Origin of the sequence: Pacificoceanicola niger (assembly GCF_048553275.1) — a bacterium.
GTDB lineage: Bacteria > Pseudomonadota > Alphaproteobacteria > Rhodobacterales > Rhodobacteraceae > Pacificoceanicola.
The window spans coordinates 87,524-459,937 of record NZ_JBLZMW010000002.1; the positions used below are offsets into that span (position 1 = coordinate 87,524).

The 372,414-nt window shown below is 63.2% G+C and carries 352 protein-coding genes and 5 tRNA genes (1 of these 357 running past the window's edge); 204 read left to right on the forward strand and 153 right to left on the reverse strand.

Annotation, left to right across the window (positions count from 1 at the left end; all coding sequences use genetic code 11):
• The 5 genes from ACN2XU_RS03025 to ACN2XU_RS03045 form a co-directional block, all read left to right on the forward strand.
• Nucleotides 1-475 carry the 3' portion of a glycoside hydrolase family 108 protein gene (locus tag ACN2XU_RS03025; RefSeq protein WP_419408923.1) on the forward strand. 290 nt of this gene lie to the left of the window's left edge, so 475 of the gene's 765 nt are visible here — the last part of the coding sequence; its start codon lies off the left edge, out of view; its stop codon occupies nt 473-475.
• Entirely contained in the window at nt 468-686 is a 219-nt protein-coding gene (locus ACN2XU_RS03030; RefSeq protein WP_419408924.1) for a hypothetical protein, read from the forward strand. Before ACN2XU_RS03025 ends, ACN2XU_RS03030 begins: the two co-directional genes overlap by 8 nt.
• Nucleotides 683-1,081: a hypothetical protein gene (locus tag ACN2XU_RS03035; RefSeq protein ID WP_419408925.1), complete on the forward strand. Its 399-nt coding sequence runs from the start codon at nt 683-685 to the stop codon at nt 1,079-1,081. The genes ACN2XU_RS03030 and ACN2XU_RS03035 overlap by 4 nt, the downstream gene beginning before the upstream one ends.
• Before the next feature lie 167 nt (nt 1,082-1,248).
• On the forward strand, nt 1,249-1,602 hold the full coding sequence (locus ACN2XU_RS03040) for a thermonuclease family protein (protein ID WP_419409265.1): 354 nt from the start codon (nt 1,249-1,251) through the stop codon (nt 1,600-1,602).
• A 451-nt stretch (nt 1,603-2,053) separates the two neighbouring features.
• A complete protein-coding gene (locus ACN2XU_RS03045) occupies nt 2,054-2,698 on the forward strand; it encodes a hypothetical protein (protein ID WP_419408926.1) in 645 nt (214 codons plus the stop codon).
• A gap of 112 nt (nt 2,699-2,810) precedes the next feature.
• Here ACN2XU_RS03045 and ACN2XU_RS03050 read toward each other — a convergent pair whose 3' ends face one another.
• Nucleotides 2,811-3,074, reverse strand: coding sequence for a hypothetical protein (locus ACN2XU_RS03050; protein WP_419408927.1), 264 nt, complete (start codon nt 3,072-3,074; stop codon nt 2,811-2,813).
• A 384-nt stretch (nt 3,075-3,458) separates the two neighbouring features.
• On the opposite strand from ACN2XU_RS03050, the gene ACN2XU_RS03055 reads away from it, so the two are divergent.
• Complete coding sequence (locus ACN2XU_RS03055; protein WP_419408928.1) at nt 3,459-3,896, forward strand: P-loop NTPase family protein; 438 nt, start codon at nt 3,459-3,461, stop codon at nt 3,894-3,896.
• A gap of 284 nt (nt 3,897-4,180) precedes the next feature.
• Here ACN2XU_RS03055 and ACN2XU_RS03060 read toward each other — a convergent pair whose 3' ends face one another.
• The 5 genes from ACN2XU_RS03060 to ACN2XU_RS03080 form a co-directional block, all read right to left on the reverse strand.
• Entirely contained in the window at nt 4,181-5,923 is a 1,743-nt protein-coding gene (locus ACN2XU_RS03060) for an ATP-binding protein (protein WP_419408929.1), read from the reverse strand.
• Nucleotides 5,924-5,932: 9 nt separating this feature from the next.
• Complete coding sequence (locus ACN2XU_RS03065; protein ID WP_419408930.1) at nt 5,933-6,853, reverse strand: SIR2 family protein; 921 nt, start codon at nt 6,851-6,853, stop codon at nt 5,933-5,935.
• 820 nt (nt 6,854-7,673) lie between these two features.
• Nucleotides 7,674-8,300, reverse strand: coding sequence for a CDP-alcohol phosphatidyltransferase family protein (locus tag ACN2XU_RS03070; RefSeq protein WP_419408931.1), 627 nt, complete (start codon nt 8,298-8,300; stop codon nt 7,674-7,676).
• Between the two features lie 9 nt (nt 8,301-8,309).
• Nucleotides 8,310-9,257 (reverse strand): phosphatidate cytidylyltransferase, encoded by a 948-nt coding sequence (locus ACN2XU_RS03075; protein ID WP_419408932.1) that lies wholly within the window; start codon nt 9,255-9,257, stop codon nt 8,310-8,312.
• Nucleotides 9,254-9,901 carry a lysophospholipid acyltransferase family protein gene (locus ACN2XU_RS03080; protein WP_419408933.1) on the reverse strand — a complete coding sequence of 216 codons (648 nt, stop codon included), beginning with the start codon at nt 9,899-9,901 and terminating at the stop codon, nt 9,254-9,256. Before ACN2XU_RS03080 ends, ACN2XU_RS03075 begins: the two co-directional genes overlap by 4 nt.
• Nucleotides 9,902-10,303: 402 nt before the next feature.
• On the opposite strand from ACN2XU_RS03080, the gene tkt reads away from it, so the two are divergent.
• Nucleotides 10,304-12,301 (forward strand): transketolase, encoded by a 1,998-nt coding sequence (gene tkt / locus ACN2XU_RS03085; RefSeq protein ID WP_419408934.1) that lies wholly within the window; start codon nt 10,304-10,306, stop codon nt 12,299-12,301.
• Nucleotides 12,302-12,362: 61 nt separating this feature from the next.
• Here the strand turns inward: tkt and ACN2XU_RS03090 are convergent, their stop codons facing one another.
• A complete protein-coding gene (locus ACN2XU_RS03090; RefSeq protein ID WP_419408935.1) occupies nt 12,363-12,830 on the reverse strand; it encodes a MarR family winged helix-turn-helix transcriptional regulator in 468 nt (155 codons plus the stop codon).
• A gap of 233 nt (nt 12,831-13,063) precedes the next feature.
• Here ACN2XU_RS03090 and ACN2XU_RS03095 point away from each other — a divergent pair, with 233 nt between their 5' ends.
• The 12 genes from ACN2XU_RS03095 to ACN2XU_RS03150 all read left to right on the forward strand — a co-directional run bounded on the left by ACN2XU_RS03095 (nt 13,064) and on the right by ACN2XU_RS03150 (nt 26,147).
• Nucleotides 13,064-13,582, forward strand: coding sequence for a DinB family protein (locus ACN2XU_RS03095; protein WP_419408936.1), 519 nt, complete (start codon nt 13,064-13,066; stop codon nt 13,580-13,582).
• Between the two features lie 88 nt (nt 13,583-13,670).
• Nucleotides 13,671-14,663, forward strand: a complete 993-nt coding sequence (locus ACN2XU_RS03100) for an MDR family oxidoreductase (RefSeq protein WP_419408937.1) — start codon at nt 13,671-13,673, stop codon at nt 14,661-14,663.
• The gene (locus tag ACN2XU_RS03105; RefSeq protein ID WP_419408938.1) at nt 14,656-15,048 is read left to right on the forward strand and encodes a hypothetical protein; all 393 of its coding nucleotides are present in this window, start codon (nt 14,656-14,658) and stop codon (nt 15,046-15,048) included. Before ACN2XU_RS03100 ends, ACN2XU_RS03105 begins: the two co-directional genes overlap by 8 nt.
• Before the next feature lie 235 nt (nt 15,049-15,283).
• On the forward strand, nt 15,284-15,697 hold the full coding sequence (locus ACN2XU_RS03110) for a universal stress protein (RefSeq protein WP_419408939.1): 414 nt from the start codon (nt 15,284-15,286) through the stop codon (nt 15,695-15,697).
• Nucleotides 15,698-15,749: 52 nt separating this feature from the next.
• Nucleotides 15,750-17,396 (forward strand): BCCT family transporter, encoded by a 1,647-nt coding sequence (locus ACN2XU_RS03115; protein ID WP_419408940.1) that lies wholly within the window; start codon nt 15,750-15,752, stop codon nt 17,394-17,396.
• Between the two features lie 186 nt (nt 17,397-17,582).
• The gene (locus ACN2XU_RS03120; RefSeq protein ID WP_419408941.1) at nt 17,583-19,004 is read left to right on the forward strand and encodes a cryptochrome/photolyase family protein; all 1,422 of its coding nucleotides are present in this window, start codon (nt 17,583-17,585) and stop codon (nt 19,002-19,004) included.
• A gap of 78 nt (nt 19,005-19,082) precedes the next feature.
• Complete coding sequence (locus ACN2XU_RS03125; protein WP_419408942.1) at nt 19,083-20,321, forward strand: class I SAM-dependent methyltransferase; 1,239 nt, start codon at nt 19,083-19,085, stop codon at nt 20,319-20,321.
• Nucleotides 20,322-20,326: 5 nt separating this feature from the next.
• The gene (locus ACN2XU_RS03130) at nt 20,327-20,767 is read left to right on the forward strand and encodes a TrgA family protein (RefSeq protein ID WP_419408943.1); all 441 of its coding nucleotides are present in this window, start codon (nt 20,327-20,329) and stop codon (nt 20,765-20,767) included.
• A 12-nt stretch (nt 20,768-20,779) separates the two neighbouring features.
• Nucleotides 20,780-21,895: a gamma-glutamylcyclotransferase gene (locus tag ACN2XU_RS03135; protein ID WP_419409266.1), complete on the forward strand. Its 1,116-nt coding sequence runs from the start codon at nt 20,780-20,782 to the stop codon at nt 21,893-21,895.
• Nucleotides 21,896-21,961: 66 nt separating this feature from the next.
• Complete coding sequence (locus tag ACN2XU_RS03140; protein ID WP_419408944.1) at nt 21,962-22,996, forward strand: cysteine synthase A; 1,035 nt, start codon at nt 21,962-21,964, stop codon at nt 22,994-22,996.
• 14 nt (nt 22,997-23,010) lie between these two features.
• The gene (locus ACN2XU_RS03145) at nt 23,011-25,428 is read left to right on the forward strand and encodes a DUF3772 domain-containing protein (protein ID WP_419408945.1); all 2,418 of its coding nucleotides are present in this window, start codon (nt 23,011-23,013) and stop codon (nt 25,426-25,428) included.
• Nucleotides 25,425-26,147: an alanyl-tRNA editing protein gene (locus tag ACN2XU_RS03150; protein ID WP_419408946.1), complete on the forward strand. Its 723-nt coding sequence runs from the start codon at nt 25,425-25,427 to the stop codon at nt 26,145-26,147. The genes ACN2XU_RS03145 and ACN2XU_RS03150 overlap by 4 nt, the downstream gene beginning before the upstream one ends.
• Before the next feature lie 168 nt (nt 26,148-26,315).
• On the opposite strand, the gene ACN2XU_RS03155 is transcribed toward ACN2XU_RS03150, so the two are convergent.
• Together ACN2XU_RS03155 and ACN2XU_RS03160 are read right to left on the reverse strand one after the other, a co-directional pair.
• Nucleotides 26,316-26,729 (reverse strand): Fur family transcriptional regulator, encoded by a 414-nt coding sequence (locus ACN2XU_RS03155; RefSeq protein WP_419408947.1) that lies wholly within the window; start codon nt 26,727-26,729, stop codon nt 26,316-26,318.
• Nucleotides 26,730-26,774: 45 nt separating this feature from the next.
• Nucleotides 26,775-27,650 (reverse strand): DUF533 domain-containing protein, encoded by an 876-nt coding sequence (locus tag ACN2XU_RS03160; protein WP_419408948.1) that lies wholly within the window; start codon nt 27,648-27,650, stop codon nt 26,775-26,777.
• Nucleotides 27,651-27,726: 76 nt separating this feature from the next.
• On the opposite strand from ACN2XU_RS03160, the gene ACN2XU_RS03165 reads away from it, so the two are divergent.
• Nucleotides 27,727-28,656 carry a DMT family transporter gene (locus tag ACN2XU_RS03165; RefSeq protein ID WP_419408949.1) on the forward strand — a complete coding sequence of 310 codons (930 nt, stop codon included), beginning with the start codon at nt 27,727-27,729 and terminating at the stop codon, nt 28,654-28,656.
• A 257-nt stretch (nt 28,657-28,913) separates the two neighbouring features.
• Here the strand turns inward: ACN2XU_RS03165 and ACN2XU_RS03170 are convergent, their stop codons facing one another.
• The 4 genes from ACN2XU_RS03170 to ACN2XU_RS03185 all read right to left on the reverse strand — a co-directional run bounded on the left by ACN2XU_RS03170 (nt 28,914) and on the right by ACN2XU_RS03185 (nt 32,351).
• Nucleotides 28,914-30,332, reverse strand: a complete 1,419-nt coding sequence (locus ACN2XU_RS03170) for a protein adenylyltransferase SelO (RefSeq protein WP_419408950.1) — start codon at nt 30,330-30,332, stop codon at nt 28,914-28,916.
• Nucleotides 30,333-30,335: 3 nt separating this feature from the next.
• A complete protein-coding gene (locus tag ACN2XU_RS03175; protein WP_419408951.1) occupies nt 30,336-30,812 on the reverse strand; it encodes a GNAT family N-acetyltransferase in 477 nt (158 codons plus the stop codon).
• Entirely contained in the window at nt 30,809-31,255 is a 447-nt protein-coding gene (locus tag ACN2XU_RS03180) for a GNAT family N-acetyltransferase (RefSeq protein WP_419408952.1), read from the reverse strand. Before ACN2XU_RS03180 ends, ACN2XU_RS03175 begins: the two co-directional genes overlap by 4 nt.
• A gap of 151 nt (nt 31,256-31,406) precedes the next feature.
• Nucleotides 31,407-32,351, reverse strand: a complete 945-nt coding sequence (locus tag ACN2XU_RS03185; protein WP_419408953.1) for a nucleoside hydrolase — start codon at nt 32,349-32,351, stop codon at nt 31,407-31,409.
• A 188-nt stretch (nt 32,352-32,539) separates the two neighbouring features.
• On the opposite strand from ACN2XU_RS03185, the gene ACN2XU_RS03190 reads away from it, so the two are divergent.
• Nucleotides 32,540-32,722 (forward strand): hypothetical protein, encoded by a 183-nt coding sequence (locus ACN2XU_RS03190; RefSeq protein WP_419408954.1) that lies wholly within the window; start codon nt 32,540-32,542, stop codon nt 32,720-32,722.
• Nucleotides 32,723-32,753: 31 nt separating this feature from the next.
• On the opposite strand, the gene ACN2XU_RS03195 is transcribed toward ACN2XU_RS03190, so the two are convergent.
• Nucleotides 32,754-33,701, reverse strand: a complete 948-nt coding sequence (locus ACN2XU_RS03195) for a radical SAM protein (RefSeq protein WP_419408955.1) — start codon at nt 33,699-33,701, stop codon at nt 32,754-32,756.
• 238 nt (nt 33,702-33,939) lie between these two features.
• Between ACN2XU_RS03195 and zwf the strand changes: the two genes are divergently transcribed.
• From zwf to ACN2XU_RS03215, 4 genes are all read left to right on the forward strand, one after another.
• Nucleotides 33,940-35,394 (forward strand): glucose-6-phosphate dehydrogenase, encoded by a 1,455-nt coding sequence (zwf, locus tag ACN2XU_RS03200; protein ID WP_419408956.1) that lies wholly within the window; start codon nt 33,940-33,942, stop codon nt 35,392-35,394.
• A 154-nt stretch (nt 35,395-35,548) separates the two neighbouring features.
• A complete protein-coding gene (gene pgl, locus ACN2XU_RS03205; RefSeq protein ID WP_419408957.1) occupies nt 35,549-36,226 on the forward strand; it encodes a 6-phosphogluconolactonase in 678 nt (225 codons plus the stop codon).
• 4 nt (nt 36,227-36,230) lie between these two features.
• Nucleotides 36,231-37,808, forward strand: a complete 1,578-nt coding sequence (pgi, locus tag ACN2XU_RS03210) for a glucose-6-phosphate isomerase (RefSeq protein WP_419408958.1) — start codon at nt 36,231-36,233, stop codon at nt 37,806-37,808.
• A 96-nt stretch (nt 37,809-37,904) separates the two neighbouring features.
• Nucleotides 37,905-38,561 (forward strand): PRC-barrel domain-containing protein, encoded by a 657-nt coding sequence (locus tag ACN2XU_RS03215; RefSeq protein ID WP_419408959.1) that lies wholly within the window; start codon nt 37,905-37,907, stop codon nt 38,559-38,561.
• An 85-nt stretch (nt 38,562-38,646) separates the two neighbouring features.
• On the opposite strand, the gene ACN2XU_RS03220 is transcribed toward ACN2XU_RS03215, so the two are convergent.
• Nucleotides 38,647-39,078 carry a cupin domain-containing protein gene (locus ACN2XU_RS03220; protein ID WP_419408960.1) on the reverse strand — a complete coding sequence of 144 codons (432 nt, stop codon included), beginning with the start codon at nt 39,076-39,078 and terminating at the stop codon, nt 38,647-38,649.
• 96 nt (nt 39,079-39,174) lie between these two features.
• On the opposite strand from ACN2XU_RS03220, the gene ACN2XU_RS03225 reads away from it, so the two are divergent.
• The 7 genes from ACN2XU_RS03225 (at nt 39,175) to ACN2XU_RS03255 (ending at nt 45,536) form a co-directional block, all read left to right on the forward strand.
• Nucleotides 39,175-39,789: a holin-associated N-acetylmuramidase gene (locus ACN2XU_RS03225; RefSeq protein WP_419408961.1), complete on the forward strand. Its 615-nt coding sequence runs from the start codon at nt 39,175-39,177 to the stop codon at nt 39,787-39,789.
• Nucleotides 39,780-40,337: a holin family protein gene (locus ACN2XU_RS03230; protein ID WP_419408962.1), complete on the forward strand. Its 558-nt coding sequence runs from the start codon at nt 39,780-39,782 to the stop codon at nt 40,335-40,337. The genes ACN2XU_RS03225 and ACN2XU_RS03230 overlap by 10 nt, the downstream gene beginning before the upstream one ends.
• Nucleotides 40,338-40,579: 242 nt before the next feature.
• Nucleotides 40,580-41,338, forward strand: a complete 759-nt coding sequence (locus tag ACN2XU_RS03235) for a VPLPA-CTERM sorting domain-containing protein (protein WP_419408963.1) — start codon at nt 40,580-40,582, stop codon at nt 41,336-41,338.
• Nucleotides 41,339-41,527: 189 nt separating this feature from the next.
• Nucleotides 41,528-42,028, forward strand: coding sequence for a P-loop nucleotide/nucleoside kinase family protein (locus ACN2XU_RS03240; RefSeq protein ID WP_419408964.1), 501 nt, complete (start codon nt 41,528-41,530; stop codon nt 42,026-42,028).
• 79 nt (nt 42,029-42,107) lie between these two features.
• Nucleotides 42,108-44,075 (forward strand): heme lyase CcmF/NrfE family subunit, encoded by a 1,968-nt coding sequence (locus ACN2XU_RS03245; RefSeq protein WP_419408965.1) that lies wholly within the window; start codon nt 42,108-42,110, stop codon nt 44,073-44,075.
• Nucleotides 44,072-44,560 carry a cytochrome c-type biogenesis protein gene (locus tag ACN2XU_RS03250; RefSeq protein ID WP_419408966.1) on the forward strand — a complete coding sequence of 163 codons (489 nt, stop codon included), beginning with the start codon at nt 44,072-44,074 and terminating at the stop codon, nt 44,558-44,560. Before ACN2XU_RS03245 ends, ACN2XU_RS03250 begins: the two co-directional genes overlap by 4 nt.
• Before the next feature lie 199 nt (nt 44,561-44,759).
• Entirely contained in the window at nt 44,760-45,536 is a 777-nt protein-coding gene (locus ACN2XU_RS03255; protein WP_419408967.1) for an enoyl-CoA hydratase-related protein, read from the forward strand.
• Between the two features lie 206 nt (nt 45,537-45,742).
• Here ACN2XU_RS03255 and gltA read toward each other — a convergent pair whose 3' ends face one another.
• Nucleotides 45,743-47,038 carry a citrate synthase gene (gene gltA / locus ACN2XU_RS03260; RefSeq protein WP_419408968.1) on the reverse strand — a complete coding sequence of 432 codons (1,296 nt, stop codon included), beginning with the start codon at nt 47,036-47,038 and terminating at the stop codon, nt 45,743-45,745.
• Between the two features lie 81 nt (nt 47,039-47,119).
• Nucleotides 47,120-48,523, reverse strand: coding sequence for a glutamate--tRNA ligase (gene gltX / locus ACN2XU_RS03265; RefSeq protein ID WP_419408969.1), 1,404 nt, complete (start codon nt 48,521-48,523; stop codon nt 47,120-47,122).
• A gap of 77 nt (nt 48,524-48,600) precedes the next feature.
• Here gltX and ACN2XU_RS03270 point away from each other — a divergent pair, with 77 nt between their 5' ends.
• The gene (locus ACN2XU_RS03270) at nt 48,601-50,670 is read left to right on the forward strand and encodes a ComEC/Rec2 family competence protein (protein WP_419408970.1); all 2,070 of its coding nucleotides are present in this window, start codon (nt 48,601-48,603) and stop codon (nt 50,668-50,670) included.
• Here the strand turns inward: ACN2XU_RS03270 and lexA are convergent.
• The 7 genes from lexA to ACN2XU_RS03305 all read right to left on the reverse strand — a co-directional run bounded on the left by lexA (nt 50,664) and on the right by ACN2XU_RS03305 (nt 56,208).
• A complete protein-coding gene (gene lexA / locus ACN2XU_RS03275; protein WP_419408971.1) occupies nt 50,664-51,356 on the reverse strand; it encodes a transcriptional repressor LexA in 693 nt (230 codons plus the stop codon). The two genes, ACN2XU_RS03270 and lexA, sit on opposite strands and share 7 nt — an antisense overlap.
• A gap of 171 nt (nt 51,357-51,527) precedes the next feature.
• The gene (locus tag ACN2XU_RS03280) at nt 51,528-52,694 is read right to left on the reverse strand and encodes a molybdopterin molybdotransferase MoeA (RefSeq protein WP_419408972.1); all 1,167 of its coding nucleotides are present in this window, start codon (nt 52,692-52,694) and stop codon (nt 51,528-51,530) included.
• Entirely contained in the window at nt 52,691-53,167 is a 477-nt protein-coding gene (gene moaC, locus ACN2XU_RS03285; RefSeq protein ID WP_419408973.1) for a cyclic pyranopterin monophosphate synthase MoaC, read from the reverse strand. The genes ACN2XU_RS03280 and moaC overlap by 4 nt, the downstream gene beginning before the upstream one ends.
• The gene (trpC, locus tag ACN2XU_RS03290) at nt 53,164-53,967 is read right to left on the reverse strand and encodes an indole-3-glycerol phosphate synthase TrpC (protein ID WP_419408974.1); all 804 of its coding nucleotides are present in this window, start codon (nt 53,965-53,967) and stop codon (nt 53,164-53,166) included. Before trpC ends, moaC begins: the two co-directional genes overlap by 4 nt.
• A complete protein-coding gene (locus tag ACN2XU_RS03295) occupies nt 53,964-54,611 on the reverse strand; it encodes a uracil-DNA glycosylase (protein ID WP_419409267.1) in 648 nt (215 codons plus the stop codon). Before ACN2XU_RS03295 ends, trpC begins: the two co-directional genes overlap by 4 nt.
• Nucleotides 54,611-55,630 (reverse strand): anthranilate phosphoribosyltransferase, encoded by a 1,020-nt coding sequence (gene trpD / locus ACN2XU_RS03300; RefSeq protein WP_419408975.1) that lies wholly within the window; start codon nt 55,628-55,630, stop codon nt 54,611-54,613. The genes ACN2XU_RS03295 and trpD overlap by 1 nt, the downstream gene beginning before the upstream one ends.
• Nucleotides 55,627-56,208, reverse strand: a complete 582-nt coding sequence (locus ACN2XU_RS03305) for an anthranilate synthase component II (protein WP_419408976.1) — start codon at nt 56,206-56,208, stop codon at nt 55,627-55,629. Before ACN2XU_RS03305 ends, trpD begins: the two co-directional genes overlap by 4 nt.
• A 169-nt stretch (nt 56,209-56,377) precedes the next feature.
• Here ACN2XU_RS03305 and ACN2XU_RS03310 point away from each other — a divergent pair, with 169 nt between their 5' ends.
• Complete coding sequence (locus ACN2XU_RS03310) at nt 56,378-57,946, forward strand: divergent polysaccharide deacetylase family protein (RefSeq protein WP_419408977.1); 1,569 nt, start codon at nt 56,378-56,380, stop codon at nt 57,944-57,946.
• A gap of 115 nt (nt 57,947-58,061) precedes the next feature.
• Here ACN2XU_RS03310 and ACN2XU_RS03315 read toward each other — a convergent pair whose 3' ends face one another.
• The 3 genes from ACN2XU_RS03315 to ACN2XU_RS03325 form a co-directional block, all read right to left on the reverse strand.
• Nucleotides 58,062-58,718 (reverse strand): DUF1638 domain-containing protein, encoded by a 657-nt coding sequence (locus ACN2XU_RS03315; RefSeq protein ID WP_419408978.1) that lies wholly within the window; start codon nt 58,716-58,718, stop codon nt 58,062-58,064.
• On the reverse strand, nt 58,690-58,863 hold the full coding sequence (locus ACN2XU_RS03320; RefSeq protein ID WP_419408979.1) for a hypothetical protein: 174 nt from the start codon (nt 58,861-58,863) through the stop codon (nt 58,690-58,692). Before ACN2XU_RS03320 ends, ACN2XU_RS03315 begins: the two co-directional genes overlap by 29 nt.
• A gap of 146 nt (nt 58,864-59,009) precedes the next feature.
• On the reverse strand, nt 59,010-59,714 hold the full coding sequence (locus tag ACN2XU_RS03325; protein ID WP_419408980.1) for a corrinoid protein: 705 nt from the start codon (nt 59,712-59,714) through the stop codon (nt 59,010-59,012).
• A 157-nt stretch (nt 59,715-59,871) separates the two neighbouring features.
• Here ACN2XU_RS03325 and ACN2XU_RS03330 point away from each other — a divergent pair, with 157 nt between their 5' ends.
• On the forward strand, nt 59,872-60,975 hold the full coding sequence (locus ACN2XU_RS03330; protein WP_419408981.1) for a PA0069 family radical SAM protein: 1,104 nt from the start codon (nt 59,872-59,874) through the stop codon (nt 60,973-60,975).
• Nucleotides 60,976-61,123: 148 nt separating this feature from the next.
• Here ACN2XU_RS03330 and bmt read toward each other — a convergent pair whose 3' ends face one another.
• From bmt to ACN2XU_RS03370, 8 genes are all read right to left on the reverse strand, one after another.
• Nucleotides 61,124-62,137, reverse strand: a complete 1,014-nt coding sequence (gene bmt, locus ACN2XU_RS03335; protein ID WP_419408982.1) for a betaine--homocysteine S-methyltransferase — start codon at nt 62,135-62,137, stop codon at nt 61,124-61,126.
• 183 nt (nt 62,138-62,320) lie between these two features.
• Entirely contained in the window at nt 62,321-62,602 is a 282-nt protein-coding gene (locus tag ACN2XU_RS03340; protein ID WP_419408983.1) for a putative quinol monooxygenase, read from the reverse strand.
• 19 nt (nt 62,603-62,621) lie between these two features.
• On the reverse strand, nt 62,622-63,578 hold the full coding sequence (locus ACN2XU_RS03345; RefSeq protein WP_419408984.1) for a hypothetical protein: 957 nt from the start codon (nt 63,576-63,578) through the stop codon (nt 62,622-62,624).
• Nucleotides 63,579-63,757: 179 nt separating this feature from the next.
• Nucleotides 63,758-65,314, reverse strand: a complete 1,557-nt coding sequence (gene guaA / locus ACN2XU_RS03350) for a glutamine-hydrolyzing GMP synthase (RefSeq protein ID WP_419408985.1) — start codon at nt 65,312-65,314, stop codon at nt 63,758-63,760.
• Nucleotides 65,315-65,413: 99 nt separating this feature from the next.
• Nucleotides 65,414-66,097, reverse strand: coding sequence for an outer membrane protein (locus tag ACN2XU_RS03355; protein WP_419408986.1), 684 nt, complete (start codon nt 66,095-66,097; stop codon nt 65,414-65,416).
• A 154-nt stretch (nt 66,098-66,251) separates the two neighbouring features.
• On the reverse strand, nt 66,252-66,389 hold the full coding sequence (locus ACN2XU_RS03360) for a hypothetical protein (RefSeq protein WP_419408987.1): 138 nt from the start codon (nt 66,387-66,389) through the stop codon (nt 66,252-66,254).
• 3 nt (nt 66,390-66,392) lie between these two features.
• Entirely contained in the window at nt 66,393-67,037 is a 645-nt protein-coding gene (locus tag ACN2XU_RS03365; RefSeq protein WP_419408988.1) for a delta-class carbonic anhydrase, read from the reverse strand.
• A 5-nt stretch (nt 67,038-67,042) separates the two neighbouring features.
• On the reverse strand, nt 67,043-67,846 hold the full coding sequence (locus ACN2XU_RS03370; protein WP_419408989.1) for a delta-class carbonic anhydrase: 804 nt from the start codon (nt 67,844-67,846) through the stop codon (nt 67,043-67,045).
• A 275-nt stretch (nt 67,847-68,121) separates the two neighbouring features.
• Here ACN2XU_RS03370 and ACN2XU_RS03375 point away from each other — a divergent pair, with 275 nt between their 5' ends.
• A complete protein-coding gene (locus ACN2XU_RS03375; RefSeq protein ID WP_419408990.1) occupies nt 68,122-69,666 on the forward strand; it encodes a trimethylamine methyltransferase family protein in 1,545 nt (514 codons plus the stop codon).
• A 46-nt stretch (nt 69,667-69,712) separates the two neighbouring features.
• On the opposite strand, the gene ACN2XU_RS03380 is transcribed toward ACN2XU_RS03375, so the two are convergent.
• Entirely contained in the window at nt 69,713-70,000 is a 288-nt protein-coding gene (locus ACN2XU_RS03380) for a DUF6477 family protein (RefSeq protein ID WP_419408991.1), read from the reverse strand.
• A gap of 256 nt (nt 70,001-70,256) precedes the next feature.
• On the opposite strand from ACN2XU_RS03380, the gene ACN2XU_RS03385 reads away from it, so the two are divergent.
• The 4 genes from ACN2XU_RS03385 (at nt 70,257) to ACN2XU_RS03400 (ending at nt 74,367) form a co-directional block, all read left to right on the forward strand.
• Nucleotides 70,257-71,351, forward strand: a complete 1,095-nt coding sequence (locus tag ACN2XU_RS03385) for a DUF6456 domain-containing protein (protein ID WP_419408992.1) — start codon at nt 70,257-70,259, stop codon at nt 71,349-71,351.
• Nucleotides 71,352-71,422: 71 nt separating this feature from the next.
• Nucleotides 71,423-72,343 carry a LysR substrate-binding domain-containing protein gene (locus ACN2XU_RS03390; protein WP_419408993.1) on the forward strand — a complete coding sequence of 307 codons (921 nt, stop codon included), beginning with the start codon at nt 71,423-71,425 and terminating at the stop codon, nt 72,341-72,343.
• 273 nt (nt 72,344-72,616) lie between these two features.
• Nucleotides 72,617-73,567, forward strand: a complete 951-nt coding sequence (gene lipA, locus ACN2XU_RS03395) for a lipoyl synthase (RefSeq protein ID WP_419408994.1) — start codon at nt 72,617-72,619, stop codon at nt 73,565-73,567.
• A 179-nt stretch (nt 73,568-73,746) separates the two neighbouring features.
• Complete coding sequence (locus ACN2XU_RS03400) at nt 73,747-74,367, forward strand: VPLPA-CTERM sorting domain-containing protein (protein WP_419408995.1); 621 nt, start codon at nt 73,747-73,749, stop codon at nt 74,365-74,367.
• Between the two features lie 59 nt (nt 74,368-74,426).
• Here ACN2XU_RS03400 and ACN2XU_RS03405 read toward each other — a convergent pair whose 3' ends face one another.
• The 5 genes from ACN2XU_RS03405 to hpt form a co-directional block, all read right to left on the reverse strand.
• Nucleotides 74,427-75,665 carry a hypothetical protein gene (locus tag ACN2XU_RS03405; RefSeq protein ID WP_419408996.1) on the reverse strand — a complete coding sequence of 413 codons (1,239 nt, stop codon included), beginning with the start codon at nt 75,663-75,665 and terminating at the stop codon, nt 74,427-74,429.
• A 98-nt stretch (nt 75,666-75,763) separates the two neighbouring features.
• Nucleotides 75,764-76,990, reverse strand: a complete 1,227-nt coding sequence (locus tag ACN2XU_RS03410; RefSeq protein WP_419408997.1) for a hypothetical protein — start codon at nt 76,988-76,990, stop codon at nt 75,764-75,766.
• A 665-nt stretch (nt 76,991-77,655) separates the two neighbouring features.
• Nucleotides 77,656-78,540: a c-type cytochrome gene (locus tag ACN2XU_RS03415; RefSeq protein WP_419408998.1), complete on the reverse strand. Its 885-nt coding sequence runs from the start codon at nt 78,538-78,540 to the stop codon at nt 77,656-77,658.
• Between the two features lie 6 nt (nt 78,541-78,546).
• Nucleotides 78,547-79,002, reverse strand: coding sequence for a c-type cytochrome (locus ACN2XU_RS03420; RefSeq protein ID WP_419408999.1), 456 nt, complete (start codon nt 79,000-79,002; stop codon nt 78,547-78,549).
• Nucleotides 79,003-79,258: 256 nt separating this feature from the next.
• Nucleotides 79,259-79,798 carry a hypoxanthine phosphoribosyltransferase gene (gene hpt, locus ACN2XU_RS03425; RefSeq protein ID WP_419409000.1) on the reverse strand — a complete coding sequence of 180 codons (540 nt, stop codon included), beginning with the start codon at nt 79,796-79,798 and terminating at the stop codon, nt 79,259-79,261.
• A gap of 70 nt (nt 79,799-79,868) precedes the next feature.
• Here hpt and ACN2XU_RS03430 point away from each other — a divergent pair, with 70 nt between their 5' ends.
• Nucleotides 79,869-80,315, forward strand: coding sequence for a type II toxin-antitoxin system RatA family toxin (locus tag ACN2XU_RS03430; RefSeq protein WP_419409001.1), 447 nt, complete (start codon nt 79,869-79,871; stop codon nt 80,313-80,315).
• A 104-nt stretch (nt 80,316-80,419) separates the two neighbouring features.
• Nucleotides 80,420-80,800, forward strand: a complete 381-nt coding sequence (locus tag ACN2XU_RS03435; protein WP_419409002.1) for a hypothetical protein — start codon at nt 80,420-80,422, stop codon at nt 80,798-80,800.
• Nucleotides 80,801-80,862: 62 nt separating this feature from the next.
• Here ACN2XU_RS03435 and ACN2XU_RS03440 read toward each other — a convergent pair whose 3' ends face one another.
• From ACN2XU_RS03440 to ACN2XU_RS03460, 5 genes are all read right to left on the reverse strand, one after another.
• Nucleotides 80,863-81,273 carry a VPLPA-CTERM sorting domain-containing protein gene (locus ACN2XU_RS03440; RefSeq protein ID WP_419409003.1) on the reverse strand — a complete coding sequence of 137 codons (411 nt, stop codon included), beginning with the start codon at nt 81,271-81,273 and terminating at the stop codon, nt 80,863-80,865.
• Nucleotides 81,274-81,565: 292 nt separating this feature from the next.
• Complete coding sequence (locus tag ACN2XU_RS03445) at nt 81,566-82,744, reverse strand: ammonium transporter (RefSeq protein WP_419409004.1); 1,179 nt, start codon at nt 82,742-82,744, stop codon at nt 81,566-81,568.
• Nucleotides 82,745-83,100: 356 nt separating this feature from the next.
• Nucleotides 83,101-83,571, reverse strand: coding sequence for a CinA family protein (locus tag ACN2XU_RS03450; protein WP_419409005.1), 471 nt, complete (start codon nt 83,569-83,571; stop codon nt 83,101-83,103).
• Nucleotides 83,568-84,068, reverse strand: coding sequence for a phosphatidylglycerophosphatase A family protein (locus ACN2XU_RS03455; RefSeq protein WP_419409006.1), 501 nt, complete (start codon nt 84,066-84,068; stop codon nt 83,568-83,570). Before ACN2XU_RS03455 ends, ACN2XU_RS03450 begins: the two co-directional genes overlap by 4 nt.
• Complete coding sequence (locus ACN2XU_RS03460) at nt 84,065-85,204, reverse strand: bifunctional 2-C-methyl-D-erythritol 4-phosphate cytidylyltransferase/2-C-methyl-D-erythritol 2,4-cyclodiphosphate synthase (RefSeq protein WP_419409007.1); 1,140 nt, start codon at nt 85,202-85,204, stop codon at nt 84,065-84,067. Before ACN2XU_RS03460 ends, ACN2XU_RS03455 begins: the two co-directional genes overlap by 4 nt.
• Nucleotides 85,205-85,382: 178 nt before the next feature.
• Here ACN2XU_RS03460 and dusB point away from each other — a divergent pair, with 178 nt between their 5' ends.
• The 10 genes from dusB (at nt 85,383) to hflX (ending at nt 98,061) form a co-directional block, all read left to right on the forward strand.
• Nucleotides 85,383-86,375 carry a tRNA dihydrouridine synthase DusB gene (dusB, locus tag ACN2XU_RS03465; protein ID WP_419409008.1) on the forward strand — a complete coding sequence of 331 codons (993 nt, stop codon included), beginning with the start codon at nt 85,383-85,385 and terminating at the stop codon, nt 86,373-86,375.
• A complete protein-coding gene (locus ACN2XU_RS03470; RefSeq protein WP_419409009.1) occupies nt 86,375-87,460 on the forward strand; it encodes a two-component system sensor histidine kinase NtrB in 1,086 nt (361 codons plus the stop codon). The genes dusB and ACN2XU_RS03470 overlap by 1 nt, the downstream gene beginning before the upstream one ends.
• Nucleotides 87,460-88,830 (forward strand): response regulator, encoded by a 1,371-nt coding sequence (locus ACN2XU_RS03475; RefSeq protein WP_419409010.1) that lies wholly within the window; start codon nt 87,460-87,462, stop codon nt 88,828-88,830. The genes ACN2XU_RS03470 and ACN2XU_RS03475 overlap by 1 nt, the downstream gene beginning before the upstream one ends.
• 84 nt (nt 88,831-88,914) lie before the next feature.
• Nucleotides 88,915-91,236 (forward strand): sensor histidine kinase NtrY-like, encoded by a 2,322-nt coding sequence (locus tag ACN2XU_RS03480; protein ID WP_419409268.1) that lies wholly within the window; start codon nt 88,915-88,917, stop codon nt 91,234-91,236.
• Nucleotides 91,237-91,261: 25 nt separating this feature from the next.
• Complete coding sequence (gene ntrX / locus ACN2XU_RS03485) at nt 91,262-92,680, forward strand: nitrogen assimilation response regulator NtrX (RefSeq protein ID WP_419409011.1); 1,419 nt, start codon at nt 91,262-91,264, stop codon at nt 92,678-92,680.
• A gap of 2 nt (nt 92,681-92,682) precedes the next feature.
• Entirely contained in the window at nt 92,683-93,273 is a 591-nt protein-coding gene (locus tag ACN2XU_RS03490; protein ID WP_419409012.1) for a hypothetical protein, read from the forward strand.
• 211 nt (nt 93,274-93,484) lie between these two features.
• Nucleotides 93,485-94,861 carry a Trk system potassium transporter TrkA gene (gene trkA, locus ACN2XU_RS03495; RefSeq protein WP_419409013.1) on the forward strand — a complete coding sequence of 459 codons (1,377 nt, stop codon included), beginning with the start codon at nt 93,485-93,487 and terminating at the stop codon, nt 94,859-94,861.
• Nucleotides 94,862-94,864: 3 nt separating this feature from the next.
• The gene (locus tag ACN2XU_RS03500; RefSeq protein WP_419409014.1) at nt 94,865-96,379 is read left to right on the forward strand and encodes a TrkH family potassium uptake protein; all 1,515 of its coding nucleotides are present in this window, start codon (nt 94,865-94,867) and stop codon (nt 96,377-96,379) included.
• 165 nt (nt 96,380-96,544) lie between these two features.
• On the forward strand, nt 96,545-96,784 hold the full coding sequence (gene hfq / locus ACN2XU_RS03505) for an RNA chaperone Hfq (protein WP_097802888.1): 240 nt from the start codon (nt 96,545-96,547) through the stop codon (nt 96,782-96,784).
• Nucleotides 96,785-96,789: 5 nt separating this feature from the next.
• Nucleotides 96,790-98,061: a GTPase HflX gene (hflX, locus tag ACN2XU_RS03510; protein WP_500797234.1), complete on the forward strand. Its 1,272-nt coding sequence runs from the start codon at nt 96,790-96,792 to the stop codon at nt 98,059-98,061.
• 81 nt (nt 98,062-98,142) lie between these two features.
• On the opposite strand, the gene ACN2XU_RS03515 is transcribed toward hflX, so the two are convergent.
• Nucleotides 98,143-99,054, reverse strand: coding sequence for a phosphotransferase family protein (locus ACN2XU_RS03515; RefSeq protein ID WP_419409015.1), 912 nt, complete (start codon nt 99,052-99,054; stop codon nt 98,143-98,145).
• A complete protein-coding gene (locus tag ACN2XU_RS03520; protein ID WP_419409016.1) occupies nt 99,051-101,513 on the reverse strand; it encodes a penicillin acylase family protein in 2,463 nt (820 codons plus the stop codon). The genes ACN2XU_RS03515 and ACN2XU_RS03520 overlap by 4 nt, the downstream gene beginning before the upstream one ends.
• Before the next feature lie 133 nt (nt 101,514-101,646).
• Between ACN2XU_RS03520 and ACN2XU_RS03525 the strand changes: the two genes are divergently transcribed.
• The 4 genes from ACN2XU_RS03525 to ACN2XU_RS03540 all read left to right on the forward strand — a co-directional run bounded on the left by ACN2XU_RS03525 (nt 101,647) and on the right by ACN2XU_RS03540 (nt 107,809).
• Entirely contained in the window at nt 101,647-102,519 is an 873-nt protein-coding gene (locus ACN2XU_RS03525; protein WP_419409017.1) for an NAD(P)-dependent oxidoreductase, read from the forward strand.
• Between the two features lie 880 nt (nt 102,520-103,399).
• A complete protein-coding gene (locus tag ACN2XU_RS03530; protein WP_419409018.1) occupies nt 103,400-103,897 on the forward strand; it encodes a Gfo/Idh/MocA family protein in 498 nt (165 codons plus the stop codon).
• Complete coding sequence (locus ACN2XU_RS03535; protein WP_419409019.1) at nt 103,894-104,295, forward strand: VOC family protein; 402 nt, start codon at nt 103,894-103,896, stop codon at nt 104,293-104,295. Before ACN2XU_RS03530 ends, ACN2XU_RS03535 begins: the two co-directional genes overlap by 4 nt.
• A gap of 421 nt (nt 104,296-104,716) precedes the next feature.
• A complete protein-coding gene (locus tag ACN2XU_RS03540; protein WP_419409020.1) occupies nt 104,717-107,809 on the forward strand; it encodes an Rne/Rng family ribonuclease in 3,093 nt (1,030 codons plus the stop codon).
• Between the two features lie 117 nt (nt 107,810-107,926).
• Here ACN2XU_RS03540 and ACN2XU_RS03545 read toward each other — a convergent pair whose 3' ends face one another.
• Nucleotides 107,927-108,322, reverse strand: coding sequence for a RidA family protein (locus ACN2XU_RS03545; RefSeq protein WP_419409021.1), 396 nt, complete (start codon nt 108,320-108,322; stop codon nt 107,927-107,929).
• 88 nt (nt 108,323-108,410) lie between these two features.
• Here ACN2XU_RS03545 and ACN2XU_RS03550 point away from each other — a divergent pair, with 88 nt between their 5' ends.
• Nucleotides 108,411-109,130 carry a helix-turn-helix transcriptional regulator gene (locus ACN2XU_RS03550; RefSeq protein WP_419409022.1) on the forward strand — a complete coding sequence of 240 codons (720 nt, stop codon included), beginning with the start codon at nt 108,411-108,413 and terminating at the stop codon, nt 109,128-109,130.
• A gap of 353 nt (nt 109,131-109,483) precedes the next feature.
• Nucleotides 109,484-110,473 (forward strand): glycerophosphodiester phosphodiesterase family protein, encoded by a 990-nt coding sequence (locus ACN2XU_RS03555; protein WP_419409023.1) that lies wholly within the window; start codon nt 109,484-109,486, stop codon nt 110,471-110,473.
• 18 nt (nt 110,474-110,491) lie between these two features.
• Here ACN2XU_RS03555 and ACN2XU_RS03560 read toward each other — a convergent pair whose 3' ends face one another.
• From ACN2XU_RS03560 to ACN2XU_RS03570, 3 genes are all read right to left on the reverse strand, one after another.
• Nucleotides 110,492-111,838: a cytochrome P450 gene (locus ACN2XU_RS03560; RefSeq protein WP_419409024.1), complete on the reverse strand. Its 1,347-nt coding sequence runs from the start codon at nt 111,836-111,838 to the stop codon at nt 110,492-110,494.
• On the reverse strand, nt 111,835-113,082 hold the full coding sequence (locus ACN2XU_RS03565) for a hypothetical protein (protein ID WP_419409025.1): 1,248 nt from the start codon (nt 113,080-113,082) through the stop codon (nt 111,835-111,837). Before ACN2XU_RS03565 ends, ACN2XU_RS03560 begins: the two co-directional genes overlap by 4 nt.
• Before the next feature lie 139 nt (nt 113,083-113,221).
• The gene (locus ACN2XU_RS03570; protein ID WP_419409026.1) at nt 113,222-113,971 is read right to left on the reverse strand and encodes a cytochrome c biogenesis CcdA family protein; all 750 of its coding nucleotides are present in this window, start codon (nt 113,969-113,971) and stop codon (nt 113,222-113,224) included.
• Between the two features lie 115 nt (nt 113,972-114,086).
• Between ACN2XU_RS03570 and ACN2XU_RS03575 the strand changes: the two genes are divergently transcribed.
• Nucleotides 114,087-114,308 carry a sulfurtransferase TusA family protein gene (locus ACN2XU_RS03575; protein ID WP_419409027.1) on the forward strand — a complete coding sequence of 74 codons (222 nt, stop codon included), beginning with the start codon at nt 114,087-114,089 and terminating at the stop codon, nt 114,306-114,308.
• 240 nt (nt 114,309-114,548) lie between these two features.
• Here ACN2XU_RS03575 and hemC read toward each other — a convergent pair whose 3' ends face one another.
• On the reverse strand, nt 114,549-115,505 hold the full coding sequence (hemC, locus tag ACN2XU_RS03580; protein WP_419409028.1) for a hydroxymethylbilane synthase: 957 nt from the start codon (nt 115,503-115,505) through the stop codon (nt 114,549-114,551).
• Between the two features lie 83 nt (nt 115,506-115,588).
• Between hemC and hemE the strand changes: the two genes are divergently transcribed.
• The 5 genes from hemE to ACN2XU_RS03605 all read left to right on the forward strand — a co-directional run bounded on the left by hemE (nt 115,589) and on the right by ACN2XU_RS03605 (nt 119,967).
• Nucleotides 115,589-116,620: a uroporphyrinogen decarboxylase gene (hemE, locus tag ACN2XU_RS03585; protein ID WP_419409029.1), complete on the forward strand. Its 1,032-nt coding sequence runs from the start codon at nt 115,589-115,591 to the stop codon at nt 116,618-116,620.
• Nucleotides 116,621-116,885: 265 nt separating this feature from the next.
• Entirely contained in the window at nt 116,886-117,788 is a 903-nt protein-coding gene (locus ACN2XU_RS03590) for a fructose bisphosphate aldolase (protein ID WP_419409030.1), read from the forward strand.
• Nucleotides 117,789-118,126: 338 nt separating this feature from the next.
• Entirely contained in the window at nt 118,127-118,633 is a 507-nt protein-coding gene (locus ACN2XU_RS03595; RefSeq protein ID WP_419409031.1) for a hypothetical protein, read from the forward strand.
• A gap of 61 nt (nt 118,634-118,694) precedes the next feature.
• Nucleotides 118,695-119,513 carry a tRNA (guanosine(37)-N1)-methyltransferase TrmD gene (gene trmD / locus ACN2XU_RS03600; protein WP_419409032.1) on the forward strand — a complete coding sequence of 273 codons (819 nt, stop codon included), beginning with the start codon at nt 118,695-118,697 and terminating at the stop codon, nt 119,511-119,513.
• Nucleotides 119,506-119,967, forward strand: a complete 462-nt coding sequence (locus tag ACN2XU_RS03605; RefSeq protein ID WP_419409033.1) for a GNAT family N-acetyltransferase — start codon at nt 119,506-119,508, stop codon at nt 119,965-119,967. The genes trmD and ACN2XU_RS03605 overlap by 8 nt, the downstream gene beginning before the upstream one ends.
• 16 nt (nt 119,968-119,983) lie before the next feature.
• Here ACN2XU_RS03605 and ACN2XU_RS03610 read toward each other — a convergent pair whose 3' ends face one another.
• Complete coding sequence (locus ACN2XU_RS03610; RefSeq protein ID WP_419409034.1) at nt 119,984-120,898, reverse strand: YihY/virulence factor BrkB family protein; 915 nt, start codon at nt 120,896-120,898, stop codon at nt 119,984-119,986.
• 585 nt (nt 120,899-121,483) lie between these two features.
• Between ACN2XU_RS03610 and rplS the strand changes: the two genes are divergently transcribed.
• Entirely contained in the window at nt 121,484-121,864 is a 381-nt protein-coding gene (gene rplS / locus ACN2XU_RS03615; RefSeq protein WP_419409035.1) for a 50S ribosomal protein L19, read from the forward strand.
• A gap of 11 nt (nt 121,865-121,875) precedes the next feature.
• The gene (gene rpmE, locus ACN2XU_RS03620; protein ID WP_419409036.1) at nt 121,876-122,097 is read left to right on the forward strand and encodes a 50S ribosomal protein L31; all 222 of its coding nucleotides are present in this window, start codon (nt 121,876-121,878) and stop codon (nt 122,095-122,097) included.
• An 82-nt stretch (nt 122,098-122,179) separates the two neighbouring features.
• On the opposite strand, the gene ACN2XU_RS03625 is transcribed toward rpmE, so the two are convergent.
• Entirely contained in the window at nt 122,180-123,490 is a 1,311-nt protein-coding gene (locus tag ACN2XU_RS03625; RefSeq protein ID WP_419409037.1) for a sensor histidine kinase, read from the reverse strand.
• A gap of 201 nt (nt 123,491-123,691) precedes the next feature.
• Here ACN2XU_RS03625 and ACN2XU_RS03630 point away from each other — a divergent pair, with 201 nt between their 5' ends.
• Nucleotides 123,692-125,041 carry an aminotransferase class III-fold pyridoxal phosphate-dependent enzyme gene (locus ACN2XU_RS03630; RefSeq protein WP_419409038.1) on the forward strand — a complete coding sequence of 450 codons (1,350 nt, stop codon included), beginning with the start codon at nt 123,692-123,694 and terminating at the stop codon, nt 125,039-125,041.
• Between the two features lie 54 nt (nt 125,042-125,095).
• Here the strand turns inward: ACN2XU_RS03630 and ACN2XU_RS03635 are convergent, their stop codons facing one another.
• Entirely contained in the window at nt 125,096-125,875 is a 780-nt protein-coding gene (locus ACN2XU_RS03635; protein WP_419409039.1) for a metallophosphoesterase, read from the reverse strand.
• A gap of 582 nt (nt 125,876-126,457) precedes the next feature.
• Here ACN2XU_RS03635 and ACN2XU_RS03640 point away from each other — a divergent pair.
• Nucleotides 126,458-126,931, forward strand: coding sequence for a response regulator (locus ACN2XU_RS03640; protein WP_419409040.1), 474 nt, complete (start codon nt 126,458-126,460; stop codon nt 126,929-126,931).
• 98 nt (nt 126,932-127,029) lie between these two features.
• On the opposite strand, the gene serA is transcribed toward ACN2XU_RS03640, so the two are convergent.
• The 3 genes from serA to ACN2XU_RS03655 form a co-directional block, all read right to left on the reverse strand.
• The gene (gene serA, locus ACN2XU_RS03645; protein WP_419409041.1) at nt 127,030-128,631 is read right to left on the reverse strand and encodes a phosphoglycerate dehydrogenase; all 1,602 of its coding nucleotides are present in this window, start codon (nt 128,629-128,631) and stop codon (nt 127,030-127,032) included.
• Nucleotides 128,632-128,714: 83 nt separating this feature from the next.
• Nucleotides 128,715-129,197, reverse strand: a complete 483-nt coding sequence (locus ACN2XU_RS03650) for a hypothetical protein (RefSeq protein ID WP_419409042.1) — start codon at nt 129,195-129,197, stop codon at nt 128,715-128,717.
• A gap of 3 nt (nt 129,198-129,200) precedes the next feature.
• Complete coding sequence (locus ACN2XU_RS03655; RefSeq protein ID WP_419409043.1) at nt 129,201-130,355, reverse strand: phosphoserine transaminase; 1,155 nt, start codon at nt 130,353-130,355, stop codon at nt 129,201-129,203.
• 214 nt (nt 130,356-130,569) lie between these two features.
• Here ACN2XU_RS03655 and ACN2XU_RS03660 point away from each other — a divergent pair, with 214 nt between their 5' ends.
• Together ACN2XU_RS03660 and ACN2XU_RS03665 are read left to right on the forward strand one after the other, a co-directional pair.
• Complete coding sequence (locus tag ACN2XU_RS03660) at nt 130,570-130,911, forward strand: DUF2794 domain-containing protein (RefSeq protein ID WP_419409044.1); 342 nt, start codon at nt 130,570-130,572, stop codon at nt 130,909-130,911.
• 42 nt (nt 130,912-130,953) lie between these two features.
• On the forward strand, nt 130,954-132,147 hold the full coding sequence (locus ACN2XU_RS03665) for a DegT/DnrJ/EryC1/StrS family aminotransferase (RefSeq protein WP_419409045.1): 1,194 nt from the start codon (nt 130,954-130,956) through the stop codon (nt 132,145-132,147).
• Between the two features lie 87 nt (nt 132,148-132,234).
• On the opposite strand, the gene ACN2XU_RS03670 is transcribed toward ACN2XU_RS03665, so the two are convergent.
• Nucleotides 132,235-132,705, reverse strand: a complete 471-nt coding sequence (locus tag ACN2XU_RS03670) for a pyridoxamine 5'-phosphate oxidase family protein (RefSeq protein ID WP_419409046.1) — start codon at nt 132,703-132,705, stop codon at nt 132,235-132,237.
• A 134-nt stretch (nt 132,706-132,839) separates the two neighbouring features.
• Here ACN2XU_RS03670 and ACN2XU_RS03675 point away from each other — a divergent pair, with 134 nt between their 5' ends.
• The 45 genes from ACN2XU_RS03675 to ACN2XU_RS03895 all read left to right on the forward strand — a co-directional run bounded on the left by ACN2XU_RS03675 (nt 132,840) and on the right by ACN2XU_RS03895 (nt 171,422).
• On the forward strand, nt 132,840-134,003 hold the full coding sequence (locus tag ACN2XU_RS03675; RefSeq protein ID WP_419409047.1) for an isovaleryl-CoA dehydrogenase: 1,164 nt from the start codon (nt 132,840-132,842) through the stop codon (nt 134,001-134,003).
• 3 nt (nt 134,004-134,006) lie between these two features.
• On the forward strand, nt 134,007-134,324 hold the full coding sequence (locus tag ACN2XU_RS03680) for a hypothetical protein (RefSeq protein WP_419409048.1): 318 nt from the start codon (nt 134,007-134,009) through the stop codon (nt 134,322-134,324).
• A complete protein-coding gene (locus ACN2XU_RS03685) occupies nt 134,321-134,809 on the forward strand; it encodes a lysozyme inhibitor LprI family protein (protein ID WP_419409049.1) in 489 nt (162 codons plus the stop codon). Before ACN2XU_RS03680 ends, ACN2XU_RS03685 begins: the two co-directional genes overlap by 4 nt.
• Nucleotides 134,809-136,359, forward strand: coding sequence for an AMP-binding protein (locus ACN2XU_RS03690; RefSeq protein ID WP_419409050.1), 1,551 nt, complete (start codon nt 134,809-134,811; stop codon nt 136,357-136,359). The genes ACN2XU_RS03685 and ACN2XU_RS03690 overlap by 1 nt, the downstream gene beginning before the upstream one ends.
• Nucleotides 136,356-136,952, forward strand: coding sequence for a hypothetical protein (locus ACN2XU_RS03695; RefSeq protein ID WP_419409051.1), 597 nt, complete (start codon nt 136,356-136,358; stop codon nt 136,950-136,952). The genes ACN2XU_RS03690 and ACN2XU_RS03695 overlap by 4 nt, the downstream gene beginning before the upstream one ends.
• Nucleotides 136,953-136,993: 41 nt before the next feature.
• The gene (locus ACN2XU_RS03700) at nt 136,994-138,595 is read left to right on the forward strand and encodes a carboxyl transferase domain-containing protein (RefSeq protein ID WP_419409052.1); all 1,602 of its coding nucleotides are present in this window, start codon (nt 136,994-136,996) and stop codon (nt 138,593-138,595) included.
• 4 nt (nt 138,596-138,599) lie between these two features.
• Nucleotides 138,600-139,022 carry an ASCH domain-containing protein gene (locus ACN2XU_RS03705; RefSeq protein WP_419409053.1) on the forward strand — a complete coding sequence of 141 codons (423 nt, stop codon included), beginning with the start codon at nt 138,600-138,602 and terminating at the stop codon, nt 139,020-139,022.
• A 116-nt stretch (nt 139,023-139,138) separates the two neighbouring features.
• Nucleotides 139,139-139,648 carry an O-acetyl-ADP-ribose deacetylase gene (locus ACN2XU_RS03710; RefSeq protein WP_419409054.1) on the forward strand — a complete coding sequence of 170 codons (510 nt, stop codon included), beginning with the start codon at nt 139,139-139,141 and terminating at the stop codon, nt 139,646-139,648.
• On the forward strand, nt 139,630-141,564 hold the full coding sequence (locus tag ACN2XU_RS03715) for an acetyl/propionyl/methylcrotonyl-CoA carboxylase subunit alpha (protein WP_419409055.1): 1,935 nt from the start codon (nt 139,630-139,632) through the stop codon (nt 141,562-141,564). The genes ACN2XU_RS03710 and ACN2XU_RS03715 overlap by 19 nt, the downstream gene beginning before the upstream one ends.
• Nucleotides 141,565-141,628: 64 nt before the next feature.
• Entirely contained in the window at nt 141,629-142,294 is a 666-nt protein-coding gene (locus ACN2XU_RS03720; RefSeq protein WP_419409056.1) for a glutathione S-transferase family protein, read from the forward strand.
• A gap of 41 nt (nt 142,295-142,335) precedes the next feature.
• On the forward strand, nt 142,336-143,187 hold the full coding sequence (locus tag ACN2XU_RS03725; RefSeq protein ID WP_419409057.1) for a hydroxymethylglutaryl-CoA lyase: 852 nt from the start codon (nt 142,336-142,338) through the stop codon (nt 143,185-143,187).
• Nucleotides 143,184-143,705, forward strand: a complete 522-nt coding sequence (locus tag ACN2XU_RS03730; RefSeq protein ID WP_419409058.1) for a P-loop nucleotide/nucleoside kinase family protein — start codon at nt 143,184-143,186, stop codon at nt 143,703-143,705. Before ACN2XU_RS03725 ends, ACN2XU_RS03730 begins: the two co-directional genes overlap by 4 nt.
• Nucleotides 143,693-144,475, forward strand: coding sequence for a crotonase/enoyl-CoA hydratase family protein (locus ACN2XU_RS03735; RefSeq protein ID WP_419409059.1), 783 nt, complete (start codon nt 143,693-143,695; stop codon nt 144,473-144,475). The genes ACN2XU_RS03730 and ACN2XU_RS03735 overlap by 13 nt, the downstream gene beginning before the upstream one ends.
• Nucleotides 144,476-144,770: 295 nt before the next feature.
• Nucleotides 144,771-145,154 (forward strand): hypothetical protein, encoded by a 384-nt coding sequence (locus ACN2XU_RS03740; RefSeq protein ID WP_419409060.1) that lies wholly within the window; start codon nt 144,771-144,773, stop codon nt 145,152-145,154.
• Between the two features lie 269 nt (nt 145,155-145,423).
• Complete coding sequence (locus ACN2XU_RS03745; RefSeq protein ID WP_419409061.1) at nt 145,424-145,789, forward strand: NADH-quinone oxidoreductase subunit A; 366 nt, start codon at nt 145,424-145,426, stop codon at nt 145,787-145,789.
• Nucleotides 145,780-146,313 carry a NuoB/complex I 20 kDa subunit family protein gene (locus ACN2XU_RS03750; protein ID WP_419409062.1) on the forward strand — a complete coding sequence of 178 codons (534 nt, stop codon included), beginning with the start codon at nt 145,780-145,782 and terminating at the stop codon, nt 146,311-146,313. Before ACN2XU_RS03745 ends, ACN2XU_RS03750 begins: the two co-directional genes overlap by 10 nt.
• Complete coding sequence (locus tag ACN2XU_RS03755) at nt 146,310-146,906, forward strand: NADH-quinone oxidoreductase subunit C (RefSeq protein ID WP_419409063.1); 597 nt, start codon at nt 146,310-146,312, stop codon at nt 146,904-146,906. Before ACN2XU_RS03750 ends, ACN2XU_RS03755 begins: the two co-directional genes overlap by 4 nt.
• Before the next feature lie 242 nt (nt 146,907-147,148).
• On the forward strand, nt 147,149-148,198 hold the full coding sequence (locus tag ACN2XU_RS03760) for a sulfotransferase (protein WP_419409270.1): 1,050 nt from the start codon (nt 147,149-147,151) through the stop codon (nt 148,196-148,198).
• A 75-nt stretch (nt 148,199-148,273) separates the two neighbouring features.
• Nucleotides 148,274-149,494, forward strand: coding sequence for an NADH-quinone oxidoreductase subunit D (locus ACN2XU_RS03765; protein WP_419409064.1), 1,221 nt, complete (start codon nt 148,274-148,276; stop codon nt 149,492-149,494).
• A 62-nt stretch (nt 149,495-149,556) separates the two neighbouring features.
• A complete protein-coding gene (locus tag ACN2XU_RS03770) occupies nt 149,557-149,865 on the forward strand; it encodes a hypothetical protein (protein WP_419409065.1) in 309 nt (102 codons plus the stop codon).
• Nucleotides 149,866-149,922: 57 nt separating this feature from the next.
• Nucleotides 149,923-151,152, forward strand: coding sequence for an NADH-quinone oxidoreductase subunit E (locus tag ACN2XU_RS03775; protein WP_419409066.1), 1,230 nt, complete (start codon nt 149,923-149,925; stop codon nt 151,150-151,152).
• A 33-nt stretch (nt 151,153-151,185) separates the two neighbouring features.
• Entirely contained in the window at nt 151,186-152,079 is an 894-nt protein-coding gene (locus ACN2XU_RS03780) for a helix-hairpin-helix domain-containing protein (protein WP_419409067.1), read from the forward strand.
• A 213-nt stretch (nt 152,080-152,292) separates the two neighbouring features.
• Nucleotides 152,293-152,937 carry a hypothetical protein gene (locus tag ACN2XU_RS03785; protein WP_419409068.1) on the forward strand — a complete coding sequence of 215 codons (645 nt, stop codon included), beginning with the start codon at nt 152,293-152,295 and terminating at the stop codon, nt 152,935-152,937.
• A 12-nt stretch (nt 152,938-152,949) separates the two neighbouring features.
• A complete protein-coding gene (locus ACN2XU_RS03790; protein ID WP_419409069.1) occupies nt 152,950-153,174 on the forward strand; it encodes a DUF5337 domain-containing protein in 225 nt (74 codons plus the stop codon).
• Between the two features lies 1 nt (nt 153,175).
• Nucleotides 153,176-154,474: an NADH-quinone oxidoreductase subunit NuoF gene (nuoF, locus tag ACN2XU_RS03795; protein WP_419409070.1), complete on the forward strand. Its 1,299-nt coding sequence runs from the start codon at nt 153,176-153,178 to the stop codon at nt 154,472-154,474.
• Nucleotides 154,475-154,669: 195 nt separating this feature from the next.
• On the forward strand, nt 154,670-154,882 hold the full coding sequence (locus ACN2XU_RS03800; RefSeq protein ID WP_419409071.1) for a hypothetical protein: 213 nt from the start codon (nt 154,670-154,672) through the stop codon (nt 154,880-154,882).
• A gap of 111 nt (nt 154,883-154,993) precedes the next feature.
• Nucleotides 154,994-155,344: a Slp family lipoprotein gene (locus ACN2XU_RS03805; protein WP_419409072.1), complete on the forward strand. Its 351-nt coding sequence runs from the start codon at nt 154,994-154,996 to the stop codon at nt 155,342-155,344.
• Nucleotides 155,345-155,471: 127 nt separating this feature from the next.
• A complete protein-coding gene (locus tag ACN2XU_RS03810) occupies nt 155,472-155,879 on the forward strand; it encodes a DUF5333 domain-containing protein (protein ID WP_419409073.1) in 408 nt (135 codons plus the stop codon).
• Nucleotides 155,880-156,164: 285 nt separating this feature from the next.
• On the forward strand, nt 156,165-158,183 hold the full coding sequence (gene nuoG, locus ACN2XU_RS03815; RefSeq protein ID WP_419409074.1) for an NADH-quinone oxidoreductase subunit NuoG: 2,019 nt from the start codon (nt 156,165-156,167) through the stop codon (nt 158,181-158,183).
• Between the two features lie 2 nt (nt 158,184-158,185).
• Nucleotides 158,186-158,578, forward strand: a complete 393-nt coding sequence (locus ACN2XU_RS03820) for a YNQ4 family lipoprotein (protein WP_419409075.1) — start codon at nt 158,186-158,188, stop codon at nt 158,576-158,578.
• A gap of 7 nt (nt 158,579-158,585) precedes the next feature.
• Complete coding sequence (gene nuoH, locus ACN2XU_RS03825; protein ID WP_419409076.1) at nt 158,586-159,623, forward strand: NADH-quinone oxidoreductase subunit NuoH; 1,038 nt, start codon at nt 158,586-158,588, stop codon at nt 159,621-159,623.
• 4 nt (nt 159,624-159,627) lie between these two features.
• Complete coding sequence (nuoI, locus tag ACN2XU_RS03830; protein WP_419409077.1) at nt 159,628-160,122, forward strand: NADH-quinone oxidoreductase subunit NuoI; 495 nt, start codon at nt 159,628-159,630, stop codon at nt 160,120-160,122.
• Entirely contained in the window at nt 160,119-160,520 is a 402-nt protein-coding gene (locus ACN2XU_RS03835; protein ID WP_419409078.1) for a carboxymuconolactone decarboxylase family protein, read from the forward strand. Before nuoI ends, ACN2XU_RS03835 begins: the two co-directional genes overlap by 4 nt.
• Nucleotides 160,517-160,924, forward strand: coding sequence for a carboxymuconolactone decarboxylase family protein (locus tag ACN2XU_RS03840; RefSeq protein ID WP_419409079.1), 408 nt, complete (start codon nt 160,517-160,519; stop codon nt 160,922-160,924). Before ACN2XU_RS03835 ends, ACN2XU_RS03840 begins: the two co-directional genes overlap by 4 nt.
• Complete coding sequence (locus ACN2XU_RS03845; protein ID WP_419409080.1) at nt 160,921-161,523, forward strand: NADH-quinone oxidoreductase subunit J; 603 nt, start codon at nt 160,921-160,923, stop codon at nt 161,521-161,523. Before ACN2XU_RS03840 ends, ACN2XU_RS03845 begins: the two co-directional genes overlap by 4 nt.
• A gap of 3 nt (nt 161,524-161,526) precedes the next feature.
• Entirely contained in the window at nt 161,527-162,132 is a 606-nt protein-coding gene (locus ACN2XU_RS03850) for a hypothetical protein (RefSeq protein WP_419409081.1), read from the forward strand.
• Nucleotides 162,129-162,269 carry a hypothetical protein gene (locus tag ACN2XU_RS03855; RefSeq protein ID WP_419409082.1) on the forward strand — a complete coding sequence of 47 codons (141 nt, stop codon included), beginning with the start codon at nt 162,129-162,131 and terminating at the stop codon, nt 162,267-162,269. The genes ACN2XU_RS03850 and ACN2XU_RS03855 overlap by 4 nt, the downstream gene beginning before the upstream one ends.
• Nucleotides 162,270-162,374: 105 nt before the next feature.
• The gene (gene nuoK, locus ACN2XU_RS03860) at nt 162,375-162,680 is read left to right on the forward strand and encodes an NADH-quinone oxidoreductase subunit NuoK (protein WP_419409083.1); all 306 of its coding nucleotides are present in this window, start codon (nt 162,375-162,377) and stop codon (nt 162,678-162,680) included.
• 3 nt (nt 162,681-162,683) lie between these two features.
• Nucleotides 162,684-162,836, forward strand: coding sequence for a hypothetical protein (locus tag ACN2XU_RS03865; protein WP_419409084.1), 153 nt, complete (start codon nt 162,684-162,686; stop codon nt 162,834-162,836).
• Between the two features lie 13 nt (nt 162,837-162,849).
• Nucleotides 162,850-165,075 carry an NADH-quinone oxidoreductase subunit L gene (nuoL, locus tag ACN2XU_RS03870; protein ID WP_419409085.1) on the forward strand — a complete coding sequence of 742 codons (2,226 nt, stop codon included), beginning with the start codon at nt 162,850-162,852 and terminating at the stop codon, nt 165,073-165,075.
• Nucleotides 165,075-166,631, forward strand: a complete 1,557-nt coding sequence (locus tag ACN2XU_RS03875) for an NADH-quinone oxidoreductase subunit M (RefSeq protein ID WP_419409086.1) — start codon at nt 165,075-165,077, stop codon at nt 166,629-166,631. The genes nuoL and ACN2XU_RS03875 overlap by 1 nt, the downstream gene beginning before the upstream one ends.
• 12 nt (nt 166,632-166,643) lie before the next feature.
• Complete coding sequence (gene nuoN / locus ACN2XU_RS03880; RefSeq protein WP_419409087.1) at nt 166,644-168,086, forward strand: NADH-quinone oxidoreductase subunit NuoN; 1,443 nt, start codon at nt 166,644-166,646, stop codon at nt 168,084-168,086.
• Between the two features lie 133 nt (nt 168,087-168,219).
• Nucleotides 168,220-168,951, forward strand: a complete 732-nt coding sequence (locus ACN2XU_RS03885) for a biotin--[acetyl-CoA-carboxylase] ligase (RefSeq protein ID WP_419409088.1) — start codon at nt 168,220-168,222, stop codon at nt 168,949-168,951.
• A 12-nt stretch (nt 168,952-168,963) separates the two neighbouring features.
• On the forward strand, nt 168,964-169,758 hold the full coding sequence (locus ACN2XU_RS03890; protein ID WP_419409089.1) for a type III pantothenate kinase: 795 nt from the start codon (nt 168,964-168,966) through the stop codon (nt 169,756-169,758).
• Entirely contained in the window at nt 169,755-171,422 is a 1,668-nt protein-coding gene (locus tag ACN2XU_RS03895; protein ID WP_419409090.1) for a ribonuclease J, read from the forward strand. The genes ACN2XU_RS03890 and ACN2XU_RS03895 overlap by 4 nt, the downstream gene beginning before the upstream one ends.
• A gap of 77 nt (nt 171,423-171,499) precedes the next feature.
• Here the strand turns inward: ACN2XU_RS03895 and ACN2XU_RS03900 are convergent, their stop codons facing one another.
• From ACN2XU_RS03900 to ACN2XU_RS03915, 4 genes are all read right to left on the reverse strand, one after another.
• Nucleotides 171,500-171,865: a PilZ domain-containing protein gene (locus ACN2XU_RS03900; protein WP_419409091.1), complete on the reverse strand. Its 366-nt coding sequence runs from the start codon at nt 171,863-171,865 to the stop codon at nt 171,500-171,502.
• Between the two features lie 155 nt (nt 171,866-172,020).
• The gene (locus tag ACN2XU_RS03905) at nt 172,021-173,478 is read right to left on the reverse strand and encodes a DEAD/DEAH box helicase (protein ID WP_500797235.1); all 1,458 of its coding nucleotides are present in this window, start codon (nt 173,476-173,478) and stop codon (nt 172,021-172,023) included.
• A 220-nt stretch (nt 173,479-173,698) separates the two neighbouring features.
• Complete coding sequence (locus ACN2XU_RS03910) at nt 173,699-174,658, reverse strand: glycosyltransferase family 2 protein (protein ID WP_419409093.1); 960 nt, start codon at nt 174,656-174,658, stop codon at nt 173,699-173,701.
• Nucleotides 174,655-176,364, reverse strand: coding sequence for a glycosyltransferase family 2 protein (locus tag ACN2XU_RS03915; protein ID WP_419409094.1), 1,710 nt, complete (start codon nt 176,362-176,364; stop codon nt 174,655-174,657). The genes ACN2XU_RS03910 and ACN2XU_RS03915 overlap by 4 nt, the downstream gene beginning before the upstream one ends.
• Before the next feature lie 233 nt (nt 176,365-176,597).
• Here ACN2XU_RS03915 and tgt point away from each other — a divergent pair, with 233 nt between their 5' ends.
• A complete protein-coding gene (gene tgt / locus ACN2XU_RS03920) occupies nt 176,598-177,725 on the forward strand; it encodes a tRNA guanosine(34) transglycosylase Tgt (RefSeq protein ID WP_419409095.1) in 1,128 nt (375 codons plus the stop codon).
• A gap of 57 nt (nt 177,726-177,782) precedes the next feature.
• On the opposite strand, the gene ACN2XU_RS03925 is transcribed toward tgt, so the two are convergent.
• Nucleotides 177,783-178,439 (reverse strand): VPLPA-CTERM sorting domain-containing protein, encoded by a 657-nt coding sequence (locus ACN2XU_RS03925; RefSeq protein ID WP_419409096.1) that lies wholly within the window; start codon nt 178,437-178,439, stop codon nt 177,783-177,785.
• A gap of 389 nt (nt 178,440-178,828) precedes the next feature.
• Between ACN2XU_RS03925 and lon the strand changes: the two genes are divergently transcribed.
• A complete protein-coding gene (lon, locus tag ACN2XU_RS03930) occupies nt 178,829-181,237 on the forward strand; it encodes an endopeptidase La (RefSeq protein ID WP_419409097.1) in 2,409 nt (802 codons plus the stop codon).
• Between the two features lie 168 nt (nt 181,238-181,405).
• Here the strand turns inward: lon and ACN2XU_RS03935 are convergent, their stop codons facing one another.
• Nucleotides 181,406-181,879 (reverse strand): tail fiber domain-containing protein, encoded by a 474-nt coding sequence (locus ACN2XU_RS03935; RefSeq protein ID WP_419409098.1) that lies wholly within the window; start codon nt 181,877-181,879, stop codon nt 181,406-181,408.
• 299 nt (nt 181,880-182,178) lie between these two features.
• Here ACN2XU_RS03935 and ACN2XU_RS03940 point away from each other — a divergent pair, with 299 nt between their 5' ends.
• From ACN2XU_RS03940 to ACN2XU_RS03950, 3 genes are all read left to right on the forward strand, one after another.
• Nucleotides 182,179-182,592, forward strand: a complete 414-nt coding sequence (locus tag ACN2XU_RS03940) for an HU family DNA-binding protein (RefSeq protein WP_419409099.1) — start codon at nt 182,179-182,181, stop codon at nt 182,590-182,592.
• A 12-nt stretch (nt 182,593-182,604) separates the two neighbouring features.
• Nucleotides 182,605-182,679, forward strand: a tRNA-Val gene (locus ACN2XU_RS03945).
• A gap of 206 nt (nt 182,680-182,885) precedes the next feature.
• Nucleotides 182,886-182,961, forward strand: a tRNA-Val gene (locus tag ACN2XU_RS03950).
• A 410-nt stretch (nt 182,962-183,371) separates the two neighbouring features.
• On the opposite strand, the gene ACN2XU_RS03955 is transcribed toward ACN2XU_RS03950, so the two are convergent.
• From ACN2XU_RS03955 to hisN, 9 genes are all read right to left on the reverse strand, one after another.
• Nucleotides 183,372-186,092 carry a glycosyltransferase gene (locus tag ACN2XU_RS03955; RefSeq protein WP_419409100.1) on the reverse strand — a complete coding sequence of 907 codons (2,721 nt, stop codon included), beginning with the start codon at nt 186,090-186,092 and terminating at the stop codon, nt 183,372-183,374.
• A 30-nt stretch (nt 186,093-186,122) separates the two neighbouring features.
• The gene (locus ACN2XU_RS03960) at nt 186,123-187,148 is read right to left on the reverse strand and encodes a hypothetical protein (protein ID WP_419409101.1); all 1,026 of its coding nucleotides are present in this window, start codon (nt 187,146-187,148) and stop codon (nt 186,123-186,125) included.
• 29 nt (nt 187,149-187,177) lie between these two features.
• Nucleotides 187,178-187,798 (reverse strand): class I SAM-dependent methyltransferase, encoded by a 621-nt coding sequence (locus tag ACN2XU_RS03965; protein ID WP_419409102.1) that lies wholly within the window; start codon nt 187,796-187,798, stop codon nt 187,178-187,180.
• Nucleotides 187,755-189,032 (reverse strand): NAD(P)/FAD-dependent oxidoreductase, encoded by a 1,278-nt coding sequence (locus ACN2XU_RS03970; protein WP_419409103.1) that lies wholly within the window; start codon nt 189,030-189,032, stop codon nt 187,755-187,757. The genes ACN2XU_RS03965 and ACN2XU_RS03970 overlap by 44 nt, the downstream gene beginning before the upstream one ends.
• On the reverse strand, nt 189,029-189,280 hold the full coding sequence (locus tag ACN2XU_RS03975) for an acyl carrier protein (RefSeq protein ID WP_419409104.1): 252 nt from the start codon (nt 189,278-189,280) through the stop codon (nt 189,029-189,031). Before ACN2XU_RS03975 ends, ACN2XU_RS03970 begins: the two co-directional genes overlap by 4 nt.
• A 3-nt stretch (nt 189,281-189,283) precedes the next feature.
• Nucleotides 189,284-190,795 (reverse strand): AMP-binding protein, encoded by a 1,512-nt coding sequence (locus tag ACN2XU_RS03980; RefSeq protein WP_419409105.1) that lies wholly within the window; start codon nt 190,793-190,795, stop codon nt 189,284-189,286.
• A complete protein-coding gene (locus tag ACN2XU_RS03985; RefSeq protein WP_419409106.1) occupies nt 190,792-191,913 on the reverse strand; it encodes an acyl-CoA dehydrogenase family protein in 1,122 nt (373 codons plus the stop codon). Before ACN2XU_RS03985 ends, ACN2XU_RS03980 begins: the two co-directional genes overlap by 4 nt.
• A gap of 2 nt (nt 191,914-191,915) precedes the next feature.
• On the reverse strand, nt 191,916-192,875 hold the full coding sequence (locus ACN2XU_RS03990; RefSeq protein WP_419409107.1) for an LpxL/LpxP family acyltransferase: 960 nt from the start codon (nt 192,873-192,875) through the stop codon (nt 191,916-191,918).
• A gap of 590 nt (nt 192,876-193,465) precedes the next feature.
• Nucleotides 193,466-194,254, reverse strand: coding sequence for a histidinol-phosphatase (gene hisN / locus ACN2XU_RS03995; protein ID WP_419409108.1), 789 nt, complete (start codon nt 194,252-194,254; stop codon nt 193,466-193,468).
• 208 nt (nt 194,255-194,462) lie between these two features.
• Between hisN and ACN2XU_RS04000 the strand changes: the two genes are divergently transcribed.
• From ACN2XU_RS04000 to ACN2XU_RS04015, 4 genes are all read left to right on the forward strand, one after another.
• The gene (locus ACN2XU_RS04000; protein WP_419409109.1) at nt 194,463-195,470 is read left to right on the forward strand and encodes an ABC transporter substrate-binding protein; all 1,008 of its coding nucleotides are present in this window, start codon (nt 194,463-194,465) and stop codon (nt 195,468-195,470) included.
• 71 nt (nt 195,471-195,541) lie between these two features.
• Nucleotides 195,542-196,600, forward strand: coding sequence for an ABC transporter ATP-binding protein (locus ACN2XU_RS04005; RefSeq protein ID WP_419409110.1), 1,059 nt, complete (start codon nt 195,542-195,544; stop codon nt 196,598-196,600).
• On the forward strand, nt 196,597-198,276 hold the full coding sequence (locus ACN2XU_RS04010) for an ABC transporter permease subunit (protein WP_419409111.1): 1,680 nt from the start codon (nt 196,597-196,599) through the stop codon (nt 198,274-198,276). The genes ACN2XU_RS04005 and ACN2XU_RS04010 overlap by 4 nt, the downstream gene beginning before the upstream one ends.
• Nucleotides 198,273-199,028, forward strand: coding sequence for a DeoR/GlpR family DNA-binding transcription regulator (locus ACN2XU_RS04015; RefSeq protein ID WP_419409112.1), 756 nt, complete (start codon nt 198,273-198,275; stop codon nt 199,026-199,028). Before ACN2XU_RS04010 ends, ACN2XU_RS04015 begins: the two co-directional genes overlap by 4 nt.
• On the opposite strand, the gene ACN2XU_RS04020 is transcribed toward ACN2XU_RS04015, so the two are convergent.
• Nucleotides 199,025-199,903, reverse strand: a complete 879-nt coding sequence (locus ACN2XU_RS04020) for a LysR family transcriptional regulator (protein ID WP_419409113.1) — start codon at nt 199,901-199,903, stop codon at nt 199,025-199,027. The genes ACN2XU_RS04015 and ACN2XU_RS04020 overlap by 4 nt on opposite strands.
• Before the next feature lie 100 nt (nt 199,904-200,003).
• Between ACN2XU_RS04020 and ACN2XU_RS04025 the strand changes: the two genes are divergently transcribed.
• Nucleotides 200,004-201,563 carry a proton-conducting transporter transmembrane domain-containing protein gene (locus tag ACN2XU_RS04025; protein ID WP_419409114.1) on the forward strand — a complete coding sequence of 520 codons (1,560 nt, stop codon included), beginning with the start codon at nt 200,004-200,006 and terminating at the stop codon, nt 201,561-201,563.
• A complete protein-coding gene (locus ACN2XU_RS04030; protein ID WP_419409115.1) occupies nt 201,560-203,917 on the forward strand; it encodes a YbcC family protein in 2,358 nt (785 codons plus the stop codon). Before ACN2XU_RS04025 ends, ACN2XU_RS04030 begins: the two co-directional genes overlap by 4 nt.
• A gap of 75 nt (nt 203,918-203,992) precedes the next feature.
• Here ACN2XU_RS04030 and ACN2XU_RS04035 read toward each other — a convergent pair whose 3' ends face one another.
• Nucleotides 203,993-205,165 carry a class I SAM-dependent methyltransferase gene (locus ACN2XU_RS04035; RefSeq protein WP_419409116.1) on the reverse strand — a complete coding sequence of 391 codons (1,173 nt, stop codon included), beginning with the start codon at nt 205,163-205,165 and terminating at the stop codon, nt 203,993-203,995.
• Between the two features lie 213 nt (nt 205,166-205,378).
• Between ACN2XU_RS04035 and ACN2XU_RS04040 the strand changes: the two genes are divergently transcribed.
• The 5 genes from ACN2XU_RS04040 (at nt 205,379) to ACN2XU_RS04060 (ending at nt 210,943) form a co-directional block, all read left to right on the forward strand.
• A complete protein-coding gene (locus ACN2XU_RS04040; RefSeq protein ID WP_419409117.1) occupies nt 205,379-206,704 on the forward strand; it encodes an ABC1 kinase family protein in 1,326 nt (441 codons plus the stop codon).
• A 312-nt stretch (nt 206,705-207,016) separates the two neighbouring features.
• On the forward strand, nt 207,017-208,081 hold the full coding sequence (locus tag ACN2XU_RS04045) for an extracellular solute-binding protein (protein WP_419409118.1): 1,065 nt from the start codon (nt 207,017-207,019) through the stop codon (nt 208,079-208,081).
• Nucleotides 208,082-208,141: 60 nt separating this feature from the next.
• Entirely contained in the window at nt 208,142-209,233 is a 1,092-nt protein-coding gene (locus ACN2XU_RS04050) for an ABC transporter ATP-binding protein (protein WP_419409119.1), read from the forward strand.
• Nucleotides 209,233-210,090 carry an ABC transporter permease gene (locus tag ACN2XU_RS04055; protein WP_419409120.1) on the forward strand — a complete coding sequence of 286 codons (858 nt, stop codon included), beginning with the start codon at nt 209,233-209,235 and terminating at the stop codon, nt 210,088-210,090. Before ACN2XU_RS04050 ends, ACN2XU_RS04055 begins: the two co-directional genes overlap by 1 nt.
• A gap of 4 nt (nt 210,091-210,094) precedes the next feature.
• Nucleotides 210,095-210,943 (forward strand): ABC transporter permease, encoded by an 849-nt coding sequence (locus tag ACN2XU_RS04060; protein ID WP_419409121.1) that lies wholly within the window; start codon nt 210,095-210,097, stop codon nt 210,941-210,943.
• Between the two features lie 144 nt (nt 210,944-211,087).
• On the opposite strand, the gene ACN2XU_RS04065 is transcribed toward ACN2XU_RS04060, so the two are convergent.
• Together ACN2XU_RS04065 and ACN2XU_RS04070 are read right to left on the reverse strand one after the other, a co-directional pair.
• The gene (locus ACN2XU_RS04065) at nt 211,088-211,894 is read right to left on the reverse strand and encodes a transglutaminase-like domain-containing protein (RefSeq protein ID WP_419409122.1); all 807 of its coding nucleotides are present in this window, start codon (nt 211,892-211,894) and stop codon (nt 211,088-211,090) included.
• A 581-nt stretch (nt 211,895-212,475) separates the two neighbouring features.
• Entirely contained in the window at nt 212,476-214,146 is a 1,671-nt protein-coding gene (locus ACN2XU_RS04070) for a sulfatase-like hydrolase/transferase (RefSeq protein WP_419409123.1), read from the reverse strand.
• 252 nt (nt 214,147-214,398) lie between these two features.
• Here ACN2XU_RS04070 and ACN2XU_RS04075 point away from each other — a divergent pair, with 252 nt between their 5' ends.
• Both ACN2XU_RS04075 and ACN2XU_RS04080 read left to right on the forward strand, forming a co-directional pair.
• Nucleotides 214,399-214,797, forward strand: a complete 399-nt coding sequence (locus tag ACN2XU_RS04075; protein WP_419409124.1) for a (R)-mandelonitrile lyase — start codon at nt 214,399-214,401, stop codon at nt 214,795-214,797.
• Between the two features lie 175 nt (nt 214,798-214,972).
• Nucleotides 214,973-215,617, forward strand: coding sequence for a L,D-transpeptidase (locus ACN2XU_RS04080; RefSeq protein WP_419409125.1), 645 nt, complete (start codon nt 214,973-214,975; stop codon nt 215,615-215,617).
• 18 nt (nt 215,618-215,635) lie between these two features.
• On the opposite strand, the gene ACN2XU_RS04085 is transcribed toward ACN2XU_RS04080, so the two are convergent.
• Nucleotides 215,636-215,911 (reverse strand): hypothetical protein, encoded by a 276-nt coding sequence (locus tag ACN2XU_RS04085; protein WP_419409126.1) that lies wholly within the window; start codon nt 215,909-215,911, stop codon nt 215,636-215,638.
• A 236-nt stretch (nt 215,912-216,147) separates the two neighbouring features.
• Here ACN2XU_RS04085 and ACN2XU_RS04090 point away from each other — a divergent pair, with 236 nt between their 5' ends.
• The 6 genes from ACN2XU_RS04090 to ACN2XU_RS04115 all read left to right on the forward strand — a co-directional run bounded on the left by ACN2XU_RS04090 (nt 216,148) and on the right by ACN2XU_RS04115 (nt 225,184).
• Nucleotides 216,148-218,439, forward strand: coding sequence for an Orn/Lys/Arg family decarboxylase (locus ACN2XU_RS04090; protein ID WP_419409127.1), 2,292 nt, complete (start codon nt 216,148-216,150; stop codon nt 218,437-218,439).
• A gap of 297 nt (nt 218,440-218,736) precedes the next feature.
• Nucleotides 218,737-219,756, forward strand: coding sequence for an ABC transporter substrate-binding protein (locus ACN2XU_RS04095; RefSeq protein ID WP_419409128.1), 1,020 nt, complete (start codon nt 218,737-218,739; stop codon nt 219,754-219,756).
• Nucleotides 219,757-219,807: 51 nt separating this feature from the next.
• The gene (locus ACN2XU_RS04100; protein ID WP_419409129.1) at nt 219,808-220,608 is read left to right on the forward strand and encodes an ABC transporter ATP-binding protein; all 801 of its coding nucleotides are present in this window, start codon (nt 219,808-219,810) and stop codon (nt 220,606-220,608) included.
• Complete coding sequence (locus ACN2XU_RS04105; protein WP_419409130.1) at nt 220,608-221,372, forward strand: ABC transporter permease; 765 nt, start codon at nt 220,608-220,610, stop codon at nt 221,370-221,372. The genes ACN2XU_RS04100 and ACN2XU_RS04105 overlap by 1 nt, the downstream gene beginning before the upstream one ends.
• A gap of 138 nt (nt 221,373-221,510) precedes the next feature.
• The gene (locus ACN2XU_RS04110; protein ID WP_419409131.1) at nt 221,511-223,244 is read left to right on the forward strand and encodes a sigma-54-dependent Fis family transcriptional regulator; all 1,734 of its coding nucleotides are present in this window, start codon (nt 221,511-221,513) and stop codon (nt 223,242-223,244) included.
• Between the two features lie 140 nt (nt 223,245-223,384).
• The gene (locus ACN2XU_RS04115) at nt 223,385-225,184 is read left to right on the forward strand and encodes an NAD(P)/FAD-dependent oxidoreductase (protein ID WP_419409132.1); all 1,800 of its coding nucleotides are present in this window, start codon (nt 223,385-223,387) and stop codon (nt 225,182-225,184) included.
• Nucleotides 225,185-225,271: 87 nt separating this feature from the next.
• Here the strand turns inward: ACN2XU_RS04115 and ACN2XU_RS04120 are convergent, their stop codons facing one another.
• Both ACN2XU_RS04120 and ACN2XU_RS04125 read right to left on the reverse strand, forming a co-directional pair.
• Nucleotides 225,272-226,723: a UdgX family uracil-DNA binding protein gene (locus ACN2XU_RS04120; protein WP_419409133.1), complete on the reverse strand. Its 1,452-nt coding sequence runs from the start codon at nt 226,721-226,723 to the stop codon at nt 225,272-225,274.
• Nucleotides 226,723-227,952 carry a putative DNA modification/repair radical SAM protein gene (locus ACN2XU_RS04125; protein WP_419409134.1) on the reverse strand — a complete coding sequence of 410 codons (1,230 nt, stop codon included), beginning with the start codon at nt 227,950-227,952 and terminating at the stop codon, nt 226,723-226,725. Before ACN2XU_RS04125 ends, ACN2XU_RS04120 begins: the two co-directional genes overlap by 1 nt.
• A 141-nt stretch (nt 227,953-228,093) precedes the next feature.
• Here ACN2XU_RS04125 and ACN2XU_RS04130 point away from each other — a divergent pair, with 141 nt between their 5' ends.
• Both ACN2XU_RS04130 and ACN2XU_RS04135 read left to right on the forward strand, forming a co-directional pair.
• Complete coding sequence (locus ACN2XU_RS04130) at nt 228,094-229,716, forward strand: FAD/NAD(P)-binding protein (RefSeq protein WP_419409135.1); 1,623 nt, start codon at nt 228,094-228,096, stop codon at nt 229,714-229,716.
• 123 nt (nt 229,717-229,839) lie between these two features.
• Nucleotides 229,840-230,352, forward strand: a complete 513-nt coding sequence (locus ACN2XU_RS04135) for a putative pterin-binding protein (RefSeq protein WP_419409136.1) — start codon at nt 229,840-229,842, stop codon at nt 230,350-230,352.
• A gap of 7 nt (nt 230,353-230,359) precedes the next feature.
• Here ACN2XU_RS04135 and ACN2XU_RS04140 read toward each other — a convergent pair whose 3' ends face one another.
• The 7 genes from ACN2XU_RS04140 to ACN2XU_RS04170 all read right to left on the reverse strand — a co-directional run bounded on the left by ACN2XU_RS04140 (nt 230,360) and on the right by ACN2XU_RS04170 (nt 237,740).
• Complete coding sequence (locus ACN2XU_RS04140) at nt 230,360-230,704, reverse strand: hypothetical protein (RefSeq protein WP_419409137.1); 345 nt, start codon at nt 230,702-230,704, stop codon at nt 230,360-230,362.
• Nucleotides 230,705-230,846: 142 nt separating this feature from the next.
• Nucleotides 230,847-232,913: a methyl-accepting chemotaxis protein gene (locus ACN2XU_RS04145; RefSeq protein WP_419409138.1), complete on the reverse strand. Its 2,067-nt coding sequence runs from the start codon at nt 232,911-232,913 to the stop codon at nt 230,847-230,849.
• A gap of 246 nt (nt 232,914-233,159) precedes the next feature.
• Complete coding sequence (locus tag ACN2XU_RS04150) at nt 233,160-234,344, reverse strand: vWA domain-containing protein (RefSeq protein ID WP_419409139.1); 1,185 nt, start codon at nt 234,342-234,344, stop codon at nt 233,160-233,162.
• Nucleotides 234,345-234,477: 133 nt separating this feature from the next.
• Nucleotides 234,478-234,645, reverse strand: coding sequence for an apolipoprotein acyltransferase (locus ACN2XU_RS04155; protein ID WP_419409140.1), 168 nt, complete (start codon nt 234,643-234,645; stop codon nt 234,478-234,480).
• Nucleotides 234,642-236,024: a DUF2927 domain-containing protein gene (locus ACN2XU_RS04160; protein WP_419409141.1), complete on the reverse strand. Its 1,383-nt coding sequence runs from the start codon at nt 236,022-236,024 to the stop codon at nt 234,642-234,644. Before ACN2XU_RS04160 ends, ACN2XU_RS04155 begins: the two co-directional genes overlap by 4 nt.
• Nucleotides 236,024-236,479 (reverse strand): GNAT family N-acetyltransferase, encoded by a 456-nt coding sequence (locus ACN2XU_RS04165; RefSeq protein ID WP_419409142.1) that lies wholly within the window; start codon nt 236,477-236,479, stop codon nt 236,024-236,026. The genes ACN2XU_RS04160 and ACN2XU_RS04165 overlap by 1 nt, the downstream gene beginning before the upstream one ends.
• 358 nt (nt 236,480-236,837) lie before the next feature.
• A complete protein-coding gene (locus ACN2XU_RS04170; RefSeq protein WP_419409143.1) occupies nt 236,838-237,740 on the reverse strand; it encodes an AEC family transporter in 903 nt (300 codons plus the stop codon).
• A gap of 186 nt (nt 237,741-237,926) precedes the next feature.
• On the opposite strand from ACN2XU_RS04170, the gene ACN2XU_RS04175 reads away from it, so the two are divergent.
• Entirely contained in the window at nt 237,927-238,541 is a 615-nt protein-coding gene (locus ACN2XU_RS04175; protein WP_419409144.1) for a hypothetical protein, read from the forward strand.
• A gap of 10 nt (nt 238,542-238,551) precedes the next feature.
• On the opposite strand, the gene ACN2XU_RS04180 is transcribed toward ACN2XU_RS04175, so the two are convergent.
• Complete coding sequence (locus ACN2XU_RS04180; protein ID WP_419409145.1) at nt 238,552-239,394, reverse strand: AAA family ATPase; 843 nt, start codon at nt 239,392-239,394, stop codon at nt 238,552-238,554.
• 165 nt (nt 239,395-239,559) lie between these two features.
• Between ACN2XU_RS04180 and dksA the strand changes: the two genes are divergently transcribed.
• Both dksA and ACN2XU_RS04190 read left to right on the forward strand, forming a co-directional pair.
• Nucleotides 239,560-239,982, forward strand: coding sequence for an RNA polymerase-binding protein DksA (dksA, locus tag ACN2XU_RS04185; protein WP_419409146.1), 423 nt, complete (start codon nt 239,560-239,562; stop codon nt 239,980-239,982).
• Between the two features lie 72 nt (nt 239,983-240,054).
• A complete protein-coding gene (locus ACN2XU_RS04190) occupies nt 240,055-241,242 on the forward strand; it encodes an FAD-dependent monooxygenase (protein WP_419409147.1) in 1,188 nt (395 codons plus the stop codon).
• A gap of 67 nt (nt 241,243-241,309) precedes the next feature.
• On the opposite strand, the gene rimK is transcribed toward ACN2XU_RS04190, so the two are convergent.
• Entirely contained in the window at nt 241,310-242,722 is a 1,413-nt protein-coding gene (gene rimK / locus ACN2XU_RS04195) for a 30S ribosomal protein S6--L-glutamate ligase (protein ID WP_419409148.1), read from the reverse strand.
• A gap of 129 nt (nt 242,723-242,851) precedes the next feature.
• Complete coding sequence (locus tag ACN2XU_RS04200) at nt 242,852-243,610, reverse strand: polysaccharide deacetylase family protein (protein ID WP_419409149.1); 759 nt, start codon at nt 243,608-243,610, stop codon at nt 242,852-242,854.
• 248 nt (nt 243,611-243,858) lie between these two features.
• Here ACN2XU_RS04200 and ACN2XU_RS04205 point away from each other — a divergent pair.
• Together ACN2XU_RS04205 and ACN2XU_RS04210 are read left to right on the forward strand one after the other, a co-directional pair.
• Nucleotides 243,859-243,935, forward strand: a tRNA-Asp gene (locus ACN2XU_RS04205).
• 33 nt (nt 243,936-243,968) lie between these two features.
• Nucleotides 243,969-244,045 (forward strand) — tRNA-Asp (locus tag ACN2XU_RS04210).
• A gap of 276 nt (nt 244,046-244,321) precedes the next feature.
• On the opposite strand, the gene mepK is transcribed toward ACN2XU_RS04210, so the two are convergent.
• Complete coding sequence (mepK, locus tag ACN2XU_RS04215; RefSeq protein ID WP_419409150.1) at nt 244,322-244,891, reverse strand: peptidoglycan L,D-endopeptidase MepK; 570 nt, start codon at nt 244,889-244,891, stop codon at nt 244,322-244,324.
• A 326-nt stretch (nt 244,892-245,217) separates the two neighbouring features.
• On the opposite strand from mepK, the gene ACN2XU_RS04220 reads away from it, so the two are divergent.
• The 4 genes from ACN2XU_RS04220 to ACN2XU_RS04235 are packed head-to-tail and all read left to right on the forward strand — an operon-like array spanning nt 245,218 to nt 249,491.
• Complete coding sequence (locus ACN2XU_RS04220; RefSeq protein ID WP_419409151.1) at nt 245,218-246,849, forward strand: L,D-transpeptidase family protein; 1,632 nt, start codon at nt 245,218-245,220, stop codon at nt 246,847-246,849.
• Between the two features lie 36 nt (nt 246,850-246,885).
• Nucleotides 246,886-247,980, forward strand: a complete 1,095-nt coding sequence (gene lpxD, locus ACN2XU_RS04225; RefSeq protein WP_419409152.1) for a UDP-3-O-(3-hydroxymyristoyl)glucosamine N-acyltransferase — start codon at nt 246,886-246,888, stop codon at nt 247,978-247,980.
• A gap of 45 nt (nt 247,981-248,025) precedes the next feature.
• Complete coding sequence (locus ACN2XU_RS04230; RefSeq protein ID WP_419409271.1) at nt 248,026-248,286, forward strand: acyl carrier protein; 261 nt, start codon at nt 248,026-248,028, stop codon at nt 248,284-248,286.
• Nucleotides 248,283-249,491 carry a beta-ketoacyl-[acyl-carrier-protein] synthase family protein gene (locus ACN2XU_RS04235; RefSeq protein ID WP_419409153.1) on the forward strand — a complete coding sequence of 403 codons (1,209 nt, stop codon included), beginning with the start codon at nt 248,283-248,285 and terminating at the stop codon, nt 249,489-249,491. Before ACN2XU_RS04230 ends, ACN2XU_RS04235 begins: the two co-directional genes overlap by 4 nt.
• Before the next feature lie 302 nt (nt 249,492-249,793).
• Here the strand turns inward: ACN2XU_RS04235 and mnmA are convergent, their stop codons facing one another.
• Entirely contained in the window at nt 249,794-250,936 is a 1,143-nt protein-coding gene (mnmA, locus tag ACN2XU_RS04240) for a tRNA 2-thiouridine(34) synthase MnmA (RefSeq protein WP_419409154.1), read from the reverse strand.
• Nucleotides 250,937-251,061: 125 nt separating this feature from the next.
• On the opposite strand from mnmA, the gene sciP reads away from it, so the two are divergent.
• The 5 genes from sciP to ACN2XU_RS04265 all read left to right on the forward strand — a co-directional run bounded on the left by sciP (nt 251,062) and on the right by ACN2XU_RS04265 (nt 256,772).
• Nucleotides 251,062-251,349 (forward strand): CtrA inhibitor SciP, encoded by a 288-nt coding sequence (sciP, locus tag ACN2XU_RS04245; protein WP_419409155.1) that lies wholly within the window; start codon nt 251,062-251,064, stop codon nt 251,347-251,349.
• Between the two features lie 96 nt (nt 251,350-251,445).
• Nucleotides 251,446-252,162 (forward strand): response regulator transcription factor CtrA, encoded by a 717-nt coding sequence (ctrA, locus tag ACN2XU_RS04250; RefSeq protein ID WP_419409156.1) that lies wholly within the window; start codon nt 251,446-251,448, stop codon nt 252,160-252,162.
• A gap of 65 nt (nt 252,163-252,227) precedes the next feature.
• Nucleotides 252,228-254,342, forward strand: coding sequence for an NAD-dependent DNA ligase LigA (gene ligA, locus ACN2XU_RS04255; RefSeq protein WP_419409157.1), 2,115 nt, complete (start codon nt 252,228-252,230; stop codon nt 254,340-254,342).
• Complete coding sequence (gene recG, locus ACN2XU_RS04260) at nt 254,339-256,429, forward strand: ATP-dependent DNA helicase RecG (protein ID WP_419409158.1); 2,091 nt, start codon at nt 254,339-254,341, stop codon at nt 256,427-256,429. Before ligA ends, recG begins: the two co-directional genes overlap by 4 nt.
• A 220-nt stretch (nt 256,430-256,649) precedes the next feature.
• Nucleotides 256,650-256,772, forward strand: coding sequence for a hypothetical protein (locus ACN2XU_RS04265; RefSeq protein ID WP_419409159.1), 123 nt, complete (start codon nt 256,650-256,652; stop codon nt 256,770-256,772).
• Between the two features lie 163 nt (nt 256,773-256,935).
• On the opposite strand, the gene ACN2XU_RS04270 is transcribed toward ACN2XU_RS04265, so the two are convergent.
• Nucleotides 256,936-258,339 carry a methyl-accepting chemotaxis protein gene (locus tag ACN2XU_RS04270; protein WP_419409160.1) on the reverse strand — a complete coding sequence of 468 codons (1,404 nt, stop codon included), beginning with the start codon at nt 258,337-258,339 and terminating at the stop codon, nt 256,936-256,938.
• A 56-nt stretch (nt 258,340-258,395) separates the two neighbouring features.
• On the reverse strand, nt 258,396-258,845 hold the full coding sequence (locus ACN2XU_RS04275; protein ID WP_419409161.1) for an iron-sulfur cluster assembly scaffold protein: 450 nt from the start codon (nt 258,843-258,845) through the stop codon (nt 258,396-258,398).
• Nucleotides 258,846-258,915: 70 nt separating this feature from the next.
• On the opposite strand from ACN2XU_RS04275, the gene hisI reads away from it, so the two are divergent.
• The gene (gene hisI / locus ACN2XU_RS04280; protein ID WP_419409162.1) at nt 258,916-259,272 is read left to right on the forward strand and encodes a phosphoribosyl-AMP cyclohydrolase; all 357 of its coding nucleotides are present in this window, start codon (nt 258,916-258,918) and stop codon (nt 259,270-259,272) included.
• Here hisI and gluQRS read toward each other — a convergent pair.
• The 3 genes from gluQRS to ACN2XU_RS04295 form a co-directional block, all read right to left on the reverse strand.
• Complete coding sequence (gluQRS, locus tag ACN2XU_RS04285) at nt 259,269-260,138, reverse strand: tRNA glutamyl-Q(34) synthetase GluQRS (RefSeq protein ID WP_419409163.1); 870 nt, start codon at nt 260,136-260,138, stop codon at nt 259,269-259,271. The two genes, hisI and gluQRS, sit on opposite strands and share 4 nt — an antisense overlap.
• A complete protein-coding gene (gene trmFO / locus ACN2XU_RS04290; RefSeq protein WP_419409272.1) occupies nt 260,135-261,481 on the reverse strand; it encodes a methylenetetrahydrofolate--tRNA-(uracil(54)-C(5))-methyltransferase (FADH(2)-oxidizing) TrmFO in 1,347 nt (448 codons plus the stop codon). The genes gluQRS and trmFO overlap by 4 nt, the downstream gene beginning before the upstream one ends.
• A gap of 74 nt (nt 261,482-261,555) precedes the next feature.
• Nucleotides 261,556-262,338 (reverse strand): enoyl-CoA hydratase, encoded by a 783-nt coding sequence (locus ACN2XU_RS04295; protein WP_419409164.1) that lies wholly within the window; start codon nt 262,336-262,338, stop codon nt 261,556-261,558.
• Nucleotides 262,339-262,392: 54 nt separating this feature from the next.
• Between ACN2XU_RS04295 and ACN2XU_RS04300 the strand changes: the two genes are divergently transcribed.
• Entirely contained in the window at nt 262,393-262,818 is a 426-nt protein-coding gene (locus ACN2XU_RS04300) for a PaaI family thioesterase (protein ID WP_419409165.1), read from the forward strand.
• On the opposite strand, the gene speD is transcribed toward ACN2XU_RS04300, so the two are convergent.
• Nucleotides 262,791-263,213: an adenosylmethionine decarboxylase gene (speD, locus tag ACN2XU_RS04305; protein WP_419409166.1), complete on the reverse strand. Its 423-nt coding sequence runs from the start codon at nt 263,211-263,213 to the stop codon at nt 262,791-262,793. The genes ACN2XU_RS04300 and speD overlap by 28 nt on opposite strands.
• Before the next feature lie 103 nt (nt 263,214-263,316).
• On the reverse strand, nt 263,317-263,544 hold the full coding sequence (locus ACN2XU_RS04310; RefSeq protein WP_419409167.1) for a DUF1127 domain-containing protein: 228 nt from the start codon (nt 263,542-263,544) through the stop codon (nt 263,317-263,319).
• A 95-nt stretch (nt 263,545-263,639) separates the two neighbouring features.
• On the opposite strand from ACN2XU_RS04310, the gene ACN2XU_RS04315 reads away from it, so the two are divergent.
• The 6 genes from ACN2XU_RS04315 (at nt 263,640) to ACN2XU_RS04340 (ending at nt 269,004) form a co-directional block, all read left to right on the forward strand.
• A complete protein-coding gene (locus ACN2XU_RS04315; RefSeq protein WP_419409168.1) occupies nt 263,640-265,034 on the forward strand; it encodes an aminotransferase-like domain-containing protein in 1,395 nt (464 codons plus the stop codon).
• 36 nt (nt 265,035-265,070) lie between these two features.
• Entirely contained in the window at nt 265,071-265,607 is a 537-nt protein-coding gene (locus ACN2XU_RS04320; RefSeq protein ID WP_419409169.1) for a GNAT family N-acetyltransferase, read from the forward strand.
• 136 nt (nt 265,608-265,743) lie between these two features.
• Nucleotides 265,744-266,652 (forward strand): collagen-binding domain-containing protein, encoded by a 909-nt coding sequence (locus tag ACN2XU_RS04325; RefSeq protein WP_419409170.1) that lies wholly within the window; start codon nt 265,744-265,746, stop codon nt 266,650-266,652.
• A gap of 241 nt (nt 266,653-266,893) precedes the next feature.
• Nucleotides 266,894-267,352, forward strand: a complete 459-nt coding sequence (gene rplM / locus ACN2XU_RS04330) for a 50S ribosomal protein L13 (protein WP_419409171.1) — start codon at nt 266,894-266,896, stop codon at nt 267,350-267,352.
• Between the two features lie 2 nt (nt 267,353-267,354).
• Nucleotides 267,355-267,846, forward strand: coding sequence for a 30S ribosomal protein S9 (rpsI, locus tag ACN2XU_RS04335; protein ID WP_419409172.1), 492 nt, complete (start codon nt 267,355-267,357; stop codon nt 267,844-267,846).
• A gap of 114 nt (nt 267,847-267,960) precedes the next feature.
• Nucleotides 267,961-269,004, forward strand: a complete 1,044-nt coding sequence (locus ACN2XU_RS04340) for a glycosyltransferase family 2 protein (RefSeq protein ID WP_419409173.1) — start codon at nt 267,961-267,963, stop codon at nt 269,002-269,004.
• Here the strand turns inward: ACN2XU_RS04340 and ACN2XU_RS04345 are convergent.
• The 11 genes from ACN2XU_RS04345 to ACN2XU_RS04395 form a co-directional block, all read right to left on the reverse strand.
• On the reverse strand, nt 268,991-269,830 hold the full coding sequence (locus ACN2XU_RS04345) for a hypothetical protein (protein ID WP_419409174.1): 840 nt from the start codon (nt 269,828-269,830) through the stop codon (nt 268,991-268,993). The two genes, ACN2XU_RS04340 and ACN2XU_RS04345, sit on opposite strands and share 14 nt — an antisense overlap.
• A 2-nt stretch (nt 269,831-269,832) precedes the next feature.
• Nucleotides 269,833-270,450, reverse strand: coding sequence for a TetR/AcrR family transcriptional regulator (locus ACN2XU_RS04350; RefSeq protein ID WP_419409175.1), 618 nt, complete (start codon nt 270,448-270,450; stop codon nt 269,833-269,835).
• Nucleotides 270,451-270,452: 2 nt separating this feature from the next.
• Nucleotides 270,453-271,325 carry a polyphosphate kinase 2 gene (gene ppk2, locus ACN2XU_RS04355; protein WP_419409176.1) on the reverse strand — a complete coding sequence of 291 codons (873 nt, stop codon included), beginning with the start codon at nt 271,323-271,325 and terminating at the stop codon, nt 270,453-270,455.
• 66 nt (nt 271,326-271,391) lie between these two features.
• Nucleotides 271,392-272,684, reverse strand: a complete 1,293-nt coding sequence (locus ACN2XU_RS04360) for a hypothetical protein (RefSeq protein ID WP_419409177.1) — start codon at nt 272,682-272,684, stop codon at nt 271,392-271,394.
• Nucleotides 272,685-272,742: 58 nt separating this feature from the next.
• Entirely contained in the window at nt 272,743-273,687 is a 945-nt protein-coding gene (locus tag ACN2XU_RS04365; RefSeq protein ID WP_419409178.1) for an alpha/beta fold hydrolase, read from the reverse strand.
• Between the two features lie 3 nt (nt 273,688-273,690).
• A complete protein-coding gene (locus ACN2XU_RS04370; RefSeq protein ID WP_419409179.1) occupies nt 273,691-274,614 on the reverse strand; it encodes a homoserine O-succinyltransferase in 924 nt (307 codons plus the stop codon).
• A 93-nt stretch (nt 274,615-274,707) separates the two neighbouring features.
• Entirely contained in the window at nt 274,708-275,157 is a 450-nt protein-coding gene (locus tag ACN2XU_RS04375; protein ID WP_419409180.1) for a peptide deformylase, read from the reverse strand.
• 143 nt (nt 275,158-275,300) lie between these two features.
• Nucleotides 275,301-276,161, reverse strand: coding sequence for an ATPase (locus ACN2XU_RS04380; RefSeq protein WP_419409181.1), 861 nt, complete (start codon nt 276,159-276,161; stop codon nt 275,301-275,303).
• Between the two features lie 311 nt (nt 276,162-276,472).
• Complete coding sequence (locus ACN2XU_RS04385; protein WP_419409182.1) at nt 276,473-277,711, reverse strand: outer membrane protein transport protein; 1,239 nt, start codon at nt 277,709-277,711, stop codon at nt 276,473-276,475.
• 139 nt (nt 277,712-277,850) lie between these two features.
• Nucleotides 277,851-278,726 carry a DMT family transporter gene (locus ACN2XU_RS04390; RefSeq protein WP_419409183.1) on the reverse strand — a complete coding sequence of 292 codons (876 nt, stop codon included), beginning with the start codon at nt 278,724-278,726 and terminating at the stop codon, nt 277,851-277,853.
• Nucleotides 278,727-278,863: 137 nt separating this feature from the next.
• Nucleotides 278,864-280,726 carry a phosphatidylglycerol lysyltransferase domain-containing protein gene (locus ACN2XU_RS04395; protein ID WP_419409184.1) on the reverse strand — a complete coding sequence of 621 codons (1,863 nt, stop codon included), beginning with the start codon at nt 280,724-280,726 and terminating at the stop codon, nt 278,864-278,866.
• Nucleotides 280,727-280,952: 226 nt separating this feature from the next.
• Between ACN2XU_RS04395 and ACN2XU_RS04400 the strand changes: the two genes are divergently transcribed.
• A complete protein-coding gene (locus tag ACN2XU_RS04400; RefSeq protein WP_419409185.1) occupies nt 280,953-281,747 on the forward strand; it encodes a DUF2189 domain-containing protein in 795 nt (264 codons plus the stop codon).
• Between the two features lie 170 nt (nt 281,748-281,917).
• On the opposite strand, the gene ilvN is transcribed toward ACN2XU_RS04400, so the two are convergent.
• The 3 genes from ilvN to ACN2XU_RS04415 all read right to left on the reverse strand — a co-directional run bounded on the left by ilvN (nt 281,918) and on the right by ACN2XU_RS04415 (nt 286,148).
• Nucleotides 281,918-282,478, reverse strand: a complete 561-nt coding sequence (gene ilvN, locus ACN2XU_RS04405; protein WP_419409186.1) for an acetolactate synthase small subunit — start codon at nt 282,476-282,478, stop codon at nt 281,918-281,920.
• 52 nt (nt 282,479-282,530) lie between these two features.
• Nucleotides 282,531-284,321 (reverse strand): tetratricopeptide repeat-containing sulfotransferase family protein, encoded by a 1,791-nt coding sequence (locus tag ACN2XU_RS04410; protein ID WP_419409187.1) that lies wholly within the window; start codon nt 284,319-284,321, stop codon nt 282,531-282,533.
• Nucleotides 284,322-284,393: 72 nt separating this feature from the next.
• Entirely contained in the window at nt 284,394-286,148 is a 1,755-nt protein-coding gene (locus tag ACN2XU_RS04415) for an acetolactate synthase 3 large subunit (RefSeq protein ID WP_419409188.1), read from the reverse strand.
• Between the two features lie 398 nt (nt 286,149-286,546).
• On the opposite strand from ACN2XU_RS04415, the gene amrA reads away from it, so the two are divergent.
• Together amrA and ACN2XU_RS04425 are read left to right on the forward strand one after the other, a co-directional pair.
• Nucleotides 286,547-287,932, forward strand: a complete 1,386-nt coding sequence (gene amrA, locus ACN2XU_RS04420) for an AmmeMemoRadiSam system protein A (RefSeq protein WP_419409189.1) — start codon at nt 286,547-286,549, stop codon at nt 287,930-287,932.
• A gap of 120 nt (nt 287,933-288,052) precedes the next feature.
• The gene (locus ACN2XU_RS04425) at nt 288,053-288,262 is read left to right on the forward strand and encodes a hypothetical protein (protein WP_419409190.1); all 210 of its coding nucleotides are present in this window, start codon (nt 288,053-288,055) and stop codon (nt 288,260-288,262) included.
• 25 nt (nt 288,263-288,287) lie between these two features.
• Here the strand turns inward: ACN2XU_RS04425 and ACN2XU_RS04430 are convergent, their stop codons facing one another.
• From ACN2XU_RS04430 to ACN2XU_RS04440, 3 genes are all read right to left on the reverse strand, one after another.
• Entirely contained in the window at nt 288,288-288,929 is a 642-nt protein-coding gene (locus tag ACN2XU_RS04430; RefSeq protein WP_419409191.1) for a response regulator transcription factor, read from the reverse strand.
• Complete coding sequence (locus tag ACN2XU_RS04435; RefSeq protein ID WP_419409192.1) at nt 288,926-290,347, reverse strand: cache domain-containing protein; 1,422 nt, start codon at nt 290,345-290,347, stop codon at nt 288,926-288,928. Before ACN2XU_RS04435 ends, ACN2XU_RS04430 begins: the two co-directional genes overlap by 4 nt.
• Nucleotides 290,348-290,638: 291 nt before the next feature.
• Entirely contained in the window at nt 290,639-291,496 is an 858-nt protein-coding gene (locus ACN2XU_RS04440; RefSeq protein WP_419409193.1) for a hypothetical protein, read from the reverse strand.
• Between the two features lie 226 nt (nt 291,497-291,722).
• Here ACN2XU_RS04440 and ACN2XU_RS04445 point away from each other — a divergent pair, with 226 nt between their 5' ends.
• The 3 genes from ACN2XU_RS04445 (at nt 291,723) to ACN2XU_RS04455 (ending at nt 296,241) form a co-directional block, all read left to right on the forward strand.
• A complete protein-coding gene (locus ACN2XU_RS04445; protein WP_419409194.1) occupies nt 291,723-292,811 on the forward strand; it encodes a TRAP transporter substrate-binding protein in 1,089 nt (362 codons plus the stop codon).
• Between the two features lie 130 nt (nt 292,812-292,941).
• A complete protein-coding gene (locus tag ACN2XU_RS04450; RefSeq protein ID WP_419409195.1) occupies nt 292,942-293,871 on the forward strand; it encodes a TRAP transporter small permease subunit in 930 nt (309 codons plus the stop codon).
• A gap of 15 nt (nt 293,872-293,886) precedes the next feature.
• Nucleotides 293,887-296,241: a TRAP transporter large permease gene (locus ACN2XU_RS04455; RefSeq protein WP_419409196.1), complete on the forward strand. Its 2,355-nt coding sequence runs from the start codon at nt 293,887-293,889 to the stop codon at nt 296,239-296,241.
• A 133-nt stretch (nt 296,242-296,374) separates the two neighbouring features.
• Here the strand turns inward: ACN2XU_RS04455 and ACN2XU_RS04460 are convergent, their stop codons facing one another.
• Both ACN2XU_RS04460 and ACN2XU_RS04465 read right to left on the reverse strand, forming a co-directional pair.
• Entirely contained in the window at nt 296,375-298,132 is a 1,758-nt protein-coding gene (locus tag ACN2XU_RS04460; RefSeq protein WP_419409197.1) for a SulP family inorganic anion transporter, read from the reverse strand.
• 183 nt (nt 298,133-298,315) lie between these two features.
• Entirely contained in the window at nt 298,316-299,989 is a 1,674-nt protein-coding gene (locus ACN2XU_RS04465; RefSeq protein WP_419409198.1) for a bifunctional protein tyrosine phosphatase family protein/NAD(P)/FAD-dependent oxidoreductase, read from the reverse strand.
• Nucleotides 299,990-300,285: 296 nt separating this feature from the next.
• Between ACN2XU_RS04465 and ACN2XU_RS04470 the strand changes: the two genes are divergently transcribed.
• Together ACN2XU_RS04470 and ACN2XU_RS04475 are read left to right on the forward strand one after the other, a co-directional pair.
• Nucleotides 300,286-300,720, forward strand: coding sequence for a universal stress protein (locus tag ACN2XU_RS04470; RefSeq protein ID WP_419409199.1), 435 nt, complete (start codon nt 300,286-300,288; stop codon nt 300,718-300,720).
• A gap of 32 nt (nt 300,721-300,752) precedes the next feature.
• A complete protein-coding gene (locus tag ACN2XU_RS04475; protein ID WP_419409200.1) occupies nt 300,753-302,300 on the forward strand; it encodes an alanine/glycine:cation symporter family protein in 1,548 nt (515 codons plus the stop codon).
• 423 nt (nt 302,301-302,723) lie between these two features.
• Here ACN2XU_RS04475 and ACN2XU_RS04480 read toward each other — a convergent pair whose 3' ends face one another.
• The 4 genes from ACN2XU_RS04480 to ACN2XU_RS04495 form a co-directional block, all read right to left on the reverse strand.
• Nucleotides 302,724-303,536, reverse strand: a complete 813-nt coding sequence (locus ACN2XU_RS04480; protein WP_419409201.1) for an arginyltransferase — start codon at nt 303,534-303,536, stop codon at nt 302,724-302,726.
• A gap of 137 nt (nt 303,537-303,673) precedes the next feature.
• Nucleotides 303,674-304,120, reverse strand: a complete 447-nt coding sequence (locus ACN2XU_RS04485; RefSeq protein WP_419409202.1) for an RDD family protein — start codon at nt 304,118-304,120, stop codon at nt 303,674-303,676.
• A 63-nt stretch (nt 304,121-304,183) separates the two neighbouring features.
• Nucleotides 304,184-304,618 carry a DUF2852 domain-containing protein gene (locus tag ACN2XU_RS04490; protein WP_419409203.1) on the reverse strand — a complete coding sequence of 145 codons (435 nt, stop codon included), beginning with the start codon at nt 304,616-304,618 and terminating at the stop codon, nt 304,184-304,186.
• Nucleotides 304,619-305,015: 397 nt separating this feature from the next.
• On the reverse strand, nt 305,016-305,483 hold the full coding sequence (locus ACN2XU_RS04495) for a YbaK/EbsC family protein (protein WP_419409204.1): 468 nt from the start codon (nt 305,481-305,483) through the stop codon (nt 305,016-305,018).
• 99 nt (nt 305,484-305,582) lie between these two features.
• Here ACN2XU_RS04495 and ACN2XU_RS04500 point away from each other — a divergent pair, with 99 nt between their 5' ends.
• Together ACN2XU_RS04500 and ACN2XU_RS04505 are read left to right on the forward strand one after the other, a co-directional pair.
• On the forward strand, nt 305,583-308,360 hold the full coding sequence (locus ACN2XU_RS04500; RefSeq protein WP_419409205.1) for a bifunctional [glutamine synthetase] adenylyltransferase/[glutamine synthetase]-adenylyl-L-tyrosine phosphorylase: 2,778 nt from the start codon (nt 305,583-305,585) through the stop codon (nt 308,358-308,360).
• A complete protein-coding gene (locus ACN2XU_RS04505; protein WP_419409206.1) occupies nt 308,357-308,626 on the forward strand; it encodes a hypothetical protein in 270 nt (89 codons plus the stop codon). The genes ACN2XU_RS04500 and ACN2XU_RS04505 overlap by 4 nt, the downstream gene beginning before the upstream one ends.
• Before the next feature lie 55 nt (nt 308,627-308,681).
• Here the strand turns inward: ACN2XU_RS04505 and ACN2XU_RS04510 are convergent, their stop codons facing one another.
• The 3 genes from ACN2XU_RS04510 to ACN2XU_RS04520 all read right to left on the reverse strand — a co-directional run bounded on the left by ACN2XU_RS04510 (nt 308,682) and on the right by ACN2XU_RS04520 (nt 314,057).
• Nucleotides 308,682-310,928, reverse strand: coding sequence for a glycosyltransferase (locus ACN2XU_RS04510; protein ID WP_419409207.1), 2,247 nt, complete (start codon nt 310,926-310,928; stop codon nt 308,682-308,684).
• A gap of 25 nt (nt 310,929-310,953) precedes the next feature.
• A complete protein-coding gene (locus tag ACN2XU_RS04515) occupies nt 310,954-312,801 on the reverse strand; it encodes a tetratricopeptide repeat-containing sulfotransferase family protein (RefSeq protein WP_419409208.1) in 1,848 nt (615 codons plus the stop codon).
• A 215-nt stretch (nt 312,802-313,016) separates the two neighbouring features.
• Complete coding sequence (locus ACN2XU_RS04520; protein ID WP_419409209.1) at nt 313,017-314,057, reverse strand: Hint domain-containing protein; 1,041 nt, start codon at nt 314,055-314,057, stop codon at nt 313,017-313,019.
• A gap of 485 nt (nt 314,058-314,542) precedes the next feature.
• Here ACN2XU_RS04520 and ACN2XU_RS04525 point away from each other — a divergent pair, with 485 nt between their 5' ends.
• The gene (locus tag ACN2XU_RS04525) at nt 314,543-314,875 is read left to right on the forward strand and encodes a DUF6916 family protein (RefSeq protein WP_419409210.1); all 333 of its coding nucleotides are present in this window, start codon (nt 314,543-314,545) and stop codon (nt 314,873-314,875) included.
• A gap of 14 nt (nt 314,876-314,889) precedes the next feature.
• Here the strand turns inward: ACN2XU_RS04525 and ACN2XU_RS04530 are convergent, their stop codons facing one another.
• The 6 genes from ACN2XU_RS04530 to xylF form a co-directional block, all read right to left on the reverse strand.
• On the reverse strand, nt 314,890-315,396 hold the full coding sequence (locus ACN2XU_RS04530) for a GNAT family N-acetyltransferase (protein WP_419409211.1): 507 nt from the start codon (nt 315,394-315,396) through the stop codon (nt 314,890-314,892).
• A 193-nt stretch (nt 315,397-315,589) separates the two neighbouring features.
• A complete protein-coding gene (locus ACN2XU_RS04535; RefSeq protein ID WP_419409212.1) occupies nt 315,590-316,120 on the reverse strand; it encodes a phage tail protein in 531 nt (176 codons plus the stop codon).
• A gap of 731 nt (nt 316,121-316,851) precedes the next feature.
• Complete coding sequence (xylA, locus tag ACN2XU_RS04540) at nt 316,852-318,153, reverse strand: xylose isomerase (RefSeq protein WP_419409213.1); 1,302 nt, start codon at nt 318,151-318,153, stop codon at nt 316,852-316,854.
• A 55-nt stretch (nt 318,154-318,208) separates the two neighbouring features.
• The gene (locus ACN2XU_RS04545) at nt 318,209-318,970 is read right to left on the reverse strand and encodes an ATP-binding cassette domain-containing protein (protein WP_419409214.1); all 762 of its coding nucleotides are present in this window, start codon (nt 318,968-318,970) and stop codon (nt 318,209-318,211) included.
• The gene (locus ACN2XU_RS04550) at nt 318,970-320,262 is read right to left on the reverse strand and encodes a sugar ABC transporter permease (protein WP_419409215.1); all 1,293 of its coding nucleotides are present in this window, start codon (nt 320,260-320,262) and stop codon (nt 318,970-318,972) included. The genes ACN2XU_RS04545 and ACN2XU_RS04550 overlap by 1 nt, the downstream gene beginning before the upstream one ends.
• A gap of 92 nt (nt 320,263-320,354) precedes the next feature.
• Nucleotides 320,355-321,344, reverse strand: coding sequence for a D-xylose ABC transporter substrate-binding protein (xylF, locus tag ACN2XU_RS04555; protein WP_419409273.1), 990 nt, complete (start codon nt 321,342-321,344; stop codon nt 320,355-320,357).
• A gap of 268 nt (nt 321,345-321,612) precedes the next feature.
• On the opposite strand from xylF, the gene ACN2XU_RS04560 reads away from it, so the two are divergent.
• The 6 genes from ACN2XU_RS04560 to ACN2XU_RS04585 all read left to right on the forward strand — a co-directional run bounded on the left by ACN2XU_RS04560 (nt 321,613) and on the right by ACN2XU_RS04585 (nt 330,033).
• Nucleotides 321,613-322,866, forward strand: coding sequence for an ROK family transcriptional regulator (locus tag ACN2XU_RS04560; RefSeq protein ID WP_419409216.1), 1,254 nt, complete (start codon nt 321,613-321,615; stop codon nt 322,864-322,866).
• Nucleotides 322,863-324,353 (forward strand): CRTAC1 family protein, encoded by a 1,491-nt coding sequence (locus tag ACN2XU_RS04565; RefSeq protein ID WP_419409217.1) that lies wholly within the window; start codon nt 322,863-322,865, stop codon nt 324,351-324,353. The genes ACN2XU_RS04560 and ACN2XU_RS04565 overlap by 4 nt, the downstream gene beginning before the upstream one ends.
• Before the next feature lie 344 nt (nt 324,354-324,697).
• On the forward strand, nt 324,698-326,026 hold the full coding sequence (locus ACN2XU_RS04570; RefSeq protein WP_419409218.1) for a cytochrome-c peroxidase: 1,329 nt from the start codon (nt 324,698-324,700) through the stop codon (nt 326,024-326,026).
• A gap of 88 nt (nt 326,027-326,114) precedes the next feature.
• On the forward strand, nt 326,115-326,387 hold the full coding sequence (locus ACN2XU_RS04575; RefSeq protein ID WP_419409219.1) for a hypothetical protein: 273 nt from the start codon (nt 326,115-326,117) through the stop codon (nt 326,385-326,387).
• Between the two features lie 267 nt (nt 326,388-326,654).
• Nucleotides 326,655-326,921 carry a hypothetical protein gene (locus ACN2XU_RS04580; protein WP_419409220.1) on the forward strand — a complete coding sequence of 89 codons (267 nt, stop codon included), beginning with the start codon at nt 326,655-326,657 and terminating at the stop codon, nt 326,919-326,921.
• Nucleotides 326,922-326,976: 55 nt separating this feature from the next.
• Nucleotides 326,977-330,033: a S8 family serine peptidase gene (locus ACN2XU_RS04585; RefSeq protein WP_419409221.1), complete on the forward strand. Its 3,057-nt coding sequence runs from the start codon at nt 326,977-326,979 to the stop codon at nt 330,031-330,033.
• 499 nt (nt 330,034-330,532) lie between these two features.
• On the opposite strand, the gene ACN2XU_RS04590 is transcribed toward ACN2XU_RS04585, so the two are convergent.
• The 5 genes from ACN2XU_RS04590 to ACN2XU_RS04610 form a co-directional block, all read right to left on the reverse strand.
• Nucleotides 330,533-330,697: a hypothetical protein gene (locus ACN2XU_RS04590; RefSeq protein ID WP_419409222.1), complete on the reverse strand. Its 165-nt coding sequence runs from the start codon at nt 330,695-330,697 to the stop codon at nt 330,533-330,535.
• Between the two features lie 368 nt (nt 330,698-331,065).
• Nucleotides 331,066-331,452, reverse strand: a complete 387-nt coding sequence (locus ACN2XU_RS04595) for a HesB/IscA family protein (RefSeq protein ID WP_419409223.1) — start codon at nt 331,450-331,452, stop codon at nt 331,066-331,068.
• Nucleotides 331,453-331,540: 88 nt separating this feature from the next.
• Nucleotides 331,541-332,287 (reverse strand): DUF3307 domain-containing protein, encoded by a 747-nt coding sequence (locus ACN2XU_RS04600; protein ID WP_419409224.1) that lies wholly within the window; start codon nt 332,285-332,287, stop codon nt 331,541-331,543.
• Nucleotides 332,288-332,311: 24 nt separating this feature from the next.
• Nucleotides 332,312-332,935 (reverse strand): MarR family transcriptional regulator, encoded by a 624-nt coding sequence (locus tag ACN2XU_RS04605; protein ID WP_419409225.1) that lies wholly within the window; start codon nt 332,933-332,935, stop codon nt 332,312-332,314.
• Between the two features lie 78 nt (nt 332,936-333,013).
• Nucleotides 333,014-333,376, reverse strand: a complete 363-nt coding sequence (locus tag ACN2XU_RS04610) for an SUF system Fe-S cluster assembly protein (RefSeq protein WP_419409226.1) — start codon at nt 333,374-333,376, stop codon at nt 333,014-333,016.
• A gap of 218 nt (nt 333,377-333,594) precedes the next feature.
• On the opposite strand from ACN2XU_RS04610, the gene ACN2XU_RS04615 reads away from it, so the two are divergent.
• The 7 genes from ACN2XU_RS04615 to ACN2XU_RS04645 all read left to right on the forward strand — a co-directional run bounded on the left by ACN2XU_RS04615 (nt 333,595) and on the right by ACN2XU_RS04645 (nt 341,567).
• Nucleotides 333,595-335,808, forward strand: a complete 2,214-nt coding sequence (locus tag ACN2XU_RS04615; protein ID WP_419409227.1) for a right-handed parallel beta-helix repeat-containing protein — start codon at nt 333,595-333,597, stop codon at nt 335,806-335,808.
• A gap of 106 nt (nt 335,809-335,914) precedes the next feature.
• Nucleotides 335,915-336,145 (forward strand): phosphoribosylformylglycinamidine synthase subunit PurS, encoded by a 231-nt coding sequence (gene purS, locus ACN2XU_RS04620; protein ID WP_419409228.1) that lies wholly within the window; start codon nt 335,915-335,917, stop codon nt 336,143-336,145.
• Entirely contained in the window at nt 336,145-337,185 is a 1,041-nt protein-coding gene (locus ACN2XU_RS04625) for a zinc-dependent alcohol dehydrogenase family protein (protein ID WP_419409229.1), read from the forward strand. The genes purS and ACN2XU_RS04625 overlap by 1 nt, the downstream gene beginning before the upstream one ends.
• 4 nt (nt 337,186-337,189) lie before the next feature.
• The gene (locus ACN2XU_RS04630; protein ID WP_419409230.1) at nt 337,190-337,684 is read left to right on the forward strand and encodes a DUF3592 domain-containing protein; all 495 of its coding nucleotides are present in this window, start codon (nt 337,190-337,192) and stop codon (nt 337,682-337,684) included.
• Nucleotides 337,685-337,752: 68 nt separating this feature from the next.
• On the forward strand, nt 337,753-338,418 hold the full coding sequence (purQ, locus tag ACN2XU_RS04635) for a phosphoribosylformylglycinamidine synthase subunit PurQ (protein ID WP_419409231.1): 666 nt from the start codon (nt 337,753-337,755) through the stop codon (nt 338,416-338,418).
• Nucleotides 338,419-338,455: 37 nt separating this feature from the next.
• Nucleotides 338,456-340,219, forward strand: coding sequence for a sensor histidine kinase (locus ACN2XU_RS04640; protein WP_419409232.1), 1,764 nt, complete (start codon nt 338,456-338,458; stop codon nt 340,217-340,219).
• Nucleotides 340,220-340,232: 13 nt separating this feature from the next.
• The gene (locus ACN2XU_RS04645; protein ID WP_419409233.1) at nt 340,233-341,567 is read left to right on the forward strand and encodes a sigma-54-dependent transcriptional regulator; all 1,335 of its coding nucleotides are present in this window, start codon (nt 340,233-340,235) and stop codon (nt 341,565-341,567) included.
• 215 nt (nt 341,568-341,782) lie between these two features.
• Here the strand turns inward: ACN2XU_RS04645 and gap are convergent, their stop codons facing one another.
• Nucleotides 341,783-342,787, reverse strand: coding sequence for a type I glyceraldehyde-3-phosphate dehydrogenase (gap, locus tag ACN2XU_RS04650; protein WP_419409234.1), 1,005 nt, complete (start codon nt 342,785-342,787; stop codon nt 341,783-341,785).
• Nucleotides 342,788-342,973: 186 nt separating this feature from the next.
• Here gap and ACN2XU_RS04655 point away from each other — a divergent pair, with 186 nt between their 5' ends.
• The 3 genes from ACN2XU_RS04655 to ACN2XU_RS04665 all read left to right on the forward strand — a co-directional run bounded on the left by ACN2XU_RS04655 (nt 342,974) and on the right by ACN2XU_RS04665 (nt 344,821).
• Nucleotides 342,974-343,369 carry a DoxX family protein gene (locus ACN2XU_RS04655; protein WP_419409235.1) on the forward strand — a complete coding sequence of 132 codons (396 nt, stop codon included), beginning with the start codon at nt 342,974-342,976 and terminating at the stop codon, nt 343,367-343,369.
• Between the two features lie 16 nt (nt 343,370-343,385).
• Nucleotides 343,386-344,357 (forward strand): DUF808 domain-containing protein, encoded by a 972-nt coding sequence (locus ACN2XU_RS04660; protein ID WP_419409236.1) that lies wholly within the window; start codon nt 343,386-343,388, stop codon nt 344,355-344,357.
• Nucleotides 344,358-344,566: 209 nt separating this feature from the next.
• Nucleotides 344,567-344,821 (forward strand): hypothetical protein, encoded by a 255-nt coding sequence (locus ACN2XU_RS04665; RefSeq protein WP_419409237.1) that lies wholly within the window; start codon nt 344,567-344,569, stop codon nt 344,819-344,821.
• A 66-nt stretch (nt 344,822-344,887) separates the two neighbouring features.
• Here the strand turns inward: ACN2XU_RS04665 and ACN2XU_RS04670 are convergent, their stop codons facing one another.
• The 4 genes from ACN2XU_RS04670 to ACN2XU_RS04685 are packed head-to-tail and all read right to left on the reverse strand — an operon-like array spanning nt 344,888 to nt 347,898.
• Entirely contained in the window at nt 344,888-345,967 is a 1,080-nt protein-coding gene (locus tag ACN2XU_RS04670; protein WP_419409238.1) for a methyltetrahydrofolate cobalamin methyltransferase, read from the reverse strand.
• Nucleotides 345,964-346,623: an HAD family hydrolase gene (locus ACN2XU_RS04675; protein ID WP_419409239.1), complete on the reverse strand. Its 660-nt coding sequence runs from the start codon at nt 346,621-346,623 to the stop codon at nt 345,964-345,966. The genes ACN2XU_RS04670 and ACN2XU_RS04675 overlap by 4 nt, the downstream gene beginning before the upstream one ends.
• A gap of 13 nt (nt 346,624-346,636) precedes the next feature.
• Nucleotides 346,637-347,569 (reverse strand): methylenetetrahydrofolate reductase, encoded by a 933-nt coding sequence (locus ACN2XU_RS04680; protein WP_419409240.1) that lies wholly within the window; start codon nt 347,567-347,569, stop codon nt 346,637-346,639.
• A gap of 32 nt (nt 347,570-347,601) precedes the next feature.
• Nucleotides 347,602-347,898: a virulence factor gene (locus ACN2XU_RS04685; protein WP_419409241.1), complete on the reverse strand. Its 297-nt coding sequence runs from the start codon at nt 347,896-347,898 to the stop codon at nt 347,602-347,604.
• A gap of 202 nt (nt 347,899-348,100) precedes the next feature.
• Here ACN2XU_RS04685 and ACN2XU_RS04690 point away from each other — a divergent pair, with 202 nt between their 5' ends.
• The 7 genes from ACN2XU_RS04690 (at nt 348,101) to ACN2XU_RS04720 (ending at nt 354,701) form a co-directional block, all read left to right on the forward strand.
• Nucleotides 348,101-348,799, forward strand: coding sequence for a sulfotransferase family 2 domain-containing protein (locus ACN2XU_RS04690; RefSeq protein ID WP_419409242.1), 699 nt, complete (start codon nt 348,101-348,103; stop codon nt 348,797-348,799).
• Between the two features lie 32 nt (nt 348,800-348,831).
• A complete protein-coding gene (locus ACN2XU_RS04695) occupies nt 348,832-349,944 on the forward strand; it encodes a Ppx/GppA phosphatase family protein (RefSeq protein WP_419409243.1) in 1,113 nt (370 codons plus the stop codon).
• A gap of 108 nt (nt 349,945-350,052) precedes the next feature.
• Nucleotides 350,053-350,787 carry an RlmE family RNA methyltransferase gene (locus ACN2XU_RS04700; protein WP_419409244.1) on the forward strand — a complete coding sequence of 245 codons (735 nt, stop codon included), beginning with the start codon at nt 350,053-350,055 and terminating at the stop codon, nt 350,785-350,787.
• Nucleotides 350,788-350,958: 171 nt separating this feature from the next.
• Nucleotides 350,959-351,585, forward strand: coding sequence for an SGNH/GDSL hydrolase family protein (locus ACN2XU_RS04705; protein WP_419409245.1), 627 nt, complete (start codon nt 350,959-350,961; stop codon nt 351,583-351,585).
• The gene (locus ACN2XU_RS04710; RefSeq protein WP_419409246.1) at nt 351,582-352,034 is read left to right on the forward strand and encodes a lipocalin/fatty acid-binding family protein; all 453 of its coding nucleotides are present in this window, start codon (nt 351,582-351,584) and stop codon (nt 352,032-352,034) included. The genes ACN2XU_RS04705 and ACN2XU_RS04710 overlap by 4 nt, the downstream gene beginning before the upstream one ends.
• Complete coding sequence (locus ACN2XU_RS04715; protein ID WP_419409247.1) at nt 352,031-353,440, forward strand: carnitine 3-dehydrogenase; 1,410 nt, start codon at nt 352,031-352,033, stop codon at nt 353,438-353,440. Before ACN2XU_RS04710 ends, ACN2XU_RS04715 begins: the two co-directional genes overlap by 4 nt.
• A complete protein-coding gene (locus tag ACN2XU_RS04720; RefSeq protein ID WP_419409248.1) occupies nt 353,427-354,701 on the forward strand; it encodes a glycerate kinase type-2 family protein in 1,275 nt (424 codons plus the stop codon). The genes ACN2XU_RS04715 and ACN2XU_RS04720 overlap by 14 nt, the downstream gene beginning before the upstream one ends.
• Here ACN2XU_RS04720 and ACN2XU_RS04725 read toward each other — a convergent pair.
• A complete protein-coding gene (locus tag ACN2XU_RS04725) occupies nt 354,692-355,453 on the reverse strand; it encodes a hypothetical protein (protein ID WP_419409249.1) in 762 nt (253 codons plus the stop codon). The two genes, ACN2XU_RS04720 and ACN2XU_RS04725, sit on opposite strands and share 10 nt — an antisense overlap.
• Before the next feature lie 63 nt (nt 355,454-355,516).
• Between ACN2XU_RS04725 and ACN2XU_RS04730 the strand changes: the two genes are divergently transcribed.
• Complete coding sequence (locus ACN2XU_RS04730; RefSeq protein ID WP_419409250.1) at nt 355,517-356,392, forward strand: glycosyltransferase family protein; 876 nt, start codon at nt 355,517-355,519, stop codon at nt 356,390-356,392.
• 8 nt (nt 356,393-356,400) lie between these two features.
• Here ACN2XU_RS04730 and ACN2XU_RS04735 read toward each other — a convergent pair whose 3' ends face one another.
• The 5 genes from ACN2XU_RS04735 to ACN2XU_RS04755 form a co-directional block, all read right to left on the reverse strand.
• Complete coding sequence (locus tag ACN2XU_RS04735) at nt 356,401-356,841, reverse strand: hypothetical protein (protein ID WP_419409251.1); 441 nt, start codon at nt 356,839-356,841, stop codon at nt 356,401-356,403.
• A 357-nt stretch (nt 356,842-357,198) separates the two neighbouring features.
• A complete protein-coding gene (gene trpE / locus ACN2XU_RS04740; protein WP_419409252.1) occupies nt 357,199-358,713 on the reverse strand; it encodes an anthranilate synthase component I in 1,515 nt (504 codons plus the stop codon).
• A gap of 15 nt (nt 358,714-358,728) precedes the next feature.
• Entirely contained in the window at nt 358,729-360,576 is a 1,848-nt protein-coding gene (locus tag ACN2XU_RS04745; protein ID WP_419409253.1) for a peptidyl-prolyl cis-trans isomerase, read from the reverse strand.
• 35 nt (nt 360,577-360,611) lie between these two features.
• Complete coding sequence (locus tag ACN2XU_RS04750; protein ID WP_419409254.1) at nt 360,612-361,808, reverse strand: aminotransferase; 1,197 nt, start codon at nt 361,806-361,808, stop codon at nt 360,612-360,614.
• Between the two features lie 108 nt (nt 361,809-361,916).
• Nucleotides 361,917-362,318, reverse strand: a complete 402-nt coding sequence (locus ACN2XU_RS04755) for a winged helix-turn-helix transcriptional regulator (protein WP_419409255.1) — start codon at nt 362,316-362,318, stop codon at nt 361,917-361,919.
• 110 nt (nt 362,319-362,428) lie between these two features.
• Between ACN2XU_RS04755 and ACN2XU_RS04760 the strand changes: the two genes are divergently transcribed.
• A complete protein-coding gene (locus ACN2XU_RS04760) occupies nt 362,429-363,295 on the forward strand; it encodes an SDR family oxidoreductase (RefSeq protein WP_419409256.1) in 867 nt (288 codons plus the stop codon).
• Between the two features lie 154 nt (nt 363,296-363,449).
• Here ACN2XU_RS04760 and gpt read toward each other — a convergent pair whose 3' ends face one another.
• The 3 genes from gpt to fabI all read right to left on the reverse strand — a co-directional run bounded on the left by gpt (nt 363,450) and on the right by fabI (nt 365,553).
• Nucleotides 363,450-363,968 (reverse strand): xanthine phosphoribosyltransferase, encoded by a 519-nt coding sequence (gpt, locus tag ACN2XU_RS04765; RefSeq protein WP_419409257.1) that lies wholly within the window; start codon nt 363,966-363,968, stop codon nt 363,450-363,452.
• 71 nt (nt 363,969-364,039) lie between these two features.
• Nucleotides 364,040-364,642: a LysE family translocator gene (locus ACN2XU_RS04770; protein WP_419409258.1), complete on the reverse strand. Its 603-nt coding sequence runs from the start codon at nt 364,640-364,642 to the stop codon at nt 364,040-364,042.
• Between the two features lie 104 nt (nt 364,643-364,746).
• Nucleotides 364,747-365,553, reverse strand: coding sequence for an enoyl-ACP reductase FabI (gene fabI, locus ACN2XU_RS04775; RefSeq protein ID WP_419409259.1), 807 nt, complete (start codon nt 365,551-365,553; stop codon nt 364,747-364,749).
• A gap of 112 nt (nt 365,554-365,665) precedes the next feature.
• On the opposite strand from fabI, the gene pdxH reads away from it, so the two are divergent.
• The 5 genes from pdxH (at nt 365,666) to ACN2XU_RS04800 (ending at nt 371,799) form a co-directional block, all read left to right on the forward strand.
• Entirely contained in the window at nt 365,666-366,271 is a 606-nt protein-coding gene (gene pdxH / locus ACN2XU_RS04780; protein ID WP_419409260.1) for a pyridoxamine 5'-phosphate oxidase, read from the forward strand.
• A 145-nt stretch (nt 366,272-366,416) separates the two neighbouring features.
• Nucleotides 366,417-366,950: a cold-shock protein gene (locus tag ACN2XU_RS04785; RefSeq protein ID WP_419409261.1), complete on the forward strand. Its 534-nt coding sequence runs from the start codon at nt 366,417-366,419 to the stop codon at nt 366,948-366,950.
• Nucleotides 366,926-367,405 carry a DUF192 domain-containing protein gene (locus ACN2XU_RS04790; RefSeq protein WP_419409262.1) on the forward strand — a complete coding sequence of 160 codons (480 nt, stop codon included), beginning with the start codon at nt 366,926-366,928 and terminating at the stop codon, nt 367,403-367,405. The genes ACN2XU_RS04785 and ACN2XU_RS04790 overlap by 25 nt, the downstream gene beginning before the upstream one ends.
• 46 nt (nt 367,406-367,451) lie before the next feature.
• Nucleotides 367,452-367,528, forward strand: a tRNA-Pro gene (locus ACN2XU_RS04795).
• Between the two features lie 617 nt (nt 367,529-368,145).
• The gene (locus ACN2XU_RS04800) at nt 368,146-371,799 is read left to right on the forward strand and encodes a vitamin B12-dependent ribonucleotide reductase (RefSeq protein WP_419409263.1); all 3,654 of its coding nucleotides are present in this window, start codon (nt 368,146-368,148) and stop codon (nt 371,797-371,799) included.
• A 230-nt stretch (nt 371,800-372,029) separates the two neighbouring features.
• On the opposite strand, the gene ACN2XU_RS04805 is transcribed toward ACN2XU_RS04800, so the two are convergent.
• Nucleotides 372,030-372,414, reverse strand: a 385-nt coding sequence (locus ACN2XU_RS04805) for a hypothetical protein (protein ID WP_419409264.1), incomplete at its 5' end; no start/stop codon positions are given.

The window sequence follows — 372,414 nt, forward strand, 5'->3', positions numbered from 1 at the left end:
GGGCATCCGCTGGCTGCAGATTGGCCTCGGGGTCAAGGCCGATGGTGCTATGGGTTCGCAGACGCTCGGTGCGGCGCAGTCGGCGAAGGCAGGCGTCACCGTCATCCAGCGTGCCTGCGCGGCACGAATGGGGTTCCTGCGCAAGCTCGGCACCTGGTCAACCTTCGGGCGGGGCTGGGCGCGGCGGGTGGCGGATACCGAGGCCACGGCGGTGGCGATGCACACCAGGTCCGCCAGCGCGGTCGCGGTCGAGGCGTCCCGCGCGAAGCAGGTCAAGGCGGCGCAGACCACCGGCGCGGGTGGCACTGTGGCCTCCGGCGCAGGCTCGGGCCTTTTCGATCTGCCGGACTGGGCGATGAGCGGTGTTGTCGTGGTCGCCGTGGCGGTCGCGCTGGTGCTCGCCCTGAACGCGGCGCAGAACGCCCGGCGCGAAGCGGCCTATCGCGCCAAGGTAAGGGAGATGTCCAATGGGTAAGGTCTGGTGGCGGTCAAAGACCGTCTGGTTCAACGTGCTGATGGCCGTGGTCGCCTTCGCTGACGAGTTGACACCGCTGATCGACCAGCTCGTGGCCTCCGGCTACGAAGCTGAGTGGATCGCGCCGGTCCGCTCCGGGATCGCGCTGATCACCATCGTCGGCAACATGATCCTGCGGGCGCTGACCAATGAGCCGGTGAGGCTGCGATGAGCGGCCTCGTGGCGTTCCTGATCAAGCTCGGCTTCGGCGGGATCGTTGACAAGGCCATCGGGCACATCGAGCGCCGGGCGGAACTGCTGAATGATCGGGAACGGCTGCAGGCGCAGACCACGGTGGCACTGGCGCGGGAAGCGGTCAGCGAAGCGCGGATCATGGCTGAGTACAACCGCGCCAAGCTGGCCTTCCCGTGGTTCTGGGTCTTCGCCGGTCTGTTCATCGGCCCGCTGGCGCTGTGGTGGGCGGCGGTGATCCTGGACAGCGTGTTCGGGTTTGCGTGGTCCGTCGCCGATCTGCCCACGCCGCAGATGCAGGAATGGGCCGGGGACATGATCCGGTGGCTGTTCTATGTCGGGTCCGGGGTTGGGGCGTTGAAGATGATCCGGTAGTATTGCACGCCGATGTTAAGTGACTTTTAGTTGAAAGTTGGGTTTGTTTGGCCGGAGCTATTGATGTTTCAAAATCGGACCGGCTTGCCCGTCGAAAGGTAGGTTCCATGATGCTAAGAATCGCGGTTTTGGCGATTTGTCTCGCGACAGGGGGATCCGCACAGGAGATGCCGGACTGCGGGCTTTACACCTATCGAGCCGACATCGTTCGTGTAATCGACGGAGATACGGTTGTCGCGGACATAGACCTTGGATTTGATGTTTGGAAGCGGAATGAGCACCTGCGTCTGTACGAAATCCAAGCGCCAGAGCGCGGTTCCGAAGGCGCTCACGCAGCGACTGAGGCCCTGCGGGCGCGGGTCGAAGGTCGATCGCTCTTTATATGCACTCACAAAATGCGCAGAAAAGACAGGGAAGCGACAGGGAGTTTCGGTCGATACCTAGTAACAATCTACCAGGCGGAAGAGAATGTAAACGAATGGCTGGTCACACAAGGGTTTGCAGTTAGGTACGAGCGGTGACCGCAAAAAAAATTGAGGATTCAGTGGCTTATTGGTATTGGTATAGGCAGACAACACCGAGGCCTCCGGGATCTTGGGTGATATGCGGCCCCTATTCAAGCAAGGTTTCGGCTATGCGGGATCGTGAACGTGACAAGCAAGACGGTGACGTAGGGGTGCCATTCTCAGCTGACACTAGAGCTGAGGCGGAAACCAAAGTAGTATTCCGATAAAGGAGGGCGGAGAGCAGTCATTCGCTGCGAATTGCATGAACGTCCGAGATGCGCAGGAAGTGTACTTTGCAAAGTCTGGAACCGTAGTCTTCCTTCTCGACGTGATCGGCCCTAACCTGACATTCGGCTGGAGCATAAACACTGTGAAGCAAAACCCGTAAGCGGACATTGCCTACCATCTCGACAATCCAGTAGAAACGTTTCAGTCTTTTTCAAAATTCAACTGTTTAGAGATGCCAATGCCCGAGTTGGGACTGTTTCAAAATATCTGGTTAAACCTAGCCTTGGTAATACTTTTGTCTGGCTTCTTTGTCTGGGCTGTACATCGGTTGAGCATCGTGAACTGGAGGCTCTTGGATTTATGCGCTTTGGTTCTCGGCGCAGTGGGCTTTCTTATACCTGCTTTCGAAGTTCAGAGAATGGGCTTTGAGATAGAGGCTAACGCTCAAAAAGGTTGGACTGGCGGTGAACTCTCGGGCTTGCAGATTGTGACCAACACGATGTTGGCAAACTGTCGATCCGCAATCCGATCGGAATATTCGCCACCCGACTTTGATCTTCTCGTCGAGGAAAGTGAGAAAGTATGCAAATGGACCGAGCAACTTGACGAGTTTGTCGACGATCTTGACCGAGAAAGTTACCAAGAAGTTCCGGAAGAGTTTTTCGCTTCGTTCCCGAGTGTGCGGGAAGTTCCCGTGGGATATCATAAAGACAAGTTTTTTGAGTTCTTGAATGACTGGAATCGGCATGTACGAGAGCGCAAGTCGGTCGAGGCTAAGTCACAGAGAAGCCCACCTATAGCACTAATCTTACTCTCGCCATACCTTCTGGCATTGGCATTTTCTCTGGCTGTAGCAGGCGTTCTATTGAAACCAAGACAGTGACGGCCCTCTGCGGTCATCCACAAGATTGTCCATAGCTGCATCGCAGCTTCCCTGAACCGGTCCTTCGCCGAACCTGCATCACCGCAGTAGTGGCCAGTGGTGTTTTCCCGATCTAAGTTTCGTGCCAGTCTCTGATGGAGCGGCAGAGATCGCTCATAGCCATCCCGGTCCGCATTCCACTACTCAGAAACGGAATGCTTTCAGTGAACATCGGCTCACTTTCGCCGTCCGCAACAAAGTGAATCACACCAGTTTCGTTGTCTTCGTCCTTGATAAATGTCCAGACGCCGAGATACTCGCCATCACGCGTCACAACATCACCGCGCTCGACGTCGCTTTCAAAACCAACGAGATTGATTGAGTATGTGAGTTCCATGACCGCAAGATACTATGCTACAACGAACATGCAACGCCTAAGCGACCTGGCCTAGGCAACTACACGTTCACTTGCGGCCCATTCCTGCCGTTCGTCGTGTCATCCACCTACAACGCTGCTTCACTGAACCGGACATTGATGCTGGCGCAGCGCATCGAAACTCTGAATCGCCTTCAAACGGACCGCTCTGCCCCGAGCTAATAGGTCAGCACCTTTCTCTTGTCATTCAGCGAAACTGACGTATCTGTCTTTGACAGGCGCTGCTCGCGCCTCCCCCCTCCGTTGGGAAAGCACACTTCATGCAGAGCACTCTGATCATCGAACCATCCGTTCGAGCACACATGAGGAGGGGTTGTGTAATTCGCTCGACCAGGAGGGTTTCGAATGAACCGACCAACCACGCCTATCTATGTTCTAAAGCGCCGTGCCAAGGAGCTATCCCGCGAACGCGGCATCCCGCTCCATGAGGCGCAAAAGCAGATCGCCAAACAGGAGGGCTTCGCGAGTTGGAGCTTGCTTGTCTCTCGCCCGACGGCGTCGTCAGTCGATACCAAGATCACGTCGCTTCCTGTCTCGCCTGCTGATCGAGCGGAAGCTATCGAGATCGCCAATTTCACCTTCGAGAAAGTCTTCGACCGGATCGAGCCGGACAATCCCACCGCGACGCGGGCTTTGTGGGATGCGGAAGACTATGTTGATAACAGATGGCTGGACGAGGGTATGCTGCCCATCGACCGAGATTATGCCCTGTCTTTGATCGAGGCGTTCCTTGTGCATCACGTAGTCGACCTTGCGGTGCAAGCCGACAAGAAGAGCGCATAAATCACGAAACCGATTCCGTACCCGGCAATTCCTCTGCTGGGTACGGTGCGCTTTCCAATCGGCCCATTCCCGACATTCGCCAACCAATAATTAATGCGGCGGCAGCAGCACGCACTGCCATCATTCGCCGCGAGTGCGAAACCCGATGGCTTTTGGAGATCTGCAGTGCAAGACAAAACTGTCATGTGCTCGAGCAGAACCTACTGTCGCTTTGCGGTCCGGCAAACCATTTGTGATTTGCAAAAGTAGCATTTCTACTGGTTTTTTCTTTCTTGCCAGTATTCTCAGTTCATGCTTTGGCGTCGCCATGAGCGGATCGCGTTGGACGTGTCGGATTTAGGCTCGACCTCATTCCAACGATCCCAGAAGGCAACAGTTTGGCTGTCAGGCTTCATCTTGGGTTCGGCTATGCGCACGCGTGTCGGCAGAAGACTCGCGTCGCCGACGACCAGCGCTTCTCCGATGTCCAAGACAGGCAATAGGTCACCAAAACTTCCAAGACTGTCAGGAAGGAGGCGTTTTATCACGCTCTGATCGTCGCCGTTGGTCAAACGCATGGCAACAACATTGTTGCACTGGCTCAGAACAGTTCGATTTACTTCGGATGGTCGCTGGCTGATAACCACAAGCCCTATGCCATATTTCCTGCCTTCTTTTGCGATCCGCTCAAAAATCTCAACAGCGACCGCGTCAGAACTGTCGGCATTCAGCCGTTCTGGTATGTACAGATGAGCCTCATCACACATGATTGCGATAGGATGCCGCTGGTCAGATTTCGTCCAGAGGCTCGTAGAGAAAACAATTTGAGCCAAGAGGCTCACCATCAAGGGCAGTACGTCAGATGGCACTTCTGAAAAGTCTATAATCTTGATGCCGCCTTCATTGCCATCCTGAGCCCCGCGACCGGTTGAAATGGCATGAACCATTCGTTCCAGCCACTCCATGTCCATGCATTCATTGGGAGGCTGAAACAGGAATGCCAGACGACGATCATGCCTTTTTGCTTCTAGGCGACCGATCAACCTGCTCAGCTTGCCATGATAGGGACCCTGCTTTTCGCCCCTCGCGCCTGGCACCATTTCTTCATCCAGGTCTTTGAGGTTCTGCAGCACTGAATTGATGTCGAAAGGCACCGGGCTGTCGATTGTGAAATTCTCCAATATTTCTTCATGCTTGACCGGATCTAGGGTGCCCTTTTTCGCGTCGACGATAGTGCGCGTCATGATCATCGATTGGTTTGGTGCGTTCTGGTCACTGCGGTCCACGAACATGGACACCAGCGCCTCATAGCCCAACAACCAGTATGGCAGATGCAATACCCCGTCATCCAAGCCGCGCTTGTGCTCGATGTCTGAAGGCCCCGCAATCCTCAGGTGCTTGAACGCCTCGCCTTTCAGCGGTCGATACTCACCATGGATATCGAACAAGACCACATTCGCCTGTGGCAATTCCGCGATCTGATCCAGCAATCGAGCCGTAGTCCAGGACTTGCCCGATCCAGTGCTCCCGACGATCACGGCATGTCGTTGAAAGAGCTTGTTGCCATTCAGATAAGCTACAGCTTCGTCATCCAACGTGAAGTTTCCCAAAGACAGCTTTGGGCCGTCCGTTTTCACGTTGGAAATGACCTGCATGAAATTGGTGAGGCGTTCACCCTCCAGAGAGAAGCAATTGGCGTCGATTTCCGGCACGGTTTCTAAGGTTCGGCGAAAAACGTTCTGTTCGAGTCCAACCTTGTCGAGCAAGGTGCCGATAAGTGTGATCTTGACGAGGTTGTTCTCGTTCGGGATCAACTCCAGGTCGGTCAATTCCGCCTCTTCCAAATCGCGGTTGTCGGGTTTCCTGGTGATCCGCACCACCACACCAATCAAGTGTTGCCCGGGCTTGCTGCTCTGGAGAACCACCAAACGGTTTACCTGCAGCCGCTTGAGCCTGTCGAGGTCGTCGACGCGGATCGTTGCTGCAGCGGTATCTACTGATATCACGCTGCCGAGGGCTTCATTGTCTGCGAAATCGAAAATGGACATGTGCATTACCTAAAGGACCAAATTGTTGAAACCTGGAAGCGACCATAAATCAGCAGTGTCCACCTCGACACCATCTGGGGCCTCGGGGCGGTAGACCTTGCTCCCGGTTCCAGACATCTCGACACCCATGTAGTTTGTACCGGCTTTGGTCTTGAGAAAGTCTTTGGCCTCGTCGGTCAGGGTTCTGGCCAGCACAACGATGGGCACGTTTCTTTCCCGACATCGCTCGATGATTTTTGGATGGATATGCAGATCGCGGAAGCCAAATCCGATACAAAGAAACGCAGAGGCGGTCTTCAGCGCGTCATCTGCGCCATTAATTATTGTTCGGAATGGGTCTTGGGACGTTGTCTCGTATTTGTTGAATCCAGGAGTAACGATAAGAGGGGTGTACTCGGCGGGTGGCAATTCAAAGACCGGCAATCCCACTGTTCGCTCATCTGCGGTGCGGAACCAGTCCAGCGAGCCATGGACCTTCCAGATCTTGACGACCCGCGAAGCCTTGGAGCCATGCCGGAATTTGACTCCGCCGGTGCTCTCCCACTTCTGGATATAGCCTGGAGCAAACCCGGTTTGAAAAAGCACTCCTTTGGAATTGCAGGCAAACTCTGCGACGCGATCATAGTTGGTGGTGACGACATGGATTTCGCGCAAGTTGCTGTTGAACATCCTGGACAGCAAACGCCCAAGAGCGAACTCCCCGCCATTTGACGCTGCAAGGCCTAATAGCGCTGTATCCTTCTCGTTGACACATTGCCAAGTCAGGCTGACAATCTTCGCGAGCAGGGTATCCGGCAAAGCCTTGCCCTCCAACGCAGCTTCAAGATGATCACCGTTTGCTAAGGCTGTCCGGACCAACAACCAAGCGTCCTCTTCGGCTTGGCCCACTGTTTCCAGCTTGTCACACAGGTAGCCGCTCAGTGCTCCCATACTTGGCAATCCATGTGGCATAGAGGCGCCACTTCCAAGGACAATTGTCGGGGATCCTTGGAAACAGGTTAGCGCAAACTTGGCGATGTCTTCTGTCTTCATTTAGTTTGGGACGCTCCGCTTGGGTTGGTATCAATGATCTGAATGAAAAGGCCCGTCGTCAGAGGCTAAACAGACCCCATTTGAAATCAACCTTAATATGGAATCGCCAACAGGAAAAAATCCTGGCGTTGCAGCCAAAAAGAACGACCATAAGCAATTAGTATCACCGAACTAAACGGCCGCTTCTTGTCGCGGCATTGGTTTTCACGCTGATGCAGCGAAGGTCAGCTTCCCGCCCACACTTCGGAATGCCTCGGGTGCTGCGGCTGCACAGGTCATGTCCGCTTCGGGCTGGGACCGGCCATCCACCGCGCCTGGCATGAAGGTCGGCTGTGGGCCGCTCATGGGATGCACGCAACAAACGTTAGGAACCCCGCACAGCCGACCTTCGCGGTCTGGGCTGATAGATTGCCGAGTGATGAACAACGTCGAAGCTGATTGCGGCCAAGACCCACTGCCGGGGGCCGGCGACACTGTGGCTGGCGCTATGGCCCTGCTGCTGGTAATTCGAGAGCCTGACTGAGCCTCATTCCGTTTCCATAATCTCTGTAACTCATTGATACTTGAAAAGTGTAGAGGGTGCCTGTTTTCTAGCAACTACTTGGCACAATAGGTTTTGGCGCTTTCTATCGGGTGCACCACTTCTCCTGAATAGCCAGTCTTTGAGAGGTCTATGGAGCCGTATGGGTGGCTTCGGCGGCGGTGATTTCCGTGAGGCCTAGCCGTTGCGGCGCAGCCATGAAATCAGTCGTCCGCAGCGGCGGAGCGCTGTCAGCCCTGCGCCGATGGCGATGATCCAGAGTGCCCATTCGAGGACCGCGATCCCTAATCCGAGCCAGGGCCCAACGAGGGCCAGCAGCGCCGCCCCCGTTGCGGCCGCCATCCGGTGCGGTTTGGCCATGGGACCGGAAAAATCGGGCGGGGCACCGGCACTGGTGCCGAGCTCGCGGATGTAGGCCGTCAGGATTGCCATGGCGGCAGCCGCCCAGCCGAGCGCGGCATTGCCCGCGCCCAATCCCATGCCAACAAGGATCAGTACATCCGCCAGCCGGTCCGGTGCTTCGTTCCAGAAGGCGCCCGTCGGGCTCTTCTTGCCGCCCTCTATGGCCACCATCCCGTCGAGCAGGTTGCAGGCAAGGCGCAGTTGCACCCCCAGCGCCGCGACGATCAGCCAAAACCCGTTTGTCCCGCCCGAAAGCCAGAAGGCATCGGCGGCGAGCAGTGCAAAGCCGACAGAGGCGGCACTGATCTGGTTGGGCGTGATGCGCGTGGCGGCAAGCCAGCGCGCCGTGCGGGCGGCGAGAGCGGTGTCGCGGCTTTTGAGCGGGCGGCGTGTGTTCGTCATGGCAAGACCTCAGACCGAGGACCAGAAATAGCGGGTCAGGTGAAAGAAGATTGGCGCGGAAAAGACCACCGAGTCGAGCCTGTCGACAAAGCCGCCGTGTCCCGCGATCAGATGGCCCCAGTCCTTGATGCCCTTGTCGCGCTTGATCGCCGACATGACCAGCCCTCCGAAGAACCCCATGAGCGTGATCGCCAGCGCCATCAAGAAAGCCTGAAACGGCGTGAATGGGGTCAGCCACCAAAGTCCCGCGCCCGCCAAGGATGCGGTGAGGATGCCGCCGACGAAACCTTCCCATGTCTTCGACGGCGAGAGCTTGGGCGCGATCCTGCGGCGACCGAAAAGCTTGCCCCAGACGTATTGCATCACGTCTGAGAACTGCACGGTGAAGACGAGGAAGGCGATCAGCAGGATGGATTTTCCTTCGTAGCCGGGGATTTGCAGCGTCAGAAGCGCCGGGACATGGGACGCGGCGAAGACGCAGATCATCAGCGCCCATTGGGTTTCCGCAATGCGCATCAGAAAGCGGTCGGTCTCGCCGCGCAGGACCGCGACGATGGGCAATCCAAGAAAGGCATAGACCGGGATGAAGATCGAATACATCCCGTACCAATCCAGTCCGATGAAGATGTATTGCACCGGCAGGATGACGAAGAAGCTGGCGGCGAGCGCATAGTGATCGGCGCGGCGCTTCTCGGTCAGGGTCAGAAATTCGCGCAGGGCCGCAAAGCTCAGCAGCGCAAAGAGGACCAGCACGCCCGTGCGCCCGGCCAGCATGGCAAGGCCGAGCAACGCCACCATCGCCCACCATGCCTTGATCCGGGCGTTGAGGTTCTCGATGGTGGCGTTCTGGCCGTCCTTGTTCAGCCGGAGGCTCAGGACGAGACCGATGACAGAGGCGAGGACGAGGATCGCAAGGACCCCGGCCATCAGGTGCAGGAATTCGGTCGGGGCGCTCATGTGTCCTGTCCTTCCGGGGCGAGGGCGAGAAGGGCGGTTTCCGCGCGCTTCAGGAACGTGGCTTTGTCTTCACCCGGGGCCACGTGCATCGGCGCTCCGAAGGTGACGGTGCACAGCAGCGGGATCGGTATGATTTCGCCCTTGGGCATGACATTGTTGAGATTGTCGATCCAGACCGGAACGAGGTCGACCTCGGGGCATTGGCTTGCGAGGTGAAACAGCCCGGATTTGAACGGGAGCAGGCGCTCGCGTCCCATGTTCCGCGTGCCTTCGGGGAAGAGGATCAGCGAGGCGCCGGTTTCTATGGCCTGCGCCATCTGGCTGACCGGATCGGTGCTGCGCCGCGCGGCGTCGCGCTCGATCAGCACCGCGCGGAACACGTCGCGCCCGATAAAGCGGCGCATAGGGGAGGTAAGCCAGTAATCGGCGGCGGCCACAGGGCGGGTGCGGGCGCGCAGGGCAGGCGGCAGGGAGGCCCAGAGCAGGACAAAATCGCCGTTGCTGGTGTGATTGGCAAAATAGACGCGCTGGCTCGGCACGGGTTCGATCCCCATCCAGATGGCCCGCGCGGCAGTGACCAGATGCGCGAAAAAGGCGATGGCGGTGCCGGTCAGACGCGCCGCGCCCGTTCTGAGCCAGTCCATGAATCTCCCTTTCCGCAAGACCTGAAGGTCGCAAGCTAATGCAGCGCGGTGCAACGTGAAAGTCAGGATAACCGGATTTTTCGGATCGGTCCGGTCCCCGTTTAAAGAGCCGCGCAGGGTGCGCAGTTCGTCACCGCTTATGGTGCCATTCTTCCACGCCTCGGCAGCCTAGAGCAACGGTCGGATCTGTTTGATCAAACCAACGTCCAGATGTTGAAAACCGTGGCACGGGGGCCGGGTCACGCCGGGCAATGTCGTCTCGATCTGGTTCTCTTCCGAAATGCGGTCGGGGCTGCAACCTGTAGGCAGGCTTACCGAACCCTTTAGCGTTTCTTCTTTGTGGCGCGGGCGGCTATTGTCTATTCAAGGTCAGCTTTTCCCAGCCGTTCAAGGATGCCACGCATGACCGTTCAGACCGCCCCCGACCAGACGACCGACCTGCGGGAAATGGCCAATGCCATGCGCTTTTTGTCGATGGATGCCATCGTGCGGGCCGAGGACGGCCACCCGGGCACGCCACTGGGCGGCGCGGACATCGCCACGGGGCTGTTCACGCAGGCGCTGAAGTTCGATCCCAAAGTGCCGGACTGGCCCGACCGCGACCGCTTTGTGCATTCGGCCGGGCATGGCTCCATGCTGCTCTATTCGGCGCTGCACCTCGCCGGGTATGAAAAGATCGATATGGAGCAGATCAAGAGCTTTCGTGTGCTCGGCTCTCATACGGCGGGGCACCCGGAGTTTGACATCCAGGCCGGAATCGAGACCACGACCGGCCCGCTGGGGCAGGGGATCGCCAATGCCGTCGGAATGGCGGTGGCGGAACGCATCCTGAACCATCGCTTTGGCGACGGCATCGTCGATCACTACACCTATGCCTACACCGGCGATGGCTGTTTGATGGAGGGGATTTCGGCGGAGGTGATTGCGCTGGCCGGGCACCTGAAGCTGGGCAAGTTGATCTACCTTTGGGACGACAACCGGATGACCGATGACGGCCCCACCGATCAGGCGGTGTCCGAAGATCAGCGGGTGCGCTTCGAGAACAACGGCTGGCATGTGCAGGAGGTCGATGGCCATGACGCCATGGCGGTGGCCGGGGCGATTGCAGCGGCCAAGACGGACCCGCGCCCGTCGATGATCGCCTGCCGAACGTTGATTGGTTTTGGCATTCCTCGCATTCAGGACGATCGCGCCGCGCATGGCGGCAAGATTTCAACCGAGGACACGGACGCTGCTCGGGCGGCTCTGAACTGGCCCTATGCGCCTTTCGAAATCCCGCAGGCGATTTATGACGCCTGGGGGCAGGCGGGCCAGCGCGGCGCCGAGGCGCGAGAGGCGTGGCAGGCGCGTGTGGACGCCATGGCGCCGCAGGACCGCGCGGAATGGGATCGCGTGATGTCCGGGGCCCTGCCGGAGGGCTGGCAACAGACCATCCGCGACGCCAAGACGGCGTTTGTCGAAGAGGGCGGCGCGACGGCGGGGATCCGTGCCTCCGGCGCGATGCTGGCCGCGCTCGCGGAGACGATCCCGGAACTGATCTCCGGCGCGCCGGACCTCGAAGCCGCGACGCAGCACAAACGCCAGCTGTCGCCGTTCACTGCCGCCGACCGGGGCGGGCGCTATATCCACTACGGGGTGCGCGAATTCGCCATGGGCGCGATGATGAACGGCATGACGGCGCACGGTGGCCTCGTATCCATGGGCACGACGTTCCTCGTCTTTTCTGATTACCTGCGCCACACGTTGCGCATGGCGGCGCTGATGGAAATCCCCGGCATTTTCGTCTTCAGCCATGACAGCATCGGCATTGGCAAGAACGGCCCGACGCATCAGCCTGTCGAATATCTCGCCTCGCTTCGGGCCTATCCGAACATGTGGACGATCCGCCCGGCGGACGCCGTGGAAATGGCGGAGGCCTGGGAGCTTGGGTTGCTGCACCGGGATGGGCCGACGGCGATCATCGCGTCGCGTCAGGGGCTTGCCTTGCTGCGCGGGGCAGGCGCCGAAAACCGGACGGCGCGGGGCGCTTACGTTTTGGCCGAGGCGACGGGAAGCGCGGCGCGGGTGACGCTGATCGGCACCGGCTCAGAGGTCGCGGTGGCGATGGCGGCGCGGGACCTGCTGCAGGCAGACGGCGTGCCGACGGCGGTGGTCTCCATGCCGTGCTGGGAGCTGTTCGAGGCGCAGGGCGAGGCCTACAAGGCTTCCGTGCTGCCCGAGGGCACGGTCAAGGTGGCGGTGGAGGCGGCGGTGCGGCTGGGCTGGGACCGTTACATCGGGCCGAAAGGCGCGTTTATCGGGATGGACAGTTTTGGTGCGTCGGGAGATTACCCGGACCTCTACAAGCATTTTGGCATCACGCCAGAGGCTGTGGCCGAAGCGGCCAAGGCGCGGCTTTGACGACGTCCCGGCGCGCAGGTCCCGCTGCGCGCCGGTGGGCTACAGAACTGGTCTTCTGCCGTCACGATTTTGGTTGCAACAGCGCGGTCAACCCCTGTTCCAGGGCCTTGAAGGCCGGGCCGAGGCGCGCTTCGATCTCGCGCTGATACTCCTCAGCCAGCGGCAGAAGCTCCGCCATCAGGCTGCGACCCTGCGCGGTCAGCGACAGCCGCAGCAGCCGCCGGTCGGTCTCATGCGCCCGTTTGGAAATCAACCCCGCCGTCTCCAGCCTTGAGGCCGCGCGGCTGACCTTGCTCTTCTCCATCGCCACCCGCGCCTCGATGTCCCGCACCGAGACGTCATCGGCCTGCGTCAGATGCACCAGCACCCGCCATTCCGGGATCGAGATGCCAAAACGGGCGCGGTACTGCCGGGCCAGCTCTTCCGATGTCTGCTGTGCGGCAACCGCGAGGCGGTAGGGCGTAAAATGCGCCAGATCGAAGGATTGCAGCGCGTCGTCGGGCAGGGTGGGCTTGGGCGGTGAACTCATTCGGTGGCATCCAGTGCATGTGCAGGGCCCACAATGCCGCCTGAGCCGCGCCGCCGCAAGCATCGCCCTGCCGCGCAGCGGGTAAGTTTCTTGAGTGCACATCAGTCAGCCCCGTTGCACCCGCCGGAATGTTTTGCCACCGTGCAAGGCGATCAAGGGCGGGCGGTGCCTTATGGCGCGATGAAAGAAAAGGTGGGCAAAATGGCGGAGCTTTGGCAGCCGGGGGTGCGGGTATGATGATCACGCCGGAGTATTGCGTGACGATGGCACGCTACAATGGATGGCAGAACCGCCAGCTCAAGGCGCTGTTCGATCAGATGAGCCCGGATGAGCTGACGCAGGACCGAAAGAGCTTTTTCGGCTCGATCCTGAACACGGCAAATCATCTGCTCTGGGGGGACCGGATCTGGATTGCGCGGCTGACCGGCGGCACGGCGCCGGCGGGAAGCATAGCGGACAGCACCGGGCTGACGCAGGATGCGACGGCTTGGGGCGTGGAGCGGTTTCGCACCGATGGCGCGCTCTTGCGCTGGGCCGAGCGGGTGCTTGCGGTGGAGCTGACCGGGCCGCTGTCTTGGTATTCCGGCGTGCAGGGGCGCGCGGTGGAAAAACCGCTGGCGCTCTGTGTGAGCCATATGTTCAATCACCAGACCCATCACCGCGGGCAAATCCATGCGATGCTGACAGCGGCGGGCTATGAGGCGCCGGTGAGCGATTTGATTTTCATGCCCGACGACGGACCCTGGATATAGGGGACGGTGGACGGCGCTCGTTTGTTCCAAACGTCGCCCCGCCCGCCGTCCCATCACGTTACGACTCAGACCAACAAGGAGAGGCGACATGTTCAAGGCATTGATCGTTGAGAAGACCGAAGACGGCAAGACCGAGGCCAGCGTGCAGCAGATCGGTGAAGACCGCCTGCCCGAGGGGGAGGTGACCGTCGCGGTGGAGTACTCCACTGTGAACTACAAGGACGGCCTGTGCATCGGTCCGGGGGGCGGGCTTGTCCGCAATTACCCGCATGTGCCGGGGATTGATTTCGCCGGGACGGTCGAGGCCTCGACGGACGATCGGTACAAACCTGGTGACAAGGTGGTGCTCACCGGCTGGCGCGTCGGCGAGGCGCATTGGGGCGGCTATTCCCAGAAGGCGCGGGTCAAGGCCGATTGGCTGGTGCCGCTGCCCGAGGGGCTGGACGCGCGGGCCGCGATGGCCGTGGGCACCGCCGGGTTTACTGCGATGCTGGCGGTGATGGCGCTGCAGGATCATGGTATGAAACCGGGCGATGGTCCGGTTCTGGTAACGGGCGCGGCGGGAGGTGTCGGCTCTGTCGCGGTTGCGATCCTAGCCAACCTTGGTTTCGAGGTCGCGGCGGTGACCGGGCGCGCCGATCAGGCGGACTATCTCAAGGGCCTCGGCGCCACGGAGATCGTCGCCCGCGACGAGCTGACCGAGGTCACGCGCAAACCGCTGGAGGGCGAGCGCTGGGCGGGCTGCGTTGATGCGGTAGCGGGGGCCATGCTGGGGCGTGTGCTCAAACAAATGAAGTATGGCTCCTCCGTCGCGGCCATCGGGCTGGCCGGGGGCGCGGCCATCGAGGGCGCTCTGATCACGCCCTTCATCCTGCGCGGGGTCAACCTTCTTGGCATCGACAGCGTGATGCAGCCCTATGACAATCGTGTCCGGGCGTGGCAGCGCATCGCGTCCGATCTGCCGATGGACAAGCTGGAGGCCATGGTGCAGCCCGCCACGCTGGCCGATCTGCCGCAGCTGGGCAGCGACATCCTCAAGGGGAAGGTGCGCGGGCGCGTCGTCGTGGACGTCAATGCCTGATCCGACGCCCGACGAGTTGGAGCGCATCGCGGCGGACCGCGCCGCGATGTTCCGTCCAGACTGGTTTTCGCGCCTCTTCGGCGCGAAACTTGCCCTTGGCGAGACCTTTTGGGGCGGGCATGTGGGTATTCAGTTGGTACTGATGCCGCTTTGGCTGGTGCTGATCGTGATCCTGCCACAGATCGCTCCGGGACTGGCGGCGGGCGGTATCCTTGTCTTTTTCTCGTTCTCCGTCCTGGTCTCGGCATTGGTCAGCCGTGCGGTTCTGTCTATCGCGTTGCGCGGCGAGGGTGGGGCATGGCGCTGGGGCGCGGCGGGGTTGAGCGCGTTGATCACGTTCACCTCCCTGGTCCTGCTCCTGCGCTGGATCGGCCAGAGCGTCTGAGCCATCCTTTGTTCTTGATCGCCTTGGTCTTTCCTCTAGGTCCGTGTAATGTCGCTTTTGAAGCCTGAGGTGCCGCGGCACTGGGCTTCAGCGATTAACGAAGCGCTACGCTTTGTTGAATGGGTCGGCGAGGATAGCCGGTTCATTCCCGAAATCCGGACACAGGGGAGCGCCTGCCGCTGCCCAATGACAAGACTTAGGTTTTGTCCGGTGACCAATCGAAAGGGGGACCAACGTGTTCAAACGCATCATGGTGCCGGTGGATCTGGCACATGCCGACCGGCTCGAAAAAGCCCTTGGCGTCGCCGCCGACATGGCGGGACACTACGGGGCGACTGTGGTCTATGTGGGCGTTTCGGCGGCAACGCCAAGCAGTATCGCGCATACGCCGGAAGAATTCCGCAGCAAGCTGGAGACGTTCGCCAAAGAGCAAGGCGCCACAAACGGCGTCGCGACCGAGGCCCACGCGATGACCAGCCACGACCCGTCCGTTGATCTTGATCCCACTCTGATCAAGGCGATCGGCGAGACCAAGGCCGACCTGGTCGTGATGGCCAGCCATATTCCAAACGTGACGGACTACATCTGGCCATCGAACGGAGGGACTCTGGCCGGGCATGCGAAGGTTTCGGTGATGATCGTGCGCTGAGCGCCGCCGAAACCCATCCAAAAAATGCGAACAGGATAGAGGGGGGCCGCACATGGCCGATACAACAGACAATCAGGGGATACCCGAACCGGAGGGTAACTCTGATATTATCGACACCGATTACAACATCGGTCAGGACAATATCGAAACCAAGGTCGGGCCGTTCCAGCTCGACATCCACAACCCGGTGTTCCTGATCTCCGGACTCGCCATCATCGCCTTCGTGTTCTACACGCTCGCGCTGCCGGAACAGGCGGGTTCCGTGTTCAGCTGGCTGTTCAGCGCGGTGACGAAGGGCTTCGACTGGTTCTTCATCGGGTCGGCGAACATCTTTGTCATCTTCTGCCTTTTGCTGATCGTGCTGCCGGTGGGTAGCGTTCGGCTTGGCGGGGCGGATGCGACGCCGGATTACACCTACATCGGCTGGTTCGCGATGCTGTTTGCCGCGGGCATGGGAATTGGTCTCATGTTCTATGGCGTGTCGGAGCCGATGAGCCACTTCTCCAGCTCACTCGGTGGCGTTGCCATGGGCGAGGACGGTGTGCGCACCGACTGGGCGCCGCTTGGCGGCGCGGCCGGGGACGAGCACGAAGCCACGCGTCTGGCCTTTGCTGCGACGATCTTTCACTGGGGTCTGCACCCTTGGGCGATCTATGCGGTGGTGGCGTTGGCGCTGGCGTTGTTCAGCTATAACAAGGGCCTGCCGCTGACCATCCGCAGCGCTTTTTATCCGATCCTCGGGGATCGTGTCTGGGGTTGGCCGGGGCATATCATCGACGTGCTGGCGGTCTTTGCCACGCTCTTCGGTCTTGCCACCTCGCTCGGCTTTGGCGCGACACAGGCGAATGCCGGTCTCAACGAGCTCTTTGGCATTCCGGTTGGCGAAACCACGGAAGTCGTCCTGATCACGGCCATCACTGCGGTTGCGCTGATTTCGGTGATCCGGGGTCTCGATGGCGGCGTGAAGGTGCTCTCGGAGATCAACATGGGGTTGGCGGCGCTGCTGTTGCTCTTTGTGCTCTTTGTCGGACCGACGCTGGCCATTCTGACGGGTTTTGTCGACTATCTCGGCGCCTACCTGCAGTACCTGCCGGCGTTGTCGAACCCGATCGGGCGCGAAGACGTCAACTTCTCGCAGGGCTGGACCTCCTTCTACTGGGCGTGGTGGATCAGCTGGTCACCCTTCGTCGGCATGTTCATCGCCCGCGTCAGCCGGGGCCGCACCGTGCGGGAATTCGTGATCTGCGTGTTGCTGATCCCGTCGCTCGTTTGTGTGCTGTGGATGTCGGTTTTTGGCGGCGTCGCGATCCAGCAGGTGATCCAGGACGGCTACGCGGCCGCGCAGGATGCGCCGCTTGAACTCAAGCTGTTCAAGATGCTGGACTTCATGCCGCTGGCGGCGATCACCTCCTTTATCGGGATCATCCTCGTGATCGTCTTCTTCGTCACCTCCTCCGACTCCGGCAGCCTTGTGATCGACACGATCACCGCAGGCGGCAAGGTCGATGCGCCGGTGCCGCAGCGGGTGTTCTGGTGCATCTTCGAAGGGGCCGTGGCCATCGTGTTGCTTCTCTCGGCGGGCGGCCTGCAATCGCTTCAATCCATGGTGATTTCCACGGGTCTGCCGTTCACCGTGGTGCTGCTTGTGATGTGCTGGGCGATCTGGAAGGGTCTGCAGTCGGAGCGCAAGGCGCTCTGAGCCGTCCCAAATCATGACACGAAAGGCCCCGGCGCATGTCCGGGGCCTTTTGCTTTTGGGGCGTTGCGGCACGCGGTGCATGTCCCTGTGTCAACAAACTTTGATCCGGGCGGAAATGCTCTACGTATCCTTTGAAACCAACAGGCTGCGAGCGGCGTTGGGAAAAAACGACTCTCGGAGGCAGGCTTGTCGGACACCACCCCCATTCTCGTCTGGATCAGGCGTGACCTGCGGCTCAGCGATCATGCGGCTCTGCATGCGGCGGCGCAGACCGGGCGTGCCGTGATCCCGGTGTTCATCCGTGACAGCCTCGTTGACGATCTTGGCGCCGCGCCGAAATGGCGGCTGGGCCTTGGGCTGGAGTGCTATGCGCGGGCGCTGGAAGAAAAGGGATCGCGGCTGGTCCTGCGGGCCGGTCCCGCGCGCGAGGTGCTGGAGCGGCTGATCGAAGAGACCGGAGCGGGGGCGGTTTATTGGATGCGGGCCTATGACCCCGGCAGTGTCGAGCGCGACACACGGGTGAAATCGGCGCTGAAGGCGCGCGGTCTCGATGTGCAGAGTTTTGCCGGGCATCTGCTCTTCGAACCCTGGACGGTCGAGACCAAGCAGGGCGGTTTCTACAAGGTCTATACGCCGTTCTGGCGCGAAGCGAGCACCCATGACGTTTCCGAGCCGCTGCCTGCGCCAGGTGCGCTCACCGCTCCCGAACACTGGCCGGAGAGCGACGCGCTGGACGATTGGGCGCTGGGGGATGCGATGCGGCGCGGGGCGGCGGTGGTCCGTCCCTATGTCCAGCTTGGAGAGCAGGCGGCGCACAGCAGGCTTGGCGCGTTCATGGCGTCGAAGGTGGCTGACTATGACAAACAGCGGGATCTTCCGGCGGAGGATGGCACCTCCTGCCTGAGCGAAAACCTGTCACTGGGAGAGATCAGCCCGGCGACTTGCTGGGCCGCGGGCAAGCGCGCGATGGCGGCCGGCAAGGCCGGCGCGGAGACCTTCCTCAAGGAACTGGTCTGGCGCGAGTTCGCCTACCACCTGATGTGGCACACGCCGCGCCTGCTGGAGGACAACTGGCGCGAGGAATGGCAGGCGTTCCCGTGGAACGAGGACGAACGCCGCGCCGAAGTGAAAGCGTGGAAGCAGGGGCGCACCGGCATTCCCTTTGTCGATGCGGGCATGCGCGAGCTTTATGTGACCGGACGGATGCACAACCGGGTTCGGATGATCGTTGGATCGTATCTGACCAAACATCTGATGTGTCACTGGAAGATCGGGATGCGGTGGTTCGAGGACTGCCTGATCGACTGGGATCCGGCGTCGAATGCGATGGGCTGGCAGTGGGTGGCGGGCTGCGGTCCGGATGCGACTCCCTATTTCCGTGTGTTCAACCCGAATACCCAGGCCAGGAAATTCGATCCCGAGGAAACCTATCTGGGGCGCTGGATTGCCGAGGGCCATGCCCGGCCGAGCGACACCGCGCTCAGTTTCTTCGATGCGATCCCGCAAACTTGGCCGCTGTCTTCGGACGATTCCTATCCAAAGCCGATTGTCAGCCTTGAAGCGGGGCGCGATGCTGCGCTTGAGGCCTACAAGAACCGGGACTTCTGAAGACCGGACCAAACCAGACCGCCCCGCACCCCGGAGCGAAAAAAACCTGTTACACTGCCTGTTGGGGAGGGCGAGACCATGAAGCATATAGACGAAAGCCAATTCCTTGAGGTCCTGACGAGTACGGAGGGGCAGGGTGATCTGCCGCGCTACTTCGCACAGGTGTTCAAGGCCGCGTCGGAGATGAACAAGGGGCGGCTCGATTTCGTGATGCCCGATGGCCGTGTCTTTCGGGCCACCGGCAAGACGCCGGGGCCAGAGGCCGAACTGCATATCCACAATCCGGACATTTTTGGCCGGCTGATCCGCGAGGGCGATCTTGGTTTTTGCGAGGCCTATGTGGACGAGTGGTGGTCCTCGCCGGACCTGATGGCGTTTCTCGATCTGGTTCATGCAGACAATGACGAGCTGTATGACGGCTTTCCGGGCATGGGGCTTGTCCGCGCCTATGAAAAGCTGCGCTTCTGGCTGCAGCGCAACTCGAAGCGCGGCTCGAAGAAGAACATCGCGCATCACTATGATCTTGGGAACGACTTCTACGGTCTCTGGCTCGACGACACGATGACTTACAGCTCGGCGCTCTTCGAGACCGGCGAGGAAACCATGGAAGAGGCGCAGATCGCCAAATATGCGGCGCTGATCGACCGTATGAATGTGCAGCCGGGCGATCATGTGCTGGAGATCGGCTGTGGCTGGGGCGGGTTTGCGGAATATGCCGCGCAGGAACGCGGGCTGCGCGTAACCTGCCTGACCATCAGCCGCGAGCAGTTCGACTATGCCAGCGCGCGCATCGAGAAGGCGGGTCTGAGCGATCGCGTCACCTTCAAGCTGCAGGACTACCGCGACGAAACCGGCCTGTATGATGGCATCGCCAGCATCGAGATGTTCGAGGCGGTGGGCGAGAAATACTGGCCGGTCTACTTCAACACGCTCAAACGCTGCCTGAAACCGGGGCGGTCAGCGGCGTTGCAGATCATCACCGTCCAACACAAGCGCTGGGACGTCTATCGCCGGGGCGTTGACTTCATTCAGAAGTACATCTTCCCGGGCGGCATGTTGCCGAGTCCCGTTGTCCTGCGCGAAGAAATCCGCAAGGCGGGCCTGAAAGACGAAGGCAGCCGGGAGTTTGGCGAGAGCTATTCGATCACGCTGCGCCGCTGGCACAGGGACTTCAACGCCCGCTGGCCGGAAATAGCGCGACATGGATTCGACACACGCTTTCAAAGAATGTGGAATTTCTATCTAGCGGCTTGCGCGGCGACCTTCCACTTCGGTAACTGTGATGTAACGCAGATAACAGTAACCAGGCCGAGCTGACAAACATGCCCACCGCTGCCAAACTCGTTGCCGCCCTGTGCCTTGCGGCGCTTGGGTTTGGCGTCTCGGAGCTGATCAAGACCCTGATGCCTGCCTCCACCGCCTTCGGGTCCTTCAGTTTCATCAACGCCGGCCTGGGGTTGGTGGTTGGCTGGATCGTCGTCGGCAACCGGGCCGGTCGCGGGCAGGCGGCGGCGGTGGGCAATGGCATAACCGGGGTTGTCTCCCTGGTATTCTGGGGCCTGTTCATCCAGGCCGTGAACGAAATGGTCAAAAAGGCCATGCAGCACCATTACGACGGGCCGGTCGAAGCCTTCGTGGCGGTCTTCCAGATCATGGTTGATTTTGGTGCGATGCTGCTTGATCCCAAGGTCTTGCTGGCGCTGCTGTGCGGGGCGTTGGTCACGGGCTATTTTTCGGAAGTCGCCGCCGGACGTTGGAGATAATCCCTGGCTGATCTGTTTTTCTATGGCACGCTGCGGCATGTGCCACTTCTGGCGCTTGTGCTGGGGCGGGATGTGCCCGAGTTGCAGGCCGCTGTCCTGCCGGGCTATGCGGTGCACAGCGCCAGGGACCAGCCGTTTCCCCTGATTGTCCCGACACCGGGCGAGACGGCCCGGGGCGTTTTGTTGCAGGGGCTGTCGGCCGAGGATGTGGCGCGGCTGGACTTCTACGAAGGCGGCTTTGCTTTTGACCTGATCGAGGTGACCGTCAGAACCGATACGGGCGAGGCCCCGGCGCAGGTCTATCTGCCACGCACCGGCGTGTGGCAGACTGGCCCGCTGTGGTCGCTGGAGAACTGGACCGCGCAGTGGGGCGAGATGACGGTGCTTGCGGCCTCCGAGGTCATGGAACGCTATGGCACGCAGGACGCCGCCACGATCCAGACCTTGCTGCCGTTCTTTCGCGCGCGCGCCTGGGCCCGGCAGATAGCGCGGGTGGCTGCGCCGCAGACTCTGCGCAACCGGATGACGCTCGATGATGTCGATATCCTGCGCGAGCGTCCGGGATACGACGGGTTTTTCCGGATCAAGGCCTTCGATCTGCGCCACAAGCGGTTCGACGGTGCGCCGAGCGGCGTCATCCAGAGGGAGAGCTTTGTCGCCTTCGACGCAGCGCTGGTGCTGCCCTACGATCCGGTGAGCGATACGGTCATGTTGATCGAACAGCTGCGCTATGGCCCGATCCAGCGCGGAGATCCCGCGCCCTGGGTGCTGGAGCCGATCGCGGGGCTGGTCGATGCGGGTGAGCCGCCCCTGGAGACGGCGCGGCGCGAGGCGGTCGAGGAAGCGGGTCTGCGGATCGAGCAGATGCTGCCGATGATGAAAGGCTATGCCAGCCCCGGCTACTCGACGGAGTTCTTTCATATGTTCCTTGGTCTGACCGATCTGTCGGAGCGGGCGGCGCAGGGGCAGGGCGGCCTCGACCATGAAAATGAAGACATTCGCAATCATGTGATCGGCTTTGATCAGGCCATGGCGCTGACCGAAACCGGCGAGATCAACGCGGTTCCGCTTGCCATGATGCTGTTTTGGCTGGCGGCAAAACGCGAGGGGCTGCGCAAGGCAGGTTGAGCGGTCTTGAGTTCCACCGGCACCGGCCCTACACCATGGGGACGTTTGTGCAGGAAAGGACTCCCGATGCGGATCGCAAAGGATTTGGCTCAGGCCGTTGGCAACACCCCCCTGATCCGTCTGAACAAGGCGTCGGACGAGACCGGCTGCGAGATCCTCGGCAAGGCTGAGTTCATGAACCCCGGCCAATCCGTGAAGGACCGCGCGGCGCTTTACATCATCAAGGATGCAATCGAGAAGGGTCAGCTCAAGCCCGGCGGCACCATTGTCGAGGGCACGGCGGGCAACACCGGCATTGGCCTGGCGCTTGTCGGCGCGTCCATGGGGTTCAAGACGGTCATCGTCATTCCAGAAACGCAAAGCCAGGAAAAGAAGGACATGCTGCGGCTGGCCGGAGCCGAATTGGTGCAGGTCCCCGCAGCGCCCTATCGCAATCCCAACAACTATGTGCGCTATTCCGGCCGCCTGGCCGAACAGCTGGCGCGCACCACGAACGAGGGCGTGATCTGGGCGAACCAGTTCGACAATGTCGCCAACCGTCAGGCGCATATCGAGACCACCGGCCCGGAAATCTGGGAGCAGACGAACGGCAAGGTCGACGGTTTCATCTGCGCAGTGGGATCGGGCGGGACGCTGGCCGGTGTCGGCATGGCACTGCAGCCTAAGGGCGTGAAGGTCGGCCTCGCCGATCCGGACGGCGCGACGCTCTACAACTACTACACAACCGGCGAGCACAAGGCCGAGGGCGGCAGCATCACGGAAGGCATCGGGCAGGGGCGGATCACCGCCAACCTCGAAGGGTTCACTCCGGACATGTGCTATAACATCCCCGACAGCGAGGCCCTGCCGGTGGTGTTTGACCTGCTGTCCGCAGAGGGCTTGTGTCTTGGCGGCTCCTCCGGGATCAACGTGGCGGGCGCGATCCGCATGGCCAGGGAAATGGGGCCGGGGCATACCATCGTGACGATCCTGTGCGATTATGGCACGCGCTATCAGTCGAAGCTCTTCAACCCTGAGTTCCTGAAGGAAAAGGGGCTGCCGACGCCGCCCTGGATGACGCGGTCACCGGCCAGCATACCGGGTGTATTCGAGGATCAGTGAAGACCATGCTCTCCATGACAAACAGACTGACAGGGCTCTTTGCAGCCCTGTTTCTGACTCTGGCCACCGTGGTGCTGGCGCAGGAAGACAGCGGCATCGACTACACCTCCTGGGAGGCGCTCGCCACGCGGGCGGAGAGCACGGTGGAGGACGGCCGCGCATCGAATGCGGCACTCGAAGCGCTGCGCAGGGATCTGGCAGGTTGGCGGGATGCGTTTCTGACAGAACAGAGCACCAACGCGCCGCGCGTCGCCAGTGTGCAGGCGCAGATTGAGGCGCTTGGTCCCGTGCCACCGGAAGGCGAGAGCGAAGACCCGGAATTGGCCGCCCGCCGCGCCGAACTCAACGAACAGCTCACCCGGCTCAGCGCGCCGGGTCGCCGCGCCGAGGAGGCGTTTGTTCGCGCCGATGGCGTGATCTCCGAGATCGACACGATCATTCGCGAACGCCAGACCGACGCGCTGCTGAGCCTCGGGCCATCGCCTCTGAACCCGGCCAACTGGACCGAGGCCATGGGCTACCTGAAGCGGGCGGTTCAGGACGCGTGGTCCGAGATGCGCCGAAACGCCAGCTCGCCGGCATTGCGCGTCGAGGCGCAGCAGAACCTGCCGCTGATCCTTGTGCTGATTGCCGCGGCCGGGATGCTGTTGTTGCGCGGCAAAGGCTGGGCCCATTCGGCGGTGGAACGCATGCGCGGTGCCACGCGGCGGGGCACAGGTGTCTGGCGGTTTGTCCTGTCCCTTGGGCAAGTCGTGCTGCCGTTTATCGGTATTTACGCGCTGACGCAGGCGCTTTTCGCCACGGGCATGGTGGGGCAACGCTGGACGGTGATCCTTGAGCAAGTGCCTCTCTGGGCCCTGATCATGCTGACGATCCGCTGGCTGGCGGATCAGAGCTTCAACGACGACGACGCCATTGCCACCATCCCGCTTGACAAGTCGGTGCGTTACCGCGCGCGCACCTATGCCAACCTGCTGTCGGTGACGTTCGTCGCGCGTTCCATCGTGCAGGCGATGATCGAATTCGACAACATTCCCGAAGCCAGCGCCGCGGTGCTGGATTTCCCGCTGCTTGCGCTGTCCGGGTTCTTCCTGTTCCGCCTTGGCCGCGTGCGCAATCAGGCGGCCCTGGCCGGCGGGTCCGAGGCGAATGCTGATGAAGGTCCGTTCCGGATGCGCTTTGCTAGGCTTCTGGGCCGGGCCGCGATGGTGGTGGGGGTTGTCGGTCCGGTGCTGGCCGCGATCGGCTATTACCGTGTTGGCGAAATGCTGATCTATCCGTTCATCGCAACGCTTGGGGTCATTGGCCTTGTGCTGGTGCTGCAGCGGGTGATCGACGATCTTTATGAACTGATCACCGGTCAGGACGGAGAACAGTCAGACAGCCTGATCCCGGTGCTGGCCGGGTTCATGCTCGTGCTGATTTCCATGCCATTTCTTGCGCTGATCTGGGGCGCGCGGGTTGCCGATCTGACTGAAATCTGGGCGCGCTTCCGCGAGGGGTTCCAGATGGGCGATACGCGGATTTCCCCCAGCGATTTTCTCATGGTGGCCGTGGTCTTTGTGGCGCTGCTGATGATGACGCGCCTGTTGCAGGGGGGGCTGCGCAGCACGGTTCTGCCGAAAACAAAACTCGATCAGGGCGCCCGCAATGCTGTGGTTTCCGGCGTCGGCTATGTCGGTATCATCCTCGCCACGATTATCGCCGTGACCGCTGGCGGGCTGGATCTCAGTTCGCTTGCCATCGTGGCTGGCGCGTTGTCGGTCGGTATCGGTTTTGGCCTGCAGAACATCGTTTCGAACTTCGTCTCCGGGATTATCCTCCTGATCGAGCGGCCCATCTCCGAGGGCGACTGGATCGAGGTCAGCGGGCGTCACGGCATCGTCAAGGACATCTCCGTGCGCTCAACCCGGATCGAGACCTTCGACCGGTTTGACGTGATTGTGCCGAACACCGATCTTGTCGCGGGGCAGGTCACCAACTACACGCGCGGCAATGTCATCGGCCGGATCATCGTGCCGGTCGGCGTCGCGTATGGCAACGACACCCGCAAGGTTGAGCGCATCCTGCTCGATATCGTGCGGCGCCACGACATGGTGCTGATGAACCCTGAGCCTTATGTGATGTTCAAGGGGTTCGGGGCCGACAGCCTCGATTTCGAGATCCGGGCCATTCTGCGCGACATCAACGAGGGCCTTGGCGTCAAGACCGAGATGAACCACCAGATCGTCGAGCGTTTCGCTGAGGAGGGCATCGAGATCCCCTTCGCACAGCGCGACATCTGGATTCGCAACCCGGAGGCGCTGGTGTCCCGGAAACAGGACGCCGCAGAGAACGACGACTATGTGCCCGTCGAAAAGGAGAAACGGCGCGCGGCCTCCGGGCCCGCCTTTGATCCCGGCAATGGCGGAGAAGGAGAGGGTGACCGATGAGTGAGCTGCTGTACCGAACAGACCCTTATCTGCGCGACGCGCCGGGACGGGTGACGGGCCATACCGAAGAGGGCGGCGTCATCGTCGAGCCTGCGCTGTTCTATCCCAAGGGCGGCGGTCAGCCGGGCGACAGCGGCTGGCTTGAATGGGACGGCAAACGCTTGCCCATCGCCACGGCGGTCAAGGCGGATGACGGCGTGCGTTCGATCCTCGTACCGGCAGAGCCGGTCGCGCTGCCGCCAAAGGGCGCGCATGTGGTGCAGGTGCTCGATTGGGAGCGGCGGCACCGGCACATGCGGGTTCATACGGCGTTGCATCTGCTGAGCGTAGTGGTGCCGCTGCCTGTCACTGGCGGACAGATCGGGGCAGGCAGCGGTCGGCTCGATTTCATGATGCCGGAGCCGCCGAGCGACAAGGATGCGCTGGAGCGGGCTTTGAATGACATGGTGGACAAGGATCTGCCGATTGGCGAGGAGTGGATCACCGAGGCTGACCTCGCTGCAAATCCGGAACTGGTGAAGACGCTATCTGTCAAACCGCCTCGCGGCTCCGGCGCCGTGCGGCTGGTCCGCATCGGAGAGGGGCGCGATCAGGTCGATCTGCAACCCTGCGGTGGCACCCATGTTGCCAGAACCGGAGAGATCGGCGCGGTGCAGATCCGCAAGGTCGAGAACAAAGGCAAGCAGAACCGCCGGATCAGTATCATTCTGGACAATTGACTGGCGGGTGCCCGTCTGTTCGGTCGGCCATCGTGCGATCGAAGCCAGTGCGGACGTGTTTTCGCAGTCGCGGATCTGTGTCGTATGTCCCGGTCAGGATGAGGAAGCCGGTCGGCTCCTCATCGCGAAAAGCGGGCCACGTCTTGCAACGTCACCAAAGCAAGACACTCATCGCTTCTTGAGCGGCGTTCCATAGAGTTCCATTCGGTGGCCGGTGAGGCGATAGCCGAGTTTTCGCGCGATTTTCTCCTGCAAAGCCTCGATCTCCGGATCGACGAATTCGATGACCTTGCCGGTTGTCATGTCGATCAGGTGGTCGTGGTGATCGCGTTTGGCATCCTCATAGCGGGCGCGGCCGTCGCCGAAGTCCACCTTGTCGAGAATCCCGGATTCCTCGAAGAGTTTCACAGTGCGGTAGACCGTGGCAATGGAGATGCGCGGATCGACGCGGGCGGCGCGCGCGTGCAGCTCCTCGGCGTCCGGATGATCGCGGGAGGTTTCGAGAACCTCCGCGATCGTCCGGCGCTGACCGGTCATCCGCAGCCCCTTGGCGCGGCATCTTTGCAGGATGGTGTCACTCATAGGCGGGCCTTTGTCGCGGGTTCGACCCTTTTGGCAAAAGCCGCGTCAGGCGTAAAGCGGTTGCAGGCCCATTTGCATGTGCAGCGTGTTCACGGTCGGCTCGTCCAGCTCCATCGCCTTGGCGAGGGCGTCGAGGTACTGGGCCTCTGCTGCCGTGTCGACGCGGATGGTCATCAGCGACGCGCTGTAGACCTGCGTGCGCAGGGGCGGTGGCGTGTCGGCACCGAGGGCCTTTGCATCGACGGGCGCAGCAAGTTGCTCCTGTACGAAGGCCATGTCCGCGTCGTCGGCATCATCGCCCAGGGTTTCCAGGATCTTGGCTTTCTCCGCCGCGTCAATGCCGCCATCGGCCTTGGCCGCCTGGATCATGGCGCGCAGCATGAGGGCGGCCATTTTCTCGCCTTCGGGGTTGCTGTCCTTGGTGTTGAAGGCGTCGAGCATCGCGCCGGCGCCCTTGCCCTGTGCGGCGGCAGCGGCGCCGCCGGCGGCGGCAAGCATGCCCGCCAGGCCGGTGCCGCCGCTGCCGAGTTTGGACAGCAGGCCGGAGCTGTCGGCGCTGGCGGCAGACTGGCCGCCGCCGATGGCACCCATCATTGCGGATAGGTCCATGTTACCAGTCTGGAACTGCTTCATCATGTCGGCCATGGGGTTGCCCCCGGTCGTGTCGCCCATGCCCTGCATCATCGCGCCGAGACCGCCCTGCTTGAAGGTGTCCATCATGGAATTCAGAGGGTTATCAGGCATGTCGGGCATTTTTCCGGAAAGCGCCTGACCCATCTGCGCCTGTGTCGCGCTTGCGGGATGCGCGCCCTTGATCTGTGCGCCGCCTCCGAGCAGGCCGGTTCCGCCCGACAAGCGATCGACGCCCCGCGCCGCGGCGTACCCGATTGCGATCTTGGCCAATGTTCCCATAAGACCCATGACGTTCTCCTTCCCGCTGTGCTGGATTTCTCCCTATCCGCGCAGAGTGGCAGATTTTTCAAGCAGAGTCACAGGGTTGATTGACGACGGCGTCATTCCGGTGTCCATGGCTGGTATGGAACGCAAGGATGGAATGGATCTGGCCGGGGCGGCGGGGATGGTGGCGTTTGCCTCCATTCTGGCGTTGAACCAGGTGGTGATCAAGGTAACGAACGGGGGATTCGGGCCGGTGTTCGGAGCGGGGCTGCGCTCGGTGCTGGCGCTGGGTGTCTTGTTCATCTGGGTGGCCGTGACGCGGCGGCCGATCCGTGGCTTGAGGGAAAGCCTGTGGCCGGGGCTGCTGCTCGGGGTGCTCTTCAGTGTCGAATTTATCTTTTTGTTTCTGGCGCTTGACTATACGACGGTCTCCCGCTCCGCGATCCTGTTCTACTCCATGCCGGTCTGGCTTGCGCTGACGGCGCATTTCGTTTTGCCGGGCGAAGTGCTCTCGGCGCGGCGTATGGTGGGGTTGGTTTTGGCGATGGCGGGGGTTGTGTGGGCGTTGGCGGACCCGGCGAGCCTGCGGGCGGGGAGCCTGTTTGGCGATTCTCTGGCGCTTGGCGGGGCGCTGTGCTGGGCCGGGATCGCGCTCACTGTGCGCCTGACAAAAGTCTCGCAACTCACTGCAGAGACACAACTTTTTTGGCAATTGGCGGTCTCGGCGGTGGTGCTTTGTGCGGTGGCGCCGGGGTTTGGGCCGTTGATGCGGGAGGCGAGCTGGCTGCATTGGGCCGGGATGGGATATCAGGCGGTGCTGGTGGCCAGCCTCGGATTCCTGTTCTGGCTGCGGCTGATGGCGGTCTATCCGGCGTCCGATATTGCGGCATTTTCCTTTTTATCCCCGGTGCTTGCGGTCGGTTTCGGTTGGGCGCTGCTGGACGAGCCGGTGGGTCCGGGCTTCATCGGGGCGCTGGGGCTTGTCGCGGTGGGGATCGTGCTCATCAACCTGCGGCGCAAGCGCCGTTAACGCCCCGTCCGGCGCGGTTAACGGGGCGTCCGGTCCCCCGTTGCGCAGGAGGAGGTATCGAAAGTCGGTACAAAATTCGCCGAGTTCGGTACAAATTGGGGCAGACCAAACCGGCTCGTCCGGAGGCCGTTTCCGGCGTTTGGTACGATTCTCCCCGAGTTTGGTACAAAACCCGACGTGGGCATGAGGCTTTGCCCCCTGCCAGCGTCCGATTGCGCATTCCCTTGCGGCAAGGAGCGTTAACCCCTCGCGTGACGTTACGTCCCGCAGAAGGTCGCGGTGACTTCCTGATCGCGGGTCGGGGCGGTGCGTAGATCCGCGAACTCGGGGGCACTCTCGTAGGGATTGGCCAGCGCCGCGCCCAAGCGGTGGAAGAGGTCGTCGTCGCCCTGAACGGATGCGGCGATCATCTCTTCGATGCGGTGATTGCGCGGGATGATCGCCGGGTTGCTGCGCGCCATGAGCGCCTGCGGCTCCGGCTCATCCGTGATGCGCTCCTGCCAGCGGGCGTGCCACGCATCGAAGGCGTCGCGGTCGGCGATCTGGTCGCGGGCGGTGCCGTCCACAAGCGCGCGGAAGGTGTTGGTAAAGTCCGAGGCACCGTTTTGCATGAGCATGAGCAGATCCCCGATGAGCTGTGCGTCCTCGGGGGCGGGCTCTGAAATGCCGAGCTTGGCGGCAAAGCGCCGGGTCCATTCGGCGCGCAGGGTGTCGGCGGCGGCGTGGATGATCTCGGTAAACGCGGTGACGGCCTTGTCCTGGTCGTCGGTGAGCGGAACGAGGGCGGTGGCGAGCTGCGCCATGTTCCACAGGATGATGTCCGCCTGCGCTGCATAGGCATAGCGCCCGAAGCGGTCGATCGAGGAGAAGCGTTTGTCCGGGTGGTAGGCGTCGAGGAAGGCGCAGGGGCCATAGTCGATGGTCTCGCCCGAGAGGGTGCAGTTGTCTGTGTTCATCACGCCGTGGATGAAGCCCAGCGACATCCAGTGCGCAACGAGGCGGGTCTGCCGGTCGCAGACCTCGGCCAGCATGTCGGCGGGGGTGTGCGCCTCCGGGTAATGGCGGCCCTGTGTGTAGTCGAAGAGGGTTTGCAGCGTGTCGTAATCGCGGCGGGCGGCGAAGACCTGAAAGGTGCCGACGCGGATGTGGCTGGAGGCGACACGGGTGAGCACCGCGCCGGGCAGGGGCCGGTCGCGGATGACCTCTTCGCCGGTGCGGGTGGCGGCGAGGGCGCGGGTGGTTGGCACGCCAAGCGCGTGCATGGCCTCGGAGACGACGTATTCGCGCAGCACCGGGCCGAGCCACGCGCGGCCATCCCCCCGGCGGGCGAAGGGCGTGGGGCCGGAGCCTTTGAGCTGAATGTCGCGGCGAATGCCGTTGGTGTCGACGACCTCGCCCAGCAGCACGGCGCGGCCATCGCCAAGCTGGGGATTGAAGTTGCCGAACTGATGCCCGGCATAGAGCTGGGCGATGGGGGTTGCGCCTTCGGGCAGTGCCGTGCCGGCGAAGAGCGCGGCCAGGCGCGGATCGTCGGTGCCGGTGATGCCAAGCTCCGCCGCGAGCGGCGCGTTGAAGGCGATGAGCGAGGGCGCCTTGACAGGGGTCGGGCGCTGCGGGGCGAAAAAGCCCTGAGGCAGGCGCGCATAGCTGTTGTCGAAGGGGATGTGCAGGGTCATGGGCTACAGATAGTCCGGATCGAGCGGTTTTTCCATGGTGATGGAGGTGGGTCGGGTGAAACCGGGGTGTGCCTTCTGCGCGGTTTTGACAAAGCCGAGGGCGGCGAAGGCGGCGTGGTTGCCGGTGAGTTCGATGCGGGTTTCGAGCTGGAGCTTCGGCAGGGTCAGGCGGCGGGCGAGGGTTTCGGCCGCCGCGATGAAGGCGCGGCCAAGGCCGCTGCGCTGCGCGTCGGGGGCGATGGCGAGTTTGCCGATGTAGAGCGCGTCCGGGCGCGGCGCGAAAAAGGCGCATCCGGTCAGCGGCGTACCGCATAGGTAGAGGTGCTCGCTCCGGGCTTTCGCGGCGAGGGATTGCGGTGTCAGGCGGTGCGCGGAGGAGGGCGGGTCGATGATCCCGTCCATCTCGGCAAAGCTGCGGCGGATCAAGGTCAGCAGCGCGTCCCAGTCGGAGAAATCGGCGGGCGCGGGGGCGGGCGTCACAGGATGCGGCTCATGTACATCTGGTCCTCGCGCGGGGCAAAGCGGGCGCGGCGGTAGAAGCCGATGAGCCGTTCGTCCGAGCGCGCGGCTTCGAGGTGCAGGGCCTTGACCCCGGCTTCCTTCATGGCCTTGGCAATGCCGTTCAGCGCCTCGAACCCCATGCCGCGCTTGCGCACGGCGGGGCGGATGTACAGCTCGTCGACGATGGCGTCGAGACCGCCGAACTCAAGGCTCCAGCCGAAGGTGATGCAGATGTAGCCGACCGGCGCGCGGCGCGGTCCGATGAGCCAGATCGCGCCATGCGGCGAGCCGTCGAGGATCGGGGCGACGGCCTGCGTGATGTGATCGGCATCGCTGGCGAAGCCTTTCTCGGCGTGGAAGGCGGCGACGAGCGGCAGAAGCTTGTCCGCGTCCTCTTCGGCGGCGAGATGGAGCGATTTCATGGGACCTGTCCGCAAATGATGTGTTGCGGGCGGACCCTATGCCCGTGGCCGGGGCGAGGCAAGCGGCGGAGGGGGATTTGCGCGGTGTCGGGGCGGGATCGGCGGAGGGGCGCCGTTCGCGCCCCGCCGCCCGTCCCGCCGCCCGGATTGATCAGCGCAGCCGTGCCAGGCGGTCGGTCAGCAGGGCGAAAAAGTGGTCCGCATCGAGATCCCCGATAAAGAGCGCGTTGGGTTTGCGGTCGGTGACGCCCCACCAGTCGGCAACGGTCATGCCACGGCAGAGCGCGCTGTCGCATTCGATCTCGACGTTGATGTGACGGCCGGAGAACAGGTGCGGCGCGATCAGGTAGGCGGTGACGCAGGGGTCGTGCAGGGGCGCGCCTTCGGAGCCGTATTTGGCCAGGTCGAACCGTTCGAAGAAGTCGGTCATCGCCGCGACGGCGGTGCCGACCGGGGTGCCAAGCGCGCGGAAGGCGTCATTGCGCGGAGTGGTGACGAGGGCCTTGTGGGTGGCGTCGAGCGGCAGCACGACAATCGGCACGCCGGAACCGAAGACGATCCTGGCCGCCTCGGGGTCGACGTAGATGTTGAATTCGGCGGTCGGGGTGATGTTGCCGACCTCGAAATAGGCGCCGCCCATGAGCACGATCTGTTCGATTTTCCCGGCGATCTCTGGCGCGCGCTGCAGCGCGGCGGCGATGTTGGTCAGCGGCCCGAGGGGGCAGAGGGTGACGGTGCCCGACGGTTCGGCGCGCAGGGTTTCGATGAGGTAATCGACCGCGTGCTGGTCCTGCAGCGGCATGGTCGGCTCGGGCAGGACGGGGCCGTCGAGGCCTGTCTTGCCGTGCACGTGTTCGGCGGTGACGAGATCGCGCCCGAGGGGGCGGTCGCAGCCGGCGAAGATCTTCATGTCGGGACGGTTCGCCAGCTCGCAGACGATGCGCGCGTTGCGCGTGGTCAGATCGAGCGGCACGTTGCCGGCGACACAGGTGATGCCGAGCACCTCCAGCTCTTCGGGGGAGGCGAGGGCGAGAAGGATGGCGACCGCGTCGTCCTGTCCTGGGTCGGTGTCGATGATGATCTTGCGCGCGGTCATGACGCTCTCCTGCTGATTTTTGCCTTGGGATGGCACGGCCACGGGGGCCGCGCAAGGGAGCGCCGATCACGCAGGGGGACCGGTGTGCTCTGCTGAGGGCCGGAAATCCCAAAGCCTACCGTCATATCTGTTTAAGGTTGAGCACTTTTCCCATTGAATGCCGCCTAAATGAGCGCTCTAAGAACTGAATGCAAGTTCGCCTGTTTCGCTGCAAAGCCTGCAATCACCGTTATCGCCTCGGGGTAAGTACCTGCGGGTATTGTTTCCGTGGCACTGCGCTTTGGAACCGCTGGTGGTTCTGGCTTGGGGTGATTGCGGCGGCGGTGGCCGCGGCGGTCTGGTTTTCCGCCTGGGACATCGGGGCGCGCTGAGGCAGGCGGGGCCTGCCTTGACCGGCGGGTGTCAGGCGGAACAGGACGCGCCGCCCAGGACGCAGAATTTCGCACAATGCGGATGGTTGAGCGCAACGTCGCGTTCGGCCTCTTCCAGCGTCTCGCCCAGCTCGAATTCCGGCTCGTAGGGCAGCAGCGTGCAGGCCAGCACGGCGGGGCGGGCCGCCCCCTTGCGTTTGACCACCATGCGCGAGGAGGCGCACATGACGCTGTCCGGGGATTTGTTCAGAATGCCCCAGCAGGCAGAGGTGATTTCCGGCACCTCGACGGCGGCGTCCATTTCCGGAAACAGCACCGTCATGCCGGGATTGCCCGCGTCGATGTCAAAGCCTTCGCGTTCGTAGAGCGCGGCATAGCCCGCGCGCGACTCCGCCTCTGTTTCGTGCCACATGGTGCGCCCGGCAACCGCCATGCGGACCCCGGCGTCGCGCAGCCATCGCATGCCTTCGAGGGTTTTGTCGAAAGCGCCGGTGCCGCGCTCCGTGTCGTGATGGTCAGCGGACCAGTGATCGACGGAGATGCGCAGGGTCAGCTTGTCGCCGTAGTCCCGGACCAGTGCGCGCAGCCCGTCCAGCACGCGGCGGCGCATCATCGGGCGCATGGCGTTGGTGAGGATGAGCACCGCGTACCCGCGCGAAAGGGCGGCGCGGGCCATGGCGATCATCTCGGGGTTCATGAAAGGCTCGCCGCCGGTAAAGGCGATCTCGGTCACGCCCCAGTTGCGCGCGGTGAGTTGATCGAGATAGTCCACGACCTCGGCCTCGGTGATATAGACCAGCCGGTCATTCTCGGGCGAGCTTTCGATGTAGCAATTGGCGCAGGTGATGTTGCACAGCGTGCCGGTGTTGAACCACAGCGTCTGTGGATTGGTCAGGGCGACATGGGCGCGCGCGCTGCCATCGGCGGTGACATGCGGATCGAGAAATTTGCCTGCGTTGGCGCTGACGCTGTCTTTCATGACACAAAACTCCTGCCTTTTCTTTCACCTAGACCGAAACCCGGGCCTGCGGCCAGCCCGCAGATTTTGGCTGACGCCATTGTGAAGCAGCACATCCCTGTTAGACTCGGGCGAAAAGCTGGGCTACAAGTCGGGCAAGTTAGCGCTAACGTGGCCTTTGGCCGCGCGGGGCCGACGTTGATTGACACGCCAATGGCGCGCCGTCCGGGACGGAGCGCGGAGCAATAGGAAACGAGCCATGGTTTCACGCGTCATTCCAGTGGATCCCTTCGATCTGGTCATTTTCGGCGGCACCGGGGATCTTGCCCGGCGCAAGATCCTGCCGGGGCTGTTCCGGCGCTTCTGTTCGGGGCAAATGCCGGAGGGGGCGCGGATCATCGGGGCTGCGCGCTCTGACATGGACGACGCGGGCTTTCGCGAGATGGTGGCGGACGCGATTCGCGAGTTCGGCGGCGGGCGCGCCTGCGAGGATGGGACGCTGGAGGCGTTCCTTGAGCACATCCTTTACGAGACGGTGGATGCAAAGGGCGATGGCGGCTGGGAGGCGCTCAAGGGGCGGCTGCGGCCGGGATTTGTGCGGGCGTTCTATTTCTCCGTGGGGCCGTCGCTGTTTGGCGATCTGGCGGAGCGGCTGCGGCATTTCGGGTTGGCCGATGATGACAGCCGCGTGGTGGTCGAAAAGCCGTTTGGCCACGATCTGGCCTCGGCCAAGGCACTGAACAAGGCGTTGGCGGAGCATTTCGACGAAACCCAGATTTACCGGATCGACCATTATCTGGGCAAGGAAACGGTGCAGAACCTGATGGCGGTGCGCTTTGGCAACGTGCTGTTCGAGCCGCTGTGGAATGCGCAATACGTCGATCACATCCAGATCACCGTGGCCGAGACCGTCGGTGTGGGCGGCCGGGGCGAGTATTACGACAAGTCCGGCGCGATGCGGGACATGGTACAAAATCACCTGATGCAGCTTTTGTGCCTGATTGCCATGGAGCCGCCGGCGCGGTTCGAGCCGGATTCGGTGCGCGACGAAAAGCTCAAGGTGATCCGCGCCCTCGACCCGGTTCTGCCGCATCACATCGTGCGCGGACAGTATGACAAGGCGGGCGATCTGCCGGGATACCGCGAGGATGCGGGCGATCCGCGCTCGACCACCGAGAGCTTCATCGCGATGAAATGCCATGTGTCGAACTGGCGGTGGGCGGGCACGCCGATCTATTTGCGCACCGGCAAGAAGCTGCGTGCGCGGGCCAGCGAGATCGCGGTGGTGTTCAAGGATGCGCCGCATTCGATTTTCGGCGAGGAGGCGGGGCGGCACCGCAATATCCTGACCATCCGGCTGCAGCCGAACGAGGGCATGGAGCTTGGCGTGACGATCAAGGAGCCGGGTCCGGGGGGGATGCGGTTGCTCGACGTGCCGCTCGACATGAGCTTTGCCGATGCGCTGGGGCCGGACGCCGAAGAGGTGCCGGACGCCTACGAGCGGCTGATCATGGACGTGATCCGGGGCAACCAGACGCTGTTCATGCGCGGCGACGAGGTGGAGGCGGCCTGGGCCTGGACCGATCCGATCATCGAGGGGTGGAAGGCGCGCGGCGAGGTGCCCAAGCCCTATGACGTGGGCAGCTCCGGCCCGGATGACAGCCTGATGCTGCTGCACCGGGATGGCCGCAAGTGGCGGGATATCCGGACGTGATCCGTACGAACGCCATCAGGCATGACCGCGCGGGTTGGTGCACACGGGAGACCCGTGGGAGACGGACGCAAGTGGCGGGATATCCGGCCGTAAGGCAGGAACGCTCCGTTCAGCGGGGCGTTTTCCTTTCGCGAAACGAGCAGGACATGGACGCATGACTTACGAATTTGTGGAATACGACGACCGCGAGGTGCTGGCCATCGGGCTTGCCAATCGGTTGGCGGGGGATCTGGTGGCGGCGCTTGGCCATAACGAGCGGGTGAGCTTTGCGGTGCCGGGCGGCACGTCGCCGGGGCCGGTGTTTGACGATCTGTGCGCCGCGCGACTGGATTGGGATCGGGTCGATGTGCTGCTGACCGATGAGCGCTGGGTGCCGGAGGATCACGAACGGTCCAACACCCGGCTGCTTCGGGAGCGGTTGCTGGTCGAGCGGGCGGCGAATGCGCGCTATCTGCCGCTCTATGCGCCTTTTCCGGAGCCGGAGGGCGCGCTTGAGGCGCTGGCCGAACCCATCGCGGCGAACATGCCGCTGGCGGTTGTGCTGCTGGGGATGGGGGCGGATACGCATACGGCGTCGCTCTTTCCCGGGGCGGACCGGCTGGAAGAAGGCTTGAGCGCCAGGGCGCCGGTGCTGCTGCCGATGCGGGCGCCGGGCGCGCCGGAGCCGCGCATCACGCTGACCGCGCCGGTGCTGGACGGGGCGCTGGCCAAGCATGTGCTGATCTACGGGGCCGAAAAGCGGGCGGCTTTGGAGGCGGCAAGAGGCAAACCGGCGCTGGAGGCGCCGATCAACGCGGTGCTGTCCGGCGCCACGGTTCATTGGGCGGAGTGAAACCATGTTCGATAGCTTGAAAGACAAGGCGGCGGGGCTGGGCGATCGCCGGATCGCGGATCTGTTCGCAAACGAGGGGCGGGCGGAGGCGTTCAGTCTCAGCGCGCTCGGGATGCTCTTTGATTATTCCAAGACGCAGATCGACGAGGACATCCGCGCCACGCTGCTGGCGCTGGCCGAGACGGCGCAGGTGCCGGTGCGGCGCGATGCGATGTTCGCCGGACAGAAGATCAATGAAACCGAGGGGCGGGCGGTGCTGCATACCGCCCTGCGCAACCTCGATGCGCGGCCCGTGCTTGTGGATGGCGTGGACGTGATGCCCGGCGTTCTGGAGACGCTGGCGCGGATGGAGGCGCAGGCCGAGGCGGTGCGCGGCAGCGATGTGACCGATGTGGTCAATATCGGCATCGGAGGCTCGGATCTTGGGCCCGCGATGGCGGTTCTGGCGCTGGCGCCGTATCACGACGGGCCGCGCTGCCATTTCGTGAGCAACGTCGACGGGGCGGATATTGCCGATACGCTCAAGCATTGCGACCCGGAGCGCACGGTGTTCGTGGTGGCCTCCAAGACCTTTACCACCATCGAGACGATGACCAATGCCGCCACCGCCAAGGCCTGGCTGAAGGAGCGGGGCGTGAGCGACGCGGGCAAGTTCATTGCCCTGTCGTCGAACGTACGGAAGGCCGGTGAATTCGGCATTCCCGAAGAGCGGGTGTTCGGCTTCGAGGATTGGGTCGGCGGGCGGTATTCGATGTGGGGGCCGATTGGCCTGTCGCTGATGATCGCCATCGGGCCAGACAATTTCCGCGCCTTCCTGCGCGGCGGGCAGGCGATGGACCGGCATTTTGTCGAGGCGCCTTTGGCGCAGAACATGCCGGTGCTGCTGGCGCTGGTGGGGATCTGGCACAATCAGGGGCTGGGGCACGGGACGCGGGCTGTGCTGCCTTATGACAACCGCCTGTCGCGCTTTCCGGCCTATCTGCAGCAGATGGAGATGGAGAGCAACGGCAAGGGCGTTGCGATGGACGGCAGCGATCTGCCGTATAACTCGGGGCCTGTGGTCTGGGGCGAGCCGGGCACGAACGGCCAGCATGCGTTCTATCAGCTGATCCATCAGGGGACGCGGGTTGTGCCCTGCGAATTCATGGTGGCGGCCGAGGGCCATGAGCCCGCGCTGCGCCACCATCACGACCTGCTGATCGCCAATTGCCTTGCGCAGTCCGAAGCGCTGATGCGCGGGCGGTCTCTGGACGAGGCGCGCGCGAAGGTGGCGGGCGATTTCGAAGAGGATGAGCTGGAACGGCAGGCGCGGCACCGGGTGTTTCCGGGCAATCGGCCCTCGACCACGCTGATCTATCGCAAGCTTGATCCGCAGACGCTCGGGATGGTGATCGCGCTCTATGAGCACCGGGTTTTCGTGGAAGGTGTGATCCTCGACGTCAATTCCTATGATCAATGGGGGGTTGAGTTGGGCAAGGAGCTGGCCACGGCGCTTGGCCCAATGGTCACGGGCGAGATCGCGGTAAGCGGAAAAGACGCGTCGACGGCACAGCTCATTGGTTTCGTAAAGGAAAATCGCTGACCTTGCGGAAGCTTTGCAAAAAAATTGAAAACCTAAGGAACGAATATCGGCTGATTGCGGTTGTCTAATCAAACAACGAACGAAGGAGTTCTGATTATGAAACGCACCACGATGACTGCAATCGCTACCCTCATGGTTGTGCCGGGCTTCGCTCTGGCCGAAAGCCACGCCAACGCGGACGCCGACGCCAAGATGAAGACCGAGCAGTCCGAAATGGCCGAAGGCGCCGAGACCATGGCGCAGGAAGCCGAGACCGAGATGGCCGAAGGCGCAGAGGCGGTTGAGAACGCTGCCGAAGCGACAGGCGAAGCCGTTGCCGATGGTGCGGACGCTGCTGGCGAGATGGCCAACGACGCCGCAACCGAAATGGCCGAGACCGCTGACGAGATGACCGATGGCATGACGGATATGGCCCAGTTCATCCGCACCCGCGACATCACCGGCGGTGCCGTCTACACCATGCAGCAGAGCAGCGATGCCGTTTGGGATGGCGATCTGATGTATGACACGGTTGGTGAGAACTGGGACAAGGTCGGTGAGATCGAGGACGTTGTCCTGAGCGCGTCCGGCGAGTTCAAGGGCATCATTGCCGAGGTCGGTGGCTTTCTTGATATCGGTGACAAGCACATCATGCTGCCGATCGACAATGTGAAGCTCGTGCCCGTGGACGATGCCAGCTATGCCATCGTGACGCCGTACTCGCTCGACGAGCTGAAGGGTATGGAAGGCGTTGACGAAGCTTCCTGGAACTGAGCCAAAGTTCCCTCTCAAAGGCATGTAACGAGTTTTGCGCCCGGACTTCGGTCCGGGCGTTTTTTCGTGCGCCTGCGGTCTTGTGTCAGGGGATGTCGAAACCAGGCGGGGCGAGTTCGAAGCCTTCGAACTGAAAGGCCGGGGAGACGGTGCAGCCGACAAGTGTCCAGTCGCCGGTGCTGCGCGCCGCCTGCCAGTGCTGCTCTGGCACGATGAGTTGCGGGCGCTGCCCGGCGGCGAGGTCGGGGCCGAGGGTCAGATCCCGGCGCGGGCCGCTTGCGGTGGCGGCAAGGGACAGGATCAGCGGGCTGCCCGCGTAGAAGTGCCAGATCTCCGCCGCATCGACGCGGTGCCAATGGCTGCGCTCGCCTGCCTTCAGCAAGAAATAGATGCACGTTCCGGCAGGGCGCGGAACACCGGATTCGGCGATCCATGTCTGGCGGTAGTGACCGCCTTCGGGGTGTGGCTCCAGCTTCAGAAGATCTATGATTTCATCGGCTTGCATGGTATTTTTCATGAGGTCTCCGGAGCACCGCGCGCTGCTCTCAAAATTGGTTAACTCCTCTCGCCAATCCTGTGCCGACACAGAACCGCTTCGAGCAGGAGGCATGAAATGGCACAGAGCGTACGGCAGATGGCCGAGGAAATCGTTGCCCGCGAGGGCGGCTATGTCAATGATCCCGACGATCCGGGCGGGGCGACGAAATACGGCGTCACGATCCACACCATGCGCCGGCTTGGGCTGGATCTGGACGGCGATGGCGGGGTGACGGCGGAGGATGTGAAGCGGCTCAGCCGGGAGCAGGCGGTGGAGATCTTTCTGCAGCACTACTTCCTGCGCCCGCGCATCGCGGAGCTGCCCGCGCCGCTGCATGTGACGGTGTTTGACATGTATGTCAACGCGGGTGCCAATGCGGTGAAGATCCTGCAGCGGCTTCTGATCGACATGGATGAGCCGGTGAGCGTGGATGGCGTCATCGGGCCGCGCACGATTGCGGCGACGGCACGGGCCTGTGCCAAGGCCCCGTCGCATATCGTGGACGCCTATGGGATCGCCAGGCGGAATTATTACTTCGGGATCGCGGATCGCCGTCCGGCCTCGCGCAAATATGCGCGGACGCGGGCCGGGGGCAAGGGCGGCTGGATCAAGCGCGCGGAGGAGTTCATCTCGCGGCGTTATCACATGTCAGACGCGGAGTTTGCCGCGCGGGTGGCGTCATGGGGATGATCGAAGGGCTGTTCGGCCTGCTGTTCGGCGGCGGGCGCAACGTGGTGGCGCAGACGGCGGAGGTGTTCCGCGTGAACGCAGAGGCAGAGGCGGCGCGTGGCGCGGGTTTGCAGTCCGCGGCGCTGGAGCAATTCGGGCGCGAGTTTCGCGTGGTGCGGCGCGGCTGGTTCGACCGTTTGATGGATGCGCTCAACCGGTTGCCGCGGCCGATGATGGCGCTGGGGACCATGGGGATGTTCGTGGCGGCCATGGTCGATCCGGTGTGGTTCGCTGCGCGCATGGCGGGGATCGCGCTGGTGCCGGAGCCGCTGTGGTGGCTGCTCGGGGCGATTGTCAGCTTTTACTTCGGCGCGCGCCATCAGGCGAAGGGGCAGGAGTTCCAGCGCGAGGTGGCAGCGAGCATGGCGGCGGTGCCGCAGGTGGTGCAGACCGTGCGCGACGTCGAAGCGCTGCGGGCCGCGCCGCCGGTGCCCGCGCTGGACAGTCCGCAGATGGGGGAGCCCACGGGTGCCAATCCGGCGTTGGAGGATTGGCGGATCGGACGTTGAGCGGCGGTGTGCGGGGCATAGCCCCGCCCTACGCGCCGTTGCGCCGCCGCAGGGATCGGGGCGCAGCGGTCCGCGTTGCGATCAAGGCGCCTCGCCCGTGCAGGCCGGTCACGAAAGGGGGCCACGCGTCCGCTGCGCCGTTGACAGAATTTCGAAGTCATGGATAGATTTGGCGCGATTTTAACAAGACTATTGGTGAGACCGTGATCCGAACAACTTTGGCCGCCTTGGCGGTATTTTCCATGACAAGCGCGGCAGAGGCCGTGCCGGTGACCTATGAGATGGACCTGACCGTCTCTTATGGCTCTGCCTACGGGGGGTCGGCGATCCTTGCGCCGGTGACCTGGACCTTCGGGTTCACTTTTGACCCCGACACCATCACCCCGACAAGCGCGACGTCTCTCGGTTACAACAGCAGTACGCTTTATGGTCAGGGGTCCGGGGTGACGGGGTATCTGCGCAAGGGGTCCGAAACCGCGACAGTTGATTGGGTCGAAGCGCAGTTTTCCACGGCCTCGCTGGACCGTCACAGCTTTACCATCCGCTACGTCATCGACGGGCGCGTGCCGCATTATGATCCGGCGTGTTACCCGATCGGCGGGCTGAGATGTCCCGATACCGATCAGAATGACGGGCTGAGCTTTACCACCGCAAGCGGCGGCGCGAGTGGCATTGATGCCAACCGGGTTCAGTTTTCGTTTGGCGGCAACCGCAGCACGCCGCGCTACTTCACCGGCCCGGGCACATTGGCCAGCACGTCGTTGGATTGGCTGGACGATCCGGCGGTGCTCAACGGAGGAAACATGTCGGTTTATGGCTATGGGGTCGCGGGATCGAGCTATGGCGCCCTGTCGGCCACATCCGAACCCACCACAAGCAGCCTGCGGACGGTGTCGGCGGTGCCGTTGCCTGCGAGCGCGGCCTTGCTGGTCGGGGCGCTTGGCGGGCTGGGCGCGCTGCGCCGGAGCCGCAGGCGCACCGCGGAGAAACACGCCGTCTGACCCTCCCCGCGCAGGCAAAAGCCGCGCCGCCATGGACAGCCAGGCAGGTTGCGTGGCATAGGACCGGCCATGTCCGATGTCGATCTGCGCCCGGCGGCGCGTTCCTTTGAGCGAATTATCAACCCGGTCTGAGCATTCAGGCCGGGTCTGACCGATTCGACATAAGGAAATGATATTGGGACTGAAATCATGTCTGATGACACGAGGCTGCACATGCTGTGTGGCAAGATATGCGCGGGGAAATCCACGCTGGCACGGGCGCTTGCGCAGCGCAGCGGCACGGTGGTGATCGCGGAGGATGACTGGCTGAGCCGGTTGTACGGCGACCAGATGCGGACAATCGACGATTATGTGCGCTGTTCGGCGGCGCTGCAGGGCGTGATGGGGCCGCATGTGGCGGCGCTGCTTGGGGCGGGGGGCACTGTGGTGCTCGACTTTCCGGCAAACACGAAGGGCCAGCGGCGCTGGATGCGGCGTATCGTCGAGCAGACGGGCGTGGGCCATGCGCTGCATGTGCTGGACCTGCCCGATGAGGTGCTTCTGGCGCGGTTGCGGGAGCGGAACGCTTCGGGGACGCATCCCTTCGCGGTGAGCGATGCGGAGTTCAGGGCGATCTCGGCGCATTTTCAGCCACCGGACGCGGAGGAGGGCTTTGCGATTGTCCGTCACGGAGGCGGGGCGGACGGCTAGCCGTTGCTTGCGACAATGTGAACGCGGCGCCGCGCCAATTCCGATTGGCCAGACGCCGCACACAGCCTATAAGAGAGACATGATTACAGAGCTCGGACACTTCGCCCTGATCCTCGCCTTTCTTGTGGCCTGTGTTCAGATGATCGTACCCATGCTGGGCGCCTCGATGAACAGGCCCGGGTGGATGGCCGTCGCCGAACCGGCGGCGACCGCGCAGTTTGCGCTCGTGGGAATTGCCTTTGCGGCGCTGACCCATGCCTTTGTCACCTCGGATTTCTCGCTCCAGCTGGTGTACAATAACAGCCATTCGGCCAAGCCGATGCTCTACAAGGTCAGCGGTGTCTGGGGCAATCACGAGGGCAGCATGCTGCTCTGGTGCCTGATTCTGGCGCTGTTCGGGGCGACGGCGGCGTGGTTCGGCGGCAACCTGCCACCCAGCCTCAAGGCGCGGGTCCTGTCGGTGCAGGCCTCGATCGGGGTGGCGTTTCTGGCGTTCACGCTCTTTACCTCGAACCCCTTCCTGCGCATGGGCGTCGCGCCGATGGACGGCACCGACCTCAATCCGCTGCTGCAGGATCCGGGCCTCGCGTTCCATCCGCCGTTCCTCTATCTCGGCTATGTCGGGCTGAGCATCTGTTTCAGCTTTGCGGTGGCGGCGCTGCTCGAAGGGCGTGTGGATGCGGCCTGGGCGCGCTGGGTGCGGCCCTGGACCCTGGCGGCCTGGGTTTTCCTGACCATTGGCATCGCCCTGGGATCGTGGTGGGCCTATTACGAGCTTGGCTGGGGCGGGTTCTGGTTCTGGGACCCGGTAGAGAACGCCTCGTTCATGCCGTGGCTCTTTGCCGCCGCCCTGCTGCATTCGGCCATCGTGGTCGAAAAGCGGGAGGCGCTGAAAAGCTGGACCGTGTTGCTGGCCATTCTTGCCTTTGGCTTTTCGCTCATCGGCACGTTCATCGTGCGCTCCGGGGTGCTGACCTCGGTGCATGCCTTTGCCAATGATCCGGAGCGGGGGGTGTTCATCCTTGCGATCCTGATGTTCTTTACGGGTGGGGCGCTGACGCTGTTCGCGGCGCGGGCCAGCGTGATGGAGGCCAAGGGGGTCTTTGGCGTTGTCAGCCGCGAGAGCGCGCTTGTCGCGAACAACATCCTGCTGGCGGTCTCGGCCTTCGTGGTTTTTGTCGGCACGCTCTGGCCGCTGGTCGCGGAGATGGCGTTTGACCGCAAGCTGTCGGTCGGCGCGCCGTTCTTCGACATGGCCTTTCCGCCGTTCATGGTGATGCTTGGGCTGATCCTGCCGATTGGCGCGATGATCGGCTGGAAACGCGGCAAGGTCGGGCGGATTCTCAAGATGCTGGTGCCGGCCTTTGTGCTGGCGGTGGCCGTGGCGGGGCTTGTCTGGGCGATGCAGACCGACCGGTCGCTGCTTGGCCCGGTGGGCGTGTTCCTTGGGACATGGCTGGTGGCGGGGGCGGCGACGGACCTGTGGTCGCGCACCGGTCAGACGCGCGATCTGGGACGGTTGCTGCGGCTGCCGCGCTCCGAATGGGGCAAGGCGGTGGCGCATGCCGGTCTTGGCATCACGATGATCGGTGTTGCGGGGCTGACGGCCTGGGATCAGGAAGACATTCGCGTGGCTCAGCCCGGCGAGGCCTATGCCGTCGGGGCGTTCCAGATAGAATTGGTCGATGTGCAGCGGGTGCAGGGGCCGAACTGGTTCGCCACACGGGGTGACGTGATCGTCCGTCAGGACGGCGAGCAGATCGCGCGGCTCTACCCGGAGAAACGCGACTATCCGGTTGCCAAGATGCCGACCACCGAAGCGGCGATTGACTATCGCTTCATGCGGGACGTCTATGTTGTGATCGGGGATGCGCAGGACGGCGGCGGCTGGGTGATCCGGACCTATATCAAACCGCTGGCCAACTGGATCTGGGCTGGCTGTCTGATCATGTCGTTCGGTGGCCTGCTGAGCCTGTCGGACCGGCGCTATCGCGTCGCGGCGGGGGCCCGGAAAACTGCAAAGATCCAGGGGGTTCCGGCGGAATGACCCTTCTCGCGCGCGTGCGGGGTACAACCCCGCCCTACATACTGGCGGCGCTCTTGGCGGTGATCGCCACAGTGGCCATGGCGGTGCAGCCGGACGAGATGCTGGACGATCCGGCGCAGGAAGCACGGGCGCGGGAGATCTCCGCGGGCCTGCGCTGCCTTGTTTGCCAGAACGAGAGTATTGACGAGAGCCATGCCTCGCTTGCGCGGGATCTGCGTATCCTCGTGCGCGAGCGCATCACAGAAGGCGACACGAACGAGGAGGTCGTGGCCTTCATCGTCGATCGTTATGGCGAGTTTGTCCTGCTCAAACCAACGACCGGCGGTTGGAACTGGATGCTCTGGGCGTCCGGTCCCTTGCTCTTTGTCATGGCGCTGGCCGTGGCGGGCGTCTATCTGCGCCGACGTTCGCGCGCACCTGCGACCACCGAAGAAGGGCTGACTGCGGACGAGCAGGCCCGGCTGGACGAACTTCTGAAGGAGTGAGCCCGGCCGCCTGTGCGCGTTCGGCCGGCTCCGCCATGGGGGCGGCACCCGGACTGATGCGTAGGTCATGCGGCTGTGACTGTCCCGAACCCGTGCGCTCCGCCTTCGTTGGTGACACGCCCGTCCGTGACGCCGCGTTTCGCTTTGCCTTTCCTGTCTTGGCGGTATTTCATGGCGCCAAACTGGAGTGAGGCCCGCCATGATCTATGAAACCATCACCTACGATCTGACCGACGATATCGCCGTGATCGCGATGAACCGTCCGACCGTGATGAATGCGCTGAACACACAGATGCGGGCCGAGTTGACGGACGCGGTGACCCGCGCGGGCAAGGCGGCGCGGGTGGTGGTGCTGACGGCCAACGGTCCGGCCTTTTGCTCGGGGCAGGATCTGGGGGATGCCAGCAGCATCGACAGCCTCGATCTGGAGCGGGTGTTGCGCGATGAATATGTGCCGATGCTGAGGGCAATCACCGAATGCCCGGTCCCGGTGATCGCGGCGGTGAACGGCGCGGCGGCGGGGGCAGGGGCCAACCTTGCGCTGGTCTGTGATGTCGTCATCGCGACCGAGAGCGCCTTCTTCATGCAGGCTTTCAGCAAGATCGGCCTGATCCCCGACGCGGGTGGCACTTGGGCGCTGCCGCGCCAGATCGGACTGGCCAAGGCCATGGGCGCGGCGCTCTTTGCCGACAAGATCAGCGCCCGGCAGGCGGACCAATGGGGCATGATCTGGGAAGCGGTGCCGGATGAAGGCTTTGAGGCGCATTGGCGCGGCCGCGCGGCGCATCTGGCGAAGGGGCCGACCGTGGCCTATTCCCACCTCAAGACGGCGCTGCGCGGGGCGTTTGAGAACGACATGGAGGCACAGCTGGCGGTGGAAGCCAAACTGCAGGGCCAGTGTGGCAAGACGCGGGATTTCAAGGAAGGCGTGATGGCCTTTCTCGAAAAGCGTCCGGCGGCCTACGAGGGCAACTGATCCCGCGTCCTTGATCGCGAAGACCCTTGGGGCCAAGGCAGCATGGGGCACCGCTGCCGGTCGGGACCTCTGTCCCGGCATGAATCCCTGCGCAGGCGCGGGGAGGCGTGTTACGGATCAGGGGGGCGTCTGAGAGAACGTCAGGCACGAAAAAAGGGCCGCCCGGCTGGGGCGGCCCTTTCTGTTTGAGACGCACGGTCGCGCTGTCAGCGGTTTTCGATATCCACGTAGTCGCGCTCGGTTTCGCCAAGATAGAGCTGACGCGGGCGGCCGATCTTGTTCTGCGGATCGTTGAGCATTTCCTTCCACTGCGACACCCAACCGACGGTGCGCGAGAGCGCGAAGATCGGGGTGAACATCGAGGTCGGGAAGCCCATCGCTTCGAGGATGATGCCGGAGTAGAAATCGACGTTCGGGAACAGCTTTTTCTCGGCAAAGTAGGGATCGGCCAGCGCCGCCTGTTCCAGTTCCTTCGCGGTGGCGAGGATCGGGTTGTTCTCGACGCCGAGCAGGTCCAGCACCTCGTCCGCCGACTGCTTCATCACGGTCGCGCGCGGGTCGAAGTTCTTGTAGACGCGGTGGCCAAAGCCCATCAGGCGGAACGGATCGTTCTTGTCCTTGGCGCGGGCGATGAACTCGGGGATGCGGTCCGGAGAACCGATTTCCTTGAGCATTTCGAGGCAGGCCTGGTTGGCGCCGCCGTGCGCCGGACCCCAGAGACAGGCGATGCCGGCGGCGATGCAGGCAAACGGGTTCGCGCCGGAGGACGAGGCCAGACGCACGGTCGAGGTCGACGCGTTCTGCTCATGATCGGCATGGAGGGTGAAGATGCGGTCCATCGCGCGGGCGAGAATCGGGTCGACGTGGTACTCTTCCGCCGGAACCGCGAAGCACATGTGCAGGAAGTTCGCCGCATAGTCGAGATCGTTGCGCGGATACACGAAAGGCTGGCCGATCGAGTACTTGTAGGCCATCGCGGCGATCGTCGGCATTTTGGCGATCAGGCGGTGCGAGGCGATCTCGCGCTGACGCGGGTCGCTGATGTCGGTGCTGTCGTGGTAGAACGCGGACATGGCACCGACCACACCGACCATGGTTGCCATCGGATGCGCATCGCGGCGGAACCCACGGAAGAAGTTGTGCATCTGCTCGTGGATCATGGTGTGGCGGGTGATGGTGCTCTCGAAGTCTTCGAGTTCCTGGGCCTTGGGCAGGTAGCCGTAGAGCAGCAGGAAGCAGACTTCGAGGTAATGCGATTTCCCGGCCAACTGGTCGATCGGGTAGCCGCGGTGCAGCAGCTCGCCCTTGTCACCGTCGATGAAGGTGATGGTGCTGTCGCAGGAGGCCGTCGAGGTGAAGCCCGGATCGTAGGTGAAGACGCCCGCCTGGCCATAGAGTTTGCGGATGTCGATCACGTCGGGGCCTGTGGTCGGCGAGTGCACCGGCAGCTCAAAGCTTTTGCCGTCAATGGTGAGCGTTGCGGTCTTCGTCGTATCAGCCATGCTTGTCATCCCTTCGTTATGCGGTGGGGCGGGGCCGATGGGGCCCGCGCCAGTCTAAGTCACATGGCCGTCTGTGCGGGGTCAGCCCCCTGTGCCGGCCGTCTCGATGCGGGCGAGGGATTCATCCCTGCCCAGAACGAGCATCATGTCGAAGACACTCGGGGTCGCCGCCCTGCCCGCAAGAGCCGCGCGCAGCGGTCCGGCAAGCTTTCCGAACTTGGTTCCCTGGTCCTCGGCAAAGCGGTTCATCACCGCCTCTAGATCATCTCGCGTCCAGCTAGCATTTTGCAAGTGCGGCGTCAACGCAGCCAGTATACCACGGGATACCGCATCGAGGTTCCTTGCCGCCTTCTCCTCCGGAACGATGGGCGTATCGGCCAGGATAAAATGACCTTTATCAAGCAGTTCCGGGAATGTCTTCGCCCTTTCCTTGAGGCAATACATGCCACGCGACAGCCCGTGTCGTTGTGCGTCTGTCAGGGGATCGGCGCCGGTGACGTCAAGGAACGCCTCAAGTTCTTGCAGCAGTGCAGCATCCTTTGCTGCGGCGATGTGCTGGCCGCAGAGATTGTCCAGTTTCTTGAAGTCGAAGCGCGCTGGCGATTTGCCGATTCCTTCGAGATTGAACCACTCCTTTGCCTGATCATCGGTAAAGAATTCGTCATCGCCGTGGCTCCAGCCAAGCCGCGCGAGGTAATTTCGAACGCCCGCCGCAGGGTAGCCCATGGCCTGGTATTCCTCGACACCGAGCGCGCCGTGGCGCTTGGACAGTTTCTTTCCGTCGGGGCCGTGAATCAGCGGGATATGCGCCCAGACCGGCACGTCCCAGCCCATGGCGGTGTAGATGCCCATTTGCCGGGCGGCATTGTTCAGGTGATCGTCGCCCCGGATCACATGCGTGACGCCCATGTCATGATCGTCGACCACCACAGCCAGCATGTAGACCGGCGTGCCGTCGCTGCGCAGCAGAATCATGTCGTCAAGCTGATCGTTGCGGATCGTCACGCGGCCCTGCACCTGATCGTCGATGACCGTCTCGCCGTCCTGCGGGGTTTTGAGGCGGATGGCATAGGGGGCGTCCGGATGCGTGGCGGGATCGGCGTCGCGCCACGGCGATTGAAACAGGGTCGAGCGTTTCTCCGCGCGGGCGGCTTCGCGGAAGGCTTCGATCTCGTCCTGAGTCGAGAAGCACTTGTAGGCCGCCCCTTTGTCCAGCAGCTCAAGAGCCACCGCGCGGTGCCGCTCTGCGCCTGCGGCCTGGCTCACCGCTTCGCCGTCGTGATCGAGGCCGAGCCACGCCATGCCCTTGAGGATCGCCGCCGTGGCCTCCGGCGTGGAGCGGGCGATATCGGTGTCTTCGATGCGCAGCAGAAACTTGCCGCCACGGCCCCGAGCATAGAGCCAGTTGAACAGCGCGGTCCGTGCGCCGCCGATGTGCAGGTAGCCCGTGGGCGAGGGGGCGAAACGGGTCACGACTTCGGACATCTTGGTTAACCTTTTGATAACGGTGGCGAGGGTAGCTTGGGCTGTTCCTTAAACACCCGTATTGCGCGGGGCAAGCGATGGCAGGGCTCTTTTCATGGCTGCGCGAGGTGCTGCTGGCGCAGCGCGGCTATCTGTTTCCATGGGCGCCGGTCTGTCTCGGGATCGGCGTTGGCGGCTATTTCGGGCTGCGTCTTGAGCCGCCGGTCTGGCTGCTGTGGCTGTGTCTTGGCGCTGTGCTGCCGTGGCTGGCCTGGCTGCGCTGTGCCGGGGCGGTGTCCGGCCCTCTGGTCTCTGCCCTGGTGTTGATTGCGGCGGGGTTTGGCCTCGCCGGAGCCAAGGCGCATGGGGTCGCGGCGCCAGTGCTGGATTTTCGATATTACGGCGCCATCGAAGGCCGGATCGTGGGCATCGACCGCTCCGCCTCCGACGCGGTGCGCCTGACGCTCGACCGGGTGGTGCTGGAGCGCATGGACCCGGCAAAGACGCCGCGCCGGGTGCGCGTGTCGCTGCATGGGGAGCAAGGGTTCTACGAGCCGCAGCCCGGCGCGCTCATCATCCTGACCGGCCATCTTTCGGCGCCCGGCGGCGCGGTGGAGCCCGGTGGTTTCGATTTCAAGCGCCATGCCTGGTTCTTGCGTCTTGGCGGCATCGGGTACACCCGCAATCCGGTCCTGCTGCTCGAACCGCCGGGCGGTGGGCAATGGGTTTTCAAGGCGCGCATGGCCCTGTCGGCGCGGGTTCAGGCCGCGTTGCCGGGGGCAGCGGGGGCCTTTGCGGCGGCCGTGATGACGGGGGATCGCTCCGGCATGAGCCGCGAGGCGCTGCAGGCGCTGCGCGACACCAACCTTGCGCATCTTCTGGCGATCTCCGGCCTGCACATGGGGCTGCTGGCCGGCTTTGTCTTTGCGGTGCTGCGGGTTGGCCTGTTGCTGCATCCGGGCTTGCGCCATCACGGGCCGGTCAAGAAGCTCGCGGCGGGGGGGGCGTTGATCGCGGCCTTTGGATACTTGTTGCTGTCGGGCGGCAATGTCGCGACGGAGCGGGCGTTCGTCATGGCGGCGGTGGCGCTTTGCGCATTGATGCTGGAGCGGCGGGCGCTGAGCCTGCGGGCGGTGGCGATGGCGGCGTTGATCGTTCTGATCCTGCACCCCGAAGCGGTCTTCAGTCCAGGGTTCCAGATGTCTTTCGCCGCGACCACGGCGCTCGTCGCGGTGTTCGAATGGGTCAACCGCAGCCGCGCCGGGCGCGACTGGCCGCGCTGGACCGGGCCGGTGCTCGGGCTGGTGATTTCTTCTGCGGTGGCGGGCGCGGCAACAGCGCCGGTCGGCATGGCGCATTTCAACCAATCGGCCAGCTATGGCCTGATCGCGAACCTGATCTCGGTGCCGGTGATGGGCCTTTTGGTGGTGCCGATGGGGGTGTTGGCCGGGCTGTTGATGCCGCTGGGCCTCGACTGGATCGCGCTGGCCATCATGGGGCTCGGGCTTGACTGGATCCTTGGCGTGGCGGCGGAGGTTGCGGGCTGGCCCGGGGCGGTGAACCCGGTGGTCGCGCCGCCGGGGATCGTGCTTCCGATGATGGCGCTTGGCGGGCTGACACTCTGTCTGTGGCGTGGACGCGGGCGCGGCCTTGGCCTCGTGCCCATGGTGGCGGCTGTGCTGATCTGGAGCCAATCGGAGCGCCCGGCCGTGCTGATCGCGGACACCGGCAGCCTCGTCGGGCTGATGACTCCTGAGGGGCGGGCGCTTTCGCGCAAGAGCGGCTCGGGGTTTGTCGCGCAGAATTGGCTGGAGAACGATGGAGCGGCGGGCAGCCAGGCCGATGCCGCAGCGCTCTGGCCCGGACCGTCCGGCCGGGAAAGTCTTGCGCAACTGGGGCCCTACGAAGTGGTGCACCTGCAAGGCAAACGCGCCGTGGCCGCCTGGACAGGCTGCGCAGCGGGTCAGATCATCGTGGCCAGTGCCGATCTGGCGTTGAGTGGGCCATGCACACGTTTTGATCCGGCCTCGCTGAAACGGACCGGATCGGTGGCGATCTGGATGAAAGAGACGGGGCCGCGCGTGGTGACGGCGAGCGAGGTCTCCGGACGGCGTCTGTGGCACGGGGCGGCTCCCGCGCCGATCACCGTTGCCGAGGCCGCTCAGTAGGTGCGCAGAAGCCCGACAAGCTTGCCCTGAACGCTGACGCTGCCGGCCGGGAGCATGCGCGATTCATAGGCGCGGTTCGCGGCCTCAAGGGTGATCATGTCGCCCTTGCGGCGATAGCGTTTGAGCGTGGCCTCATAGCCTTCGACCTGCGCCACGACAATCTCGCCTTCGTTGGCGCTGCTGGTCTCGGCAATGATCACGACGTCGCCGTCGTTGATGCCCGCGTCGATCATGGAATCGCCTTTGACTTCAAGCGCATAGTGCCGACCGCGCCCGGAGAGCATCTGCGGCGGAACACCAATCATCGGGGGCGAGTCGTTGATCGCCTCGATCGGCACACCGGCGGCGATGCGGCCCATCAGGGGCAGCTCGCTTGCCTCTGTCTGGAAGCTGTGCGCCGCTGGCGGCGTTCGGTCGGGGCGGTCGCCGTCGATCAGGCGCGGCGTGAAGCCGGAGGGCCGTCCGCCGAGGCTTTCGGGGAGTTTGACCACCTCGATGGCCCGCGCGCGGTGCGCGAGGCGACGGATGAAGCCGCGCTCCTCAAGCGCGGTGATCAGGCGGTGAATGCCGGATTTGGAGCGCAGGTTGAGCGCGTCCTTCATTTCATCAAACGAGGGCGGCACCCCGTCCCGCGCCATGCGTGTGTTGATGAATTCCAATAGATCGAGTTGTTTTCTGGTCAGCATGCCCGGCCTCCCTGTGAGGTGTTCGTTAGCGTTTGTTCTACGCGTGTTCACGTTTTGTGTCAACTCATCGCTTGTGGATAAGTCGAAACGCGGACCGCGCCCGGTGAGTATCTCTTCACCTTGGTTAACGAAATCTTGCCACGGACGGTGTGATTTTGTGTCAGCCCGCGCTCAGAGCGGGATGTACGCGACGCAGTCTCCGGCGGCGCGCGGGCCGTCCTTCACGGGGCGCACGATCAGCGCGTTGGCCGCGCCCAGCACGCTGAGCAGGGAGGAATCCTGGCGGTCGAAGGCGGTCAGACCGTCGGGCCCGAGCTCAGCGCGCATGTAGTGCTCGCGCGGGCCGTTTTCGCCCAACGGCTTGGCGAGTGGGGCTGTTTTCCGTGGCTGTGGCGCGGCGCCAAGGCCGAGCATCGCGCGGATCACCGGGGCCACAAAGACATGGCCACAGACCATCGCAGAAACCGGATTGCCCGGCAGGCCGATCATCATGGCATCGTTCAGACGCCCGGACATCAACGGTTTGCCGGGGCGCATGGCGACCTTGTGGAAGCTCTGCTCCATGCCCAGTTCGGCGGCGACGGGGGCCACCAGATCGTGATCGCCGACCGAGGCACCGCCGATGGTGATCACCAGATCGGCGTCTTCGACAAGGCCAAGCACGGTCTTGAGCGAGGCGGCGTTGTCCCGCGCGATCGGCAGCAGGCGGGGATCGGCGCCAAGCTGCTGTAACAGCGCATACAGGCCGAATGTGTTCGAGGCGATGATCTGATCCGGCCCCGGCGTTTCCCCCGGCATCACCAGTTCGTCGCCCGTGGAGATCAGGGCAACGACGGGTTTGCGCGCGACGCACACACGGGCAATGTTCATGGACGCGAGCAGGGCAATGTCGCCGGAGGACAGGATGCGCGGCGCCGCGAGCGTTGTACCGGCGGTAAAATCGTTGCCGGCCGGGCGGATATTGTCCGAGGCATCGGGCCGGTCGCCGATGGTCACGGTGTCGCCGTTGCGGGTGACATCCTCCTGAATGACCACGCGGCTCGTTCCGGGCGGCACCGGAGCGCCGGTGAAGATGCGCACGGCTTGTCCCGTGGCCACGGCCCCGTCGAAGCGACGGCCTGCGGCGCTCTCACCGATCACCCGGAGGGTGTCACCTGGATTGGCCTCGGCCACCGCGTAGCCATCCATCGCGGAGGCCGGGAAGGGCGGTTGATCCCGGGTGCTGCGCGCATCCTGCGCAAGCACGCGGCCAGCAGCCTGCAGCAGGGGAATCTCTTCGGTTCCGCTGGGCCGGGCCAGCGTAAACAGGCGGTCGAGGGCTTCGCTGACGGTGATCATTCCGCCTCAAAGCGTCCGGATTTTCCGCCGTCCTTCAAGGTCACATGGATGCCGCCGATTTCCATCGCCTTATCGACGGCCTTGACCATGTCATAAACGGTGAGCGCGGCGGTAGAGACGGCCGTCAGCGCCTCCATTTCGACGCCGGTCTGGCCGGTGGTCTTGACCGTGGCGGTGATACGCAGGCCGGGCAGGTCCGGATCTTGCGTCAGATCGACGGTGACCTTGGTGATCGGCAGCGGATGGCATAGCGGGATCAGCTCGGGCGTCTTCTTGGCCCCCATGATCCCGGCGAGGCGTGCGACGCCGATCACGTCGCCCTTCCTGGCACGGCCTTCGGTGATCAGCGCGAAGGTCTCGGGCGCCATGCGAACCCAGCCCGCGGCGGTGGCGATGCGGGCGGTGATGGCCTTGTCGGAAACATCCACCATATGGGCATTGCCGGCGGCGTCGAAGTGAGTGAGATCGCTCATGCGGGCACCGGGTCCTTGAGCAGCGCCCGGGTTGCGGCGGTCACGTCATCCTTGCGCATCAGGCTCTCGCCGATGAGGAAGGCGCGCGCGCCGTACCCGGCCATGTCGGCGAGGTCCCCGGGGGTGTTCAGACCGCTTTCGGAGATCAGGAAACGGCCCTCCGGGATGCGTTTCGAGAGTTCACGTGTTGTCTCAAGAGAGGTCTCGAAGGTCTTGAGATTGCGGTTGTTTACGCCGATGAGAGGGGATTTCAGCGCCAGCGCGCGATCGAGTTCCTCGCCGTCGTGCACCTCGATCAGCGCGTCCATGCCCCACGCGAAGGCAGCGGCCTCCAGTTCGGCGGCCTGCGCATCGGAGACGCTCGCCATGATGATCAGAATGCAATCCGCGTTCAGCGCCCGGGCCTCGGCGACCTGGTAGGGGTAATACATGAAATCCTTGCGCAGCGCGGGCATCTGCGTCGCGGCGCGGGCCTGTACGAGAAAGTCCTTGGCGCCCTGAAAGCTGGGCGTGTCGGTCAGCACCGAGAGGCAGGTCGCGCCGCCGTCCTCATAGGCCTTGGCGAGCTTGGCCGGTTCGAAATCGGCGCGGATCAGGCCCTTGGAGGGGGAGGCTTTCTTCACTTCGGAGATCAGCGCGTAGCCGGTTTCCGCCGCCTTCAAAAGTGCCTGTGCGAAGGGGCGCACCGGGGCTGCGGCCCTGGCGTCGGCTTCGACGGCAGCATAGGGTCTCGCGGCCTTGTCGGCGGCGACCTCTTCGAGCTTGTAGGCCTTGATCTTGTCGAGAATGGTCTGCGTCATGTCGGTGTCGTCCAGTTGATGGGCGTGTCCCCTCTGGCTTTAAGCCAGTCGTTGACCTGGGAAAAGGGGCGCGAGCCGAAAAAGCCGCGCCGGGCCGAAAGCGGCGAGGGGTGGGCGCTGCGCAGGATCAGGTGATCGGAGCGGGTGATGTGCTTGTCAAAGCCCTGCGCGGGCTTGCCCCACAGGATGAAGGCGCGGGGCCGATCCGAGAGGCGCGCGAGCACGTCCGTGGTGAGGTGCGTCCAGCCAAGCTTGGCGTGGGCATTGGCCTCGCCCGCCGGGACGGTGAGGCAGGTGTTCAGAAGCAAAACGCCCTGGGATGCCCAGAAGCGAAGATCGCCATTCGGCGGAATAGCGCCCTGATCGTCCTGCAACTCCTTGAAAATATTAGTAAGGGAGCGCGGCAGCGGCCGCACGTCCGGCTCCACCGAGAAGGCGAGGCCATGGGCGTGGCCTGGCGTCGGATAGGGGTCCTGTCCAAGAATGACGACGCGGGTGCGATCCGGCGGGCAGGCGTCGAGCGCGGCAAAGCGCTGCCGCTCCGGCGGCAGGATCTGGCGCGGGTCCGCTTTGATCGCGTCGCGCAGGGCGGGCCACCGCGCCGCGAAAAACGGCAGGTCGGCCCAGGCAGCAGGCGGGCTGATCACGCCGCCTGCGTGGCTTTGGCCAGCGCCTGCACCTTTGCCAGCGCGGCACCGCTGTCGATGCTTTGCGCCGCCATTTCAACGCCTTGCCGAAGATCAGAGGCCTTGCCCGCGATGGTCAGCGCGGCGGCGGAGTTGAGCAGGACGGCGTCGCGGTAGGCGCTTTTTCCGCCATCGAGCAGCGCCCGGAAGGCCTTGCCGTTGTCTTCCGGTGTGCCGCCGAGGATCGCCTCGAAGGGGTGCTGCGGCAGGCCCGCGTCCTCGGGATGCAGTTCGACCTCGCGAATGCTGTTGTCCTCTTCCAGCGCCGCAACCCAGGACACGCCTGCAATGGACAGCTCATCGGTGCCGTCACTGCCGTGCACCAGCCACGCGCGTTCGGAGCCAAGGCGGCGCAGAACCTCCGCCATGGGGCGGATCAGGTCACGGGTGAAGGCCCCGGTCAGCTGACGCTTGACGCCAGCGGGGTTGGTCAAGGGCCCGAGAATATTGAAGATTGTCCGGGTGGCAAGCTCCGTGCGCACCGGGCCGACATGGGCCATGGCCGGATGATGCATGGGCGCCATCATGAAGCAGATGCCAACCTCCGCCAGAGCCTTTTCGACGACAGCGGGGCCAACCATGACGTTGATGCCCATCTGCCCCAGCGCATCCGCCGCGCCGGATTTGGACGAGAGGTTGCGGTTGCCATGCTTGGCGACTGGCACGCCTGCGCCCGCGACGACAAAGGCGGTGGCGGTCGAGATATTGAGCGTGCCCTTGCCGTCGCCGCCGGTGCCGACGATGTCCATGGCGCCCGCCGGGGCGGCGACCTTGTGGCATTTGGCGCGCATGACGGCGGCGGCGGCGGCGTATTCGTCCACCGTCTCGCCCCGTGTCCGAAGCGCCATGAGCAGACCGCCGATCTGCGCCGGGGTCGCCTCGCCCTCGAACAGGATGGTGAAGGCGGTTTCGGCTTCGGATTGCGTCAGCGGGCGGTCGGCGGCGACCCCGATCAGCGATTTGATGTCTGCTCTCATGCCGGCACCCGGGTGGTTTCGAGGAATGTTCTGAGCATGGCGTGACCATGTTCGGAGCGAATGCTCTCGGGGTGGAATTGCACGCCTTCGATGGGCAGGCTTTCGTGGCGCAGCCCCATGATGGTGCCATCCTCCAACTCGGCGGTGACCTGCAGACAGGCGGGCAGGTCGCTGCGCCGGACCACAAGGCTGTGATAGCGCGTGGCCAGCAGCGGCGAGGGCAGCCCGGCAAAGACGCCGCTCCCGTGATGGTGCATTTTGCCCATCTTGCCATGCACGATTTCGTCGTGGCGCACGACGGTGCCGCCAAAGGCCTGACCAATGGTCTGATGCCCGAGGCAGACACCAAAGAGCGGCGTGCGGGTATCGGCGGCGGCCTGCGTGAGCGCAAGGCAGATGCCGGACTGGTCCGGGGTGCCGGGGCCGGGGGAGAGCACGATGCCCTCGGGCTTCATCGCCATGGCCTGCTGCACATCGAGAGCATCGTTGCGCCAGACCTTCACGTCAGCCCCAAGCTCGCCAAAGTAATGGACGAGATTATAGGTAAAACTGTCATAATTGTCGATCAACAGCAGCATGGCACTCTCTCGGGGGTGGCGGCGCGGGGCCGGGTCGCGGTATACATGCGCAGGCGGGCCCGGTGGCGTCAAGACCACCGGGGCAGATACGCCTGCGACAGGCAGGATGAACCAGGGCTGCGGAGTTTGGCTGCGCGGCGCGGCAAGCGAAAAGGGCAGAGGTCAGGACATGGCACGCGGATTTGTGTTGGGCGCGATCTGGGGAACGGTGGTCGCGGGATTGGGTGCGGGCGCGATGTCGCTCATGCTTGGCTCTCCGGAGCGCGGACCGTCGCCGGTTGCGGACATGGAGACAGAGGTGCTCACCGACCCGGAGGTGACCGAGGCGGCCGCGCCGGAGGCGGCGACCGACACCGCCCCTGCGCCCAGGACGGAAGCCGCGCCCGCTGCGGTCACGGAACCGGCGCAGGACAGCCCACCGCTCTCCGAAGAACAGGCGGAGTCTGCGCCAATGCCAGAGGTCGAAACCGAGCCATCGCGCACGGCGGAGCCGGAGATTGCCGGGAGCGAGGCCGCACCGGCCACGCGGCCCGCGCCAGAGAGCGATGTGGATGTGCCGGAGCAGGGCGCCGCCGGGCTGGATGCACCGGATGCACCGGAGACCATCGCGAGAGAGACGGAGTCTGCCGCGGCGCCCGCGATCGGGGACGCACCCGAGCCGCCCGAAGCCGTGGCCGCGCAGGACAGTGCCGCGCCGGTGACCGCCGAAGTGGATGCGCCGGTCGAGACCATGACAGCATCCCGGGCGCCGGCCATGCCCGCCCCGGACACCGAGCCGTCCGTGTCCGTCGAACCGGCAGAGCCGCCCATGCAGACAACCGCGGCAGAGACCGCACCGGATGGGGCAGACGAAGAGGCAAGCGAGACAGAGGCCGCGCCCGAGGCGGAAGAGCCGCAGGTTGCCGTCATCAACATTCCTGTCGTGCGCGAGGCAGAGAGCGAAGAGGATACCGCTGGGACCGGGTTGCTGAACCGCGATCCGGCGGTGCCACAGGGCCGTTTGCCGAGCATCGGAGACACAGCGGCGCAGGCCGGGACAAGCGCAGGACCGGGGGCGGACAGTCCGCTGGTGCGGTTTGCGGCAAAGGCCGAGGCCGCGCCCGATTTGCCGCGCATGGCAATCCTCCTGATCGACGAGGGCAGCGGGCCGCTTGGGCCGGAGGCGCTGGAATCTTTTCCGTTTCCAGTGAGCTTTGCGATCGGCCCGGGCCATCCGGATGCGGCCGCCACAGCGCAGGCCTATCGCGAGCGCGGCTTTGAGGTGATGGCCATTGCCGATGTGCCGCAGGGCGCGCAGGCGTCGGACGTCGAGGTGATCCTCTCCGGGACGATCGACGCGATTCCCGGCGCGATCGGTGTTCTGGAATCGCCCGAAAACGGGGTGCAGGGCAGCCGGGAAATCTCGGATCAGGTGAGTGCCTATCTGGCCGACACCGGGCATGGCATCGTGATGCAGCCCAAGGGATTGAACACAGCGCAGCAACTGGCGCTGAAAGAGGGGGTGCCCTCGGCCACGCTGTTCCGCGATTTCGACGACAAGGGTCAGGACGCCCAGGTGATCCGCCGTTTCCTCGATCAGGCGGCGTTCCGTGCCCGGCAGGAAGGCGCGGTGATCATGCTGGGCCGGTTGCGTGCCGATACGATCTCTGCCCTCGTGCTCTGGGGGCTGCAGGATCGGGCGTCGAGCGTGGCCTTGGTGCCGGTGTCGCTTGTTCTCAAGGAAACGGTGGCGGAATAGGGCGGAATCGCTGCCGGGGACGGCTTCTGCGGCGCGCATGGGTTCATGATCTTGAACAGGGGTGCGGGGCATAGCCCCGCCCTACAGGCCATCCCGCCGCGTCGGGCCGGGCGCGCTATCCGCGACTGGCCCAGTCCTGCAACCGCGTTTCCAGATCGCCATAGCCCGTCAGCCGCCGCTCGAAACGCAGCCCGAGGCGGTCCGCCTGGGTCTTCGCCTTGGCGGTGAGGGCTGCATCGTCGGTCTGGGCGAGGTAGACCAGCGTTTCATAATTTCCGAAGTACATGTCGCGCAGATCCGGATGCCGGTCGAGGCCGAGCGGTTTCCACACGAAGGCGTCGAACTGCCGGACAAGGAAGTCGGTCAGAAAGAAGCTGGTAACCTCGCCGCGCGCTTCGAAGCTGTCGATGCCGTCAAAGAAGGCATAGCAATGCGGCCCGGCGACCATTTCGATCCCCATTTCGGCGCAGGCGGCCTCCAGCAGACCGCCGGTGCCGCAATCGGCATAGACCACGTAGATCTGATCGTAGGTGCCACGATGTTTGTGCACCGCCTCGCGCACCGCGTCCGTGATCCGCTCCGGGTGATTGTGCAGTATGGCGGGCAGGCAGGCCAGGTCCAGATGATGCCAGCCATTGCGCGCCTTGAGGTCGAGAATCTCCCGTGCGAGCGCCCCGCAGGCGATCAGCAGCACACGGCCTTCGCCGGTCGGCGTCAATCCCTCCGCAGTAAGCGCGGCGGTGTCAGGCGTGGGTGTCATCGTGGGGAACATGCGCCATGGCCCAGCGGGCAATCAGCGCAACACACAGGAGCAAAGGCAGCACCGTCAGCATACCCCAAGCGGTCACCGCCCAAATTGTCAGCGCGGCGGCTGCAATAACGGCAAGGATAAGCAAGGCGAAAGATGTGACAGGCACGCGGAAACTCCTCTCTCCTGTCCCCAATATGGCGCATAACCGGTTAAAGAAAAAGGCCCCTTTGATCACAAAGAGGCCAGCTTGGCAGGATTCAGCGCGTTTCGGCCAATCCCGGACCGAAAATCGGTCCGGGGCGCGGAAACCGATCAGCCAGCGGCCATCTGGTTGTGCTTGCGCGCGATGTAGTCCTTGGCGGTCTCGACCGCGACGGCCGCATCGCGGCAATAGGCGTCGGCGCCGATGGCCTTGCCGAATTCCTCGTTCAGAGGCGCACCTCCGACGAGCACGATATAGTCGTCGCGAATGCCCTGTTCGATCATCGTGTCGATCACCACCTTCATATACGGCATGGTGGTGGTCAGCAGGGCGGACATGCCGAGGATGTCGGCCTCTTCGCGGGCGATGGCTTCGAGATAGCTCTCGACCGGGTTGTTGATCCCGAGGTCGACCACATCGAAGCCGGCGCCTTCCATCATCATGGAGACGAGATTCTTGCCGATGTCGTGAATGTCGCCCTTGACCGTGCCGATGACCATCTTGCCCATACGCGGAGCGCCGGTCTCAACCAGAAGTGGCTTGAGGATGGCCATGCCGGCCTTCATCGCGTTGGCCGCCAGAAGCACTTCGGGAACAAACAGAATGCCATCGCGGAAGTCATGCCCGACGATTGTCATGCCGCCCACGAGAGCCTTGGTCAGAATGTCGTAGGGGGTCCAGCCGCGTTCGAGCAGGATGTTGACGCCATCTTCGATCTCTTCCTTGAGACCGTCGTAGAGGTCGTCCCACATCTGTTCGACGAGCTCTTCGTCGTTCAGTTCGGAGAGGATGATTTCGTCTTCTTCGTCGGACATGGTCTTTTCCTTTTGTCGGCCCGCAGGTCGGCGAGGCTCGAAATTAAGTCCTAATGGTACGATTGCGAGAAACAGAGTTGGCGAATTCCGACATGGAGCGATTCATCTCCGACTTGGTGCCCTGGCACTGTGCCGAAAGATTGTTAATGTTCTCACAATGTTCTATTCTGATGCGATGACCCGACCGCTTCGCCCCGTTTCCGCCCAAGAGCGCCCCGGCCGCGCCGCCCTGAGCCGCGATGCCGGACGATTCGAACGCTTTGCCCGAGAGGACGTGTCGGATGGCTGGGATATTCCGGAGGAGCAGGCAATTCTGCGCACGCATGTCAGCGACGAGGTGCCGCGCAGTGTCATCACCTATCAACGCTCGCCGGACCTGCCCTTCGACCGATCGCTCAATCCCTACCGGGGGTGCGAGCATGGCTGCATCTATTGCTTTGCGCGACCGAGCCACGCCTATCTGGGCCTTTCGCCGGGGCTGGATTTCGAAACGCGGCTGATTGCGCGGCCGACGGCGCCACAGGTCCTGGCGCGCGAGCTTCGGGCAAAGCGCTACAGCGCCGCTCCGCTCGCCATCGGCACCAACACGGATCCCTATCAGCCGATCGAAGGCGAGCGGCGTATCATGCGCGCGTGCCTCGAAGTGCTGCGCGCATTTCGACATCCGGTGGCAATCGTGACCAAGGGCACGTTGATCGAGCGCGACATCGACCTGTTGGCCGAAATGGCCGAGCAGGGCCTTGTCCGCGTAGGGATTTCCGTGACCACACTGGATGCGGGCCTGTCGCGGCGCATGGAGCCGCGCTGTCCGGCGCCAAAGCGGCGCCTGGCGGTCATTCGCCGGCTGACAGAGGCCGGCATTCCGGTGCGGGTTATGGCCTCCCCGATGGTGCCGGCGCTGACCGATCCGGAGCTGGAAGCCATTCTGGAGGCGGGACGGGATGCGGGTGCAAGCTCGGCCAGCTGGATCATGCTGCGCCTGCCGCGCGAGGTGGCGACGCTTTGGCAGGACTGGCTGCAGGCGCATTACCCGGACCGCGCCGGGCGTATCATGGGACATCTGCGCGCGATGCACGGCGGGGAGGTCTACTCGGCCAAGTGGTTCAGCCGGATGCGCGGGGAGGGACCCTATGCCGATATCGTCGCGCAGCGGTTCGACCGCGCGGCGCGCGCGCTCGGTCTTGATCACAGGCAACCGGCGCTGCGCTGCGATCTGTTTCGGGTGCCGCCGCAGGTGGGGGATCAATTGAGCCTGTTCTGAACGCGCGCGCCCGAGACCCGCGCGCGCAGCCCGCGGCTGCAGACCTCGCTGAAGAGGGGAGGCAACGCCAGCTCTCAGGCCGCATGGGATTCGGTCGGCGCCGGGATGTCGGTGGGCGGAGTGAGACATTGGGATGCCCCTGAATGGTTTAGCCGCGGCGGCGGCGACTTTTGCGTTCGCGTGTGGGGCCGCCATCGTCAGTGCCGTCGCTTTCAGACGAAAAGCCGCCCATTGCTGCGGTGATCTGATCCAGCGTCGGGCGCGGTCCCTTGGGACGGGTTTCCAGAGCTTCGCGCATCGCCTTGAGGTGAACCGGCATGGTGCCGCAGCAGCCGCCGATGATCCGCGCCCCGGCATCCCGCGCGAGGCAGGCGTAATCGGCCATGAGATCCGGTGTGCCGTCATAATGAATGTGACCGTCCTCGTATTTCGGAATCCCGGCGTTGCCCTTGGCGATGATCGGGCGCTCCGTGCCTTGGGCCACGAAGCCGAGCACCGTGCGCAGCAGGTCCGAAGCCCCGACACCGCAATTCGCGCCAAACGCCACGGGCGAATTCGGCAGCGCTTCGACAATGTCGACCATGCTGGCGGAGGTCACGCCCATCATGGTGCGGCCCGCCGTGTCGAACGACATGGTCCCGCACCACGGTGCACCGATATTGCCAAAGGCTTCTGCGGCGGCGCGGAATTCTTCGGGGGCGGAGATGGTCTCGACCCAGAGCACATCGGCACCGCCATCCATCAGCCCCTTGGCCGTTTCTTCAAACATTTCGACGGCGGTTTCATGCGCCAGCGTGCCTGCGGCGCCCATGATTTCCCCGGTCGGGCCGACGGAGCCGGCGACGATGACCTGACGTCCGGAGGCGTCCGCACATTCGCGTCCAAGCTCTGCGGCCAGTTTGGATAACTCATAGGCGCGGTGCTGGGCGTCATGCAGTTTGAGCCGCGAGGCGTTGGCCCCGAAAGAGTTGGTCAGAAACAGGTCAGAGCCAGCGTTGATCGCGCCGTTGTAGAGGGCACGGATCTTGTCCGGCTCGTTCTCGTTCCAGAACTCCGGCGCGTCGCCGGACATCAAGCCCATGTTGAACAGGTTGGTTCCGGTTGCCCCATCCGCGAGCAGCCAATCGCGGGTTTCGAGCAGTTTGGTCAGAGCGTCGGACATGCGTCCCCCTTGAATCAATCTTCGCGGGGTCTGGCATGGTTCGGCGGCTGAAGCAAATTCATAATCTGCATGATGGTTATGAATTGCGTGGGCAGGCGCCGGGGTCGATGACGCGGTTGGGGGCCAGCCCCCACACCCCCGGGATATTTAAGCAAAGAAGAAGCACCGGGACGCTCGGGACGGTCAGTCCGCGTCCCCGGTGACTGCATAGTCACGCGGCTGGCCCTTGGTTATGGAGGCCCAATGCGATGAGGCGCCGCGAGACTGGCGGGCGGCGACGGCCAGCCGGTCGGAGAATTCCTCGCTGACGTGGAACAGGCCGGGCTGGTCTGGATCTTCGGTCACGTCGAAGCGCAGGCAGCCGGGTTCGTCGCGGGTCAGCGCAATGTGCAGGGGCAGGGATGCGCGCACCGCGTCGAGACGATCGGGCGGGCAGGTCAGGGTTCCGCTCAGGAAGACGGGCATGGGGGCAGGTTCTGAAGGATCAGGACAGGAAGCCGTGACGCTTGAGCGTTTCCAGCGTTCGGTAGTCGGTGTTTCGGTAGAAGCGCTTGAGGTTGGCCACCGCTGTGTCGCTCAGATGCGGGTCGAGGTTGGCCTTGTGCATCCGGGTATGTTTGAGCGGTACGTCCACGCCGATGTGCAGATCGGCGATCATCGTCTGAAAATCCGCATCAAAGCTCTCGACACGGCCCACGGCGACGATGTTGTCGCGATAGACCTCGACCCAGGCGCCGTTGTGCAGATGCCAGCCAATGCCCTTGTTCATATGCTCGTCCGGCATGCGCATCAGCAGATGGGCCAACACGCGGCGTTTGAGGTTCGGGCCATAGAGTGCTTCGGCGAGATCATTGGCGGTCTTGAATTGCGCCATAAGGAATTCGTACTCGGCCGGGTAGGCGTGACCGGTGCGGATCTTGGTTTCTATCCGCATGGGCGCCGGGCAATTGGCGAGCGTGGCGCTGCCCGGAGCCATGCCGGAGACGTCGAATTGTGTAATGCTCTTTGAATGGTTGAAGGCGGAGATGAAGCGCTTGATCGGATCACGCACCCAGACCACGTAGCGGCGGCTCGCGTCCAGCGGCGCCTTGCGCATGTGCAACTCGTGAACGTCGATGCCGGCCTCGACGAAGGACCTGCGGATGGAGGTGCCGCCGCATTTGCCGATATGGACAAGCGTGACGGGTTCCAGCCCGTGCTGCATCGGAAAGCTTTCATTCCAGTGGTGGAAGGTGCGTCTCGACTCCGGCAGATCGGAAAGGTGCACCGGCGGGCAGGCCGCTTTGCCGCCTTTGGGTTTCAGCGCCAGCATAAGTGCGCCCCGGAGCGAGCGGGCGGTGTTGTTGGCGATCCGACCCAGCATCCGGCCCCAGACGACGGGCGTTGCCTTCGGGGTGTTGCCCTCTGCCATCAGGTTGTCTTCGCTCCGGTCGTACGGCAAATCACACACTCCAAAATCGGTCGTCCTGCAATCGGGGCGCCGGTGCCAGACGCCTTGTCATCATCTTTCAGCCGCGGCAGGGCTGCGTCAAGCAAGAGGCGAACAATCGTTTGCTGCGCGCTTTCAGTGCCGCGGAAACGGGCAGGTCGGGGCGCGGACAGACCCGCGCCCTGTCAGGCTCATTCCCACTCGATCGTGCCCGGAGGCTTCGAGGTGATGTCATAGGTGCAGCGGTTGATGCCCTTGACCTCGTTGATGATCCGGGTCGCGGTCTCGCCGAGGAAGTCGTGGCTGAACGGATAGTAATCCGCCGTCATGCCATCCACCGAAGTCACCGCGCGCAGGGCACAGGCGTAATCATAGGTGCGGCCATCGCCCATGACGCCCACGGTACGCACGGGAAGAATGGCGACGAACGCTTGCCAGATTTCATCATAGAGGCCGTGTTTGCGGATCTGGTCGATATAGATCGCGTCGGCCTTGCGCAGGATGTCGAGCTTTTCGCGGGTGATCTCGCCGGGGCAGCGGATGGCGAGGCCGGGGCCGGGGAAGGGGTGGCGTCCGATGAAATGATCGGGCAGGCCCAGCTCGCGGCCCAGCGCGCGGACCTCGTCCTTGAACAGCTCGCGCAACGGCTCGACCAGCTTGAGGCCCATCTTCTCCGGCAGGCCGCCGACGTTGTGGTGCGATTTGATCGTTACGGACGGGCCGCCACTGAAGCTGACGCTCTCGATCACATCGGGGTAGAGCGTGCCCTGCGCGAGGAATTCCGCCCCGTCGATTTCGGAGGCATATTTCTGGAAGACGTCGATGAAGAGCTTGCCGATGATCTTGCGCTTCGTCTCCGGGTCGGAGACGCCATCCAGCTCGCCAAGGAACAGCTCCTGCTCCTGCGCGTGGATCACCGAGAGGTTCATGTGGTCGCGGAACATGCCGACAACTTCTTCGGCTTCGCCAAGGCGCAGCAGGCCGTGATCGACAAAAACACAAGTCAGCTGATCGCCGATGGCCTCGTGGATGAGCGCGGCGGCGACAGAGCTGTCGACGCCGCCGGAGAGGGCGCAGATCACCTTCTTGTCCCCCACCTGGGCACGGATCTTCTCGACTGCCTCTTCGCGGTAGGCGCCCATGGTCCAGTCGCCCTTGAAGCCGGCCAGCCTGACGAAATTCTCGTACAGTTTTGCGCCCTTGGGCGTGTGGTGCACCTCGGGGTGAAACTGCACCGCATAGAAATGCCGGCTGGCATCGGCGGTGATCGCGAAGGGCGCGCCGGGGGAGGTGCCGTAGACTTCGAAGCCCGGGGCCAATTCGGCGACGTGATCCCCGTGGCTCATCCAGACCTGTTCCTGCTCCGTGCCATCGAACCAGCCGCCCAGCAGATCGAGCGGCTGTTTCGGTGTGACAAAGGCGCGGCCGAATTCAGCGGTGCCGTGGCCGGATTCGACGCGGCCGCCGAGCTGTTCCATCATGACCTGCTGGCCGTAACAGATGCCAAGGATCGGAACGCCGTAGTCAAAGATGTCTTGCGGGGCGCGGGGGCTGCCCTCGCGGGTCACGCTGTCGGGGCCACCTGAGAAGATGATGGCCTTCGGGGCCATCTCGCGGACCGTCTCCATGGTGACGGTCTGGTACGGGCGGATTTCGCAAAAGACGTCCAGTTCGCGCAGGCGGCGCGCGATCAGCTGCGTTACCTGGCTTCCGAAGTCGATGATGAGGAGGCTGTCATGCTGGGTCATGGTCCCGCTTTAGGGCGGTGCGGGATTTTGCGCAAGGGCCGTTGCGGCCTTGGTGTGAGGCCGTCGGCGCAGGCGGTGACCCGCGCCGACAAAACAGGCTTAGAAGTGCATGGTCACGCCGAATTCGAACGAAGTGAAATCGGCATCGACATCGGCGTAGGGGATGTCGGTCATGTAATCGTTCTTGTCAAAGGCGTGGTGGACAACCGCGCCGCGCAGCGAAACCCGCTCGGACACCATGTGCTCAAGGCCGAGGCCAAAGACGTAGCCATTTGCACGCTTGGTCTCGCCGTTGTTGCCAACCACTCCGGAATCGTCGGTGTAGGCGTGGACGTCCGCTGCCGCGAAACCGGCGAGGCCGAAGACCATGGTCTGCGGACCGACGGCATAGCCAAGACGCCCGCGAAGCGAGGCGAAACGGTCGATTTTCGCGCCACATTCGAAGCTTGCGTTTACGCAATCGTCAGAGCCGCTGATGTCGGCACCGGAGAAGGCGAGTTCCGCGCCGTAGATCCATTTGCCATTCTGCACGTTGTAGCCGAGCAGAAGGCCATAGCCCGTCCCGCTCAGGTTGCCCGTGCCGTCGCCCGGAAAGTTCGTATCGTTGCCGAAGTCGCCGGAATTCATGGACAGGGACAGGCCAGCGTAGGGGCCGGTCCAGTCGTGCAGGGGTGCCACGACAACCGGTGTCGGGGCCGGGGCTTGTGTGCCATCGGCGCTCGCGGTCGTGGCTGTGACAAGGCAAGCAAGGGCAGGGCATAGAAATTTGGCGGCATGAAACATGGTGATTCCCTTTAAATAAGTTATTACTGAAATATAAATCTCCTCAGGGGTGAATGGAATATGAATCGTCACGGTATCCGTTGAGCGATGCAAAATGGCAGCGTCGGCGGTGTGGCGGCGATACGCAGGGCTTGGTTTGCGGCTGCGCGTGGCGCTATTGGATCGGGGCCAGCAATTCCGGGGCGGTGACAAGTTGGCGCACGCCGTGGCTGTGATCCTCTTCGAAGCGGTTGCCGCGCCGGGCCCAATCATGCAGCGAAGCGATGTTGAGCCGGGTGCAGCGCGGGCGCACGGATCACGTCACCTGCAGCGGTGAGCAGACTTCCTGCGTATAGCTCGGACCGGTGGTGGAACCGGCAAAGACGACGGGCGAGCCCGTGCCGCCCGGCAGTTTCTTGGGCTGATGCAGGCCGTTCACTTCCCCGCCATAGGCGTAGTCGGTGAAGTCCAGCGCGGCCGGATCACTGACGACAAGAAACACCTGCGCCTCCACCCGCAGTTGCGGGTTGGCGCAGATTGGCGAAAGGCAGGCGCCAAGGCCGGGGCCGGGACCCACGTCGCAGGAGGAGTAGACCCAATGCACCTCTATAGTGTCGCCGGGTTTGACGCCGTGGAACGCGTCATGGCCGCCGCTGTGATCTTCCAGATCGGTGGCGCGCAGATCGTCGGTTTCGTTGCAGCGATACCCGCCGTGCTCCCCGGACCCGGCGAATACCGAAAAGCCCGGTCCCTTGTGTTCCGCATTGGTATGGGTGTGGATGTTGCACAGGTTCAGATCGTAAGACGAGGGGGCCAGTGCGAAGTGCCGCGCGTTGGTGCCGACGGCATTGGATATGTCGCGTGGTGTTTGCGGACCGAATCCGCGGCAATGGCTCTGCGCATAGGCCGGTACGGCCGCGAGGCAGAGCAGGGCACACAAGGTCCGGAGCAGCGCGGCCATGATCCTCATTCGATCGGCGCGAGCAGAGCCGGGCTGGTCACCAGTTGCCGGACGCCGTGGCTGTGGGTCTCTTCAAAGGCATTGCCAGCCTCCGCCCAGGCATCGAGCGACGTGATATCCAGCCGGGCGCAGCGCGGACGCACCGACCATGTCACCTGCATTGGCGAGCATGTCTGTTCATCATAGCTTGGTCCCGTGGTGGAGCCGCGGAAAACCACCGGGTTGCCGGTGCCGGTCGGCAGGGCATGGGCCTGATACAGGCCGCCGCGACGCGTGCCACGATAGGTGAAGTCCCGGAAATCCAATGCGTTGGGATCATTGACCACCAGAAAGACCTGCGACTCGACCCGCAACTGCGGGTTTGCACAGCTCTCTGACAGGCAGGAGCCAAGCCCCGGACCGGGCTGCACCGGGCAGGATGAGTAGACCCAATGCACCTCGATTGTGTCGCCGGGTTCCACCCCGTGGAAGGTGCTGTGTTCGTCATGGCCGCTGCCATGCGGGCGGCGCAGCTCCTCTTCGCTGAGATCGTTGCTGCCGGCGCATTTGAAGCCGCCATGCTCTCCGGGACCGGCATAGACCGAAAAGCCCGGTCCCATATGTTCCGCATTGGTATGGGTGTGGATGTTGCACAGGTTCATTTCCTGCGGCGGCGGCGCGAGATTGAAGCGTGACGTGTTCGTGCCGTGGCGATTGGAAATGTCGCGCGGTGTCTGCGGTCCGAATTCGGCGCAGATGGCAAGAGCCGGACCCGCGGCGAGGACAATAACACCGGCAAGGGCCGTTCGAAAAATGGCAGTGAGGCCCATCGCCATCGCTCCGCTCAGTTGCTTTGACACGCAGCAATACGCAGCCTCGGCTAATGTCGTCTTAAAGAGAAAATTGGAAAAATTAGGATCAGAGATGTTTGCCGCGCCCAGCCTGCCATTCACATGGATCATGACGAAAAAGATTGCCCCGATGTCGTTTTCGCCTGTCATTCGCCGGAATTTGATAACGCAGGCCGCGCGTGGCGGGCTACACCCGGTGCCACGGCGGGCCTCATGCGGGGCCTGCTTCCGAAACCTATGGGGATGGACAAGACATGTCAGAGGCAGGCGCGCGTAGACGGGCACGGGGTGGCGGCGGAGCTGCGCGGCGGGCGGAACGCACGTCGGTCGTGGTGGAAACGGCGCGGTTCATCGAGCGGAATATTCCCAATTTCGAAGTGCTGACCGAAGAGGCGCTTCAGATCATCGAGCATAACGCCGAGACGGTGCTCGAAGAGATCGGCGTGAATTTCGTCAACAACCCCAAGGCGCTCAAACTCTGGGAAGCGGCGGGTGCCGATATTGATGGCGAGCGTGTGCGCATCCCGCGCGGCCTTGCCCGGACGCTGATCAAGACCGCGCCGAGCCAGTTCACCCAACATGCCCGCAACCCGGCGAAGAGCGTAGAGATCGGTGGGCGCAACCTTGTGCTTGCCCCGGTCTATGGCCCGCCCTTCGTGCGCGACAATGACGGTGGACGCCGCTATGCCACGATGGACGATTTCCGCAAGTTCGTGAAGCTGGGCCAGATGTCGAAATGGCTGCACCATTCCGGTGGTACGGTGTGCGAGCCGACGGATATTGCGGTGAACAAACGGCACCTCGACATGTTGCATGCTCACATGACGCTGTCGGACAAGCCGTTCATGGGGTCCGTCACCGAGCCCAGCCGGGCGCAGGATTCCGTCGAGATGTGCGAAATCCTGTTTGGCAAGGACTTCATCCAGGAAAACACGGTGATGACCTCGCTCATCAACATCAACTCGCCGTTGACCTTCGACGATGTGATGATGGGGTCTTTGGAGGTCTATGCCGCCAACAACCAGGCCTGCATCATCTCACCGTTCATCGTTGGCGGGGCCATGGCGCCGGTTTCGGTGGCCGGAACGCTGACGCAGGTCTTGGCCGAGGTTCTGGCGGGCATCGCCTACAGCCAGCTGATCCGCAAGGGCGCGCCGGTGATCATGGGCGCATTCGTCACTTCGATCGACATGAACTCGGGCGCCCCGACCTTTGGCACGCCGGAAGCCGCGCATATCACCTATGGCGCGGGCCAGTTGGCGCGGCGTCTTGGTCTGCCCTATCGCTCGGCCGGATCGTTCTGCGGATCGAAGCTGCCCGATGCGCAGGCCGCCTACGAAACGGCGAACAGCCTGAATGTGGGCCTGCAGTCCGGCGTCAACTTCATGCTGCACGCCTGCGGCTGGCTTGAGGGCGGCCTTGTGGCGAGCTTCGAAAAGTTCGTCATGGACGCCGATCAGCTGGGAGCCCTGCATCACTTTGCCAAGGGCGTTGCCGTGGACGACAACGCGCAGGCGATGGATGCCATCCGCGAGGTCGGCCCGGGCGGGCATTACCTCGGGTGCGCGCACACGCAGGCAAACTTCAAGAATGCCTTCTGGCGCTCCGAGCTGTTCGACTACAAGCCCTTCGAGACCTGGTCCGAAGAAGGCGCGCGGGATACAACGATCCTCGCGGCGGCGCGGGTGCAGAAGTTGCTCGACACCTACGTGCAGCCGCAAATGGACCCGTCCATCGCCGAAGCCCTCGCAGGCTATGTCGCGAACAAGAAGGCTTCGATGTCCGACAGCTTCACCTGAGTGCACAGGTCCATGACCCTGGCCCGGCCCCACTGGCGTGGCCGGGTCACCCCCTTTGCTCGCGCAGCAACCGTGCCTCGCCCATGAGCGCGCAGAGCACCTCGATGTGGCGTGTCACGCTGTAGGTCGCGTCGTCCTGGCGGCGGCGCTCGTCGATATCCATCTCCAATTCCATCAGCTTCATCACGGCCTGGCCGGGACGGGGCAGGGCGGTGATGCCCAGTATCCGGCCGAGTTGAACCTCGCGCCGATAGTCCTGAACACCGATGCGTGCGGTGCGAATCAGAAGGCGCGGGCGGCGCAGATCGTTCAACAGTCCCAGTATGTCTTTCATCGTCTCTTCTCCGGTGGATTCGGTCTCCCGGAGCTGAAATTGACACAACCATCGACGGTGTTGCGCATTGATGCTGGAACGCGAACGATGGGTTACCACACTGTTTAGATTTTGCGACGAATTGTTGTGTCACACCCTGATTTTAACTTTGGAGTAATACACACACGCCTAGGTTGCGATTGGTCCATGGGGATAATTTTGTGGATAACCGATCGCCCGGGGAAGGGGAATCATGATCGAGGCCAGGGAAAGAAACATGGCGGCCTTGTTGCCGGACTGGGTGCCTGATGCGGCGCGCGTCTACCTCGCGCATACCGAGGAAGGCCATTCGATCCGCGAACTTGCCCGGCGGGCGGGGTGTCATGCCTCGACCGTTCTGCGGCAGGTGCGCCGGATCGAGACCCGCCGGGATGATCCTCTTATCGATGCTGCGCTGCGGCAGCTTGGCCGTGTTCGAACGGCCTGTGAAGCGATCCAGTCTAAAGGGGACGATGACGTCATGACTGCATTTAACGATATGCCGGTTGCACCGGATGAGAAGACCCTGTCGCGGGAGGCGCGGCGCGTGCTCCGGCGTCTGTGTGAGGCTGGCGCCATCCTTGCCGTTGCTGCCGAGATGGACAAGGCCGTGGTCGTGCGCGACACCGGCGAGGGCGGCAGCACCCGCACAGCCGTTGTTGACAGCTGCATCGCACAGGCGATGGCGCTGAAGGAGTGGATTGCCTGTGACGAGCCAGGGCGCATCTCGCGCTATCATATCACCTCCGCCGGTCGCGTTGCGCTGAACAAGCTGATGGCCGAACAGGAAAATCGCGTGCGTGGTTTTGCTGAGGCGCAGGCCGGTTTTGACACCGGGCGCGCCGCCGATGCGGCGCTCGAAGAGATCGACCGTGATCCGCGGGTCCGCAAGGGGCGCTTCATGCTGGTGGAAAGCCCGCTGACCGCTTTGTCACGGCGCCGCAACAAGGAAGGAAAACCCTTCCTGTCGGAGGCGTTGATATCCGCCGGAGAGCGGTTGCGCGAGGATTTCGAGCTGTCTCAGATGGAGCCGCGCACGACGCAGAACTGGGACCAATTTCTCACCGCTGGTGTGCGCAGCGCGCCGGGCAGCAAAGAGGACAAGGGACCAAGCGCCGCGCGCGCCCGTCTGGAAGCCGCGCTGCGCGATCTCGGGCCGGGTCTGGGCGATGTGGCGCTGCGTTGCTGTTGCTATCTGGAAGGTCTGGAAACCGCCGAGAAAGAGCTTGGCTGGTCCGCCCGTTCCGGTAAGGTCGTCCTGCGCATCGCGCTGCAGCGTCTGCGCCGGCATTATGAAGAGCGTGGTGCCGAGGGTGGCGATCTTATGGGCTGATCGCCGCGCATCCCGGCGGGTTCACCATAAGGCAAATTTCCATGGCTGGCGGTTTGCAATAAGATCCGCCCATGACCATCACACTCAGACAACTCACTTACTTCAAGGCGCTGGCCGAGCAGGGCAATTTTCGCCGTGCCGCCGAACAGTGCTTTGTCAGCCAGCCCGCGCTTTCGGTGCAAATTCAGGAGCTCGAACGCAACCTCGGGGCGCCGCTGGTCGAACGCCAGTCGCGCCGCCTGTTGCTGACCCCGCTGGGGCGTGAGGTGCTGGAGACCGCGCGGCGTGTCCTTTCGGAGATTTCCGATCTTGAACACAGCGCGCAGAACCGGCTCGGGCTTGGCGGCGTGCTCCGGCTGGGTGTGATTCCGACCATCGCGCCCTACCTGCTTCCCGAGGCGTTGGCGGCGCTGCGGGCGTCTGATATCTCGCTCGATGTACAGATCACCGAAGGCAAGACCGACCGCCTTCTCGATCACCTGGCCGAAGGCGGGCTCGATGCCTGTATTCTTGCGCTGCCGACCGAACGCAGCGGTCTTGAGGAGCGACCTTTGTTCACCGACCGGTTCCTGCTCGCGGGGAGTGCCGCGCGGCTCGAAGCGCTGGGCGATGTCATCAGCCCCGACGGTCTGAGCGATACGCAAATCCTGCTTCTGGAGGACGGGCATTGTCTGACCGATCAGGCGCTGGCGGTTTGCGGCCGGGATCGCGGGCATCAGCGTATCCACATGGGCGCCTCGTCGCTGCCGACGCTGACGCGGCTTGTGGAAGCGGGATTCGGCCTGACCTTGATGCCGGAGCTTGCGGCCCCGTCCGAGCGCGCCCTCGCGCCCGGTTTGTGCCTGCGCCGCTTTGATGCGCCGGAGCCGTCGCGCTCGGTCGGCCTTGTGCGCCGCGCCACGCGGCAGCAGGCGGGCTGGTTCGAGGAGCTGGCCCAGACGCTCGAAACGGTTGGCCGGGATCTTGTCGCCGCAGCGCAGACGGTCGCCTGAACGGGGCAGGCTGCGGACCGCCAAAGATCTGTCGCGCGCCTCTGGCCTCTGGCCTCTGTCTGGCTGCGACCTTTGCGCCTGCCTGCGGGCTGCATCCCGGCCATGCGCGCGGCGCAAACCCGCGCCAAACGTCTGAAATCGCCGCAAAAGGCGCAGGGGGCACTCATCAAACGTTGGGATGCGTCACGCGGCCTTCAGCCGTGCGGTACTGGTAAAACCCCCTGCAATTCTTTAATACAGAAGGCAACGTCACATCTTCGCGGGGAAAATACCGTGCGCGACCTCAAGATCCCGTCCGAACGCCATCCCGAAAAGGCCCACCGGCCCGACAACGCCCAGCCGAAAAAGCCGGACTGGATCCGGGTGAAGGCACCGGGCGGTGAAGGCTACAACACCACACGCAAGATCATGCGCGAGCACAACCTCGTCACGGTCTGCGAAGAGGCGGGCTGTCCCAACGCCGGGGAGTGCTGGAACCAGGGTCACGCGACCATGATGATCATGGGCGAGATCTGTACGCGCGGCTGCACGTTTTGCAACGTCGCCACCGGCAGGCCCGACACGCTCGATGCCTTCGAGCCGGGGCGCGTGGCCGATGCGGTGCAGAAGCTTGGCCTCAACCACGTGGTCATCACGTCGGTTGATCGTGACGACCTGGAGGATGGCGGTGCAGAGCATTTCGCCCAGACCATCCGCGCCGTGCGTCACCGCTCGCCCGGCACTACCATCGAAATCCTGACACCGGACTTTCTCAAGTGCGACGACAGCGTTCTGGAAACCGTGGTCGCGGCAAAGCCGGATGTCTTCAATCACAACCTGGAGACCGTTCCGGGCCTCTATCCGACTGTCCGCCCCGGCGCTCGCTATTTTCATTCCCTGCGCCTGCTGCAGCGGGTCAAGGAGCTGGATCCGGCGATCTTTACCAAGTCCGGCATCATGGTCGGCCTTGGCGAGGATGCGCAATCGGTGCGGCAGGTGATGGACGACATGCGCGCCGCGGACGTGGATTTCCTGACCATCGGCCAGTATCTGCAGCCGACGCCGAAACACCACCGCGTCGACCGTTTCGTCACGCCGGAGGAATTCGCATCCTATGAGAAATCCGCCTACGGCAAGGGGTTCCTGATGGTCTCCTCGACGCCGCTGACGCGCTCGTCCTACCACGCCGGGGATGATTTTGCCCGGCTGCGCGATGCACGTGAGGCCAAACTCGGCCGCGCTTGACACGCAAGCCGAGCAGGGCAAACAGCCAGCCCGCCGGATGTTGACCAAACCGGCAGTGCCCGCTCATTGAACCGGCGCGTCACAACCGGTCGGACCATAAATCCGTTGACAAGATCGACGGATCGGACACAGCTATGGGGCATTGTTCTTCAGGATTCCGTCAACAGGATTGCTTCCACATGCTCCGTAGTTTTTGCCTTTATGCCCTTGCGCTTTTTCCCGCCGCCGCCAGTGCCGCAACCCTTGCCCCGACCGGCTACTCTTATCTCGTCGCCCCGAATTCTTCCGGTTCTGCCTATGAGGATGATACCTACAACGGCATCACCGGCGAGCTGACCGATGGCATAAGCGCGACGGCAGATTGGCATGTGACTGACGGGTCGGGAATAGTCGGACCGAACGTCGGGTGGAACAATGTGAATCCGACGATCCAATTCACCTTCGATCAGGTCTATGACTTCGGTACGATGATCGTAAACATGCAGGACGGAAAAGGGGCGCATGGGGTAGGCTTGGCCAGCAGCATCACGGTCAATGGGCTGACGTCGCCGACACTGATCGGCAATGGCACCAGCGCGATCACCGGCTGGGATGTCACAATGGACCTGAGCGGCCTCGCGCCGACAGACACTCTGACCGTGACGGTCACGCGCGGCTACCAGTGGACCTTCCTGTCGGAATTCACCTTCACCGGGGCGGCGCCCTCCGAGGTGCCGGTGCCTGCGGGCCTGCCGCTGCTGCTTCTCGGGGTTGGCAGTCTCGCCGCGCTGCGCCGCCGCAAGCCCAGAGGGCGACTTTGACTTGAGCGCGCGGGGGGCGGCAGGAAAGCGGCCCCCTTGTCTCGCAGGTGCCGCGTCGTTCAGTGTGCCGATCTGGCCGAGGCCGGCTTCGCTGGGTCCTGATCCTGCGCGATCAACGCTTCGAGCCGCGCGAGCCGCGCCAGAATGGCGGCATTCTCCTGCGCCTGCGCCTCGATCACCGCCTGCTGCTCCAGTGTATAGAGCGTCAGCTCCTCGATCTTCCTGAGCTGTGCCAATTGCATCTGCGTCAGATCGAGCCCGTCCCGGGTCACGTCCGCCGCCGAAGGCACCTCGGGCAGGTGGCCATTTTCTGAAATGAAGTCAGATACTTCCGAAAGGGGGCGCAGCGCGTAATCCGCATCGAAGACGTAATCCGGTACGTTGAGCGCGGTGGCCCCCACGACAAACCCGCCCGGTACCGTCAGCACGCCATCGGCGCTCAGGGTCATCTCCGGCCCGTCCGGCACCGCATCGGCGATGATGAAGCGGTGCGGGGTCCTGTCTTCATGGGTGAAATACCATGTGGTTCCGGCCCCCGTGTTCTCCAGCGAGAAATACGAGCCGCCATTGTTGCGCATGGTGAACAGGCCCCGGACGCCCGGAACGCCGCTGACGTTCTGCACGATGATCCCCTGCTGGCCGTCGGTGGCCGTGTCGGCGGAGTTGATCTGCAGCGGGGATTGCGGGTTGGTCGTGCCCATGCCGATCCTGCCGTCGAACCTCACCCACAATGCCCCTTCCGGTGCATTGTCCGCGATGCGGAACGGGTAATTCAGCGTTCCCCTGTCCTGCAGGCGGAACCCGCCATTGGCGAAGGTGATCATCCATTCCGAGCCGCCAAAGGTATCCTGCATCCGGATCTTGCTCGGGCTGGCCGTCACGATATGCAGATCGGCCTGCGGCAGTTCGGTGCCGATGCCCACCTTCCTGTCCGGGGCAAGCACCAGGGTCGAAGAGGACGCGGCGGCCTTGATCGTCATGACTTCGAGCCCGGTCGACGCGTCGATGAACATCAGCTGGTCTTCGCCGCCCGCGTTTGTGTCATTGGCCTGTATCGCCCAGTCGTTCGACGCAAAGCCGCCAAAGTTCGAGGTATCGTCAAAGAGGAGCCGCGTGTTGTTGGCCTTGATCTCGATCTGGTTGTAATTGCCGTTGAAGGATTCGCTGATAGCGCAATTCGCGCCCACGCACAGGTTGTTCAGGATGCTGGGATTGGTGGTCGAGAGCACTTCGGCGAAACCGGAGCAGGGGAGTGCGGCGAGGACGGCGATGCGGGTGCTTTGCAAAATCCGGGACATGGCGATTTCCTTTGAGCGGGCAATCGGAGCGCAGGGGCCGTCGCCGGCCTCCCAATGCGGCAACCATAGCACGAAAGGGATCGCAGGTCGCCGCCGGGTCAGTCCCGCGGCAACAGCCCTTCAAGCCGGGCCAGCCGTTCTGCCTGCGCGTCGATGAGCGCCTGCTGCTTGAGAATATAAAGCGTCAGCTCCTCGATCTTTCGCAGCTGCGCCAGCTGCATCCGGGTCAGATCAAGCCCGTGCTCGGTCACATCCGCCGCCGAGGGGACATCCGGCAGGTGTCCGTTCTCGGCGATGAAGCGGGAGACCTCGGACAGGGGCCGGAGCGCATACCCCTCGTCAAACACGTAATCGGGCACGGTGAGCATCGTACTGCCCGAAATAAAACGCCCCTGCACCGTCAGATCGCCCTCTGCCGTCAGGGTCATTTCCGGCCCGTCCGCCACATCGTCGGTGATGATGAAGCGGTTGGGGGTGGCGTTTTCATGGGTGAAGTACCAGGTCGTGCCGCTGTCGGTGTTTTCGAGCGTGAAATAGCTGCCGCCGTTGTTCTCCATCCGGAACATCTCGCGGACGGCGGCGGGGCTTTGGTTGGTATTCTCGACAAGAATGCGGGCGGTGCCATCGTCGCGCTGCACATGCAGCGGCGCGGCGGCCGCTGAGGGGCCAATCCCGATTTCGCCATCGCCAAAGACCGACAAGGCATAGGTCGGTGCCTCGGCGTTGACCCGGAATGGAAAGGTGCCCGCCAGCTCGTCATGCACGACAAACCCCCCTGGGGCGAGATAGAGATCAAAGATCCGCGGCGTGGGCGCCGAAGCATCCAGCTCAAGCCGGATCGTAGGGCTGTTGCTGCCAACCATATGCAAAGCCTTTTGCGGCAGGCTGGTGCCCAGCCCGACATTGGACGCTGATAGGACCAGCGCGCTCTCCCGTGCCCCGCCCTGAACGGTGAAAGGGATATTGCCGGTTTCCCCGTCCTTGATCGAAAACCGCTCCAGCCCGCCGCTGTCGGGTTCATTGACCACCAGCTTCCAGTCGCGGTCCGGAAAGGGCGGGCTGGAGCTGTCGACAAAGGTGAGCGACGGGGTCGCATCGTGCAGCTTCAGCGTCACATCGCTGCCAAAAGTCTCATCGCTGGCGCAGCCATTGCCAATGCAGGTGTCCCCGTCCAGCACGCTGACGTCCGTTACAAAGAGATCCGCCTCGGCGCTGTTGCTGTCGGAAATCGCCACCCCGCTGCTGAATGTGTCCTGCGCAGTGGCGGGTGGGGCGAGCGCGAGCGCGCAAAGGCCGCAGGTCGCAATCCGTGTCAAATCAATCATATCAAATCTCCCGCCACCCGCGCGGGGCCGGATGGCCAAAATTCCGTAGCATGTACGGCCCAACCCCGCCCGGCCGTGGGCGCAAGGCTAAAGCGTTTCGCGAAAAACCTGAATCATAAAAAGCGCCGTCAGGCGCTCGCTGTCTCGCGGCTTTTGTGACGCCGGGTGTTTCGGATCGTGAGGGAAAACGCTGGTGCGGCGCCTGTCAAACTGCATGCAGCGGGAACAGGTCGGCCATTTTCAAGAGCGTCTAAAGTCAGATCCTCGGCCCATAGCGCAGCGTGGGGTGCGTCTATTCCGCTCCGCACCGGAACCGGTTTCCTGCATCTGGCTCTTTGAGACGCTTGGCGAGCCCTTGTGCGGATCCGCCGTCGGCCTTGCGATGCCGGGACCGATCTGGCGACCGCTGTCCGGACCCGGGCCCCCCGGCCTTGACCGCCCTGGCGCGGGTCGGACCGCTCGTGGTTTCTGAGCCATCTTCAAACAAAAGCCGCAGGCTGTTGCCATGGGTTTCAACTATTTGAATATCCGAAAGAAAATATCACGGTCCTCGTATCCGGGTCCGGCACGGGGGTTTTTCGCGATGCGGCACTGCTGCATCGTGCCTGCGGACTGCATTTGAAGCCCGCAGGCACGCGCGCCCCGCTCAAACGCGAGGGCGCGGCTTATTGCGGTGTAGGCAAAGCCTTGACATAGGCGGCCACGGCTGCGCGGTCGGCTGCGGATAGCTTGGAGAAATTCTCCACGACCTCGGCCATATGTCCGCCGACGCTGTCGTATTCGGGGGTAAAGCCGCTTTCGAGGTAGTAGGCTACATCCTCCGCCGACCACGTCAGCGTGTCCGGTGTCAGCGCCGGGATGCTGCCCTGACCGGAGGGGTTCGGGGCGCCGGCCAGCCAACGGCTCTTGTCGAGACCGCCGAGTGTATTTCTTGGTGTATGGCATTCCCCGCAATGTGCCAGCGTTTCAACGAGGTACCGACCGCGCTCGCCGCCCGCGTCTTCCGAGGCCGCCATCACGTAATCGTCGCTGTAGAACAGCAGCTTCCAACCGCCAAGACTGCGCCGGATGTTGAATGGAAAGCCCACATCATGCGGTTTCGATGGCGTGGCATCCGGCGGCAGGGTCTGGAAATAGGCCCAGAGATCCGAAACATCCTGAAGCGCCATCTTGGAGTAGGCGGTGTAGGGGAACGCGGGGTAGTAATGCTGGCCATCGGGTGACGTGCCCTTGAGCACCGCATTGGCGAATTGCTCGAAGGACCAATCTCCAATGCCATGCTCCGGATCGGGCGAGATGTTCGGCGAATAGAACGTGCCGAAGGCTGTCTCGAACGCCTGGCCGCCGCTCAACACGCTCTTGTCCTCGGCTTTGGGGGCGTGGTGGCACGAGGCGCAGCCCGCGGCGGTAAAGATCACCTCGCCGTGCTGCGCGTCGGCCTCAAGCCCCTGCAGCCGTGCCGCGTCCACCGTCTGTGGCGCGGTCAGCACCCATGCGATCCCGGCGCCGGCAACCGCCGCCAGGACCAGCCCTGTCAGGACATGTTTCATGCCCGATTACTCGGGGGCGCGGTACGTGTCATGGCACGCCTTGCAGGCGCCGCCAAGCTGGCCAAGCGCCGGACCAACCGCGTCCTTGCCACCGGCCACGACATTTTGGGCCGAGGCGGCGGCTTCGCCAAGTGCGGCCCACTTCGATTCGAAGTCGCCGAAGTTTTCCCAGATCGCCGGTTCCGCGCGGGTGCCCTCGATGCTCATGGCGTCCGTGCCTTCGGGGAACAATGTCGCCTGGTGGACCATCGAAACGCCGACAATCGAATCTGCAGCCGCCTGCGCCGCGTCGGCATTGTACTCGATCGACCCTTTGGCCATGCCGCCCAGCACGCCGAGATTCAGCGCGAGAATGCGAAATTGCCCCTGACGGGCCTTGAGAACGGCTTCGCTGTCTTGTGCAAAAACGGCGGTGCCACCGAGAATGGAAAGCGCGGCGAGGCAAGCGATGGTTTTCTTCATGGAAATCTCCCTTTGGTTGTCTGTCTTACGGCAATCCGATGGAGGCAGAATGTCGCAGAATGCCGGATCGGTATACCCCAAGATTCACACAGACGTGTGATCATGCGCGGAAAAACCGCTAAAGTGCAGAGCGCTTGTCCGATGCGTGGCGCCGAGCGTGGCAACCAAAGGCCGTGCAGGATCCGCTGCCCCAAAGCGCCGCCCTTGCGTAGGGCGGGGCTGTGCCCCGCAGCCTCCCCGGGGCCATGGCGGCGCGTCACTGCGTGAACCGGACTTTCCCGATAAAGGGCAGGTTCCGATTTCTTTGTGCATAATCAATGCCGTATCCGACGACAAACTCGTCCGGGATCTCGAACCCGGTCCAATCCGCCTTGACCTCCACCTCGCGCCGCACCGGTTTGTCCAGCAGGGCAATGGAACGCAAGCGGTTCGGTTTGCGCGCCTTGAGCAGGCCCAGAACGTGTTTCATGGTAAATCCGGTATCTATGATGTCTTCAACCACCAGGACGTCGCGCCCTTCGATGCCGCCGCGTAGATCCTTGAGGATGCGCACTTCGCGGCTCGTTTCCATCTCGTTGCCGTAGGAAGAGGCCTCAAGGAAGTCCACCTCCACGTCCAGATCCAACTCGCGTACAAGGTCAGCGATGAACACGAAGGACCCGCGCAGCAATCCCACGACCACCAGCTTGTCGGTGTCGGAAAACTCGCGCTCGATCAGGCGGCTGAGCTCTTCGATCCGGGCCGCGATGCGTTTGGCCGAGATCATCGTATCCACGACATAAGGTCGCTGTGGCATGTCCATCCCCTTGAAAATCCGTGCGTTACATACGACATCTGGACGCAGACCCACAAGCCAAAGGGGCGCCATGCCGACCCACTCCGAGACCCGCCACCTGCCGTATACCGCACAGCAGATGTACGACCTTGTCGCCGATGTCGGCAACTATCCGAAGTTCCTGCCCTGGACGTCGGCGGCGCGCATCCGCTCGCGCGAGCAGGAGGGCGATCATGAAGTGATGCTGGCGGATCTGGTGATCAGCTTCAAGGTTTTCCGCGAGCGCTTCGGCAGCCGCGTGACCCTCTGGCCTGACGACAAAACGATCGACACCGAATATCTCGACGGTCCGTTCAAGCATATGATCTCGAAATGGGGATTCACCGATTGCGCCGAGGGCGGCGTCGATGTGTCCTTTTTCGTCGACTTCGAATTCAAGAACCGCCTGTTGCAGGGGGCGGCCGGCATGTTCTTCTACGAGGCCATGCAGCGCATCGTCCGCGCCTTCGAACGCCGCGCCGCGGAACTCTACGGCTGAAAGGCGGCGTTAACCACGCGCCGCGAAACCGGGCGGGTTGCCAGATTTGCGCCGCATTTGACTGAAAACATTAACCGTCAAGACACACTTCGACGGAGAACGTCATGAACGTCAGTCAGCCATCCGCAGTCACCAGCGTCCGCACCATGGAGTTGCAGGCGCGCCAGCCTGAGCCGGAAAAACCGATCCGCCCCGACGCGCCGGAACAGGACAACGCCACGCGCGCCGATTTTGGCGGCAAGGAACCCGTCACCGACAGCAGTGGCAGCTACGGCGACGCCGCTGCCGCCGCCTCTTCGGCGCTGTCGTTTGGCGGCGGACAGCCAACAATGGTCTGGGAAAAGGCCGACGCCGCCGATGACTCCAAGGACGCAACGCAGAAGATTCAGGAAACTGGCAAACAGATCGCGGCCAAGGAGGGCTTTGGCGCATCGGCGCAGGCCGGTCAGACCGCTGGCAATCCGACGGTTGATATCCTGGCCTGACGATCGGAACTGCCAGTGCAGGGGCGGCGCACCGCAAGACGCCGCCCGGCATTATGGCCATGTCAGCCTTTGCGCCGACGCCGCATCGCGTTGGCGAGACCAATCGCGCCCAAAAGCATCAGGCCGGATGCCGGCAACGGCACGTCCGACACGCTCGGAACTGCCGACAGAGCGTATCCGCTGGTCCAGGTTACATCGTCGTAGAAGCTGGATTGGGAGGAGGGAGAGTACCGCGCGAAACCCAGACTGCCGTCTCCGTTGTAGATCCCGACCGAGGTGTCCTCGATATAGTTTTCCGCGATACCGAAGCGCCCCCATTGCGGCACCGGGAATGTGCCGCCGACGTCGCGAAACCCGATTTCACCACCCACCCGCACATCCGCGATGGTGAAACGGGTGCCCGTGGCCGCATCCGCGAAGTAGAATGCGCTCAGCACGGTGTTGTAGACGTTACACCCAAATTCACAGAGCATTCCGCTGCCAAATATTCCATCGTCAATTTGCACCCATCCCAACGTTCCTGCGGACGTGCTTGTTGCTGTGAACTGGATGGTTGCAGCCTGCGCTGCCCCGATCGGCAAAGCCAGACAAGCGGCAAGAACGCATCGTTTTATAATCGTATTCAAAACAAGTTCTCCTGGAAAACGCGGTGCCCGCGCACAGCGGCGCTGAGCTTATCAAGTCTTGGATGGCGGGCAACTGAAATAAAGAACCCCCCGAAACACGGAGCTTCGGAGGGTCTTGGGTTGGTGTCTTCACCGCGGCTTAGCTCGCGTGATCGTAGGCTCGCTCGCCGTGGGCCGCGATATCCAGTCCGCTGTGCTCGGTTTCGGCATCCACGCGCAGCGGAGTGATCGCCTTCACAACGAAGATCAGCACCACCGTCACCACGCCGGTATAAACGCCGACGATTGCCAGTGATCCAAGCTGCGCCGCCCAGGATCCTGCGCCGAAGACCGCGATCATGATCGTGCCGAAGATGCCGCCGACGCCGTGCACCGCAAAGACATCGAGCGTGTCGTCGATCTTCAGGGTTTGTCGGACGAGGTTCACGGCCTCCTGACACAGCACGCCCGCGATTGCGCCGATCACCAAGGCTTCGATCGGGCCGACAAAGCCGGAGGCCGGGGTGATGGAGGCCAGGCCTGCGATGGTGCCGGTCACAATGCCGACAACGCTGGCACGGCCGAATTTGATCTTTTCCCAAAGCGCCCATGTCAGCGACGCCGTCGCGGCCGAGATATGCGTTACGGTCAGCGCCATGGCCGCGCCGCCGTCGGCCGCCAGCTGCGAGCCGCCGTTGAATCCGAACCAGCCGACCCAGAGCATGGCCGCGCCGATGAAGACATAGCCGGGATTGTGCGGCGGGTGTTTGGCATCCCGGCGCGGCCCGAGGAAAATGGCGATCAGCAGTGCCGCAAGGCCAGCGGTTTCATGCACGACGATACCGCCTGCGAAATCGCGCACGCCGGTCTCGCCAAATATCCCGCCATCGGACAGGAATCCGCCGCCCCAGATCCAATGGGTGACGGGGGCATAGCACAGCAGCATCCAAAGCGCCGAGAACAGCAGCACAAAGCCAAAGCCGATCCGCTCCACATAGGCGCCGACGATCAGCGCCGGGGTGATGATGGCGAAGGTCATCTGAAAGGCAAAGAACAGGACCTCGGGCAGGGTGCCCGACAGGGTGTCCGCGTCGATCCCCGTCAGAAAGGCCTTGCCCAGGCCGCCCCAGACCGCATTGCCGTCCCCAAAGGCGATGGAGTAGCCAAAGGCCAGCCAAAGCACACTCATCAGGCAGGCGATGGCATAGCAATGCATGAACACGCTGAGCACGTTTCGCGCCCGCACGAGTCCGCCATAAAACAGCGCCAGCCCCGGCAGCGTCATGAACAGCACCAAGGCCGTTGCAACGATGATCCAGGCGGTATCCGCTCCGTTCATATCTCTTCCTTCCCGTATCCCATTCTTGATTGCGGGCGTTTCTCGCGGATTCGAACGCGGAAAAAACCAACTTTCTGGATTGCGGCAGGTGAAGATGCGGGCAGTTTGTGAAACGCCTTTATTTTGTGCTCAAAATTCTGCCGATGCCCCTTTTGAGGGCGGTATTTGAATGGTTTTGTGGCGTTCAGGACGTAGAAAATCGCATTTCACGAATCTTTTTCGATGAAAAACTATGCGAACTGTGCGGTGCCCTTGATTGCCTGTGTTGGCTTTATGAGCGGGGTGCGTGTGCCTTGGGATGCCCTCTCGGTTGGTTGTCGTCGCTGACAACCTGTCAGAAAACCGGCCAGATCAAATCAACCCAGGCCGTCCAGAAGCAGCCTCAGGGCATGCTTTGTGGCCGCCTGCCGCACATTTGCGCGGCCCAATGCGCCGTGATCAATGGTTTCGGAGCGCAGCCCGTCCACGGTTGCGAGCGCATAGCAAACCCGTCCCTCGGGCTTGTGCTCCGAGCCGCCGGGCCCGGCGATGCCGCTGATCGCCACGGCCACATCCGCCCCGGATTTCGTCCGCGCGCCTTGCGCCATTTCGCGGGCGACCTCTTCGGAGACGGCGCCATGTGCCTCCAGCGCAGCGCGGGAAACGCCAAGCATCTCCTGCTTTGCATCGTTGGAATAGGTGACAAAGCCGCGCTCGAAGATGGCGGAGCTTCCGGCGATATCGGTTATAGCGGCGGCGACCTTGCCGCCGGTGCAACTCTCGGCGCAGGTCACGGTCTTGCCCGCCGCCAGAGCGACGTCCAAGAGTTCTTTCGCCAGGTCGCTCACATCAGCACCCCGTGCGCCAGCGCCGCGAACAGGATGCTGATGACCGCCGCGAACAGCCCGGCGAAGACGTCGTCCATCATCACGCCCAGTGGCGTGCCCATCCGGTCCGCGCGGCCCACCAGCCAGGGCTTCCAGATGTCGAACAGCCGGAAGAGCAGGAAGCCGGAGACCCAGCCGGGCCAGAGCCGGTGCACCTCGACGCCCATCATGCCCGCGCCATAGGCCACCGGAAACAGCGCGATCCACATGCCGACCACCTCGTCGATGACGATCCAGCCGGGATCGTGGTCCGGTCCGGTCTCGGTCGCTGTCTTGGTCGCGAGCCAGCCGACATAGAAGACAAGCGCCGTCAGCGGCAAAAGCAGCCAGAAGCCCCCGATTAGCAGGATTGCATAGGCTGGCGGCAGGGCGGCCAGCGTGCCCCATGTGCCGGGCGCGGGTTTGAGATAGCCAGCGCCGAAAAAGGACGCGATGAGGTGGGCGGTCTTCGGGGTCATGGCTTCACCAGGGTGGCTGTGGCAATCGCGGCGATGCCCTCTTCGCGCCCGGTAAAGCCCAGCCGTTCGGACGTCGTTGCCTTGATCGAAACGCGGTCCTTTTCGATGCCGAGGATGTCCGCCATGGCCTGCATCATCGCCTCTGCATGCGGGCCGACCTTCGGGCGCTCGCAAATCAGGGTGCAATCCACGTTGGAAAGGGTAAAGCCCATGGACGCAGCCAGATCCCGCGCGTGCCGCAGGAAAATATGGCTTTCCGCGCCCTTCCACTGCGGATCACTTGGCGGGAAGTGGCGTCCGATGTCGCCCTGTGCCAGCGCGCCATAGATGGCATCGGTGACCGCATGCATGCCGACATCGGCGTCGGAATGCCCCTTGAGCGCGCGGTCATGCGGCACCTTTATGCCGCAAAGAACGACGTGATCGCCGTCTTCGAAGGCATGTACGTCAAAGCCGTTGCCGAGGCGGATATCCATGGCGTCTCCTTTCAGGATCGCGGTGGCGCGGGCGAAATCGTCCGGCGTGGTGATCTTGAGGTTCCTCTCATCGCCCGGCACGATGGCGACGTCCAGCCCCGCGGCGCGGGCAATCTGTACATCATCGGCGGCCTGCGCGGCGTCGGGCAGCCTGCGGTGTGCATCGAGAATGGATTTGAAATCAAATCCTTGCGGAGTTTGTGCGCGGTAAAGGCCGGTGCGGTCTCGGGTCCCGGCCACCTTGCCTGCGACACCAACCCACAGGGCGTCGGTGACCGGCAGGGCGGGCGCCGCGCCGGGGTGCCGTGTCAGCGCGTCCTGCACCGCGGTGATGACCGCAGGGGGCGTGCAGCACCGCGCCACATCCTGGATCAGAACGCGATCCGGGGCCTGCTCCGCCAGCGCTTCCAGCCCGGCGCGCACCGATCCGACCCGCGTGTCTGCGCCCTCGACAAGCGTCACGGGCAGGCCATTGATCGCATTTTCAGCAATTTCGCGATCAGCGGGGTGAATCACCATCACCAAGGGTCCGACATGGGCAAAGGCCGCCGCCGTCCAGCGGGCCACGGGAGATCCCGCAAGGCTTTGCCATTGCTTGGGAATATCCCCACCGGCCCGCAGCCCGCGCCCCGCTGCGACAAGGATTACCGCTGTTGTCATCTGGCCCCCCGGTTTGCGGGTCCATGTCTAGTTCGCTCCGCACCACGGCGCAATCCAGCACGGCTGTTTGCCTATTTTTTGGGCAACCGCTATTTAACAGGGCGACGGCGCGGCGCGACTCATTGAACGGGAGTCTGTGGCGGGCTAATTCATGAACAAAAGCACAAGGAACAGGCGCTTGAGCTTCCGCCTCAATGACAATGACATAAACCCTCCGGTGCTGTTGGCGCCGCTGGCCGGAATCACAGATCTGCCGTTCCGCACCCTCGTGTCGCAGTTCGGCGCGGGCCTCGTGGTGTCGGAGATGATTGCAAGCGGCGAGTTCCTGTCCAAACGCCCTGGCACCCGTGAGAAGGCGGAGCTCGGCGCGCGGATCGAGAACACCTCGGTGCAGATTGCGGGCCGTGCCCCGGGGCCCATGGCCGAAGCCGCGAAGATGGTCGCGGACATGGGCGCGCGGGTCATCGACATCAACATGGGCTGCCCGGCGAAGAAGGTGACCGGCGGCTGGTCCGGCTCGGCGCTGATGAAGGCGCCGGATCACGCGCTGCGTTTGATCGAGGCGGTCGTCGATGCGGTTGATGTCCCGGTAACGCTCAAGACGCGGCTCGGCTGGGACGACGACAGCCTCAATGCTCCGGATCTGGCGCGCCGCGCCGAAGGGGCCGGTGTTCAGATGGTGGTCATCCATGGCCGCACGCGGTGTCAGTTCTACAAGGGTCGCGCCGATTGGGCGGCGATTTCCGAGGTGAAGTCTGCGGTGCAGATACCCGTGATTGCAAACGGCGACGTGGTGGACGGGCCTACGGCGCAAACCGCCCTGGCGCAATCCGGCGCGGATGGCGTGATGGTCGGGCGCGGGGCGCAGGGTGCGCCCTGGGCCTTGGCCGCGATCGCGTCGACGCTATACGGCACAGCGGCACCGGTGATCCCGACTGGCCGGGCGCTGGCCGATATGGTTTGCGGTCATTACGAGGCGATGCTGGATTTCTATGGCCCTGAGCTGGGCAACCGCGTCGCGCGCAAACATCTGGGTTGGTACATGGATCGGGTGGGCACCGAGAGTGCGCTGCGGCGGGCTGTGTTGTCCGAACGCGCCCCGGCGACGGTCCTTGCGCATCTGCCCGAAGCGATGAACCGGCCTTTCGTGCCCACTGGAGCGGCAGCGTGATGGAAGAAGAAACAGAAGCGATGATCTGGTCCTCCCTGCCGGTGCCCGCGATCCTGATCGATCCGGACGAGAACATCGGCGATATGAACCCGGCGGCGGAAGGGTTTTTCAACAATTCCGCCAAGTGGTTGCGTGGCCAACCGATCTGGGACCGGCTGGCGGTCGATGCACCGCTGGAGGCCAGCCTCGGGCGGGCCCGCGAGCACGGCACACCTCTGTTCGTGAATGATGTGGATGTCGGAACAGGCAGCCGCGCGCCGCTGGTCTGCAACTTGCAGATCGCGCCCTTGCAGGGGCGCGACGGCTGGATGCTCATGCTGATTTCGCCGCGCGAATTGGCCGGGCGGATGACACAGAGCCACTCCGTGAAGTCCGCCGCCAAATCGGCCATCGGCATGGCGGAAATGCTCGCCCACGAGATCAAGAACCCGCTGGCGGGCATCGCCGGTGCGGCGCAGCTGATTTCGATGAACCAACCCAAGGAAGACCTTGAGCTGACCGATCTGATCGTGGCGGAAACCCGGCGCATCGTGAAGCTTCTGGAGCAGGTCGAGCAATTCGGCAATCTCTCCGCGCCGGAGCGTCTGCCGGTCAATATCCATGATGTGCTGGACCGGGCGCGGCGCTCGGCGGCGCTGGGGTTTGGCGCGCATATGAAGATCATGGAGGATTACGACCCCTCGCTGCCCATGGCGCTCGGCGATCCCGATCAGCTGCTGCAGGTGGTCTTGAACCTCATCAAGAACGCCAGCGAGGCGGGCGACGTGAAGGAGGGTGGCACGATCCGCCTGCATACCTTTTACGATCACAGTTTCCGCACCCGCAAATCCGATGGGTCCAGGCTGTCCCTGCCGTTGCAGATCGAGATCATCGACGATGGCCCGGGCCTCCCGGATGACATCCGCGGCGATATCTTCGATCCCTTCGTATCGGGACGGGAGAACGGCACCGGTCTTGGCCTCGCCCTGGTGAGCAAGATCATCTCGGATCATGACGGCTGGATTTCCGTGGACAGCGTGCCCGGCAAGACGGTCTTTCGCATTTCATTGCCCCGCTATCGCGGGGAGCCCAAGGAGAAGACATAATGGATGGCACAGTCCTTGTCGCAGATGACGACCGCACGATCCGGACGGTCCTGACCCAGGCCCTGACCCGCGCCGGGTGCAAGGTTCATGCAACCTCCAGTCTGACCACGCTGATGCGCTGGGTGGGTGAGGGAAAGGGTGATGTGGTGATTTCCGATGTCATGATGCCCGACGGCAATGGCCTCGAAATGCTGCCCAAGATCAATGAGGACCGCCCGGACCTGCCGGTCATCGTGATCTCGGCGCAGAATACCATCATGACCGCCATTCAGGCCGCCGAAGCGGAAGCCTACGACTATCTGCCCAAACCGTTCGATTTGCCGGATCTGATGAAACGCACGGCCAAGGCCCTGGAAAACCGGGGTCGCGCGCCCCGGCGCGAGGAGACAGTGGTGGGTGCCGATGAGCCCGACGAGTTGCCGCTGGTGGGGCGCACCCCCGCGATGCAGGCGCTCTACCGTCTTGTGGCGCGCGTGATGAATACCGATCTTCCCGTGCTTGTCGCGGGCGAGAGCGGCACCGGCAAAAGCTTGATTGCGAAGGCCATTCACGACTTCTCCGACCGCCGCACGCTGCCCTTTGTGACCGTCACGGGCGCCGATCTGGCCGATCTCGAAGGCCCCGCCAAGGTGCTGGCGCGGGTCAAGGGCGGCACGCTGCTGATCGACGAGATCGCGGATATTTCCGACGAGGTGCAGGCGCGGATCGTGCGCATGATGGACGTGCCGGGCGAGCATGTGCCGCGCTTCATGGCCACCACGCAGTATGACCCCGGTTCGCTCATGGACGGCGGCAAGGTGCGGCAGGACCTGTTCTATCGCCTTGACGGCGCCACCATCACCGTCCCGTCGCTGCGCGAGCGCGTCGAGGACATCTCCCTGCTGGCTGATCATTTCTTTGCCCGCACCGAACGCGAAGGCGCGCCAAAACGCTGGCTGTCGAAGGATGCGGCCGAGCTGTTCCGGGTCTACAGCTGGCCGGGGAACGTGCGGCAGCTCGAAAACGCCGTGCGGCGGCTCAGCCTGACCAGTCTCGCCGAGGAAATCACCCGCGCAGAGGTTGAGTCCGTGCTTGGCAATCAGCCGGAAACCGGACCGGTGCTGCAGGGCGGTGATGCCGAAAAACTGGGCGCTTCGGTCGCGCGGCACCTGCGGCGGTATTTCGATCTGCACGGCTCCATGTTGCCGCCGCCGGGGCTGCATGGGCGCATCATCAAGGAGGTCGAAGGCCCCCTGATCGAGATCGCATTGGAGGCAACCGGCGGGAATCAGGCAAAATGTGCCGATCTGCTCGGCATCAACCGCAATACCTTGCGGAAAAAAATTACCGACCTTGATATTCGCGTGACACGACGCCGCAAGTTGATGTAAAAGGGCCACATAACTGTGGCACCCTCGCCATGACTTGAGGGGAGATCACAAAATATGGCGGTCGCTGCCTTTGGCAGCACATCAATGCGAGGGTTGGCTGTGGCCACACGAGCACGGTCCGGCGCAGGCGGCAGTGTCTGGGCACGTCTCAATCGTTTGAGGCGCGCGCGTCGGGTGCAGAACTGGATGGCGCTGGCGCTTGTCGCGCTGGGTCCGATCCTTGCGCTTGCAACCTTTGCAGTGCTTGGTCCTCTGGACACTGGCGCCGGCACGCAGCTCAGCCTGCGGCTGATCCTGCTGGCCGATCTGGTCTACGTCCTTCTGGTTGCAACGCTGGTGCTTGGCCGGGTGACGCGGATGATCGCGGCGCGGCGGGCGCAATCGGCGGGCTCGCGGCTGCACCTGCGGCTGACCGGGGCTTTTGCGCTCATGGCGCTGTTGCCGGCGATCACCGTGGCGGTCTTTGCGGTCATCACCATCAACATCGGCCTTGAGACCTGGTTTTCCAGCCGCGTGCAGAACGTTGTCGCCGCCTCCCGCGCCGCTGCGGAAGCCTATGAAAGCGAACAAAGCGCCGCGCTGAAGCAGGACGCATGGGCGCTTGGCGGCTTTGTCGATCAGAACCGCCGTCTGCTCTTGCTGAACCCCACGGTCACGCTGCGCCAGTTGCTTTCGGACGGGCAGGGGCAGATCCAGCGCGGGCTGAACGAGGCTTTCGTGATCGACAGCAACGGCGAAATACTGGCGCGGGGCGAGCGCTCGTATCTTTTCGATTATGAACAGCCGTCCGAGACGGATTTCGCCCGGGCTGACGCCGAGCGCGTCGCGCTGATCGCGGATTGGCGAAATGACGAATACCGCGCCCTTGTGCCGCTGCAGGCGTTTGTCGATCGCTATCTTTATGTCAGCCGTTCCGTTGACGGGCGCATCCTTGGGCTGCTGGACGAGGCGCAGCAGACCGCGCAGTTCTACCAGCAGCAGGAAAGCGAGCGCGGGCGGCGCCTGTTCGATTTTGCGCTGCTTTACCTGGGGTTTGCGCTGCTTCTGATCCTCGCCGCGACCTGGGCGGGCCTGTGGTTTGCCGAACGGCTGTCGCGGCCCGTCGGGCGGCTGGCCGGAGCGGCGCAGCAGGTTGGCGCGGGCGATCTGAATGTACAGGTCATCGAGGATGACGGCGACGACGAGATTTCCATGCTCGGACGCTATTTCAACCAGATGACGCGGCAACTGAAGGCGCAGCGCGAGACCCTTTTGGAAAACACGCGGCAGATCGAACGCCGCCAGCGGCTGTTCGATTCCGTGCTCTACTCGGTCACTTCCGGCGTTGTCGGTCTGGACGAAAACGGCAGTGTGACCTTCGTCAACCGCTCCGCGCAACGCCTGCTGGGCTGGAGCGAGACCCACCGCGCCGACCCGATTTCCGTGGCCGTGCCGGAGTTTGCCGCGCTGTTCGACCGGATGCGCGAAGAGGACCGCGAAAGCCTTCAGGAGGAAGTCAAGGTCAGCCGCGAGGGGCAGTTGGAGCACTTGCTGGTGCGTCTCGCGACGCGGCGGCGGGGCGATGGCAGCCTCGAAGGCTTCGTGGTGGCCTTTGACGATGTGACGGATCTGGTCAGCGCACAGCGTATGGCGGCCTGGGGGGATGTGGCGCGGCGCATTGCGCATGAGATCAAGAACCCGCTCACGCCGATCAAACTCTCGGCGGAGCGCATTCAACGCAGTTTTGTGAAGCGGCTGGGCGCGGAGGACGCCGAAAAGGTGACCGGTCTGACCGAACGGATCGTGCGCCAGACCGATGATCTGCGCCGCATTGTCGACGAGTTCTCCAAGTTCGCGCGTATGCCCGAGCCGGAGCGCAAACCCGAGGATCTCGGCGATCTGCTGCGCGGGATTGTGCTGCTGCAGGAAAGTGGTCAGCCGGACGTGGACTTCCACGTGGCCATTCCCGCAACGCCGATGCCGGTCGAGCTTGACGCGACGATGATCGGACAGGCGCTGACCAACCTGATCAAGAACGCGGGCGAAGCCATTGAAACCCTGCAGGAAACGGGTGCCCCGGACGGGCACAAGCCGCAGATCCGGGTGGAATTGCAACAGATCGAGGGCACCCGCGCCGAGATCCGCATCATGGATAACGGCATCGGCCTGCCCGAGGACCGGGCGCGCCTGTTCGAGCCATATGTGACGACACGCGACAAGGGCACGGGCCTCGGCCTGCCCATCGTCAAGAAGATCATCGAGGAGCACGGCGGTACGCTGACCCTCGAAGATGCACCCGCCTTTGAGGAGGGGGCACATGCCGGGGCCATGGCGGTGGTCCGGTTGGCGCTCGATCCGGCGGCGCAGGCCGACACGGACGAGAAACGAGAACAAGAAGAGCAGGCCAGGAAATTGCAGGAGGTTTGAAGCGGATCATGGGTAAGGGCACGATATGAGCGATATTCTGATTGTCGATGACGAGCGCGATATTCGCGAGCTGATCGGGGACATTCTCGAAGACGAGGGCTTTACCACCCGTCTTGCGGGGAACAGTACGGATGCGATGAATGAAATCAACGCCGAGCCCCCGGCGCTGCTGATCCTCGATATCTGGCTCAAGGACAGCAAGATGGACGGGATCGACATCCTCAAGACCGTCAAGCGTGACAACCCCGACATTCCGGTGGTCATTATTTCCGGCCATGGCAATATCGAGATCGCCGTCGCGGCGATCAAGCAGGGCGCCTATGATTTCATCGAAAAGCCGTTCAACATTGATCAGCTTCTGGTGGTGATCCGGCGCGCCATGGAGACCTCGCTCCTGCGCCGCGAGAACCTGCAGCTCAAGCGCGGCGACACGCGCAACACCGAGATGATCGGCGACAGCGCCGCGTTCCGCGCGCTTGTCGGGCAGCTGGACAAGGTCACGAAAAGCAACGGCCGGGTGATGCTCTCCGGCCCTGCGGGCAGCGGCAAGGAAGTGGCGGCACGTTACATTCATTCGCGCTCGAACCGGGCGAATGCGCCGTTTGTGACGGTGAATTGCGCCGGCGTGGAGCCGGAGATGATGGAGGCCATGCTGTTTGGACGCGAGACCCCGCAGCGCGGCATCGAGCCGGGCTTGCTGGAGCAGGCACATGGCGGGGTGATCTACTTCGACGAGGTTGCGGACATGCCGGTGGGCACGCAGTCCAAGATCCTGCGCGTGCTGGTCGATCAGCAGTTCACCCGCGTCGGCGGCAACGACAAGGTGCGCGTGGACCTGCGCGTGATCTCGTCCACGGGACGCGAGCTGACCCAGGAAATCGCCGCGGGGCGCTTCCGCGAGGAGCTGTATCACCGTCTGAACGTGGTGCCGATCGCGGTTCCGTCGCTGGCGGAACGGCGCGAGGACATACCGCTCTTGGCCGAATATTTCATCAATGACTGCAATCAGACACAGGGCCTTCCGGTGCGCGCGATCTCCGAAGATGCGGCGGCGCTGATGCAGACCATGGTCTGGCCCGGTAACGTGCGTCAGTTGAAGAACCTCGTGGAGCGGGTGCTGATCCTCGGCGATGGCACCGGACCGATTGGCGCGCGCGAGTTGCCGCAGGAAAGCACGCCGGGCGAGGCGGATGAGGACCGGGTGGTGCTCTCCGGGACGCTGGCGACGCTGCCACTGCGCGAGGCGCGGGAAGCCTTTGAGCGCGAATACCTGCTGACGCAGATCAACCGTTTTGGCGGCAATATCTCGCGAACCGCCTCTTTTGTCGGCATGGAGCGCTCAGCGCTGCATCGCAAGCTCAAGTCGCTGGGCGTGGTGACCAGCCAGAAGGCGGGCAGCCGCGTGGCCCGTGTCGATGAGGACGCGGTGGAGCGGGCTTCCTGAGCATGCGTCGGCGGGCGCTTCTGACGGGGCTTGCGGCCTTGCCGCTGGCGGCCTGCGGTGGCGCGCCGGGCGTTGTCTCGACCGGTGGCGGCGCTGCCGCGATCGCGGAGGCGGCGCAATTGGCCGAGCTGAGCGCCATGATCGCGGCTCTGGGACCGGACGTGGACCGCGAGGAGGCGGCCCGCGTTGCACGGATCGCCCTGACCGAACCGAGGCAATGGGCCATCGACTGGGGCATGACGGATCCGCCGCTGATTCATAACATGAAGGTCAACGCGGGCCTGCGTCCGCGCGGCCTTTGCCGCGAATGGGCGGATGACCTCGAAGCGCGTATGCGGCGAGAAGGGGTTCAGACGCTGGGCTGGCACCGGGCCATTGCCAATCACGACAGCCTTCTGATCGAACACTCGACCTTGATCGTATCGGCCAGGGGCGACGCGATGGCGCAGGGGATCGTTCTGGACCCTTGGCGGCTTGGCATGGGGCGCTTGTTCTATGCCCGTGTCACGGAGGATCCCAAGTACGACTGGACCCCGCGACAACAGGTCTTTGCCTTCAAGCGGGCAAGGGACGCGCGACGGTCGGGCCGGTAGGACGGGGCGATTTCGCATAAGGGACATGGCCAGACGCGTTTCTCATCCCGAACAGTGCAACGCGGTTTTCGGATCGGATGAGGAAGCCAGAATATTCCTCCCATCAGCGCGTACCGCAGGCCGGGACGGGCCTCGGGGCAAAGCTTTTGGGGGCGTTGACCGGCGGCGCGGGGCGTGTCATTCCGGAAGCTGGACTGGATAAGGATCGGCCATGAAGGTCATCATTTGTGGTGCCGGCCAGGTTGGCTGGCAGATCGCGCGGCATCTTTCGGGTGAGCGAAACGACGTGACAGTCGTCGACAGCAATCCCGACCTCGTGCGCCGGGCCACCGATACGCTGGACGTGCAGGGGATCGCCGGTTTTGCCAGCTATCCCGATGTGCTCGAAAAGGCGGGCGCGCGCGACGCAGACATGATCATCGCCGCGACCCATTCCGACGAGGTCAACATGGTGACCTGCCAGGTCGCGCATTCGGTGTTTTCGGTGCCGCGCAAGATCGCGCGGCTGCGCTCGCAAAGTTATCTCACCGCGATATATTCGGATCTGTACCGGCGGGATCATCTGCCCATCGACGTGGTCATCAGCCCCGAGCGCGAGGTCGCGGAGGCGGCGTTGCAGCGGCTGTCGGCACCGGCGGCCTTTGATACGGAGACCTTTCTTGACGGCCGCGCGCATCTGCTTGGCCTGTCGATCGACGAGGATTGTCCGATCGTCAACACGCCGCTGCGCCAACTCACGGACCTGTTTTCGACGCTGCGCTCGGTGGTCGTGGGCATTCGCCGGGAGGGTACGCTTTTTGCGCCGGAAGCGCGGGATCAGCTTTTCGTGGGCGACAGCTGTTATGTCATGGTGCATCAGGAGGACGTGCGCCGGGCCCTGGAGATCTTCGGCAAATCCCAGCGCAAGCAGGAGCGGATCGTCATCCTCGGTGGCGGCAACGTCGGCCTCGCGGTGGCGCAGCGGCTTGAGGAGGGGCGCGAGCGGATCCGGGCCAAGGTCATCGAACGCGACCGCAAGAATGCCGAGCGTGCGGCGGAGGCGCTGGAACGGACCATCGTGCTGCATGGCGATGGGCTTGACGCCGCCTTGCTGAGCGAGGCCGGGGTGGAGCGTGCGGATGCGGTGCTCTGTGTCACCGATGACGACAAGACCAACATGCTGGCGGCCGTGCGTGCCAAGGCGGCGGGCTGTCCGATGGCCATTGCTCTGGTCAACGATCCGACGTTGATCGAACTGATGGAGCCTCTGGGCATCGACGCCTATATCAACCCGCGCGCCACCACGGTAAGCTCGATCCTGCGTCATATCCGCCATGGCCGGGTCAGCCGGGTGTATTCCATCGGCGATGCGGAGGCGGAAGTGATCGAGGCAGAGGTGCTGTCGACCTCCTCCATGGCCGGGGCACGGCTGCGCGATATCGACTTTCCCGAAGGTGTGCTGGTCGGGGCGATCCGCAACGGTGACAAGGTGGTCAAACCCTCTGGCGGTCTGCTGATCGAGGCGGGCGATCACATCGTGCTCTTTGCGCTCGCCAAGGACGTGCCGGAGGTCGAGCGCCTTCTGCAGGTCTCCATCGACTTTTTCTGAGCCATGATGCTGCTGCGCCTGCCGCTGTTCCTGCTGCTGACGGGGATCGTGTCGCTCTCGATGCTGATCCCGGCTGGATATGCGCTGGCCATCGAGGAATTTCACGACGCTCGCGCGTTTTTCTACAGTGGCCTTGTGGGGATCGTGCTGACCGCGCTGGTGGCGTTGGCGCTTGCCAATCGCGAGCATAACACCAGCGGACTGCGTCAGCTTCTGGCGCTTCTGGCGGCCTTCATCTTTCTGCCGATTTTTCTTGCCGTGCCGTTCTTCGAGGCGGTGCGCACGACCACATTCCATTCGGCATATTTCGAGATGGTCTCGTCGCTCACGACCACCGGCGCCACGCTCTTCGAACCGGCGCGGCTGTCCGGACCCGAGCATCTCTGGCGCGGGCAGGTGGGGTGGATTGGCGGGTTGATCATCTGGGTCTCCGCCTCTGCGATCCTCGCGCCGATGACCCTCGGCGGGTTCGAGGTCACCGCCAGCGGCGAGCCGGGACAGATGATTGCCCAGGGCGCGGCGCGCGGTGTCCGACGCGATCCGATGCAGCGGCTGGAGCGCAGCGCCCGCGTGCTGATCCCGGTTTATACCGGGTTGACGCTGGCGCTGTGCATCATGTTGCTGGTCGCCGGAGAGAAGCCGCTTGTTGCGCTCATGCATGCGATGGCGGTCATGGCGACATCCGGTATCTCGCCGGTGGGCGGGGTCTCCGGGATGGCGAGCGGCATGGCGGGAGAGATGGTGCTGTTCTGCTTCATGTTCTTTGCGCTGTCCCGGCTGACGTTCTCCACCGACACCACGAGCCAGGCCAGCCGGCCGGGGCTTGGCTATGATCCGGAGTTCCGGCTTGGCCTGGTGATCATCACCATTGTACCGGTGCTGTTCTTCATGCGCCACTGGGTGGCGTCCTTCGAGGTCGGCGAGGAGCAGGATCTCGTTGCCGGGCTCCGCTCGCTTTGGGGCGGGTTGTTCACCGCGCTCTCTTTTCTCAGCACCACGGGGTTTCTGAGCAATGACTGGGCCACGGCGCAGGGCTGGTCGGGGCTGTCGACGCCGGGCATCGTTCTGATGGGGCTGGCCATGGTCGGTGGCGGCGTCGCCACCACCGCTGGCGGGGTCAAGCTGATGCGGGTCTATGCGCTCTATCTCAATGGCACGCGCGAGATCGAGCGGCTGATCCATCCGCATTCGGTGGGCCGTGTCGGGCTGGTCAGTCGCCGCATCCGACGCGAGGGGGCCTTTATCGCCTGGGTCTTCTTTATGATGTTCGCGCTGACCATCGCCTTGTTTTCCATGGCCTTCGGGCTGTTTGGCTATGATTTCGAGCAGGCCATGGTTCTGACCGTCGCGGCGCTGGCCAACACCGGGCCGCTGGTCGCTTTTGCCGGAGAGGCGCCCATCTCGCTGCAGTCGCTCGGCACCGGCGCACAGCTTTTGATGAGCGCCGGGATGATCCTCGGGCGGCTTGAGCTTCTGGCGATCGTGGTGATGCTTTCGCCGGATCTGTGGCGCAACTGAGAGCCGTTGCGCGCGGGGCGGGTGCCGGAAACATTGGTCAACCATTTGGACCTGTTTTCAAAAAGTCCAATTTTTGCGCTGGAAACTCCAGCCTGTCCAAGACATACTCCCCCGAAGATAGGGGCGCGCCTTGCGAGGTGCGATACAAGAACAAAGGCAATTTCAATGGCTTCGGACAGACAGAACCTGCAGGACGCATTTCTCAATCATGTGCGCAAGACCAAGGTTCCGGTAACGGTTTTCCTGATCAACGGGGTCAAACTGCAGGGTGTTATCACCTGGTTTGACAATTTCTGCGTGCTCTTGCGCCGGGATGGTCAGAGCCAGCTGGTGTACAAACACGCCATCAGCACGATCATGCCGTCGCAGCCGATCAACCTTTATGACGGTGAAGACGCTTCTTGAGCGGTATAGACCACGCCCCGCCCGTCACCCGTGCATGGGTGCTGCATCCTGATATCAAGTCCGACAAGGACCGGCGCAACGCGCAGATGGCCCTGGAAGAGGCAGTCTCACTTGCGCATGCCTTGCCGGACCTCGAAGTCGTTGGCGAAACCGTTGTTCCCCTGCAACGGCCGCAACCGGGGATGCTCTTCGGCTCGGGCAAAATCGAAGAACTCAAAGCGCGGTTCGAGGCCGATGAGGTCGCACTGGTGCTGGTCGATGGGCCGGTGACGCCGGTGCAGCAGCGCAATCTTGAAAAGGCCTGGGGCGTGAAGCTGCTGGACCGCACCGGGTTGATCCTCGAGATCTTCTCGGACCGTGCCGCGACGCGCGAAGGCGTGTTGCAGGTCGAGATGGCGCATCTGAGTTATCAGCGCACCCGGCTGGTCCGTGCCTGGACCCACCTCGAACGTCAGCGGGGCGGGCTCGGCTTTGTCGGTGGCCCCGGCGAGACGCAGATCGAAGCAGACCGCCGTGCCATCGACGAACAGCTTGTGCGCCTGCGTCGTCAGCTCGACAAAGTGGTGAAAACCCGCGAGCTGCACCGCAAGGCCCGTGCCAAGGTGCCGTTCCCGATCGTTGCCCTTGTGGGCTATACCAACGCTGGAAAATCCACGCTCTTCAACCGCTTGACTGGGGCGGAAGTGATGGCCAAGGACATGCTCTTTGCCACGCTCGACCCAACCATGCGGCAGGTGGAACTGCCCACCGGCGCGACCGTGATCCTGTCCGATACGGTGGGCTTCATCTCCGATCTGCCGACCGAACTCGTCGCCGCCTTCCGCGCGACGCTCGAAGAGGTGCTGGCCGCCGATGTGATCGTGCACGTGCGCGATATCTCGCATGACGAAAGCGAAGAGCAGGCCGGTGATGTGCGCACGATCCTCGGCTCGCTCGGCGTGCCGGACTCGGTCACGCAGATCGAGCTGTGGAACAAGATCGACCGCCTCGACCCGGAGGAGGCGGAAGCGGTCCGCACCCGTGCCGCCCGCGAGGACGCGATCTTTGCCGTGTCGGCCATCACGGGCGAAGGGCTGGACGTCTTCCTTGAGGCGGTCACGCAGGCGCTCGGCGAGGAAAAACATGTCGAAGACATGGTGCTGTCCTTTGCCGACGGGCGCAAACGCGCGTGGCTCTTCGAAAAAGGGCTGGTGGAGCAAGAGGTGCAGACGGAAGAGGGCTACGCCCTGACCGTAAACTGGACCGCCACTGACAAGGCCCGGTTCGACTCGCTCTGAGTGCGCGCGGCGCGGTTTCTTTGGTCTTCAAATACCTCGGGTGAGCCCCCTTGGGGGCGAGGGCAGAGCCCTCTTCGCGCCCTATACGACCGCGTCGTCCTGTGACAAAATCCAGCAGGCGGCTGCCATCCGCGCCGCTTGTCGCCGGGAGTGCGGCAGGGGGGTGCGGGCCCAGTAACCAAGGGCGAATGCCCGCTGCAGGAACAGCCGGACAAGCGGATCGCCGGGGGCCGGGCCATAGCCGCGCCCGAGCGCAGCGAGGGCGCGGCGCCGGTCGTGCCCGAAGGGCGCGAAACTGAGCGCGTCGAGCCCGAGGGTGAACAGATCGCGCAGGGCCTCGTCTTCGGCGGAATTCTCGAAATCTATGCCCCAGAGCGTGCCGGTGTTGGTCACCAGAAGGTTGCCCGCGCTCAGGTCTTTATGGGTGATCGCCCGGACCGACGGGCGGCGGCGGACCTCCTGAAACAGCCCGTGCAGGGCCTGAACGTGCTGCCGGAACGCGTCCAGATCGTGAATGGCGCGCGCGCCGGTCTCCCCCTGCGAGACCAGCTTGTCCAGCCAGTTCAGATGCCCGATGGGCCGAAACGGCGCATCGCGGCGGGAGGGGGCGTGGAGCGCGGCAATCCAGGCCCCTGCGCGCGCCATCAGGCGTTCGGCCTCCGCCGGCTGCGCCTGTGCCAGCAGCGTGCCAAGGTCTTGACCGCCGCAGTCCGCCATCACCATGACGCGCTGCGCGGCGTCGAACTGCAGGACCTGTGGTGCGCGAAACAGGCCATCGCAGAGCTGCTCCGAAACGGCGGCTTGCCGCGCCGCCTGTGCGATTGCCTTGTCTCGTTGCTCCTCGGGCCAGAGTTTGACGACAAGGGGGCGGGGGCCGCCGGTTGCGCGCAACACCGTTCTGCCGGCGCCCTGACCCAGCGGGCTCAGCGACCCGGTCCAGCCCGGCCAAAGTGTCCTCAGCGCGCTCCGGGCGGCGATTTCCGCCTGGTTCACGGCTTGGTCAGCCGGGTGATCCCGACGGAGGCCGCCCGGGCCAGATCCACGTCCAGCGACATGGGGATGTATTCCCCGCGCCGCCAGAGTTGTCCGAGGTCGTCGTAATGCCGCGACAGAAAGTGGCCGGACTGGCCCGTGGCGCTGATGAAGACAGAGCTGTCGGGATCGGCAAAGTCGTAGATGCCGCGATAGCCTGCCGCGTGGACGTTCTCGAACGGCGCATCCGGATCGCCAGAGGTGCGCCCGCGCATCAGCGTGTTGTCCCCGCCGGAGGTGCTTTGATGGATGTTCACGAAATAGCGCAGCACCGGCACATCGCCGAGCACCGTGTGATCGTGGACCGCTTGATGCGCGTCGCCCCAGCGCAGGCTTTCGAGTTGATTTCCGTAGGTCTCGTCGATCCACAGCAGCGCATCGTCGAGCGCAAGGCGGGCGATGTCGGAACAGGTTTCGGTCCGCGCGGAGCGGATGATGTCGCACCACGCGCTGGCGCCGTTCACATTGCGATAGACCCGTTCAAGGAAAAGCGGCTCGATGTGGTTGTAGACATCGGCCAGCGGACCGAGATCGTCACGGATCAGCCGCTCCTGCAGTGCGCGCACCCAGGCCGAATAGATCAGCGGTTCGGGCATATGTTCGTTCATCTCGCCGTTCCAGTCGGCGAGCAGCGCGAGGGCGCGCTGGCGCTGGCGTTCGGGCGTGCCGTCCGGGGCGGCCTCGCCGGTGAACCACAGATCGCGCCCGATCAGCGGCAGCAGGGTACGGGCGGTGATCGACACCGTATCAAGCTGGGCTTCGATGAAGCTGTCGCGGGTGTGCACCTGCCGGCCCTGCATCAGCGCCTTCCAGCGCTGCACCCGCTGGCTGTCGCCCCAGTCAAAGCTGACGTGGCGGGGGAAGGGGGCGTCGGTGATCTTGTTGTTGGTGTTGCCGACGATGCCGCCTTCGGGGGCGAGGAAGGCGGGATTGGCGGAATAGGGCAGCATGCCCTGCCAGCGATTCGCGGCAATCCAGCCGGGGCTGGGCATGCGGCCCTTGCTCTGGTGGTTCGGATCGCGCGACGGCTGGACGCCGATCATCTGCATCGCAACGGTGTCCGCGTCGATCAGCGTGAGGTTCTGCGAGGGCGCCACGTGCTTGCGGCTGGCCTCGATGGCCTCTTCGACCGAGCCCGATGTCATCAGGCCGATCCCGGCGCTCATCGACGTGTCCTCTCCGGACAGCGCGGTCCAGGCCAGCGAGACCACATGCCCCGGCGGCGTGATGGCGTCGAGATTGAACACCGCACGCGGCAGTACCGGGCCGTTCTGCGTCCAGCGCAGGGTGACCGTGGCGGGCGTATGGTCCTTGATCGTGATGATGCTCTTGCGGGTCTCGAAGCGGGCAAAGCCGTCAGGGGTGCGGTATTCTTCGGGGTTCTCGGGGTTCAGCTCTTCGATGTAGAGGTCCTGATCATCCAGATAGGAGGACGTCAGACCCCAGGCGAGCTGCTCGGAGCGGCCGACCATGACCAGCGGCATACCGGGAATGGTGCCGCCGATCACGCCGCCAGAGGTAAGCTGAAGCCGGGCAAGATACCAGATCGAGGGGGCAGTCAGGCCGAGGTGCGGGTCATTGGCCAGCAACGTGCCGCCCCCTGCCGAGCGCGAGGCATCGGCGGCCCAGGCGTTCGACGCACCGGCCAGGCCGCGCGGCGGCGACGCGGGCAGGAAGGCCTGCCGCGTCTGGTTCGGGGTAAAGCGGGGCAGCGGGCCGGGCACGAGGCTGGCATAGCCGGGCAGGGCGGCCACGCCAGTTCCGGGCATGTCGGGCAGGATATCGGAAAGACGGTCGGCGTCGGGGATCAGCAGCGAGGTGCGGGCGCGCAGAACCTCGTCCCGCAGATGGCCGCTGAGCTGGAAGGCCATGAGCTTGGCGAGCGCGATGCTGTCGGCGGGCTTCCACGGGGACAGGGGCGCACCGAACATGAAGAATTCCGGGGCTCCGCGGCCCTTGCCGCCCTGATTGATTTCTTCGAGCCGGGCATTGACCCCGGCGCTATAGGCCTCCAGCGCGTCGAGCGTGGCAGGGTCCTGATGCGCGACCGATTGCACCGCAAGCGGGTAGAGATCCAGCCGCCGCATGAGCGTGTCCGTCTCGATCGTCCGGGTGCCGAAGATCTCCGACAGCCGCCCCTGCGCCGTGCGGCGCAGCAGGGTCATCTGCCACAGGCGGTCCTGCGCATGGGCATAGCCAAGGCCAAAGAAGGCATCCCGGTCCGAGAGGGCCATGATGTGGGGCACGCCGGCGTTGTCGCGAATGATCTCGATGTCGCCGGTGATACCGGCCACCGGCATCGTCTTGTCATAATCCGGCAGGGAGCGCGAGGCGAGGTAATAGACCATGAGGCTGCCCAGCACGGCCATCACGATCGAGAAGGTGACCAGCCGCAGCAGCCAACGGAACACAAGCGCCATTTCCCTTGCCCTTTTCTTGCGCTAACACGAGGGGTGAAACGGGCTTAGCCTGCCCTTGGCCCGATGCCAAGGGGCGCGGGCGGCGGATCATTGCACAGGCCGCCCTGGTTCGAAACTAACAGGGAGAGACAGAATGGCAAAGGTTGCATTCCTCGGGTTGGGAGTGATGGGGTATCCGATGGCCGGGTATCTGGCGAAGGCGGGCCACGAGGTGACGGTCTATAACCGCACGGCGTCCAAGGCGGAGGCCTGGGTGGCCGAGCATGGCGGCGCGATGGGGGCGACCCCGCGAGAGGCGGCGCAGGGCGCCGATTTCGTCATGTCCTGCGTGGGCAATGACGACGATCTGCGGGGCGTCTGCCTCGGGGCGGATGGGGCCTTTGCGGGCATGGCGTCGGGCAGCATCTTTGTCGATCACACGACCGTCTCCGCCGAGGTGACGCGGGAGTTGCATGGCGCGGCGGCCGAGGCGGGCATTGCCTTTGTCGATGCGCCGATTTCCGGCGGTCAGGCGGGGGCCGAGAACGGCGCGCTCGTGGTCATGTGCGGCGGCGAGGAAGAGGCCTACAGCAAGGCGGAGCCGATGATCGACGCCTATGCCAAACTATGCAAAAGATTGGGAGAATCCGGCGCGGGGCAGCTTTGCAAGATGGTCAATCAGATCTGCATTGCCGGGCTTGTTCAGGGGCTTTCGGAGGGGCTGCATTTTGCCGAAAAGGCCGGCCTCGACGGTCGGGCCGTGGTCGATGTGATCGGCGGCGGCGCGGCGGGATCGTGGCAGATGGTCAACCGTTACGAGACGATGATCGACGATCAGTTCGAGCATGGCTTTGCCGTCGACTGGATGCGCAAGGATCTGGGTATCTGTCTGAAAACAGCCAATGAAAACGGCGCGTCGCTGCCGGTGACGGCGCTTGTGGACCAGTTCTACAAGGACGTGCAGAAGATGGGCGGCGGGCGTTGGGACACCTCCAGCCTGATCAAGCGTCTGCGGCAGTTCGACTGAGTTAACCCTGCGGTTTTCGCGGTGGATTTAAAGCAGCGCACGGTGGGGTTAACCCACCGTGCGCTTTTGGTTCGGGGCCAGATATTGGGGTGGGCCCTCACAGCGGCCACAAGGCTGTGACAGAGGTTAAGGATTGCCTGAGGGCGTTAACCGGCGTTTGGTACGATTCTCGGCGAGTTTGGTACAAATAAGGAATTTGTTAAGAGCGTTGTGGCGGGCGCGATGGCGCTTTTCCGTCCGCTGGCCGGAAAAGTGGTTAACGGCAGGATTTCGAGTATTTGGAAAGAGAAGAAGCGGGGGCGGGGTCCTCGATTTTCTGGCCTGCCGATTTTTGGAGGATGGGCAGGGGGCGACTGCGTTGAGCGGAGAGGCTTTGGGCCTTGCGCTATGCCGGGGCTGCGGGTTGGGTTTTTCGTGCGATGAAGTGAAGGGAAAGCCGGAATGAGTAGTCAGCGAGAGACGGCAGACGCGGTGTTGCGCGGATTGGGGCAGGGATGATCGGGCGGTCGGATGTCGCGGCGCCGTCAGCCCGGCCGTGTCGGATGCGGCTTGATTTCGTGAGTCACGGCATCCGGAACGGGCGCGGCATCTGGCGGAGCGCGATCATGGCCCTGCGCCGTGCTTTACCGCCGATCGGGAGGTGTCGACCGGGGCCGCGGATGGTGACTTTGTGATCGTGGCGACGCCATCGCGCTCATCCAGCGCCTTGCGGCGGCGGGCAGTCTGTCCTTGTGGAGAAACCGTTGGCGCGGAGGCTGGACGAGGTGGAGGCGGCGGTGCGGATTTGCGCGGCGGCGGGATCGCGCCGGGTGTTGTGTTTCAGAATCGGGCGCGGGCAGCCTTTGTGGTTGCGCGGCGCGTTCGGGGGGGGCTTGGAAATGTGGAGATCAATGCGCCGCTGTGGCGCGATCAGGCTTGTTATGATGCGTTCGGCCGGGGCGGCGATGCGCGCGATGGTGGCGGCGTGATGCGGAGGCAGGCGATTTACGGCCGCGACCTTGCGCTGAGCCTCGCCGGGCCGGTGACGCAGGTGCAGGCGATGACCGCGACCAGGCCGCTGCACCGGATGGACGTCGAAGACATGGCCGTGGCGGGACTGGGCGCGGTCGGGACCCGTGCGGTGAGCACGGCGCGCTGCGGATCGCCCGCAGGCGGACCCATGTGCATTGGCGCGACAGGCGGTGCGAGGCGCTGCCGGGCAGGGCCGAGGACTGTCCGGGAACACCGTGTGATTGCGGCTTTCGAGGCGGCGGTTGGCCAAGGGCGCACGCCGTTGGCGACCGGACCGGACGGACTGGCCTGGCAGCGGCCGATCGCGGGCCTCGAGCGCGGTTTGGCGCGGGGCCGGCCGGTTGCAATGTCGGAGGAGCGGAGATGAGACAGCGGTTGGCGCATGTGGCGCTGGTTGTGCGCGATTATGACGAGGCGATCGCCTTCTATGTCGGCACGCTTGGGTTCGATCTGGTTGAGGACACCTATCAGCCGGAACAGGACAAGCGGTGGGTGGTGGTGCGCCCCTCGGGCGGCGGGGCGTCGATCCTGCTGGCGCGGGCCTCGAATGCGCGCCAGGCCGAGTTCATCGGGGATCAGGCCGGGGGCCGGGTGTTCCTGTTTCTGCAAAGCGATGATGTCTGGCGCGATTATGAGGCTTACCGGGCGAAGGGCGTGCGGTTTGTGCGGGAGCCGAAGGACGAGACCTATGGCACGGTGGCCGTCTTTGAGGATCTTTACGGCACGCTCTGGGACCTGGTTGCGTTCCACGATCCACGCGTTTGAGGCGGGCTGTCGCTCAAATACCGTGCATTGCCGCACAGGGCAGAGCGATTGGCCATTGTCAATTGGGCGCTTGTGCCGTTATGTTGACGGTCAGGATGCCGCCCTTCTGGCTGGCTCTGACAAGTTTCGCTGACACGGATGCAGGACAAAACATCCCTGTCAGACCGATCTGGCCCCAACAGGCCGAAGTACCGTGCCCGGACCGCCACAAGCGACGGGCCTTGAATGGGCGCCCCCGACCCACGGGCCGGGCAGAGCGTCGGAGAAGAAACGCGATGAAGCGCGCGACGACATTGAGGCATGAGGCAAGGACGCAAAGCGCCCGCCATGCCCGCGCGTATCCCCTCGCATTGACAAGACACAGCACCCGCTCTCTGGCCCCACCCGGTTTGGAGGGCGTCTTGCTGCGCATACGGAAAACATGGCCAAGAAAATGCTCATCGATGCCACCCACGCGGAAGAGACCCGCGTCGTGGTGGTTGACGGAAACAAGGTTGAGGAATTCGACTTTGAGTCTGAAAACAAGCGCCAGCTCGCTGGCAACATCTATCTAGCAAAAGTCACGCGGGTCGAACCCTCGTTGCAGGCTGCCTTTGTCGATTACGGCGGCAACCGGCATGGCTTCCTTGCGTTCTCGGAAATCCATCCCGACTACTACCAGATCCCCGTCGCCGACCGGAAGGCGCTGATGGAGGAAGAGGCGGCCCTGGCGGCCGAGGAAGAGGAAGAGCGCGAGCGCCCCAAGAAGCGGCCGCGGTCCCGCACCCGTCGCAAGCCGACGCGCGCCGAGAGCACGAAGCCGGATGATGCGGTGGTGACGGCGGAGCCGTCCGGCGCCGAGGCGACGAAAGAGATCTCCGGCATGGAGACGATCGATCTTGGCGATGACGAGATCGAGTCCGGGGAACCGGGCGAGGGCCTGTCGCCGATGGAAACCGTGGGTGAGACCCCGGTGGAAGAGCCGTCGGATGTTCCGGGCGATGCGGTTGCGGAACCTGCGGGCGAGACGCTCGATGCGGGCGCCGAGGCCGTACTGCCTTCCGAGGTTGTTGCCGAGGCGGAAGCCGAGGGTGCCGAGGCGCAGGCTGCTGATGCGGCCAGTGTCGAAGAGGCATCGTCCGACGACGACGATCACGACGACGAGGACGATCAGGAAGACGGCGGGACCGATGCCGCCGGCAAGGATGAGTCCATCGAATCGGTTGCCGATGACGACACCGAGGAAGACATCCGCCCCCGCCGCAAGCCGCGTCCGCGCCGGTACAAGATCCAGGAAGTCATTCACGTCCGCCAGATCCTCCTGGTTCAGGTGGTCAAGGAAGAGCGCGGCAACAAGGGCGCGGCGCTGACCACCTATCTGTCGCTGGCGGGCCGTTACTGCGTTCTGATGCCGAACACCGCCCGGGGCGGCGGCATTTCGCGCAAGATCACCAATGCCGCCGACCGCTCCAAGCTCAAGGCGATCGCGACGGAGATCGACGTGCCGAAGGGCGCGGGTCTGATCATCCGCACCGCTGGCGCGAAGCGGACGAAGACCGAGATCAAGCGGGATTATGAATATCTGCAGCGGCTCTGGGAGCAGATTCGCGAGCTGACGCTCAAGAGCATTGCTCCGGCGAAGATCTATGAAGAGGGCGACCTGATCAAACGGTCGATCCGCGATCTGTACAACCGGGACATCGACGAGGTTCTGGTGGAGGGCGAGCGCGGGTATCGCATCGCCAAGGACTTCATGAAGATGATCATGCCGTCCCACGCCAAGAACGTGAAGCATTACAACGAGCAGATGCCGCTGTTCGCGCGCCATCAGGTGGAGAGCTACCTGTCGGGCATGTTCAACCCGGTGGTGCAGCTGAAATCCGGCGGTTACATCGTGATCGGCGTGACCGAGGCGCTGGTGGCGATCGACGTGAACTCTGGCCGGGCCACCAAGGAAGGCTCGATCGAGGATACCGCGACCAAGACCAACCTGGAGGCCGCCGAAGAGGTGGCGCGTCAGCTGCGGCTGCGTGACCTTGCCGGTCTGATCGTGATCGACTTCATCGACATGGACGAGCGCAAGAACAACGCCGCCGTCGAGAAGAAGATCAAGGACAAGCTGAAGACGGATCGCGCGCGCATCCAGGTGGGCCGGATCTCCGGCTTTGGCCTGATGGAGATGAGCCGTCAGCGTCTGCGGCCCGGTATGATCGAGGCGACCACGCAGCCGTGTTCGGCCTGTCATGGCACCGGTCTGATCCGCTCGGACGACAACATGGCGCTGCAGGTTCTGCGCCAGATCGAGGAAGAGGGCACGCGCCGCCGCTCCCGCGAGGTACTGGTCAAATGTCCGGTGGCGATTGCCAACTATTTGATGAACGCCAAGCGCGAGCATATCGCCCAGATCGAGGCCCGCTATGGCATGGCCGTGCGGATCGAAGGGGATACACATCTGATCGCGCCGGACTTCTCCATGGAGAAGTTCAAGACAGCGACCCGCACGGTGCCCGATGTGCCCGCGCATGTGGTGTCGGTCGATACCTCGCTGATGGATGCGATTGACGAAGCTGCCGCTGCGGAAGAGGCCGAGGAGGCCGACGCCGAAGAGGCCGAAGCCGAGGTTCGGGAAGCCGAGACCACCAACGCCCAGAACACTGTTCAGGGCGACGACGATGGGAAACCGAAGAAGCGCCGTCGGCGTCGGCGTCGTCGGTCCAAGTCCGGCGCGGAGGGCGAGAACGGCTCTGACGAGTCGTCGGATCAGGAGCAGGACTCCGAGACCGAGACCGAAACCGAGACCGAAGAGGCCGCGCAGGCCGAGGCCCAGCCGGAAGAGGGCGAGACGCCGAAGAAACGGCGGACCCGGTCGCGTCGTGGCTCCCGCTCCAAGAAGGTGGAGACCGAGGGCGAGGCGGAGACCGCAAGCCCCGCCGAGGCAGAGACTGCTCCGGCCGAGGCCGCGGAGGCTGCGACCCCCGCAGCCGAAGAGGCAGAGGCAGAGGCCGAGGCTGCGCCGAAGCCCAAGCGGACGCGCACACGCCGGAAGAAAGCCCCGGTCGCAGAGGCCGAGGCCGGTGAGGCCGCGCCGCAGCCCGAGGCAGCCCCGGAGGCCGCGCCGCAGCAGGCGCCGGTCGCAGAAGAGGCTGCCGCACCGGCGGTTGCAGAGGCCGCAGCCGAGCCGGAGGCCGCCGCAGAGACAGCACCAGATGCCGAGGAGGCACCGGCCAAGCCGCGCCGCACACGCCGCAAAGCGGCGGATGTGATCGCCGAGGTTGTCAGCTCTGTGGAACAGACGACTGAGGCAGAACCGGCGGCACAGGCAGAACCGGCGGCACAGGCAGAACCGGCGGCAGAGGTCGAGCCTGCAGCAGAGGCAGAGCCTGCTCCGGAACCCGTGGCCGAAGCCGCGCCGGAGGCGGTTGCCGAGGCTACGCCCGAGGAGGCCGCGCCCGAGCCGGAGGCGGCGCCGGTTGCCGAGACTGTCGAAGAAGAGAATGCGCCGAAAAAGCGGGGCTGGTGGTCTCTGGGCCGCTGATCCTTCACGGATTTTCCTGAAAAGGGGCGGGATTTCCCGCCCCTTTTTGCGTCTTCGAGGGCGCAATGGCCGGCCCGCCGCATGGGCGCGCGTCAAGACCTGCTTTGCCCGCCGGTGTCAGGCCGAAGCGGTTGCGTCGATCTCGAACAGAAGGCCCGGAATCGCGAGCCGGGTGACCCCCAGCAGCGTCATGGGCGGGGCGACCTGATGCGGGCCAAAGCGCTGTCCCATCAGGTCGAAATTCATCAACGCCGCGTCCACATCGGTGGCATAGACGCCCAGCCTGGTTACATTGCCCAAGGTCATCCCGGCCTCCTTCAGAACCGCCTCCAGGTTATCCAGAGCCAGGCTGATTTGGGCGCGCATATCGCCGGGGTGCTGCGGAGTGCCGGTGTCATCCACGGCGGTCTGGCCCGCGCAGACGAGCTGCCGCGTGGCGCCGTCGAGGATTTCCGCCTGATTGTATCCCAGTTTCAAAGACCAGTCCCAGGGGTTCACTGCGGTGCGTTTCATTGTTCGAGTCTCCTTGGTTCGTGTTGCCGGACCCGGTGTAGGAGAAAATGGTGCCAAATTTTGTCACTATTTATGATAGGCTCGTCTGATGAAGAGTCGTCTCAGACAGGATGCCATCGTGCGCAGCCTGCGCCGAACCGGAACCGCCACGATTGATGACCTTGCCGAGGCGGTGGGGGTGTCCCGTCGCACCGTCCTGCGCGATATCGGCGCGTTGCGTGACGCGGGATTCGTCATCCATTCCGATGTGGGCCGGGGCGGCGGCGTGCAGCTTGATCCGCAGTCGATGCAAACCACCGCGCGGCTTTCGGTGCCGGAGGTCTTTGCGCTGCTGATCAGTGTTGCGGCGATGCGGGCGGCGGGCAATCTGCCCTTCGCGGATCTGGCGGATGCCGGGCTTGCCAAGATCGAGAAGGCTCTGCCGGGTGACAAGGTTCGCGATTTGCGGGCCTTTCTCGATTGTTTGCATATCGGGCAGCTTTCGCCGCTTCAGGATTTGTCGGATCTTGGCCGGATGGACGCGGATCTGTTGCCCGCTTTCGAAACGGCGTTCCTCAACCGGCAGATGATCGGGTTCGTCTATCGTGATGCAAAGGGGCGCCGGACGAGGCGCAGCTTGGAGCCGCAGGCGATGCTGATCCTGCCGCCGCTTTGGTATCTGGTGGCCTGGGACCCGGCGCGGGGGGATTTCCGGCATTTCCGGATGGACCGGATTGACACGCCTGCGGCGATTGACGGGACAGTGTTTCGCCGCCGCCACGTGCCATTTGCTGACGATGTTTGCCCGTATCGTGACCTCGTGCGCTGAGATGTGTCGGGCCGTTCGCGGCGTCGGCCTGGTGGGGGTGCGCGAGCGCTTTCGGCGGTGGTCTGCCGAGCGCTGCGCCGGAACCTGCCGATGGGCCGGGCGCGGCTGATCCAGGACTTGCCCGCGCGCAAAAATACCGCATAGGTTGTTGGCATCCCAGAACGAAAAAGCCGCCACCACAAGGCGGCGTGGAGAGACGGAGACCGCCGGGCGTTTGGCGCGCGGGGGCCTGTGAGGCAGTGTCAGCGCAGGGATGCGTGCCGGGGTCTTCGTCCCGCGCGCCGCTTTGTGGTGGTCTGCCCGGCGGAAGAGACGAGCGGCAAAAGGGACCACCGATGGCAGACGGATGGCGGATGACACTCCTGAAACGGGCGTTGCAGCTGGGTTTGATCCTGGCGGGGGTGGGATGGCTCAACAACACGTCGTTGCTGTTTGATCCGGACACCGGGCCGGGCGTGCGGCTGCTGGCCGATCGCGGGGTGCAACAGAGTGTTGCGCGGGACGGGCCGGAGGCGGATGGCTGCATGGCGGCGCGGATCGGGCCGGTGACGCATGGGTTCATCGAGAACACGATTCCGTCGATGCGGGCAGCGTTTGAGGCCGGGGCGTCGGTGGTGGCGCTTGACGTGCACCTGACGCCGGATGGCCGGTTCGTGGTGTTCCGCGACCGGCGGTTGGAGTGCCGGACGGATGGCACGGGGGTGACGCGGGCGCAACCGCTGGCCTATCTGAAGGGGCTGGATGTCGGCTTTGGCTATACGGCGGACGGGGGGCATTTTCCGCTGCGCGGGACGGGTGTCGGGTTGATGCCGACGCTGCGTGAGGTTTTTGACGCCGAGCTAGGCGGGCGGTATCTGATCCACTTTCAGAGCACGCGGATCGAAGAGGGCGAGGCGCTGGCGCGGATGATCGAGCGGCCGGAGTGGCGGCGGCAGGTCTGGGGTGTTTACGGCGATGCGATCCCGACGCGGGCGGCGGAGGCCTCGGTACGGGGGCTGCGCGGGTTCGACACGGCGCGGATGGCGGATTGTCTCAAGCTCTATGCGCTGCTGGGCTGGACCGGGCATGTGCCGGAGGCCTGCCGTGATGGGATCGTGGCGGTGCCGATGGATGTGGCGCCCTATCTCTGGGGCTGGCCGCATCGGTTTACCTGGCGCATGGGCAAGGCCGGAAGTGCGGTTGTGCTGCTTGGTCCGCAGGACGGGAACGGCTTTGCCTCCGGTGTGGAGACGGGCGATTTCTGGGCCTCCGTGCCGGACGGGTTCGACGGTTATGTCTGGACCGATCGGGTGGAGGCGGTGGGCGCGGGGCTGCCGCGGGCCGAGTTGATCGGTCAGCGCTGAGGCGGTGCGCCCCGCCGTCTAGCGCCTCTCGATCCGGAGCCAGATGCCATCGCGGGAGCGCACGGTGAGGTGGGCTTCGGGTACGGGCTCGCGTCCGTCGATGGCGGTGACGCGCAAATCGCGCAGAAGCAGCGCGAGCAGCAGCACCCCTTCGACCATGGCAAAACCCGCGCCGGTGCAGACCCGCGCCCCGGCGGAGAAGGGAATATAGGCCTCGCGCCCGCAGGTCTTGCCGTTTTCGGAGTGCCAGCGGGCCGGATCGAAGCCGTCGGGATTGTCCCAGAGCCGTTCGTGCCGGTGCAGGTGCCAGGGCGAGAGTACGACCTGCGCTCCCTTGGGCAGGGTGCGGTTGCGGAAGTGTTCGGGGCAGGTGGTCTCGCGCACCATCATCGGCACCGGCGGGTACAGGCGCAGCGCCTCGCGGAAGACGTCGCGGCTGATCTTCAGCTTCGAGACATCGGAGAAATCGCCGGTCAGTGTCTGCGCCTCCTGCGCGATGCGGTCCTGCCAATCGGGGTGCGTGGCGAGCAGGTAGAGCGCCCAGGAGAGGGCAGAGGCAGAGGTCTCATGCCCGGCAAGGAAGAAGATCGCGACCTGATCGACCATTTCCTCGGCGGTAAAGGTCTCGCCGGTCTGGGGATCGCGGGTTGTCATGATCTTGGTGGCCAGATCGTCCGGTGCGGTGCCTTCGGCGATCCGGGTCTGGCGGTCCTCGGTGAGCCGCGTGATGAGCGCGCGGATGCGCCGCGCTGTGGCGCGGGTGCCCTTGCGGAAAAAGCGCGGGAACAGGCGCGGCAGCGGGACAAAGGCGGCGAGGTTCAGGATCGGCTGGCTGCGCTGGTAGGCGCGGAATTCGTGGAAGACTTGCTGCGCGGTGGCGTCCTCGATGGGGATCGAGAACAGCGTGCGGAAGATCACGTCGGCGGCGGCGTGGGAGGTGATTTCCTCGATCTCGACGGTCTCGCCGGCGCGGGCCATGAGGCGGGCGCGGGCGGCCTCGGCGGCGGCCCACATGGCCGGGTAGGTTTCGCGCAGGCGGCCGCCTTCGAAGGCGGGGTCGATGATGCGGCGCTGGCGTTGCCAGTCTGCCCCGTTGGTCAGGAAGACGGACTTGCCCAGCAGCGGCCGCAGCCCTTCGGAGATGCGGTTCGATTTGGGAAAATCCAGCGGGCGCTCCTTGAGCACGGTTTTGACGAGGTCGGGCTGATTGATCAGGAAGCTGCGGAAGAACGGCGTTTTGAACTCCGCCATCCAGGCGCGGTAGAGGCGCGCGGGCTGGGCGCTGAGGATATCGCGGCGGAACAGTTTGACATAGCGCCAGAGCGAGACGCGGTCCGGGCGGGGGAGCGGCTTTGGCGGGATCATGGCGTTTGCGACGTGAATTTGGAGACGGGGTGCTCGATGCGGCTCGCGGAGGGGGGGCGGTTTGCATAGCGCGTGGCCAGCGGGACCGGCCCGGCGGTGATCTGGAAATAGTCGTAATCGAGCGGCGCGTCGAAGGCGCAGAGGTATTGGAAATGCAGGCGGAAAAACCGCCAGCGGAGCTCTTTCCAGCGCGCCGGGCTGAGCGATTTGGTGAACTGCGCGGAGAAGACCAGCGGCCAGCGTTTGTCCGGCGGCGCGACGCCGGAGACGCCGACCGGATCGCACAGCGCAAAGGCGCAGCCGTCGCCGGGGGCGGTGACGTCGACCCATGTCAGCGCCTCGCGGGCGCTGAGATAGGCAAGGTCGGCGCGCAGGCGAAACGCATTGCGCAGGAAGGAGACCATGGGGACGACCTGTCCCAGGCTGAGAAAGGCGAGTTCTGGGCCGCCCTGCGGGACGCGGCCCTGCCGGATCAGGTCGGCGAGGATGGACACGGCGAGATGCGCGCCGGAGCTGTGGCCGACGATGAGCACCTCGTCGGTGTCGGTTTGCAGGGCTTCGGCGATGGTATCGGTGAATTGCGCGATTCGGGTTTCGAGTTCGGGCGGGTTGGCGCCCTTGTGCTGCGCCGAATAGGCGTAGTCGTGCATGAGGTAATAGGCGAAGACCTTGCCGTCCTGCTTTTTGAACCAGCGCAGCAGCAGGATGGCGAGGGCGACCCCGATAAGCGCGCCGAGCGCCGGCGTGACGCCGCCGAGGGGCGGCAGAAGGTTGGCGAGGGCAAGAACGCTCCAGGCGAGCAGCAGCGCCAGCAGCAGTTGCAGCAGCAGCATTCCGATGGGGTAGAGCGCCGCGATCACCGGCCCCTTGCGCAGCTTCATCAGGCGAAACAGCGCGCCGGAGCCGATGTATTCGCTCGCGGTGCGGATCAACTGGGCATAGGTGGCGGGAATGGAGGTGTCCATGCTGTCGCGCACGATGTCGGACCAGACGAGGACCTCGATGTCGGCCTGTGTCGACTGTCCGTTGATGGTGCTCTCGACGTGCCAGCCGTAGTTTCGCCCCCTGGGCGCGGGGCTGAGCGAGAGCGTATAGCCGGAGATCCGCGCCTGTTCGGCGCCTTCCTTGCGGTAGAGTTCGCGGTAGCGGCGGGGGTGAATCGGATCGTAGCCGGGGATGTAGAACACCCGGCGGTGGCGGACCTGCTGCTCCGCCTGATCGGTCTGTGCCTGCTCTGCGCTCATGCCTCGCGCCCTATCGGTTTGGATCAGGCTAGTCGGGTTTTCCGGCGAGAGTAAGGCTTAGGTTTGGCGGATCAGGTCCGGTTTTCGCGGGACGGTCCGTAGGGCGGGGCTGTGCCCCGCACCCCCTGGCAAGACGCCCTTACCCAAGCGATCCCAGCGCCGGGAACGTTTCCAGCAGCCAGAAGGACAGCGCCGAGAAGCCGCCGGTCAGCATGAGCAGGCCAATGGTCCAGAGCAGCAGGCCCATGGCGCGCTCGATCTGCTCCATATGGCGTTTCATCCATGTCAGCGCTCCGGTCAGGCGCGGCAGGAAGGCGGCGACAAGCAGGAAGGGGATGCCAAGCCCGGCGGCATAGACCCCGAGCAGAAGGGTGCCGCGAGACAAGGAGGCCTCGGAGGCGGCCAGCGACAGGATCGCACCCAGTTGCGGGCCGATGCAGGGCGTCCAGCCAAAGGCAAAGGCCAGCCCGAGAATATAGGCGCCAAAGGCGTTGCCGCCCCGGTCGCCCGCGTCCAGACGCGCCTCCCGGTCGAGAAAGCCGATGCGGTAGACCCCGACGAAATGCGCGCCGAAGATCATCACGATGACCCCGGCCACGGTGTTGAACCAGCCCTGGTATTGCAGCAGCGCGGTGCCCGCGGCGGAGGCGGCAAAGCCGAGCAACAAAAAGACCGTGGACAGGCCCAGCACGAAGAACAGCGCCGCGAGAAGCGCTTTGTTGCGGGCATTGCTGCTGTTCATCTCGGCCAGTGAGACACCGCTCATATAGGCCAGGTAGGGCGGCACAACGGGCAGCACGCAGGGCGAGAGAAAGGAAATCAGCCCGGCCAGCAGCGCCACGAAGGCGGCCGGCAGGAAAGACGCGTCGATGATCTCGATTCCGAACATGGCTTTGGCATAGGCGATTGCGCGCGCCGCGTCACGGCATCAATCGGTCACATCCTCGGGGGTGGCTGTAACAAGGGTCTTTCCCTTGGCGGCGGCGGGCGCTATCTGCGCGGCTATGGACCACGAACTCGATGCCATTGGCCTTCTGTGCCCGCTGCCCGTTCTGAAAGCCCGCAAGCGCCTGCAGGGGCTTGCTGCGGGTGATGTTCTGGTAGTGATGACGGACGATCCGGCGGCGGTGATCGACATGCCGCATTTCTGCGCCGAGGCGGGGCATGACTTGCTTGGCCAGTCCGAAGCGGGCGACGTGATCACCTGGCGCATCCGCAAAGCCTAGCAGGCTGCTAAAAAACTTCAGGAACCGCGATTTCGACGTCAAAGTGCGTCACTTTTCGGGCTCTTTCGTTGAGCTGATGAAAATGCGGCGCATCGGACCCTGACGCGCGAGGCGCGTCCATCTGACCCTTTTCAACGGCCTTCTACCGCATTGAGTCGGTGCGGCAAGAGGCCCCGGATCAGGTCCGGGGCTGCCGGGCGCTGATCTGCCGGGATTCGCGACAGAGCCCGATGGCGCCGCTCATTTCCAGTCGAAAAAGCCCGGGCCGGCTTCGGTCAGCAGGCGGTTGGCCAGTTCATGGCCGATTTGCGGGCCGTCCTTGGCCGCGCCGGTGATTTCGCCGGCATAGGACGCGCTGCCGTCGGGGCTGAGGATCTCGCCGCGCAGCCGCAGCATTGTCCCGTCCAGGTCTGCCAGCGCCGCGATGGGAGTCTCGCATGAGCCGTCCAGCGCCGCCAGGAAGGAGCGTTCCGCCGCCAGCCGCGTGCCTGTATCGGTGTCATGGATCGCGGCGAGCATGGCGGCGGCGCGGGCATCGTCCGCCCGGCGCTCTATGCCGATGGCGCCCTGCGCCACGGCGGGCAGCATGTCTTCGGGAGCAATGGCTGTCTTCGGCACGTCGACCATGTTCATCCGGTTCAGCCCGGCCATGGCAAGAAAGGTTGCCTCTGCCACCCCATCGGCCAGTTTTTTCAGCCGGGTCTGGACGTTGCCCCGGAACTCCACCACCTGCAGATCGGGCCGCCGCGTCAACAGCTGGGCCTTGCGTCGCAGCGATGAGGTGCCGACCACCGCACCCTGCCGCAGATCGTGCAGCCCGCCGCCCGAGAGGGTGATGAAGGCATCGCGCGTGTCCTCGCGCGGCAGGTAGCAATCGAGCACAAGCCCGGCGGGCTGCTCGGTCGGCATGTCCTTCATGGAGTGCACCGCGATGTCGATGCCGCCCGAAAGCATGGCCTCTTCGATCTCCTTGGTGAACAGCCCCTTGTTGCCGATCTCCTTCAGGGGGCGGTCAGCGGCGATCAGCGTGCGATCATCGCCCGTGGTCTTGATCACCACGATCTCGAAGGCCTCTTCGGGCAGATCGAAGGCGGCACTGAGCCGCGCGCGCGTTTCATGCGCCTGCGCCAGGGCAAGCGGAGAGCCACGGGTGCCGATCTTGAGCGGCGCGGAAGCGGAGGGGAGATCCTGTGTCATTCTCTTTTCTTATGCGGCGCTTTAGGCGGTGGCAATGGCGCGTGTTTTGACATATTGCCGCCAGAGTGAGTGTGGAGGCCCCGATGACCAAGACGATCCTGCGCGCCCTTGCGGGCGAAACCCTGCCAACGCCGCCGATCTGGATGATGCGCCAGGCGGGCCGTTACCTGCCGGAATACAAGGCGACGCGCGCCGAAGCCGGTGATTTCCTGTCGCTGTGCTACAATCCGGAGCTGGCAACGGAGGTCACGCTCCAGCCGATCCGGCGCTATGGTTTCGATGCGGCAATCCTGTTTGCCGACATCCTCCTGCTGCCGCAGGCGCTCGGCGCGGATCTGTGGTTTGTCACCGGCGAGGGGCCGCGTCTGTCGACGATTCAGACGCAGGCCGATTTCGACAAGCTCGGCCGTGGGGAAATGATCCACGATACGCTCTCGCCGATCTATCAGACAGTGGCCAACCTGCGCAAAGCGCTGCCGGACGAGACGACGCTGATCGGCTTTGCCGGGGCGCCCTGGACCGTGGCAACCTACATGATCGCCGGGCAGGGAACGAAGGATCAGGGCCCGGCCCATGCGCTCAAGGCCGAGAACCGCGCGCTCTTCGAGGCGATCATCGATCGCCTGACGGAGGCCACCATCGACTACCTCTCCGAGCAGGTCAAAGCCGGGGCCGAGGTGGTCAAACTGTTCGACAGTTGGGCCGGGTCGCTGAACGGCGAGGATTTCGACCGCTATGCAATGGAACCCGCAAGGATCATCACCGCAGAGCTGAAATCCCGCTTCCCGGGCCTGCCGGTCATCGCCTTCCCGCGCCAGGCTGGGGAGAAATACATCGGGTTCCACGCCGCCACCGGCGCCGATTGCGTCGCCATCGACGACAGCGTCACGCCGGAGTGGGCCGCAGAGCACGTACAGACCGGCGGTTGCGTCCAGGGCAATCTGGCAAGCCGCCACATGGTCACCGGCGGGCAGGCTCTCATCGACGAGACCAAACATGTCGTCAAAGCCCTCTCCAAAGGCCCGCACATCTTCAACCTGGGCCATGGCATCACGCCAGACGCCGACCCCGAAAACGTGCAGCTGATGATCGACACGGTGCGTGGCAAGACCTGACCGGGCAAGCAAAGCGCCGCCCGGACCCGTTTCACCGGTGCTGAAATAACCGGGGCGGGCCGAAGGCGCGGGGCAGAGCCCCATCCCGGGCGGCTCCGCAGGAGGCGCCCGCCGGTCGCCGGGCCGAAGGCACGGCGAAACGCCTCTGCCCAAGAGTTGAAAATTCTGCGCACCGTTAGCGATAAAGGCCGCGCCGCCCTCTATCCCCCTGCTGCCCCCTCGTCTATTCCATGGCAAAAGAATTTCTTTACCATGAGGACTACAGATGGCTCAGGACCCCGAAACCTTCGCAAAACAGATCGACCTGATGGCAACGGGCAAGGGCTTCATCGCCGCGCTTGACCAGTCCGGCGGCTCCACGCCCAAGGCGCTTTTGCAATATGGCGTCAAGGAAGACGAATACGAGGGCGAGGAGGCGATGTTCGCCGAGATTCATGCCATGCGCTCGCGCATCATCATGGCGCCGGATTTCACCTCCGACAAGGTGCTCGGCGCGATCCTGTTCGAGCGCACCATGCGCGGCGAGATCGACGGCAAGCCCGTGCCTTCGGTGCTGTGGGAAGATCGCGGGATCATCCCGTTCCTGAAGATCGACAAGGGCCTTGAGAACAAGGCCGACGGTGTGCAGTTGATGAAGCCGATCCCGGGCCTTGCCGAGCTTCTGGCCGATGCGCGCGGGTTTGGCGTGTTCGGCACCAAGGAGCGGTCTGTCATTCACGAGGCCAACGAGGCGGGCATCACCGCTGTGGTCGGGCAGCAATTCGCGCTGGGCCGCTCGGTCTGCGCCGCTGGTCTCGTGCCGATCATCGAGCCGGAGGTCGACATCCATTCCCCGTCCAAGGGCGAGGCCGAAGCGCTGCTGCGTGATGCAATTGCCGTGCAGCTTGGCCTCCTTGGCGAAGACGAGAAGGTCATGCTCAAGCTGACCATCCCGAACGAGGACGGCTTTTATGACGCGCTCGCCGATCACCCGAATGTGGTGCGTGTTGTCGCGCTTTCGGGCGGCTATTCCACCGACGAGGCCTGCGAGAAGCTGGCGCGTCAGCCGAAGATGATCGCCTCCTTCAGCCGCGCGCTGGCCGAGGGGTTGAGCAAGCCGATGTCCGATGCGGATTTCAACGCGGCGCTCGGCAGCAACATCGACAAGATCTACCAGGCGTCGGTCTGAGGCCGCGCCGCCCCGCGCGCATGCGGGGGGCAACAGTATCCATGGGACGGCGGGGCGCGGGCCTTGCCGTCCTTTTTCTGTCCGGGCCCCGAATCAAACAGGCGAGGGGTTCGGGGGCAATCTGGGCATGGTTAAAGCAATTCCCGTAGGGATTGTGGGCAAAATTCAGGCCGCAACTCCCGGATTTGGTTGCGGCGAAACAAACCGCATTTCCCAGTAAAACAAGAGCGTTCAGCAGGACAAACGCGCAATTCCGCCATGATGCGCACCAGTTTTTTGCCACAATGTTCGGTCAATTTTAGCCTTATTCGAGTAACGCGGATCGGGTGGTTTTTTGAATGGTACAGCGTGTTGTGCTGGCGGGTATTGCTTTGGGTCCGGCCCTGGCGGTTCTGCTTTTTCCGATCACCGCATTGGGTAACCCCGTGGCGTTGGCGCTGAGCGGTGCGGGTGGTGTGTGGTGTTTTTGTGCGTCGTTCAGATGGCGCGGCGGCCGGTCCGCCGCGTCGTCCTGCGATGTACCACTGCTGCGGCGCAGGGCGGCGGTCGATGATTTGCCGGAGCCTGCGGTTCTGCGCGCCATGCTTGCTCAGCGTTTTGCGGTTCCGGACGCGATGACCTCGCCGCGCGAGCAGCGGATTTCCCAGACGGTCTATCAGCTCGCGCAGCGCATGACCGAAGGTGATCTTGCGCTGCTCAGCGATGAGCAGTTGAGGTCTCTGGCGGCGGTTCAGCGGCTGTTGCGGGCGTCCCCGCAGGAGGCTGGCGCGCTGGCGCAGCGGTTCGAGCAGCCTGCGGCGGTGCTTGATCTGCGCGATGTGGTGGCCTGGGCGCTGCCCCGGTAATTGCCCCTGTACCTGTGCGCGCCGGGCGTTTAGACCCCGGCGGCAGAGAAGGATGGCGCCGATGAACACCCCCGAGGACCCGAAAACCCCGACCAACCGGTCGCATGGCCGCAAGACCATCAGCGTCTCGCTCAGGCCGCGCAGCCTGATGGAAGAGGAGGATCTGGCCCGCGCGTGGCGCGCGCAGGTGATCACGCTTTTCCCCGAGGCCTTTCCCGGCGTCTTGGGCCAGAGCCTGACCGGCAAGGCGCTCAAGGATGGCAAATGGCAGCTGCACACCGTGAACCTGCGCGACTTCGGGCAGGGCAAGCATCGCAATGTCGATGACACGCCCGCCGGCGGCGGCGCGGGCATGGTGTTGCGCCCGGATGTCATGGGCCACGCCATTGAACACGCCATGCGGCGGCTGCCGGGGCCATTGGTCTATCTCAGCCCGCGCGGGCGGCGGTTCGATCAGGCGATGGCGCGGGATTGGGCGGGCTTGCCGGGGGTCACGTTGATTTGCGGCCGGTTCGAGGGGCTCGATGAACGGGTGCTGGAGCATTACGGCATTGCCGAGGTCTCGCTTGGCGATTTTGTCATGACAGGCGGCGAGATCGCGGCGCAGGCGATGCTGGACGCGACGGTGCGGCTTTTGCCCGGCGTGCTGGGCAATGCCGACAGCGCGGTAGAGGAGAGTCACAGCAGCGGGCTTCTGGAGCATCCGCAATACACGCGCCCGGCGGAATGGAACGGGCACAAGGTTCCCGATGTGCTGATGTCCGGCAATCACGGGGCGATTGCCAGGTGGCGGCAGGACCAGAGCGAAGCGTTGACCCGTCGCCGCAGGCCCGATCTGTGGGCCGCGCATCAGGCGCAGCGAGAGCGCGGCGATGACTGAGGCGCTTGTGTTTCGGGACGCCGTGGAGGCGGATCTGCCAGTGGTTCTGCGCCTGCTGGCGGATGATGATCTGGGCCGGGCGCGCGAAGATCTCTCGGAGCCGTTGAACGCGGCTTATCGCGCGGCGTTTGAGGCCATCACGGTCGATCCCAACCAGCGGTTGGTGGTGGCGGAGCGCGGCGGCGGGGTGATTGGCACGCTGCAACTGAGCTTCTTGCCCGGCCTGTCGCATCAGGGGGCATGGCGTGCGCAGATCGAGGCGGTGCGTGTCGACAGCGCGCTGCGCGGGCAGGGGCTTGGGCGGCAGATGATCGACTGGGCCGTCGAGGTGGCCCGGACGCGGGGTTGCCGGATGGTTCAACTGACCTCCAACGCCAGCCGCAGCGACGCGCATCGCTTCTATGAGGGTCTCGGCTTTGCCAAGAGCCACGCGGGCTTCAAGCGCGTCCTGTAAGCTTTGTCAGCGGCGTTCAGCCTTTGACGGCGTCAGGTTTGAGGGCATTTGGTTCGGGGTGGTCGGTGGCGGTGCCTTCCTTGATCTCCACTTCCAGCTCTGCGTTCACCTCTGCCCCCAGCAAGATGACATAGGCGGAAATCCACAGCCAGAAGAGCAGGATCACCACCCCTGCGAGCGAGCCGAAAGTTTCCTGATAGGAGCCGAAATTTTCGGCATAGAAGGAGAACAAGACAGATCCGGCGACCCAGAGCACCGAGGCCAGCAGCGCACCGGGCAGGGTCCATGACCACAGCGGCGCGCGGCGATCCGGACCAAAGCGATAGAGCGCCGCCGCGCCCATGACCGTCATGCCGAAGAGCAGCACCCAGCGCAGAGCCGCAATGACCAACTCCAGATCGCCAAGGTTGAGGATGGACAGCAGTGCAGGCAGGATCAGCACCGCACCCAGACCCGCGACAAGACCGACGATCAGCAGGAGGGTCAGCCCAAGGGTCGTCAGTTTGAGTTTGAGAAAGCCACGCCGCTCGGGTTCCTTGTAAACGATGTTCAGCCCTTCGATCAGGGTGGCGACCCCTTTGGACGACGACCACAGGGCAAGGCCCATGCCAACAAGCGCGGTCAGCCCAAGCCCGCCGTTCGCCGACCCGGCAACCGAAGTGGCCTGATCGGTGATGATCTGTGCGGCGCGGGCCGGCATCATGTCGGCGATGCGGTCCAGTTGAGCCGCGACATCGGCAGGTGCGAGCACAAGCCCGGCAATGGCCATCACCGCAGCAATTGCCGGAAAAATTGCCAGAAGCCCGTAGAAGGCCACGCCCGCCGAAACCAGCCCCACGTGGTCCGTGGTCAGCGCATCTTTCACGCGAAACAGCACAGCTTTCCAGCCGCTTGCGCCGATTTGGGTTGGGCTGGTCATCGTGACCTTCATGATTTGGTCCTGTTACTGTTCCTCGCACGCCCGCGCGGCGCGCCCGTAGAGTCAACGGAACCAGGGGGCAATCGGTTCCCCGCGATCTCACCGCGCGATGCCGGATTCGTCGGCCGCCAGTCCATGACGGCGCTGCGAAGGGGGGAGACCGTGCACTGCGCCGGAGGGGCGGGCAGGTAGGTCACGCAGGGTTTGTGTTTTGGCGGCAGCACCGGTGAGACCATGAACGCCGCAAGATTGCGAAGAAAATCAAGGCGGTGGGACAGAACCAAGGCCCCGTCGCCCATCACGCCGCCGCGCGGCTTCGCCTTTCCTTCCGGGCGGAATCGTGCGACGGCGCGGCGCGGGGCGGGCAATTTTGCGAAAGGGCGCGGAACGCGGGCGCCCGGCGGCGCGAATCCCCTTGATTTGCTGGTCCAGAGGCCGTAAGGGAGGCCATCTTCTGGCTCCGGCATGTCCGGAGCCTTTGGATTTCGTGGGCAACCACACCAACAAACCAATAGCTGTCTTGCAATATTTCCCCGGAAATCAATCGCCTGACAGACATTTCCGCGGGAAAACCGCGTGTAGAAAAGGAGAGATCAGATGGACCTGATCGCACAGATCGAAGCGGAGCAGATCGCTGCGCTGGGGAAGACCATCCCCGACTTCAAGGCCGGCGACACCATCCGCGTCGGCTTCAAGGTGACCGAAGGCACGCGCACCCGTATTCAGAACTATGAAGGTGTTTGCATCAGCCGCAAGAATGGCGCTGGCATTGCCGGTTCGTTCACTGTTCGCAAGATTTCCTTTGGTGAGGGCGTCGAGCGCGTCTTCCCGCTGCACTCGACCAACATCGAGACGATCGAGGTTGTGCGCCGTGGCCGTGTTCGCCGCGCCAAGCTCTACTACCTGCGGGATCGTCGCGGCAAGTCCGCCCGTATCGCCGAAGACAGCCACTACAAAGCCCCCAAGGCCAAAGCGTAAGGAGAGACGAGATGAAAAAGGATCTGCATCCCGACTACCACCTCGTCACCGTCAAGATGACCGACGGGACCGAGTTCCAGACCCGCACCACCTGGGGCAAGGAAGGCGACAGCCTCCAGCTCGACATCGACCCGACCGTGCACCCGGCCTGGACCGGCAGCACCGGCCGTATGCTCGATCAGGGCGGTCGCGTCTCCAAGTTCAAGAAGAAATACGAAGGTCTCGGCTTCTGAGCCAGACACCCTTTGTGGTTTCACTGCAGCGCCGTCCCGACTGGGGCGGCGTTTTGCGTATGAGCGGGGCGGTTTCGCAGGCTCAGGCGGCGTCTTGCGCCGGGATACAGGGCAAGTAGAGGCTGATGGTGGTGCCGGTGGGACCGCTGGTGATGTCGAGGCCGCCGCCGCTGTTGCGGGCAAAGCCCTGCACCATGGAAAGCCCCAATCCGGTGCCCTTGCCCGCGGCCTTGGTTGTGAAGAACGGTTCGATCACTTGCGGCAGCATGGTGTCGGGAATGCCGCTGCCGGTGTCGCGAAAGTCGAGCCGCAGGTAGGCGCCGGGCGGCAGGTCGGTGCCGTCGATCATGGCGGAGGGAGCACCGGTTTCGACGGGGGCGACGCGGATGGTGAAGGTTCCACCGGTCGGCATGGCGTCCATGGCGTTAACCACGATATTGAGCATGGCGGTGAGAAGCTGGCTCTCGTCCGCGAGGGTGAACAGCGGCCGCTTTGGCAATTCCAGGCTCATACGAACGTTTTCCGTCACGAGGCTGCGGGCGAGCTTGGCCATTTCGTTCATGCAGCTGACGATCTCGATCGGGCTTTGGTTGGTCGGGGCCTTGCGGGCATAGATCAGCAATTGCCGCACCACGTCGGCGGCGCGTCCGGCGGCGGCACGGGCCTCATGCACTACGTGATCGCGCTCGGTCGGGTCGTCGATATGGTCGTAGAGTTCGAGATTGCCGCTGATGGCTGTCAGCACGTTGTTGAAGTCATGCGCGACGCCCCCCGCGAGTTGCCCGATCGCGGCAAGCTTTTGTTCCTGCATGGCTTTATCCGCTGCCGCTTCGCTATCGAGGCGCAGACGCCGACCGGCGGCAATGGCCTGAACGAGGTAGCCGGAGACCGCGAATGTGACGATCACCAAGGCGATGTTCGGCACGAGGTTGTGCTCCTGTTGCAGCTTCGAGATCAACACGTAGATGAAAACGAGAAAAATGGCCGCCATTTCGACAATCACGGTCATCAGCAGCGTATCGCCGCGCCGGATCAGGAACACCACGAGGGTGCAGATCAAGAGGATGCCGATATAGGACAGCTCCTTGTCCGGGTGGGCCGCCAGATAGCCCGGCACCCAGAGAAAAGAGAGCATGACGAACAAGAACAGGGCGTTGGCGATCTGTGACGCGCCTTTCATCGGGTGCAGCCGATTGCGCCACAGAAAGGTGAAGTAGATCGCCTGCATCAGGTAGAAAATCACGGGCCAGATCAGCCCGAGGACCGACCCGAGATAGATATAGAAAAGCCCCCCGCCCAGACCGATCCCGAGAATCCGGACAATGAATTCAGTCCGGTCCCCGTATTCGACCTGCAAGAGGCGATCGATCTCCTTGGAGTGGTCAAAGTTCAAGCAGTCATACCTGATAAGTTGAAAAGAGCACAGAAAATTCCTTGTCATAGGGTGTTGCGCACCATGCAGTCAGTCAAGCTGTTCCATGTGTCACGACCGATAAATGGCCCTTGCGGGGCAGAAATTCCGCCACGGACAGGCTCTCTGGACAAGATCGTCGCAGGCTGACAGGCTTGATCAATTCTGCATTCGGAGAGTCCCATGAAAGACGCCAACTTCCTCAAGGAAAACAACGCCCGCCAACTGTGGCATCCGATGGGCCATCCGCGCGAGATGCAAGAACAGCCGCCCAAGATCATCACCGGCGCCGAAGGGGTGAGGATCACCGATATCGAGGGACACAGCGTGGTCGATGCCGTTGGCGGGCTGTGGTGCGTGAACCTGGGCTACTCCAACCAGCCGGTGAAAGACGCCATCGCCGGACAATTGCAGGACCTGCCGTATTACTCCGCCTTCGCCGGGAGCACCAATCCGCCCGCCATCGAGGCGGCCTATGCGGTGCAGGCGTTCTTTGCCGAGGATGGCATGGAGCGGGTGTTCTTTACCTCCGGCGGCAGCGACAGCGTGGAGACCTGCCTGCGGCTGGCGCGGCAGTATCACCGCCTGCGCGGCGAGCCGACGCGGACCAAGTACCTCTCCTTGAAGAAGGGCTATCACGGCACGCATTTCGGCGGTGCCTCGGTCAATGGCAACAACCGCTTTCGCATCAACTATGAGCCACTGCTGCCGGGCTGTTTCCACCTGCCGGCCCCGTATCCCTATCGCAATCCGTTCAATGAAAGCGATCCCGCACGACTGGCGCAGCTGATTGCGCAGGCCTTCGAGGACGAAGTAGCGTTTCAGGGGGCGAACACCATTGCGGCGCTGATCATGGAGCCGATTCTGGGCGCGGGCGGGGTGATCGTGCCGCATGAGAGCTTCATGCCGCTGATGCGCGAGATCTGCGACCGGCATGGCATTTTGCTGATTTCGGATGAGGTGATTACCGGGTTTGGCCGCACCGGGGACTGGTCTGGCGCGCGGCACTGGGGCGTGAAGCCGGACATGATGAGCACCGCCAAGGGCATCACCTCGGGCTATTTCCCGGTGGGCGCGGCGCTGATGTCGGGACGCGTGGCGGAGGTGTTCGAAGGCTCCGGCGCGGACGGGGTGATCTCGCACGGCTATACCTATTCGGCGCATCCGGTCGGGGCGGCGGCGGTGTCGGCCTGCCTGTCCGAAACGCTGAGGCTTGATACCAAGAGCAATGCGGCGGCGCGGGGCAAGCAATTGTTCGAAGGCGTGCAGCGGCTGGCGGCGAAATATGACATCATCGGCGATGTGCGCGGCGGGCATGGTTTGATGACGGGGATCGAGGTGGTGAGCGATGCAGCGGCCAAGACACCGATGGACGCCGACACCATGAAGCGGGTGCATCAGACGGCCTATGAGGCCGGGGCGATGGTGCGGCTGGGCGCGCATAATATCCTGATGTCACCGCCGCTGACCATCACGGAGGCGGAGGTCGACGTCATCGTCAAGGCGCTGGACGCCGGGTTCGCGGCGGCCTGACCGGATGGGAAGGCGCGGTGCGGCCTTTGCGCAAGAGGCCGCGCCACAGACAGCCTAGAGCCGGGCCCGCCCCATGGCGTTCAGGTGGTAGACGGCGCCATCCTCGAAGACGGCGGTGCTGAGCCTGCGGCCATAGCCCGCGCCGGTGTCGAGGTTCAGGCGGTTCAGGCGCATGTCGGGGGCCTCGACCGAGGTGTGTCCATGGACAACGAAGGCGCCATGATCCCTTTGATCTTCAAGGAATTCGTCGCGAATCCAGAGCAGGTCCTGCTCTGACTGATAGGCCAGCGGCAGCCCGGGGCGCACTCCGGCGTGCACGAAAACATAGCCGTCCACCTCGTGATAAAGCTGCAAGCCGTCGAGAAAGGCCCGGTGCGCGGGCGGGATGGCGGCGTTCAGCGCATCGAGCAGCGGACTGGCGAGGGCCTCGGGCAGCGGGTCGAAGCCATAGCGGGTCAGCTGGTCCGGGGAGGCGCTCGCGCCGGACAGGGCGGCATCGAGGTCGATGTAGGAGCCGAGCGTGGCAAGCCCGCCGAGGTTCGGATGCAGCCAGCGTTTGCCCGACAGGATCATGTCGTCGTGGGTTTGCCCGGTGTCCAGAAACCGTTCGAACAACCGGTCGTGGTTGCCTTTGAGGAAGATCCAGTCGCGACCCTCCGCGAGGCCCTGCAAAAAGAGGTCGATCACGCCCTTCGAGTCCGGACCGCGGTCGACGTAATCGCCAAGAAAGACCACGGGCGCGGCGGTGCCGCCGTCCTTGTCGATCAGGGCAAGCTGCTCTTCGAGCATGGATTTCTGGCCGTGAATATCACCGATGGCATAGAGCCGCGTCATGGGGTGTCCTTGAAATTGTGGTCCGGGCGTCTGCCGGACTGATTTTCGCAATTGAGGCAGATTTCTCTGTTGGGTTCGAGTCGTCTTTTACAGAAAGAAAGGAGCAGTGACGGGATTGGCGCTGTTTCTCATGGGCCTTGCGGCGGTTTCGGTGTGGCCGGAGTGAGTTGGGGCAGGCGGGCGTCCGCCAGCCAGGGTCACAGACCGGCTCCGGTCCATGCTCTTCCCGGCGATCCTGAGCTTTTGTCGTTCTGTTTTTTCGTGCTGGAATATCATAGGGTTGGGCGGGAGAACACGGGTGTTTTGCCCGAGGAATAACGTGGGGCCGGCGGCGATCGGCGTTGCGGGGATCGTGCCTGGAGGCGCCATTGCGCTGCCGGATCAGGGCGCCCCTTGGGCGTGGCTGTCGATGGCGGGTTTGCGGCCGTGGTGACCCGGCTCCGAGGGGCGGCTTTAAAGAATTGGAAAGCTCGCGGTGCAACCTTTGGGCAGAGGCCACAATGCGCGGTTTTTCGGAGGGTGCGCATTGGGGCGACATCACTTTCGAGCCGTTTCAAGCCATCAGGAGCACCCGCACACGCCATGACCCTCCTTCCGCTCACTTGCCTGATCGTCGCGGACAGCGAAACCGAGCGGTTTCAGCTGCGCTGGCTGCTGATGACGCTTGAGCCGGACCTGCGGATCCTCATGGTCGCCTCCCTTGAAGAGGCGTGGCGGACGCTTCGGACCGGGCCGGTCGATTTCGTGTTGCTCGACAATTCCCCGCCGGATGGCAATAGCGCGGACTTTGTGCGGAGGCTGTCGCAGGATCGGCGGTTGTCGTCACTGCCGGTGCTGATCATCACGGGCTGGCCGTCGCCGTTCCTCTTTGCCAAGGCGAAGATGGTGAAGGTGAAACATGTGGTGGACATGGGGCCGCCGCGCAGTGATGCCGTCTTGGGCCTTTTTCGGGATTGCATCGTGGCGGCGCGCAAGCTGCGGGGCGGCTCGGCGGACGGGCTGCTTGTGCTGCCGGTGAGCGAACGCCACAGGGCGCGGCAACGTCGCGGGCATTAGCTTCGGGGCGGCGGCGGGCGGCGGCCACCGGGGGGGTCTTTAGACAAAAGGCCCGGCTCTGTGCCGGGCCTTTCGCGGTTTTGACAGGCCGACGTCACTCAGGCGACGTCGAATTCCAGCGGTTTGATCTGGCGGAACATATCCGTTTCGGCCAGCTTGGCGCGCACATCCGCAGGCACCGGTGCGTCGACATAGAGCAGGGCGATTGCCTCGCCACCGGCAGTGGAGCGGCCCAGTGTGAAGTTCGCGATGTTCACGCCATTGTTGCCCAGCGTCATGCCCAGCGTACCGATGATGCCCGGCACATCGTTGTTGGTGGTGTAGAGCATGTGGCGGCCGACCTCGGCGTCGATGTTGATGCCCTTGATCTGGATGAAGCGCGGCTTGCCATCGCTGAACACGGTGCCCGCGATGGAGCGCTCGCGGTTGTCAGTCACGACTGTCACTTTGACATAGCCTTCGAAGGCGCCTGACTGTTCCTGATTGGTGGTCGAGATCTTGATGCCCTTTTCCTTCGCGATCAGCGGTGCGGAGACCATGTTCACGTCGGGGTTGATGGACTTCATGATCCCGGCAATCAGCGAGCAGTTCAGCGCTTCGAGGTTCATCGTCGCCGCTTCACCATCGTAGAGGATGTTGATCGCCTTGATCGGCTCCTGATCGGACATCTGGCCGATAAAGGCGCCGAGGTGCTCGGTCAGCTTGATCCACGGGCCCATGACCTTGGCTTCCTCGGCTGTCACGGACGGCATGTTGAGCGCGTTGGTCACGGCGCCGGTCATGAGGTAGTCGGACATCTGCTCGGCGACCTGCAGCGCGACGTTTTCCTGCGCTTCGGTGGTCGAGGCGCCGAGGTGCGGGGTGCAGACCACGTTCGGCAGACCGAAGAGCACGTTTTCCTTGGCCGGTTCGACGGCAAAGACGTCGAGTGCCGCACCGGCGACATGGCCCGATTGCAGCATCTCGGCCAGGGCCTCTTCGTCGATCAGGCCGCCACGGGCACAGTTGATGATGCGCACGCCTTTCTTGGTCTTCTGCAGGTTCTCTTTCGACAGGATGTTGCGGGTCTGGTCGGTCAGCGGCACGTGCAGGGTGATGAAATCGGCACGCGACAGCAGCTCGTCCAGCTCAACCTTCTCCACCTTCATCTTGTCGGCCTTTTCCTGCGACAGGAAGGGATCGTAGGCGATGACCTTCATCTTGAGGCCGCGGGCGCGGTCACAGACGATACCGCCGATGTTGCCCGCGCCGATCACGCCGAGGGTCTTGCCGGTCAGCTCGACGCCCATGAACTTGGACTTTTCCCACTTGCCCGCGTGGGTGGAGGCGGAGGCCTCCGGGATCTGCCGGGCGACCGCGAACATCATGGCGATGGCGTGCTCGGCGGTGGTGATCATGTTGCCGAAGGGCGTGTTCATGACGATCACGCCGTGCTTGGAGGCGGCTTCCTTGTCGACATTGTCGGTGCCGATCCCGGCGCGGCCAACGACCTTGAGGTTCGTGGCATGCTCCAGAATGGAGGGCGTGACCTTGGTCGCGGAGCGAATGGCGAGGCCGTCGTACTTGCCGATGATCTCGGCCAGCTTGTCCTTGTCTTTGCCCACGTCGGGCAGGAAGTCGACGTCGATGCCGCGATCGCGGAAGATCTGCACGGCGGTTTCGGAAAGTTTGTCGGAAACGAGAACCTTGGGGGCTGTCATGGGTGTGATCCGTTTGTTGATGTCCGGCCTGCGCCGGGAGGTTTGGGAGGGGGCCGCCCCGTGGGGCGTGCCGGGAATGTCTGTCAGCGCAGCCAGCGATCCATCCTGGGAAAGGGCTGCGATGCGTCGCCGGGCTGGCGGCCATGCGGGCAGGCGGTGACGCCGAACCAGATCAGCATCGGCAGGCCGGGACCGGTGCCCTGGCGGTAGGCCTCGATCAGCGCCCTGTTGCCCTGCTGGTAGCCGTGTCCGTGAAAGACGATGTCCGGCGGCAGGTTCAGGTGACGGATCGCGGCGTAAGACCAGGCCATGGCGGCCATTTCCTCGGCCTTGGTGGGCTTCAGAACGGGCTGCATCCGGCGCTCTGCGTCGGCGACAGCGATATGACCGGCTTCGTGGAGAATGTCCCCGGGATAGGCCAGCCGCGCCGCGTCGATCAGCAGGGTGCCGCTCTGGATGTCGAGACCGGGAAGGAAGGTCGTGTCATCCAGAGGACAGGTCCGAACCGCGATCCCCGCACTGCGCACGAACTCGATGAGCTGCGCGGTGAGGGGATCAAGGCCCATGTCTCAGGCTGCCTCGGTCTGCTCGGCCAGCACCGCCTCGAAGGCCCATTTGAGCCAGAGGGTCAGCGCCTCGACGTCCGCGGCCTCGACCGTGGCACCGCACCACACCCGCAGGCCCGCGGGAGCGTCGCGATAGGCGCCGATGTCATAGGCGGCGTTATAGTCGTCGAGCTTTTTCGCCACGGCCTTGGCAAAGGCGGCGCCGTCCTTGATCCGCGCGTCGGTGAATTTCAGGCACACCGACGTGTTCGAGCAGGTCGCCGGGTCAACCGCGAGGTTGGCGAGCCAGTCGGTGCGCTCACAGAAGTCCCAGAGCACTTTTGCGTTGGTGTCGGCACGTTTGATCAGCCCCTCAAGGCCGCCCACGGAGCGGGCCCAGTCCAGCGCAACGAGGTAATCCTCGACCGCAAGCATGGAGGGGGTGTTGATCGTCTCGCCCCGGAAGATACCGTCGATCAGCTTGCCACCCTTGGTCAGGCGGAAGATCTTCGGCATCGGCCATGCGGGGGTGTAGGTTTCGAGGCGTTCGACCGCGCGGGGGCTGAGGATCAGCATCCCGTGGGCCGCCTCGCCGCCCATGACCTTCTGCCAGGAGAAGGTGGTCACGTCGAGCTTGTCCCAGGGTAGGTCCATGGCAAAGGCGGCGGAGGTTGCGTCACAGATGGTCAGCCCCGCGCGATCGCCCGGGATCGCGTCGCCGTTCGGCAGGCGCACGCCGGAAGTGGTGCCGTTCCAGGTGAAGACAACGTCGGTGTCAAAGTCGATGGTGGCGAAGTCAACGATCTCGCCGTAGTCGGCGGTCTTGATCTCTGCGTCGATTTTCAGCTGCTTGACCACGTCGGTGACCCAGCCCGCGCCGAAGCTTTCCCAGGCAACCATGGTTGCCTTGCGGGCGCCGAGCAGGGACCACATGGCCATCTCAACAGCGCCAGTGTCGGAGGCCGGAACGATGCCGATGTGGTAGTCTGCAGGAATTCCAAGGATCTCACGCGTCTCTTCGATCGCCGCCTTGAGCTTGTCCTTGCCGATCTTGGCACGGTGAGACCGACCGAGGGCGGCGCCCTGCAGTTTGCTCAGCTCGAATGTGGGGATCTTGGCGCAGGGGCCCGAGGAGAAACGCGGATTTGCCGGCCGCGTGGCCGGATGTGTCGTCGTCATATCTGCTAACCTTCCAGATAGATGCCCTTCGTTGGGGAAGGGTGTCCCGGGATCGGACCTATGCGAGTCGCCGTGAGGCGACAAGTCGGAAAATGCGCGCGATGTGCCGCATCCGCACAATTTTGATCCGGCGATGGAGCGGATCGGAAACCAAGGCCAAGGGCAATTGCGCAAGCCTCTTGATTTCATGCAGCGTTGGCGCAACTTTAGAGCCATGAACAGTCTCACGCCGTTTCCCGGATCGCAGGCTCAGGCACAGGTGGTGATGTTTCATCGCACCGAGCTGAATGTCATTCTTTCACTGTACGGCCGGATGGTCGCCGCCGGGGAGTGGCGCGATTACGGGATTTCCGCGTTGCGCGATGCGGCGGTGTTTTCCGTGTTTCGGCGCACGGCGGAAAACCCGCTCTACCGCATCGAGAAACGCCCCAAGCTGCGTCAGAAGCAGGGGGAGTATGCGGTCTATGGCATGGAGGGGCAGGTGCTCAAGCGCGGTCACGATCTGCGCACCGTGTTGCGGGTGCTGGAGCGCAAGCTGATCCGTTCGGTGGATTGATCGCGGATTGACCGGGCGCGCGGCTGGGGCCATCAAAGCGGTATGAACACTCGATTCACCGGTAATTTCACCCAGCAGGAAGCCATCCCCGAGGCGGGGATCGAAGCGGCGCTTGCCGTTCTGCGCCATGGCCGCCTGCATCGTTACAACACCGCCGCCGGAGAGATCTCCGAGGTTGCCTTGCTCGAACAGGAATTCGCCGCCTTCACCGGCGCGCGGTTTGCGCTTGCGGTGGCGTCGGGGGGCTATGCGCTTGGCTGTGCGTTGCGGGCGGTGGGGGTGAAGCCGGGGGACCGGGTGCTGACCAACGCCTTTACCCTGGCACCGGTGCCGGGGGCGATCGCCGCCGTGGGCGCGGTGCCGGTGTTCGTCGGCGTCACCGAAGGCTTGGTGATCGACCTTGAGGATCTGGCGGCCAGGGCGGATCAGGCCGATGTCTTGATGCTCAGTCACATGCGCGGGCACCTGTGCGACATGGACCGGCTGATGGCGATCTGCGACGGGGCCGGGATCACCGTGATCGAGGATTGTGCCCATACCATGGGGGCGGGGTGGAATGGCATTCCCTCGGGACGGCACGGCACGGTGGGCTGCTATTCGACCCAGACCTACAAGCACATGAACTCTGGCGAAGGCGGCTTGCTTGTCACCGATGACGAGGAGATCGCGGCGCGGGCGGTGATGCTGTCCGGCTCCTACATGCTCTATGAGCGCCACCTTGCCGCGCCCGGTCCGGAGGCGTTCGAGAGCATCAAGTACGACACGCCCAATGTGTCCGGCCGCATGGACAACCTGCGCGCCGCGATCCTGCGCCCGCAACTGGCCGCGTTGCCCGATCAGGTGGCGCGGTGGAACGTGCGTTATGGCGCGGTGGAGCAGGGGCTGCGCGGCACGCCGGGCCTGTCGGTGATCGAGCGTCCCGAGCCGGAGCGTTATGTCGGGTCCTCCATCCAGTTTCTTTTGCTCGACTGGGCACCGGAGGCGGTGCAGGCGGTCTTGCGGCGCTGTGCCGCGCGTGGGGTGGAGCTGAAGTGGTTCGGGGGCGCGGAGCCGACGGGCTTTACCTCGCGCTATGACAGCTGGCGTTATGCGCCGAGCGAGGCTTTGCCGGCGAGCGACCGCATCTTGCGCGGCATACTCGACATGCGCCTGCCGCTGACGTTTTCCGTGGAGGATTGCAGGCTGATCGCCAGCATCATTCGCGACGAGGTTGGCGCGGTCTATCAGGCACAGTGAGCGCCCCTCCCGGTGTGCTGCGACAATAAAGCCGCCACGTCCGAAGACGGGCGGCCTTTGATTGCAGGGGGTGGAAGCGGCGCTGGATCAGAAGACCAGTGTCCCGTGATCCCCGGCGTCCGGTTGATCATCGGTGACATTGGCCTTGGCAACCTCGAACAGGTATTTCGCGCCGCCATCGGTGGCCCATAGCTCGCCGGTGCTGGGTGTGAATTTGATCAGGCGGACATCACCGTCCTTGCGGCCATCGTCGAACCATGCGGCGCTCATCGGGCTCCAGAGTTCATCCAGCTTCTCGCTGTCGTGGCTCACCTCAAGCTGGCCTTCGATGCAAGCATAAAGGTGCGCTTTGGGGTCGGCCACGTGAAAGGCCGCGGTCTTTTTCGTCTCGGCGGCGCGGTCTGCGGCTGTGCCATCGGCGGTTATGAACCAGATTGCGTTGTCATCGCGGCGGGCCAGCGGCGCCATCGGCACCGGGCGCTCGCCAGCGGCAGACAGAAGCCCGGCGCGAACGTCGGAGATGCGGGTCCAGAAGGTGTCATTCAAGGTCTGTGCCATGGGGGAAGTCCTTTCGTATTGCGTTTGAAGGGGAAACGCGGCGGACCGCCTTCGCGTTCCACCCTTGACCCGCGATCGGATTTGCCTCTAGGATTTGAACAAGTGTTCAATAACCGAAGCGGGGAGGCTCGGGGATGTTTCAGGCCAGCATGACATTCGATCTTGGCGAAGACGTGAACGCGCTTCGCGAGATGGTGCACAAATGGGCGCAGGAGCGGGTTAAGCCCATTGCTGCAGAAGTGGATTCCTCAAACGCCTTCCCCAATGACCTCTGGCCGGAGATGGGGGAGCTTGGCCTGCTGGGCATCACCACGCCCGAAGAGTACGGCGGCGCGGGCATGAGCTATCTGGCGCATGTGGTTGCAGTCGAGGAAATCGCGCGGGCCAGCGCATCCGTCTCGCTGTCCTATGGGGCGCATTCGAACCTGTGCGTGAACCAGATCAAGCTCAATGGCAGTGAAGAGCAAAAGCGCAGGTATCTGCCCGGCCTGATCGACGGGACGCACATCGGCGCTTTGGCAATGAGCGAGCCGGGGGCGGGGTCGGACGTGGTGTCGATGAAGCTGCGCGCGGAGAAGCGCAACGACCGCTATGTCCTGAACGGCAACAAATACTGGATCACCAATGGCCCGGACGCCGATACGCTGGTGGTCTATGCCAAAACGGACCCGGACGCCGGATCAAAGGGGATCACTGCGTTCATCGTCGAAAAAAGCATGAAGGGCTTCAGCACCTCGCCGCATTTCGACAAGCTGGGGATGCGCGGCAGCAATACCGCCGAGCTGATTTTCGAGGACGTGGAAGTGCCGTTCGAGAATGTGCTGGGCGAGGAGGGCAAGGGCGTGCGCGTGCTGATGTCGGGGCTGGATTACGAGCGCGTCGTGCTGGCCGGAATCGGGACGGGGATCATGGCCGCCTGCCTCGATGAGATCATGCCCTACATGGTCGAGCGCAAGCAGTTCGGTCAGTCGATCGGGGATTTCCAGCTCATGCAGGGCAAGATCGCCGATATGTACACCAAGATGAACAGCGCCCGCGCCTATGTCTACGAGGTGGCAAAGGCCTGTGACCGGGGCGTCGTGACACGGCAGGACGCCGCCGCCTGTTGTCTTTATGCCAGCGAAGAGGCCATGGTTGTGGCGCATCAGGCGGTGCAGGCCATGGGCGGCGCGGGGTTCCTCTCCGACAGCCCGGTGAGCCGCATCTTCCGCGATGCCAAGCTGATGGAGATCGGGGCGGGCACGTCCGAGATCCGCCGGATGCTTGTCGGGCGCGAATTGATGGCTGCGATGAGGTAGAATGTGCCAAGGTGGCTGTGGTTTTTGCCGTTGGGATTGATCGTGCTGCTGGGGGCGTTGCAAGCGTTCCGGCTTGGGTGGATCGCCGCCAATATGACACAAACCGCTGCCATCGAAGCCTATGCCGCGCGCTTTGGCGTGAAGGAGGGCGCGGGGCTGACCGGATGGAACTGTGTCGGCACGCCGGGAGAGGACACTTGGCTTGTCGTGCGCTGCGGCGTGCCGGGGCGCGAGTGGAAGTACAGGGTCAACCGCTTTGGCGGGCTGACAGGAATCGTCCCGCCAGGCGGTGGGCTTGAACGGGAGAGACCGGAAGCATGAAGATTGCACTCACAGTGGCGGCGCTGGGCCTTGCCGTGCCAGGGATCGCGGCAGCGCAGGATCTGCGGTTTTCCATGGCCTCGACACAGGAGTGCTTTGCCTCCGAAGGCACGTATGACGAATGCGTCGGCGCCTCGGCGCTGAGATGCATGGAAGAGAACGACGGCGGTTATTCAACCTATGGCATGGGCGCCTGTTACGAATACGAGCGCGCGGCCTGGGATGCGGAGCTCAACCGCATCTACCAGTTGGCCATGGAGCGGGCCAGGGAGATGGACGCGGAGAACGGCAGCTATGCTCCGTCGCAGGCCGAAGCTCTGCGCGCGATGCAGCGTGCCTGGATTCCGTTCCGCGACCGCAAATGCGACTACGAGCGCAGCCTCTGGGCGGGCGGAACCGGCGGTGGACCGGCGACGGTCTCCTGTTTGATGTATGAAACGGCCCGGCAGGTACAGACGCTCAATTTGACGTTCCCGGAAGGCTGATGCTGCCGCGCGGGGCATCATACGAAGCGCTTCGGGAGGGGTTTCGCTGGGATTTGCCCGAGCCGCTGAACCTTGCCACGCAGGTTTGCGACGGCTGGTTCAACGCCGAACCGGAAAGACTGGCGATCATCGACTTGAGCGAGGGCGCGCGGCGGGACTGGAGCTATGGGGCGCTGTGGGATCTGTCCCGGCGTGTGCAGCTGTCGCTGCGGGCGCTGGGCGTGCGGCGCGGCGATCGGGTGGGTGTGCTGCTGTCGCAATCGCCGCTCTGCGCGGCGGCGCATATTGCGGCCTGGCGCATGGGCGCGATCTCCGTGCCGCTGTTCAAACTGTTTCGCCACGATGCTCTGACCTCCCGCGTGGGAGACAGCGGTGCACAGGTGGTGGTGACGGACGATGAGGGCGCGACGATGCTGGTCGGGCTGGATGTGGCGACGCTGACGCCAGGCGGGCTGAGCGATGACGTCGCGCCGGCCTGGATCGAAGTCACCGGCCCGGACGATCCTGCGGTGCTGATCTATACCAGCGGCACTACCGGCAGCCCCAAGGGCGCGCTGCACGGCCATCGCATCCTGACCGGCCATCTGCCGGGGGTGGAGATGAGCCATGACTTCCTCGGGCAGACGAGCGACGTGCTCTGGACCCCGGCGGACTGGGCGTGGATCGGCGGGCTGTTCGATGTCCTGATGCCGGGGCTCGCGCTGGGCGTGCCGGTGGTGGCGGCGCGGATGGCCCGGTTCGATGTCGAGAGCTGCCAACGGATCGTGCAGGCGGGCGAGGTGCGCAACGTCTTCTTCCCGCCGACCGCGCTGCGGATGCTCAAGGCCGAAGGGGCAAGGATCGACGGTCTGCGCAGTGTGGCTTCGGGCGGGGAGCCGCTGGGCGCGGAGATGCTGGCTTGGGGTCGGGAGGCTCTGGGCGTGGCGATCAATGAATTCTACGGCCAGACCGAATGCAACATGGTGGCCTCCTCCTGCGGTGCGCTGTTCGCCGCGAAACCCGGCTGCATCGGCAAGCCGGTGCCGGGCTTTGATCTGGCGGTGATCGACGACGATGGCAGGGAGACCGAAGGCGAGGGCGACATCGCGATCCGGCGCGGTGCGGCCTCGATGATGCTTGGGTACTGGAACAAGCCGGACGAGACGGCGATGAAGTTTCGCGGCGACTGGATGTTGACCGGGGACCGGGGCGTGATCGAGGACCGCTTTGTCCGGTTCGTCGGGCGCGAGGATGACGTGATCACCTCTTCAGGGTATCGCATTGGACCGGCCGAGATCGAAGACTGCCTGCTGACCCATCCCGGTGTGGCGACAGTTGGGGTCGTCGGCAAGCCGGACCCGCTGCGCACGGAGATCGTGAAAGCTTATGTGGTGCTGAAGGACGGCGCCGAGGTGCGCGCCGAGGATTTGCAGGCCTGGGTCAGGGAACGGCTTGCAAGCTACTCCTATCCAAGGGAAATCGCCTTTGTCGAGGCGCTGCCGATGACGGTGACGGGCAAGGTGATCCGCAAGGCGCTGAGGGCGCGCGCGGCGGCGGAGGGGACGGCGTGAGCCTGTCGCGGGGCATCGTGGCGGCGGTGGTTCTGGCCACGGGGCTGCATGCGGATGAGCCGGAGCCGCAACCGCTGCCCAGCTTCAAGGCCTGCATGAACGAGGAAATCGCCCGCTATGAGCGTGCGCTGCGCCGGGTGCGGGAGATGCCGGGCGTGCAGGATTTCGAGATCGGCGATACCGGTGGCACCGAATACTGTGGCTCGGTCGGCATCGTGCGCTGTGACCGGCGCGCGGACAGGCTGCCGTGCCAGCATGGCTTTGCCCGGGAACAAGACGCGATGAAGGCGCGGATCGTGGCGAGCCTGCCGAAGCCGGAGACCGTCGCGGGCAAGGCGGGGCAATGGTCCGATACGCTTTATCCGCTGGCGCTTGCGCTGGCGACCGGCACATCCGCCGGTCCCGATTGCGGCGGCGATACTGAGGTCATGGCGGCGTGGTGCGACGCGCGGGAGGCCAACCGGCGGCTGGGCAATGCCGTGTTCGCTTGGCAATTGGCGCGGTTTCTGGACGCCACGCCGAGCGGGATCGATGCGGGCTGGGCCTCGCGGCCGCCGCCGACACGGCCGCGCGCCCGTCCGGACAAAGATTAGGAACGAGACGGGGCAAAGCCCCGGTGGGATGAGGAAAAGACATGAAACTGCAATCGCAGATCATTGCCGGATCGGAGAGCTTCAAGGCCAACCGGGCGGCGCATCTGGAGGCGCTGCGCGAGATCGAAGCGGCGGCAGAGGCGGCGGCACAGGGCGGCGGCGAGAAATCCCGCGCGCGTCACGTGGCGCGCGGCAAGATGCTGCCGCGCGAGCGGGTGGCCAACCTGCTGGACCCCGGCGCGCCGTTTCTGGAGATCGGAGCCACGGCGGCGCACGGCCTGTACGAAGGCGCGGCCCCGGCGGCGGGCGTGATTGCAGGCGTCGGCGTGGTCGAAGGACGGCAGGTCATGGTGGTCTGCAACGACGCCACGGTGAAGGGCGGCACCTACTACCCGATGAGCGTGAAAAAGCACCTGCGGGCGCAGGAGATCGCGGAGGAAAACCATCTGCCCTGCGTCTATCTGGTCGACAGCGGTGGGGCGAACCTGCCCAATCAGGATGAGGTCTTCCCGGACCGCGACCACTTTGGCCGCATCTTCTACAATCAGGCACGGATGAGCGCAAAAGGCATCGCGCAGATTGCCGTGGTCATGGGCTCCTGTACCGCTGGCGGCGCCTATGTGCCGGCAATGTCGGATGTGTCGATCATCGTGAAGGAGCAGGGCACGATTTTCCTTGCCGGTCCGCCCCTTGTGAAGGCGGCAACCGGGGAGGTGGTGACGGCGGAGGACCTCGGCGGCGGCGATGTGCACACGCGCCTGTCCGGGGTGGCGGATTACCTGGCAGAAGACGACGCTCACGCTCTGGCTCTGGCGCGGCGCGCCGTGTCGTCGCTCGGGGGTGCGGGGCATAGCCCCGCCCTACAGGCTGTCGAGCCACCGGCCTACGATCCGGACGAGATCCTGGGGGCGGTCCCGGCAGACCTGCGCACGCCCTACGATATCCGCGAGGTGATCGCGCGCACGGTGGACGGCTCGCGCTTTGACGAGTTCAAGGCGCGCTTTGGCGAGACGCTGGTCTGCGGCTTTGCCCATGTGGAGGGCATGCTCTGCGGCATCATTGCCAACAACGGGGTGCTGTTCAGCGAGGCTGCGCAGAAAGGCGCGCATTTCGTCGAACTCTGCTCGCAGCGGCGCATCCCGCTGGTTTTTCTGCAGAATATCACCGGATTCATGGTTGGCCGGAAATACGAAAATGAAGGCATCGCCCGGCACGGGGCCAAGATGGTCACCGCCGTAGCCTCCACCAACGTGCCCAAGATCACGCTGCTTGTCGGCGGCTCTTTCGGGGCGGGAAACTATGGCATGGCGGGGCGGGCGTATCAGCCGCGCTTCCTGTGGACCTGGCCCAACAGCCGCATTTCCGTCATGGGCGGCGCGCAGGCGGCGGGGGTGCTTGCCACGGTCAAGCGCGACGCCATCGAACGGGGCGGCGGGAGCTGGTCCGAGGAGGAGGAAGCCGCCTTCAAGCAGCCGACCATCGACATGTTCGAGCGCCAGTCGCATCCGCTCTATGCCTCTGCGCGGCTCTGGGATGATGGCTGCATCGACCCGCGCAAATCCCGTGCCGTGCTGGCGCTGAGCCTGCGCGCTGCCCTGAATGCCCCCATAGAGGAGACACGCTTTGGCGTGTTCCGGATGTGATCAGATGACACAGAAAAAGACGCTGCAACAGTTGGTTGACGAGAACCCGGAGGCCGAGACCTTTCGCTTTGGGGACAGCAGGGCACTTTGTGACGAGATCCTCGCGCTGGTCCGGTCCGGAAAGAAAACCGCCACGATAGAGGCGCTGCGGGCTTTTGAAAAAGAGGGCGATGCCATGCCGCAGGTGGGCCGCCGCGATATCGCGCTGACATGGGATGGCCTGCCCGCTGTGATGATCGAGACGGTGTCCGCCTGTGTCATGCGTTTCGATGAGATGACCGAGGAAAAGGTCGCTCTGCAGGGGGAGTTTCGCGATCTGTCGCACTGGCGCAAGACCTACCGCGCGTATTTCTCCCGCAATGGTGGGGTCAGCGATGACATGAAAATTGTGTTCGAGCAATTCCGTGTGGTGGAGGATTACGCATGAATAGTGCGGGCGATGGCGGTCAGTTCTTTGAGAGAATGTTTGGGTGCCAGGAGGGCGGAAGATGGCTTTAAAAGAGATAGTGCTGCCATGTTTTGGTATGCTCTCGGAGGCCAAGAATGCCTTTTGAAATCGTCAGAGCAGACATAACGAGCCTTGCTGTGGATGCCGTTGTAAACGCTGCGAATCGCTCATTGCTTGGTGGTGGCGGCGTTGATGGAGCGATACATCGCGTCGCAGGACCGGAGCTTCTGGAAGAGTGCCGAACTCTGGGCGGTTGTGAGCCGGGAGAGGCGAAACTGACCGGCGGCTACAATCTGCCAGCCCGATTTGTGATCCACACGGTTGGGCCAATCTGGCGCGGTGGCGAGATGGGAGAGGCCGGTGTTCTGGAGCGTTGCTACCAGAACTGTTTGTCCGCAGCGAAGGATGCAGGCTGCATCCGCGTCGCGTTTCCGGCGATCTCCACTGGAGCCTATGGGTTTCCCCATGAACTCGCGGCGGAAATCGCTGTGGCTTCGGTCGCGAATAGTGATCTCGACGTTCAACTTGTGTCCTTGGACGCCCGAACCGAACGACATTTGAAAAATGCGCAACGCAAGAGGCCGGAATGTTTGACACAATCCTGATTGCAAATCGAGGCGAGATCGCCTGCCGAGTGATGGAGACCGCGCGCGGCATGGGGCTGCGCTGTGTTGCGGTCTACTCGGAGGCGGATGCGGCCGCCAAGCATGTGACCATGGCGGACGAAGCCGTCTGCATCGGCGGCGCGGCCCCGGCGGAGAGCTACCTGCGCGGGGACCGGATCATCGAGGCGGCGCGCCAGACAGGCGCGCAAGCGATCCATCCGGGCTATGGCTTTCTGTCGGAAAATCCGGACTTCGTTCAGGCGGTGGAGGCGGCCGGGCTGACTTTCATCGGCCCGTCGGCCTCCGCCATCCGCAAGATGGGCCTGAAGGACGCGGCCAAGGCGTTGATGGAAGAGGCCAGTGTGCCGGTTGTGCCGGGCTATCACGGGGCGGATCAGGATCCGGCGTCGCTCGCGCAGGAGGCGGAAAAGATCGGCTATCCGGTGCTGATCAAGGCGGTCGCCGGGGGCGGGGGCAAGGGGATGCGGCTTGTCGAGCGGGCGGAGGATTTTGCCGACGGGCTGGAGCGCGCCACCGCGGAGGCGCGCACGGCGTTTGGCAACGATGCGGTGTTGATCGAAAAATTTGTCAGCCAACCCAGACACATAGAGGTGCAGGTTTTTGGCGATGGCAACCGCGCTGTGCATCTTTTCGAGCGCGACTGCTCGCTGCAGCGGCGTCATCAGAAAGTCATCGAAGAGGCGCCTGCACCGGGCATGACAGAGGAGATGCGCGCCGCCATGGGCGCGGCCGCCGTGCGCGCCGCCGAGGCGATCGGCTACAAGGGCGCGGGCACCGTGGAGTTCATCGTCGATGGCTCCGACGGACTGCGGGCAGATGGGTTCTGGTTCATGGAAATGAACACGCGCCTGCAGGTGGAGCATCCGGTGACGGAAGCGATCACCGGCGTCGATCTGGTGGAATGGCAGATCCGCGTTGCGGCGGGCGAAAGCCTGCCTCTGGCGCAGGAGGCTCTCGCAATCAATGGCCACTCTTTCGAGGCGCGGCTCTATGCGGAGGACGTGCCCGCCGGGTTCCTTCCCGCCACCGGCCACCTGTCTCTACTCGAATTTCCCGAGGGCGTAAGGGCAGATAGCGGTGTTTCTTCAGGTGACGACATCAGCCCGCATTACGATCCGATGATCGCAAAGTTGGTAGTTCACGGACCGACGCGGGCGGTTGCGCTCAAGCGCCTGTCGCGGGCACTGCGCGAGACGCGGGTGGCCGGGACGGTGACCAATCTCGCCTTTCTCGGCGCGCTTGCAGAGCACAGCGGATTTGCCGCCGGAGAGGTGGACACTGGGCTGATCGCCCGGGACTTGGAGTACCTGACGCAAGAGCCGGAACTCACGCCGGACATCATCGCGAGCGCGGCGCTCTGTGCGGCGCGCTTGGACAGTGAGGGCGGGTATGAGCGCGGTTTTGCGCTATGGCAGCCCATGGTGCAGACCCTTGTGCTGCGCGGCGCACAGGAGCATATCTGCCGCCTCGCTTTCAGCGGTCAAAATGACGTGAAGATCAACGTAGAGGGGGCTGAAATACATGCACAATTCAGGGGCGAACGATGGTGGCTGAACGGGCGCCCGGCGCCTCGTGTCCACCGCGCCGGGGCGCATTTGACCGTGCTGCGCGACTATGGGGTAGCCTTCGATTATATCGATCCGCTCGACCGCGCGGCGGAGGCAGCGGGCGGCAGCGGTGTGACGCTGGCCCCGATGCCGGGCAAGGTTGTCGCGGTGTTGGTTGAGCCGGGACAGGCCGTGCAGGCCGGGGTTCGGCTGGCCGTGCTGGAGGCGATGAAGATGGAGCATACGCTGACCGCCGATCTGGATGGTATCGTGGCCGAAGTGCTGGTCTCCGAAGGCGATCAGGTCGAGGCGGGCGCGCCCCTGATCCGGCTGGAAGACGAGACATGACAGAACGGTATTGCCTGCAGGTTCACAAACCCTCGCACGACCGCTCGACAGGAGGACAAGACGCATGATCAGACTGCATCACGTACAATATGGCCGCTCGTTCCGGGTGCTGTGGCTGTTGGAGGAGATCGGTCCGGAGACCTTCGGCGGCATTGAAATCGTCGAACATCGTATCGGAACCAGGGAGATGCGCGACAGTGGGCTGGGTCGGGTCTCGCCTGCGGTGCGCATCCCGGCGATCGAATTCGACGGGCTGGAGATGGCCGAATCCGGGGCCATCGTCGAGTACCTGTCCGAGCGGTTCGCGCCAGAATTGGCACGAGCGCAGGATCATGCGGAGCGGGCGGCCTATCTGCAGTGGATCCACTATTCGGAGACGCAGGCGAGCCTGATCGAGACGCTCAACCTCGTGCATCTGTTTCTCCGCCCGCCAGCCCGGAAAGACCCGGTATTTCTGAAGCTTATGGCCGCGCGGCTCAAGGGGACCCTGGCCGGAATGGAGGCTCGGCTGGAGACGGAGTACCTGTTGCCCGGCGGGTTTTCGGCGGCGGATATCATGATGGGGTTCAACCTGTTTGCCGCGCCATATTACGTGCATCTGGAGCCGTTTCCGAAGCTTCAGGCCTATAAGGCGCGGATCGAGGCGCGCCCGGCCTATCAACGGTGTCTGGCGCGGGAGGGGGCGCAGAGGTTTTACGATCAGGACTTCTACCCGGTTCCGGAGGCGTGATTTGGGTCTGTTTGTTAACCAAGATTTCGGGGGTGTGACGCGTGGCTGAGACAGTCGAGATTTTCGAGGTGGGTCCCCGCGATGGGTTGCAGAACGAAACGCGGATGATCCCGACGGCGGAGAAGATCGCGCTTGTGGATTGCCTGAGCGGCGCGGGATTCCGGCGGATCGAATGCGCCAGTTTCGTCAGTCCGAAATGGGTGCCACAGATGGCGGACAGCGGCGATGTCCTGGCCGGGATCACGCGGGCTGAAGGCTTGCGATATGCCGCTTTAACACCAAATATCAAAGGCTTGGAGCGTGCTCTTGAGGCGCGGGCCGATGAGGTTGCGATCTTTGGCTCGGCCTCGGAAGGCTTTTCGAAGGCGAATATCAACGCCTCGGTCGCGGACAGTCTGCAGCGGTTCCGCCCCGTCGCTGAGGCGGCGCGGGCGGCTGGACTGCCGGTGCGGGGCTATGTCTCCTGTGTGGTCGAATGCCCCTATGATGGGGCCGTGAAGCCCGGTCAGGTCGCGTTTGTGGTCGAGGCACTGCGCGCGATGGGGTGCTATGAAATATCGCTTGGCGACACCATCGGGCGCGGCTCGCCGGAGGCCGTGGACGCGATGCTGGCTGCTTTGGAAAATGTCATTCCTGTCAGCATGTTGGCCGGGCATTTTCACGACACGTCGGGGCGGGCGCTGGACAATGTCGCGGTGGCGCTGGAGCGCGGTGTGCGGGTGTTCGACGCGGCTGTGGGGGGGCTCGGCGGATGCCCCTATGCGCCGGGAGCGGCGGGGAATGTTGCGACGGAATCCGTGCATGATTTTTTGATTTCAAAGGGTTATGAGACAGGCCTTGACCGGTCCGTGCTTGATGCGGCGGCCGGCATGGCGCGGGCGATGCGGGGGTGAGACCGTGGATCGTTACCTTTTCGGGGCTGCCGGGCGTGGGCAAGAGTACGGTGTCGCGGATGCTGGCAGAAGGGACCGGAGCGCTGTGGCTCAGGATTGATGATATCGAGGCCGCGATGCGAAATTCTCATATGCAGGTCAATGACTTGGCGGATGGGGGCTACGCGGCCGCGCAGGCGGTTGCTGGCGCAGCGCTGGAGCAGGGCTTCTGTGTCGTGGCCGATTGCGTCAATCCGATCGAATTGACACGGCGTGGGTGGCGGGAGCCAGCGCGGCGGACAGGGGCGGGGCATCTCGATGTTGAGGTGATCTGTTCGAATCCGGACCTGCACCGGCGCCGGGTGGAGATGCGGCGAGACGCGCCGAAAGGCGTTCAACTGCCTGATTGGAAAGACGTTTTGGCACGAGACTATGAACCATTCGAGGGCGCCCTACGGGTCGATACGGCAAGGTTGAGCGCAGCGGAGGCGGTGACGCGGATCAGGGCAGAGATGGAGGGCCGGGGATGGCTGAGTTGATCGAGATTGAGCGGGACGGGCGCGGCGTGGCCACGCTTTGGCTGGCGCGCGAAGAGAAGCACAATGCGCTTTCGGCGCAGATGATGGAAGAGTTGGAGACCTCTGCCAAGGCCTTGGCAAAAGAGGATAATATCCGGGTTGTCGTCCTGGCGGCGAAGGGGCGGACGTTCTGTGCCGGGGGCGATCTGGCGTGGATGCGCGCGCAGTTTGGCATGGATGCGCGGACCCGGCGGGCGGAGAGTGCCCGGATCGCGAACGCCTTGGGCGCGCTGTATGACTTGCCGCAGCCGTTGATCGGGCGGGTGCAGGGCAATGCCTTTGGCGGCGGCGTCGGGCTGGCCTCTGTTTGTGACGTGACCATCGGGGTGGCGACGGCAAAAATGGCTCTGACGGAGGTGAAACTGGGGCTTATCCCGGCCAATATCGGGCCGTATGTGGTGCAGCGCATGGGCGCGAGGAACGCCGCGCAAGTCTTTATGAACGCACGGGTTTTCGAGGCCGAGGAGGCGGTGCGGCTGGGGCTTTTGACGCGGGCCGTGGCGGCGGAGGAGCTGGACGCGGCGGTTGAGGCGGAGGTGGCGCCCTACCTGAGCTGCGCACCGGGGGCGGTGCGCGATGCCAAGCGGCTCTTGCGGCAGCTTTCGGGATCGGTGGCGCGCGAAACGGTCGAGATGGCCATCGACGCGCTTTCGGCCCGCTGGGAAACCGAGGAAGCCCTTGAAGGCATTGGCGCTTTTCTGGAAAAACGGCCTGCGCCCTGGGCTCGTTAAGCCGTTTTTCGGCAAGGCCTGTCGTTAACGGCGCGCGCGATGGGGTTAAGCCTGCGCACGGCTCTCTTGGGGGCCATATCTTGTGGTGGCCCGGCGCGGCCCGGATAGGCTGTGACAGAGGTTAACCTGTCCGGGGAGCATATTCACCGGCGTTTGGTACGATTCTCCGCGAGTTTTGTACCAATTGCCTTTGGGGACTGTTTCATTCCCGGCGTTTCGGCGGCGGAGCAGGATGACGTGGCGGCAGAATTGGTTAATCTGCGCAAGAGCCGACAGAGACGGGAGCAGAGGGTCGATGCTGACACAGATTGCGCATCTTTATGCAACGGGCTGTCTGGCCATCGTGTTCTTTCAGATCGCCTTGATCGCGGGCGCGCCGCTTGGGGCCTATACGCAGGGCGGGCAGACCGAAGGCGCGCTGGCGATGAAAGGCCGGGTGATCGCGGCGCTGTCGGTCCCGGTTGTGGTCCTGCAGGCACTGGCGATCGTGAGCGCGGCGGGGTTTCCGGGGCTGGACTGGCCGCGCTGGACCGGCTGGGCGGCGTTGCTGCTGTCGTGCGGAACGTCTGTGCTGAACTGGATCACGCCGAGCGCACGGGAGCGGGCGGTGTGGGGGCCGGTGACGCTGGTGATGGCGGCCCTGGCGGGCTATGTGATGGTGGTCTCGGGCTGGGGCTGAGGCGCGGGGCGCCGCGCCAGACCCGGCCTGCCGGGAGGGAGCGCGGCGCGCGGGCGTGACGTATCGGCGCGGCGGGAATCGGCCCGGCCTGTGTGCCGGGGGCTATCCTTCTGACGAAACTCGGAGAATTGCGCTGAAAAACCGGGCAGGGCGAGCAACCGGAGGGATTGGAATATGGGGCTGGCTTGTTGACCCGGCTCGCGCGGAGCGATAAGTCAGACCGCAAGCCGCGCAGAGCCATGCGCATGCCACATTGAAGGAGCCGCCTCGTGGAAGAGATGCTGCGGGAATACCTTCCCATCCTCGTTTTTCTGGCCATTGCCATCGGCCTTGGCGTCATTCTGATCCTTGCCGCCATGGTGCTTGGGGTGCGCAACCCCGATCCAGAAAAGGTTTCGGCCTATGAGTGCGGGTTCAACGCCTTTGACGATGCCCGGATGAAGTTCGACGTGCGCTTCTACCTCGTGTCGATCCTGTTTATCATCTTCGATCTGGAAATCGCCTTCCTCTTCCCCTGGGCGGTGGCGTTCAAGAACATCAGCATGGTGGGCTTCTGGTCGATGATGGTGTTCCTCGGGGTTCTGACCGCTGGCTTTGCCTATGAATGGAAAAAGGGAGCGCTCGAATGGGAGTGATGGCCGGAGTCAATACGGCGGGTCCCGACAAGGAAGTCGCCACGCAGACCCTGAACCGCGAGTTGCAGGACAAGGGGTTTTTGCTCACCTCGACCGAGGACATCATCAACTGGGCGCGCACCGGCTCCCTGCACTGGATGACCTTTGGTCTGGCCTGCTGCGCCGTGGAGATGATGCACACCGCCATGCCGCGCTATGACATGGAGCGGTTCGGCACGGCGCCGCGCGCCTCTCCGCGCCAGTCGGACCTGATGATCGTGGCGGGCACCCTGACCAACAAGATGGCCCCGGCGCTGCGCAAGGTCTACGACCAGATGCCGGAGCCGCGTTACGTGATTTCCATGGGCTCCTGCGCGAATGGCGGCGGTTATTACCACTACAGCTATTCGGTGGTGCGCGGCTGTGACCGGATCGTGCCGGTGGACGTTTATGTGCCCGGCTGCCCGCCGACGGCGGAGGCGCTGCTTTACGGCATCATGGCGCTTCAGAAGAAGATCCGCAGAACGGGGACGCTGGTACGATGAACAACCTTGGCGAACACATCAAACAGAAGCGTCCGGATTGCATCATCGACTATTCGGTCGAGCGTGATGAGCTGACGATGAACGTGGCCCCGGCGAATATCCGGGGTCTGGTGGAGTTCCTGAAGACGGATTCGACCTGCAAGTTCACCAGCCTCGTGGATATCACCGGGGTGGATCACCCCGAGCGTCCGAAGCGCTTCGACGTGGTGTATCACTTCCTGTCGATGTATCAGAACCAGCGCATCCGCCTGCGGGTGTCGATCCGCGAGGAGGAGATGGTCCCGTCGATCGTGTCGGTGCACCCTTCGGCGAACTGGTTCGAGCGGGAAGTCTTTGACATGTTCGGGGTGATCTTCACCGGACATCCGGACCTGCGGCGTATCCTGACGGATTATGGCTTTCGCGGTCATCCGCTGCGCAAGGATTTCCCGACCACGGGCTATACCGAGGTGCGCTATGACGAAGAGCAGAAGCGGGTGGTCTATGAGCCGGTGAAGCTGGTTCAGGAATACCGCCAGTTCGATTTCATGTCCCCGTGGGAAGGGGCGACCTACATCCTGCCCGGCGACGAGAAGACGGAAGCGAAGGGCTGATGGGTCCGGGGCAAGCGGAGCCGTTGCCGGTTTTCCGGAATTTGCCCCGGTACGGACTATCAAGAAGGGTGGCCGGGTTCTGTGCGGTTCCCTTGTTCGCAGAGGCAGCCATCCGGACGGTAGCCTTGTGCGGCCCGAAGAAAATGGGTCTTGACGGTGAGTGGGCATGACGCCCGTCTCCCGTGTATTCGAAAGCGCCGGACCGGGCGCGAAGAGTGAGAGAAGGACGGCGATTGGCTGAAATGTCCGCCACATCCGAGACGTTTGACGCGGAGTCCAGTCGGGCACCGATCGTCGATCTGTATCCGGATGTTGCGCCCGCGCGGTCCGGCCTCTCGGTGCCGCCGGGACAGCCCGGCGGATGGCAGCGCCCGCATGCGGCGGGGGCCGTCGATCCGCGCTTTGCCAGACCCGAATGCCTGTTTTTCGGGATTGGTGCACAGAAGGCGGCCACCAGCTGGGTGCATGACTATCTGTCGGGGCACCCGGAGGTCCTGGTGCCGGGCTTTGTGAAGGAGCTGCACTACTGGGATACGGCGCGCCCGCCGTTCATCCGGGTCACCCATGATCGTGTCGCGGGACGGCAGGCGCGGCGCGGACTGCAGCATGTGGCGCGGCGCTATCTGGCCCCGGCGCGGCATCGCCAGCAGGAGCGGAATTGGTCGCGGTGGCATCAGGTGCTGACCAGTGGCGGCCTGCCGCCGCATGAGGCCTATGCGGACATGCTTTTTGATGGCTGGAACGGGCAGCGCGCGGTCGGTGAACTGACCCCGGAATATGCGTTGCTGGACAGCGAGACGTTCCGGGAAATGGACCGGCTTTCGGCGAACACGCGGTTTTTCTTCGTGATGCGCGACCCACTGGAGCGGATGGTTTCGGCCATCTCCTACCTCTATCCGATCCGCAGCGGCAAGCCGATCGACACCGACAGCTTCAACCGCCTGCTTGAGATCACGCTTGAGGATGATTGCGAGCTGTGCCTTGAGCGCTCGCAATATGATCGGACGATCACGGCGCTCGAAGCGGCAGTTCCGTCGGACAAGATCGCCTATTTCTTTTATGAGACGCTGTTTGATCAGGCCGAGATTGACCGGTTGACGGGGTTCCTCGGGATTGAACGGCGCAGCGCTGACCTGGCGCGGTCGGTCAATTCGCACAGCAAAGCGGCGTTTACGCCGGACCCGGCGCTCATGGCGGAGGCGCGACGGCGGCTGGCGCCACAATACGACGCGATGGCGGCCAAATTTGGTGCCTTGCCGGAGCGCTGGCAACGCAATTATGAGGGTGCCTGACACATGACCGGCACAACACGCACACTGGCCGGGCTTTTGCACGGCATTCGGATGCAAGGATAGGGGTTTCAGACGATGGACGGCTCCAAAGGTTTCGATGACACCCTGACGGGTGAGCAGAAGATCCGCAATTTCAACATCAACTTCGGCCCGCAGCACCCTGCGGCGCACGGGGTGCTTCGGATGGTTCTGGAGCTGGATGGCGAGATCGTGGAGCGGGCGGACCCACATATTGGCCTGCTGCACCGGGGTACGGAAAAGCTCATGGAGAGCCGGACCTACCTGCAGAACCTGCCGTATTTCGACCGGCTCGATTACGTCGCGCCGATGAACCAGGAACATGCCTGGTGCCTGGCCATCGAGCGGCTCTGCGGGATCGAGATTCCGCGCCGCGCCAGCCTGATCCGGGTGCTGTTCTGCGAGATCGGCCGGGTGCTCAACCACCTGCTGAACGTCACGACGCAGGCCATGGACGTGGGCGCGCTGACGCCGCCGCTCTGGGGCTTTGAAGAGCGTGAAAAGCTCATGGTATTCTATGAGCGCGCCTGCGGGGCGCGTCTGCATGCGGCCTACTTCCGGCCCGGCGGCGTGCATCAGGATCTGCCCAACGGGCTGCTGGACGATATGGAAACCTGGGCGAACGAATTCCCCAGGGTGCTGGACGATATCGACGGCCTGTTGACCGAAAACCGTATCTTCAAGCAGCGCAACTGCGATATCGGCGTTATCTCCGAGGAAGAGATCAACGACTGGGGGTTCTCCGGTGTCATGGTGCGGGGCAGCGGTCTTGCATGGGATCTGCGCCGGGCGCAACCCTATGAATGTTATGATGAATTCGACTTCCAGATCCCGGTGGGCAAGAACGGGGACTGCTATGACCGCTATCTGTGCCGGATGGAGGAGATGCGCCAGTCGGTCAGCATCATTCATCAGGCCATTGCCAAACTGCGCGCGCCCGAAGGGCAGGGCGATGTGCTGGCGCGGGGCAAGCTGACGCCGCCGTCGCGGTCGGACATGAAGACCTCCATGGAGGCGCTCATCCACCATTTCAAACTCTACACCGAAGGCTTCAAGGTCCCGGCGGGCGAGATCTATGCCGCTGTCGAGGCGCCGAAGGGCGAGTTTGGCGTCTATCTCGTCTCTGACGGCACCAACAAGCCGTACCGCGCCAAGCTGCGCGCGCCCGGTTTCCTGCATCTGCAGGCGATGGATCACGTGTCCAAAGGCCACCAGCTGGCCGATGTGGCGGCGATCATCGGCACCATGGACGTGGTGTTCGGGGAGATCGACAGGTGAGATTGGCGGCGGCCCCGGGCTGCGCAGGACTGAGAATAACGCGACAGCTGCGAGGAATTGGAATGAAAAGAGCGATCTTGAGCCTGGCTGCGGTGCCATTGCTTGCCGGTTGTATGCTTCCCGAGGGGGTGACCGAAGAGGATCTGATGAAGTTCGACACGGCGGTGGCCTCCATTGGCTGCGAGCTGTCGACGGAGTCGCATTATCTCCCGGTCGAGCTTCAGACCGGGATGACCCGCGAGAAACTGATCGAGATTGCCCAATACAAGGTACAGCGCGAGCAGGCGGTGCCGCTGCCGAGTGGCGGCGTGCGGTCGGTGGTCGGTGCCTGTGCCCCAACGGCTGCCCCGGCGCCCGCGCCGGAAGCCTGAGACTGACATGATTGCGCCGCCCGGCTGGCGGCGCACAACTTTCGGAGACTGTGCCCGATGCTGCGCCGTTTGCACAAAGAACAACCTGACAGCTTTGCCTTCACCCCGGACAACCTGGCCTGGGCCGAAGCGCAAATGACGAAATACCCCGCCGGTCGTCAGGCCAGCGCGGTGATCCCGCTGCTGTGGCGGGCACAGGAGCAGGAGGGATGGCTCACCCGGCCCGCGATCGAAGGCGTGGCCGAAATGCTTGGCATGCCCTATATGCGGGTGCTCGAAGTGGCGTCCTTCTACTTCATGTTCCAGCTGCAACCGGTTGGGTCCGTGGCCAATATCCAGATCTGCGGGACCACGTCCTGCCTGATCTGCGGCGCCGAGGACCTGATTGCGGTCTGCAAGGAAAAGATCGCCGAAAAGCCGCACACGCTCAGCGCCGACGGCAAGTTTTCCTGGGAGGAGGTGGAGTGCCTTGGGGCCTGCACCAATGCGCCCATGGCGCAGATCGGCAAGGATTATTACGAAGATCTGACGGCGGAGTCCCTGGGCGCGCTGATTGATGCGCTGTCGCGGGGGGAAGTGCCGCAGGTGGGCCCGCAAAACGGGCGGTTTGCCTCCGAGCCGAAGAGCGGGATCACCTCGCTGACCGAATTTGTGAATGCCTCGATCAAGCTGAATGCCTCGGCGCAGTTGGCGACGGATATCGGCGACACGGTCAAGCGCATCGACGGCACCGAAGTGCCGCTGCGCGCGCCTTGGGGCAATGCGTCCGAGATGACCACCACCGGCGAGCGCGTGAAGGAACCGCGTCCGGCGTCGGGCCGTCCGGCGGATGCGACCGGCGTCGACGAGCGCGAAGCGCCTGCAACCTCCAAGGCTCTGCCCGAAAGCAAGGACGAGCCGGCAAAGGCCACGTCTGATGCCTCGTCTAAGACCAAAGCAGCAGATGCCGGCACGGCGGCTGCGGCTTCCGGGGGCGAGAACAGCGGCGAAGATGTGGGCAGCAAGCCAGCGACGCTGGATGCGCCGAAGGGCGGCAAGGCCGATGACCTCAAGCAAATCAAGGGGATAGGCCCGAAGTTGGAGCAGCTCTGCAACAGTCTTGGCTTCTATCACTTCGATCAGATCGCGGCGTGGAGCGCGGAGGAAGTGGCTTGGGTCGATGCCAATCTGGAGGGCTTCAAGGGCCGTGTGACGCGCGACGAGTGGGTTTCGCAGGCAAAAACGCTGGCGTCTGGCGCGGAAACCGAGTTTTCTAATCGGGTCAAGAAGGGGGATGTCTACGACTGAGGCATTCGCAACTCGGAATAGGGGAGTGATCCGATGAGTAACCAGACCGGAAGCTGTACGATGAAATGTTGGAGCGTTGCGGGGGCCGTGGGTCTTTTCAGCTTCTTGTTGAACATTTCGCTGGCGGATCGGGGGTTTGTCGCATCGCTCCTGATCGGGATTTTGGTGGCCGTGGGTCTGGGCCTTCTGTTTACCTGGATGTTCTGCAAGTCCGGCACGGCCTCTTTGGAAGATACGCCTACCGCGGCTGTTGCAGAGGCGGTCGGTGGGGCGGTGGCGGCGCCCGAGCCTGCGGCGCCGCGTGAAGCGCCTGCTGCGCCCGCTCCGGCGGATGAACCTGCTGCGGCGGATGAACCTGCTGCGGCGGATGAACCTGCAGCGGAGTCGGCAGTGGCAGATGAGCCTGCGGCCGAGACCGAGAAAGCCGAAACGGCGCAAGCGACGGCCCCTGATGAGAGCAATAGCGGCTCTGACGCCGCCGGGCCGACGATCAAACCGTCCAAGCCTTTGGCAGGTACGGAAGAATTGGCCACGCGCAAGGGCAGCTGGCGCTATGAGGGCGGCGATCCCGCCCCGTCGGGCGCGGCAGAGGACAAGGTCGACCGCGATGGCGATGGTGTCGTCGAGGGCGATGACGAGGGCAAAAAGCCCGACATGATGTCTGCGCCCCGCGATGGCGGTGCCGACAATCTCAAGGAAATCAAGGGGATCGGGCCGAAGCTTGAGACTCTGTGCAACGATCTGGGGATCTATCACTTCGATCAGATTGCCGCATGGTCTGCGGATGAGCTGGCGTGGATTGATGCCAATCTCGTCGGGTTCAAAGGCCGGGCGACGCGCGACGATTGGGTTGGCCAGGCAAAAATCCTCGCGGCGGGCGGCGAGACGGAGTTTTCGCAGCGCGTCGAAGACGGCAAGGTTTACTGACGGGCCGCGCCTGCGGATCACATCGGGGCGCGGAACGGGAAAAACGATGGGGAAGGGCACGCAAAGCGGCCCAGGCCCTGCGACGAGAGGGGGCCTTGCACCAGTCTGTGGGCTGTGCGAGGCCTTGAGTGTGGTGTCGCCTGGGAGGAGCGGCATCTTTGAAGAACGCGGGTGTTCCGTGTTTCACCAAAGGACGGGAACGGATACGTGACCATGAAGACCTCCAGATTTACCAACCCGATGACGCCGGACTTCGGCGCCTTGATCGAATTTTGGGCCAAGCAGGCCGAAATGGTGATCGAGATGAATTACGTCATGACGCAGGCGGCTTTGGACATGCCGCTGAGTGTGGCGCGTGTGATGCGCCGGGATGTTGCGGTGCCAGTGGCTGCAAAGGCTGCGGTTGCTCCGGCCAAGGCGCCTGCGGCCAAGGCCCCGGCGGCCAAGGCGCCCACACGCAAAACGGCGACACGCAAGGCTCCGGCGGCAAAAGCGGTCCCGGCAAAAGCGCCAGCGGCGGCCAAGACCCCGGCGGCGAAACCTGCATCTGCTCCGGCAGCGAAACCTGCCCCGACGCAGGCAGCGAAACCTGCAGCCGCTCCGGCGGCCAAAACGGCCCCGGCACAGGCAGCGAAACCTGCATCTGCTCCGGCGGCCAAAACTGCTCCGACGCAGGCGGCGAAGCCTGCATCTGCTGCGGCAGCGAAACCGGCCCAGACGCAGGCGGCGAAACCTGCCCCGGCTCCGGCGGCCAAGCCCGCAGAGGCTCAGGCGGCGGCCCCGAAAGCCCCTGCCGAGACTGCGAAAACAAGTTCAAACACCGGCAATGCCGTAGACAAAACAACCGCCAAAGGGTAACGGGCAGAGGCAATGACACAGGCAACATCGGACGAGCAGAAAACCGGGCGCAAGATTGCGCTGTTGATCGCCGGAACCGGTGTTGCCTGGATCGTCATCAATGCCATTGGCGCGGCGATGGGCTGGACGACGCGGACGCTTGCGTTGTTCGACCTGGCTGCGGTGGCCGCCTTCGGTTGGGCGATCTGGATGATTTACGGACTCTGGCGTTCGCGCCGCGAGAAACAGGACGAATAGCATGCTTCAGGACAAGGACCGCATCTTTACCAACCTCTATGGGATGCACGACCGCACCCTCGATGGCGCAAAGAAGCGTGGGCACTGGGACGGCACCGCCGGAATCATTCAAAAGGGTCGCGACTGGATCATCGACCAGATGAAAGCCTCCGGTCTTCGGGGCCGGGGCGGCGCGGGTTTCCCGACCGGTCTGAAATGGTCTTTCATGCCCAAGGAATCGGACGGTCGTCCGGCCTATCTTGTTGTGAATGCGGACGAATCGGAGCCGGGCACCTGCAAGGACCGCGAGATCATGCGCCACGATCCGCATACGCTGATCGAAGGTTGCCTGATTGCCAGTTTCGCGATGCAGGCGCATGCCTGTTACATCTATATTCGCGGCGAATACATCCGCGAGAAAGAAGCGCTGCAGGCGGCGATTGACGAGGCCTATGACGCGGGCCTGCTGGGCAAGAATGCCGCCGGGTCCGATTGGGACTTCGACCTGTATCTGCACCACGGGGCGGGCGCCTATATCTGCGGCGAGGAAACCGCGTTGCTGGAATCGCTTGAGGGCAAGAAGGGGATGCCGCGCATGAAGCCGCCGTTCCCGGCGGGCTCCGGGCTTTATGGCTGCCCGACGACGGTGAACAACGTGGAATCGATCGCGGTTGTGCCGACGATCCTGCGCCGTGGTCCGGAGTGGTTTTCCGGCTTTGGCCGTCAGAACAACGCGGGCACGAAACTGTTCGCGATCTCCGGCCATGTGAACAACCCCTGCGTGGTCGAGGAAGAGATGAGCATCTCTTTCGAAGAGCTGATCGAAAAGCATTGCGGCGGGATTCGAGGCGGCTGGGACAACCTCAAGGCGGTCATTCCCGGCGGCTCCTCCGTGCCCTGCGTGCGCGGCGAGAAGATGCGCGATGCGGTGATGGATTTCGATTACCTGCGCGGCGAGCTCGGCTCGGGGCTTGGTACGGCGGCGGTGATCGTGATGGATCAGTCGACGGATATCATCAAGGCGATCTGGCGGCTGTCGAAGTTCTACAAGCACGAGAGCTGTGGCCAGTGCACGCCGTGCCGCGAGGGCACCGGCTGGATGATGCGGGTGATGGATCGTCTGGTTCAGGGCAACGCCGATCCCGAAGAGATCGACATGCTGTGGGACGTGACCAAGCAGGTCGAGGGCCACACGATCTGTGCGCTTGGCGATGCGGCGGCCTGGCCGATCCAGGGCCTCATTCGCAACTTCCGCGACGAGATCGAGGATCGAATCAAGGCGCAGAAGACCGGCAAGATGAGCGCCGTCGCGGCGGAGTAAACTGCCGGACGTTCCCGGACCGTAAACGCGATGATATCAACGCGGCCCGCCCTTTTGCGGGCCGTTCTTGTTTTGCGGGGCTGGCGTCGCGCTCCTGTGGTCAGCCGCCACGGATGACACCGAAAGCCCCCAATGTCTTCATAAATTCAACGAATAAGTCCTGTCCTTTGCCTCGCGAGAGCGAGGACAGGTGAGATGTTCGACTATGAAGCAAACGAGTTGGTTCACCCGGACAGCTGCCCGAGATGCGGCACCTGCCCCTATCCCCAGGGGGCCGCTTGCCTGCGCTGCGGGTTGGTCTGTGCGCCGCGACAGACCCTGCGCAGCGGTGTGAACCCGAAAGGCTTGGTCAAGAGCGGATGCGTGGTCGCGGGGATCTTGCTGATGACCTGGCTCTTCTTTGGCTGAACGCGGGGCTGGACCGCTTGACCATTCGGGCCAGAGAGAAGACACTGCGCCCGGAGAAACGGGGGCGTTTTTGCTCCAGACACAGACAAAAAAGTGCGAGGGAGCAGGGCGATGATGCGGGTCATTCTGATGGGGGTTCTGGCGCTGTCGCTGGCCGGGTGCAGCAGCATCCGGGACCGGTTCGGTTTTGCCCAGAACCCTGAAGTGTTCGACGGCCAGCGCTTTCGCGGCACGGCCAAGGCGCCGCGCGGCGACCGGCAGTCCTTCGTGGCGACGGCCAAGCCGGTGTCCAAGTCTTTCGATGGCGCAATCGAGGCGGCGCGCTACGAGGGTATCCAGCATTGCATCCGCTATTTCGGCACGTCCGATATCGTCTGGGACAGTGGTCCCGACACGCCGCGCGAGGCGATGCAGATCGACAATGACACTCTGATCTTTCGCGGCACCTGCGAGGATAAATAATCCGGGCGGAGTGCGCCAGAGCCGGCGAAAATACGCTGCGAGTCAATGGTTTGGGGTGGCTGCTATTGCATAACAGCCACCCCGCATCACATCTGCAGGCATGAGTATCCTGCAAGGAGGCGACCCGATGCGCCTGATTCCCAAACGCGCCGTTGCGCTGGCCCTCGGGGCGGTAATGGCGGCCGGTCCGTTGGCGGCGAAACCGGCGTTGCGTGACGTGGCGGAGATCGACAATGCGTTGATGGCCATCGCGATTGCCGATGAGATCCGCAAGACCTGCGATGATATCAATGCCCGGATGATCAAGGCCTATACAACGATCAATGCGCTGAAATCCCGCGCCGGGGCGCTGGGGTATTCCGATGACGAAATCGAGGATTACGTGACCTCCAAGGACGAGAAGGCGCGAATGCGGGCGAAGGCGACGGCCTATCTTGCGTCGCAGGGGGTGAATGCCGGGGACGGCGCGTCGCTCTGCGCCTTTGGCGAAACGCAGATTGACAAGGGCACGGCAATCGGCGTGCTGTTGCGCTGAGATCGGTGCAAGACCGAGAAAACAGGTCAGGAAAAGGCCCGCCGCAGACTCACGCAGTCCGGCGGGCTTTTTGATGCGGCACTGCGGCGCATCTGGGGTGACGCATTCATCAAAATGCATTTAAAACCCCGTATCCGCGTCGATTTTTCACGGCTTTGGTGTGGATATACGCTGGTGTCTTGGCTTCAGCCGCGTTAGAACCCGCCCGACCGCGGCCCGCATTGCCTGCACTTGATATCGGCGATCCGGGGCCGTCCCTAGGCACTGTAACTGAAGGGCTCGGGCATGTCCGATTTGCGCAAGATCATCATTGATGGCAATGAGCTGGAGGTGGACGGGGCGATGACCCTGATCCAGGCCTGCGAGCAGGCGGGTATCGAGGTGCCGCGTTTTTGCTACCACGAACGCCTTTCGATTGCAGGCAACTGCCGCATGTGCCTGGTCGAGGTGGTCGGCGGACCGCCGAAGCCTGCGGCCTCCTGCGCCATGCAGGTGCGCGATCTGCGCCCCGGCCCGGAAGGCCAGCCGCCGGTTGTGAAGACCAATTCGCCCATGGTGAAGAAGGCGCGCGAGGGGGTGATGGAGTTTCTCCTGATCAACCACCCGCTGGATTGCCCGATCTGCGATCAGGGCGGCGAATGCGACCTGCAGGATCAGGCCATGGCCTATGGCGTCGATTTCTCGCGGTTCCGCGAACCCAAGCGGGCGGTGACCGATCTGGACCTTGGTCCGCTGGTCGAGACACACATGACGCGCTGCATCTCCTGCACCCGGTGCGTGCGGTTCACCACCGAAGTGGCCGGCATCACCCAGATGGGCCAGACCGGGCGCGGCGAGGATGCGGAGATCACCAGCTATCTCGGGCAGACGCTCGATTCGAACCTGCAGGGCAATATCATCGACCTGTGCCCGGTGGGCGCGCTGGTCTCCAAGCCCTATGCCTTTACCGCGCGCCCCTGGGAGCTGACCAAGACTGAATCCATCGACGTGATGGATGCGCTTGGCTCGTCGATCCGGGTGGATACGAAGGGACGCGAAGTCATGCGCTTCCTGCCGCGCAACCATGACGGCGTGAACGAAGAATGGATTTCCGACAAGACGCGCTTTGTCTGGGACGGGCTGCGTCGTCAGCGGCTCGACAAACCTTACGTGCGCGAGAACGGCAAGCTGCGCCCTGCAAGCTGGGGCGAGGCTCTGGCCAAGGCCGCAGAGGCGATCAAGGGGGCCAAGAACCTTGCCGGGATCGTCGGTGATCTGGCGCCGGTCGAGGCGGTCTACAGTCTCAAGGCGTTGATCGAGGGGCAGGGCGGCGTGGTCGAATCGCGCACCGACGGGGCAAAGCTGCCCGCCGGGAACCGGTCTGCCTATGTCGGCACTGCCGCGATCGAGGATATCGACGAGGCGGAGATGATCCTGCTGATCGGCACCAACCCGCGCGAAGAGGCGCCGGTTCTGAACGCGCGCATTCGCAAGGCCTGGGCGCGCGGCGCCAAGGTGGCGCGGATCGGCGCGCCGGTCGATCTGACCTATGACGTGATCGAGCTTGGCACCGGGCGCGGCGCGCTCGATTGGGTGGCCAAGCAGGACCATTCCGACAAGGACGGCGTCAAGGGTGTGATGATCATCGGTCAGGGCGCTTTGACGGAGGCCGATGGCGCCGCCGTTCTGGGCACTGCGATGCAGACCGCAGAGGCGGGCCATTCGAAATTCATGGTCCTTCACACCGCCGCCGCCCGTGTCGGTGCGCTGGATGTGGGCGCGGTCAACGAGCGCGGCATGGACGCGGTCAACGAAGCCGACGTGATCTATAACCTTGGCGCGGACGAGGTGGAGATCGGCGAGGGTGCGTTTGTGATCTATCAAGGCTCGCACGGCGATCGCGGCGCGCATCGTGCCGATGTGATCCTGCCGGGCGCGGCCTACACCGAGGAGCAGGGCCTGTTCGTCAACACCGAAGGCCGTCCGCAGCTGGCGCTGCGCGCCGGGTTTGCACCGGGCGAGGCCAAGGAAAACTGGGCGATCCTGCGGGCGCTGTCCGGGGAGATGGACGCGACGCTGCCATGGGACAGCCTTGCGCAGCTGCGTCAGGCCCTGGTCAAGGACGTGCCGCATCTGGCGCAGATCGACACGGTGCCCGAGAACGCGTGGCAGGCCGAACCGGCCGGCACGCTCGGCGACGCCGACTTCCGCTATGTCATCAAGGATTTCTGGCTGACCAATCCGATCGCACGGGCCTCGACTCTGATGGCGGAGCTGTCGAAGACCGCCAAGGACCGGGCGAATGCCCCGTTGGCGGCCGAGTGATCTTGCGCGGCACCCTTCTCATAAGCCTGATGGCGCTGGCGAGCGGGCTTTCTGCCTGCACGCCCGCGCCGCAGGCGGGGACTTTTGCCCCGGTCTACGAGGGAATCGAGACGCGCCTTCTCGAAGGCGATCTGGTGCAGTTTGACGTGACGATGCGCGGGGCGCGGGGGCAGGACGATGTCGCGGAGTATGCGGAGTGCGCCGCGGCGCAATATGCGCTGATCCGGGGCTATGGCTTTGCCCGGCACCTGCGCACGAATGTGAATGAAGAGGGCGGCCTGTGGCGGGGGGATGCGGTGTATACCATCTCTGCGGCGTTGCCCGAAGGGCTGAGGACCATCGACGCGGAAGTCGTCGCGCTGGCCTGTGCCGAAAACGGAATACCGATGGTGTGAGGATCTGATGGCCGACTTCTTTACCACGCCTCTGGGCACACTGGTGATCATCTTTGCGCAATGCCTTGCGGTGTTGGGCTTTGTGATGGTTTCCCTGCTGTTTCTCGTCTACGGGGACCGCAAGATCTGGGCGGCGGTGCAGATGCGCCGGGGGCCGAACGTGGTGGGTGTCTTCGGCATCCTTCAGTCCGTTGCCGATGCGCTGAAATACGTTGTCAAAGAGGTGGTTATCCCGGCGGGGGCGGATCGTCCCGTCTTCATGCTGGCACCGATGACCAGCTTTGTCCTGGCGGTGATCGTCTGGGCGGTGATCCCGTTCAACGATGGCTGGGTGATTTCCAACATCAACGTTGCCATTCTCTATGTCTTCGCGATGTCCTCGCTGGAGGTGTATGGCGTGATCATGGGCGGCTGGGCTTCGAACTCGAAATATCCCTTCCTTGGTTCGCTGCGCTCGGCGGCGCAGATGATTTCTTATGAGGTCAGCATCGGCCTGATCATCATCGGCGTGATCATCTCCACCGGCTCGATGAATTTCGGCGACATCGTTCGGGCGCAGGATGGCTCTTTCGGGTTTTTCTCGTGGTACTGGCTGCCGCACTTCCCGATGGTTTTCCTGTTCTTCATCAGCGCCCTGGCCGAAACCAACCGCCCGCCCTTCGACCTTCCCGAAGCGGAATCGGAACTGGTGGCGGGTTACCAGGTGGAATATTCGGCGACGCCCTTCCTGCTGTTCATGGCGGGCGAATACATCGCCATCTTCCTGATGTGCGCGCTGACCTCGCTGCTGTTCTTCGGCGGCTGGCTCTCGCCGATCCCCGGCCTGCCGGACGGCGTGCTGTGGATGGTCGCCAAGATGGCCTTCTTCTTCTTCATCTTCGCCATGGTGAAGGCGATCACCCCGCGCTACCGCTATGACCAGCTGATGCGCCTTGGTTGGAAGGTCTTCCTTCCGTTCAGCCTCGTGTGGGTGGTTTTCGTCGCCTTTGCTGCAAAATTCGACTGGTTCTTCGGGGCATACGCCCGTTGGACCACGGGAGGGTAACGACATGGCAAATACCGACTACGCCCGCAGGGCCAAGTATTTCCTGCTGTTCGATTTCATCGAAGGCTTCCGCCTTGGCCTGAAGTACTTCTTCGCGCCCAAGGCGACGCTGAACTATCCGCATGAAAAGGGGCCTTTGAGCCCGCGGTTCCGCGGCGAACACGCGCTGCGTCGCTATCCCAACGGCGAAGAGCGCTGCATTGCCTGCAAACTCTGCGAGGCGATCTGCCCGGCGCAGGCGATCACCATTGACGCCGAGCCGCGCGAGGATGGCAGCCGCCGCACCACGCGTTATGACATCGACATGACCAAGTGCATCTATTGCGGCTTCTGCCAGGAAGCCTGCCCGGTGGATGCCATCGTCGAAGGGCCGAACTTCGAGTTTGCGACGGAGACGCGCGAAGAGCTGTTCTATGACAAGGACAAGCTGCTGGCGAACGGTGACCGCTGGGAAGCCGAGATCGCCCGCAACCTCGAGTTGGATGCACCCTACCGATGAGCCTTGACGCGCCGCATACCGACACCTACGCCCGCGGGAAGACCCTCTCCGAACAGGTCAATCCCGGGATGGAGGACGCTCTGCGTGATCGTTACGACGCGCTGGTTCCGGGGCTGTCCCGGACCATCGTGGATGTGGCCTATGGCCAGTTCTATGCCCGTGGCGGTGTTGACGAGAAGACGCGCCTGCTGGCGACGGTGGCGGCGCTGACCGCGCTTGGTGGCCAGACCCGGCCGCAGCTCAAGGTCAACATTGCCAGTGCCCGCGCGGTTGGCGCGAGCCGGGAGGAGATCGCGGAGATCATCTTCCAGATGACGCTCTATGGCGGTTTCCCGGCCATGATCAACGCAATGAACGCCGCTATGGAGGTGTTCGACGCCGAGGAGGCCGAGGCATGAGCGATCCCAAGACGCCATTCGAGCTGATGATGGAGCAGGCGCAGGAGATGGCCAAGGCCTTCAATCCGGCACTGTCCTCTTTCGATCCCAAGGGCTTCGAGAAGATGTGGCCGACCATGCCGAAGGACGCCATGGAAATGTGGTTCGGCAAGGGGATGTCGAAGGAGGGTCTTGACGCAAAGACCCGCCTGCTGCTGACGCTCGCCGGGCTGACCATGCAGGGCGCGCAGGCGGAGACGCCGTTCCGCATGACCGTGCGCCACGCTCTGGAGGCCGGTGCCTCCAAAGAAGAGATCGCCGAGACCATCGCCCAGATGTCGATGTTCGCCGGTATTCCTGCCATGACCCGCGCCATGGATATGGCCAAGGCAGTCATGGAAGACAGAAAGGATGAAGAGACATGATCGCCTTTGCCTTCTACCTGTTCGCCGTTGGCGCTGTTGCGGGGGGCCTGTTCACAGTGATCAGCCGCAATCCGGTGCATTCGGTGCTCTGGCTGATCCTCGCCTTCCTGTCGGCGGCGGGCATGTTCGTGCTCATGGGGGCGGAATTCGTCGCCATGCTGCTGATCATTGTCTATGTCGGCGCGGTGGCGGTGCTCTTCCTCTTTGTTGTGATGATGCTGGACGTGGATTTCGCCGAGCTCAAGGCGGAGATGGCGCGCTACATGCCGCTGGCCCTGTTGATCGGCGTTGTGATCCTGATGCAGCTGGCCATGGCGTTCGGCGTCTGGGAAGCGTCCGAGATCGCGGCGGACCAGATGGCCAACCCGATTCCGGCGGATGTGCACAACACGGCGGCGCTCGGGCTGATCCTTTACGACAAGTATTTCCTGCTGTTCCAGCTGTCTGGACTGATCCTGCTGGTCGCGATGATCGGGGCAATCGTCCTGACGCTGCGCCACCGTGCGGGTGTGAAACGGCAGGACATCGTGAGCCAGATCATGCGCGATCCGAAACAGCAGATGGCGCTCAAGGACGTAAAACCGGGACAGGGGCTGTAACCGTTGACATCGGCCTTCACATATCTTGGCTGTATCGGGGCTGCCGCCGTTTTGACGGCGGGGCAGGCTTTGGCCTGTTCCATCAACCCGATCAGCGAGGATGAGCGCCTGCGCCAGGCCTATGACCAGCGCATGAAGAGCAAGCCGGTGGTGACCCGCAAGGATTGCTCGTTCGTGAATGGCGGTGTGCATGACACATTTTCGGGCGGTCCCGCGATCGACCTTGGCAGCGCGCGTTTTTACCAGGTGCTCGAAACCGTCGAGGGCAAGGTCACGTCGGCGTTGGTCGCCGATTGTGGCACACGCGAAGTGATCCGGTTGAACTCTGCGGTGATCGACAACGAGAACCGCGTCGAGGGTCCCTGCGGCGGCGAAGACGGGGATCGCTATACCCTGGTCGGTGCGGGCGGCACGCTGAGCCTGACCGAAGGCAAGGATGTGAAGGCGCTGTCGAACATCGCCAAGGGGATGAGCGAAGTTTATGTCGACGAGGCGGTTTGGCCGCTGCGTATGGCGGACCGCGATGTGCCGGTACTTCCGAAGGACCGGGTCGATTTTCTGTGCGGGTGTCGGATTTTCTATCCTGACTCGGCGGGGGCGCGGAAATGATGGGGTTGATCGCCTCGCTCAAGGGCAGCATTGCGCTGCTGGGCGTCGGCGGGATTGCGGCGCTTTGGGTGATCAAGGCGGTGCTGGGACTGGCGCTTGTGCGCTGGTGGAAGGCGCGGCGGGCTGCTCGGGTCTGAGGCGCAAAAGAGATGAGGTCCCGGATCAGGTCCGGGACTGCGGATCGCCAAGGCGGACCGCGTGAGTAAAAGACGACAATCGGGCGAGACCCGGAGGGACGTGAGATGATCGGATTGGAACATTACCTGACGGTGGCGGCTGTGCTGTTCGTCATCGGGATTTTCGGGCTTTTCCTGAACCGCAAGAACGTGATCATCCTGCTGATGAGCATCGAATTGATGCTCTTGGCGGTGAACATCAACCTTGTCGCCTTTTCTACCCACCTCGGGGATCTGACGGGGCAGGTGTTCACGCTGTTCGTGTTGACCGTCGCCGCCGCCGAGGCCGCTATTGGCCTTGCGATCCTCGTCTGCTTCTTCCGCAACCGCGGCACCATTGCCGTGGAAGACGTCAACGTGATGAAGGGATAGGGCATGTCGAATATCGGTTTACCGGGCCTGTTTCTGATCACAGGTGGCAGCTTTGACAGCATAATGGGCTATGTGGCGACGGCGCTGCTTTTCGTGCCCTTTCCAATGATCGACCCGCAGGGGGCGCAGACCATCGCCTCGCTGATTGACGGCTGAGAAGGAAATCAAGATGGAAACCATTATCCTCTTTGCCCCGCTGTTGGGCAGCCTGATCGCCGGTTTCGGCTGGCGCTTCATTTCGATCAAGGGTGCGCAGTATGTCACGACCGGTCTGCTGTTCCTCGCGGCTTTCCTGAGCTGGATCGTCTTCTTCACCCACGGACCGGAGACGCAGCACATCCAGATCATGCGCTGGATCGAAAGTGGATCGCTGTCGACGGACTGGTCGATCCGGCTCGACCGCCTGACCTCGATCATGCTGATCGTGGTGACCACGGTGTCCTCGCTCGTGCACCTGTACTCCTTTGGCTACATGGCGCATGACGACAACTTCAAGGACGGCGAGGAGAGCTATCGCGCGCGGTTCTTCGCTTACCTTTCGTTCTTCACCTTCGCCATGCTCATGCTGGTGACCTCGGACAACCTTGTTCAGATGTTCTTTGGCTGGGAAGGCGTGGGGGTCGCGTCCTACCTGCTGATCGGCTTCTACTACCGCAAGCCGAGTGCCAATGCCGCCGCGATCAAGGCCTTCGTGGTCAACCGGGTTGGTGATTTCGGCTTTGCGCTTGGCATCTTTGCGCTGTTTTTCCTGACGGATTCGATCCGGTTCGACGACATCTTTGCCGCTGCGCCGGAGATCGCGAACACGCAGCTGACCTTCCTTTGGGGCACATGGAATGCCGCTGAGGTCGTTGCTTTGCTGCTGTTCATCGGCGCCATGGGCAAATCGGCGCAGCTGATCCTGCACACCTGGCTGCCGGATGCGATGGAAGGCCCGACCCCGGTGTCGGCGCTGATCCACGCGGCGACCATGGTGACCGCGGGTGTCTTCCTCGTTTGCCGCATGTCGCCGCTGATGGAATTCGCGCCGCATGCCACGGGCTTCATCACCTTCCTCGGGGCGACCACGGCGTTCTTTGCCGCGACGGTTGGCCTCGTGCAGAACGACATCAAGCGGGTCATCGCCTATTCGACCTGTTCGCAGCTGGGTTACATGTTCGTGGCGGCCGGCGTCGGCGTCTATTCCGTTGCCATGTTCCACCTGTTCACCCATGCGTTCTTCAAAGCGATGCTGTTCCTGGGCGCGGGGTCCGTGATCCACGGTATGCACCACGAGCAGGACATGCGGAACTATGGCGGGCTGCGCAAGAAACTCCCCTATACCTTCTGGGCGATGATGATCGGCACGCTGGCCATCACCGGCGTCGGCATTCCGCTCACGCACATCGGATTTGCCGGCTTCCTGTCGAAGGACGCGGTGATCGAAAGCGCCTGGGCCGGGACGGCGGGGGGCTATGCCTTCTGGATGCTGGTCATCGCGGCGCTGTTCACATCGTTCTACAGCTGGCGCCTGATCTTCATGACCTTCTATGGCGAGCAGCGCGGCAACAAGCACACGCATGATCACGCCCATGAAAGCCCGACGGTGATGTTGATCCCGCTGGGTGTGCTGGCGCTTGGCGCGATCTTCTCCGGCATGATCTGGTACAACAGCTTCTTTGGCGATCATAACCGGGTGAATGCGTTCTTTGGCATTCCTGCACATCACGAAGAGAGTGCCGACGCCGGTCACGGGACGGAAGAGCCCCACAACGCGCCCGCGAGCGCCGACAGCGGTGAGGGCGCGGTCGAGGCGGCGGAGGCCGGCCACGCGGACAGCGCGGCAATGGCCCTTGCCGATGAGACCGAGCAAAGCGCGGCCGAGGGCGTCGATGCCTCCGGCGATCATGCAACGCTGACCGATGGCACACATGCGGCGATGCCGCCGGTGCATGGCATGGCTCCGCAGGGGGCGATCTACATGGCCGCCGACAACACGGTGATGGACGATGCGCACCATGCGCCGACCTGGGTCAAGATCAGCCCCTTCGTTGCGATGATCATCGGTCTGGCCACGGCGTTCTGGTTCTATATCGTGAACCCGTCGTTGCCGAAGCGGCTGGCCGAGAACCAGCGTCCGCTGTACCTGTTCCTGCTGAACAAGTGGTACTTTGACGAGATCTACGGCTTCCTCTTCGTGCGTCCTGCCAAGGCCATTGGCCGCTTCTTGTGGAAGCGCGGCGATACGGATGCGATCGACGGGTCGATCAACGGGATCGCGATGGGCATCGTGCCCTTCTTCACCCGGCTCGCGGGCCGCGCCCAGTCCGGCTACATCTTTACCTATGCCTTTGCGATGGTGATCGGGATCGCCGTTCTGATCACCTGGATGACGCTCAGCGGAGGAGCGCACTGATGGATAACCTTCTTTCCATTGTCACTTTCCTGCCCGCGCTGGCGGCGCTGATCCTCGCGGTCTTCCTGCGCGGCGATGATGCGGCGGCGGAACGGAACGCGAAATGGCTGGCGATGATCGCCACCTCTGCGACCTTCGTCATCTCCTTGTTCATCCTGTTCCAGTTCGATCCCTCCGACACCGGTTTCCAGATGGTCGAGGAGCGCTCCTGGCTGCTGGGAATGCAGTACAAGATGGGCGTCGACGGGATTTCGGTGCTGTTCGTGATGCTGACCACCTTCATGATGCCGCTGACGATCCTCGCCAGCTGGGAGGTGAAGACGCGGGTCAAGGAATACATGATCGCGTTCCTGCTGCTTGAGACGCTGATGCTTGGCGTGTTCATGGCGCTGGACCTCGTGCTGTTCTACCTGTTCTTCGAGGCCGGTCTGATCCCGATGTTCCTGATCATCGGCATCTGGGGCGGGGCGAACCGCATCTATGCGAGCTTCAAGTTCTTCCTCTATACCTTCCTCGGCTCGGTGCTGATGCTGGTGGCCATGGTCGGCATGTATTCCGACGCGGGCACCACGGACATCACCGTGCTGCTCAACCACAATTTTGCCTCCGAGAGCTTCAGCCTGTTGGGCATTCAGATCGTTGGCGGGATGCAGACCCTGCTGTTCCTGGCGTTCTTTGCCTCTTTCGCGGTGAAGATGCCGATGTGGCCGGTGCACACCTGGCTTCCCGATGCGCACGTGCAGGCGCCGACGGCAGGCTCGGTGGTGCTGGCGGCGATCCTGCTGAAAATGGGCGGCTACGGCTTCCTGCGCTTTTCACTGCCGATGTTTCCGGTGGGCTCCGAGGTGATGCAGAACCTCGTCTTTACCCTGTCGGTGATCGCGATCATCTACACCAGCCTCGTGGCGCTGGTTCAGGAAGACATGAAAAAGCTGATCGCCTATTCGTCGGTCGCGCACATGGGCTATGTCACCATGGGGATCTTCGCGGCCAATCAGCAGGGCGTCGATGGCGCGATCTTTCAGATGATCAGCCACGGCTTTATCTCCGGCGCGCTCTTCCTCTGTGTCGGGGTAATCTACGACCGGATGCACACGCGCGAGATCGACGCCTACGGCGGCCTCGTGAACCGGATGCCGGCCTATGCGCTGATCTTCATGCTCTTTACCATGGCCAACGTCGGCCTGCCGGGCACCTCCGGCTTTGTCGGGGAATTCCTGACGCTGATGGGCGTGTTCCAGGTGGATACATGGGTGGCGGCCGGGGCGACCACCGGCGTGATCCTGTCGGCGGCCTATGCGCTCTGGCTTTATCGCCGGGTGGTCATGGGCGATCTGATCAAGGAGAGCCTGCGCACGATCACCGACATGACCCCGCGCGAAAAGTGGATCTTTGCGCCGCTGGTCGTCATGACGATCTGGATGGGGGTCTATCCCGCGCCGATCCTCGACCGTATCGGGCCGAGCGTGGCGGCACTTGTTGAGCATTATGACACGGCCGTGGCGGCCGCCAATCCTGGCGGTGAGACCCACGTGGCCGAAGCAGCAGAACACTAAGGGGGCGGGGCCATGATCTCGGCTGATCTCAATACAATCCTGCCGGAAATCGTCCTGGCGGTGTATGCCATGGTCTCGCTCGTCGGGGCGGTCTACACCGGCAAGGACAAGCTGGCGCCGGTGCTGGTCTGGGCGACGTCGGGGGTCTTTGTACTCCTGGCGGTGTGGCTCGGAACTGCGGGCGGCAACGGCCATACGGCGTTCGACGGCATGTTCATCGACGACGGGTTTGCCCGCTTTGCCAAGGTGATGATCCTGCTTTCGGCGGCCGCCGTGCTGCTGATGAGCGAGGGCTACATGGAGCAGCGCGGATTGCTGCGCTTCGAGTACCCCATTCTGGTGGCGCTGGCCGCGGTGGGCATGATGATGATGGTGTCCGCCGGCAACCTGATGTCGCTCTATATGGGGCTGGAGCTGCAATCGCTCGCGCTTTACGTCGTGGCCTCGCTGCGCCGGGACTCGATCAAGTCCACGGAGGCGGGTCTCAAGTATTTCGTGCTGGGCGCGCTGTCCTCGGGGCTGCTGCTCTATGGCTGCTCGCTGGTCTACGGCTTCGCCGGGACCACCGATTTCGCCGGGATCATCGCGGCCACGGGCGAGGGCGATCTCTCCGTGGGTCTGCTGATCGGTCTCGTCATGCTGATCTCCGGTCTGGCGTTCAAGGTCTCTGCCGTGCCGTTCCACATGTGGACCCCGGACGTCTACCAGGGCTCGCCGACGCCGGTCACGGCCTTCTTTGCCACCGCGCCCAAGGTTGCCGCGATGGGACTCTTTGCCCGTGTGATGCACGACGCCTTTGGCGGCGCGACGCAGGATTGGGGGCAGGTCGTGGCGCTGCTGTCGGTGCTGTCAATGTTCTATGGCGCCGTGGCGGCGATCGGCCAGACCGACATCAAACGCCTGATGGCCTATTCGTCGATCGCGCATATGGGCTTTGCCTTGATGGGGCTTGCCTCGGGCACGGCGCTTGGCGTGCAGGCGATGCTGATCTACATGGCGATCTACGTGACGATGAACGTCGGGACCTTTGCCTTCATCCTGTCGATGGAGCGCGATGGCCAGCCGGTGACGGATATCGCGGCGCTTGGCATGTATTCCAGGAAAGAGCCCGGCAAGGCCCTGGCCATGTTGGTGCTCATGTTCAGCCTTGCGGGCGTGCCGCCGCTGGTCGGCTTCTTCGGCAAGCTGTACGTGCTGCGCGCGGCCTATGAGGCCGGAATGGCGTGGCTGGCGGTGGCCGGCGTGGTCGCATCCGTGATTGGCGCATTCTACTACCTGCGGATCGTCTACTACATGTATTTCGGCGAGGACCGCGAAGATGCTCTGGACGGGGGGAAATCGCCCGTGCTCTGGGGCTTCTTGATGGCCTCGGCGGTGATCATGGTGGTCGGGGTGGTGAACCTCTTCGGGATCGAAGGCATGGCACAGGCCGCGGCGGCGACGCTGGTGAACTGAGACCCCGCACGGGTTGTTACACGGTGACGCGCCTTCGGGCGCGTCGCTTCGTTTTTAGGGAACGCCTGCGGCGTGCCGGGGCGCTGCCCCGGACCCCGAGGTATTTCAGGACCAAAGAGACAAGGGGACGGGCATGGCTTGGCCGGAGGGGTATGGGCGCCGGGTTCTGGCGGAGGTGGACAGCACCAATGCCGAGGGCGCGCGGATTGCCGGGACGCTGGCGGGGCCGGAGTGGATCCTGGGATTGCGCCAAACGGCGGCACGGGGACGGCGGGGCCGGGCCTGGGTGAACCCGCCCGGAAATTTTGCGGCGTCTCTGGTGATGCGGCCGTCGGAGGCGCCGGAGGTGGTGGCCTTGCGATCCTTCGTGGCGTCGCTTGCGCTTTATGATGCGGTTTCGGCGGTTGTGGGGGATGCCACGGGTCTGGCGCTGAAATGGCCGAATGACGTGCTGCTGCATGGCGGCAAGCTGGCCGGGATCCTGCTTGAAAGCGTCGCCGGGCATCTGGTGATTGGCATCGGGGTGAACCTGATCGCGGCGCCGGGCGCGGAGCTGGTGGAGCCGGAGGCGGTGCAGCCGGTGTCGCTGCTGGCGGAGACTGGTCGCCGGGTGGCGCCGGAGGCGTTGTTTGAAGCGCTGGCTGCGTCCTATGCCCTTCGGGAGGCGGCGTTTGTGGCCTACGGGTTTGCGCCGATCCGCGAGGCGTGGTTGTCCCATGCGGCACGGATCGGGGAGGAGATTGTCGCCCGCACCGGCAGCTCCGAACACCGTGGCACGTTCGAGACGGTGGACGAGCGGGGCAATCTTGTCCTAAAGACCTCGGAAGCCCGTCGCGCGATTGCCGCGGCGGACGTGTTTTTCTGAAAGGGGCGGCTCATGCTGCTTTGCATCGACTGTGGCAACACCAATACCGTCTTTTCCATCTGGGACGGGACGGCATTCCTGTGCACGCTGCGGACGTCGACCCATCACAGCCGCACGGCGGATGCCTACTTCACGTGGTATTCGACGTTGGTCAATCACTATGGCATCAACGCGGAGATCACCGATGTGATCATCTCCTCGACGGTGCCGCGCGTGGTGTGGAACCTGCGGGTTTTTGCGGATCGGTTTTTCGGCTGCCGTCCGATGGTGGTTGGCAAACCGGAGTGCCTGTTGCCCCATGCGCCGCGTGTCGATGCGGGGACCGGTGTCGGGCCGGACCGGTTGGCCAATGCGGCCGCTGCCTTTGATCGCCATGGCGGCGATTGCGTGGTGGTGGATTTCGGCACGGCAACGAATTTCGATGTGGTCGCCGAGGATGGCGCCTATGTTGGCGGGGTTATCGCACCGGGGGTCAACCTGAGCCTTGAAGCGCTGCACCAGGGCGCGGCGGCGCTGCCGCATGTGGACATCACCCAGCCCGACAAGGTGATCGGCACCAACACGGTCGGCTGTATCCAGTCCGGCGTGTTCTGGGGGTACGTCGGCCTGATCCAGGGCATCACGACACGCATAAAAGCCGAATACGGCCGTCCGATGAAGGTCATCGGGACGGGGGGGCTCGCGCCGCTCTTCGCCAGCGGTGATTTGCTTTTCGACACAATCGAGGATGATCTGACCATGCATGGTCTCACGGTCATCCACGCCTATAACAAAGACATGACAGAGGCAGAGGCCCAAAACGCATGAGCGATGAACGACTGATCTATCTTCCCCTTGGGGGCGCCGGCGAGATCGGCATGAACTGTTATGTCTACGGATATGGCAAACCGGGGCAGGAGCGGCTGATCGTCGTGGACCTTGGGGTGACGTTTCCAGATATGGACGGCAGCCCCGGTGTCGATCTGATCCTGCCGGACATCACCTGGCTCAAGGAAAACCGCAACCGGATCGAGGCGATCTTCATCACGCATGCCCATGAGGACCATGTGGGCGCGGTGGGCCATACCTTCGAGGATCTCGGCGCGCCGATCTATGCGCGGGCGTTCACCGCCAATATCGCGCGGCACAAGCTGAACGAATACGGCGTCGAGGGAAAAGCGGTGCGCACCGCATCCGCCTGGCCGGAGACGGTGACGGAGGGGCCCTTTACCGTTGGCTTCCTGCCGATCTCGCATTCGATTCCTGAGAGCAGTGCGCTTGTCATCGACACGCCGGCAGGGCGGATCGTGCATTCGGGCGATTTCAAGCTCGACGTGACGCCGCTTGTTGGTGAGGCCTGGGATCCGGCGCTTTGGGCCGAGGTGTCAAAGGACGGTGTAAAGGCGCTGATCTGCGATTCAACCAACGTCTTCTCGCCCAATCCGGGCCGGTCGGAGGCTGAGGTTGGACCGAACGTCGAAAAACTGATCGCCGAGGCGCCGCATATGGTTGTGGCCACGACGTTCGCCTCCAACGTGGCGCGGGTCAAGACGCTGGCCGAGGCGGGGGATCGCGCCGGGCGCTCGATCTGCCTTATGGGGCGCGCGATGCGGCGGATGATCGAAGCGGCGGTGGAAACCGGCGTTCTGAGCAGCTTTCCCAAGGTGATCCAGCCCGAAGAGGCGAGCCAGATCCCGCGCGAGAACCTGCTTTTGCTTGTGACCGGATCGCAGGGGGAACGCCGTGCGGCGAGCGCGCAACTGGCGCGCGGCAAGTATCATGGCATGTCGCTGAAGGAGGGGGACGTGTTTCTGTTTTCGTCCAAGACGATCCCCGGAAACGAGCGCGGCGTGATCCGCATCATGAACCAGCTTTCCGAGCAAGGCGTTGATGTCATTGACGATTCAAACGGGCTTTACCACGTCTCCGGCCATGCGAACCGGCCTGACCTTGAGACGCTTCAGGATGTGGTTCAACCGCAGGTCGTGGTGCCGATGCACGGCGAACACCGCCATCTGCGCGAGCATGTGAAGCTGACGCAGAGCAAGGGGCGCGCCGGGATTTTGGCAGTTAACGGTATGATGATCGACCTCAGCGGCAATGAGCCGAAGGTGGTGGACTACATCGACACCGGACGCACCTATCTCGATGGCAGCGTCAAGATCGGTGCGCTGGACGGGATCGTGCGTGACCGGATTCGCATGGCGCTGAATGGCCATGTGGTGGTGACGGTGCTGATTGATGAGGATGACGAGCCGCTGGGCGAGCCGTGGTGTGAGCTGATGGGCCTGGCGGAAACCGGACGCTCGCGTGCGCCGCTCACGGATGTGCTCGAAGAGGACCTGACGCAATGGCTGGGCCGGGCAGGCAGCAAGACGCTGACCGATGATGACAAGCTCGAAGAGGGTATGCGCCGGATCGTGCGTCAGACCTGTCAGAACGAGATTGGTAAAAAGCCGGAAGTGACGGTCGTGGTCAGCCGCCTGATGTAAGCCCGAACCGCAATGCAGGCCGCATCGCGCCCGAGGCGTGGCGGCCTGTTGCGCGGGGCGCGTTCGGCAGGTGGCCCCTAGGGCCCATCCGACAGTTTTCTGTGCAGAAGCGCCGGGTTGAGCGCGGTGTTCGTGAACCTGACGCCGATGCGCGTCCCTTCGCACCATTGCAGCGCAACGGGCAAACGCCCAATTTCGGGGGTGTCGATCAGCAGCGGCTTGTCCTGCGTGCAGAGGTTTGACTGCGGGTCGTAGCACAGCTGTGCGCCGCTGCTTGAGATGTCGACGACGATGCAGGGCACTTGAACGCCATCCTGAACGGCATGGGCCGACAGGCAGCAGGCGAGACGTTCATCCTCGCGCATCTTGCGGTACTGGGTGTCGGGCTCTGCGCGCCCGCCTTCGAATGAGATATCCCCGAGGGCATTGGAAAAATCCGTCATGACAATCCTTTGGCACACAGAGGGTGTGGTCAGGATATCGCGGATTTTGTAAACGCTTCGCTAAGTGCGGAACGAATTTCCCAAGGCGCGCGGATGCGCACTGTGGGGAAGGGCCCGACCCGCGCGCATGCGCCGCGGGTCGGGATCGCCGTGTCTCAGCCGGCGCGGCGTTCGTCGAAGCTCAGGGCGATGAACTCGGGCATGTGATCGCCCATGCCGACAACGTTGGAGTCGCGGCGGTTGCCCCGGTCATTGTTCCGATCGTTGCGCGGCGCCTTATCATGGCGGGTCGGCTTGTCGGCTTCGGGCCGTTGGCCACGGCTGCGGGTCGTCCGGCTCTTGGCACTTTCGTCCTCGCCCTTGGGCGACTCGGCCTGTGTCTTCGGAGCCTCCTCCTTGACAGGCGCTGTCTCAGTGCGCGCGGGGCGCTCGGCCTTGTCTTCTGCCTTGGCCGGAGCGTTCGATTTGATCGAGGCGTCGACGCGCGGGATCTCTTTCTGCATCAAGGCTTCGACGGCGGCGAAGTTCTTTTCGTCGCGCGGCACAACGATCATCAGCGCCTTGCCTGCACGCCCGGCGCGCCCGGTCCGGCCAATGCGGTGGACGTAATCCTCTGCGTGGCCGGGGACATCGTAGTTGAACACATGGCTGACCGAGGGCACGTCGAGGCCGCGCGCGGCAACGTCGGAGGCGACGAGGATGCGCAGCTTGCCTTCGCGGAAGCCATCGAGAGTCCGCGTGCGCTGCGATTGGTCGAGATCGCCGTGGATCGGCGCCGCGTCATAGCCGTATTTCGACAGCGATTTGGAGACGATGTCCACGTCAACCTTGCGGTTGCAGAAGATGATGCCGTTTGTCAGCTTGTCGCCCTCTGCATCGATCAGATCGCGCAGGACCCGGCGTTTTTCGCTGCCTTCGCGGTCCTTGCGGGAGGCCTTGAAGAAGACAGCATGCTGTTCGATGGTCTCCGACGCGGTGGCCTGACGCGCGACCTCGATGCGGGCGGGAGACGACAGGAAAGTATTGGTGATACGCTCGATTTCCGACGCCATGGTGGCGGAGAAGAACAGGGTCTGACGGGTGAAGGGCGTCAGGCCGAAAATGCGTTCGATGTCAGGAATGAAGCCCATGTCGAGCATCCGGTCGGCCTCGTCGACGACCATGATCTTGACGTCCGAAAGGATCAGCTTGCCCCGTTCGAAATGGTCAAGCAGGCGACCGGGCGTGGCGATGAGCACGTCAACACCCTTGTCGATCAGCTGGTCCTGTTCCTTGAAGGAGACGCCGCCGATCAGCAGGGCCTTGGTCAGCTTCACGTTCTTGGCGTAGACGTCGAAGTTCTCCGCCACCTGCGCCGCGAGTTCGCGGGTCGGGCAGAGCACGAGGCTGCGGGGCATGCGCGCGCGGGCGCGGCCACGGGCCAGCATGGTGATCATCGGAAGGGTGAAGGAGGCGGTTTTGCCAGTGCCGGTCTGGGCGATGCCAAGCACGTCACGTCCCTCAAGGGCCGGGGGAATGGCGCCAGCCTGGATCGGCGTGGGCGTCTCATAGCCGGCTTCCTCGATGGCCCTTAGGACCTTGGGGTTCAGATTGAGGTCTGCGAATTTCGGTATCGTGTTGGTGTCAGTCATGCCTGTCCGATCAAGGCAGGCACTCTATCCATGGCCTGCGCGTCCGTATGTGAGTCAAGGCCCGTATGACCCCGCGATGCGCCGCGTTCATGACTCGTGTGCGCCTGCCTAGTCAAAACTGGGGCAAAGGTCAATTGCGGCCTGCTTTGCTTTGACAAGAAGCGCAGCGATTTATGCCCGTTCTGGCAACAGTCGGGCGATTTTACCTCGGATTGACGACGGGAAAGTGTTTGTGGCGCAGGCCGGGCAGGTTCATCACGCGCCGCCGCAGCAGGCCGTGCTCTTCAAGTCGGTCACACAGGGCGGGCGTTGCGGTGCAGACTTCGGCGTAGAAGGCGCGCAGCGCGTCCTCGCCGCCAGAGCGTTCGATCAGGTCAAAGAGATCGTGAAGGTTGAGCGCATCGCCACGCCGGACCTGCGGTTTCAGCTCGGCGCGATAGGAGCCCCGCTGCAGGCGGAAGCGATAGGCCGCGATGAAGTGGTCCCAGTCGGCGGCATGGAAGTGGCCAAGCTCACACCCGGTCAGCTCGACCTGACCGGGGTTTTGCACGCCGTCGAGGGTGACGTTGTGGATCTTGATATCGAGCCCTTTCAGGCCGCTGCGAAAGAAGAGCTTGCCCGCAACATGGCTCAGAAAGCCGCCGGAAAGATGCGCGCCGAAGGTTGGAAAGCACGCCTCCGACGCCTGCTGGCGGCGGCTCTGATCGAGGTGGAAGGCCTTGAAAGCGGTGCCCTGCGGCGCGGTGCCCGGTCCGGGGGCGAGCGCTTCGACGGGGCGCACGCGGGCGCAAAGCGTGTCGGCGCTTTGCCCGGCGAGTTGTTCGGCGACAGGGAAGCCGGGCAGGAGAAATTCGTCAACGTCGATATGGGCGATCCAGTCGACCTCCGGTTTGCGGTTGTTTGCATGGCGCGCGTTGCGGCATTGCCGGACCTGATGCTTGTCCGGGCGACCGCCGCGCTTTTCCCACCAGGCCGCATCGGTCTGCCAGACGCGGATTTTCGGATGGGCGGACAGGATGGCCTCCGTCTGCGGGGTGGGGTCGTCGAGATAGAGATAGAGCCGGTGCGCGCCGAGTTCGAGGTGCCATGCGGCGAAATCGAGGATGGCCGTAAGCGGCGCCTTGACGGTGGAGACGGTGCCCCATGTGGGCAAGGCGGTCATGGCCCGGCCCCGAACACGCGGGTGACGGCCCCGTCGAGGTCGAAGTCATGGGTCAGCAACATGCCGCGCGCGGCGAGTCTTTCGCGAAGTGCCGGGGTGTCGGCGCAGACCTCTTCGAAAAACGTATGCAGGCCAAGCTCGCCCTCTTCCTCGGCCAGAAAGCTCAGCAGTTCGGCCTGACCGAGTTCGGGGCGGTCGGAGCGCGGGCGGTAGGAGCCTTTGGTCTTGCGGAAGTCCAGATGCCTGCGGAAGTGATCCCAGCTGGGCGCGTGGAAATGCGCCAGAAACAGTCCCGGCGGTTTGATGCGGTTGGTGGTGTCCGCGCCGCCGAATTTCATCGTGTGAATGCCAAGGCGGGTGTCCGGGATGCCGGTGCGGGCAAACACCTTGCCGGAGGTGTGCGACAGGAACCCGCCGTAAAGGTGCATACCGAAGGTTGGATAGACCTCCTGCAACTCCGCTTTCTTCACGCCCGCCTGTTTGTGGGTGAGTTTGAAGTGAATTGGCGTGCCCGTCTCGACGGCGAGGGCCTCGGCGGGGGGAATGCGGGCAATGACATTGGCGGGGCCGACGGCGGCGAGGGTCTCGGCGATCGGGCGTTCGCTGATCAGGAATTCATCGACGTCGATATGGCCGAGCCAGTCGAGGCTTTCGCCGCTCTCGCGCAGGGTGCGGGTGGCATTGTAGGCCTGTCGGCGCTGATGCTCTTCCATGCGGCGGCGACCGGTGGCCTGCCAATAGGCCTCATCGCATTGGATGACGCGGATATTCGGATGCCGGGTGAGAAAGGCGGCGGCCTTCGCGTCCGGCTCGTCAAGATGCAGGTGGAGTGCATGGGCGCCCATCTCGATGTGATGCGCGGCGAACCGGGCGATCTGGAGCAGCGGTGCCTTTATCGTGCTGACGAGTCCCCAACGCAGGGTTTCGGGCGTGAGCTTGGCGGCGCGCGCAGGTGCGGGCGCGATGTTGGAGCCGGTCTTCTGTGCGGCCTCGCGCCGGGTCTTGCGCTGGCGCATGGTCATCAGGCGGCGCAGGACGGTGCGGTCATCCTCGATCAGCAGGGTCAGCAGGCGATGCGCGAGGGGGGCAACCGTCGCATCGCCCGCCGCCTCCTGCCAGAGCCGCGCGATCAGGTTGACGTCGAGCCCGCCGGAGGTGAGCGCGTAGCTGTCCATTTCCAGCGGCAGCTTGGCGCGGGCCTTGCCCTCCAGGGTGAAGGGCTGATCGGGTGTGTGGCCGGAATACAGGCGCTCGCTCTCGTAGAGCTTCATGGCGCCGAACAGCGTGCTGAGGGCGAGGCCGGTGCTGCGCTGTGTGGCCGTCGTGCCATGATCGCCGAAGGTGGTGATGGCCGAGACCAGCCAGCGCGCGTCGAGCTGCTCGATCAGATGCGCCGCATGGTCGGCCCAGAGCCGGACAAAGAGCGCAGGGGCCTGTTCGGGCCATGTGCGTTTGCGCAGGTGAGCGATGAGGATGCCGTTGAGATAGGCAAGCTCGGACAAACCGGTGAGTTCCTGGCGCAGGGCAAAGCGCTTGCGGTGGTAGGACGAGCGGAAGGGCGCGGCCTCGCGCGGGTCCTTCTCCGGGTCCGCGATGACCTGTTCGGCCAGCGGTGCAAGGTCGATGCCTGCCGGGGGAAGCCCCTCTCCGGGAGCGTAGCTGAAGGCGTCGCGGCGTGTTTCGTATTGCGCAAGAAGCGCGGGCATTCCGCCTGGATATGTGCTGCTCATGGCGGCAGTTTGGCGGGCTGCGCGGACTTCGGCAAGCGGCAGGCTGTTAAAATGTGCGTCTGCGACGCGCTGTGATCCGGTTCGGCTTGGCGGGCGGTGCATGGACCCGGTCACCGCGGCGCTTTTGGTTTAGGGAGCCGTTGGATATTTGGACAGAGAAGAAGCATGAGGGCTTTTCAAGCCAGGCTGGCTGGGGCAAAGGAGGCGGCATGGTACAGACATCCTTTACGATAAAGGCCCGGGACGGCCGGGCGCGGCTTGGCGTGATCGAGACGCCGCGTGGTGAGATACGGACGCCGGCGTTCATGCCGGTGGGCACCGCGGCAACGGTCAAGGGCATGATGCCGTCCAGCGTGCGGGAGACCGGCGCGGATATCCTGCTGGGCAATACCTATCACCTTATGTTGCGTCCCGGGGCGGAGCGGATTGCACGGCTTGGCGGGCTGCACCGGTTCATGAACTGGGAGCGGCCGATCCTGACGGATTCAGGCGGGTTTCAGGTGATGTCGCTGGCAGGGCTGCGCAAGCTGACGGAAGAGGGCGTGCGGTTTTCCTCGCATATCGATGGCTCCAAGCACATGCTCAGCCCGGAGCGGTCGATGGAGATCCAGAAACTGCTCGGCTCTGATATCGTCATGGCCTTTGACGAATGCCCGGCGCTGCCGGCGGATCGTGATCGGATCGTCGAGAGCATGCGGCTTTCGATGCGGTGGGCGCAGCGGTCGCGCGATGCGTTCGGGGATCGGCCGGGGCATATGCTCTTTGGCATCATGCAAGGGGGGCTGGAGCAGGACCTGCGTAAGGAGAGCGCGGAGGCTTTGAAGGCGATTGGTTTTGACGGCTATGCGGTGGGCGGCCTCGCCGTGGGTGAGGGACAGGCCGCGATGTTCGGCTGTCTCGATTATGCGCCCGGCTTTCTTCCCGAGGACAAGCCACGGTATCTGATGGGCGTGGGCAAGCCCGACGATATCGTCGGCGCGGTGAAGCGTGGCATCGACATGATGGATTGCGTTTTGCCGTCGCGTTCGGGGCGGACCGGGCAGGCGTTCACGCGGCATGGGGTGGTCAATATCAAGAATGCGCGCCATGCGGATGATCCCAGACCTCTGGATGAGGCCTGCTCTTGCCCGGCCTGTACCGGGTACAGCCGCGCCTATCTGCATCATGTGTTCCGCTCGCATGAGATGATTTCCGGCATGCTGCTGACCTGGCACAACCTGCATTATTTCCAGCAGATCATGGACGGGATGCGCGGTGCCATTGCCGAGGGGCGCTTTGACGCATGGGAAGAGGATTTTCATGCGGTCCGGGCGGGCGGTGATATCGCGCCACTTTAGGTGGCAGCAGGAGAGTGTCGCCCGACGCGTTTGTCAGGGAGACGACTGGTGCGCGCATCAGCCGCGCTTGCGGCGCAGCAGGCCGAGCGAGCCGAGACCGGCGGCCAGCAACGGCAGACCGGCGGGCAGGGGGACCTCGGAGATCTGACCGGTAAAGCTCAGATCATCGACCGCAAAATCATTGCCCGAGAATGCCGTGGAGAGGTTGACCAATTCCAGCGTTGCAGTGGTTGCGGTGCCGGAATTCCATGTCAGCGAGTCGTAGGACCAGACGTCCAAGGCCCCGCTGATAACGTAGGAGCCGACCATCGTGCCGTTGATCCGCAGCCCCGTTGACACCGCGCCGCCAAACCACAGGGCGCCCCAGGCGCCGAAGGTGTATTCCGTGTTTGCCACGGTGCTGACGGTTTGCTTCCAGAATGCCTTGGTGTTTTCGGTGGAGCCGTTCACGAACAACGCAAGGCCGGTGCCGGTGGTGTGATCGCCGCCGCGCGTCCCTTGATTGGAGTTGTTGGAGAAGGCGCTGTTGATGTGCGGCGCCACAATGGCTCTTTGTGCACAGCAACTGAGCAGGCCATAGGTGTATTCGGTGGTGAAGCCGGTGTAGCCGGACTCGAATGTGCCATTCTGGATGGCGTTGACGATGGCGGCGGAGGCAGGGGGCGCGGCCAGAAAAAGCACGCTGAGCGTGCCGAGCACGTGTGATTTGAACATGGATAAACTCGTCTTTAATAAAGGGACAGTTCCGGGAATTGGATAGAATTTATCCGCGGTATGAATATCTGGCAAGATCTATCCGCTGAGTGCCTCCCGATCGCCGGCCTCCGTTCCGGACAGCGCGTGCTGGAAGGCACGGTTTTCGAGGTCTGCCGTGACCGCGGGGCCAGATGGCGATGCGCCGTGTCGCGGGCGTCTTGTGACAAATCGGTCGGAAAACCCCTCTTGCGCCCATGATCCGCTGACGCCATTCTGTGCGCCAACCTGCCGGGGCGGGCCGGGTTGAAAATCTGCTAACCTGCCCCATCTACATAATCCGAGACCGGAGGGTTCCGACGCTGCCGCAACGCGGGGCAGGGAGCCCTTGCCAAGAACAGGATACGAGCATGAAACTTCCCCTCAATCCCTCTTACCCGGTGCTGCCGCTGCGTGATATCGTGGTGTTCCCGCACATGATCGTGCCGCTCTTTGTGGGGCGAGACAAATCCGTGCGCGCGCTGGAAGAGGTGATGAACGACGACAAGCAGATCCTGCTTGCGTCCCAGATCGACCCATCCGAGGACGACCCGGAAACCTCCGGCATTTACAAGGCCGGGGTTCTGGCCAATGTGCTGCAACTGCTCAAGCTGCCCGATGGCACCGTGAAGGTGCTTGTCGAGGGGCAGAGCCGGGTGCGCATCGCCGAGTATATCGACAATCCGAACTTCTTCGAAGCCTCCGCCGAGTACCTCACCGAGATGCCGGGCGATGAGGCCGCTGTCGAGGCGCTGACGAACACCGTCGCCGAAGAGTTCGAGCGCTATGCCAAGGTCAAGAAGAATATCCCCGAGGAGGCTCTGACGGCCGTCGGCGAGGCGCAGGAGCCTGCGAAGCTGGCCGATCTGGTCGCCGGGCATCTGGGTATCGAAGTGCCGCAGAAGCAGGAGCTTCTGGAGACGCTGAGCGTGAGCGAGCGACTTGAGAAGGTCTATGGCCTGATGCAGGGCGAGATGAGCGTTCTGCAGGTCGAGAAGAAGATCAAGACGCGCGTGAAATCGCAGATGGAGAAAACCCAGCGCGAGTATTATCTGAATGAGCAGATGAAGGCCATTCAGAAGGAGCTGGGGGACGGCGAGGAGGGCGAAGGCGAGATTGCCGAACTCGAAGAAAAGATCGCCGGAACGAAGCTGTCGAAGGAAGCCCGGGACAAGGCCGATGCGGAGCTGAAGAAGCTCAAGAACATGTCGCCGATGTCCGCAGAGGCGACCGTCGTGCGCAACTATCTCGACTGGATGCTGTCGATCCCGTGGGGCACCAAGTCGCGGGTCAAGAAAGATCTGAACAAGGCGCAGGATGTTCTGGACGCCGATCACTACAGCCTGGAGAAGGTCAAGGAGCGGATCGTCGAGTATCTCGCCGTTCAGGCGCGCTCGGCCAAGCTCAAGGGTCCGATCCTCTGCCTCGTCGGTCCTCCCGGTGTGGGCAAGACCTCGTTGGGCAAGTCGATGGCCAGGGCGACCGGACGCGAGTTCATCCGCATCTCGCTTGGCGGCGTGCGGGACGAGAGTGAAATTCGCGGTCACCGCCGGACTTATATTGGCTCCATGCCAGGCAAGATCATTCAGGCGCTGAAAAAGGCCAAGACGACCAACCCGTTGATCCTGCTCGATGAAATCGACAAGATGGGTCAGGACTTCCGCGGTGACCCGGCGTCGGCCATGCTTGAAGTGCTCGATCCGGAGCAGAACGGCACCTTTGTGGATCACTATCTGGAGGTCGAGTATGACCTCTCGAACGTGATGTTCGTGACCACCTCGAACAGCTACAACATGCCGGGGCCGCTTCTGGACCGGATGGAGATCATCCCGCTGTCGGGCTATACCGAGGATGAGAAGCTGGAGATCGCCAGGCGGCACCTTCTGGACAAGCAGATCAAGAATCACGGTCTGAAGAAGAAGGAGTTCATGGTCGATGATGCGGCTCTGGTGGACGTGATCCGCTACTACACCCGCGAGGCGGGCGTGCGGAACCTTGAGCGCGACATCGCCAAACTGGCGCGGAAGGCTGTGACCAAGATCGTCAAGAAGGAAACGGACACTGTGCATGTCACCTCCGAGAACCTCGATGACTTCCTTGGGGTGCGCAAGCATCGCTATGGTCTGGCCGAGGATGAGCATCAGGTGGGCGTCGTCACGGGGCTTGCCTATACCTCTGTGGGCGGCGATCTGCTGCACATCGAGGCGCTGCGCCTGCCGGGCAAGGGCCGGATGAAGACCACCGGCAAGCTGGGTGATGTGATGAAGGAGTCGATCGACGCCGCATCGAGCTATGTGCGCTCCATCGCGCCGCAGATCGGTGTGAAGCCGCCGAAGTTCGACAAGATGGATATCCACGTGCACGTGCCCGATGGCGCAACGCCAAAGGATGGCCCGTCTGCCGGCCTCGCCATGGTGACGTCGATCGTGTCGGTTCTGACCGGCATCCCGATCCGCAAGGATATCGCCATGACGGGTGAGGTGAGCCTGCGCGGCAATGCCATGCCGATTGGCGGCCTGAAGGAGAAGCTGCTCGCGGCGCTCCGTGGCGGCATCAAGACGGTGCTGATCCCGGAGGAGAACGTCAAGGATCTGGCGGAGCTGCCGGACAACGTGAAGAACGGGCTGGAAATCATCCCCGTCAAGCATGTCTCCGAAGTGCTCAAGCTGGCGCTGATCGACACGCCGACGCCCATTGAATGGGACGAGGAAGCCGAAGAGGCTGCTGCCGCAGCGGCGTCGAAGGCCAAGGACTCGGAAGCTGGTGTCACCGCGCACTGAGGCTGCCGATCAGGCATGAAACGGTAAAGAGCGCCGCGTGGATCACGCGGCGCTTTTTTCGTCGGGCTTTCGCGAATGCGAGCTTGGGAATATGTTTGACGTGAGCGCAGCACCGGCGCGCGCAAGCCATGCGGATTGCCAAGACTGAAGCCGTTGAAACGGCGGCGTTCAGTGGATCAGGCGCAGCGTGGCGTCGATCTTGTCATAATTGACCAACAGCGTGCCGGAACTGTGGCGCGTGACCGCATCAGGACGCAGTGTCAGCAGATCCTGCGCCAGCACGCCTTCAAAGACGTCAGGGTAGCCTTTGTAGCGATAGTGATAGAGCGGCAGGCCCGACGCCGTCTGTCCGACACGTGCGATGTCCGTTTTCAGGGTGGCATCACTGACGTAATGGCCTTCGTAGCCGGGAATGTAATAGTAATTGTGACCACCGCCACCGCTGGCCGCCGCCACCCCGAGGATCACGAGGAACATCAACGGTACGAACAGGTTGACCGCAGAGGAGGAGCCTGCCGATTGTGACGAGACGATCATGTCGGATCGCAGGGCGTTTTGTGACATCTTTGGCTGCGCCTGCTGAGCATACCCAGCCGTGGCGAGACCGGTGGCGAGAGCGGTCGTAAGAAAGAGCTTTTTCATCGTGTCCCCCGAAAAAGGTTGGAAATCTGAAATGTCTGGCGGGGCTCAAAATCCGTGCCCCGCTTTACCTAGGGTAATCCAAAATGCGGTCTTTGGCTAGTCTTTGGCGATTTTGCCGATGGTGGCCATGGGGGATCTGAGCGTTATGAGGCGTGGTCTGATAGGCAAGTGCTGGCGTTTTTCTGCTGTCAGAGCTAGGATTCAGGAGACTTGGGCCACGTGGCGCAGGTTTGGCGCTCCGCCAAAAAAAAACGCGCGCACCCTCACCGGACTGTGGGTCGCCGGAAATGAGCAGACAGATGAGCACTGAGACGAAACCTGTAAAGCCCGCCGCACGGCGCAAGCGCAGGGCTGCGCCCCCCGTGGCTGCGCCCGAACAAGCGGCCCATGCCGTGTCGCTGACGTTGGATGGCGAGGCCCATGTGGCGTTGCCGCCGAACGATCTGAGGAAAGCGGAACTGATCGACCTTGTGGTCGAGCGCAGTGGTGTGCGCAAACGCGATGCGAAACCGGCGGTCGAAGCGGCGCTTGCGATCCTGGGACAAGCACTCGCGGAGGGGCGTCCGCTGGCGCTGCAGCCGCTCGGCAAGGTCCGGCATCTGACCGTGAAGGAGCGGCCGAACGCGCGCGTGATCAACCTGCGCCTGCGTCAACCAAAACAAGGTGAAATTTCCAGCCAAGACCCTCTTGATCCTTCCGGCGAGGAGGGGTAATAGCCGCGTCACGGGTGATTAGCTCAGTGGTAGAGCGCTTCGTTCACATCGAAGATGTCAGGAGTTCAAATCTCTTATCACCCACCAGTTTCAAGGGCCTCGGTGCAAGCCGGGGCCCTTTTCGCATCGTCGGATGAATAAAGATGGAGCGGCCGGCAACGGGTCACAGGCGTCGGTCCTGACGGATCACGTGATGGGGGCGGCGGGCTTCGACGGATTTTTTGCGCTGCGGCGGTGAAATTGCGCAAGTCTTCTTGCGCCCGTCCGCGCGCTTGGCTAAAAGCCCCGTCACCGGGTGATTAGCTCAGTTGGTAGAGCGCTTCGTTTACACCGAAGATGTCGGGAGTTCGAGTCTCTCATCACCCACCATCCTTTCATTTGAAAACAAACACTTATGGTGTGACAGTCTTAGGGCGTGTCGCAAGTTCAGTGTCGGTTGCCGCCGCAGAGGAACATCTCGCCGGCGGTTTGGCATCAATGCTCTTCGCTCTTGGAAAACGGCTGGGTTTCGTTCGGGGGATTCTCCCGTGTCCGGCAACTCGCGCAAAGCCACGATCTGCTTCGTTGTCGCTTGCGGGGCGCGTCCGAAGCCGAAGATTTCGATAAACTCGATCCGTGCTTTCGCCTTCGCGGAGTGCTGCTCCCGCTCGCCTGAGTCTTGCGGTGGACAATCGCCCGCGTCGGTAACATTGATGCGTTTGCCCGCGGTGTTCGCAGGTGACACCAATCACGTGCTCCAGCGGCCCGGCTCTGTGAAGAGCGGCTGCTGTGCTCTGAGCTTAGTGAGCGAGATACTTGCTGAGCAAGTGTTCAAGAGTCCCGAGCCTTCCAGACGTGTCTGACCCATCGACAAGGCGCGTTTCGATTAATGCGAACCCGAGGGTTCGTCTATCGGGGTGGCTTTCGTCCAGGGAAAAATCAATCGGCGCGCCGGAGCGGAAGGTGACGAGGCAGGGGCTGTCGTCCGGTGGATGGTCGAAATTGAGCACCACCAACGAGCGCTTGTTCGGTGCAAGCGTGCCATGCCACTCGCTGTCTCCGATGGCGACTGTCAAGGGCAGGGTGCCGTGGGCCAGAGACGCGGTGACGACGGCGTAGAAGCTGTATGGGCCGGGGCCGGGCATACCGAATGCGAGTTCGGCAACCGGCTTGCGCGACCAGTTCCCCCAATCATCTGGGGAATTCCAGCCAAGCCCCGACCGAAAAAGCTGCCCGGTGGGGGTTGTCGAGGAGAGGTCGACAGGCTGGTCTGTCCCGTAGGTGCACGCGCGGTTCAGCGCCATGTAGGGTGCTGCCTGCTTTGCCGGGGAGGGCAGGGCGGTGCTGAAGTTCTGAAGGTCGTTCGCGAAATCTTCCCAGGTCCTGAACCGGACGTCTTCCCGGATCCGATCCCGCATTGCGTCGAGCGCAGGACGATCCGCCAGCAGGGCGGACAGGCGATCCGTGATGTCGCGTTCCGAGAGCGCGTCCACCTCAATCGCCAGTCCTTGCGTCGCGGCCTTGGCGGCCGATTGGTTCCCGACCACGCAAGGCGTCCCGGAGGCAAGCGATTCCGTGATTGGCAGGCCCCAGCCTTCCCGGCGGCTGATGGACAGGGTGAACAACGCGTTTCGATAAAGCGCAGCCAATTCCAGGTCGTTCACATCTTGCAGGACCATGACCGAGCCGGGGAACCGCTTCTCCTCGATCCTTTCGTAAATGCCGGCGGTCATCCAGCCGTTTTTGCCGACGAGCACCAGACAAGGGCAGTCCTTGCCCATCCGTGCGGCGAGCGATGTCCAGACATTCAGCGCCGTGCCATGGTTCTTGCGCGGCTCCAGCGTGCCAACCATCAGAACGTAGTCACGGCCTGCCAGCCCCAGCTTTTCCAGGGGGGCGGCTTTGTCCGTCGCCGGAAGAGATTGAAATGTCTCTATGAATGTCGGCAGAATGTTCAGATCGGATACCTCGACCGGCCCGTCATAGCGGGTGTGCTCAAGCAAGCCGTCGCGGGTTTCTTCGGAGTTGCAGACGATTCCATCGGCGGCGGTCAGAACGGCCTTGAGCCAATGCTTGAAATCGGCGGCATGACCGGCGGTGAAGTGTTCCGGCACTTGCAACGGCAGGATGTCATGCAGGAAAAAGACGCAGCGCACCCCCTTGAGGCGGAGCGGTACGAGGGATTCGAAAAGCGACGGTGTCGCCCACGTCGCGCCGAGCAGGAAAATCACGTCGCTTTCGGTAAAGGGCGTTTCAGCGAAGGTCTGCATCTGCCCGAGGATTTGCTCAACGGCGGCTCTCGGGTCCGGGGCGGATTGAATGCAGGCGTTGAATTGGTCGAGAGGCATGTCCAGCCATCCGCGATCGGCGTCGAGATAGGCCACGAAGGTCTCCGGATCCGATATGGCGGACAGCGCGTCGAGTTGGACCCTCTGGATGCCGGTCACGGTGCCATGCACCTTGAAGAAGTTGACCGTATCGGTGATGTCATAGAACCGCCGCGTGCCGGTTGCTGTGCGGGCGGCGACCTGCGATTTTGCCGGCTGTGCGATCATCGCGCCGTGCAGGGCTTTACCGAGAGCAGGATCTATTCCGGAAAAGACATGATCGTAAAATCCGGCGATTTCCGCCTGATAGGCGCGCACATCCGGATTGGCCTCCGTACGCAGATGATCGAGGGCGCCAGCGATGAAAGCATCGTCAGTCAGGATCGTTTCGGCGGCGTGTCGGATTTGCGCCTGCACCTTGGAGAGCGGAACCGTGCCCTCGGCATCGGCGGTCCTCGGAAACTGGTCAAAAAACGGATGGTCTGAGGTGAAGTCGACCGGATCCGCGTTGCGGTTTCTTGTGCGCGAGGCCTGCGTCATTTGGGCTTCATCGGCCATGACTTGGCGCAGTTGGGAGGCGCTCGAAACACCGAGATGCGCCGCGATCCTATCGAGCACACAGGGTTGCGTGTCGGGGTCGACAAGCCGCGCGTAAGAGACCAGCAGCACGTCCTCGGGTCTTTCGATCCTGCCCAGTTTCCAGGCCAGAACCGTGCTTTCGAGATAGGGGAAAATTCCGCGCATCCCCCTGTGCCAGGTGGTGTCTTTGGCGTTTGCCGCGCGTCGATACCAGGAGTTCGCAATGTCCCCAACGTCGCGCAGCAGGACGATCATGCGCAATTGGCGGCCTGCCTCGCGGAACTGCGGCAGGAACTCATCAATGTGCATATAGGCGCGCGGAGACTTCTCTCCGAAGACAAGGGCGGGATTGTTGGTTTTCTGATTGAGCAAGTCCATCGCAGGCGCCGCTGCCTTGCGGTCGAGATCAAGCGTGCGGAACCCTTCGCGGGTCAGGCTTGCCGGGCCGAACGTATGACCGTGGAACCGCTCGCTGCCACAGAGCAGGTCCGGATGCCCATTCAGGACCTTGGCAAAGAGTGTGGTCCCTGATCTGGGCACCCCGAAGACGAGAAATCCAAAGGCGTCTTGCGATGTCAGATGGCGGGTCAGCTTGGTGTCGTTCAGATCGTTCATTCAGTCCTCGGGCGGGGCACGGGCGGCGGATCAGAAACCGCTTCGAACCCGCATGATGTCATCGTGAGAGAGCGTCCGGGCGCGGGCCACCCAGTCGGCAACCTCGGCATCGGAAACCGTGATCTTTTCCGGCGTCTCCGGATAGGGTCTGATGTCTTCGAAAAACCGGGATTCAGCGGGCAGATAGCTGCCGCGCAGCGCTTCACGATCTTCGGCAAACACCTTGAGATGCTCCGCCACGGCGGCGGCGGACGGCAGACGGGGCGCGCCGGTCGGCAGGATCGCCTTGAGTGCCCGTCGCAAGATTTTTTTCTCACGCTCGGTTGCCGTGTCCACCTGCGCGGCGGTTTCATTGTGTCGGCGCAGCACTTCCTGACCAAGGGCGGAGATGCCGAGGTTCTGCCGCTGGTTCCATGGCGCCCGCGGTTCAAACCCGATAGCGGCCCGGTAGGGGTCCAGCACATCCTCGTAGTCCTCGAAGGCGAACACCGTCATGTTTTCGCGGCCGACATGGCGCTCCCAATGCCCGAGAAGCCGGGTGTACAGCATGCCGTGCGGACGTCCCTGTTCGTTCGTCAATTGATCCTTCATCGTCGTGCCGTGGCCGACGAGCCGCGTGTTATAGGAACTTACCGCCCAGCGGTCGTGCCGCCGCAGTGAGACGAGGATGGTGATATCCGGAGAAATCCGCCGGAACAGAGCCATGATCGTGTCCACGTCGTCCTGCGGTCGTGGGAGCAGCCCTTCGAAGGAAAACACGATCTTAGTGGGCGCATTTTGCGCGATCTCTTCCAGCAGCCGCGCCTCGAACGCCTGTTGGAACACATCATGGCTTAAAGGCTCAAGGCCCTGCACCTCAAGATAGCGACGGAGGTTCGCTTTCACCCCGAGATAGGCCCCAAGACCAAGATCGTTGATCAGCCCCATGGTTGATAGCGGCTTGAGAATGCCCTGTTCCAGCATCTCCTCGCGGTGATGGCGCAAAAACGACTGAAATGAGGTCGTCCCGCATTTCGAGGAGCCGAGGTGCACAATGATCTTGGGGAGCGTGGACAAGGATGGCTCGCTGTGTTGGTGGTAGAAGGTCAGGCTGCACGGAACACACAAAACAGCCCGGCTTTCTCGATGCCGTTCGCTGAAAAGCGCATCCTACGCGCTTGTTCGAGCGTGAAAAAGCCTTTGAGACCATTTTCAAGAAATCCGAGCAGATCGGGCACCTTGCCGTCTTCCTTATGTGCGAGCAAAAGGCGCCCGTGGTCCTTCATGTGCGCGCGCATGGTGCGCGCATAAAGCGGCACGCCAGGCGCGCGGATCGTGTGCAGGCAGCCGCGGTCGTGCACAATGTCGTAGGGTGCTCCGGGAATTGGACCATTCATCGCGTCCGCAACGGCAAACTGTGCGGATGCCCCGGTTTTTTCGGCGTGGGCCCTGGCCAAGGCAATCGCCGATGGTGCAAAGTCGATGCCGGTCATGTCCATGCCCTGATCGGCAAGCGCACAGGTCAGTTGCCCGTCGCCGCAGCCGACGTCGAGCCACCGTGCGCTTTTGGGGATCTTCAGTCGCGCCAGCGCCTCGATCACCATAGCGTGGGGCTTTTGGCCATGCCACCACGGGGCGAACTCGGCGTCGCTCCACTTCTTTTCCCAATCCGGCTGTTTCGACTCAATTGGCGGCAAGCGCTTGCTCCTGCTTGCGTTTTGCATCATGCGCTGCCAGATCGCGCATCAGGCGCACGGCCTCGACGTCGCCGATATCCTCATCATAGACACGCCCCGCCAGAAGGTCTGCGATCTCGCTCTTATTCGAGAAATGAGCGAGTTTGAGAAAGGCCAGAGGATAGCCCCAGAAGGTATTGATAATCAGCGATATCACGTCCTGCCCTCGATTTGACACGGCGCTGAACTCGGTCAGGGCGGCGGTCTCCTCGCCCGGGTTCGAGAGCGTGCGCAGGATCGCCTCTTCGGCCAGTTCCGCCTCCTTCAACCCAACCCAGACCCCAAAAGAGAAGATCGGGTCGAGGAAACGGTGTGCATCACCGATGGCAAGAAAGCCCGGTCCGGCGAAAACCGGGATCTCGTAGGAATAGTTGGCCCGTTTCCAGACCTGCGTGGCGCGCGTGGCACCCGAGGTCCGGCGGCTGAGTTCGGGGTGGAGCGCGCTGATTTGGTCGTCAAAGAAGGCATCGGGCGTTTGACCGCTGGCCTTGAAGGTCTCGGCGGGGACCACAATGCCAATGCTGGTGCGTTCATTGCTGATCGGGATGTGCCACGACCAATGCAAGCGTTTTCGATAATAGAGCAAGGTGTTGCCTTGCTCCGGCCCTTCATCGCGGCGCACCCCGTCAAGATGGGCGTAGAAGGCGATTTGTTTGTCAAAAGAGCCAAGCTCCCGCGCGCCCAGAACACCGGATTTCGACAGGAAGGTGCTGAAACCGGAGGCATCGACGACGAACCGACAAGGCAGGGACTCCGCCGCCCCATCCGGATGGCGCACAGTCAGCCCGGCCACGCGGTCTCCATCGCGCAGCACGCCCCGGGCCTCCGCCTGCAAAAGCGTCGCGCCCGCGGCCCGTGCCGTATCGAGCAGAAGCTGGTCGAACTCCGGGCGGCGGACCTGCCATGTCGGGGTCTCGAAGGGAACGCCGTGCTCATCGCGCGCTTCAACCGGCACGAAAAAGGTCGTGCGCGGGTCGGGGCCATAGACCGTAACCCCGTGCTTGACCGGGAAACCATGCGCCCGCATCTGCGGCTCAAGCCCCATGTCCCGCAGCAGCATCCCGGCGGAACCGGTCAGCGACTCGCCGACACGGTGGCGCGGAAAGGTCTGCTGTTCGACGATCAGAACCCGAAGCCCACGTTTCGCCAGACGCCATGCCAGCGTGCTGCCCGCCGGACCTGCGCCGACCACGATCACATCATGGGGAGTGGACAGCGCGGTCATGCGGCGGCCTTTGCCAGCATCTGTGCAACAGCGTTTGGCGTGGCGAAATTCTCCGGTGTCAGCATCTCCAGCGGAATGGTCACGCCTTGGGTCTCTTCAAGATGATAGACCAGATCCATCAATTGCAGCGAGTCGAGCAGCTGTTCTTCGAGAAGCGGTGTCTCTGGCGTCACGTCGACCGCGCCGAACCGGGGTGCGGCGGCGTCCTCGATCCACGATATGATGGCTGGCAGGGGGGAAGATGTCATGGGTCAGGCGCTTTCGCTTGGCAGGTCTGTTTTGTGATCCGCAAGACCGGCCCTGTCAATCTTGCCGGAGAAGGTTTGCGGCAACGTCTCGCAATAGCGGATGGTCGCGGGCATGGCGGCGGGCGCGAGGTTTTCAGACAGGAATTGCATCAACGGTGCAGTGTCGGCGCCGTGGTCAGGGCGGGGTATGGCGTGGAGTTCGATCCGAGCACGCAAGCTTCCGGCATCCTCAACCGTCGCAGCGGCAGCCGACAGCGTCCCCGACTGCATCGCGACGTTTTCGACCTCGTCGAGGTTTACGACCATGCCGCGGATCTTGATGTGCCGGTCGCGCCGGCCTGCGAAATAGAGGGTGCCGTCATCCGCCTGCCAGCCAAGGTCCCCGGTGCGATAGGCGTCGCGCTCCCCGGCCACAGTCGTGCGCAGAACATGTTCGGGCTGTCGCCAATAGCCGGAACTGACCGTGGGACCTGCGGCGCAGATTTCGCCGATCGCTCCGGCAGGCAGCGGCGCGCCTTCGGCATCGGCGATCCAGACCCGGGCAGGCGTGCAGGGCAAACCGATGGGCAGGGCGTCCGGAGGCGCTGCCAGCTCTTGTGGCGTCAGCATATGGCAGGTGATGACGTTGGTTTCTGTCGGTCCATACAGATTGGCGAAGCCCGCACGCGGCGCAAGAGCGGCAAGTCCGGCCAACGCGTCGGGAGGCATTGGCTCCCCGGCAAACAGCAGCCAGCGCAGATCGGGCAAAACGGCCCCGCGCAGGCGCATGAGCATCTGCAGAACCGTCGGCACGGTGTAGAGAATGCTGGTCTGCTCGCTCTGAGCGGCGCGAAGAATTTCGGCGGGGAAGGCGATCTGCTGCTCGCTCAGGACATGCACGGCAGCGCCGGCGGTCTGGCTGACCAGGAGGTCGTACAGCGACAGATCGAAGTGCAGAGGCGCGATGGACAGGAAACGGTCATCCGGCCTCGGCGCGAACACGTCGATGGCCCAGTCAACGAAGGCCCGCAGGTTTGCGTGGGTGATCTCGATGCCTTTCGGCGTTCCCGTGCTCCCGGAGGACATGAGGATGAGCGCCAGTGCCTCATCCGGTGGGTCCGTCACCTGCGGAACGGCAGGCCCGCTCTCCAGCAAGCCCGTCGCGGTCGCAACGGCGGGGCCTCCCAAGCCCTGCATTTGCGCCGCATGCCCCGGCGCGGTTACCATCAGGGAAGGGGTGATCCGCTCCAGAATGCGCGCAAATCGCGGCCCTGGCGTTCGGATATCGACCGGCACGGCCACTGCGCCCATGGAGAGGCAGGCAAACAGGATGCTCACCGAGACGACGGATTTTGGCAGGTGGATCACGACCCGCTGCCCCGGTGTGACGCCCTGATCGCTCAGCCATGCCCTGCGCGCCGCAACCTGGTGGCCGAGTTGCGCCCGCGTCAGGCGGCAGTTGGCATCGCTGATCGCCGGCCTGGTATCACAGCCGTCCCGCGTCGCAAGGCACCGGGTGATGACTGGCATCGTCATGGCGAGCCAAGCCGGGACGCAATCAGATTGCGCTGTATCTCGTCGGTCCCGGAGGCGGCGGCCATGGCGAGCGCATCCTGCACCCCATCCGCCAGACCCAGCGCATTGGCCCAGCCCGCTCCGGCCATAAGGCGTTGCAATTCCACACTTCCGTTGACCAGTGTCCGTGACAGGGTCAGCTTGCAGAGCGCGGATTGGCGCAACGCGTCCTTGCCTTGATCCAGCGACCATGCGGCGCGATAGAGAACAAGCCGCGCGGTCTCGACCTGCTGCCACAGATCGACAAGCCCATGGGCGATGGCCTGATGGCCAAGGAGCGATCCCCGGCCGTCCTTTCGTTCGCTCAGGGCTTTGCGAACCTGGGCAATATCCCGGTCGAGCGCCCCGAGCGCCCCGGCAAGGATGCAGGTGCGTTCCCATTGCATCATCGACAACACGACGCCTAATCCGGCACGCCGTTTGCCCAGGATTTGACCTTCCCCGATCCGGCAGCCGTCGAAATGCAGCGTGCCCATGTCCGACCCGCGCAGCCCATACCCATCCAGAGGCACAGCCCGGATCCCCTTTGCGTCTGTGGGGACCGCTACGACCGTCAGGTTCATCGGGGCAGGGACATCCGCTTCCCGAGCAAGAACAATCGCAACGCCGGCGCTGGTTGCGTTGGTCACGAAGGTCTTTGTTCCCGTCAACGTGAACCCGTCCGAGCCGTCGTCGGTCAGGACCGTGCCGTCGCAGCCGAGCGCTGAGCCTCCTGTCGGCTCCGTCAGCGCCAGGGCGCCGACACAAGCGCCATCGCCCATGCGCGTCAGCCATTCGTCTCGAACCTCCGGCTGCGCAAAGTTTTCGATAGCCTTGGCCGCACCGAAGAGATGCGCGCCAAGCGCAAACAGAGCGCCGCGCGCCGCGCCGCCACGGCCAAGCGCTTCGAACCCGGCGACTGTCTCCAGCGCGTTGTGCCCGCCGCCGCCAGTCACGCACAAGCCAGCCCAGCCAGCCTGTGCCACCCTCTGCCAAGCCTGCGATTTGCCGAAAGCGGTCCCCTCGGCGGCAAACAGCATCGCATCTCTCTTGCCACGCGCGATCAGGGCCTCTTGCGCCTGCGTGTAGCCGAAATCCATAATCAGAGTGTCTCCGTTTGGCTTTGCGGCGCATCTTCGAACCGGCTGTTTATACGAACAAATCGGTCTTCTACATTGCCGAAATCACTCAGCCAGACATCTTCAAGAACCCTCAGGTAATGGCTGATGATATGATCGATGCGCGCTTGTCTCGGGGCGTCTTTCGGCAGGTCGGGTATCGGCGCATGGCAGGTGATACGCAGCTTGCCATTGCGATCGAGACTGCTGAAGATCGGCAGCGCAACCGCAGCGGTTTGCGCAATCATATAAGCGTAGCCTTCCGGCACGGGGCGCATCTTGCCGAGGAAGGGGCGCGGTTTGCCGCTGCTGCCCTGAAGCCCGTCACCGGTCGTATGCAACACCCGCCCCGACCGAAGCGCGGCAATCCCGGTGGCCACGGTCCGCAGGTGAAAGCTGTCGGTCGTCTGACACTCGATTGCCGCATGCCCGGGAAGGTCCAGGAAAGCAAAGACGTTCTTGGCCCCAAGATGCGTTATGGGGATACCCAAACGAGACAGCAGATACGGCACGATCTGCCCGGGACCGACATGTCCATTCAGCAGGCAGACCGGGCGGCCCGAGGCACGCGCCGAATCGAGATGCTCCAACCCTTCGAGGCGAACCCGGTTCGGGATGTCGGCGGCGGGAATAGCGGCGTAATGGGTCATGATGGATGCTTGGAAAATCTTGGTTTTCAAGATCTTCTGGGTCAGGATCGTCTGGCGTCGGTCTCCCTCCGGCTCCGGCCTGCCCGGAAGGTGCAGCAAGACATCGCGCGACAGGCCGTACCGCTCTCCCTCTGCGCCGCCGTCCGCCGTGTGCTGCGCAATGGCCACGGCATCGGGGTAGGGCAGGCGCCAGAAAGCCTGAAGCCGCTCCAGCGGAACACCGGTGTTGCGTTCCAGAACAGCAGTATAGTCCCGGGAGAAGTTTATCGGGTCTGGCCGCTGGGACGGAACCATGGTCGCTACGTCTCGTTTCTTCCTCATCTTGCTCGGGTTTAGTCCATCTGAGTGCCCGTGAATACGGCAACTCAGCAAAGCGCGCGGGAAAAAGTCCTTTCCGCGCACGCGGCGCCGGATCCACCACAGCCCTGACGGTGCCGGGCGCAACACGGATGTCCGGTCTGTCTGCGTCGAACCCGGCTCAGGACTTTGGTAACGGCGTCGTCCCGTTCAAGCCTTTCGCGCAGAATGAGTGATCCGCCAGAGCGGTTGAGTTGCAATTTTTCGTGTCCATCCTGCGTGCTGTCGCGGCTTTCGAGCGAAATCCTTCGGGGACATGCTTCGGTGCGTGGTCAGCGCGGCGGCTGCCGACAGTATGCCGGTTCGATGTGATTCCGACGCGCCCATCTCACGGGCGTGCTTGTCAAGGTCAGCGACAGTCCGGACCGCGGCATCATTTGAACCACGTCCCTGCTGGCCCCCGAAAGCCTGTGCTCAGGCAGGCAATGGCCAGGACAGCACACTGTCAGACAGGTTTCTGCGCCGCGTCTGGCCGGAAGGGCGTGCCACCGAGCCAAAGCCAATGCGGCGTGCGAGCGCGACCAGGTTCAGGAAATCGCGGAGAGGGCCTTTGCATGCAAAGCCAGGTTGGCCGAGGCGAGAACTTTCCCTTCGGATTCCAGGGTCAGCGGCTGCCCGTGCCAATCGGTGATGACCCCGCCTGCGCCTTCGATGACCGGGATCAGGGCCATGAAGTCGTAGGGATGCAGATTCATCTCCATGACCAGGTCAACGTGACCGGATGCCAGCAGCCCGTAGGCATAGCAATCGCCCCCGAAACGGCGCATGGCGATCTGAGCTGACAGCCGCCCGAACAGCGCAAGGCCGGCCGGGTCGAACGTGTCGGCGCTGGTCGTGTAGAGGATCGCTTCGGACAGGGTGCTGCGGGCGCTGGTGTGGCAGGGCAGGCCATTCAGCGTCGAGGACGTGCCGCGCTGACCACACCAGCGCTCCCCGGTGGGGGGGATCGAAATGACGCCGAGGTCGGGCGCGCCGTCGTGCAGACAGGCAATCAGCGTGCCGAAGGTCGGCATCCCGGACAGAAAACTCTTGGTTCCGTCTATCGGATCAATGACCCAGACCCGGCTCGCATCCAGGCGGGCGTCCTCGTGCTCTTCTCCCAGGATGCCATGGGCCGGATACCTCTGCGTGATCTGCCTGCGCATCTCTGTCTCGATGGCCCGATCCGCCTGAGTCACGGGCGAGAGGTCGGCCTTGGCCTGCACGTCCAGCGGTTTGCGGAAATAGGACAAGGCCATGGCATCGGTCACATCGGCAAGACGGGTTGCGAATTGCAGCAGCGCCTCCGTTTCTGGGGAGGGTGTGGTCGTGTGCATGGTTTTTCCTCATCCGCGGATAATCGGCAGGCCGCAACGGCGCGCTTTCGAAAATTAACGTAGACAAATGCCACAAAAGTGCAAGACTACACAAATAAACCCAATCCCCACCATGGGGCGCGGCCATCAGAACGGGTCCGAGCAAGGCCCGCACCCGACCGGACAGCGTTCCGGCACACGACACCTGTGCACCAACAAGGAGACGACGATGAAATCCTGGACACATCTATCCGCCCTCTCGATTGCCACGCTGAGCCTTGCGGCTCCGGCGTTCGCCGATGAGCTGACGGTTTATACCGCGCTTGAGGAAGAAGAGATCGCGGCCTATGTCGACGCCGCCCAGAAGGCGATGCCCGACACCGAGATCAACGTGCTGCGCCTGTCCACCGGCAAGCTCGGGGCGCGTTTGCTGGCCGAGGCGGGCAATCCGCAGGCCGACGTGATCTGGGGCTGGGCGGTCAGCGCCATGATGGACCCGCAGATCCTCGATATGCTGGAGCCCTATGCGGCCAAGGGCGTCGACGTTCTGCCGGACACGTTCCGTGGCGGGGATGGCAAGTGGTTCGCCCCGATTGGCTATATGGGCGCCTTCTGCGTGAATACCGCGCGGCTGGAGGAAAAGGGTCTGCCGATGCCGACGAGCTGGGCGGATCTAGAGAATCCCGCCTTCGAAGGCGAAGTTCTGATGCCCGATCCGAACTCTTCCGGCACCGGATATCTGCATGTGAATGCCGTGCTGCAAAGCATGGGCGAAGAGGCTGGCTGGGCGCAGCTTGCTGCGATCGACCCGAATATGGCGCAGTATACGTCTTCTGGGTCAAAGCCCTGCAAATCCGCGCGCGTAGGCGAATACACCGTCGGCATTTCGCTGGCCTTCACCGCGATGCAATCCATCGACGAAGGCTATCCGCTTGCCATGGTCTTCCCCGAGGGCGGCGTCGGATACGAGCTTGAAGCGTCCGGCCTGATGGCCAGCTCGGACAACAAGGACGCGGCCAAGGCCTTCCTCGACTGGACCATGTCGGATGAGGCGATCGGCCTGTATCAGACCTACAAGGCGCTGATCACCGTGCCGGGCGTGGATGCGTCCAAGGCGGCAGAGGCCGCAGGCCTGCCGGCGGATATTTCGACCATTCTTGCGGAAATCGATTTTGTCGAAGCGGCGCAGAACCAGACGGCGGTCAAGGCCGCGTGGAAAGAGAAGTTCGGCCGCTGATAGCGGGCGAGGGGGCGGCGCCCGCGCCGTCCCCGTGACAGGCAGGTCGCCGCGCTGCGGCCTTGGAGACAGTGAAGGACACCCCGGACGCCATGTACCTGACAGTTCGAAACGCCACGAAAACATACGGCACGTTTACCGCGCTGGATGCTGTATCGGTCGAGATCGACCGTGGGGAATTTGTTTGTCTGCTGGGGCCGTCGGGCTGCGGAAAGACAACGCTGTTGCGGCTGATTGCCGGGCTGTCCAAACTGGATGGCGGCGAAATCACGCTTGAGGGGGCGCCGCTTTGCGATCTTCCGGCGCGCAAACGCGGTTTTGGCATCGTGTTCCAGTCCTATTCGCTGTTTCCGAACATGACCGTGGCGGAAAACATCGGCTACGGGCTGAAGATCCGGGGCGTGCCGCCCGGCGATGTGGCGGCCCGTGTCTCGGAGCTGCTTGACCTGATCAAGCTGCCACAGGTGGCGGATAAGTTTCCCGGTCAGCTTTCCGGCGGGCAACAGCAGCGCATCGCGTTGGCGCGTGCCATTGCGGTCGATCCGCGCGTGCTGCTGCTTGATGAGCCGCTTTCGGCGCTCGATGCCAAGGTGCGCGCCGAGCTGCGCAGCGAGATCCGGCAGGTGCAGCGCGCGCTTGGCATTCCGACCCTGATGGTGACCCACGATCAGGAGGAGGCGTTGGCGCTGGCGGACAAGATCATCTGCATGAATCACGGAACGGTCGTGCAGGCGGGCACGCCAGAGGACCTCTATAATCGACCGGCTACGCGGTTTGTCGCGGAGTTCATGGGGATCAGCAATCTGATCCCGGCGGAAGACATCGCCCGGCATTTCCCGGATTTGCTCAAGACACGGCCCACGGGGGGAGATGCGCGCCTCATGGCCTGTATCCGGCCTGAACAGATCGCCCTGTCGCCCGCCCCGAACGGCAGCGCAACCGTGCGCAGCATCAGCTTTCTGGGCAACCTGCGCCGCCTTGAGCTGGACAGCCCGATCGGACCGCTCTTGATCGAGACACACGGCAGCAATCCCTGCCGCGAAGGCGATCGTGTCGATCTTGTCATTGCGCCCGAGGCCTGCACATGGGTCATCGACGACAGCCCGAAGGCCAAGGTGGCATTGGCATGAGCGCGCCGGAAACGAGCGCCCCCGCGCGCCGCGCGCTGGATGCGGACCGGCTGCTGACGGCGCTGTGCGTGGGCTTGCCGCTGCTCGGGCTGATCGTGTTCTTTGCCTATCCGATGCTGATCGTTTTCCTGCGCTCGCTGACGGTGGAGGAGGGATTTGGCTTCGGGAATTATGCACAGGTGCTGGGCTCGTCCGGCTTCTGGCGGGCGACGCGGCATTCGCTGGTCATGGGGGGCGCCACGACGGCTCTGTCTGTGCTGCTTGGCTTTATCATCGCCCATGGCCTTTATCGCTGCGCCTTTCCCGGCAAATGGCTGATCCGGGGCATTATTGTCCTGCCGCTGCTCGCGCCCTCACTGGTGCAGGCGCTTGGGCTGATCTTTCTGCTGGGCCGCAACGGTGTCATCAGCCGCGCGCTCGGTGTCGAGATCGAGATCTATGGCTTCTGGGGCCTGCTGATCGCGAACACGCTTTATGCCCTGCCGCAGGCGGTGATGATCATCGGCGCCGCGCTGGTGCTGCTCGATGCCCGCACCTACGAGGCGGCGGAGGTCATGGGGGCCTCGCCAACACGCCAGTTCCGCGACCTGACGCTGCCTGCCGCGCGGTTCGGCATCCTGAACGCCGCCTTTGTCTGTTTTACCATCACCATCACCGATTTCGGCAATGCGGCGGTGATCGGCGGTGATTATTCTGTGCTGGCCACGGAGATTTATGCGCAGGTGGTCGGGCAGCGGAATTTCAACATGGGGGCCGTGGTCGGGATCATGCTGCTGCTGCCCACCGTGGCCTCCTATGCCATCGAACGGCAGGCGATGAAGCGCCAGAAGACCGGGCAGGCCACCGGGCAGGTCGCCTTTCGGCCCGTCTTTGCCCCGCTGCGCGATCTGGTCATGGCGGCGCTGTCCGTGCTGATCTGCGCCGCGATCGTCGCGGTGATCGGGATCGTGGTCTATGCCAGCTTTGTCACGCTCTGGCCCTACAACATGGCCCTGTCGCCCAAGCACTACGACATCACGCTGGCGGGGGGCTATTCCTCGCTCTGGATGACGATCCTGATCTCGCTCGGCGCGGCGGGGGGCGGCACCGTGGCGGTCTTTCTGTTTGGCCTCGGCCTGCGCCGTATGCCCAAGGGCATCGCACAGCCGTTGCAAATCCTCGCGGCCATGCCCGCCGCCGTGCCCGGCATGGTGCTTGGTCTTGCCTATATCCTGACGTTCAATTCGACGGCGACGCCGCTGTACCTGCTGTATGGCACCGCTGCGCTGATCGCGATCGTCAATTTCTACCACTACCACACGCAAGCGTTCCTGACCCTGATGACGGGCTTTCGCCAATTGCCACAGGCGCTTGAGGAAGCGGCAGGCAGCCTTGGCGCGGGCCTTGGGCGCACGGCGACGGACATTGTCGCGCCTTTCATCGCGCCGATGCTGGTCTCGGTCTTTTTCTTCCTGTTCATGCGCTCCATGGTGACGCTCTCGGCGGTGGTCTTCCTGACCACGCCCGATCTCAGCGTCGCCGCCGTGACCATCATGCGGTTGGATGATGCCGGCCTGACCTCGCAGGCGGCGGCGTTCTCGACCTGTGTGATGGGCGTTGTCTGTCTGGCGGTTTTGGGTATGAAGCTGACCCTTGCCCTCATGGGGCGGCGTCGCGGCACAAAAGGGGCAGCATGATGTGGGCAAAGGAACGGCATCAGCGGATCCTGTCGATGCTGACCGCCAATCAACAGGTCAGCGCCAATGACCTGGCCGAGATGCTCAGCGTCTCGCGCGAGACGATTCGTCGTGATTTGCTGGACCTTGAGCAAAGCGGCAAGGTCGCGCGGGTGCATGGCGGCGCGGTGCTGCCCGAGCCGCGCTCCGAAGATCCGTTCCGCCAGCGAATGGGCGCGCAGATCCGCGCCAAGTCCGAGATCGGCAAGAAGGCGGTCGGCCTGGTGCAGCCGGGGCAGACGATCCTGATTGATGCGGGCTCGACCACAGCGATCTTTGCGCGCGAGTTGGCCAAGGTGCCCGGCGTCTCGGTCATCACGAATTCCATCGACATTGCCATGACGTTGCAGGGGGCGGAACGCGAGGTTCTGCTGCTTGGCGGGCGGATGGCGGCAGACGTTCCGGCAACGGTGGGCGAACTGACGCTGGCGGAGATACGCCGCTTCCATGTGGATCTTTGTTTTTCCGCGCCGGTTGCGGTGCATCCGGCAAAGGGCGCGTATTTCTACGATCTTCAGGAAGCTGAGATCGCCATCGCCATGGCAGCGCAGGCACAGCAGCGGATCATCCTCGCCGATCACGGCAAGCTCGGCGAGACGAGCCGCGTGCAGTCGTGGCCCGCTGCACAGATCTCGACTTTGGTGACCAACCGCGCTGCGACGGACGATCAGATTGCCGCGCTGCGCAGGGCGGAGATCCCGGTGCTGGTCTAGCCTGCTTCAGTCCGTTCCGACGACAGGAGCACCTGAACCAGCGGATGCGGGAACGAGCGGTTCGCCGTGACGGCATAGAAGCTCTCGACGATGTCGAGCGGGAAGGGCGCGCGGATCAACAGACCCTGCGCGATTTCATCGGCCAGCACCACCGCAGGGGTGATCGCCAGCCCGGCGTCGTCGCGCGCCAGCAGCCGGACCATCGCCATGTCATCCACCGTCGCGGCAATTCTCGGGGCGATACCAAGCCGCGCCACGAGACTGTCAAACCCGGTGCGGATGGAGCTTTCGGTCGGCAGGATCACCGGCTCTGACGCGAGCAGCCCGGCAAGGGTGTCATGACGCAGGCGCCGTTTCGTGCCGTGGATCGCGACGGGCTGGTCGGCGATGTGATGCGCGACGAGGCCGGGGAAGGCGTCCCGCGCCGGTGGATCGGTCATCAAGACCATATCCAGTGCAAGGGTTTCCAGCGCCTTGAGAAGCCGTTGACTGTTGCCCGACGTCAGGACCAGCTCTGCCGCGGGCTCCTTGAGGATCGGCCGCAGAAACCGGAGCTGAAAGTTCCGGGACAAGGTCGACATGGCGCCGACGCGCAGGGGCGGGGTGGTGCCGCCGCTGCGTGTGAGCGTGGCAATCAGATCCTCGCCCACGCCAAAGATGCGCTCCGCATGATCGAGCGCGATATGCCCGGCTTCCGTCAGGGTCATGCTGCGCCCGGTGCGGTCGAACAACGGGCGGCCAAGCTGCTCTTCGAGCTGGCGGATCTGCGTCGACAGCGCCGATTGCGACAGGTTCAGCCGGGACGCCGCCCGGGTCAGGTTCCCTTCGTGGGCGACTTCGCGAAAATACCGAAGGTGATGATAGTTCAGGCGCATATCGTTCACTTTTACAGAATGATTTGATCCATACAATGAATTTTTCTTCACTATTGGTTGCCGCTACCTCACGGGGCACACACGCTACGCGAGGTTTCCAATGAGTTTTCTGCTCCTTCTGTCTCCGCTCTGTCTGGCCATTGTGGCCGCGGCGCTTTTCCTCTCTCCACCCGAGCGCGGCAATTGGCGCCTGCGCCTGCCCGAGATCGCCGCGCTTGTCTCTGTTACCCTTGCGGTGCTGGCGGCGGTCGATCTTGCGCTGTCCGGGCCGTCCACCAGCCCCCTGATCGGGATCGCCTCCATCGGGGTTTCCGTGCGGCTGGACATCGTCAGCGTCGCAATGACCCTGACCGTGGCGTTCGTCGGCTGGGTCGTGCTGCGGTACTCGCGCGTGGCGCTTGACGGCGAGGCGCGGCAACCGGCGTTCATGGGGTGGATGGCCGCGACGATCGCGGTGGTTCTGCTGTTGGTCGGGGCGGGCAATGTCGTGCAGCTTGTCGTGGGTTGGATCGCGGTCGGCATCACGCTGCATCAGCTGCTGCTGTTCTATCCGGACCGCCCCCGGGCGCGCCGCGCGGCCCGCAAGAAAGCCGTGAGCGGGATCATCGCCAGCGCCGCCTTGCTCGGCGCGGCCGGGGGGCTTGTGCTGACGTTCGGCAGTGCTGACATCGCGTCGATCAACGTGGCCGCGCGGGCCGGTGAGGGGGCGGGATCGCTTTGGCTGATCGCCCTTCTGATCGCCGTCGCGGCAGTCTTCAAATCCGCGCTCGTGCCGACCCACGGCTGGCTGACCGAGGTCATGGAAGCGCCGACCCCGGTGTCTGCCTTGCTGCACGCGGGCGTTGTGAACGCGGGCGGGTTCCTTCTGATCCGCTTTGCCGATGTGCTGATTGCCGCGCCCGGCGTGATGGCGACCCTCGCCCTTGTCGGTGGGTTCAGCGCGCTGATCGCGGCGGCCGTTGCCTTGACGCAACCGGCGGTCAAGACGGCGCTCGCGTGGTCCACCTGCGCGCAAATGGGCTTCATGGTGCTGCAATGCGGGCTGGCGCTGTTCCCGCTCGCGCTGCTGCACATCGTGGCGCATTCGCTCTACAAGGCACATGCCTTCCTGTCTGCGGGCGGGGCGGTGCGCGATGTGGCGTCGATCCGGCGGCCCGGGCCTGTTGCGGTGCCGACCTTGCCCGCCGTGGCCCGGGCCTTTGGCCTCGCCATTGTGCTCTATCTCTGCGTCGGTCTGCTCTTTGGCATCGCGGACAAGCCGCCGCAGTCGGTTGCCCTCGGGGCGATCCTGATTTTCGGCGTGGTCTACCTGATTGCGCAGGGCCTGGCGGACCTCGCGCCGCGTGCCCTGACCACGCGCACCATCGCGATGTCGGTTCTCGCGACCATCGCCTACTTCGCCCTGCAGCAAGGGGCGACGCTGGCCTCGGCAGGAACTCTGCCGCCGCCGCCCGCGCCGGACGGTCTGATCTGGGCGACGATCGTGCTTGCCCTGTGCAGCTTTGCGCTCGCGGCGGTGGCCCAGACGACCTTCCCGCTTTGGGCGCGCCATCCTGCGGCGGCGGGACTGCGCGTACACCTGATGAACGGACTTTATCTCAATGCGGTATCCGACCGGCTCAGCGGCCTGTGGACACCCAAAACCGGAGAGATCAAATGACCCTGAACATGTCCTGGCCGGGCAAGGCCCTCGAACTCTTCGCCGCTGCTGAAACCGCCACGGGGCAAGTGCCCCCGGCCTTCCCGCTGGATGCGGCGGTTGCGGTCAACCCATGGCTTGGTCAGATGGCCGAGACACGCAGCAGCGCCGCGGCGCGGATGGCGCGTGTGGGCGGCGGGCGGATGTTCGTTCCGCGCGAGACCGTCGCCGCGATGATCGCGGATGGAGAGGTCACGCAGGAGGATCTTGCCGCTGCCGCCAGCGCGCATGGCATCGACCCTGCCACTTTGCGGCGCGCAGCCGAAGAGCCGTCCGAGCCGCTGCAGCCCCTGCCGACCGTGGCCGAACTCGTCAGCGCGGCCTCCGGCGTCGATTGGCCTGCGTTTATCGAGGACCGGGTCAGCCTTTGGGCCGCCGGGCATTTTGACCGGGGGCAGGCGTTCTGGCCAGCGCCGCACATGACCGTTTGGCGGTCCTGGCGCGCCTTTGCCAGCCGCGATCTGACGCCGGATCTCGCCGGGATCGACGGGTTTGCGGCGCGGGTGAGCGAAATGCCGCCCGAGGCTCGCATGGCGTTTTTCGAGGCCTGCACGGCGCTTGGCCTGACCTCTGACGCGGCGCCGGTCTATCTGCACCGGCTCCTGGCGACGCTTGGAGGCTGGGCGCAATACGCACGCCACATTGACTGGTCCGCAGAGCGGGACGGGGAGCGGCAAAACACGCTGTTCGATCTGCTGACCGTCCGGCTGACCTTTGAGGTGGCCCTGCTCGAGCTGGGCGGCGCGGCGATTGCGCAAGACTGGCATGCCGCGCAGGCGGATTACGCCGCCGCGATCACGCCCGATGCGGGAACGCGGATCGACGCGGCATTGCAGGACGCTTGCGATCACAGCGCGGAGCGGGAATTGGCCGAGAGGCTTTCGCAAGACACAGACGCTGCTGCGGAGGGCGATGCGGAAATTCAGGCTGCCTTTTGCATCGACGTTCGGTCAGAGCCCTTTCGGCGGGCGCTCGAAACCGCAGATCCGGGCGTGCGGACCTTGGGCTTTGCTGGGTTCTTCGGACTGGCCGTGCGCCATCGCGGCCATGCCTCCGATCTGACGGAGATGCGCGCACCGATCCTGCTGTCTCCGGCTGTCGCTTCTGCAACGCGGACGGACGATATGGCCGACCGCATCCATCTGCGGGCGATCCGCGCCTGGGGCCGGTTCAAACGCGCGGCGGTTTCGGCCTTTGCTTTCGTGGAGGCGGTCGGGCCGCTCTATGTCGGCAAACTGCTGCGCGACAGCCTTGGCCGGGCAAGTGCGCCGTCGAACGACCCCTGTCCGGTGCTTGATCTGCCGCTTGCGGATCGGATCGACGCGGCGGAGGGCATCCTGCGGGCGATGTCGCTCACAACAGGGTTCGCCCGGCTTGTGCTGATCTGCGGTCATGGCGCCACGGTCACCAACGCGCCGCATGCCAGCGCGCTGCAATGCGGGGCCTGTGGCGGCCATGCCGGGGATGTGAATGCGCGGTTGCTCGCCGCTTTGCTGAATGAGGATGCGGTGCGGGAGGGGCTCGCGGCGCGCGGTGTCAGGATCCCGGAGCAAGCGCTGTTCGTTGCGGGGCTGCATGACACGGTGTCCGACGCGGTGCGGCTCTTTGCGGAGGATGTGCCGGACAGCCATGCCAAAGATCTCGACAGGCTGCGCGTCGCGCTGGCACGGGCCGGGGTCGTGGCGCGGACCGCGCGCGCCGGAACGCTCCCACGGGGGGCGGCAGAGAACCTCGCGGCGCGCGGACGGGATTGGTCCGAGCTGCGGCCCGAATGGGGGCTGGCCGGCTGTGCCGGCTTTATCGCGGCGCCGCGGCATCGCAGCGCCGGGCGCGATCTGGGTGGCCGCGTCTTCTTGCATGACTACGATTGGCAGCGGGACCCCGACGCCGCGATCCTGGAGCAGATTCTGAGCGCGCCGGTTGTCGTGGCCAGCTGGATCGCGCTGCAATATCACGGCTCGACCGTGGCGCCCGAGACTTTCGGCGCTGGCAACAAGCTGCTGCACAACGTGGTTGGCGGGATCGGCGTGCTGGAGGGGAACGGCGGCGCACTGCGGGCCGGGCTGCCGATGCAATCGGTGCATGACGGTGATCGCGCAAGGCATGTGCCCAGCCGGTTGGTGGTTGCGGTCGAGGCACCGGAAGAGAGGATCTCGATGGTGCTGGAGCGGCGTCCGGACGTGCGCGCGCTCTTTGACAATGACTGGCTGACGCTGACCGCCATGGATGACCGCGGCGCATTGACCCGGCGCTATACGCGGGGCGGCTGGACCGATCGCGCGGTCGCGGCGTTGCGGTGTGTTCAGGCGGCATGAGGCAGACACGTTGAGGAAGAACCGCTCCGGCCACGGGCCGGGGCGGTAAGCGGGGCGCGAGCTGTGCGGCGGTCCCTAGTGATAGGACAGGTCCGCCGTCTCGCTGCGCGTGGGGTGCCAGGCGGCGCGCGAGGAGGGGGGCATCCATGCGGCATCCCCGGCGGCGGCCTCGCCCATATGTATCGACAGGCTCAACTCTGACGTGTCGTGTTGTGCGGTCACGCGCAGAAAGTCACCGGCTTCGGCCAGCGCCGGTCGATCCAGCAGGAAGGCTGTTCTGCCCCAGTGACCGTCCGAATAGAGCCCGTTCGACAGCAGGATGTCGGGTGTCAGCTCCATTTCGAAACTGACGAACACCGCGTGCACGGTGCCCGCGCCGGAACAACTGAGGTCTTCCGTGGTGCGCGCGGGCTGCAGGCTGGGCCGGGTGAAATCGAATTGGAACAGGTCGGTCGCGGGACCGAGGGGGCGCAACCCGCAGGCGGAAAAATCGTTGGGTGTCAGCTGTGCGACACGGGCGAAGCGGTGAAACGCGCTGAGATCGAAGCCCTCCGCCTCATAGGGGCGCCACAGGTGCAGCAGCTTGTCGCTTTCGACGAGCTGCGCCATCAGTGTCCCGCGTTCGGGGATCGCGCGGGCATTGGGTTTGGCCAGTCTGGACATGGCATCCTTCAGCGTCGCCAGCGCCCCTTCACCAAGCAGAAGCGTATCGACGATCTCGGAAACCACCACATCCGCAGGCTCCGGCAGGTCGACGCCAACGACAAGGGTGTGCGACATCCTTGGAATGACCGTGATGCGATCGCTCAGGCCGTTTTCGGCGATGACGCGGGTCGCGGCCTGCGCAATCAGAGGTTGCTGCTCGCAGGTGTAGACGTGTTTCGCGCCAGCCCGCGCCGCAAGCATCGCCGTCAGCCCCGCACCACAGCCAATGTCGAGCACGATGTCGCCGGGCCGGACCTTCGCGGCGATGGCCTCGGCATAGGCTCGGTTGCGTGCGGCATCGGCAAGCATGGGAAAGTGCCAGCGTGGAACGAACATCTGGTGCAGCCTCTCGCGCAGGATCCGGGCTTCGTGATGATGGGGATCCAGCGCGAGCGCCTCTTCGAGGATTTCGGAGCTTCGAACGCCCCCATCGGTCAGCGGCTCCAGCGTCGCGTCCAGAACGCGCGCGTCGGCGTCCTGTGCGTCGCGGTGGGAAAAATCCTGAAAAGGCGAGGACGGCTGTAACGCGTGTTTTTCTGGCACTTTTTATTTTTCCTTTTTTGAAGAAAATGCTGCTGATCGCCATATTCACCATGCCCCTCTAAAATAGGGTAAAGGATCGTGCGAAATGCGCCCGGCGCCGCTGCAAACGCGCGATCGCCGGGTAATCCCGCAGGATGGCTGGCCTTTTCCACCGGCGCGCTATGTCTGCTTCATGAGGAAAATTGTTTCTTCTTTTCGCGCGAAAGAACCCCGATGAGCCAGCCCCCGGACACCCGCAAGCCGCTTGGCGTTCCGGCCAGCCGGTTGGGCCGGTTTGCCCGGCTTGGCTCGATGACGGCGGGGATCGCGGGGACCATGGCCCTGCAGGCCGTTGGCGAGATGGCGCGCGGTACGCGGCCGGAGATGCGCCGCCTGCTGATCACTCCGGGGAACATGCGGCGCGTGGCCGAGGAACTGGCGCGGATGCGCGGCGCGGCAATGAAGATCGGCCAGCTCATGTCGATGGACGCGGGCGAGGTTCTGCCGCCAGAGCTGGCCGAGATCATGGCGCGCCTGCGCGATCAGGCGCATTTCATGCCGCCACATCAGCTCAAACGGGTTCTCGATCGCAACTGGGGGGCGGATTGGCGGCGCTCCTTCCAGTCCTTCAATGTGCGCCCGATCGCAGCGGCCAGCATCGGACAGGTGCATCGCGCCTGTCTGAAGGATGGGCGCGACGTGGCGGTCAAAGTGCAGTATCCGGGCATTGCGCGCAGCATCGACAGCGATGTTTCGAACGTGGCGGGCCTGCTGAAGATGTCCGGCCTCATACCAAAGGGGTTTGATCTGACGCCTTACCTCGATGAGGCGCGCAGACAGCTGCATGAAGAGACCGATTATATCCGGGAAGGCGCGCATCTGCGCGAATTCGAGACGCTGCTGGAGGGCGACACGCGGTTTGCCTTGCCGCGCTATCATGAGGATTGGAGCACGGGGGATGTGCTGACCATGTCCTTCCTCGCGGGCGAGCCGATCGAGACGGCGGGGCCGATGGCGGGGGAGGGCGAGCGCAACAGGATCGCGGCCGCGCTGATCGAGCTGACGTTGCGCGAAGTGTTCCGGTTTGGAGTGACGCAAAGCGATCCGAATTTCGCCAACTACCGATATGATCCGCAAAGCGGCACGATCATCTTGCTGGATTTCGGCGCCAGCCGCCGGCTTGATCCGGGTCTGACGGAGGCTTATTGCGCTCTGATTCGGGCGGGGCTGTCGGGGGATGAGGCGGGTCTGGCGGAGGCAGCGCGGGCTCTGCATCTGACCACGGGCGGGCCGTTCGATGCACAGATCCTGCGGATGATTTGCACGGTCTTCGATGCGATCAGGTCCGAAACGCTCTTTGATTTTAACGATCGCCAGCTTCCGGACCGGATGCGCGCGCAGGGCATGGCGCTGGCCGATGCGGGCTATGTCCCGCCGACCTTGCCGATGGACGTGCTCTATCTGCAGCGCAAGATCGGCGGGATGTTCCTTCTGGGCGCGCGGCTGAAGGCCCGGCTGCCGATTCGCGAGATTTTGGAGCCGTTCGTCGCTGCGACATGATCTGCACGGCCTGCGTGTTCCGGTCGGGGCAGCGCGCGTCGGGGAACGGATCCGGTGCGCTGCGCGGCGTGGCGGTCGTGCCTCCACGCGCGTCCAGGCAGGGGCCCGCAGTGGTGGTTCCTGTATTGCTCCCGCAAGGTCATTTTCGTCCCTCCGGTTCGTCCATTGGATGTAAATGCTTGAAAAGCTGACGTATTCACGGAAGTGTCATGAACAAGCTCCATAAGGCGCCAGCCGATAATACGTTTGACCATTCGGTAAACGCTGCGCATCCTGTGGCAAAATACGATCCGACCAACAGAGGGGAAGACTATGACCAAGACATTGCTGACCACAACCTGCCTCGCCGTGCTGGGCCTCGCGCAGGCGGCCTCCGCCGATACGCTTCGGCTGCTGACCTGGGGCGGTTATGCGCCCGACGAGGTCATCGAGCTGTTCGAAGCCGAGACCGGCCACACCGTTGAGGTGACCAAGTCCAACAACGAGGAAATGATCGCCAAGCTGCGCGCCACCGGCGGCGGCGGCTTTGACCTTGCGCAGCCGAGCCAGGACCGCGTGATGGGCCCGCAGATGGAATTCGGCATCTACAAGCCGATCGACGTCTCCAAGCTGAACCAGGACCAGTTCATCCCGTCGATGCTGAAGGCCACCATGGCCAACACCACGGTGAACGGCGATGTCTATGGCGTGCCGCACGTCTGGGGCACCTCCGGTCTGGTGCTGAACACCGCCGAGGCGGGCGATACGGTCAAGGATTACACCGACCTGTGCGACCCGGCGGTTGCGGGCAAGGTGTCCTACCGTCTCAAGCGTCCGACGCTGATCGGTTTTGCCTTCGCCCTGGGCGAGGACCCGTTTGCGGCCTACGGCGACGAAGCGAAGTACAAGGAGATCATGGACAAGGTCGAGGCCAAGCTGACCGAATGCAAGGCCAACGTCAAAACCTATTGGGGCGGCGGCGACGAGCTGATGAACCTGCTGCGCTCCGGTGAGGTCACCGCCTCCATGGCGTGGGACACCGGCGGCTGGAAGCTGAACGACGACAACGCCGACATCACCTTTGTCGCCCCGGCCTCCGGTGCGCTTGGCTGGATCGACACCTTCGTTCTGCCCGCCAAGGGGCAGGCGGACGAGGCGGCCTATGACTGGATCAACTTTGTCATGCAGCCGGAAATCGCGGCCATGATCACCGCGGCGGCGGGCAATTTCACCGCCTCTGCCGGGGCCGACGAATTCGCCGAGGACGCGCTGAAGGCCAAGTATCAGGCCAGCTTCCCGCCCGAAGCCGTCGACAACATCAAGTGGTATCCGCCGGTGCCCGCCGGTCTCGAAGCCATCGAAGGCGACGTTCTGGACCGCGTTCAGGCCGCCAACTGATCTCAATGAAACGGGCGGCATCCGGGTTTCGGGTGCCGCCACACGAACGGACCCCTCCGCATGACCCCTGATCTTGAATGCACCGACCTGGTAAAACGGTTCGGCGAGACGACTGCCGTCGACACTGTTTCTTTTTCCGTGCCGCCGGGCAGTTTCTTTTCGATTCTCGGGCCTTCGGGCTGTGGCAAGACAACGATCATGCGGATGATCGCAGGCTTTCTCGACCCCACCTCCGGGGACATCCGGATCAAGGGCGGCTCGGTTCTCGACACGCCGCCCAACAAACGCCCGGTCAACATGGTGTTTCAGCATCTCGCGCTGTTCCCGATGATGACCATCGCGGAAAACATCGGCTACGGGCTGCGGCGGCAGAAAATGCCGAAGGATCAGATCGCGCTCAAGGTCGATGAGGCGCTGGACCGTATCGGCCTGCCCGGTATCGGCCATCGCAAGGTCGACGAGCTGTCCGGTGGACAAAAGCAGCGCGTGGCCATTGCCCGCTGCATGGTGCTGGAGCCGGATGTGCTCTTGCTCGACGAGCCGCTTGGCGCGCTCGATCTGAAGCTGCGCGAACATATGAAAGTCGAGCTGAAGACGCTGCAGGCGGCCTTTGACACCACCTTTGTCTATATCACCCACGACCAGTCCGAAGCGCTGGTGATGTCCGACCAGATCGCCGTGATGAACGCCGGTCGCTTCGAGCAGGTCGGCACCGGGCAGGACCTGTATTATCGCCCCGAGACCCCCTTTGTCGCCGGCTTCATCGGCGAGGCGAACCGCTGGAAAGGCCGGATCGAACGCGTCGAAGGCGAAGCGTTGCTGATGCGCACGGAGTCCGGCCTTGCCATGCGCGCCACAGCCTCCGGGGCGCTCGTTGCCGGAGAGGCGGCCGAGATTTTCGTGCGACCCGAGTCGATCCGGCTGGCGGGCAGCGCAGAGGCGCTCTCCGGCTTCGACAACTGCCTGCAGGGCACGGTGACCAGCATCCTGTTCAACGGCGCGGCCTCGCGTGTCCTGGTGGAGGACAATGTTGGCGAGACGCTCGAAGTCACGCTGCCGCAGTCCGGCGAATTCGCCAGTCTCAAGCGCGGCGACACCGTGCACATCGGCTGGGGTGCGGCGCAGGCGAGCTGTTTCAAGGGAGCCGCCTGATGCGCGCTGACGCCCGGATCGGATTTTTCCTTCTGCTGACGCCGCTTGTGCTCTGGCTGGGCCTGCTGATCATCATCCCGCATATCGACATGCTGCTGATCTCCCTGCGCGAGCGCATCAGCTTCGGCGTCTACGAGACGAGCCTGACCAACTACGAAAAGGCGCTGACCGAACCGCTCTACCTGCGCACGTTCTGGCGCACGGCGATCATGTCGATCCTCGCCACGGGGATTACCCTGCTGATCGCTTTTCCGGTGTCCTACTACATCGCCAAGATGGCGCGGGGGCGGTTGCAGCAGGTGCTCTTCATGCTGTGCCTGATCCCGTTCTATGTCTCTGAACTGGTGCGGACCTTCGGCTGGATGATCCTGCTGCGCGAGACCGGCCTGATCTCCAGCCTGCTGCAATGGGCCGGTCTCGCCGATCAGCCGGTCGAGATGCTCTACAACGACGCGGCGATGATGGTGGGGCTGGTCTATACCTCCATGTTGTTCATGGTCGTGCCCCTCGTCACCACGCTCGAAAGCCTGGACGACAGCGTGGTCGAGGCGGGCTATGATCTTGGCGGCAACGGCCTGTCGGTGCTGCGCGAGATCATTATTCCCCACGCAATGCCGGGGATTGTCTCGGGCAGTATCGTTGTCTTCATGCTCTCGCTCGGGAATTACCTGACGCCGACCATGCTGGGCGGCAAGGACAGCCTGTGGTTCACCGAGATGATCTACAACCAGTTCATCGTGCGCTCCAACTGGGAGCTGGGCGCGACCTTTGGCTTCATGCTGCTGGTGCTGTCCTCGGTGATCGTCTGGGGCATGTTGCGCCTGACGGGCCGCACGCTGCAAGAAACGATGGGATAAGGCCATGATCCCGACCATTCCCCAATCCCGCAGCTTTCGCATGATCTACGGCGGCTATGTGCTGCTGTTTTTCCTCTATCTGGCCTTGCCGCTGACCGTTGTCGCGGTGTTCGCCTTCAACGACAGCCAGTTCCCCTCGCTGCCGTGGGAGGGCTTTACCTGGAACTGGTTCTTCGGAGAGGACCGCCCGCAGATCGGCGTCTTCCACGAACGCGGCATCCTGCGCGCCGTGGGCACCTCCGCCTTTGTCGCGGTTTGCGTCGCGGTGCTGTCGGTGAGCGTGGGCACCACCAACGCCTTCCTGTTCAACCGTTATGATTTCCGCGGCAAGGGGGCGCTCTACGTACTGATGCTCTTGCCATTGGTCGTGCCGGGGATCGTGCTGGGCATTTCGATCCTCGTGTTTTCCTCGACTTTGGCGAATGGCATCTGGGATCTGGCGCAGATGGATGTTCAGGCGCTGCGCCCGGGTCTGCTGCTGGTGATCCTCGGGCAATTCTCCTTTATCACCACCATCGCGACGCTGGTCATCACCGCGCGGCTGCAAAAATTCGATCGAACTCTGGAAGACGCCGCGCTCAATCTTGGCGCAACGCGGATGGTGGCGGTGCGCACGATCACCATTCCCTTCCTCATGCCGGCCATGATCGGCGCGGTGGTGGTCGGCTTCCTGATGAGTTTCGAGAACTTCAACACGACGCTGATGCTCGTCGGCTCCGATGCACCTTTGACGATCGCCATGTTCGACCGTCTGAAGGAAGGCTCGACGCCGCTGCTCAACGCGGTCTCGCTGCTGTTGATGCTCGGCTCGTCGCTGCTGGCGCTTGTGGTGATCCTGTTTCAGCGCCGTTAGGGACGGGGAAGGGGCCTGCGCTGCCCCGTCCGGGTGGTTGGCTATTCCGACGGCTTCGGCGGCCTGACCGAGTGCCGCGTCCCGCGCCAATTGCCTGGGCGCGGGGCTCGGGGATCAAAGCCGACGCACTCCGCGCACCCGCCCTCAGAGGATCTCATCGGTCCAGACCTTGAAGTCGATCAACGTGTTTTCCCCGAACGTCTGGGTCAGGGGCACATCGGCAGCGTCGCGCCCGCGCGCGATCAGAATGCGCGCGATCATGGGGCGATTGTTGCGCGGATCGAACATCCGCCACTCCCCGTCGAGATAGACCTCCATCCACGCGGCAAAATCGCCCGGTTGATGCGGCTCCGGCTGACCAATGTCGCTGATATAGCCGGTGCAATAGCGCGCCGGAATGTTCATGCAGCGGCACAGCGCGATGGCAAGATGGGCAAAATCCCGGCACACGCCCTGCTGCTCGGCGAGGGTCTGCGAGGCGGTGCGCGTCGCATTGGCCTGCATGTAATCGAACCTGACATGCCCGTGCACGAAATCGCAGATTGCCTGTACCCGCTGCCATCCCGGCGCGACGCCCTCGAACAGGCGCCAGGCTTCCGCCGACAACAGGTCGGTGTCGCAGTAACGGCTGCCCTGCAGAAACACGAGCGTCTCGACCGGCAGATCCTGAACTGCATGCTGCCTTGCGTCGGGGTATACCGGATCGGGCAGACCGGTATCGCGGAAGATGCCATCGGTTTCGAGGCTGAACACGCCGGCGGGCGCCACCAGACGGGTGCACCAATTGCCAAACCCGTCGCGATAGCTTTCCACCGGAACGCTCGGCGTGGTCAACAGATGGTCGGTGCGTTCGAGATCGCCAAAGCGCGAATAATGCACATTCAGGATCGCGATCAGCGGCGTGGGCTGCGGGAAGCTATAGCTCAGACGGCAGCCGATATGGACGCGCATGCCGGGGCTTTGGGGGTGTGATATGGGATGAGGATCATCGTGCAACGATTTGTTTCCTATGAGTAAGGTGCATTTTCGGAGTATTGGCGCCCGAAGCGCGCGCGCCGGGAGGCAGGCCGGGGAAAATCGCACAGTACAGGCCATGGCCGCACAAAGCCAGAGACCGTAAGCAGACCGGCCTGTGCGGCAGCTTTGCCGGGATGGCAATCTCAACGCGCTCTGCAGGCCACTGACCGGATAAGGGCGCGCTGCAGGATTGGCTGGAACAGGGCCTTGTCGATCTGGACAGCCGCGTGTTCATTCGTCGTGGTCATGGATCAGTCACAGAAGGCCGCAAAGGTGTCTCGGTACGCGCGGCTGCGATACGGGCGCGCCTCTCTTACCGCCCTGCCACGGGCCGTCGAACGCCCGCCTGCTGCCCTTTCTCCGCAGGCCATCGGGGTGGATCTGAACAGAGCGGATCGCCCCTCCGACAGGATATAGGCCGCCAGCGCCGACTGTCATCGGCCCCGGGACACGGATGCGGGCGCAGTGGCGCCTGGCCGCGCAGTTCGAAATCCCGTTCTCTGGATGGCCCGGCGCTAGCCGCGTTTGTCCGGGACCATGCGGCCGACATAGGGAACGGTCAGTTCCGCAGGCAGCTCGCTCGGGTCAACGACCCCGATCAGCACGCCAAGATCCGCCGACGATCCCTTGCGCATGCGGTCTATTTTCTCATGCGGCAGCGTTGTTCGCTGCGACGGTCTGCGCGCCCATTGGGCGAGGCGCGCGTACATCCGCGCGATCACCGCCTCATGTGCCGCACTCTGCCCCAGATCGACCAGCTCCTGCGGATCGGCCTTCAAATCAAACAGCATCGGGCGAAAGCCGCCTTCGAAATGGATCATCTTCCAGGTCTTGTCCGCCACCATGAACATGCGGCCTTCCTCCGGTCCCAGCCCGAGTTTCGTGGCCAGTGGCGTCATGGAATAATCGTATTCGCAGACCACATAATCGCGCCGCGCGCCGTCCGCTTTGCCGTGCAGCAGGGGCATCAGCGATCTGCCCTCCAGAACATGGCGCACCGCATCGACATCGCCGCCCGCCGCCTCAAGGAAGGTCGGGGCAAGGTCGATGCATTCCACCAATGCGTCGCAGACCGAACCGCGTGTGGCGTCGGCCTCTTGTGACGGGTCGTAGATGATCAGCGGCACCCGGGTGCTGGCGTCATGGAAGAACGTCTTCTCTCCAAGCCAATGATCGCCAAGGAAATCCCCGTGATCCGAGGTCACCACGATCAGCGTGTCCTGCATCCGGCCCGTCCGCTCCAGCCAGTCGAACAAAACGCCCATCTGGTCGTCACATTGCTTGATCAGCCCCATGTAGGCGCGCAGCACCTTGTCACGCACCGCATCGCGGGAAAACGCCTTGCCGACGGGCGCGTTCATGAACCCCTTGAAGACCGGATGCGCCTGATCCGCCTCCTCGGCGCTGCGCACGGGCGGCAGGAAATGCTCGGGGCCGTACATGGCATGATAGGGCGCGGGCACGATGTAGGGCCAGTGCGGCTTTATGTAGGACAGGTGGCAACACCACGGCTGATCGCCCTGCGCTTCGATGAAGTCCATGCCCCGGCGCGTCAGGTAGGGTGTTTCGCTGTCTTCCTCGCGGATATTCGCGGGGGCATCGGCATTGTTCAGGAACCAGCCCGACAGCACGCTGCCATCCGCGCCGATCCCCGAATTGGCATAATCGTGCCAGGGATTGTCGCTCTCATAGCCCTTGTCGCGCAGGTATTCGTTGTACTTGAGCGCGCCGCCCGCGTCGTAAAGGCCCATCGGCCCCTCGGGGCGCATGCCGTCATCGCGCTCGAAGATGTCAAAGCCGCATTCCGAAACCCGTGCGCCGATCACGCTGTCCGGCTCGATCCCGAGGCGGCGCATGCCCTCCGCATCGGCGGCCATATGCGTCTTGCCCACCAGCCAGCAGCCCATGCCCGCGTCGCGCAGATAATCGCCCATCGTGCGCTCGCCCACCTTGAGCGGCACGTTGTTGTAGCAGGCGCCATGCGAGTGGACGTAGCGGCCGGTATAGGTCGACATCCGCGACGGACCGCAGAGCGGCGATTGGATATAGGCGCGGTCAAACCGCACTCCACGCGCCGCGAGCCGGTCGATGTTCGGCGTGTGCAGGTGGGGATGGCCATAACAGGACAGGTAATCCCAGCGCAGCTGATCGAACATGATGAAGAGTATATTTCTGGCTTTGGCCATGCGTTTTTGTCGAAGGGACGCATCGAGCGCGGCCTCTCCGATCCTCCCTGGATCTGTCCGGGGCAAGGCTAGCGCGCTTCCGGGGGGCGATAAAATACACATTCCGCCAAGCCCACGGAAATCTTCCTTGTCCGGCGGGCGCGCGCAGCAGTGTCCCGCTCCGGCGGCAACAGAAATCAATCGCGACGGCTGCGGGCTTTCGGCGGCGGCGGGGGTGTCGTACCCTTTGCGCAAGCATCAAAGGAGACGGACATGAAGATCACCCGAAGCGGCAGCACGCCCTCTACGAAGGGGCCCGCAGAGTGGTTCACCGGAACGGTGCGTATGGACCCGCTGTTCCGCGCCGAGGACCCGGGCCGCGCCGCGGGCAGCCACGTGACATTCGAGCCGGGTGCGCGCACCGCCTGGCACACCCATCCTGCCGGGCAGACTCTGATCGTCACCTTCGGACGGGGCAGGGTGCAACGCGAAGGCGGCCCGGTCGAAGAGATCAGCCAAGGTGACGTGGTCTGGTTCCCGGCGGGCGAGAAACACTGGCACGGCGCGACACCGGACACCGCCATGAGCCACATTGCCATTCAGGAGGTCATCGACGGAGAGGCCGTGACATGGATGGAGAAGGTCACGGACGGCGAGTACGGCGCGGCCTGAGGCGGGCCCGATTTGTCACGCGCCGGCGTAGCATCCGCACCGCAGTTGACGGCAAATATGGTGCGGATCGTCGAATCGGGTTTGAACCCCGGCCGGTTTCCCCCTTCATGGCGAGGAATCCGGTCCGCGTTTGCGCGGCCCGGAGTTATGGCCTGATATGTCCGGAGACACGCCCATGCTGACACGGCGCACGATGATTGCTGCTCTATCCACCCTTGCCATGCCCGCGCTTTTGCGGCCTGCCTTCGCCGCGCCCGCAGATTGGGATGCCTGGGACGCGCAGGTGACACCGGAGAATTTCGACCTCGGCAGCAGCAACCCATGGGGATTGCACAAGCGACTGCTTCCGGTCCGGGTCAAGGCCAATCCCGGCCTGAAACCGGGGGATATCCACGTCGATGCGGTGGCGCGCTATCTCTATCACATTCACGAAGACGGCTTTGCGATGCGCTACGGCGTGGCCATCGGGCGCGACGGTCTGTACGAGCCGGGCGTCTACACGATCAAACGCAAGTCGAAATGGCCGGGCTGGACCCCGACCCCGACGATGATCAAGCGTGAACCGGACAAATACGCCCGCTGGGAAGAGGGCATGCCGCCGGGACCGGGCAATGCGCTGGGGTCGCGGGCGCTCTATCTCTATGTGGGCGATCGCGACACCTACCTGCGCATTCACGGCACGCCCGCGCCGCGCTCCATCGGCACACGGGCCAGCTCGGGCTGCGTGCGCATGGTGATGCCGCATATCAATGCGCTCTACGACGAGGTGGACACCGGTGTGACCGCCTATCTTTATCCAACGGATGGCAGCGGGCTCTGACCCGCCGCCGTGCCTGCGTCAGCTTTGCGCGCGGGTGCAGATCGGGTTGCCGGCAGTCGTGCGCAGCGGCAGCTCGGTCGTCTCCACCGGTCCGCGATGGGTGTACCAGTAACAGCCGTCCTCGGCCTTGATCCGGGCTGTGCTCAGGTCCTGAAACGGCGCCGCAATCGACGAGACGGACTCCGGGACGGTCACGATCCCGGGGGATGCCGCGCCGCCGCCGGGCACCGGCTCGCAGGCCGCCACGGCCGACAGGATCAAGGGACAGAGAAGAAGCGCGAAAGGTCTGGTCATCTGGGCCAATCCGGTTTGTGATTTTTCGAACAGGACTATGTCCTCCCGAAGCCAGAGCCGCAAGCGCCGAGCGCGCCGGGGCCGCCCGTCAAACCCGGACTGCGGGCGTGGTATCCCTTCACCACCCGCACACCGGGCGCGTGTGCCCCCCATGAAACTCTGGAAACCACCGGTTCGGGGCGCTACAGAGTCCCCAACACCCGTCATGTCGGCGGGGTGTCCGACGGGAGACCCGCATGAAGTTCCGCTTTCCGATTGTCATCATCGACGAAGATTTCCGATCCGAGAATTCCTCGGGACTCGGGATCCGAGCGATGGCGGAAGCCATTGAAAACGAAGGGTTCAGTGTGCTCGGGGTCACGAGTTATGGCGATTTGAGCCAGTTTGCCCAGCAGCAGTCCCGCGCCAGCGCCTTCGTTCTGTCGATCGACGACGAGGAATTCAGCGCCGGTCCCGATCTCGATCCGGCGGTGGTCAACCTGCGCAATTTCATCGAGGAAGTGCGCTGGAAGAATGCCGATGTGCCGATCTATGTCTATGGCGAAACCAAGACGTCGCGGCACCTGCCCAATGACATCCTGCGCGAGCTGCACGGCTTTATCCACATGTTCGAGGACACGCCCGAATTCGTGGCGCGTCACATCATCCGCGAGGCCAAGAGCTATCTGGAGTTCATCCAGCCGCCGTTCTTCAAGGCGCTGCTGGATTACGCCGAGGATGGCTCGTACTCGTGGCATTGCCCGGGGCATTCCGGTGGCGTGGCCTTTCTCAAAAGCCCCATCGGCCAGATGTATCACCAGTTCTACGGCGAAAACATGCTGCGCGCGGATGTGTGCAACGCGGTGGAGGAACTGGGCCAGCTGCTGGACCACAACGGCGCCATCGGCGATTCCGAGAAGAACGCCGCGCGGATCTTCAATGCCGACCACTGCTTCTTTGTGACCAACGGCACCTCGACCTCGAACAAGATGGTCTGGCACCACACCGTTGCCCCCGGTGACGTGGTCGTGGTTGACCGCAACTGCCATAAATCCATTCTGCATTCGATCATCATGACCGGCGCGATTCCGGTCTTTCTCAAACCCACGCGCAACCACTGGGGCATCATCGGCCCGATCCAGCGCAGCGAGTTCGAGCCAGAGGCGATCAAGGCCAAAATCCGCGAAAACCCGCTTTTGAAGGACTATGACGCCGACACTGTGCAGCCGCGCATCATGACGGTGACCCAATCCACCTATGACGGCGTCCTCTACAACACCGAGGTGATCAAAGGCATGCTCGACGGCTGGGTCGAGAACCTGCATTTCGACGAGGCGTGGCTGCCGCATGCGGCCTTCCACTCGTTCTATGGCACCTACCACGCCATGGGCAGCAAGCGTCCCCGCACGCAGAAATCCGTGACCTATGCAACGCAATCGGTGCACAAGCTGCTCGCCGGGATCAGTCAGGCCAGCCATGTCCTTGTGCAGGACGCCGAAGAGACCAAACTCGACCGGCACCTCTTCAACGAGGCCTACCTGATGCACACGTCCACCAGCCCGCAGTATTCGATCATCGCCTCGTGCGATGTGGCGGCGGCGATGATGGAGCCGCCGGGCGGCACCGCGCTTGTCGAAGAGAGCATCGTCGAAAGTCTCGAATTCCGCCGCGCCATGAAGAAGGTCGGCAAGGAATACGCCAGCGATTGGTGGTTCAAGGTCTGGGGGCCGGAGGACTTTGACGAAACCGAGGATGGCATGGGCCGCGCCGAGGACTGGGAACTCAAGCGCACCGACAGCGAGGGGCTCGAAAGCGGCGGCAAGGACAGCTGGCACGGATTCGGCGACATGGCCCGCGGCTTCAACATGCTCGACCCGATCAAGGCGACGATCATCACGCCCGGCCTCGATATCGACGGCAACTTCGGTGACACCGGCATTCCCGCCTCCATCGTCTCCAAATACCTGACAGAGCACGGCGTGGTGGTTGAGAAGACCGGGCTTTACAGCTTTTTCATCATGTTCACCATCGGCATCACCAAGGGGCGCTGGAACACGCTTCTCGCGGCGCTTCAGCAGTTCAAGGATGACTTCGACAAGAACCAGCCGCTGTGGCGTGTCATGCCGGAATTCTGCGGCAAGCAAAGCCGGTACGAAAAGATGGGCCTGCGCGATCTGTGCCAGCATGTGCATGCGATGTATGCGAAATATGACGTGGCACGGCTCTCGACGGAGATCTACCTCAGCGATCATCACCCGGCGATGACGCCCACCGACGCCTACGCCCAGATCGCCCGCCGCAAGACTGAGCGCGTGCCGATCGACGCGCTCGAAGGGCGCATCACGACCTCGCTCGTCACGCCTTACCCGCCCGGCATTCCGCTGCTGATCCCCGGCGAGGTCTTCAACCGGAAGATCGTCGAATACCTCAAGTTCAACCGCGAATTCGCCAAGGAATGCCCCGGCTTCGAGACCGACATTCACGGTCTGGTGCAGGAAAAGGGCGAGGATGGCCTGATGCACTACTTCGCCGACTGCGTGGCAGCGTAACGGATGGGGCAGGGCCGTCGCGGCGGCCCTGCCTGCCCCTCCCGTTGCGCCAATCCTGCGCAGGCGTGCAACCAACGGATGCACCGCCTGAAGTCGCCTCATTGTCATGGTAGAGCGTGAAAAACAGGCAGATCCGCCCGCATTCGATGCAGGGTGTGATTAAAATTTGATCGAAATGGGCCGGTGTGATGCAAAATGCGTCACTTTGCGCCGGCCCGGCCGCAATTCAAGGCAAACCCGTTCCCTCCGGCCCTTGCGCCCCGAATAGTTCGGACGCATCCAACCCAGGAGGATTCCTTGTACACCCGTTTCGCATCCGCAGCCTTTGCTGCCTCCCTTGCCGCCCTGAGCTTCACCGGTGCGGCCTCTGCCGAAACCGACGTTCCCTTCGCCCTCGACTGGAAATTCGAAGGGCCTTCGGCGCCGTATTTCCTCGCGATCGACGCGGGGCTTTTCGCGGACGCCGGTCTGTCAGTGGAAATCTCCGAAGGCAAAGGCTCGCTCGACGCGATTCCGAAGGTCGCCACCGGCGCTTTCCCGGTGGGCTTTGCCGACATCAACAGCCTGATGCGCTTTCTCGATCAGAATCCCGACGCGCCGGTCAAGGCCGTCATGATGATCTACGACAAGCCTCCCTTTGCCATTGTTGGCCGCAAGTCGCTGGGCGTCGAGACGCCGAAGGACCTCGAAGGCAAGGTGCTCGGCGCGCCGCCGCCGGACGGCGCTTGGGCGCAGTTCCCGATCTTCGCCGCCGAGAACGATCTGGACGTCGATGCGATCACGGTCGAGCCGGTCGGCTTTCCGACCCGCGAGCCGATGCTGGCCGAAGGCAAGGTGGCCTCCGTGACCGGCTTCTCCTTCTCCTCCACGCTCAACCTCAAGCGCCTCGGCGTGCCGCAGGATGACATCAGCGTTATCCTGATGGCGGACAATGGCGTCGCGCTTTATGGCAACGCCATCATCGTCAACACCGACTATGCCGCCGAAAACCCGGAGATCGTCACCGGCTTCCTCGGGGCGATCGCGGCCGGTTGGAAAGGTGCGATCGCCGATCCGGGCGCGGCGGTCGATGCGTTGCTCAAACGCAATCCGGCGGCGGACAAGGAGCTCGAAACCGAGCGACTGCAAATGTCCATCGACGCCAACGTGCTCACCGATTACGTCAAGGCGAACGGCCTCGGCGGGATCGACGCCGACCGCATGGCCACGGCCATCGAGCAGACCAAATCGGTCTACACCTTCAGCGCCGAGCCGGAGATGTCGCTCTATTTCGATGACAGCTACCTGCCTGACGCCGCCGCGCGCATGCTGCAGTAAGGCCATGGATCTCCGGCGGCGCTTTTGTGCTGCCGGGGATCACGCAACCCCATGACAAATCTCATTGAAATCAAGGGCGTGACCCACGCCTACAAAACGCCGAGCGGCCCGCTTCCGGTGCTCGACGATCTCAACATCGCCGTGCCCGAAGGCGAGTTCGCCGCCGTTGTCGGCCCCTCGGGCTGTGGCAAATCCACGCTTACACGGCTTGTTGCCGGGCTGATGAAGCCCGATCAGGGCGAGGTCTGGCTGCACGGGGCGCTGGTCAAATCCCCGCGCAAGACCGTTGGCATGGCGTTTCAGAACCCGGTGATGCTGGAATGGCGAACCATCCTTGAAAACGTCATCCTGCCGCTGGAAATCGTCGCGCCCTCCATGCCGCGCGCCGACCGTGTGGCCCGCGCCATGGAATTGCTGACGCTGGTCGGGCTTGATGGGTTCGAGAACAAACGCCCCTCCGAGCTGTCGGGCGGGATGCGCCAGCGCGCCTCGCTCTGCCGCGCCATCGTGCACAAGCCCGACGTGCTGATCATGGACGAGCCCTTCGGCGCGCTCGACGCCTTCACCCGCGAGGACCTGTGGCAAACCATGCACGCGCTGCGCGCCAAGGAGCCCTTTACCGCCGTGCTGATCACGCATGACCTGCGTGAAAGCGTCTATCTTGGCGATCAGGTCATCGTGCTGTCGGGCCGTCCGGCCACTACGCAATACGTGCTGAATGTGCGCTATCCGGGGCAGGGCGGTCTGCGCCAGCTGGACGGGCTTTACACCCCGGAATGCTCCGAGATGCTGGCCACCCTGCGCGAGCAGATCAAGATCGCCCAGGGGCGACAGCCGGAGGCCGCGCACTGATGCAGACCGTCAAGAAAATCGCGATCCCGGTGATCGCCATCGTGCTGTTCCTTGCGTTCTGGGAATTCCTCGTCTGGGTCAACGGCTGGCCGAATTACGTCATGGCCTCGCCCTCGGATCTGCCCGAAGCCTACGCGAAATTCTGGAACCTCTTCCTGATCGGCAGCTGGCAAACGCTATGGCGCACCGTTGCAGGGCTGGCGCTGGCGGTGATCTTCGGCACGCTGCTCGGCATGATCATGGGCTTCAGCCGCGTCGCCCGCGATGCGCTTTATCCCTTGCTCGTCGGTTTCAATGCGGTGCCCAAGGCGACGCTGGTGCCGGTGCTGGCGCTGCTGTTCATCGGACAGCACAACTTCAACACGGTGCTGATGGCCTTCCTCATCAGCTTCTTCCCGATTGCCGTTTCCGTGGGCATTGGCCTGTCGACGCTGGAGCCGGAATACCGCGATATCCTGCGCTCTCTGGGCGCCAGCCAGGTCACGATCTTCCGCAAGATCGCTCTGCCCAAAACCCTGCCGGAGTTCTTTGGCGCGTTGAAGGTCTCCGCGACGCTGGCCTTCATCGGGACCAACCTTGTCGAGATCATCTCGCCGCATGGCAAGGGGCTGGGGGCGCTGTTCCTCTCGGGGCAGACGAACTCGAACTATCCGCTGATGTTCGCGGTGCTGATCGCGCTCGCGGTGCTGGGCATCGTGCTCTATTACGCGGTGGTCGCGCTTGAACGCATTTTCGCCGGCTGGGCCGAACGTCCGCAGCATTGATCTTCCGGCAGGGGGGGCGCATCGTGCGTCCCCCTGCGCATTTCATGCCAATTCCCGGCCGATGCCGTCTGCGCCAAAAGTCTGAGCGCGAGGGCGGCGGCTTTTGTGCTATGATCCCCTCAGGGGAGAGTGCAGAGGATGATCCACCATCGCCACGTAGATGAGATCGAACGCGTTCTGGATGGTCGGGCCACCGGACGCGACAGCGCGGTCTCCGCGTCATGGCGGCGCTGTGTCGAGGTCTACGGCATGGACCCGACACGCTCCGATCCGGCGCATATCGTCACCGAAACCGAGCTGCGAGAGCACCGCGATCAGGCCGAATGGATGATCGGCGCGGCGCGCTCCGGGCTGCAAAGCCTGTTCCGGCAGGTGGCTGGCCAGAATTACGTGCTGTTGCTCACCGATGCGCAGGGGGTTTGCGTCGATTTCTTTGGTGACACCCGGTTCACCGATCAACTTCGGCACACTGGCCTCTACCTTGGCGCCAATTGGTCCGAGGATCTTGCCGGGACCTGCGGCGTCGGCGCCTGCCTCGTGACCGGGGAGCCGGTGACGATCCATCAGGACGATCACTTCGGCAATGCCCATACCGCGCTCTCCTGCACCGCCGCGCCGATCTATGACAGCCTCGGGCAACTGGCCGCGGTGCTGGATATCTCGCTCCTGCGCTCGCCCGCTCCGAAAAGCAGCCAGAACCTCGCCATGAACCTTGTCATGGCCTCCGCACGCCGGGTGGAAATGGCCAACCTCATGGCCAGCAGCCGCCGCGATTGGGTGCTGCGCCTGTCTTCGTCGCCCGAGTTTCTCGACGTCGATCCCGAAGCTGCGGTGAGTCTTGATGGCGCGGGTCGCATCATCGGCTTTACCCGCGCCGCCGGTCGGATGCTGGGCGAGGGCAAGCCGCTGATCGGTCGCCGCATCGACGATCTTCTTGGCCTGTCCGTTGACGATCTGCCCGACCTGATGCGCGATCGGCCCACCGAAGAGCGCATTGTGCCGCTGCCCGACGGCGGCGCGGTTTTTGGCCATGCCATCGCGCCGCAAACCCCGCGCAGCGCTGCCCCCGCGCGGCGTGCCACGGGCGGGGCGCTATCGGGGCTGGCGGGAGCCGATCCGGTGATGACCCGGCTTTTGTTGCAGGGCGAGAAACTCGCTGGCACCGCCATTGCACTGCTCATCACCGGGGAGACCGGCACCGGCAAGACCAAGCTCGCGCGCGCGATCCACATGGCCTCCCGCCGCGAAGGATTCCTGAGCGTCGACTGCGCCGGGCTGAGCGTCGCGCAGTTGCACGAGCAGACCGCCTGCGCCCATCCCGCCACGCTGCTCCTGCGCCGGGTGGAGGATCTGCCGCCGCAGACCTGCGCCGCGCTGCCGGGCTTTCTCGACACCCGCCCGGACCTGCGGGTTCTGTCGACCAGCGGCCTCGATCCGGCGCGGCCGAACGGGCCGAACGGCCTGCCGGGTCCGCTGTATCACCGTCTTGCCGGAACAACGCTGAGGTTGCCGCCCCTGCGCCAGCGTCAGGACCTTGGCTGGCTGATGGAGCGGGTGCTGCGCCGCAAAAGCGGCGGCGAGCTGCGCCTCAGCCCCTCGGCCCGCGCCGAGCTGATGGGCCGCGACTGGCCCGGCAACCTGCGCGAACTGGCCAATGTGCTGGAGGTGGCCGCCGCTCTTGCAGAAGGCGATGTGATCGACCTGCCGGACCTGCCCGCCGCACCGCAAAGCGCTGCCCAACAGGAAGAGAGCCTCGAATCCGTTCTGGACGCCTGCGGCTGGAACATGGCCCGCGCGGCGCGGCGGCTTGGCGTCAATCGCTCCACCGTTCTGCGCCGGATTCGCAAGGAAGGGTTGCAGCCGCCCGCCTGATCCGTTGCGTCCCGTTGCGCGCGCAACATGCTGCACCGCCGCAAGCGCCGCCGCCGCCGAAACGGCCCGATTTTCATGGATCGACAGCGCGCGACGCCGCGATACTCCCGCCATCACATTGCCGACGAGGAGGAAACGCGATGCTTGATTCAACCGTGACATCACAGACGCAGGAGATGCTGGACAGCCTGAACGCTGCCCTGCAGGCAGGCGATGCCAAGGCCGCCAGCGCCCTGTTTGCAACCGACAGCTACTGGCGCGACCTGGTCGCGCTGACCTGGAATCTCAAGACGGTGGAGGGGCCGTCCGGGGTGAAGGACATGCTAAGCGCACAACTCAGCCACACCAAACCGCATAATTTCCGGATTCAGGATGGCGAGATCCCCGGTGAGGACGGCGGCGTGATCACGGCCTGGATCACCTTCGAAACCGACGCCGGGCGCGGCTGGGGCCTGATGCGGATCAGGGACGGTCGCATCTGGACGCTGCTCACCGCCTTGCAGGAACTCAAGGGCTTCGAGGAAAACCGCGGGACGCGCCGCCCCATGGGCGCCGAACATGGCGCGAAAAAGAACCGCACCACATGGCAGGAGAGCCGCGAGGCAGAGGCGGCCATTCTCGGCTACACCGAGCAGCCCTACACCGTCATCGTCGGTGGCGGGCAGGGCGGCATCGCGCTTGGCGCGCGTCTGCGCCAGCTTGGCGTGCCGACCATCATTCTCGACAAACATGACCGCCCCGGCGATCAGTGGCGCAGCCGCTACAAGTCGCTCTGCTTGCACGATCCGATCTGGTACGACCATCTGCCCTATATCAAATTCCCGGACAACTGGCCGGTCTTTACCCCCAAGGACAAGGTCGGCGACTGGCTGGAGATGTACACCAAGGTCATGGAGCTGAACTACTGGACCCGCTCCGAAGTGCAATCAGCGCAGTATGACGAAGCCAGCGGCACATGGACCGTCACCGTCAACCGCGACGGCGAAGAGGTCACGCTGAAGCCCACCCAACTGGTGCTGGCCACCGGCATGTCCGGCAAACCCAACATGCCGGACTTTCCCGGCATGGAGCGCTTCAAGGGCGAGATTCAACATTCCTCGCAGCACAAGGGCCCCGACGACTGGACCGGCAAAAAGGTGGTTGTGGTGGGCTCCAACAACTCCGCCCATGACATCTGCGCCGCGCTCTGGGAGGCGGACGCCGATGTCACAATGATCCAGCGCAGCTCGACCCATATCGTGCGCTCGGACACGCTGATGGATATCGGTCTTGGCGCGCTCTACTCCGAAGAGGCCGTGGCCAGTGGCATGACCACCGAGAAGGCCGACATGGTGTTTGCCTCGTTGCCCTACAAGATCATGCACGAATTCCAGATCCCGCTCTATGACCAGATGCGCGAGCGCGATGCGGAGTTCTATGCCGGGCTGGAGAAGGCCGGGTTCGAACTGGACTGGGGCGACGATGGCTCGGGTCTGTTCATGAAATACCTGCGGCGCGGGTCGGGCTATTACATCGACGTCGGCGCCAGCCAGCTGATCATCGACGGCGAGGTGAAGCTGGTCAAAGGGCAGGTGGACCACTTTGACGAGACCGGCGTGGTGCTGTCGGACGGCACGCATCTCGATGCGGATCTGGTGGTCATGGCCACGGGCTATGGCAGCATGAACGGCTGGGCGGCCGATCTGATCAGCCAGGACGTCGCGGACAAGGTCGGCAAGGTCTGGGGCCTCGGCTCCGACACCACCAAGGATCCTGGCCCATGGGAGGGCGAGCAGCGCAACATGTGGAAGCCGACCCAGCAGGACCACCTGTGGTTCCATGGCGGCAACCTGCACCAGTCGCGGCACTACTCGCTCTATCTCGCCTTGCAGCTCAAGGCGCGGATGGAGGGGATGGATACCCCCGTCTACGGGCTTCAGGCCGTGCATCACACCGCCTGACCCGTCGCTTGCGTGAATCGCGCGGCCTGCCGTTCCCGGGCTGGCCTGTGAAGGCGCGATCACAGGGGCAGGCCGTCCGGTCCGCCCTCAGGATGTCCCGGCAAGATCCTCCCGCCGGGGCATCTCTGCGATCTGATCCGCCGCACGCCGCAGGTCCTGCAACAGCGCCGCGCGCGCGGTCTGCGCCTCCGTGCCGCTCAGTCGCAGAATGTAACTCGGGTGATAGCTGACAAGGACGGAGCCGCCATCCCGCGCGGTTTCGATCCCGCCACGCCGCGCTGTCAACGCCCCGCGATCCCCGGTCAGCGCATAGGCCGCCGTTGCCCCGAGCGCCACGGTCAGCCGCGGCCGGATCAACCGCCGCTCCAGATCGAGCCACCACCGGCAGTGGTCGATCTCGTCGCGGTCGGGGTTTTGGTGCAGGCGGCGTTTGCCATTCGGTCGAAACTTGAAATGCTTGACCGCATTGGTCATCCAAACCGGCCCGATGCGCGCCTCCGCCATCACCTCCCGCAAAAGCTGCCCGGCCGGGCCGACAAAGGGTCGTCCCGCCAGATCCTCCTGATCACCGGGCTGCTCGCCGACGATCATCAGCGGCGCCTGCGCCGGACCCTCGCCCCAGACCGTCTGCGTGGCGGCCTCGCACAATCCGCAGCGTCGGCAGGTCCGCGCCGCCGCCTGCGCGTCCTCCAGCGTTGCGGGGGCCTCTGTCACCGGGGTCTGCGGCAGCCGGTCCAGAATTCGCGCGGCCCGCGCCGGGGCCTGCGTCGGCATGGCATCCCGCATCGCCTGAACCCGGCCCTCCGCCGCCTCCAGCATGCCGGGGATCAGCTCTGTCTCCGGCAGGTTTTTCCAGTATTTCAACGGCATCTCCGACCGCATCGCCTTCAGGTGCAAGCGCGCGGGGTTGAAGATATTGGCAAAATACGTCCCCCAAAGCGCCTCTGACGCATCCTGCGGCAAATCGGGGCGGGGGGCTGCCGGGTGAAAGCTCAGCCCGCCCGCCACAAAGGCCGCAACGCCCTGCGGCGTGGCGATGGTCCAATCCATATCGGCAAACCGCTTGGCAAAGAACGGCGTTGCCTGCTCCAGAATGTGGTGATCGGGTTCGAACCAGGCGCCGAACCGGCGCCGCTCGCCCGCCTGAGGCAATTCCCGAAACCGCACGAAAGCATGCATCTTGTGCATGTCCCGTCCCACGGCCTTCGACAGTTTGGCAAGCCGCCGCGCCAGGGGATCCGCCGGATTTGACAGCAACGAACGCTGTTTCTGATGCCGGTGCAGCGCCTCGTAGAGCAGGGCGGGCCCGCCTGGATCGCTGTGGCACAGCACGCTTTTGGCCAGCGCGGGAAAGTCCTTCGAACTGGTCACATGATGAATGCCGGTCTGACCGGGCACCGGCTTTCCGCCAAACAGATCGCCGTCGCCGCCCCGGTGCCATGTCACCTGCTCGGGCGGCACCCCATGGCTCAGCAACCGCCGCGCCGCATCGCGCCACACCTCGAAAAACCCAAGGTCCGGAAGATCGACCCGGTACATCAGAACAGGCTCAACTGCTCCGGCTGCGGCAGGAATTTCGCGCGCAGACCGTCGCTGTCCGTCAGGGCCCCGGGCGACCAATCGGGCGTGCTGACAAAGCTCTTGGCTTTGCCCATGATCGCCCCGATCCGCAGCAAGTCGCCATAGCGCAGCACACCGGACCGCCGCGCCTTCAGGATGCGCCCCACGGTCTTCGTGCCGAAGCCCGGCACCCGCAGCAGCATCTCCTTGCCAGCCCGGTTCACATCCACCGGAAACTGCCCGCGATGCGCCAGCGCCCAGGCCAGCTTCGGGTCGACGTCCAGATCAAGATTGCCGGACGGGGTCACCCCGGCGATCTCCTCCACCTCGAACCCATAAAACCGCAGCAGCCAATCGGCCTGATACAGCCGGTGTTCGCGCATCAGCGGCGGTTTGATCAACGGCAATGCAGCCGAGGAATCCGGGATCGGCGAGAAGGCCGAATAATACACCCGGCGCAGCCGGTATCCGGTATAAAGCCTTGACGCGGTTGTCAGAATATCCTGATCGTTGGCAGCATCGGCGCCCACGATCATTTGCGTCGACTGCCCGGCGGGCGCAAATCGCCCCGGCCGCTTGCCGCGAAAGGACCGCTCCTTGCTTTCCTCCTGTTTGAGACGCACCGAGGCCATGGCTGACCGGATCGTCTCCGGCTTCTTCTGTGGCGCCAGCGCGCGGGTGCTGTCATCGCGGGGCAACTCGATGTTCACCGACAGGCGATCCGCATAAAGCCCTGCGTCGTCGATCAGCTCCTGCGAGGCCTCCGGGATCGTCTTGAGATGAATATAGCCCTTGAACCCGTGCTCCTCCCGCAACATCCGCGCAATGCGCACCATGTCCGCCATGGTGCTGTCCGGACTGCGAATGATCCCGGAACTGAGGAACAGCCCTTCGATGTAATTCCGCCGGTAGAACTCCAGCGTCAGGCTCACCACCTCCTCGGGACTGAACCGCGCCCGCTCCACGCCGCTGCTGACCCGGTTGATGCAATAGGCGCAATCGTAGATGCAGAAATTCGTCATCAGGATCTTCAGCAGGCTGATACAGCGTCCATCTGGCGTGTAGGCATGGCAGATCCCGCTCCCCCCGGCACTGCCGATCCCTCCCTTGGTGGAATCGCGCCGCGTCGTGCCGGAGGAGGCACAGGAGGCATCATATTTTGCCGCATCGGCGAGAATGGCGAGTTTGTCTTGAAGGCTGCGTTGCATGAGAACGAAAATAGAACATCAGTCGCGGCAATCAATGCTTCTTTAAGGGTGCGCTGCATTTTTGCATGAAGGCCCCGGTGCCCCCCGTGTCTTTTGCCATACCGGCGCTATCTCTCTGTTTTCGAAGGAAGGGTGACGATCATGACAGGTGCAGGTACGGGACAAGCGGCGCTCGCGGTCATCGGGATGGGACCGCGCGGCCTCGGCGCGCTCGAGTCGTTGGCGGCCCGGCTGCTGGAGGAGGGGCGCAGGCTGGCGGTTCATGTCTACGAGCCGTTCCACGCCCCCGGCGCCGGTCCCAATTTCGATCCTGCCGAAAGCCCGCTCTGCCTGCTGAATATCCCGCATCGTGACATCGCGATTCGCCCACCGGCTTATTCGCCCACCGGCAGCTTTGCCGATTGGCTGGGCGGCACACCGGATCCGGATGCCTTTCCCCGCCGCGCCGATCTCGGCCGCTATCTCGAAGCCCGCTTTGCCGATCTGCGCAACTGCGGCGCGCTCGACATCACGGTGATCCGCGAGCGTGCGATCTCGCTCCGCAGGCTCGGCCGCGATTGGGTTCTGAAAACGGCGTCCGGCCATGCCGGGCGCTATGCCGAGGTGTTGCTCACCCTTGGGCAGCCAAAGACGCGCCCGGACCCGCAACTCGCCGACTGGCAGGCCCATGCCGCCGATGGCCGCGCGACCCTGGCGCAGGCCTATCCCGCCGCCGCTCTGCAAGAGCAGGCGCAACAGTGGCAGGGCCGTACCATCGCCATCCGTGGCCTTGCGCTGTCCTGTTTCGACGTGATGCGCGTTCTGACCCTGGGGCAGGGCGGGCGTATCGAGCAGGGGAGCTATCGCGCATCCGGGGCCGAACCCGCCCGCATTCTGCCGTTTTCCCTGGACGGCAAGCCACCATTCGCGAAGCCTGAAACCAAAGCAATCGATGACCGTTTCACGCCGCGTGCCATCGAAACCGATCGCTTCTCGCAAGCCCTCGACCGGGCCGTGACGCTCGATCCCCATGGCGCCTGCGCGGCCTTGACCGAGGCGCTTGCCCCCGTCGTCGCGCGCATCCTTGAGGAAACCGGCGCCGCCTTCGACAGAACGGCCATAACAGACTGGCTCCGCGCCGAATGGCAGGATCCGGGTGTTCAGGAAACCGGCACCGCACTGGATTTGCTGCGGCGGGGCCTCGCCCTGGCCACCGGTGCGGAGCCGCCGACCATCGGCTATGCCGTGGGGCAGGTCTGGCGCAAATGGCAGGACGCGCTGCGCGTCGGCTTCAATCCGGTGCATCACGCGCCGCAAACCGCGCAGACCATCCTGAATTTCGACGAGAGCCTGAAGCGCTACAGCTATGGACCGCCGGTCAGCGCCCTGCGCGAGATGTTGGCTTTGGTCGAGCACGGCCTTGTCGACCTTTCCTGTGCCGCCGATCCCGAGATCACGTTGCGGGACGAAGGCTGGCGGCTGAACGAAACCCCGGTCACGGTCATGATCGACTCGGTCTTGCCCGCGCCAAAATTGCGCATGCTGGATGCGCCGCTGCTCGACGGTCTCATGGATCAGGACAAGGTGTGTGCCCGCGGCGATGGGCTCGCCGCGAATACCGCCGCCGACGGCAGCGTTCTGGGTCCGGACGGCAGCCGGGCGCCGGGCCTGTGCCTGCTTGGGCGTCTTGCGCTTGGCAGTGTGATTGCGGCGGATTCGCTGCATGATTGTTTCGGGGCGTCGGGAGATCGCTGGGCAGGGGGCGTGCTGTGCCGGATCGCATGACGCCATGGAACCGGGCCCTTCCCATTCTTGCGCCTATTCTTCCGGATATGAATTTCAATCCGGCTGTAGCCGTGATTTTTTGAGCTGATGCTGTCAAACGTCAGATTGAAAAAGGAGTTTTTCATGACCATGCGTCCGATGTGTCTTGCCATCTCCCTGGCCGCAACGCTTGCGGGTCATTCCGCCTTTGCGGATACCTTGCCGGAGCCGACGGACCCCGTGATCCTCACGATCACCGGAGCAATCACGAACACGACGTCTGGCGGGGCGGCGCAATTCGACCTCGCGGCGCTCAAGGCCCTGGGCGAGAGCGAGATCGTCACGGAAACCATCTGGACATCTGGCGTCCGAACATTCACCGGCGTTCGGCTGCACAAGCTGCTCGATCATGTCGGTGCGGAGGGGGAGACGCTGAGCGCGTATGCCATCAATGATTACCGGGTGGAAATTCCTGTCTCAGACGCGACACAGGACGGTCCGATCCTCGCATATGCCATGGACGGGGCCGCCATGTCGCGGCGCGAGAAAGGCCCGCTGTGGGTGATCTATCCGTTTTCCGACTCCGCCGAATTCCGCACAGAGGTGATCTACGCCCGAAGTATCTGGCAATTGGACCGAATCGTCGTCGACGAGTGATCCCTCCTCAGCCGCCCATGTGAAGAAACGCGATAACGCAGCCATCCCGCAAGAAAAGCGCTTCGTCCAGTCGCTGTATTTGGCGCTCGTTTACCAGAATGACGAGCTGGCCGTTCTGGAACTTTTCCAACGCCCGCTGCAGACTCGCGGGCAAGTGATCCGGCCGGACCTTGTCGTCAACGCCACCGTCCGGCTCGGCCCGGTGCACCTGTAGCGCGATCAGTTCAGCCACTGTGGTGCGCGGCGAGTCAAGCACGATCCGACGCTCCGTCCCTCGCGGTCCCACGAGGCTCTCGTCGCGCAGAACAACGGAAATGGCAGAGGGTTGCTCTCGCGATGTCGGGTCCGGCATTGGCACACGTAGGAAAGTTTCTGTTTTCCAACCTGAAAATGTGACCCAACCGTGTCATTTCCACGATGGAAACATGACATTTCCGTGACAGAACACCAAGTATAGTGTCCAGGCTGGAAACAAACCCTCTATTTCGCTCGGGTTATGCCGCCTCCGTTGTTTCAAACAATTCGATTTCGGCTCCGTAGCGGAATTGCTCAACCAGAGATTTCAGTTTTTCGCCCTGTTCGAGCAAAGCCTCATTTACCGCGTTCGTCTGCTGGAACATCGCCGCGTTCTTCTGTGTCGTCTGATCCAGATCGGTGACAGCGATGTTGATCTCCGAAAGGCTCTGACGCTGTTCCATCGCAAGATCCGCAATTGTGCTGATCTGCTGGGTCACGCTTTCGACGGCAGCAACGATTTCATCCAAGGCCGACCCGGTGCGATTGACCAACAGAACGCCGTGCTTCACCTTCTCGCCCGATGTGTTGATCAGGTTGCCAATCTGGCCGGCGGCGTCGGCCGTCCGCCGGGCCAGCGCCTGAACCTCGGAGGCGACAACAGCGAAACCACTGCCCGCCTCTCCGGCCCGCGCCGCCTCGACCCCTGCATTGAGCGCAAGCAGGTTCGTCTGGAAGGCGATATCGTCGATCAGGTCGGTAATCCGCGCGATTTCTTCGGCGGAATCGTCGATCGCCGTCATCGCCTGCACCGTTTCGGAAACCACATCCGCGCCGGAGCGCGCTTTTTCGATTGCACTGATACCTGCGGCATTGGCGTTTTGTGCGCCATCAGTGGTATTGCGCAGATTGCCGGTCACCTGCTCCAACGCTGCAGCGGTTTGTTCCAGGGTCGCCGCCGAGGTTTCGGTGCGGTTCGAGAGATCAATGGCGGATTCAGACAGATCCTTGGCCCGGTCGGTGACCGTCCCGGCAACCCCCGCAATCGCCGAAATGAGTTCGTTCAGCCCGTTCGCGGCGGCGTTGAAGTCCGTAACAAGCTGGGCATAGCCCTCGCCAAAGTCCTCGGTGATGCGGGTTTCGAGCTGCCCGTTCGCAAGCCCTCGCAAGGCGCGCGCCAGATGCGTCACCACCCGTTCCTGCGCGGCCTGGCGCGCGTCTTGTTCCTGGCGAAGTCGCTGCGCATCCACCAGCCCGTCCCGGAACACCGCCAGCCCTTCCGTCATCTCGGCAATCTCGCCACTTTCTTGCGTGGGATCGAGATCCACCTCGGTATTGCCCTGTGCCAAATCACGCATCCGCGCGCTGACCCGGTTCAGCGCGGCTGTGAGACGGCGGCCGTAGATCCAGGCCAGAAGAGCGCTCAACAGCAGAGCAAGACCGGCGGCTCCCGCCCCCAGCAAGGTCATCTGCCGGGAAATGGCGGTTGCCGTGCCCAATCCGACCAATACGTTGGCCAGGGCCACGGGCGCGCCGGAATAATCGTGGATGACAAATCGGGTTTCGCCATGCAGCTCACCGTCGAGCGTCAGTCGCGCGTTGCTCGTGCCCTCTTTCACCGCCGATGCAACCTCTGCCGGTGTCATCAGAGGGGGCCTGTCGAAATTGCCGGCGATCCGCGTGATCTCCGACGCGTTGTCCCCAAAGGTATCAATGCTGGCGTCCGGCAGCACGTAAATCTCCAGATGCGCATCCGCATCCTCGACCAGACTTGTAAGCAGGGCCTCGTCGAATCGAAGTCCGATCTCGACCGTGCCGAGGTGTTCGCCATCATCTGTCACCGGTGCGATGCCGCGAATGCCGAGCCCGGCACGGCCATGCTCCAGCCCCGAAAGTGAGACGCTTCCTTCATTTGCGGCCACGACCATCGGGCGGACGCCAGACAGATCGTCGCCGTATTCATCGGGGTTGTGCACACGCAGGATCGAAACTGCGTCGGGGGTGTGGAACTGGAACTGCGCTACGCCTGTGGCCTTCTCCAGCGCCTTGAAATCCTTTACGAAAAGCCGGTGCAGGCCCTTCGTGTCGGCTTTCTCCACGGCTCTTTGCACACGCGGGATCGCCGCGATGGTCTGGGCCATCGACAAGGCCGTTGCGATGCGTGCCTCAAGTCCCGAATGAACCCGGGCGCGCACTTGTGCCAGCTGGCGGTCGCTTCCCTCGTCAATTAGCTTCTGTGTGCCGAAATAGAGTGGCGTGGAGACCATCGCCACAGAGACGAAGGCGCTCACCAGAATGGCTATGATAATGCGAAATTTGAGCGACATCGACACACTCCCCGACGGTTTCAGTATCGGTCTAGCGCGTCAGGTTTTTAGTAAAGATGAACAAGGGTTTTCCAGCTTCTTACGATTTTAGGTAAACTGGAAACGATTGTTAGCCAAACCACTCAGCGGTGGCACAATCCCCTGTGGAATCAAGCCAAGACAACACCTTGGGGAACAATTCCGTCCTGCACAGAACCACGTACCCTTCTGGTTTTCGTTCAAATTGAGACCGTCTTCATAGCCGCTTCACTGGCTCAGAAGCTTCATGCCGCGGTCGATTCCATCCAGCGTCATTGGCACCATACGGTCCTCGAAAATCTCGCGGATCATGCCGATACTCTGGGTGTAGTCCCACTGGCGCTCTGGTGTCGGGTTCAACCAGAGGTGGTCGCTCCACTGCTGCCGCGCCCGATCCAGCCAAACCTGGCCCGCCTCTGCATTCCAGTGCTCATTGGCGCCACCAGGGTAGGCGACCTCATAGGGGCTCATACTGGCGTCGCCGACGAAAATGCATTTGTAGTCAGGGCTATAGGTATTCAGAACTTCCCAAGTCGGCGTCTGCTGATCCCAGCGTCGCCGGTTGTCGCGCCAAACCCCCTCATAGAGGCAATTGTGGAAGTAATAGTATTCGAGGTGCTTGAACTCGGCCTTGGCAGCAGAGAACAGCTCCTCAACCATACGGATATGCGCGTCCATGGAGCCGCCGACATCAAGGAATAGCAGGACCTTCACCGCGTTGCGCCGTTCGGGCCGTGTCTTGACGTCAAGATAGCCATGCTCGGCGGTGGCGCGGATTGTCCCGTCGAGGTCCAGCTCATCCGCCGCACCGTCTCGCGCCCACCGGCGCAACCGCTTGAGTGCCACCTTGATGTTTCGCGTCCCAAGCTCCACGCTGTCATCGAGATTGCGGAACTCCCGCTTGTCCCAGACCTTCACGGCGCGCTGATGGCGGCTTTCGGTCTGACCGATGCGGACGCCTTCGGGATTGTAGCCATAGGCGCCGAACGGTGACGTGCCTGCGGTGCCGATCCACTTGCTGCCGCCCTGATGCCGTCCGTCCTGCTCCGAAAGCCGATCCTTGAGCGTTTCCATGAGCTTGTCAAAGCCGCCGAGCGCCTCGATCCGGGCCATTTCTTCCGGGCTCAGGTGTTTTTCGGCCTGCTTGCGCAGCCAGTCTTCCGGCAGGTTCACCGCCTGCAGAACCTGCTCTGCGGTGATCGCCTCCAGACCGCTGAAAGACGCGGAAAAGGCCCGGTCGAACCGATCCAGATGCCGCTCATCCTTGACCATGGCGCTGCGAGACAGGAAATAGAACGCCTCCACGTCATAGGTCGCCAGACCGGCCTTGAGCGCCTCCAGAAAGGTCAGGTATTCCCGCAGGCTGACCGGAACCCCGGCCGTGCGCAGATTTTCGAAGAAGGGCACGAACATGGCCAACACCTAGCCGCGCTGCGGGCGGAAACGCAAGCGCGGCGGCCCGGTTTCTTTGGCCCGCCCACCGATCAAACGGCCAAGGCGTCGCGTCCTGACCCCAAGGCATGTGCCGAACGCAGGCTCCCGCGCGTCAGCCGGCCAGCTTTTCCACCCCAATGGTCAGCATCAATCCCAGCAGCGCGCAAACAATGGCGTAGACCACCGCATATTGCGCAATGTCCGGCGTTGTGCCCTTGCGGCGGGCGGCGGTGACGCCGCCCAGCACGGCCCCGAGCAGGGCGAAAAGAATGACGATCATAGTGCGCCGCGGCTCCGTCTGAGGGGGCTGAGCGAGCCGATCTCACGCAGTTTGGCCCGCACCGCCCAGTCCGAACCGAACCCGTATCGTGCCCAGCCAAGACTGTCCAGACGCACCTGCCGGCCTTCGCTGACCCGGCCAGCCATCTCCAGCGCCTCGGCGCGCAGCATCATCAACGTCGCCAGCAGCGCCGCGTTCTCATGCTGCGCAGCGGTGCCCAGATGCGGCGAAATCAGATACAGCGCATCGTCCGGGCGGTTGGCGCTGATGGCATAGGCGGCCAGCTGGGAGGCGACATAGGCGCGGTGTAGGCGGGTATCCTCGGAATTGCCGAAGTAGCGCTGCGCCAGCACGAATTGGTCCTGCGCCGCTTCGGGGTCGATCGACTGCAGCAGCCGCCCCATGGCGTAATGCGAGAACGCCCGGCGATGATCGGTCCAGCCCATGGCACTGGCCACTTTGAGCGCTTCGGTCGCCGCCGCGCGCCGCTCGCCCGGACCTGCGCCCGGCCCAAGGGCGGTTTGCACCGCTTCGATCCAGACGCGCGGGGTCTTGGTCACGCGCTGCGGTGTGCCGCCCGCGCCGCCGGGATTGATCCGCGCGAGGATAGCGGGCAGGCGGTCCGCGACGTCGCGTCGGCTCATGCCGTTTTTCAGCGACGGATCGTAATAGGCCCGCAGGATCAGCATGTCGAACCCGGTCAGCACCGTATGCACATTGTCATCGTTGAACACCGAATCCGGCAGCCGGTAGAGATCGTTCAACGGTCCCAGCGCTTGTGCCAGCTCTTCGTGCAGACAATCGCGTGCCTCCTGAGGGCTGCTGTCATTGGGCACGAAGATCGCCAGCCGCTCCCGGCTGCGAAGCTTGGACCAACTCACCTTGCTGGTCCGTCGCGCCGCCGCATACTCCTTGAGCGAGCTGACGTTCGGCACCACGAAACAGGCAGCGGTCGGCAATTGGTCGCGGATCTCGGCGCGGCTCACCGCCTGGATCGTCACGTTCGACGGGCCGCCCTCGGCGCGGGCAATGTCGATTCCCGCTTCGGTGCGCAGCCGGTGCAGCAAACGGTTCAGATCGCTGTTCAGCGTCGCCGGCGGTTCACCGGTAACACGCACCCGGATCGGCCCTTCGAACCGCGTGAGCATCTGCAGACCGCGCCCGGACTCCAGCGTAAAGGCCAGATCGAGGAAATCGCGCGCGATGTCGGAATTGGATGCCTGGGGCCGCGTCGGATGCGGCACGGAAAAGCTCTTCATCGCGGGCAGGGTGCTCTCGACGGAAGAGGCGGCGCGCGTCGGCGTATCGTTCGGAGACACCGGCATGCAGGCGCCAAGCATCAGGTAGAGCGGGATAAGGTAACGACGGGCCCTGCGCATCACGGCCTCTGGTACTTGATGAAGGGGGTCAGCACACCGATGCGATCATAAAGCTGTCGCGCCGTGGTGTTGAACTCCTGTGTTGTCCAATAGACAGACGGCGCCTCCGCCGCGTCTGCCGCGGCATAGACCGCTTCGATCAACGCCCGGCCAACGCCTTTGCCGCGCGCCTCCGGGACAGCATAAAGGTCCTGCAGGTAACAGACATTCTCGATCTTCCAGCCGTGGCGATGGAACAGGTAATGCGCCAGCCCGACCAGCGTGCCGTCCACCTCGGCCACAAGACCGTGGAAATCCTGCGGATCGTCTCCCAGAAGACGGGCGAAGGTGGATTGATACACCTCTTCGGACACGCTGCTTTCGTAGAAGGTCAGATAGCCTGTCCACAGCGCGCGCCATTGCTCTTCGTCTTCGCTGCGCAAGGCGCGTACGACCACGTCATTCGGTTGGGACATTGAGAAGCCTGCCTGCTCGTTGTTTTTCTCGGATGCTCAAGACATCCGGTGTTTTTCTGTCCTCTGTTGGGACACTATAGGGCAAGATCTTGGTTTGTGCACAGGCCGCGAATCCCCGGTCGGACATTTTTTTAACCAATTAGTAATGTTTGCGTTAAGTCTTTGTAATTCATGAGCTTACCCTGTGCATCGGTGCAACAATCGGGCTGCGGAAGGGGTGGTGTTCGGCCCTGAAACCGGGCCGAATTGCGGCCCTGCGCCGTGCTATTGTCGCTTTTGGCCGAACAGTCAGCCCAGCTTTTTGCCAAAAGGGTAAACATGCGATGAATCGCCGAATTTTATCGAAATTCGCCCGGTCTCAGGCCAGTGCGGCGAGCGAGATCAGCGACAGGACGCTGGTCCAGATGACCACCGGAGCGATTGCATCGGTGCGCACCCCGTGCAGCATCGCCAGCGCAAAGGCCATTGCGCCGGAGGGGCCGGCGGCATTCAGGACAAACAATTGTCGCCAGTCGGCGGGCAGGGGGGCAAGCTGCAGCGCGGCCCAGATCAGCGCCGGGAATACCAGCAGTTTGATCGCACTGATGCCCACCACCGTGCCGTCCGGGACAATCCGCTGTCCCGACAGGATCACGCCAAGCGCAAAGAGCGTCAGCGGCGCCGCGCCAGCTCCGGCGAAATCCATCGCCGTCAGCAGCGGCTCCGGAACCGCGATCCCGGCCGCATTGACGATCAGCCCGAGCGCGATCGCGATCAGCACCGGGTTCGAGCCGACCCGCTTCAAGGACTGCGCCGCGTTGGCGGTGCGATTGGCCATCAGGTCGGTGGTCACGATGAAGAACGCAAAAGTGGCGGAGGCATCCCAAGCCACGATCGCGGTGATCGGAAGCGCCGCCGCCTCGCCATAGATCAGGAAGGAAATCGGGTAGATGTAGAGCAGCGAATTGACGAAAACCGTCGCCATCGCCAGCAGCCAGGCCTCCACCGGCTCACGCCGGAACACCCTGCGCGCCGCAAGCAGCGCCAGCCCGAACGTGCCCACCTGGCACAGCGCATAGAGCGCCAGCGCATCGAGCCGGAAAGCGGCGAAATCCACGCCCGCGATCAGTGGCAGGATCAGCGCCGGCTGCAGAACCAGAAACGCCACCCGGTTCACCGCCGCGGCCTCGTCCCGGCTGATCTTGCCCGCACGGCCAAGCACGAACCCCAGCGCGAGCATCGAGAACACGGGAAGGATATCGTGGGTGAGGATGTACAGCATGGATCAGGCAAAGAGCACAGCCGCCGCCGGGCCGCAAGCCTGACACCTCCGCGCCGGACGGGCCGCCGGTCCACGGTCGAAACTGGAGCGATTATGGAACAGGCCCGCACTGCGCCGCGTTACACACCCGAGACACTCGAACGACGTGACAAAATCGCTGAAACGTGACTCGCAAAAGGGGCCGCTATGCTGACCTGGCTACAAACCCATGCCGCTGCCTTGAACGTCGTTGTTGGCGGTGTGACGCTTGCTGTGTGGATCGCTTATCTTCACTTGTTTTTCGTCAGCTTCAGGCGTGCCCGGCGCGCGGTCATCCACATCGGCATGGCGGCGCAGCAGGGCGAAGAGGCGCGCTGCCTCGTGACGAACATGGGGGCCGACACCGTCTACATCCTCGCGATCAAGGTCGACCTGCTGTGCGGGGACGAGACCTTCTCAGCCCTCGTCACCGACCGTATCGAAGAGGACGTGGTCCTGGGCGGCAATTTTCGGGACAAGACCAATCAGGGCCCTCTCGCGGGCGGCGAGGTCGTCGATATCGGCAGTTTCCGCAACATCCTGTGCCGCATAAGCCAGCAAAAGGACGCCGTGCCGGATTTCGAGACCTGTGACGCCATGGAAGTCACCGTGGTCGTCGCCGCCCAGCAGGCCGATGTGCTGATGGGCGGCTCGAAACGGTATGACATCACACGCTTCGGTCACGGCATTCAGTTTCACCCCACGGATGTCCTCACCCGGCAGATCACCAGCCGAAGCCGCAGGCGCGCGCTGCATCGCATGATCACGCAGCGCGCAGGCTGACCATGCCGTCTCAGCGTCCCTGACGCCGCGCCATGAAGGCCAGCCGCTCAAACAGATGCACGTCCTGCTCGTTCTTCAGCAGCGCCCCGTGCAGCTTGGGCAGGGCGCTCGCCCCCTCGCGTTTGAGATCCTCGGCGTCCATGTCCTCGGCCAGCAGCAGCTTGAGCCAGTCCAGCACCTCGGAGGTCGACGGTTTCTTCTTCAAACCCGGCTGCTCGCGAAGTTCGTAAAATTGCGTCAGGGCCGTGCTCAGCAGCGCCGGCTTGATCCCGGGATGGTGCACCTCGACAATCTTGCGCAGCACATCCGCTTCGGGAAACTTGATGTAGTGAAAGAAGCAGCGCCGCAAGAACGCATCCGGCAGCTCTTTTTCGTTGTTCGACGTGATGATCACGATCGGCCGCACATCGGCCTTCACCGTCTCGCCGGTCTCGTAGACGTGGAACTCCATCCGGTCGAGTTCCTGCAGCAGATCGTTGGGAAACTCGATGTCCGCCTTGTCGATTTCGTCGATCAGCAGCACCACCTTCTTGCCCGCCTCGAAGGCCTGCCAGAGCTTGCCCTTGCGGATATAATTGCGCACGTCGTTGACCCGCTCATCGCCCAGCTGGCTGTCGCGCAACCGGCTGACCGCGTCGTATTCATACAGGCCCTGCTGCGCGCGCGTGGTGCTCTTGATGCTCCATTCGATCATCTCCAGACCCAAGGCTCCGGCCACCTGCCGCGCCAGTTCGGTCTTGCCGGTGCCCGGCTCCCCCTTCACCAGAAGCGGCCGTTCCAGCGTCACCGCGGCATTGACCGCCATGGTCAAATCTGTCGTGGCAACATAGCTTTCGGTTCCTTCAAAGCGCATGCAGAGCGTCCTCGCGATTGGTTACAGTCAAGCCCTGAAAACGCCATCTTAGGGAGGTATTGTGTAGTGACATCCCGTGGGGCTTGGGGTAAGTGCACCGCATAGGGGTGCCAGATATCTGAAGGAATTACCATGACGGATATTGGCGTTGACGAGGATGCCAAAATGAAAGCGGAAAGTTTTCTCCCGGAAGACTATCGTCCAGCGGAAGATGAACCATTCATGAACGACAGGCAGCTGGAGTACTTCCGGCGCAAGCTGTTGACATGGAAGCAGGACCTTCTCGCCGACAGCCGGGACACCATCGAAACACTGCAGGAAGGCACCCGGAACATTCCGGACGTGACCGACCGGGCCAGCGAGGAAACCGACCGCGCGCTTGAACTGCGGACACGGGATCGACAGCGCAAGCTCGTAAACAAGATTGACGCGGCCCTGCGCCGTATCGACGAGGGTGAATACGGCTACTGCGAAGTGACCGGCGAGCCCATCAGCCTCAAGCGCCTCGATGCCCGCCCGATCGCCACCATGAGCCTCGAAGCGCAGGAACGTCACGAACGTCGCGAGAAGGTCCATCGCGACGATTGACGGCGCCGACGGCATCGACTTTTTGAAACGCCGGGGCCGCCGCTCCGGCGTTTTCACATGGCAGCCATACCCATGACCCAACCCACCGACACCCATATCACCGGTTGCCCCATCACCGTTCTCGGCGGGGGTATCGGCGGGCTGACCGCCGCCCTTGCGCTGCGCCAGCGCGGCGCCTGCGTGCGGGTGCTCGAACAGGCCGAAGCGATCACCGAAGTCGGCGCCGGCATTCAGGTCAGCCCGAACGGCCTGCGTGTGCTCGACGCGCTCGGGCTCGGGGCGGCCTTCCGCGCGGCTTCGGTCCGGGGCAGGGCGGTCTCGCTGCGCGATTACCGCGCCGGACGCGAGGTCACGCGCCTCGATCTCACCCGCCTGCCGGAGGGGCAGGATTACCGCTTCGTTCATCGCGCCGATCTCATCGACCTGCTGGCCGGAGCCACCCGCGACGCGGGCGTCAAGATCCGTCTGCTGCAAAAGGGCGCCGCGGTCACCCCCGGCACCCCGGCCGCGCTGACCCTGGCCAATGGCGATCATATCACCGATCAGCTCATTGTCGGGGCCGACGGGTTGCATTCGGTCGTGCGTCCGGCGCTCAACGGACCGGCCGCGCCCGCCTTCACCGGGCAGGTGGCCTGGCGCGCGGTGGTGCCCAACGCCATGGACCACCCCGATGAGGTCCGCGTCCACATGGGGCCGGGACGCCACATGGTCAGCTATCCGCTCCGCGGCGGCAAATTCATCAATATCGTCGCCGCCGAAGAGCGCAGGACATGGACCGCCGAAGGCTGGAGCCACAGGGATGATCCCGATGCGCTGCGCAAGGCCTTCGCCGCGTTTGGAGGGCAGGTTCCGGAGATGCTCGGGGACGTAGCCGATCCGGGCGTCTGGGGTTTGTTTCGCCATCCGGTGGCCAAGGTCTGGCATGGTGCCGGGTTGGTGCTGCTTGGCGATGCCGCGCATCCAACGCTGCCGTTTCTGGCGCAGGGCGCAAATATGGCGATGGAAGATGCCTGGGTGCTGGCCGATTGCCTTGCGCGCACGGCCGGACAGGCGCAGGCCCTCGCCGCCTATCAGGCCCGCCGCCACGCGCGTGTGGTCCGGGCCGTTGACACCGCCAGCGGCAATGCGTGGAAATACCATCTGCGCAATCCGCTGATCCGGGGCGTGGCGCACCTTGGGCTGACTGCCATGGGACGCCTCGCGCCGGATCGCCTGCTGCATCAATTCGACTGGCTCTATGCCCACGACGTGACCGCCTGATGCGCGGACGCCGGAAACCCTCAGGGGTCCCGGCGCGACCCGGTTCAGACGTCCTGCCGCCTCCCGATCAGTCTTCTGAATTGATCCGCTTGCGCACGGGCGTCGGACGCACCTTGGCCTCGATGTGCTCGTAAAGCAGCGACGCGATATTCTTTTTCGTCGCGGTTTCAATGCCTTCGAGGCCGGGGCTTGAGTTCACCTCAAGCACCTTCGGCCCGCTCTCAGCGCGCAGCAGATCCACCCCGGCGAGGTTCAGCCGGAAGGCCTTGGCGGCGCGCAGGGCCGCGTCGCGCTCCTCTTTCGTGATGCGCACCACCTGTGCCGAGCCACCGCGGTGCAGGTTCGAGCGGAAGTCGCCTTCTGCCCCCGTGCGTTTCATCGCCGCCACGACCTTGCCGCCCACGACCAGGCAGCGGATATCCTCGCCCGCCGCTTCCTTGACGAAATCCTGTACGAGGAAATTGGCCTTCAATCCGCGAAACGCGTCGATCACCGATTCCGCCGCCTTCTTTGTCTCCGCCAGAACCACACCCTTGCCTTGCGTGGATTCGAGCAGTTTCACGATCATCGGCGCCGTCCCGACCAGCCGCATCAGCGATTGCGTGTCCTTCGGAGAGGAGGCAAAGGCGGTGTTCGGCATTCCGATCTTGTGCCGCGCCATCAACTGATGCGCGAACAGCTTGTCACGCGACGAGGAGATCCCGTCCGAGCCGTTCACACAGAAGGTGCCAATGGTCTCGAACTGCCGCACGACCGCCGTGCCATAGGAGGTGATCGAAGCACCGATGCGCGGGATCACCGCGTCGTAACGGGGCAGGCGCTTGCCATCATAATGCACCTCCGGCGACAGCGCATTGATCGCCATGTAGCACCGCGACGTGTCGATCACTTCCACCGAATGGCCGCGCTTCTCGCCTTCCTCGACGAGACGCCGGGTCGAATAATTATCCTCCCGGCTCAGCACCGCCACCCGCAGGGACCGGTTCGGCGCGGCCTGCCGGACGCGGGCGGTGTTGTAGACGTCATAGCTCAGCCGCGGTTGCTGGAACCGGTCGGTGGCCACGATAGTGATGTGATCCTTCAGCGCCTCACGGCCCAGCAGCATCCGCGACGCCATGCTTGAGCGATCCGTCAAGGTCAGCTCGATACGCCAGCTTTCCTCGCCGACCCGCAGGGTCGAGGCGATGACAAAGCGGTTCTCGGTCTCGCCATTGGAGCTGGTGACGTTGCGCCGGTCGATGACGCGGGCGGAGCAGGGGATCACGAGGTCCTCGCGCCCCGGCACCGGATGAATCGTGAAGCGCACCTTGGGCGCGCTGGCCGGTCCGAAGGTCTCGATATCAAAGGCATGCAGCGCAGAGGTGCGCGCGCCGGTGTCCACCTTTGCGCGCAGCGCGGGCAGGCCAAGGTCGGGTAGGGCTACCCATTCCTCCCATCCGAATCGCAGAAGGCCGGTGTCGCTCGTGTCAGTCTCGGTCATGCCTGATGTCCTGTTTGGGAACACCAGACCTAGCGCGCCGAGCGCGCCGTCTCAACAGCAGAGACTGATTTTCGGGACCAACCCGGGCCCGAAGCGTTCAGATCGGGCGCGACCGGGCTCCGGCAGACTTCAGGTGCCGGCCCGGCGGAATCGCCGCGATTGCCACAGCGGCCAACCCATCATCTGGCTCACCGTCGCAAAGCGCAGCCCGCGCCCGCTGAGCCCGTCGAGCGTCTGCGGCATCGCCTTGACCGTACCGCTCTGGATATCGTGGCTGAGGATGATGGCGCCGGGACGCGATCCCTTGAGAATCCGGCTGGCCACCACGCCCGCACCGGGCCGCCGCCAGTCCTGCGGATCGACCGACCACAGAATCGTCGGCAGGTTACGCGCCTCATAGAGCATCAGCCGCTGGCGCCGGCTGAACGCGCCGTAGGGCGGCCGGAACGTCACCGGCGGACGGCCGGTGATCTTGAAAATCGCGTTGGAGGTGCGGTCGATCTCATCCAGCACCCGTCCGTCGGAAAACTTTGCCAGATTCGGATGGGTCCAGCTGTGGTTGCCGATCTCGTGGCCCTCATCGGCAATGCGCCGCACGATATCCGGCCAGGTCACCACGCGGTTGCCAATCAGGTAAAACGTGGCCCGCAGGCCGCGCGCCTTGAGCATATCGAGCAGGACCGGCGTCAGGCGCGGATGCGGGCCGTCATCAAAGGTCATGCTGACCACCGGCGATGGCGTGCGCACCGCCATGATCGTGGCGGCATCTCTTTGTGCCACATCGTTTGGCAGGGCAATCACCGGCGCGGCCTCTGCCTCCAGCGGATGCAGGCCACAAAGCGCGGCAATTGAGCCGGACAAAAACGTCCGTTTCGACATTTCAAACATAAGGGTCCACCCCCCTTTGGCAGACAGAATAAAAGCAGACCCGACAAGAAGGCCGGGCAGGGCCTTGATGCGCAAGGAATTTTTCCAAAGCGCCGCGCCGGGTTTCCGGGGGCGTGGCCGCTGCGACACGCATAACCGGAGCGCGAATGAAAATTCGTGAATTTTCCCTCCCGAAACCGCTTGACGGGACTTTGCCCCGTGCATAAAAGGCCCCACACACCGAGGCGCACAGGCTTCGGCGGCAGTGAGCGGTTGTAGCTCAGATGGTTAGAGTACCGGCCTGTCACGCCGGGGGTCGCGGGTTCGAGCCCCGTCAACCGCGCCACCACTGCCCCGAACCAAGGCCCCGATGAAAAGCGCGGTTGTAGCTCAGATGGTTAGAGTACCGGCCTGTCACGCCGGGGGTCGCGGGTTCGAGCCCCGTCAACCGCGCCACTTTCCTTGATATCGAAAGACGTTCTGGACAGTGGCGCCGCCGCCCTCGGGGCGCGCGTCGCGCAGATCTTATCAATTCATAAAAATTGCAGTGTTCTTTGGAACAGTTTCGTCAGAAATGCGTTAGACTGTCATGACGCGGTGAGGAATACCGGACTGTCCCGGTCTGCTGCCATCTGGTAAACCGGCCGCACAAAAAGAAAACGCCCCACAGACCCATTGAAATGGGCGGGGGCGCAAGGAAATTGGGACGTTATGTTGTATTCGGTCCGGCGTTTATGCGCCCCAGCTGCGAACCGGGCCACAGTCCATATGGACGAAGTTGGATTTGGAGTACCGGCCGACGCCGCCGCCGTTGCAGGCTTGGGCCGCTCTGGCCATTTGGCTGACCGAGCGCGACGAGAGCCGCAGGTCGGCGGCTTGGCCGCGCAAATGCCTGGAATTCTTGGCCACGCCAGAAGACCGGGATCGGAGCATCGCGTTCGTCTTCGGAGACCGGTAGCCGGAGATGAGCATGTAGGGCTCGTGCACATACATGAGGTTGTGCGCGGCGGCAAGAATATCGAGCGTGCGCGTGTCGATCTTCTTGACGTCATCCGTTCGCCAGTCGCGCATGAAATAATTCACTTCCTTGACCGCGTCGGCGATGTACTCGCCTTCGATCCAGTAAATCATGTCGATCCGCTCCCCGGTGCGTCCGGAAAACATGCGCAGTCGGCGAATGTCACCGGAGCCGCGCAGGAACCCTGCCGCGTTGGAGTAGGTTGGAGCCGCTGCGACGGCCGTGGCGGCAAATGCGCCAAGAAGGCCACGCCGCGAAATGCTGCTGGAAGTCATATCTGCCATGTGAAAGCGCCTGTCCCGTGGTCGCTGGTTGCTACTGTCTTGTGCGCATCGTTGTGCGCCCTGCCATCTATCCCCAGATGCAAGACTCGTATGCCACGAATCAAACTTCGGAAAAAGGGCGTTTTGAGGTGTTTTCGCGGGATCAAGGGGGAAGTGGCAGAATCCTGCTCACACGCCCTCATACTGTGGCGGGAATGCGCCTTGTGTCGTTTGGGGTAACGGAAAAGAAAGAAGTTTGTGCCTTGGCGTAAATGTGAGTAGACAGCCGCAGACCTCTGATTACACAATGAAATCATACGTCGGCGTACAGGAGCAAGGATTTTTTGATGCAACGTTTTTCGATCTCTTTCGGGCGCACGTCGATTGCGGCTCTGCTGGCCGCCGGCGTTCTTCTGACAGCGGCCCCGCGCGTCTTGGCGCAGGACGGCCTCTCCTTTCAGCTGACCGCCTACAAACAGGCGGTGGCCGAGCGTATGGGAGAAGACGAAAGCGTGTCTGCCTTCTACCGCGCCCGTGGGTTCGAGCCGATCTGGACCGGCCCGTCCGACGAGGACCGCGCCCGCCGCGCCGCCCTGTTCGACGCGCTCTCCATGGCCGCCGATCACGGACTGCCCGCGCGCCGCTATGATGCGGATGCGTTGCTGGCGCGCATGGCCTCCGCGACCACTGGGCGCGAGCGCGGCGAGCTGGAAATCGCCCTCACCAATCTCTACCTGCGCTTTGCCCATGATATCCAGACCGGCGCCATCGACGGCTCCCAGATCGTCACCGGCATCAAGCGCACGCCGACGCGCCACCCGTCGGGCGAGCTTCTGACGCGTCTCGTCACCGAAGAGCCGACCGTCGTGATGCGCGATCTTGCGCCGCGCACGGGGGAGTACACCCGCCTGATGCGCGCGAAGCTGCAGCTCGAACACCGCATCGCGCATGGCGGCTGGGGGTCGGTGGTGCCGATCCAGAGCCTCAAACCCGGTGCCAGCGGCAATGCCGTCGTCGCCCTGCGCAACCGCCTGAACGCCATGGGATATCTGCGCGCCTCGCTGAGCGGCACCTATGACGCGGACATGGAAGCGGCCGTGCGGCTGTTCCAGGAGGATCACGGCATCGAGGCCGACGGCATCGTCGGGCCGACCACGATGCGCGAAATCAACACCGCCCCCGAAGAGCGCCTGAAGTCGATCATCGTGGCGATGGAGCGCGAGCGCTGGCTGAACCGCCCCGAGGGCCGCGGCAAACGCCATGTTCTCGTCAACCTCGTCGATTATCACGCGCAGATCATCGACGATGACAAACTGACCTTCGAAACCCGCGCCGTCATCGGTCATCAGGCCATGGACCGACGCACGCCGGAATTTTCCGACGTGATGGACCACATGGTCATCAACCCGTCCTGGTACGTGCCGCGCTCGATCATCGTCAAGGAATACCTGCCGCTTCTGCGCAACAATCCCGGCGCGGTCGGTCATCTTCAGATCGTCGACAGCCGCGGGCAGGTGGTCGGCCGGGGGCGCAGTTTTGCCGGATACAGCGCGCGCAGCTTCCCGTTTTCGATGAAGCAGCCGCCGGGCCCGCGCAATGCGCTCGGTTCGGTCAAGTTCATGTTCCCGAACAAGTACAACATTTATCTGCATGACACGCCCTCTCAACACCTGTTCTCGCAAAGCGTGCGCACCTTCAGCCACGGCTGCATCCGTCTCGACGATCCGCACGATTTTGCCTATGCGCTTCTCGCGCCGCAGCAGGCCGACCCGCAGAGCTACTTCCAGCGCATCCTGGGCAGCGGCTCCGAGACCCGGGTCGAGCTTGAGACGCCAATCCCGGTGCATCTGATCTACCGCACCGCCTTCACCCAGGCGAAGGGGCAGGTGAATTTCCGTCCGGATGTCTACAGCCGGGATCAGCGACTGTGGCAGGCGCTGGCCAATGAAGGGGTGGTGCTGCGTACGGGACGCAGCTAAACCTCGCCCGGCAAGACAAGGCCGGGAGCGTCAGACATGACATATTATACAGTGTCCCAGATCGCCGAGGCCCTCGGGCTCGAGGTTTTCGGCGATGGCGACATCCGGATCAGCGGCGTCGCCGAACCGGCCTCCGCCGCATCGGATCAACTGGCGCTGGCTATGAAGCCGGAGTTTGCCGCTGGCCTCACCGCAGGACAGGCACAGGCCGCCATGCTCTGGCAGGGGGCCGATTGGCAGGGCTTCGGCCTGAAGGCCGCGTTGACCGCGCCGCGCCCGCGCTTCGCCATGTCCGGCCTCAGTGCCATGATGGACCCGGGGCAGGGCTACGCCACCGGCATACACCCCACCGCGATCATCGACGCGACCGCCACCCTCGGCGCGGATGTCTGCGTCGGCCCCTTCACCGTGATCGGGGCCGGTGTGCAGATCGGCGCGGGCACGGTCATCGGCCCGCAGTGCCACATCGGCTGGGATGCCAGGATCGGCGCGGGCGGCCTGCTGCACGCCGGTGTCCGCATCGGGGCCCGCGTCGGCATCGGGGCCCGCTTCATCGCCCATCCCGGTGCCTGCGTTGGCGCCGATGGCTTCTCCTTCGTCACCCCCGAGCCCTCCGGCGTCGAGAAGGCCCGTGCCAGCCTCGGCACCGAAGGCGCGGAGCAGACGCAACCCTGGGCCCGCATCCACAGCCTCGGCGGCGTCGAGATCGGTGACGATGTCGAGCTTGGCGCCAACGCCTGCATCGACCGGGGCACCGTTCGCGCCACCCGCATCGGCCATGGCTGCAAATTCGACAACCTCGTCCAGATCGGCCACAACGTGCAGATCGGCGATCACTGCATGATCTGTGCGCAGGTCGGCGTCGCCGGCTCCACTGTGATCGGCACCGGCGTCGTGCTCGGCGGCCAGTCCGGCGTCTCCGACAATTTGACCATCGGTGACCGGGCCATCCTCGGCGGCGCTTCCGTGGTGCTCTCCAACGTGCCGGCGGGCCGGGTCGTGCTTGGCTATCCGGCGATGAAGATGGACAGCCACATCGAAAGCTACAAGGGCCTGCGCCGCCTGCCACGACTGTTCCGCGATGTCGCAGACCTCAAGAAAGCGGTTTCCAAGCTGACCGCGAATGACTAAATCAGCGGCAGGGTGTGAATACAGGGTGCGACCATGACCAAGACCATGAGCGTCCAGGACAAGGTGATCGAGATTATCGCCGAGCAGGCCTTGCTCGATCCATCGGATGTCACGATGGAGAGCACGCCGGAAAGTCTCGGAATCGACAGCCTTGGACTGGTCGAATCGATCTTCGCCATCGAAGAGGCTTTCGACATTTCCATTCCCTTCAACGCCAATGACCCCGCCGAGAGTGATTTCGACATTTCCTCCGTCGCAACCATCACGGCTGGCATCGAGACACTGATCGCCGAGAAAGACGGGTGAAGCGCGTTGTCATAACCGGGGCAGGGACGATCAACGCCTTGGGCGAATCCGTGCCCGAAACGCTGGAGGCCATGCGCGAGGGGCGTTGTGGTATCTCCGATCTCGATTTCCGCGATGTCGAACGGCTCGCCATCCGCATCGGCGGACAGGTCAAGGGCTATGCCCCGGAAAGCCATTTCAACCGCCAGCAGCTTTCGCTCTATGACCGCTTTACGCAGTTCACTCTGCTCGCCGCGCGCGAGTCCGTGGCGCAATCGGGCCTGAGCTTTGCGGGGGATCTGGCCGACAGATCCGGCGTTGTCCTCGGCAACTCCGGCGGCGGTCTGACCACGCAGGACGAAAATTACCGCGCCGTCTACGAAGAGGGCAAGAATCGCGTGCATCCCTTCGTGGTGCCCAAGCTGATGAACAACGCGGCGGCCAGCCATGTCAGCATGGAATTCAACCTGCGCGGACCGAGCTTTACCGTCTCCACCGCTTGCGCCTCGTCGAATCACGCCATGGGGCAGGCGTTCCAGATGATCCGCACCGGCATGTGCACGACCATGATCACCGGCGGCTCCGAATCGATGCTGTGCTTTGGCGGGGTCAAGGCATGGGAAGGGCTGCGCGTGATGTCCAAGGACGCTTGCCGCCCGTTCAGCGCCACGCGCAATGGCATGGTGCAGGGCGAGGGTGCGGGGGTTTTCGTCTTCGAAGACTACGAACACGCCAAGGCGCGTGGGGCAAACATCCTGTGCGAAGTGCTTGGATTCGCAATGACATCCGACGCCGCCGATATCGTCATGCCCTCCAAACAGGGGGCGGCGCGGGCCATTTCCGGCGCGCTTGCCGACGCTCGGGTGGATCGAAGCCGCGTCGGCTATATCAATGCCCACGGCACCGGCACCGCCGCCAACGACAAGACCGAATGCGCCGCCGTGGCCGATGTGTTTGGCCAACATGCCAACGACTTGATGATCTCCTCGACCAAATCCATGCACGGCCACCTGATCGGCGGCACCGGCGCGGTGGAATTGCTCGCCTGTGTCATGGCGCTCCGCGACGGGGTCATTGCCCCGACCATCGGCTATGAAGAGCCGGACCCGGAGTGCGCGCTTGACGTGGTCCCGAACGAGGCGCGCGAGGCAAAGGTGGATGTTGTGCTCTCCAACGCCTTTGCGTTCGGCGGTCTCAACGCGGTGCTGGTGCTCGGCCGGGTCTGAGCGGCCGATCCCTGTCTCATCCTCGGATTCGCGGGTGCCAAGGCAGAGCCGACGCCCCGATCATGGCGCAAAATCCGGCTGACGGCAGCTCGGGACCGCGAAAACGCATTTTGTACCAAACTCGCCGAATTTTGTACCAAACGTCCGAATCGCCCGGGAATCGCCACCATGCGGCGTCTGGTATTTTGTACTGAATCTGGCGAATTTTGTACCGAAATCCGGACCGCCCGTTGCGCGCGCGGTCCGGTCATATGTGGGTAACCCGGCGTGCGTTGCGCCCCGTTTCTTGGCCCTCCGCGCGCTCAGCGCCCGCGCCAGATCCAGCCGCCACCAAAGATACGCGTGCTCTCCGGATCGTAGAAAACACAGGCCTGACCGGGGCTTACGCCCTCTTCCGGGGTCAATAGCTCGACCTCCGCCTCGGTTTCCGAGAGCGGCCGAACGATGGCCTCGCGCGGTGGCCGGGTCGAGCGCACCTTGACCGACAGATGCCATTCCTTGCGCGCCGTAAACGGCTCATCCCCAAGCCAATTGATCTCCCGAACCGGGATCACCCGCGTCGCCAGCATTTCTTTCGGGCCGACCACAACCTGCTTTGTGTCCACGTCCAGCCTGACCACATAGAGCGGTTCGCTCAGGCCCCCGATCCCCAGGCCCCGGCGCTGGCCGATGGTGTAGTGAATCACGCCGTTGTGCTCGCCCAGAACACGCCCGTCCGCATGGACAATCTCGCCCGGTTCCGCCGATCCGGGGCGCAGTTTCTCAATGACTGCGGCGTAATTTCCGTCCGGCACAAAGCAGATATCCTGGCTGTCGGGCTTGTCCGCGACAGCCAGCCCATACTTCGCTGCCAGCGCGCGGGTGGCATCCTTCGACGGCAAATGCCCGAGCGGAAAGCGCAGATAATCGAGCTGGTCAGGGGTCGTGGAAAACAGGAAATAGCTTTGATCGCGGTTGCGATCCTCGGCGCAATGCAGCTCCGGACCCTTGTCGCCCATCTTGCGCTGGATGTAATGGCCGGTGGCCATACAGTCCGCTTCGAGGTCCCTGGCGGTCTCCAGAAGGTCCTTGAATTTCACCCTTTCGTTGCAGCGGATGCACGGCACGGGCGTAGCGCCGCCGAGGTAGCTTTCGGCAAATTCGTCGATCACCGCATCGCGAAAGATGTTTTCGTAATCAAGGACATAATGGGGGAAGTTCATCTCCTCCGCGACGCGGCGCGCGTCGTGAATGTCAATGCCCGCACAGCATGCCCCCTTCTTGGCCAGCGCCGCGCCGTGGTCATAAAGCTGCAGCGTGACGCCGACCACGTCGTAGCCCTCTTCCTTGAGCTTGGCGGCCACGACCGAGCTGTCGACGCCGCCGGACATGGCAACGACAACGCGGGTTTCGGACGGCGGCTTTGGCAGGCCCAGCGAATTGAGAGGGGCCGGATCGAGTGGCATGACGGTTCTCCTTGGATAAGGGCGGAATATAGGAAAATTGGAGATACTCTCAAGGGGCTGCTTTTAGGCGGTGTTAAAGGCTGCGTGTTTGATTGTCCGACAAGATGATCGAGGGAATGACAAGCATGTATCTTAAGAAGATCAATGGCCCGCGGGCGGTCAAACTCCCCGATGGCACGGTCATGACCCGCGCTGACCTGCCACCGGCGGAAACACGGCGATGGGTTGCCTCGCGCAAGGCGGCGGTCGTAAAGGCTGTGCAATTCGGCCTGCTGACCAGCGAGCAGGCCATGGACCACTATGCACTGAGCGCAGAGGAATTGATGTCCTGGGTCCGCGCTGCAGCGCGGCACGGCGAAGAAGCGCTCAAAGCGACGCGCGTGCAGAAATACAGACAACCCGAAGTTGAATAGCGCAAAAAAATTTGTTACTGCTTAACGTGGTAATCCCGCGTTAACTATTTTCCGACAGGTTGAACACAACCCCGAGGAACAAGTTGGAGACTTTCAATGCGCATTCTACTGGTAGAAGACGATCCCACCACATCCAAGAGCATCGAACTGATGCTGTCTCATGCCAATCTGAATGTCTATGCGACGGATCTTGGAGAGGAAGGCATCGATCTCGCCAAGCTCTACGATTACGATTTGATCCTGCTGGACTTGAACCTTCCCGATATCAACGGCCATGAAGTTCTGCGTCAGTTGCGTGTCGCGCGTGTCGAGACGCCGATCCTGATCCTCTCCGGTGACGACGATACTCAGAGCAAGATCAAGGGTTTCGGCTTTGGCGCTGATGACTATATGACCAAGCCCTTTCACAGGGATGAACTCATCGCGCGCATCCACGCAATCATCCGCCGGTCCAAGGGTCATTCGCAATCCGTGATCCGCACGGGGAAGATCTCGGTAAACCTCGATGCCAAGACGGTGGAGGTCGGCGGCAAGTCCGTGCATCTGACCGGCAAGGAATACCAGATGCTTGAGCTGCTCAGCCTGCGCAAGGGCACCACACTGACCAAGGAAATGTTCCTTAACCATTTGTACGGCGGGATGGACGAGCCGGAACTCAAGATCATTGATGTGTTCATCTGCAAATTGCGCAAGAAGCTTTCCGAAGCGACAGGTGACGATAACTACATCGAAACGGTCTGGGGCCGCGGTTACGTGTTGCGTGATCCGGAACCGAGCCTTGATGAACCCAAGCGCCTCGCGGCCAGCGCCTGACGCTGGACCTTGCCTTGATGCGCGCCTATCACTTGGCAAAGTGACTGGGCGCGAAGGACGAGGCAATGGCGGACAAGGCGGTTGACACGCTGAGCGAAGAAGATGCGCGCGATGAACTGGCTGGACTGGCGGATAAACTCGCTGCTGCCAATCGGGCGTATCACACGAACGATGCACCGGAACTGACCGATGCGGAGTATGATCGTCTCAAGCAGCGAAATGCGCAGATTGAAGCACGGTTCCCGCATCTGAAGCGCTCCGACAGCCCAACCGAGCAGGTTGGCGCCGCGCCATCCGACGGGTTTTCCAAAGTTCGCCACGTGGTCCGCATGATGTCGTTGTCGAATGCATTCGACGATGCGGATATTGCGGATTTCGATTCCTCCGTGCGGCGCTACCTCGGCCTCGGGACGGACGATCCACTGCGCTACAGTGCGGAACCGAAGATTGACGGTCTGTCATTGTCCTTGCGATATGAAAACGGACGCTTGGTTCAGGCCGCTACGCGTGGCGATGGAGCCGAGGGCGAGAACGTCACTGCTAACGCGCGGACAATCGACGATATCCCAGCGCGCTTGCAGGGCGCGCCGGAAATTCTGGAAGTCCGCGGCGAAGTGTACATGAGCCACGAGGATTTTGCCGCGTTGAACGCGCGGCAGGCCGCACGTGGTGGAAAGAGCTTTGCCAATCCCCGCAATGCGGCGGCTGGCAGTTTAAGACAATTGGACGCGAGCATCACGCGGGATCGACCACTGCGTTTTTTTGCTTACTCCTGGGGAGAGCTCTCCGAACCTCTGGCCGAAACGCAGATAGAGGCCATCGCGCGTCTCAAGGCTCTCGGATTTCAGGTCAATCCCCTGACCGCTCTCTGCGATGGTCCGCAGGAGATGCTTGAACATTACCGCAAGATTGAGGCACAGCGCGCAACCTTGGATTATGACATCGATGGCGTGGTGTATAAGGTAAATGACCTTGGATTTCAAAGCCGTATGGGTTTTCGGTCGACCACGCCACGCTGGGCCATCGCGCATAAATTCCCGGCGGAGCTTGCCTGGACACGGCTTGAAGGCATCGACATACAGGTGGGCCGAACCGGTGCGCTTTCGCCGGTCGCGCGCCTCTTGCCAGTTACCGTCGGCGGGGTCGTCGTTTCCAACGCGACCTTGCACAACGAAGACTACATTGCCGGACGTGACAACGAGGGCAACGCGATCCGCGAGGGCAAGGATATCCGCGTCGGGGATTGGGTTCAGGTTTATCGCGCCGGCGACGTGATTCCGAAGGTGGCGGATGTGGATCTGTCCAAACGTCCGGAAGGCACGACGCCTTTCGGTTTTCCGCAGACCTGTCCGGAATGCGGTTCGGACGCCATCCGCGAAGCGGGCGATGCCGTTCGGCGGTGCTCCGGCGGCATGATCTGCCCTGCGCAGGCTATTGAAAAAATGAAACATTTTGTTTCTCGTGCGGCTTTCGATATCGAGGGCCTGGGCGCAAAACAGGTTGAGCAATTCCATACGGATGGCTGGATCAAGGAACCTGCGGATATATTCGAGCTGAAATCTCGCTATGGGTCTGGCTTGCAACAGCTCAAGAATCGGGAAGGCTGGGGCGAAAAATCTGCCACGAAACTGTTCGACGCAATTGATGAGCGCCGCCGGATTCCGCTTGGGCGGGTCATATTTGCGCTTGGCATCCGACATGTCGGCGAAAGCGCGTCGAACCTTCTCGCGCGCCACTATGGGTCGTGGAACAATTTCGAACGGGCGGCGGTGGAGGCCGCGCCGATGGAGGGCGCCGCCTGGGATGATCTTCTATCCATCGATGGCGTAGGCGCCGTCATGGCACACTCGCTCGTTTCGTCAATGAACCAAGAGGCAGAGCGCGCGTCGATTGACCGATTGGTGGCCCATCTCGACATTCAGGACGCGGAGCGCCCGAATACCGATGATAGCCCGGTCGTGGGCAAGATCGTGGTCTTTACCGGAACGCTGGAAAAAATGACCCGCGCCGAAGCCAAAGCCCGCGCCGAGGCGCTCGGCGCAAAGGTCTCGGGCTCTGTTTCCGCGAGGACCGATATCGTCGTGGCAGGTCCGGGTGCGGGCAGTAAGGAAAAAAAGGCGCGGGATCTGGGGCTTATGGTTCTTGACGAAGACGGCTGGCTGGAGCTGATCGGCGCATGAGCGGACGACCGGAGGCACTGTTTCCGCTGTTTGCGGATCTCAAGGGATTGGACGGGGTCGGGCCAAAAACTGCGCAAGCCCTGGAACAGCTGAACATCGTGGCGCCGCGCGATTTGCTGTTCACTTTGCCGCATTCCGCCGTCGACCGGCGGTTGCGCAGTTCGGTGCTTGGCGCGGATCTGCCTGGGATCGTGACTGTCGACATCACGGTTGGCCAGCATCGTGCGCCGCCGAAACGCGGGGCACCGTACCGGATCGAGGTGGATGATGCTGAAACCCGGTTTCAGCTCGTATTCTTCCACGCCCGTCCTGAATACCTGTTGAAACAACTGCCGTACGGAGAGCGCCGGGTGGTTTCCGGACGGGTCGAACTCTTCGACGGCGTGCCGCAAATGGTGCATCCGGATCATATACTTGAACTCGGAACGGGGGAGGGTCTACCGGATTTCGAGCCGGTCTATCCGCTCACTGCCGGCGTTACGCAACGGATCATGACGCGCGCGGTGGCCGATGCGTTGACCCGCCTGCCGGAGCTCGCGGAATGGATAGATCCCGAGCAGCGCAAGCGGGAGGGCTGGCCGGGATGGGCGGAGGCTGTTCGGCAAGCCCATGACCCGCAGGGGGTGGCGGCATTGGCCCCGACTGATCCCGCCCGGGCCAGATTGGCCTATGATGAATTGATGGCGCACCAGATGACGCTTGCCCTTGCGCGGGCGGAGCGGCGACGCAGCCGGGGGCTCGTCTCCGTGGGCGATGGACGACTGCGATCGAAGGTGCTGAAATCCTTGCCGTATCGCCCCACAGGCGCGCAAAACCGCGCGATGGCGGAGATCGCGTCTGATATGGAACAGCCGGAAAAGATGAATCGCTTGTTGCAGGGCGACGTCGGAGCGGGAAAAACCCTGGTTGCGTTCATGGCTTTGCTGATTGCGGTCGAAGCGGGCGGTCAGGGTGTCATGATGGCGCCGACGGAGATTCTTGCACGGCAACATCTGGAAGGGCTTCAGCCTATGGCTGAATCGGCTGGCGTGGTTCTCGAACTGCTGACCGGCCGCGACAAGGGGCGCGAGCGGGAGGCGAAGCTGGCCGCTCTTGCGCGGGGCGATATCCAAATCCTTGTCGGCACCCATGCGGTCTTTCAGAAAGACGTGGTTTTTCAGGATCTTCGGCTGGCTATCGTGGATGAGCAGCATCGCTTTGGCGTGCGCCAGCGGCTCGAACTGGGCCAAAAGGGGCAGGGCGCAGACGTGTTGGTGATGACGGCAACGCCGATCCCGCGCAGTCTGGCTCTCGCGCAATACGGCGATATGGATGTCTCAATCCTTGACGAAAAGCCGCCGGGCCGAAAGCCGATCAAGACAGCCTTACTCTCGACCGAGCGCATGGATGAGGTGATCGAGCATCTGCGCCGCGCGATTGCTGAAGGCCGGCAGGCGTATTGGGTCTGTCCTCTGGTCGAAGAGAGCGAGGCCTCCGACCTGATCGCGGCCGAAGCGCGGTTCAAGCGCTTGCGCGCCGTTCTTGGCGAAGAGCATGTCGGGTTGGTTCACGGGCAGATGCCGCACGATCAGAAGGATGCGGCCATGGCGGACTTCGTGGCCGGCCGGATCAGCGTTCTTGTTGCGACAACGGTGATCGAAGTCGGGGTGAACGTCCCGAATGCGTCGATCATGGTCATCGAACGGGCTGAGATCTTTGGCCTAGCGCAATTGCACCAGTTGCGCGGTCGCGTTGGCCGCGGCGACGCGGCGTCGACGTGCCTGCTGATGTATCAGCCGCCGTTGGCGGAGGGCGGTCTCAAACGGCTGACCACTCTGCGGGAGACGGAAGACGGGTTTCGGATATCGGAAGTCGATCTTGAAATGCGGGGGGCAGGCGATCTGATCGGCACTGCGCAAAGCGGTTTGCCACAGTTCCGCGTTGCGGATCTGGAACGTCAGGCAGGTTTGATGGCCGTGGCGCAAAGTGATGCGCGCAAATTGCTGGCGGGGGACCCGAAGTTGAAGAGCGATCGCGGGAAGGCGGCCCGCCACCTGCTCTGGCTTATGCGGCAAGATGAGGCCATTCGCCTGATCGGTGTCGGCTGATTTATCATGATTTCAAACGTTTATGATCAGGACGCGCGCGCCGGGGGAAGGCGGCGCGCGCTGCGATGTTCCGGAGGGGAAGTCCGGTTTCGCGTAATCAAACTGAAGAGCGAAAAGAGAACTGTTCCAGTTTGTTCCTATTTGTTCTCATAAAGTTCTTTACAATAGGTAAAGGATGTGAGAACAAAGTGGCAACTAAAGGGAAGTGGGAGCAAATATCATGATTGATACCGTCAAATCCGTTCTGAGCCGGCAGACTGCAACCCTTTGGCAGGACGCGCTTGGAGCCATGTCGCTTTTGGTAATCCTCATGGGAGTGCTGCACCTGCCGTCATTGATCTGATTTTCTGCCTGCGTTTTCGTGCTTTTGGCCACGGTGCCACATCATCCTGTCCCCGATGTGCACACCAGTCCCCATGGGGTGCCTGCCTGCACCCATACGGCCCGATAGCACACGACGACGCGCCACTGACCGCCGCCTCCTCTGGAGCGCGGCGGTTTTTTTGTCAAAATTTGTAGGCTAGGCGCAAGCCTCCCCAGTGTCGGCCACGCACCTTGATCGGGGCCGACAGGTCCTTCATCATTGCAAAAGCGCCACCGCCCATGTCCCGGCGGTAGACTTGCAGCAAAAATGGCTGCTCGTTGCGTCCGGCTTTGAGGCCCACCCGGTCGTCAAAGATTCGCCGGTTTCTGCAGTTTGCAGCGTTCCAGACTGGATCGTCGCTCTGCGGCTTTGCGAATTTGGGGTTATGCGTCGGCAGGTAGCCATTTCGGTCGACCGCTGCGCAGAAAACGATGCGATCATCCCTCTCCAGGACAGGCTCCTGAATGCCCGGAAGGATCGCATCGGCCAGATCGGTGAACCCGGTGCGCACCTGTTCCGGGTTGCTGCCCGGTATGGGGCGGTACTGCGCGTCAAACAGCTGCTGCTCGCTGATCCGTCCGCTTGCCACGGCCTTTTCGAAGGCCTCGCTGATCCGCCCGGCAAGGTCCTGGACTATGGTAATCATCGGCCCGTCTTCGCCGTTTCCGCCGATCGCAACCACGTCCTGCAGGATCGATTCCGATGTATCTACGAGCTTTTCGCTGCGTTTGCTGGCCTCGTCGACCCCTTCGGCGACCTCAGTGACCGATGTGGCGATTTTATCGACCGCCGTGGTTACGCTTTCAACCGACTTGCGCGCCTGGCCGGCCGCGTTGGTCAGGGAATGTGCGTCACTCTGGAGCTCTTCCACACGATGTTCGATCATGTTCAGTGCGCGATCTGCATCCACGCTCGTGTTCAGGACAGCGGCAGCATTGCTTGAAGTCTGCTCCGCACCTCGATGCAATGTGCTCATCCAATCCGACAACTTCTTTACCGTCGCGGAGATCTTGTCGGCGGCGTCGCTGGTTTTCTGGCTCAATTCATTGACTGCATCGGCGACGATGGAAAACCCTTTCCCGGCATGTCCGGCACGCGCAGCCTCGATCTTGGCGTTCACAGCAAGCAATTTCACCTGCCAGGAGATATCCGCGATCTCGGAATTCGATAGTTGTACCGCGCGCAACATGTCCTCGACTTCGGGGCCTTGCGCGTGAACCGATCGCACCCATTCTGCAAGGGACTGAGACTGTATCCCGTTTTCCGTCAGCATCGTCGTGGATTCGCGCACGCGCACCAGCGTTTCGTCCGCCGCCGCCGACATACGTTCAGCAGCCTCCAGCATTGCAACGCTGCTGTGCGATAAGTCCCCGGTGTTGCGGATGATATGGTCCAATCCGGAAATCTGGGCGCGGCACCGTTCGTCCAGTTCGCTCAAAAAGCCGCCGATTTCCACCATGTCGCGGCCAAGACTGGTGGCGTCACTGCTCAGTGCCGCCAGTCGCTCATCCCGATCAGGGACCGAAAGGGTCCTGGGTCGCTCCATTCTGTCTTCCTCGATTTGCCCAAGCTGACAGGTATCGGGAAAAGACAAAAATAGGCTTAAGCGCTGTGTGCTTCCCGAACCTTGGAGCACGCCTCCGCGGCAGCCTCGATGGAGAGCAGGATGGAGGCGTGGCGATTTTTGTACGCCGTTGCGGGCCGGAGCACCTCAAGGCCGTCAAATGGGGCCGCAGGGGCAGGGCCGTCGGTCTTCAGCATGTTGCGCAGGGCATCCCGCGCGTCGATGATCTGTTGCTCGGTACATCCTATGATTGCCGATCCGATCACCGATGCGGCGGCTTGTCCGAGAGCGCAGGCCTTGACGTCTTGCGCATAGTCGCTGACGCGTCCGTCTTGCATCGACAGGTCCACGGTTACGGTCGAGCCGCAGAGCGGTGAGCGTTTCTTGACAGTTGCACCGGGATCGTCGAGCCGGCCGAGATGCGGGATATCCGCCGCCAGTTCGAGAATGCGGCTCGAATAGAGCTTGATCAGATCAGTCTCGGCCATGGCGTCTTTCCCTTTCCTCGTCGTCCCCTTAGATAGGCTCGAACATGTCCCAAGCAAAGGTTTTTTGCCCATGTCCTTCGATCCTGCGACCTTGGTCTATGATTCAAATGGCCTGATTCCCTGCATCGCCCAGGCTGAGGAAGATGGTGCTGTCTTGATGATGGCCTGGATGACTATGGATGCAGTTAAGATAACACTTGAAACACGACGCGTAACCTACTGGTCCCGTTCTCGGAAAGCGTTTTGGATCAAGGGTGAGACGTCGGGCCACGTACAAGAGCTTGTCGATCTGCGAGTCGATTGTGATCGGGATTGCCTGTTGGCCATTGTTCGGCAAAGCGGCCCGGCCTGTCACACTAAGCGGCGGTCTTGTTTCTATACATCCGTGGTCGATGGCGAAACGGAATTAATGAAACCGATGCTCTAAAGGCCAACCATGGTTCGAATTTCTTCTGGGGAGACGCCATCGTCGCGGTACCTGGAAATCGCGCGTGAGTCGTCGCGCTTTGCGAGGCGCTTGCCCTGTTCGTCCCGGATCAGCCGGTGATGAGTGTAGCGGGGGGTCTTCAGACCCAGCAAGTGTTGCAGCACAACGTGTATCATCGTCGCGTCGAACAGGTCTTTACCGCGGATGACATGGCTGACGTCTTGGGCTGCGTCATCAAGCACGACGCTTAGATGGTATGATGCTGGAAAATCTTTTCGGGACAATATGATATCGCCGACTGTTGATGTCATGTCTGCCGGTGTAAAATGAATGCGTTTCGCTTTGTTTCCTGTGAGCAAATCGACTTCCTCAAAGCTGAACGCATGATCTGCCCCGAGCCCGGCGAGCGCCTTGCTCATGTCCAGACGGAGAGCTTGTCCGTCTGGTGGCGCCAGAGCGTTCGAGGCCGTCTTTGCGCGGCACGTGCCGGGATAGATCAGCCCATCCGGTCCAAAGGCGGGCTCTCCGCCTTCCTGCGGTGCGCTTGCGGCGGCAGCGATGTCGCGTCGTGTACAGGTGCAGGGGTAGAGAAGGCCGCGCTTCCAAAGGGTTAGAAGGGCGCTGTTATAGGACGGAATGCGGTCCGACTGGCGCATGGGGGGCGCGTCCCAAGTGACGCCAAGCCAGGCTAGATCGTCGTAAATCTTTTGCTCCCATTCCGGACGGGAGCGGCTTCGATCAATGTCTTCAATACGCAGCACGAAGGTGCCGCCCGTTCTGCGCGCGGCGTCATGCGCAAGAAGCGCCGAATAGGCATGGCCAAGATGCAGTGGCCCCGTCGGCGACGGGGCAAACCGCGTGATCATTGGCTGGCAAGCCATTCTGACCATACGGCTTTTGCCCGGTCCGTGTAGGCCTTGTAACGGTCCTTGCGACCGCGCCGCCCACCCTTGATGCCACTCTCTTCAAGCGGCCGGAACAGGCCGAAATTTACATTCATTGGCTGGAACGTCTTGGCCTCCGCGCCGCCAGTAATGTGGTGGATCAAGGCACCATGGGCGCTGTCTTGGGGAACCGAAGGGATGGATTGCCCCAGCAACTCCAAAGCCGCATAACGGCCAGCCAAGAGCCCCATCGCGGCGCTTTCGACGTAACCCTCGACACCGGTGACCTGTCCGGCGAACCGTATGTTCGGTTTGGAGCGCAGGCGCATCTGGTTATCCAGCAGGGTCGGGGAATTCAGGAAGGTGTTTCGATGGATGCCGCCAAGACGGGCAAATGAGGCGTCATTCAAACCGGGAATCATTTTGAAAACATTGGCTTGCGCGCCATACTTCATCTTCGTCTGGAAGCCGACAATATTGTAGAGCGTTCCAAGAGCATTGTCCCGACGCAGCTGCACCACCGCAAAAGCCTTTTGCTCGGGGTTGTGCGGATTGGTCAGGCCAACAGGCTTCATCGGCCCGTGGCGTAGAGTCTCGCGGCCGCGTTCGGCCATGACTTCGATCGGCAGGCAGCCATCGAAGTAACCCGCCGTTTCGCCTTCATGAAATTCCGTTTTGTCGGCTGCGAGGAGGGCGTCGATAAAGGCTTCGTACTCGTCTTTGGTCATCGGGCAGTTGATATAGGCCTTTTGCTCTTCCTCCGTCTCGCCCTTGTCATAGCGTGACTGCCTCCAAGCCACTGACATGTCGATACTTTCCGCATAGACAATCGGAGCAATCGCGTCAAAGAAGGCCAGGCGGTCGGCCCCTGTTTCCGTCTGAATGGCCTCTCCCAGCGCCGGTGAAGTCAGCGGGCCCGTGGCAAAAATCCACTGGCCTTCATCCGGCAGATCAGAGACTTCTTCGTATGAAATCTGTATGTTGGGGAGCGCTGTTAATGTGCGTGTTACTTGTTCGGCGAAGGCGTCCCGGTCCACCGCCAAAGCTCCGCCAGCGGGCAGACGGTGGTCGTAGGCCGTGCCCATGATCAACCCGCCCGCCTGACGCATCTCCCAGTGCAAAAGGCCCACCGCGTTTTGCTCGGAATCGTCCGATCGGAACGAGTTCGAACAAACCATTTCTCCAAACATTCCAGTTTGATGGGCAAATGTCTTAACCTTGGGCCGCATCTCGTGCAGCACGACGTTTACGCCCAGTTTAGCCGCCTGCCAAGCGGCCTCGGACCCGGCCATTCCGCCGCCGACGATGTGGAGTTCTTTTGTCATGCTGCGCACATAAGCCAAGTCAGGGGTCCTGCCAAGAGGGGCCAGAGCAAGCGGCTGCGTGCCTTGAGGACCTGTCAGCTCCAGTCCGGCTTGCGCTTTTCGAGGAAGGCTCTAATCCCCTCGTCGGTGTCGCGCCAGAGCATGTTTTCGACCATGACATCGCCGGTGAAGGCATAGGCTGCGTCGAGGTCCATTCCGATTTGGTCGTAGAACGCGCCTTTGCCGATTTTGACCGCAGCGGTGAGCTTGCCTGCGACAGTCTCGGCCAAGGTGCGTGTTGCATGCTCAAGGTCTTCCGGCGCAACGACAGAATTGACCAGGCCCAGCTGCTCCGCTTTTGCCGCATCAATGAATTGCCCAGTGGTCAGCATCTCGAACGCCTTCTTGCGCGGGATATTTCGCGACAGCGCGACCATGGGCGTGGAGCAGAAGAGCCCGATGTTGACGCCGTTGACGCCAAAGCGCGTACCCTCCGCCGCGACGGCCATGTCGCAGGAGGCGACCATCTGGCATCCGGCGGCGGTCGCTATCCCATGGACCTGTGCAATCACAGGCTGAGGCAAGCGGGTCAGGCCGCTCATCACCGAAGCGCAACGGGTGAACAGATCCTTGAAATAGGCGGCGCCCTTGTCCTCGGCCTGCCGACCGGCTTGCATCTGCTTCAGGTCGTGCCCGGCGCAAAAGGCCTTGCCGGCGCCGGAGATGATGACGACGCGGGTCCCGCGGTCCTCGCGAAGCGCGTCGATCTGCATCTGAAACGCCGCAAGCATCTCATCCGAGAGGGCATTGAGCTTTTCGGGTGCGTTCATCCGCAGGTGCGCGATGCCGTCGGTGTCGTGGCGTTCCAGAAGTTCCATCTTGTCCTCCCCGTTTCCACCAGCTTAGCTGTGAAAAAAGCGGGAGGACAAGCGGTGGACTTGAAAGTCGGCAAAGAAGAGATGGAAGCATTCCTGGGAGAGGTTTTTCCCCAAGTCAAAGGCATGTTCGGGATCGACCGGTTGGACGAGTCTGTGCTGGTGATGCGACTGCACGCCGATGAGCGGCACCTGCGGCCCGGGGGCACGGTGTCTGGCCCGGCGATGTTTTCGCTCGCCGATGTGGCGGCCTATGTGGCGACGATGGCCTTTGTCGGCAAACAGGCTTTGGCGGTAACCACGCATTGTTCGATCGATTTCATGCGCAAACCGGAGGCGGGCAAGGACGTGTTGGCCGAAGCGAGGGTGCTGAAGCTGGGGCGGGCGTTGTCGGTCACCGATGTGCTGCTCTACAGCGAGGGCAGTGACAAGCCGGTGGCGCACGCCAGCCTGACTTATTCGATCCCGCCAGCCAAAGGCTGAACCACGTTCTCGCCCCGTCGCAGCGTGCGCACCCGGATGTCCTCGGTTCTGAAAATCCGGGCGAGGACGGGCAGGGCGCGGTGCGGTTCGGCATGGCCGCAAAGGAAGATATCAAAGGCGCCGTAGGCGATTTCGGGCCACGTGTGTACGGTGATGTGGCTTTCGGCGAGCACCGCGACCCCGGTGATCCCTTGCGGGGAAAACCTGTGCGTGTGCAGGTGCAGAATGGTCGCGCCGCAGGCCAGGGCCGCATCGCGCAGGGCTGCCTGGACAAGCGGCTCGTCATCGAGGCCGAGTCCGCCGACGACGTCCACGATCAGATGCTTGCCTGCATAGGCCACGCCATCTTCGCAGGCAAAGTGATCGGGGCGGGGCACGGGGGCGGTGTCTTTCACGCGTCAGGTCCGGGTGGTTGTGATTGCTGGCATCCTATCACGGCTGACCGCGAAAAAAAGGCGCGGGGAGCCCGCGCCTTCAGTTTGTCTGACAGGAACAGGGTCAGCCCTGCCAGAACATCCGGGTTGCTTCACGGTGGGCGGTCCGGCGGTCGAGGCCGACGTCACGCAGCTGATGGGGGTCGAGTTGGGCGAGGGCCTTTCGGGTTCGGCTGCGCTGCGCCCATTTCGCGGTTACGACTGCAAGGCGAAGAGCGATCGACGCCACCGGCGGGAGCGGGTGTGCCGTGTCGAGGAAGGACAATGCGTCGCGTGTTGCAGTCTGTGTCATGGTGGGCTCCTATTAATTGTATTGACACAAATAGCCGTCATTCGGTACATATCTTGATACACTGGAGGCTTTGTCGGGTCGAGGGAAACATTGTTATGGATACAATTTTGACACGCTGCGATCTGACTGGTGGCGGGCCGAAGTACCGGGCTGTGACACTGGCGATCCGGGACGCCATTGCTGCGGCAGAGCTCAGCGAAGGCGATAAGCTGCCGCCTGTGCGAGAACTGGCATGGAAGCTGGGTATTACGCCGGGAACCGTGGCGCGGGCCTATTCGATCCTGACCGATGAAGGGGTGTTGCTCGCCGAGGTCGGGCGCGGCACCTTCGTGGCCGGTCCGCTGGCTCCGGTGGCAAGCATCAAGTGGAACAGGTCTCATACTGCGGAAGATACTGATCAGGTGAGTCTTTTTTCGCCGAAGCTCCCGGATGTGGGGCAGGTGACCTTGATCCGGGATGCCTTTGCCCGTCTGTCGGATCGTCCGGCGGCAGACTTGTTGAACTATCCGACGTCCAAAGCGTTTGCCCCGGCGCGCCGGGCGGTGCTGCGCTGGCTTGATGGGTCTGTACTGGGCCGTGTCGACGAACAGGATATCGTGTTGAGTCACGGCGGGCAGTCGGCGATTTCAATGGTCATGCAGGCGGTTCTGAAAGGCGCGCGACCGGTGGTGATGGTCGAAGAGCTGAGCTATCCGGGATTTCGCCGTGCAGCGGAGCTGATGCGCGCCGCGGTCGTCTCTGTCCCGATGGACGAACACGGAATTGTACCGAGCGCTCTGGAAAAGATCGCCCGCAAGCATGATGCGCAACTGCTTTGTACCAGTCCCGAAGTGCACAATCCGACGGGGCTTTGCACCCCGGCCTGGCGGCGGGAGGAAGTCGCAGCCGTGGCACGGCGGACCGGCTTTCACGTCCTGGAGGACGATTGTTATCGGCTGGGCCGGGCCATCGCGCCGTCGTATCGGTCGTACCTGCCGGAACAGGGATGGCACATCTCGTCCTTTTCCAAATGTCTCACGCCATCATTGCGGGTGGGGTTCGCGGTTGCGCCAGAGCCACACCGGGCAACGTTGCGGCGTACCGCAGAGCATGGATTTTTCGGGCTCGCCTGCCCATTGGCGCAGGTCACGGAAGATATCCTGACCCGTGATGAGACCTATGAACTCATGGACAACGTGCGCGCGATGTTTGGCCGCTATGTGCGCTCGGCGGTGAATGCCCTCGGCGGCTATGATCTGCGGTGGCATGAGGATGTGCCGTACCTGTGGTTGACGCTGCCGGAGGGGTGGCGGGCGAGCACCTTTGTGCAAGCGGCTGAGGCTGAGGGCGTCCAGCTGCGCAACGCCGATGAGTTCGCCCTGCGCAACGGCAGTGCGCCGCATGCGGTGCGGCTTGCCATCAATGCGCATGTCTCGCTTGGCAGTTTCGAGGCCGCCATGGGGCGGCTGCGGGCGCTTTTGGACAACCCGCCGGAGCGGATCGCCGTTTGACATGTCACAATCAGAACGAAAATGGGAGTATTGGGCATGATAGAGCTTCCTGAGCGGCTTTCAGGCACGATTTTAGACCTGTCTCCTCTTCTCCCATCGGATGAGCAGGCGTTGACCGAGGCGGCGTCCGATCCGCTGATATGGGCCGGGCACCCCGCAATAGAGCGGTACAAACCGCAGGTCTTCGCGCCCTACTTCTCCACGCTGCTCAGTCTTGGCGGCACGCTTGTCGCGCGGGACAAGGCGGGGCAGGTGATCGGATGCTCGCGCTATTATGATCCGCCGGACGCGCCCGGGGAGGTGGCGATTGGCTACACCTTCCTTGTTCGCGCGCATTGGGGCGGCGCTGCCAATGGACAGATGAAGCGGCTCATGCTGGAGCATGCCTTTGTGCAGGTTTCCGAGGTCTGGCTGCACATTGACCCGGTCAACATTCGCTCGCAGAAAGCGACCGCGCGGATCGGGGCCGAGCATGCGGGTACCGGGCCGCTGCTCATGGCAGGCAAATCCGCGCTCCGGCAATCTTGGCGGATCAGGTGGGCGGACTGGCGGGCCAGGGTCGAAGAGCGATGACGTTCTGGGCAAGCTGCCCTTGTTTGCATGCGCACAGGGCGTCTGCACCGGGAGGGAATTATTGACGCGAAGTCCCGCTACGCAGCGCGCCACGAATATGTTACTTAGATCCGAGTTTACCGTATGGATGAGTGAAATGGATACCGTCAAGAAGACCACCGCGGGCGCGCTTCTGGCACTGGCCCTCGGCTCCGGTGGCGCGCAGGCCGCGACGCTGAGCGTGCAGGAGTCCCTCGGCACCTTCAACCTCGTGACACAGGCCTACAGCGGCAATCAGGAAGTCGAGGGCCGGACATATGTCGGCAGCACCCTGTCCGGGGTCACTGGGCAATTCGGCTTTGCCGCACCGGCGGACGGCGCAGGATACGCAGAGTTGAGCGTAAACGGAGACGTGGTCAACAGCACGATCAACCTGCAGACCGGCGATACGGCGCAGATCTCCGGCGCACTTGTCAACGCGACCGTGAACAATGGTGCCGCTGTCACCGGTGCGAGCGGCCTGCCGGAGTTCGATTTTGCCGCGTTTCTCGCGGAATCGCAGGCGCTGGCGGCCTATGACAACACCACGGGCACGAACCTGTCGGATATGAACAACAAGAAATTCGGTGGCGCCAGCGTGGTCAACGCGACGCTCGCGGACCTCGCAAGCGGCGGTTACTCTTTCGATTACAGCCATGGCGGCACGGTGATCGTGAACGTCTCCGGCACCATCGGAAGTTTCGGTATGAACCCGCTTGGCGGGGCCACGGACGATGCGCCGAACGTGTTGTGGAACTTTTATGAGGCCACGTCGATCAGCGTGAATTCGGTGATCGAGGGGCATATCCTCGCACCGCTGGCCACGATGTCCGGGTTCAATGGCTCCACCGAAGGGTCCGTGATTGCCGCGGCGGTGAACCTGACCAATGGCGAGCTGCACCAGACCGCTTGGTCGGGAACGATCCCGGTCATCGAGAACTACGCGCCGGTGCCGTTGCCTGCCTCCGGGCTGCTGCTCATTGGGGCGATTGGCGCGCTGGTGATGCGCCGCAAGACCCGCGCCTGACCGGTCAGACGCCGGGCAGGCTGCACAGGGCGGGGGAAACCCGCCCCTTTTTCGTTGCGGCAGATGGATTGAGGTGAATTTTTGGGGTAAAATGATACCTTTATTGCAAGCATCTGTTTTTAATGGGAAAATTAAAGGTTTCGCCGCTTGACTGGCGGTTCAGCATCGTTATAACCCGCCCATCGGATTTCGGGGCCGTGCGGATTGCGCGGCCCTTCCCAATGTAAACTGGAAGTAACCCATGAAAACCTTCTCTGCTACTCCGGCAGACATCGAGAAGAAATGGATCGTGATCGACGCCGAGGGCGTCGTTCTGGGCCGTCTCGCATCGATCGTTGCCATGCGCCTGCGCGGCAAGCACAAGCCGTCCTTCACCCCCCACATGGATTGCGGGGACAATGTCATCATCATCAACGCCGACAAGGTGCAGATGACTGGCAAGAAGCGTGAAGAAAACTTCTACTGGCACACCGGCCACCCGGGCGGCATCAAGTCCCGCACGAAGGCGCAGATCCTTGAGGGTGCACACCCCGAGCGCGTCGTGACGCAGGCGGTCAAGCGCATGCTGCCGGGCAACCGCCTGTCGCGTCAGATCATGACCAACCTGCGCGTCTATGCCGGCACCGACCATCCGCACGAGGCGCAGGCGCCGGAAGTGCTGGACGTCAAGTCGATGAACAAGAAAAACACGCGGGTGTAATGATGGCTGATCAGATCAATTCCCTGGAAGAGCTGGGCCAGGCCGCTGGCGTCGAAGCCGCTGCCCCCGTCACTCTCGAAGAACCCCGCGAGCCCGTCCGTGACGAGCTGGGTCGGTCCTATGCCACCGGCAAGCGTAAAGACGCCGTTGCCCGCGTGTGGATCAAGCCGGGCTCCGGCAAGGTCACCGTGAACGGCAAGGAAATGAAAGTCTACTTCGCCCGTCCGGTGTTGCAGATGATCCTGCGCCAGCCGTTCACCATTGCCGGTGTCGAAGACCAGTTCGACGTCTTTGCGACCGTCAAGGGCGGCGGCCTCTCTGGTCAGGCCGGCGCGGTCAAGCACGGTGTCTCCAAGGCGCTGCAGCTTTATGATCCCTCGCTGCGTGGCGCTCTGAAAGCCGCTGGCTTCCTGACCCGCGACAGCCGCGTGGTCGAGCGTAAGAAGTTCGGTAAGCGCAAGGCGCGCCGGAGCTTCCAGTTTTCCAAGCGTTAATTCCTTCCGGAATTCGCCGACAATTCAAAGGACCCGCCTGGTGCGGGTCCTTTTTCTTTGTCTGGGCTTTGCCGGATTTCTTTGGCAAGTAAGGCAGGAAAAGGGAGCAGGGGCATGGCCGGGCAGAGCTACAGGATCGAAGACGCGACGAAACTGGCACGTGTGGTGCATGGGGTCGCGGACCCCGGCAAGCTGACGCTGTTTTCCACGATGAAGAACGAGATCGGCTTTTTGCCGGCGTGGCTGGAGCATCATCGCGGCCTTGGGTTCGATCAGTTCCTGATCTGGGATGATGCCAGCGACGATGGCTCGTTCGAGTATTTGTCCGCGCAGCCTGACGTTATTGTCATGCGCTCAGACCTGAGCTTTGGCGACGTGATCCGATATGTCGATCCGGACGGTCAGGCACGCGATGAGCGCGTCGGGACCTATATGAAGATCGCGCTGCCGCATCTGTTTTTCGATGGCGCTTATGTCGGCTATCTTGATGCGGATGAGTTCCTGATCCTGCCGCCCGGGGTTGCCTCGATTGGTGAGGTGGTGGCGCGGTTGCGGAGGGAGGGGGCGCCCTCGGCAGTGGCCTCCGTGGTGGAGTTTTTCCCGGCGTCTGCCGATGGGCTGGACGGGGCGTTGCCGCAGAGTTTCGATGCGTTGATTGCAGCCTATCCGTTTTATCAGCCCGAGCAACTGGTTCGGCCGGTGCCGGGATCGCAACCGGAGATCATCGGCAAGGCCAAGACCGCGCGGCTGTTTGCACGCTACGGTGTAGAGCCGCGCGTCGAGCGGCGGGGGTGGCACCGGATCTGGATGCCGTCCAAGTCCAGGAAAGCGCAGTCGTTTCAGAAATCTCCGCGCCACAAGACGCCGCTTGTGCTGCGCGATGCCCGGAGCCGGTTGACCGGGTCGCATTATGGTAATCTGCCCCCGTCCGGGGATGTGGTCCTGACCGTGGCCCATTTCGTGTTCACGGCGCAGTTCGCGGACAAGATCGCGCGGGCGCGGCAATGGGGCGCCCATGCCAATGGCGCCTCGAAGTATCGCTATTATGCCGAACTTCTGGACAAGATGGCTGGCGTACCGGATGGTTTTCTGGACGAAACATCCCGTCGCTTTGACGGCCCTCAGCGGCTGATGGATGTGGGGCTCATGCGCTGGTGAGGGCTATGTCCGCGTATTGCCACAGGGTTGATACCGCGGGGCAGCGATCCGACGCGGCGCGATAAGCCGGGGCATAGTGACGGGCGATTTGCTTTGATAGCGCTTCATCCACCGCGCTGGCCCCGGCGCGGGCGTTGACCTGTTTGCCGCCCGCCTCAGGATCGGCCGGAACCTTGGCGAAATCGGACAAGGCCGTGATGCCCGCCGGGGTGAAGAGGTCTTCGAACAGGCAGACGTGTTGATCGCGGCGATCGAACGCGGCGTCCATGGCTTTGAGCGTCAGATCGTAGCGGCTACGCGCTTCGGCTTCGGGGCTGTGGTAGAAGTCTTCGAGCGGCAGGTCGGTATAGCCCTTGGCCCTGTCCATGTTCAATTGCGAGCGCAGGCGCTCCACAGGATCGCGCATTGAAAAGATGACCTTGACCGCGATACCGCGCTTTTCAAAGCCTTGCCGGATTTGGGCAAGTGTCTCGGGCGCGAGTGCCGCATAAGACGGAGTAATGTCCCCGGTGCGCGTGATCGCATCACGATCCAAAATCCCGGTGAAATAATCGAGATAGGCCTGCGGGTCCGACTGCAGTCGCCAGCGCAGATGGAGAGCGGGCTCCGGGGCCTTGAGCGCCATCTTGGTCCGGGCGCGGAGCTTTTCAGCGAATGAAGGGGCTGCGACGCGGTAGCGGGCAAACGGGCCGCCGAGATGATGCTCCCAGACCTGATATTCCCCCAATCGCCCGAAATCCGACCCTTTTTGACCGTTCAGGTAGGCTTGTATCCACGAAGAGCCGCATTTCTGCCCGCCAAGGCCGAGGAAAAACACCTTGTCCATCGTCACTTGTCCTCCGGCAACAGGCCAAGCCCGCGCAGGTAGACGCCAATGCCGGTCTCCAGCAGGTCCTCGGGCGGGAAGGGGGATTGCGTGCCGGGAGAGTTCCGCGCGAAGAGCTCGACAACGCCGTGCGACAGTGCCCAGATATGGGCAGAGAACATGGCCGGGGGCGGGCGCTTTTCCGGGGGGATGTGCTGCGAGAGTTTGGTCGCGGCTTTTTCCAAGACGCCGCGCGCCTTGGCGGAAATAGCGGCCAACTCCGGCGAGTGGTTTACCGAAATGCCGCTCTCGAACATGGCGATGTAATGGCCGGGATAGCGGCGGGCAAAGGCAAGATAGGCCCGCCCTGTGGCCTCGAATGCCGCGAGGTCCGACGGCTGCCCGCTGTCATAGGCGTATTGCATCACGTCGGCGAAAATCTCGTAGCCCTGCCGCGCGGCCTCTGCGATCAGGTCCTCGCGCCCGTCGAAGTGGCGATAGACCGCCGCCGGGGTGACGCCCGCCTGCTTGGCGGCCTCCGACAGGGTAAAGCCGGTCGGCCCCTTGGCTTCGATCAGGCTCAGCGCCGCTTCGACGAGGGCCTGTGCCAGATTGCCGTGGTGATAGCCGCGCTTTGGCATGTTCAGGCGTCCCAAAGATCCGGACCACCACAGAGCTTGGGGTCCGGTGTCCCGATCGCCTTGGGATTTTTGCGGTCGTATTCGAGATGCGTCAGCACATGGCGGATCGCTTCGAGGCGGGCGCGTTTCTTGTCATCGGAGCGGATGATGGTCCAGGGCGCGGCCTCGGTGTGGGTGCGGGCAAAGGTTTCCTTGATGGCCGCGGAATAGGCGTCCCAACGGCTAAGGCCATCGACGTCGATCCGGCTCAGCTTCCACTGCTTGAGCGGATCTTCCTCGCGTTTCATGAAGCGGCGCAATTGTTCGGCGCGGCCGACGTTGAGCCAGAATTTGAAAAGATGGATGCCTTCGTCTACCAGCATCCGTTCGAATTCTGGTGTCTGGTGAAAGAAATGCTCCCGCTGGCTGTCGGTGCAAAAGCCGAAAACTGGCTCGACAACGCCCCGGTTATACCAGGACCGGTCAAAAAAGACGATCTCGCCCCCGGCGGGCAGATGGTCGATGTAGCGCTGGAAATACCATTGAGTCGCCTCGGTGTCCGAGGGTTTCCCCAGCGCGACAACGCGTGCGCCGCGCGGGTTCAGGTTTTCCCGGAAGCGTTTGATCGTGCCGCCTTTTCCCGCCGCGTCGCGGCCTTCGAAAACACAGGCGATGCGTGCGCCGGACTCGCGCGCCCAAGCCTGCATTTTCACCAGTTCGATCTGCAGCGCATCCATATCCTTTTGATAGGCCTTGCGCTTGAGTTCTTCGGAATAGGGATAGGTGTGCGAGAGGATGTCATCCTTGTCGGCGCGCAGGATCGCGTCGCGCACCTCCTGCGGAGCATCATGATTGAAAAAGGTGCTGATGGCACCGTCGAACGGCAAGTTAGACATACCGGGCCTCATCCTTGATTTTATTAGTATTATGGAATGTTAAAGCGGTTAACGCAATCCGGGTGTTCAGGCCGGGCAGATGGCCGGACCGATCCAACAGCCCACATGTTCGAGCCAGACCAAATACCAACCCAAAGGGTGTTCGTAGACCTGCGCGACACCCCATAAGAGACCCCAGACAATCGCGCTTGGAACAACAACGCAGGCCGTCCAATAAAGCCCGATCACTATGGGCGTGAAGGTGGCCCGGACTGAGCCGTCATCGTCAATATTGCGGTGAATTTTCCGCCGAAGGGCTGGCCAGAGCCAAGCGCCAAAGCTGAAGGTAGCGACAAAAGCATGCAGCGCGGTGGGCAGGATGGTGGAGAACAGCATCAGATAAACCCAGAGGTAATCCATCGGCGCGCTACGGATGCCGTGGAACAGATCGACCAGCGAATACAGCGTCTGACCAGCAACGGCATTCAGCCCTGCAATGGCGAGGACCATGGCCGCGCCGGAAAGCAGGAAAACGCTGCAGGCGGCAAGAAGGTCAAGCAAACCAAGCCAAAGCGCAAGCCGAGGGCGCAGGACCCCTTGGCGCAGCAGAGTCCATGTGAGGACGTAAGACAGGTAGTCGAAACAGGCATTCAGGATCGGCAGCAAACCAAGGAACAAAAAAGTGATGACAACATCCGGATCGGTGTCGGCCCATGGGGTGAAAGCGGCTGTGACGTAGAGGCTTGTCAGCAGAGCCGCAGAGAAGACCGGATAGGCAAGCTTTCTATATCCGCGCTCGACCGATTGTTCGACTGCGAATGGGAATGCGCCTACGAATGGGAATGCGACTGGGAATGGGAATGCGACTGCGAATGCGAATGGGAAAACCAGCCAGAGCAAAAACTTCCGTACGGAACCTTTTGCTCTGGCTGACGCCAATTGTACCATGGAAAACCCGATTGCCAAAACAAAGAGGGCGAGCAGAGCTTGCTGCCACCAATGGTCTGGCTTTGGCAGGATGTCCCGCCCTCCAAGCTCTGCCGCCCACCCGGGCCAGATCCAGAGCAGCAGCGGGATGCCGATTGGATAGAACACCGCCAGACGCATCGCCCAGTCGAACATCCGCCAATCCCGCGGCCATCGCGCGACGCGGATAACCACTCTTTGATAAAGGCGGCCAACGCGGTGCGGTTCAAACAGGCGCTGCAGTTTTGGCCGGTAGGTGTCGTCGTGAATGGCGAGTGTCGCGGCAACAGTAAAGGCGATCAGGAGAAACAGGGGGAAGGACCACACCCACCCGAAAAAGTTTCCAAGGGTAACCGACACCGCGATACCGGCAATGAGCAGTGCGAAAACCGCCAGTTTTTCCCGTAAGTCCATGTCACCCCGATGCTTACCAGCGTCACACTTTCGGGGATGGTTGAACAGGAACCAACCCTTACCGCAATCCGGCGCGGCGAGCGGCGCGGTGAATGGATTCGATGACGGCTCCGGGGCGAACCTGGTGCGGCATGTGGCCGATACCCTCCAGCAGGGTCAGCGCGGCGGTGGCGTGCCTTTCGGCGAACGGCTGGGAGTGGATGGACGCCCCGACGGTGTCATCGGCGGTGCCGTGCAGCACTTCGATCGGCATGGCGAGCGCATCATACTGTTCAGACAGCGCGGTCATTTCGGCAAGGAGCGCGGCGCGCTGCAGAGCATTTTCGCGCAGCGAGGATCGGCGCAGCGTCAGGGAAACGCCAAAATGTTCGGCATAGCCTTCAGGCTCGTCCTGCGGGGCGAAGACCTCCTCGACATTGCGCTGCACGGTGCTGTCCGGCACCCATGCCGTGATAAGCGGAATGGCCACTGGTGCAAGGACGGGGTTCGAGAGCACCTTGTAATAGGTCGAGAGAGGCGTGGACCACGGGTAGATCGGCGCGGAGACAAGCACCAAGGCGGCGGTGTCGTCCGGACGGCTGACCCCCCAGGCCAGCGCCACTGCGCCGCCGTAGGACTGCCCCATGACAATGGGGGTGTTGATCGAAAGCTTGGCGGCGGCCCCGGCCAGCAGATCGGCCTGGCGGGTGATCGTGGCGTCGTCGATGGCATCGGTGTAGCCAAGGCCAGGCCGGTCAAAGGCGGTTACGCGGTACTCGGTTGCCAAACTGTCCAAGAGACCAAAGGTCATGTCGCGCAGGTTGCCGGATGAGCCGTGGATCAGGATCAGGTCCGGGCCTGCGCCCTTCTGGACGTAGTGCAAACGGGTGTTGCCGACGGTGACGAAATCGCCGACCGGGGGATAGTCCCGCGCGGCCTGGGCTTCGTGCCGGGCCGCGCGCCAGAGCGTCACCGCCGCAAGGACCGCCAGAAGGACGGCCACCAGAAACATGGCCTTGAGCATGGTTCAGCCCCGCCCGATGACCGCAGGGTCGAAGGGTGTCGTCTGGTATATCTCGTTGATCCAATTGCCATAAAGCAGGTGTGCATGGCTGCGCCAGCGGTTCTGCGGCGGTCGGGACGGATCGTTGTCGGGATAGTAGTTGGCGGGAACGTTGATCGGCGTGCCTTCGGCGACGTCGCGATCATACTCCTGCTTCAGCGTATCTGAGTCATATTCGAAGTGGTTGAAGATATAGAGCGCGCGGTGCGCCGGATCCTCGACCAGACAGGGGCCGGTGTCGGTGCTGTCGATCAGGATCGGCAGGCCGGCGGCTTCGATTTCGGCGCGGCGCAGTTCGGTCCAGCGTGACACTGGGATAACCATGTCGTCGGAAAATCCGCGCAGGTAGGGCGAAGCGGGCGCGTGGTTCTGATGGCGCACGCAGCCAAAGGCCTTTTGCGGCAGGATGTGCTTTTTCACCCCATGGAAATAATTGATCATCGCCATGCCGCCCCAGCAAACGCCGAACGTGGAATGCACATGGCTCTGGGTCCAGTCAAAGACCTGCTTGAGCTCGTCCCAATAGGTGACCTCGTCGAAGGGCAGGTGCTCGATGGGCGCGCCGGTGATGATCAGCCCGTCGAATTTCTCTCCGGTTTCCGCCACTTCGGTGAATGGTCGATAGAAGGTTTCCATATGTTCGGCGGCGGTGTTGCGGGTCTGATGTTCGCTCATGCGGATCAACGACAGCTCGATCTGCAGCGGCGTCGCGCCGATCAGCCGGGCAAATTGATTTTCGGTCTGGATCTTTTTCGGCATCAGGTTGAGCAAACCAATCCGCAGCGGACGGATGTCCTGACGCGCGGCCTGCTCTTCGGCCATGACCATGACACCCTCGCGCGAAAGCACGTCATAGGCGGGCAGGTCGGATGGCAGTTTTATCGGCATGGGGCTCTCCGCGATTGGCGTGTCCGGGATGTAGGCGATCCTGTCCGGCACGGCAAGCGGGGCGGCGGCGCAGGGTCGCGCCGCGTGGCACCGTCAGTGAAGACGGCGCGGGGCGGTCGCGGCTTGGCTGCCTGTCATTCGGCTAATCTGGTCCTGCAGACCAATGGCAAGCGGGCCATCGGCGACAAGGGTGACAGTCTCGCCTTCCAGCGTTTCGTAGGTGACGTCGATCCGGCGAAAGCGCATCTGCGAGGTGGAGCCGGAAAAGAGGTCCGCCTGATCTGTGGTGCCATCATGGACGGCGGTGATGCGCGGATTGACGAGGGCCATGGGGATGCGGTCGCCGGAGGCATCGGGCAGGTCGATGACGAGCAGAGGTTCGCTGCGGCCAATGGCCGAAGCCGCAAGCCCGACGCCGCCGTGTGCCTGCATCAGCTCGAACAACGTGTCGGCAAGCTCGGCAATCTGGCCATCGAATTCGGTCACGATCTCCGAGGTCTCGGAGAGGAGCGCGGGCGCGAGGGGGTTGAGAAAAACGGTCATATCGGTCCTCCGGGCCTATGGAGCTAGGAGGATTTTTGTTGATTCTCAATAGATTCGGGCGCGGTCTTCACAGAATCCTGTGGGCGAATCCGGCGCGAATCCTGTGGATAGGTCCGGGATAATTCTGCTCGGACCGGTGCGTCTCAACGGTGTGGCAAGGCCGCCGCGATGACAGCATTGAAGTCCGCCTGATCCCGAACCGTTGCGATATCGGCGGCGTCGACCACGGTGCCCCAGGTCTCGGCCATCGCTTCATAAAGCGGCTGACGATGCGCCAGCGCCTTGGCATAGGTCCAGCGGATGAAGGCATCCGGGTTCACCTCTGCCTCAAGGCAGCCCGTCTCGTCGAGATAGCTTCGCCATGCCCGATCGAGGAATTGCGGCTGATAGGCCATGGGTTTCGGTGCCTTGTCAAAGCGGCGGATCAGCTCGTCGGTGTGCGCCTCGCTGCCGCGGATCCAGACCATCAACGCAACGTTCGAGAGCGCCGACAGCAGCGGGTCCGCCGGATCGGCGGGTTCGACCCATTCGCAGATGCTGCCGCCGGTGTCACAGACAAAATGCGGATAGCCGTAAAGGTTCTGCGCCCGGTCGATGAAATAGGGCGTGTCCAGCAGCGCCTGACGTTCGGCGCGCTCGAACTGGGACTGGCGCCGGCGGTATTCGTCGATCGCCATGCCGCCCTTGGCCGGATCTCCGGGCTTGCCGAGATAGGTGGACACGGGCGTGAGATTGTCGAAGGTGATGTTGGAGCCAATATAGATCGAATCCGACATCAATAAGTCGCGTAGAAACGGCACCTTCATCGCCTCGCGCTTGGCATTGTCGGCGATATATTCGCCCATGTACCGTGTGCCGATGCGGTAATCGATGGAGTAGTGAAACCAGTCGCCGCTGTCGCGAAGCAGCGTGGAGACGTGGGTCTTGCCAAGACCTGACATGGCAAAAAGCAAGGCGCGTTTGTTCTTGGCGGTCTGCCAATCGGCTGCGGTTTGGTAGATCATGCCAGGGTCCTCGGGAGTGTCCGGGGATGAAGTACGCGCGGTGGCGCGCGGCGTCAAACCCTGTTGCGTGGCAGGAGGAGAAGATCAAGCGCGACAAGGCCGATGGTATCCAGAACGGTGCGGATCGCGAGCAACGAGCACACTCAGAGGAAACCGAGCAAAAGAAGGTTCGCTCAGACGCGCGGAGAAAGCGTTGTCTGTGACATCAGGGCCTGATTGCCGCCCGCCGGGGCCATAGGCGATCCGGTTCCAGCGCAAAGAAAAACCGCGCGAAGGGGGCCCCTCGCGCGGTTCGATCAAATAGCCCCGGCTCAGAAAGAGGCGGTGTAGGAGACGCCGACGCCCCAGGCGGAGTTGTCCTTGAACTGAACGCCGGTGCTGTCGGTTGCATCGCCGAGCTTCACGTATTCCATGCCGACGCGCAGCTTGTGCGGGCCTTCGGTGAATTGCCCGCCGAGCCCCAGCGATGTGCGTCCGTCCGTCGGTGCAAGCCGCGAGGCGACCTCATCATCCGGCGCTTCGTAGGTGATCTGGGCGAAGGCGGAGTAGTTGTCGTTGAACTGCTTGCCGACGCCGAGTTTCCAGGTGACCACATCGTTGGCAAAGCCGGTGATTTCGTCCCCGGTGACAGATTCGTAACCCGGTGTGCGCACTTCCCACGCCGACCATTCCGTCCACTTCACGCCGCCAAAGAGCAGGGTGCCGGCGGCGATGCCGGTCTGAAAGTCGAGGGCCAGCGACTGCGGCATGGTGATTTCTGTCGTGCCGTTGCCGCCGATGCCGAGCGTCGGCAGCATTTCAAACGTATCGAAAGCATGTGTCACGGCGCTTTCGTACGTCAGGGCCACGCGCAGGGCGATATCCGGAATTTCATAAGCCACACCAAGAGTATAGCCGAAATCGCCGGTCTGTGCGCCGTTGGCGCTGTAATTCAGGCCGGGATCGCCGAGCGGGTTGGCCAGCGGGCTCACGGCAGTGCCCAACGTGGTGGCGCGGGCGCCGAGCTCGGCGGCGGTCGCAAGATCCCCGGCCATCGCGGCGGCGGAGGCCTGCGCGGCGAGGTCGGTGGCATAGTTCCCGACCGCGTTGCGGATCAGCAGCTCGGGGATGGTGATATCCGCTTTGCTGAGCACATAGCGCATCCCGCCAAAGACCGATACGCGATCCGCCAGTTGATATTTGAGGATGAGCGAGGTTTGTTTGCTCTGCCAATCGGCGGTGAGGCCCGTGTAGACCCCTTGCGCGTAGGCGGCATTCGCGCCGTAGGCTTGATTGTGGTACAAACCGATCGCAAGCTTGTCGCTCAGGTCATGCTTGGCAGCGAAGCTGAAGGTGCCGTAGCTGCGCGACATATTCCCGGTGCTGCCGCCGCCAAGCGCGGCGGTGTACTCGCCTGATACCGACGGCGTTACGATGGCATGGCCAAGGTTGAACACCGATCCTGGCGTGAACAGAAAGCCGTAATCGTTCGACGAACGCTCGATGCCACCAGAGGTTGCTGTTGTCGCGATCAGGGCCAGTGCGGTGGCCCCCAGAGTGATTTTGTACATTTTTGGTCCCTCATCCCGGTCTGGGAAGTCTCGTTGATCGGCCAGAGTGATAGCCGCCTCCTGGGTTGTACGCTACGGTCCGGGACCGGGACCGGTCAATCTTTGACGGAACGTCAGCCTGACGTGCCGGGACGCTGCGTCACGTTTTTGTAACAGGCCGCGGCCGGGTCTCGTAGAGGATGTTCAGGTAGTTTGCCCCGAAAATCACTGCGGCGCCAAGGAACACCCAAGGGTCGAGCAACTCCTGGTAAAGCAGCATGCCGACAAAGGCGATAACCGGCAGCCGGGCGAAATCTATCGGCATCACAACGGTCGCAGGGGCTAGGGAGAGCGCCGTCGTCAGGCAGAAGTGCGCCACCAACCCGGCACAGGCGATGAGTACGATCCATGGTATGCTTGCGGCGGCCGGCACGGTGATGTCGCCATCGAATCCCGCAAAAATGAGACCGAAGACCGCCTGCATGGTCGTCAACCAGAAGAGGATTTGCGTGATCGGTTCCGTACGGGTCAGGCGGCGCGTAAAGACCGCCGATCCAGCAAAACCGATGGCCGCAAGGGCGGCAGTCACAAGCCCGAAGTCGAAGGTTTCGGGGCTGGGCCGGGCCACGACCAGAATGCCAATAAACCCGCCGAGCGCCGCGAGCACCCGGTTCCACGTCAGCCGCTCTGCCAGAACGATGGGGCTGAGCAGCATGACCCAGAGCGGCAGCGTGAATTCCAGCGCAAAAACCTGTGCCAGCGGGATCACGGTAATCGAATAGAACCAGAGGTTTTGCCCGGCAAAGTGCGAAATGTTGCGCAGGCCGTGAAGCGGCATTTGCCGAACACCGATTTGATGGCGCGTCCCGGCGACGGTTGAAACCAGAAGAACAAGGCCGATGCCGATGACGGAGCGGTAGAGCATGATCTCGAAGGTATCGAGATCGAGGCTGACTGCGCGTCCGGCAATGGCCATGCAGGTGAAGGAGATGATCGTGCCGATCATCCAAAGACAGGCGCGAAGCGTCTGATGCATGATCTTGCTGTCTCCTCCGGGCGAAACGCTTCATGCGCCGCGTGTTTGATACAGGACGTGCCAGAGCCGCACCCGATTGGCAAGAGCGGGCGCGGGGTCGGCCGACAATAGGAGAGGTGGCGCGCAGGTGCCGGTCTTTAGCCCGTCTTGCGGACGGGCTCGTCGAAGAGCGCGATTTCGTCCACACGGGTTTCTTCGTCCCAATCGACATCGGCGGAGACGGCGGCAGGCACGGCGAGCGGCGCAGGGAAACGAATGGAGCGCCACAGGTCCAGACCGGCGAGGAGCAGGGCGATCCGGCTGGGCGCGGCAACGTAGAGCGGCCGCCAACGTGGCCCGAAGCTGGTCTTGAACCGAACCAGTCCTTCGGAGCCCTTGGCCAGAGGGGCCAGACGTGCATGCGGCACGGCGGCAAGGCTGACTTCGCGCCGACTGGTCAGCCGCGCGTGTTCGATCATCGCGGCCACAAGCGCATGCATCGTGCCGGACGGCAGGTCCGGCAGGTGGCGCATGAGATCGAGACTGATGGCATCGGACGTCTCGACAGCGGTTATGAAGGCCAGCATCCGCCCGTCAGAAAAGGCGGCAAAGATCGGCTTGCCCTGCAGGAACTGGCGGCAGTAACGGCCCATCGTCAGTCCCCTCTCGCCGCCATGCGCGGCGGCCCAGGCGGCGTTGATCCTGGCCATGCTGTGCCAGTCGGGATTGCTCAGATGCCGGACTTCGACCCCGGCGTTTTGTGCCTTTCGGATCGAGCGGCGGAGCTGCCGGTGGCGCGCGCCTTCGAGTGTGTAGCCGCGCGGATCGATGACCGCCTCGAAAGCGATGGGTGCAACGTGCCACTTGGCCCGGCGCAGCGCGGCGGCGTCGCGTCCCGCGATCTTGTAAAGACAGGCAAAGCGGTTCTGTTTGCGCGCGAGACTGCGCAATTCAGGCAGCAACGGCGCGAGAGACCCGTGGGTCGCCCCAAGAAACAGGGTCAGCGTATGCGGCGTGCGCAGCAGGCACGCGGCGGCGTCGCACGTGTGCAAGCCGAGGGCATCTGCCTGCGTCGCAATGACATGTTCGGCGCGCAGACCGCTGAGCGGCGCGGGTGCGTTTGCGCGCCGGGTGCTTCGGTCCGGCTGCGCCACGATGGCATAGGCCGCGCCGGCAAGGCAGGGCACCGCGTAGTAACACAGTCGATAGGCCAGCAGCGAAGCGGCGAGAAGCTCCGCATCCACATGTGTAATCAATGTTGCCAGGGCAAGCTCGAAGGGGCCCAGTCCGCCGGGCGTTCCGCCGATCAGCCCTGCACCAAGCGCCAGCATGTAGGCGCTGATCAATGGCAGGATCGGCAGGCCGAGCTCCGCTGGCAAGAGCACATAGAGCGCCAGCGCGGCGCAGACCATGTCGCATAGGCTGAGCGCAAGCAGATGGGCGGCGGCAGGCAGGCTTGGCATGCGGATCGCATGGTCGATCAACCGTATCTTCGGGACGCGGAGCAGCAGGACTCCGGCCGAAACGACAAGCAACGGCAGCATGAGGAAAGCGAGCGCGCCATGGCCGGTGATCTGTGGCAGGGCAAAGCCGACCGCCAGAATTGCCCAGGCTGCAAGGAACGTCAGGGTCACGAAGGCGGTCAGCTGCAAAATCCGCGTGTGCCCGAGATTCGGCATCAGACGCCAGCGCACAGCGGCGCCCACGGCGGGCCCAAAGCCGATGACCTGTCCAAGCGCAATCGCGGAAGCCCCCGCCCGCCGGGCGACGGACTCGCGTGTTCCGGTGCTGAAGTGGCGATGCGCGATAAGATCGTATTGGGCAAGCGACCAGAAACTGCCAATGGTAAAAAGCAGGGCCAGCGCCCAACGCGCAGGCGGGATTTCGTGGAGGGCCAAGCGCACAGCACGCCAGTCAAGCGCGCCGCTTTCTTGCCAAAGAAGCCAAAGGCACAAGGCCCCAAGAGACAGGGGCACGGCACGCTTGAGCAGCGCCGCCTTTTGGGCAGTTATCAAATTCAACACCACATCTTCCCACCGAAACGGATCTTAAACGTTACCCGCATTGTACTGATCACCGGTTAACGAATGCATTTGCAGATCAGGTTCCGGCAACCGCAGTTAACGCCGCACAAACAGGCGGGTCTCAGGGGGGGAGTTGGCGAAAAGATATGCGTGAAAGGCATGTTGTATGCCCCAGGGACATGCCGTTTAGTGAGTGGCGGGGAGAGACGCGGGAGGACGGATCGTGCCAGACACACCCAAACCAGGCGTGCCGGATCTCGGGGCTGTGGATGGTCCGCTTCTGATCGAGGCGTTGCGCCGCGCCGCCCGGGATCTGCGCAGGGCGCCGGGGTTCGCCGTGATCTTTGCCGGGGTATACGTGCTTGGTGGCTGGTTTATGGCCTGGATCACTTATGTCACGGGACAGAGCTATTGGCTGGTCTTTGCTGCGGTCGGATTTCCGATGATCGGTCCCTTCGCTGCCGTGGGATTCTACGACATTTCACGCCGGATCGAACAGGGACGTCCGCTGGACTGGATGCAAATCTTCAGCGTCGTTCTGCGCCAGTCAAAACGTCAACTCCCGTCGATCAGCGCGATCATCATCGTGATGTTTCTGTTCTGGTTCTTCCTGGCCCATATGATTTTTGCGCTTTTCCTCGGGTTGTCGACAATGACGAATGTTTCCAGTTCCTTAGATGTCTACCTGAGCGCAAACGGTTTGGCCATGCTGGCTGTGGGGACACTCGTCGGGGCAGGGTTTTCAACCCTGCTTTATATGATTACGGTGCTGTCTTTGCCGATGCTGCTTGACCGAGAAATCGACTTTGTCACGGCGATGATCACTTCATTCCAATATGTTGCCCGCCATCCGGTGACGATGCTGGCCTGGGCTATCTTCATCGCCGCGCTCACGCTTGTCTCGATGTTGCCAGGGTTCCTCGGGCTGTTCATCTCGCTGCCGCTTCTGGGGCATGCCACGTGGCACCTGTATGACATGCTGGCTTATGGTCCGCAGCGCGGCAGGCCTTCGGCCTGAACGCGAAAGCCGCCGTGTCTTCGGTCCGGCGCTACATTCGGGGGGAAAGCCGAGCGCAGAAGGGGACAGTGTCCCCTTCGCGGTTTTTTTCCACAGAAGCGATCCGGTCGAACCGGCCCGCGACCCGAACGCAATGATCCTGTCGCGTATCAGATCATCGCGGAGAGGACTTATGCCCCGCGGGCCAGTGCGGCGACCCCCGTCCGGGCGACCTCGGTCAGGCCAAGCGGGCGCATCAGATCGGCAAAGGCGTCGATCTTGTCGGACGGACCCGTGATCTGAAAAACGAAGCTTTCCAGCGTTGAATCAACCACTTGCGCGCGGAAGATATCCGCCAGACGCAGCGCCTCGACGCGTTTGTCATTCTGGCCGGACACTTTGATCAGCGCCAGTTCACGCTCGACGCTGGCACCTTCGACCGTCAGGTCATGCACATCATGCACGGGGACGATGCGTCCGAGCTGTGCCTTGATCTGTTCGATCACCTGCGGGGTGCCGGTGGTGACGATCGTGATTCGGCTCAGGTGGCCCTGATGGTCGACCTCGGCCACGGTGAGGCTTTCGATGTTGTAGCCCCGGCCGGAAAACAGGCCAATGACACGCGCCAGGACGCCGGGTTCGTTCTCGACCAGTACGGCAATCGTATGGGTTTCCTGAACGTCCGAGAAGCTCGGGCGCAGATTGTAGGCAGAGTGCTTGTTTGACCCTTTTTTGATGTTGAGCGCCGACATCGGTCTTCCTTTCACGGTCTTTGCCAAGGATTTGGCAGGTGTTGGTGTCTGTTCAGAGGGCATAGCCCCAACGGTCGATCCAGGGCTGCAGGATCGGCATCGCAGGGGCGAGCATGTCTTCATAGCGGCGCCAGCGTCCGTCGGCGCTGTCGTAAAGATCCTGCGTGACCTGCTTGTAACTCGGTGTGCGAATGACGGGCCGGGCTGCGGCGGACTTGCGATAATCGGCCATTCCATCGTGCCAGTCCAGACCGATGTGGTTCAGAACCGGCTCAACCGCGCCCTGCAGATCGCCGATCAGGTCTTCGTAGCGGATCTCAACCACATCGAGCCCGAGGCGTGCGCGGTAAGTTTCCCACAGGCTGAAAAGGGTGTCGTAGGTGCGGGCGGCCTGTTCGATATCGAGGAACGTGTTCATCGCCTCGTTCGGCTTGAAATTCTGCATGAAGCAACTCAGCACACAGTCCGCCGGATGACGCAGCGAGAGGATGAAGCGGGCCTTCGGAAAGTGCCGCGCGATGGATCCGGCCTCGGCAAGGTTCAGCGGCAGCTTGTCTACCGGCAGACGGCCATTCAGCGCCGCGCCCAGGGTCTGTTCGAAACTGGCCAGATAGGCAGCACGGCGCTCTGCGATCGCCTCGGCGGGCAAGGCGGCCAGCGCGGCATTCTCGCCAAGGGAGGGAATCCCGCGGTTCAGCTGGGCGACCATGGGCATTTCCTCGACCACGGCAACCCCGTCGTGGCCGCGCAGGATGGTATCGAGAAGCGTTGTCCCGGAGCGGGGAAAACCCACCATGAAAACGGGTTGCGGGCCGTCCGTATCCGTCACGGACCAGCCTTCGCCGATCCGGGCTGCGCCGTCGAGGCGGCCGGTGATCATTCGAGTAAAGATGTTTTCGTGGTTCGGTGGCACGTGCAGATCGCGCTGGATTGCGTTCATCCGGGCAAAGGCGTCGAAGGCTTCGGCGGGCCGGTCCAGCGCATCGAGCGCGCGGCCTCTAAGTTCAGAATGCACCGATCGGCTGTGTGGCGGCAGAGCGCCCGGATCGATCCGGTTCAGAACGTCCAGCGCGGCCTCGTCATCCTTCTGACGGTTCAGCATCGCAGCCTTGTGCAGCAGGAGCAGCGGCTGTCCCGGGCAATGGTGCAGCGCGGCATTCAGCGTCCGGGCCAGATCGTCCAGCTTGTTGAGGCGTTCCAGCGCACGGCACAGCGCGTCCCACGTCAGGAATTTCTTCGGAGCGAGTTCGGTTGCGCGGCGCAGATGGGTTTCCGCATCGGCCACGTCGTCGAGATCGTAAAGTGCAAGGCCCATGGCGAGGTGGCTTTCGGCCATGGCCGGGGCCACGTCCAGCGCGCCCCTGGCCGCCTCCGCCGCAGCCTGCGCCTGACCCGCCTGCTGCAGCATGCTGGAGAGATTGATATAAGTGTCCGGCAGCGCCGGATCGACCCGCAGCGCATGCTCATAGACCCGCAGGGCCTTGTTGTTCTGACCGGTCATGCGCAGCGCGGTTCCCAGCGCATTGGCCGCGTCCGCCGCCAGCGGCTGACGCTCCAGCAGGGCGGGCGCCTGTGCGATGATCGTCTGCCAGTCGTTGGCCATCATGGCCGCGCGGATGGCATCGGCTGCGGTGCGGTCCACCCCGAAGAGGCGCAGCGCAGGCCGGGCATGCGCGCCCATCCCCGCAAGCGCGCGGCGCGCGTCCACGTTGCGGCTGTCCTTGGCCAGAACCCTGCGCAGCAGCGCGGCTGCGTCGGACTGATTGCCGGCCTCGGCCATCTGCAGGGCCTGGATCACCGGATCCATCGAAGTCGCGGCAGAGGACATGGGGCTACGGGACATGAAAAAGGCCTCGGGGACGGAAGCGGAAGGGAGGGGGATGCGCGGAGACCCCGCACATCCCTGAGATGTTCATCAGACCAGAACCGCGCCCTTGCCGGCGATGGCGTTGGTCGCCTTGGCGTCGCCAAGCAGCATCTTGTTGTGCGGCTCGCCCGACGGGATCATCGGGAAGCAGTTCTCGTGCTTTTCAACGAGGCAGTCAAAGATCACCGGCCCGTCGTAATTGATCATTTCCATGATCGCATCGTCGAGATCGGCGGGGTCCTTGCAGATGATCCCCTTGGCACCAAAGGCTTCGGCGAGCTTGACGAAGTCCGGCAAAGCCTCCGACCAGGAATGCGAATACCGCTCGCCGTGCAGAAGCTGCTGCCACTGACGCACCATGCCGAGGCGTTCGTTGTTCAGGATGAACTGTTTGACCGGCAGGCGGTACTGGATCGCCGTGCCCATCTCCTGCATGTTCATCAGCCACGATGCCTCGCCCGCCACGTTGATCACCAGCGCGTCGGGGTGGGCCATTTGCACTCCGATGGAGGCCGGGAAGCCGTAGCCCATGGTGCCAAGTCCCCCGGAGGTCATCCAGCGGTTCGGGTCTTCGAAACCAAGGTACTGCGCCGCCCACATCTGGTGCTGGCCCACTTCGGTACAGACGTAGCGGTCCATGCCCTTGGTCAGCGCCTCAAGCCGCTCAAGCGCGTATTGCGGCTTGATGGTGGTCTCGGACGGCTTGTACTTGAGGCATTCGACCGCGCGCCACGTTTCGATCTTGGACCACCACTTGGCGATCGCTTCGCGGTTGACCTTGCGGCCACGCGATTTCCACAGGTTCAGCACATCTTCGAGCACATGGGCCACGTCGCCGACGATCGGAATGTCCGTCTTGATCACCTTGTTGATCGAGGACGGGTCGATGTCGATATGCGCCTTCTTGGAATTGGGGCTGAAGGCGTCAAGGCGGCCAGTGATGCGGTCGTCGAAGCGGGCGCCGACGTTGATCATCAGATCGCAGCCGTGCATCGCAAGGTTGGCCTCATAGAGCCCGTGCATCCCGAGCATCCCGAGCCACGCCTTGCCCGACGCCGGATAAGCGCCAAGGCCCATCAGCGTGGAGGTGATCGGAAAGCCCGTCGCTTCGACCAGCTCGCGCAGCAGCTGGCTCGCCGCCGGGCCGGAGTTGATCACGCCGCCGCCGGTGTAGAACACAGGTTTTTCCGCAGTTTCAATAGCTTCGACCAGCTCGGTGATCATCTCCATGTCGCCTTTGACCTGCGGCTGGTAATGGCGGGTCGAGACGGCGGGTTTCGGCTGGTAGGTGCCGGACGCGAACTGAACGTCCTTCGGGATGTCAACCAGAACCGGACCGGGACGGCCCGAGACCGCCACATGGAACGCCTCATGAAGCGTGGACGAGAGACGCTCGGTGTCTTTCACCAGCCAGTTGTGCTTGGTGCAGGGGCGGGTGATGCCGACGGTATCGGCCTCCTGAAAGGCGTCGGAGCCGATCATGAAGGTCGGAACCTGACCCGTGAGCACCACGATCGGGATCGAGTCCATCAACGCATCGGTCAGGCCGGTCACGGCATTCGTGGCGCCCGGGCCCGATGTCACCAGAACGACGCCGGGTTTGCCGGTCGCGCGGGCATAGCCCTCGGCGGCATGGACGGCACCCTGTTCGTGGCGCACCAGCACGTGCTGAATGTCATTTTGCTGAAAGACCTCATCGTAAATCGGTAGCACGGCGCCACCGGGATATCCGAATACCGTGTCCACACCCTGCTCTCTGAGGGCCTGAACCACCATTTTCGCTCCGGTCATCTGACGTGTCATCGTGCTTCTCCAAATTAGACACTGGTCGGTCTTGCGCACAAAAAAGCCCCCGATTTTCGGTCGGGGGCGCATGGGTGAACCTTATGGTTCCGATTACTCGGCCATGCGCCTGTTTCCTACGACTGCCACTAGAATGGACATCTTCAAGGCTCCGCTTGCTTGCGTCGTGGACATTATGATCCGCGGTCCGGGGCGTCAACCGCAAATGGGCAGAAAAAGTTGCCGTAGGCGGTCATTTTCTTTCCGAAAGTTGCGTTTTTTGGGGGTCATTCGATATTTTAGGACATTCTGTCGCGTGGTTTGGTCGAATTCGGGTCATCGGAGGGGACGAATTGCCGGTGTCATAATCGGGTCTCAGGCGATAATCTGTATGGCAGCGTGGATGTAAGGACGTTTTGATGGCCGTTCGCCAAACCCGAATCGCAGGGACATTCTTTCCGGCGACACAGTCGGATCTGGACGCAGAGGTCCAACGCCTCGCGGCGCAATTCGATCGCATGCCCACCGCCTTGCCCGGCGCTCCGATCGCCGTGATCGCGCCGCACGCGGGCTATGCCTATAGCGGCAAACTGGCCGCAGCGGCCTGGAGCTCGACAGCGCGCACAGCGCCAGACCGCATCGCGATCCTGTCACCCTCGCACCATGAGGCCTTCGACGGCCTCGCCGTCCCCACCGGCCACGACGCCGTCGCCGTCCCGCACAAGCGGGTGCGGATCGACACCCGAGCCTGCCAGGCGCTGATCCGCTCGGGGCTGGTCCATGGTTTCGATCGTGCCTTCGAGACAGAGCACGGCATCGACACCCAGTTGCCCTTTGCACATCATTTTCACCCGAAGGTGCCGGTGGTGCCGATCGTGATCGGGCGCTGCGCGGCACAGACGGTGGCCAGGGCGATCGACCGGCTTGCCCGTGTGCGGGGCAGGACGCTCTTCATCCTGTCGAGTGATCTGAGCCACGGCCTGAGCGAGACCGCAGCCAAGCGGTTGGACCGGCAAACGGCGGTGTTCGTCGAAACCGGGCAGGTGGGTCAGATGACGGCTGAGACGGCTTGCGGGTTCAGGGCATTGTCCGGGTGGCTGCTTTCGGCGAAGGGGCGTGGCGCGCGCGCATTGCGGTTCGGGATGCACGCGGCCAGCGGCAATACGGACTGCGTCGTCGGCTATGGAAGCTGGGCGTTTTTTCCGCCGGAGACCGATATTCTCGACACCCCATCGCGAAAGGCTCTGTTGCTGGTGTCCCGCCGGGCCATAGCCTCGCGGCTGGAGAAGGGTGTGCCGCCGGTGGTGAACCCGGACAGCTTTGCGGTGCAGATGCGAACCACGATGGCCTGTTTCGTGTCTCTGAAACGGAACGGGGCGCTGCGCGGCTGTGTCGGGTCGCTCACACCGAAACTGTCTTTGGTGGAAGATGTGGCACAAAATGCGGTCCGCGCCGCTTTCGGGGATCGCCGGTTCCCTGCGCTCACCGCCGCCGAACTGGACCGTTTGGAGGTGAGCATTTCGGTTATGAGCCGCGCCATGCCGCTCGATGTTGCGGACGAGGCGGATCTGATCGCGCAGTTGACGCCCCTGCAAGGCGTCGCGGGCGTAACCCTGCAGGCTGGACCTCGCCGCGGGCTTTTCCTGCCTTCCGTCTGGAGCAGCCTGCCGGAGCCGGAGGCGTTCCTTGCCGCGCTCAAACGGAAAACCGGGCTGGCGCATGTGCCGTGGCATGATGGCATGACCATCGAGACCTTTCACACCGAAGACTTCTCGGATGCAGACTGGGCAGAGGCGGCGGCCTGAAGCTCTGTGGCCTGCGCTCCGGCGAAGATTGCAACAGTTGCGCGCAAAGACGTGATTTGTCTGTGTAGCTGTTCTTGCTGCAAAGTGAACCAGGCAGTCTACCAAGCGGAGGTCAGGATCATGGCGCGCAATGTCTTTTATCGCGATTTCACAGCCTGCAAGGCGTTGGCGCTTGTCACGCTGATGGCCATTGCCGCGTTGATGGGCGAGATGCCGCATCCGGCCAGTGGCGAGGTCCGCGTCGAAAACCCGGTCAAGGAACGGGTGCTTCCAGCCTTCCTGCAGTTCGGCGTCGATTGCGACAAAGCCGAGGCGGGCGTCAACGTATGATGGCGCCTGGCGCGCGTCCGGTCCGTCAGACCGTTACGCCGGTGCCCTGCAAGACCCCGTGTTCCAGCGCATAGCGGGTCAGGCCGGCGGTGCTGGAAATGCCCAGCTTGCGCTTGATGTTCTTGCGGTGCGTCTCCACCGTGCGCACGGAAATATCCAGAACCTGTGCCACTTCCTTGTTCGACTTGCCCTGCGCCAGTTGCAGCAACACCGATTGTTCGCGATTGGTCAGCGGCTCGCGGCTGCCCTCCTGCGGGCTCAGCGCCCCTTCGGCGCCGGTACACAGGTAGCGCTCGCCTGCCATGACCATGTCGATGGCCTGCTTGATTTCGTCGGTTGGCACGTCCTTGAGGACATAGCCCCGCGCGCCATGGTTGAGCGCGGTCGATATGTATTCGGGCGTGTCATGCATGGACAACACAAGGATGCGGGTGTCCGGCCTGCGTTCGAGGATCATCTCGGTCGCTGACAGGCCGCCAAGCCCCGGCATGTTGAGGTCCATCAGGATCACGTCCGGGTCCAGGGTGTCGAGCTGGTCGATCATCTGCTGCCCGTCCGAGAGCGTCGCCAGAACCGCGATGTCGTCATAGCTTTCAAGGATCGCTTCGATGCCTTCGGCCACCATCGGATGATCGTCGACAACGACGACGCGGGTCAGCTTGCTCATGCGTGCACCTTTGTCCTGACTGGCTGGCCTTCTTCTGGAGGCAGAAGGTGGCTCAGCGGAACCTGCGCCTCGATAACGGTCCCGCTCCGGGAGGACAAGATGCGCAGCGTACCGCCAAGCTGATCCATGCGCTCCTGCATGTTGCGCAGCCCGATGCCCTTGCGCGCGGTGCGCGGGGCCGCCTCGATCCCGATGCCGTTGTCGGAAATCCGCAGGGTCGCGCCATCGCGGTGGCCGCGCAGGTCGATCACCACACTGGTCGCGCCGGAGTGCCGCTCGACATTGGTCAGCGCCTCCTGACCGATGCGGTAGAGCGCGATCTTGCTGTCCTGATCGAGCCGGTTGCGAAAGACCACGGTGTCAAACCGGGTCTCAAGGCCGGTGCGGGCCCGGAAATCATCGGTCAGGCTCTTGAGGGCAGGGCCAAGGCCAAGATCGTCCAGAACGCCGGGCCGCAGGTCGCGGCTGATGCGGCGCACCTCGTGAATGGCCTCCTGCAGGTTGTCGATGCCTTTGTTCAGCGTGACTTCGGCGCGTGTGTCGCCCTGCGCGATGCGCCGCCGGGCGACGTCGAGCGCGTATTTGACCCCGACGAGGATCTGGCTGATGCCATCGTGCAGCTCGCGCGCGACACGTCCGCGCTCCTCTTCCTGCGTGTCGAAAACCCGCTGGGTCAGCTCCTTCAACTTGGCATCGGCAAGGCGGCGTTCCCGGATGTTCATCATGACGCCCGAGGCAAAGACAAGAAGAAGCGCGCCGAGTGTGATCACGCCGATATAAAGGAAGGTGCGCTGCACCCGCGTTTCAACCTCCGCCCGGGAGGCGGCGACACTGGCAAGAATGTCGTCGATGAAAACCCCGGTCCCCACGGCCCATCGCCACGACGGGAACGATGTCACATAGGTAATCATCCGAGCCTCCTCGCCGGTGGAAGGCTTGGGCCAGAGGTGCTCGACATAGCCAGCCCCCTGCCGCGCGGTCTCGATGAACTGCTGAACCACCGGCGTGCCTTCGCTGTCGGACAGATCCAGCCAGTTTTGGTTGATCAACTCCGTCTGGCGCGGCGAGACGAGATTGTTGCCGTCATAATCATAGACAAAGAAGAACCCCTCATCGCCGTAGATCATCGCCGCGAGGATCTGCATCACCTGCTGCTTGGCATCCTCGTCCGTCGGCGAGGCGGAGCCATAGACAAAATAGAACCCGTTGCGCGCCTGGGTGACATAATTGCGCAGCTCGCGTTTCTTGGCTTCGATCAGCTGGGTTTCGAGGCTCCGGATCTCGCGATCGGCCAGCGCCCGCGATTGTGCGGCAACAAGCAGCGCTATGGCCGAGACCGCGAGGATCATCGGTACAGAGGCCAGAAGAAAGAGCTTCTGTCCGTAGGATAATCGCAGGCGAGGCAGGACGCGCTTCATTTTGCGTAACCTACGCGAAGAGCTATCGCAGCGAAAGGGGGCGTTCGAGCGGTATCTGCGCAATCGCTCCGTCCTGCGCGCTTTGCGGCCCGGAAAAGGGATCGAACCGTCTCGGGCAAGGCAGGGGCCGTTTGCATTTCGTCAATGTGGATCTTTGGCGTCGCGATTTACCTCTTGTCTGCTGGCTGCGGCCCCCCCCCGTGTCAAGACAGGCACCGACCTCATGACCGGCTTGGAGCGTGTTTCAAAATCGGACAAGGGCCATGTCACAACCCGTTTCCCAGGACGGGATCACGACATTCCGGTTTGCAGTATGCTCCAATAGTGGGATGGGTCGCGAAGGCTGAGAACTTCGACCTGCACCGTTGCCGCACTCGGAAAATTGTCGCTGATCAGGGATATGACGCCTTCTCCCGGTGTATAGAATCCGGTTTGCAGGGGGACATCCGGGTCGTCGGGAACATGGGCAATCCAGATCATTGGTCCGGTCACGCTCTTTATGGCGTCCTGTTCAATTACACCGATGCTTTTTTGCCCATCGGAGAACCTGCCGTCGTCCAGAGTGAGGCCCCTTTGGCCCGTAACGGAGACCGTATTCGCCCGGAACCCGAGCATCTTGCCGCTCAGCATGTTGATGATGCGTGACGGGGCGAGCTGTTCAAACTCAAAATGATCGGGGCCAGGAATCGATTTGAGTCTGAGCCGGATCGGGTCGGTCGGGGGAATGGTGATCCCAAGTCGCCGAATTTCGAACTCCAGATAAAGCGTCACTTCCGTGACCGTCAGGACCTCTGCGCCATTGACGTCCGCGATGTCCAGTTTCGCGGTGGATGGTTTGTCCCGGGCGAGCCTTCCAATGATCGGTCCCGTCCTGGGATTGTGCGCGACCATGTTGTTGTATTTCCATTTGACGACATCGCCGGGTTGGAAGTCGTCGCCCGGATCGCCGGAACCTCCGAAGTTCACGGTTATCGGCTCCGTGCCGAGAAGGTGCATTTTTGCGGCGCAGTTCTTTTTGCCACAAACGCCGCGCGCGCTGTACTTCGTGAAATCATGTCCGGGATAATATGGTTGCACCGTTCGAGTACCCCACTTGGCTCTTGGTTGATAAGGTCTCGGATTTTTAGCGCAGAAACAGTGCTCAAACAATCAGTGGTTGCGCACTGCAGGCGTCGAGTCCGGGATTGCTTTCTACCAATGCGCAGCTTTTGGTTGAATGTGCGGCCCTGAGCCCGGGATCCGGTCAGATTCCTGCCCTAAATCCGTAGCATTGGGTATTTTCTTTGCGCTGGACCCTGCCTAACGTGTCCCCACTTTCAACGATCCGCGCGAGGGGGGAGCTTCGCGCACCGAACTATATCTGGGAGGATATCATATGGATCGCCGTTCTTTTCTTCGCGCCTCGACCGTAGGCGCGGGCGCTGCTGCTGCTGCCTCGACCCTGGCTGCTCCGGCTTATGCACAGGGCAAGCGCACCCTGACCATGGTCACCTCGTGGCCGCGCGGCTTTGCCGTGCTCGATGACGCGGCTTCCTACCTGGAGAGCTTCGTGAACGAGCTTTCCGATGGCCAGCTGACCATCGACAAGAAAGCGCCGGGCGAGCTTGTGGGCGCGCTGGAAGTGTTCGATGCCGTGTCCTCGGGCCAGGCGGACATGTATCACTCCGCCGACTATTACTTCATCGGTCAGCACCCGGGCTATGCCTACTTCACCGCCGTGCCGTTCGGCGGCACCGCGCAGGAAGTGTCGAACTGGTACTACCACGGCGGCGGCGAAGAGCTGCACGATGAGCTGGGCCAGATCTTCAACCTCAAAGGCCTGCTGGCAGGCAACTCCGGCTCGCAGTCCGGTGGTTGGTTCCGCAACGAGATCAAGTCGGCCGACGACTTCAACGGCCTCAAGTTCCGCATGCCGGGTCTCGGCGGCAAGGTGCTCGGCAAGCTCGGTGCCTCCGTTCAGAACATCCCGGGCGGTGAACTGTATCAGGCGCTGTCCTCCGGTGCCCTTGACGGTCTGGAGTGGGTTGGCCCGATGGCCGACGAGCGCGCCGGTTTCCAGGAAGTGGCGAAAGTCTACTACACCGCCGGTTTCCACGAGCCGGGTTCGGCGCTGGCCTCCTCGGTCAACCTCGACGTCTGGAACGAGCTTTCGGATCACCACAAGTCCATCCTGCGTCTTGGTTCGATGGCCGTGACACAGTACCAGCTGGCCGAAACCCTCGCCAACAACGGTGCCGCACTGGCCCGCCTGCAGGCGCAAGGTGTCAAGACACTGCAGTTCTCTGACGACGTGTGGGATGCCTTCGGTGCCGCCTCGAAAGAGGTCATGGACGAGAACATGGGCGACGAGCTGTTCGCCAAGATCCGCGGCTCCTTCGAAACCTCGCTGGCCAATTCCGCAGCCTGGATCCAGAAATCCGACGGTTTCTATGTCGAGCAGCGCGTGCGCGTGCTGGGCGGCTAAGCCTCCACAGCCGGAAAAACAGAAGGCCCCTGCGCGTCAGGGGCCTTTTCGCACATAGGCGCGCCATATCGCGGCGGGCTGCAGGACTTCAAGATAAGGGCCGGAAAACCGGCCGCTCAAGGGGGAAATCATGGAAGAAGAAGGCGCGGTTGGCTTTCTGCCTGCCATGGCTGACTGGCTGGTCTGGATCGTCCAGTCCATTCTGATGGCTTTCTACAATCTCGGATACGCAATCACCCATCCTTCGCTCTGGCTCGACTGGAGCAACAAGGAAGCGATCATGCGCGTCGTCTACTACGGCGGGTCGACCGAGTTTTTCTTTGTCTGTCTCACCACCTTCCTGGTGATCTTCCTTGTCGGGCTGTGGTCCAACCGGTTCCTGTGGAGTGTGGTGGTCGGGCTGGAGCTCTTTGCCAACTCGGTCGGGCGGCTCTTTGCCTGGGCCGGCCTTCTGATGGTGCTGCAGCAGGTGATCATCGTCTTCATGCAGCGGATCTTTACCCGGCCGGACATCGTGTTCGGCTTTGGCATTCCGCTGCAGTTCGACATTTCGTGGTACGCCGAAGAGCTCAAGCTTTACAACGCCATGGTCGTGGCCCTGTGCCTGACCTACACCTTTGTGCAGGGTGGCCACGTGCGGGTGGATCTCGTCTATTCCGCCGTCAGCCACCGGGCAAAGCGGGTCATCGACATGTTCGGCTCGCTCTTCTTCATGATCCCCATGGCGGTGCTGATCTGGATGTACTCCTGGTATTTCCTGTGGCGCTCGCTCATCGTGCCGAAACCCTCGGCCAGCGATCAGCTGGACCGCCTGCTGATGAAATCCCGCGCGCTGCGCTGGAACGTCGAGACCATCGGCTTCAGCCCCAACGGCTTCAACGCCTACTTCCTTTTCAAGATCCTCATGGTGGCGCTCGTCGGCATGATCTTCATCCAGGCCTGGGCCTTCTTCTACCGCTCGTTCCTTGAGTGGAAAGAAGGCGAGGAAAGCGAGGGCAAGTACCTCGACCGGGATGTCCTCGAAGAGGGCGAAGAGCCCTACGACCACGCAGAATTCTGAGGCGGAGACAGACACATGCTATTCGGACTAGATGGCGTCGAGATCGGCCTGATCATCGTCTTTCTCACGCTCTTTTCAGCGATCCTTTCCGGCTTTCCGGTGGCGTTTGCCATCGGCGGCGCAGGGGTCATTTCCTTCGGCATCATCGCCGCGCTCGACAGCGCGGGGCTGCTGATCCATCAGGCCATCGACACGGACAGCGCGGAATACGCGGCGCTGCTTGCGTCGGGGGCCAATGAGGAGATCATATCGATCTTCCGAAATCCGGACTTGCCGCGGATCGGCGTGCCGGTCTTCCCGCAAGGCTGGGAATACGCGTTGGACCGCAACGTCTCCTTCATCGTGAACCGCATCAACGAACGTGTTATCGCGGGCCAGTCCATCGAGACGCTGCTGGCGGTGCTGATGTTCGTTCTGATGGGCATCGTGCTGGAACGCTCCAAGATCGCCAACGATCTGCTGACCACCATGGCGCGGGTCTTTGGTCCGCTTCCGGGTGGTTTGGCCGTGTCGATCGTGGTTGTGGGCGCTTTCCTTGCCGCCTCCACCGGCATTGTTGGCGCGACCGTGGTGACCATGGGCCTGCTCGCCCTGCCGACCATGCTGCGCAACAATTATTCGCCGGAACTGGCGACGGGCGTGATCGCAGCGTCCGGCACGCTGGGTCAGATCATTCCGCCGTCCATCGTGATCGTTTTGCTCGGCACGCTGGCCGGGGATCTCTATTCCGCCGCCCAGGAGGCCCGCGCGGTCGAGGCCGGCTGTACCGATGCGCTGACCTACCTTGGTGAGCCTGCGGTGGTTTCCGTCGGCACGCTGTTCCAGGCGGCGCTTCTGCCCGGCATCCTGCTTGCAGGTCTCTATGCGGCCTATGCGTTCGGTTTTGCGATGTTCAACCCGTCCAAGGCGCCCGCCGTGGAACTGGGGACCAGCAACAACGAGCCGGTGACGCGCGGAGAGGCCTTCACATGGTATCTCGGTGTGCCGGTTGCCCTGATCGCGGGCTTCATGGTCTTCAGCCAGGTCAATGTCGTCGGGTCTCAGGACACCACGATCTCCAGCTTCTCCGACATCGGTGATGCGGCCTCGCTGCGTACCAATGTCGATGCGACCTGTCAGGCCGCGATGATCGAGCTGCACGGCCAGGAGGCCTGGGATACCGCGGTTGCGGAACAGGCGGTCATCGAAGAGGCTGGCGAAAGCACGCAAAGCATGCGGCGCAGCGATGAGGAAATCGAAGCGCTGCGTCTGGCGAAGATCGACGCCGCCGCGCCGATCGGCACCGGTATCGCGCTGATCGCCGTGATGTTCGGCCTGATCCTCGCCATCGCGCGCGGTGTCTCGCCGTCGTCGGAGCCGCTGCCGCTGCTTATTGGTGCTGGCGGCATCGTCCTGGGGCTGCTGGTGGATATCGTCGCGATAACGCCGACAACCTCGGCCGGGGCGACGGTCTTGCTCATGGCTGTGCCTTGGGCGCTCTCGGTCTACGGCGCGTATCATGCCTTCGCACGGTTGGCGCAGAACGAGTTGCTGCGTGTTGTCTTCCCGCCGCTGGTTCTGATTGTCGCGGTGCTGGGGTCCATCCTCGGCGGCATCACCAACCCGACGCCTGCCGCGGCGCTGGGGGCGGCAGGGGCCATCATGCTGGCGGCCTATCGCAAGCTGCGGGACGAGGATCGCAGCCCGAAGGTGATCATCTGGTCGACGCTTGCGGTGATCGTGATGATCCTGATGGGCGTTAACTTTGACCTGCGGATCAACACAGACAGCGTTTCGGTCGAAACCTGGATTGCCTTCGTCTTCACCTACATCGTCTGGCTCTATGCACTGTTCGGCCTGCTGTTCAGCTGCTGGGTGCTGTTCCGGTCCGGGGTGCTGACGCCGGCGGTGCGGGAGACGGCCAAGGTGACGTCGATGGTGTTCACCATCCTGATCGCCTCGCAGCTGCTCAACCTCGTCGTGATCTCTTTCGGGGGCGAGCACTACATTCAGGACTTCCTGAAAAGCTTCGACAACGAGATCAAGGTTTTCCTGATCGTGATGCTGGTGCTCTTCATCCTCGGCTTCGTGCTCGACTTCCTGGAGATCATCTACATCGTTGTGCCTATCGTCGGGCCAGTGATCTACGGCGGCTCGTTCGACCCCAAGTGGGTGACGATCATGATCGCGGTGAACCTGCAGACCTCGTTCCTGACGCCACCCTTCGGCTTTGCGCTGTTCTACCTGCGCGGTGTGGCTCCGAAAGAGGTCACAACGGGTCACATCTATCGCGGGGTGATCCCCTTTGTGCTGATCCAGGTGATGGGACTGGCGATCCTGTGGTTCTTCCCGGGGATCGTGACAATCGTGCCGGACCTTATGCCGAACTGATCACAGACAGATGCACACGCGAAAGGGCCGCCCGATCGGGCGGCCCTTTTGTCATTTGACGGTCCCGGGTACGGCGCGTCTGTCTGGCATGGGTTTGGGCCGGGCTGGCCGCCCGATCAGAGCATTCCGCCGATCAGGACGCCGCGCTTGCCGCTGGCGCCGGCCCGCTCAGGGCCTTCCAGGCATCGAATTGCGACTGGAACACCTTGCCGTTCAGCTCGTCGAGGAAATGCGAGCGTTGCAGCCTGTCCATGACCGGACCCTTGACCTCGGAGAGGTGCATCTGAACGTCCATTTCCTTCAGCCGCCGGTTCAGTTCTTCGAGCGTTTCCAGCGCGCTCATGTCCACTTCGTTCACGGCCGGGAACATCAGGATCACGTGTTTGATCGGCTGATCGCAGGCGACCCGGTTCAGCACGTAATCCTCCAGGAAACGGGCATTGGCGAAGTAAAGGCTCTCGTCGACCCGCAGGGTGACGATGGTCTCGTCGGTTTCAACGTCATGGCGCAGGATATTGCGGAAGTGCTGGGTGCCGGGGACAAGGCCGACCTCGGCGACATGCGGGCGCGACGTCTTGTAGAGGTGCAGCCCGATCGACAACATCACCCCTGCGGAGACACCGGCCTCCACCCCAAAGCCAAGGGTCAGGACAATGGTCGCGGCCACGGCGGCGAAATCGACGCGCGAGTATTTCCACGCCTTCGGCAGGATAGAGAAATCGACAAGCGACAGAACCGCAACGATGATCGTTGCCGCGAGGGTCGCCTTGGGGAGAAAGAAAAGCAGGGGGGTCAGCAGCAACGTGGCGAAGGCGATCCCGACAGCGGTGAAGGCCCCTGCAGCGGGCGTCTCTGCCCCAGCGTCAAAGTTCACCACGGAGCGGGAAAAGCCGCCGGTGACCGGAAAACCGCCGGTCATTGCGGTGGAAATGTTGGAAGCGCCAAGGCCGATAAGCTCCTGGTCGGGGTCAATGCGCTGGCGGCGCTTGGCCGCGAGTGTCTGCGCCACTGAGACGGATTCCACGAAACCGATGATCGAGATCAACAGCCCGGACAGGAACAGCTGTCCCCAGAGGTCCGGCGAAAAGCTCGGCATGGTCAGTGGCGGCAGGCCCATGGGGACCTCTCCGACGATCTTCACGCCATGATCGGCCAGCGAAAAGGCAAAGGTCAGTAGTGTGGTGACGATAACCGCGCCCACCGGACCGGCTTTGGCCAGAATGTCCGCGACACGCGGCTTGAGACCCTTGGCCAGCAGAAGTGGCTTCAGACCTTTGCGCACCCAGAACAGGAACGCGGTGGCCGAGCCGCCGATCAGCAGCGTGATCCAGTTGATATCCCCAAGATGCGCCACCATCGTTTCGATCAGCCCGACCAAGGTATGGCCGTGCATGTCGATGCCAAGGATATGCTTGAGCTGGCTTGCGGCGATCAACACGCCTGAGGCGGTGATAAAACCCGCGATAACAGGATGGCTGAGAAAGTTGGCCAGAAAGCCAAGCCGCAGGATGCCGAGCGACAGCAGGATCACCCCGGAGATAAAGGCCAGGGTCCCGGCGGCCAGCGCAATCTGCACCGGATCGGAAAGTCCGAGGTTGCCGATGGCGGCGGCGGTCATCAGCGAGACAACCGCAACGGGCCCAACGGCCAAGGCGCGGGACGTGCCAAAGATGGCATAGGCGATCAGCGGTAGGATCGACGCATAAAGCCCCATTTCGGCAGGCAAACCCGCCAGCAGGGCATAGGCCAAAGACTGCGGGATCAGCATGATTGTCACGATCACGGCCGCCACGAGGTCCGATGTCAGCGTATCCTTGTCATAGGTCCTGGCCCAGCCAAGGATCGGCAAATAGCGGGAAAGGCGGCGGGCGGGAGTGCGAGGCGTCTGCATGGGCGGTGTCCTGTATCGCCGAGCCGAATGCGACTCGTGTCTTGCGCTTTGTCACCTCTATATATTCAAAAATATGAATTTTAAAAGGCCAAACGCGGGCAGGCTTTGAAAATGTCCTGGCGGGCAGGGGAATCCCGCCCGCCTTTCGCTGAATCTGCCGAACGCATCAGGCAGGCCAAGGGCTCATTTGGCCGAAACGGTTTCCGGCCTGGCCATCCACTCCTTGCCGCGCAGCATGGCCTTCCAATAGACGGGCGGCAGGATCTGCTCCTTGAGCAACCATGCCGCACGGGTTGGCCGGGTGCCGTCGATGAGCCATTTCGGGAAACTTGGCAGCAACGTGCCGCCATAGCCGAACTCGGCCAGAACGATCTTGCCGCGCTCCACGGTCAGCGGGCAGGAGCCATAGCCGTTGTAGACCGAGACGGGAGATTTGCCGTCGATATCCGCCGCGACGTTGTTGGCCACCACCGGGGCCTGCATCCGCGCCGCCGCCGCGGTCTTGGCGTTGGGCGCGTTCATCACATCGCCAAGGCTCCAGATGTTGTCATAGGTCTTGTGCCGCAACGTGCTTTGATCCACGTCGACCCACCCTGCGGCATCGGCCAGCGGCGAGACACGGATGAAATTCGGCGCCGTTTGTGGCGGGCAGACGTGCATCATGTCAAAATCGACGGTGACTTCGGCGTGGGCCGTCTCGGGCTTGGCGACCTTGAAGGTGGCGGTCTTCGACGGTCCGTCCACACGCACCAGCGTATGAAAAAAATTCAGAGTGGCGTCGTATTTCCGGATGTATTCCTCCAGAGCCGGAACATAATCCTTCACCCCGAAGAGCACGCCGCCCGCGTTCATGAACTGGATGTCGATTTTCTTCAGCGCCCCGTTCCGGAACCAGTGATCACCGGACAGATACAGCGCCTTCTGCGGGGCACCGGCGCATTTGATCGGCATCGGCGGCTGCGTAAAGAGGGCGCGTCCCTGTTTCAGGCCCTGCACCAATTCCCAAGTGTAAGGCGCGAGGTCGTACCGGTAATTCGAGGTGACGCCATTCTTGCCAAGCGTGTCGACCAGGCCCTCGACCCCATGCCAATCCAGCTTGAGACCCGGACAGACGATCAATCGGTCGTATTTCACCACGCGGCACCCATCGAGGATGACTGCGTTGTTCTGCGGCTCGAAGGCGGCCACGGCGGATTTGACCCAGTGCACGCCCTTGGGGATCAGGCTGCCCATGGTGCGCACGGTGCTTTCGGCCTCGAAGATGCCCGCGCCAACCATGGTCCAGCCGGGCTGATAGTAATGCACATCCGCCGGGTCGATCACGGCAACACTCAGGGTTGGCTTGCGCGCCCGCAGACTGGCCGAGACGGCAATGCCCGCGGCACCGCCGCCGACGACAACCACATCGAATTTCGCGTCGCCGTCATCGGTTGGCGTCTTGCCTCCGTTCACAATGCGGCGCACCACACCAGCCATGTCATAGCCCGCCGCCTTCGTGGCCTGAAGGATTTCCGCCGTGCTCAGGGTTTTGGCCTGGCTCAGGGACCACAGCGTGGCCGAGCGCGTCCCCGTGCGGCAATAGGCCAGAACCGGGCCGGGCAGGGCGCGCAACGCGGCGCCGAAGTCCTCCGCATCCTGATCCGAGACCGTGCCCCCGGCAATCGGGAGATAGCGCACCTGCAGCCCGGCCTGTGCGGCGGCGGCGGCGATTTCGTCGAAACTTGGCTGATCCGGGCCTTCGCCATCGGGGCGGTTGCAGATCACAGCGTTGTATCCGGCGGCGGCAACAGCGGGCAAATCGGATGGCGCGATCTGCGGCGATACGGTGATGTCATCGGTGATTTTCTTGAATTCCACGGCGCATCTCCTCGATACTGCGGTACAGGACGGTGCGCTTTCTTTACATTCAATCATTCGAATGCGATATAGGCCATGGCGTCGCATGCCACGGTATCCACTCCGTCATGCGCCATGGCTGGTGATTTCGCCAACGGCATGATTCTGCGTCTCGGCATGCCAATGAATTGGCAATCCTTGCATCTTTGGTCGCAATGACCGGCTTTGAGTGTATTTTTAGGCCGATTGCCTCTTAACTCTCTGTTAACCTGCGGTTGTGCCACGCGCACATATCCACTTACAGGGAGACAAGAACAATGAATAACAAGATTGTCGTCGCATACGACGGCAGCGCGGCCGCAACCCGGGCCCTGGCCTTTGCCACCGGTCTTGCGAAAGCGCAGGGGAGCAGTGTGCTGATTGTGCATGTGCTTGAATGGTCGCCTTATTCCTTCCTGACACCGACGGAACTCGAAGAGCGGCACGCCAGGCGCAAAGAGGAAATCGCCCGCGCCGAAACCGCGATTGTCGCCCCGGCCAAGGCCGAAGCGGAAAAGAGCGGCGTCGCCGTCGAAACTGCCATCCGGTACGGCCATATTGCCGAAACCCTGTGCAAGATCGCCGTCAGCAGCGAAGCCACTCAACTGGTGATCGGGCGGGACGGGCAGTCATCCTTTGGTGCGCGGGTGTTCGGCTCTGTGGCTGGCAGCCTCGTGCAGATTGCTCCGGTGCCTTGCACCATCGTTCCCTGAGACCCGCGCTTTCAAAGAACAGGACAGTATTCATGCACACACTCACAAAACAGGCGATTTTTACCGCCACAGGGCTGACAGCCCTTGCCGCGCCGACACTGGCCGTAGCGCAATCCATTGATGAAAAAGTAAACGCCGGTTTCGCGAACGCCACCGGCTGGTTCGTCAACCTGATCTTCATGCCGTTCCCGGGAACCTCCTTTCCCTGGATCGTGGCATGGCTGGTCACTGCGGCGACCATCTTCACGATCTACTTCGGGTTTATCCAGTTCCGCGCCGCCGGCCATTCGATCTCGCTGGTCAAAGGCGATTACTCCGATCCCGATGACGCAGGCGAGGTCAGCCACTTTCAGGCCCTCGCCACCGCGCTCTCCGGCACCGTTGGCCTCGGCAACATTGCGGGCGTTGCGGTGGCCGTGGGCATCGGCGGTCCGGGGGCAACCTTCTGGATGATTCTGGCCGGCCTGATGGGCATGGCGTCGAAATTCACCGAGTGTACGCTGGGCGTCAAATACCGCAATGAATATGCGGACGGCACCGTTTCGGGCGGTCCGATGTATTACCTGACCAAGGGCTTTGCCGAGCGCGGCCTGCCGGGCGGGCGGTTTCTTGCGGTGATGTTCTCGATCTTCTGTATTCTTGGCGCACTCGGCGGCGGCAACATGTTCCAATCCAATCAGGCGCATCAGCAGATCGCCGGGATCGTCGGCGACTACCCCGGTTGGATCACCGGCGTCATCTTTGCAATCATCGTCTTTCTGGTGATTGTCGGCGGGCTGCAGTCCATTGCAAAGGTCACGGAAAAGATCGTGCCTTTCATGGGCGTGCTCTACGTGCTTGCGGCTTTGGTCATCATCTTGCTGAACGCGGATCAGATCGGTTGGGCCTTCGGCCAGATCTTCGAAGGGGCCTTCACCGGCCTTGGCGTTGCGGGCGGTATGGTTGGCGCGCTGATCCAGGGCTTCAAGCGGGCGGCCTTCTCGAACGAGGCGGGCGTCGGCTCGGCGGCGATTGCGCACTCTGCCGTTCGGACCAAGGAGCCGATCACCGAGGGCTTTGTGTCCCTGCTTGAACCGTTCATCGACACGGTGGTGATCTGTACCATGACCGCCCTGGTGATCATCATCACCGGCCAGCTCGCCATGGATCCGGAAACCGGCCTCTACATTGTCGAAGATGGTGCGATCAAGACGGTCTCCGGCGCCTCTGGCGTGGGGCTGACCTCGGCCGCCTTTGGCTCCGCAATCAGCTGGTTCCCCTATGTTCTGGCGCTGGCGGTTGTGCTCTTTGCCTTCTCGACCATGATCTCGTGGAGCTACTACGGGCTGAAAGCCTGGACCTACCTCTTCGGCGAGGGCAAAGCCAAGGAGATCACCTTCAAGGTCATCTTCTGCATCTTTGTCGTCATCGGCGCGGCGGCTAACCTTGGCCCGGTCATCGACTTCTCCGATGCGGCGATCTTTGCCATGGCGGTTGTCAACATCTTTGGCCTCTACTTCCTGATGCCGATCGTGAAGCGCGAGCTGGACAGCTACTGGTCGCGCCTTAAGTCCGGCGAAATCAAGAAGTTCACCAACTGATCGTGAGCTGGAGACAAACGGAAAAGGGCTGCCCTTAGGCGGCCCTTTTTTGTTTTGGCGGTTTCGGGCGGCGGACCCTCTGCGGTTGCGCATTAACCTGAAATTAACCAAAAGTCTCAGAATTGCCGCAGGGTCAACTTTTCTCTGCCAACAACAATGGGCAATTTTGATGCTACCGGTAGAGTTTCCGGAAACAATCTTTGTAACGCGTAAAGGCAGGTAGGCCCATGGTACAAGAGCACTCCAGACCCGGTAGAACCCGGCGACCCACATCTGGAAAATCCGGAAGTCGATTTTACCACAGCCATTGGCTGCGCAAGGCTTTCCTGCTGTCAGCGACGATGATCCTGACACCGGTGCTGCCGGCTCTCATCGGCTGACGGTACGGACCCGGACCGGGTCGACCTCTCTCTCAGGGTTTGCTCATCCCCGTGTGTCGGGGAAGGAAATATTGGCCACCTGCTCGGCGATCGGATCGGTCGACAGCGGGTGGCTTTCGTTTTCATAGGCGCTTTCGTCCTGCAACGGCTCCCATTGGCCGCCGCGATAGATCTCGACGGCGTCGAATTGGGCCTTGTAGCCCATCTTGTCCGATCCGGGCACCCAGTAGCCGAGATAGACGTATGGAAGGCCGGCTTCGCGCGCAATTTCGATATGATCGAGAATCATCCACGTGCCGAGCGAGGCGCTGCGCAGGGCGGGCTCATAGAAGGAATAGACCATCGAGAGCCCGTCATCGAGCATATCGGTCAGGCAAACGGCGGCGAGCGTGTCGCTTGCGCCGTCGATATATTCGATCACGCGGCTGCGGATCGGGGTTTCCTCGACCATGGCTGCGAATTCGAAGACATCCATGTCCGCCATCCCGCCATCCGCATGCCGCGTATCGAGATAGCGGCGGAAGAGGTCATACTGCTCTTCCGTGGCCCAGGGACTCGTGGCCCGGCGCGTGAGATAGGCGTTCTTTTTCAATGTGCGGCGCTGGCTACGCGAGGGTTTGAAGCGCGACACGTCGATCCGGGCGGACAGACAGGCGGCGCAATCCGAGCAAGACGGACGATAGAGCACGTTCTGCGAGCGCCGGAAGCCCTGCTTCGACAGCGTGTCATTCAGCTTCTGGGCGTTCTCGCCTTGCAGAGCGGTAAACAATTTCCGCTCCATCCGGCCCTTGAGATAAGGGCAGGGCTGCGGAGCCGTCACGTAGAACTGCGGCGCGATTGGCAAGGAATGACGCATGAATAGAACAAGACTCGTTGTTTGATCCAAACGGTAGCAAGGAAAAAATTCTACGCCAACCCCCCTGACAACAGGTAAACCCCGCCGAGGCGGGGTTTTTGTTAGCGTTTGGTTAACCTTCGGCCGAGATCCGCGTATCAGGCGCGGCGGTTGAGGGCGACGCTGTTCATGACCAGATCGGTCAGACCCTGGCCGCGTTCGGTGGCGAACATCATGACAACCGAGATCAACTGTAGCGGGAAAACCGCGAGGGAGATTGTATAGCCAAGCGTGTGCAGGAAGGCCTGGCTCAAATCAAATCGGTGGCCGCGCGCGTCGCGGAACTCGATTGCCATCATGCGCATGCCCCAGGTCGCCGAGCCACCGGCGATGGTGGCCACGCGGTAGAGAAAACTGACGATGGCAAAGAGCGGCGCGAGGAAGAATGCCGCCAGGCCAACGGTGAAAATGAGGATTGGCAGCATGAAAATGCAGACGATGATGAAGTCGATCACCCAGGCCAGGCCGCGCTTGATCGCGACGCCTTCATAGAAAGCGGATTGGTGCTGGGGGTCCGGCAGGTGGGTGTAGGTGTCGCTGTACATGGTGTCCCTGAGTGTAAGGTGTAAAGCGGCCCCGGGGAAGGGGCCGCGTTGGAATGGCGCCGATCAGGCGTCTTCGGAGGTTTTCGCCTGCTCGGCCGCGCGCTTTTCGCGGTCGTCCATGAACTGGTCGAACTCGGCCTTGTCCTTGGCATCGCGCAGGCGCTGGAGGAAGGCTTCAAAGGCGTCCTGCTCGTCGAGAAGACGGCGGAGCGTTTCTTCCTTGTAGGCGTCGAATGCGTTGTTTCCGCTCGATTTCATCGCGCCGAATGCAGACCGGCGGTGGCTGCGGGTGCCGGTGTTGCGGCAGGACTTGCTGAACATGCGTTTGCTCCAGATCATATAGGCCAGAAGGGCGAGGCCGACGGGCCAGAAGAAGATAAATCCGAGAACCATGGCTGCGATCCACGCGCCTTTTCCGCGCTGATCAAGCCAGGCCTCAGTCCGCGAGAGCCAGCCGGATGCGGCGGGAACGTCTGCGGTATAGGTGGCGGTGGTCATGTCTCTCTCCGTTTCGGGTTGTGTATGTGAATGTCTTTCACATTACATCAGATCGGGATTGCACGCCGGGCTTTCAAGGCTTGATGTGAATGTTTTTTACATTTGTTAGAAAACGCCAGTGCCGTCAGACGTTTACTTCCGTGCCGCGGGAGATGCCGCCCCGGCGGCGGCGCTGATTGCACCGGTCAGCGTTTGTGCGGGCGCCACAGGCCGCGCACAGATCAAAACGTGGGGCTCAGGACGCAGCACCGGGTCACGGATATCCAAGAACACAGGGCACACTGCGCCGTCCGGCGGCTGGGCTTGGTCGAGCCGGGGAGTTGGATATTGTTACAGAGAAGAAGCAGCCGGAACGGGACCGATCCGTTGGTTCGGGCATTCTTGCCCGTATTACAGGTTATTCGGTGAAATCGGCGATCATGGCGCCGGTCAGTCCGGGCAACTGGGCGGGATCGAGCGGGAAGACGTGGCGCGGGGTGCCCGCCGCGGCCCAGACCACGTCGAAATCCAGCAGGCGCGGGTCGAGCCAGGCGCGGATCGGATTCATATGGCCGAGCGGGGAGACGCCGCCGATGGCGAAGCCGGTCTGGCTGCGGATCAGGGCGGCGTCGGCCTTGCCCAGAGGCTCGCCCGCGAGGGCGGTGGCCTTGGTTGCGCTGACCTTGTTGCCGCCGGCGGTGAGAAAGAGCACCGCGTCGCCGGTGGCTTCGGCCCGGAAGATGATGGACTTGGCGATCTGATCCACGGCGCAGCCGACGCTGTCCGCGGCCTCCTGAGCGGTGCGGGCCTGACCGACCTCGCGGATACCATCTTCGAGACCGGCGGCTTCGATGGCACGGCGCACGCGGGCAAGACTTTTGCTCATGGTGGGATCTCCTGATCGTAACTGGCCAAACCCTGCGGTCTGCGTGTGAAGGGTGCAAGGGGTGTTGCCCTTTTCCCTCCGGCATGGCCATCTGCGGGCATGACCCTGACTTCGCACATCACGCGCATGCCGCGCCCGTTTGAGACCGACCGCGCCGCCGAGGCGCGCGCTGCCTGTGGCTGGGCCGATGGCCCGCTTGCCGATCTGATCGGGGGTGTTGGGGGCACTGCGCCCTATCTCAAGGGATTGATCGAGCGAGAGGGAGCTTGGCTCGAAGGTGCGGTCGAGGACCCGGGCGCGGCGGTGCGGACCCTGCGCGCGGAAATGCTGGCGTTGCCGTTCGATGCGGTGAGCGGCGGGCTGCGACAGGCCAAGCGGCGGCTGGCGCTGATCAGCGCGCTGTGCGATCTGGCCGGGGCCTGGACGCTGGAGGAGGTCACCGGCGCGCTCACCGATTTTGCCGATACCGCCGTGCAGGTGGCGTTACGCGCGGCGATTGCTCATGAAATCAAGCGTAGCAAGCTGCCCGGGGCGACGGACGGCGATCTGGAGACCGCAGGCGGTATGGTGGCGCTCGCCATGGGCAAGATGGGCGCGGGCGAGCTGAATTACAGCTCGGACATCGACCTGATCTGCCTGTTTGACGAGACGCGCTATGACCCGGGAGACTATCATGAGGCGCGTGCCAGTCTTGTCCGGGCGACGCGGAAGATGGCCCAGACCCTGAGCGAGCAGACCGGCGAGGGCTATGTGCTGCGCACCGATCTGCGGCTGCGGCCCGATCCCGCCGTTACGCCGGTCTGCATGGCAATGGAAGCGGCCGAGCGGTATTACGAGAGCCTTGGGCGGACGTGGGAGCGCGCCGCCTATATCAAGGCGCGGCCTGCTGCGGGGGATCTGGAGGCCGGGTCGCGGTTCTTGCAGATGCTGACGCCGTTCGTCTGGCGCAAGCATCTGGACTTCGCCGCCATCCAGGACGCCCATGACATGCGACTGCGTATTCGCGAGCACAAGGGGCTGGGTGGGCCGATCACCCTGCCGGGGCACAACATGAAGCTCGGGCGCGGCGGTATTCGCGAAATCGAGTTCTTTACCCAGACCCGGCAGCTTATCGCCGGGGGGCGCGATCCGGATCTGCGGGCACGGGGCACGGTGCCGGGGCTGCGGGCGCTGGCGTCCAAGGGATGGATCCCGGAGGAGGTGGCGGAGACGCTGGCCGAACATTACCGCTTTCACCGCGAGGTCGAGCACCGGGTGCAGATGCTGCGCGACGCGCAGACCCATGATCTGCCGCAATCGCCCGCGGGCTTCGAACGGCTGGCCTGTCTGATGGGGCGCGATCTGGGGGATCTGGAGCGCGATCTGACCGAGCGGCTGACAGAGGTGCACAGCCTGACCGAGAGCTTCTTTGCCCCCGACGAAAGTGGCGGCGAGGAGGATGAGCCGAAGCTCGCCGAGAGCGAGATCGTCAAGCGTTGGCCGACCTACCCGGCGCTCCGCTCGGAGCGGGCCGTGACGATTTTCCGGCGGCTGCGTCCGGACATCCTGCGGCGGCTCGCTCAAACCGCCAAACCGGACGAGGCGCTTGTGGCGTTTGACGGGTTCTTGTCGGGATTGCCGGCGGGGGTGCAGCTGTTTTCGCTGTTCGAGGCCAATCCGCAACTGGTCGACCTGCTGATCGACATTGTCGGCACCTCGCCGGATCTGGCGCGGCATCTGGCGCGCAATTCGGGGGTGTTCGATGCGGTGATCGGGGGCGGGTTCTTTGCGCCCTGGCCGGGATTGGCGGCGCTGCGGGCGGAGCTGGCGGATATGCTGGCGCGCGAGGACGATTACGAGCGGTGTCTGGATCTGGCGCGGCGCTGGGGCAAGGAATGGCATTTCTGCGTCGGAGTGCATTTGCTGCGCGGGTTGATGGAGCCGGAGGAGGCGGGGCAGGCCTATGCGCATCTGGCCGAGGCGACGCTTTCGGCGCTGTTGCCGGTGGTTCAGGCGGAATTCGCGCGCAAGCATGGCGCCGCGCCTGGGCGCGGGGCGGTGGTGCTTGGTATGGGCAGCCTTGGCTCGGCGCGGCTGCATGCGCGCTCCGATCTCGATGTGATCGTGATATATGATCCCGATGGAGTCGAGGAGTCGGAGGGACGCAGGCCGCTGCCGTCGCGGACCTATTACGCGCGGCTCACGCAGGCGTTGATCACCGCCATGACGGCACCGATGGCGGAGGGCAAGCTCTACGAGGTGGATATGCGCCTGCGCCCATCGGGGAATCAGGGGCCGGTGGCGACATCCTTTTCGGCCTTCCGGCAGTATCAGGACGGCGAGGCGTGGACCTGGGAGCATTTGGCTTTGACGCGGGCGCGGGTGGTCGCAGGCCCCGAGGCGCTGGCGGCGGATGTGGAGGCGTTTCGTCTGGAGTTGTTGGGGCGGGCTCGGGAGCCCGGTCCCGTCCTCCAGGCGCTGGCCGTGATGCGGGCGCGGATCCGGGCGGCCAAGGGGACGGGCGGCCCGTGGGAGGCCAAGCTTGGCCCGGGCCGCATGCAGGACATAGAATTGGTGGCGCAGGCGGCGTCGCTGATCGCGGGCAAGCCGGTGCGGCAGGTGCCGCGCGCCTTGTTGCTGGCGGATTGGCTCGGTGCTGAGGGTCAGCAGGCGCTGCGCCATGCGTACGGGCTGGCCTGGGCGATCCAGATCGGCGCAAGGCTGGTCAGTGAAAAGCCTTTGGAGCCGGAGGAGCTTGGCACCGGGGGCTGCGCTTTCCTGACACGGTTGACGGGATATAAGGATATGACGGCTTTGCAGGCGGCGTTTGCCGAGGCCTGCGCGGCAGCGGCGGCTCATATTGATGCGGTCTTGCCTGATGTGGAGAGCGAAGAATGAAGGGTGATGCACTGGACCCCAAGGGGCTGATAACGGAGGCTTACCGGATCGAGGGGATCACGGTCTCCGAATGTCGGTCGATCTTTCTCGACTGGGCCTTGTCGGTGCCGGTGGATGTGGACACCGGGGCCCTGATCGGTACGCTTCTGGCGCGGTTTGAGCCGGAGGCGCCAGAGCATCCGATGACCGGCGTTCTGCGCGAGGGCCTGGACAAGATGACAACGCCGCGCCGCCGGGGCGGATATCGCGCGCGCGATCGCGGCTGAACCCGCTGGCCTTTCTGTGTCGGCAGAAGGCGCGCCCGGAGGCGCGGCTTTGGTGTCAGGAGAGGTTTTCCAGAGCGTCCAGAAGCGCCGGCCAGATTTCGGTCTGGCTGGGGCGGGTGCTTTCAGCGGTCCAGTGGCTCGGGAGGATCTTGTAGCGCACCGGATTGTGCATGGCGACCACGCGGGCCAGCCGGTCGTTTTCAATGATGGTCAGCGGAAACTCCGCGCGGGACACATCCGTCTGAACCAGATAATGCGCCACCGCGCGGGTCAGTACGCCGGGGCCGGTCTTGCCCCATGCAAGCTCGGCGGTGCGGTCCAGCAGCGCCTGTTTCACCATCTTGGCAGCGAGGATCACCGCCGGATGTCCCGGCGGCGCGGCGATGAAATTATTGCCCAAGGCCCCGCCGAGCGCCTCTCGGTAGATCACCAGACCGGCGGTTTCCTCCAGCAGACCGCCCAGATCGCCATGCAGCCGGTCGTCGGCATCGGCCCAGACCCCGCCGAATTTGGCCAGCAGGCAAAGCCGCAAAAGGTCGGATTCCTCCGCCGGATTGCGCGCCATTTCCAGCGCCCGGACCCAGCGCGGACCCAAGCTCTCGCGCAGGAAGGCCACCGCCTGCGCGCGGGTCCAGAGTTCGTGGCTGAATCCCTCTGCTCCGGCCCAGCTCTGTGTCATGCGCTGGACGATCTCTGGCGGCTCCGGTTTGTCCCAATACTGGAAGATGCGCCGGGGAACTGCCTCTCCGGCCTGTGCCATGGGCGGCGTCTGTGCGCGCCATGCGTCGATCAGCCGGATCGCGGCAACGACGGAGCCGGGACGCGCCTGTCGCCAGTCCTCAAGCGTGTCAAACCCGCCGCGCGCGCTGTAATCGCGGTGTTCGAGCTGCAGCTCCAGAGACATGGTCCCGGCAAGGCCGCTGCGGTGCAGCAATTTGCCGGTCTCGCCCAGCGGGTTCCCGATGGCGGCGTAGATCTCGTCCAGCCGGGCAATGTCCGCCAGACCATAGATCAGCTTGGCCATGATGACGCGATGCGGCAGGGTCAATTGCCCGAGGCGGCGCAGGTCGGCGTAATGCTCCATGGCACCGGGCAGATCGTTGCGCATCCCCGCCAGCCGCATGCGGTGCCCGGCGATCTCGCCTGGGGCGAGGCTGTCCTTGCCGCTCTCGATGGCGGCCTCGGCCACTTCCAATTGTCCGAGTTTCATCGCCCAGATGATCCGGTAGCTGCAAAGCCCGCGCGCCTTCGGCCACCGTCGGGCACAGGCCGCGAGATAGCGCAGAGCGAGCGCATAGCGCCCCTGACCGATCAGCGCGGTGGCCTGCATCTGGGCTACATGCGGCGGTTTGGCCGGGGCGCGAAGCGGGCGCAGCAGGGCGACAGCGGTGTCAAACGCCATCAGCGCGATGGCGACCTGAGCCGAGAGTTCGGTGTATACCCGATCCGGCACACGGCCTTTCAGCGCTGCGGTGATCCGGTTCAGGGTCTCGGCGTCGGCAGAGACCATTTGCGTCGTAAAGACGTGGCGCAGCAACTCCGTGTCCGTCGGGGCCGCGCGGGCCAGCCGCTGCAGGACGGCTTCTTCCGCGTCTTGCTGACCAAGCTGGCGATGGATGCGCGCAAGGGGCAGCGCCACGGCCCGCACCGCGTCGGCTGTGTCCGCGCTGTCCAGCAGCAGGGACAGCCCGGAGACTGCCTCCCCCGGTGGGCAGCGGCCGGTCAGCAGCGCAATAAAGTCGGCGCGCAGGTCGGCATGCGCCGGATTGGCGTCCAATGCGCGATGATAGAGCGGCATGGCAAGAGCGACGCCGCCGGGCAGGGAAGTCAGCGCCCTGAGCGGCGGGGCCGGATCGAAGCGCATCGGCGGGTGATCGAGACAGGCGGCAAGTGCCTGCGCCAGCGCGTTGGGCTGCCCCAGCCGCTCGCGGAGGATCACGTCAAGGGCCAGAAAAGGCTTGTGACGCGTCGCCTCGCCGCGCCCGCGCCCGGCGTCGAGCGTTTCGGCTGCTTCGGTCAGGCGGTTTTGCTCAAGCAGCAGCTCGGCCAGCCTGAACATCGGCCAGAAGTTGCCACGGTTGCGCGCGGCGGTGATGCGCAGCTGGCGCTCGGCCTCGGCGATCCTGCCGTCTCGGCGGTGCAGTTCGGCCTGCAACAGCTGGATCTTGACCGGGATCACGTCGTTCAGCGCAGCCTCGATGGCCCAGCGGGCGGCGGTCAGGTCGCCTTGATCCAAAGCCAGATCGGCGGCGTCGGCATGGCTTTGCCAAGAGGGCGTCGGGGGCGGGGTGGTGTCTGTCATGGGGGTGTCCGGCTCCGGTCCGGCCTCAGCCTGCCGGGTCCAATCCGGCGGCGGCGCGCTCGTCTTCGGTCAGGCTGTCCTTTACTTCGGCGGCGAGATCGCGCAGCAGCGGGCCATAGCGGCGCCAGCGCGCAACGGAGGTGCCATAAATCGGCTGCCGGACCTGCGCGAAGGAGGCGGTGTTGACCTGATGCGAGGACTTCGTGTGGTCGAGCACGTCCTCGCGCCAGTCCAGCCCGACAAAGTCGAGCACCGCCCGCATGCGCGGCTCGGGGGCGGCGACGACGTCCTCATAGGGCACCTGCCGGACCCGATCCGGCAGCAGCGCGGCCCAGTGGTTCGCCATGGCGTCAAAGCGGCGGTAGACACTGCCGAGGGTGGTGAAATCGGTGCTGAATGTCTGGTTGGAGCCGAAGTTCTGCATGTAGTTCGAAAGCAGGCAGTCCATGGGATGGCGGCGCATGATGAGGAATTTCGCCTTTGGCAACGCAAGAGCGAGCAGGCCGATATACATGTAGTTCGCGGGCATCTTGTCGGAAACAAACGCCCCGCGCAGCCCTTCGCCATGCAAGACACTGATGTAGTCTTCACCAAGGCGCGTGAAGTCATCGGCGGTCAGGCTCTCGGGCGGGATCTCCTGTTCGAGCGCAGCGCGGATCTGTTTGTTACGGGCAAGCGCGCGGAGTGAGCCGGGAAGCTCGCCGCCGGCCTGCACATCCGGATGCCGCGAGAACATCTGGTCCATGAGTGTTGTGCCGGAGCGCGGCATGCCGCAGATGAAGATCGGCGTCATGGCGTCGATCCCGCCGCCGCCGCTGCAGCGCGACAGCAGCGCCGGAGAAGAGAGTGCGAGAAGGCGCGCATGCTGCTTCGCGGCGCTGGTTTCATCGTAGGGGTGCTGCTCGGCATTGAGTGCATTGCCCGCGTGGTAGTGGTCCATGGCCTTGCCGTATTGGCCGAGGTCGTCGGCGGCCTTGGCGAGAGCGAAGTGCAGCGTGGTGCGCGGTTCCCGCGGAATATCGGCAATGCGGCTCTCGTAGTTTTGCAGCAAGGCATATTCCGGGCTGTCTTCGCGGGTCTTGCGCAGATTGACGACGCGGGCGAGGGCGGGAATGCCGAAGGGCGGGCGCCCGGCTATGCTCAGCAACACTTTGGTCGCCTCGTTCAAGCGTCCCGCGGAGGCGAGGATATTGCCGAGGTGCAGCTTGGGCTCTACTTGGTCCGGAGCCAGTTCGATGGCGCGGCGGGCATGGTGCTCGGCGCTGTCGGGACGTTCACGGCGGAACAGCGCATGGGCCAGTTGCGAATGGGCTGCCGCACTCTGCGGATCGACGATCAGCGCCCGGAACAGCACATCGATGGCACGGTCGAAACTATTGACCCGGATCAGCGCCGTGGCGAGATTGATCAGCGGATCGAGTACGGTGTTGTCAAGCGCGACAGCCCGCTCCAGATGCTGGATCGCTTCGGGATAGGCCTGTTTGATCACCAGCGCGGCCCCGAGATTTGCCTGTGCCATCGCGTGGTTCGGGGCGATCTCCACGGCGGAGCGGAATTGTTCGGTGGCCTCATCCAGCGCGCCGTCCTGCGCGAGAATGGCGCCATAATCCACCATGATGCTCGGATCTTTCCGTTCGATGCTGAGAATATCCTGCAGCAGCGCCTTGGCCTCGTCCCGCTCGCCCAGGTAGGCGAGGTTCAGCGCCTTGAGATGGACGAGGCGCGTCAACCCGGAATGCTTGCCCAGGATGCGTGAGATCAGGGCGCCCGCGTCCTCATATCGCCCGGCGGCCTGGTGCTGAACGATCCTGCGAATGTCTTCGTTGACCGACGCGAGTTCGGCGGCATCAATTGCGGCAGCGGAGGATGTCATCGGCATGTTCCAAATTGGTCGGACAGGCAAGCGCCTGCCGCTGTGATTTTTCTAGGCGCGCGGCGGCGAAAACGCAAACAGACGAGGCGCGCCGCCGTTGTTTTCCCCGTCGGCAGGCGCGGGACAAGGGCTGCACCCATAAGAAAAGGCCAGCGGCCTGTCAGCCCCGGCCTTTCCCATGATAATGCGACAGTCGCGACCTGCGGTCTGCGCGATCAGGCGGCGACCTCATCTGCGGCGGTTGTCTGCATCTGCGCGTCTGCGCGCCCGGCAAGGCGGGCCACGATCTCCACCGGAACCATGCGCGGGGCGATGATGCGCGGCAGGGCCATTTCCCGGATCATCGGCACACCCGCGCGTTCGGCGCCGTTGATAAAGGCGCTGCGATCGGGGTTGTCGAGATAGCTTTCGGAGGCGAGCCCCTCGGCGAGGATGAGTTCGTGCGTGTCGGTCTCGACGTGGTAATAGGAAAAGCCGTCCATCGGCATCTGCGCGACCTTGTAGATCGTTTTGCCGTTGACCAGTGCACTGGCATTGAACAACAAACCGTCGATTTCCACCGCGTGATCGGGCGAGACAAAGAGATCGCGGCTCGGCACGCCATCGGCAACAGCCCCGGCCTTGATGCAGATCGGGTTTACCTTCGCGGGGTGCGCAGTGCGTGCGTTGATCGGCTGAACGCCGACCCATTTTACGGTGGTCTCGCCACCGGTTGCCAGCGGCAGGGTGTCGCCGGGCAGCAGATCTTCGACAGCCACGCGGCCGCGCGCCGTCTCGATCCCGGTGCCTTCGAGATAACAGACCAGCGTCGCGTTCAGATTGTCGAGCGTAAGATACGCGCTGCCCGATGGAACGAACTTGATGGACGTAAACTCGTTGGTGCCACCCTGATTGACGTTGATGGTGCTATCGGCATTGGCGGCGTTGATCGTGGTGGTGAAATTGCCGTTTGTGCCGTTCAGGATCACCTGCCATGTCCCCGTAATCGAAGAGCCAAGGCGAAGAGCCAGTAAGCCGGAAAAGTTGCTGGCCGCGTTGGTCACGTCAAGTGTCCAGCTGGCGACGCCGGTGCCCTGGTCAGAGATGGAGATCTGACCGTCGCCGCCCAGTGCCGGGCTGTAGGTCAACTGGTTCCCCCCGGGGTTGCCGGAGGTGCTGATCGTGAAATTGACGCTCTCGTCCGAGAAGGTGTGGGACGGGTTTGTCCCGCCAAGAGGTCCAACCTGACTGCCCTCGTCGAATTCAAAAAGTGGCATGATCGTCTCCAATTCGGCTCGGCGCCAAGCGCCCGAGCGGTCTGCCTGCTGAAATTCCGCCGAACCGTGCTTTAGCTCGTCGAAGTCCTTTGCGGCGGACGTTAGCATATTTGCGCAGCTTAAAAAGTGATTTTCCTCACAGAGATGCAACCATTCGGGGCGAAAAACCTTTTTTGCTCGGCAGATTGGCGGCGTTTCGCAGGCTGCAGGCGCGCGCAAACAGATGTTGTTACGGCGGCGATGTGGTTCCTTGTGCAAAGCTGATGGGCGCATCGGAAGACACAAGGGCGCGATCACGCGCCATGGTCCGCCATGGCGGCAACGCAAGGCGTCGAGGCATCATGAAACATGGCGAACCCGCATGGCGCATATCCGATCTGCTCCGGCGTGTGCCGTGCTGCGGACGGGACAGGAGGCGGAAGGTGATTGACCTCCGCTGACGGATGCGATCCCTTGAACCGACGACGGCTTGAATTGGATTTATCATGACTGACCTTGCCACACTGACCCCGGCGCACTTCGAGGGGCTGACCGGACAGACCGTGACCACGGATACGGCGGATGGGCCGGTGTCGCTATTGCTCGATAACGTCAAGCAGCTCGGCCGCCAGACCCTGCGCGACAATCATATCGAGATCGAAGGCCGGGTGCTGCCGCCGCGGCAGGCCTTTGTCATTGTTCTCGAAGGCCCGCGCGAGCCGGTGTTGGAGCAGCGAATCCGGGAAATCGAGTTTCCCGAGCTGGGCAGGCTGTCCTTGTTCATGGTCCCGTTTCGGCAGGACCACGATTGCACCCTGTACGAGATCGGGTTCAGCTGAGCCGCGCTATGCGATCAGATCTCGCGCGGGGTCAGGTCGGGACGCCATTCCATATGAAGATGGGTCGGGGTCTGGCGCAGGGGCCGGAACCCCAGCCGGCGATACAGCGACTGGGCCGGGTTGGTGAGTTCTACACTCAACCGCGCGGGGACCTTGCCGCCCCAGGCCTCGTTGAGCAGCGATTTCACGATGTCGGTGCCGATGCCGCGCCCGCGCCAACCTTCGGCCAGAGTGAATTCGATGATGTAGAGGCAGTCATCCTGTCGGTCGACATACAAGCGCCCGATGGGCTGGCCATCCATCTCGATGATCAGGAAGGACGCCCCGAGAAACTGCATCCGATAGGCGGTGTCCTGCGTCTTGAACTGCTGTTCGAGAAAGTCGCGTTTGTCCTCCGGGCTCCATTGCGCGATGCGGAATTCCCACTCCCGCGTGCTTGCGTAGAGGCTCATGAGAAAAGCGCGGTCGGTGTCCTGCGTCGGGCGGAACGTCACTGTTCCTTTGGGGAAAAGCGTTTGCATGGAATGGCTCCGTCGTGAATTCGGCCCCGGTGGGCCGGCGGGGACGCCTCGGAATTTTGCCAAAGGTCCTGGCCGGGAACAAGCGTGATTTGGGGCGTGCCGGGCGTTGCGCCGGAACATGCACGCCGGGCGTGAAAAAGGCCCGCGCGGAACGGGCCTTTGCCGTGGAACTCATGGGGACCGTACCGTCTCTCTAGTTGCGAGACGGGAAAATACCGTAGAGGCAGATCTGGTAGTTCATCGCCAGATAGGGCTGCAGGTTCGTGTGTGGCTGACTGCCGCCGGCAGCCTGCTCCGTGATCGCTGCGGGATCAAGTACGACGTCATCAGCGGGCGATTGCGATCGGAACCCGCCCGCGTGGCCAGCGATCATCTGGCCTTCCGGCGTATCGACGTTGCCGTTTCGGTTCTCCGCGCGAAGCCGCGGGTTGTGGGTGTGGGAGGGCATTTCCGCTGCGGTCAGTGTCACCTGTTCGGTGCCGCCGTGCTGACCGATCCTGTAGTCGGAAAGGCCCGGTCCGCGGCCATAGTGAATCGGAGTTCGGCCGCGCAGGTCGGGAAGGCCAAAGGTGGTCCGCCCGTCACCGCCATAAATGGTTCCGAGCAGCGAAAAAAGCGCCGTATTTTGCGAAATCGCGATGAGTTGGCCATCACATTTGGCGAAGTTGCGTTGGGCAAAATCATAGCCCACCAGCAACGCCTGACCGATGTACTCATTTCCCATTAGTGCTCTCCCTGAAATTGTCTTCCTGCATGATTGTGTAGGAGGAGGCTGCCACGCAAGTAAAGCTAAGATTGTGGACAGTTAATGAGGGTGTACACCTTTAGGTTGACGGTCTGTTTTGCAGCCTTTCAATCCCGAGGGTGTCTGCGCGGCCGGTATCGTAAGGGGAGGGGTCCTCAAATCCAGAGGTTGAGAATCCGAAATCCATAGTCTTTGATCGGTTCTGCAATCGCTTAAGAGACCTTGCTGGTCCTATGATCGGCATCCTGCCGATTGTCTGCTTAAGTGAGCTGAGGGGTGGTTTGATCTCTTTTGGGTTGTTTTCCATCTGAGTTGACGACGCGAATTTTTACGTAACTGCCCCTATGCGTGAAACCTGCAAGAGGCCGAATTCCCTTGATAATTGTGCGCCAGATCACAGGCCGAGACTGCGTAGACCGCTCGTACTCGCTCCGATTGTGGCGGAAAGACTCAGCGCCGGCCTTCATGTCATCGCGCCGCGCGCGGCGCATTGAGATCTGATGCGTCTGACGTTCGCGTTTGACCGGTACGAATGGCATCACTGATGCGGGCGTCGATTGGGCAACTTACGGATAGACTGGCCTATCCGGATGGGCACGGGCGTCAACGCCATCGCGATCGCGACCCGCAGCCAGACGCGACAGCGCCGCATGAAAAAGGGCCACCCGGTGGGGCGGCCCTGCTGTGTTGTCATGTGCCGTGATCCGGCTTCAGAGATAGCGGTTCCACAGGTTCTCAAGGCGCTCCTGACGGCCGGAGCGCGGCTCTGGATTGAGGCCCTGATCGCGCACACGGGCTTCGATGCTGGCCAGGTCGGAGTGCAGCATCGCCTTGTTTTCCGGCTTGTCCCAATCGGCATAGCGCGCGTCGCGAGCCGCTTCGAGACCGCCGTCTTCGAGCAGCGCAGCCGCCGCCTTCAGACCGCGCGCACAGACATCCATGCCGCCCGCATGGCCAAGGATCAGGTCCTCCGCGTCCAGCGATTGCCGCCGTAGCTTGGCATCGAAATTGGTGCCGCCGGTGGTGAACCCGCCCGCTTTGAGAACCTCGTAATAGGCCAGCGCCACTTCCGGCACGTTGTTCGGGAATTGGTCGGTATCCCAGCCGGACTGGTAATCGTTGCGGTTCATGTCGATGGAGCCGAGAATTCCCAGCGATCCGGCCAGCGCCAGCTCATGTTCAAAGCTGTGACCAGCAAGGATGGCGTGGCCCTGCTCGATGTTCAGTTTGACCTCGTTCTCAAGGCCAAAGCGCTTGAGGAAGCCATAGATGGTGGCGACATCATAATCGTATTGATGTTTGGACGGCTCCTGCGGCTTGGGCTCGATCAGGATTTGTCCTTTGAAGCCAATCTTGTGCTTGTAGTCGATGACCATCGACAGGAACGCCCCGGCCTGCTCCGCCTCGCGCGTCAGATCGGTGTTGAGCAGCGTCTCATAGCCCTCCCGACCGCCCCAGAGTACATAGTTCGCGCCGCCCAGCTTGTGCGTGGCGTCCATGCAGGTCTTTACCGTGGCCGCCGACCAGGCAAAAACCTCCGGGTCGGGGTTCGTTGCCGCGCCGGACATGAAGCGGCGATGGGTAAAGAGGTTGGCCGTGCCCCAGAGCAGCTTGGTCCCGGAGCTTTCCATCTTTTCGCCGAAGTAATCGACAATCTCTTCGAGATTGCGGGTGGTTTCGGCGAAATCCGCACCAGCGGGGCGCACGTCTTCGTCATGGAAACAGAAGAACGGCACGCCGAGACGGTCGAACATCTCGAAGGCCACATCGGCCTTCATTTTCGCCTGCTGCATGCCCTCGCCGTACCACGGCCGGTCAAAGGTGCGCCCGCCGAAGGGATCGCCGCCCTCCCAGGCAAACGAATGCCAGTAGGCCACGGCAAAACGCAGATGATCTTCCATGCGCTTGCCCATGACGATTTCATCAGGGTTGTAGTGGCGATAGGCAAAGTCGTTGTCCGTTTCGGGACCTTCGTACTTGAGCTGAGGGATGTTTGCGAAAAAATCGGTCATGTCTGTCTCTGTATGGGAGGAAGCGGCCCGCCTTCTATCGGGGCGGGCAGATTGGTCACGCGGCGGCGACCGGTTTCTTGCCGAGGATGATCATGCTGAGGATGTCCTCGTCGGTCACCTCATCGACGTTCACGGTGCCGACAAGCTGGCCGTTTTTCATCACCGAGGCGCGATCGCACAGGTCCATGACCGCATGCACGTCGTGCTCGATCAGGAAGATGCCGATGCCCTGGGCCTTGAGCTGCTGGATCAGCTCGGCAACCATCTGCGTCTCCTGCGGGCCGAGTGCGGCTGTCGGCTCGTCCATGATCAGGATGCGGGCGTTGAAATACACCGCGCGGGCGATGGCGACGGACTGCCGCTGGCCGCCCGAGAGCGCCTTGACCGGATCCTTGAACTTGCGGAAGTTCGGATTGAGCCGCCCCATGATCTTGCGCGTCTCCGCCTCCATCTGGGCATCGTCGACAAAGCCGGTGGGCGTCACCAGCTCGCGACCGAGAAAGAGGTTGGAGGCCGCATCGAGATTGTCCGCCAGCGCGAGCGTCTGGTAGATCGTCTCGATGTTGTATTTACGCGCATCGCGGGGATTGTGGATCTCGGCCTTTTCGCCGTCGATCAGGATCTCTCCGGCGTCCATCTTGTAGGCACCGGAGAGGCATTTGATCAGCGTCGATTTGCCCGCGCCGTTGTGGCCCAGCAGGCCGACGACCTCGCCAGGGTGCAGATCGACACTGACGTGATCGACCGCCTTGATCCCGCCAAAGGCGACGGAGACGTCACGCATTTCGACAAGAGGGGTTCCGCTTCTGTCAATCATCACGCGTCTCCCGTCCGCTTGCGATAAAGGATGTCGATCAGCACCGCGAGCACAAGGACCGCGCCGACGACGATGTTCTGGAACGGCGCATCGACACCAACCATGGCCATGCCCGACTGCAGCGACTGCATGATCAGCGCGCCGAGGATGGCGCCGTAGATCGTTCCGAGGCCACCGGCGAGGGCGGTGCCGCCGATGACGGCGGCGGCGATCACGCGCAACTCGTCCAGCGTGCCGATGTCATTCGAGTGGAAAGACAGCCGCGCCGAGGCGACGACCGCCGCCAGCCCGCAGAGCCCGCCCATGATGGCAAAGACCTTGACCGTCAGCAGGCGCGTATTGATCCCGGAGAGCTCCGCCGCATCCGGGTTGCCCCCGGTGGCGAAGATGTATCGGCCAAGCCGCGTGCGGCGCGCCAGCAGTGTCATGATCACCGCAACTGCGATCAGCAGCAGCACGGAGAAGGGCAGGCCATAGGCTTGAGTGTAGCCGTCGGGCATGACCTCGCCGCGCGCCTCGAAGGCACGGCGCAGGACGCGGACCGGGATTTGATAGGCGTTGAGCGTGGCAACGAAACCAAGGATCAGCGCCGCAGAGAGGCCCATCAGAACCGCCTCGGCCCAGACCGGTTTGACCGGGAATTCGTGGCGGATGCGGGCGCGGCGCGCATTGTTGATGGCTAGCCATGCCGCAGCCACGGCGATTAGCGCAAAGACCCAGCTGAGGCCGGCGCCAAGGGTGCCGCCGATGCCGCCAAGCATCTGGAAGGTGTCGTCGAGCGGCCCGATGGTCTGACCGCTGGTCAGATACCACGCCACGTTGCGCCAGACGAGCAGACCGCCAAGCGTCACGATGAAGGCCGGGATCGCGAGATACCCCACGAGCCAGCCGTGAAACGCGCCGATCAGCGCGCCGGTGGCAAGGCCCACGATGATCGCGAGCGGCGCCATTGCCGGGCTTCCGTAGTCGATGCCGAGGTTCGGCAGCAACTGTGTCTGGGTAATCGCCATCATCGCCGAGCAGGTCGCAAGCAGCGAGCCGACGCTCAGGTCGATGTGGCGCGTCACGATGACAAAGACCATGCCGGTGGCCATGATGGCCACGCTGACCGTCTGGATCGTCAGGTTGAAAATGTTGCGCGGGGTCAGGAAGCGCCCCTCCGTCAACACATTGAACACGACACAGACCATGATGAACGCCCCGATCATGCCGAGCAGGCGGGTGTCGAACTCAAGGGTCTGGAAAAAAGATTTGCGACCGGCGGTGGAGCCGGAGGCGCTGGCCTCTGCCATGGGAACCTCACTTGTATGAAGGTGAGAGCAGCCCCCGCCAGCGTCCATGCGCGGCGGGGGCCTTCGGTCACGTCACGTCAGCAGACGCGCGATCAGTTGCAGGGTGCGGGGCCGTCGGTGACGCCCTGGCACAGAGCGTCTTTCTCGATCCAGCCTGCGTCCACGACAGCGGTCAGGTTGTCCTTTGTCACCGGGACCGGCTCAAGGAATTTGGCGGAAAGCGTGGTGCCCGCGGGCGATGTCCATTCCTGCGCACCCTCGATGTCGCCCATCGCGGTGCCGCCGGCCAGCTCCACGGCGATCTCGCCGGCAGCCTTGCCAAGATCCCGGGCATCTTTCCACACCGACACGGTCTGGGTGCCACGGGCGACGCGGTTCAGCGCGGCGTGATCGCCGTCCTGACCGGAAACCGGAATGCCGTCCATGCCCTGTGCGGTCAGCGCCGCCACGGCGCCGCCTGCGGTGCCGTCATTGGAGGCCACGACCGCGTCGACCTTGTTGTCGTTCGCCGTCAGCAGCTGTTCCATGTTGCGCTGTGCGTTGGCGGGCAGCCAGCCATCGGTGTAGGCCTCGCCGACGATGGTGATCGCGCCGCTGTCGATGGCCGCCTGCAGGACTTCCTGCTGTCCGCCGCGCAGGAAGTCCGCGTTCGGATCGGTGGGCGAGCCCTTGATCATGACGTAATTGCCTTCCGGAGCGGCTTCGAGCACGGCGCGGGCCTGCATGCGGCCGACTTCCACGTTGTCGAAGGTCAGATAGAAGGCGCGGGCGTCTTCGATCAGGCGGTCATAGGCGATGACCGGAATGCCTTCGTTGGCGGCAGCCTGAACGGCGGGGATGATCGCCTGCGTGTCCTGCGCGAGGATTATCAGAACGTCCGCGCCCTGCGCGATCAGCGATTCAACGTCCGACAGCTGCTTCGAGGACGACGACTGTGCGTCGGCGGAGACATAGGACGCGCCAGCCGCGTCCAGGGCACCCTTGATCGCCGCTTCATCGGTCTTCCAACGCTCTTCCTGAAAGTTGGACCAGGACACGCCAACGGTCTGAGCCGAGGCCGTCACAGCCATCGCAAGGGTCATGGCCGCGCTGGCCAACAAAGTCTTGTACATGATTTCCTCCCATGTCGCCCGTATCGGGCAATGCCCGGCTGACTCGCCGGTGTGGCGCAACACTGTCGCGATTAAATTCAGGTGTCAAATTAAATTTGCGCCGAGGGATTGCCAAGATGCAAGGTTTCCTGTCTTCTCACCCGTAAAACCGCTTATAATTTGGGCGGGGTGCGGATATTGATCGTGATTACTTAATCCTCTGAAGCAAAAGGGCGTCACGGCTGTGCGGGAAAAAGATGTGGAGACAGAGGCGTTTGCCGGGTGTGGCCCGCTGCTCCGTCCGGCCGACGCGGCGCAAAAGCCGCTGCGCCAGCTGGTCTTCGAGCATCTGCGCGCGCATGGGCAATTGCCGCGTGTACAGGTGGCCAAGGATCTCGGGGTCAGCCCGGCCTCCGTGACCACGATCACCTCCGAGCTTATCGAAAGTGCTCTTCTTGAAGAGGTGCAAACCCCGCGTCAGGCGGATACGGGCCGTGGCCGTCCGGCGGTGGCGCTGCGGGTGCGACCGGGGGCGCATCATGTCATCGGCATCAAGCTGTCTGACCGCCGTCATACCGCCGTCATTGCGGATCTGTCGGGGCAGGTGGTGGCCAGTGCCGCCGCGCAACGCGAAATCCGGCCGCTCTCGCGCGCGCAGCTTCTGGACGATGTCGAGGCGCTGATGCGCGACGTCTGCGCCGAGGCCGGTCTGACGCCCGGTGATCTGTGCGGTATGGGTCTGGGCATTCCGGGCTTCATCGACGGCGAAACCCGCACGGTGCTGTGGTCTCCGATCCTGCAGGGGCGCGATACGGAAATCGCGTCCGCGCTGGCCCGGCGTCTCGGGATGCCGGTAGAAATAGACAACGATGCCAATCTTCTGACGCTGGCCGAATTGTGGTTCGGGGTCGGGCGCACTATCTCTGACTTCGCCGTGGTGACGATCGAACAGGGCGTCGGCATGGGGTTTGTCATCAATCAACGGCTCTACCGGGGTGCGCGCGGGGTGGGCATGGAACTGGGCCACGCCAAGGTGCATCTGGACGGAGCGCTTTGCCGCTGCGGACAGCGGGGCTGCCTCGAAGCCTATGTTGCCGACTATGCGCTGGTGCGCGAGGCCCGCACGGCGCTGAACCTGCCCGATATGGAAGACCGCTCTGTCTCGGTGCTGCTCGAAGGGCTGCTGCGGCAGGCCAAGTCCGGCAATCCGGCGGCGCATTCGATCTTTCGCCGCGCCGGGCGCTATCTTGCCCTGGCGCTGGCCAATGTCTCGAACCTTTTCGATCCCGAGCTGATCATCCTGTCCGGCGAGCGGATGCGCTATGACTACCTTTATGCCAATGAAACCCTGCGCGAGATGAACACGATGACGCTCGACACCGGACGTAAACCACCCAAAGTCGAGATCCACGCCTGGGGCGACATGGTTTGGGCGCGCGGGGCCGCCGCGCTGGCCTTGCAGAGCCTGACCGAGCAGATGCTCGGCAGCGCACGGGACGTGGCGGCGCAATGAGGGGCGCTCTGGGGCTGTGCCTGATCGCCGCGCAGGCAGGGGCCGATCCGGCCTTCGTCGATGATCGCGCCGGGCTTCCGGTCGAGCATGTCTATTCCGGTGGGTGGGAGCATTTTGTCGGCGGGGGCGTGGCGGCATTCGACTGCAATGGCGATGCGCTGCCAGAGCTACTGGCAGCGGGCGGCACGGAACCGGCGCGGCTTTTCCTCAATGCGTCGGACGTGGGCGGCGCGCTGCGCTTTTTGGCCGGTGCGTTTCCGCAGATGACCGGCGTCACCGGAGCCTATCCGATTGATATCGACAGCGACGGACGGCTGGACCTCGCGATCCTGCGTGTCGGGCCGAACCGGGTGCTGCGCGGACTTGGCAATTGCGCGTTCGAGGACGCCACGGACGCATGGTCCCTGCCGCAACACGACGCCTGGACCACCGCCTTTACCGCGACTTGGGAAGCGGGCGCGGACTGGCCCACAGTGGTTTTTGGCAATTACGTCGACCGCACCGATCCGGAAGGACCGTTCGAAGCCTGCGACGACAGCACGCTGGTCCGCCCGGGGGCGGCGGGCTTTGGCGCGGTTGAGTCCATCAGCCCCGGCTACTGCACGCTCTCGGCCCTGATCTCGGATTGGCAGCGCAGCGGCACGCCTGAACTGCGCCTCTCCAACGATCGGCACTACTACGTGCGTGGCGGCTATGAGCAGATGTACCGCCTCTCGCCCCTGCAGGAGCGACAGGATTGGGCCAAGGTCTCGCTCTGGGGCATGGGCATTGCGGCGCGCGATCTGACCGGCGATGGCCTGCCGGAGGTGATGATGACGTCCATGGGCGATCAACTGCTGCAGTTCAATCGCGGCAGCGGCTTCGAGGATGCGCCCTACGCACAGGGCACCACCGCGCATCGCCCGCACACCGGAGACGATGGCCGGCCCTCGACCGGCTGGCATGCGGAGTTCGGCGATGTCGACAACGACGGGCTGCCGGATCTGTTCATCTCCAAGGGCAATGTCGACCAGATGCCCGGCATGGCGATGCACGATCCCAATTCGCTGCTGATGCAGCAGGCCGACGGCACCTTTCGGGAGGTCGGCGCGGTGGCCGGGGTGGCCACGATGGACCGCGCGCGCGGTGCGGCGCTCAGCGATCTGAACGGCGATGGTCTGCTGGATCTTGCGGTGGTCAACCGGCGCGCGCCGATGGAGCTGTGGCGCAACGTGTCGGAGGCGACGGGGGCCTGGACGGCTGTGGACCTGGCGCAGCCTGGGGTAAACCGGCGGGCGGTGGGGGCATGGGTTGCGGTGCGCGCCGATGGCCGCGTGCAGCAGCAGGAACGCACCATCGGCGGCGGCCACGCCGGGGGCAGCGCGCTGCCGCTGCATTTCGGTCTGGGCACGGCAAAGATGGCGCAGGTGCAGGTGACATGGCCGGACGGCACAACGACATCCTGGCAGGATGTGACACTGAACGGGGTGACCCGGATCAGCCAGTGAAGGGCGCGGGGCGAAACGGCGATGGAGATTTTGAACGCTGTGGAAGGGTGCAACCGACTTTTCGGGCGCCGAAGGGCTTGTCTGATCCGCGCCTGCAACGCCCGGATCGGGGGCCGTTCGATGTGCTCTGTCCTGTCCTTGATCCTGACCGTGCCGGGCAGGCCTCCGGTGCTGCCCGGTTTCGCCGGTGCTCTGGCCATGCAATGGGCGCGGGCCAAGCCCCTGTGTCCTTGCGATCTCATGCCATCGAGAGCGTCCCGACATCCCGTCCGCATCCCGCCGGTGAATTGCCCCGGCGCGCCCGGCGTGGCATAGCTTTTCATATGGCAATCGGGAGGAGCCTCATGTGCAAGGCGGTTTGGATCGCGGCGGTCTTGGGACTGGCCACAGCGGGCGGCATCGCGGCACAAACCCCGTTGCCGCCGCCGGTGACAGAGGCCGATTACGGCCCCATTGATCCCGCCGAGGCAAAGCTTGGGCAACTGTTGTTCTACGATCCGGTTCTGTCGGGCAACCGCAACATCTCCTGCGCCACCTGCCACCACCCCAAATTCGCCACCTCCGACGGGCTCAGCCTCGGCCTCGGAGAGGGCGGTGTCGGGCTTGGCCCGGACCGGCATGCCACGGCGCGGAACACGCCCGAAGAACGCATTCCGCGCAACGCCACGGCGCTGTTCAACCTGGGCGCCAAGGCCTTTACCACGCTGTTTCACGATGGCCGCATTCAGGCCGATCCGACCCGCAAGAGCGGCATTCGCACGCCGATGGACGAGGACATGGTGACGGGCTTCTCCGGCGTGCTGTCGGCCCAGACCATGTTTCCCGTGCTCTCGCCGGACGAGATGGCCGGGCATTACTCGGAGAATGACGTCGCCCAGGCGGTGCGCTCCGGTCTGATCACCGGGCCGGGCGGCGCGTGGGACATCATCTCGAAACGGGTCGCGGCGATCCCGCAGTATCAGGCTGGCTTCGAGGCGGTCTATCCGCATGTGGCCGCGGGAGAAGAGGTCCGCTTTACCGATATCTCCAACGCCATCGCCGCCTTTATCGCCTTCGAATGGCGCTCCGACGACAGTCCGTTTGACGCGGCGCTGCGCGGTGAGGTGCCGCTCTCCGGGCTGGCTGCCGATGGCGCGGCGCTGTTTTACGGGGAGGCAGGCTGCGCCGGGTGTCACAGCGGTCCGTTCCAGACCGATCACGGGTTTCACGCCACCGGTGCGCCGCAGCTTGGACCGGGCAAGGCCGCCCGCTTCGAACACCATTCGCGCGATGACGGCCGGATGCGCGTCACCGGCCGCGAGGAAGACCGCTTTGCCTTCCGCACGCCTTCCTTGCGCAACGTGGCGCGGACCGGGCCCTGGGGTCATGCGGGGGCGCACGACGATCTACGCCGCTTTGTGGCCGATCATGTGCGCGGTGGGGCGGCGCTCGACGCCTATGTGCGCAGCGCTGTGCTGCCGGATCTGCCAGGGGGCAAACCGGATTGGGCGGTGCTTGACGACCCGGCCGAACGCGCGGCCCTCGCGGCGGCATCACGTTCTGGCCCGGCGCTGACGGAGCCTGAGCTGGATGCGCTGCTGGCCTTTCTCGACAGCCTGACAGATCCCGCGGCCCTGTCCGGACGGCTCGGGGTGCCGGACCGCGTCCCGTCCGGTCTGGCAGTGGATCGCTGACGGCCCGGATCATGCCCGGCGCGGCGTCCGGCACCGGGCTTTTGTCTGACAATCGCCTGATTTTCGTCCCGGCGTTCCGGACTGTCACATGGCTGAATCATCGGCGTGGTTGAAGGCCCTCAAACGGTCCGAACCGGGGCCTTTGCCTGCCATTTCGGGGGACGCGATGACCGAGCTTTTGTTGTATGCCATTTCGATTTTCTTGTGCGCTCTTGCCGCGCTGTTTGCCTTCGAACGCCTGATTGCCCTGGCCATCCGCCGCATTGGCATCTGGCTGCCCAGCGATCTGTGCGGCCCGGAGGGCTGGCTGATCGACACCACGCGCCGTGCCGGTGTTTTCGATCGCGTTCAAAAAGGCTGAGCCACGCGGGGTCGTGACAGGCGCTGCCGGGCGCGCGGATTTGCTTCAATTTCGAGTGTTTTCAATTATCCGTATTGCGGGATTCATGGCGCGCGTTTGTCATTGACTCCAAAGGACGTCCCCCCTTACCAACCCCATAAAGGCTTGACCTGCTGCATGCGAGGCGTTGGAGCGGTTTGGGTGAGGGATGGTCCGTAACCTATGGAAAATTTTTTCAAATGCCTGAAAAATTTGAACCCTTCGGCGCGGGCGGGATGGCGTCCGGCATTGACCCTTTCTCTGGCGCTGGCGGGCTGTGCGGCGATGGCTGATGGCAAGCCGGACTTAGCGAAGATCACCGGCCATTATGTCGGTCCCGGTGTCACATGCCCTCAGTTTCAGCTCGACACCGGCGAGACGATCAGCCTGTCTGGTGTGCAGGAAACCGCGCTGCAGCCGGGCACGCCCGTGGTGCTTGAGGGGCTATGGCAGCGCATGTCGACTTGCATGCAAGGCCGCGATTTCCGGGTTGTCGACATCCTGACGCCGGAGTGACGCGCCGGATCGACACCGACCGGATTTTATCGATTGTTTTGTAAGAGCGACGCCGATGACACCGAATGACCCCCTTTACCCCTCGCAATGGCAGTTCTCACTGCTTGGCGATATCGAGACAATCTGGTCCGAGTACAGCGGCGCAGGGGTTTATGTCGGCGTCTATGACGATGGGGTTGATTACAACCACGAAGACCTCATCACCGGCTACGACGGATCGCTGCATGTGCAGGACGGATCGAACAACCCGGTCGATCCATTTCCAGTCGGCTCCGATTCCCATGGCACTGCCGTTGCCGGATTGATCGGGGCGACGGGAAACAATGGTCTTGGCGGTGTGGGGGTTGCCCCGGGCGTGACCCTGACCGGCGTGAGTATCTTCAACCCGGCGCTCTATGGCTACATCAACTCCTATAACACGACCGGGTTCATGGACGTGGTCGAACAGGCAGTCGGCCGGTTCGACATCAGCTCCAACAGCTGGGGCTCGACCCCCAGCTACGGCAGCAGTCAAAGCCTTTTGACGCCGGCCGGCTCTGGTTCCGGCTCTTTTGCGGCGCAGCTGTATGTGGCCTACGGGCTGCTTTCGGAGGCGGGGCGCGGCGGCCTTGGCACCCTGATCGCGCAGGCGGCCGGCAATGACAACCTCAACGCCAATGGCAGCGGCGACAACGCGCAGCGTTTTACCATCACGGTCGGCGCTACCGATTCCTCGGGCCTCACGGCCTATTATTCCAACTTTGGCTCCGCGATCCTGATCGCCGCACCCGCCGCCTCTGTCACCACCGACGTCAGCGGCGCGGCGGGCTATAATGATGGGTCTTCTCCGGACGATCCGACCGGGAATTACACCTTCACATTTGGTGGCACCTCGGCGGCGACGCCCGTGGTGTCCGGCGTGATCGCCCTGATGCTGGAGGCCAATCCCGGCCTTGGCTGGCGCGATGTGCACACGATACTCGCCACCTCGGCGAGCCAGACCGGCTCCACGATTGGTAATGGCCGCAGCACAAACGAGGACGGCACCTGGTTCGAGACCGGGGCGGGACACTGGAACGGCGGCGGGCACACGTTCCACGTCAACTATGGCTATGGCATGCTCAACGCCTTTGCCGCCGTGCGCATGGCGGAGGTCTGGACCTACATGACCGGCGGCCCGGCGGTTTCGGCCGGGTCCAGCGTGGAAGGCGGGCTGCAAGAACTCTCGGTCACGGCCAGCTCCGGCGCGCTCGGACTGCCGATCGCGGATCTGGGAACCACCACCAGCAGCATAACCGTGGCGGAGACCATCACGGTCGAGTCCGCCATGGTAACCATTGATCTGACCCACACATGGGCGAGCGATCTGGAATTGTGGCTGGTGGCGCCGGACGGTACGCGCTTCATGCTGATGCAGAACGAAGGCGGCAGCAGCCTTTTTGACGGCGGTTTCGAATGGACCTTCGGGGTCACCGGGCTGCGCGGCTACGACACTGCGGGTATATGGACGGTGGAACTCATCGATCAGGCAGGGCAGGACGTCGGAACCCTGCATGACTGGCAGATCGAGTTCTATGGCTCGGAGGCCTCCAACGACGACATTCATACGATTACCGGCGATTATCTCGACCTTGTTGCCCATGATCCGGGCCGCGCCACGATCACCGACACCAATGGCGGCGATGACTGGCTGAACTTCACGGCTGTTCAGGGCAATGTGGATCTGGCGCTCGGGGACGCCGGGGTGTTCTCGGTCGGCGGGGTGCGGTGGGGGGCGGTGTCGCCCAACACCTTCGAGGGCGTGGCGCTCGGGGATGGCAACGACACCGTCTACGGCGGCGGCGCGGACAACGACATTCTGGGCATGCGCGGCGCGGACGAGCTTTGGGGTGGAGAGGGCGAGGACACGCTGAATGGTGGGGCCGGGAACGACACGTTGTACGGCGGGGCCGATGACGATCTGCTGCGGCTCTGGGACAGCGCGGCGGGAACACTCGACACGCTCGATGGCGGCTCCGACAGCGACACGGCCGATTTTGCCGGGTTTGGCGCGGCGGTCTGGGTCGATCTCAACTATGGGAACAACAACGAAGCCTGGACCCGCGACACCGACAACGCTCAGACCGGCGGCGGCACATGGCGCGCAATCGCCAACCTCGAGTCCATCGAAAACCTGATCGGCACCGCCTTCGAGGACCGGCTGATCGGCGATGCCAAGGCCAATGTCCTGCGCGGCGGTCTCGGCAGTGATGCGCTCAACGGGGAGGGCGGGAACGACACGCTGCAACTCTGGGAGAGCGAGGCGGGCGATCTCGACACGCTCAATGGCGGAACGGGTCAGGACACCGGCGATTTCTCGGGGTTCGATGCGGCGATCTGGGTTGATCTCGACTTTGGCAACAGCAACGAGGTCTGGACCCGCGACACCGGCAATGCCCAGACCGGTGGTGGCACCTGGCGGGAGATCGCCAATCTTGTTTCGGTCGAAAATCTGACCGGCACCGCCTTCGAGGACCGGCTGATCGGCAATGGCGCGGCAAACGTGCTGCGCGGTGGCCTTGGCAGTGACAGCATCAGCGGCGAGGGCGGCGCGGACACACTGCAACTCTGGGAAAGCCGGGCAGGGGAGCAGGACACGCTCGACGGTGGCGCGGGGGTCGATACGGTCGATTTCTCGGAATTCGGTGCCGCGGTCTGGGTCAATCTCGACTACGGCAATTCGCCGGAAGCCTGGACCCGCGACACCGGCAATGCCCAGACCGGCGGCGGCACATGGCGCGCGATCGCGGATCTGAAGTCCGTCGAAAACCTCACCGGGAGTGGCTTTGATGACCGTCTGATCGGCGATGCGGGCGCGAATACCCTGCGCGGCGGCGCGGGCAACGATCTCCTGAGCGGCGCGGACGGCGCGGACAGCTTTGTCTTCGATGTGAACGACGGCGCCGATACCATCACGGATTTCTCGGCGGAGGACGAAATCGTGCTGACCGAAACCGGTAATGTCAGCCTGTCCTACGATGGGACTGACAGCACCATCACCTACACCGACGGCGCCACGACCACGAAGATCATCGTCGAGAATTACGAGATCACGCAGGCCGATTTCAGCGCGGGCGATCTCACCTTCCTCTAGGACGCGCCTTAATTCGCGGGAGCCAAAGGCGGGCGGGTGTCCGATCGCTGTCTCCAGGCACGCAGCCGTGATGGCTTGGTTCGATTTGTTGGATGTTGAACGGGGGCAGGCCCAGCCCTTTTGCCGAAGACGCCGCGCGGTGCGGCAAGGGTTTGGACGATCGACGGGGCCTGATCGCGATTTTCCGGGTGTGCAGGACCGCGTCCCCGTGGCGGGTCCTGCCGGAGAGCTACGCTTTCTGCACGACGGTCAGCAAGCGGGCCAAGACGGGCGCCAGTGTCCAGTTCTTTGAAACGCTTGGCAAAAAATCCCGCGACAAGATGGCGTTCATCGACAGTCCGATCATCCGGGCGCAGCAGCAGGCCACTCCGAAAGGAGGTGGATCACACCCTTGGCTGTTCGCGTTGCGGACTGGGCATCAAGTTCAACGCTCGCGGGGGTGCGTCAGGCGATCACGCTGTCGTAGGGGCAGGCTCTGGAGCAGCGGTCTTGGCTCTGCTCACGGCACATCCACAGCGTCGCGGACCGGGAATATGACGCCCGCGCGATCCTCAAGTTGCATGCTGCGGGCGGCGCGCGGGGCAATATCCCGACGCAGCGAGACCGGACGGGTCAGCACCCGGTCGATCCCGCGCTCGACCGCCAGCGCAACCGGTCCGATCATTTATATAACAAAAATATACACTTAAGAAAGATCGCGACGTGGCAGGAGAAATCCGCCCGAACTCATCTCGCCACTGTTCTGCTCACCCGCTTACACCGCTGGGGGGCATTGCGCGTCCGTATCCAGGTCCGGAGCCGGGTAGGGTCCTATACGGCATGGCCGCGCAATTGCCATTCTCGCGGATGTGAAGCCAGCCTTCGTAGCCCGTCTCTACGAGCCGGTCGATAAACGCCCGGCGCCATTGATCAGCACGGCCCGGTCAGAGCGCTAGATCGTACGGTCATGATAGATCCACACGCCGCCGACCATAGAGCGCCAAGGCCTGAAAACAGGTCTTTCACTTAGTCGATGTCCCCGACCGTGCAGGCTCACGCGCCGCCGGCACCGCGCTCGGCAGCCAGCGTTTCGACATCCTTGAACTTGATCGACTCGCCACAGCCGCAGGCGTCCTCGACGTTCGGGTTGCGGAACCGGAAGCCGGATTCAAGCAAGGACGTTTCGTAGTCGATCTCCGTGCCGAACAGGAACATCTGCGCTGTTGGGGCAATCATAACCCGCGCGCCGTCCTGTTCGATGACTTCGTCGTGCGGTTCGGCGGCGTCGACGTAATCCATGGTGTATTCCATGCCCGCACAGCCGCCTTTCTTCAGGCCGATGCGCAGGCCGTGGCGGCTCTGTCGTTCCATCAGCTTGCGGATCTGGGCGACGGCGGTGTCGGTCAGGGTGACCGGGGTCTGGCCGGGAATGGCGAACATGGGATACCTCTTTGGTTCTCATGCCAATCTAGGGCTCCTGACGCAGAATCTCAAGGTGCGGCGGCCCTGCGTGCGTGCACAGAGCGCGTCAGGGTAGCGCGGATCCGGCCCTGAGCAGCGCCAGCGTGGCATAACTCAGCGCCAGCGCCCAGGCAAACGAGGCCAGCGTGCCGATGATCACGTATTCGCCAGCCTTCTGCCCCTGCGCGGCGGTGTCGAAGCGCAGGATGGATTTTGCGGCGATGAGAAAGCCGATTCCGGCGGGTTGCTGGATCAGCACGAGGATCAGGATCAGGCTGCGTTCGAGCTGGCCGATCAGCATTCCGGCCTCGGGCAGGCTGTCGTCTTCGATCCGGCTTTGAAAGCGCCGGGTCAGTTGGCCGACGGCAAAGCCCCCGGCCCAGACCGTCAGGATCGTCCCCGAGAGCAGCACCGCCGGGGCATGGGCGAGAGCGAGATAGGGTCCCCAGGTGCCCTGCACGGCGGCGAGCGGCCACCAGAGCGCGGCGAGGCCAATCGTGGCGATATGGGCGATCTGATCCCAGACAAACGCCTTGAGTGTCTGTTGGAGATGCGGGGGCAAGGCCCAGACCTTGACTGCATCGATGATCAGGTGAAACAGCGCAACCATCAAACCGACCTGCCAGACCCCGCCCAGCGCGGCGGTGGAAAAGGCAAAGACAATGAGAATTTGCAGGCCGAGCATCAGCGGATTGCGTTTGTGACGCACCATCCAGCCGGTCTGAAAGGTGAAATCCGCCAGCGCATGGGCGAGCAGCAGGGCGGTGAACGTATAGAGGGCGCCGGGCGGCAGATCCGCGATCAATTCAGTCATACCCATACCCTTTCACACACACTGTCAGGCACTGTGCCATTCCGTTTCCCATGCGGTCAATGCCGCATCCATGGCGGGCCATCCGGCGGCGGTCAGCGCCTGATCCACCGCTTGTCTGGTAATGCCCAGAAGACTGGCCACGGCACTGTGTGGTCCGCTTCCGGGGGGCAGGATTTCGGCCATGGCGCGGGCCTGCGCCGGGGTCCAGCCCTGGGCGATCCTGTCGGCCAGCAGCACGGTTGCCGCGCGCGCGCCGCCATCGGCATGATCCATGAGCCGCTCCGGCGGCATGGTCTCCAGCAGGCGACCGGAGGTCACGAAGGCTGTGCCGTGGGCCGCATTGGGATCGCCGGACGCGGGCAGGGTGCCCTCGCCTGTGGCAATGGCGATGCGGGTTGCGCGGCCCTTGCCGAGGCGGCGAATATAGGCCTGCACCAGAAGCGCGGCGCGCAGGCTGCGGGCGAAATCGGTGAAGGCGATTTGCCAGCCATCGCCGCCGCGCCGGGCAAAGCCGGTCACGGGATCGGGCGCGCCCCATTGCGAGACCAGAACGGAGGCGCCGCGCACCGCATCAAGCGTCGCGTCGAGCTCGGAGGCGTCCAGCGCCGTAGAAGCGACAATGTCGCCAGTGAGGACTGTGAAGAGCATATGCAAGTGTTATTGCTTGCATATGCAAAAAGCAAGTGATTTTGCTTGCTATGACTTCGCGGCGAGGCCGACGGGTCTTTACATGAATCCCAGTTCGAGCCGCGCCTCGTCGGACATCATGTCCATGCCCCAGGCGGGGTCCCAGGTCAGTTCGACATCGACTTGCTTGACCCCGGCGACCGGTTCGATTGCCTCGCTCAGCCAGCCGGGCATTTCGCCTGCCACGGGGCATCCCGGTGCGGTCAGGGTCATGATGATCCTGACCTCGTTCTCCGCGTTGATCTCGATGGTGTAGACCAGGCCGAGATCATAGATGTTCACGGGGATTTCCGGATCGTAAACCGTGCGGCACGCCTCGACCACCTGCTCATAGAGCGGATGATCGGTGCTGGAGGGCGCAATCAGCGGCGTCCCTTCGAGCGGGGGGCTTGCTTCGGTCATGAGAGTCCTCTTCGCGTATACCTGAGTGAACATATAGGAAAAGGTTGCGCCGGGGTAAAGGCCCCGGACCAAGGATGTGTGGCGCAAATCGCCGTGATGATCGGACTTTGGCCCTGTCGCGCGTCGTTTGACCAAAACCAAGGTATTCCGGGCTTGGCGGATGCCCGGGCGGCGGGATAGGCTTGGGGTATTGCCAAAGTCATTTCGGGAACACTGCCATGCGCCGCCTTTTCCACGCCGTTATCCTGAGCGTTTTCGTCCTTGGCAGCGCCGCCACCGCGCAAGCCCCGGCGCAGTTCGACCCGGAAGATTTCGGCAATATCGTCATTCAGCCGCGCCAGTCGGTGGGCTCTGCCGGGGGCTTCACGCTGGAGCAGGCCTTTGGCGATTATCAGAACGAGCCGATCATCGAATACGGCGAGAACAGCCCGGCGGTGCGGCTCGGGCGGCCGATCGGGCGGCTCGATACGCTCTATGCCAACGGACAGACCGGCTTTTGCACGGCCTTCATCGTCGACGAAAAGCACATTATAACCAACCATCACTGCATTCCCGGCATGGACGGCGACCCCACCGGGGCACAGAGCAACGTGCAGGCGGCGCAATTCGTGGCGGGGTATATCCAGCCGGGCCGCAGTCAGGGCGCCACGCGCTATACCATCTCTCCGCTGATCGTCGAGACCAGCCGTTCGCTCGATTACACGGTGCTGCGGGTTTTCGGCAATCCGTCGGCGAAATTCGGCGTGATGGAGCTGGCCGGGGAAGATCCCGAAGATTCGGAATTCCTGTGGATCATCGGCCATCCGCAGGGCCAGTCACAGCACATCAGCCGCGAGGGCTGCGCCGCCGCGACCCCGGCGATTTCGGACGAGGGCAAGCTGGTGCACACCTGCGACACGCTGGGGGGCAATTCCGGCTCTCCGGTCATTCGCATCACCGACAAGCGGGTGATCGCGCTGCATCATGCCGGGGACAATCGCACCGGTTTCAACATGGCAATCCCGATGAGCCGCATCCTGGCCAACAGCCGCGTCTTGCGGGCGGCGGCGGGGACCACGGTGCCTGCACCCGCTCCGGCGGTCGCGGTCAGGCCCGCGGCGCCGACAGTGCCGGTGGTGGAGACGCCGAAGCGCGCAGCCATGCCGGAGAGCAACGCCTGCGACGCGCTCTGGAGCGAGGCCAAACAGCTCGGCTGTGGCGGTTATGAGGCCTACCTGTCGCAATGCAGCGCGCATACCTTTGCCATCATGGCCAAGGCGATGGTCAAGCGCCGCTGCACCGAAACAGCCGCCGCGCCCGAGGCGCCAGCGGCCAAACCGGCGCTCGCGGCTGCCGCGCCGCCCCGTGCGGGCGGCGCAATCCGCGTGGCGGCCGATGGCAGCGGCGATTACCGCTCGCTCGCGGATGCGGTTGCGGCCGCCAGAGAGGGCGCGCAGATCGAGATCCAGCCGGGGATCTACACCGAAGGGCTCGACATCTCGCGCCCGGTCGAGCTGATCGGGGTCGGCAACCGGGGCGATATCGTGTTGGAGGTGAGCGGGAACAGCGTGATCCGTTGGGAGGCGGATAAGGGCGTGATCCGCAATCTGACCATCCGGCAGGCGGGCGGCGATTATTTCGGGGTACATGTTCTGTCCGGATCGGTGGCGATCGAGGACAATGACATTGCGTCGAAGGGCCTTGCCGCCGTGGCCCTGCGCAACAACGTCGGCGCGCAGGTGCGCCGCAACGAGATTCACGACAGCGCCGAGGGCGGCCTTTTCATTTTTGAAGGCGGCAAGGGCACGGTTGAGGACAATGTCTTTTACGGCAACACCTTTGCGGCGATCGAACTGCGCGACCGCGGCGAGGCTCTGGTACGCGGCAACACGATCCGCGACGGGTTGGGGCAGGGGATCTTTGTCAACGAGGGCGGCACAGGCGAGATCATCGACAACGTGATTGCGGCCAACGCCATGGTGGGCATTTCCATCAAGGGATCGGGGAATCCGTTGATCAAGGGCAACGTGGTGCGGGACGGGCAGGAGGGGGGCATCCTTGTCTCCGACAATGCGCTGGGACGGATCGAGGGCAATACGATCTATGGCAATGCCTTCAGCGGCATCGAGGTGCGCACCGGTGGCGATCCTTTGATCAAGGGCAATTCGATCCGGGACGGCAAGCAGAGCGGGCTGTTCTTTCTCGAAGACGGACGCGGTATGGTCGAGAACAACGACATCTTCCGCAATGCCTTTTCCGGAGTGGTGGTGCAATCGGGGGGGCATCCGATCCTGCGCGGCAACCGTGTCAGTCGCAGCGGATACTATGCCATCGAGGTGCTGGAAGGCGGCGCCGGAACCTATGAGAACAACGATCTGACCGGCAATCCGAGGGGCGCGTTCCTGATCCACGAAAAGGCCAGGGACCTGTCGCGCCGGGGAAACAAGGAATAGCCGCAGCCCGCTTTGCCCTTGCATTTTGCGCGCAGGCAGGGTTTCACCCGGGGCCATGAGATCAACGCGCCGCGCGGCCTGCGTGGCATCGGAAAAGGACGGCGAGATGAAGGCTCGGGTACATGTGATGCTGAAGAACGGGGTTCTCGATCCGCAGGGCGAGGCGGTCCGGCATGCGCTCGGTGCGCTTGGCTTTGAGGGTGTCGAGGGCGTCCGCCAAGGCAAGGTGATCGAACTGGATCTGGCCGAGGGCACCAGCGAAGAGACCGTGAAGGCGATGTGCGACAAGCTGCTCGCGAACACGGTCATTGAAAGCTACAGCATCGAGCTTCAGTGATGCGCGCGGCGCAGCTTATCGGGTATCGCGCGCCGCTGGAGATTGTCACGGTGGACGATCCGGCGCCGCCTGCGGGCGGCGTTGTGCTGCGCGTGCTGGCGAGCGGGATCTGCCGCTCCGACTGGCATGTCTGGACCGGCGGTGATGCGGTGGTTCTGCCGCATATTCCCGGGCATGAGTTTTGCGGCGAGGTGGTTGCCGTGGGCGCCGGTGTGACACGCTGGTCCGTGGGAGACCGGGTGATCGCGCCGTTCATCCTGGCCTGCGGGGCCTGCCCGGATTGCTCTGCCGGGCATCAGACGATTTGCGCCAATCAGGTGCTGCCGGGCTTTACCGCGCCCGGCTCCTTTGCCGAATACGTCGCTGTTTCGTTCGCCGATGAAAACCTGACTCGCCTGCCGGACACCATCGCGCCGGATCTGGCGGCGGCCTTTGGCTGCCGGGTGACGACGGCCTGGCAGGCGCTGACCGGACGCGCGGCGCTCAGGCCAGGCGAGTGGCTGGCGGTGTTCGGCTGTGGCGGCGTTGGCCTCTCGGCGATGCTGCTTGGCCGGGCGCTTGGGGCGCGGGTCGTGGTTGTCGACGTTGTCGAAGACAAGCTGACCCATGCCAGGGCTCTGGGCGCGGATGCGGTGGTAGACGCCAGCGCAGGCAATGCCGCCGAGGCGGTGCGCGAGATCACCGGAGGCGGCGCGCATGTGGCGCTGGAGGCCTTGGGCATTCCGGCAACGACCGAAGCGGCGATGCGCGCGTTGCGCAAGCTGGGCCGAATGGTGCAGATCGGCATGCCTGCGGGAGATCATCTGAACATGACCTTGCCATGGGATGTGGTCTATTCCGGTCAGCTGGCGATTTACGGCACCCGAGGGATGCCCGCTCATCGCTATGGCGATCTGCTGAACATGGTGGCGGGCGGCCTTGTGGACCTCAGCCCGATCGTCGCCCGTCGGGTCGGGCTCAGCGATGCCACGGCGGAGCTTGCCGCCTTTGACAATGCCGCGCCGCCGGGTGTGGCCGTTATCACGGACTTCACACGGTAACCCTATGGGGAAAGCCTATTTCCTGCACACCAGAGGGGATGGCACCCGTCAGATCAGCTGGCGGGTCTGGGTTCTGGTCTGGGTCTTGCCGGTCTGCATGATCGGCGGTGGCCTTATCGAACTTCTGCTGCAAACCTACCACCTGAGTCAGGGCGTTCGGGTGACGGGCACCGTCGAGCGGGTCTATGAATGGGATAATGACATCCCGTGGATCTTTTCGGATGAACCCAAAACCTATTCGCCGGTTTTCCAATACAGCCTGCCGGACGGGCGTGAGGCCGGCGCCTCTTCACATATGTCGGACCCGTCGTTGGATTTCGAGGTCGGCAGCGCGCATGAGATCATCGTTTTCCCGGATCAGGACCGTGATGTGATGGTCCCCGGACCGCATGTCCATGCGGCGGGCTGGATTGTCCTATACTTGGGATTTGCGCTCTGCGTGCCTGCGGTTCTGGCCTCTTTGCTGTTCTGGCGTTGGAAGGCGCGCGGCGCGGGTTGAGCAGGCTTGCGCCTGTGCGGCGGAGGTTGTAGCAGCATCCGCATAGCCCAGACCCCAAGAGGTGATCCATGAAAGCTGCCGTCATCGTCTTTCCCGGCTCCAATTGTGACCGTGATCTCAAGCGCGCCTTTGAACAGGCCGGTCTTGGGGTTGAAATGGTCTGGCACAAGGATACGGCGCTGCCCAAGGTCGATATCGTCGGCATTCCCGGCGGGTTTTCCTTTGGCGATTACCTGCGCTGCGGCGCGATTGCCGCGCAATCCCCGATCTGCCGCGAGGTGGTGGCCCATACGGCGCGCGGCGGCTACGCATTCGGCGTCTGCAACGGCTTTCAGGTGTTGACCGAGACCGGCATCCTGCCCGGAGCGTTGCTGCGCAATGCGGGGCTCAAGTACATTTGTCGCACGGTTGGGCTGCGGGTTGAGACGGCGGACAGCGTGTTTACGCAAGGCTACACCGTGGGCGAGGAGATCGGCGTGCCGATTGCGCATCACGACGGCAATTACTTCGCGGATGAGGCAACCCTGGACGCGCTAGAGGGGGGAGGTCGCGTGGCGTTTCGCTACACGGACAATCCGAATGGCTCCGCGCGCGATATCGCCGGGATCCTGTCGGCCAACCGCCGGGTGCTCGGGATGATGCCGCATCCAGAGCGGGCGGCGGAAAATGCCCATGGAAACGAAGATGGTGCGCGCCTTTTCGCTCATTTGACCACGGTGCTCAGCGAGGCCTGACTTGTGAGCACGGCGCGGCGGGCCTATCCTTTGGCGCATGTCGACCCGCCGCTCTTCGATCACCCGTCCGCGCCGAACCGGCCCGCTGTCCTGGCGGGTGCGGCTTGCGCTCGGCGTCTTGATCGTGGCGGCGGTGGCTACGATCTGGACCACCAACACGCTTTTGACCGGGCGCTTTACTGAAACGACGCGCAACCGCGCCGAGCTTCGTCTGGCGCTTTACTCCGGTAACCTGATTTCCGAGCTGCGGCGCAACGCGATCGTCCCACAGCTTCTGGCCCGCGATCCGGCGTTGATCGGTGCGCTGAATGCGGCGGATTACACGCAGTCCTCGCAACGGCTGATTTCCTTCGTCGACGAGATTGGCGCGGCCTCGCTGATGCTGCTTGACTCCGATGGGCGGACGGTGGCGGCCACGGATCGAAACAGGCTGGGCGAGACGCACAAGACGCTGGGCTATTTCGTAGACGCGCTGCGCTCCTCCACAACCGTTTTTACGGTGATCGAGCGCGAGGCGGGAGGCTTTCGCTTTACCTATTCGCGGCGCGTCGAAAGCCAGAACCAGGCAATCGGCGTGATCGTGGTTGAAGTCGACCTGGCCAAGTTCGAGCGGGCCTGGGCGGGGATTTCCGATGCGGTCATGGTGACCGACAGCAACGGACGCATCATCCTCGCAACCGAACCACGCTGGCGCGGGCTGACCACGCCGGAGGCGCTGGAACGGCAACCCGCCGACAGCGCCATCGAGCGCGCCATTCGCGCGACATCGGATTGGACCAGCGAACAGCCCGACGCCTATCTGTCAGGCGAGGCAGTGATGCGGATCGACGGACGCATCCCGTTCCGTGGCTGGACCCTGACGACGTTCACCACCTACGCCTCCGTGCGCGAGAAGGTGAACGCGGTGCTGGCGCTGGAGATCATGGGTTTTGCCATTCTCGCGGCGCTGGCCTTCTATTTCCTGTCGCGCAAGACGGCGCTCCGAATGGCCCTTTTTCAGCGCGAAAGTGCCGAGCTTCGTGCACTGAACGCCCGATTGCAGGCAGAAATGGCCGAACGGGAGCGGGTTCAGGAAAACCTCGCGGTGGCCGAGCAATCGCTGGCGCAGTCCTCCAAGCTGGCCGCTCTGGGTGAGATGTCCGCCGCTGTCAGCCACGAATTGAATCAGCCGCTGGCGGCGATGAAGACCTATCTTGCCGGTGCGCGCCTGCTTATGCGCCGCAACCGTCCCGAAGAGGCGCTGACTGCCTTTCACCGTATTGACGATCTGATCGAGCGCATGGGCGCGATCACGCGACAGCTCAAAAGCTATGCGCGCAAAGGCCAAGAAGCGCTCAGCCCGGTGGATATGGCGGAGGCTCTGGCCTCCTCCCTGTCGATGATGGAACCACAGTTGAAATCGCGCCGGGTCAAGATCGGTCGCATCCTGCCCGACGATCCGGTGCGGGTGATGGGCGACCGGATGCGCATCGAACAGGTGCTGGTCAACCTCTTGCGCAATGCGCTCGACGCTACCAAATCGGTGGATGACCCGCAGATCGAGATCATCCTCGCCGCCGGCGAGACCGCCACCCTGTCGGTGCGCGACAATGGCCACGGCATCGAGGATCTCGAATCGCTGTTCGAGCCGTTCTACACCACCAAGCAGCCGGGCGATGGCGTGGGGCTTGGTCTGGCGATCTCTTCGGGGATCGTGGCCGATCTGGGCGGCCGTCTCACCGCGCGGAACTCCGAACGGGGTGGCGCGGTTTTTGAAATGCAACTGCCGGTCCTGATCGATGCATCGCAGGCAGCGGAATAAGGAAGAAAACAGAATGTCCACAGCCATGAAAATCGCCATTGTCGACGACGAGAAGGATATGCGTCAGTCGATCAGCCAATGGCTGGCGCTCTCCGGCTATGACACGGAAACCTTTGCCAGCGCCGAAGATGCGCTTGGCAGCCTCGGGTCGGATTATCCGGGGATCGTGATCTCGGACATCAAGATGCCCGGCATGGATGGCATTCAGTTCCTCAAGAAACTGATGGGCGCGGATTCGGCACTGCCGGTCATAATGATCACCGGACATGGCGATGTGCCCATGGCGGTTGAGGCGATGCGGATCGGGGCATTTGATTTCCTCGAAAAGCCGTTCAACCCGGACCGAATGTCCGAACTGGCCAAGAAGGCGACGAATGCGCGGCGCCTGACTCTCGACAACCGCGCGCTGCGGCGCGAATTGGCGGGTGGTGAGCAGATCATGCGCAAGCTGATCGGCGCCTCTCCGGTCATGGAACGGCTGCGCGAGGATATTCTCGATCTCGGACAGGCCGACGGCCATGTGCTGATCGAGGGCGAAACCGGCACGGGCAAGACGCTCGTGGCGCATGCGCTGCACGCGGTGGGCGCGCGGGCCGGGAAGAAATTCGTTCTGGTCAGCTGTGCTGCGCTGGACGAGGATGCGCTCCTGTCCCGGCTCTTTGGCCCCATGCAGCCCGAGGAAAGTCGCCTGCCTGCGATCGAAGAGGCGCGAGGCGGGACGCTGGTCCTTGAGGATATCGAAGCGCTCAGCGACAGCGCACAGGCACGGCTGCTGTCCGTGCTCGATGAACAGGGCAACCCGCCGGAGACGCGCATCGTGGCGATCTGTAACCTGCAGGACGAGGGCCGCACCTGCGAGAGCACCATGCGCCCTGATCTCTACTACCGCCTTGCGGCGCTCAAGATCGTCGTGCCGCCGCTGCGCGCCCGCGGCGAGGACATCCTGACGCTGTTCACACGCCTGAGCGAGCAATACGCCGACGAATACGGCTGTGAAGCACCGAACGTCTCCGCCCAGGAGGCGGCGCAATTGCTTCAGGCCCCGTGGCCCGGCAACGTCCGCCAACTCATCAATCTCGCTGAACGCGCCGTGCTGCAATCGCGGCGCGGGCAGGGCACGATTGCCTCCCTGCTGATGAGCGACCACGATCAAATGCAGCCTGTTATGACCACCGAAGGCAAGCCGCTGAAAGAATATGTCGAGGCGTTTGAGCGGATGTTGATCGACAACACCATGCGCCGCCACAAAGGCTCGATTAGCCAGGTCATGGACGAACTTTGCCTGCCGCGACGGACCCTGAACGAGAAGATGGCCAAATACGGATTGCAACGCGCCGATTATCTCTGAGACCCACGGCGCGGTTCTCGAAGACCGTTCCGCAGGGCTTCCATAGGTATTTCTCTGACCGAAAACGTCAGGGTGCAGACGCGCGCGTCTTTGGTCTCCAAATACCCTTGGGGGTGAATGGCCGAAGGCCAGAGGGGGCAAAGCCCCAAAATTCCAAACAAAAAAGCGCCCGGCCGCAGGCCGGGCACCGCTTGATACCAGTCTGGCTGCCGGGATCAGTGCAGCAGGCGGCCCATGGCACCGGCGACATCGGCCATGCGGGCGGAGAAGCCCCATTCATTGTCGTACCAGGCCAGAACGCGGACCAGACGCTTGCCGGTGACCTTGGTCTGGTCGGGCGCAAAGATCGACGAATGGGTGGTGTGGTTGAAGTCGATGGAAACTTTCGGTTCCGGATCATAGGACAGGACCGACCCCATGCGGCCTGCAGCGGCCTCTGCGACGACCGCGTTCACGTTCTCGACGGTAACATCCTTGCCCGCGTAAAAGGTCAGATCGACGGCCGAGACGTTGGGTGTCGGCACGCGCATCGACGTGCCATCCAGCTTGCCCTTGAGACCGGGTAGCACCTCGCCCAGGGCCTTGGCGGCGCCGGTCGATGTGGGGATCATTGCCATGGCGGCGGCGCGGGCGCGGTAGAGGTCCTTGTGGCGGCGATCGAGCGTCGGCTGGTCGCCGGTATAGCTGTGGATCGTGGTCATGATGCCGCTTTCGATGCCGATGGCCTCATCAAGCACCTTGGCCAACGGCGCGAGGCAGTTGGTGGTGCACGAGCCGTTGGAGATCATCGTGTCCCCGGCCACCAGATCGCGGTGATTGACGCCATAGACGACGGTTTTCTGCACGTTCTTTGCGGGCGCGGAGATCAGCACGGACTTGGCACCGCGCTGCAGGTGTGCGGCGGCCTTTGTGCCATCATTGAACTGTCCCGTGCATTCGAGGACCACATCGCAGCCGCCCCAATCAAGCGCGTCGAGCTCATAGGAGGACATAACGTCGATCGGGCCGCGCCCGAGATCCATACTGTTGTCGGTCACCCTGACTTCGCCGGGAAAGCGGCCATGGACGCTGTCGTAGCGCAGCAGATGCGCATGGGTTTCTATCGGACCCGGCGCGTTGATCTTGACCACCTGCACATCGTTGCGGGCGCTTTCGGCGATATGGGCGAGCGTGCAGCGGCCAATCCGGCCAAATCCGTTGATACCAACCGTGACAGTCATGCGCGTGTCTCCAAAAACCATGTCTTGACGCCGGGTATACGGAGGCATGCTGCTGCTGCAAAGTTAAATTCTGTTTTTTGCCAACATGTTAGCGATAAACCTGTGGGCAGGAGTCTTGGTTGCGCTAACTGATTTCCACGTTTGCGATAACGGATCGGCAGCGTTCACAGGATACGGGAATCAGTCATGCGCTATCAGGATTGGATGGCATTTGCGGGGCGCTGCCTGATTGCCGCGCTATTCATTGCCGGCTTTGTTCAGAAGCTCGCGGATCCGGCGCCAGCCGTGGGTCTGTTGCGCGATGCGGGGCTTTGGGGTTGGCTTGTCTGGCCGGCGGCGCTGTTCAATCTTGGCGCGGCGCTGGCGTTGATTGCCGGTGTTTTCCTGCGGCCAATGGCGGTGGCTCTCGCGCTTTATTGCATGGCGACGTCTTACTTCCACCTGATCCCGGACGATCCGTGGCAGATGAGCATCTTCGTCAAGAACTGGGCGATTGCGGGTGGCTGCCTTGTTCTGGGCGCACAAGGGGGAGGACGGCTCGTCTTGCGCCGGGGCGTGCAGAGGGTAGAGTGCGACAGATGAAAAGAGGAGCAATGGCATGAGCGGTCTTTTGGCGCTATTGGACGATGTTGCGGCAATTGCCAAAGTGGCGGCAGCGTCGGTCGACGACATCGCCGCGGCAGCGGCGAAGGCCGGGTCAAAGACCGCAGGTGTGCTTATCGACGATGCGGCGGTGACGCCGAAATACGTGCAGGGCTTCGAACCGGCGCGGGAGTTGCCAATCATCTGGCGTATCGCGCGCGGCTCGCTGTTCAACAAGCTGATCATCCTGCTGCCGCTTGCACTTTTGATGGCCAGCTTTGCGCCGTGGTTGGTGCCGCCTCTGCTTATTCTCGGGGGTAGTTATCTGTGCTTTGAAGGGGCGGAAAAGATCGCCCATGTGGTGATGCCGCACGACGACCATTCGGGCGGGCCGGACGGCAGCCATGACATCGGCGATCCGACCCATCTTGAAGAGAAAAAGGTGCAGGGCGCGATCAAGACCGATTTCATCCTGTCGGCGGAGATCATGACCATTGCCCTGAGCCAGATCGAACAGCCCACGCTGTGGATGCAGGCGGCTGTGCTGGCGGTTGTCGCGGTTGGGATCACCTTTGCGGTCTATGGCGCGGTGGCCGTGATCGTCAAGATGGACGACATTGGCTTGTGGCTTAGTCAGGTGGGGCGTCTTGGTTTGACGCGGGCGCTTGGCCGGGGAATCGTGAAGTTCATGCCATGGATGCTGAAGATCCTGATGGTAGTGGGCACAGCCGCGATGCTTTGGGTTGGCGGCTCGATCATTGTGCATTCGCTGGCGCAGATGGGCTGGCACGGGCCGGAGGAGTTCATCCACCACATTGCCGTCGATTACGGCGGCGCGCAGCCAGCGGTGGAGTGGGGTATCACCGCTGCGCTGGACTTCGTTCTCGGACTGGCCTGGGGATTGCTGTTGATCCCGGTGGGCGTGAAGCTGATCGCGCCGCTGTGGTCGGCAGTGTTCGGCGGCAAGGGTGACGCGGAGGCGCATTGAGGCGTTGCCGGATTTTGCCCGGGCTACGCCCGGCCGACAAATGTGGGCCTTTGGCCCGCGTTTTGTTTTGAGCATTTGAAAAGAGACGCTGCAGGAGCGGGCGTGACCGGTGCCTCCGGACCGTTGGTCAACGCGGGGTTGCCATATTCGTGCCTCTGACGGACGTTAACAAATGGTTAATGCGAGTCGGATTACGGGACGGTGAACGTATGAAAAAAGCGATTGTTGCTGTCGCCCTTATTTCCTGGGGTGCGTTTGCTGCCGCCGATGGGTCAGAGCGGACGCCCACCGAGCGCATCAATGCCTTTCGTACGGCGCAGGCGTTTGATTGCCGCAATGTCAGCTGCAAGAAGTTGAGTTCTTGCGCCGAGGCTTGCTTTAAGTTGTTGCAATGCGGGCAGAGCGTTCGCGATGGCGACAACGATGGCATTCCATGCGAGAACCTTTGCTCGCGTCGCTGCTGAGCGTCGGGCCGCCAGGAAAAAAGCCCCGGGTTTGACCCCGGGGCTTTTCTTTTTCAAGGCCTTGGATCAGCCCCGGCGGCGGCGACCGCCGCGGCGGCCACTCGTTGCACCGTCGGCGCCCGGCTCGCCGGGGGCTTTGTTGAAGCGGATCCATGCGCCGCCCGAGTCGTCATTGTTGGTCAGGAAGTTAGCCGCGCGGATCGCTTCCATTTCCTTGCCCGGGCGGGGCAGGGTGCTGCCCATGCCGAACAGCTTCACGAAGCTTTCGTCGTCCATGCCCTCGGGCAGGATGATGCCAGCAGCCTCCACGGCGGCGCGTTTTTCCGCGATGGCCTTGGGGCCGACGGGCAGGGCGACGGGGTTCATGATCGCCGAAGTCATGCCAGCTCCCATGGCCATTGGCAGAAAGGCGTTGTTGATGCCGTGGCGGTTGGGCAGGCCAAAGGAGATGTTCGACGCGCCGCAGGTGGTGTTCACGCCCAGCTCTTCGCGCAGGCGGCGCACGAGGGTGAAGACCTGCAGGCCCGCCGTTGCCATGGCGCCGATCGGCATGACCAGCGGGTCGACCACGATGTCATGCGCCGGAATGCCGAAATCGGCGGCGCGTTCGACGATCTTCTTGGCCACGGCGAAGCGTACTTCCGGGTCCTCGGAGATGCCCGTGTCGTCGTTGGAGATCGCCACGACCGGGACGTTGTACTTCTTGACCAGCGGCAGGACGAGTTCGAGGCGCTCCTCCTCGCCGGTGACGGAGTTCAGCAGCGGGCGGCCCTTGGCGGCGGCAAGGCCGTTTTCCAGCGCGCCGGGCACGGAGCTGTCGATGCACAGCGGGCAATCGGTGACGGCCTGAACGCATTCGACCAGCTGTTTCATCAGCGTCGGCTCAACGAAATTGTTGTCGGCATACCGAGGATCTTCGGCCATCTTGTTGGAAAAGACCGCACCGGAGTTGATGTCCAGAACGGTGGCTCCGGCGGCGACCTGCGCCAGCGCGTCGGCCTCTACGCGGGAAAAATCGCCGCGCTCCAGTTCCTCGTTCAGGATCTTGCGCCCGGTTGGGTTGATGCGCTCGCCAATGACGCAGAACGGCTGGTCAAAGCCGATGATGGCGGTTTTCGTGGCCGACTCGATTACGGTGCGGGTCATGCGTTTTCTCCTGCGAGGCGGGCCAGAATGGTTTCCAGTCCCGGGTCGTTGTAATCCTGAATGGTCTCATGCGCACCGGCGGCGCGCAGATGTGGGTCGTCACCGGCGGAGCGAATGCCGACTGTATAGGCACCGGAGGCGCGGGCGGCCTTGAGGCCGGATGGGCTGTCTTCGAACGCGACGCAGTGCTCTGGCTGGACGTGCAGCATCCGCATGGCGGCCAGATAAGGCTCTGGATCGGGTTTGCCGCGCGCGCATTCGTCTCCGATGATCAGAACCTCGAAAGCCTCGCGCAGCCCTATGGCCGCCAGCATGTGCTCGGCATTGATGCGCGGGGCGTTGGTCACCACGGCAAGGCCCCAGCCAGCGGCGCGGGCCGTCCGCAGCAGCTCCGGCGCTCCGGGCATCGGGGACTGGCCCCCGGTCAGACGCGCACGAAACCGGTCTTCCTTGAGATCCGAAAGCGCCTGCGCATCCTCGCCCGGAAACAACCGCGGAAAGCTGTCGAGATTCAGCTGCCCATGGATGTGCTCCATATAGAAGGCTTCGTCGATGCTTTGGCCGCGTTCTTCGAACATTTCGGAGAACACGGCAAAATGCAGGGGGTCGGACTGGATCAGCGTGCCGTCCAGATCAAAGAGCAATGCGTGTTTCATGCTCGGCTTCTTATCAGCCTGCTTTGGCGGCTGGAACCGCAGAAGCGCCGCCGTGATCAATTGCCCATTGTGCGTTGGTCTTGATGCCACCGAGCGGGAAGAAATGCGCGCTCTCGATATTGAAATCAGGGTTGGCGGCCTTGTGCGCGGCGAGCTTTGACAAAACCTCCGTCGGCTCATAGGGCAGCAGCAATTTGCTCACGTCCATGGCGCGTTTCTGCAGCACCTTGAGCGAGGGGCCGACGCCGCAGGCGATGGCGAATTTGATCAGGGTCTGCAGCTTGGCCGGGCCCGCGATGCCGATGTGGATCGGCAACGTGATGCCTTCGGCCTTCAACCGATCGGCCCAGGCGATGATCGGGTCGGCGTCGAAGGCGAATTGGGTGGCAAGGGCCATCCTGGCGTCGGTCCGCGACTGGAACGCCTGTTTCCAGCGCAGCGCCTCCATGACCAGTGCATCACCACCCTTCGTGTCGATGTCCCTGTTGCCTTCGGGATGGCCCGCGACGTGCAGCCGCTCAAAACCGGCCTCATCGAACAGACCGGTTTCCATCAACTGCATGGAGCTGTGGAAATCGCCATGCGGCTGGTTCACGCCACCGGCGAGCAGCAGCGCCTGCCGTACGTTCGCCTCGCCCTGGTAGCGGGCAATCCAGTCGCCGAGCGTGGCCTTGTCCTTGATGATGCGCGCCGGAAAATGCGGCATGACCGTGTAGCCCTCGCCGTTCAAGCGTTTGGCGGTGGCGACCATGTCCTCGATCGGGGTCCCCTCGATATGGGCGATGTAGACGCGGGTGCCGGCGGGAAGCAGCGCGCGGAAGTCCTCGACCTTCTCGGCGGTGCGGGGCATCACCTCGATGGAATAATTCTGCAGGAAAGCCTCGATTTCGCCGTTGCCGGTCGCGGGGCTGCGCTCTTCACGCTTGCGGAAATTCAACAGGGCCATGACTGCCTCCCTCAGGGTCATTGCACCGGGCCTCAGGCCCAGCCGTCGTTTGCGATGAGCGCCTTGATGCGCTCATGATCGTATTCTGCGTCCAGCCGGGCCGCCTCGGCGTTGGCGGCCTCCTGGCCGTCGCCCTCGACGGTGCCGGTGACCTCTTTGCGCCATTCGGCAAGATAGGCATCGGTGTCCGACGCGCCGACCTTCATTGCGGCGCGGTCAATCGCCTGCTCGAAGCGCTCGGGCAGGATGGCCTTGGCGCCGCGCCGGCCTTTGCCGACGATGACCTGCGCCGGGATGTCGCGCCAGAAAACGATAGTCAGATCTGCCATGGAGGTGATTCCAGTTCGTGTTGTGTTGTGTCTAACGGGTGCTGCGGGAGCGGCAGGGTCGGATTTCGACCTGTGCCGCGCATTTACCGACAGGCTAGGATGTCGCACAGTGGCGTCCAGACCGAAAGGTCCAGTGGCTTCATCGGATCTTGTTGTTTGTTCGGGACGATGGCGCGGATCGCGAAAAGGAGGGAAGCCGTCGATGGTCGTGCGGATCGAGGCGTATCAACTGGCCTATGTGCCATTGCCCAAGGCGGCCTGCTCTTCGGTGAAGAAGGCACTCGCGCTGCTTGACCCAGTCGTCAGCCTGCCGCCCAGGGAAACACGGGACGTGCACACGTGGCACCGGCTTTATCCGACACGGCGATTTCGTGCCCGGCAGATGGCGCGGCTGGAGGGGTATTTCCGGTTTTGCGTTGTCCGCGATCCGCTGGCGCGGCTGTTGTCGGTCTGGACCAACCGTGTTCAGGAGTTTGGCGATTTGCGCAATGCCTGGTCGTTGCAAAGCGGCCGGGTGGCGCTGCCGATGGAGCCCGATCCGGATTTCTTTTTTTCCCATCTGACGGCCTATGCGCAGGCGGTGTCCGGAATCAAACATCACGTTCTGCCCGCGCCGGTGTTCCTCGGGCCAGACCTCGGGGCCTACAGCCGTGTTTACCGCACAGAGGAGATGGCCATCCTCGGCGAGGATCTGTCACAGCGGTGCAATCAGGCGGTGTCCTTGCCACGCGCAAATAGCAGCGGAACGCGGCTGAGGGCGGAGGATCTCAAACCTGCGACGCTGGACGCGCTTCGGGTGCGGCTGGACGCGGAATATGGTTTCCTTTCATCGTATTACGACAATCCTTTCGACGTGCGCAGTCATGGTGCTTGCGTGACACCCTCCGCCCGCCTATCCTGAGAGCAAGTTGATATCGGAAAAGGCGCAAAATCATGGCGCCCAAGCGTCCCAAAGGTGCGGGCGCTTTCCCGAAACCGGTCGAAAGCACCGCGCCTGACAGGCCCGATCCGAACGCCCTTTATGCGGCGTTGGATTTGGGTACCAATAGTTGTCGCATGCTGATTGCCCAGCCAAAGGGCAGCCAGTTTCATGTGGTCGACAGCTTCTCGAAGTCCGTCCAGCTTGGGCAGGGGCTCGAAAAGTACGGCCGTTTGAGCCGGGCTTCGATGGCGCGAACCATCGCGGCTCTGCGCGTGTGCCAACAGAAAATAGACCGCCATCAGGTCCGCAACATGCGGCTCGTGGCGACGGAGGCCTGCCGCAGGGCGCGCAATGCGCGCGATTTCATCCGTCAGGTCAAACGGGAAACCGGCCTGCAACTTGAAATCATCCAGCCCGAAGAAGAAGCGCGGCTGGCCGTGATCAGCTGTGCGCCGTTGGTGTCCACCAAGACCGAACAGCTTTTGGTGGTCGATATTGGCGGCGGCTCGACCGAGCTGGTGTGGATTGATCTGTCCAAGGTTGACCCGCGAGACCGGCCGCGTGCGATCATGCGGCTGCACGCGGGGTTTCACGCCCCGGCCAGCCCGTTTCCGACGGCGCGGGTGGTCGACTGGATCAGTGTGCCGCTGGGCGTGGCCACGCTGCGTGATCAGTTCGGCGATGTGGACGACGACGCCGCGCGCTATGCTCTCATGAGCTGGCTGTTCGAAGAAAACCTCGCGGAATTCGCACCTTACAAGGACGAACAGCCGCGCGAGGGGTTTCAGATCGTCGGCACCTCCGGGACCGTGACAACCGTGGCCGCCTCCCACCTTGGCTTGCGCCGCTATGATCGCACGAAGGTCGACGGGCTGCGCATGTCGAGCGATCAGATCGAGGCGGTGATCCAGGGCTATCTGCAGATGGGGCCGAGCGGGCGCCGTCGGGATCCCAGGATCGGCCCGGATCGTCACGCGCTGATCATGAGCGGCAGCGCGATCTTGCAGGCGCTTTTGCGCCTTTGGCCGACGGACCGGCTTTCGGTTGCGGATCGTGGCCTGCGCGAGGGGCTGCTCTATGCCCAGATGTCCGCGGATGGTGTTCTGGAAGATGGGCCGCTATAGACCCCAAGAGGGCGGAATTTTCGGGGAAATTCCGGTTTGGGGGCGCTGCCCCTGTCCTTCGGACTCCCCGGGGATATTTTTGGACCAGTGAAAACCGGAAAGAGTGCGATGGCAAAAGGGCCGAAGAATTCGTCGGGACGCGGGCAGCGCGATCTCAAGGTCAAGGTCAAGAGCGCGCGCGGGCGCAAGCTCTCCTCGACGCTCTGGCTGCAGCGACAGCTGAACGACCCCTATGTGAAGCGCGCCAAGACCGATGGGTATCGCGGCCGTGCGGCGTACAAGATCGTCGAGATTGACGACAAGTACCGTTTTCTCGTGCCGGGGGCGCGGGTTGTCGATTTAGGCGCCGCGCCGGGGGGCTGGTGTCAGGTCGCCGTGAAACGGGTCAATGCGCTTGGCGAGAAGCAGGGCAAGGCGGTCGGGACGGTTCTTGGCGTCGATCTGCAGGAAATGGACCCGATTGCCGGGGCCGAGCTGCACCAGCTGGATTTCATGGAGGACGGCGCCGACGACAAGGTCAAGGCTTGGCTCGGCGGCAATGCGGATGTCGTGATGTCCGACATGGCCGCCTCTGCGTCCGGGCACAAGCAGACCGACCATATCCGCATCATCGCCCTGTGCGAGGCCGCCGCGCAGCTGGCGTTTGATGTGCTCGAAGAGGGCGGCACCTTCGTGGCCAAGGTTCTGGCCGGTGGGGCGGAAGGCTCGCTGCAGCATGTCCTGAAACAGCGGTTTCAGAAGGTTGCCAATTTCAAACCGCCCGCCAGCCGGTCGGATTCGTCGGAGAAATTCGTGGTGGCCACCGGGTTCCGGGGGCGGGACGCGCATTCGGAGGAAGACTGACCGGCGCGCGGTGCGTGGCTTGTCTTCAGGGAATGTCTCGTGCTCTGAAACTGCGGCGGAAGAGGCGCAGTGCGATGCCGGAAGCAGGGCCTGCCGCCACAATCGGGATTGACCCTGCCGATCAGGGCGGCCTTGATGGCCGCACCAAAGAGCAGGCGGAGGATTGGGTAAATGGCGGTTATCTTGTGTTACGGCGACAGCAACACGCATGGCACAAAGCCCGTGGCCGTGCCCGGAGTGTCCGAGCGTTACGATCCAGGCGACCGCTGGCCTGATGCCATGGCTGCGGCCCTGGGCACGGCACATCAGGTGATTTCCGAGGGTTTGCCCGGCCGCACGACGGTCCATGAAGACGTGATCGAGGGTGGTATGCGCAACGGGCTCGCCGTGTTGCCCGCCATCCTGCACAGTCATAAACCCATTGATCTCATGGTTCTGATGCTGGGCACCAACGATCTCAAAGGGCGGTTCTCGGTCACGGGATACGAGATTTCCCGTTCGCTGGAGCGGCTTGTCCTGGCGGCGCGGGCCGAAGGGGTCGTGGCGCGCATCGTGCTTGTTGCCCCACCGCCGGTGCGTGAGTGCGGGACGCTTGTCGATGTCTACGCCGGGGCAGAGGCGCGGCAGATTGGCATGACCGATCACATCCGCAACGCGGCGCAGCGGCTTGGCTGTGGCTTTGTCGATGCGGGCGAGACGGTTTGCGTCTCCGAGGAGGATGGCGTGCATTGGACCGCCGAAGCACATCGCCAGTTTGGCGCTGTCATGGCCAGGGCGGTTCAGGCGTACCTGCCATGAGGCGTGTCGGCGCGATGATCCTGTGCGGCGCGCTGCTGGGTTGCGTTCCCAAGCCGTTGCCATCCGTGTTCATTCCCCTGCGCAATCCCACCGTCCAGATCGCGAGCCAGGCCGACGTGACCATCCCGCGTCTTGCAGGCGATTGGCGGGTGGTTGAAGGCGCAGGGATCGCGCCCGGTGCGCGGATCACGATCGAAGGCACCACAATTATCATCAACGGTATGCGGTTGCCCTTCTTGCCGGAGGGCAACGGACGCTATGCCATGGGCCCGGAGGATATCTGGGTACACTGGCTCGATGTGGACAACCGCACGGCCGCGCTTGGCGAACCGGGGGGCAGCCGGGTCTGGATCATGGATCGGACCGGGCGGCCGGGAGAGCGGTTGCAGGCCGCGCGGGATATCCTTGCGTGGTATGGCTACGATCTGAGTCGGATGGAGGCACCATGACCAATACAGCGGCTATCGTTGGAGGCGGCGTTATCGGGGGCGGCTGGGCCGCGCGGTTTTCGCTTATGGGATGGCAGGTTCGGATCTTCGACCCCGACCCGGAAGCCGAGCGCAAGGTCGGCGCGGTTCTTGACGGCGCGCGGCGGGCCTTGCCCATGCTCTACGATACGTCAATGCCCGAACCCGGCACCGTGGTTTACTGTGCGACGCTGGCCGAAGCCGTCGCTGGGGCCGGTTGGATTCAGGAAAGCGTGCCGGAGCAGCTCGACCTCAAGCATGAAGTCCTGTCCGGGATTCAGGCCAATTGCCGGGCGGAGGCAATTATCTGCTCCTCGACCAGTGGTTTCAAACCGTCCGAGTTACAGGACGGCGCAGAACGCCCGGAGCAGATTCTTGTCGCGCATCCGTTCAACCCAGTTTACCTTCTGCCATTGGTCGAGTTAGTTCCCAGTGTGAATAATGGCGTTGAAGTTATTGATAAGGCCTCGAAAACGCTGTCATCCATTGGAATGCAGCCGCTGCACGTGAAGGCTGAAATCGACGCCCATATTGCGGATCGCTTGCTCGAATCCGTGTGGCGCGAAGCCTTGTGGCTCGTGCGGGACGGCATCGCGACAACGCAGGAAATCGACGATGCTATTCGCTACGGGTTTGGCCTGCGTTGGGCGCAGATGGGATTGTTCGAAACCTACCGTATCGCGGGCGGGGAAGCAGGCATGCGGCACTTCATGGCGCAGTTTGGTCCATGTTTGAAGTGGCCTTGGAGCAAACTGACGGATGTGCCTGATTTTACGAATGAATTGGTCGATTCAATTGCTGGACAATCAGACGCTCAATCGGGGCACATGTCGATCCGGGAACTCGAACGGTTGCGCGATGACAACCTTGTCGCGATCTTGCGGGCTTTGAAAGGACGAGACGCGGCGGCTGGCGGATTGATCACGCGCCACGAAGAGACGATGCGTAAACCATTGGCCCGGACCATTCCTCTGGTCACGGTGCGGCGCAGCGTTCCGGTGGACTGGGCGGACGTGAATGGCCATATGAATGAAGGGCGGTACGGGCAGGTGTTCAGCGACGCCAGCGAGGAGTTGATGCGTCATGTGGGGGCCGATCGCGCGTATATTGACGCGGGAAACAGCTATTTCACGGCGGAAACGACCATTAAGTATCTGGCGGAAACACTTGTTTCAGAAGAGTTTTACGTCGAAACTAGGGTCCGTCTCGGCGCAGGGAAAAAGCTGCGCTTGTGGCATGAGATGAAGCGGGCAACGGACGGGACGCTGCTTGCGACCTGCGATCAGTTCCTGCTGCATGTTTCATTGGAGACGCGGCGATCCTGTCCGCCATTGCCGAAAGTACAGGCCGCCGTCGAAGCACTGGCAAAGGATCATGACCATGGATAATCGCGCTTTTCTGACCGAACTCTTCGACGCGGCGGTCGCGGCGGCTGATCCGGTGAAGGCTCTGGCCGATGTGCTGCCGGCGCGGCCGAAAGGGCGCACGGTCGTCGTGGCGCTGGGGAAAGGCGCGGCACAATTGGCGGCGGCTTTCGAGAAACTGTGGGACGCGCCGGTCGACGGGGTGGTTGTCACCCGCTACGGCTATGCGGCGCCGTGTCGATATTTGCCGGTCGTGGAAGCGGCACACCCGGTTCCAGATGCGGCTGGGATGGTGGCCACGGAGGCCGTTTTCAAGGCTGTGGAGGGGCTTACCGAGGATGACTTGGTGGTTGCTCTGGTCTGTGGCGGCGGCTCCGCGCTGTTGCCCGCGCCTCCGGAGGGGCTGACTCTGGAGGACGAGCAGGCATTGAACAAGGCGCTTCTTTCCTCCGGCGCCCCGATTGGCGTGATGAATGCCATTCGCAAGCACGCAAGCCGCATCAAGGGCGGCAGGCTGGCGGCGGCTGCCGCACCAGCGAAGGTGGTCAGCCTTGTTGTGTCCGACGTTCCCGGCGACGACCCCGCTCAGGTGGCGTCTGGCCCAACGGTTCCGGACAGCGTAACGGCTCAGGATGCACTTGCCCACATATCATCCTGGAAAATCATTCTCCCTGAGGGGATTATGCGCCATATCTCAAGTGATGCGTCAACCGCGCCGGACCCGAGCGATCCAAGGTTCATGGGGCATGAGGTAAAGGTGGTCGCATCGGCCCGATTGTCTCTTGAAGCTGCGGCGGCCCGGGCCGAGGCTATGGGCTTTCCGGCCGTTATCCTGTCCGACGCGATCGAGGGCGAAGCCAAGGACATCGGCCTGATGCATGCGGCGCTGGCGCGTGAAGTTGCCCTGCGCGGGCGGCCTTTCAAGGCGCCGATTGTTCTGCTTTCGGGTGGCGAAACCACTGTCACACTCGGTGAAAATCCCGGGCGCGGGGGGCGGAATACGGCGTTTCTGCTCAGCCTTGCCGCCGGGCTTGAGGGGCTCGACGGGATAACAGCGCTTGCGGCGGATACGGACGGCATTGACGGATCGGAAGACAATGCCGGTGCGTTTGTGGATGGCAGCAGCCTTGCGCGGCTTCGCGCCTGTGGCCGAGATCCGGGGGCCTTCATCGAGGCGCAGGACCCTTATGGCGCGTTCGAAGCTTTGGGGGATTTGTTCACACCGGGCCCAACTGGTACGAATGTCAATGATTTCAGGGCCATATTGATCGAAGCTCAAGTATAGGTGTAGCCGAACGATGCCTCAATATCAGCATCGAGATGAGCCAGCATATGAGCACGATCTGCATCTCGCATCGGGTTCGGGGGATCTGGCCGGTCGTTTACTGCCGGATTGAACCGGGTGCCCAGACGCCGAAGAACTGGTTTGTAAAACGGTCTTTTGGGCGAAATATCAAACTCTTCTGACAGTTTCTTCAACATCCGTTCGGGATCTGCGGTAAAATCTTCCATCCGGATGAAAACGATATTGCGACCCCGGTTTGCCATGCCAGCCAAAGCCCGCAGCTTTGCTGTGCGCAGCGCAAAGAGGTTGTCATAGGCCAGGCCGCTGATTGGATCGCGATCGAGTTGCAGCGCCGCGCCCTTGACGGCCAATTCCGGGTGGATCATTTCAAAATCGGCAGGCCGGTCCACGATGGTGACCCATTGGTGGCGTATGAAGTCGGGAAAGGCGCGCTTTTGGAGCTCCGGATGCCCGTGCCACGGCCGTTTGTACATGGACCGGGCCCAGTCGGCAGCGTTGCGCACGATACACAAGACCAGCAACCGTTCAGGGATCGCCACCATTTGGGGAAACCCGTGTTTCCAGCCAAGTCCTTCGGTTCGCTGGATGTCGAGGTTCTTTTCGATGGTCTTGCGCAGCAGGTTTGTGCCGCTGGCGCGCTCTCCAAGAACCTGAAACTGCTGCATGGGTTTGTCGATGCGCTTGATTGCGAAGAAGCCGGACGGGCCGATGTGAACGGGGGTTTCGGGCATGATCGTTTTGGAATTCTCAATCTGCGGCGGTCAGGGTAGGGTGATCAAAAAAGGACGGGGCCGATGCAGAGCACAGCCGCAGCGCTGACCATGGTGCGCGATGATGCGTTTTTCCTCAAGGCGTGGTTGCGCCATTACGGCGGTATTTTAGGACGCGAGAACTGCTATGTCGTGAACCACGGGCGCGGCGACGACGTAGCGCGCCTGGCAGAGGGGTGCAACATTATCGGGATCCCCGGCGATCCGCACAAGAACTTCGATATGAAGCGGTGGCGCATGTTGAACAATCTGGTTCAGGGTCTGCGCTGTTACTACAATCATGTGATCGTCGGAGACGTGGATGAGCTGGTGGTGCTCGATCCGCAGGCGGGCATGAGCCTGCTGGAGTATCTGGAGACGGCGAAGCCTCGCCGGGTGCTGACGCCGGTCGGGCTTGAGGTGGTCCACCGGATCGACGAGGAAGATCAGCCCATAGAGGACTGCATCATCGGACCGCGCCGTCATGTCCGCCTTGCCCCGCACTATTCAAAACCCTGCATTTTGAGCGTCGGGGACAAGATCGCACGTGGCGGGCATTTCACGCAGTCATCCAAGCTGTTTACGCCGGACGAATTGTACCTGTTCCACCTGAAATTCTGCGATTTCGGGGTCTATTCCGCGGCTATGGATCAACGCAATCGAGTGACGGCGGAGCTTGGCGGTGCAGTCAGGGAAATTGCCATCGGGCGGCATTGGTTTGCCGAGGCGCGCGGAGAGGACCGCGCGGTTTTCGAGGCTTTTGCGGATCTCAAGGTGGTGCCTGGCTTTGACCTTGCATCCGTGCGTCAGCATATGCACGCGACGTGGAAGCCACGCGGCGAGACCGGGTTTTGGCAGTTCGACCGTCCGGATTACGCCGTACAGCTGCGCCTGCCGGATCGGTTTGTCGGTGTGATCTGAGGGTCGGCTTATTGGCCGATCGAGTTGACGAAGGCGATCGCGTCGATCATCGGCTTGCTGCTGCCGACGGAGGTCTTGGAGGATGCGATCTGGACCAATTGCCGTGAATTGCCGTCCAGCATGTTCCACCCTGTGTCCCAGACGCTGCTGGGCGTGTAGACCAGCACAAGCGCGCCCAATGCGCCGACAAGCAGCCCGCCGGAGTTGCGCTTCTTGCCACCGGAGCGGGTGAAGTAACGCAGCAGGTGAAGCATCAGCATGACGCCCGATATTGCCAGGAGGCCGGCGAGGCCCATGAAGATGTATCCGTGATAATCCGGGTGCAGATTGCCCTGTTTCAGGGACTCTTCGATCAGCACGCGGTTGTTAGCGATGGCAGCCACGAGATAGGCCCAGCCAAAGCCCAGCAGCGCTGAACCGATGGGCCGCGAGGCGGTGGTATCCCGCATGGCTCCGCGCTCACCCCAACGGTGAAATGACGCGTCGACCGATTTGACGCGGCGTCGGAAATCCTGATGGGTTTGTTTGCGAACAGAACGTATCATGGGATCCGGGGTAGATCGCGATTGCGGCAGTGTTACGGAAAATTATGGCGCCCACTGCCTTAATCCTGCAAAACGATCAAATATGTTAATTTTTAATTAACACCCGTTTCGCGCCCGGCCCGTTTGTCGGCAGACTCGGCCAATTCGGACCCTGTGATGCCAATTTGTGGCCATTTTCGAGCGAAAGGCCGAATGTTTCGCCGATCTTCCCTTTACGCGGCGTCAGTTGAGCCAACAAAAGTTAATGGCCCTAGGCAGTTTTCAGGTATTTCCAGTGCCGGTGAACCGTGCGGCATCCGCCGCCGCCCTGCGAATTGCGTTGGATTTGTGGACCGTCTCTTGGTACTCGGCCTCCGGATCGCTGTCGTAAACCACGCCTCCGCCGGCCTGGATATAGAGCTTTCGATCCTTCACCAGGGCGGTGCGCAGGGCAATACACATGTCCATATCGCCGCCCGCACTGAAGTAGCCGACACCGCCGCCGTAGATGCCGCGTTTCTCCGGCTCCAATTCGTCGATGATTTCCATGGCACGCACCTTGGGCGCGCCAGATACTGTGCCTGCGGGCAGGCCGGACAACAGGGCGGAGAGGGCGTCGTGGTCCTCGGACAGCTCTCCGACGACGTTGGAGACGATGTGCATCACGTGACTGTAGCGCTCGATGATGAATTCTTCGGTGGGGCGCACGGTGCCGATCTTCGAAACCTTGCCGGTGTCGTTGCGCCCAAGGTCGAGCAACATCAGATGTTCAGCCAGCTCCTTTTTGTCGGCGAGCAGCTCGGCCTCCAGAGCCCTGTCCTGTTCGGGCGTTGCGCCGCGCGGGCGGGTGCCTGCGATGGGCCGGATGGTAACCTCGCGGCCAAAGACCCGCACGAGGATCTCCGGCGATGCACCGATCACCTGAAACCCGCCAAAATTGAAGTAGAACATGAACGGCGAAGGATTCGTGCGCCGCAGCGAGCGATAGAGCGCAAAGGGCGGCAGCGGGAAGTCCTGGGTCCAGCGCTGCGCGGGCACCACCTGAAAGATGTCCCCCGCACGGATGTAATCCTTGGCCTTCTCCACGGCGGCCTTGTAGCCTTCGTGCGTAAAGTTGGAGACCGGCTCGCCCAGATCGGCGGCGTCGCCCAGCCCGCGTGTGGCCTCGGGCAACGCCCGCTCCAGATCGCGGACCGCATCCATCACACGCTCGGCTGCCTGTGCATAGGCCGCGCGGGCGGAGAGACCGCCATCAACCCATGCGGGGCTGACGACCGTAACTTCGCCTTTGACCCCGTCCAGCACCGCAACCACGGAGGGACGCTGCAGCATCGCATCGGGCAGGCCAAGCGGATCGGGATTGACGTTGGGCAGATGTTCAACCAACCGGATCATATCATAGCCGAGATAGCCAAAGAGACCCGCGGCCGATTGCGGCAGGTCATCCGGCATGTCGATGCGCGACTCGGCGATCAGGGCGCGCAGCGCGGTCAGCGGATCCTCTGATTGCGGCTCGAACGCGGCGGGATCAAAGCGGGCCTGCCGATTGATCCGCGCCTGGCTGCCGTGACATTGCCAGACCACGTCCGGTTTCATCCCAATGATCGAATACCGCCCGCGGACCTCGCCGCCGGTCACCGATTCCAGCATGAAGGCGTCCTTGGATGCGCCTGTCAGCTTGAGCATCAGCGACACGGGCGTGTCGAGATCGGCCGCAAGACGGGTGTAGACCAGTTGGTTCTGCCCGGTCTCAAAGCCCTTGGCAAATTGTTCGAAACTCGGGGTCAGGGCGGACATGGGGGCTACGGGACCTTACTGAAAGTTCGCGTGAACGGCGTTGATCGCCTGTTGGTCGACGGTGACACCGGCGCGTGTCTGAATGTCGGCAGAGAGGGCCTGAAACAGGTCCTGCGCCACGTCACCTGCGGCCTGATCGCCGAAGATCTGCACCAGCTGCTGGACTTCGTCGCTCTGCAGGTCCGCCGGAATGATCCGGTCGAGCCGCAGCAGGACGGCGCTGCCATTGCCGGGCAGGGCGACGGCCTCGCCTGCACTCAGCTTGAAGGCTTCGGCAACCAGCCCCTCGGGCAGATCGGTGATCTGGGCGTTGCGTGTTAGCCCGTCTTCACTCTGGCCGGTCAGGCCAAGCTCTTCGAAGGTCTTGCCCTCGGCCAGTTCGGCAGCCAGGGCGCTGCCGTCTGCCACCAGCGCCTCGGTTTGGGCGTCGCGTTCCCATCCGGCGCGGACGGCTTCGGCCACGGCTTCGTAGGGCTGTGGCGCCGGCGCGCGGATCTCTTCGAGACGCAGGGCAAAGATGCCGCCATCGCCAAGCTGTTCGATCTGCGGATAGTCCCCCTGCGACACGGCAGCGGCGGCCTCGCGGAACGCTTCGTAACCGGCGATGTCCTCGTCGGTGCTGGCGGTCCAGTCGATCTGGCCGAGTTCGAGGTCGGTGCTGTCAGCCAGTTCTTCGAGCGTCGCGCCGGCGGCCATTTCATCGTCGAGGCCTTGCGCCATGCCGTCGATCACGCGGCGCGCCCGATCAAGCGCGAGCGTGTCGCGCATCTGCGGCACAGCCTCTTCGAAGGAGGTCGCGACGGCGGGCAAAACGGCATTCAGCCGGAAAATGGCGGGTCCGAGCGGCGTCGGCGCGGGGCCGACGACGTCGCCAACCTCGGCGGAAAACACGACGTCGGCGGCGTCTTCGAGATCGTCGCGGCTCACATCGCCCATGTCGGTGTCGGCCAGGTCAAGACCGCGCTCCTCGACCAGCGCCTCGAAGGAGACGTCGCCCGCTTGTAGCCTGTCCATCGCGTCGGTGGCGGCGGCGTCATCGGCAAAGACAAGGCGCTCGACAAGGCGGCGTTCGGGCATGTTGAACTGGGATTCGCGTTCGGCATAGGCGGCGCGCAAGGCGGCCTCGTCGACTTCGACGGTGTCGACAATCATTTCAGGTGTGACCCAGGCGTAGGTGATGACCTTGGTCTCGGGGATGGTGAACTGCGCAATATTCTCATCATACCACGCTTTCAACGCGTCTTCGGAGGGCTCGGGCAGACCAAGATTCGATGTGCTTTCGGTCAGCACGGCCCAGGTGAAGGCGCGGCGCTCGGCGGCGAATCCCGCGAGGGTGTCGATATAGCTGTCGGGCAGCTTGGTCCCGGCCAGCACGGCGCCCTGAAGCACGGTGGCGGCGCTCTGGCCGCGCAGCTGCTCTTCGAAGTCGCGCTCTGTCAGGCCGGCATTGTCGAGGGCGGTCGAGTAGGCAACGCGGTTGAAATCGCCGTTCGGTCCCTGGAAGGCGCGGATGTTGCGCAGCTCCTTGGCGAGTTGTTCATCGCCGACCGAGATGCCCAAAGTATCGGCCTCGTTTTCAAGCGCGGCGGTGACGACCATCTGGCTCAGGACGCGCTGTGGCAGACCCATGGCCTGCGCCTGCGGAAAGGTCACCGGCTGTCCGGCCTGTGCTTCGACGGCGCGGATCTCGTTTTGCAAGGCGCGGGCATAGTCCGTCACCGGCATGTCGGCATCGCCAACCGAGCCGATCTTGCGAACCTGACCGGAGAAATTCGTGACCCCGAAGCCGCCAAGGCCCAGGACGAGCACGCCAATCAGGATCAGCCCGAGCGTCTTGGTGGTGCTGCCGCGTTTCGATGCCATGAGGTCCTCCCCGGAGTTATACAGGCCGGGCTTGTCTACTTGTCCCCCATGCGGGCTGCAAGAGGCCAGTCGAGCGCAGCGAGTCGTTCCGTCATTGCCGCGATCCCGCCAGCGTCGGCATTTGCAAAGGCCACGCGAAAATGCCGCTCGCCGGTGGCGTCGCCCTCCGGGTAGAACATCGAGCCGGGCAGCAGCAAAACGCCGGCCTCGCGCACGATCCTTGGCGCGAGGATCGAGGCCGGCTCGGCGAAGGGGTGTTCGATATAGGCGAAGTAGGCGCCAAGGCCGAGAAGACGCCAGCCCCCGGTCGCCATCTTGGGGAAATGCGCGCTCACCGCCGCGCGGCGGGAGAGGATTTCGGCCCGCTGTTCGGCGACCCATTCCCCGAGTTGGCGCAGCCCCCATTCGGCGGCGATCTGGCCCATTTGCGGGGCGCAGATGGCGACGGTGTCCTGAAATTTCTCGATCTCATCGAGCAGCGCCGGCTCCCCAATGATCGCGCCGACGCGGTGGCCGGTGAGGCGGTAGGCCTTGGAGAAACTGTAGAGCTGGATCAGGGTGCGGTCCCAATCCGGCAATTCCAGCAAACCGTGCGGCGCGCCCGGCTGGCTGTGGAAATCGCGGTAGGTCTCGTCGAGGATCAGCCGCAAACCGTGCCGCTGCGCAAGATCGTAGAACGCGCGCAGCGTTTCTGGCGGATATTCGACGCCGCCCGGATTGTTGGGCGAAACCAAAGCGATGGCGCGCGTGCGCGGGGTGATCAGCGCCTCTGCGGTGGCGGCGTCCGGGATCAGGTCCGGCCCGGTGGCCAAGGAAACGGCGGTGACGCCCGACATGTCCAGCCACATCTTGTGATTGAAATACCATGGCAGCGGCAGCATCACCTCGTCGCCCTCGGTGGTCAGCGCGGTGAGCGCAGCGGCAAAGGCCTGATTGCAGCCCGCCGTGATGGCAATCTGTTCGGCTCGGACCGGCGCGCCGTAGTGCTCGGTCCAGTTTTCCGCCAGCGCCTGCCGCAGTGACGGATTGCCCAGCACCGGGCCATAAAGATGGGTCTCCGGACGCTCCATCGCCACGGCCATGGCAGCGCGGAGCGCGGGCGGGGGCGGATCGACCGGGGCGGCCTGGCTGAGATTGATCAGCGGGCGATCATCCGGGAAGGTGACGCCGTCAAGCCAGCGCCGCGCCTGCGGGATCGGCGGAGCGAATGTGCTTTGGGTACGGGTGGTCATGGCGCTGTCCTGCGTTGGGTTGCGCCAACCTAGAGGACCGCGCGCGGCTCTGGAAGGGGGCGCGCGTGTTGTGCTGTGACGGTGCGGCGCTCTCGCGTTCCGCTGACACTATTGGAGTGCGTCATAGGCCTCTCTGGCAGAGCGGATGCGGGCGTGGTTGTCACTGGCCCAGGCGCTGAGCGTTGCGATGGGCACGAGCGAGGAGCGGCCAAGCGGTGTCAGCGCATATTCCACCGAGGGCGGCTTGGTCGGATAGACCGTGCGGGAAATCATCCCGTCCCGTTCCAGATCCCGCAGGGTTTGGGTCAACATGCGTTTCGAGATGTCGCCGACCTGCCGCTGCAATTCCGAGAACCGGCGCGGCGTGGTTTCGAGCGAAATCAAAATGAGCAAAGTCCATTTCTGCCCTACCCGGTCCAGAACATCGCGGATGGGGCAGTCGCCCTGTGACAACGGCGCGCCTTTGGGCCATTGCGCGAAGAGCGGGTTACCTGTGTGTTCCCTTGTCATGAATTTGTGCCTCCTTCACGGATCAGCCTCGGCGGTCTACATCTGAGACTATATCCCGATTCGGGACTGAAATCACGCCGAAACGGCGTGTGGCTAACAGGAGACTTGAGATGGCTTTGAAGTATATGGTGACCGGCGCGTCCGGACAGCTTGGTGGTTTGGTGATCGAGGCGCTTTTGGCAAACGTGCCAGCCTCGGAGATCGGCGCGCTGGTGCGGCGCCCCGAAGCGGCCGCCGCGCTCGAAGCGAAAGGTGTCACGGTGCGTGTCGCTGATTACACGGACCCCGCCGCGCTGAGCGCGGCATTCAGCGGTGTTGACCGGCTGCTGCTGATATCCTCCAGCGAGGTCGGCCAGCGAACCTCTCAGCATGAAGCGGTGATCAACGCGGCGCAGGCGGCGGGCGTGGGCTTTCTGGCCTATACGTCCTTGCTGGCTGCCAAGACATCGCCGCTGACGGTGCTCGCCGGAGAGCATGTTGCGACGGAAGAGGCGCTGGCCGCATCGGGCCTGTCTTATGCGGTGCTGCGCAACGGGTGGTATACGGAAAACTACGTCATGGGCGTGCCTGCGGCGCTGGAGCATGGCGCGCTGATCGGCGCTGCGGGCGAGGGCCGGATTTCCAGCGCCGCGCGTCGGGATTATGCCGAAGCCGCCGCTGCGGTGCTGACCGGCGATTTGCCGGACAGTGGCACGGTTTATGAGTTGGCGGGGGATGCGAGTTATACCCTGGCCGACTTTGCCGCAGAGCTGTCGAAGAGCAGTGGCAAGGATATTCCCTATGTCAACATGAGCGGCGAAGACTATGCCGGAGCGCTGAAGAGCGCGGGCTTGCCGGAGCCAGTGGCGCTGATGCTGGCCAACAGCGATGAAGGCGCCGCCCAAGGGGGGCTCTACAGCCCCTCCACGGACTTGAGCGATCTGATTGGGCGTGGCACAACGCCGTGGCAGGACACGCTCAAGGCTGCATTGAGCTGATGCGCTGGGTTTGATCTGATTGAGGCCCTTTGGGCCGCAGTCTCACCGGGGGCATGGCCCCCGGACCCCCGCATTGGGGCGCTGCCCCAAACCCCGAGGTATTTGAGGACCAAAGACGGGGGCAGAGCTGGCTTGCTCTGCCTCGCATCGATGGTCAATCGTCGCCGCGATAGGGTTTGACGTATTGCAGGGCCATGTCCCAAGGGAAGAAGATCCAGGTGTCCTGGCTGACTTCCGTGACGAAGGTATCCACTTGTGGACGGCCCATCGGCTTGGCGTAGACCGTGGCGATCTGGGCCTTGGGGTAGAGGCGGCGCACCAGTTCCAGGGTCTTGCCGGTATCTACCAGGTCATCGACGATCAGAATACCGCTGCCGTCCCCCATCAGTGCCTGATCCGGGGACTTGAGCACCTCCGCGTCGCGGCGCTCGTCGGCCTTTCCGCCGCCGGAATGATAGGATTTGACGCTGATCGTGTCCACGGTCCGGATGTCCAGCTCGCGCGCGACAATCATCGCCGGGGCCATCCCGCCGCGGGTGATGGCGACAACGGCCCGCCATGCGCCTGCGTCCGGGCCCTGACCCTGCAAACGCCAAGCGAGCGCGCGCGCGTCGCGGTGCAGCTGATCCCAGCTGACATGAAAGCCTTTTTCGTGGGGCAGGCGGTTGTCCATGGCGTCACCCTTCGTCGCATGTGTCCAAGTTGCGCCGGGTGATAGGCCAGCGAGGCTTGTCATGGCAAGCCTTAACGCGTGAAGAGCAGCCGCAGGCCAAGCCCGCCGAGGATCAGCGCCGCGATTCGGTCCACAGTGGGCTTCATTCCGAGGTAGGCCGAGCGGGCGCGCGGGGTGCTCAGAAGCGCGGCGAAGCCTGCGTAGACGGCGACTTCCACCGCAAGGTGGTTGAACACGATCAAGGATTTTGCCGCAAGCGTCAGGTCCGGTGGAAAGATCACCACGAGGACAGAAGCGGCAAAGAGCACGGACTTGGGATTGCCGAGATTGATCAAAAGGCCGGCGAGAAAAGCGCGCGCACCGGGCCGTGCGGGTTCCGTCACCGGGGTTTTTGCGCCGCGCCAGAGGGTTCCGGCGATCCAGAGAAGATAAAGCGCGCCTGCGATTTTCATTGTGAGAAACGCGGCGGGGAAGAGGGCAAAGAGCGCTTCGAGCCCGAGCAGCGCCGCTCCCGTCCAGAGCGCCGCCATCAGACCAAGACCCGCGCCGGTCGCGACCCCGGCCCGAAATCCTCCGGCGATGGACTGGCGCAGCGCAAAGAGCAGCGCCGGGCCGGGCGTGGCCATTGCGGCGAGCAGGGTAAGGTTGAAGGCGAGGATGTGGGGCCAGTCCATGGTTTCTCCGATCGTTATGACAATCAGGCCACGGCGACGCCGGTTGGGTCAAACGAAAACGCCCCGACGCGAGGGCCGGGGCGCGTTTCGGGATTGCAGGCGTCTCAGGCCTTGGTGATGTCCGGCGCATCGACCGCCTTCATGCCGACAACGTGGTAGCCTGCATCGACGTGATGGGTCTCTCCGGTAACGCCGCTGCCCAGATCCGATAGCAGGTACAGAGCGGATTTCCCCACGTCTTCTGTGGTCACGTTGCGGCGCAGGGGCGAGTTGTATTCGTTCCACTTCATGATGTAGCGAAAATCGCCGATGCCGCTGGCGGCCAGGGTCTTGATCGGTCCGGCGGAGATGGCATTGACGCGAATGCCGTCCTTGCCAAGGTCTTCGGCGAGGTAGCGCACGGAGGCTTCCAGCGCCGCTTTTGCCACGCCCATCACATTGTAATGCGGCATGATGCGCTCGGCGCCATAATAGGTGAGGGTGACGGCGCTGCCGCCGTTCTTCATCATCTTTTCGGCCCGCTGCATTACTGCGGTGAAGCTGTAGACCGAGATGTCCATGGTCATGGTGAAATTGTCTTTGGAGGTGTCGACGTAGCGGCCGCGCAGTTCCGATTTGTCGGAAAAGCCGATGGCGTGGACGATGAAGTCGAGTGTGTCCCATTGCTCGGCCAGGCCGGCAAAGAGCGCGTCGATCGACGCGCCGTCGCCCACGTCGCAGGGCAGGACGATGTCGCTGCCCAGTTGTGCAGCCAGCGGACCCACGCGTTTCTTCAGCGCCTCACCCTGGTAGGAGAACGCCAAGTCGGCACCGGCATCGGCACAGGCCTTGGCAATGCCCCACGCAATGGACTTGTCATTTGCAAGTCCCATGATCAGACCGCGCTTGCCGGTCATCAACCCGTTTGACATGAGCATGTCTCCACCCAGATATTTCGCTGGAAGTCGTTTAGGCGATCCCCCGGGGGCCATCAAGCCTGCATTGGACCTAAGGGGTGTGCGGGCAATCAAAGGAAAGAAGACAATGACCGACAGAAGCGGAATTTTTGCCGGGGACAATCCGTTCGAGATTGCCCGGGCGTGGCTGAGCGAGGCCGAGGCGGCGGAAATCAATGACCCGAACGCCATCGCCCTGTCGACGGTGGATGCGGATGGCATGCCCAATGCGCGTATGGTGCTGCTCAAGGAGATCGAGGACGCGGCGTTCGTGTTTTACACCAACTACGGGAGTGTAAAGGCACAGGAAATCGAAGCGGCGGGGAAAGCAGCCTTTGTCATGCACTGGAAGTCGCTGCGCAGGCAGATCCGGGTTCGCGGCAGGGTTGAACGCGTCGCCGGGGAGCAGGCAGATGAGTATTACGCATCGCGCTCATTGAAGAGCCGCCTTGGTGCCTGGGCTTCGCGGCAATCGGAGCCGTTGGCGTCGCGCGCCACGCTGATGGCGGAAGTGGCCAAGGTCACTGCCAGGCATGGCACAGCCCCGGCCAGGCCGCCTTTCTGGGGGGGATTCCGCATAGTTCCAAGCGAGATTGAATTTTGGGCGGATGGTCAGTTCCGCCTTCATGATCGCTTTCGCTGGACCGCTCCAGACGACAGCCAAAACTGGCATGTGGTGCGTCTGAACCCCTGAAAATCGGGGGGAAGCGCCGGCGAAATTCCTCCTATGGGAGAGTAGGTGACACAAAATTGCTCTTTTGGACAGGTTGCACTCCCTGTCCAGAATGACGCAGACATGAGGCGGGATACGTCACTCAAGAATAAAACTGGAAATACAGTTGGGACATCAGGACAACGCAGAAGAGCGGGTCAGCGGCAAGGTCAAATGGTTTGACCCTGCAAAAGGATTTGGATTCGTCATAGCGGAATCCGAATCCGGCGGCGGCGACATTCTGTTGCATGCGAACGTGCTTCGGAATTTCGGGCAGAGTTCCGTCGCCGATGGCGCGCGCATAGAAATCGGTGTGCAACGCACTGAACGAGGGGTGCAGGCGACGGAAGTCTTTCTGATCGAACCCCCCGACAGTGGCGAAGCAGCACCTTTGGCAGACTTCGAGGACATCGACGCAGAGGTCATGGCCAATGCGCCACTGGAACCGGCGCGCGTGAAATGGTTCGACAAGGCCAAGGGGTTCGGTTTCGCTAACGTGTTTGGCAAAGTCGAAGACATCTTTATACATATCGAAGTGCTGCGCCGTTCCGGTCTTGCCGATCTGCAGCCGGGGGAAGCCCTGGCAATCCGGGTCGTCGAAGGACGCCGTGGCCGTATGGCGATGGAGGTGTTCGCATGGGAAGCCGCGCTTTCAAGATAGGCGCAAAGTTCGTTTTTCTGGCGTTGCAGGGGATGGCTGCGCAGGCAGGCGGGCTTTGCAGCGCGGATGCGGTCTGGCTGCGCGGAGAGTTCGGCACCGTTCGGTTCTCCGTCGATGTGGCCGATGACGACGCGGAGCGCGCCCGCGGATTGATGTATGTCGATTCCATGCCCAGCAGCCGCGGCATGTTGTTTGCCTATGATGATGCAAAGCCAGTCGCCTTCTGGATGAAGAACACTCTGATCCCGCTGGACATGATTTTTGCCGATGCGGCGGGCGTGGTGACAAAGGTGCATACACGCGCCATCCCCGGCGATCTCACGCCGATCCCGTCGGAGGATCCGGCGCAATTCGTTCTCGAAATCAATGGCGGTCTTGCGGCGCAGATGGGGATCAAACCTGGTGCCGAGATGCGCCATCCAATAATTGCGGACGGCGCGTGGCCCTGCGAGTGACTTTCGGCTTTTCTTGGTCGCGAGATGTCGCTAAAGGGGGCGCAGTCGGGGTGTAGCGCAGCCTGGTAGCGCGTCTGTTTTGGGTACAGAAGGCCGTGAGTTCGAATCTCGCCTCCCCGACCATTTTCTCTCCATTGTTGGAAACCCTGGAACAGGCCACCATATATGGTGGCCTTTCGCGGTTTTGCGTAGGGCAGTGATCGTCGGTTTTCTGTTGCGGATCCCGGTGTGATCGGTGGCGGGCGACTCGGGGGAATCGCCGGAATGGACCGTGTTCAATCGTTGCCCGTGCCCTTGGTGCCACAACATCTAGTCTGCAGTGTGAGCTGTCACACCAGTGTTGCGATTTCATGCGATAAGTTAATGCCTGTGGATAACTGTACGTAAGATCGGAGAAAATCCATGTGTGTCCGTGGTGGGCTCAGGGCCCGCCGCTGTGCATGAATCGGGGGATTTCTCTGGTCGGGTTTCGGCGCTGCGGCGTCAACCGAATTTATATCTTCAAACTTACAAAAATGCGTTGACCCTCTCCGCGAAGTTGCGCCATTTTGTGTGGGTATCGCGGAGATTCCACTAGATGTAGTGGCGACACCGAGGATCAGCGACAAAGCACAAGACGGAGGCAGCAGGCTTTCGGGAGCGCCATGCAATTCGGGCGCTCACAGGCGTCTTTGTCTTTGAGCCAGGGCTCTTCGCTTTGCGCATACAGGGACACTCAAAAGCACGATGGGGCAGCTCGGATGAAAATCGAAAGAAAATTCACGAAGGCAGGACAGGACGCCTATGCAGGCGTGGAATTCACCACCACCACCTCGGAAATCCGCAATCCGGATGGCACCGTCGTGTTTAAGCAGGACAACCTCGAAGTTCCCGCGAAGTGGAGCCAGGTTGCCAGCGACGTCATCGCCCAGAAGTACTTTCGCAAAGCCGGTGTTCCTGCGGCTCTGAAGAAGGTCAAGGAAAAGGGCGTGCCGGAATTCCTGTGGCGTTCGGCCCCCGCATCGGCCAAGACCGAGCGCATCGGCGAAACCTCTGCCAAGCAGGTCTTTGACCGTCTTGCCGGGGCCTGGACGTACTGGGGCTGGAAGGGCGGATATTTCTCCACCGAAGCCGACGCGCAGGCGTATTTTGACGAAATGCGCTTCATGCTGGCCACGCAGATGGCCGCGCCGAACAGCCCGCAGTGGTTCAACACGGGGCTGCATTGGGCCTACGGCATCGACGGTCCGGGGCAGGGACACTATTATGTCGACTTCGAGTCCGGTGAGCTGACCCGCTCGACCTCGGCCTATGAGCATCCGCAGCCGCATGCCTGCTTTATCCAGTCGGTGAAAGACGATCTCGTCTCCGACGGTGGCATCATGGATCTTTGGGTGCGCGAGGCGCGCCTGTTCAAGTATGGCTCCGGTACGGGCACCAACTTCTCATCCCTTCGCGCCGCAAACGAGCCGCTGTCCGGCGGGGGCAAATCCTCCGGTCTCATGGGCTTCCTCAAGATCGGTGACCGCGCGGCCGGGGCGATCAAGTCGGGCGGCACCACCCGCCGCGCCGCCAAGATGGTGATCTGCGACGTCGATCACCCGGACATCGAGGAGTTCATCAACTGGAAGGTCATCGAAGAGCAGAAGGTCGCGTCGATCGTCGCCGGCTCCAAGATGCACGAGAAGATGCTCAACGGCATTTTCGCCGCGATCAAGGTTTGGGACGGTGCCGAAGCAGACGCCTATGATCCCAAGAAGAATGAGGCGCTCAAGGGCGCGATCCGCGCCGCGAAGGGCGTGATGATCCCCGAGACCTACATCAAGCGCGTCTTGGACTACGCCAAACAGGGCTATGCCAGCATCGAATTCCCGACCTATGACACCGATTGGGACTCCGAGGCCTACGCATCGGTTTCCGGCCAGAACTCCAACAACTCCATCCGCGTGACCGATGCTTTCCTTCAGGCCGTAAAAGAAGACAAGCCGTGGGAGCTTCTGCGCCGTACCGATGGTGCTGTTGCCAAGACGATCAGCGCAAAAGAGCTGTGGGATCAGGTCGGTCACGCCGCATGGGCCTGCGCCGACCCCGGCATCCAGTTCCATGACACTGTGAACGCCTGGCATACCTGCCCGGAAGATGGCGAGATCCGCGGCTCCAACCCGTGCTCCGAGTACATGTTCCTTGACGACACGGCCTGTAACCTCGCGTCCATGAATCTGCTGACGTTCTACAAGAACGGCCAGTTCGATGCCGAAGGCTATATGCACGCCACGCGTCTGTGGACCGTTACCCTGGAAATTTCCGTGCTCATGGCGCAGTTCCCGTCAAAGGAAATCGCGCAGCGCTCGTTCGATTACCGCACGCTTGGTCTTGGCTATGCCAACATCGGCGGCCTGCTGATGAACATGGGCTATGGCTATGACAGTGATGAAGGCCGTGCGCTGTGTGGGGCGCTGACTGCGCTGATGACCGGCGTTGCCTATGCCACCTCGGCGGAGATGGCTGCCGAGCTTGGTGCCTTTGCCAAATACGACAAGAACAGCAAACACATGCTCCGCGTCATCCGCAACCACCGCAATGCGGCCTATGGCGCCACCACCGGCTATGAAGACCTCGCGGTCAAGCCGGTGCCGCTGGACCATGCCCATTGTCCCGATGCCACGCTCGTCGAACTGGCGATGGGCGCCTGGGACGAAGCGCTGCGCCTTGGCCAGCAGCATGGCTATCGCAATGCGCAGACCTCGGTGATTGCCCCCACGGGGACCATCGGTCTGGTCATGGATTGCGACACCACCGGCATCGAGCCCGACTTTGCTCTGGTGAAGTTCAAGAAGCTCGCGGGCGGCGGGTATTTCAAGATCATCAACCGCTCGGTGCCGGCCGCGCTGACGAAGCTGGGCTATGGCTCGGCGCAGGTTGAAGAGATCATCTCCTATGCGGTCGGTCACGGCACGCTGGGCAATGCGCCCGGCATCAACCACACGTCGTTGATCGGTCATGGATTTGGCCCGGCCCAGATCGAAAAGATCGAAGCCGCGCTGGCCACCGCCTTCGACATCCGCTTTGTCTTTAACCAGTGGACGCTGGGCGAGGCGTTCTGCCGCGAGACGCTCGGGATCCCGGCGGCCAAGCTGAACGATCCGACCTTCGATCTGCTCAAGCATCTGGGCTTCTCGAAGGTCGATGTGGACGCGGCGAACGATCATGTCTGCGGAACCATGACGCTGGAAGGGGCGCCGCATCTCAAGGATGAGCATCTGAACATCTTTGATTGCGCCAACCCCTGCGGCAAGAAGGGCAAACGCTACCTGTCGGTGAACAGCCACATCACCATGATGGCAGCAGCGCAGTCCTTTATCTCCGGTGCGATCTCCAAGACCATCAACATGGCCAACGACGCCACGATCGAGGATTGCCAGAAGGCCTATGAGCTCAGCTGGTCCCTCGGGGTGAAGGCCAACGCGCTCTACCGGGACGGTTCCAAACTGTCGCAACCGCTGGCCGCCGCGCTGGTGGAGGACGACGACGAGGCAATGGAGGTGCTGGAAAGCGGATCCATGCAGGAGAAGGCCGCAGTTCTGGCCGAAAAGATCGTCGAGAAGGTGGTGATCAAGGAGATCATCAAGTCACAGCGCACCAAGATGCCGCAGCGCCGCAAGGGGTACACCCAGAAGGCCATCGTCGGCGGGCACAAGGTCTACCTGCGTACCGGTGAGTATCAGGACGGCTCTCTTGGTGAGATCTTCATCGACATGCATAAGGAGGGTGCTGGCTTCCGCGCGATGATGAACAACTTCGCCATCGCCGTCAGCGTGGGCCTGCAATACGGTGTGCCGCTGGAAGAGTTCGTCGACGCCTTCACCTTCACCAAGTTCGAACCGGCAGGCATGGTGCAGGGCAACGACAGCATCAAGAACGCAACCTCGATCCTCGACTATATCTTCCGCGAACTGGCGGTGAGCTATCTGGATCGCACGGACCTTGCCCATGTGAAACCGGAAGGCGCGAGCTTTGACGATCTCGGCCGCGGCGAGGAAGAGGGTGTGTCGAACGTGAAGGAGCTGTCGGAAAGCGCCGCGTCGCGCTCGCTCGAAGTGCTCAAGCAGATCAGCTCGACCGGCTATCTGCGCAAACGCCTGCCCCAGGAACTTGTGGTGCTGCAGGGCGGTATGACCGGCACCGATACCGTCGCCGCGCTCAATGCACTGATGCCAGCGGGGGGCGGTGAGACGGCGACGGCAACATCCACCGTCGCAGTCGCTTCGGCGAGCATGAGCATGGACGAACGCACCAAGGCAAAGATGCAAGGTTACGAAGGCGATCCTTGCGGGGAGTGTGGCAACTACACGCTGGTGCGGAACGGCACCTGCATGAAGTGCAACACTTGCGGCGGCACTTCGGGCTGTAGTTGAGAAACAGGGCAGGGGGCCATCGGCGCCCCCTGCTTGCCTTCCGGAGGACCTGTGGGTTCTCCAGGCGCGGATGAGGCCGCAGGCGAAACGTCGATGCGAGCGGTGACAGAATACAGAGCCTTATCAGCGAACCTTGAGGAGCCCCTGCGGGGCTCCTTTTTTGATTCTGTGGGGAGGGAATGGCGCTCTTTGCCGTCGTGATTCATCCCTGGATGCCCGCTCAGGTGGCGCTAACAGCGCAATGAACATCCACAGGGAACGGGCGACTCGCGGAACTTCGCGGCAGCCTCTCCTGATTCCTCAAAATTCCTGGCGGGGAGGGGCATATCCGGCCAAAAAATTCCGGGAAACACCGGATGTGGATAACTTTTGGGCAGTTGCTCCGATCCTGCATCGGACACGGCGAGTTTCTTCAGATACTCATTTAAAAACGATACCTTAAGCTGGAAATTCTGAGTTCGGATCACGCCCGAAAAGGGGCAGATTTCACCCGCGCCCTCCCGAGCAGAACAAGAAAATCGCCGATCAGAGCAAAAAACTGAAAAAACTGCTTGCGGAGCAGTTGGTCTAACCTTAGAACCCCCTTCACCGGCGGCGCTGAGGCGCACAACGGGA

Excerpts from the sequence above, each read along its gene's own strand:
- ACN2XU_RS03030 (WP_419408924.1), top strand. The coding sequence starts at position 468 with ATGGGTAAGGTCTGGTGGCGGTCAAAGACCGTCTGGTTCAACGTGCTG.
- ACN2XU_RS03035 (WP_419408925.1), top strand. The coding sequence starts at position 683 with ATGAGCGGCCTCGTGGCGTTCCTGATCAAGCTCGGCTTCGGCGGGATC.
- ACN2XU_RS03040 (WP_419409265.1), top strand. The coding sequence starts at position 1,249 with ATGCCGGACTGCGGGCTTTACACCTATCGAGCCGACATCGTTCGTGTA.
- ACN2XU_RS03045 (WP_419408926.1), top strand. The coding sequence starts at position 2,054 with ATGCCCGAGTTGGGACTGTTTCAAAATATCTGGTTAAACCTAGCCTTG.
- ACN2XU_RS03050 (WP_419408927.1), bottom strand. The coding sequence starts at position 3,074 with ATGGAACTCACATACTCAATCAATCTCGTTGGTTTTGAAAGCGACGTC.
- ACN2XU_RS03055 (WP_419408928.1), top strand. The coding sequence starts at position 3,459 with ATGAACCGACCAACCACGCCTATCTATGTTCTAAAGCGCCGTGCCAAG.
- ACN2XU_RS03060 (WP_419408929.1), bottom strand. The coding sequence starts at position 5,923 with ATGTCCATTTTCGATTTCGCAGACAATGAAGCCCTCGGCAGCGTGATA.
- ACN2XU_RS03065 (WP_419408930.1), bottom strand. The coding sequence starts at position 6,853 with ATGGGAGCACTGAGCGGCTACCTGTGTGACAAGCTGGAAACAGTGGGC.
- ACN2XU_RS03070 (WP_419408931.1), bottom strand. The coding sequence starts at position 8,300 with ATGACGAACACACGCCGCCCGCTCAAAAGCCGCGACACCGCTCTCGCC.
- ACN2XU_RS03075 (WP_419408932.1), bottom strand. The coding sequence starts at position 9,257 with ATGAGCGCCCCGACCGAATTCCTGCACCTGATGGCCGGGGTCCTTGCG.
- ACN2XU_RS03080 (WP_419408933.1), bottom strand. The coding sequence starts at position 9,901 with ATGGACTGGCTCAGAACGGGCGCGGCGCGTCTGACCGGCACCGCCATC.
- tkt (WP_419408934.1), top strand. The coding sequence starts at position 10,304 with ATGACCGTTCAGACCGCCCCCGACCAGACGACCGACCTGCGGGAAATG.
- ACN2XU_RS03090 (WP_419408935.1), bottom strand. The coding sequence starts at position 12,830 with ATGAGTTCACCGCCCAAGCCCACCCTGCCCGACGACGCGCTGCAATCC.
- ACN2XU_RS03095 (WP_419408936.1), top strand. The coding sequence starts at position 13,064 with ATGATGATCACGCCGGAGTATTGCGTGACGATGGCACGCTACAATGGA.
- ACN2XU_RS03100 (WP_419408937.1), top strand. The coding sequence starts at position 13,671 with ATGTTCAAGGCATTGATCGTTGAGAAGACCGAAGACGGCAAGACCGAG.
- ACN2XU_RS03105 (WP_419408938.1), top strand. The coding sequence starts at position 14,656 with ATGCCTGATCCGACGCCCGACGAGTTGGAGCGCATCGCGGCGGACCGC.
- ACN2XU_RS03115 (WP_419408940.1), top strand. The coding sequence starts at position 15,750 with ATGGCCGATACAACAGACAATCAGGGGATACCCGAACCGGAGGGTAAC.
- ACN2XU_RS03125 (WP_419408942.1), top strand. The coding sequence starts at position 19,083 with ATGAAGCATATAGACGAAAGCCAATTCCTTGAGGTCCTGACGAGTACG.
- ACN2XU_RS03130 (WP_419408943.1), top strand. The coding sequence starts at position 20,327 with ATGCCCACCGCTGCCAAACTCGTTGCCGCCCTGTGCCTTGCGGCGCTT.
- ACN2XU_RS03140 (WP_419408944.1), top strand. The coding sequence starts at position 21,962 with ATGCGGATCGCAAAGGATTTGGCTCAGGCCGTTGGCAACACCCCCCTG.
- ACN2XU_RS03145 (WP_419408945.1), top strand. The coding sequence starts at position 23,011 with ATGACAAACAGACTGACAGGGCTCTTTGCAGCCCTGTTTCTGACTCTG.
- ACN2XU_RS03150 (WP_419408946.1), top strand. The coding sequence starts at position 25,425 with ATGAGTGAGCTGCTGTACCGAACAGACCCTTATCTGCGCGACGCGCCG.
- ACN2XU_RS03155 (WP_419408947.1), bottom strand. The coding sequence starts at position 26,729 with ATGAGTGACACCATCCTGCAAAGATGCCGCGCCAAGGGGCTGCGGATG.
- ACN2XU_RS03160 (WP_419408948.1), bottom strand. The coding sequence starts at position 27,650 with ATGGGTCTTATGGGAACATTGGCCAAGATCGCAATCGGGTACGCCGCG.
- ACN2XU_RS03170 (WP_419408950.1), bottom strand. The coding sequence starts at position 30,332 with ATGACCCTGCACATCCCCTTCGACAACAGCTATGCGCGCCTGCCTCAG.
- ACN2XU_RS03180 (WP_419408952.1), bottom strand. The coding sequence starts at position 31,255 with ATGAAATCGCTCCATCTCGCCGCCGAAGAGGACGCGGACAAGCTTCTG.
- ACN2XU_RS03185 (WP_419408953.1), bottom strand. The coding sequence starts at position 32,351 with ATGACCGCGCGCAAGATCATCATCGACACCGACCCAGGACAGGACGAC.
- ACN2XU_RS03190 (WP_419408954.1), top strand. The coding sequence starts at position 32,540 with ATGCAAGTTCGCCTGTTTCGCTGCAAAGCCTGCAATCACCGTTATCGC.
- ACN2XU_RS03195 (WP_419408955.1), bottom strand. The coding sequence starts at position 33,701 with ATGAAAGACAGCGTCAGCGCCAACGCAGGCAAATTTCTCGATCCGCAT.
- zwf (WP_419408956.1), top strand. The coding sequence starts at position 33,940 with ATGGTTTCACGCGTCATTCCAGTGGATCCCTTCGATCTGGTCATTTTC.
- pgl (WP_419408957.1), top strand. The coding sequence starts at position 35,549 with ATGACTTACGAATTTGTGGAATACGACGACCGCGAGGTGCTGGCCATC.
- pgi (WP_419408958.1), top strand. The coding sequence starts at position 36,231 with ATGTTCGATAGCTTGAAAGACAAGGCGGCGGGGCTGGGCGATCGCCGG.
- ACN2XU_RS03215 (WP_419408959.1), top strand. The coding sequence starts at position 37,905 with ATGAAACGCACCACGATGACTGCAATCGCTACCCTCATGGTTGTGCCG.
- ACN2XU_RS03220 (WP_419408960.1), bottom strand. The coding sequence starts at position 39,078 with ATGAAAAATACCATGCAAGCCGATGAAATCATAGATCTTCTGAAGCTG.
- ACN2XU_RS03225 (WP_419408961.1), top strand. The coding sequence starts at position 39,175 with ATGGCACAGAGCGTACGGCAGATGGCCGAGGAAATCGTTGCCCGCGAG.
- ACN2XU_RS03230 (WP_419408962.1), top strand. The coding sequence starts at position 39,780 with ATGGGGATGATCGAAGGGCTGTTCGGCCTGCTGTTCGGCGGCGGGCGC.
- ACN2XU_RS03235 (WP_419408963.1), top strand. The coding sequence starts at position 40,580 with ATGACAAGCGCGGCAGAGGCCGTGCCGGTGACCTATGAGATGGACCTG.
- ACN2XU_RS03240 (WP_419408964.1), top strand. The coding sequence starts at position 41,528 with ATGTCTGATGACACGAGGCTGCACATGCTGTGTGGCAAGATATGCGCG.
- ACN2XU_RS03245 (WP_419408965.1), top strand. The coding sequence starts at position 42,108 with ATGATTACAGAGCTCGGACACTTCGCCCTGATCCTCGCCTTTCTTGTG.
- ACN2XU_RS03250 (WP_419408966.1), top strand. The coding sequence starts at position 44,072 with ATGACCCTTCTCGCGCGCGTGCGGGGTACAACCCCGCCCTACATACTG.
- ACN2XU_RS03255 (WP_419408967.1), top strand. The coding sequence starts at position 44,760 with ATGATCTATGAAACCATCACCTACGATCTGACCGACGATATCGCCGTG.
- gltA (WP_419408968.1), bottom strand. The coding sequence starts at position 47,038 with ATGGCTGATACGACGAAGACCGCAACGCTCACCATTGACGGCAAAAGC.
- gltX (WP_419408969.1), bottom strand. The coding sequence starts at position 48,523 with ATGTCCGAAGTCGTGACCCGTTTCGCCCCCTCGCCCACGGGCTACCTG.
- ACN2XU_RS03270 (WP_419408970.1), top strand. The coding sequence starts at position 48,601 with ATGGCAGGGCTCTTTTCATGGCTGCGCGAGGTGCTGCTGGCGCAGCGC.
- lexA (WP_419408971.1), bottom strand. The coding sequence starts at position 51,356 with ATGCTGACCAGAAAACAACTCGATCTATTGGAATTCATCAACACACGC.
- ACN2XU_RS03280 (WP_419408972.1), bottom strand. The coding sequence starts at position 52,694 with ATGATCACCGTCAGCGAAGCCCTCGACCGCCTGTTTACGCTGGCCCGG.
- moaC (WP_419408973.1), bottom strand. The coding sequence starts at position 53,167 with ATGAGCGATCTCACTCACTTCGACGCCGCCGGCAATGCCCATATGGTG.
- trpC (WP_419408974.1), bottom strand. The coding sequence starts at position 53,967 with ATGACGCAGACCATTCTCGACAAGATCAAGGCCTACAAGCTCGAAGAG.
- trpD (WP_419408975.1), bottom strand. The coding sequence starts at position 55,630 with ATGAGAGCAGACATCAAATCGCTGATCGGGGTCGCCGCCGACCGCCCG.
- ACN2XU_RS03305 (WP_419408976.1), bottom strand. The coding sequence starts at position 56,208 with ATGCTGCTGTTGATCGACAATTATGACAGTTTTACCTATAATCTCGTC.
- ACN2XU_RS03310 (WP_419408977.1), top strand. The coding sequence starts at position 56,378 with ATGGCACGCGGATTTGTGTTGGGCGCGATCTGGGGAACGGTGGTCGCG.
- ACN2XU_RS03315 (WP_419408978.1), bottom strand. The coding sequence starts at position 58,718 with ATGTTCCCCACGATGACACCCACGCCTGACACCGCCGCGCTTACTGCG.
- ACN2XU_RS03325 (WP_419408980.1), bottom strand. The coding sequence starts at position 59,714 with ATGTCCGACGAAGAAGACGAAATCATCCTCTCCGAACTGAACGACGAA.
- ACN2XU_RS03330 (WP_419408981.1), top strand. The coding sequence starts at position 59,872 with ATGTTCTATTCTGATGCGATGACCCGACCGCTTCGCCCCGTTTCCGCC.
- bmt (WP_419408982.1), bottom strand. The coding sequence starts at position 62,137 with ATGTCCGACGCTCTGACCAAACTGCTCGAAACCCGCGATTGGCTGCTC.
- ACN2XU_RS03340 (WP_419408983.1), bottom strand. The coding sequence starts at position 62,602 with ATGCCCGTCTTCCTGAGCGGAACCCTGACCTGCCCGCCCGATCGTCTC.
- guaA (WP_419408985.1), bottom strand. The coding sequence starts at position 65,314 with ATGACCCAGCATGACAGCCTCCTCATCATCGACTTCGGAAGCCAGGTA.
- ACN2XU_RS03355 (WP_419408986.1), bottom strand. The coding sequence starts at position 66,097 with ATGTTTCATGCCGCCAAATTTCTATGCCCTGCCCTTGCTTGCCTTGTC.
- ACN2XU_RS03365 (WP_419408988.1), bottom strand. The coding sequence starts at position 67,037 with ATGGCCGCGCTGCTCCGGACCTTGTGTGCCCTGCTCTGCCTCGCGGCC.
- ACN2XU_RS03370 (WP_419408989.1), bottom strand. The coding sequence starts at position 67,846 with ATGGGCCTCACTGCCATTTTTCGAACGGCCCTTGCCGGTGTTATTGTC.
- ACN2XU_RS03375 (WP_419408990.1), top strand. The coding sequence starts at position 68,122 with ATGTCAGAGGCAGGCGCGCGTAGACGGGCACGGGGTGGCGGCGGAGCT.
- ACN2XU_RS03380 (WP_419408991.1), bottom strand. The coding sequence starts at position 70,000 with ATGAAAGACATACTGGGACTGTTGAACGATCTGCGCCGCCCGCGCCTT.
- ACN2XU_RS03385 (WP_419408992.1), top strand. The coding sequence starts at position 70,257 with ATGGCGGCCTTGTTGCCGGACTGGGTGCCTGATGCGGCGCGCGTCTAC.
- ACN2XU_RS03390 (WP_419408993.1), top strand. The coding sequence starts at position 71,423 with ATGACCATCACACTCAGACAACTCACTTACTTCAAGGCGCTGGCCGAG.
- ACN2XU_RS03400 (WP_419408995.1), top strand. The coding sequence starts at position 73,747 with ATGCTCCGTAGTTTTTGCCTTTATGCCCTTGCGCTTTTTCCCGCCGCC.
- ACN2XU_RS03405 (WP_419408996.1), bottom strand. The coding sequence starts at position 75,665 with ATGTCCCGGATTTTGCAAAGCACCCGCATCGCCGTCCTCGCCGCACTC.
- ACN2XU_RS03410 (WP_419408997.1), bottom strand. The coding sequence starts at position 76,990 with ATGATTGATTTGACACGGATTGCGACCTGCGGCCTTTGCGCGCTCGCG.
- ACN2XU_RS03415 (WP_419408998.1), bottom strand. The coding sequence starts at position 78,540 with ATGAAACATGTCCTGACAGGGCTGGTCCTGGCGGCGGTTGCCGGCGCC.
- ACN2XU_RS03420 (WP_419408999.1), bottom strand. The coding sequence starts at position 79,002 with ATGAAGAAAACCATCGCTTGCCTCGCCGCGCTTTCCATTCTCGGTGGC.
- hpt (WP_419409000.1), bottom strand. The coding sequence starts at position 79,798 with ATGCCACAGCGACCTTATGTCGTGGATACGATGATCTCGGCCAAACGC.
- ACN2XU_RS03430 (WP_419409001.1), top strand. The coding sequence starts at position 79,869 with ATGCCGACCCACTCCGAGACCCGCCACCTGCCGTATACCGCACAGCAG.
- ACN2XU_RS03435 (WP_419409002.1), top strand. The coding sequence starts at position 80,420 with ATGAACGTCAGTCAGCCATCCGCAGTCACCAGCGTCCGCACCATGGAG.
- ACN2XU_RS03440 (WP_419409003.1), bottom strand. The coding sequence starts at position 81,273 with ATGCTCTGTGAATTTGGGTGTAACGTCTACAACACCGTGCTGAGCGCA.
- ACN2XU_RS03445 (WP_419409004.1), bottom strand. The coding sequence starts at position 82,744 with ATGAACGGAGCGGATACCGCCTGGATCATCGTTGCAACGGCCTTGGTG.
- ACN2XU_RS03455 (WP_419409006.1), bottom strand. The coding sequence starts at position 84,068 with ATGACCCCGAAGACCGCCCACCTCATCGCGTCCTTTTTCGGCGCTGGC.
- ACN2XU_RS03460 (WP_419409007.1), bottom strand. The coding sequence starts at position 85,204 with ATGACAACAGCGGTAATCCTTGTCGCAGCGGGGCGCGGGCTGCGGGCC.
- ACN2XU_RS03470 (WP_419409009.1), top strand. The coding sequence starts at position 86,375 with ATGGAAGAAGAAACAGAAGCGATGATCTGGTCCTCCCTGCCGGTGCCC.
- ACN2XU_RS03475 (WP_419409010.1), top strand. The coding sequence starts at position 87,460 with ATGGATGGCACAGTCCTTGTCGCAGATGACGACCGCACGATCCGGACG.
- ACN2XU_RS03480 (WP_419409268.1), top strand. The coding sequence starts at position 88,915 with ATGCGAGGGTTGGCTGTGGCCACACGAGCACGGTCCGGCGCAGGCGGC.
- ntrX (WP_419409011.1), top strand. The coding sequence starts at position 91,262 with ATGAGCGATATTCTGATTGTCGATGACGAGCGCGATATTCGCGAGCTG.
- ACN2XU_RS03490 (WP_419409012.1), top strand. The coding sequence starts at position 92,683 with ATGCGTCGGCGGGCGCTTCTGACGGGGCTTGCGGCCTTGCCGCTGGCG.
- trkA (WP_419409013.1), top strand. The coding sequence starts at position 93,485 with ATGAAGGTCATCATTTGTGGTGCCGGCCAGGTTGGCTGGCAGATCGCG.
- ACN2XU_RS03500 (WP_419409014.1), top strand. The coding sequence starts at position 94,865 with ATGATGCTGCTGCGCCTGCCGCTGTTCCTGCTGCTGACGGGGATCGTG.
- hfq (WP_097802888.1), top strand. The coding sequence starts at position 96,545 with ATGGCTTCGGACAGACAGAACCTGCAGGACGCATTTCTCAATCATGTG.
- ACN2XU_RS03520 (WP_419409016.1), bottom strand. The coding sequence starts at position 101,513 with ATGGCGCTTGTGTTCCGTTGGCTGCTGCGGCTGGTCACCTTCTCGATC.
- ACN2XU_RS03525 (WP_419409017.1), top strand. The coding sequence starts at position 101,647 with ATGGCAAAGGTTGCATTCCTCGGGTTGGGAGTGATGGGGTATCCGATG.
- ACN2XU_RS03535 (WP_419409019.1), top strand. The coding sequence starts at position 103,894 with ATGAGACAGCGGTTGGCGCATGTGGCGCTGGTTGTGCGCGATTATGAC.
- ACN2XU_RS03540 (WP_419409020.1), top strand. The coding sequence starts at position 104,717 with ATGGCCAAGAAAATGCTCATCGATGCCACCCACGCGGAAGAGACCCGC.
- ACN2XU_RS03545 (WP_419409021.1), bottom strand. The coding sequence starts at position 108,322 with ATGAAACGCACCGCAGTGAACCCCTGGGACTGGTCTTTGAAACTGGGA.
- ACN2XU_RS03550 (WP_419409022.1), top strand. The coding sequence starts at position 108,411 with ATGAAGAGTCGTCTCAGACAGGATGCCATCGTGCGCAGCCTGCGCCGA.
- ACN2XU_RS03555 (WP_419409023.1), top strand. The coding sequence starts at position 109,484 with ATGACACTCCTGAAACGGGCGTTGCAGCTGGGTTTGATCCTGGCGGGG.
- ACN2XU_RS03560 (WP_419409024.1), bottom strand. The coding sequence starts at position 111,838 with ATGATCCCGCCAAAGCCGCTCCCCCGCCCGGACCGCGTCTCGCTCTGG.
- ACN2XU_RS03565 (WP_419409025.1), bottom strand. The coding sequence starts at position 113,082 with ATGAGCGCAGAGCAGGCACAGACCGATCAGGCGGAGCAGCAGGTCCGC.
- ACN2XU_RS03570 (WP_419409026.1), bottom strand. The coding sequence starts at position 113,971 with ATGTTCGGAATCGAGATCATCGACGCGTCTTTCCTGCCGGCCGCCTTC.
- ACN2XU_RS03575 (WP_419409027.1), top strand. The coding sequence starts at position 114,087 with ATGGACCACGAACTCGATGCCATTGGCCTTCTGTGCCCGCTGCCCGTT.
- hemC (WP_419409028.1), bottom strand. The coding sequence starts at position 115,505 with ATGACACAGGATCTCCCCTCCGCTTCCGCGCCGCTCAAGATCGGCACC.
- hemE (WP_419409029.1), top strand. The coding sequence starts at position 115,589 with ATGACCAAGACGATCCTGCGCGCCCTTGCGGGCGAAACCCTGCCAACG.
- ACN2XU_RS03590 (WP_419409030.1), top strand. The coding sequence starts at position 116,886 with ATGGCTCAGGACCCCGAAACCTTCGCAAAACAGATCGACCTGATGGCA.
- ACN2XU_RS03595 (WP_419409031.1), top strand. The coding sequence starts at position 118,127 with ATGGTACAGCGTGTTGTGCTGGCGGGTATTGCTTTGGGTCCGGCCCTG.
- trmD (WP_419409032.1), top strand. The coding sequence starts at position 118,695 with ATGAACACCCCCGAGGACCCGAAAACCCCGACCAACCGGTCGCATGGC.
- ACN2XU_RS03605 (WP_419409033.1), top strand. The coding sequence starts at position 119,506 with ATGACTGAGGCGCTTGTGTTTCGGGACGCCGTGGAGGCGGATCTGCCA.
- ACN2XU_RS03610 (WP_419409034.1), bottom strand. The coding sequence starts at position 120,898 with ATGAAGGTCACGATGACCAGCCCAACCCAAATCGGCGCAAGCGGCTGG.
- rplS (WP_419409035.1), top strand. The coding sequence starts at position 121,484 with ATGGACCTGATCGCACAGATCGAAGCGGAGCAGATCGCTGCGCTGGGG.
- rpmE (WP_419409036.1), top strand. The coding sequence starts at position 121,876 with ATGAAAAAGGATCTGCATCCCGACTACCACCTCGTCACCGTCAAGATG.
- ACN2XU_RS03630 (WP_419409038.1), top strand. The coding sequence starts at position 123,692 with ATGAAAGACGCCAACTTCCTCAAGGAAAACAACGCCCGCCAACTGTGG.
- ACN2XU_RS03635 (WP_419409039.1), bottom strand. The coding sequence starts at position 125,875 with ATGACGCGGCTCTATGCCATCGGTGATATTCACGGCCAGAAATCCATG.
- ACN2XU_RS03640 (WP_419409040.1), top strand. The coding sequence starts at position 126,458 with ATGACCCTCCTTCCGCTCACTTGCCTGATCGTCGCGGACAGCGAAACC.
- serA (WP_419409041.1), bottom strand. The coding sequence starts at position 128,631 with ATGACAGCCCCCAAGGTTCTCGTTTCCGACAAACTTTCCGAAACCGCC.
- ACN2XU_RS03650 (WP_419409042.1), bottom strand. The coding sequence starts at position 129,197 with ATGGGCCTTGATCCCCTCACCGCGCAGCTCATCGAGTTCGTGCGCAGT.
- ACN2XU_RS03655 (WP_419409043.1), bottom strand. The coding sequence starts at position 130,355 with ATGACGACGACACATCCGGCCACGCGGCCGGCAAATCCGCGTTTCTCC.
- ACN2XU_RS03660 (WP_419409044.1), top strand. The coding sequence starts at position 130,570 with ATGAACAGTCTCACGCCGTTTCCCGGATCGCAGGCTCAGGCACAGGTG.
- ACN2XU_RS03665 (WP_419409045.1), top strand. The coding sequence starts at position 130,954 with ATGAACACTCGATTCACCGGTAATTTCACCCAGCAGGAAGCCATCCCC.
- ACN2XU_RS03670 (WP_419409046.1), bottom strand. The coding sequence starts at position 132,705 with ATGGCACAGACCTTGAATGACACCTTCTGGACCCGCATCTCCGACGTT.
- ACN2XU_RS03675 (WP_419409047.1), top strand. The coding sequence starts at position 132,840 with ATGTTTCAGGCCAGCATGACATTCGATCTTGGCGAAGACGTGAACGCG.
- ACN2XU_RS03685 (WP_419409049.1), top strand. The coding sequence starts at position 134,321 with ATGAAGATTGCACTCACAGTGGCGGCGCTGGGCCTTGCCGTGCCAGGG.
- ACN2XU_RS03690 (WP_419409050.1), top strand. The coding sequence starts at position 134,809 with ATGCTGCCGCGCGGGGCATCATACGAAGCGCTTCGGGAGGGGTTTCGC.
- ACN2XU_RS03700 (WP_419409052.1), top strand. The coding sequence starts at position 136,994 with ATGAAACTGCAATCGCAGATCATTGCCGGATCGGAGAGCTTCAAGGCC.
- ACN2XU_RS03705 (WP_419409053.1), top strand. The coding sequence starts at position 138,600 with ATGACACAGAAAAAGACGCTGCAACAGTTGGTTGACGAGAACCCGGAG.
- ACN2XU_RS03710 (WP_419409054.1), top strand. The coding sequence starts at position 139,139 with ATGCCTTTTGAAATCGTCAGAGCAGACATAACGAGCCTTGCTGTGGAT.
- ACN2XU_RS03715 (WP_419409055.1), top strand. The coding sequence starts at position 139,630 with ATGTTTGACACAATCCTGATTGCAAATCGAGGCGAGATCGCCTGCCGA.
- ACN2XU_RS03720 (WP_419409056.1), top strand. The coding sequence starts at position 141,629 with ATGATCAGACTGCATCACGTACAATATGGCCGCTCGTTCCGGGTGCTG.
- ACN2XU_RS03735 (WP_419409059.1), top strand. The coding sequence starts at position 143,693 with ATGGCTGAGTTGATCGAGATTGAGCGGGACGGGCGCGGCGTGGCCACG.
- ACN2XU_RS03740 (WP_419409060.1), top strand. The coding sequence starts at position 144,771 with ATGCTGACACAGATTGCGCATCTTTATGCAACGGGCTGTCTGGCCATC.
- ACN2XU_RS03750 (WP_419409062.1), top strand. The coding sequence starts at position 145,780 with ATGGGAGTGATGGCCGGAGTCAATACGGCGGGTCCCGACAAGGAAGTC.
- ACN2XU_RS03755 (WP_419409063.1), top strand. The coding sequence starts at position 146,310 with ATGAACAACCTTGGCGAACACATCAAACAGAAGCGTCCGGATTGCATC.
- ACN2XU_RS03760 (WP_419409270.1), top strand. The coding sequence starts at position 147,149 with ATGTCCGCCACATCCGAGACGTTTGACGCGGAGTCCAGTCGGGCACCG.
- ACN2XU_RS03765 (WP_419409064.1), top strand. The coding sequence starts at position 148,274 with ATGGACGGCTCCAAAGGTTTCGATGACACCCTGACGGGTGAGCAGAAG.
- ACN2XU_RS03770 (WP_419409065.1), top strand. The coding sequence starts at position 149,557 with ATGAAAAGAGCGATCTTGAGCCTGGCTGCGGTGCCATTGCTTGCCGGT.
- ACN2XU_RS03775 (WP_419409066.1), top strand. The coding sequence starts at position 149,923 with ATGCTGCGCCGTTTGCACAAAGAACAACCTGACAGCTTTGCCTTCACC.
- ACN2XU_RS03780 (WP_419409067.1), top strand. The coding sequence starts at position 151,186 with ATGAGTAACCAGACCGGAAGCTGTACGATGAAATGTTGGAGCGTTGCG.
- ACN2XU_RS03785 (WP_419409068.1), top strand. The coding sequence starts at position 152,293 with ATGAAGACCTCCAGATTTACCAACCCGATGACGCCGGACTTCGGCGCC.
- ACN2XU_RS03790 (WP_419409069.1), top strand. The coding sequence starts at position 152,950 with ATGACACAGGCAACATCGGACGAGCAGAAAACCGGGCGCAAGATTGCG.
- nuoF (WP_419409070.1), top strand. The coding sequence starts at position 153,176 with ATGCTTCAGGACAAGGACCGCATCTTTACCAACCTCTATGGGATGCAC.
- ACN2XU_RS03800 (WP_419409071.1), top strand. The coding sequence starts at position 154,670 with ATGTTCGACTATGAAGCAAACGAGTTGGTTCACCCGGACAGCTGCCCG.
- ACN2XU_RS03805 (WP_419409072.1), top strand. The coding sequence starts at position 154,994 with ATGATGCGGGTCATTCTGATGGGGGTTCTGGCGCTGTCGCTGGCCGGG.
- ACN2XU_RS03810 (WP_419409073.1), top strand. The coding sequence starts at position 155,472 with ATGCGCCTGATTCCCAAACGCGCCGTTGCGCTGGCCCTCGGGGCGGTA.
- nuoG (WP_419409074.1), top strand. The coding sequence starts at position 156,165 with ATGTCCGATTTGCGCAAGATCATCATTGATGGCAATGAGCTGGAGGTG.
- nuoH (WP_419409076.1), top strand. The coding sequence starts at position 158,586 with ATGGCCGACTTCTTTACCACGCCTCTGGGCACACTGGTGATCATCTTT.
- nuoI (WP_419409077.1), top strand. The coding sequence starts at position 159,628 with ATGGCAAATACCGACTACGCCCGCAGGGCCAAGTATTTCCTGCTGTTC.
- ACN2XU_RS03835 (WP_419409078.1), top strand. The coding sequence starts at position 160,119 with ATGAGCCTTGACGCGCCGCATACCGACACCTACGCCCGCGGGAAGACC.
- ACN2XU_RS03840 (WP_419409079.1), top strand. The coding sequence starts at position 160,517 with ATGAGCGATCCCAAGACGCCATTCGAGCTGATGATGGAGCAGGCGCAG.
- ACN2XU_RS03845 (WP_419409080.1), top strand. The coding sequence starts at position 160,921 with ATGATCGCCTTTGCCTTCTACCTGTTCGCCGTTGGCGCTGTTGCGGGG.
- ACN2XU_RS03855 (WP_419409082.1), top strand. The coding sequence starts at position 162,129 with ATGATGGGGTTGATCGCCTCGCTCAAGGGCAGCATTGCGCTGCTGGGC.
- nuoK (WP_419409083.1), top strand. The coding sequence starts at position 162,375 with ATGATCGGATTGGAACATTACCTGACGGTGGCGGCTGTGCTGTTCGTC.
- ACN2XU_RS03865 (WP_419409084.1), top strand. The coding sequence starts at position 162,684 with ATGTCGAATATCGGTTTACCGGGCCTGTTTCTGATCACAGGTGGCAGC.
- nuoL (WP_419409085.1), top strand. The coding sequence starts at position 162,850 with ATGGAAACCATTATCCTCTTTGCCCCGCTGTTGGGCAGCCTGATCGCC.
- ACN2XU_RS03875 (WP_419409086.1), top strand. The coding sequence starts at position 165,075 with ATGGATAACCTTCTTTCCATTGTCACTTTCCTGCCCGCGCTGGCGGCG.
- nuoN (WP_419409087.1), top strand. The coding sequence starts at position 166,644 with ATGATCTCGGCTGATCTCAATACAATCCTGCCGGAAATCGTCCTGGCG.
- ACN2XU_RS03885 (WP_419409088.1), top strand. The coding sequence starts at position 168,220 with ATGGCTTGGCCGGAGGGGTATGGGCGCCGGGTTCTGGCGGAGGTGGAC.
- ACN2XU_RS03890 (WP_419409089.1), top strand. The coding sequence starts at position 168,964 with ATGCTGCTTTGCATCGACTGTGGCAACACCAATACCGTCTTTTCCATC.
- ACN2XU_RS03895 (WP_419409090.1), top strand. The coding sequence starts at position 169,755 with ATGAGCGATGAACGACTGATCTATCTTCCCCTTGGGGGCGCCGGCGAG.
- ACN2XU_RS03900 (WP_419409091.1), bottom strand. The coding sequence starts at position 171,865 with ATGACGGATTTTTCCAATGCCCTCGGGGATATCTCATTCGAAGGCGGG.
- ACN2XU_RS03910 (WP_419409093.1), bottom strand. The coding sequence starts at position 174,658 with ATGACCGCCTTGCCCACATGGGGCACCGTCTCCACCGTCAAGGCGCCG.
- ACN2XU_RS03915 (WP_419409094.1), bottom strand. The coding sequence starts at position 176,364 with ATGCCCGCGCTTCTTGCGCAATACGAAACACGCCGCGACGCCTTCAGC.
- tgt (WP_419409095.1), top strand. The coding sequence starts at position 176,598 with ATGGTACAGACATCCTTTACGATAAAGGCCCGGGACGGCCGGGCGCGG.
- ACN2XU_RS03925 (WP_419409096.1), bottom strand. The coding sequence starts at position 178,439 with ATGTTCAAATCACACGTGCTCGGCACGCTCAGCGTGCTTTTTCTGGCC.
- lon (WP_419409097.1), top strand. The coding sequence starts at position 178,829 with ATGAAACTTCCCCTCAATCCCTCTTACCCGGTGCTGCCGCTGCGTGAT.
- ACN2XU_RS03935 (WP_419409098.1), bottom strand. The coding sequence starts at position 181,879 with ATGAAAAAGCTCTTTCTTACGACCGCTCTCGCCACCGGTCTCGCCACG.
- ACN2XU_RS03940 (WP_419409099.1), top strand. The coding sequence starts at position 182,179 with ATGAGCACTGAGACGAAACCTGTAAAGCCCGCCGCACGGCGCAAGCGC.
- ACN2XU_RS03955 (WP_419409100.1), bottom strand. The coding sequence starts at position 186,092 with ATGAACGATCTGAACGACACCAAGCTGACCCGCCATCTGACATCGCAA.
- ACN2XU_RS03965 (WP_419409102.1), bottom strand. The coding sequence starts at position 187,798 with ATGATGCAAAACGCAAGCAGGAGCAAGCGCTTGCCGCCAATTGAGTCG.
- ACN2XU_RS03970 (WP_419409103.1), bottom strand. The coding sequence starts at position 189,032 with ATGACCGCGCTGTCCACTCCCCATGATGTGATCGTGGTCGGCGCAGGT.
- ACN2XU_RS03975 (WP_419409104.1), bottom strand. The coding sequence starts at position 189,280 with ATGACATCTTCCCCCCTGCCAGCCATCATATCGTGGATCGAGGACGCC.
- ACN2XU_RS03980 (WP_419409105.1), bottom strand. The coding sequence starts at position 190,795 with ATGACGATGCCAGTCATCACCCGGTGCCTTGCGACGCGGGACGGCTGT.
- ACN2XU_RS03985 (WP_419409106.1), bottom strand. The coding sequence starts at position 191,913 with ATGGATTTCGGCTACACGCAGGCGCAAGAGGCCCTGATCGCGCGTGGC.
- ACN2XU_RS03990 (WP_419409107.1), bottom strand. The coding sequence starts at position 192,875 with ATGGTTCCGTCCCAGCGGCCAGACCCGATAAACTTCTCCCGGGACTAT.
- hisN (WP_419409108.1), bottom strand. The coding sequence starts at position 194,254 with ATGCACACGACCACACCCTCCCCAGAAACGGAGGCGCTGCTGCAATTC.
- ACN2XU_RS04000 (WP_419409109.1), top strand. The coding sequence starts at position 194,463 with ATGAAATCCTGGACACATCTATCCGCCCTCTCGATTGCCACGCTGAGC.
- ACN2XU_RS04010 (WP_419409111.1), top strand. The coding sequence starts at position 196,597 with ATGAGCGCGCCGGAAACGAGCGCCCCCGCGCGCCGCGCGCTGGATGCG.
- ACN2XU_RS04015 (WP_419409112.1), top strand. The coding sequence starts at position 198,273 with ATGATGTGGGCAAAGGAACGGCATCAGCGGATCCTGTCGATGCTGACC.
- ACN2XU_RS04020 (WP_419409113.1), bottom strand. The coding sequence starts at position 199,903 with ATGCGCCTGAACTATCATCACCTTCGGTATTTTCGCGAAGTCGCCCAC.
- ACN2XU_RS04025 (WP_419409114.1), top strand. The coding sequence starts at position 200,004 with ATGAGTTTTCTGCTCCTTCTGTCTCCGCTCTGTCTGGCCATTGTGGCC.
- ACN2XU_RS04030 (WP_419409115.1), top strand. The coding sequence starts at position 201,560 with ATGACCCTGAACATGTCCTGGCCGGGCAAGGCCCTCGAACTCTTCGCC.
- ACN2XU_RS04040 (WP_419409117.1), top strand. The coding sequence starts at position 205,379 with ATGAGCCAGCCCCCGGACACCCGCAAGCCGCTTGGCGTTCCGGCCAGC.
- ACN2XU_RS04045 (WP_419409118.1), top strand. The coding sequence starts at position 207,017 with ATGACCAAGACATTGCTGACCACAACCTGCCTCGCCGTGCTGGGCCTC.
- ACN2XU_RS04050 (WP_419409119.1), top strand. The coding sequence starts at position 208,142 with ATGACCCCTGATCTTGAATGCACCGACCTGGTAAAACGGTTCGGCGAG.
- ACN2XU_RS04055 (WP_419409120.1), top strand. The coding sequence starts at position 209,233 with ATGCGCGCTGACGCCCGGATCGGATTTTTCCTTCTGCTGACGCCGCTT.
- ACN2XU_RS04060 (WP_419409121.1), top strand. The coding sequence starts at position 210,095 with ATGATCCCGACCATTCCCCAATCCCGCAGCTTTCGCATGATCTACGGC.
- ACN2XU_RS04065 (WP_419409122.1), bottom strand. The coding sequence starts at position 211,894 with ATGCGCGTCCATATCGGCTGCCGTCTGAGCTATAGCTTCCCGCAGCCC.
- ACN2XU_RS04070 (WP_419409123.1), bottom strand. The coding sequence starts at position 214,146 with ATGGCCAAAGCCAGAAATATACTCTTCATCATGTTCGATCAGCTGCGC.
- ACN2XU_RS04075 (WP_419409124.1), top strand. The coding sequence starts at position 214,399 with ATGAAGATCACCCGAAGCGGCAGCACGCCCTCTACGAAGGGGCCCGCA.
- ACN2XU_RS04080 (WP_419409125.1), top strand. The coding sequence starts at position 214,973 with ATGCTGACACGGCGCACGATGATTGCTGCTCTATCCACCCTTGCCATG.
- ACN2XU_RS04085 (WP_419409126.1), bottom strand. The coding sequence starts at position 215,911 with ATGACCAGACCTTTCGCGCTTCTTCTCTGTCCCTTGATCCTGTCGGCC.
- ACN2XU_RS04090 (WP_419409127.1), top strand. The coding sequence starts at position 216,148 with ATGAAGTTCCGCTTTCCGATTGTCATCATCGACGAAGATTTCCGATCC.
- ACN2XU_RS04100 (WP_419409129.1), top strand. The coding sequence starts at position 219,808 with ATGACAAATCTCATTGAAATCAAGGGCGTGACCCACGCCTACAAAACG.
- ACN2XU_RS04105 (WP_419409130.1), top strand. The coding sequence starts at position 220,608 with ATGCAGACCGTCAAGAAAATCGCGATCCCGGTGATCGCCATCGTGCTG.
- ACN2XU_RS04110 (WP_419409131.1), top strand. The coding sequence starts at position 221,511 with ATGATCCACCATCGCCACGTAGATGAGATCGAACGCGTTCTGGATGGT.
- ACN2XU_RS04115 (WP_419409132.1), top strand. The coding sequence starts at position 223,385 with ATGCTTGATTCAACCGTGACATCACAGACGCAGGAGATGCTGGACAGC.
- ACN2XU_RS04120 (WP_419409133.1), bottom strand. The coding sequence starts at position 226,723 with ATGTACCGGGTCGATCTTCCGGACCTTGGGTTTTTCGAGGTGTGGCGC.
- ACN2XU_RS04125 (WP_419409134.1), bottom strand. The coding sequence starts at position 227,952 with ATGCAACGCAGCCTTCAAGACAAACTCGCCATTCTCGCCGATGCGGCA.
- ACN2XU_RS04130 (WP_419409135.1), top strand. The coding sequence starts at position 228,094 with ATGACAGGTGCAGGTACGGGACAAGCGGCGCTCGCGGTCATCGGGATG.
- ACN2XU_RS04135 (WP_419409136.1), top strand. The coding sequence starts at position 229,840 with ATGACCATGCGTCCGATGTGTCTTGCCATCTCCCTGGCCGCAACGCTT.
- ACN2XU_RS04140 (WP_419409137.1), bottom strand. The coding sequence starts at position 230,704 with ATGCCGGACCCGACATCGCGAGAGCAACCCTCTGCCATTTCCGTTGTT.
- ACN2XU_RS04145 (WP_419409138.1), bottom strand. The coding sequence starts at position 232,913 with ATGTCGCTCAAATTTCGCATTATCATAGCCATTCTGGTGAGCGCCTTC.
- ACN2XU_RS04150 (WP_419409139.1), bottom strand. The coding sequence starts at position 234,344 with ATGTTCGTGCCCTTCTTCGAAAATCTGCGCACGGCCGGGGTTCCGGTC.
- ACN2XU_RS04155 (WP_419409140.1), bottom strand. The coding sequence starts at position 234,645 with ATGATCGTCATTCTTTTCGCCCTGCTCGGGGCCGTGCTGGGCGGCGTC.
- ACN2XU_RS04160 (WP_419409141.1), bottom strand. The coding sequence starts at position 236,024 with ATGCGCAGGGCCCGTCGTTACCTTATCCCGCTCTACCTGATGCTTGGC.
- ACN2XU_RS04165 (WP_419409142.1), bottom strand. The coding sequence starts at position 236,479 with ATGTCCCAACCGAATGACGTGGTCGTACGCGCCTTGCGCAGCGAAGAC.
- ACN2XU_RS04170 (WP_419409143.1), bottom strand. The coding sequence starts at position 237,740 with ATGCTGTACATCCTCACCCACGATATCCTTCCCGTGTTCTCGATGCTC.
- ACN2XU_RS04175 (WP_419409144.1), top strand. The coding sequence starts at position 237,927 with ATGCTGACCTGGCTACAAACCCATGCCGCTGCCTTGAACGTCGTTGTT.
- ACN2XU_RS04180 (WP_419409145.1), bottom strand. The coding sequence starts at position 239,394 with ATGCGCTTTGAAGGAACCGAAAGCTATGTTGCCACGACAGATTTGACC.
- dksA (WP_419409146.1), top strand. The coding sequence starts at position 239,560 with ATGAAAGCGGAAAGTTTTCTCCCGGAAGACTATCGTCCAGCGGAAGAT.
- ACN2XU_RS04190 (WP_419409147.1), top strand. The coding sequence starts at position 240,055 with ATGACCCAACCCACCGACACCCATATCACCGGTTGCCCCATCACCGTT.
- rimK (WP_419409148.1), bottom strand. The coding sequence starts at position 242,722 with ATGACCGAGACTGACACGAGCGACACCGGCCTTCTGCGATTCGGATGG.
- ACN2XU_RS04200 (WP_419409149.1), bottom strand. The coding sequence starts at position 243,610 with ATGTTTGAAATGTCGAAACGGACGTTTTTGTCCGGCTCAATTGCCGCG.
- mepK (WP_419409150.1), bottom strand. The coding sequence starts at position 244,891 with ATGGCAGATATGACTTCCAGCAGCATTTCGCGGCGTGGCCTTCTTGGC.
- ACN2XU_RS04220 (WP_419409151.1), top strand. The coding sequence starts at position 245,218 with ATGCAACGTTTTTCGATCTCTTTCGGGCGCACGTCGATTGCGGCTCTG.
- lpxD (WP_419409152.1), top strand. The coding sequence starts at position 246,886 with ATGACATATTATACAGTGTCCCAGATCGCCGAGGCCCTCGGGCTCGAG.
- ACN2XU_RS04230 (WP_419409271.1), top strand. The coding sequence starts at position 248,026 with ATGAGCGTCCAGGACAAGGTGATCGAGATTATCGCCGAGCAGGCCTTG.
- mnmA (WP_419409154.1), bottom strand. The coding sequence starts at position 250,936 with ATGCCACTCGATCCGGCCCCTCTCAATTCGCTGGGCCTGCCAAAGCCG.
- sciP (WP_419409155.1), top strand. The coding sequence starts at position 251,062 with ATGTATCTTAAGAAGATCAATGGCCCGCGGGCGGTCAAACTCCCCGAT.
- ctrA (WP_419409156.1), top strand. The coding sequence starts at position 251,446 with ATGCGCATTCTACTGGTAGAAGACGATCCCACCACATCCAAGAGCATC.
- ligA (WP_419409157.1), top strand. The coding sequence starts at position 252,228 with ATGGCGGACAAGGCGGTTGACACGCTGAGCGAAGAAGATGCGCGCGAT.
- recG (WP_419409158.1), top strand. The coding sequence starts at position 254,339 with ATGAGCGGACGACCGGAGGCACTGTTTCCGCTGTTTGCGGATCTCAAG.
- ACN2XU_RS04265 (WP_419409159.1), top strand. The coding sequence starts at position 256,650 with ATGATTGATACCGTCAAATCCGTTCTGAGCCGGCAGACTGCAACCCTT.
- ACN2XU_RS04270 (WP_419409160.1), bottom strand. The coding sequence starts at position 258,339 with ATGGAGCGACCCAGGACCCTTTCGGTCCCTGATCGGGATGAGCGACTG.
- ACN2XU_RS04275 (WP_419409161.1), bottom strand. The coding sequence starts at position 258,845 with ATGGCCGAGACTGATCTGATCAAGCTCTATTCGAGCCGCATTCTCGAA.
- hisI (WP_419409162.1), top strand. The coding sequence starts at position 258,916 with ATGTCCTTCGATCCTGCGACCTTGGTCTATGATTCAAATGGCCTGATT.
- gluQRS (WP_419409163.1), bottom strand. The coding sequence starts at position 260,138 with ATGATCACGCGGTTTGCCCCGTCGCCGACGGGGCCACTGCATCTTGGC.
- trmFO (WP_419409272.1), bottom strand. The coding sequence starts at position 261,481 with ATGACAAAAGAACTCCACATCGTCGGCGGCGGAATGGCCGGGTCCGAG.
- ACN2XU_RS04295 (WP_419409164.1), bottom strand. The coding sequence starts at position 262,338 with ATGGAACTTCTGGAACGCCACGACACCGACGGCATCGCGCACCTGCGG.
- ACN2XU_RS04310 (WP_419409167.1), bottom strand. The coding sequence starts at position 263,544 with ATGACACAGACTGCAACACGCGACGCATTGTCCTTCCTCGACACGGCA.
- ACN2XU_RS04315 (WP_419409168.1), top strand. The coding sequence starts at position 263,640 with ATGGATACAATTTTGACACGCTGCGATCTGACTGGTGGCGGGCCGAAG.
- ACN2XU_RS04320 (WP_419409169.1), top strand. The coding sequence starts at position 265,071 with ATGATAGAGCTTCCTGAGCGGCTTTCAGGCACGATTTTAGACCTGTCT.
- ACN2XU_RS04325 (WP_419409170.1), top strand. The coding sequence starts at position 265,744 with ATGGATACCGTCAAGAAGACCACCGCGGGCGCGCTTCTGGCACTGGCC.
- rplM (WP_419409171.1), top strand. The coding sequence starts at position 266,894 with ATGAAAACCTTCTCTGCTACTCCGGCAGACATCGAGAAGAAATGGATC.
- rpsI (WP_419409172.1), top strand. The coding sequence starts at position 267,355 with ATGGCTGATCAGATCAATTCCCTGGAAGAGCTGGGCCAGGCCGCTGGC.
- ACN2XU_RS04340 (WP_419409173.1), top strand. The coding sequence starts at position 267,961 with ATGGCCGGGCAGAGCTACAGGATCGAAGACGCGACGAAACTGGCACGT.
- ACN2XU_RS04345 (WP_419409174.1), bottom strand. The coding sequence starts at position 269,830 with ATGGACAAGGTGTTTTTCCTCGGCCTTGGCGGGCAGAAATGCGGCTCT.
- ACN2XU_RS04350 (WP_419409175.1), bottom strand. The coding sequence starts at position 270,450 with ATGCCAAAGCGCGGCTATCACCACGGCAATCTGGCACAGGCCCTCGTC.
- ppk2 (WP_419409176.1), bottom strand. The coding sequence starts at position 271,325 with ATGTCTAACTTGCCGTTCGACGGTGCCATCAGCACCTTTTTCAATCAT.
- ACN2XU_RS04360 (WP_419409177.1), bottom strand. The coding sequence starts at position 272,684 with ATGGACTTACGGGAAAAACTGGCGGTTTTCGCACTGCTCATTGCCGGT.
- ACN2XU_RS04365 (WP_419409178.1), bottom strand. The coding sequence starts at position 273,687 with ATGCTCAAGGCCATGTTTCTGGTGGCCGTCCTTCTGGCGGTCCTTGCG.
- ACN2XU_RS04370 (WP_419409179.1), bottom strand. The coding sequence starts at position 274,614 with ATGCCGATAAAACTGCCATCCGACCTGCCCGCCTATGACGTGCTTTCG.
- ACN2XU_RS04375 (WP_419409180.1), bottom strand. The coding sequence starts at position 275,157 with ATGACCGTTTTTCTCAACCCCCTCGCGCCCGCGCTCCTCTCCGAGACC.
- ACN2XU_RS04380 (WP_419409181.1), bottom strand. The coding sequence starts at position 276,161 with ATGATCTACCAAACCGCAGCCGATTGGCAGACCGCCAAGAACAAACGC.
- ACN2XU_RS04385 (WP_419409182.1), bottom strand. The coding sequence starts at position 277,711 with ATGTACAAAATCACTCTGGGGGCCACCGCACTGGCCCTGATCGCGACA.
- ACN2XU_RS04390 (WP_419409183.1), bottom strand. The coding sequence starts at position 278,726 with ATGCATCAGACGCTTCGCGCCTGTCTTTGGATGATCGGCACGATCATC.
- ilvN (WP_419409186.1), bottom strand. The coding sequence starts at position 282,478 with ATGTCGGCGCTCAACATCAAAAAAGGGTCAAACAAGCACTCTGCCTAC.
- ACN2XU_RS04410 (WP_419409187.1), bottom strand. The coding sequence starts at position 284,321 with ATGTCCCGTAGCCCCATGTCCTCTGCCGCGACTTCGATGGATCCGGTG.
- ACN2XU_RS04415 (WP_419409188.1), bottom strand. The coding sequence starts at position 286,148 with ATGACACGTCAGATGACCGGAGCGAAAATGGTGGTTCAGGCCCTCAGA.
- amrA (WP_419409189.1), top strand. The coding sequence starts at position 286,547 with ATGGCCGTTCGCCAAACCCGAATCGCAGGGACATTCTTTCCGGCGACA.
- ACN2XU_RS04425 (WP_419409190.1), top strand. The coding sequence starts at position 288,053 with ATGGCGCGCAATGTCTTTTATCGCGATTTCACAGCCTGCAAGGCGTTG.
- ACN2XU_RS04430 (WP_419409191.1), bottom strand. The coding sequence starts at position 288,929 with ATGAGCAAGCTGACCCGCGTCGTCGTTGTCGACGATCATCCGATGGTG.
- ACN2XU_RS04435 (WP_419409192.1), bottom strand. The coding sequence starts at position 290,347 with ATGAAGCGCGTCCTGCCTCGCCTGCGATTATCCTACGGACAGAAGCTC.
- ACN2XU_RS04445 (WP_419409194.1), top strand. The coding sequence starts at position 291,723 with ATGGATCGCCGTTCTTTTCTTCGCGCCTCGACCGTAGGCGCGGGCGCT.
- ACN2XU_RS04450 (WP_419409195.1), top strand. The coding sequence starts at position 292,942 with ATGGAAGAAGAAGGCGCGGTTGGCTTTCTGCCTGCCATGGCTGACTGG.
- ACN2XU_RS04455 (WP_419409196.1), top strand. The coding sequence starts at position 293,887 with ATGCTATTCGGACTAGATGGCGTCGAGATCGGCCTGATCATCGTCTTT.
- ACN2XU_RS04460 (WP_419409197.1), bottom strand. The coding sequence starts at position 298,132 with ATGCAGACGCCTCGCACTCCCGCCCGCCGCCTTTCCCGCTATTTGCCG.
- ACN2XU_RS04470 (WP_419409199.1), top strand. The coding sequence starts at position 300,286 with ATGAATAACAAGATTGTCGTCGCATACGACGGCAGCGCGGCCGCAACC.
- ACN2XU_RS04475 (WP_419409200.1), top strand. The coding sequence starts at position 300,753 with ATGCACACACTCACAAAACAGGCGATTTTTACCGCCACAGGGCTGACA.
- ACN2XU_RS04480 (WP_419409201.1), bottom strand. The coding sequence starts at position 303,536 with ATGCGTCATTCCTTGCCAATCGCGCCGCAGTTCTACGTGACGGCTCCG.
- ACN2XU_RS04485 (WP_419409202.1), bottom strand. The coding sequence starts at position 304,120 with ATGTACAGCGACACCTACACCCACCTGCCGGACCCCCAGCACCAATCC.
- ACN2XU_RS04490 (WP_419409203.1), bottom strand. The coding sequence starts at position 304,618 with ATGACCACCGCCACCTATACCGCAGACGTTCCCGCCGCATCCGGCTGG.
- ACN2XU_RS04495 (WP_419409204.1), bottom strand. The coding sequence starts at position 305,483 with ATGAGCAAAAGTCTTGCCCGCGTGCGCCGTGCCATCGAAGCCGCCGGT.
- ACN2XU_RS04500 (WP_419409205.1), top strand. The coding sequence starts at position 305,583 with ATGACCCTGACTTCGCACATCACGCGCATGCCGCGCCCGTTTGAGACC.
- ACN2XU_RS04505 (WP_419409206.1), top strand. The coding sequence starts at position 308,357 with ATGAAGGGTGATGCACTGGACCCCAAGGGGCTGATAACGGAGGCTTAC.
- ACN2XU_RS04510 (WP_419409207.1), bottom strand. The coding sequence starts at position 310,928 with ATGACAGACACCACCCCGCCCCCGACGCCCTCTTGGCAAAGCCATGCC.
- ACN2XU_RS04515 (WP_419409208.1), bottom strand. The coding sequence starts at position 312,801 with ATGACATCCTCCGCTGCCGCAATTGATGCCGCCGAACTCGCGTCGGTC.
- ACN2XU_RS04520 (WP_419409209.1), bottom strand. The coding sequence starts at position 314,057 with ATGCCACTTTTTGAATTCGACGAGGGCAGTCAGGTTGGACCTCTTGGC.
- ACN2XU_RS04525 (WP_419409210.1), top strand. The coding sequence starts at position 314,543 with ATGACTGACCTTGCCACACTGACCCCGGCGCACTTCGAGGGGCTGACC.
- ACN2XU_RS04530 (WP_419409211.1), bottom strand. The coding sequence starts at position 315,396 with ATGCAAACGCTTTTCCCCAAAGGAACAGTGACGTTCCGCCCGACGCAG.
- ACN2XU_RS04535 (WP_419409212.1), bottom strand. The coding sequence starts at position 316,120 with ATGGGAAATGAGTACATCGGTCAGGCGTTGCTGGTGGGCTATGATTTT.
- xylA (WP_419409213.1), bottom strand. The coding sequence starts at position 318,153 with ATGACCGATTTTTTCGCAAACATCCCTCAGCTCAAGTACGAAGGTCCC.
- ACN2XU_RS04545 (WP_419409214.1), bottom strand. The coding sequence starts at position 318,970 with ATGATTGACAGAAGCGGAACCCCTCTTGTCGAAATGCGTGACGTCTCC.
- ACN2XU_RS04550 (WP_419409215.1), bottom strand. The coding sequence starts at position 320,262 with ATGGCAGAGGCCAGCGCCTCCGGCTCCACCGCCGGTCGCAAATCTTTT.
- xylF (WP_419409273.1), bottom strand. The coding sequence starts at position 321,344 with ATGACCCTTGCGATGGCTGTGACGGCCTCGGCTCAGACCGTTGGCGTG.
- ACN2XU_RS04565 (WP_419409217.1), top strand. The coding sequence starts at position 322,863 with ATGAGGGGCGCTCTGGGGCTGTGCCTGATCGCCGCGCAGGCAGGGGCC.
- ACN2XU_RS04570 (WP_419409218.1), top strand. The coding sequence starts at position 324,698 with ATGTGCAAGGCGGTTTGGATCGCGGCGGTCTTGGGACTGGCCACAGCG.
- ACN2XU_RS04575 (WP_419409219.1), top strand. The coding sequence starts at position 326,115 with ATGGCTGAATCATCGGCGTGGTTGAAGGCCCTCAAACGGTCCGAACCG.
- ACN2XU_RS04585 (WP_419409221.1), top strand. The coding sequence starts at position 326,977 with ATGACACCGAATGACCCCCTTTACCCCTCGCAATGGCAGTTCTCACTG.
- ACN2XU_RS04590 (WP_419409222.1), bottom strand. The coding sequence starts at position 330,697 with ATGATCGGACCGGTTGCGCTGGCGGTCGAGCGCGGGATCGACCGGGTG.
- ACN2XU_RS04595 (WP_419409223.1), bottom strand. The coding sequence starts at position 331,452 with ATGTTCGCCATTCCCGGCCAGACCCCGGTCACCCTGACCGACACCGCC.
- ACN2XU_RS04600 (WP_419409224.1), bottom strand. The coding sequence starts at position 332,287 with ATGACTGAATTGATCGCGGATCTGCCGCCCGGCGCCCTCTATACGTTC.
- ACN2XU_RS04605 (WP_419409225.1), bottom strand. The coding sequence starts at position 332,935 with ATGCTCTTCACAGTCCTCACTGGCGACATTGTCGCTTCTACGGCGCTG.
- ACN2XU_RS04610 (WP_419409226.1), bottom strand. The coding sequence starts at position 333,376 with ATGACCGAAGCAAGCCCCCCGCTCGAAGGGACGCCGCTGATTGCGCCC.
- ACN2XU_RS04615 (WP_419409227.1), top strand. The coding sequence starts at position 333,595 with ATGCGCCGCCTTTTCCACGCCGTTATCCTGAGCGTTTTCGTCCTTGGC.
- purS (WP_419409228.1), top strand. The coding sequence starts at position 335,915 with ATGAAGGCTCGGGTACATGTGATGCTGAAGAACGGGGTTCTCGATCCG.
- ACN2XU_RS04625 (WP_419409229.1), top strand. The coding sequence starts at position 336,145 with ATGCGCGCGGCGCAGCTTATCGGGTATCGCGCGCCGCTGGAGATTGTC.
- ACN2XU_RS04630 (WP_419409230.1), top strand. The coding sequence starts at position 337,190 with ATGGGGAAAGCCTATTTCCTGCACACCAGAGGGGATGGCACCCGTCAG.
- purQ (WP_419409231.1), top strand. The coding sequence starts at position 337,753 with ATGAAAGCTGCCGTCATCGTCTTTCCCGGCTCCAATTGTGACCGTGAT.
- ACN2XU_RS04640 (WP_419409232.1), top strand. The coding sequence starts at position 338,456 with ATGTCGACCCGCCGCTCTTCGATCACCCGTCCGCGCCGAACCGGCCCG.
- ACN2XU_RS04645 (WP_419409233.1), top strand. The coding sequence starts at position 340,233 with ATGTCCACAGCCATGAAAATCGCCATTGTCGACGACGAGAAGGATATG.
- gap (WP_419409234.1), bottom strand. The coding sequence starts at position 342,787 with ATGACTGTCACGGTTGGTATCAACGGATTTGGCCGGATTGGCCGCTGC.
- ACN2XU_RS04655 (WP_419409235.1), top strand. The coding sequence starts at position 342,974 with ATGCGCTATCAGGATTGGATGGCATTTGCGGGGCGCTGCCTGATTGCC.
- ACN2XU_RS04660 (WP_419409236.1), top strand. The coding sequence starts at position 343,386 with ATGAGCGGTCTTTTGGCGCTATTGGACGATGTTGCGGCAATTGCCAAA.
- ACN2XU_RS04665 (WP_419409237.1), top strand. The coding sequence starts at position 344,567 with ATGAAAAAAGCGATTGTTGCTGTCGCCCTTATTTCCTGGGGTGCGTTT.
- ACN2XU_RS04670 (WP_419409238.1), bottom strand. The coding sequence starts at position 345,967 with ATGACCCGCACCGTAATCGAGTCGGCCACGAAAACCGCCATCATCGGC.
- ACN2XU_RS04675 (WP_419409239.1), bottom strand. The coding sequence starts at position 346,623 with ATGAAACACGCATTGCTCTTTGATCTGGACGGCACGCTGATCCAGTCC.
- ACN2XU_RS04680 (WP_419409240.1), bottom strand. The coding sequence starts at position 347,569 with ATGGCCCTGTTGAATTTCCGCAAGCGTGAAGAGCGCAGCCCCGCGACC.
- ACN2XU_RS04685 (WP_419409241.1), bottom strand. The coding sequence starts at position 347,898 with ATGGCAGATCTGACTATCGTTTTCTGGCGCGACATCCCGGCGCAGGTC.
- ACN2XU_RS04690 (WP_419409242.1), top strand. The coding sequence starts at position 348,101 with ATGGTCGTGCGGATCGAGGCGTATCAACTGGCCTATGTGCCATTGCCC.
- ACN2XU_RS04695 (WP_419409243.1), top strand. The coding sequence starts at position 348,832 with ATGGCGCCCAAGCGTCCCAAAGGTGCGGGCGCTTTCCCGAAACCGGTC.
- ACN2XU_RS04700 (WP_419409244.1), top strand. The coding sequence starts at position 350,053 with ATGGCAAAAGGGCCGAAGAATTCGTCGGGACGCGGGCAGCGCGATCTC.
- ACN2XU_RS04705 (WP_419409245.1), top strand. The coding sequence starts at position 350,959 with ATGGCGGTTATCTTGTGTTACGGCGACAGCAACACGCATGGCACAAAG.
- ACN2XU_RS04710 (WP_419409246.1), top strand. The coding sequence starts at position 351,582 with ATGAGGCGTGTCGGCGCGATGATCCTGTGCGGCGCGCTGCTGGGTTGC.
- ACN2XU_RS04715 (WP_419409247.1), top strand. The coding sequence starts at position 352,031 with ATGACCAATACAGCGGCTATCGTTGGAGGCGGCGTTATCGGGGGCGGC.
- ACN2XU_RS04720 (WP_419409248.1), top strand. The coding sequence starts at position 353,427 with ATGACCATGGATAATCGCGCTTTTCTGACCGAACTCTTCGACGCGGCG.
- ACN2XU_RS04725 (WP_419409249.1), bottom strand. The coding sequence starts at position 355,453 with ATGCCCGAAACCCCCGTTCACATCGGCCCGTCCGGCTTCTTCGCAATC.
- ACN2XU_RS04730 (WP_419409250.1), top strand. The coding sequence starts at position 355,517 with ATGCAGAGCACAGCCGCAGCGCTGACCATGGTGCGCGATGATGCGTTT.
- ACN2XU_RS04735 (WP_419409251.1), bottom strand. The coding sequence starts at position 356,841 with ATGCGGGATACCACCGCCTCGCGGCCCATCGGTTCAGCGCTGCTGGGC.
- trpE (WP_419409252.1), bottom strand. The coding sequence starts at position 358,713 with ATGTCCGCCCTGACCCCGAGTTTCGAACAATTTGCCAAGGGCTTTGAG.
- ACN2XU_RS04745 (WP_419409253.1), bottom strand. The coding sequence starts at position 360,576 with ATGGCATCGAAACGCGGCAGCACCACCAAGACGCTCGGGCTGATCCTG.
- ACN2XU_RS04750 (WP_419409254.1), bottom strand. The coding sequence starts at position 361,808 with ATGACCACCCGTACCCAAAGCACATTCGCTCCGCCGATCCCGCAGGCG.
- ACN2XU_RS04755 (WP_419409255.1), bottom strand. The coding sequence starts at position 362,318 with ATGACAAGGGAACACACAGGTAACCCGCTCTTCGCGCAATGGCCCAAA.
- ACN2XU_RS04760 (WP_419409256.1), top strand. The coding sequence starts at position 362,429 with ATGGCTTTGAAGTATATGGTGACCGGCGCGTCCGGACAGCTTGGTGGT.
- gpt (WP_419409257.1), bottom strand. The coding sequence starts at position 363,968 with ATGGACAACCGCCTGCCCCACGAAAAAGGCTTTCATGTCAGCTGGGAT.
- ACN2XU_RS04770 (WP_419409258.1), bottom strand. The coding sequence starts at position 364,642 with ATGGACTGGCCCCACATCCTCGCCTTCAACCTTACCCTGCTCGCCGCA.
- fabI (WP_419409259.1), bottom strand. The coding sequence starts at position 365,553 with ATGTCAAACGGGTTGATGACCGGCAAGCGCGGTCTGATCATGGGACTT.
- pdxH (WP_419409260.1), top strand. The coding sequence starts at position 365,666 with ATGACCGACAGAAGCGGAATTTTTGCCGGGGACAATCCGTTCGAGATT.
- ACN2XU_RS04790 (WP_419409262.1), top strand. The coding sequence starts at position 366,926 with ATGGGAAGCCGCGCTTTCAAGATAGGCGCAAAGTTCGTTTTTCTGGCG.
- ACN2XU_RS04800 (WP_419409263.1), top strand. The coding sequence starts at position 368,146 with ATGAAAATCGAAAGAAAATTCACGAAGGCAGGACAGGACGCCTATGCA.